The 461,373-nt window shown below is 51.8% G+C and carries 333 protein-coding genes, 12 tRNA genes, 3 rRNA genes, 2 other RNA genes, 86 pseudogenes, 1 riboswitch and 1 other annotated feature (1 of these 438 cut by a window edge); of the genes and pseudogenes, 163 read left to right on the top strand and 273 right to left on the bottom strand.

The features are described from left to right. Positions 1-42: 42 nt before the first annotated feature. Together O3W44_RS17320 and arsC are read left to right on the top strand one after the other, a co-directional pair. Positions 43-1,505 (top strand): annotated as a pseudogene (locus O3W44_RS17320) (beta-barrel assembly-enhancing protease). A gap of 5 nt (positions 1,506-1,510) precedes the next feature. After that, entirely contained in the window at positions 1,511-1,858 is a 348-nt protein-coding gene (gene arsC / locus O3W44_RS17315) for an arsenate reductase (glutaredoxin) (protein WP_269294011.1), read from the top strand. On the opposite strand, the pseudogene hda reads toward arsC, so the two are convergent. The 3 genes and pseudogenes from hda to upp form a co-directional block, all read right to left on the bottom strand. Continuing rightward, positions 1,855-2,555 (bottom strand): annotated as a pseudogene (gene hda, locus O3W44_RS17310) (DnaA inactivator Hda). The gene arsC and the pseudogene hda overlap by 4 nt on opposite strands. Before the next feature lie 95 nt (positions 2,556-2,650). Beyond that, entirely contained in the window at positions 2,651-3,934 is a 1,284-nt protein-coding gene (uraA, locus tag O3W44_RS17305; RefSeq protein ID WP_269294476.1) for a uracil permease, read from the bottom strand. Positions 3,935-4,208: 274 nt separating this feature from the next. Beyond that, complete coding sequence (gene upp, locus O3W44_RS17300) at positions 4,209-4,835, bottom strand: uracil phosphoribosyltransferase (RefSeq protein ID WP_269294010.1); 627 nt, start codon at positions 4,833-4,835, stop codon at positions 4,209-4,211. 229 nt (positions 4,836-5,064) lie between these two features. On the opposite strand from upp, the gene purM reads away from it, so the two are divergent. Both purM and purN read left to right on the top strand, forming a co-directional pair. After that, the gene (gene purM, locus O3W44_RS17295; RefSeq protein WP_269294475.1) at positions 5,065-6,105 is read left to right on the top strand and encodes a phosphoribosylformylglycinamidine cyclo-ligase; all 1,041 of its coding nucleotides are present in this window, start codon (positions 5,065-5,067) and stop codon (positions 6,103-6,105) included. After that, positions 6,102-6,740, top strand: coding sequence for a phosphoribosylglycinamide formyltransferase (gene purN / locus O3W44_RS17290; protein ID WP_269294009.1), 639 nt, complete (start codon positions 6,102-6,104; stop codon positions 6,738-6,740). Before purM ends, purN begins: the two co-directional genes overlap by 4 nt. 39 nt (positions 6,741-6,779) lie before the next feature. On the opposite strand, the pseudogene pstB reads toward purN, so the two are convergent. The 3 pseudogenes from pstB to O3W44_RS17275 all read right to left on the bottom strand — a co-directional run bounded on the left by pstB (position 6,780) and on the right by O3W44_RS17275 (position 11,288). Then, positions 6,780-7,548: pseudogene (gene pstB, locus O3W44_RS17285) on the bottom strand (phosphate ABC transporter ATP-binding protein PstB). Between the two features lie 13 nt (positions 7,549-7,561). Then, a pseudogene (pstA, locus tag O3W44_RS17280) lies at positions 7,562-9,195 on the bottom strand (phosphate ABC transporter permease PstA). Further along, a pseudogene (locus O3W44_RS17275) lies at positions 9,192-11,288 on the bottom strand (ABC transporter permease subunit). The pseudogenes pstA and O3W44_RS17275 overlap by 4 nt, the downstream one beginning before the upstream one ends. Positions 11,289-11,437: 149 nt before the next feature. On the opposite strand from O3W44_RS17275, the gene ppk1 reads away from it, so the two are divergent. The 5 genes and pseudogenes from ppk1 (at position 11,438) to mgtE (ending at position 17,505) form a co-directional block, all read left to right on the top strand. Next, positions 11,438-13,498: a polyphosphate kinase 1 gene (gene ppk1 / locus O3W44_RS17270; RefSeq protein ID WP_269294008.1), complete on the top strand. Its 2,061-nt coding sequence runs from the start codon at positions 11,438-11,440 to the stop codon at positions 13,496-13,498. Positions 13,499-13,503: 5 nt separating this feature from the next. Further along, a complete protein-coding gene (ppx, locus tag O3W44_RS17265) occupies positions 13,504-15,027 on the top strand; it encodes an exopolyphosphatase (RefSeq protein WP_269294007.1) in 1,524 nt (507 codons plus the stop codon). A 32-nt stretch (positions 15,028-15,059) separates the two neighbouring features. Then, on the top strand, positions 15,060-15,668 hold the full coding sequence (gene tehB, locus O3W44_RS17260; RefSeq protein WP_442954648.1) for a tellurite resistance methyltransferase TehB: 609 nt from the start codon (positions 15,060-15,062) through the stop codon (positions 15,666-15,668). Positions 15,669-15,758: 90 nt separating this feature from the next. Continuing rightward, positions 15,759-15,945, top strand: a pseudogene (locus O3W44_RS17255) (YfgG family protein). A gap of 120 nt (positions 15,946-16,065) precedes the next feature. Then, positions 16,066-17,505 (top strand): magnesium transporter, encoded by a 1,440-nt coding sequence (gene mgtE, locus O3W44_RS17250; RefSeq protein WP_269294005.1) that lies wholly within the window; start codon positions 16,066-16,068, stop codon positions 17,503-17,505. Here the strand turns inward: mgtE and O3W44_RS17245 are convergent. Both O3W44_RS17245 and O3W44_RS17240 read right to left on the bottom strand, forming a co-directional pair. Next, complete coding sequence (locus O3W44_RS17245; RefSeq protein WP_269294004.1) at positions 17,502-18,002, bottom strand: helix-turn-helix transcriptional regulator; 501 nt, start codon at positions 18,000-18,002, stop codon at positions 17,502-17,504. The genes mgtE and O3W44_RS17245 overlap by 4 nt on opposite strands. A 17-nt stretch (positions 18,003-18,019) precedes the next feature. After that, the gene (locus O3W44_RS17240) at positions 18,020-18,274 is read right to left on the bottom strand and encodes a hypothetical protein (RefSeq protein WP_269294003.1); all 255 of its coding nucleotides are present in this window, start codon (positions 18,272-18,274) and stop codon (positions 18,020-18,022) included. A 189-nt stretch (positions 18,275-18,463) separates the two neighbouring features. Between O3W44_RS17240 and O3W44_RS17235 the strand changes: the two genes are divergently transcribed. Further along, on the top strand, positions 18,464-18,643 hold the full coding sequence (locus O3W44_RS17235; RefSeq protein WP_269294002.1) for a DUF2158 domain-containing protein: 180 nt from the start codon (positions 18,464-18,466) through the stop codon (positions 18,641-18,643). A gap of 34 nt (positions 18,644-18,677) precedes the next feature. Here O3W44_RS17235 and O3W44_RS17230 read toward each other — a convergent pair. From O3W44_RS17230 to guaB, 3 genes and pseudogenes are all read right to left on the bottom strand, one after another. Next, positions 18,678-19,450, bottom strand: a pseudogene (locus tag O3W44_RS17230) (DUF3750 domain-containing protein). A gap of 102 nt (positions 19,451-19,552) precedes the next feature. Then, positions 19,553-21,132: pseudogene (gene guaA / locus O3W44_RS17225) on the bottom strand (glutamine-hydrolyzing GMP synthase). Between the two features lie 71 nt (positions 21,133-21,203). After that, positions 21,204-22,670 carry an IMP dehydrogenase gene (gene guaB, locus O3W44_RS17220; protein ID WP_269294001.1) on the bottom strand — a complete coding sequence of 489 codons (1,467 nt, stop codon included), beginning with the start codon at positions 22,668-22,670 and terminating at the stop codon, positions 21,204-21,206. 169 nt (positions 22,671-22,839) lie between these two features. Here guaB and xseA point away from each other — a divergent pair, with 169 nt between their 5' ends. The 3 genes from xseA to O3W44_RS17205 all read left to right on the top strand — a co-directional run bounded on the left by xseA (position 22,840) and on the right by O3W44_RS17205 (position 25,698). Next, positions 22,840-24,213, top strand: coding sequence for an exodeoxyribonuclease VII large subunit (gene xseA / locus O3W44_RS17215; protein WP_269294474.1), 1,374 nt, complete (start codon positions 22,840-22,842; stop codon positions 24,211-24,213). Positions 24,214-24,355: 142 nt separating this feature from the next. After that, positions 24,356-25,369 (top strand): M4 family metallopeptidase, encoded by a 1,014-nt coding sequence (locus O3W44_RS17210; protein ID WP_269294000.1) that lies wholly within the window; start codon positions 24,356-24,358, stop codon positions 25,367-25,369. Beyond that, the gene (locus O3W44_RS17205) at positions 25,366-25,698 is read left to right on the top strand and encodes a protealysin inhibitor emfourin (RefSeq protein ID WP_269293999.1); all 333 of its coding nucleotides are present in this window, start codon (positions 25,366-25,368) and stop codon (positions 25,696-25,698) included. The genes O3W44_RS17210 and O3W44_RS17205 overlap by 4 nt, the downstream gene beginning before the upstream one ends. Positions 25,699-25,883: 185 nt before the next feature. Here the strand turns inward: O3W44_RS17205 and O3W44_RS17200 are convergent. From O3W44_RS17200 to ndk, 11 genes and pseudogenes are all read right to left on the bottom strand, one after another. After that, positions 25,884-28,183, bottom strand: a pseudogene (locus tag O3W44_RS17200) (membrane-bound PQQ-dependent dehydrogenase, glucose/quinate/shikimate family); the annotation flags it as partial. A 342-nt stretch (positions 28,184-28,525) separates the two neighbouring features. Then, entirely contained in the window at positions 28,526-28,747 is a 222-nt protein-coding gene (locus tag O3W44_RS17195; RefSeq protein WP_269293998.1) for a zinc ribbon domain-containing protein, read from the bottom strand. A gap of 71 nt (positions 28,748-28,818) precedes the next feature. Then, positions 28,819-30,305 (bottom strand): annotated as a pseudogene (der, locus tag O3W44_RS17190) (ribosome biogenesis GTPase Der). Between the two features lie 172 nt (positions 30,306-30,477). Continuing rightward, positions 30,478-31,659, bottom strand: a complete 1,182-nt coding sequence (gene bamB / locus O3W44_RS17185) for an outer membrane protein assembly factor BamB (protein WP_269293997.1) — start codon at positions 31,657-31,659, stop codon at positions 30,478-30,480. A gap of 19 nt (positions 31,660-31,678) precedes the next feature. Beyond that, the gene (locus O3W44_RS17180; protein WP_269293996.1) at positions 31,679-32,296 is read right to left on the bottom strand and encodes a YfgM family protein; all 618 of its coding nucleotides are present in this window, start codon (positions 32,294-32,296) and stop codon (positions 31,679-31,681) included. Between the two features lie 39 nt (positions 32,297-32,335). After that, on the bottom strand, positions 32,336-33,610 hold the full coding sequence (hisS, locus tag O3W44_RS17175; RefSeq protein ID WP_269293995.1) for a histidine--tRNA ligase: 1,275 nt from the start codon (positions 33,608-33,610) through the stop codon (positions 32,336-32,338). A 102-nt stretch (positions 33,611-33,712) separates the two neighbouring features. Beyond that, positions 33,713-34,834, bottom strand: coding sequence for a flavodoxin-dependent (E)-4-hydroxy-3-methylbut-2-enyl-diphosphate synthase (gene ispG, locus O3W44_RS17170; protein WP_269293994.1), 1,122 nt, complete (start codon positions 34,832-34,834; stop codon positions 33,713-33,715). Positions 34,835-34,870: 36 nt separating this feature from the next. Continuing rightward, a complete protein-coding gene (gene rodZ / locus O3W44_RS17165) occupies positions 34,871-35,896 on the bottom strand; it encodes a cytoskeleton protein RodZ (RefSeq protein ID WP_269293993.1) in 1,026 nt (341 codons plus the stop codon). Beyond that, positions 35,886-36,620, bottom strand: a complete 735-nt coding sequence (gene pilW, locus O3W44_RS17160) for a type IV pilus biogenesis/stability protein PilW (RefSeq protein WP_269293992.1) — start codon at positions 36,618-36,620, stop codon at positions 35,886-35,888. Before pilW ends, rodZ begins: the two co-directional genes overlap by 11 nt. 80 nt (positions 36,621-36,700) lie before the next feature. Continuing rightward, positions 36,701-37,869: pseudogene (locus O3W44_RS17155) on the bottom strand (bifunctional tRNA (adenosine(37)-C2)-methyltransferase TrmG/ribosomal RNA large subunit methyltransferase RlmN). Positions 37,870-38,054: 185 nt separating this feature from the next. Further along, positions 38,055-38,486, bottom strand: coding sequence for a nucleoside-diphosphate kinase (ndk, locus tag O3W44_RS17150; RefSeq protein WP_003848684.1), 432 nt, complete (start codon positions 38,484-38,486; stop codon positions 38,055-38,057). A 389-nt stretch (positions 38,487-38,875) separates the two neighbouring features. Between ndk and sseA the strand changes: the two are divergent. Then, a pseudogene (sseA, locus tag O3W44_RS17145) lies at positions 38,876-39,714 on the top strand (3-mercaptopyruvate sulfurtransferase). 29 nt (positions 39,715-39,743) lie between these two features. Here the strand turns inward: sseA and sseB are convergent. From sseB to trmJ, 5 genes are all read right to left on the bottom strand, one after another. Beyond that, on the bottom strand, positions 39,744-40,508 hold the full coding sequence (gene sseB / locus O3W44_RS17140; protein ID WP_269293991.1) for an enhanced serine sensitivity protein SseB: 765 nt from the start codon (positions 40,506-40,508) through the stop codon (positions 39,744-39,746). Between the two features lie 50 nt (positions 40,509-40,558). After that, positions 40,559-41,845, bottom strand: a complete 1,287-nt coding sequence (gene pepB, locus O3W44_RS17135; protein WP_269293990.1) for an aminopeptidase PepB — start codon at positions 41,843-41,845, stop codon at positions 40,559-40,561. Between the two features lie 163 nt (positions 41,846-42,008). Next, positions 42,009-43,175 (bottom strand): IscS subfamily cysteine desulfurase, encoded by a 1,167-nt coding sequence (locus tag O3W44_RS17130; protein WP_269293989.1) that lies wholly within the window; start codon positions 43,173-43,175, stop codon positions 42,009-42,011. A gap of 88 nt (positions 43,176-43,263) precedes the next feature. Then, positions 43,264-43,761 (bottom strand): Fe-S cluster assembly transcriptional regulator IscR, encoded by a 498-nt coding sequence (gene iscR, locus O3W44_RS17125; protein WP_269293988.1) that lies wholly within the window; start codon positions 43,759-43,761, stop codon positions 43,264-43,266. A 129-nt stretch (positions 43,762-43,890) separates the two neighbouring features. Beyond that, complete coding sequence (trmJ, locus tag O3W44_RS17120; protein WP_269293987.1) at positions 43,891-44,643, bottom strand: tRNA (cytosine(32)/uridine(32)-2'-O)-methyltransferase TrmJ; 753 nt, start codon at positions 44,641-44,643, stop codon at positions 43,891-43,893. Between the two features lie 138 nt (positions 44,644-44,781). Between trmJ and suhB the strand changes: the two genes are divergently transcribed. Further along, complete coding sequence (gene suhB, locus O3W44_RS17115; protein WP_269293986.1) at positions 44,782-45,585, top strand: inositol-1-monophosphatase; 804 nt, start codon at positions 44,782-44,784, stop codon at positions 45,583-45,585. Between the two features lie 47 nt (positions 45,586-45,632). Here the strand turns inward: suhB and O3W44_RS17110 are convergent, their stop codons facing one another. The 3 genes from O3W44_RS17110 to O3W44_RS17100 all read right to left on the bottom strand — a co-directional run bounded on the left by O3W44_RS17110 (position 45,633) and on the right by O3W44_RS17100 (position 48,448). Beyond that, positions 45,633-46,646, bottom strand: coding sequence for a TIGR04086 family membrane protein (locus tag O3W44_RS17110; protein ID WP_269293985.1), 1,014 nt, complete (start codon positions 46,644-46,646; stop codon positions 45,633-45,635). 204 nt (positions 46,647-46,850) lie between these two features. Next, on the bottom strand, positions 46,851-47,831 hold the full coding sequence (locus O3W44_RS17105) for a nickel/cobalt transporter (protein ID WP_269293984.1): 981 nt from the start codon (positions 47,829-47,831) through the stop codon (positions 46,851-46,853). Further along, complete coding sequence (locus O3W44_RS17100) at positions 47,822-48,448, bottom strand: DUF1007 family protein (protein WP_269293983.1); 627 nt, start codon at positions 48,446-48,448, stop codon at positions 47,822-47,824. The genes O3W44_RS17105 and O3W44_RS17100 overlap by 10 nt, the downstream gene beginning before the upstream one ends. Positions 48,449-48,603: 155 nt before the next feature. Here O3W44_RS17100 and csiE point away from each other — a divergent pair, with 155 nt between their 5' ends. Then, positions 48,604-49,872, top strand: coding sequence for a stationary phase inducible protein CsiE (csiE, locus tag O3W44_RS17095; RefSeq protein ID WP_269293982.1), 1,269 nt, complete (start codon positions 48,604-48,606; stop codon positions 49,870-49,872). Here csiE and O3W44_RS17090 read toward each other — a convergent pair. Together O3W44_RS17090 and glyA are read right to left on the bottom strand one after the other, a co-directional pair. Next, positions 49,854-51,003 (bottom strand): annotated as a pseudogene (locus tag O3W44_RS17090) (3-phenylpropionate MFS transporter). The gene csiE and the pseudogene O3W44_RS17090 overlap by 19 nt on opposite strands. 127 nt (positions 51,004-51,130) lie before the next feature. Next, positions 51,131-52,384, bottom strand: coding sequence for a serine hydroxymethyltransferase (gene glyA, locus O3W44_RS17085; protein ID WP_269293981.1), 1,254 nt, complete (start codon positions 52,382-52,384; stop codon positions 51,131-51,133). Positions 52,385-52,712: 328 nt separating this feature from the next. Here glyA and hmpA point away from each other — a divergent pair, with 328 nt between their 5' ends. Further along, a complete protein-coding gene (hmpA, locus tag O3W44_RS17080) occupies positions 52,713-53,897 on the top strand; it encodes an NO-inducible flavohemoprotein (RefSeq protein ID WP_269293980.1) in 1,185 nt (394 codons plus the stop codon). Positions 53,898-53,950: 53 nt separating this feature from the next. Here the strand turns inward: hmpA and glnB are convergent, their stop codons facing one another. From glnB to purL, 5 genes and pseudogenes are all read right to left on the bottom strand, one after another. Next, the gene (gene glnB / locus O3W44_RS17075) at positions 53,951-54,289 is read right to left on the bottom strand and encodes a nitrogen regulatory protein P-II (protein ID WP_007886217.1); all 339 of its coding nucleotides are present in this window, start codon (positions 54,287-54,289) and stop codon (positions 53,951-53,953) included. 97 nt (positions 54,290-54,386) lie between these two features. Next, positions 54,387-55,720: pseudogene (gene glrR / locus O3W44_RS17070) on the bottom strand (two-component system response regulator GlrR). Continuing rightward, positions 55,720-56,388, bottom strand: coding sequence for a two-component system QseEF-associated lipoprotein QseG (gene qseG / locus O3W44_RS17065; protein ID WP_269293979.1), 669 nt, complete (start codon positions 56,386-56,388; stop codon positions 55,720-55,722). Before qseG ends, glrR begins: the two are co-directional and overlap by 1 nt. After that, positions 56,385-57,818 (bottom strand): sensor histidine kinase, encoded by a 1,434-nt coding sequence (locus O3W44_RS17060; protein WP_269293978.1) that lies wholly within the window; start codon positions 57,816-57,818, stop codon positions 56,385-56,387. Before O3W44_RS17060 ends, qseG begins: the two co-directional genes overlap by 4 nt. A 560-nt stretch (positions 57,819-58,378) precedes the next feature. Beyond that, positions 58,379-62,269 carry a phosphoribosylformylglycinamidine synthase gene (gene purL / locus O3W44_RS17055; protein WP_269293976.1) on the bottom strand — a complete coding sequence of 1,297 codons (3,891 nt, stop codon included), beginning with the start codon at positions 62,267-62,269 and terminating at the stop codon, positions 58,379-58,381. Between the two features lie 268 nt (positions 62,270-62,537). Here purL and mltF point away from each other — a divergent pair, with 268 nt between their 5' ends. Beyond that, positions 62,538-63,995 carry a membrane-bound lytic murein transglycosylase MltF gene (gene mltF, locus O3W44_RS17050; protein WP_269293975.1) on the top strand — a complete coding sequence of 486 codons (1,458 nt, stop codon included), beginning with the start codon at positions 62,538-62,540 and terminating at the stop codon, positions 63,993-63,995. Here the strand turns inward: mltF and tadA are convergent. Both tadA and yfhb read right to left on the bottom strand, forming a co-directional pair. Further along, positions 63,992-64,486 (bottom strand): tRNA adenosine(34) deaminase TadA, encoded by a 495-nt coding sequence (gene tadA, locus O3W44_RS17045; RefSeq protein WP_269293974.1) that lies wholly within the window; start codon positions 64,484-64,486, stop codon positions 63,992-63,994. The genes mltF and tadA overlap by 4 nt on opposite strands. Positions 64,487-64,560: 74 nt before the next feature. Further along, entirely contained in the window at positions 64,561-65,199 is a 639-nt protein-coding gene (yfhb, locus tag O3W44_RS17040) for a phosphatidylglycerophosphatase C (RefSeq protein WP_269293973.1), read from the bottom strand. A 156-nt stretch (positions 65,200-65,355) separates the two neighbouring features. Between yfhb and O3W44_RS17035 the strand changes: the two are divergent. From O3W44_RS17035 to O3W44_RS17025, 3 genes and pseudogenes are all read left to right on the top strand, one after another. Then, positions 65,356-66,193: pseudogene (locus O3W44_RS17035) on the top strand (MurR/RpiR family transcriptional regulator). 65 nt (positions 66,194-66,258) lie between these two features. Beyond that, complete coding sequence (locus O3W44_RS17030) at positions 66,259-66,630, top strand: hypothetical protein (protein WP_269293972.1); 372 nt, start codon at positions 66,259-66,261, stop codon at positions 66,628-66,630. A 22-nt stretch (positions 66,631-66,652) separates the two neighbouring features. Continuing rightward, positions 66,653-66,901, top strand: coding sequence for a YfhL family 4Fe-4S dicluster ferredoxin (locus O3W44_RS17025; RefSeq protein ID WP_269293971.1), 249 nt, complete (start codon positions 66,653-66,655; stop codon positions 66,899-66,901). Here the strand turns inward: O3W44_RS17025 and acpS are convergent. The 11 genes and pseudogenes from acpS to rpoE all read right to left on the bottom strand — a co-directional run bounded on the left by acpS (position 66,898) and on the right by rpoE (position 76,204). After that, entirely contained in the window at positions 66,898-67,278 is a 381-nt protein-coding gene (acpS, locus tag O3W44_RS17020) for a holo-ACP synthase (RefSeq protein ID WP_269293970.1), read from the bottom strand. The genes O3W44_RS17025 and acpS overlap by 4 nt on opposite strands. Further along, on the bottom strand, positions 67,278-68,009 hold the full coding sequence (gene pdxJ / locus O3W44_RS17015) for a pyridoxine 5'-phosphate synthase (RefSeq protein ID WP_269293969.1): 732 nt from the start codon (positions 68,007-68,009) through the stop codon (positions 67,278-67,280). Before pdxJ ends, acpS begins: the two co-directional genes overlap by 1 nt. 66 nt (positions 68,010-68,075) lie before the next feature. Beyond that, positions 68,076-68,804: a DNA repair protein RecO gene (gene recO, locus O3W44_RS17010; RefSeq protein WP_269293968.1), complete on the bottom strand. Its 729-nt coding sequence runs from the start codon at positions 68,802-68,804 to the stop codon at positions 68,076-68,078. A gap of 4 nt (positions 68,805-68,808) precedes the next feature. Beyond that, positions 68,809-69,714 (bottom strand): GTPase Era, encoded by a 906-nt coding sequence (gene era, locus O3W44_RS17005; RefSeq protein ID WP_269293967.1) that lies wholly within the window; start codon positions 69,712-69,714, stop codon positions 68,809-68,811. Then, positions 69,711-70,390 (bottom strand): annotated as a pseudogene (gene rnc, locus O3W44_RS17000) (ribonuclease III). The gene era and the pseudogene rnc overlap by 4 nt, the downstream one beginning before the upstream one ends. Positions 70,391-70,521: 131 nt before the next feature. Beyond that, on the bottom strand, positions 70,522-71,496 hold the full coding sequence (gene lepB, locus O3W44_RS16995; RefSeq protein ID WP_269293966.1) for a signal peptidase I: 975 nt from the start codon (positions 71,494-71,496) through the stop codon (positions 70,522-70,524). 9 nt (positions 71,497-71,505) lie between these two features. Then, positions 71,506-73,307: pseudogene (gene lepA / locus O3W44_RS16990) on the bottom strand (translation elongation factor 4). 219 nt (positions 73,308-73,526) lie between these two features. Then, positions 73,527-73,991, bottom strand: coding sequence for a SoxR-reducing system protein RseC (gene rseC / locus O3W44_RS16985; RefSeq protein ID WP_269293965.1), 465 nt, complete (start codon positions 73,989-73,991; stop codon positions 73,527-73,529). After that, entirely contained in the window at positions 73,988-74,944 is a 957-nt protein-coding gene (gene rseB / locus O3W44_RS16980) for a sigma-E factor regulatory protein RseB (RefSeq protein WP_269293964.1), read from the bottom strand. The genes rseC and rseB overlap by 4 nt, the downstream gene beginning before the upstream one ends. Beyond that, on the bottom strand, positions 74,944-75,597 hold the full coding sequence (rseA, locus tag O3W44_RS16975; RefSeq protein WP_269294473.1) for an anti-sigma-E factor RseA: 654 nt from the start codon (positions 75,595-75,597) through the stop codon (positions 74,944-74,946). Before rseA ends, rseB begins: the two co-directional genes overlap by 1 nt. 28 nt (positions 75,598-75,625) lie before the next feature. Then, positions 75,626-76,204, bottom strand: a complete 579-nt coding sequence (gene rpoE, locus O3W44_RS16970; protein ID WP_269293963.1) for an RNA polymerase sigma factor RpoE — start codon at positions 76,202-76,204, stop codon at positions 75,626-75,628. Between the two features lie 412 nt (positions 76,205-76,616). Here rpoE and nadB point away from each other — a divergent pair, with 412 nt between their 5' ends. Next, positions 76,617-78,242 (top strand): L-aspartate oxidase, encoded by a 1,626-nt coding sequence (gene nadB, locus O3W44_RS16965; protein WP_269294472.1) that lies wholly within the window; start codon positions 76,617-76,619, stop codon positions 78,240-78,242. Here the strand turns inward: nadB and trmN are convergent. Further along, a complete protein-coding gene (gene trmN / locus O3W44_RS16960) occupies positions 78,227-78,976 on the bottom strand; it encodes a tRNA(1)(Val) (adenine(37)-N(6))-methyltransferase TrmN (protein WP_269293962.1) in 750 nt (249 codons plus the stop codon). The two genes, nadB and trmN, sit on opposite strands and share 16 nt — an antisense overlap. A 164-nt stretch (positions 78,977-79,140) precedes the next feature. On the opposite strand from trmN, the gene srmB reads away from it, so the two are divergent. After that, positions 79,141-80,484, top strand: a complete 1,344-nt coding sequence (gene srmB / locus O3W44_RS16955; protein WP_269293961.1) for an ATP-dependent RNA helicase SrmB — start codon at positions 79,141-79,143, stop codon at positions 80,482-80,484. 209 nt (positions 80,485-80,693) lie between these two features. Here srmB and grcA read toward each other — a convergent pair whose 3' ends face one another. Continuing rightward, positions 80,694-81,074, bottom strand: a complete 381-nt coding sequence (gene grcA, locus O3W44_RS16950) for an autonomous glycyl radical cofactor GrcA (protein ID WP_269294471.1) — start codon at positions 81,072-81,074, stop codon at positions 80,694-80,696. Positions 81,075-81,335: 261 nt separating this feature from the next. Here grcA and ung point away from each other — a divergent pair. Then, a pseudogene (ung, locus tag O3W44_RS16945) lies at positions 81,336-82,015 on the top strand (uracil-DNA glycosylase). A gap of 58 nt (positions 82,016-82,073) precedes the next feature. Here ung and grpE read toward each other — a convergent pair. Then, entirely contained in the window at positions 82,074-82,655 is a 582-nt protein-coding gene (grpE, locus tag O3W44_RS16940; RefSeq protein WP_269293960.1) for a nucleotide exchange factor GrpE, read from the bottom strand. 122 nt (positions 82,656-82,777) lie between these two features. Here grpE and nadK point away from each other — a divergent pair, with 122 nt between their 5' ends. The 3 genes from nadK to bamE all read left to right on the top strand — a co-directional run bounded on the left by nadK (position 82,778) and on the right by bamE (position 85,937). Continuing rightward, positions 82,778-83,656, top strand: a complete 879-nt coding sequence (nadK, locus tag O3W44_RS16935) for an NAD(+) kinase (protein ID WP_269293959.1) — start codon at positions 82,778-82,780, stop codon at positions 83,654-83,656. A gap of 84 nt (positions 83,657-83,740) precedes the next feature. Beyond that, positions 83,741-85,402 (top strand): DNA repair protein RecN, encoded by a 1,662-nt coding sequence (gene recN, locus O3W44_RS16930; protein WP_269293958.1) that lies wholly within the window; start codon positions 83,741-83,743, stop codon positions 85,400-85,402. 187 nt (positions 85,403-85,589) lie between these two features. Further along, positions 85,590-85,937 carry an outer membrane protein assembly factor BamE gene (gene bamE, locus O3W44_RS16925; RefSeq protein ID WP_269293957.1) on the top strand — a complete coding sequence of 116 codons (348 nt, stop codon included), beginning with the start codon at positions 85,590-85,592 and terminating at the stop codon, positions 85,935-85,937. A 91-nt stretch (positions 85,938-86,028) separates the two neighbouring features. Here the strand turns inward: bamE and O3W44_RS16920 are convergent, their stop codons facing one another. After that, positions 86,029-86,322: an RnfH family protein gene (locus tag O3W44_RS16920; protein WP_269293956.1), complete on the bottom strand. Its 294-nt coding sequence runs from the start codon at positions 86,320-86,322 to the stop codon at positions 86,029-86,031. Beyond that, positions 86,315-86,749, bottom strand: coding sequence for a type II toxin-antitoxin system RatA family toxin (locus O3W44_RS16915; RefSeq protein ID WP_269293955.1), 435 nt, complete (start codon positions 86,747-86,749; stop codon positions 86,315-86,317). The genes O3W44_RS16920 and O3W44_RS16915 overlap by 8 nt, the downstream gene beginning before the upstream one ends. 158 nt (positions 86,750-86,907) lie before the next feature. On the opposite strand from O3W44_RS16915, the gene smpB reads away from it, so the two are divergent. From smpB to speG, 9 genes and pseudogenes are all read left to right on the top strand, one after another. Next, positions 86,908-87,390, top strand: a complete 483-nt coding sequence (gene smpB, locus O3W44_RS16910) for an SsrA-binding protein SmpB (protein ID WP_269293954.1) — start codon at positions 86,908-86,910, stop codon at positions 87,388-87,390. A 44-nt stretch (positions 87,391-87,434) separates the two neighbouring features. Further along, positions 87,435-87,798, top strand: a transfer-messenger RNA (tmRNA) gene (gene ssrA / locus O3W44_RS16905). Positions 87,799-88,029: 231 nt separating this feature from the next. Next, positions 88,030-88,128, top strand: a pseudogene (locus O3W44_RS16900) (integrase arm-type DNA-binding domain-containing protein); the annotation flags it as partial. 344 nt (positions 88,129-88,472) lie between these two features. Next, positions 88,473-90,041: an ABC transporter substrate-binding protein gene (locus tag O3W44_RS16895; RefSeq protein WP_269293952.1), complete on the top strand. Its 1,569-nt coding sequence runs from the start codon at positions 88,473-88,475 to the stop codon at positions 90,039-90,041. After that, positions 90,041-91,093, top strand: a complete 1,053-nt coding sequence (locus tag O3W44_RS16890; protein WP_269293951.1) for an ABC transporter permease — start codon at positions 90,041-90,043, stop codon at positions 91,091-91,093. Before O3W44_RS16895 ends, O3W44_RS16890 begins: the two co-directional genes overlap by 1 nt. After that, positions 91,090-91,947 (top strand): ABC transporter permease, encoded by an 858-nt coding sequence (locus tag O3W44_RS16885; protein WP_269293950.1) that lies wholly within the window; start codon positions 91,090-91,092, stop codon positions 91,945-91,947. The genes O3W44_RS16890 and O3W44_RS16885 overlap by 4 nt, the downstream gene beginning before the upstream one ends. Then, entirely contained in the window at positions 91,937-92,770 is an 834-nt protein-coding gene (locus O3W44_RS16880) for an ABC transporter ATP-binding protein (RefSeq protein WP_269293949.1), read from the top strand. The genes O3W44_RS16885 and O3W44_RS16880 overlap by 11 nt, the downstream gene beginning before the upstream one ends. Further along, complete coding sequence (locus O3W44_RS16875; RefSeq protein WP_269293948.1) at positions 92,763-93,452, top strand: ABC transporter ATP-binding protein; 690 nt, start codon at positions 92,763-92,765, stop codon at positions 93,450-93,452. Before O3W44_RS16880 ends, O3W44_RS16875 begins: the two co-directional genes overlap by 8 nt. Continuing rightward, positions 93,442-93,987 carry a spermidine N1-acetyltransferase gene (gene speG, locus O3W44_RS16870; RefSeq protein ID WP_269293947.1) on the top strand — a complete coding sequence of 182 codons (546 nt, stop codon included), beginning with the start codon at positions 93,442-93,444 and terminating at the stop codon, positions 93,985-93,987. Before O3W44_RS16875 ends, speG begins: the two co-directional genes overlap by 11 nt. Here speG and O3W44_RS16865 read toward each other — a convergent pair whose 3' ends face one another. The 4 genes from O3W44_RS16865 to O3W44_RS16850 form a co-directional block, all read right to left on the bottom strand. Beyond that, the gene (locus O3W44_RS16865) at positions 93,988-94,407 is read right to left on the bottom strand and encodes a hypothetical protein (protein ID WP_269293946.1); all 420 of its coding nucleotides are present in this window, start codon (positions 94,405-94,407) and stop codon (positions 93,988-93,990) included. A 97-nt stretch (positions 94,408-94,504) separates the two neighbouring features. Continuing rightward, entirely contained in the window at positions 94,505-95,440 is a 936-nt protein-coding gene (gene mmuM / locus O3W44_RS16860; protein ID WP_269293945.1) for a homocysteine S-methyltransferase, read from the bottom strand. Beyond that, positions 95,430-96,845 carry an S-methylmethionine permease gene (mmuP, locus tag O3W44_RS16855; protein WP_269293944.1) on the bottom strand — a complete coding sequence of 472 codons (1,416 nt, stop codon included), beginning with the start codon at positions 96,843-96,845 and terminating at the stop codon, positions 95,430-95,432. Before mmuP ends, mmuM begins: the two co-directional genes overlap by 11 nt. A 135-nt stretch (positions 96,846-96,980) precedes the next feature. After that, on the bottom strand, positions 96,981-97,316 hold the full coding sequence (locus tag O3W44_RS16850; protein ID WP_269293943.1) for a DUF2002 family protein: 336 nt from the start codon (positions 97,314-97,316) through the stop codon (positions 96,981-96,983). A 153-nt stretch (positions 97,317-97,469) separates the two neighbouring features. Between O3W44_RS16850 and O3W44_RS16845 the strand changes: the two genes are divergently transcribed. From O3W44_RS16845 to nrdF, 5 genes are all read left to right on the top strand, one after another. Further along, complete coding sequence (locus O3W44_RS16845) at positions 97,470-97,787, top strand: DUF883 family protein (RefSeq protein ID WP_269293942.1); 318 nt, start codon at positions 97,470-97,472, stop codon at positions 97,785-97,787. 297 nt (positions 97,788-98,084) lie between these two features. Then, positions 98,085-98,327, top strand: a complete 243-nt coding sequence (locus tag O3W44_RS16840; RefSeq protein WP_269293941.1) for a redoxin NrdH — start codon at positions 98,085-98,087, stop codon at positions 98,325-98,327. Positions 98,328-98,331: 4 nt separating this feature from the next. Beyond that, entirely contained in the window at positions 98,332-98,763 is a 432-nt protein-coding gene (gene nrdI / locus O3W44_RS16835) for a class Ib ribonucleoside-diphosphate reductase assembly flavoprotein NrdI (RefSeq protein WP_269293940.1), read from the top strand. Continuing rightward, positions 98,715-100,850 carry a class 1b ribonucleoside-diphosphate reductase subunit alpha gene (gene nrdE, locus O3W44_RS16830; protein ID WP_442954647.1) on the top strand — a complete coding sequence of 712 codons (2,136 nt, stop codon included), beginning with the start codon at positions 98,715-98,717 and terminating at the stop codon, positions 100,848-100,850. The genes nrdI and nrdE overlap by 49 nt, the downstream gene beginning before the upstream one ends. A gap of 8 nt (positions 100,851-100,858) precedes the next feature. Then, positions 100,859-101,818 carry a class 1b ribonucleoside-diphosphate reductase subunit beta gene (gene nrdF, locus O3W44_RS16825; protein WP_269293939.1) on the top strand — a complete coding sequence of 320 codons (960 nt, stop codon included), beginning with the start codon at positions 100,859-100,861 and terminating at the stop codon, positions 101,816-101,818. 29 nt (positions 101,819-101,847) lie between these two features. Here nrdF and dmsD read toward each other — a convergent pair whose 3' ends face one another. From dmsD to O3W44_RS16800, 6 genes and pseudogenes are all read right to left on the bottom strand, one after another. Beyond that, positions 101,848-102,423, bottom strand: a complete 576-nt coding sequence (gene dmsD / locus O3W44_RS16820; protein WP_269293938.1) for a Tat proofreading chaperone DmsD — start codon at positions 102,421-102,423, stop codon at positions 101,848-101,850. Positions 102,424-102,440: 17 nt separating this feature from the next. Continuing rightward, positions 102,441-102,902, bottom strand: coding sequence for a 4Fe-4S dicluster domain-containing protein (locus O3W44_RS25010; protein WP_442954646.1), 462 nt, complete (start codon positions 102,900-102,902; stop codon positions 102,441-102,443). Continuing rightward, positions 102,821-103,315, bottom strand: a complete 495-nt coding sequence (locus O3W44_RS16815) for a 4Fe-4S binding protein (protein ID WP_442954645.1) — start codon at positions 103,313-103,315, stop codon at positions 102,821-102,823. The genes O3W44_RS25010 and O3W44_RS16815 overlap by 82 nt, the downstream gene beginning before the upstream one ends. Next, a complete protein-coding gene (locus tag O3W44_RS16810; protein WP_269293936.1) occupies positions 103,315-104,181 on the bottom strand; it encodes a dimethyl sulfoxide reductase anchor subunit family protein in 867 nt (288 codons plus the stop codon). Before O3W44_RS16810 ends, O3W44_RS16815 begins: the two co-directional genes overlap by 1 nt. 2 nt (positions 104,182-104,183) lie before the next feature. Beyond that, positions 104,184-104,802 (bottom strand): annotated as a pseudogene (locus O3W44_RS16805) (DMSO/selenate family reductase complex B subunit). Next, a complete protein-coding gene (locus O3W44_RS16800) occupies positions 104,799-107,198 on the bottom strand; it encodes a DMSO/selenate family reductase complex A subunit (RefSeq protein WP_269293935.1) in 2,400 nt (799 codons plus the stop codon). The pseudogene O3W44_RS16805 and the gene O3W44_RS16800 overlap by 4 nt, the downstream one beginning before the upstream one ends. 561 nt (positions 107,199-107,759) lie before the next feature. Between O3W44_RS16800 and proV the strand changes: the two genes are divergently transcribed. The 7 genes and pseudogenes from proV to emrB all read left to right on the top strand — a co-directional run bounded on the left by proV (position 107,760) and on the right by emrB (position 115,369). Then, entirely contained in the window at positions 107,760-108,956 is a 1,197-nt protein-coding gene (gene proV / locus O3W44_RS16795) for a glycine betaine/L-proline ABC transporter ATP-binding protein ProV (RefSeq protein ID WP_269293934.1), read from the top strand. After that, positions 108,953-110,118 (top strand): annotated as a pseudogene (gene proW / locus O3W44_RS16790) (glycine betaine/L-proline ABC transporter permease ProW). The gene proV and the pseudogene proW overlap by 4 nt, the downstream one beginning before the upstream one ends. 61 nt (positions 110,119-110,179) lie before the next feature. After that, positions 110,180-111,177, top strand: a pseudogene (gene proX, locus O3W44_RS16785) (glycine betaine/L-proline ABC transporter substrate-binding protein ProX). Between the two features lie 148 nt (positions 111,178-111,325). Continuing rightward, a pseudogene (locus O3W44_RS16780) lies at positions 111,326-111,597 on the top strand (MFS transporter); the annotation flags it as partial. Between the two features lie 367 nt (positions 111,598-111,964). Beyond that, positions 111,965-112,495 carry a transcriptional repressor MprA gene (gene mprA / locus O3W44_RS16775; protein WP_269293933.1) on the top strand — a complete coding sequence of 177 codons (531 nt, stop codon included), beginning with the start codon at positions 111,965-111,967 and terminating at the stop codon, positions 112,493-112,495. Between the two features lie 149 nt (positions 112,496-112,644). Then, positions 112,645-113,817, top strand: a complete 1,173-nt coding sequence (gene emrA, locus O3W44_RS16770) for a multidrug efflux MFS transporter periplasmic adaptor subunit EmrA (RefSeq protein WP_269293932.1) — start codon at positions 112,645-112,647, stop codon at positions 113,815-113,817. Between the two features lie 16 nt (positions 113,818-113,833). After that, complete coding sequence (gene emrB / locus O3W44_RS16765; protein WP_269293931.1) at positions 113,834-115,369, top strand: multidrug efflux MFS transporter permease subunit EmrB; 1,536 nt, start codon at positions 113,834-113,836, stop codon at positions 115,367-115,369. A gap of 35 nt (positions 115,370-115,404) precedes the next feature. On the opposite strand, the gene O3W44_RS16760 is transcribed toward emrB, so the two are convergent. Continuing rightward, a complete protein-coding gene (locus tag O3W44_RS16760; protein ID WP_269293930.1) occupies positions 115,405-116,511 on the bottom strand; it encodes a tRNA/rRNA methyltransferase in 1,107 nt (368 codons plus the stop codon). 159 nt (positions 116,512-116,670) lie between these two features. On the opposite strand from O3W44_RS16760, the gene trxC reads away from it, so the two are divergent. The 5 genes from trxC (at position 116,671) to pssA (ending at position 122,915) form a co-directional block, all read left to right on the top strand. Continuing rightward, the gene (gene trxC / locus O3W44_RS16755) at positions 116,671-117,090 is read left to right on the top strand and encodes a thioredoxin TrxC (RefSeq protein WP_269293929.1); all 420 of its coding nucleotides are present in this window, start codon (positions 116,671-116,673) and stop codon (positions 117,088-117,090) included. Positions 117,091-117,166: 76 nt separating this feature from the next. Beyond that, entirely contained in the window at positions 117,167-117,865 is a 699-nt protein-coding gene (locus O3W44_RS16750; RefSeq protein WP_269293928.1) for a tRNA-uridine aminocarboxypropyltransferase, read from the top strand. Between the two features lie 83 nt (positions 117,866-117,948). Further along, on the top strand, positions 117,949-118,743 hold the full coding sequence (locus tag O3W44_RS16745) for a YaeF family permuted papain-like enzyme (RefSeq protein WP_269293927.1): 795 nt from the start codon (positions 117,949-117,951) through the stop codon (positions 118,741-118,743). A 43-nt stretch (positions 118,744-118,786) separates the two neighbouring features. Continuing rightward, positions 118,787-121,444 carry a bifunctional acetate--CoA ligase family protein/GNAT family N-acetyltransferase gene (locus tag O3W44_RS16740; RefSeq protein ID WP_269293926.1) on the top strand — a complete coding sequence of 886 codons (2,658 nt, stop codon included), beginning with the start codon at positions 118,787-118,789 and terminating at the stop codon, positions 121,442-121,444. A 118-nt stretch (positions 121,445-121,562) separates the two neighbouring features. Then, positions 121,563-122,915 carry a CDP-diacylglycerol--serine O-phosphatidyltransferase gene (pssA, locus tag O3W44_RS16735; RefSeq protein WP_269294469.1) on the top strand — a complete coding sequence of 451 codons (1,353 nt, stop codon included), beginning with the start codon at positions 121,563-121,565 and terminating at the stop codon, positions 122,913-122,915. A 117-nt stretch (positions 122,916-123,032) separates the two neighbouring features. Here pssA and O3W44_RS16730 read toward each other — a convergent pair. The 9 genes and pseudogenes from O3W44_RS16730 to rluD form a co-directional block, all read right to left on the bottom strand. After that, a pseudogene (locus tag O3W44_RS16730) lies at positions 123,033-124,338 on the bottom strand (MFS family transporter). 309 nt (positions 124,339-124,647) lie between these two features. Next, positions 124,648-124,763 (bottom strand): 5S ribosomal RNA (gene rrf, locus O3W44_RS16725). A gap of 85 nt (positions 124,764-124,848) precedes the next feature. Next, a 23S ribosomal RNA gene (locus O3W44_RS16720) occupies positions 124,849-127,752 on the bottom strand. Between the two features lie 204 nt (positions 127,753-127,956). Further along, positions 127,957-128,032, bottom strand: a tRNA-Ala gene (locus O3W44_RS16715). Between the two features lie 105 nt (positions 128,033-128,137). Beyond that, positions 128,138-128,214 (bottom strand) — tRNA-Ile (locus tag O3W44_RS16710). 72 nt (positions 128,215-128,286) lie between these two features. Then, positions 128,287-129,828 (bottom strand): 16S ribosomal RNA (locus O3W44_RS16705). Together the 16S, 23S and 5S rRNA genes with 2 tRNA genes alongside form the textbook arrangement of a ribosomal RNA operon. Before the next feature lie 475 nt (positions 129,829-130,303). Further along, a pseudogene (clpB, locus tag O3W44_RS16700) lies at positions 130,304-132,876 on the bottom strand (ATP-dependent chaperone ClpB). Positions 132,877-133,001: 125 nt separating this feature from the next. After that, the gene (gene yfiH, locus O3W44_RS16695) at positions 133,002-133,730 is read right to left on the bottom strand and encodes a purine nucleoside phosphorylase YfiH (protein WP_269293925.1); all 729 of its coding nucleotides are present in this window, start codon (positions 133,728-133,730) and stop codon (positions 133,002-133,004) included. Then, positions 133,727-134,707: a 23S rRNA pseudouridine(1911/1915/1917) synthase RluD gene (gene rluD / locus O3W44_RS16690; protein ID WP_269293924.1), complete on the bottom strand. Its 981-nt coding sequence runs from the start codon at positions 134,705-134,707 to the stop codon at positions 133,727-133,729. Before rluD ends, yfiH begins: the two co-directional genes overlap by 4 nt. 129 nt (positions 134,708-134,836) lie before the next feature. Between rluD and bamD the strand changes: the two genes are divergently transcribed. From bamD to pheA, 4 genes and pseudogenes are all read left to right on the top strand, one after another. Beyond that, the gene (bamD, locus tag O3W44_RS16685) at positions 134,837-135,571 is read left to right on the top strand and encodes an outer membrane protein assembly factor BamD (protein WP_269293923.1); all 735 of its coding nucleotides are present in this window, start codon (positions 134,837-134,839) and stop codon (positions 135,569-135,571) included. Between the two features lie 277 nt (positions 135,572-135,848). Then, on the top strand, positions 135,849-136,175 hold the full coding sequence (gene raiA / locus O3W44_RS16680) for a ribosome-associated translation inhibitor RaiA (protein ID WP_269293922.1): 327 nt from the start codon (positions 135,849-135,851) through the stop codon (positions 136,173-136,175). Positions 136,176-136,272: 97 nt separating this feature from the next. Then, positions 136,273-136,396 (top strand) — a sequence feature (Phe leader region). Then, the gene (locus O3W44_RS16675) at positions 136,274-136,432 is read left to right on the top strand and encodes a hypothetical protein (RefSeq protein WP_269293921.1); all 159 of its coding nucleotides are present in this window, start codon (positions 136,274-136,276) and stop codon (positions 136,430-136,432) included. Its footprint overlaps the feature before it by 123 nt. Continuing rightward, positions 136,419-137,581: pseudogene (gene pheA, locus O3W44_RS16670) on the top strand (bifunctional chorismate mutase/prephenate dehydratase). The gene O3W44_RS16675 and the pseudogene pheA overlap by 14 nt, the downstream one beginning before the upstream one ends. A 36-nt stretch (positions 137,582-137,617) precedes the next feature. On the opposite strand, the gene tyrA reads toward pheA, so the two are convergent. Then, positions 137,618-138,739 carry a bifunctional chorismate mutase/prephenate dehydrogenase gene (gene tyrA, locus O3W44_RS16665; protein ID WP_269293920.1) on the bottom strand — a complete coding sequence of 374 codons (1,122 nt, stop codon included), beginning with the start codon at positions 138,737-138,739 and terminating at the stop codon, positions 137,618-137,620. A gap of 6 nt (positions 138,740-138,745) precedes the next feature. Then, a complete protein-coding gene (locus O3W44_RS16660) occupies positions 138,746-139,825 on the bottom strand; it encodes a 3-deoxy-7-phosphoheptulonate synthase (RefSeq protein WP_269293919.1) in 1,080 nt (359 codons plus the stop codon). A 291-nt stretch (positions 139,826-140,116) separates the two neighbouring features. On the opposite strand from O3W44_RS16660, the gene O3W44_RS16655 reads away from it, so the two are divergent. Beyond that, positions 140,117-140,644 carry a GNAT family N-acetyltransferase gene (locus O3W44_RS16655; protein ID WP_269293918.1) on the top strand — a complete coding sequence of 176 codons (528 nt, stop codon included), beginning with the start codon at positions 140,117-140,119 and terminating at the stop codon, positions 140,642-140,644. Between the two features lie 103 nt (positions 140,645-140,747). On the opposite strand, the gene rplS is transcribed toward O3W44_RS16655, so the two are convergent. From rplS to ffh, 5 genes are all read right to left on the bottom strand, one after another. After that, entirely contained in the window at positions 140,748-141,095 is a 348-nt protein-coding gene (gene rplS / locus O3W44_RS16650; protein WP_031374778.1) for a 50S ribosomal protein L19, read from the bottom strand. 42 nt (positions 141,096-141,137) lie between these two features. Then, a complete protein-coding gene (gene trmD / locus O3W44_RS16645) occupies positions 141,138-141,902 on the bottom strand; it encodes a tRNA (guanosine(37)-N1)-methyltransferase TrmD (protein ID WP_269294468.1) in 765 nt (254 codons plus the stop codon). 35 nt (positions 141,903-141,937) lie between these two features. After that, complete coding sequence (gene rimM, locus O3W44_RS16640; RefSeq protein WP_269293917.1) at positions 141,938-142,486, bottom strand: ribosome maturation factor RimM; 549 nt, start codon at positions 142,484-142,486, stop codon at positions 141,938-141,940. 2 nt (positions 142,487-142,488) lie between these two features. Further along, the gene (gene rpsP, locus O3W44_RS16635) at positions 142,489-142,752 is read right to left on the bottom strand and encodes a 30S ribosomal protein S16 (RefSeq protein WP_269293915.1); all 264 of its coding nucleotides are present in this window, start codon (positions 142,750-142,752) and stop codon (positions 142,489-142,491) included. A 141-nt stretch (positions 142,753-142,893) separates the two neighbouring features. Next, positions 142,894-144,255, bottom strand: coding sequence for a signal recognition particle protein (gene ffh / locus O3W44_RS16630; RefSeq protein WP_269293914.1), 1,362 nt, complete (start codon positions 144,253-144,255; stop codon positions 142,894-142,896). A gap of 167 nt (positions 144,256-144,422) precedes the next feature. Between ffh and O3W44_RS16625 the strand changes: the two genes are divergently transcribed. After that, positions 144,423-145,223: a cytochrome C assembly family protein gene (locus O3W44_RS16625; RefSeq protein ID WP_269293913.1), complete on the top strand. Its 801-nt coding sequence runs from the start codon at positions 144,423-144,425 to the stop codon at positions 145,221-145,223. A gap of 16 nt (positions 145,224-145,239) precedes the next feature. After that, on the top strand, positions 145,240-146,526 hold the full coding sequence (locus tag O3W44_RS16620; RefSeq protein ID WP_269293912.1) for an HlyC/CorC family transporter: 1,287 nt from the start codon (positions 145,240-145,242) through the stop codon (positions 146,524-146,526). A gap of 52 nt (positions 146,527-146,578) precedes the next feature. On the opposite strand, the gene luxS is transcribed toward O3W44_RS16620, so the two are convergent. From luxS to tam, 15 genes are all read right to left on the bottom strand, one after another. Then, entirely contained in the window at positions 146,579-147,094 is a 516-nt protein-coding gene (gene luxS, locus O3W44_RS16615; RefSeq protein ID WP_269293910.1) for an S-ribosylhomocysteine lyase, read from the bottom strand. 149 nt (positions 147,095-147,243) lie between these two features. Further along, complete coding sequence (gene gshA, locus O3W44_RS16610) at positions 147,244-148,848, bottom strand: glutamate--cysteine ligase (protein WP_269293909.1); 1,605 nt, start codon at positions 148,846-148,848, stop codon at positions 147,244-147,246. A 31-nt stretch (positions 148,849-148,879) separates the two neighbouring features. Beyond that, the gene (locus O3W44_RS16605) at positions 148,880-149,308 is read right to left on the bottom strand and encodes a YqaA family protein (protein ID WP_269293908.1); all 429 of its coding nucleotides are present in this window, start codon (positions 149,306-149,308) and stop codon (positions 148,880-148,882) included. After that, a complete protein-coding gene (yqaB, locus tag O3W44_RS16600; RefSeq protein WP_269293907.1) occupies positions 149,305-149,871 on the bottom strand; it encodes a fructose-1-phosphate/6-phosphogluconate phosphatase in 567 nt (188 codons plus the stop codon). The genes O3W44_RS16605 and yqaB overlap by 4 nt, the downstream gene beginning before the upstream one ends. A 544-nt stretch (positions 149,872-150,415) precedes the next feature. Beyond that, a tRNA-Arg gene (locus O3W44_RS16595) sits at positions 150,416-150,492 on the bottom strand. A 169-nt stretch (positions 150,493-150,661) separates the two neighbouring features. After that, positions 150,662-150,738: transfer RNA gene (locus O3W44_RS16590), tRNA-Arg, on the bottom strand. A gap of 193 nt (positions 150,739-150,931) precedes the next feature. Continuing rightward, a tRNA-Arg gene (locus O3W44_RS16585) sits at positions 150,932-151,008 on the bottom strand. A gap of 186 nt (positions 151,009-151,194) precedes the next feature. After that, a tRNA-Arg gene (locus O3W44_RS16580) sits at positions 151,195-151,271 on the bottom strand. 9 nt (positions 151,272-151,280) lie between these two features. After that, positions 151,281-151,373 (bottom strand) — tRNA-Ser (locus O3W44_RS16575). A gap of 284 nt (positions 151,374-151,657) precedes the next feature. After that, positions 151,658-151,843, bottom strand: a complete 186-nt coding sequence (gene csrA / locus O3W44_RS16570; RefSeq protein ID WP_008927091.1) for a carbon storage regulator CsrA — start codon at positions 151,841-151,843, stop codon at positions 151,658-151,660. Positions 151,844-152,091: 248 nt separating this feature from the next. Beyond that, positions 152,092-154,719, bottom strand: coding sequence for an alanine--tRNA ligase (gene alaS / locus O3W44_RS16565; protein WP_269293906.1), 2,628 nt, complete (start codon positions 154,717-154,719; stop codon positions 152,092-152,094). Between the two features lie 122 nt (positions 154,720-154,841). Continuing rightward, on the bottom strand, positions 154,842-155,366 hold the full coding sequence (locus O3W44_RS16560; protein ID WP_269293905.1) for a regulatory protein RecX: 525 nt from the start codon (positions 155,364-155,366) through the stop codon (positions 154,842-154,844). 113 nt (positions 155,367-155,479) lie between these two features. After that, positions 155,480-156,550: a recombinase RecA gene (gene recA, locus O3W44_RS16555; RefSeq protein ID WP_269293904.1), complete on the bottom strand. Its 1,071-nt coding sequence runs from the start codon at positions 156,548-156,550 to the stop codon at positions 155,480-155,482. A 97-nt stretch (positions 156,551-156,647) separates the two neighbouring features. Beyond that, positions 156,648-157,142, bottom strand: coding sequence for a nicotinamide-nucleotide amidase (gene pncC, locus O3W44_RS16550; protein WP_269293902.1), 495 nt, complete (start codon positions 157,140-157,142; stop codon positions 156,648-156,650). 105 nt (positions 157,143-157,247) lie between these two features. Continuing rightward, entirely contained in the window at positions 157,248-158,024 is a 777-nt protein-coding gene (tam, locus tag O3W44_RS16545; protein WP_269293901.1) for a trans-aconitate 2-methyltransferase, read from the bottom strand. A 161-nt stretch (positions 158,025-158,185) separates the two neighbouring features. On the opposite strand from tam, the gene O3W44_RS16540 reads away from it, so the two are divergent. Continuing rightward, positions 158,186-159,073: a dihydrodipicolinate synthase family protein gene (locus O3W44_RS16540; protein WP_269293900.1), complete on the top strand. Its 888-nt coding sequence runs from the start codon at positions 158,186-158,188 to the stop codon at positions 159,071-159,073. A 39-nt stretch (positions 159,074-159,112) separates the two neighbouring features. On the opposite strand, the gene O3W44_RS16535 is transcribed toward O3W44_RS16540, so the two are convergent. The 3 genes from O3W44_RS16535 to O3W44_RS16525 all read right to left on the bottom strand — a co-directional run bounded on the left by O3W44_RS16535 (position 159,113) and on the right by O3W44_RS16525 (position 160,865). Next, entirely contained in the window at positions 159,113-159,448 is a 336-nt protein-coding gene (locus O3W44_RS16535; RefSeq protein ID WP_269293899.1) for a zinc ribbon domain-containing protein YjdM, read from the bottom strand. Between the two features lie 83 nt (positions 159,449-159,531). Continuing rightward, complete coding sequence (mltB, locus tag O3W44_RS16530) at positions 159,532-160,614, bottom strand: lytic murein transglycosylase B (RefSeq protein ID WP_269293898.1); 1,083 nt, start codon at positions 160,612-160,614, stop codon at positions 159,532-159,534. Then, on the bottom strand, positions 160,584-160,865 hold the full coding sequence (locus O3W44_RS16525; RefSeq protein ID WP_269293897.1) for a hypothetical protein: 282 nt from the start codon (positions 160,863-160,865) through the stop codon (positions 160,584-160,586). Before O3W44_RS16525 ends, mltB begins: the two co-directional genes overlap by 31 nt. Before the next feature lie 117 nt (positions 160,866-160,982). Between O3W44_RS16525 and mutS the strand changes: the two genes are divergently transcribed. Next, positions 160,983-163,526 carry a DNA mismatch repair protein MutS gene (gene mutS / locus O3W44_RS16520; RefSeq protein ID WP_269294467.1) on the top strand — a complete coding sequence of 848 codons (2,544 nt, stop codon included), beginning with the start codon at positions 160,983-160,985 and terminating at the stop codon, positions 163,524-163,526. A 183-nt stretch (positions 163,527-163,709) separates the two neighbouring features. Here the strand turns inward: mutS and rpoS are convergent, their stop codons facing one another. From rpoS to O3W44_RS16445, 15 genes and pseudogenes are all read right to left on the bottom strand, one after another. Continuing rightward, positions 163,710-164,702: an RNA polymerase sigma factor RpoS gene (gene rpoS, locus O3W44_RS16515; RefSeq protein ID WP_269293895.1), complete on the bottom strand. Its 993-nt coding sequence runs from the start codon at positions 164,700-164,702 to the stop codon at positions 163,710-163,712. A 51-nt stretch (positions 164,703-164,753) separates the two neighbouring features. Beyond that, a complete protein-coding gene (nlpD, locus tag O3W44_RS16510; protein WP_269293894.1) occupies positions 164,754-165,854 on the bottom strand; it encodes a murein hydrolase activator NlpD in 1,101 nt (366 codons plus the stop codon). A 167-nt stretch (positions 165,855-166,021) separates the two neighbouring features. Then, positions 166,022-166,647 (bottom strand): annotated as a pseudogene (locus tag O3W44_RS16505) (protein-L-isoaspartate(D-aspartate) O-methyltransferase). Then, positions 166,641-167,402 (bottom strand): 5'/3'-nucleotidase SurE, encoded by a 762-nt coding sequence (surE, locus tag O3W44_RS16500; RefSeq protein WP_269293893.1) that lies wholly within the window; start codon positions 167,400-167,402, stop codon positions 166,641-166,643. The pseudogene O3W44_RS16505 and the gene surE overlap by 7 nt, the downstream one beginning before the upstream one ends. Beyond that, complete coding sequence (gene truD, locus O3W44_RS16495; protein ID WP_269293892.1) at positions 167,383-168,423, bottom strand: tRNA pseudouridine(13) synthase TruD; 1,041 nt, start codon at positions 168,421-168,423, stop codon at positions 167,383-167,385. Before truD ends, surE begins: the two co-directional genes overlap by 20 nt. Continuing rightward, positions 168,420-168,901, bottom strand: a pseudogene (ispF, locus tag O3W44_RS16490) (2-C-methyl-D-erythritol 2,4-cyclodiphosphate synthase). The gene truD and the pseudogene ispF overlap by 4 nt, the downstream one beginning before the upstream one ends. After that, positions 168,901-169,613, bottom strand: a pseudogene (ispD, locus tag O3W44_RS16485) (2-C-methyl-D-erythritol 4-phosphate cytidylyltransferase). The pseudogenes ispF and ispD overlap by 1 nt, the downstream one beginning before the upstream one ends. A gap of 3 nt (positions 169,614-169,616) precedes the next feature. Next, a complete protein-coding gene (ftsB, locus tag O3W44_RS16480) occupies positions 169,617-169,931 on the bottom strand; it encodes a cell division protein FtsB (protein ID WP_269294466.1) in 315 nt (104 codons plus the stop codon). 167 nt (positions 169,932-170,098) lie between these two features. After that, positions 170,099-170,419 carry a DUF3561 family protein gene (locus tag O3W44_RS16475; protein WP_269293891.1) on the bottom strand — a complete coding sequence of 107 codons (321 nt, stop codon included), beginning with the start codon at positions 170,417-170,419 and terminating at the stop codon, positions 170,099-170,101. A 53-nt stretch (positions 170,420-170,472) separates the two neighbouring features. Next, positions 170,473-171,077: pseudogene (cysC, locus tag O3W44_RS16470) on the bottom strand (adenylyl-sulfate kinase). Next, the gene (gene cysN / locus O3W44_RS16465) at positions 171,077-172,504 is read right to left on the bottom strand and encodes a sulfate adenylyltransferase subunit CysN (RefSeq protein WP_269293890.1); all 1,428 of its coding nucleotides are present in this window, start codon (positions 172,502-172,504) and stop codon (positions 171,077-171,079) included. The pseudogene cysC and the gene cysN overlap by 1 nt, the downstream one beginning before the upstream one ends. 11 nt (positions 172,505-172,515) lie before the next feature. After that, positions 172,516-173,424, bottom strand: a complete 909-nt coding sequence (gene cysD, locus O3W44_RS16460; RefSeq protein WP_269293889.1) for a sulfate adenylyltransferase subunit CysD — start codon at positions 173,422-173,424, stop codon at positions 172,516-172,518. Between the two features lie 10 nt (positions 173,425-173,434). Next, entirely contained in the window at positions 173,435-174,850 is a 1,416-nt protein-coding gene (gene cysG / locus O3W44_RS16455; protein ID WP_269293888.1) for a siroheme synthase CysG, read from the bottom strand. 203 nt (positions 174,851-175,053) lie between these two features. Beyond that, positions 175,054-175,749 (bottom strand): N-acetylmannosamine-6-phosphate 2-epimerase, encoded by a 696-nt coding sequence (locus O3W44_RS16450; RefSeq protein WP_269293886.1) that lies wholly within the window; start codon positions 175,747-175,749, stop codon positions 175,054-175,056. After that, the gene (locus O3W44_RS16445; RefSeq protein WP_269293885.1) at positions 175,746-177,314 is read right to left on the bottom strand and encodes a PTS transporter subunit EIIC; all 1,569 of its coding nucleotides are present in this window, start codon (positions 177,312-177,314) and stop codon (positions 175,746-175,748) included. The genes O3W44_RS16450 and O3W44_RS16445 overlap by 4 nt, the downstream gene beginning before the upstream one ends. Positions 177,315-177,339: 25 nt before the next feature. Here O3W44_RS16445 and O3W44_RS16440 point away from each other — a divergent pair, with 25 nt between their 5' ends. The 3 genes from O3W44_RS16440 (at position 177,340) to O3W44_RS16430 (ending at position 179,756) form a co-directional block, all read left to right on the top strand. Continuing rightward, entirely contained in the window at positions 177,340-178,320 is a 981-nt protein-coding gene (locus O3W44_RS16440) for a MurR/RpiR family transcriptional regulator (protein ID WP_269293884.1), read from the top strand. 128 nt (positions 178,321-178,448) lie between these two features. Then, complete coding sequence (locus O3W44_RS16435; RefSeq protein WP_269293883.1) at positions 178,449-179,462, top strand: aminopeptidase; 1,014 nt, start codon at positions 178,449-178,451, stop codon at positions 179,460-179,462. Between the two features lie 9 nt (positions 179,463-179,471). Next, the gene (locus tag O3W44_RS16430) at positions 179,472-179,756 is read left to right on the top strand and encodes a YciI family protein (RefSeq protein ID WP_269293882.1); all 285 of its coding nucleotides are present in this window, start codon (positions 179,472-179,474) and stop codon (positions 179,754-179,756) included. 90 nt (positions 179,757-179,846) lie between these two features. On the opposite strand, the gene O3W44_RS16425 is transcribed toward O3W44_RS16430, so the two are convergent. From O3W44_RS16425 to cysJ, 3 genes and pseudogenes are all read right to left on the bottom strand, one after another. Continuing rightward, positions 179,847-180,581 carry a phosphoadenylyl-sulfate reductase gene (locus O3W44_RS16425; protein ID WP_269293881.1) on the bottom strand — a complete coding sequence of 245 codons (735 nt, stop codon included), beginning with the start codon at positions 180,579-180,581 and terminating at the stop codon, positions 179,847-179,849. After that, positions 180,578-182,301: pseudogene (gene cysI, locus O3W44_RS16420) on the bottom strand (assimilatory sulfite reductase (NADPH) hemoprotein subunit). Before cysI ends, O3W44_RS16425 begins: the two are co-directional and overlap by 4 nt. Then, on the bottom strand, positions 182,301-184,103 hold the full coding sequence (gene cysJ / locus O3W44_RS16415; RefSeq protein WP_269293880.1) for an NADPH-dependent assimilatory sulfite reductase flavoprotein subunit: 1,803 nt from the start codon (positions 184,101-184,103) through the stop codon (positions 182,301-182,303). Before cysJ ends, cysI begins: the two are co-directional and overlap by 1 nt. A gap of 296 nt (positions 184,104-184,399) precedes the next feature. Here cysJ and queD point away from each other — a divergent pair. Further along, positions 184,400-184,758 (top strand): annotated as a pseudogene (gene queD / locus O3W44_RS16410) (6-carboxytetrahydropterin synthase QueD). Positions 184,759-184,814: 56 nt separating this feature from the next. Here the strand turns inward: queD and queE are convergent. From queE to rlmD, 6 genes and pseudogenes are all read right to left on the bottom strand, one after another. Beyond that, positions 184,815-185,485, bottom strand: a pseudogene (queE, locus tag O3W44_RS16405) (7-carboxy-7-deazaguanine synthase QueE). A 151-nt stretch (positions 185,486-185,636) separates the two neighbouring features. After that, positions 185,637-186,935 (bottom strand): phosphopyruvate hydratase, encoded by a 1,299-nt coding sequence (eno, locus tag O3W44_RS16400; protein ID WP_269293879.1) that lies wholly within the window; start codon positions 186,933-186,935, stop codon positions 185,637-185,639. A gap of 76 nt (positions 186,936-187,011) precedes the next feature. After that, complete coding sequence (pyrG, locus tag O3W44_RS16395; RefSeq protein ID WP_269293878.1) at positions 187,012-188,649, bottom strand: glutamine hydrolyzing CTP synthase; 1,638 nt, start codon at positions 188,647-188,649, stop codon at positions 187,012-187,014. Between the two features lie 229 nt (positions 188,650-188,878). After that, positions 188,879-189,667, bottom strand: a complete 789-nt coding sequence (gene mazG, locus O3W44_RS16390) for a nucleoside triphosphate pyrophosphohydrolase (RefSeq protein ID WP_269293877.1) — start codon at positions 189,665-189,667, stop codon at positions 188,879-188,881. Positions 189,668-189,775: 108 nt separating this feature from the next. Beyond that, positions 189,776-192,006 (bottom strand): annotated as a pseudogene (relA, locus tag O3W44_RS16385) (GTP diphosphokinase). Positions 192,007-192,039: 33 nt separating this feature from the next. Next, positions 192,040-193,356 carry a 23S rRNA (uracil(1939)-C(5))-methyltransferase RlmD gene (gene rlmD, locus O3W44_RS16380; protein WP_269293876.1) on the bottom strand — a complete coding sequence of 439 codons (1,317 nt, stop codon included), beginning with the start codon at positions 193,354-193,356 and terminating at the stop codon, positions 192,040-192,042. 88 nt (positions 193,357-193,444) lie between these two features. On the opposite strand from rlmD, the gene barA reads away from it, so the two are divergent. Further along, on the top strand, positions 193,445-196,174 hold the full coding sequence (barA, locus tag O3W44_RS16375) for a two-component sensor histidine kinase BarA (RefSeq protein WP_269293875.1): 2,730 nt from the start codon (positions 193,445-193,447) through the stop codon (positions 196,172-196,174). A 78-nt stretch (positions 196,175-196,252) separates the two neighbouring features. Here the strand turns inward: barA and O3W44_RS16370 are convergent. From O3W44_RS16370 to O3W44_RS16340, 7 genes and pseudogenes are all read right to left on the bottom strand, one after another. Next, positions 196,253-197,390 (bottom strand): annotated as a pseudogene (locus O3W44_RS16370) (glycerate kinase). Between the two features lie 67 nt (positions 197,391-197,457). After that, a pseudogene (garR, locus tag O3W44_RS16365) lies at positions 197,458-198,345 on the bottom strand (2-hydroxy-3-oxopropionate reductase); the annotation flags it as partial. A gap of 16 nt (positions 198,346-198,361) precedes the next feature. Continuing rightward, the gene (gene garL, locus O3W44_RS16360; RefSeq protein WP_269293874.1) at positions 198,362-199,132 is read right to left on the bottom strand and encodes a 2-dehydro-3-deoxyglucarate aldolase; all 771 of its coding nucleotides are present in this window, start codon (positions 199,130-199,132) and stop codon (positions 198,362-198,364) included. Between the two features lie 45 nt (positions 199,133-199,177). Then, a pseudogene (locus O3W44_RS16355) lies at positions 199,178-199,834 on the bottom strand (enolase C-terminal domain-like protein); the annotation flags it as partial. 132 nt (positions 199,835-199,966) lie between these two features. Next, on the bottom strand, positions 199,967-200,506 hold the full coding sequence (locus tag O3W44_RS16350) for a hypothetical protein (RefSeq protein WP_269293873.1): 540 nt from the start codon (positions 200,504-200,506) through the stop codon (positions 199,967-199,969). Positions 200,507-200,516: 10 nt separating this feature from the next. Beyond that, complete coding sequence (locus tag O3W44_RS16345; protein WP_269293872.1) at positions 200,517-201,863, bottom strand: enolase C-terminal domain-like protein; 1,347 nt, start codon at positions 201,861-201,863, stop codon at positions 200,517-200,519. 9 nt (positions 201,864-201,872) lie between these two features. Next, positions 201,873-203,216 (bottom strand): MFS transporter, encoded by a 1,344-nt coding sequence (locus tag O3W44_RS16340; protein ID WP_269293871.1) that lies wholly within the window; start codon positions 203,214-203,216, stop codon positions 201,873-201,875. 508 nt (positions 203,217-203,724) lie between these two features. Here O3W44_RS16340 and garD point away from each other — a divergent pair. Continuing rightward, positions 203,725-205,283, top strand: a pseudogene (garD, locus tag O3W44_RS16335) (galactarate dehydratase). Between the two features lie 48 nt (positions 205,284-205,331). Here garD and O3W44_RS16330 read toward each other — a convergent pair. The 4 genes from O3W44_RS16330 to syd form a co-directional block, all read right to left on the bottom strand. Beyond that, a complete protein-coding gene (locus O3W44_RS16330; RefSeq protein ID WP_269293870.1) occupies positions 205,332-205,778 on the bottom strand; it encodes a flavodoxin in 447 nt (148 codons plus the stop codon). Between the two features lie 11 nt (positions 205,779-205,789). Beyond that, entirely contained in the window at positions 205,790-206,569 is a 780-nt protein-coding gene (truC, locus tag O3W44_RS16325; protein ID WP_269293869.1) for a tRNA pseudouridine(65) synthase TruC, read from the bottom strand. Next, on the bottom strand, positions 206,569-206,898 hold the full coding sequence (locus tag O3W44_RS16320) for a YqcC family protein (protein WP_269293868.1): 330 nt from the start codon (positions 206,896-206,898) through the stop codon (positions 206,569-206,571). Before O3W44_RS16320 ends, truC begins: the two co-directional genes overlap by 1 nt. Before the next feature lie 568 nt (positions 206,899-207,466). Continuing rightward, positions 207,467-208,036, bottom strand: a complete 570-nt coding sequence (gene syd / locus O3W44_RS16315) for a SecY-interacting protein (protein ID WP_269293867.1) — start codon at positions 208,034-208,036, stop codon at positions 207,467-207,469. Between the two features lie 61 nt (positions 208,037-208,097). On the opposite strand from syd, the gene queF reads away from it, so the two are divergent. The 3 genes and pseudogenes from queF to xni all read left to right on the top strand — a co-directional run bounded on the left by queF (position 208,098) and on the right by xni (position 211,375). Further along, positions 208,098-208,943: an NADPH-dependent 7-cyano-7-deazaguanine reductase QueF gene (gene queF, locus O3W44_RS16310; protein ID WP_269293866.1), complete on the top strand. Its 846-nt coding sequence runs from the start codon at positions 208,098-208,100 to the stop codon at positions 208,941-208,943. A gap of 275 nt (positions 208,944-209,218) precedes the next feature. Beyond that, a pseudogene (ppnN, locus tag O3W44_RS16305) lies at positions 209,219-210,585 on the top strand (nucleotide 5'-monophosphate nucleosidase PpnN). Between the two features lie 34 nt (positions 210,586-210,619). Then, positions 210,620-211,375, top strand: a complete 756-nt coding sequence (gene xni / locus O3W44_RS16300) for a flap endonuclease Xni (RefSeq protein ID WP_269294465.1) — start codon at positions 210,620-210,622, stop codon at positions 211,373-211,375. Between the two features lie 27 nt (positions 211,376-211,402). On the opposite strand, the gene rlmM is transcribed toward xni, so the two are convergent. The 4 genes from rlmM to O3W44_RS16280 form a co-directional block, all read right to left on the bottom strand. Continuing rightward, a complete protein-coding gene (gene rlmM / locus O3W44_RS16295) occupies positions 211,403-212,503 on the bottom strand; it encodes a 23S rRNA (cytidine(2498)-2'-O)-methyltransferase RlmM (RefSeq protein WP_269293865.1) in 1,101 nt (366 codons plus the stop codon). Next, the gene (locus O3W44_RS16290) at positions 212,496-212,891 is read right to left on the bottom strand and encodes a DUF423 domain-containing protein (RefSeq protein WP_269293864.1); all 396 of its coding nucleotides are present in this window, start codon (positions 212,889-212,891) and stop codon (positions 212,496-212,498) included. Before O3W44_RS16290 ends, rlmM begins: the two co-directional genes overlap by 8 nt. 50 nt (positions 212,892-212,941) lie before the next feature. After that, positions 212,942-213,862 (bottom strand): transcriptional regulator GcvA, encoded by a 921-nt coding sequence (locus O3W44_RS16285; protein ID WP_269293863.1) that lies wholly within the window; start codon positions 213,860-213,862, stop codon positions 212,942-212,944. Between the two features lie 330 nt (positions 213,863-214,192). Then, complete coding sequence (locus tag O3W44_RS16280) at positions 214,193-214,417, bottom strand: YgdI/YgdR family lipoprotein (RefSeq protein ID WP_269293862.1); 225 nt, start codon at positions 214,415-214,417, stop codon at positions 214,193-214,195. A 215-nt stretch (positions 214,418-214,632) separates the two neighbouring features. Between O3W44_RS16280 and csdA the strand changes: the two genes are divergently transcribed. Together csdA and csdE are read left to right on the top strand one after the other, a co-directional pair. Further along, the gene (csdA, locus tag O3W44_RS16275) at positions 214,633-215,841 is read left to right on the top strand and encodes a cysteine desulfurase CsdA (RefSeq protein WP_269293861.1); all 1,209 of its coding nucleotides are present in this window, start codon (positions 214,633-214,635) and stop codon (positions 215,839-215,841) included. 2 nt (positions 215,842-215,843) lie between these two features. Next, positions 215,844-216,293 (top strand): cysteine desulfurase sulfur acceptor subunit CsdE, encoded by a 450-nt coding sequence (gene csdE / locus O3W44_RS16270; RefSeq protein ID WP_269293860.1) that lies wholly within the window; start codon positions 215,844-215,846, stop codon positions 216,291-216,293. Here the strand turns inward: csdE and tcdA are convergent. Beyond that, a complete protein-coding gene (tcdA, locus tag O3W44_RS16265) occupies positions 216,290-217,090 on the bottom strand; it encodes a tRNA cyclic N6-threonylcarbamoyladenosine(37) synthase TcdA (protein ID WP_269293859.1) in 801 nt (266 codons plus the stop codon). The genes csdE and tcdA overlap by 4 nt on opposite strands. 48 nt (positions 217,091-217,138) lie before the next feature. Next, positions 217,139-218,287: a murein transglycosylase A gene (gene mltA / locus O3W44_RS16260; RefSeq protein WP_269294464.1), complete on the bottom strand. Its 1,149-nt coding sequence runs from the start codon at positions 218,285-218,287 to the stop codon at positions 217,139-217,141. Positions 218,288-218,491: 204 nt separating this feature from the next. Between mltA and O3W44_RS16255 the strand changes: the two genes are divergently transcribed. From O3W44_RS16255 to O3W44_RS16245, 3 genes are all read left to right on the top strand, one after another. Then, positions 218,492-218,568, top strand: a tRNA-Met gene (locus O3W44_RS16255). Positions 218,569-218,617: 49 nt separating this feature from the next. Continuing rightward, positions 218,618-218,694, top strand: a tRNA-Met gene (locus tag O3W44_RS16250). Positions 218,695-218,743: 49 nt separating this feature from the next. After that, positions 218,744-218,820: transfer RNA gene (locus tag O3W44_RS16245), tRNA-Met, on the top strand. Between the two features lie 96 nt (positions 218,821-218,916). Here O3W44_RS16245 and amiC read toward each other — a convergent pair. Further along, positions 218,917-220,160 (bottom strand): annotated as a pseudogene (amiC, locus tag O3W44_RS16240) (N-acetylmuramoyl-L-alanine amidase AmiC). A 232-nt stretch (positions 220,161-220,392) separates the two neighbouring features. Here amiC and argA point away from each other — a divergent pair. Then, positions 220,393-221,720, top strand: a pseudogene (argA, locus tag O3W44_RS16235) (amino-acid N-acetyltransferase). Between the two features lie 48 nt (positions 221,721-221,768). On the opposite strand, the gene recD reads toward argA, so the two are convergent. The 12 genes and pseudogenes from recD to rppH all read right to left on the bottom strand — a co-directional run bounded on the left by recD (position 221,769) and on the right by rppH (position 240,235). Continuing rightward, positions 221,769-223,610 carry an exodeoxyribonuclease V subunit alpha gene (recD, locus tag O3W44_RS16230; protein ID WP_269293858.1) on the bottom strand — a complete coding sequence of 614 codons (1,842 nt, stop codon included), beginning with the start codon at positions 223,608-223,610 and terminating at the stop codon, positions 221,769-221,771. After that, positions 223,610-227,143: pseudogene (gene recB / locus O3W44_RS16225) on the bottom strand (exodeoxyribonuclease V subunit beta). The gene recD and the pseudogene recB overlap by 1 nt, the downstream one beginning before the upstream one ends. Continuing rightward, positions 227,140-230,031, bottom strand: coding sequence for a pitrilysin (gene ptrA, locus O3W44_RS16220; RefSeq protein WP_269293857.1), 2,892 nt, complete (start codon positions 230,029-230,031; stop codon positions 227,140-227,142). Before ptrA ends, recB begins: the two are co-directional and overlap by 4 nt. A gap of 236 nt (positions 230,032-230,267) precedes the next feature. Next, positions 230,268-233,642: pseudogene (gene recC, locus O3W44_RS16215) on the bottom strand (exodeoxyribonuclease V subunit gamma). A gap of 135 nt (positions 233,643-233,777) precedes the next feature. Continuing rightward, on the bottom strand, positions 233,778-234,062 hold the full coding sequence (locus tag O3W44_RS16210; protein WP_442954644.1) for a prepilin-type N-terminal cleavage/methylation domain-containing protein: 285 nt from the start codon (positions 234,060-234,062) through the stop codon (positions 233,778-233,780). A 1-nt stretch (position 234,063) separates the two neighbouring features. Then, positions 234,064-234,468, bottom strand: coding sequence for a DUF2509 family protein (locus O3W44_RS16205; RefSeq protein ID WP_269293856.1), 405 nt, complete (start codon positions 234,466-234,468; stop codon positions 234,064-234,066). Next, complete coding sequence (locus O3W44_RS16200; RefSeq protein ID WP_269294462.1) at positions 234,465-234,992, bottom strand: prepilin peptidase-dependent protein; 528 nt, start codon at positions 234,990-234,992, stop codon at positions 234,465-234,467. Before O3W44_RS16200 ends, O3W44_RS16205 begins: the two co-directional genes overlap by 4 nt. Continuing rightward, entirely contained in the window at positions 234,989-235,459 is a 471-nt protein-coding gene (locus O3W44_RS16195; protein WP_269294461.1) for a prepilin-type N-terminal cleavage/methylation domain-containing protein, read from the bottom strand. The genes O3W44_RS16200 and O3W44_RS16195 overlap by 4 nt, the downstream gene beginning before the upstream one ends. 199 nt (positions 235,460-235,658) lie before the next feature. Further along, positions 235,659-236,452: pseudogene (gene thyA, locus O3W44_RS16190) on the bottom strand (thymidylate synthase). After that, positions 236,449-237,330 (bottom strand): prolipoprotein diacylglyceryl transferase, encoded by an 882-nt coding sequence (gene lgt / locus O3W44_RS16185; RefSeq protein WP_269294460.1) that lies wholly within the window; start codon positions 237,328-237,330, stop codon positions 236,449-236,451. The pseudogene thyA and the gene lgt overlap by 4 nt, the downstream one beginning before the upstream one ends. Positions 237,331-237,449: 119 nt before the next feature. After that, positions 237,450-239,695 (bottom strand): annotated as a pseudogene (ptsP, locus tag O3W44_RS16180) (phosphoenolpyruvate--protein phosphotransferase). A gap of 12 nt (positions 239,696-239,707) precedes the next feature. Then, positions 239,708-240,235, bottom strand: coding sequence for an RNA pyrophosphohydrolase (gene rppH / locus O3W44_RS16175; RefSeq protein WP_269293855.1), 528 nt, complete (start codon positions 240,233-240,235; stop codon positions 239,708-239,710). A 683-nt stretch (positions 240,236-240,918) separates the two neighbouring features. Here rppH and mutH point away from each other — a divergent pair. The 4 genes and pseudogenes from mutH to O3W44_RS16155 all read left to right on the top strand — a co-directional run bounded on the left by mutH (position 240,919) and on the right by O3W44_RS16155 (position 243,918). Next, positions 240,919-241,596 carry a DNA mismatch repair endonuclease MutH gene (gene mutH, locus O3W44_RS16170; protein WP_269293854.1) on the top strand — a complete coding sequence of 226 codons (678 nt, stop codon included), beginning with the start codon at positions 240,919-240,921 and terminating at the stop codon, positions 241,594-241,596. 97 nt (positions 241,597-241,693) lie between these two features. Then, on the top strand, positions 241,694-242,407 hold the full coding sequence (locus O3W44_RS16165) for a TerC family protein (protein ID WP_269293853.1): 714 nt from the start codon (positions 241,694-241,696) through the stop codon (positions 242,405-242,407). A 114-nt stretch (positions 242,408-242,521) separates the two neighbouring features. Beyond that, on the top strand, positions 242,522-242,740 hold the full coding sequence (locus tag O3W44_RS16160) for a YgdI/YgdR family lipoprotein (RefSeq protein WP_269293852.1): 219 nt from the start codon (positions 242,522-242,524) through the stop codon (positions 242,738-242,740). Positions 242,741-242,878: 138 nt separating this feature from the next. Further along, positions 242,879-243,918 (top strand): annotated as a pseudogene (locus tag O3W44_RS16155) (NADP(H)-dependent aldo-keto reductase). A 43-nt stretch (positions 243,919-243,961) separates the two neighbouring features. On the opposite strand, the gene O3W44_RS16150 reads toward O3W44_RS16155, so the two are convergent. The 5 genes from O3W44_RS16150 to O3W44_RS16130 form a co-directional block, all read right to left on the bottom strand. Further along, a complete protein-coding gene (locus tag O3W44_RS16150) occupies positions 243,962-244,411 on the bottom strand; it encodes a GNAT family N-acetyltransferase (protein ID WP_269294459.1) in 450 nt (149 codons plus the stop codon). Beyond that, on the bottom strand, positions 244,411-245,184 hold the full coding sequence (locus tag O3W44_RS16145; protein WP_269293851.1) for an FCD domain-containing protein: 774 nt from the start codon (positions 245,182-245,184) through the stop codon (positions 244,411-244,413). The genes O3W44_RS16150 and O3W44_RS16145 overlap by 1 nt, the downstream gene beginning before the upstream one ends. 95 nt (positions 245,185-245,279) lie before the next feature. Beyond that, entirely contained in the window at positions 245,280-245,597 is a 318-nt protein-coding gene (locus O3W44_RS16140) for a PTS sugar transporter subunit IIB (protein WP_269293850.1), read from the bottom strand. Between the two features lie 15 nt (positions 245,598-245,612). Next, entirely contained in the window at positions 245,613-247,040 is a 1,428-nt protein-coding gene (locus O3W44_RS16135; RefSeq protein ID WP_269293849.1) for a glycoside hydrolase family 1 protein, read from the bottom strand. An 11-nt stretch (positions 247,041-247,051) separates the two neighbouring features. Next, complete coding sequence (locus O3W44_RS16130; RefSeq protein ID WP_269293848.1) at positions 247,052-248,386, bottom strand: PTS sugar transporter subunit IIC; 1,335 nt, start codon at positions 248,384-248,386, stop codon at positions 247,052-247,054. Between the two features lie 175 nt (positions 248,387-248,561). Between O3W44_RS16130 and O3W44_RS16125 the strand changes: the two genes are divergently transcribed. Continuing rightward, positions 248,562-248,870, top strand: a complete 309-nt coding sequence (locus tag O3W44_RS16125; RefSeq protein ID WP_269293847.1) for a PTS lactose/cellobiose transporter subunit IIA — start codon at positions 248,562-248,564, stop codon at positions 248,868-248,870. 28 nt (positions 248,871-248,898) lie between these two features. Here the strand turns inward: O3W44_RS16125 and lysA are convergent, their stop codons facing one another. Continuing rightward, on the bottom strand, positions 248,899-250,155 hold the full coding sequence (gene lysA, locus O3W44_RS16120; protein ID WP_269293846.1) for a diaminopimelate decarboxylase: 1,257 nt from the start codon (positions 250,153-250,155) through the stop codon (positions 248,899-248,901). 101 nt (positions 250,156-250,256) lie between these two features. On the opposite strand from lysA, the gene O3W44_RS16115 reads away from it, so the two are divergent. Further along, positions 250,257-251,177 carry a LysR family transcriptional regulator gene (locus O3W44_RS16115; protein ID WP_269293845.1) on the top strand — a complete coding sequence of 307 codons (921 nt, stop codon included), beginning with the start codon at positions 250,257-250,259 and terminating at the stop codon, positions 251,175-251,177. Here O3W44_RS16115 and O3W44_RS16110 read toward each other — a convergent pair. Then, positions 251,174-252,336, bottom strand: a pseudogene (locus O3W44_RS16110) (MFS transporter). The gene O3W44_RS16115 and the pseudogene O3W44_RS16110 overlap by 4 nt on opposite strands. Before the next feature lie 370 nt (positions 252,337-252,706). On the opposite strand from O3W44_RS16110, the gene O3W44_RS16105 reads away from it, so the two are divergent. Continuing rightward, complete coding sequence (locus tag O3W44_RS16105; RefSeq protein WP_269293844.1) at positions 252,707-253,333, top strand: serine protease; 627 nt, start codon at positions 252,707-252,709, stop codon at positions 253,331-253,333. A gap of 82 nt (positions 253,334-253,415) precedes the next feature. Here the strand turns inward: O3W44_RS16105 and lysS are convergent. From lysS to xerD, 5 genes and pseudogenes are all read right to left on the bottom strand, one after another. After that, a pseudogene (gene lysS, locus O3W44_RS16100) lies at positions 253,416-254,935 on the bottom strand (lysine--tRNA ligase). A gap of 9 nt (positions 254,936-254,944) precedes the next feature. After that, positions 254,945-256,043, bottom strand: a protein-coding gene (prfB, locus tag O3W44_RS16095) for a peptide chain release factor 2 (RefSeq protein WP_269293843.1) whose coding sequence is annotated in 2 segments (ribosomal slippage) — positions 254,945-255,967 and positions 255,969-256,043 — 1,098 coding nt in all. Because the reading frame shifts where the segments join, the coding sequence is not laid out codon by codon here. Positions 256,044-256,233: 190 nt separating this feature from the next. After that, positions 256,234-257,969 (bottom strand): annotated as a pseudogene (gene recJ, locus O3W44_RS16090) (single-stranded-DNA-specific exonuclease RecJ). A gap of 3 nt (positions 257,970-257,972) precedes the next feature. After that, positions 257,973-258,686: a bifunctional protein-disulfide isomerase/oxidoreductase DsbC gene (gene dsbC, locus O3W44_RS16085; protein ID WP_269293842.1), complete on the bottom strand. Its 714-nt coding sequence runs from the start codon at positions 258,684-258,686 to the stop codon at positions 257,973-257,975. 21 nt (positions 258,687-258,707) lie between these two features. Further along, positions 258,708-259,601 carry a site-specific tyrosine recombinase XerD gene (gene xerD / locus O3W44_RS16080; RefSeq protein ID WP_269294458.1) on the bottom strand — a complete coding sequence of 298 codons (894 nt, stop codon included), beginning with the start codon at positions 259,599-259,601 and terminating at the stop codon, positions 258,708-258,710. Between the two features lie 102 nt (positions 259,602-259,703). Between xerD and fldB the strand changes: the two genes are divergently transcribed. Further along, a complete protein-coding gene (gene fldB / locus O3W44_RS16075; RefSeq protein ID WP_269293841.1) occupies positions 259,704-260,222 on the top strand; it encodes a flavodoxin FldB in 519 nt (172 codons plus the stop codon). Here fldB and O3W44_RS16070 read toward each other — a convergent pair. Together O3W44_RS16070 and sdhE are read right to left on the bottom strand one after the other, a co-directional pair. Beyond that, complete coding sequence (locus tag O3W44_RS16070; protein WP_269293840.1) at positions 260,214-260,630, bottom strand: protein YgfX; 417 nt, start codon at positions 260,628-260,630, stop codon at positions 260,214-260,216. The genes fldB and O3W44_RS16070 overlap by 9 nt on opposite strands. Further along, positions 260,605-260,871 (bottom strand): FAD assembly factor SdhE, encoded by a 267-nt coding sequence (gene sdhE / locus O3W44_RS16065; RefSeq protein WP_269293839.1) that lies wholly within the window; start codon positions 260,869-260,871, stop codon positions 260,605-260,607. Before sdhE ends, O3W44_RS16070 begins: the two co-directional genes overlap by 26 nt. A gap of 225 nt (positions 260,872-261,096) precedes the next feature. Here sdhE and ygfZ point away from each other — a divergent pair, with 225 nt between their 5' ends. Further along, on the top strand, positions 261,097-262,083 hold the full coding sequence (gene ygfZ, locus O3W44_RS16060; RefSeq protein ID WP_269293838.1) for a tRNA-modifying protein YgfZ: 987 nt from the start codon (positions 261,097-261,099) through the stop codon (positions 262,081-262,083). Between the two features lie 89 nt (positions 262,084-262,172). Here ygfZ and trhA read toward each other — a convergent pair whose 3' ends face one another. Beyond that, complete coding sequence (trhA, locus tag O3W44_RS16055; protein WP_269293837.1) at positions 262,173-262,826, bottom strand: PAQR family membrane homeostasis protein TrhA; 654 nt, start codon at positions 262,824-262,826, stop codon at positions 262,173-262,175. Between the two features lie 174 nt (positions 262,827-263,000). Between trhA and O3W44_RS16050 the strand changes: the two genes are divergently transcribed. Further along, positions 263,001-263,720: a MurR/RpiR family transcriptional regulator gene (locus tag O3W44_RS16050; RefSeq protein ID WP_269293836.1), complete on the top strand. Its 720-nt coding sequence runs from the start codon at positions 263,001-263,003 to the stop codon at positions 263,718-263,720. Positions 263,721-263,840: 120 nt separating this feature from the next. Then, the gene (locus O3W44_RS16045) at positions 263,841-265,280 is read left to right on the top strand and encodes a 6-phospho-beta-glucosidase (RefSeq protein ID WP_269293835.1); all 1,440 of its coding nucleotides are present in this window, start codon (positions 263,841-263,843) and stop codon (positions 265,278-265,280) included. A 38-nt stretch (positions 265,281-265,318) separates the two neighbouring features. Here the strand turns inward: O3W44_RS16045 and O3W44_RS16040 are convergent, their stop codons facing one another. The 8 genes and pseudogenes from O3W44_RS16040 to O3W44_RS16005 all read right to left on the bottom strand — a co-directional run bounded on the left by O3W44_RS16040 (position 265,319) and on the right by O3W44_RS16005 (position 275,422). Next, a complete protein-coding gene (locus O3W44_RS16040) occupies positions 265,319-266,062 on the bottom strand; it encodes an SDR family oxidoreductase (protein ID WP_269293834.1) in 744 nt (247 codons plus the stop codon). A 119-nt stretch (positions 266,063-266,181) separates the two neighbouring features. Then, a complete protein-coding gene (gene gcvP, locus O3W44_RS16035) occupies positions 266,182-269,055 on the bottom strand; it encodes an aminomethyl-transferring glycine dehydrogenase (protein WP_269293833.1) in 2,874 nt (957 codons plus the stop codon). A 79-nt stretch (positions 269,056-269,134) separates the two neighbouring features. Further along, a complete protein-coding gene (gene gcvH, locus O3W44_RS16030) occupies positions 269,135-269,521 on the bottom strand; it encodes a glycine cleavage system protein GcvH (RefSeq protein WP_269293832.1) in 387 nt (128 codons plus the stop codon). A gap of 22 nt (positions 269,522-269,543) precedes the next feature. Beyond that, positions 269,544-270,641, bottom strand: a complete 1,098-nt coding sequence (gene gcvT / locus O3W44_RS16025; protein WP_269293831.1) for a glycine cleavage system aminomethyltransferase GcvT — start codon at positions 270,639-270,641, stop codon at positions 269,544-269,546. A gap of 438 nt (positions 270,642-271,079) precedes the next feature. Continuing rightward, positions 271,080-272,281, bottom strand: a pseudogene (gene ubiI, locus O3W44_RS16020) (FAD-dependent 2-octaprenylphenol hydroxylase). 13 nt (positions 272,282-272,294) lie between these two features. Continuing rightward, positions 272,295-273,473 carry a 2-octaprenyl-6-methoxyphenyl hydroxylase gene (gene ubiH / locus O3W44_RS16015; RefSeq protein ID WP_269293830.1) on the bottom strand — a complete coding sequence of 393 codons (1,179 nt, stop codon included), beginning with the start codon at positions 273,471-273,473 and terminating at the stop codon, positions 272,295-272,297. After that, positions 273,470-274,792 carry a Xaa-Pro aminopeptidase gene (gene pepP, locus O3W44_RS16010; protein WP_269293829.1) on the bottom strand — a complete coding sequence of 441 codons (1,323 nt, stop codon included), beginning with the start codon at positions 274,790-274,792 and terminating at the stop codon, positions 273,470-273,472. The genes ubiH and pepP overlap by 4 nt, the downstream gene beginning before the upstream one ends. Positions 274,793-274,843: 51 nt before the next feature. After that, positions 274,844-275,422 (bottom strand): YecA/YgfB family protein, encoded by a 579-nt coding sequence (locus O3W44_RS16005; RefSeq protein ID WP_269293828.1) that lies wholly within the window; start codon positions 275,420-275,422, stop codon positions 274,844-274,846. A 170-nt stretch (positions 275,423-275,592) separates the two neighbouring features. On the opposite strand from O3W44_RS16005, the gene zapA reads away from it, so the two are divergent. From zapA to O3W44_RS15990, 3 genes are all read left to right on the top strand, one after another. Further along, the gene (gene zapA, locus O3W44_RS16000; protein ID WP_269293827.1) at positions 275,593-275,922 is read left to right on the top strand and encodes a cell division protein ZapA; all 330 of its coding nucleotides are present in this window, start codon (positions 275,593-275,595) and stop codon (positions 275,920-275,922) included. Between the two features lie 39 nt (positions 275,923-275,961). Beyond that, positions 275,962-276,145, top strand: a non-coding RNA gene (gene ssrS / locus O3W44_RS15995) — 6S RNA. A gap of 74 nt (positions 276,146-276,219) precedes the next feature. After that, positions 276,220-276,813 (top strand): 5-formyltetrahydrofolate cyclo-ligase, encoded by a 594-nt coding sequence (locus O3W44_RS15990; RefSeq protein ID WP_269293826.1) that lies wholly within the window; start codon positions 276,220-276,222, stop codon positions 276,811-276,813. Between the two features lie 50 nt (positions 276,814-276,863). Here the strand turns inward: O3W44_RS15990 and serA are convergent, their stop codons facing one another. Together serA and rpiA are read right to left on the bottom strand one after the other, a co-directional pair. Next, positions 276,864-278,102, bottom strand: coding sequence for a phosphoglycerate dehydrogenase (gene serA / locus O3W44_RS15985; RefSeq protein WP_269293825.1), 1,239 nt, complete (start codon positions 278,100-278,102; stop codon positions 276,864-276,866). 279 nt (positions 278,103-278,381) lie between these two features. Continuing rightward, positions 278,382-279,041, bottom strand: coding sequence for a ribose-5-phosphate isomerase RpiA (gene rpiA, locus O3W44_RS15980; RefSeq protein ID WP_269293824.1), 660 nt, complete (start codon positions 279,039-279,041; stop codon positions 278,382-278,384). 182 nt (positions 279,042-279,223) lie between these two features. On the opposite strand from rpiA, the pseudogene O3W44_RS15975 reads away from it, so the two are divergent. After that, positions 279,224-280,128 (top strand): annotated as a pseudogene (locus O3W44_RS15975) (LysR family transcriptional regulator ArgP). Between the two features lie 37 nt (positions 280,129-280,165). Here O3W44_RS15975 and O3W44_RS15970 read toward each other — a convergent pair. Beyond that, positions 280,166-280,894, bottom strand: coding sequence for an oxidative stress defense protein (locus O3W44_RS15970; protein WP_269293823.1), 729 nt, complete (start codon positions 280,892-280,894; stop codon positions 280,166-280,168). Positions 280,895-281,243: 349 nt separating this feature from the next. Between O3W44_RS15970 and O3W44_RS15965 the strand changes: the two genes are divergently transcribed. After that, positions 281,244-281,492: a hypothetical protein gene (locus O3W44_RS15965; RefSeq protein ID WP_269293822.1), complete on the top strand. Its 249-nt coding sequence runs from the start codon at positions 281,244-281,246 to the stop codon at positions 281,490-281,492. On the opposite strand, the gene O3W44_RS15960 is transcribed toward O3W44_RS15965, so the two are convergent. Continuing rightward, positions 281,476-282,177, bottom strand: a complete 702-nt coding sequence (locus tag O3W44_RS15960) for an IclR family transcriptional regulator domain-containing protein (RefSeq protein ID WP_269293821.1) — start codon at positions 282,175-282,177, stop codon at positions 281,476-281,478. The two genes, O3W44_RS15965 and O3W44_RS15960, sit on opposite strands and share 17 nt — an antisense overlap. A 59-nt stretch (positions 282,178-282,236) precedes the next feature. Here O3W44_RS15960 and O3W44_RS15955 point away from each other — a divergent pair, with 59 nt between their 5' ends. Beyond that, entirely contained in the window at positions 282,237-284,513 is a 2,277-nt protein-coding gene (locus O3W44_RS15955) for an FAD-dependent oxidoreductase (protein ID WP_442954671.1), read from the top strand. On the opposite strand, the gene argO is transcribed toward O3W44_RS15955, so the two are convergent. From argO to tkt, 6 genes and pseudogenes are all read right to left on the bottom strand, one after another. Then, positions 284,492-285,115, bottom strand: a complete 624-nt coding sequence (gene argO, locus O3W44_RS15950) for an arginine exporter ArgO (protein ID WP_269293819.1) — start codon at positions 285,113-285,115, stop codon at positions 284,492-284,494. The two genes, O3W44_RS15955 and argO, sit on opposite strands and share 22 nt — an antisense overlap. A gap of 124 nt (positions 285,116-285,239) precedes the next feature. Next, positions 285,240-286,127 (bottom strand): small-conductance mechanosensitive channel MscS, encoded by an 888-nt coding sequence (mscS, locus tag O3W44_RS15945; RefSeq protein ID WP_269293818.1) that lies wholly within the window; start codon positions 286,125-286,127, stop codon positions 285,240-285,242. A 190-nt stretch (positions 286,128-286,317) separates the two neighbouring features. After that, a pseudogene (gene fbaA, locus O3W44_RS15940) lies at positions 286,318-287,396 on the bottom strand (class II fructose-bisphosphate aldolase). Positions 287,397-287,502: 106 nt separating this feature from the next. Beyond that, positions 287,503-288,666, bottom strand: coding sequence for a phosphoglycerate kinase (pgk, locus tag O3W44_RS15935; RefSeq protein WP_269293817.1), 1,164 nt, complete (start codon positions 288,664-288,666; stop codon positions 287,503-287,505). Between the two features lie 51 nt (positions 288,667-288,717). Then, positions 288,718-289,736 (bottom strand): annotated as a pseudogene (gene epd, locus O3W44_RS15930) (erythrose-4-phosphate dehydrogenase). A gap of 328 nt (positions 289,737-290,064) precedes the next feature. Continuing rightward, entirely contained in the window at positions 290,065-292,059 is a 1,995-nt protein-coding gene (tkt, locus tag O3W44_RS15925; RefSeq protein WP_269293816.1) for a transketolase, read from the bottom strand. Between the two features lie 272 nt (positions 292,060-292,331). Between tkt and O3W44_RS15920 the strand changes: the two genes are divergently transcribed. Further along, a complete protein-coding gene (locus O3W44_RS15920) occupies positions 292,332-293,087 on the top strand; it encodes a M48 family metallopeptidase (protein WP_269293815.1) in 756 nt (251 codons plus the stop codon). Between the two features lie 65 nt (positions 293,088-293,152). Here the strand turns inward: O3W44_RS15920 and O3W44_RS15915 are convergent, their stop codons facing one another. Beyond that, positions 293,153-293,566 carry a YidB family protein gene (locus O3W44_RS15915; RefSeq protein ID WP_269293814.1) on the bottom strand — a complete coding sequence of 138 codons (414 nt, stop codon included), beginning with the start codon at positions 293,564-293,566 and terminating at the stop codon, positions 293,153-293,155. A 63-nt stretch (positions 293,567-293,629) separates the two neighbouring features. Beyond that, complete coding sequence (gene speB / locus O3W44_RS15910; RefSeq protein WP_269293813.1) at positions 293,630-294,550, bottom strand: agmatinase; 921 nt, start codon at positions 294,548-294,550, stop codon at positions 293,630-293,632. Between the two features lie 710 nt (positions 294,551-295,260). Here speB and O3W44_RS15905 point away from each other — a divergent pair. The 7 genes and pseudogenes from O3W44_RS15905 to O3W44_RS15880 all read left to right on the top strand — a co-directional run bounded on the left by O3W44_RS15905 (position 295,261) and on the right by O3W44_RS15880 (position 300,114). Further along, on the top strand, positions 295,261-296,037 hold the full coding sequence (locus tag O3W44_RS15905) for an ABC transporter permease (RefSeq protein WP_269293812.1): 777 nt from the start codon (positions 295,261-295,263) through the stop codon (positions 296,035-296,037). Further along, positions 296,034-296,699, top strand: a pseudogene (locus tag O3W44_RS15900) (ABC transporter ATP-binding protein). The gene O3W44_RS15905 and the pseudogene O3W44_RS15900 overlap by 4 nt, the downstream one beginning before the upstream one ends. A gap of 14 nt (positions 296,700-296,713) precedes the next feature. Further along, positions 296,714-297,703 carry a galactosyltransferase-related protein gene (locus O3W44_RS15895; protein ID WP_269293811.1) on the top strand — a complete coding sequence of 330 codons (990 nt, stop codon included), beginning with the start codon at positions 296,714-296,716 and terminating at the stop codon, positions 297,701-297,703. After that, positions 297,700-298,905 carry a stealth family protein gene (locus tag O3W44_RS15890; RefSeq protein ID WP_269293810.1) on the top strand — a complete coding sequence of 402 codons (1,206 nt, stop codon included), beginning with the start codon at positions 297,700-297,702 and terminating at the stop codon, positions 298,903-298,905. Before O3W44_RS15895 ends, O3W44_RS15890 begins: the two co-directional genes overlap by 4 nt. Then, complete coding sequence (locus tag O3W44_RS25005; protein ID WP_442954643.1) at positions 298,895-299,071, top strand: hypothetical protein; 177 nt, start codon at positions 298,895-298,897, stop codon at positions 299,069-299,071. The genes O3W44_RS15890 and O3W44_RS25005 overlap by 11 nt, the downstream gene beginning before the upstream one ends. A gap of 164 nt (positions 299,072-299,235) precedes the next feature. Continuing rightward, positions 299,236-299,484, top strand: a complete 249-nt coding sequence (locus O3W44_RS15885) for a hypothetical protein (protein ID WP_269293809.1) — start codon at positions 299,236-299,238, stop codon at positions 299,482-299,484. 45 nt (positions 299,485-299,529) lie between these two features. Then, the gene (locus tag O3W44_RS15880) at positions 299,530-300,114 is read left to right on the top strand and encodes a CatB-related O-acetyltransferase (RefSeq protein ID WP_269293808.1); all 585 of its coding nucleotides are present in this window, start codon (positions 299,530-299,532) and stop codon (positions 300,112-300,114) included. A gap of 31 nt (positions 300,115-300,145) precedes the next feature. Here the strand turns inward: O3W44_RS15880 and O3W44_RS15875 are convergent, their stop codons facing one another. From O3W44_RS15875 to speA, 6 genes are all read right to left on the bottom strand, one after another. Next, positions 300,146-301,249 carry a glycosyltransferase family 61 protein gene (locus O3W44_RS15875; protein ID WP_269293807.1) on the bottom strand — a complete coding sequence of 368 codons (1,104 nt, stop codon included), beginning with the start codon at positions 301,247-301,249 and terminating at the stop codon, positions 300,146-300,148. Positions 301,250-301,257: 8 nt separating this feature from the next. Beyond that, a complete protein-coding gene (locus tag O3W44_RS15870) occupies positions 301,258-302,523 on the bottom strand; it encodes a capsule biosynthesis protein (RefSeq protein ID WP_269293806.1) in 1,266 nt (421 codons plus the stop codon). A 41-nt stretch (positions 302,524-302,564) separates the two neighbouring features. Beyond that, complete coding sequence (locus O3W44_RS15865) at positions 302,565-304,592, bottom strand: capsular polysaccharide biosynthesis protein (protein WP_269293805.1); 2,028 nt, start codon at positions 304,590-304,592, stop codon at positions 302,565-302,567. Positions 304,593-304,604: 12 nt separating this feature from the next. Further along, on the bottom strand, positions 304,605-306,278 hold the full coding sequence (locus O3W44_RS15860; RefSeq protein ID WP_269293804.1) for a polysaccharide biosynthesis/export family protein: 1,674 nt from the start codon (positions 306,276-306,278) through the stop codon (positions 304,605-304,607). A gap of 32 nt (positions 306,279-306,310) precedes the next feature. Then, positions 306,311-307,462, bottom strand: a complete 1,152-nt coding sequence (locus tag O3W44_RS15855; protein WP_269293803.1) for a capsule biosynthesis protein — start codon at positions 307,460-307,462, stop codon at positions 306,311-306,313. Between the two features lie 1,584 nt (positions 307,463-309,046). Further along, positions 309,047-311,023: a biosynthetic arginine decarboxylase gene (gene speA / locus O3W44_RS15850; protein WP_269293801.1), complete on the bottom strand. Its 1,977-nt coding sequence runs from the start codon at positions 311,021-311,023 to the stop codon at positions 309,047-309,049. A gap of 842 nt (positions 311,024-311,865) precedes the next feature. Between speA and metK the strand changes: the two genes are divergently transcribed. The 8 genes and pseudogenes from metK to ruvX all read left to right on the top strand — a co-directional run bounded on the left by metK (position 311,866) and on the right by ruvX (position 319,262). After that, positions 311,866-313,017 (top strand): methionine adenosyltransferase, encoded by a 1,152-nt coding sequence (gene metK / locus O3W44_RS15845; protein ID WP_269293800.1) that lies wholly within the window; start codon positions 311,866-311,868, stop codon positions 313,015-313,017. A 547-nt stretch (positions 313,018-313,564) separates the two neighbouring features. After that, positions 313,565-314,960 (top strand): annotated as a pseudogene (locus O3W44_RS15840) (sugar porter family MFS transporter). Between the two features lie 82 nt (positions 314,961-315,042). Beyond that, positions 315,043-315,555, top strand: coding sequence for a SprT family zinc-dependent metalloprotease (locus O3W44_RS15835; RefSeq protein WP_269293799.1), 513 nt, complete (start codon positions 315,043-315,045; stop codon positions 315,553-315,555). Positions 315,556-315,631: 76 nt separating this feature from the next. Beyond that, entirely contained in the window at positions 315,632-316,339 is a 708-nt protein-coding gene (gene endA / locus O3W44_RS15830) for a deoxyribonuclease I (protein ID WP_269293798.1), read from the top strand. Positions 316,340-316,414: 75 nt separating this feature from the next. Then, positions 316,415-317,145, top strand: a pseudogene (gene rsmE / locus O3W44_RS15825) (16S rRNA (uracil(1498)-N(3))-methyltransferase). A gap of 108 nt (positions 317,146-317,253) precedes the next feature. Next, a pseudogene (gene gshB, locus O3W44_RS15820) lies at positions 317,254-318,197 on the top strand (glutathione synthase). An 85-nt stretch (positions 318,198-318,282) separates the two neighbouring features. Continuing rightward, the gene (locus tag O3W44_RS15815) at positions 318,283-318,846 is read left to right on the top strand and encodes a YqgE/AlgH family protein (protein WP_269293797.1); all 564 of its coding nucleotides are present in this window, start codon (positions 318,283-318,285) and stop codon (positions 318,844-318,846) included. After that, complete coding sequence (gene ruvX / locus O3W44_RS15810) at positions 318,843-319,262, top strand: Holliday junction resolvase RuvX (RefSeq protein ID WP_269294457.1); 420 nt, start codon at positions 318,843-318,845, stop codon at positions 319,260-319,262. The genes O3W44_RS15815 and ruvX overlap by 4 nt, the downstream gene beginning before the upstream one ends. Here ruvX and O3W44_RS15805 read toward each other — a convergent pair. Continuing rightward, a pseudogene (locus O3W44_RS15805) lies at positions 319,259-320,250 on the bottom strand (type IV pilus twitching motility protein PilT). The gene ruvX and the pseudogene O3W44_RS15805 overlap by 4 nt on opposite strands. Positions 320,251-320,264: 14 nt before the next feature. On the opposite strand from O3W44_RS15805, the gene O3W44_RS15800 reads away from it, so the two are divergent. The 4 genes from O3W44_RS15800 to hemW are packed head-to-tail and all read left to right on the top strand — an operon-like array spanning position 320,265 to position 323,284. Continuing rightward, positions 320,265-320,972: a YggS family pyridoxal phosphate-dependent enzyme gene (locus O3W44_RS15800; protein WP_269293796.1), complete on the top strand. Its 708-nt coding sequence runs from the start codon at positions 320,265-320,267 to the stop codon at positions 320,970-320,972. 11 nt (positions 320,973-320,983) lie between these two features. After that, the gene (locus O3W44_RS15795; RefSeq protein WP_269293795.1) at positions 320,984-321,538 is read left to right on the top strand and encodes a YggT family protein; all 555 of its coding nucleotides are present in this window, start codon (positions 320,984-320,986) and stop codon (positions 321,536-321,538) included. 20 nt (positions 321,539-321,558) lie between these two features. Then, positions 321,559-322,152: an XTP/dITP diphosphatase gene (locus tag O3W44_RS15790; RefSeq protein ID WP_269293794.1), complete on the top strand. Its 594-nt coding sequence runs from the start codon at positions 321,559-321,561 to the stop codon at positions 322,150-322,152. Continuing rightward, complete coding sequence (gene hemW, locus O3W44_RS15785; protein WP_269293793.1) at positions 322,145-323,284, top strand: radical SAM family heme chaperone HemW; 1,140 nt, start codon at positions 322,145-322,147, stop codon at positions 323,282-323,284. The genes O3W44_RS15790 and hemW overlap by 8 nt, the downstream gene beginning before the upstream one ends. 42 nt (positions 323,285-323,326) lie before the next feature. On the opposite strand, the gene O3W44_RS15780 is transcribed toward hemW, so the two are convergent. From O3W44_RS15780 to trmB, 3 genes and pseudogenes are all read right to left on the bottom strand, one after another. Continuing rightward, positions 323,327-324,043 carry a DUF2884 domain-containing protein gene (locus O3W44_RS15780; protein WP_269293792.1) on the bottom strand — a complete coding sequence of 239 codons (717 nt, stop codon included), beginning with the start codon at positions 324,041-324,043 and terminating at the stop codon, positions 323,327-323,329. A 153-nt stretch (positions 324,044-324,196) separates the two neighbouring features. After that, complete coding sequence (locus tag O3W44_RS15775; RefSeq protein WP_269293791.1) at positions 324,197-324,523, bottom strand: YggL family protein; 327 nt, start codon at positions 324,521-324,523, stop codon at positions 324,197-324,199. Next, positions 324,523-325,241 (bottom strand): annotated as a pseudogene (gene trmB / locus O3W44_RS15770) (tRNA (guanosine(46)-N7)-methyltransferase TrmB). The gene O3W44_RS15775 and the pseudogene trmB overlap by 1 nt, the downstream one beginning before the upstream one ends. A gap of 154 nt (positions 325,242-325,395) precedes the next feature. Between trmB and mutY the strand changes: the two are divergent. From mutY to mltC, 3 genes and pseudogenes are all read left to right on the top strand, one after another. Next, on the top strand, positions 325,396-326,481 hold the full coding sequence (mutY, locus tag O3W44_RS15765; protein ID WP_269293790.1) for an A/G-specific adenine glycosylase: 1,086 nt from the start codon (positions 325,396-325,398) through the stop codon (positions 326,479-326,481). Continuing rightward, positions 326,481-326,753: an oxidative damage protection protein gene (locus tag O3W44_RS15760; protein WP_269293789.1), complete on the top strand. Its 273-nt coding sequence runs from the start codon at positions 326,481-326,483 to the stop codon at positions 326,751-326,753. The genes mutY and O3W44_RS15760 overlap by 1 nt, the downstream gene beginning before the upstream one ends. A 53-nt stretch (positions 326,754-326,806) precedes the next feature. Then, positions 326,807-327,885 (top strand): annotated as a pseudogene (gene mltC, locus O3W44_RS15755) (membrane-bound lytic murein transglycosylase MltC). A 74-nt stretch (positions 327,886-327,959) separates the two neighbouring features. Here the strand turns inward: mltC and O3W44_RS15750 are convergent. Beyond that, positions 327,960-330,113 (bottom strand): annotated as a pseudogene (locus O3W44_RS15750) (ornithine decarboxylase). A 770-nt stretch (positions 330,114-330,883) separates the two neighbouring features. Here O3W44_RS15750 and acuI point away from each other — a divergent pair. After that, on the top strand, positions 330,884-331,867 hold the full coding sequence (gene acuI / locus O3W44_RS15745) for an acrylyl-CoA reductase (NADPH) (protein ID WP_269293788.1): 984 nt from the start codon (positions 330,884-330,886) through the stop codon (positions 331,865-331,867). Between the two features lie 37 nt (positions 331,868-331,904). Here acuI and O3W44_RS15740 read toward each other — a convergent pair whose 3' ends face one another. The 6 genes and pseudogenes from O3W44_RS15740 to O3W44_RS15715 all read right to left on the bottom strand — a co-directional run bounded on the left by O3W44_RS15740 (position 331,905) and on the right by O3W44_RS15715 (position 338,511). Next, positions 331,905-332,390, bottom strand: coding sequence for a CinA family protein (locus tag O3W44_RS15740; protein ID WP_269293787.1), 486 nt, complete (start codon positions 332,388-332,390; stop codon positions 331,905-331,907). A 94-nt stretch (positions 332,391-332,484) separates the two neighbouring features. After that, positions 332,485-333,260: pseudogene (locus O3W44_RS15735) on the bottom strand (heme ABC transporter ATP-binding protein). Then, complete coding sequence (locus tag O3W44_RS15730; RefSeq protein ID WP_269293786.1) at positions 333,260-334,249, bottom strand: FecCD family ABC transporter permease; 990 nt, start codon at positions 334,247-334,249, stop codon at positions 333,260-333,262. Before O3W44_RS15730 ends, O3W44_RS15735 begins: the two are co-directional and overlap by 1 nt. Continuing rightward, complete coding sequence (locus O3W44_RS15725; protein ID WP_269293785.1) at positions 334,242-335,060, bottom strand: heme/hemin ABC transporter substrate-binding protein; 819 nt, start codon at positions 335,058-335,060, stop codon at positions 334,242-334,244. Before O3W44_RS15725 ends, O3W44_RS15730 begins: the two co-directional genes overlap by 8 nt. Further along, complete coding sequence (locus O3W44_RS15720; RefSeq protein ID WP_269293784.1) at positions 335,057-336,088, bottom strand: hemin-degrading factor; 1,032 nt, start codon at positions 336,086-336,088, stop codon at positions 335,057-335,059. Before O3W44_RS15720 ends, O3W44_RS15725 begins: the two co-directional genes overlap by 4 nt. A gap of 51 nt (positions 336,089-336,139) precedes the next feature. Continuing rightward, positions 336,140-338,511: pseudogene (locus O3W44_RS15715) on the bottom strand (TonB-dependent receptor domain-containing protein). 245 nt (positions 338,512-338,756) lie between these two features. Here O3W44_RS15715 and O3W44_RS15710 point away from each other — a divergent pair. After that, positions 338,757-339,053: a SelT/SelW/SelH family protein gene (locus O3W44_RS15710; protein WP_269293783.1), complete on the top strand. Its 297-nt coding sequence runs from the start codon at positions 338,757-338,759 to the stop codon at positions 339,051-339,053. Between the two features lie 13 nt (positions 339,054-339,066). Here O3W44_RS15710 and O3W44_RS15705 read toward each other — a convergent pair whose 3' ends face one another. The 7 genes from O3W44_RS15705 to O3W44_RS15675 all read right to left on the bottom strand — a co-directional run bounded on the left by O3W44_RS15705 (position 339,067) and on the right by O3W44_RS15675 (position 344,864). Continuing rightward, on the bottom strand, positions 339,067-339,606 hold the full coding sequence (locus O3W44_RS15705) for a PadR family transcriptional regulator (RefSeq protein WP_269293782.1): 540 nt from the start codon (positions 339,604-339,606) through the stop codon (positions 339,067-339,069). An 81-nt stretch (positions 339,607-339,687) separates the two neighbouring features. Next, the gene (locus tag O3W44_RS15700; RefSeq protein WP_269293781.1) at positions 339,688-340,473 is read right to left on the bottom strand and encodes a siderophore-interacting protein; all 786 of its coding nucleotides are present in this window, start codon (positions 340,471-340,473) and stop codon (positions 339,688-339,690) included. Between the two features lie 251 nt (positions 340,474-340,724). Next, a complete protein-coding gene (locus tag O3W44_RS15695; protein WP_269293780.1) occupies positions 340,725-340,928 on the bottom strand; it encodes a hypothetical protein in 204 nt (67 codons plus the stop codon). Positions 340,929-341,110: 182 nt separating this feature from the next. Beyond that, on the bottom strand, positions 341,111-341,980 hold the full coding sequence (locus O3W44_RS15690) for a helix-turn-helix domain-containing protein (RefSeq protein WP_269293779.1): 870 nt from the start codon (positions 341,978-341,980) through the stop codon (positions 341,111-341,113). Positions 341,981-342,276: 296 nt separating this feature from the next. Then, on the bottom strand, positions 342,277-342,444 hold the full coding sequence (locus O3W44_RS15685; RefSeq protein WP_269293778.1) for a DUF2474 domain-containing protein: 168 nt from the start codon (positions 342,442-342,444) through the stop codon (positions 342,277-342,279). 1 nt (position 342,445) lies between these two features. Beyond that, on the bottom strand, positions 342,446-343,450 hold the full coding sequence (cydB, locus tag O3W44_RS15680; protein ID WP_269293777.1) for a cytochrome d ubiquinol oxidase subunit II: 1,005 nt from the start codon (positions 343,448-343,450) through the stop codon (positions 342,446-342,448). A 1-nt stretch (position 343,451) separates the two neighbouring features. Continuing rightward, positions 343,452-344,864 carry a cytochrome ubiquinol oxidase subunit I gene (locus O3W44_RS15675; protein ID WP_269293776.1) on the bottom strand — a complete coding sequence of 471 codons (1,413 nt, stop codon included), beginning with the start codon at positions 344,862-344,864 and terminating at the stop codon, positions 343,452-343,454. A 784-nt stretch (positions 344,865-345,648) separates the two neighbouring features. Here O3W44_RS15675 and yghX point away from each other — a divergent pair. The 4 genes and pseudogenes from yghX (at position 345,649) to O3W44_RS15655 (ending at position 350,961) form a co-directional block, all read left to right on the top strand. Continuing rightward, a pseudogene (yghX, locus tag O3W44_RS15670) lies at positions 345,649-346,538 on the top strand (YghX family hydrolase). Between the two features lie 271 nt (positions 346,539-346,809). Further along, entirely contained in the window at positions 346,810-347,913 is a 1,104-nt protein-coding gene (locus tag O3W44_RS15665; protein ID WP_269293775.1) for an NADH:flavin oxidoreductase/NADH oxidase, read from the top strand. 332 nt (positions 347,914-348,245) lie between these two features. Then, the gene (locus tag O3W44_RS15660; RefSeq protein ID WP_269294456.1) at positions 348,246-349,904 is read left to right on the top strand and encodes an alpha,alpha-trehalase; all 1,659 of its coding nucleotides are present in this window, start codon (positions 348,246-348,248) and stop codon (positions 349,902-349,904) included. Positions 349,905-350,007: 103 nt separating this feature from the next. Beyond that, a complete protein-coding gene (locus O3W44_RS15655) occupies positions 350,008-350,961 on the top strand; it encodes an aliphatic sulfonate ABC transporter substrate-binding protein (protein WP_269293774.1) in 954 nt (317 codons plus the stop codon). A gap of 43 nt (positions 350,962-351,004) precedes the next feature. Here O3W44_RS15655 and O3W44_RS15650 read toward each other — a convergent pair whose 3' ends face one another. The 4 genes and pseudogenes from O3W44_RS15650 to O3W44_RS15635 form a co-directional block, all read right to left on the bottom strand. After that, the gene (locus tag O3W44_RS15650; protein ID WP_269293773.1) at positions 351,005-351,511 is read right to left on the bottom strand and encodes a ferritin-like domain-containing protein; all 507 of its coding nucleotides are present in this window, start codon (positions 351,509-351,511) and stop codon (positions 351,005-351,007) included. A 14-nt stretch (positions 351,512-351,525) separates the two neighbouring features. Further along, complete coding sequence (locus tag O3W44_RS15645; protein ID WP_269293772.1) at positions 351,526-352,011, bottom strand: YciE/YciF ferroxidase family protein; 486 nt, start codon at positions 352,009-352,011, stop codon at positions 351,526-351,528. Positions 352,012-352,525: 514 nt separating this feature from the next. Then, positions 352,526-352,690 carry a general stress protein gene (locus O3W44_RS15640; RefSeq protein WP_215845624.1) on the bottom strand — a complete coding sequence of 55 codons (165 nt, stop codon included), beginning with the start codon at positions 352,688-352,690 and terminating at the stop codon, positions 352,526-352,528. An 864-nt stretch (positions 352,691-353,554) separates the two neighbouring features. Then, positions 353,555-354,492, bottom strand: a pseudogene (locus O3W44_RS15635) (diguanylate cyclase domain-containing protein); the annotation flags it as partial. A 734-nt stretch (positions 354,493-355,226) separates the two neighbouring features. Between O3W44_RS15635 and O3W44_RS25000 the strand changes: the two are divergent. Next, positions 355,227-355,304: a helix-turn-helix transcriptional regulator gene (locus tag O3W44_RS25000; RefSeq protein ID WP_442954670.1), complete on the top strand. Its 78-nt coding sequence runs from the start codon at positions 355,227-355,229 to the stop codon at positions 355,302-355,304. Positions 355,305-355,601: 297 nt separating this feature from the next. Here O3W44_RS25000 and O3W44_RS15625 read toward each other — a convergent pair whose 3' ends face one another. Then, positions 355,602-355,754, bottom strand: a complete 153-nt coding sequence (locus O3W44_RS15625) for a hypothetical protein (RefSeq protein ID WP_269293771.1) — start codon at positions 355,752-355,754, stop codon at positions 355,602-355,604. A 291-nt stretch (positions 355,755-356,045) separates the two neighbouring features. Between O3W44_RS15625 and O3W44_RS15620 the strand changes: the two genes are divergently transcribed. The 3 genes and pseudogenes from O3W44_RS15620 (at position 356,046) to O3W44_RS24995 (ending at position 357,781) form a co-directional block, all read left to right on the top strand. Beyond that, positions 356,046-356,564, top strand: a complete 519-nt coding sequence (locus O3W44_RS15620; protein ID WP_269293770.1) for a DUF2778 domain-containing protein — start codon at positions 356,046-356,048, stop codon at positions 356,562-356,564. A gap of 244 nt (positions 356,565-356,808) precedes the next feature. Then, positions 356,809-357,301, top strand: a pseudogene (locus O3W44_RS15615) (Hcp family type VI secretion system effector). Between the two features lie 348 nt (positions 357,302-357,649). Beyond that, the gene (locus tag O3W44_RS24995; protein WP_442954642.1) at positions 357,650-357,781 is read left to right on the top strand and encodes a lipoprotein; all 132 of its coding nucleotides are present in this window, start codon (positions 357,650-357,652) and stop codon (positions 357,779-357,781) included. A gap of 448 nt (positions 357,782-358,229) precedes the next feature. On the opposite strand, the gene O3W44_RS15610 is transcribed toward O3W44_RS24995, so the two are convergent. Then, a tRNA-Phe gene (locus O3W44_RS15610) sits at positions 358,230-358,305 on the bottom strand. 193 nt (positions 358,306-358,498) lie between these two features. Here O3W44_RS15610 and O3W44_RS15605 point away from each other — a divergent pair. From O3W44_RS15605 to O3W44_RS15575, 7 genes and pseudogenes are all read left to right on the top strand, one after another. Next, positions 358,499-359,818 (top strand): annotated as a pseudogene (locus tag O3W44_RS15605) (methyl-accepting chemotaxis protein). Positions 359,819-359,970: 152 nt separating this feature from the next. Further along, the gene (locus tag O3W44_RS15600) at positions 359,971-361,197 is read left to right on the top strand and encodes a SpoIIE family protein phosphatase (protein WP_269293769.1); all 1,227 of its coding nucleotides are present in this window, start codon (positions 359,971-359,973) and stop codon (positions 361,195-361,197) included. A gap of 134 nt (positions 361,198-361,331) precedes the next feature. Further along, a complete protein-coding gene (locus tag O3W44_RS15595; RefSeq protein ID WP_269293768.1) occupies positions 361,332-361,781 on the top strand; it encodes a SiaB family protein kinase in 450 nt (149 codons plus the stop codon). Beyond that, positions 361,774-362,178: a DUF1987 domain-containing protein gene (locus tag O3W44_RS15590; protein WP_269293767.1), complete on the top strand. Its 405-nt coding sequence runs from the start codon at positions 361,774-361,776 to the stop codon at positions 362,176-362,178. The genes O3W44_RS15595 and O3W44_RS15590 overlap by 8 nt, the downstream gene beginning before the upstream one ends. After that, complete coding sequence (locus O3W44_RS15585) at positions 362,175-362,885, top strand: GGDEF domain-containing protein (RefSeq protein ID WP_269293766.1); 711 nt, start codon at positions 362,175-362,177, stop codon at positions 362,883-362,885. Before O3W44_RS15590 ends, O3W44_RS15585 begins: the two co-directional genes overlap by 4 nt. 379 nt (positions 362,886-363,264) lie before the next feature. Continuing rightward, positions 363,265-363,780, top strand: a complete 516-nt coding sequence (locus O3W44_RS15580; protein ID WP_269293765.1) for a hypothetical protein — start codon at positions 363,265-363,267, stop codon at positions 363,778-363,780. 9 nt (positions 363,781-363,789) lie between these two features. Continuing rightward, positions 363,790-364,341: a DUF5384 family protein gene (locus O3W44_RS15575; protein WP_269293764.1), complete on the top strand. Its 552-nt coding sequence runs from the start codon at positions 363,790-363,792 to the stop codon at positions 364,339-364,341. A gap of 26 nt (positions 364,342-364,367) precedes the next feature. On the opposite strand, the pseudogene mrdA reads toward O3W44_RS15575, so the two are convergent. The 13 genes and pseudogenes from mrdA to O3W44_RS15510 form a co-directional block, all read right to left on the bottom strand. Beyond that, a pseudogene (gene mrdA, locus O3W44_RS15570) lies at positions 364,368-366,244 on the bottom strand (penicillin-binding protein 2). 187 nt (positions 366,245-366,431) lie between these two features. Beyond that, positions 366,432-367,145 (bottom strand): purine-nucleoside phosphorylase, encoded by a 714-nt coding sequence (gene deoD / locus O3W44_RS15565; RefSeq protein WP_269293763.1) that lies wholly within the window; start codon positions 367,143-367,145, stop codon positions 366,432-366,434. Between the two features lie 30 nt (positions 367,146-367,175). Further along, positions 367,176-368,397, bottom strand: a pseudogene (deoB, locus tag O3W44_RS15560) (phosphopentomutase). 94 nt (positions 368,398-368,491) lie between these two features. After that, on the bottom strand, positions 368,492-369,820 hold the full coding sequence (deoA, locus tag O3W44_RS15555; protein ID WP_269293762.1) for a thymidine phosphorylase: 1,329 nt from the start codon (positions 369,818-369,820) through the stop codon (positions 368,492-368,494). A gap of 65 nt (positions 369,821-369,885) precedes the next feature. Further along, positions 369,886-370,665, bottom strand: a complete 780-nt coding sequence (gene deoC / locus O3W44_RS15550; RefSeq protein ID WP_269293761.1) for a deoxyribose-phosphate aldolase — start codon at positions 370,663-370,665, stop codon at positions 369,886-369,888. A gap of 277 nt (positions 370,666-370,942) precedes the next feature. Next, positions 370,943-371,719, bottom strand: a complete 777-nt coding sequence (locus O3W44_RS15545) for a TatD family hydrolase (RefSeq protein WP_269293760.1) — start codon at positions 371,717-371,719, stop codon at positions 370,943-370,945. After that, positions 371,716-372,768, bottom strand: coding sequence for a patatin-like phospholipase family protein (locus O3W44_RS15540; protein ID WP_269293759.1), 1,053 nt, complete (start codon positions 372,766-372,768; stop codon positions 371,716-371,718). The genes O3W44_RS15545 and O3W44_RS15540 overlap by 4 nt, the downstream gene beginning before the upstream one ends. A 223-nt stretch (positions 372,769-372,991) precedes the next feature. Beyond that, on the bottom strand, positions 372,992-373,153 hold the full coding sequence (locus O3W44_RS15535) for a DUF1328 domain-containing protein (RefSeq protein WP_065426276.1): 162 nt from the start codon (positions 373,151-373,153) through the stop codon (positions 372,992-372,994). A gap of 97 nt (positions 373,154-373,250) precedes the next feature. Next, positions 373,251-373,871: a molecular chaperone OsmY gene (osmY, locus tag O3W44_RS15530; RefSeq protein ID WP_269293758.1), complete on the bottom strand. Its 621-nt coding sequence runs from the start codon at positions 373,869-373,871 to the stop codon at positions 373,251-373,253. A 269-nt stretch (positions 373,872-374,140) separates the two neighbouring features. Next, positions 374,141-375,726 (bottom strand): annotated as a pseudogene (prfC, locus tag O3W44_RS15525) (peptide chain release factor 3). A 303-nt stretch (positions 375,727-376,029) separates the two neighbouring features. Next, positions 376,030-377,132, bottom strand: a pseudogene (locus tag O3W44_RS15520) (M20 peptidase aminoacylase family protein). Positions 377,133-377,142: 10 nt separating this feature from the next. Further along, entirely contained in the window at positions 377,143-377,616 is a 474-nt protein-coding gene (locus O3W44_RS15515; protein WP_269293757.1) for a YjiG family protein, read from the bottom strand. Next, positions 377,606-378,274 (bottom strand): nucleoside recognition domain-containing protein, encoded by a 669-nt coding sequence (locus O3W44_RS15510; protein ID WP_269293756.1) that lies wholly within the window; start codon positions 378,272-378,274, stop codon positions 377,606-377,608. The genes O3W44_RS15515 and O3W44_RS15510 overlap by 11 nt, the downstream gene beginning before the upstream one ends. Before the next feature lie 473 nt (positions 378,275-378,747). Between O3W44_RS15510 and ftnA the strand changes: the two genes are divergently transcribed. Next, positions 378,748-379,257, top strand: coding sequence for a non-heme ferritin (ftnA, locus tag O3W44_RS15505; RefSeq protein ID WP_269293755.1), 510 nt, complete (start codon positions 378,748-378,750; stop codon positions 379,255-379,257). 44 nt (positions 379,258-379,301) lie between these two features. Here ftnA and O3W44_RS15500 read toward each other — a convergent pair whose 3' ends face one another. After that, positions 379,302-381,665 (bottom strand): glycoside hydrolase family 31 protein, encoded by a 2,364-nt coding sequence (locus O3W44_RS15500; protein ID WP_269293754.1) that lies wholly within the window; start codon positions 381,663-381,665, stop codon positions 379,302-379,304. Between the two features lie 10 nt (positions 381,666-381,675). After that, the gene (locus O3W44_RS15495) at positions 381,676-382,986 is read right to left on the bottom strand and encodes an MFS transporter (RefSeq protein WP_269293753.1); all 1,311 of its coding nucleotides are present in this window, start codon (positions 382,984-382,986) and stop codon (positions 381,676-381,678) included. Between the two features lie 232 nt (positions 382,987-383,218). On the opposite strand from O3W44_RS15495, the gene O3W44_RS15490 reads away from it, so the two are divergent. Further along, entirely contained in the window at positions 383,219-384,283 is a 1,065-nt protein-coding gene (locus O3W44_RS15490; RefSeq protein WP_269293752.1) for a LacI family DNA-binding transcriptional regulator, read from the top strand. On the opposite strand, the pseudogene O3W44_RS15485 reads toward O3W44_RS15490, so the two are convergent. The 12 genes and pseudogenes from O3W44_RS15485 to O3W44_RS15430 all read right to left on the bottom strand — a co-directional run bounded on the left by O3W44_RS15485 (position 384,280) and on the right by O3W44_RS15430 (position 402,421). Next, a pseudogene (locus O3W44_RS15485) lies at positions 384,280-387,127 on the bottom strand (EAL domain-containing protein). The gene O3W44_RS15490 and the pseudogene O3W44_RS15485 overlap by 4 nt on opposite strands. A 261-nt stretch (positions 387,128-387,388) precedes the next feature. Continuing rightward, on the bottom strand, positions 387,389-389,125 hold the full coding sequence (locus tag O3W44_RS15480; protein ID WP_269293751.1) for an ABC transporter permease: 1,737 nt from the start codon (positions 389,123-389,125) through the stop codon (positions 387,389-387,391). 2 nt (positions 389,126-389,127) lie between these two features. Then, positions 389,128-390,127 (bottom strand): annotated as a pseudogene (locus O3W44_RS15475) (ABC transporter substrate-binding protein). A gap of 14 nt (positions 390,128-390,141) precedes the next feature. Then, positions 390,142-391,206, bottom strand: coding sequence for an ABC transporter ATP-binding protein (locus O3W44_RS15470; protein ID WP_269293750.1), 1,065 nt, complete (start codon positions 391,204-391,206; stop codon positions 390,142-390,144). A gap of 77 nt (positions 391,207-391,283) precedes the next feature. Continuing rightward, positions 391,284-392,990, bottom strand: a complete 1,707-nt coding sequence (locus tag O3W44_RS15465) for a lysophospholipid acyltransferase family protein (RefSeq protein ID WP_269293749.1) — start codon at positions 392,988-392,990, stop codon at positions 391,284-391,286. A 171-nt stretch (positions 392,991-393,161) separates the two neighbouring features. Beyond that, on the bottom strand, positions 393,162-393,866 hold the full coding sequence (locus O3W44_RS15460) for a proteasome-type protease (protein ID WP_269293748.1): 705 nt from the start codon (positions 393,864-393,866) through the stop codon (positions 393,162-393,164). Between the two features lie 18 nt (positions 393,867-393,884). Then, positions 393,885-394,685, bottom strand: a complete 801-nt coding sequence (locus O3W44_RS15455; RefSeq protein WP_269293747.1) for a transglutaminase family protein — start codon at positions 394,683-394,685, stop codon at positions 393,885-393,887. After that, complete coding sequence (locus O3W44_RS15450) at positions 394,682-395,611, bottom strand: alpha-E domain-containing protein (protein ID WP_269293746.1); 930 nt, start codon at positions 395,609-395,611, stop codon at positions 394,682-394,684. The genes O3W44_RS15455 and O3W44_RS15450 overlap by 4 nt, the downstream gene beginning before the upstream one ends. Then, positions 395,605-397,043 (bottom strand): annotated as a pseudogene (locus O3W44_RS15445) (circularly permuted type 2 ATP-grasp protein). Before O3W44_RS15445 ends, O3W44_RS15450 begins: the two are co-directional and overlap by 7 nt. A gap of 157 nt (positions 397,044-397,200) precedes the next feature. Beyond that, the gene (locus tag O3W44_RS15440) at positions 397,201-397,800 is read right to left on the bottom strand and encodes a cupin domain-containing protein (RefSeq protein ID WP_269293745.1); all 600 of its coding nucleotides are present in this window, start codon (positions 397,798-397,800) and stop codon (positions 397,201-397,203) included. A 270-nt stretch (positions 397,801-398,070) separates the two neighbouring features. Further along, positions 398,071-400,163: pseudogene (locus O3W44_RS15435) on the bottom strand (putative bifunctional diguanylate cyclase/phosphodiesterase). Positions 400,164-400,318: 155 nt separating this feature from the next. Then, positions 400,319-402,421, bottom strand: coding sequence for a putative bifunctional diguanylate cyclase/phosphodiesterase (locus tag O3W44_RS15430; RefSeq protein WP_269293744.1), 2,103 nt, complete (start codon positions 402,419-402,421; stop codon positions 400,319-400,321). Positions 402,422-402,956: 535 nt separating this feature from the next. Here O3W44_RS15430 and O3W44_RS15425 point away from each other — a divergent pair. The 5 genes from O3W44_RS15425 to O3W44_RS15405 are packed head-to-tail and all read left to right on the top strand — an operon-like array spanning position 402,957 to position 408,218. Beyond that, positions 402,957-403,526: a spore coat protein U domain-containing protein gene (locus O3W44_RS15425; RefSeq protein WP_269293743.1), complete on the top strand. Its 570-nt coding sequence runs from the start codon at positions 402,957-402,959 to the stop codon at positions 403,524-403,526. A 40-nt stretch (positions 403,527-403,566) separates the two neighbouring features. After that, positions 403,567-404,070, top strand: coding sequence for a Csu type fimbrial protein (locus O3W44_RS15420; RefSeq protein WP_442954669.1), 504 nt, complete (start codon positions 403,567-403,569; stop codon positions 404,068-404,070). Positions 404,071-404,093: 23 nt separating this feature from the next. Then, positions 404,094-404,792 carry a fimbrial biogenesis chaperone gene (locus O3W44_RS15415; protein WP_269293742.1) on the top strand — a complete coding sequence of 233 codons (699 nt, stop codon included), beginning with the start codon at positions 404,094-404,096 and terminating at the stop codon, positions 404,790-404,792. Positions 404,793-404,802: 10 nt separating this feature from the next. Further along, positions 404,803-407,244: a fimbria/pilus outer membrane usher protein gene (locus tag O3W44_RS15410; protein ID WP_269293741.1), complete on the top strand. Its 2,442-nt coding sequence runs from the start codon at positions 404,803-404,805 to the stop codon at positions 407,242-407,244. Next, positions 407,241-408,218 (top strand): Csu type fimbrial protein, encoded by a 978-nt coding sequence (locus O3W44_RS15405; protein ID WP_269293740.1) that lies wholly within the window; start codon positions 407,241-407,243, stop codon positions 408,216-408,218. Before O3W44_RS15410 ends, O3W44_RS15405 begins: the two co-directional genes overlap by 4 nt. Here the strand turns inward: O3W44_RS15405 and O3W44_RS15400 are convergent. The 3 genes from O3W44_RS15400 to exbB form a co-directional block, all read right to left on the bottom strand. After that, on the bottom strand, positions 408,215-409,555 hold the full coding sequence (locus O3W44_RS15400) for an MFS transporter (protein WP_269294454.1): 1,341 nt from the start codon (positions 409,553-409,555) through the stop codon (positions 408,215-408,217). The two genes, O3W44_RS15405 and O3W44_RS15400, sit on opposite strands and share 4 nt — an antisense overlap. Before the next feature lie 478 nt (positions 409,556-410,033). Continuing rightward, positions 410,034-410,456, bottom strand: coding sequence for a TonB system transport protein ExbD (gene exbD, locus O3W44_RS15395; protein WP_269293739.1), 423 nt, complete (start codon positions 410,454-410,456; stop codon positions 410,034-410,036). A 7-nt stretch (positions 410,457-410,463) separates the two neighbouring features. Continuing rightward, positions 410,464-411,192: a tol-pal system-associated acyl-CoA thioesterase gene (gene exbB / locus O3W44_RS15390; RefSeq protein ID WP_269294453.1), complete on the bottom strand. Its 729-nt coding sequence runs from the start codon at positions 411,190-411,192 to the stop codon at positions 410,464-410,466. 359 nt (positions 411,193-411,551) lie between these two features. Here exbB and O3W44_RS15385 point away from each other — a divergent pair, with 359 nt between their 5' ends. The 5 genes and pseudogenes from O3W44_RS15385 to O3W44_RS15365 all read left to right on the top strand — a co-directional run bounded on the left by O3W44_RS15385 (position 411,552) and on the right by O3W44_RS15365 (position 416,475). Further along, the gene (locus O3W44_RS15385; RefSeq protein WP_269293738.1) at positions 411,552-412,529 is read left to right on the top strand and encodes a TRAP transporter substrate-binding protein; all 978 of its coding nucleotides are present in this window, start codon (positions 411,552-411,554) and stop codon (positions 412,527-412,529) included. A gap of 49 nt (positions 412,530-412,578) precedes the next feature. After that, positions 412,579-413,085 (top strand): TRAP transporter small permease, encoded by a 507-nt coding sequence (locus O3W44_RS15380; RefSeq protein WP_269293737.1) that lies wholly within the window; start codon positions 412,579-412,581, stop codon positions 413,083-413,085. Between the two features lie 13 nt (positions 413,086-413,098). Next, positions 413,099-414,384, top strand: a pseudogene (locus O3W44_RS15375) (TRAP transporter large permease). A 134-nt stretch (positions 414,385-414,518) separates the two neighbouring features. Then, a complete protein-coding gene (metC, locus tag O3W44_RS15370; RefSeq protein ID WP_269293736.1) occupies positions 414,519-415,709 on the top strand; it encodes a cystathionine beta-lyase in 1,191 nt (396 codons plus the stop codon). 103 nt (positions 415,710-415,812) lie between these two features. Continuing rightward, complete coding sequence (locus tag O3W44_RS15365; RefSeq protein ID WP_269293735.1) at positions 415,813-416,475, top strand: DedA family protein; 663 nt, start codon at positions 415,813-415,815, stop codon at positions 416,473-416,475. Between the two features lie 15 nt (positions 416,476-416,490). On the opposite strand, the gene O3W44_RS15360 is transcribed toward O3W44_RS15365, so the two are convergent. Continuing rightward, positions 416,491-417,399, bottom strand: coding sequence for an AraC family transcriptional regulator (locus O3W44_RS15360; RefSeq protein ID WP_269293734.1), 909 nt, complete (start codon positions 417,397-417,399; stop codon positions 416,491-416,493). 201 nt (positions 417,400-417,600) lie between these two features. On the opposite strand from O3W44_RS15360, the gene dkgA reads away from it, so the two are divergent. Beyond that, entirely contained in the window at positions 417,601-418,428 is an 828-nt protein-coding gene (gene dkgA, locus O3W44_RS15355; RefSeq protein WP_269293733.1) for a 2,5-didehydrogluconate reductase DkgA, read from the top strand. A gap of 45 nt (positions 418,429-418,473) precedes the next feature. Here dkgA and ftsP read toward each other — a convergent pair. The 3 genes and pseudogenes from ftsP to parC form a co-directional block, all read right to left on the bottom strand. After that, a pseudogene (gene ftsP / locus O3W44_RS15350) lies at positions 418,474-419,903 on the bottom strand (cell division protein FtsP). Positions 419,904-420,045: 142 nt separating this feature from the next. Then, positions 420,046-420,783 (bottom strand): 1-acylglycerol-3-phosphate O-acyltransferase, encoded by a 738-nt coding sequence (locus tag O3W44_RS15345; RefSeq protein ID WP_269293732.1) that lies wholly within the window; start codon positions 420,781-420,783, stop codon positions 420,046-420,048. Between the two features lie 46 nt (positions 420,784-420,829). After that, positions 420,830-423,104, bottom strand: a pseudogene (gene parC / locus O3W44_RS15340) (DNA topoisomerase IV subunit A). A 323-nt stretch (positions 423,105-423,427) separates the two neighbouring features. Between parC and O3W44_RS15335 the strand changes: the two are divergent. Further along, positions 423,428-424,009: an NAD(P)H-dependent oxidoreductase gene (locus O3W44_RS15335; RefSeq protein WP_269293731.1), complete on the top strand. Its 582-nt coding sequence runs from the start codon at positions 423,428-423,430 to the stop codon at positions 424,007-424,009. 31 nt (positions 424,010-424,040) lie between these two features. Beyond that, positions 424,041-424,349: a putative quinol monooxygenase gene (locus O3W44_RS15330; protein WP_269293730.1), complete on the top strand. Its 309-nt coding sequence runs from the start codon at positions 424,041-424,043 to the stop codon at positions 424,347-424,349. 65 nt (positions 424,350-424,414) lie between these two features. Here O3W44_RS15330 and O3W44_RS15325 read toward each other — a convergent pair whose 3' ends face one another. The 6 genes and pseudogenes from O3W44_RS15325 to nudF all read right to left on the bottom strand — a co-directional run bounded on the left by O3W44_RS15325 (position 424,415) and on the right by nudF (position 429,867). Continuing rightward, positions 424,415-425,314: a LysR substrate-binding domain-containing protein gene (locus O3W44_RS15325; protein WP_269293729.1), complete on the bottom strand. Its 900-nt coding sequence runs from the start codon at positions 425,312-425,314 to the stop codon at positions 424,415-424,417. A 100-nt stretch (positions 425,315-425,414) separates the two neighbouring features. After that, positions 425,415-427,307, bottom strand: a pseudogene (parE, locus tag O3W44_RS15320) (DNA topoisomerase IV subunit B). A gap of 47 nt (positions 427,308-427,354) precedes the next feature. Then, a complete protein-coding gene (yqiA, locus tag O3W44_RS15315) occupies positions 427,355-427,936 on the bottom strand; it encodes an esterase YqiA (protein WP_269293728.1) in 582 nt (193 codons plus the stop codon). A 3-nt stretch (positions 427,937-427,939) separates the two neighbouring features. Continuing rightward, positions 427,940-428,767: a 3',5'-cyclic-AMP phosphodiesterase gene (gene cpdA / locus O3W44_RS15310; protein ID WP_269293727.1), complete on the bottom strand. Its 828-nt coding sequence runs from the start codon at positions 428,765-428,767 to the stop codon at positions 427,940-427,942. 43 nt (positions 428,768-428,810) lie between these two features. Beyond that, positions 428,811-429,236, bottom strand: coding sequence for a DUF1249 family protein (locus tag O3W44_RS15305; RefSeq protein WP_269293726.1), 426 nt, complete (start codon positions 429,234-429,236; stop codon positions 428,811-428,813). After that, positions 429,233-429,867: pseudogene (gene nudF, locus O3W44_RS15300) on the bottom strand (ADP-ribose diphosphatase). The gene O3W44_RS15305 and the pseudogene nudF overlap by 4 nt, the downstream one beginning before the upstream one ends. A gap of 213 nt (positions 429,868-430,080) precedes the next feature. Between nudF and tolC the strand changes: the two are divergent. From tolC to O3W44_RS15285, 3 genes are all read left to right on the top strand, one after another. Continuing rightward, positions 430,081-431,547 (top strand): outer membrane channel protein TolC, encoded by a 1,467-nt coding sequence (gene tolC, locus O3W44_RS15295; protein WP_269293725.1) that lies wholly within the window; start codon positions 430,081-430,083, stop codon positions 431,545-431,547. A 142-nt stretch (positions 431,548-431,689) separates the two neighbouring features. Further along, positions 431,690-432,358, top strand: a complete 669-nt coding sequence (locus O3W44_RS15290) for a DUF1190 family protein (protein WP_269293724.1) — start codon at positions 431,690-431,692, stop codon at positions 432,356-432,358. 9 nt (positions 432,359-432,367) lie between these two features. Next, positions 432,368-433,528: a glutathionylspermidine synthase family protein gene (locus tag O3W44_RS15285; protein WP_269293723.1), complete on the top strand. Its 1,161-nt coding sequence runs from the start codon at positions 432,368-432,370 to the stop codon at positions 433,526-433,528. A gap of 38 nt (positions 433,529-433,566) precedes the next feature. Here O3W44_RS15285 and ygiD read toward each other — a convergent pair whose 3' ends face one another. After that, positions 433,567-434,352 (bottom strand): 4,5-DOPA dioxygenase extradiol, encoded by a 786-nt coding sequence (gene ygiD, locus O3W44_RS15280; RefSeq protein ID WP_269293722.1) that lies wholly within the window; start codon positions 434,350-434,352, stop codon positions 433,567-433,569. Positions 434,353-434,550: 198 nt separating this feature from the next. On the opposite strand from ygiD, the gene zupT reads away from it, so the two are divergent. Next, positions 434,551-435,318 (top strand): zinc transporter ZupT, encoded by a 768-nt coding sequence (gene zupT, locus O3W44_RS15275; RefSeq protein WP_269293721.1) that lies wholly within the window; start codon positions 434,551-434,553, stop codon positions 435,316-435,318. An 80-nt stretch (positions 435,319-435,398) separates the two neighbouring features. On the opposite strand, the gene ribB is transcribed toward zupT, so the two are convergent. Beyond that, complete coding sequence (gene ribB / locus O3W44_RS15270) at positions 435,399-436,055, bottom strand: 3,4-dihydroxy-2-butanone-4-phosphate synthase (protein ID WP_269293720.1); 657 nt, start codon at positions 436,053-436,055, stop codon at positions 435,399-435,401. 109 nt (positions 436,056-436,164) lie between these two features. Further along, positions 436,165-436,314: riboswitch (FMN riboswitch) on the bottom strand. A gap of 172 nt (positions 436,315-436,486) precedes the next feature. Here ribB and ubiK point away from each other — a divergent pair. Next, positions 436,487-436,915: a ubiquinone biosynthesis accessory factor UbiK gene (ubiK, locus tag O3W44_RS15265; protein ID WP_269293719.1), complete on the top strand. Its 429-nt coding sequence runs from the start codon at positions 436,487-436,489 to the stop codon at positions 436,913-436,915. 40 nt (positions 436,916-436,955) lie between these two features. On the opposite strand, the gene hldE is transcribed toward ubiK, so the two are convergent. The 4 genes and pseudogenes from hldE to O3W44_RS15245 all read right to left on the bottom strand — a co-directional run bounded on the left by hldE (position 436,956) and on the right by O3W44_RS15245 (position 442,640). Next, positions 436,956-438,380 (bottom strand): bifunctional D-glycero-beta-D-manno-heptose-7-phosphate kinase/D-glycero-beta-D-manno-heptose 1-phosphate adenylyltransferase HldE, encoded by a 1,425-nt coding sequence (gene hldE / locus O3W44_RS15260; protein ID WP_269293718.1) that lies wholly within the window; start codon positions 438,378-438,380, stop codon positions 436,956-436,958. A gap of 76 nt (positions 438,381-438,456) precedes the next feature. Beyond that, positions 438,457-438,816: a hypothetical protein gene (locus O3W44_RS15255; RefSeq protein WP_269294452.1), complete on the bottom strand. Its 360-nt coding sequence runs from the start codon at positions 438,814-438,816 to the stop codon at positions 438,457-438,459. 135 nt (positions 438,817-438,951) lie between these two features. Beyond that, a pseudogene (glnE, locus tag O3W44_RS15250) lies at positions 438,952-441,302 on the bottom strand (bifunctional [glutamate--ammonia ligase]-adenylyl-L-tyrosine phosphorylase/[glutamate--ammonia-ligase] adenylyltransferase); the annotation flags it as partial. Positions 441,303-441,329: 27 nt separating this feature from the next. Next, positions 441,330-442,640: a CYTH domain-containing protein gene (locus tag O3W44_RS15245; RefSeq protein ID WP_269293717.1), complete on the bottom strand. Its 1,311-nt coding sequence runs from the start codon at positions 442,638-442,640 to the stop codon at positions 441,330-441,332. A 273-nt stretch (positions 442,641-442,913) separates the two neighbouring features. On the opposite strand from O3W44_RS15245, the pseudogene O3W44_RS15240 reads away from it, so the two are divergent. Then, a pseudogene (locus O3W44_RS15240) lies at positions 442,914-443,535 on the top strand (TIGR04211 family SH3 domain-containing protein). Between the two features lie 157 nt (positions 443,536-443,692). After that, a complete protein-coding gene (locus O3W44_RS15235) occupies positions 443,693-444,925 on the top strand; it encodes a multifunctional CCA addition/repair protein (RefSeq protein ID WP_269293716.1) in 1,233 nt (410 codons plus the stop codon). Positions 444,926-444,941: 16 nt separating this feature from the next. Here O3W44_RS15235 and bacA read toward each other — a convergent pair whose 3' ends face one another. Both bacA and folB read right to left on the bottom strand, forming a co-directional pair. Beyond that, the gene (gene bacA / locus O3W44_RS15230; protein ID WP_269293715.1) at positions 444,942-445,760 is read right to left on the bottom strand and encodes an undecaprenyl-diphosphate phosphatase; all 819 of its coding nucleotides are present in this window, start codon (positions 445,758-445,760) and stop codon (positions 444,942-444,944) included. 193 nt (positions 445,761-445,953) lie between these two features. Further along, positions 445,954-446,313 (bottom strand): bifunctional dihydroneopterin aldolase/7,8-dihydroneopterin epimerase, encoded by a 360-nt coding sequence (folB, locus tag O3W44_RS15225; RefSeq protein WP_269293714.1) that lies wholly within the window; start codon positions 446,311-446,313, stop codon positions 445,954-445,956. A gap of 108 nt (positions 446,314-446,421) precedes the next feature. On the opposite strand from folB, the pseudogene plsY reads away from it, so the two are divergent. Then, positions 446,422-447,026 (top strand): annotated as a pseudogene (plsY, locus tag O3W44_RS15220) (glycerol-3-phosphate 1-O-acyltransferase PlsY). A gap of 28 nt (positions 447,027-447,054) precedes the next feature. On the opposite strand, the gene tsaD reads toward plsY, so the two are convergent. After that, a complete protein-coding gene (tsaD, locus tag O3W44_RS15215) occupies positions 447,055-448,068 on the bottom strand; it encodes a tRNA (adenosine(37)-N6)-threonylcarbamoyltransferase complex transferase subunit TsaD (RefSeq protein WP_269293713.1) in 1,014 nt (337 codons plus the stop codon). Between the two features lie 280 nt (positions 448,069-448,348). Between tsaD and rpsU the strand changes: the two genes are divergently transcribed. The 3 genes and pseudogenes from rpsU to rpoD all read left to right on the top strand — a co-directional run bounded on the left by rpsU (position 448,349) and on the right by rpoD (position 452,648). Then, positions 448,349-448,564 carry a 30S ribosomal protein S21 gene (rpsU, locus tag O3W44_RS15210; RefSeq protein ID WP_001144069.1) on the top strand — a complete coding sequence of 72 codons (216 nt, stop codon included), beginning with the start codon at positions 448,349-448,351 and terminating at the stop codon, positions 448,562-448,564. Between the two features lie 118 nt (positions 448,565-448,682). Further along, positions 448,683-450,427 (top strand): annotated as a pseudogene (gene dnaG / locus O3W44_RS15205) (DNA primase). A 376-nt stretch (positions 450,428-450,803) separates the two neighbouring features. Further along, complete coding sequence (gene rpoD, locus O3W44_RS15200) at positions 450,804-452,648, top strand: RNA polymerase sigma factor RpoD (RefSeq protein ID WP_269293712.1); 1,845 nt, start codon at positions 450,804-450,806, stop codon at positions 452,646-452,648. Between the two features lie 54 nt (positions 452,649-452,702). Here the strand turns inward: rpoD and mug are convergent, their stop codons facing one another. Further along, positions 452,703-453,221 carry a G/U mismatch-specific DNA glycosylase gene (gene mug / locus O3W44_RS15195; protein ID WP_269293711.1) on the bottom strand — a complete coding sequence of 173 codons (519 nt, stop codon included), beginning with the start codon at positions 453,219-453,221 and terminating at the stop codon, positions 452,703-452,705. After that, complete coding sequence (locus tag O3W44_RS15190; protein ID WP_269294451.1) at positions 453,218-453,805, bottom strand: TetR/AcrR family transcriptional regulator; 588 nt, start codon at positions 453,803-453,805, stop codon at positions 453,218-453,220. The genes mug and O3W44_RS15190 overlap by 4 nt, the downstream gene beginning before the upstream one ends. Positions 453,806-453,944: 139 nt before the next feature. Between O3W44_RS15190 and O3W44_RS15185 the strand changes: the two are divergent. Both O3W44_RS15185 and O3W44_RS15180 read left to right on the top strand, forming a co-directional pair. Beyond that, positions 453,945-454,740, top strand: a pseudogene (locus O3W44_RS15185) (SDR family NAD(P)-dependent oxidoreductase). A gap of 240 nt (positions 454,741-454,980) precedes the next feature. Next, a tRNA-Ile gene (locus tag O3W44_RS15180) sits at positions 454,981-455,056 on the top strand. Positions 455,057-455,332: 276 nt separating this feature from the next. On the opposite strand, the gene O3W44_RS15175 is transcribed toward O3W44_RS15180, so the two are convergent. The 3 genes from O3W44_RS15175 to malT all read right to left on the bottom strand — a co-directional run bounded on the left by O3W44_RS15175 (position 455,333) and on the right by malT (position 459,176). Further along, positions 455,333-456,124: a hypothetical protein gene (locus O3W44_RS15175; RefSeq protein WP_269293710.1), complete on the bottom strand. Its 792-nt coding sequence runs from the start codon at positions 456,122-456,124 to the stop codon at positions 455,333-455,335. Between the two features lie 9 nt (positions 456,125-456,133). Next, positions 456,134-456,340 carry a hypothetical protein gene (locus tag O3W44_RS15170; protein WP_269293709.1) on the bottom strand — a complete coding sequence of 69 codons (207 nt, stop codon included), beginning with the start codon at positions 456,338-456,340 and terminating at the stop codon, positions 456,134-456,136. Between the two features lie 133 nt (positions 456,341-456,473). After that, a complete protein-coding gene (malT, locus tag O3W44_RS15165) occupies positions 456,474-459,176 on the bottom strand; it encodes an HTH-type transcriptional regulator MalT (protein ID WP_269293708.1) in 2,703 nt (900 codons plus the stop codon). Between the two features lie 353 nt (positions 459,177-459,529). Here malT and malP point away from each other — a divergent pair. Further along, positions 459,530-461,373, top strand: a pseudogene (gene malP / locus O3W44_RS15160) (maltodextrin phosphorylase); it runs 550 nt beyond the window's last position.

The raw sequence follows: 461,373 nt of genomic DNA, 5'->3' as shown, positions 1-461,373 counted from the left end.
GCGCAACTGTCTAAGGTCAGGCCTTCTCTACAGGATTAGATTATGTTGAACCGGTTTAAAAAAACGCTGCTTACCGCGCTCATTCCCGCGCTGACACTGACCAGTGTGCTCCCTGCCAGAGCAGATGTGAGCGATTCCTTACCGGACATCGGCACCACTGCCGGTTCAACGCTATCCATTAACCAGGAACTGCAGATGGGGGATTTTTATGTGCGCCAGCTACGCGCCAGTGCCCCCTTAATTAATGATCCGCTTTTGAATCAATATATTAATCAGCTTGGTCAGCGCCTGGTTGCGCATGCGGATGCGGTAAAAACCCCTTTCACTTTTTCCTGATTCAAAATGATGAACTGAACGCCTTCGCTTTCTTTGGCGGGAATGTTGTGCTGCATGCCGCATTGTTTCGCTTCACAGAAAATGAAAGCCAGCTGGCCTCGGTAATCGCGCACGAAATATCCCACGTTACCCAGCGCCATCTGGCTCGCGCCATGGAAGATCAAAAACGCAATGCGCCCCTGACCTGGGTAGGCGCGCTGGGATCGATCCTGTTAGCCATGGCGAATCCGCAGGCCGGTATGGCGGCACTCACCGGTACGCTGGCGGGCACCCAGCAAGGCCTGATTAGCTTTACTCAAGGCAACGAGCAGGAAGCGGATCGCATTGGCATTCAGGTGTTACAGCGGGCGGGATTTGATCCACAAGCCATGCCAAACTTTTTACAAAAGCTGGCCGATCAAACACGTTTCTCTTCTAAGCCACCTGAAATTTTGCTCACTCACCCGTTACCGGACAGCCGCCTTGCCGATGCCCGTAACCGTGCGAATCAAATGCGTCCCGTGGTGGTGCAATCTTCAGAAGATTTCTATTTCGCAAAAGTGCGTTTGCTGGGCATGTATGCCACCGGTCGTAACCAGCTTACGGATGAATTGTTAACGCAGTACGCTAATGGCAATGCGCGCGAACAGCTGGCGTCACAATATGGTAAAGCGGTGCAGTTTTTGCAGGCTAAAAACTTCGCTAATGCGAAAAAGATCATTGCTCCCTTACTGGCAAAACAGCCCGGTAACGTCTGGTTTCTCGATATCATGTCAGACATTGAGATCGGCCTGAATCAACCGCAGCAGGCTATTACATTGCTGAATAACGCCAGCGGCGTTAAAAACAGTCCGGTGGTGCAACTGAACCTGGCAAATGCCTACGTCGAAGCGAAGCAGCCCGCCAATGCCAGTCGCATTCTTAATCGTTATACCTGGGCGAATAAAGACGATCCCAACGGTTGGGATTTACTGGCGCAGGCCTCGGCTCAGCAAGGCTTAAATGATGAAGAGTTGTCGGCGCGGGCAGAGAGCCTGGCGTTGAACGGACAGCTTGATCAGGCAATTTCCGCCCTGAGCAGCGCCAGTGCGCAGGTGCCGCTCGGCAGCCTGAAACAGGCGCGCTATGATGCCCGTATCGATCAGTTACGCCAGTTGCAACAACGCTTCAAACAGTATCAAAAAGGATAACTATTATGGTGACCATTTATCACAATCCGCGCTGTAGCAAGAGCCGGGAAACGCTGGCGCTGTTGCAGCAGCACGGTGTTGAACCTGACGTTGTGCTCTATCTGGAAACGCCGCCGGATCGTGAAACAGTACAAATTTTGCTGAAAAAATTGGGCATGACGAGCGCCCGCCAACTGATGCGCACCAGAGAGGATCTGTATAAAACTCTGGCATTGGGCGACAGCGAAAAAAGTGAAAGCGAACTGATTGAGGCGCTGGTCGCCCATCCAAAACTGATTGAGCGTCCTGTCGTGATTAAAGGTGAGCAGGCGCGACTGGGACGCCCGCCAGAAGCGGTACTTGATATTCTTTAGAGGCCGAGCGTCTCTTTAACAAACGGAATGGTTAATTTGCGCTGGGCGCTGATTGAAGCCCGATCGAGCCGATCCAGCGTTTCAAACAGCGTGCGCATTTCGCGATCGAGTCGTTTCAACATAAAGCGGCCCACATCTTCGGGTAGCTCAAACCCACGCAGCCCGGCACGTAATTGCAGCGCCTGTAATTTATCTTCATCAGACAACGGCTGTAATCGGTAAATTTGCCCCCAGTCCAGGCGTGACGCCAAATCGGGAAGCTGTAAATTGAGCTGGCGTGGCGGGCGATCGCCCGTGATCAGCAAGCGGGTATTACCGGTTTCCAGAATGCGGTTATAGAGATCAAAAATCGCCATTTCCCATTCTGCTTCACCCGCAATACATTCAATATTATCGATGCACACCAGCGGCAGCTGTTCCATGCCATCCAACACTTCCGGCACGAACCAGGTGCGTTTGTCTAGCGGGACATATCCCACCGCTTCACCGCGTGCCGACATTTCCGCACAGGCAGCGTGCAGCAAATGACTCCGGCCTCCGCCTTCGCGTGACCAGAAATAGAGATAGCTACCATGGTGTTGGCTGAGTGCGCCTTTGAGCGCGGCAATCAGCGACGGGTTTTCCCCGGCCAGAAGCTGGCAAAGGTTTCGTCGTCAGGTAAATAGAGTGGCAATGACAATTGTGCCGGCGTGTTCAGAAGCACCTCAGCAAGCGAACAAGCTAAAAAACCGGAGAAGTCTACCACAGTTTTAGAAAAGAGATGAATGGGGCTTCCCTGCCCCGCGATGGTGTTTAGTGACCGCTTTTTTCTTCAGCGTCCAGCACCACTTCTTCCGGGCGTAGTAATGAAATGACCCGGAAAATCAGCGCCAGGCCAACACCAACAAGGGTCGCCAGCGCCATGCCTTTCAATTCAGCGGCACCAATGTGTACTTTCGCGCCGCTCACGCCAATGATCAAAATCACCGAAGTCAGGATCAGGTTTTGTGCTTTGTTGTAATCCACTTTTGATTCGATCAGCACACGGATACCGGAAGCGCCGATTACGCCATACAGCAGCAATGAGACGCCGCCCATTACCGGCACCGGGATCGCCTGAATAGCCGCAGCCAGTTTGCCGACACAGGAGAGCAAAATAGCCAGAATCGCTGCTCCGCCAATCACCCAGGTGCTGTAAACGCGGGTGATGGCCATCACGCCGATATTTTCGCCATAGGTGGTGTTCGGAGTAGAACCGAAGAAGCCGGAAATCATGGTGGAAAACCCGTTGGCAAACATTGAACGATGCAAACCGGGATCGCGAATTAAATCTTTTTTCACGATATTGGCGGTAACCACCAGATGTCCGACGTGTTCGGCAATCACAACCAGCGCCGCGGGCAGAATAGTCAGCATCGCTACCCACTCAAAACGTGGCGTATAAAAAGTCGGAAGCGCAAACCACGGCGCGTTATACACGCCGCTCCAGTCGACGATGCCCATAAAGAAAGAGAGTGCGTACCCCACCAGCACCCCAACCAGAATAGGAATGATGGCGAGGAAACCGCGAAACAGCACCGAACCGAATACCGTAACGGCCAGCGTAACCAGCGAAATGATCACTGTTTTACTGTCTGGCGCACTGCCTTCTGTTGGTAGCAGGCCCGCCATGTTTGCTGCTACACCTGCCAGCTCCAGACCGATCACGGCAACAATCGCGCCCATAGCCGCAGGCGGAAACATCACGTCGAGCCAACCGGTGCCCGCTTTTTTTACCACCAGCGCCACGATACAAAACAGCAGGCCACACAAGATAAACCCGCCCAGTGCGACTTCGTAACCGAGCGGCAACAGCAACAGCACCGGTGAAATAAAGGCAAAGCTGGAGCCTAAATAGGCCGGGATTTTACCTTTACAGATAAACAGATAGAGAAGCGTGCCGATGCCATTAAACAGCAACACCGTAGCCGGGTTGATGTGAAAAAGAATCGGCACCAGCACCGTCGCACCAAACATGGCGAACAGATGTTGCAGGCTGAGTGGAATGGTTTTCAGTAACGGCGGTCTTTCGTTAACGCCGATGGCACGACGAGTCATCATTTATCCCCTTTCCCCGCTGTTCTTCAGGCTGGCGGACGTTGGCCGCTTTCGTTCACCCGAATGACTCAGAGAGATTGATTGTTGTGTTTTTGGCTAAAAAAAGCCGACTCTGTGGTCGGCGTTATTAAAATTTTTTCTGCATGAACAGGCCGGGCGCAATAGATGAAGATAATGTGCTGCCAGCGCAAAGAAACGTCGCGTACGGAGGTACGAGAAGATTTCGAGCCCTGCCCGAAAACAAAGTGACAAGCAACGTCGCCCGGAACGATCATTATTTTGTGCCGAAAATCTTATCCCCGGCATCGCCAAGGCCCGGAATAATGTAACCTTTCTCGTTCAGTCCCTGATCGACCGAGGCGGTGTACAGCTCAACATCCGGGTGCGCTTTTTCCAGTGCCGCGATCCCTTCCGGCGCAGCCACCAGCACCAGCACCTTAATGCTGCTGCAACCGGCTTTCTTCAGCAGGTCGATGGTGGCGATCATTGAGCCACCGGTAGCCAGCATCGGATCAACAACCAGTGCCAGACGCTCTTCAATATTAGAAACCAGTTTCTGGAAATAAGGCACTGGCTCCAGCGTCTCTTCGTCACGGTAGATGCCAACTACGCTGATGCGTGCGCTTGGTACATGCTCCAGCACACCTTCCATCATGCCAAGGCCCGCACGCAGGATCGGTACAACCGTGATTTTTTTACCTTTGATTTGATCGACTTGCACCGGGCCGTTCCAGCCCTCAATCGTTACGCTTTCGGTTTCCAGGTCAGCGGTGGCTTCGTAGGTCAGCAGACTGCCGACCTCAGATGCCAGCTCGCGGAAACGCTTCGTGCTGATATCATGCTCACGCATCAGGCCCAGTTTATGTTTGACCAGCGGGTGTTTAACTTCCACGATCTTCATTGTTGTTCTCCCGGAATGAGTTGAGCTAAAAAAAAATCGCGGGATTATACCGCCTTTTTGCCTGCGCGCCATATGTCGTTGTGCAAAGTGAAAACTTTTGCCGTCATAAAATAAGGATTGATGAAAATTGCACAGTGCGCAATCTGAGACTCGCAAACGTTTGCCTGCGCTGTTAGAATTGCCGCGCTTTATTTTAACCACCAACCGCAACTCGCGTGGGGACCTCGCAGTGACCGACAAGACCTCTCTCAGCTACAAAGACGCCGGCGTTGATATTGATGCTGGTAACGCTCTGGTTGACCGTATTAAAGGCGTAGTGAAAAAGACTCGTCGCCCGGAAGTCATGGGTGGACTGGGCGGTTTCGGTGCGCTTTGTGCGCTGCCGCAAAAATACCGTGAACCGGTGCTGGTCTCCGGGACCGATGGCGTAGGCACCAAGCTGCGTCTGGCGATGGACCTGAAGCGCCATGATGCTATCGGCGTTGATCTGGTTGCGATGTGTGTAAACGATCTGGTGGTGCAAGGCGCTGAGCCGTTGTTCTTCCTGGATTACTACGCCACCGGCAAGCTGGACGTAGAAACCGCATCAGCCGTGATCACCGGCATTGCCGAAGGCTGTCTGCAATCGGGTTGTGCGCTGGTCGGCGGCGAAACCGCTGAAATGCCAGGCATGTACCACGGCGAAGATTACGATGTCGCGGGTTTCTGTGTTGGTGTGGTTGAGAAGTCAGACATTATTGACGGCAGCAAAGTACAGGATGGTGATGTGCTGATCGCGCTGGGTTCAAGCGGCCCGCACTCTAACGGTTATTCGCTGGTGCGCAAGATCCTGGAAGTGAGCAACACCGATCCGCTGGTTGAGCAGCTGGATGGTAAACCGCTGGCCGATCACCTGCTGGAACCGACGCGCATCTACGTGAAAAACATTCTGAGCCTGATTGAGCAGATTGATGTGCATGCTATCGCCCACCTGACCGGTGGTGGCTTCTGGGAAAACATTCCACGCGTCCTGCCTGATAATACGCAAGCGGTGATTGACGAGAAAAGCTGGCAGTGGCCGTCAGTATTTACCTGGTTGCAGCAAGCGGGTAACGTCAGCCGTCACGAAATGTATCGCACCTTTAACTGCGGTGTGGGCATGGTGATCGCGCTGAGTCCGGCTGATGCTGACAAAGCGGTTGAACTGATGAGCGCCGCAGGTGAGCAGGCGTGGAAAATCGGTGTGATCAACGCCTCTGAGGCTGAAGAGCGTGTGGTTATCAACGCATGAAAAAACTGGTTGTACTGATTTCCGGTAACGGAACTAACCTTCAGTCCATCCTCGACGCCTGCGCAAGCGGGCGTATTCACGGCAGCGTCGCTGCCGTGTTCAGCAACAAAGCTTCTGCTTATGGCCTGGTGCGTGCTCAGGAAGCTGGCATCCCTGGTCATTCGCTAGCGGCCAGCGCCTTTGCCGATCGTGAAGCCTTTGATCAGCAACTTATTGCCGGCATCGACGCTTACGCGCCTGATGTCGTGGTGCTGGCGGGTTATATGCGCATTTTGAGCAGTGCCTTTGTTGCGCACTATCACGATCGCCTGCTGAATATTCACCCTTCCCTGCTGCCGAAATACCCCGGCCTGCATACCCATCGTCAGGCGCTGGAAAACGGCGATGTCGAGCACGGCACTTCCGTACACTTTGTGACCGACGAGCTGGATGGCGGCCCTGTTATTTTACAGGCCAAAGTGCCCGTGTTTGCTGAGGACAGCGAGGAGATCATCACGGAACGTGTTCAGCACCAGGAACACGCCATTTATCCGCTGGTGATTAACTGGTTTGTCGAAGGAAGACTGACGATGCGCGAAGGTAAAGCCTGGCTGGACGGTAAACCGTTACCGCCACAAGGTTACGCACACGATTGATCGATAAAGGAGAAGCCCTGGCTTCTCCTTTTTACAGCATCAGCCGTAGCGTCCGGTGATGTAATCTTCAGTGCGGCGTAGTTTCGGCGTAGTAAAAATCCGGTCGGTTTTCATCAAACTCAACCAACATGCCATTGTGCAAAAATGCGGTGTAATCCGACACCCGTGACGCCTGCTGCATGTTGTGTGTCACTAAGACCAGGGTGAAGTGCTGCTTCAGCGTGGTCATGAGTTCTTCAATGACCAGCGTCGAGATCGGATCCAGCGCCGAGGTCGGCTCATCCAGCAGCAGCACTTCCGGCTCGATAGCAATGGCACGGGCGATCACCAGTCGCTGCTGCTGACCGGTAGAAAGCGTTAATGCATTCTGACCAAGCTGATCTTTCACTTCACTCCATAACGCGGCTGCACGCAGCGCCCGCTCGCAGGCTTCATTAAGGATGCGTTTGTCACGCACGCCCTGTAAGCGCAGGCCATACACCACATTCTCATAAATAGATTTTGGGAACGGATTAGGACGTTGAAAAACCATGCCAACGCGACGGCGCAGCGCAGACAAATCCTGAGCAGGTCGCATCACGGAGAGCTTATCGAGCAGCACTTCACCTTCGATACGGCAGTTATCAATGACATCATTCATGCGATTAAAACAGCGCAGCAGGGTTGATTTACCGCAGCCTGACGGCCCAATCAACGCGGTGATGCGGTTTTTTGGCACCTGCAGTGAAATATCCTGCAGCGCCTGACGCTTGCCGTACCACAATGAGAGATGGTTAACGGTGAGCGCAAAGTCAGTTTCGGGCGTCATAAGTCATAGCCTGTTAGTGAGTCATAAGGCGATAGCGTTCACGCAGGCGGTGACGCAGGCCCATTGCCAGCAAATTAAGCGACAGAATAATCAGTACCAGCAGCAACGCGGTCGCGAAGACCAGTGGCCGATCGGCTTCAATATTTGGACTCTGGAACGCCAAATCATAAATCTGGAAGCCAAGATGCATAAACTTGCGATCGAGATGCAGGTAAGGAAACACGGCATCAACCGGCAGTTCTGGCACCATTTTTACTACGCCAACCAGCATCAGCGGCGCCGTTTCTCCCGCTGCCCGGGCAACCGCCAGAATTAACCCCGTCAGCATCGCCGGCACGGCCATCGGCAATACTACATACCATAAGGTTTCCGCCTGCGTAGCACCCAACGCCAGTGAACCCTGACGCTGGCTGTTTGGAATGCGCGACAGGCCCTCTTCGGTGGCAACAATCACTACCGGCAGCGTCAGCAACGCCAGCGTTAATGCCGCCCATAACAATCCCGGCGTACCAAACGTTGGATTGGGCAGCGCATGGCTAAAGAACAGCTGATCCAGCGTTCCGCCTATGCCCCAGACAAAAAGCCCAGGCCGAAAACGCCATATACAATAGAAGGCACCCCTGCCAGATTGACCACCGCAATGCGCACCAGCCGGGTTAAGGTATTGCGACCAGCATATTCATGCAGCCAGACGGCGGCGATAACCCCTAACGGCATGACCACCACTGACATCAACAACACCATTAAAACTGTGCCAAAAATCGCTGGAAACGCGCCAGTTTCACTTTGCCCGTTTGCCGGTGAATCGCTGACAAACTGCCAGATCTGATGCAGGAAATGCTGGATTTTTTGCGGCACAGACAGCGCATTAGGTTTCCACGCACTCACAATCTCGGTTAACGGAATGGTGTGAGTATTGCCCTGCACATCGCGCAACAGCAGTACATCACGCTGGCTCTCATGCTGTAAACCCGCCAGTTTAGTGCTGAGCTGATCGAAACGGCGCTGTAACGCGGCCCGGTTCGCCTGATATTCAGACTGGCGCTGTAAATCAAACTGTTTCGCCTGCTGCTGCTGCTCTGCCTGCTCATCCAACATCTCCAGCTGGTTATTCAGGCGCGCCATATCTACCCGTCGAATGTCATTTGAATGACGGATCAACGCATGCACCTGTTCCAGCCGTTGTTGCAACAACGCATCGGGATTATTGGCTGTTAACACTTCATTATCTTCACGCAGGCCAACTACCCAGCCGTAAGCGTTGCCGTGGTTGCGGCGCTGCAATACAACAATATCTTCAGGCTGGCTAACATTTGCCGCTTGCTGGCTGAAGATGACGCGAAAATCGGGTGCATTCCAGTCGCGGTTGCCGGTTTTTACCAGATAGCGATGGACATGGCTGACATGCTGAAGTTGTTGATCGGCTGGCGCAGGAAAGCGTGGCTGATGCTCAATGGTTTCACCCAATAGCTGGGTTTCGCTGCCATCGGGCTGACTGAACAGATAGAGATCCACAGGCTGCGGCCAGAAAGCGCGCGCACCTTGCCACGCCAGCAGCACAATCAGCAAGGCAAAAGCCAACAGGCAGACCGTGACGGCCCCGGCGGTAAGCCATCGCCAGCGATCGTTTTGTCGCATCGCCTTCATGCGTGTTCCTCATGCTGGCTGTAACGTTGGCGCAGGCGCTGACGAATCAGTTCTGCCACAGTGTTGATCACTAACGTAAATATCAGCAGCATCAACGCGCTCAAAAACAGAATGCGATAATGGGCACTTCCCACCGCAGCTTCGGGCATTTCTATCGCAATGTTGGCTGACAAAGCGCGCAGGCCGCTGAATAGCCCCCTTCGCTCTGGGGCGTGTTGCCCGTTGCCATCAGAAGAATCATCGTTTCGCCCACGGCACGACCAAAACCAATCATCAGCGCAGCAAAAATACCCGCTGACGCACCCGGCAATATCACGCGCGTTAAGGTTTGCCACGGCGTCGCGCCTAATGCCAGCGATCCCTGCCCTAACAGGCCAGGTACGCTAAACAGGGCATCTTCGGCCAGAGTGAAAATCAGCGGCACCAGCGCAAACCCCATAGCTAACGCCGCAACCAGTAAGTTGCGCTGCTCATAATGCGGCATCCAGTCGCCCGCATCGCGCATCATCACGCCGGGTAACCACAGCGTCAGTAGCGTAACCCCCAACAGGATGGGCAGCAGCAGCAACACTTCCCGTCCCGGCTGTCGCCAGCGTGGCGGCAGGCGTGCGCTCATTACACCACACAGCAGCAGGCTGCCCGCTAACGTCAGCGGCAACAGCAATACGCCAATCAGCGCCTGGCTGATATGCGGTGCCAGCCACAAGCCGGCAATCAGACCCACCACGACGCTCGGCAACGCCCCCATCATTTCAATGGCCGGTTTAACCCAGCGACGCAGGCCCGGCGCCATGAACCAGGCGGTATACATTGCGGCTGCCAGCGCCAGCGGTGTGGCAAACAGCAACGCCAGACTGGCGGCTTTGAGCGTACCTATAACCATGGGCATCAGGCTGAATTTGGCCTGATAACTGTCACCTGCGGTGGTTGATTGCCAAACCCAGTCTGCTTTTGGATAGTTCTCGTACCAGATCTTTTGCCAAAAGCTACGCCAGCTGACATCCGGCCATGGGTTGTTCAGTATGAGCGTTTGCCAGCTGCCCTGACGCTCTATCAGCAAACTGTCGCCACGCGGTGAAAACTGCGCATCAAGAATGCCCGGCGCGAGCTGGCGCTGTAAAATCGGCCCATCCTGTTTACTGGCAAATAGCTTCAACATGCCCTTTTCATTAAAAGTGGCAAACACGCGGCGCTGCGGTTCGGTGATCACTTTTGTGTGCGCCTGTGCTGTGCTCAAACGTACGGATTCGTTGCAGGCGCGGCCCCTGGTTGCCCGCAATGGAGAACCATTGTGTAATGCCTGCCTCATCCTGAATCAGTAGCGTTCGGCCGCCGCTTAGCATATTCAAACTTTGCGGCGGATGCGGTAAGGTTTGTGTTTCGCGTAGCAGCGCACGGCCGTTATCAATTTGCCAGACACGCAGTACATTGCCCTGACTGGTATATAAAAGATCGCCCTGCGGCGAGAAAAGTAAATGATCACTCTGTTGCTGCGGCAAGCTAATGGTCGCTGCCTGGCGATTGGTGCCGAGGGTTAAAATACTTAACCCTTTTTCAGTAAGCGCAGCAATTCGCCACTGTCCGGCATTCAGCGTGGCAAGAGCCATCTTTGCTACCTTACCTTGCGGTAAGCGGAATGGCTGATCGCCCAGCGGGAAACGCCATTGCGCTTCGCCTTGCTGCTGCGTCGGTTGCAACAGCATTAACGCTCCTTGCATGTTGAGCAGTAGCGTTTGCTGATCGGCACTGCGTACCACCTGCTGCGGCGCAGGCGTTAACGTCAAAGCCTGCTCTGCGGGCTGACCGTTAAGCGGAATAAAACGTGCAACGCCTCTGCTGCTGATGCGCCAGCCATTTACACCATCATTACCCACGGCTAATGCGGCAGAGCGATCCCATAGCTGTTGTGAATACCCTGACTGCACGCCTGGCGCGATAAACAGCGGCAAAACCACCCAAATTAACCAGAAAAATAGCAGCAGCATCAGCAACAGAATTGCAATGCCACATGCAGTAACCAACCGCCGCGTTAAACGGTCAGTGGCACGACGTCGCCTGTCATTAAACTGGACGGGAATGTGGTTTACGCTCATGCGGTCCTGAATGCTGTGAAAATTAGCCGCTATGTTGCCCGTAGCTGATTGATAAGACAACTATTGAAGTTGGACAAGCAAGACATACTCTCGCCATAATGATGGCGGACACTGGAGCTTCAGTCCTGCAACCGCTATACGGAGTAAGAATGGGTCAGGTAAAGTTGTACATCGAAAAAGAGTTAAGTTGGTTATCGTTTAACGAACGTGTTTTGCAAGAAGCGGCGGACAAGAGTAATCCGCTGATTGAGCGCATGCGCTTCCTGGGCATTTACTCAAATAACCTCGACGAATTCTATAAAGTGCGTTTCGCTGACTTAAAGCGCCGCATTCTTATCGGTGAAGAGCAAGGTTCCGCCAGCACGCCGCGCCATCTGCTTAAAAAAATTCAACAGCGTGTGTTGAAGTCAGATCAGGAGTTTGATGCGCTGTATAACGATCTGCTGCTGGAAATGGCGCGTAACCAGATATTCCTGATCAACGAGCGCCAGCTGTCGCCAAATCAACAAGTCTGGCTGCGCCATTATTTCAAACATGAACTGCGCCAGCATATTTCCCCCATTCTGATTACTCATGAAACTGATCTGACCGAATTCCTTAAAGACGATTACACCTATCTGGCGGTTGAGATCATTCGTGGTGAAGATATTCGTTACGCCTTGCTGGAGATTCCTTCCGACAAGGTTCCACGCTTCATTAACCTGCCCGCTGAGTCGCCACGTCGTCGCAAGCCAATGATCCTGCTGGACAATATTCTGCGCTATTGTCTGGATGATATTTTTAAAGGTTTCTATGACTACGACGCATTGAATGCCTATTCAATGAAGATGACGCGTGATGCTGAATATGATCTGGTCACGGAAATGGAATCCAGCCTGCTGGAACTGATGTCTTCCAGCCTGAAACAGCGTTTGACAGCGGAGCCGGTGCGATTTGTCTATCAGCGCGATATGCCCGATTCAATGGTAGAACTGCTGTGTCACAAGCTGTCGATTACTAACTTCGATTCGGTGTTACCGGGCGGACGCTACCATAACTTCAAAGACTTCATCGGCTTCCCAAATGTGGGTAAAAACAATCTGGTAAACCGCCCGCTGCCGCAAATTCGTCATATCGGTTTTGATGGTTTCCGTAACGGCTTTGATGCTATTCGTAACCGGGATGTGCTGCTCTATTATCCCTATCACACCTTTGAGCATGTGCTGGAATTACTGCGTCAGGCATCGTTTGACCCCAGTGTCCTGGCGATCAAAATCAATATTTATCGCGTAGCAAAACATTCGCGCATCATGGATGCGATGATCCATGCGGCCTATAACGGCAAGAAAGTGACGGTTGTGGTTGAACTGCAGGCGCGCTTTGATGAAGAAGCGAATATTTACTGGGCCAAGCGCCTGACTGAAGCAGGCGTGCACGTTATTTTCTCTGCGCCAGGCCTGAAAATTCACGCCAAGCTGTTTTTAATTTCACGTCGTGAAGGCGATGAGATTGTGCGTTATGCCCATATCGGTACCGGCAACTTTAACGAAAAAACTGCGCGTATTTACACCGACTACTCGTTGCTTACTGCCGATGCGCGGATCACCAATGAAGTTCGCCGCGTATTTAACTTTATCGAAAACCCCTATCGACCAGTGACGTTCGAGCATTTGATGGTATCGCCACAAAACTCACGTCGTATGCTTTATCAATTGATCGACGATGAGATTGCTAACGCACAGCAGCAACTGCCGTCTGGCATTACACTGAAAATCAATAACCTGGTAGACAAAGGTCTGGTGGATCGGCTGTATACTGCCTCCAGCGTTGGGGTTAAAGTCAACTTACTGGTGCGAGGCATGTGCTCGCTGATCCCTGATTTACCCGGCATCAGTGAAAATATTCGTGTCATCAGTATCGTTGACCGTTATCTGGAACACGATCGCGTCTATATTTTTGAGAATGGCGGCGACAAAAAAGTGTTCCTTTCTTCTGCCGACTGGATGACGCGTAACATTGATTACCGCATTGAGGTGGCAGTGGCTATCCTCGATCCGCAAATCAGACAGCGTATCCTGGATATCATTGCTATTCAGTTAAGTGATACGGTAAAAGCCCGCATCGTCGACAAAGAGTTGAATAACCACTACGTTCCACGCGGAAATCGTCGTAAAGTGCGCTCGCAACTGGCGATTTATGATTACATCAAGAAACTCGAACAACCTGAATAATACCTATGCCAATTTCCCATAAGAGTACGCCTAAACCTCAAGAGTTTGCGGCGATTGACCTCGGTTCGAACAGTTTCCACATGGTGATTGCCCGCGTGGTAGATGGCGCTATGCAGGTCATTGGTCGCCTGAAGCAGCGTGTGCATCTGGCTGACGGATTAGATGCCAATAACCGTCTGAGCGAAGAAGCGATGGAGCGCGGGTTAAGCTGCCTGGCGCTGTTCGCGGAACGTCTACAGGGTTTCAGAGCCAGTAACGTCACTATTGTTGGCACGCATACGCTGCGCCAGGCAGTAAACGCTGAGACTTTCTTACAACGCGCGGCTGAAGTCATTCCTTATCCAATCGAAGTGATTTCCGGTCATGAAGAAGCCCGCCTGATTTTTATGGGTGTGGAGCATACGCAGCCAGAAAAAGGCCGCAAGCTGGTGATCGATATCGGTGGCGGTTCAACTGAGTTAGTGATCGGTGAAGATTTTGAACCACAACTGGTTGAGAGCCGTCGTATGGGCTGCGTCAGTTTTGCTCAGCTCTATTTTCCGAAAGGCGAAATCAGCCGGGAGAACTTTCGGCGCGCGCGTTTAGCGGCGGCGCAGAAGCTGGAAACCCTGGCGTGGCAATATCGCCTGCACGGCTGGCAATATGCTTTAGGCGCGTCGGGCACGATTAAAGCGGCTTGCGAAGTGCTGCTGGCGATGGGCGAGAAAGAAAAACTCATCACTCCTGAGCGTCTCGACAAGCTTTGTGATGAAGTCCTGAAGCATAAGTCGTTTGCGGCGCTGAGCCTGCCGGGTTTGTCAGAAGAGCGTAAAAACGTTTTTGTACCGGGGCTGGCGATCATTTGTGGCGTTTTCGATGCGCTGGCGATTCGCGAGTTGCGCCTTTCTGACGGTGCACTGCGTGAAGGTGTGCTGTATGAAATGGAAGGCCGTTTCCGTCATCAGGATATTCGTAGCCGCACTGCACAGAGCCTGGCAAACCATTATGCCATTGACAGCGATCAGGCAAGACGCGTGCTGGAAACCACCGAACAGCTCTATTTTCAGTGGCGTGACCAGAATCCTAAACTGGCCAATCCACAACTCGCCGCACTGTTGAAATGGGCGGCGATGCTGCATGAAGTCGGTCTGACAATTAATCACAGCGGCATGCAGCGCCACTCATCCTACATCCTGCAACACAGCAATATGCCGGGCTTTAATCAGGATCAACAGATGTTGCTGGCGGCACTGGTAAGATTCCACCGCAAAGCCGTTAAGGTCGATGAATTGCCACGTGTGACATTGTTCAGGAAAAAACAGTTTCTTCCACTGCTTTTTCTGCTGCGTCTTGGCACTTTGCTGAATAATCAGCGTCAGGCCACAACACGTCCTGATTCGCTGAAGCTAAGCTGCGATGACGGCCACTGGACCTTAACGTTCCCGGCAGGTTATTTCAGCCAGAACAATTTGGTCCAGCTCGATCTGGAGCGTGAGCAATGCTACTGGAACGATGTCACCGGCTGGAAGCTGATTCTGGAAGAGGCCTGATAACCTGGGTGCCTGGCACCCACTTCTTATAAATGAACGCTATGACGACACCATCAACGCACTATTTCACTGAAAAATATGGCCTGACGCCTACGCATTCTGAAGTGCTGGACGCTTTTCCAAAACTTAAGGTGGGTAAAGCTCTGGATCTGGGCTGCGGCAACGGTCGCAATACGCTGTTTCTCAACCAGCAGGGTTTCGAGGTAACGGCATGGGATCATAACCCGCAGAGTCTGGCGCGGTTGAACAGCATCATTGCCGAAGAGGGTTTGCAGGGTATTCATACCGCGCAGCGCGATCTTAACCAGACGCGGTTTAACGGGGGCTATGACTTTGTGCTTTCGACCGTGGTCATGATGTTTTTGCAGCCCGAAACCATACCGCAACTGATTGCCGACATGCAGGCCAGCACCGTTAAATATGGCTATAACCTGATTGTGGCAGCGATGAATACTGACGATGCCCCCTGCCCGGCTGATTTTTCCTTCGCGTTTAAATCAGGTGAGCTTAGCCACTATTACCGCAACTGGCATATTGTGAAGTACAACGAAAATATCGGGCAGCTGCATCGCACCGATGAACACGGCAATCGCATCAACTGTCGCTTCGCTACGTTACTGGCGCAGAAAGCGAGCTATTAATGCTCTTTTTTAATCATCCATTGATTTCATCTGGCGGCTATGACTAAATGTTGTCGTCGCCCAGTTGGGTCATTACAGGAACCACCACGCGTGAACAGCGCCATTTCTCCCCGAAGACGTCAAAAAACCGGCACCATGACCCGGATTGTGCTCTTGATCAGTTTTATCATCCTTTTTAGTCGTCTGATTTTTTATCCTGCCTGCTGCTTTCGAACATCATCAGCAAAAAAAATCCCTGCCCGCACCGGTAAGCCTTAACGTTAACGATTCACGCTAGCGAGCCCTTTAGACCTGCCCGTTACTAAACCACTGCCTCAATGACAGTGATTTTTTGCATCCCTTTTGCAAACGAAACGCTACACTTCGTGCTGGTGCTTTCAGACAAAAGGGATTCAATATGTCTGCCTCTCACTCTCAACGTTTAAGTGAAATACGTCATCGTATTCTGACGCTGCTGCTCAATGAGCACGATCTGGTTGATGCTCTGCTGGGAAAACCGATCGACCTTGATTCTGAACAGCAACGTGAAAATGCGATCCAGCGCGACATGCTGGAACAGGATATAACCCAACTGCATGCTGCGGATTTAGCTGACATTCTTGAGGCGCTGCCGGAAGAAGAGCGACTGGCGCTGTGGTGTCTGGTTCCTAATGAACGCCGCGGCCATGTTTTGGTCGAAGCGTCGGAAACCGTCTGGGCCAGCCTGACGGAAGAGATGAGCGACCGCGACATCTTGCGTGCCATTGAGCCACTGGATATTGACGATCAGGTGTGGCTGGCACGCTATCTGCCGCGCGACCTGACCGGACGTTTACTCACAAGCCTTGAGCCTGGCCAGCGCGCCCGTGTGCTGAGCGTGGTAGATTTTGACCGCGACCGCGTTGGGCGGGTAATGGATTTTAATATCCTGACGGTGCGTGCCGATGTCACCTTAGCGATAGTGCAACGCTTTCTTCGAAAGCGAAAAAGCATGCCAGATGGCACAGACAAAATATTTATTACCGATCAGGATAATCAGCTACTGGGCGAACTCTCTCTCACCGATATTCTGCTCAATAAACCTAAAAAACGTGTTGATGAGGTAATGAACACCCATCCCACAACTTTTCAGCTTAATGACAAAGCGGAAGATGCAGCCAGCGCGTTTGAGCGTTATAACCTGATTTCTGCCGCCGTTATTGATGCCAAAGGCAAGCTCATTGGCCGCGTCACTATCGAAGATGTGATCGATTTGGTCAATGAAGAAAACGAAAGCAATATTCGTAAAATGGGCGGTATCAGCCAGGAAGAGGATGTATTTGCCCCTGTGCGTAAATCAGTCCGTAATCGCTGGGCATGGCTGGCACTTAACTTATGCACTGCTTTTATCGCCTCACGCGTGATTGGCCTGTTTGAAGATACGATTTCACAACTGGTGGCGCTTGCTACCCTGATGCCTATCGTCGCTGGCATTGGCGGTAACACCGGTAATCAAACCATCACGATGATTGTACGCGCTCTGGCTTTACATCAGGTCGAGCCGGGTAATTTCTCGTTTCTGATCGTTCGTGAACTGGGCGTTGCGTTGATCAATGGGATCTTCTGGGGCGGTATAATGGGCCTTATCACTTGGCTGATGTATGACAATCTCGCGCTTGGCGGTGTGATGATGCTGGCAATGGTGCTTAATCTGCTTCTCGCCGCGCTGATGGGCGTTTTAGTGCCACTGGTAATGACCAAAATGAAGCGCGATCCGGCAGTGGGTTCCAGCGTTTTAATTACCGCGATTACCGATACCGGCGGCTTCTTTATCTTTCTGGGTCTGGCGACGCTTTTCTTGCTGCACCACCAGGCTTAATCGTCAGCGTAGCCGTAACGTTGCAACGACTCTTGTAAATTCAGTCTGCGCGTCACCTGTGCCAGGTCATGGGTGGCCGCAGGCACGGCATAGGTGCCGCGTTGGCTTAACCACTCCAGAACGTCAGCCAGATGCCAGATCGCGGTTTTACCATCATGAACCGGCAGCGGAAATTGTGGGCTGTGGCTGAGCATGAGCTTGCGCATGTTCTGGCGTGACACCCCGATAATTTCAGCCACATCCGTTAACCCCACAAAGTCAGGCGCAGCTTCCATAAGTTGTGCGCCGGGGATGGCGGACAAAACATTGTCCAGGGCTGTTTGAATCGCCAGGCTAGCGGCATCAGCATCACGCGTGAACTCCAGCGCCAGTTTACCTGCCATGCCGGCACCGATTAATGCATCATCGCAGCCCGCTTCCGCGAGGCGTTCCAGTAAAACATCAATATTTTCGGCGTGATCTGGCAGCTTGAAGCGCAACGTAAAATGATATTCCATGGGTTAACTCCTCTTCCCTAATGCGACTTTTTGTTAACGATACAGTTATCTACGACCCGGCGTAATGCTCGCGCATGGTTTGTCGGGCTCTTTGGCGTGCTCCAGATACAGGTTAAGCAAAACTCGCCACAACGACAGTCCAGCAGGTTTGCCGGGCAATACATCTTACCCCAGGCATGGTGCCCACCTTGTATAATCACCCAGCCATGAAGCTCTGCATAACGTAGCGCGGCTTCAATTTCTTTGTTCGGATGTCTCTTCCTTGTGAGCATGACGGTTACCTTAAATCTATTAATCACGGTTGTCAACTGACAACTTTATGAGGTGAGCACTGTGCTGCTAAGCATGCCCTAAATCTTTTATGCTGAATAAACCGGCAGCTGAAACTGGAAACCGTTACGCAACTTTTGCTAACAGGTATGCACACTGAGCACTAAACTGGTTAAAAAACGGAGGGCGTTATGTTTAAAACTGATGATTTTGTGCAGGCGAAAACGGGTGGACCAAAAATGCTGGTGTTGCGCGTAGAGGGCGATACCTTATGGTGTGCACGGGTTGATGACGCGACGAAAAAAGAGATAGAAGTCAAAGCGGACAGCGTCAACCTTTATCATGAAGAGGGCGATTTTGGCGTTTGTTAAGATGAATAGCCCCGCCTGGTCGGGGCAAAATAACTCAGGGATTATTCTGTTGCAGATTATCGTGACCAATGCCACCAATGAACGGCAGCCGTAATCGCAGTGGCGTAAAATCCAGTCCCATATTCAAGCCCAGCACGTTCAGTTCAAAACCTTCCTCAGCCCCCAGCGTGACGCCCGCTACCCCTAACAAAGAGACCTGCAGACCACGACCTGACGGCGGCAAACCAATGGGTCGCCAAAGCGGACGATAATCTTTACCAAGCGCGTTAGCAGGCAGGTCGAGTTTTAAAGACGGAACTTCACGACCAATGTGAGCCAGAAAAGTGTTGCTGTTAGGTCCCGGCCAGGCATGATAAGTCTGCGGCCAGGGTAAGATGCTATTGCCGCTTCTATCTTTGGGATCATTGTTTCAGCTTCACGCCCACGATGTTCTACCAGCAAACGCGGCTTCGCACCGTACCAGTAACCATCAGCGATGTTAGTATTACGACGCACTTTGTCACCGCTTCCCCAACTGATCACTTCATAACGGTTGTATTGCGTTTCCCCGGCTCGCTTGAAAATAATCCACGGATGCACGGCAACCGCGCCTTTCCAGCCATACGTTGGCGCAGCGTAAACCTGAACAATCGCCAGATTCGCCAGGGTGCGCGGATCGGGTGCGATTCCTGCAGAATCACGCCGCGCTGACCACCAACCGCCCTGGCTGGCGGTATCGTTATGACGTGTCGCCTGCGCAATACTCGCACCGAGTGATAACAGCAACACAGCAAGAAAACAGAGAGTGAACACTTTGAGTGAGAGCATGAATCCTTCCCGGTGAAAAAAGCAGAGAAAGAAAATCGCCAGTCAATCTGGCGATTGAGCTGGCGATTTAATAATCAACACGGGAGAGTGTAAGTCAGAAACTTATTCCCATTCAATAGTTGCAGGCGGTTTGCCGCTAATATCGTAAACGACGCGGGAAATGCCGTTTACTTCGTTGATGATGCGATTTGAAACGCGGCCCAGGAAATCATATGGCAGGTGTGCCCAGTGCGCAGTCATAAAGTCGATGGTTTCGACAGCACGCAGCGAGACAACCCAGTCATATTTACGACCATCGCCCATGACGCCAACAGAACGCACCGGCAGAAACACCGTGAATGCCTGGCTGACTTTGGTGTAGAGATCGGCTTTATGCAGTTCTTCAATGAAGATGGCATCAGCACGGCGCAGCAGATCGCAATACTCTTTTTTCACTTCGCCCAGCACGCGCACGCCCAAACCAGGACCCGGGAACGGATGACGGTAAAGCATGTCATACGGCAGGCCAAGCTCCAGACCAATTTTGCGTACTTCATCTTTGAACAGCTCTTTCAGCGGCTCAACCAGACCCAGCTTCATCTCTTTTGGCAGGCCGCCAACGTTATGGTGTGATTTGATCACATGCGCTTTGCCAGTAGCAGAAGCCGCAGATTCGATAACGTCAGGATAGATGGTGCCTTGCGCGAGCCATTTCACGTCATTGAGCTTGCTCGCTTCTTCGTCGAAGACTTCAACGAACACGCGGCCAATGGTTTTACGCTTGGCTTCAGGATCGTCAATGCCTGCCAGTGCGTTCAGGAAGCGCATTTCAGCCGGAACGTGAACAATATTAAGGCCAAAGTGGTCGCCAAACATGTCCATGACCTGCTGGGCTTCATTAAGGCGCAGCAAGCCGTTGTCAACGAACACACAGGTCAGACGATCGCCGATGGCACGGTGCAGCAACATAGCAGTTACTGAAGAGTCCACGCCGCCCGACAGGCCCAGAATGACTTTGTCGTTGCCAACCTGCTCACGCAGACGCTCAACGGCATCTTCAATGATTTTTGCTGGGGTCCACAACGCTTCACACTCACAGATGTCAATAATGAAGCGTTCAAGCATGCGCAGGCCCTGGCGCGTATGTGTCACTTCCGGATGGAACTGCACGCCATAGAAACGCTTCTCTTCGTTCGCCATAATGGCAAACGGACAGGTTTCGGTGCTGGCAACGGTCACGAAGTCGGCAGGAATCGCAGTGACTTTGTCGCCGTGGCTCATCCACACGTCCAGCAGCGGCTTGCCTGCAGCACTGATGGCGTCTTCAATGTCACGCACCAGCGCGCTTTGGGTAGTCACTTCAACCTGTGCATAGCCAAATTCACGCTCATTAGAACCTTCTACTTTGCCGCCCAGCTGCATCGCCATAGTCTGCATGCCGTAGCAGACCCCAGAACCGGCACACCAGCAGTAAACACATATTCAGGCGCACGTGGGCTGTTCAGCTCTGTGGTGCTTTCCGGGCCGCCGGAAAGAATGATGCCGCTCGGATTGAACTGGCGGATCTGCTCTTCAGTAACATCCCATGCCCAGAGCTCACAGTACACGCCCAGCTCACGTACGCGGCGCGCAACCAGTTGCGTGTATTGAGAACCAAAATCGAGAATCAGAATGCGATGCTTATGGATATTTTCCGTCGTCATTGAGGCGTTTCCAGAACGGTGACTTGATAATAAAAGCGCCCGGCTTGAGCCGGGCGGGAAATCTTACGGGATTATGAACCCATGCGGTAGTTTGGTGACTCTTTAGTGATGGTCACATCGTGTACGTGGCTCTCATTGATACCTGCGCCGCTGATGCGAACAAATTCCGCTTTGGTACGCAGATCGTCAATGGTCGGGCAACCGGTCAAACCCATGCAAGAGCGCAGACCACCCATTTGCTGATGAACGATCTCTTTCAGGCGGCCTTTATAGGCAACGCGCCCTTCGATACCTTCCGGAACCAGTTTGTCTGCTGCGTTATCGGTCTGGAAGTAACGGTCAGATGAGCCTTTGGACATCGCGCCCAGTGAACCCATGCCGCGATAAGATTTAAATGAACGGCCCTGGTAAAGTTCAATTTCACCCGGCGATTCTTCTGTACCTGCCAGCATTGAACCTACCATCACACAGGATGCGCCTGCCGCGATCGCTTTTGCGATGTCGCCTGAGAAGCGAATGCCGCCATCAGCAATGACTGGAATCCCGGTGCCTTCCAGCGCCGCAACGGCGTCAGAAACAGCGGTGATTTGCGGTACGCCCACGCCAGTCACGATACGTGTCGTACAAATTGAGCCTGGGCCAATACCCACTTTTACTGCGCTCACACCAGCTTCAACCAGCGCCAGTGCGCCTGCGCCCGTCGCGACGTTACCGCCAACAATTTCCAGGTCAGGGTATTTAGCACGTGTTTCACGAATACGCTGCAACACGCCTTCTGAATGGCCGTGTGAAGAGTCGATAAGCAAAACGTCCACGCCCGCAGCAACCAGCGCATCAACACGCTCTTCGTTGCCTGCACCCGCGCCAACAGCCGCACCAACACGCAGACGACCCTGCGCATCTTTACAGGCGTTAGGCTTACGTTCAGCTTTCTGGAAATCTTTAACGGTGATCATGCCCAGCAAATGGAAGCTGTCATCCACAACCAGTGCTTTTTCAACGCGCTTTTCATGCATTTTTTGCAGCACGACATCACGCGCTTCACCCTCTTTCACCGTAACCAGGCGCTCTTTTGGCGTCATCACGGCTGATACAGGCTGCGTCAAATCGGTTACGAAGCGCACATCACGACCGGTAATAATACCCACCAGTTCATTGTCGGTGTTAACCACAGGATAACCTGCGAAACCGTTACGTTCAGTCAGTGCTTTCACATCGGCCAGCGGCGTAGTTGGCAGAACGGTTTGTGGCTCAGTCACTACACCGCTTTCATGTTTTTTCACCTTGCGAACTTCATCTGCCTGGCGTTCGATCGACATGTTTTTATGAATGAATCCCAGGCCGCCTTCTTGTGCCAGTGCAATAGCGAGACCCGCTTCGGTTACGGTATCCATAGCAGCGGAAAGCATAGGGATGTTCAAACGGATATTTTTGGTCAGCTGAGTGCTGAGGTCGGCCGTGTTGGGCAAAACGGTGGAGTGTGCAGGAACGAGTAAAACGTCGTCAAATGTGAGTGCTTCTTTAGCGATTCTTAGCATGGCAATATCTCCACCTCGGGTGAATGAGAACAGATAAAATATTGCCGCGGCATTATACAGGCCGTAATCGATTGCCTCCAGCATTATTTAAGAAAAAGTCTTGATCCGCCATATCAGCCCTGTAGTATCGACTAATTAACCCCCTGATTTGGAATTTGATCTCCGTCACATGTCGCTACCGCCAAACGCCAATATTTTTACCGTCAGCCGCCTGAATACTACGGTGCGTCAGCTACTGGAAAATGAGATGGGCCTGGTTTGGCTGAGTGCCGAGATCTCTAACTTCACGCAACCCGCTTCCGGACACTGGTACTTCACCCTGAAAGATGATGGCGCGCAGGTGCGCTGTGCCATGTTCCGTAACAGTAATCGGCGCGTAACCTTTCGTCCGCAGCATGGCCAACAGGTTTTAGTTCGCGCGAATATCACGCTTTATGAACCACGCGGTGATTATCAGCTGATTATTGAAAGCATGCATCCGGCAGGTGAAGGTCTGTTGCAGCAGCAATTTGAGCAGCTAAAAACCAAACTGGCGAGCGAAGGCCTGTTTGAGCCGCAGCATAAAAAGCCATTACCTGAGCCAGCCAGGCAGGTCGGCGTGATTACTTCTGCTACCGGTGCGGCGCTACATGATGTACTGCGGGTACTGCATCGCCGTGACCCGTCGCTACCGGTTGTGATCTATCCTGCTGTCGTGCAGGGTGTTGATGCGCCTGCCGCGATTGTACGTGCCATTGAAATCGCTAACCTGCGTAACGAATGTGATGTGTTGATTGTTGGGCGTGGCGGTGGCTCGCTGGAAGATCTCTGGAGTTTCAACGATGAGCGCGTCGCACGCGCCATCTTTGCCAGCCGCCTACCGGTTGTCAGTGCGGTAGGTCATGAAACTGACGTGACCATTGCTGATTTTGTCGCAGACTTACGTGCCCCAACACCTTCCGCCGCCGCAGAAATTGTCAGCCGTAATCAGATCGAACTGCTGCGCCAGCTTCAGTCGCAACAGCAGCGGTTAGAGATGGCGATGGATTATTTTCTGGCGCGCCAGCAGCGGCACTTTAGCCGACTCGATCACCGGTTACAGCAGCAGCATCCTCAGTTGCGTCTGGCCCGTCAACAAACGGCCCTGTTTCGCTTGCAGCAGCGATTAGGCGAGGCGATAGAAACGCGCCTGCGCAACGCCACACGTCAGCAGGATCGCTTAGCGCAGCGTCTGAATACACATCAGCCCCAGCAACGTCTGTTCCAGGCTCAGCAATCTGTGCAGCACTGGCACTATCGCCTGCAACAAAGCATAGAAAAAATGCTCAACCGCGATAAACACCGTTTCAGCACCTTAGCGGCTCAGCTGGAAGGCGTAAGTCCTTTGGCGACGCTGGCGCGTGGTTTTAGCGTAACGACCGATACTGCCGGCCAGGTGGTGAAAAAAACGCAACAGCTTGCGCAGGGTGATTTGCTGCGCACCCGCCTCGATGATGGCTGGGTTGAAAGCCAGGTCACACAGCTTCTGCCCGAAAAGCCACGTCGTCGCAAAACATCGTCTTAACGGCCCTTTCTTCTCCCTCAAAGCAGCAACGCTATCCCGTCCCGCAACTGTGATCGGGCCGGGTAAGGTTGCCAACAAAGAGGCAGCGTGAAGGATGACAGGTCTATACTTTTGGCACATTCATCGTGCCAAGGAGTTGAAGATGGCTTACTGCATTATTCCCCCCTACATGTTACGCAAAATTATTGCGCACGGTTCTGGTCATCAGCAGGAAGAAGCGCGGCGCACTCTGACACATGTTCAGCATTTAATGGCTGAACCCTGGCAAAAACCCACCGTTGCTCAAACAGCCGTAGCCGGTCAGGTGGAACGTGAAATTTACGATGCGCAAAACGAGCAGACGCTGCCTGGTAAGCTGATTCGGCAGGAAGGCCAGTCCTCTAATGGCGACATTGCCGCAGATGAAGCGTGGGATTACCTCGGCCTTACCTATGACTTCTTCTGGCAGATTTATCAGCGCAACTCGCTGGATAACCAGGGGCTGAAACTGCCTGGCACCGTGCATTACGGCAAAAATTATCAGAACGCATTCTGGAACGGTCAGCAAATGGTGTTTGGTGATGGCGACGGTGAAATCTTTAACCGCTTTACCATTGCGATTGATGTCGTGGCGCACGAACTGTCGCACGGCGTGACCGAAAATGAAGCCGGACTAATCTACTTCGAGCAGGCGGGCGCACTGAATGAATCGCTGTCAGATGTCTTCGGCTCGCTGGTAAAACAGTTCAGTAAAAAGCAGAGTGCCGATCAGGCTGACTGGATTATTGGCGAAGGTCTCCTGGCTGAAGGGATCAATGGTGTCGGGCTGCGCTCCATGTCAGCACCAGGCACTGCTTATGATGACCCAATGTTAGGTAAAGATCCGCAGCCTGCACATATGGATGACTATGTCCAAACCCGCGAAGATAATGGCGGCGTTCATATTAACTCCGGCATTCCCAACCACGCTTTTTATCTGGCGGCTAAGGCATTAGGCGGTTACGCCTGGGAGCTGGCTGGCCAGGCATGGTACGACACGCTGTGTGATAAAGAGCTGCCGCAGGATGCTGATTTCCAGACGTTTGCCCGGTTCACTATCAGGCATGGTGAGAAACGATTTAATCGCTCAGTCGCCAGCGCCATTGAGCAGGCCTGGAAAGAGGCAGGTGTATTATGAGTGACCTGCCTCAGCTAACCGACGACGCCATCATTGAACTGGCGCGTGAAGGCGGCATTGCCTTTTTTCCGGGCCTACGCGGTGGACGGCGCTTTATGCTGGGCCAGCTTCCGCCGCCGCAAAAACAGCGCGTCTGCCACGTACTGGAACAAGTGATGCCGTTGGGCGAGCCGGAAGAGAATGCCGCGCAGGTGGGCCGGGGCGATCAGCGTTATTTCCGCATTCAGATTCAGTACGCAACGCATCAGGAAGTCGGCACGATTGTGCTGCTGATACCGGAACAGGTGGCACCGCCCGAGCTGGAATCGTTATGGCGCGACGGTGAATAGCCATAAAAAGGCCGACATGACGTCGGCCTTATTATTTTTTGCGGTTACTTGCTGTCAGGCAAGGCGTAAGCAATCACGTAATCACCACGATCTGGCGACTGACGTGCCCCGCCCGCAGAGATCAGGATGTACTGCTTACCGGTTTTCGGTGAAACATAGCTCATCGGACCGCCCTGGCTGCCCACTGGCAAGCGTGCTTTCCACACTTCTTTACCGGTTGCGCTATCAAAGGCGCGCAGATAGTAATCCTGCGTGCCCGCAATAAACACCAGGCCCCCTGCGTTGCTAAAGTCCCGCCCAGCGTTGGCATACCGATCGGCATTTTTACGCCCATCTTGATACCAAACGGACCGGTATCCTGCACGGTGCCAACAGGAACCTGCCAGATAATTTTCTGGGTTTTCATGTCAATTGCCGACAGCGTACCGAACGGTGGTGCCTGACAAGGAATGCCCAGCGGTGACATAAAGCGGTTTTTGTTGACCGCATAAGGCGTGCCTTTTAACGGAACGGCGCCCATACCGGTATTGATCGCTTCACCGCCGTTGTTACCGCGTGCAATAGCATCGGTATTTGCCGGGATCATCTGCACCCACAGGCCAAGACGCATGTCGTTAACGAACAGCAGGTTATTGTTCGGATCGGTAGACATGCTGCCCCAGTTCATGCCGCCCAGTGAACCGGGGAAGCTAAGAGACTTGTCCGTATCCGGCACGGTGAACAGGCCGTTATAACGCATCGATTTAAAGGCAACGCGGCAAACCAACTGATCGAACGGTGTGGCACCCCACATATCAGATTCTTTCAGCGTCTGGTTGCCAATCTGTGGCATACCGACTGAATGCGGCTGCGTTTTGGTGTATTGCTCGTTCGGGATATGACCCTGCGGCATTGGCAGTTCTTCGACTTTCGTCAGCGGCTTGCCGGTCATGCGGTCCAACACGAAAATCATGCCCGTTTTACCACCGATGACTACAGCAGGTTTGGTTGTGCCATCTTTCAATGGGAAGTCAATCAAACTTGGCTGCATCGGCAAGTCAAAGTCCCACAGATCGTTATGTACGGTCTGATAAACCCATTTCTCTTTACCGGTAGTCGCATCTAGCGCCAGCACGGACGCGCCATATTTGTGATCGAGCGCGGTACGGTTAGCACCCCACAGGTCCACAGAGGAGCTGCCCATTGGAATGAACACGGTGTTCATCGCCGGATCGTAAGACATCGGTGCCCAGGAGTTAGGCGTACTGCGTGCGTAGTCTTTACCTGGCATCAAAATCGCATTGGGATCCACATTGCCTGGATCGAATGCCCAACGCATCTGGCCGGTGATAACGTCAAAGCCACGTAAAACACCGCCAGGCATATCCGTCTGAACGTTATCCGCTACGCGACCACCCACCACAACGGTAGTACCGGCAAGCGTTGGCGCAGAGGTCAACTGATACTGAGGATCTGGCGCCTGGCCCAGGCCAGCTTTCAGATCAACAACACCGTTATTACCGAAATCTGCACAGAATTCACCATTGTCAGCGTTGATAGCAATCAGACGTGCATCGATGGTGTTCATCAGAATGCGACGCTGACAGGTATCGCCCGCAGGCAGATTCACCGTCGTTACCGGCGTTGAGCCAGGCTGTGACGGCTGTGTTAATGGTTTAGTCGCATCAAAGTAGGCCAGACCACGGCAGCGGTTCCACACTTCAGCCTGCGCATTGATTTCACGTTTCCAAATCTGCTTACCGCTATCGGCTTCTACCGCAATCACATTGTTATGCGGTGTGCAAAGATAGAGAGTGTTGCCGACTTGCAGTGGCGTTTGCTGATCTTCCGCACCGTTACCGGTTGGGCTGTCAGGTATATCGCCGGTACGGAAAGTCCAGGCAACCTGCAGATCTTTAACGTTGTCACGGGTAATTTGATCCAGCGCGACGAAACGGCTACCTTCCGGCGTGTTGCCGTAGTTATCCCAGTCTTTTTGCTGTTTCGCTTTATCTACCGGCACCAGCGGCAGTTCCTGTCCGGTTGCAGCAACGGTGGGATGCGGCTGGAACATCTGTACAAAAGTCACCACCATACCAATAGCCAGTACGGCAGAAAGCACATAAGAAACTTTTGCCAGGGAGGCTTTACCTTCGCGCTTGCGTAGTGCAGGCCAGGTAATAAAAGCGAGGATCATCAGTCCGGCTGGCACCATCAGACGTGAAACCAATGGCCAAAACTCCCAACCGGCGTCAAACAGCGACCAAATCAACGTGCCGATAAAGACCAGCAGAAACAGCGTAACTGCGGAAGATTTACGGCGGAAAAATTGAAACGCCGACACAATGGTGACGATACCTGCAATTAAAAAGTACCAGCTGCCGCCAAGGGTGGCGAGTTTTCCGCCGCCAATAACAAAGAACAGACCGGTGGCAAGTAGCACCAGCCCGAGCAGCACAGACCATATTCCCAACCCCTTGCCAGGACGGGACGATGTTTCAGCCATAACACTTACTCTCCTGAAAAAAATAAAGCGTCCACGCCCCTGCAACCGATAACCGGCCACGTTAAACAGAGGTTCATATAACGGGTTTAGCTTTATTTTAAAGCGAATTTAAACAGACCTACGTTCATAACACAGATAATGTGAGCAAGCAGACATTCAGAATTGTCTGGCTCAGCATCACGACGCGGCAGGATTGTACCACCTGGTACATTAAAGAGTGAACCTCTATAACGCAGTGGTTACGGCGCAATAGCATTTTTGCTACAAATTGTGCGTTAAGTATTTAAATTTGCACGTTTCGCGTATTTGAAAGTAAAGAAAGCAGAGAAGTAAGAAAATGTATCAGTCGTTTAACGGTACAAAAAGCACTCGCTTACGTGAGATTAAGCCATGTCCGTGGCGACAAAAATAATCAACAGCGCCACAGGCCCGGAGCACCTCTAACGGCTGCTGACAATCTGGACACATCGCCTGAGCAGGATAATGTGCACCGCACGATGAACAAATAAATGCGCCTTCGCTTAGCATGAGCGGCTGCTGACATTTTTCACAAACTGCGGACATGGTGTTCTCCTTTTAAGCCGTCGGTATGACAGAATAAGGCGAAAAAAGAGGGCCAGAAGGCCCTCTATCGCTTAACGCTTATTCTTTTTCATATGCGCCATCAGACGCTTACGTTTACGCTGCTGTGTTGGTGTCAGCAGGTTGCGCTTGCCTTCATAAGGGTTTTCCCCTCTTTAAACTGAATACGAATCGGCGTTCCCATCACGTTAAGTGAACGGCGGAAATAGTTCATCAGATAACGTTTATAAGAATCGGGCAGGTCTTTTACCTGATTGCCGTGGATCACTACGATTGGCGGGTTATATCCCCCGGCGTGCGCATATTTCAGCTTCACACGACGACCACGAACTAACGGCGGCTGATGATCTTCAGCCGCCATGTTCATGATACGTGTCAGCAACGAAGTATTAACACGCTTAGTTGAACAGTCGTAGGCTTCTGTTACCGATTCGAACAGGTTGCCCACGCCGCTACCGTGCAGGGCAGAAATAAAGTGCACGCGAGCAAAATCGATAAAGCCCAGACGGAAATCGAGCGTCTCTTTCACTTCGTCACGAATTTCTTGCGACAAACCATCCCACTTGTTCACCACAATCACCAGTGAGCGTCCGCTGTTCAGAATGAAGCCGAGCAGTGAGAGATCCTGATCGGAAATGCCTGCGCGCGCATCGATCACCAGCATCACAACGTTGGCATCTTCAATTGCCTGTAACGTTTTGATTACTGAAAATTTCTCCACTGTGTCGGTGATCTTACCGCGTTTGCGTACCCCGGCAGTGTCGATCAGGACGTATTCACGCCCGTCACGCTCCATCGGGATATAGATGCTGTCACGCGTGGTGCCCGGCATGTCATAAACAACTACGCGATCTTCACCCAGAATACGGTTAGTAAGCGTAGATTTACCGACATTAGGACGACCCACAATTGCCAGCTTGATCGGCAAACCGGTCGGATCAAATTCTTCCTCTTCTTCCTCTTCGATTTCGCCGTTTTCTTCAGCCGCCAGCGCAGCCCAGTAGGCTTCGTTTTCGTCTTCTTCGGAGATTTCAATCGGATCGACTTTTTCCATCCATGGCAGCAGCGCAGTCTCAAGCAGGCTGGTCACGCCACGTCCGTGAGAAGCCGCAATTGGATGAATTTCGCCCAATCCCAGGGAGTAGAAATCGAGAACTGCCGCATCCGGATCGAGTCCGTCGGTTTTGTTGGCAACCAGAAAAGTGGCTTTTTGACGTGAACGCAGATGGTTGGCAATTTGCTCATCCGCAGGCATAACGCCTGCACGTGCATCAACCATAAACAACACGACATCAGCTTCTTCAATCGCCAGCAGCGACTGTTCAGCCATGCGCGTTTCAACGCCATCCTCAGTACCATCAATACCGCCGGTATCGATAACAATAAATTCGCGCCCTTCCACTTCGGCGCGACCATATTTGCGATCGCGAGTCAGTCCAGGAAAATCCGCTACCAGCGCATCACGTGTGCGGGTTAAACGGTTAAATAGCGTAGATTTTCCCACATTGGGACGCCCAACCAGCGCGACCACAGGTATCATAACAGTGCCTCAATAAAAAATTAATCGCCCGAATGGCGTGATTATAACGGCTCTGGCCGTTAAGTTCAGGCTGAAGGCGCAAAGAATACCATGCCTGACTAAAAACGAAACGGCCCCTGATATCTCAGGAGCCGTTTTGACGGAAGGATCTCACCTACCCTGGATTGACCCGTTAACGGGTAATCGCATAAACCTCACCGTCTTTCGACTGAATCAACAGCTTGTCGCTGGCGACGACAGGTTCTGTCTGGAAGCCCGAGCTGTCCAGTTCCTGCTGCGCAACGAAGCGACCATCTGTTGTGTTCATCCAGTGCAGATAGCCTTCGCTGTCGCCCACTACGATATAACCGTTGTAGAGAACCGGTGAAGTCAGGTTGCGGTGCAGCAGATCGCTTTGACGCCAGATTGCCACGCCGCCATCAGCATTCAGGGCAATCACACGGTCATCCTGATCAACCAGATAGATACGGCCTGCATCCACCAGCAGATCTTTCACGCCGCCAATTTCACGTTTCCACAAAATTTGGCCTGAACGCAGATCCAGTGCGGTTAAATCACCGTTGTAAGCCAGCGCATAAACTACGCCGTTGACGATAACCGGTGTGGTATCAACATCATTCAAACGATCAATTTCAGTTGCACCGCTTGGCTGTGAAATGCGTTGCTGCCAAATCAGCTGTCCCTGGTTCAGGATAACGGCGCTGACGCGGCCATTGTCACCACCGACAATCGCGCCGCCAAAAGCGACGGCTGGCGCAGATTCACCGCGCAGTGACAGCGCAGGCATATCCAGATTGACGCTCCATTTAATGGCGCCGCTGGTTTCATCCAGCCCTTGCAATATGCCGTTACTGGTGTGAACCAGCACCAGACCATCGCTCACCACCGGACGTGATAACGCTTCGCCTGCAACCTGAGTTTGCCAGCTGATCTTACCGTCGCTGCTGCTTAAAGCATAAATCTGACCGCGCTCGCTACCGACATAGAGGTGATCGCCACTCGCAGTCAAACCGCCCGACAGTAAGGCAGAACGATTTTTCGAGAAAAAGCCGGTTTTCTCCGAGAGATCGACTTTCCATTTTTCACTGCCATCCGCTGCATTCAGCGCCTTCACGATACCGAAACGATCGGCAGCGTAGACAGTGCCATCCTGCCAGGCTGGATGCAGGTTAGAGTAAAAGTCGCCAACGCCATCACCCACTGATGTGCTCCACGCTTCCTGCGGCGTGAACTGATTTTCGACCTTTGGCAACGGGGCCATTTTTACTACATCTTCTTCGCCGCTAAACAGCGAACAACCGCTGAGCAAAGTGACTGAAATCAGCCCCGGCAGCAGGTATTTACGTAATTCCATGCGCTCTCTCTTGACTGGCTTAGCTTAAATTATTCATCTTCATCTGCATCATTTGCTTCAATGCTGGCGAGGCGTCAGATTCTACCCCTTTACCCCATGCATCGCGTGCGCCCTGCTTGTCGCCTTTGCTCAGCAGTGCTTCACCGCGGATATCGGCCACAATGGCTGTCCAGCCATCACCTTTGACAGCGTCAAGGGTTTTAAGCGCCGAATCAGCTTGATTTTGTTGCAGTTGAATGCGAGCCAGACGCAGGTTAATGACCGCCTGCAGATTGGCGTCTTTGGTATTTTTCAGGCCGTTTTGCAGCAACGTGGCGGCTTTATCGAGCTGATTGTTGTCAACATACTGTTTCGCAACATCCATCGATGCCAGCGCACCGTAAGTATTGCTGTTTTCCGTCGCAAATTTGCTGACAGCTTCCAGCGTCTCTGGCTTATCAGCCTGCATGGCAGTGGTCAGTTGCTGATACTGTGCAGAAACTGCTTTGGTTGAGCTTTCTTGATGACTCGCCCAGTAACGCCAGCCACCCAGCGCGGCAATGCCGATGACTACGCCGACGGCTAATGCTTTGCCGTTATTGGCAAAAAAGCGACGCAGCGCATCAACCTGTTCATTTTCATTGCTATAAACTTCCACGCAATCCCTCTCCTTTCAATGGTTGGTGCTGTGACACGCTTACTGTAGCAGCGTGCGCAAGGCAGCAGCAGCCTCAGACTGCGCCAGCGTTTGCTGTTCGCCGCTGCGCAGATCCTTAATGACGACCTGACCAGTTTTCACTTCATCTTCGCCTAATACCAGCGCGATGCGAGCGCCCCACTTATCAGCGCGTGCGAACTGTTTCTTAAAGTTACCGCCACCAAAGTTGGACATCAGCTTCAGTTCGGGAAGCTCATCACGCAGCTTTTCAGCCAGTTGCATAGCCGCTGACTGTACGCCCTGCCCCGAAGCGATAACATAGACATCAACATTACGTGTCGGTTCAAATTCTGGATTAACCGCCTGAACCAGCAGAACCAGACGTTCCATGCCCATTGCAAATCCAACTGCCGGTGTTGGACGACCACCCAGCTGTTCAACCAGACCATCATAGCGACCACCGCCGCATACAGTGCCCTGGGAACCGAGGCTGTCTGTGACCCATTCAATTACCGTGCGGTTGTAGTAATCCAGGCCACGGACCAGGCGTTGGTTCACGGTATAGGCGATACCGGCATCATCCAGCAGCGCACACAGGCCGTCAAAATGCGCACGCGATTCATCATCGAGATAATCACCGAGTGTTGGCGCATCGTTTAGTAATTGCTGAATGTCAGGATTTTTGCTGTCGAGGACGCGCATGGGATTGGTGTACATGCGGCGTTTGCAGTCTTCGTCCAGCCTCTCTTTATGCTGCTCAAGGAAAGCCACTAATGCGTCGCGATAATGAGCGCGCGCTTCCAGAGATCCAATGGAATTGAGTTCGAGGCGAACATGATCAGCGATGCCCAACGCTTTCCACCAGCGTGCGTTAAGCATGATTAATTCAGCGTCAATATCTGGCCCTTGCAGACCAAAGACTTCAACACCCATCTGATGGAACTGACGGTAGCGGCCTTTTTGTGGGCGCTCGTAACGGAACATCGGTCCCATGTACCACAAACGCTGCTCCTGGTTGTAGAGCAAGCCGTGTTCAATACCCGCACGCACACAGCCCGCCGTACCTTCAGGGCGCAGCGTCAGGCTTTCACCGTTGCGGTCATCAAAGGTGTACATCTCTTTTTCAACCACATCGGTGACTTCACCAATGGCGCGCTTGAATAGCGGGGTCTGTTCCACAAGCGGCATACGAATTTCGCTATAGCCGTAGCTGGCCAGAACCTGCTTCAGAGTATTTTCAATCCGTTGCCAGATGGCTGTATCCGCAGGCAGATAATCGTTCATCCCGCGAATAGCTTGAATATTCTTCGCCACGTTAGAATCTCTTAATGCAAAAAAACCTGTCCGGCATCATACCTTATGAGGATGAAACCGCACAGGTTCAGCTAAAGTCACGTGCGCAGACTGCGCACGCCATTATTTTTCCAGATGCTGCACATCGATGCGGCGGTTTGCGTCGAGCATCGACGCCTTGGCACGAATACGCGCTTCCAGCTGATCAATCATGTCATTATTGTCGAGACGATCGCGCTGACGCACGCCATCTTCGTAAAAACCGCTCTTTTTATTACCGCCGGTCACGCCAAGCGTAGAAATGGTGGCTTCACCCGGACCATTTACCACGCAGCCAATAATGGAGACATCCATTGGGGTGATAATATCTTCCAGACGCTGTTCCAGCGCATTGACCGTACCGATGACGTCAAATTCCTGACGCGAACAGGTAGGACAGGCAATGAAGTTGATGCCACGGGAACGGATACGCAGTGATTTCAGTATATCGAAACCCACTTTCACCTCTTCAACCGGATCGGCTGCCAGTGAAATACGCAGCGTGTCGCCAATACCTTCAGACAGCAACAGCCCCAGGCCAATCGCCGACTTTACCGCTCCGGCGCGTGCGCCACCCGCTTCGGTAATGCCAAGATGCAGCGGCTGCTCAATCTGTTTTGCCAGCAAGCGATAGGATTCCACCGCCAGAAAAACATCCGACGCTTTTACACTGACTTTAAACTGATCGAAGTTGAGGCGATCGAGGTGGTCAACGTGACGCATCGCTGACTCCAGCAACGCCTGCGGCGTTGGTTCGCCATATTTTTCCTGCAGATCTTTTTCCAGCGAACCGGCATTTACACCGATGCGGATCGGAATATTGTTGTCGCGTGCACAGTCAACAACCATGCGGATGCGCTCGTTGTTGCCGATATTGCCGGGATTGATTCGCAGGCAATCGACGCCATATTCAGCGACTTTCAACGCAATGCGATAGTCGAAATGAATATCGGCCACCAGTGGCACGTTGACCTGCTGTTTGATCAGTTTGAATGCCTCAGCGGCATCCATGGTTGGCACAGAGACGCGAACAATGTCGACGCCTACGCGCTCAAGGGCTTTGATTTGATTGACTGTCGCCGCCACATCGGTGGTGCGGGTGTTGGTCATCGACTGGACGGCAATAGGCGCACCGTCGCCGACTGGCACCTTGCCGACGTAAATACGTTTAGATTTACGACGGATAATGGGTGCTTCGTTATGCATAGTTCTTCTCCACAATTGCCCGTACGCGATACGCTGTTATTGCGCACCTAATGTCAGGCGAGCAACCTGGTTATTACGGATAAATCGACTTAAATCAACTGGCTGGTTCTGATATTGCACCTGAACTGCGGATGGCGCGCCAATTTTCAGACGATAAGGCGCGGTGCCAGCCAGGCTGAGTTTACCACCACTACGTTGCAATCCGCTGAACAGTTTTTTACCGGTTGCATCGGTAACTTCTAACCAGCAATCGGCACTGAAGGTCATGACAACCGCGTTGGGATCGGTTGCTGGCTCACTCACCGCCGCCGCGCCAACCGGCATTTGCGGGCTGGTCGCAGCAGGGGCTGCGGCGTTGTTTAGCGGTACCTGGCTGGGCGAAACCACTGCATTATCACTGCCAGGCTGCGCGGATGTGGCGGCAGTATCGGTGTTGGCCGGGGCCGGGGCTGTTGCCGTTGGCTCGCTGGCAGCATTGTTATCAATTGCAACGGGCGTACTGGTGTTGGTGTTGCTTTCATCAGGTGCAGCAGGCGTAACCGGCTCGTCAGACGTCCCCTCGCCTGCCGTTTCACCCAGTGGGATAGACTGGCTGTTGTCACCGTTGCTGCCGTTCTGATCGGCCATACTCACCAGTTCGTCCTGCGACGCTTTATGGTTTTGCCACCACCATGCGCCTGTCAGACCGACCACAACAAACAGCACCAGCCAGGTGAAAATCATTAACCAGCCGTCTCGCTTTTTGCGGCGCTTACCCAGCGAGAAACTTTGCATCGGTTCGATTTTTGCTGCACGCACCGGCGTTTGTTTTGCCATCATGGGCAACAATTCCTCTTCAGGAATGTGCACCAGACGTGCGTAAGAGCGAATGTAGCCGCGCAAGAACGTCGAGGCCAGATCAGCAGGTTGCTTATCTTCCTCAATATCTCGCACGGTAGTAAGTTTCAGACACAGGCGCTCAGCGACATGCTGTTGCGTCAACCCTAACTGCTCACGGGCCAGACGCAGGCGTTCACCTGTTGAATGTACTGCAGAGTTTTCTTGAGTGGCTTCAGTATTCATTAGCTAAATAACGCTGGTACTGTATCGATTGTGGAAAACGTCGCGCTAACTGGTCGCCATAACGATGAATATCTGCGGCATTTCCCTGTTGCGCGGCGAAACGTATGTGTAACGCCAGACTGCGTGCCGTTTCAGGCAGTCGTTGCTGGTAAATCTCTAACAATAATGGCGCGTTAACCTGTTGCTGTGCTTCCATCAGCCTTTCAGCTTCAGCTAACAGAGCCTCTCCTTTGCCGCGGTCCGCATCCAGCGCGTGCAGCAAGGCTGAACGTGCCGCTTCTTTGTCACCTGCCTGCAGATAACAGTAACCCGACAGTTCAAGTGCCTCTGTGCGGGCGTCGCCTTCCGGTGCATCCATTGCCCGTTTAAACTGTTGATGCGCTTCGTCATACTGCCCTAAAGCGCAAAGAAACGCACCGTAATTGTTAGCGACATAACCATTCTTTGGGGCCAGCCGCTGCGCCTGTGACAAATGTTCGACGGAAGCGGCCAAATTTTCCTGCTGCTGCGCCAGCCGCGCCAGTGCAAGAGGTATACGGTAATCACGCGGTGCGACAGCTTGTGCACGCAGGAGATTACGCTGCGCGGCAGCGTAATCCCCTGCCGCTAAATAGTGCATACCTAACTGTAGACGCACTTCGGCTGAACGAAAGTGCGGCGCGTCACTGACACAACCGCTTACAACAAACAAGGCCAGCAAAGCCGCCAGTAATCCTTTACTCATGTTCATTCCCGTCCGTATGGCGCTCAATCACAGCAGCCTGCCACGCGCCGTCCGAACGGGAAACGCTCTCTGTCAGGCTTTCAGAGCGCCTTCACAGATATTGGCTCACCTGCCATTTTTTTCTTCATGGTGCGCTTGGTACGGTCAATCACATCTCCGGCAAGCTGACCACAGGCGGCATCAATATCGTCGCCACGGGTTTTACGCACAATGGTGGTAAAGCCGTAATCCATCAACACCTTGGAGAAACGATCGACCCGGCTGTTAGAGCTGCGGCCATAGGGCGCACCCGGGAAGGGGTTCCACGGAATCAGGTTGATTTTGCATGGCGTATTTTTCAGCAACTCTGCCAGCTGATGCGCATCGTCCGTGCTGTCATTAACATGATCTAACAACACATACTCAATGGTGACACGTCCCTGATTGGCGTTGGATTTCTCCATGTAGCGTTTAACTGCCGCCAGGAACATCTCAATGTTGTACTTTTTATTGATCGGTACGATCTCATCGCGCAGCTTGTCATTGGGCGCGTGCAATGAAATGGCCAGCGCCACGTCAATCATATCGCCCAGCTTATCCAGTGCCGGGACCACGCCTGAGGTCGACAGCGTCACGCGACGCTTCGACAGACCAAAACCGAAGTCGTCCAGCATGATTTCCATCGCTGGCACCACGTTATTCAGATTAAGCAGCGGTTCACCCATGCCCATCATCACCACGTTGGTGATAGGACGCTGGCCGGTGACTTTTGCTGCACCGATAATTTTTGCCGCACGCCAGACCTGACCGATGATCTCGGAAACACGCAGGTTGCGGTTAAAGCCCTGCTGGGCAGTCGAACAGAATTTACATTCCAGCGCACATCCCACCTGGGAAGAGACACACAGCGTAGCGCGATCGTTTTCAGGGATATAAACGGTTTCGACCAACTGGTCACCCACGCGAATCGCCCATTTAATGGTGCCATCAGCGGAGCGCATCTCTTCTGCTACTTCCGGCGCACGGATTTCAGTGAGTTGCATCAGCTTAATGCGCAGCTTTTTGTTGATGTCGGTCATCTGCTCGAAATCATCGCAGCAGTAATGATACATCCACTTCATCACCTGATCGGCACGGAAAGGCTTTTCGCCAAGCGAAACAAAGAATTCGCGCATCTGCTGACGATTAAGATCCAGCAGGTTAATTTTTTGGCTTTTTGGGAAACGGCAATGGGGGATGCGGACGATAGCGTCACAATCTGTTCGGACATAATGTTCTCTGGCCTCGTTGTTACACGTTATGGCACTAATCAGGAAAAGATAAAAATTTGCGCCCTCACTAAGCATGCTCAATGAGGGCGCAATATTGTACAACATCTGCAGCCTGATGCCAGGCGGGATCGGACTCCCTTAAGCAGATTTTTGTAAAGCCAGCTCTCTGTTTATCGCAAAGCGATTAACGAGTGCGTGGGCAAATCTCGTTTTCGCCGAAAAAGTAAGCGATTTCGCGTGCCGCAGATTCTGCAGAATCAGAACCGTGGGTAGCGTTTTCAGTGAAGCTGTCTGCATAATCAGCACGCAGCGTACCCGCCAGTGCGTTTGCTGGGTTAGTTGCACCCATCAGATCGCGGTGACGCTGAACAGCGTTTTCGCCTTCCAGTACAGAAACAACAACCGGACCAGAAGTCATGAATTCAACCAGGCCGTCAAAGAACGGTTTGCCCTGGTGCTCAGCGTAAAAACCTTCAGCCTGCTCTTTGCTCAGCTGCAGCATTTTCGCGCCAACGATTTTAAAGCCTGCGCTTTCAAAACGGTTGTAGATTGCACCGATTACATTTTTAGCGACGGCGTTTGGCTTGATGATAGAAAAAGTACGTTCGATTGCCATGATGACCTCTGTCTTAATTCCTGAAGAAACCGGGGACGCGCGCCCCGGCTAAGAAACGGCGCCGATTATAGGGGGTGAGCCAACGCTTGCCTATCAGAGATCCAATAATTTATTGAAAAATATTGATCTCTGTCGAAGCAATGGGTCACTAACTGTGCAACAGCTTTGCATAATGACAGTGAAGCGCCTCCACCATTGAGCCAGCCCCAGGGGAGCCCCTGCCGCCATTGCGTCCCTACTCTGCCAGCCCACCGTCGAAAATCCAAAAAAGTATGTGATTAACGCAGCGCGATTTCACATCAACGCTGCTATTTAATCAACGCTTTCCCTTGAGCTGGCCTGCTTATTGCCGGAAACTGAACCTCCTTAAAACCTGAGAAGAGGTTGCTATGACAGCCATTTTTGTCTCCGCTGACTGGTTGAATGAACACTACACCGAGGAAACCTTGCAGGTGCTGGATGCACGGATGTTGCCGCCCGGCCAGGAAGCGGTACGGGATATCAATGCCGAATATCTGGCAGGCCACTTACCGAATGCCGCTTTTTCAATATCGAAGCACTCTCCGATCACACCAGTCCTTATCCACACATGATGCCGCGTGCCGAAGGTTTTTCCGTCGCGATGCGTGAACTGGGCGTGAGCAGTGATAAACATCTGGTGGTGTACGATGAAGGCAACCTGTTCTCGGCACCGCGCGCATGGTGGATGCTGCGCGCCTTTGGCGTAGAACGCGTCTCTATCCTGGCTGGTGGGCTACAAGGCTGGAAAAGCGCCGGTTTTTCACTGGAGACCGGCCCGGTTACGCTGCCCGAAGGAGAATTTGACGCCGTTTATGATGAGAGTCAGGTTAAGCGTCTTAACGATGTGCTGTTAATTAGCCATGAAGGCGGCGCTCAAATCGTCGATGCGCGTGCCGCTAATCGTTTCAATGCCGAAGTGGATGAGCCACGCCCGGGTCTGCATCGCGGCCATATTCCTCGTAGTGTTAACCTGCCCTGGAATGATCTGGTGATTAATGGTGAGTTAAAACCTGAGGCTGAGTTACGCGCGCTGTTTGCTAAAGCTGGCGTAGATATTGAAAAACCGGTGGTGGCCAGCTGTGGTTCTGGCGTAACGGCCGTAGTGCTGATTTTGGCGCTCACCGTGCTGGGTGCGCGCAACGTCACGCTTTATGACGGTTCATGGGGCGAATGGGGCAGCCGCGACGATTTACCGATTGAGAAATAAAAAGGGTGCGGCATCAAAGCCGCACTTTTTCAGAGAATGCGCTGACTGCCTTTGAAGTCGCGCAGGAAGCTGCCCCAGCGACGTTCATAAAACGGCGTGATATGCGCGGTGAAGAAATGGCTGATGCCGCGATCTTCAGGGGTAACTTCGCAAATATCGATTAGTGCATCATCGGGCAAGGTATCTGTTGCGACACTGCCCGCCGCCTGAATAATTTCATCAAGGTTGCTGTCAGCTTCAATACCAATCAGCAGGTTCGGCTCTTCATCTGCATTTTCGCGAATGCTGGCAACAAACGCGCGCCGCACCTGCTTGTACTTACTGAACAGTTGCGTCAGTGAATCAATCATCTGCGCAGGCGGCTCGGCGACTTCCGACAGCAGCAGTGCATGCCCGCCTTCCAGCACCGTTTGCTGACTCAGTGCACTGCCCTGTTCACCCAGCAGATGGCTGATTTCAGCCGCTGAAAACTCTTTACCGGTTGGCAGTTTTGGGTTGAGAAACAGCGTTTCGCCCCGGGTTATTTCAAACAGCGTGCGCACCGGCAAACGCAAATAAGCCTGCTCATCGCTAATCGCTTCACTCATCGCCTGTTCTGACGTGAAAAACGGAATAACACTGCTGCCATCACTTTTTTCCCAGTGCTGCAAATCAACAGGCGTGGTGGCGTCCAGTTGCTGCGCGTTGCTTTCACCTGGCACCCAGGCATCAGAGGCTAACAGCAACTGAAAAAACTCTGGCCGATGCGCAGGCTCAGTTGCCGCCAGCACGAGTACCTCTTCAAGACGGTTCATAATTTACTCTCAGGAAAAGCGGCGGCCTGTAAACCGCCACCGGGATCGATTTATTTCAGTAACAGATTCGCCAGGGTACGAACACCCAAACCGGTTGCACCGGCTGACCACTGATCTACCCCACTTTTGCGGTAAGTTGCTGAGCAGTCAATGTGTAACCAGCCTTGCTGATAGTTGCTGACAAAGTAAGACAGGAAGGCCGCTGCGCTACTGGCTCCTGCTGAATGCGCCGGGCTGGCAATGTTATTGAGATCGGCAAAGTTAGACGGCAAATGAGCACGATGGAATTCTGCCAGAGGCAAACGCCAGAACGGTTCGTTTTCACTGACCGCGCTGCCCATCAGCGACTGTGCCATCACATCGTCGAACGTGAACAGCGCATGGTAATCATTGCCAAGCGCCGTTTTCGCCGCACCGGTTAAGGTGGCCGCATCAATAAGCAGAGTGGGTTTCTGCTCGCTGGCATCGATCAGGCCATCCGCCAGCACTAAACGCCCCTCTGCGTCGGTGTTCATCACTTCGACTGATTTACCGTTACGATAGCGGATGATGTCGCCCAGTTTGAAGGCGTTGCTGCTTACCATGTTATCAGCACAGCACAGATAGAGTTTTACGCGCTTCGTTAAGCCACGTGAAATCGCCATCGCCAGCGCGCCCGTTACCGTCGCCGCACCGCCCATATCTGATTTCATGGAATCCATGAAGCTACTCTGCTTCATGCTGTAACCGCCGGTATCAAAGGTAATGCCTTTGCCTACCAGGCAGGCGTAAACCGGTGCATTTGCATCACCGGTTGGGTTGAAATCCAACGCCAGGAGAGCCGGCGGACGGTTCGAACCACGCCCAACGGTGTGTAACCCCATGTAGCCCTGTTCACGCAGATCTTCACCCTTGGTGATACGGTAGGTCACGGCATCGCCACCCACTTCACTGATCAGATCCACCGCGCTGTGCGCCAGATCTTCTGGTCCCAGTTCTTCCGCTGGCAGGTTGATGGTGTCACGCACCCAGTCAATAATCTTCAGACGGCGAGAAAACTCCGCCTGTTCATGTTCACCCAGTGTTGGCCAGTCAACCTGACGTTTCCCTTTCGGGCTGCGATAGCCTTGCCAGAAAGCCCAGCATTGTTCAAGATGCCAGCCTTCGCCTACTAACGCGACGTGACGGATGCCCTGTCCATCAATTTTGCGCGCGGCACGTTGTATGGTCACGAGCGCATCTGCGTCCGTTAAGTGCAGCGTCATCCCGCTGTCATTACTGGTCAGGATCGCTTTTTCGCCCCAGCGCGCATCAGCGGGCTGGCTGCTTAAGGTAATATTCATCGGTTGTGTGCTCATCGCGAAGCTCCGTATACGTTATAAGTTCATCCAGGCAAAGTGTAGGTACAGCCTGTGAGGATATGCCATGGAATGCGCAGACAGTCCTGATAACAGATAATACCGGCTGATGCCAGCGCATCTCAGAGAATGACACCGTTTCCAGAATGATGCGGCGTAAACATTAGCGCCCGGCTTTGTTCACTGCGCGCAAACGCGTCACGGATTTTTGTACCAGCGCAATGGCGTAATCGATCTCCTCTTCGGTGGTAAACCGACCGAGTGAGAAGCGCAGCGAGCTGTGCGCCAGTTCTTCACTGAGGCCTAAAGCGCGTAATACGTAAGAGGGTTCAAGGCTGGCAGAAGTACAGGCTGAACCTGAAGAGAGCGCCAAATCTTTCAACGCCATGATTAACGATTCGCCATCAACGTTGGCGAAACTAACGTTAAGGATATTGGCGGCGCTGTGCTGTAAATCGCCATTGATATGAAGATCATCCAGCACACTGAGTCCTTGCCACAAGCGGTCACGCAGCATCTGCAAGCGCGCCATCTCCTCTTCGCGCACTTCGCGTGCAATGCGATACGCTTCACCCATGCCAACAATTTGATGTACCGGTAACGTCCCTGAGCGCATTCCTCGTTCGTGGCCGCCACCGTGAATCTGCGCGTCGATTTGAATGCGCGGTTTGCGACGCACATAGAGAGCGCCAATGCCTTTCGGCCCGTAAATTTTATGGGCCGAAAATGACATCAAGTCGACTTTCAGTTCACTCAGATCAAGGGGCAGTTTGCCGACACTTTGCGTTGCATCGACATGGAACAGAATATCGCGTTCGCGACACAGCTCGCCCATAGCGGCAATATCCTGAATCACGCCGATTTCGTTGTTAACGTGCATGATGGAGACCAGCACCGTGTCGTCACGCAGCGCAGCGCGCAGCGCATCAACAGTAATAATGCCGTTAGCAGCAGGGGTTAAATAAGTGACATCAAAACCTTCGCGCTCAAGCTGCTGGCAACTGTCGAGCACCGCTTTGTGTTCAGTTTTGCTGGTAATGATATGTTTGCCGCGCGCCTGATGAAAATGGGCAGCGCCTTTGATCGCCAGGTTGTCTGATTCGGTTGCGCCAGAGGTAAAGACAATTTCACGCGGATCGGCATTAACCAGCTCCGCCACCTGATTGCGCGCCACATCGACCGCTTCTTCAGATTGCCAGCCAAAACGGTGAGAGCGGGAGGCCGGATTACCAAACGTGCCATCCAGCGTTAAGAATTGCATCATTTTGCTGGCCACACGCGGATCGGCCGGCGTGGTAGCGGCGTAATCCAGGTAAATCGGTAATTTCATTGCGCTACAGCTCCGTATAAAAAATCATACGTCTTTATAGCAGATTCGGCCCTGACCGCGTTAGCAGTAAGGGCCGCAGAGACAGGGATCAGGAGGCGCGCAGGTTAACGTTGATTTCCTGTGCGCGCGGATTCTGGAAGCGACGATTGTCATTCGCATTCTGGCGGTCAGCAACATCAAGGATTTCCTGATTATTAACCAGCTCAGCCAGGGTAATATTGTTCAGGAATTCACTGATACGCACGCTCAGATCGCGCCACAATACGTGAGTCAGGCAACGTTCACCGCCCTGGCACCCTTCTTTGCCCTGGCATTTAGTGGCATCGACTGACTCATCAACAGCGGTAATAACTTCACCTACCGCAATCGCACTAGCTTCTTTGCCCAGCAGATAACCACCGCCCGGACCGCGCACGCTGGCCACTAAGCCATTTTTACGTAAACGCGAGAATAACTGCTCCAGATAAGAGAGCGAAATGCCCTGACGTTCAGAAATATCTGCCAGCGGAACAGGACCTTCATTGGAGTGAAGGGCAACGTCCAGCATAGCAGTAACGGCATAACGTCCTTTGGATGTCAGTCTCATAGCGTACGACCTCAATAGCGTCCGGTTATCGGAGGATTAGCGAAAGATGTCGGAAGTCTGACATTCCCGAGTAAATTGGTCAACTATTTAACCAACTAAATTGGTCAACTATTTAACCCGGTAATTGACTCAACTATTATCGCTGCCATTTTTGTCGTTTTTACGCTTCTCGAAAGAGGAGAGCATGCCACGCAAAATATTGAGTTCATCGCGTTCAGGACGGGCGCGTGTATAAAGACGACGCAGTTTGCTCATCACCTGTCCCGGATTGGCTTCGCGGATAAAGCCGCTGCGCAGCATCATCTGTTCCATGTGCTGGTAAAACCGTTCCAGGTCATCCACCAGCGGATAAGGTGATTCTTCATACTGCGGCTTTGGATTCGCCTTTTCCTGCGCCTGCAACCACGCCATACGGACTTCATAAGCGATAATCTGCACCGCCATCGCCAGGTTAAGCGAGCTGTATTCCGGGTTCGCCTGAATGGCTACGTGGTAATGACATTTTTGCAGTTCATCGTTAGTCAGACCAACACGTTCACGCCCAAACACTAACGCGACCGGCGCTTGCTGGCCCTCTTCCACACTCTTAATCCCGCATTCGCGCGAATCAAGCATTGGCCAGGGCAGCGAACGCGAACGTGCGCTGGTACCGACCACCAGACTGCAACCCGCAATCGCTTCATCCAGTGAGTCGACGATTTTTGCTTCGCCAATTACGTCGCTGGCACCTGCGGCCAGAGAAATAGCCTGTGAATCTGGTTTAACCAGGGGATTGACCAGATAAAGGTTGGTTAAGCCCATGGTTTTCATGGCGCGTGCCACGGAGCCCATATTGCCGGTATGAGAAGTTTCCACCAGCACAATTCGAATATTTTGCAGCATTATTGGGATTACTCAGGATTGGGATCATTCAGAAAAAAACACCAGAACAAACTCTAACATAAAGCAGGACATTTACCGAACACACTGCTATACTCCGCGCCGTTTTCCCCGTTCTTTAACATCCAGCGAGAGATACCGATGCATCCGATGCTCAACATCGCCGTGCGCGCAGCGCGCAAGGCCGGAAATTTAATTGCCAAGAATTATGAAACCCCGGACGCTGTCGAAGCCAGCCAGAAAGGCAGCAACGACTTCGTTACCAATGTTGACCGCGACGCAGAACGCCTGATTATCGAAGTCATTCGTAAATCATACCCGCAGCACACCATCATCACCGAAGAAAGCGGTGAACTGGCGGGCGACGATCAGGACATTCAATGGGTAATCGATCCGCTGGATGGCACCACCAACTTCATCAAACGTTTGCCACACTTCTCTGTTTCTATTGCTGTGCGCATTAAAGGCCGCACTGAAGTCGCGGTGGTTTACGATCCAATGCGCAACGAATTATTCAGCGCCGTGCGTGGTCAGGGCGCGCAGCTCAACGGTTATCGCCTGCGCGGCAGCGTTGCACGCGATCTGGATGGCACTATTCTGGCGACCGGTTTCCCGTTCAAAATGAAGCAGCATGCGCCTGCGTACATGAATATCGTCACTAAACTGTTTACCCAGTGTGCCGACTTCCGTCGCACCGGTTCCGCTGCGTTGGATCTGGCTTATGTTGCTGCGGGCCGCGTTGATGGCTATTTTGAAATTGGCCTGAAGCCGTGGGATTTTGCTGCGGGTGAACTGCTGGTACGTGAAGCGGGTGGCCTGGTCACTGACTTTACTGGCAACCACGGTTATCTGCTGTCAGGCAATATCGTTGCCGGTAATCCGCGAGTGGTGAAAGCACTGCTTTCAAACATGCGTGAAGAGCTTAGCGAAGCGTTAAAACGCTAAAGAAAAGGCGGCATATTGATGCCGCCTTTTTTATTGGCACGTTTTAATTAACGACGTTCGTGGCTGAGAACCTGATGTGGCTGGGTACGACGTCCAATCATGCCCATGACACCGGCCAGGATAGCTTCAATGATCAACATAAAGAAGGCATACCAGCTGGCTTTCGCGGTCGCAGCTGCTGCCTGCTCAGCCGCTTCACGTGCTTTTTGTTCTGCCTGCTGCTTCATCTGCTGATATTTCTGCATGGCCTGTTGGTAGCTCTGTTCTGTTTGACTCACAATCTGCTCAACTTCCTGATCGCTTTTTCCGGTACGCGCCTTAATGATATTTTTCAACGCGTCACGATCGGCGGCTTGTAATGTATCAGCATGACGATTCATTACGCCGCTCAGCCAGTTAGTTAAATCAGTATCGGCATTTTGTTGATTCGTTGCAGTTTGAGAAGCCTGATTCTCTGCGTTTTGCGCTTCGTTATTTGCATCCTGTTGTAAATTCTCTGGTTGTAATTCCGGCTTGCCGGTCTGGCGCAGCGTGGTTTCCAACTCATTCTGCAAATCATCTAAATTAATATTGTTTTCCTCAAGTTTATCTTTCGCCATTTGGGTAACGGTTGGCGCCGCAGCGGAAATACCACTTCCCAACGCCTGAAAACCTGAGCCGACAATATTTAAGGCCCCGCCTAAAACGCTGCTGGCGAGAGAAACGGCAAGCCAGATGGTGAAAATAGTGCTCAGGCCAAACATCAATAACCCATGCAGGGCACCTTCGCGCTGTGCCAGACGCCCGGCAACGTAGCTACCAGCCGCCATCGCAATTAACATATTAATCGCCGTCCAGACCAGAGCACCCGTACCGAGATGCTGTAAAGGATTTCCTTCCTCCATCGGGTCAACGGTAGTCGCGCCAATCGCCGTGCCGAGCAGGGCAAGTAAAATGTGCACAATTAAGGCACAAATAACCCCAGCAAAGACGGCGCTCCAGGAAATGCGTTTGAGTGGCAAGCCAGCTTGCGTTGCCGCCACCGTTTGAGTAGTGCCACTGTTAATCCGGGTTTCAGCCATAATAAATTCTCCTTGCAGCACAGATAAGTGCAGTTTTAATTATTCAGGCAGATGAATACTTATCCGCCTGGTTGTTATCAGCGTAGACAGAGAAAACTCATTTCACCAGGAAGCGAGGAGAGATAAAAATATTACTGAGACGTGAAAAAATATCTTAAATGTATTACGCAGAGGGGAATATATTTCCCGCTGCGCTTTAATTTTTTAAAAAGCACGAAGCCCACCTGATATTACAGGTTGCGCTGACTGCCATAATATAATTCCGGTGATAATTAATAGCAGGCTTCCTGTTAGGGCCAGTAACGGCATAATCAAATGCACGCTTTTTGTCACCCTGCCTGCATTTGCCAGTCGCTGCGCCAGCGCACGTGAATGCTGTACCACTAAACCCATTGCGGAAATAGTGAGTGCCGTGCCAACAGCCATCGCTGCTGCCGAAACCACGCCCCACGCATACACACCGATCACTTTGGCAAACAGCAGCATCATGATCGCGCCAGAACAGGGACGAAGCCCCATTGATAAGACCACCAGAAGTTGGGTTTTCCAGTTAACCGCGTCGGCAACCTGCTGGGCATCAGGCAAATGCGCATGGCCGCAGGCGCAATTTTCATGATGCCGATGCGTCGGCCGCACGGCATAAATACTCATTGCCGGACGTGGCCTGACATTTTGCCATAACGCGCTGAGCGCCCGACAGCCGATCCAGACGCCCAGCCCTGTGACGAAAAGATAACTGCCTCTCTCCAGCCAAAAACTGCTGAGGTGCAACTGACGTGAAGAGGTTTGCAATATCACCAGCATCAATGTTACCAGCACAATAGCCACCGAACCTTGCAGCAACGAAGCCAGCAGCGTGAGCTTCAGACTGGTTTTCAGTTTTGTTGGATGCGTGGCTAAAAAGGTGGTGATCACCACTTTTCCATGACCAGGCCCCAGCGCATGCAGCACACCATATAACAGGCTGAACAACAGCAGTGTCAGGCCTGCCTGATGCGGTTGTGCCGCAACCTGCTGTAAGTGCTGCGTCATGTGCTGGTGGAGATCCTTTTGCCATAAGACGCTTTGCAGCAAAAGCTGCGGCCAGTGCAGCCATACTGCGGCCCCAGCGATAACCAGTGCCATAGCCAGCAACCACAGCGGCCACAAGCGCACTGTGCGCGGTGCACTATTAATTAATGACATGTCAGCATTACCGTTTGAGCAAACTGTCGGCCTAAATCGACCTCTTCAGGCGGTGCGTCAGCTTTATCGAGTGAAAGTGCATACTGTTTCAGTGAATCACTGGGTTGAGGCGTGTTCAGTTCGACGTGACAGCGTGACTGCAAGGCGGGCGGCAGACTCAGCGCCTCTGCCTTGTCATAAAACATATCGACAAAATAGGTGGGATCGAACGTCAGAATCTCAAAACGTTGTCCTTCAAGTCGCGGCGGTTCTGCCAGCGGTAAGATAAATTCCAGCACCGCTTTATTCCCTTTCCGTGACAAATGGTATTCTTTTGGCAAATTCAAAAATTTTACCCGCTGTTTGTTGTGCCACACTTCAGAAAAATAGTGCTGTCCCAGCACGTTAGCCATCACGCCTGCTGCCAGCTTTTTCCACACTTCTGTGCCAGGTTTAGCATCACCCGCATCATAAAGCAGATCGGCTGAGGTAATTTCATCCATCGTCCAGGTCATTTTCAGGCCGGTAAAACGTTCGCCATCAGCGACCACTTCCGTTTTCATGTCGATAAAACTATGCGGGTGTGCAGTCGCAGCCGAACTCATCAACAGCAGTAGACAAAAAAATGCGCGTTTCATAATGTTATAAAGTAACGTTCCTGCTGAAAAGGATCCATAGGTAACAAAATTTTGTGACCCGCTTTAAACCTCTGAATAAAAAACCTGACAATCCCTGCGGTAAAAGGTGCAGTTGGCTATTCTTAGCTCAAAATTACCCGCTGGAAGTTTAATTGATGAGTTCTGCTACACCTTCAGCACCACTCTTCACCCGTTCTCAGCGTCGTTGCCATCTACTGTTACTGTTGTTTTTACCCACTCCCGTGCTAACGCTTGAAAAGCTCTGCCAGTTAAACGGCGTCGATCTTGCGGTTACCCGACAGGATATCGCGGATGTTGGCGATGAGATACAACGTTACCACCAGTTGGAATTGCATCAAATGGTGGATGGTAGCTTACGTATTCATGGTACGGAGTTGAACCGACGTATCTGTCTGCTGCATAACCTGCGGCGTAGCCTGCGCTTGTCGGAAGCATTTGTTCGTGAACATTTTGCCGCACCGTTGCGCCAGCGTTTAAGGATCATGAAAATTGAAAAGGCGCTTTACGATGAGATCAATCTTCAGGCATTGATTCAACACTGTAGCCTGCAGCTGTCGCGTGATTTTAGCCCGCGCGATCGCCTGTTTTTACAGATTTTCATGAAATATGGTTTGTGCCAGCGCCAGCCCGCCCTGTTTAACGAGCGTCAGATTGCCTGGTTGCAACACAAAGCTGAGCGTCAGGCGGCGATGGATGTCATTCATCACTGGCAAAAGCGTTGTCACCTTGCACCGCACATCAGTGAAACTGAATTCTGGACGCTGCTGTTCAGCTTGATCCATGCGCCCACAATGGCGTCGGCGCAACATCCCAGTGAACAACGACTTTTGGCCGCGACGCATCGGCTGATTGATGATTTTGAACAGTGCGCTCAGGTCACGTTTGCTGAACGCAACGAACTACAGCATCAGCTTTTTACCCATCTGGCGCAGGCGCTGGATCGTATTCATTTTTCCATCGGCATCGATAACAGCGTGGCGCTGGATGTCACGCGGCTTTATCCGCGCCTGCTGCGCACCACGCATCAGGCGCTGAAGGCATTCGAAAACGAATATCAGGTGGAATTTAACCCGGAAGAGGCCAGCCTGATCACGGTTATTTTCGGCGCCTGGCTGATGCAGGAAAATGTGTTACAGGAGAAACAGGTGCTGCTGCTCACCGGTGAAAATAATGCGCTTGAGCAGGAAGTAGAACAGCAAATCCGCGAAATCACCCTGCGGCCAATTAATATCAAGTATCAGGCTATGAAGGATTTTCAGCGTCATGGTGCGCCGCGTGAAGTCGACCTGGTTATTTCACCTTATGCAACGTCGCTGCCGCTGTTCTCACCCCCGCTGATCCACGCCGAATTGCCGCTGACGGAGCACCATCAGCAGCGGATCCGTCATTTACTGGAGTCGTAACGCGGGCGCAAAAAGAGTGCCGGAAGCGCCACCAGCGCCATTACCCAAAACAGATGCCCTTGCAGATGAGTGAACAGTACGCCGCAAATCATCGTCATTACGGCGATGCCACCGCCCATGGCCAGGGCTGAATAGAGTGATTGCAGGCGAATGACTTCTGCTCCTGTGCGCGCTGCAATAAAGCGCATCGCCGCCAGATGGCAAACGGTAAAGCTGCCACAGTGGAGGATCTGCGCCACAATCAGTAGCGGCAATGCGGTACTGCTACCGAGCAAACTCCAGCGCACCACCGCGCAAATGCCGGATAGCAGCAGCAAATCACGCGCCGACCAGCGGCGGAATAAGCGGTTACTCAGGGCAAAGACTACAATTTCTGCCACGACACCAAGCGACCATAAATAGCCAACCACAGAAGCGGAATAGCCACTCTCCTGCCACCAAATGGCGCTGAAGCCGTAATAGGCCGCATGGGCGCCCTGCAACAGCGTTACGCACAGCATAAAACGCCAAACGGCATTTTCTTTCAAAAGCAGACGCCAGGCCTGCCAGCCGCCCTTTTCTGCCCCTTGCCGTTCACTGCCCTGCGGTCGCGTGGTGGGTGAAAGCATCATTCCTGCCAGCATACTTAGCGCGCCCACGGACAGGAGAACCAAAATGGCTTGTGAGGAGTAGGCGCTGACCAACATGCCGGTTAACGCTGAGCTGATCACAAAGGCCAGCGAGCCCCACAGCCGCACCGGTCCATAAGCCAGTCCGATTTGCCGGGTCCAGGTCGCGGCAAGCGCATCGCTGAGCGGCACCAGCGGCGAAAAAAACAGGTTGAAGCCAGTCATTACCATCAGCAGCCACAACCACTGCTGCCCCAGCCAGTAGCCAACGGCAAACAGGCAGGTCATAAACGCTAATAAGCGCAGCGCAGTAATTAACTGCGACGGATTTTTGACTTGCGAAGCGATCAACAGGCTGCCAACAAAACGCGCCACCATGCCGCAGCCCAGCAGTAAACCGATTTTTTTCAGCGTCGAGGCCGGTGCCCTTCAGCCATACGCTCCAAAAAGGCAGGTAAATGCCGTAACAGAAGAAGTAAGTGAAGTAGCCCAAACCGAGCCATTTCGCCGAGCCGATTGCCATATTCCCTCCAGCAAAATGCTGCGTAGCAGCAAGAGTGGCCGCTACTTTGTCAAAACCCTGTTTGCGCGACAATAAAAAGGATGGCTTTCGCCATCCTTTTACACCCGACGTTATGCAGGCTAAACGCTTATGCGTAAACCGGCAGACGTGCGCAGATTTCCAGTACTTTTTGCTTGATGCGCTCGATGGTGGCCTCATCGTTAATGTTGTCCAGCACGTCAGCAATCCAGCCAGCCAGTTCGCGTACTTCTGCTTCTTTGAAGCCGCGACGGGTTACTGCCGGCGTACCGATACGGATGCCGGACGTGACAAACGGACTTTTCGGATCGTTTGGCACGCTGTTTTTGTTAACAGTAATATTGGCCCGACCCAGCGCGGCATCCGCTTCTTTACCGGTCAGGTTTTTGCTCACCAGATCGATCAGGAACAGATGGTTATGGGTGCCGCCAGAAACGATGTTGTAGCCGCGCTCAATCAGCACTTCAACCATCGCTTTGGCATTTTTAGCCACTTGCTGCTGGTAGGTTTTGAACTCAGGTTCCATCGCTTCTTTGAAAGCAACCGCTTTACCGGCGATAACGTGCATCAGAGGGCCACCCTGGCCGCCTGGGAACACCGCAGAATTCAGCTTCTTATACAGATCTTCATCGCCGCCTTTCGCGATGATCAGACCGCCACGTGGACCTGCCAGCGTTTTATGCGTGGTTGAGGTTACAATGTGTGCGTGTGGAACCGGCGTTGGGTACACGCCAGCTGCGACCAGACCCGCAACGTGTGCCATATCCACAAACAGGTAAGCGCCTACGCTGTCGGCGATTTCACGCATTTTAGCCCAGTCGCAAATGCCGGAATAGGCAGAGAAACCGCCTACGATCATTTTAGGCTGATGCGTTTTCGCCAGCTCAGCCAGCTCGTTGTAATCAATTTTACCGGTTTCATCGATGCCGTAAGGCACAACGTTATACAGCTTACCAGACAGGTTAACCGGTGAACCGTGCGTCAGGTGGCCACCGTGTGCCAGGTTCATCCCCAGAATGGTGTCGCCTGGCTGCAATAATGCCGTATAGACTGCAAAGTTTGCTTGTGAACCGGAATGGGGCTGAACGTTAGCGTAATCCGCACCAAACAGTTCTTTTGCACGATCAATCGCCAGTTGTTCAACGATATCAACGTACTCACAGCCGCCATAGTAACGTTTGCCCGGATAGCCTTCCGCGTATTTGTTGGTAAGCTGTGAACCTTGCGCCTGCATAACACGCGGGCTGGTGTAGTTTTCAGAAGCAATCAGTTCAATGTGCTCTTCCTGACGCACTTTCTCTTGCTCCATCGCCTGCCACAACTCGGCATCATAATCGGCAATGTTCATATCACGCTTTAACATCCGCATCTCCTGACTCAGCTATCTTTTAACGGCAGTTTAAGCCCCACCAGGGGCGAAGGCCCACAGTGTAAACCGTTTTAACAAGTGACGGTAGCGCGAATCCCCTCTTTTTACGCAAACGATTGGCTTGCTACTGGCAAAGGTTTTTTACGCCTTTTTGCTGCGCCACAGCAGCATAATTTTTGCGCATGTTATGACGAAAAATTTTTCAGGATGCACAAAAAAGTTGCCAGATCGGTATCCCGAAAAATAGTTGGGTTATTTACACTTAGCGCGCGCCGCTATAAGATGCATTTAAAATGCAACTTATGCTTGTGAGGTTTTCTCAATGCTTGACGCTCAAACCATCGCTATTGTTAAGTCTACTCTGCCTGCCGTTGCGGCTTGTGGTCCCAAACTTACCGCCCATTTTTATGACCGCATGCTGTCGCATCATCCCGAACTGAAAAACGTTTTTAATATGAATAACCAGCGCAACGGCAATCAGCGCGAAGCGTTATTCAATGCGATTTGTGCTTATGGCGCGAACCTGGAAAATCTTGCGGTATTGCTGCCTGCGGTAGAAAAGATTGCGCAGAAGCATACCAGCCTGAATATTCAGCCTGAGCAGTACGCCATTGTGGGTGAGCACCTGCTGGCGACCATTAAAGAGTTACTGAATCCGGGTGACGATGTATTAGCTGCCTGGGGACGTGCTTACGGTGTACTGGCGCAGGTGTTTATCCAGCGCGAAGAGGCAATCTATCAGGATACGGAACAGCAAAACGGCGGCTGGCGTGGCACCCGTGCTTTTCGCATTAGCGCGCTCGAACAGCAAAGTGACGTTATCAAAAGCATTACGTTTACGCCCGTTGATGGCGGCGCGGTCGCAGCGTTTAAACCGGGACAATACCTTACCGTCTATCTGCATCCTGCCGAATTTGAGCATCAGCAAATTCGGCAATATTCTCTGACCCACAGCAGCAACGGCGAGTATTACCGTATTGCAGTAAAACGCGATGCGCAGGGCACCGTTTCTGGCTGGTTGCATCAACACGCAAAAGTGGGTGATGAGATCCAACTGGCAGCACCGCATGGCGATTTCTTTATGCAGCTGACGTCTGAGACACCTGTGGCGTTGATTTCCGCTGGCGTCGGTCAAACGCCGATGTTAGCGATGCTTCACACGCTCGCCGCACAGCAGCATGCCGCGCCAGTAAGCTGGTTACATGCCACCGAAAATGGCGAACAGCACGCTTTTGCCGCTGAAGTTAACGCGACCGGTGCGCGCCTGCGTAACTTTACGCAAAAGGTTTGGTATCGCCAGCCCTCACAGCAGGATACTGGCCGTTTTGACGCGCAGGGGCTGATGGATTTGGCACTCTACTCAGCGCACCTGGAAGACACAAACACCCAGTTTTATCTTTGTGGGCCGCTGGGCTTTATGCAGTTTGCTGCCGCACAACTCCGCGATGCGGGCGTTGACGTCGGGCGAATTCACTACGAAGTGTTTGGCCCACATAAAGTGTTGTAAATAAAAAAAGCCCCGCAGCGGCAACCGGTGCGGGCTTTTTATTGAAATCAAAATTAAATCGCTTCTTCGTCTTCTTCGCCGGTACGAATGCGAACCACGCGCGCAACGTCAAAAACAAAGATTTTACCGTCACCAATCTTACCGGTTTGCGCGGTTTTCATGATGGTTTCTACGCAGGTATCGACAATATCGTCGCCAACCACCATTTCAATTTTTACTTTTGGCAGAAAGTCGACCATATATTCGGCACCACGATACAGCTCGGTGTGGCCTTTCTGACGGCCAAATCCTTTAACTTCGCTCACCGTCATCCCGGTGATGCCAACTTCCGCTAAGGCTTCACGGACATCATCGAGTTTGAATGGTTTGATAATTGCATCAATCTTTTTCATGTCAGACCCTTTTCTTTCTCCCTCCGTGGTCGGAAGGGTTTCTTTAGTATAAATGTTCCTGCCGATGCTGCGGGCTTAACCTCATCGCGGCAGAAAACTACTCTTTAAAATCGCTGGCGTCCAGTTCATGCCGGGACAGCAGCTTATAAAACTCGGTGCGGTTACGTCCAGCCAGCCGCGCTGCGTTGGTGACGTTGCCTTTGGTCATTTGCAGCAGCTTACGTAAATAGTTCAGCTCGAACTGGTTACGCGCTTCGACGAAGGTGGGCAGCGCGCTGCTTTCGCCCGTTAACGCCTGCTCAACCAGCGCATCGCTAATCACGGGCGATGAACTGAGGGCCACGCACTGCTCAATCACATTCACTAATTGTCGCACATTACCGGGCCAGCTGGCGGCCATCAGGCGCTTCATGGCATCAACAGAAAAACTGCGGACCTGCGGCTTGTGCCGTTCAGCCGCCTGGCGTAACAAATGGTTTGCCAGTAATGGGATATCTTCCGTGCGCTCATGTAACGCCGGAATTTTTAAATTCACTACATTAAGCCGATAGAAGAGATCTTCACGGAACTCTTTTTCTCCATCGCTTTTGGTAAGTCGCGATGCGTTGCGGAGATGATACGCACATTGATGGCTACGTCACTGTTGCTGCCCAGCGGGCGCACTTTTCGTTCCTGCAAGACACGCAGCAGTTTCACCTGTAGCGCCTGCGGCATATCACCAATTTCATCCAGAAACAGGGTGCCACCTTCAGCCGCCTGAAACAGCCCTTCACGCGCGCTGACCGCGCCGGTAAAAGCGCCTTTAGCGTGACCAAACAGCTCAGATTCCAGCAACTGCTCCGGCAACGCGCCGCAGTTGATAGCGATGAAGGGCTGAGCGGCACGCGGACTGGCAGCGTGAATCGCCTGCGCCAGCACCTCTTTGCCAGTGCCACTTTGCCCATTGATCAGGACGCTGACATCGGACTGCGCCACCATATGCGCCTGTTCTAACAGACGAAGCATAGACGGACTGCGCGTAACAATCGCTTCGCGCCAGCGGTCATCGCTGATGGGTGCTCGCTGCGCCAGCGCCTCATCAATCGCTTTATACAATGCGTCACGATCCACCGGCTTGGTGAGAAAACTGAATACACCTTGCTGCGTCGCTGACACCGCATCCGGGATCGATCCGTGCGCAGTCAGGATGATCACCGGTAATCCGGTGTGGCGTTTTTGGATCTCGCCAAACAGCGCGAGGCCATCCATTTCATCCATACATAAATCGCTGATTACCAGCTCGATCTTCTCTTTTTGCAGCAGTCGCAACGCCTCTGGCCCGCTATCCGCAGTGGTTACCTGATAACCTTCGCTACTCAGGCGCATACCTAACAGTTTTAACAGGCTGGGATCGTCATCCACTAACAGCAAGCGCGCAGGTTGTTTCACCATCACTGATCCTCAGATTGAGATGCGGCAGGCACATGCGTGCTGTCGGAGACGTCTGGCGCTTTACGTGTCGAGAGCTGACGCTCAATATCGGTTAATCGCTCCAGCTTGTGCTGCGTATCGCTTAGCTGCTGGCGTAGCGTGATTTGCTGCTGACGTAGCTGATCCAACTGTACATCACTGCTCTGTTGCAGATGCGTGTAACGCGAGCGAGTTTCACTCAGGTCAAGCTGCGCTGCCTGATTGCTGCGCCACAGCTGGATAAGCGGGCGGACTGACGCAGGAAAGTCGCTGCTGTAGTCATCCAGTCTGGTCACAAAATTGCGTCGCTCCATCGGGGTAATGTTTCCGTTCGCCATCAACACGCCCTGCTTAAATGCGCCTGACCAGTTTTTAACCGGCCAGCGGTGTGCTTCAGCGCGAGCCTGCGCCGGTGACAGGCGCTCAGCACAATCAATGGCACGCAGCCAGTACAGCGGATTACGCATCGCCGCGTCGGCTTCTGTCTGCCAGACGTCGCTGCAATCGATCGCGAGATAATCCGCCAGCTTAACCTCTGGCTCCGCAACGGCCTGGCTTGAAAGACGCGAAGGCGAAGAGGGTGAAGGTTGACAACCGCTGAGCAGCAGACTGGTTAACAGGCTCAGCAGTAAAGGTGTGAAGGCTTTCATCGATCAGGCATATTCCCGGCAATTTTTAGTTCAATGCGAAAACAAACGTCAGCATCTGGACGGGTAACAAGTTTCAGGTCGCCCTGCATGCGGCGCAGACAATCTTTAGCGATACTTAACCCCAGCCCGCTGCCTTTAACGGGGCCCTGACGCTGCTGGCTCCCCTGATAAAAGGGTTCGAATATCATTTTTTGCTCTTCGACAGGAACAGGCGTGCCAGTATTGGCGACCTCAATCCAGACGCTGTCACCCTGCTGCTTGCTGCGCAGCCAGATGTTACCGGATTCGCTCCCGTAGTTCACGGCGTTCGAATAGAGGTTGTCAATGACACGCATCAGCAAAGTCGGCTCAGCCAGACAGCGTGTTACTTGCAAATCGATGTCAGTATGCATCAGTTTAGTTCGCGCCGGTAAAGCGTGTGCGCTCACAACCATATCCACGATCTCATCCAGGGCCACTGTTTCGAGTGATGTCGGGCTGTCGGCCAGTTTGCGGTTATAGTCGAGCAGTTGTTCAATCAGCCGCTGTAAATGGCGACTGCTGCTATCCAGAATAGCGACAATCTCTTTTTGATCGGGATTGAGCGAACCAGCCACTTCATCAGCCAGCAGTTCGGTGCCTTCACGCAGGCTGGCGAGCGGCGTTTTAAGTTCATGAGAGAGATGGCGTAAAAATTCGTGGCGCTGCGTTTCGAGCCATGCCAGTCGTTCGCTGAGCCAGACGATACGCTGGCCCAACGAGCGCAATTCCCTTGGGCCGCGAAAGACCACGCTTCTGCCTAATTCACGTCCTTCGCCCAGTCGGTTGATCATTCGCTCAACGCTCTTTACCGGCCCAATAATCATGCCGGTAAACAGCAACACCAGCGCAAGGCTGATGATAAATAAGATCAACGCCTGCCAGCCAAAGAACTGTCCCCGCTCGGCAATCTCACGTTGTAACTGCAAACCGCGGGAAAACACCACCTGGCGCGTGTCCTGCACCAGTTGCGCATTGGTAGCTGAAAAGCTTTCCAGCGCCTGGGCGGCGGCATTCAGCGGATTACCTTTTTCACACTGCAACTGAGCGAGTTGCGGCAGTAAAGCCTGTAGCGTTTGAAAAGCCGGGAGTTCAGGCAGGCTGCCTGCATGTGACGTTAGCATCTGGCTGTAGCGCGTGCGCTGAGTTTGATAGAGCCGTGCCAGCGTGGCATCCCCCAATACGCAATACTGACGATAGCTGCGCTCAAGCTCGATAGCCGTTCGCGCCATCGCCTCGCTGCGGCGCACATCGGTGAACGTATTACGGTTGGTATCTGCAGCCTGATCGCTCAGGGCTGAGAGGCTTTCCCACGCTTGCCAGGCCAGCACCAGCAAGGGCAGCAGCACCAGCAGAAACGCCATCAATACTAACTGGCGGAGAGAACGGGGAAATAAACGCCATCTTTTCACGCGGCCGCTTCCTTAAATTTACGCTTACCGGATGCTAGCGGACTCTGCCTGCGGAGGAAAGAACAACAAAGAAAACGGCAGGCGCAATGGCCTGCCGTTAACGCGACGCCTGAGCCTCGCGGAGGAATGAGTGGAGCCTAACTCAACGTTGCGTCCGATGCTTGATAACGTTGCAGCGCAAGCGATTATCGGTGAGGTGGACGGCAGGCTCCGTTTGGTGCGTCATTCGATTTTTATGAGCCTCAGGCTGCTGAGCGCAGGACAATCATAAACAGGTGAATGAGCAACATTAAGATATTAGCAATTTCCATGCCAACTTCTTAAATACCTTAATTATCAGAAGATTGCCAGGCGATAGCAGCGGAAAACCCGCTATTTTTACCGAGCGGGCCGATAAACTGTCGTCAAAAAGCAACAATTAAACGCAGCGCGGAACAATTCATTATAAATCAAATAAATAAATGTCTCCTTTAAGCGACACTCCAGTCACGCTGCTGTCGCCTTTTACCAACACTCATAAAAAAGGAGGCATTTCTGCCTCCTTTATCAACGGGCTGATTTTAACCCAGTTGCTTACGTGCGTTGCGGAAGATACGCATCCATGGGCTGTCTTCGCCCCACTCTGCCGGATGCCATGAGTTGCTCACCGTACGGAACACGCGCTCCGGGTGCGGCATCATGATGGTGACACGTCCGCTTTCGCTGGTCACCGCAGTAATGCCGTTTGGCGAGCCGTTCGGGTTAGCAGGATAGGTTTCTGTCACTTTGCCAAAGTTATCAACGTAGCGCAGCGCCACCAGGCCTTTTGACTCCAGCGCAGCGAGGTGCGCATTGTCACGCACTTCTACAAAGCCTTCGCCGTGCGATACCGCGATTGGCATCTGTGAACCCACCATGCCTTCTAACAGCAGCGATGGGCTGGCAGCGACCTCAACCAGACTAAAGCGCGCCTCGAAACGCTCTGACTGGTTACGCACAAAGCGCGGCCACAATTCGCTTCCCGGGATCAGCTCGCGCAGATTAGACATCATCTGGCAGCCGTTACAGACGCCCAACGCCAGCGTTTGCGGACGGTGGAAGAAGTTTTCGAACTCATCACGCACGCGGGCATTGAACAGAATCGATTTTGCCCAACCTTCGCCCGCGCCCAGCACGTCACCGTAGGAGAAGCCACCGCAGGCAACCAACGCCTGGAACTCATCCAGACCACGACGACCCGCCAGCAGATCGCTCATGTGAACGTCTACGGCCGTAAAGCCGGCGCGATGGAAAGCGGCCGCCATTTCAACGTGCGAGTTAACGCCCTGCTCACGTAATACGGCTACACGTGGACGCGCGCCGGTGGCGATCATTGGTGCGGCAATATCCTCTTCTGGCTTGAAGGTCAGTTTGACGTTCAGCCCCGGATCGCTATCGTTTTTCTTGGCTTCATGTTCCTGATCGGCACAGGCAGGGTTGTCACGCAGACGCTGCATCTGCCAGGTGGTTTCCGCCCACCAGGTACGCAATGTCGTGCGGCTTTCGCTGTAGAGCGCGCTGTCGCCAGAGCGGATCACAAAGCGATCGCCCTGCTGCGCACTGCCCAGTACATGGCTGCATGTCGCCAGGCCATGATCGGCCAGGATTTTTTCAACCGCAGCACGATCCGCTGCATTAATTTGGATCACCGCGCCCAGCTCTTCAGTAAACAAGGCGGCCAGCGCATCGTTACCCAGTGCAGCGATATCAACCTCAACGCCACAGTGACCGGCAAAGGCCATCTCGGCCAGCGTCACTAACAGGCCGCCATCGGAGCGGTCATGGTAAGCCAGCAGTTTCTGCTCAGCCACCAGCGCCTGGATAGCATTGAAGAAACCAGCTAGCTGCTGTGCATTGCGCACGTCGGCAGGCTTGTCACCTAACTGACGATAGACCTGTGACAGCGCCGTAGCACCCAGCGTATTCGCACCATTGCCCAGATCGATCAGCAACAGCAAATTGTCCTGTTCGGCTTGCAGTTGCGGCGTGACGGTACGACGGACATCTTCAACGCGGGCAAACGCCGTGATCACCAGCGACAGTGGCGAGGTCATTTCGCGCTGCTCGCTGCCTTCCTGCCAGCGGGTTTTCATCGACATGGAGTCTTTGCCCACGGGAATGGTGATGCCCAGTGCCGGACACAGCTCTTCACCGACCGCTTTCACCGCCTCATACAAGCCCGCATCTTCACCGGGGTGTCCCGCTGCGGACATCCAGTTTGCTGACAGTTTTACGCGTTTCAGCGAACCGATTTGAGTAGCAGCCAGGTTAGTTAACGCCTCACCCACCGCCAGGCGGCCTGATGCGGCGAAGTCCAGCAGCGCAACCGGCGCACGTTCGCCCAGCGCAAAGGCTTCACCGTGATAGCTGTCGAGGCTGGCTGTGGTTACCGCACAGTTCGCCACCGGAATCTGCCAGGGTCCGACCATCTGATCGCGCGCCACCATGCCGGTTACGGTGCGATCGCCAATGGTGACAAGGAAGGTTTTCTCTGCCACGGTTGGCAAGTGCAGTACGCGGTTCACCGCATCAGTCAGCGTAATGCCATCACGCTGTAAAGCTGTGCCCTGCGCCTGTTGCTTAACCACGTCACGCGTCATTTTCGGTGTTTTACCCAGCAACACGTCCAGTGGCATGTCGATAGGATTGTTGCCGAAATGGCTGTCAGACAGACTCAGATGTTGCTCTTCTGTCGCCTCACCAATCACCGCATAAGGTGCGCGCTCACGCTGGCAGATCGCATCAAATTCAGCCAGTTTTTCGGGTGCGACAGCCATCACGTAACGCTCCTGCGATTCGTTACACCACACTTCCAGCGGACTCATGCCTGGCTCGTCACTGAGAATATCGCGCAGATTGAAACGACCACCGCGACCGCCATCGCTGACCAGTTCCGGCATCGCGTTCGACAAACCACCTGCGCCCACATCGTGGATAAACAGAATGGGGTTGTCATCGCCCAGCTGCCAGCAGCGATCGATCACTTCCTGGCAACGACGTTCCATTTCAGGGTTATCACGCTGCACAGAAGCGAAGTCGAGGTCGGCATCAGACTGACCAGACGCCATTGAAGACGCCGCGCCGCCGCCGAGACCGATGTTCATTGCCGGGCCGCCCAGCACAATCAGCTTAGCGCCCACGGTAATTTCGCCTTTCTGCACGTGATCGGCACGAATGTTACCGATGCCGCCCGCCAGCATAATCGGTTTATGATAGCCGCGCAGTTCAGTGCCGTTGTGGCTATTCACCTGCTCTTCATAAGTACGGAAGTAGCCGTTCAGCGCCGGACGCCCAAATTCATTGTTAAACGCCGCGCCACCCAGTGGGCCTTCGGTCATGATGTCGAGCGCGCTGACGATGCGTGCTGGCTTGCCGAAATCTTCTTCCCACGGCTGTTCAAAGCCCGGGATGCGCAAGTTAGATACGGAGAAACCAACCAGACCGGCTTTAGGCTTCGAACCCCGACCGGTTGCGCCTTCATCACGAATTTCGCCACCTGAACCGGTTGCGGCGCCTGGCCACGGAGAGATAGCGGTTGGATGGTTATGGGTTTCGACTTTCATCAGGATGTGTGCGGCTTCCTGATGATAGGTATATTCACCTTTATCCGCATCGGCAAAGAAACGGCCTACTTCAGAACCTTCCATGACAGCGGCGTTATCTTTATACGCGGACAGCACGTAATCTGGCGTCTGTTCGAAGGTGTTTTTGATCATCTTAAACAGCGATTTAGGCTGTTTCTCACCGTCGATAATCCAGTCTGCGTTGAAGATCTTATGGCGGCAATGTTCTGAGTTCGCCTGCGCGAACATATAGAGTTCGATGTCGTTTGGGTTGCGCCCCAGTTTGGTAAAGGCGTCGAGCAGATAGTCGATTTCATCCTCTGCTAACGCCAGGCCCAGACTGATATTTGCCTGAACCAGTGCCTGGCGCCCTTCTCCCAGCACGTCAACGCTTTTGACTGGCTGTGGCTCATGATGGGCAAAAAGCTGTTCGGCTTGCGCCAAATCACTGTAAACCGTTTCCATCATGCGATCATGCAGCAGCACTGACAGGCTTTGCCACTGAGCTTCGGTCAGTTGCGGTGCCTGGACATAGAACGCCATACCGCGTTCGAGGCGGCGTACCTGAGGCAGGTCGCAGTTATGCGCAATATCCGTCGCTTTTGATGACCAGGGTGAGATAGTGCCAGGGCGTGGTGTGACTAACAGCAAACGCCCTTGAGGCGCGTGTTCAGCGAGAGAAGGACCGTATTTAAGCAGGCGCTGCAGGCGGGCTTTTTCATCGGCACTGAGCGGCGCGCTGACATCGGCAAAATGGACGTACTCAGCGTAAATATCACTCACCGGCAGATGAGCGTCCTGAAAGCGGGTCAGCAGTTTGTTTACACGAAAAGCCGACAGGGCGGGCGAACCACGCAGAATTTCCATCATTAAGATCTCTCGTCTTCGAAGCGCCGGGCGACGCTTCTTTGGGCGCAACAGGGAAAACGGGCCGTATTATAGAGAAACAGCCGTTCTGACGAAACCGTTTGCGCATAATTTATTGCCCAAGGGATTTGCCTGAAAATTGCGCAAGTCCCGCTTTATAAGTTGCTCTGTTTCGCTTTGTTGCGCAAAATGCCGAACGCTCTGGGAGTTCAATAAAGATAAATACTGCCTTTAAAAGACAGAGGCCTGAGAGCCATCGAGAGATAACTATTTGAAACGCCTAAAATTTAATTACCTGTTTATCGGCCTTGTTGCCGTGCTGTTAGCATTGGCATTATGGCCTGCCATACCCTGGTATGGCGGCGGACAAGACACGATTTCACAGATTAAATCACGGGGAGTGCTGCGTATCAGTACCATTAATTCCCCGTTGACTTACTACACCATCAATAAATCACCGGCGGGTATGGATTACGAGCTGGCAAAACGCTTCGCCCGGTATTTAGGTGTGAAACTGGAAGTCACTGTACGTCCTAATCTCAGTGACCTGTTTGATGACCTTGATGAAGGTAAAGCGGATTTGCTGGCGGCGGGCCTGATCTACAACAGCGAACGTCTGGCGCGTTATCAGACCGGGCCTGGCTACTACAATGTGTCGCAACAGCTGGTGTACCGCATCGACAAGCCGCGCCCTAAAAATCTCGGCGATTTAAAGGGGCGGCTCACGGTTGCTTCCGGCTCGGCTTATTTATCCACCATGAAAAATGCCAAATCGAGCCAGTATCCCGATCTTGACTGGGCCATTTCAACCGATCTCGGTCCAAAGGCGCTGCTGGAAGCGGTAGCTGATGGCAAACTGGATTACACCGTAGGCGATTCGGTCACGATTGCCTTATTGCAGCGTATTCACCCTCAGCTTGCCGTGGCTTTTGATGTTACTGATGAAGAACCGGTGACCTGGTATCTCCCGCGCAGTGAAGATGACAGTCTCAACGCCGCCATGCTCGACTTCTTTAATGGTATGGGTGAAGAAGGTGCCATGGCGCGCCTGGAAGAGAAGTACCTTGGCCACGTAGGTACGTTTGACTATGTCGACACCCGTACCTTTTTACGTGCGATCGACAATACTCTGCCCGATATCAAGCCGCTGTTTGAAAAGTATGCCACCAGTATCGACTGGCGTTTACTGGCGGCTATCTCTTATCAGGAATCGCACTGGAATCCACAAGCGACCTCGCCTACTGGCGTGCGTGGCATGATGATGTTAACGCGCAATACGGCAGGCAGCCTGAATGTAGATGATCGTACCGATCCTGAACAGAGTATTCGCGGTGGCAGTGAATATTTAAAGCGTATGATGGATAAAGTGCCGCATGCCATTCCGGAAGATGAGCGCATCTGGTTTGCTTTAGCGGCGTATAACATGGGATATGCGCACATGCTCGACGTCCGTAAATTGACGGCAAAGCAAGGCGGTAATCCTGACAGCTGGGCAGATGTAAAGCTGCGTCTGCCCATGCTGAGTCAAAAACGTTATTACACCCAAACCACTTACGGTTATGCACGCGGCCATGAAGCCTATACCTACGTCGAGAACATCCGCAAATATCAGATCAGTCTGGAAGGATATTTGCAGGAGCAAGAAAGACGTATTGCCCAGCAAGCGGCGCTCGAAGCGGAGCTGGGCAAAGGGTATCCGGCGGTTGAGCCAAAAATTGCAATGAATTAACCTTCACGCTGCTCGCGACGCAGGGCTTTTTTCTGTTCACGTCGCATGCGAAAAAAATCACTGAGCATGCCCGCGCACTCTTCCGCTAACACACCGCTGATCATCTCAATGTGATGATTCATACCCGGATGCCCGATGACGTCAAGCAATGAGCCTGCCGCGCCGGTTTTCTCATCATGCGCGCCATAAATAAGACGTGTAATACGACTATGTACCATCGCGCCGGCGCACATCACACAGGGCTCAAGCGTGACGTATAAGGTGGTATCCAGCAGACGATAGTTCTCCAGCACTTTTCCGCCCTGACGCAGCGCCATGATTTCAGCATGCGCAGTGGGATCGTGCTGACCAATCGGACGATTCCAGCCTTCGCCAATCACCCGATCGCCCTGCACCAAAACCGCACCAACCGGCACTTCTCCCTGCTCCCAGGCTAAACGTGCCAGTTTCAGGGCATGACGCATCCAGTATTCATCTTGTTGTGAGTTCACCCAGGCTGACTCCTGACAGCAGAAAAGCGGCGCATTATAGCGATGTCGCTGCAAGAATCGAAGGGCGCAAACCGTTATTCTAACTGCTGTAACTCACCGCTGGGTGTCACACGCCAGCGATGCTGACAAAAAAACAGCAGCGGGTTGTCCTGCTTACTGTCGCTGTAGCCGCTGTATAACTGTAGCGGTGTACCGATTTTTTCTTCCAGCTGCGCCACTTTTTCATGACCAAGACAGCGCATGGCAAGCACCCGCCCGCCTAAGCCACGCTGCATTTGACTGGCGATCAACTTTACCCGCGGCAAAAAAGCGGAATCAAAATAGACCTGCTCCACCAGCGATTGAGGTGATCCGGTGATCAGCCAGACATCGGCATCATCGCTGCTGAGATAATCGGTTAAACGCTGTTGTACTACCGGAAAGGCGGTGACCCGCAGGCGGAACCACTCTGCAAACTCCGCTTCCAGACGCAGCAGCGTCCGCTCAGAGTGTCCGAACGTGATCGACCACAGCAGCAGGCTCATCGGCCAACGCGCAGCCCGACCTTTGAACAGCAGCCCTATACCGACTACCGGCAGCAGCGGTGCCACTAACAGCACATTAAGCGGCCTGCGTCGCAGCAAATAACGCATAAAGGTGCCGAACATATCCTGTTGATGCAGCGTGCCATCCAGGTCAAAAAACACCACACGACGTTGTGTACCTTTCGTCAAACATCACTCCTTTTCACCTGTTTTTGCGTTACTGCTCTCTATTGTAGCTATCATCGTGTAACGCGGCGATGGCTGTCATTTTTAATTCCGATGGCTACAATCGCCCATGAATAGTTTATTCTTTTTACGACAGTTCCTAAATGATGAGGATCGGACATGAGCTCTTTGTTGCGTATTCGCCAGCTTTATCCACGCCTGGCGTTAAATGAACGCCGACTGGCGGATTTTTGCTTTCGCAACCGGATCGCGCGCGTCATCTTAGCTCACAAAAACTGGCGGAAGAATCGGGCGTCAGTCAATCCAGCGTCGTAAAATTTGCCCAAAAATTAGGCTACAAAGGCTTTCCTGCGCTAAAGCTTGCATTAAGTGAATCGCTGGCAGACAAAGACGCGATTACGGTACACAACCACATTTTAAGTGATGATTCGCTGAAAACCGTGGGGAAAAATTACTGACCGAAAAACTTTCGGCTATTCGCGCCACGCTGGATATCAACAGCGAAGAGAAACTTAATGAGGTATTGCTGCTGTTGAAAAATGCACGACGCACCTTGCTGGTAGGCATTGGCGCATCCGGGTTAGTGGCTAAAGACTTTTCCTGGAAGCTCATGAAAATTGGCATTAATGCCGTGGCTGAGCAGGATATGCATGCGCTACTGGCGAGTGTACAGGCCATGGGGCCAGGCGATGTGTTACTGGCTATCTCCTATACCGGAGAGCGGCGCGAAATTAACCTGGCGGCGCAGGAAGCAGCAAGCGTTGGCGCATATGTTTTAGCCTTTACCGGATTTACGCCGAATACCTTGCAGCAGTGCGCAACGCATTGTCTTTACACCGTAGCGGAAGAACTCAGCACGCGCAGCGCGGCTATTTCCTCAACCACTGCACAGCTTGCCCTGACAGATCTGCTGTTTATGGCACTGGTGCAAAACGATCCGGAACGCGCATCCAGCCATATTCGCCACAGCGAGGCGCTGGTTAAAAAGCTGGTCTGACGATATAATCCTCGCACAAAATTTTGCCTTACCAGATGTAATTAATTAAAATTAGCGAGAAACAGGTGAATAAATTTGTCGTGCTGCTTTCTCTTCTGGCGCTGAGCGGTTGCGCTGAGACGGTCCGGGAAACGTCCAATACCACAACAGCCCAGGCCCCATGGCAGATCGCGGTACAAAGTTTTGGGCCTGGATTTCAACGTGAAATGAGTGGGCTTAATATCAATCAGCAGCTTTTCGGCGAGTCGGAAGCCGCTGATTATGCGCAGGTTTCCGTAGAGCAATTTAATCTGATGGATGATTCAGTTATTGCGCAGAAAACTGACTTCAGGCTGCGTAAACGCAATAACCAGTGGATCATAATCAGTCAGATTAACAGTGTTAAATGTCGGGAAGGCCGTGGGCATCAGGATTTTTCCGCCTCGCCTTGCAGATAGCCTTAACGGAAAGCGGGAATTTATGGCGCTATTAATTACGAAACGCTGTATCAACTGTGATATGTGTGAACCCGAATGCCCTAACCAGGCGATTTCGCTCGGCGCTGCCATCTATGAAATTGATGTGAGCCGCTGTACGGAATGCGTGGGGCATTATGACGTGCCAACCTGCCAGAGCGTTTGCCCTATCGATAACACAATTATTATCGACCCACAGCACATCGAATCACGCGATGCGCTGTGGGAAAAGTTTGTTGAACTGCACGGCTAACTTTCGATGATGACCGTTGCGCAGGCGTAATGGCGTTCATCTGCCAGCGTAACGTGTACCATTTTGACGCCCAGCCGCTGTGCAACCTCAGCCGCATGCTGGAAAAAGCGCAGCCCCGGCTTGCCGAGTTCATCGTTATAGACTTCAAACTGATTGAAAGCCAGACCGCCGCGAATGCCGGTGCCAAAGGCTTTTGCAGCCGCCTCTTTAACAGCAAAGCGTTTAGCCAAAAAGCGGACCGGCTGCTGGTGAGCCTGATATTGTTGCCACTCGGCATCGCTTAATACGCGACGTGCCAGACGATTGCCCGAACGTTCAATCACGCCAGCAATACGCTCAATTTCGACAATGTCGGTGCCCAGCCCAAGAATAGCCATTAGCGGCGCGCTTCTCGCATCAGTTGCTTCATCTCTTTTACCGCGTCGGATAAACCGCTCATCACGGCACGACCAATAATTGCGTGACCAATATTTAATTCATGCATTTCCGGCAGCGCAGCAATAGGCAACACGTTGTGGTAAGTCAGACCGTGGCCCGCATTGACTTTCAGCCCCAGGCTGGCGGCAAAAGTCGCGGCTTGACGTATCCGCTCCAGTTCTGCCTCGCGCGCTAATCCTTCGGGCGCTTCAGCATATGCGCCGGTGTGAATTTCAATGTACGGTGCGCCGCTGGTAACAGCGGCTTCGATTTGGCGATGATCGGCATCAATGAACAGTGAAACCAGAATGCCCGCTTCACTCAACTGCCTGACCGCTGCGTTGAGCTTCTCCTGCTGTCCCGCCACATCAAGTCCACCTTCGGTGGTCACTTCCTGACGTTTTTCCGGCACCAGGCAGCAAAATTGAGGTTTGATCTCACAGGCAATCGCGATCATCTCGTCGGTGACTGCCATTTCTAAATTCATTCGGGTCTGGATAGTGTCGCGCAGGATACGCACATCGCGATCGGTGATATGGCGTCGATCTTCGCGCAGGTGCACGGTAATGCCATCAGCCCCCGCCTGCTCGGCAATAAATGCAGCCTGCACCGGATCGGGATAGTGGGTGCCACGCGCGTTACGTACCGTGGCGATGTGATCAATATTGACCCCTAACAGCAACTCTGCCATGACAATCCTCTGTTTTCTCGAAAAATAGATGTCGCGCGCAGCAAGAAACACGCGGTGCTGCCAACGCTATTCGCTCGCCGCGTCGGGCTTTTTTTTAGGTACAAACTGGCGAAAAAGCTCCTGGCTTTTTAACGGTTTGCCGCCCAGATAAGGTTTCAGCGCCATGCGGGTGAACCGTTTAGCGGCACGCAAACTGTCAGCATCGGGAAAACTGCGCTCGCATAAAGCACGCAGCTGGCGGCCCGTAAAGCTGCGCTGGTTCACCACTAAGCTGGCGATGAACCCCTTCTCTTCGCGATAACTGTAGGTCATCGTGTCGTCAACCGATTCGCCACTACCCGCACAGTGAAGAAAATCCACGCCATAACCGAGATGCCCCAACAGCGCCAGCTCAAAGCGGCGCAGTGCCGGTTCTGGCGAACCGCTGCCTGCGGCTAATTCCTGAAGACAGTTAAGATAATCGAAGAAGAGTTCAGAGAAAGGAATTTCTTGTTCCAGCACGCGTGACAGCAGTTCGTTGACGTACAGGCCACAATAAAGGGTGATACCACTTAGGGGTAAAGCCAGCGAAACGGCTTCAGCAGTGCGGAGAGTTTTGACCTCACCACGTCCGCTCCAGCGCACCAGCAGCGGCGTAAACGGCTGGAGTGCACCTTTAAGCTGTGATCGCCGTGAACGTGCACCTTTAGCCAGTACACGCACACGGCCCTGGCTCTCGCTAAACAGATCGAGCAGCAGGCTGGTCTCGCTGAAAGGACGACTATGCAGCACAAAGGCGCGTTGCCAACCTTCCATAGAATCAGAGATCGTCTACATAACCCAGGCTGCGCAGCGCACGTTCGTCGTCAGCCCAACCGGATTTAACCTTCACCCACAGTTCGAGATGTACTTTTGCTTCAAACATCTCTTCCATGTCTTTACGCGCTTCAATACCGATAGTTTTGATTTTGGCACCTTTGTTGCCAATCACCATCTTCTTCTGTCCATCGCGCTCAACCAGGATCAGGCCATTAATGTCATAGCCACCGCGCTCGTTTGAAACAAAGCGTTCGATTTCAACCGTAACCGAATAAGGCAGTTCCGCACCGAGAAAACGCATCAGTTTTTCGCGAATGATCTCTGAAGCCATAAAACGTTGCGAGCGATCGGTGATGTAATCTTCCGGGAAATGATGTTCCGCTTGTTTCAGATGCTTACGGGTAATGGCGGCAATGGTATCGACGTTTTTGCCGCTTTCCGCTGAAATCGGCACGATATCAAGGAAGTTCATCTGCTGGCTCAGAAACTGCAGATGCGGCAACAGAATGCTTTTATCCTGAATATTGTCCACTTTGTTGATTGCCAGCACCACCGGCACTTTGCCGTCGCGCAGTTTGTTCAACACCATTTCGTCATCAGGGGTCCAGCGCGTGCCTTCCACGACAAAAATCACCAACTCAACGTCGCCGATAGAGCTGCTGGCGGCACGGTTCATCAGGCGATTAATGGCGCGCTTCTCTTCCATATGCAGGCCCGGCGTATCGACATAGATTGCCTGATAATCGCCTTCCGTATGGATGCCCATGATGCGATGGCGCGTGGTTTGCGGCTTACGCGAGGTGATCGACACTTTCTGTCCCAGCAACTGGTTCAGTAAAGTAGATTTACCGACGTTTGGTCGGCCGACAATCGCGACAAAGCCGCAATAGGTAACGTGTTCGCTCATTCGAGTCCTAACTTAATCAGCGCCTGTTCGGCGGCTGCTTGTTCTGCCTTACGGCGGCTGGAGCCCACGCCCACCACCGGTTCAGCCATGCCACTCACCTGACAGTGAATGGTGAATTCTTGATCGTGGGCTTCGCCACGTACCTGCACCACTAAATAACTCGGCAGTGGCAGATGACGTCCTTGCAGATACTCTTGCAGGCGCGTTTTGGGATCTTTTGCTTGTCGCCCGGACTGATTTCGTCCAGGCGCGTCTGATACCAGTCAAGGATCAGCTTTTCCACCATTTGGATATTACTGTCGAGGAAGATGCCCCCAATCAGTGCTTCTACCGTATCCGCAAGGATGGATTCACGACGAAAACCGCCGCTTTTTAATTCACCCGGCCCTAAGCGCAAACACTCTCCCAGGTCAAACTCACGCGCCATCTCAGCCAGCGTGTTTCCGCGCACTAACGTTGCGCGCATGCGGCTCATGTCGCCTTCATCCACGCGCGGGAAGCGGTGATAAAGTGCATTTGCAATCACATAGCTAAGAATAGAATCGCCGAGAAATTCAAGACGCTCGTTATGTTTACTGCTGGCGCTACGATGGGTAAGTGCCTGCTGTAATAATTCCGGATGAGTAAAAGTGTAGCCCAGTTTGCGCTGAAGCTTGTTAATCAAGATGGGGTTCATGCGATTCCAGTTCTTTTTTGCGTCTGTAACTCTGCACACCAAACAGGGCTGAGGTTCCAGCACATTCTGTTTGGTGTGCAGTGGCCTCCCGCAGGAGGCCACCCGTTTGCCTTAGATTCAGGCAACTACTTTCAGTGAATACCGCCAATTCGATTCAGACGAACGCCGGTCGGCCACTGTCCTTCCTGTTTTTCAAAACTCATCCAGATAGCGACCGCTTTACCCACCAGGTTACGCTCCGGGACAAATCCCCAGTAACGGCTGTCGGCGCTGTTGTCACGGTTATCGCCCATCATGAAATATTGTCCCTGCGGCACGACCCAACTTGCCTGGGGCTGTCCCGGCTGTTGGTAATACATGCCTGCCTGGCTTTGCGCTTCATTCACCAGCAGGATGTTATGGGTCACATCACCGAGGGTTTCTTTACGCGTTCCCAGGCGTAATCCACCACGCATAGTTTCGCCTTGCGGCACGTCAAAGAATCCATTACCGGTTTCGTTGCCATTAAAACCGCTAAAGGTTTGAATAAATTTGCTTGGCTCTACGTCGGTATAGGTAATCGGCAGCGCGGTATTACAGGTTTTACCCTGGCTGCAACCTGGATTCACTGTCAGCGTTTTGCTGTAAGGATCGTAGGTTACTTTATCGCCCGGCAAGCCGATGACACGTTTAATATAATCAAGGCTTGGATCTTTCGGGTATTTAAATACCGCGATATCACCACGTTTTGGCTGTCCGGTAGGGATTAATGTTGTTTGTGTGATGGGATCTTTGATGCCATACGCAAACTTTTCAACCAGAATAAAATCCCCAATCAGCAGCGTCGGCATCATTGATCCAGACGGAATCTGAAAAGGTTCGTAAATAAACGAACGCACAATAAACACCACGGCCAGCACGGGAAAAACAGAGGCTGTGGTCTCAATCCAGCCCGGCTGGGACGATACTTTTGCCAGGGTTTTAGCGTCGAGCGTGTTTCCCGCTTGTGCCTGAGCAGCAGCTTGTTGGGCACGACGAGCAGGCGCCCATTTAAAACGATCGATACACCAAATAACGCCTGTTACCAGCGTCGCGATGAACAAAATCAAAGCGAACATATTAGCCATTATAAATCCTTATTTGCTGTCCTTTCCGACATGCAGAATGGCAAGGAACGCTTCCTGCGGCAGCTCAACGTTACCAACCTGCTTCATTCGCTTCTTACCTTCTTTCTGCTTCTGCAACAGTTTTTTCTTACGACTAACGTCGCCGCCGTAGCACTTGGCGAGTACGTTTTTACGTAGCTGTTTCACTGTTGAGCGCGCAATAATGTGGTTGCCGATAGCCGCCTGAATCGCAATATCGAACTGCTGACGAGGGATAAGATCTTTCATCTTCTCGACCAGCTCACGACCACGATAAGGTGCATTTTCACGGTGGGTAATCAGCGCCAGCGCATCAACACGTTCAGAGTTAATCAAAACGTCGACGCGCACCATGTCAGAGGCTTGAAAACGTTTAAAGTTATAATCTAAAGAAGCGTAACCGCGCGACGTTGATTTCAGGCGGTCAAAGAAATCCAGTACCACTTCGGCCATTGGAATTTCATAGGTCAGTGCGACCTGATTGCCGTGATAAACCATGTTGGTTTGCACGCCACGTTTTTCAATACACAGCGTGATCACGTTGCCCAAATATTCCTGTGGCAACAGCATGTGGCACTCAGCGATCGGCTCGCGTAACTCTTCGATATTGTTCAGCGGCGGAAGTTTCGATGGGCTGTCAACGTAGATGACTTCTCCGCCCGTGGTTTCTACTTCGTATACTACCGTCGGTGCCGTGGTGATCAGATCCAGATCATATTCACGCTCAAGACGTTCCTGAATGATCTCCATATGCAGCAGACCAAGGAAGCCACAGCGGAAGCCGAAGCCTAGCGCGGTAGAGCTCTCTGGCTCATAGAACAGAGAAGCATCGTTCAGGCTGAGTTTGCCGAGCGCATCACGGAAGGCTTCATAATCATCAGAGCTGATTGGGAACAAACCGGCGTAAACCTGCGGCTTCACTTTTTTAAAGCCTGGTAAGGCTTTGTCTGCCGGGTTACGGGCGCCGGTTAAGGTATCGCCCACTGGCGCACCGAGGATATCTTTAATTGCACAAACCAGCCAGCCAACTTCACCGCAGTTCAGTTCGGTACGGTCTATCTGTTTCGGTGTAAAAATACCCAGGCGATCGGCGTTGTAAATCTGACCGGTACTCATCACTTTGATCTTGTCGCCTTTGCGCATCGTGCCGTTTTTGACACGCACCAGCGACACTACGCCAAGGTAGTTATCGAACCATGAATCGATAATCAACGCCTGAAGCGGGCCATCTGGATCGCCTTCCGGCGCGGGAATATCACGCACCAGACGCTCAAGAACATCAGGCACGCCCACGCCTGTTTTCGCTGAACAACGCACGGCATCAGCAGCATCAATACCGACGATGTCTTCGATCTCTTGCGCTGCGCGATCGGGATCGGCTGCAGGCAGGTCAATTTTGTGTTCAGGACCGGCACTACTTCCAGATCCATCTCAATTGCTGTGTAGCAGTTGGCCAGGGTTTGCGCTTCTACGCCCTGCCCTGCGTCTACCACCAGCAATGCCCCTTCACAGGCCGCCAATGAGCGGGAAACTTCATAAGAGAAGTCAACGTGTCCTGGAGTATCGATGAAATTGAGCTGGTAAGTTTCGCCGTCTAACGCTTTGTAATCGAGCGTTACGCTTTGCGCTTTAATGGTAATGCCGCGCTCACGCTCCAGATCCATAGAATCGAGTACTTGCGCAGCCATCTCACGATCCGTCAGGCCACCACAAATTTGAATCAAGCGGTCAGAGAGCGTAGATTTGCCGTGGTCAATATGCGCGATGATAGAGAAATTTCGTATGTGCTTCATTTATATGAATATCTTCACGTAGAAAATCAGTTGAAAACCTGAGCACAGACACATTCAGGAAGATCGCTCTTTACCCACAATCCTGTCAGCCTCATTAATGACGACGCATATTACACTGTTAAGCCCGCGCATTAAAGAATGGAACGTGGTGGAATCACAACAGTTTATGGCGGGAAACAGATATTACAAAGGCCACAAGGTGTGCGGCCTGGACGAGGTTTACGCTTCGCTTTCAACGCGCAGCGCATCGGGTGGCAAAGCGACATTTAAAATCACGGGTTGAAAGGCTTCACGATCGCCAAATTTCATCGAAATACCCTTAGCGACAATGAATCCGCCTACACCGCCCAGCAAGGCGCCGCAAGCAGCCGCTAAATCGCTTTGAAACAGGGCCTGAAACAGACCGGCAACGCAAAACAGGCCAAACAGCGGCGTCATATACACCAGCAAAGCCGAGCCCAGCAGGCTGCTTTCTTTGATGCCTAATTCGATACGTTGTCCTGGCTGCAGCGGTTTACTGCTGGCAATCTGCATCACATGCGCATTTTTCGGCCCTAGCTTATTGAGCATGTGGCTGCCGCACCCTTTACGTGCTGAGCAACTGTTGCAAGAGGTTTTCGCTTCGGTATGCAAGGTCGCAATACCGTTTTGCCACTCCACCACGGTGGCCCACTCTCTCATCATTTTTGTGATCCTAAATCGATGCTGTCCGCAATACGTTTTGCTGTTGAAGGCGGCAACTCGCCAACAACCGTAATTTCGTTATTATTACGCAAAACGGTTTGTACGGTACGACGTCCAGTGCGCAACGTCTGCGTGGTGCTGCTTTTATCGGCAGGTGTAACGTTAATCGCAAAACTAAACAGGCCATCGCTATAAAGGCGCGACTCCATGCTTTTGTTCATTGCGGGCATATCACGTCGATTTTGCGACACCAGTGACATGCCTGCAGGCAACCAACCCGGCTGCCAGGCAAGCGTCACGTTGTCCCCTTTCGGCACCGACAGCGAAGGCGGTAAATTGGCCTTCTCCAGCCCCTGCATCAGGTTACGAACGCCTTCATCCACGGCAAAGCTGATAACCCTGAACTGTTCGAGTGTCTCACCATCACGATCCAGCAAATCGATGCGTAACGGCAGTTTGGTATCGACATCAAGCCATACAACATAGCTATAGCGCGTGCCATCACGTGAGACGATGCGCAACACGTCGCACATTTGATCGGCAATACGTGAGCGCCCTACCGTAATAAAATCGTAGAAGCCAGCAAGTTTAGAAAAGTCGGCAAAAATAACCGATGGCAAAGCATCAATGATGTGATTGCCTGGCAGTGAAAAGGGATCAAGTCCGGGTTCGAAGTAGCTGATATCATTGCCGCGCTGAATCACTTCACGGCGCGGTCCGTCCATTTGCAAGAGCTGCGCATAAACGCGGTTATCAATCACTGCGTGACGATAACGCAGCGACTCGATGCCAATGCGGGAAACGTTGATATAGGCAAATTCGTAGTTGAGGTTCTGGCTTGCCTGCTCCATCTGTTGCAACAACGCCCCAGACGCAGAGGTTTGCGCTGGGGCGGTAGATGACCAAAGCAGGCTGCCTGCCAGCAGGCTAACGGCACACCAAAGCTGCTTCATTACTGCTGCTGAATTCCTAAGGACTGATTTCCGGGAACAATGGCTTGTGCTTGTTTAGGCGCATCAGTTTCAAACTGAAGCTGATCGGCATGCAAGCGGCGTTGCAGTTCATAATCCTGCAGCATGGCATTCACACGACGACGTTGTTCCTGAACTTGCTGGTTAGCACTATTCGTATCGAAGGCATCAGACGGTACGCCCAGGCTCACCGGGGAGGCTTTGCCCATCATAGGCAGCGTGTTGAATACCGGCGACTCAGAAGATTCAGTGTTCGTGCCTGCAGGTTGGTTATAGTGTTGAACGCCAACAATCACTGCCAAAGAGACACAGGCAGCGACGCCGATTTGGGTTAACTGCGCAGCCCAGGGACGCGCTTTACGCCAGAACGGCATTTTTTCCCAACGAGAAGGTTCTGGCTGCGCTTCAGGGATCAACGACGTGACTTTACGCAGCGGTTCTTTTTCGATGGCAGCGGCTACACGCGCAGATATATCGAAATGCAGGACATCACCAACATCGCCGCGCATTGTGTCGCGGATCAGATGATAGCTTTCCCAGCTTTTCTGTAGATCTGCATCTTTTGACAACGTCGAAACAAGCTCGTTATCAAGCGTCTCACCGTCCATTAAAGCGGAAAGTTTTTCTTTCTGCATGCCTAAAATACCCTTCCAGTAGCCGTTATCACTGACGTTGGATAAGCGGTTGAACTTTATTATCAATAGCCTCTCGTGCGCGGAAGATACGTGATCGAACCGTACCCACCGGGCAATCCATGATGGCGGCAATTTCTTCGTAACTCAGCCCGTCCAGTTCCCTGAGGGTGATTGCCATACGCAAATCCTCAGGAAGCGTCTCAATGGTACGAAAGACGATTTGTTTCAATTCTTCAGACAACATTAAGTTCTCAGGGTTCGAAATTTCTTTTAATGCACCGGCACTTTCGAAATTTTCTGCGTCGATTGCATCCACATCACTCGACGGTGGACGACGCCCCTGCGCAACCAGGTAATTCTTGGCGGTATTGACCGCGATACGATACAACCAGGTATAAAATGCGCTATCGCCACGGAACGAATCCAGTGCCCGATAAGCTTTAATAAAAGACTCCTGAACTACGTCAGGCACATCGCCCGACGGAACATAGCGCGAAACCAGGCTCGCCACTTTATGCTGGTAACGAATGACCAGTAAATTGAAAGCCTTTTGATCTCCTTTCTGAACCCGTTCAACGAGAACCTGATCCGTTAACTGCTCGCTCATCCGAGGTAATGTCTCCCCAAATTCTTTTCTTATGCGTAAAGGAACTGCCAGCACATCTCATTGTTCTGAGCAAGCATGCGCTTAGAGTTATGATGTGGCGTAAAGTTCACTTATCGCCCTGATTTTTCCGCTCCGCTGAATCACATACAGCTTGTTCATTTTTGTTTAATGTCAGGAGCGTTGATCGCAGGCAGAGTAACCCATGCTAACGCCTTTTTCATCTTTAAATCCTTTCCGTTAATTATGTTTGGTATAAAAAACACAATTTAAACCATTCAATAAACAACTTATTGATAGTAGACAATATTTAATCCCCACTGAAATTTTTAGCTGAATTAATGTTCAAAATACTTCACAGGTTCGCGCTTAAGGCTTATGCTCGGGCCTATTCTTGTTTAGTAAATTAAACACCATGACCACACTTTCACGTCCGGATTACCAGTGCGATGTATTGATTATCGGTAGTGGCGCAGCGGGCCTGTCGCTGGCGTTACGTCTGGCCCAGCATTACAACGTTACGGTGCTGAGCAAAGCGCAAATTAATGAGGGTTCTACGCTCTATGCGCAAGGTGGCATTGCCGCCGTATTTGATGAAACCGACAGTATTGATTCACATATTGAAGACACCTTAATCGCGGGAGCGGGTTTATGCGATCGCGACGCGGTATCCTTTATTGCCAGCAATGCGCGTCACTGTGTGCAGTGGTTAATTGACCATGGTGTCGCCTTTGACAGGGATCCGCAGGCCGCCGGAGAGATGCGCTATCACCTGACACGAGAAGGTGGCCATAGCCATCGCCGCATTTTGCACAGTGCTGACGCCACTGGGCGTGAAGTTGAAACCACCCTGGTAAGCCAGGCGCTCAACCATCCCAACATTCGTATCCTGGAACGCACCAATGCAGTTGATTTGATTCTTTCAGATAAAATCGGCCTTTCCGGCCCGCGCCGCGTTGTGGGTGCGTGGATATGGAATCGCCATCGCGAGCGTGTTGAAACATGCAGTGCGCGCGCCGTAGTGCTGGCAACTGGCGGAGCGGCGAAGGTTTATCAATATACCACCAATCCTGATATTGCATCAGGTGATGGCATTGCCATGGCCTGGCGTGCAGGTTGCCGGGTGGCTAATCTGGAATTCAATCAGTTTCACCCTACCTGCCTGTTCCATCCTCAGGCACAGAACTTTTTGCTGACGGAAGCGTTGCGTGGCGAGGGCGCCCGGCTGGTTCGCCCGGATGGCACTCGCTTTATGCCTGATTTTGACGAGCGGGGCGAATTAGCACCACGCGATATCGTCGCGCGTGCAATTGATCATGAAATGAAGCGCCTCGGCGTTGATTGCATGTATCTCACTATCAGTCATCAGCCTGAAGCCTTTGTTCGCGCTCATTTTCCAATGATTTATGAAAAACTGCTTACCTTCGGATTTGATCTTACCCAGGATGCCATTCCGATTGTACCCGCTGCGCATTACACCTGTGGCGGCGTCATGGTTAATCAGCAAGGCCGAACCGATGTACAGGGACTGTATGCCATTGGCGAAGTCAGCTATACCGGTTTACACGGTGCAAATCGCATGGCATCAAATTCATTATTAGAGTGTTTGGTTTATGGCTGGTCAGCTGCTGAGGATGTGCTTCATACGCTTCCTGAAGTCGACGCGGTAAGCGAATTGCCTGCATGGGATGAGAGTCGTGTAGATGATGCTGACGAACACGTTGTTATTCAGCATAACTGGCATGAGCTGCGTCTGCTTATGTGGGATTATGTTGGCATCGTGCGTACCACCAAACGTCTGGAGCGCGCTCTGCGTCGCATTAATCTGCTTCAGCAAGAGATTGATGAATACTACGCTAATTTCCGTCTCTCTAATAACCTGCTGGAGCTGCGTAATTTAGTCCAGGTCGCCGAATTAATGGTGCGCTGTGCACTGGAACGTAAAGAGAGCCGCGGCCTGCATTACACCCGCGACTATCCCAATCTTTTGCCAGAGGCGTTACCTACCGTGCTGGTGCCACAGCGTCACATAAACAGATAGAAATCGCGTGTCAAACTGCGCCAGTCTTCGGAATAATGGGTATCTTCAGCACGAATAGCGAGGCGCTCCACTAGCGTTTCGCCTGTGCTGGGCGAAAATCCCAGTAAGACGCGATGTGGTGGACGATTAGCATACTCCGCCACGTCAAAGCGAAAACGTAAGTGCCAGCCATCCGCTAAGGCCAGGTCAATAAAATTCTGCCCTACCGTTTCTGGCAGCACGACGCAGAAAAATCCCTCTTCTTCAATCAACAGTGCCGCGCTGCGCAGTAGTGTCTGATGATCCAGCGTAGCGGTAGAACGTGCACTATCACGTGCCGGGCTGGAGCATGCCACGCCTGGCGTAAACCAGGGAGGATTACTCACAATCAAAGAATAATGCCTGTTGCTGTTTTCAGCCCAGGAGGCAATATCGTGTTGATGAACATGAATACGCGACGGCCACGGCGATTGCCGTACATTTTCTTTCGCCTGCTGTGCCGCTTGTGCATCCAGCTCAACGGCATCAATTGTGACAGATTCTGCCGTGCGCTGGGCCAGCATTAACGCCACCAGCCCGCTCCCGCTACCGATGTCTAAAATACGCTTTGCTCCCGCGACAGGCGCCCAGGCACCTAATAAGATGCCGTCGGTACCCACTTTCATCGCGCAACGATCGTGTGCAACAAAAAATTGTTTAAAGGTAAAACCGTTCTTTTTTAACTGTGGCCGCTCATGCGGTTTGTCCTGCATCATTCTCTGCTACCATTGATTTTTCCTGCCGTACGGCAGCGCATAAGTGTAACGTGGCAAGTCAGTGAATTCACCTGACAGACAATGCCCGGCACAGCGGAAGCGGATTAACAGATGAAGATTATGTCCGATCTGTCTATAATCAGCGCCCCAAACTGAGGTAGACCATGACCGTAACCACATTTTCCGAACTCGAACTCGACGAAAGCCTGCTTGAAGCATTGCAGGAAAAAGGCTTCACGCGCCCAACAGCGATTCAGGCTGCTGCTATTCCGCCCGCGCTGGAGGGCCGCGACGTTTTGGGTTCGGCACCTACCGGGACCGGGAAAACCGCCGCGTATCTGCTACCGGCGTTGCAGCATCTGCTCGACTTCCCACGTAAAAAATCAGGCCCGCCGCGTATTTTGATCGTAACGCCAACGCGTGAACTGGCGATGCAGGTTGCCGATCAGGCACGCGAGCTGGCAAAGCATACTCATCTCGATATCGCGACCATTACCGGTGGCGTGGCCTATATGAACCACGCAGAAGTGTTCAGTGAGAACCAGGATGTGGTTGTTGCCACAACGGGCCGCCTGCTGCAGTACATCAAAGAAGAGAACTTTGATTGCCACGCCGTAGAAACGCTGATCCTTGATGAAGCCGATCGCATGCTCGACATGGGTTTTGCACAAGATATCGAAACGATTGCAGCCGAAACGCGCTGGCGTAAGCAAACGTTGTTGTTCTCTGCCACCCTTGAAGGCGAGAATATCAAAGACTTCGCCGAGCGTTTGTTGAACGACCCGGTTGAACTTGAAGCCGATCCGAGCCGTCGCGAGCGTAAAAAAATTCAGCAATGGTACTATCGCGCTGATGATCTCGCTCATAAAACCAAATTACTGATCCATTTACTGGAACAGCCTGATGTGACGCGCTCAATTGTGTTTGTGCGTAAGCGTGAGCGCCTGCATGAACTGGTGAGCTGGCTGCATGATGCCGGCATCCGCAGCAGCTATCTTGAAGGCGAAATGGTGCAGATGAAGCGCAACGAAGCACTCAAGCGTCTGATGGATGGTCGCGTAAAAGTGTTGGTTGCCACTGACGTTGCGGCTCGCGGTATTGATATCGATGATGTCAGCCACGTTTTCAACTTTGATATGCCGCGCACGGCAGATATCTATTTGCACCGTATCGGTCGTACTGGCCGTGCCGGACGAAAGGGTATTGCTATTTCGTTAGTTGAAGCACACGACCATTTGCTGCTGGGCAAAATCAGCCGTTATGTCAACGAGCCGCTGAAGGCGCGTGTCGTTGATGAACTGCGGCCAACAACGCGCGCGCCAAGCGCGAAATCCACCGGTAAACCGTCGAAAAAAGTTCTTGCGAAGCGTGCAGAGAAAAAATCGGACGAAGTTGAAAAACCTCGCGTGAAAAAACGTCATCGTGATACCAAAAACATTGGTAAGCGCCGCAAGCCGAGCGGTACAACGCAAAAAGTGAAAGTGCGGAATAATTCAGCACACAGATAAAAAAATCGCCTCCTGTGAGGCGATTTTTTTGCGTTGATCATCATAAATAACGGGTTAAGCGTAATTTGGTGAAAATGGGGCTGTAAGTATGAAAAAATGATATAGCAGCGTGATGCCCGAACAGCTATCTCGCTAATTTTATAAATAATTTTATGGAAACCGCTTTGTGTTTTATTTCAGCAACGATGAACAACGCTTTGTATCTTCTTCTACAAACTTTCTGTAAAAGTTCGTGTGATCACATCACGCTGCTGCTCTGGCGTTAAGGCATTAAAACGGACGGCGTAACCAGAAACGCGAATTGTCAACTGGGGGTATTTTTCCGGATGTTTTACCGCATCTTCCAGCGTTTCGCGGCTCAGCACGTTAACATTCAGATGCTGTCCACCTTCAACGCGCACCTGTGGTTTTACTTCAACCGGCACTTCGCGGTAAGCAAATTCTCCTAATGCGCTAAGCGTAACAACCTGGTCCTCTTCATAGCCTTGTTTAGCACACAGACAGCGCGCCTCAGCTTTTTCATCGTCCAGCAGCCAGAAAGAGTTAAGCAGGTTTGGGTTATTACTTTGCGTAATTTGGATACCCGTAATCGTGGTAAGCCTCCAGGACTTTGCATCGGTATTTTCCAATGCGGTGAATAATCGATCGGAAGCGTTGGTATAACATTTGAACAGGGGCTGAGTTTTGACTTGCATCAATTCCACTCACCCCTTTCAGGGAGCTATTTTCTATCGCTTTGTTAAAGCAGAATTTTTATTATCAAATTTTGTTTTATATTTAAAATATTTTTCACGCTTCAGCTCGCCGCTTATAACAGCTAAGCTTACCGTATTACTTTTAAGGAGTTGAGTATGGCTGAGAAGCTGACCTGGCATGACGTGCTGGCCGAAGAGAAAAAGAAACCGTATTTCGTTGAGACTTTGAAGCTGGTTGCTGATGAACGAGCAGCAGGTGTAACAGTTTATCCACCACAGAAAGATGTTTTTAATGCCTTTCGTCTGACGGAACTGAGCGATATCAAGGTTGTCATTTTAGGACAGGATCCTTATCACGGCCCACATCAGGCGCATGGCCTGGCTTTTTCAGTGTTACCCGGCGTGCAGATCCCCCTTCTTTGCAAAATATGTATAAAGAGTTGCAGCAGGATATTCCTGGCTTTCAGAAACCGAATCACGGCTTTCTTGAAAGCTGGGCTAAGCAAGGTGTGATGTTACTGAATACCGTTCTGACGGTCGAAGCGGGCAAGGCGCATTCACATGCACGTTTCGGCTGGGAAACCTTTACCGACAATGTGATTGCGGCTATCAACGAACATCGTGAAGGTGTGATCTTTTTGCTTTGGGGTTCACACGCGCAAAAAAAGGGCAACATTATTGATCGTCAACGACACCATGTGTTACAGGCACCGCACCCTTCTCCACTTTCAGCACACCGCGGCTTTTTCGGCTGCCAGCACTTCTCTAAAACCAATGCAATACTGAGCGAAGCGGGTAAAACCCCTGTTGACTGGACTCCCGTATTACCTGAATAGCACAGCAAAAGCACACGACCGCGGCGAGCGCGGTCGTGAATATTCTTCAGGCGTTCACTCAGCCTTTCGCTTTGGCGACCGCAACCATTGCCGGACGCAGCAGGCGACCATTCAGGGTATAGCCACGCTGCATCACCAACATAACGTGATTTGGCTCGAAATCTTCAGACTCCATCATAGACATCGCCTGATGAATTTCTGGATTGAACGGCACGCCGGTTTCGCCTACCACTTCAACACCAAACTTACGCACAGCGCCTAACAGCGATTTCAGCGTCAACTCGATGCCTTCAATCATGGATGCCAGCTGCTCATCTTCTTTATTTGCAACTTCCAGAGCGCGTTCAAGGCTATCAATGACCGGCAGCAGTTCGTTGGCAAACTTCTCCAGCGCAAATTTATGCGCCTTTTCCACATCCATTTCTGCACGACGACGAATATTTTCAATCTCGGCCTGCGCACGCAGCTGCGCATCGCGCACGCCATTCTGAGATTGCGCTAATTCAGCTTCAAGTTGGGCGATACGCTCATCACGCGGATCCACCTCCACTGCTGTCTCCGCGTCCTGGGGTTGTTGTTGATCCTGCTGAATTTCGTCTGAGACTTGCTCGTTTGGGGTGTTCTGTTCTTTACTACTCATGAATTTCTCCGCGTTTTGCACATTCACTTCGCTGGTTGGCTTATTATGGGGATCGGTTTGACGGTTTCAAGGGAACCCATCACATTGCCTTGCCGTTTTGGCTTATGAGGAACACCCACGCTATGAACAAACACTTTAACTGCATTGGTATTGTGGGTCATCCACGTCATCCCACTGCGCTGACAACGCATGAGATGCTTTGGCGCTGGCTGACAGCCAAAGGTTATCAAGTGATCGTTGAGAAGCAAATTGCGCAGGAGTTGGCATTACACGAGGTGCAAACCGGGACGCTGGCGGAAATTGGTCAGCAGGCCGACCTTGCCGTGGTCGTCGGAGGTGATGGCAATATGCTGGGCGCTGCCCGCGTGCTGGCACGCTATGACATTAAAGTCATTGGTATCAACCGCGGTAATTTGGGTTTTTTAACTGACCTTGACCCGGATAATGCCCAGCAGCAGCTCGATGAAGTATTGCAGGGCAACTACTTTGTTGAAAGCCGCTTTTTGCTGGAGGCGCAGGTTTGCCGGGAAACCTGCTCACCGCGTATCGGCAGTGCGATCAACGAGGTGGTTCTTCACCCGGGAAAAGTGGCACACATGATTGAATTCGAAGTGTATATCGATGAGGTCTTTGCATTTTCTCAGCGATCGGATGGCTTGATTATTTCAACGCCAACCGGCTCAACCGCTTATTCACTCTCTGCCGGAGGCCCAATTTTAACGCCCTCACTGGATGCTATTGCGCTGGTTCCGATGTTTCCTCACACATTGTCGGCGCGCCCGCTCGTCATTAACAGCAGCAGTACCATTCGTTTACGTTTTTCATCGCGACGCAGCGATCTTGAAATCAGCTGTGACAGCCAGATTGCTTTGCCTATTCAGGAAGGCGAAGATGTGCTTATCCGGCGTAGCGAGAATCATCTCAATCTTATTCATCCTAAAAACTACAGTTATTTCAATACACTAAGCTCTAAATTAGGCTGGTCGAAAAAATTATTCTGAAAATCAGCGTACCCTCTTTACTGGTTATAAAACCAGTTTATACTGTATGGAAAACCATATCTGTTTTTCCATACAGGTGATTCTATGCTGGCACAACTGACCATCAGTAACTTTGCTATCGTTCGTGAGCTCGACATTGATTTTCAACGCGGTATGACAGCAATCACTGGTGAAACCGGTGCAGGTAAATCAATTGCAATTGACGCGCTCAGCTTGTGTCTGGGCGGTCGTGCTGATGCCGACATGGTGCGTCAGGGTGCTAACCGCGCCGATCTTTGTGCCCGCTTTCAGCTAAAATCTTCACCTTCAGCCCAACGCTGGCTGGAAGAGAACCAGCTTGATGATGGCAACGAATGTTTGCTGCGTCGTGTGATCAGTGCGGATGGTCGTTCAAGAGGCTTTATCAATGGCACCGCAGTGCCGCTTTCGCAGCTGCGCGATTTAGGCCAGTTATTGATTCAAATTCATGGTCAACACGCTCATCAGTTGTTGCTTAAAGCCGATCACCAAAAACATCTTTTAGACGCTTATGCAGATCATGACGATTTGCTGCAGCGCATGCGTGAACATTATCAGACCTGGCATCAGAGCTGCCGCACCTTAGCGCAACATCAGCAGCAGGCGCAGGAGCGTGAGGCGCGGCGTGAACTCTTGCAATACCAACTCAAAGAGTTAAATGAGTTTGCGCCTCAGCCTGGCGAATATGAGCAAATCGATGAAGAGTACAAGCGTCTGGCGAATAGCGGTCAACTGCTTTCAACCAGCCAGCAGGCACTTCAGCTTTTAGCGGACAGCGATGACGCTAATCTTAATAGTTTGCTCTACACCGCGCGCCAGATGTTGTCAGAACTGGTCTCGCTTGATGATAAAGTCAGCGGTGTGTTCAACTTGCTTGAAGAAGCGGCGATTCAGTTGAGCGAAGCCAGCGATGAGTTGCGCCACTATTGCGACAGCCTGGACCTTGATCCTAATCGCCTGTATGAGCTTGAGATGCGTATCTCGCGTCAGATTGCGCTGGCGCGTAAACATCATGTCACGCCTGAAGGTTTGCCTGAATTGCATCAGCAATTACTGGCTGAAGCTGAGCTGCTGTCACAGCACGAAAGTGACCAGGAAAGTTTGCAAACGCTTGTGACAGAACATTATCACGCTGCACTTCATAGTGCGGAGCAGTTGCATCAGCAACGTAGCGCCTATGCCGGGGAATTGCAGCAGCTGATTACGCAAAGCATGCACATGCTGTCGATGCCACATGGCCGTTTTACAATTGCGTTGACGTTTAATCCTGATCATCTGACTGCTGAAGGTGCCAGCCGTATTGATTTTCAGGTGACCACTAACCCAGGTCAGCCTTTGCAGCCATTGGGTAAAGTGGCTTCAGGGGGTGAGCTGTCACGTATCGCTCTGGCTATTCAGGTTATTACCGCGAAAAAAATGGAAACGCCAGCCATGATCTTTGATGAAGTGGATGTGGGAATCAGTGGTCCAACAGCTGCGGTAGTCGGTAAACTGTTGCGTCAGTTAGGCGAATCGACTCAGGTCATGTGCGTAACACATTTACCCCAAGTGGCAGGTTGCGGACATCAGCATTTCTTTGTCAGCAAAGAGACCGATGGTGAGATGACCGAAACCCATATGAAGCCACTCGATAAGCGTGCTCGTTTGCAGGAACTGGCTCGCCTGCTAGGTGGTAGCGAAGTGACGCGTAATACCCTTGCTAACGCGAAAGAACTTTTAGCCGCCTGATAACGCACTTTTTTAACCCAGCGTGGTCATATGCATGCTCTGTAAAGGTTCCCAATAGCGAAAAGGTCTATTATCATCGGCACTTTATGTCGCCAAAGTGATAAAGCCTGCCGCAAGCAGAGTTCAGATTTTGATGGCAAAAAAACAGCCTGTAAAAGGCGTTTGGCCCCAGAAAAGGAATGTATAGATGCGCTGTAAAACGCTGACTGCCGCGGCAGTGGTAATGTTAATGATGACCGCCGGATGTTCCACTTTAGAGCGCGTGGTTTACCGTCCGGATATTAACCAGGGCAATTATCTGGTTGCCAATGACGTCGCTAAGATTCATAACGGTATGACCCAACAGCAGGTGGCTTATACGCTCGGCACACCGATGATGAAAGACCCGTTCGGTAGCAACGTTTGGTATTACATATTCCGCCAAGAACCGGGACACGAAAGCGTGAAACAGCAGACGCTGACGCTGACTTTTGATGGCAACGGTGTGCTGACCAACATCGAAAACAAGCCAAATTTGACGCAAAAACGCGGCTAATCGCAAATTCAGAACAGTAAAAAGGCGCCTGAGAGCGCCTTTTTATTTCTGCTGTCTTGCTTTTAATAACAGCCAGAAGTCGTGGTTTAATTTACTTTTTGCTGCCTGCGGAACGCTCGGCGCGTTGGCGCCGCAACTCTTTGGGATCGGCAATCAGTGGTCGGTAAATCTCAATCCGATCGCCCTCTTCCACAACATCGTTCAGCTTTACAGCCCGGCTATAGATGCCCACCTTATTAAGGCTGAGATCGATTTCGCGGCGCAGCTCCAGTATTCCTGACGCTTCGATGGCCTGCTCTACCGTGCTGCCCTGCTCAATTGTGATATAACGCTGATACTGTTTCTCAGGCAGCGCATAAACTACCTCAACAGAGATATCAGGCACTATAAACCTCTTTCGCTCGCTGTGTGAAAGCCTGAACCATACTGTTTGCCAGCTCTTTAAAGATGCGACCAAAAGCCATCTCGACCAGCATGTTAGTAAACTCAAACTCCAGGCTTAACTCGACCTTACAAGCATCATCACCAAGCGAAATAAAGCGCCAGCCACCGGTCAGTTTTCTGAAAGGCCCATCGACCAGTTGCATATGAATGCTCTGATTATCAGATAAAGTATTGCGCGTGGTAAATGTTTTGCTGATGCCCGCCTTTGACACGTCGACAGAGGCTGTCATCTGATTTTCCGATGCATCCAAAACGCGGCTACCGGTACAGCCGGGCAAGAATTCAGGATAAGCATCGACATCATTCACAAGTTGATACATCTGCCCGGCACTGAAGGGGACCAGCGCCGAACGACTAATCTGAGCCATAATGGTTCCTGTTCGTCACAAAACCGCTAAATAATAGCATTTTCAGCGGGTAAACAAAAATCCCTTGATTATTAGGTGTGCTAGAATAGCCTGTTTCCTGACGCCCCGTTGGACTGGGGATGCGATAACCGACCAAGTGATGTAAAATACGCTGCACTATGACAAAGAAAAAATCACATAAACCCGGTTCTGCCACTGTTGCTCTCAACAAGCGCGCCCGCCACGAATACTTCATTGAAGAAGAGTTCGAAGCTGGATTGGCGCTGCAAGGATGGGAAGTAAAATCACTCCGCGCGGGTAAAGCTAACATTAGCGACAGCTACATTTTGCTGCGCGATGGGGAAGCGTACCTGTTCGGTTCAACCTTTCAACCGCTGGCTGTTGCTTCAAGCCATGTCGTATGTGATCCGACGCGAAACCGTAAACTGTTGCTCAATCAACGCGAGCTCGATTCGCTGTATGGCCGTGTAAATCGTGAAGGCTACACCATTGTTGCGCTCTCTCTGTACTGGAAAAATGCCTGGTGCAAACTTAAGATCGGCGTAGCACGTGGTAAGAAAGAGCACGACAAGCGCGCTGATATTAAAGATCGCGAATGGCAAATGGATAAAGCACGCATTATGAAGAATTCCAACCGTTAAACGCTGGATTCAGATGCTGTTTTTTGCTAGTATTAAAAGTTCTTGGGGCTGATTCTGGATTCGACGGGATTCGCGAAACCCAAGGTGCATGCCGAGGTGCGGTAGGCCTCGTTAACAAACCGCAAAAAAATAGTCGCAAACGACGAAAACTACGCACTAGCAGCTTAATAACCTGCTTAGAGCCCTCTCTCCCTAGCCTCCGCTCTTAGGACGGGGATCAAGAGAGGTCAAACCCAAAAGAGATCGCGTGGATGCCCTGCCTGGGTTGAAGCGTTAAATCCAATCAGGCTAGTTTGTTAGTGGCGTGTCCGTTCGCAGCTAACAAGCGAATGTAAAGACTGGACTAAGCATGTAGTGCCGAGGATGTAGGAATTTCGGACGCGGGTTCAACTCCCGCCAGCTCCACCAAAATTCTCCATCGGTGATTACCAGAGTCATCCGATGAAGTCCTGAAAGCCCGCACGGCGCAAGCCCTGCGGGCTTTTTTGTGCCTTGAATTTGTCCCGCAAAGTCTGATGCCAACTAATTAAATCCGAACCTTTTAGGCACCTTGTTAGGCACCTCGTAAAGCTTTATTGTTTTTGAGGTGCCTAAAATCAGGGAAACCCGGCAACAACAAGACAGACCAAGCCGCTTTCCGTGAAGGAAATCGAATCCGCTCAATCCAGGAAAACGGTCTACGTCCTCTATGATTGCGATGGCCTTGAGCTACTCATCAAATCCAGCGGCAGTAAAATCTGACATAAACGGGTCCGCTTTTGCGGTGCGCAAAACTCAGGTTCAGTCAGCTCCACTGATAATTTTTCCTGCAGGCAGTACATTTCGCTGATTGTGAATAAAATAAAGTAAACCGATAGCAGACGGACCAAATGGCTATCTGGCTAGGGGCAGCGATAACAGGCTGAAAGTGTAGAGAAGGGGCATAACGTGCGCGCTCAGCGATAAATCTTGTCACTGCCTCTCCCTTTATACGCATTTCATATGGCTTATATCTTTTTTGCATATGCATAGCCCGGATTCGACTATTATTCGCATCAGCCCTTTCGTACACTCGCGTCACTTTTTTCAGGCAAGGTAATTTTATGAAAACGATAATTCCCTCACTGCTGGCAGTCGCGCTGACCGCAACCTTTAATGCTCACGCAGCCACGCCAAAAGACACGCTGGTCATCGCCCAGTCAACGGATGATGCTGACAGCTTTGACCCGGCAAAAGGGTTTGAACTGACTTCGGTTCAGGCTTTTACCAATATATATCAGCGCCTGGTGCAGTCCGATCCGCAAAATCCTACCGATCTGCAGCCAACCTTAGCAACCTCCTGGCAAGCGGGCAGTGACAATCGCAGCCTGACATTTGAATTGCGTAAAGATGCGAAGTTTGCCAGCGGCAACCCACTGCGCCCGGAAGATGTGATCTTCTCGCTGGGTCGCGTGGTTAAACTTAACCTCGATCCCTCTTTCATCCTGACGCAACTCGGCTGGGACGCGAAAAACGTCGATACGTTCCTGAAAAAGGTTGATGACAATCATGTGCAAATTAGCTGGACCGCTGATGTCAGTCCAACCTATGTATTGAGCCTGCTTTCTGCGCCCGTTTCATCCATCGTGGATGAAAAAACCGTTATGGCAAATGCCAAAAATAATGACTTTGGTAATCAGTGGCTGGCGACACACTCTGCGGGCAGTGGCCCTTACCAAATTCGCAAAGTGGTGATGCATGAAGTCGTGCTGCTGAGTGCTAACCCGACTTCACCCGCGGGTGCGCCTAAGCTGAAAAATATTCTGATCAAGAACGTGCCGGAGCCGGCTGCCCGTCGTCTGTTGCTGGAGCAAGGCGATGCGGATATCGCCCGTAACCTGGGCGCCGATCAGATCGCCTCGCTGCAAGGCAAAGCGGGAGTGAAAACTGAAGCGATCCCAATGGCCTCGCTCTATTATATTCAGTTCAACACGGGCGCAAACGACACGTTAAAAAACCCGGCACTCTGGGAAGCCGCGCGTTACTTATTTGACTATCAAGGCATCGCCAATGAGTTGCTGAAAGGTCAGTTCGATGTGCATCAAACCTTCCTGCCAAAAGGTTTTCTCGGGGCGCTGAATGACACGCCTTACCGCTTCGACCCCGAAAAAGCCAAAGCGATTTTACAGAAAGCAGGCTTAACCAATGTCAGCTTTAAGCTCTCCACCAGCAATCAACCGCCCTATCTGGACATTGCACAGGCCCTACAGGGCAGCTTCGCCAAAGGCGGTGTGAAAGTAGAAGTGGTTCCGGGATTAAGCTCTGAAGTCTCAACTAACGTCAAAGCTCACAAATATCAGGCGACGTTAAATGCCTGGGGCGCAGACTATTTTGATCCGAATACTAACGCCGCTTCTTTTGCCTATAACCCGGAAGATGGCAGCAAAACCATCGCTTATCGCTCAGACTGGCACACGCCAGCGTTAAATAAGCAGGTTCTGGCGGCCACGGCGGAGAGCGATCCGGCCAAGCGTGTGGCGCTTTATCAGCAGATGCAGCGTGACGTGCTGAAAAACTCGCCTTACGTTATTGGCATGCAGGCTAAAAACCTCATCGCCTTGCGTGACAATCTGCAAGGTTACGTGCAGGGCATTAACCCGGATATGGTTTACTACGCGCAGGTTACGAAGTAATGGCAAACTCTGCCCACTCTGCCGGGTCCGCCCGGCACGTTTGGCTGCGCGCCGGGCGCGTCACCAGCAGTGTACTGTCACTGCTGGTGACGTTGCTTGGCTTGCTGGCTTTCACTTTTATGCTTTCTCATCTGTCGCCTGTCGATCCGGTTCAGCAGATCGCGGGCGATCACGCCAGTGAAGCGACTTACGCTCAGGTGCGTCACGAACTCGGCCTTGATCAACCGGTGTTAATGCAGTTCTGGCACTACGTTGAACATCTGGCGCAGGGCGATCTTGGTGTTTCACGCTTAACGAATCAGCCCGTCAGTCACGATCTGATGCAGACTTTCCCCGCCACCATTGAGCTTGCCACCTGTGCGATGATATTCGCGGTGGTGTCTGGCGTGAGTCTTGCTCTGCTGGCCGCATGGAAGCCTGGCAGCATCATTGATAACATTGCTCGCTTCATCTCACTGCTGGGCTATTCCGTGCCCGTGTTCTGGCTGGGCCTGCTGGGTTTGTTGCTGTTTTATGCGGTGCTGCACTGGTCTGCCGGACCGGGGCGGCTGGATGATATCTATATTTATACGCTGGAGCCGAAAACCGGTTTTGTGCTGATCGACAGTTGGCTCTCTGGCGACCCGGAGATGTTCCGTAACGCGATTGCGCACCTGTGGCTGCCGGTGGTGATTTTGGGTTTACTGGCGATGGCAGGGATTACCCGCTTGCTGCGTGCGGCGCTGCTTGAAGAGAGCAGTAAAGAGTATGTGGTGCTGGCGCGCGCCAAAGGAGCCGGGCGCACACGCATTTTACTGCGTCATATTTTTCCCAATGTACTTGGCACGCTGGTCACCGTGATTGCGCTTTCCTACGCGACGTTGCTGGAAGGATCTGTCTTAACTGAAACGGTTTTTGCCTGGCCAGGCGTCGGGCGCTACATGACCAACGCGCTGTTCTCGGCTGATGTGCCCGCAATTTTAGGTGCCACCTTACTGATTGGCGGCTGCTTTATTCTGATTAATGCCCTGGCTGATGCCCTCACCTGGTTAACCGATCCGAGAACACGATGACGCAACAACTTTCTGAACTTGAAGCGGTACGGCCTCGCCGTCGCCGTCGCCGCGTCACCTCGCTAACGGTCGGGCTGACGTTAGTGGCAATTCTGATCCTGATGGCGCTGCTGGCTCCGCTGCTCGCCCCTTATGATCCCAACCTGCAAACCATGTCGAGTCGTCTGCTGCCGCCATCGGCGCTGCACTGGTTCGGCACGGACGGTTTTGGTCGTGACCTGCTATCCCGGGTGATTTACGGCGCGCGCCCTACGCTACTTCTGGTGTCGCTGATTCTTATCCTGACCATTCCGGTTGGCCTGCTGGTGGGCATTACGGCGGGTTATGTCGGGGGCTGGACTGAGCGCATTCTGATGCGTATCACTGACATCTTTCTGTCGCTGCCGAATCTGGTCATTGCGCTGGCGCTGGTAGCTATTCTCGGGCCTGGCCTGATGAACGGTGCGCTGGCGCTGGCTTTGACCAGCTGGCCTCCCTTTGCACGCCAGGCGCGGGCCGAAACGCTGGCACTGCGCCGCAGCGATTACCTCGCAGCCGCACGCATGCAGGGTATTACCGGTTTTCGTCTGATGTTTGGTCACATATTACCGCTCTGTTTGCCCACCGCAGTGGTGCGTGCCGCACTCAGCCTGGGCGGCATTATTCTCTCTGCCGCTGGTCTTGGCTTTCTTGGTATGGGCGTACAGCCGCCCACAGCGGAATGGGGTTCAATGGTTGCTGAAGGAAGTAAGGTGATTTTCGATCAGTGGTGGGTAGCTGCCGCACCTGGCGCGGCGATCCTCTTCGCCAGCCTGGCCTTTAATCTGACAGGCGATGGCCTGCGTGACCGACTGGATACCCGACATGCAAAATAATCACTTACTTCATGCCGAGTCGCTTAATATCCGCAGCGATGACGCGCTGCTGGTGGATAACATCAACTTTACGATAGGTCGCGAACGTGTGGCGCTGGTTGGCGAATCCGGCTCGGGCAAATCACTGACGGCGCGCTCACTGATGGGCTTGCTGTCGCCTGCCCTGCATTTACAGGCGAAGCAGCTACAGGTCGCCGGTGAAGATGTGCTGACGCTGCGTGAACGTGACTGGAACAGACTACGCGGCAACCGTGTCGCCATGGTGATGCAGGATCCTAAATATGCGCTGAACCCCACCCGCACCATCGGCTGGCAGGTTGAAGAACCTTTGCTTCTTCATCGTCGTCTGAGCCGGGCTGAGCGCAAGGAGAAAGTGTGTGAGATGCTCGATGCCGTTGGCCTGCCCGATCCACGTCGCCTGATGCAACACTATCCGCATCAACTTTCAGGCGGCATGGGCCAGCGTGTGATGCTGGCGATTGCTCTGATCACCGATCCCGATTTCCTGATCGCTGATGAACCCACTTCGGCCCTCGATCATGCCATGCGCGATCAGGTGCTGGCACTGATTCGTGGTCTGGTGGAAGCGCGTAATATGGGGCTATTGCTGATCAGTCACGATCTGCAACAGGTCTCAGAACATTGTGAACGGGTAATGGTGATGTACAAAGGTCAGTTACTGGATACGCTGCCCGCTGCGGAACTGCCAAACGCAACGCATCCTTACACCCGCACGCTGTGGTCGTGCCGCCCGAGCAAGGCTACACACGGTCAGATGCTGCCGGTGCTGGATCGCAACGCGCTGGAGGTGTCGCGTGATTAATTTGCAAAACCTCAGCGTGGCGCATAAACATGGCTATGAATTGCGCACGGTTGTGCATGATATAAACCTGCAGGTGAAGCCCGGTGAATGTTTCGGGCTGGTGGGTCCTTCCGGCTGTGGTAAGTCGTCACTGTTGTGGGTAATGGCCGGGCTGAATCCCCACTGGCAAGGCGAAATGCAGCTGGCAAATTACCGCATTGAAACGGGCAAAGCGTTCACTGGCGAGCTGCGTCGTGAGGTGCAGATGGTGTTTCAGGATCCCTATGCTTCTCTGCATCCGCGTCATCGCCTGCGTCGGACGTTAGCCGAACCGTTAAAGTTGCTGAAACGCGACAATATTGACGATCGTATCGATCAGGGGTTCCGACATGTTGGGCTGGATCCGGCGCTGGCTAATCGCTATCCGCACCAGCTTTCGGGCGGTCAGCGTCAGCGCGTGGCTATCGTGCGTGCGCTGCTGTTACAGCCGAAAATCTTGCTGCTGGATGAGCCAACCTCTGCGCTCGATATGTCAGTGCAGGCTGAAATCCTGAACCTTTTAAACGATCTTAAACAGCAAGATGGCTTAACCATGGTACTGGTCAGTCACGATCCCGATGTTATCGATCACATGTGCGATCGTGCGGCGCATATGGCACAGGGCCGCATCATTGAACAGACAGGAAGCCAAAATGACGGTTAATTTACGCCCGCTGGAAAGGGAAGATTTGCACTTTGTTCATCAGCTGGATAACAACGCCAGCGTGATGCGCTACTGGTTCGAAGAGCCTTATGAAGCGTTTGTCGAGCTTTCAGATCTCTACAACAAGCATATTCATGATCAAACTGAACGCCGCTTTGTGGTCGAGCACGACGGCGAAAAAGCCGGGCTGGTGGAGCTGGTTGAAATCAACCATGTCCATCGCCGTGCGGAATTTCAGATCATTATCGCGCCCGCGCATCAGGGTAAAGGCCTCGCCAGCCAGGCAGCTAAGCTGGCAATGGATTACGGTTTCTCGGTGTTGAATCTTTACAAGCTCTACCTGATTGTCGATCAGGAAAATGAGAAAGCGATCCACATCTATAGCAAGCTGGGCTTTGAGATCGAAGGTGTGTTAAAGCACGAATTCTTTATCAACGGTGAGTACCGCAATACCATTCGCATGTGTATTTTTCAGCATCAATACCTGGCGCGACACAAAACGCCAGGCAATATGGTGAAACCCACGGCGCAGTAATTAACCGCGTGCGCCAACCGGGTTCATAAAGGGGCGCGGGTGTTCCGGCTTCAGGTTGTACATGCCACCGTTAAAGGGATCGACCAGCAACCAGCCGGGAAACCCGCCGAGCGGAATATTGCCTAACAGATACCAAAGATTGGCGCGTGCTTCGATCGGTACGGTAACCGGCACATAGCCAGGGCTTTCCAGCATCAGCAAGTAGTGTTTCTTGCCAAAATAGCGGCCAGTGGATTTGGCTAAATCGACGGTTTGTGGGGTAAAACCCTGGGCAACTGCGCGTCCCGCCTCATCCTGCACGACAAAGCGTGCGCCCTGCGGCAGAGAGTCGATGCGTACCGATTGTGTTTCAGTGCCAACAATGCTGGCACAGCCGCTGAGCAGCAACGCGGCGGCCAAAGCCAGAATTCGCTGTTTCATGAAGGGATCCGCAAAAAGGTCAGGAGACACAGTCTAAACTGCCCTTCCCGCCTTTTCACGTGTCTCAATCGGGCTATCATCGCCCGATCCAGGCGCTTTATTGGTGTTGACAACGCTGCGCAATCGCGGCGATGTCTTCAGGCGAGGTGCGGCAGCAACCGCCAATCAGGCGTGCTCCAGCCTGTTGCCATTCCGCCAGCTTATCGTGCAGCGTGCAGCCAGATGGCGCTGAGTGCCAGCTTTTGCTGGTTGCATCATACTGTTCGCCGGAATTGGGATAGACCACTAACGGTTTGTGAGTCAGTGTCTGCAACAGCTGCAGCGCGGGCGTCACGCTTTCCAGCGCCACACAGTTGATACCCAGCGCGATGACCTGCGGCTGCGCATTGAGGAATGCGGCAACATCACGCAATGGCGTGCCGTCACTGATATGCTCCGCATCGCGCAACGTGAAGGAGAACCACGCCGCACTGGCTGGGAATTCCGCTAACAGCTTCACTAACGCCTGCGCCTCAGCAAACGAAGGCAGGGTTTCACATGCCAGTAAATCTGCCCCCGCTTCCAGCAGTGCCTGCACGCGCGGACGGTGGAATGCCATCATTTCCGCCTCTGGCAACGTATAGTCACCGCGATACTCCGAACCATCAGCTAAATACGCGCCATAAGGCCCAACTGACCCCGCCACCAGCAACGTTGGCTGCGTCTCCTGCTGCGCCAGATAATCCTGACGCGCACGCTTCGCCAGTTCGACGCTTTGAGTGATAAGCGCCAGCGACTGTGCTTTATTCAAACCACGGGCAGCAAAACCTTGTGGCGTTGCCTGATAGCTGGCGGTAATGGCACAGCGTGCACCGGCGGCAAAATAGTCATAGTGCACCTGATAAATCAGCTCAGGATTTTCCATCAGCACCCTGGCTGACCAGAGCGCATCCGCCAGATTACAGCCTCGTGCTTCCAGTTCCGTCGCCAGGGCACCATCAAGGATCAGCCATTCAGATTCAGAAAGTGCCTGTGTGACAACATTAAGCGACATGGTTAGCTTCCTCAGGTTCAGGGGATTTTTTATTTTTGTGCGTCACATGGTAAGCACCATAGCAAAACAGCACAAACGGAATGCCGCACCACAGCGCAATACGCTGAGCAGGATCGAACGCCAGGCCGACACAAGCCAGCAGACAGAGCAGGAAACCGAGAAGAGGCGTCAGTGGATAAAAGGGTGCCCGGTACGCCAGTTCCCGTAACGATTTGCCCTGTTGCAGGTGACGACGACGAAATACATAGTGTGAGGCGCAAATGCTTAACCACACCGCGACAACAGCGAAACCGGATATGGCCGACAGCGCGACAAATACGGTGTCCGGCGCAATCACGCTTGAAAACAGTGCCAGTAAACCGCCGATCATGCTGACCGTGATGGCAAACAGCGGTACGCCTCGTTTGTTGACGTGCGCGAACGCGCGCGGCAACGTATTTTCATTGGCCAGCGACCACAACATGCGGCCCGAAGCATAGAGCCCTGAATTTGCTGCCGACAGAATCGCCGTCAGAATGACGAAGTTAATGATGTCTGCCGCCCACGGAATACCGATTTTCTCAAACACCACGACAAACGGGCTTTTGACAATACCGGCCTGATCCATTGGTATTAACGCGGCCAGCACCAGCACGGTGCCCACGAAAAAGAGGATCAAACGCGCGACCGTGGTACGAATCGCCAGCGGCAGCACTTTTTGAGGGTTTTGCGTTTCACCGGCCGCGATACCGATCAGCTCAGTCCCTGAGAAAGCAAAGTTCACCGCCACCATCGTCATCAAAATCGGCAAAACGCCGTTTGGCAACCAGCCGTGAGCGGTAAGATTGCTCAGGCCCGGTGCGGGCGTGCCATCTTTCATGGGAATAAAGCCAAACATCGCGCCCGCGCCAAGCAGAATAAACGCGATAATGGTGATCACTTTAACCAGTGAAAACCAAAACTCCCCTTCTGCGAAAAAGCGGGTTGAGATGATATTCAGCAAATAGATCGCAATACAAAAGACCAGACACCAGATCCACACCGGTACATGGGGAAACCAGTATTGCATGCAGAAGCCAGCAGCCGTCAGGCTCGATCCAAGCGCCACCGTCCAGGTCAGCCAGTAAAGCCAGGCGACGGTATAACCGGTGGCCGGGCTAAGATAACGTGCCGCATAGACATGAAACGCTCCGGTTTCCGGCATCGCGACGGATAATTCGCCGAGGCAAACCATCACCAGCCACACCACCAGCGCCCCGATCAGGTAAGACAACAAGGTGCCCGCCGCGCCGGTGGTTGAAATGATATAGCCGGTATTGAAAAACAGCCCGGTGCCAATCACACCGCCCAGCGATAACATCACCAGATGGCGCATTTTCATGCTTCTTTTGAATTGCTGCTGCGAAGGGTTACTCTGCTCGCTCATAATTTCATCCATATGGACGTCTAAACATCTATATGGCACAGGGTTATACCCGTCACAGCCGTGAATTGCAACATTCTGAAAGGTGGGGGTTTACAGAAGGGAGCCTCAGTGCCCCGTCAAACGGGGCCTGATGCATTAGCCAAATACGCTTTGCAGATAACGCTCCAGCGCCAGACGTGAACTAAATCCGTGCGGTATACCATAATGTTCCTGTGAATCACCTGCCAGGTAGAGAGGGAATTGGGTGTAGTGATCGCAGGTTTTCATTTCTGAAGCAGGTTCGGCGAACGGTAAACTTTTCTCTTTCAGTGTCGGGTGAATGACCAGCGCCGTGCGCCCCATGCGCGCTTCGCGGTTAACATAAACGTAGTTTTCACCACGACGATATCCATACGCGCGTGGCGTAATTTCATCCATTTCGAAACCCGCTTTTTCCAGTACGCGCGCTACCTCATCTGGTCGTAAATACATGCTTGATCCTCTCCTCTTCAAAAGCCTCGCAACCTTACAACAGCATGACAGCACCTGGCGTTCGGAATTTTCCCTAAAGGCCGGCCTCGCGTCTCGTTTACTGAAAGGTCATCTACACTCAGTATTACGTTTTAAATCAGAGGGAGCCAAAAAATGTTTAATCGAACCACTAAAAACGATGACATTGATATCAATCAGGATGTGAATGAACTGGCGGATTCGCTTGAAGCGTTACTGAAATCGTATGGCAGTGAAGCTAAAGATGAAGTCACCACCGCCCGTAGCCAGGCAGAAGCCCTGCTGAAGCAGACACGCGCTAAATTAAACGGTAGCAGCAACCGCGTGACGCAGGTTGCACGTAATGCCGGTTACCAGGTTGACGCTTATGTGCATGACAAACCGTGGCACGGTGTCGGCATCGGCGCAGCAGTAGGTATTGTGCTGGGCGCTCTGCTGGTTTCACGTCGCTAACCGCGATGCAACTGATTAAGCCTCGCATAATGCGGGGCTTTTTTATGCCTGAATATCGGGCAACGCTCTTTACAAAATTTTTTCCAGGCGCAGAAGGCGCATCACGTCTGGCATGAGCCGTTTTCCCACAGCGTAAATCTAAAAACCCTGGATATAGTACGCTTGATCTGCACAAACACTACATCTAGTATTTAACTCATCAACAAGGCACAAGATGCCCGCAAGGACGAAGCTGACGGCAAAGGGTTTTGCTTCGTATCTCGCGACCTGAACGGCACACAGAGAGGAATACGAATTATGCGCATTATTATTTACACCAAAAATAATTGTGTCCAGTGTAATGCCACTAAAAATGCCATGGACCGCAGCGGCATTGATTACCAGCTCATCAATCTTGATACCCAACCCGACGCCATCGACAGCCTGAAATCGCTCGGTTATCGCCAGGTCCCTGTCGTCATGGCTGATAACGACCACTGGAGCGGATTCCGCCCGGACAAGATCGCCAGCCTGCGCCAGCTCGCCGCTGTCGGAGGATAATACGATGTTTCCACTGGTCTATTTTTCCAGCCAGTCGGAAAACACTCATCGATTCATCACCCGGCTGGGCCTGCCCGCCCACCGCATTCCGCTCGACGCGAAACAGCCTCTGCATATCGACCACCCCTATATTTTGGTGGTGCCGAGCTATGGCGGTGGCAGCAGTCGAGGCGCAGTGCCCAGACAGGTGATTCAGTTTCTCAATGATGAAGCTAACCGACGCGGTATTCGCGGGGTGATTGCTGCCGGTAACCGTAACTTTGGTGAAGGTTACTGTCTGGCGGGCAGCATCATTGCGCAGAAATGCCAGGTTCCCTGTCTCTACCGCTTCGAGCTGATGGGAACCCCGGACGATATCGCTAACGTTAAAGCGGGAGTAACCCAATTTTGGCAACAACAGACACCCTCAATACCCAGCTCGATTACCACGCGCTAAACGCGATGCTGAACCTGTACGATGCCGATGGCCGTATCCAGTTCGACAAAGATCAGCAGGCAGTGCGTGAGTTTTTCCGGCAACACGTCCAGCCTAACAGCGTGGCATTTGACTCCGCGGCGGCGCGTTTGCGCTATTTAGTGGCAGAAGGCTATTACGAAGCGGAGATGCTCAACCAGTACGATTTCAGCTTCCTGTGTGCTTTGCACGATGAAGCTGATGCCTGGGGCTTTGAATTCAAAACTTTTCTCGGCGCGTGGAAGTATTACACCAGCTATACGCTGAAAAGCTTTGACGGCAAACGCTATCTGGAAACCTTCGAACAGCGTGCCTGTATGGTGGCGCTGACTCTGGCCCAGGGCAATGAAAAGCTGGCGCGTGCGCTGCTGCAAGAGATCCTCAGCGGACGTTTTCAGCCCGCCACGCCAACGTTCCTGAATTGCGGTAAACAGCAGCGTGGCGAACTGGTTTCCTGCTTCCTGCTGCGTATTGAAGACAACATGGAATCGATCGGGCGTGCGGTGAACTCTGCGTTGCAGCTGTCAAAACGCGGCGGTGGCGTGGCGTTTTTGCTGTCGAATCTGCGCGAAGCTGGCGCCCCGATTAAGCGTATTGAAAACCAGTCATCGGGCGTGATCCCGGTGATGAAAATGCTGGAAGATGCGTTTTCTTACGCCAACCAGCTTGGCGCACGTCAGGGCGCGGGAGCGGTATGGCTGAATGCACACCATCCCGATATTTTCCGTTTTCTCGACACCAAGCGTGAAAATGCTGATGAAAAGATCCGTATCAAAACGCTGTCGCTCGGCGTAGTGATCCCCGACATTACCTTTCAGCTGGCGAAAGAGAACCAGCCGATGGCGCTGTTTTCGCCCTACGATGTCGAACGTATTTACGGCCAGGCATTTGGTGATATCAGCATCAGTGAAAAGTATCATGAAATGCTGGCGGACGATCGCATCCGTAAGACCTACATCAAGCCACGCGACTTTTTCCAGACACTGGCGGAAATTCAGTTTGAATCGGGTTATCCCTACATCATGTATGAGGACAACGTTAACCGCAGCAACCCGATTGCCGGGCGTATCAACATGAGCAACCTTTGCTCAGAAATTTTACAGGTTAACAGCGCCAGTGAATTTAATGACGATCTCAGCTATCGCCACGTCGGCAAAGATATCTCCTGTAATCTCGGTTCGCTGAATATTGCTCATGCCATGGATTCAGGAAACTTAGCGCGTACGGTTGATGTCGCGGTTCGCGCACTGACAGCGGTTTCGGTGATGAGCCAGATTAATTCGGTGCCGTCTGTCGCTGAAGGCAACCGTCGTTCGCACGCCATTGGTTTAGGTCAGATGAATCTGCACGGTTATCTGGCGCGCGAAGGCATCGCCTACGGTTCACCGGAAGCACTCGACTTTACCAATCTCTACTTCTGTTGCATCACCTATCACGCCCTGCAAACCTCAAATCAGCTGGCGCAAGAGCATCAGCAAACGTTTGAGGGTTTCGCTGAGTCGCAGTATGCCAGCGGTGCCTGGTTCGACAAATATGTGCAGCGTGAATGGATGCCACGTACCCCACGCATAGCGGCACTGTTTGCCGACGCCGGTATCATTTTACCGACACAGGCTGACTGGCTGGCGCTGCGCGATGCGGTGATGAAGCACGGTTTATACAACCAGAATTTACAGGCGATCCCGCCAACCGGTTCAATCTCTTATATCAATCATGCGACCTCCAGCATTCATCCGATCGTGTCGCGAATTGAGATTCGTAAAGAGGGTAAAACCGGGCGCGTTTACTATCCGGCACCGTTTATGACCAATGACAATCTTGATCTTTATCAGGATGCCTATCAAATCGGCCCGGAAGCCATTATCGATACTTACGCTGAGGCGACGCAGCATGTCGATCAAGGCTTATCGTTGACGCTATTCTTCCGTGATGACGTCACCACGCGTGATATCAACAAAGCGCAAATTTACGCCTGGAAGAAAGGCATTAAAACGCTCTATTACATTCGGCTGCGCCAGATGGCGCTTCAAGGCACAGAGGTTCAGGGCTGCGTTTCCTGCGCACTGTGATGAAAACTATGCAACTAAAACATATTCACGCCATTAACTGGAACCGCATTGAAGATGAGAAAGATCTTGAGGTGTGGAACCGCCTGACCAGTAACTTCTGGCTACCGGAAAAAGTGCCGCTTTCTAACGATTTGCCAGCCTGGCAAACGCTGGATAAGCAGCAGCAACAGCTTACCATTCGCGTATTTACTGGCCTGACGCTACTGGACACTATTCAAAATGTGATCGGCGCGCCGGGTTTGATGGATGATGCGCAAACGCCACATGAAGAAGCGGTGCTGTCGAACATCAGCTTTATGGAGGCGGTTCACGCGCGCTCTTACAGCTCAATCTTTTCTACGCTGTGCAACACTAATGATGTTGATGCCGCTTATGCGTGGAGCGAAGAGAATCAGCCGCTGCAAAATAAGGCGCGTATTATTCTCGAACACTATCACGCCGACGATCCGCTGAAGAAGAAGATCGCCAGCGTGTTTCTTGAATCCTTCCTGTTCTATTCCGGCTTCTGGTTGCCGATGTATTGGTCAAGCCGCGGTAAGCTGACCAATACCGCCGATCTTATTCGTCTGATTATTCGTGACGAAGCGGTACATGGTTACTACATCGGCTATAAGTACCAGAAAGCCCTGGAAAAAGAAGATGAAGGCCGTCGGGAAACGCTGCAACAGTTTGCTTACGATCTGCTGCTGGCGCTGTATGAAAACGAAGTCGCTTATACGGATGCCCTGTATGCCGATGTTGGCTGGGCCGATGAGGTGAAAACCTTCCTGCATTATAACGCCAACAAGGCGCTAATGAATCTGGGTTATGAAGCCCTGTTCCCGGCGGAACTGACTGCGGTAAACCCGGCCATTTTGTCTGCGCTGTCACCGAATGCAGATGAAAATCACGACTTTTTCTCTGGCTCCGGCTCCTCTTACGTAATGGGAAAAGCCGTGGAAACCGAAGACGAAGACTGGAATTTCTGATCGGACGTAACGGGCCAGATGGCCCGTTTTTATTGCTGACAGTAGGCACTGACCGTTAACAGCGTTAGCTCACTCAGTGCGGTGTAAAAGCTCACCGGCTCTGCTCGTTTCAATGTCTCAACAAAAGCCGGTAACCAGCTCATCAGATGCTCACTTAACAGCGTCTGTAACGCCTCAAATCGCTCTTCCTGTGCCAGCCATGCGGCCTGTAATAACATTAAACCGATATGATCGACTGGCTCATTTTCTGCACCATGCAGTGTCATTTCCTCACGCGCTAAAAATGTTTTCAGGCGCAGCGTTGAATCACCATTTAATACCTGTTCAGGATCGAGCCAGACCGATCCCCACGGCGGTGCAGGCAATGCTGCGGGACCCATAAACAGGCGCTGCCATTCGACATAAAGCGTGGCGGGCACCGCTGCTGACAGCACGCTCGTCAGCGGCTGCAGCGACTCTTTTTCTTCCACGGGCCAGATTGCCGGCCAGTCTGCTGCCGCAAAAAAATCGAGCACTGGCTTAAACTCAGCTTTATCTGGCTGAACAAGGTAGCCACTGGCTAACAGATTTAATATCTGCGGCCAAAACGGGATATTATCTTGCATAATTGTCGACCATTTAATTACGCCTCTCGCATGCCAAAAGCATGGCGCTGACAGACCGGACAGTGCATCTGTTGCGATGACCAGGCATTAAAAGTTTGCTGGCAGGCAGTACATTGCTTACGCAGCAGGCTGAATCGCTGTGGTGCTAAAGGCTGCTGCCACCGCTCGCTACGGATGGCCCCGGCAAAGCACGCTGCCGTGCAGTTACCGCAATGCGTGCAACGCTGATGATCGAGCGTCAACCGATCAGGATGCAGGCGTATTGCCTGTTCCGGACAAACCCGCGCGCAGGCACCGCATAAAAAGCACCGTTCGGCGTCAAACTGTAACCTGAACCAGCTTATGGTGGGATAACTCGCTCGTCGCCTGCGTGGACTGCCGCTTACAGCCGTCTGATTTATGGATGGGCTGCGCAGGCCCAGCCAGCGGCGTTTGCTGTTGCCTGCACCTGAATGGGTGGGGGATCGATCCGCCAGCAAGGTTGGTTAAGTTTTTTTAAGATCAGGTTGAGTTCGGCAATCACACGCAGCCAGCTGGCGTTATCTGTATCGGCGAGTTCAATGGCGCGAATGTGATATTCCGCGTGCCAGATAAGTAACTCTTCTACGCTGGCAGGCAGCGAACTCAACGGTGAAACCAGTTTATCCTGCTGCCAGCGGCGGCTGACAGCCGGGATATTCTCCAGGGCTTCACCAGGACAAACAAACAGACACTGACCGCACCCTACGCATTCCGCTTCATCAATCACTACGCCTTGCGCCGTATAACGTATTGCCGCTGTTGGGCAAGCATTCATACAGGCACGGCAAGGATTGTTCCGCGTTTGATTATGAACACACCCCTTCCCTGCGCCAGGTGACGCAGGAATGCATGCGAGAAGCGCGCGCGCCATCAGTGGATACTGTAAAACACAAAGCGTGCCATGATCTCTGCCAGCACCAACAGCGAAGCTCCGCTCAGCAACCAGCCATTTGTCAGCGTGCCGTGCCTGCCCACCGGCTGGCGCAGCAACATCATCAACAGCCCCGCTCCTGCAATCATGACGCTCCAGCTTACCAGGCGCATCCCTGCCAGTGCATCGAAAGCGGCTAACGGTTGAAGCGGAAAAGTTATGACGTCACTGACACGCTGGGCTGCCAGAAAATCAAGATAGCGCGGCTGCATCAACAGACGTGCAATCACGGCAAAAATCACTGCGCCGACTGCCACATAAACCAGGCGATGTGCCGCTTGTGACTGTGCTGGATTTCTTAGACGCGGAATAATTAAAAACAGCGCCGCCAGCGCCCCGAGAATGCAGACGGAGCCATAAAACAGCACAAAGTTATTAGCATGTCTCCACGTCACTACCGAGGTGCTGAGATAAATTTTCCCCATACAAAACACCAGCACGACGCCAGACATTCCCACCACCATCAAAGCCAGTGGCTGAATGCGCTTGATCAGCAGCGCCTGTAGCGTAGCGAGACCTAAAACCGCCAGAAACAGGCTGGCAAATACGATCTCGCGGGTCAGCCATGAACGGGCAATATTACGCAGCGCGTTCATAGCATTGAGCGGATACCCCAGATGAGCAAACGACGCAATTAACCCAATGCCGCCTAAAACGCAGGCGCACAGCAACGCCGGGCAGAGCACGAAAAAGCGTTGTTCCGCGGTCTCCTTGCGCAGCCAAAACGCAACCAGCGCAGCGCATAATGTCAGCCCTACAGACGCCTGTGTCAGCAGGGTAAAAATTAACAGTGGCCATTCATGCATGATTACAGGTTTCCTTTCTCTGCGCCTTTATGTGGCTTTATCACCAGGTTTGGCTGGGTAATAGATGAATCTGGCAATCCCTGAACATCGCAAAGCGAACCATATTTTTTACGCAGTTCATCAATGGGACCAAATTTAATCGCACCCAGTGGACAGGTTGCGACACAAACCGGATCTTCACCGCGATGCTGCAAATCAACACAGAAATCGCACTTTGACATCTGCCCGGCTTCAGGATTGAACTGCGGCGCACCGTAAGGACAAGACCAGGCGCAATAACCACAGCCGATGCATTTGTTGGTATCGACGCGCACGATGCCATCGCCAGGGCGCTTATGCATGGCAGTGGTCGGACAGTTACGGGTGCAAATAGGATCGGTGCAGTGGTTACATGAAATCGATAAGGTGTAGGCGAAAACATTATTCTGCCAGCCCCCTGTCCGGTGGGCGCAAAAGCGCCGCCGTTAACTTCATACACCCGGCGGAAACGACGTCCCGGCTCAAGATTGTTTTTATCTTTGCAGGCCACCTGACAGGCTTTACAACCTGAACAGCGTGAAGAGTCGATAAAGAAGCCAAGCTGTTTGTCACTGACGGGGGAAACGCTTTGAATTGGCTCATGCTTTTGCTACCTCAACCAGCATTGTTTGATGTGAATTTCCTTTAGCCAGAGCCGTAATGCGTGCCGAGCTCAGGACATTGGCGCAGCCGCCTTGATCGATCCCCTTCTCATCGGGCTGCCACCACGCCCCTGCTTGCATCGCGACAACGCCAGGAATAATGCGTGGCGTAATCTCTGCAATCACTTCAGAAATACCGCGATCGTTATGGATACGCACTTTATCTCCGCGCTGAATGTTGCGTTCTCTGGCATCCAGCGGATTGATCCATAATTTCTGTATCTGCACTTCCTGTAGCCAGGGATTCGCGTACTGAGTTGAGTTGGCGCGGTTTTTTCCCTTCCAGGTAATGAGTTGCAAAGGATATTTCTGACTGAGCGGATCTTCCGGCCCTTCATGGGCAGGCACATAATGTGAAAGCGCCGGGATCTCAGGATGGTGCATGTCGTAAAGCCGTTTGGAAAAGATTTCAATTTTTCCTGACGGTGTCGGGAAGGGATGATTCTGTGGATCGCGAATATTCTGTTCAAAAGCCACATAAGGCTCGCTTTTAAACAGATGGCGTCGTTTTACCAGTAACTGCCCGAACGTCGGCATGTTTTCTTCTGGCATCGCTAAGCGGGTGGTTTCAACTATATGTTCAATCCACTCTTTTTCACTACGGCCTTCGCTGAATGCCTGCTCAACGCCCAGCTTAGCGGCAACTTCTCGTAGCCATTCATAATCAGAACGGCGCTCGAACTGCGGCTCGATGACTTTTTCTGACAGCAGGATGTAATTACCCGTGCCCCAGGTTTGACCAATATTCCAGCGTTCCATAAAGCTGGTTTCAGGCAGCAAAACATCCGCATACTTTGCGCTTGGCGTCAGGTAGAGATCGCTGGCGACGATGAATTCAATTTTGGATTCGTCCTCTACGATTTTCACCGCCTGGCGCAGATCCGGGTTCTGATTCGCCAGATAATTCCCCGCCAGTGAAAAGAGAAAGCGAATATTATTATCGAGCTTATCGGCGCCTTTCAGCCCCTGTTCCGGGGTTATCTGGCTGGCATCGTCAGCAGCCTGAACCCAGTTCATAACGGAGATTTTTGCCGTGACGCTATTACTGCCCAAATCCGGTCCAGACATGAATTTACGGTTGCCAATGCCGCCGTAACCCGCCGCCCAGCCACCTTTTATGCCCACATTACCGGTGATCGTCGCGAGCAGCGTTGAACCACGGGCGCTGCGTTCACCACAATTATGTCGTTGTGGACCCCAGCCCTGAATCAGTGCCGCGGGTTTAGTATTGGCATAGTCACGCGCCAGCTGGCGAATAATCTGCGCAGGCACTTTGGTGATCGGCTCTGCCCACTCAGGTGACTTTTCAATGCCGTCTTTTGCACCACGCAAATACGCCACCAGCGATTCATTTGCGGGTACGCCTTCGGGCATGCTGTTTTCATCAAAGCCCAGCGTGTAACGATCGATAAAGGCTTTATCGTGCAGATTTTCCGTGACGATGACATACATCATCGCATCCATCAGCGCATTGTCCGTGGAGGGAAGCAGTGGGATCCACTGGTCGGCCAGGGATGAGGCCGTATCGGAATAGCGCGGATCAACCACAATGAAGCGCGTGCCATTTTGCTTCATCTGTTGGAAATAGTGGTTGCTGTGACCAAAAATAGTTTCCGTTGTGTTGTGACCCCACAGAATAACCAGTGGCGTTTGCGCCAGGGTATCAAGCGAGCTGCCGCTGGCGGCAGTACCGTAAGTATAAGGTGTTGCGGCGGCGGTATTGCCCATACTGACTGAGTGGTAGCTTTCCAGATACCCTCCGGTCAGATTGAGCAGACGTCGCGCCATCAGGTCGCCAGAAAACGCACCGCCGGTTACGGCTGTGGCAACATGCATATAGCGTGAAGAAGGGCCATATTTGGCAGTAATGCGCTTCAGATTATCGGCAATCAGCGTGGTCGCTTCGTCCCAGCTGATGCGTTCAAACTTGCCTTCGCCGCGTTTGCCGACACGCTTCATAGGGTATTTAAGGCGGTCAGGATGATAAACAAATTTGCGATAGCTTCGCCCGCGAACGCAGCCGCGCATGATGGGCATGTCGTTATCCAGTTCTGCATCAGGACGGGTAGAAATACGGGTCACTACCCCATCCTTAACATGCGTCCGGATATCACATTTGCCGCCGCAGTCAAACGTGCTGCAGGTCGCGATAATCCGCGTCGTATCGGCCTCTGTGGCTTCCTTAACCTGAGCAGTTGTTGCAGAGGCGGCAACCCGGTCTGAAACAATTAATGGTATGGCAGCCAGCGCGGCACTGGCTTTAATAAATTGTCGGCGATCGAGTTCCGCCGCTTTGCTAACGCGCTTTTTTGCACTATCTGATGTGATTTTAATCATCCTGGCGCCCTGATTTTTAAAACCGCTAAAGTAGGCTAAAAAAGCATGAAGAAGTTTGATTTGTGGCAAACGAATAACAGACGCTGCAATTATTTCGCCTGAAAGCAATAACCCTCATGAGTTATTGAGAATGAAAATCGATGCGCTGTTTGACGCGTTAGCGTGCAAATAAGAAATCGCTCAGTCTATATTCAACGGTAATTTAATAAATCCTGTTACTTTCCCATGAAAATAACGCCCAGTTTCTTTCCTTAAACCACATAATGACGGAATTATTTCAGTTCGGCCTGGCATTTTTTCTGTAAATTTACGCCACCTTTTTTGGCTATTTTTATCTCAGACCGGAAAAACAACGTCCAAATAGCTGGTCATTGAGCAATAAAATGATCCGCGCTCATCCCTTGTGAGCACTGGATATTTCGGCCATCAGACTCTGTAATGCGCTGTGAGATATTAGTTTCAAGGGTTGTCAGATAATCTGAGTATGCTACGGTATGGCCTGCTTAAATTTCATCAGGACAGAAAATTAATTAAATATTTTAACCAGGATTTTATTACTGCATGGCAATTAAACTCGAAGTAAAGAATCTTTATAAGATATTTGGCGACAACCCAGACCGCGCATTTAAATATATAGAAAAAGGGGATGGCAAAGATGTGATTCTTGAGAAGACAGGTTTGTCTCTCGGGGTCAAAAATGCCAGTCTGGCCATTGAAGAAGGCGAGATTTTCGTCATCATGGGATTATCCGGCTCAGGAAAATCAACTATGGTTCGCCTTCTCAATCGTCTGATAGAGCCGACGCGCGGCCAGGTTATTATTGATGGCGTCGATATTGCTAAAATATCTGACAGTGAATTGCGAGAGGTTCGCCGAAATAAGATAAGCATGGTCTTCCAGTCATTTGCACTCATGCCGCATATGAACGTGCTAAATAATACCGCCTTCGGTATGGAATTAGCAGGCGTCGATCTGGCCGAGCGTCAGGAAAAAGCGATGGAGGCACTGCGTCAGGTGGGGTTAGAAAATTATGCGCATGCTTATCCAGACGAACTTTCTGGTGGAATGCGTCAACGCGTTGGATTAGCCCGTGCATTAGCCATTAACCCTGATATTTTATTAATGGATGAAGCTTTTTCAGCACTTGATCCGCTTATTCGCACTGAAATGCAGGATGAGTTGGTAAAATTACAGTCGAAGCATCAGCGAACCATTGTGTTTATTTCCCACGATCTTGATGAAGCTATGCGTATTGGCGATCGTATCGCGATTATGCAAGGCGGCGAAGTCGTGCAAGTCGGTACGCCAGATGAAATTCTGAATAATCCTGCCAATGATTATGTGCGCACCTTCTTCCGTGGCGTAGATATTAGCCATGTATTCAGCGCCAAAGATATTGCCCGTCGTAGTGCTGGTGCGCTGATTCGTAAAGCGGCCGGTTTCGGTCCTCGCTCCGCCATCAAACTGCTCCAGGATGAAGACCGCGAATATGGCTATGTCCTGGAAAAACAGCGGTTTGTTGGTGTTGTGTCCGCTGACTCGCTAAAAGCTGCACTGGCGGCAGGTGAAGGACTCGACAGCGCACTGCTCGATATGCCCGCCGCGGTTCCTGCGGATACCTCATTGAACGATCTGCTCTCTCATGTTGCTCAGGCGCCTTGTGCTGTGCCTGTGGTCGGAGAAGAGAATCAGTATGTCGGTATCATTTCAAAAAGCATGTTATTACGCGCTTTAGATCGTGAAGGAACCCAGCAATGAGTAAAGACGCTACCAATCCGTGGGACGCGGCAAGCGCGCCTGCACAGAACACCGCACCGGCTACTGACCAAAGCAGTAGCGATCCCTGGTCAGGCACCGGAAGCACTTCTGCTGACAACAGCAGCGCCTCCCCGACGCCAGTGGTGCCGATGCGTGGGGATCGCCCGCCAGCAGCGGTGGTCATGATGCCGCAGCCAGCAGCAATGACTGGCTGAACAGCGCGCCCACGCCCCAGGCTGAACATTTTAATATTTTGGATCCCTTCCATAAAACCCGGATCCCACTCGATCACTGGGTCACTAACGGCATTGACTGGGTCGTCAGTCACTTCCGTCCGGTTTTTCAGGGTATTCGTGTACCGGTAGATTATATCCTTAGCGCCTTCCAGCAACTGTTGCTCGGCATGCCTGCGCCAGTGGCCATTGTGCTGTTCGCGTTGATTGCCTGGCAGATTGCCAGTCCGGCAATGGGTATCGCTACGCTGATCTCCCTGATCCTGATTGGCGCGATTGGTGCCTGGTCTCAGGCTATGATTACGCTGGCGCTGGTATTAACCGCCCTGCTGTTCTGCATCATTATCGGGCTACCGTTAGGCATCTGGTTAGCCCGTAGTGAACGTGCTGCGCGTGTTGTGCGTCCGCTGCTGGATGCGATGCAGACCACGCCTGCCTTTGTTTATCTGGTGCCGATTGTGATGTTATTTGGTATTGGCAACGTGCCAGGCGTTGTGGTTACCATTATTTTTGCCCTGCCGCCAATTGTGCGTCTGACTATTCTTGGCATAAAACAGGTTCCGGCCGATCTGATTGAAGCCAGCGAATCCTTCGGTGCCAGTCCGCGTCAAATGCTGTTCAAAGTTCAGCTCCCGCTGGCGATGCCAACCATTATGGCGGGGGTGAATCAGACCCTGATGCTGGCGCTGTCAATGGTAGTGATTGCCTCAATGATTGCTGTCGGTGGCCTCGGTCAGATGGTTCTGCGTGGTATCGGTCGTCTGGATATGGGCCTTGCCACCGTAGGCGGCGTCGGCATCGTTATCCTTGCGATTATTCTTGATCGCCTGACGCAATCGGTAGGACGCGATAGCCGCAGCCGGGGTAATCGCCACTGGTATCACACCGGGCCGCTTGGTTTTGTTTTATCCCCTTTCCGAAAGAAATAATTTTTCAGGCGGTGCTTTGGTGCCGCCTGCCTCGAAGCGACACCTAAAATAAGGAATGACTATGCGCAAGACAGCTCCTCTGCTCGCCGCCGTGTTAACGACTTTTGCCGTTTCACACGTCTCCGCTGCCGATCTGCCAGGCAAAGGCATTACGGTGAAACCGATTCAAAGCACCATTTCTGAAGAGACTTTTCAGACGCTGCTGGTTAGCCGTGCGCTGGAGAAACTGGGTTACACCGTCGAGAAACCGAGTGAAGTGGATTACAACGTTGGCTACACCTCCATCGCCTCTGGCGATGCAACTTTTACCGCCGTGAACTGGCAGCCGCTGCATGATGATATGTATAAAGCGGCAGGCGGTGACGAGAAGTTGTATCGCGAGGGGACTTACGTGACGGGCGCGGCACAGGGTTATCTGATTGATAAAAAACCGCCGAAAAGTACCACATCACTAACATCGCGCAGTTGAAAGATCCCACTATCGCCAAACTGTTTGACGCCAATGGTGATGGCAAAGCGGATATGACCGGCTGTACGCCAGGCTGGGGCTGCGAAGCCGTCATCAACCACCAGAATAAAGCGTTTGATTTGAGTCACACCGTGACGGCGAATATGGGTAACTATTCAGCCATGGTTGCGGATACGCTGGCGCGTTATAAGCAAGGCAAACCGATTCTTTATTATACCTGGACGCCATACTGGCTGAGCGATGTACTGAAGCCTGGCCGCGATGTGGTCTGGTTGCAGGTGCCGTTCTCGTCTTTACCCGGCGAACAGAAAGATATGGATACTAAGCTGCCTAATGGCGCGAATTACGGTTTCCCGGTTAATAGCATGCACATCGTGGCCAACAAAGCCTGGGCTGAAAAGAACCCGGCGGCCGCAAAACTGTTTGCTGAGATGACGCTGCCAATTGGTGATATTAATGCGGAAAACGCGGCAATGCATGCCGGTCAGAATTCAGAAGACGATGTGAATCGTCATGTCGACGGCTGGATCAAAGGACATCAGGCGGCGTTTGATAAGTGGGTGGCCGACGCCAAAGCGGCTGCAAAATAACCCGGTAATAACAAAGGATAAGGGCAGACTTTTCTGCCCTTTTTTGTTTTTTTATTTTTACTGGTATGGCCTGTTAATTTACCCAACCTTGAAATAGTTTTTTAGGTTACTATTAACCTATTATGATTATTACCTGCCGTTTTTCTCTATGAATGCTTCTTGTCAGACATTGACACCTGCGCTTGTTTTGCTGATGTCGGTTGCCACCGGTTTGTCTGTTGTCAGCAATGCCTGTTTACAGCCTCTGCTTCATACTTTTGCCCGGCAAGTTAATCTTTCTGTAGTTCAGCGGGTTTTATCGTGATGACCGCGCAATCCGGCTATGCCTGTGACCTGCGGCGGCTGATGCCCTCTGGCGATGTGTCGGAAAGACGCGGTCCGATTGCTGGCAGCCGTTTACTGGCCGCAGGCAGCATGATGACATTAACTAACCTGCTGATTATGTGGCGTGGATACCGCCCTGCAAGTGTTAAGAAAGCGTAAAGACCAAACCAAAATGTTGATTGAGTCTGGTCACTTTTGGTTGGGTTTGTTATCGTTTACCGCAGATTTGTTCACTATAGTTATTTTTTCTTGAGAAATTATTTAATTTCGCACCGTTTTGATATCGCGTCCTGCAAGCCGTTTGCGGCAGCGAGCGAGGGTTTTGCGCCCAGGGTTACGGATTGACCTGGAATCGCCTGATGTTGACAGTGTGATCGTACAAACAATCACTTGGTTGAAATGTGACTACGCTCAATCTGTCACTTTGGTTATTATACTAGTTGCAATTAGTGAGGTTTTTTAAATGGAAAGTTCGTTTACTCCCATTGAACAGATGCTTAACATCCGTGCCAACCGCCATAAAGATTTTCCATTGCAGGAAATTATCCTGACCCGACTCTGCATGCATATGCAGGGTAAGCTGCTGGACAACCGCAACAAGATGCTCAAGGCTCAGGGAATTAACGAAACTTTGTTTATGGCGCTGATTACGCTGGATGCGCAAGAGAATCAAAGTATTCAGCCCTCTGAGCTGAGTTCGGCGCTGGGCTCATCACGCACTAATGCTACCCGCATCGCGGATGAACTGGAAAAACGTGGCTGGATTGAACGTCGTGAAAGTGAACACGATCGCCGTTGTCTGCATCTGCATCTGACGGAGAAAGGCAATGATTTCCTGCGCCAGGTCCTGCCGCCTCAGCATCAGAGCCTGCAATATCTGTGGTCTTCGCTGTCAGGTGACGAGAAATCACAGCTGGAAGGAATTACCCGTAAGTTGCTTAACCGCTTAGATAAAATGGACGAAGATCAGCTTATCGCCTCCCTGTCGCGCTAATAGCAAGAAGTGCGACACAATCACCCTTCGAAACCGTTATTTTAATCCCCTTTTTACCTGGCCAGCGCACTGTCGCTGGCTTTTTTCGACTCGGGCACAGGCGAAAAGGACCTTCGCATCCCGACTAATTGGAAAACGTGGAGAACGACATGAGTGCAACGGCAGAAGCACAAAGCCCGCAACAGCCAACCCATAAAAAGAAGAAACGCAAAGGTATATTGATTGGGCTGACGGTACTCTTTTTGCTGATCGGCATTGCCTGGCTGGTTTATTGGTTTCTGGTGCTGCGTCATTACCAGGAAACTGATGACGCCTATGTTGCCGGTAATCAGGTGCAGGTTATGGCCCAGGTTTCAGGCAGTGTGAATAAAGTGTGGTTCGACGATACTGACTTCGTCAAAAAAGGGGATGTGCTGGTTTCGCTGGATAAAACCGATGCTGAACAGGCGTTTGAAAAAGCCCAGACGGCGCTGGCTACCAGCGTGCGACAAACGCATCAGTTAATGATCAATGGCAAGCAATATCAGGCCAGTATTACGCTGCAACAGACCGCACTGGCACAGGCTGAAGCAGACCTGAAACGCCGCGAGCCGCTGGGTGCGTCGAACCTGATTGGACGTGAAGAGCTGCAACACTCACGTGATGCTGTCGCCACCGCGAAAGCGCAGCTTGATGTCGCAGAACAGCAATATAACGCGAATCAGGCGATGATCCTCAACACATCACTGGAAAATCAGCCCGCAGTAAAACAGAGCGCCGCAGAACTGCGTGATGCCTGGCTGGCCTTACAGCGTACCGATATTCGCAGCCCTATGGACGGCTATGTTTCACGTCGCAGCGTCCAGGTGGGTTCACAAATTGATACCAGCACACCTTTAATGGCGGTGGTGCCGGCCACCAATCTTTGGGTTGATGCCAATTTCAAAGAGACCCAGTTGGCTGGCGTGCGTATTGGCCAACCGGCAACGGTCGTGGCGGATATTTACGGTGATGATGTCATTTATCACGGCAAAGTGGTTGGGCTGGATATGGGAACGGGCAGTGCCTTTTCTCTGCTCCCGGCTCAAAATGCAACGGGTAACTGGATCAAAGTGGTTCAACGTTTGCCGGTACGTATTGAGCTTAACCAGGAAGATATCGCGAAACATCCGCTGCGTATTGGTCTTTCAACTCTGGTGAAAGTGGATACCAGCGTTACAGGCGGTAGCGCACTGGCCACCAGCGTGCGTCAGCAGGCAGCTTACAGCAGTAATGCGCTGGTGATTGACCTTGCGCCGGTTAATCAGCTTATCACTGATATTGTCCGCGCCAACGCCGGATAATGACGCGGAGGCTGTAATGGCACAAAAACCGCTTGAAGGGATGCCGCTGGTCTTAATGACCATTGCGCTTTCGTTGGCGACGTTCATGCAGGTGCTGGACTCGACCATCGCCAACGTCGCCATTCCCACTATTGCCGGTAACCTTGGCGCATCAAACTCGCAAGGCACATGGGTAATTACGTCGTTTGGGGTGGCCAATGCGATTTCGATTCCTATTACCGGCTGGCTGGCAAAACGCATTGGAGAAGTGAAGTTATTTACCTGGGCCACCATTCTGTTTGCTATCGCCTCCTGGGCGTGTGGCATGTCAGAAAGCCTGGAAATGCTGATTTTCTTCCGCGTCATTCAGGGCATCGTTGCGGGTCCGCTGATCCCGCTGTCGCAGAGTCTGTTGCTGAGTAACTATCCGCCCGCTAAACGCAGCATTGCGCTGTCGCTGTGGGCGATGACGGTGATCGTGGCACCTATTTGTGGCCCCATTCTTGGTGGCTGGATCAGCGACAATTATCACTGGGGCTGGATTTTCTTTATTAACGTACCGATTGGCGCTGTAGTCGTGATGCTGACGCTACAGACCTTGCGCGGACGAGAAACCAAAACCGAAATTCGTCCTATCGATATTGTTGGCCTGGTGCTGCTGGTGGTTGGCATTGGCTGTTTGCAGGTGATGCTGGATCGTGGCAAGGAGCTAGACTGGTTTAGCTCGACAGAGATTATCGTGCTGGCCGTTGTTGCGGTGATTGCGCTGGCGGTACTGCTGGTGTGGGAGCTGACAGACGATCACCCCATCGTTGATCTGTCGTTGTTTAAATCGCGCAATTTCACCATCGGTTGCTTGTCGATCAGTCTGGCTTACATGCTTTACTTTGGCTCGATCGTTCTGCTACCGCAGCTGTTGCAGGAAGTTTACGGCTACACCGCAACCTGGGCGGGGCTGGCTTCTGCGCCCGTCGGGATTTTACCCGTCATCCTCTCGCCAATTATCGGCCGGTTTGCTCATAAACTGGATATGCGCCGTCTGGTGACGTTCAGCTTCATTATGTATGCCGTCTGTTTCTACTGGCGCGCCTATACGTTTGAGCCGGGCATGGATTTTGGCGCATCCGCGTGGCCGCAGTTTATTCAGGGCTTTGCCGTAGCGTGCTTCTTTATGCCGCTGACCACCATTACGTTATCCGGTCTGCCGCCGGAGCGGCTGGCTGCCGCATCCAGCTTGTCGAACTTTGTGCGCACGCTGGCGGGTTCTATTGGTACGTCAATCACCACCACCATGTGGACCAATCGCGAATCGATGCACCACAGCTATTTATCGGAGTCTGTCACACCGTACAACGTGAATTCTCAGCAGATGTATGATCAGCTGGAAAGTCTCGGTATGACGCATCAACAGGCATCGGCGTATATCGCCCAGCAGATCACTAATCAGGGATTGATCATCTCAGCGAATGAGATCTTTTGGGCATCGGCTGGCGTTTTCCTGATATTGCTGGTGCTGATTTGGTTCGCACGTCCGCCTTTTGGCGCGGGCGGTGGCGGCGGTGGTGCGCATTAGCATACAAAGCAAAACGGGCCTTTCGGCCCGTTTTTTTATGCGTTTTGACGCCACCATTCCGCGAGCAACACCCCGGTTGCCACCGAGACGTTGAGGCTTTCAACGTTGCCGGTTCCGCCAATTGACACGCTGAGATCGCCCTGCTGGAAGGTGCTGTCGGACAATCCCTCACGCTCCTGTCCTAATACCAGTACCATTTTGGCTGGCAGTTGCGCTTTCGCCAGCGGCGTCCCCTGGTGACTTGACGTCGTCACGATGGTGTAACCTGCTTTGCGAAACGCTTCTAATCCTTCGTTGAAGGTAGAACCACTGATTGCCTGAACGTGCTCTGCGCCACCCTCAGCGGTACGGACTGCCGCACCCGACTCCAGCAGCGATGCATCGTTAACCAGCAAGCCTTTTACGCCAAAATGCGCACAGCTACGCATAATGCCGCCAAGGTTGTGTGGGTTGCTGACATCTTCCAGCGCCAACACACAATCTTTCGCTCCCGCCTGGCCCAGCCATTCAGACACAGCCATTCCCATGCGCTTTTTGATCAGGAAGCACACGCCGCCATGATGTTCAGTGCCCGATGCTTTGGTAATTTCAGCCTCTTCCACCACATGGTAGGCTTTGCGGTTAGCCGCCAGCCAGCGCAGTGCTTCACGGAAACGTGGCGTGACGCCCTGTACAAACCAGGCACGTACTATCGCTTCAGGGCGACTCTGGAACAGAGCCTGGCAGGCATTTTCACCATAAACACGTGTCTCTTCTAAACGCTGACGGCGAATCTGCTCTGGATCAACAAAGCTTTTACCGCTGATGCCACCGTGATCGGGTTTATCATCGTCAACCGGCGCACGAGAAACGGTGCGCCACGGTGAATCTTCACTGCCGCGCGCTTTGCGGCTGTCATCAAAACGGTCATTACGACGACCTGGGTTACGACCGCCTTCATCGTTACGGCGGCCCGCGTGACGACCGCCCTCTTCGTTGCGTTCAGTGCGGGGACCCGAAGAACGACGAGTATCTTCCTGGCGGGCAGCGGGACGGCCACCTTTGCCTGTACGAGGATTTGGCGCGCGTGCGCTTTTATCGTCCTCGCCACGCACATACATCACTTTGACCTTACCGCTTTTGCCTTTAAATTCGTCGTTCATTTCTTCCTCCTGCTTTGAGAGCGCGAAGATTACCTGATGTATCGGCGCTTAGCTATCAACTATTGTACCTATTGAGAAATCCAAATTGAGCGCGGATGCTACCCCTTTCATAATGGACAATATTTATCAGACTGACACGTTCCAACATCAGAGGTCTCTATGAATACGGTATGTGCTTCCTGCCAGGCAACTAATCGCGTTCCGCAAGAACGCCTTGCCGACGGAGCAAATTGCGGCCGCTGCGGTAATGCGCTTTTTACAGGCGAAGTGGTTAGCGCCACTGCAGCAACGCTGGACAAATATCTTGAAGACGACCTGCCGGTTGTGGTCGATTTCTGGGCACCGTGGTGTGGCCCGTGCGTAAACTTCGCGCCAGTTTTTAAGGATGTCGCGAACGAACGCAGCGGTCAGGTGCGCTTTATTAAAGTGAACACCGAAGCTGAACCGGCACTCAGTGCGCGCTTCCGCATTCGCAGCATTCCTACCATTATGCTGTTCAAAAAAGGTGAAATGGTCGACATGCTGAACGGCGCGATGCCAAAAGCGCCCTTTAATGAGTGGCTCGACGAATCACTCTAATCTTTTAAGGCCAGCCCCGCTGGCCTTTTTCTTTTGTGATGCTTCGATTACACTGTGGTTTTTCCTGCGAATAATCATGTCTGACAACGCCGTTCTGCGTTTACGCACTCAACGTCTTGCGCGCGCGACGCGCCCTTTCCTCGCTCGTGGCAATCGCGTATTGCGCTGCCAGGGCTGTTTACTGCCCGAAAAACGGTGCCTGTGCGCCGCTGTTCAACCGCAGTCGGCCCGCAGCCGTTTCTGCCTGGTGATGTTCGATACCGAACCGATGAAACCCAGCAATACCGGACGACTGATTGCCGATATTCTGCCGGAAACCCTGGCTTTTGGCTGGTCTCGCACTGAGCCGGACCCGTTGTTGTTACAGGCCGTGGCGAATCCAGATGTTCAGCCGCTGGTGGTGTTTCCTGCCACTTATGCTGATGAAGGTCGCGAAGTACTGACAACGCCACCGCTTACCGGCAAACCTCCGCTATTTATTATGCTGGATGGCACCTGGAGCGAAGCGCGCAAAATGTTTCGTAAAAGTCCGTGGCTTGATGCGCTGCCGGTCATGTCGCTTAACGTCTCGGCACCCTCACGTTACACCTTGCGCGAAGCCCACGGCGAAGGTCAGCACTGCACCGCTGAAGTCGCTGCGGCGCTGCTGGAGCAGGCAGGCGATACGTTGGCATCGCAGGCGCTAACCCAGCATTTTGAACAGTTTCGTGCTGCTTACCTGGCCGGTAAGCCTCATCATCCTGGCCGTGAAAACGTGATCGAAAACAGTCTTTAAGCAGAGCAGGGTTTAAGGCTGCTTCTTTACATTTTATAGTCTGTTTTTGCCAGTGACTGGCGATGAATTTTCAAGGATGAAAAATGTATAAGTCCCTGTTAGCAGGATTTATCCTGCTGCTGTGCGCCTGTAGTACGACTTCGCAACCACGCTCAGACAGCAACGCAAAACTGCAATTTCAGTCATCATCCACCCGCCTGGCTCGTCAGGCTGCTGTGACAGTCACCTCCGAATCACTTCAGCCCGGCGATCTGTTACTTTCCTCTTCAACCTCAGTGCAATCCTGGGGAATTCGCCTGTTTACGCTGACAGGCGTGAGTCATGTTGCGATTTATATTGGTAATCAACAGGTGGCTGAAGCCGTTGGCGGAGGCGTGAAAATCATCACGCTACAGCAGGCAATCGATGAGACCAATAATCTGGTAGTCATGCGTTTGCCAGGCCTCACGCCAGTGCAAACTGCACGTCTTCAGCAGTTCTCACGGCAGCAACAAGGAAAACGTTATAACTTTAAAGGGATTGTCATGTTCATGCCGAACATGCTCACCCGGCGCATCTGTGAAATGCCGCTGGCAAGCGAACGGTTACGCGCAAACTGTCTCACGGCGCTGGCAACGGTGCAGTTAGGTCGTAAAGATAGCTCGCAGGACGCACGGTATTTCTGTTCTGAATTTGTTATTGACGGTTTTCGTTACGCTGGAATCGATTTACTGCAAAGCCAGCCACACTGGGTCAGCCCCGCGGATGTACTACATTTGCGTGAAGGTGATATATCTGCCTGGCAAAGCAACTATCGATTACGTTATGTCGGCCACCTTAAAACATGGGATTTGAGACAAATACTCAGCTTGCGAGCTGCCAACCGACACACCCGTTAAAAAGCGTTTACAATCATGCAAATCCTGATCTCTGGAGAGCGAGATGAGCCAACGCGGACTGGAAGCACTGTTACGACCTAAATCCATTGCGGTAATTGGTGCCTCGGTAACGCCCGGGCGTGCTGGGTATTTTATGATGCGCAACCTGCTGGCGGGCGGTTTTAGCGGGCCGGTGCTGCCGGTTACACCGAAGTACAAAGCCGTTAGCGGTGTGCTGGCGTGGCCAACGATTGACAGCCTGCCGTTCGCGCCTGATTTAGCTATCATCTGTACCCATGCCCGACGCAACCTCGAATTACTTCAGCAACTGGGCGAAAAAGGATGTAAAGCCTGCATTATTCTCTCGGCTCCTGCCAGCCAGCAAGCCGAGCTGAAAGCCTGTGCCAGCCGCTGGCAGATTCGCTTGCTTGGCCCTAACAGTCTGGGATTGTTAGCACCGTGGCAAGGACTGAACGCCAGCTTTTCTCCGGTGCCCATTGAAAAAGGGCGTATCGCTTTTATTTCTCAGTCTGCTGCCGTCTCTAATACGATTCTGGATTGGGCGCAGCAGCGCAATCTCGGCTTTTCATGGTTCATCGCACTGGGCGACAGTCTGGATACGGATGTTGATGATTTACTCGACTTTCTCGCCCGGGACGGTAAAACCAGCGCCATTCTGCTCTATCTGGAGCATCTTAGCGATGCGCGCCGCTTTGTTTCTGCCTCACGTAGCGCGTCGCGCAATAAACCTATCCTGGTCATCAAAAGCGGTCGTAGCCATCAGGCTCAGGCCTTACTCGGCACGCACAGCGGACTTGATGCAGCCTGGGATGCCGCCATTCAGCGTGCAGGATTATTACGCGTGCAGGATACGCACGAGCTGTTTTCGGCGGTGGAATCGCTTAGCCATATGCGCCCATTGCGCGGCGAGCGGCTGATGATTGTCAGTAACGGTGCCGCGCCTGCTGCCCTGGCACTCGATGCGCTTTATGCGCGCAACGGCAAGCTGGCCACATTAAGCGAAGAGACGCTTAATCAACTGGAAGAGCGGTTACCAGAAGGCGCAGGCCGTGGTAACCCGCTGGATCTCAAAGATGATGCTACGCCGCAACGCTACGTTGATTGCATCAATATTTTGCTGAGCAGCCATGAGCTTGATGCATTAATGATTATTCATGCGCCTAGCGCAGTCGCACCCGCAACAGAAACAGCCGGACAATTGATTAACGCTATTGTGGCGCATCCTCGTGGTAAACAGGTCACGCTATTAACCAACTGGAGTGGTGAATATTCATCGCAAGCTGCGCGCCGCGCCTTTACCCTGGCGGGTATTCCAACCTGGCGCACGCCTGAAGGCACGGTGACGGCATTTATGCATCAGGTGGAGTATCGTCGTAACCAAAAGCAATTACGTGAAACCCCCGCTCTGCCAGCTAATCTGACGCAGGATAGTGCACAGGCGCATCAGCTGTTATCGCAGGCATTAGATAAAGGCATCACCTCGTTAGATACGCATGAAGTTCAGCCCGTACTGGAAGCCTATGGTCTAACGACACTGCCAACCTGGATTGCCAGCGATAGTCTCTCAGCCGCGCGTATCGCCGAGCAGATTGGTTATCCGGTGGCGCTTAAGTTACGTTCACCCGATATTGCCCATAAATCTGAAGTGCAGGGCGTCATGCTCTATCTGCGCAACGCTGCCGAAGTCCAGAGCGCAGCGGATGCCATTTTTGATCGTGTCAAACAGACGCTGCCGCAGGCTCGCATTGAAGGCCTGCTGGTGCAGAGTATGGCTAACCGCGCCGGTGCACAGGAATTACGGGTAGTAGTAGAACAGGACGCGCTGTTTGGACCGATTATCATGCTGGGCGAAGGCGGCATTGAGTGGCAGGCAGATAAACAGGCTGCTGTCGCCCTGCCGCCGCTAAATATGACGCTGGCACGCTATTTGGTTATTCAGGCCATTAAAAGCGGTAAAATTCGCAGCCGCAGTGCGCTGAACCCGCTTGATATCGCCGGGTTAAGTCAGCTGATGGTACAGGTCTCTAACCTGGTGGTGGATTGCCCTGAGATTCAGCGGCTCGACATTCATCCGCTGTTAGCCGCGGGTAACGATTTTACGCTGCTTGATGTCACACTTCATCTCGCCCCCTTTGACGGTAACAACGAAGCGCGCCTGGCGATTCGTCCCTACCCACAACATCTGGAAGAACAGGTTCAGCTAAAGGATGGGCAATATTGTCTGTTTCGCCCGATTCTGCCTGAAGATGAACCACTGCTACGAGACTTTATCGGGCAAGTCACGAAAGAGGATCTTTACTACCGCTATTTTAGTGAAATCAATGAGTTTACTCATGACGATCTCGCGAATATGACGCAAATTGATTATGACCGCGAAATGGCTATTATTGCGCTGCGTCAGTATCAAGGTCAGCCCAAGATTATTGGCGTGACGCGGGCGATTTCCGATGCGGATAACGTTGATGCCGAGTTCTCCGTACTGGTTCGCTCAGACTTAAAAGGGCTTGGCATGGGCCGACGGCTGCTGGAAAAGATGATCCGCTATACGCGCGATCATGGTCTGCAACAATTGAACGGTATCACTATGCCGCACAACCGCGGCATGATTACGCTGGCTCGTAAGCTTGATTTTCATGTGGATATTCAACTGGATGAGGGGATTGTCAGCCTGAAATTACCGTTACAAGCTGACATCAGCTAACCTTGTAGAGAAAGGTAAAAATAGCGCCCTCCAGTGCGGTTGATGTTATTATTTATCGTTATGACCCTGATTTGATGGCAAAAGGCCATGCAATGAACCAGAGAAGAAGTGCACTGTGATGTTGTCTAAATTTAAACGTAATAAACACCAACAACACCTCGCACAGCTGCCGAAACTGTCACAATCCGTTGCGGATATGTCGACACTTTATTCGCCTGCCGAATTTCGTGTGACGCTGCTGGAAAAGATTGCGGCGGCACAATCGCGTATTTGTATCGTTGCGCTCTATCTTGAAAATGATGATGGCGGTCGAGCCATTATGGATGCGCTTTATGCGGCGAAACAGGCACGCCCGCATTTAGACATTTCTGTTCTGGTTGACTGGCACCGCGCTCAGCGTGGACGCATTGGCGCGGCGCGTGGTGTGACAAATGCCGACTGGTATTGTGAAATGGCAACGCAGCATGCAGTGGCTATTCCCGTTTACGGTATTCCAGTGAATACCCGTGAAGCACTGGGTGTGCTGCATCTTAAAGGCTTTATTATTGATGATACGCTGTTTTATAGCGGTGCCAGCCTGAACGATGTCTACCTCCATCAGCACGAGAAATATCGTTATGATCGCTATCAGGTGATTCGTAACGCCGCGCTGGCTGATACCATGTATGAATGGATCAACATCAATCTAAAACAGGCAGAAGCTGTTAATCGTCTGGATCATGCAGAACGTCCATCCAGTCCGGAAATTAAAAATGAGACGCGCCAGTTCCGTCAGGATTTGCGTGGTTTCAACTATCAGTTTGAAGGCAATGGTCACAACGAAGAGCTGACTGTCACACCGCTGGTAGGGTTGGGTAAACGCAGCTTGCTCAACAAAACCATTTTTCACCTGATGCCGTGTGCCGAGCATAAGCTGATCATCTGTACGCCTTACTTCAACCTGCCTGCCATTCTGGTGCGCAGCATTATCCATCTGCTGCGTCAGGGCAAACAGGTTGAAATCATCGTTGGCGATAAAACCGCGAATGATTTTTACATTCCTGAAGATCAGCCATTTAAAATTATTGGCGCTCTGCCCTACCTGTATGAAATCAATCTGCGTCGCTTTCTGAGTCGTTTGCAGTATTACGTCAACAACGATCAGCTGGTGGTTCGCTTATGGAAAGAGGGTGACAACAGTTACCATTTGAAGGGGATATGGGTCGATGATGAATGGCAGCTTATTACCGGTAATAACCTGAATCCGCGCGCCTGGCGACTCGATCTCGAAAATGCCATCCTGATTCACGATCCATTGCAACAACTCAGCGAGCCGCGAGAAAAAGAGCTGTCGCTGATTCGTCAACATACCACCGTCGTGAAACATTTTCGCGAACTTGAGAGCATTGCTGATTATCCCGCTAAGGTGCGAAAACTCATTCGCCGCTTACGCCGTATTCGCATTGACCGCCTGATTAGCCGTATTCTTTAAAAAGCCCTTACGGGCTTTTTTCTGGCATGACGATAAGAGTGTGTTTAACAGGCGCTGAGGATACCGTGGAAATAGCCAGCGGCCATCACATCACTTTAAGGAATCTGGGCCAGTTATTTAAAGGCGAATACCTTTCCCACGTTTGTGCAGCATAAAAGAAACGAAAAATGCCAGCGCGCCCATTGCCGAAACATACCAGAAGAATGTTGTTTCAATGCCATGCTTTTTCAACAATAGCGCGACGTATTCTGCCGAACCGCCAAAAATAGCGTTCGCGACGGCATAGGACAAACCCACACCTAACGCGCGCACCTGTGCCGGAAACATTTCAGCTTTGAGAATGCCGCTGATGGCCGTGTAAAAACTGGTGATCAGTAATGCCAGCATGATAAGCACAAAGGCGATTGCTGGGCTTTGCACATTTTGCAGTAAAGTAAGAACAGGAACGGTGCAAAGTGCTGCGCCAGCACCAAAGATCATCATTGAACCACGACGCCCAATTTTATCTGATAACGCACCGATGATCGGTTGCATTAGCATGAAGACTAACAGCGCCCCCGTCATTAAACCACTCACCGTTTTGGCATCCATACCCGCCGTATTCACTAAATATTTTTGCATATAAGTCGTGAAAGTATAAAAACAGAGAGAGCCGCCAGCGGTAAAACCTAACACCATCAAAAAGGACGTGTGTGATTGCGCAGTAATCCCAACACACTGCCTGCATCCTGATGCGCGCGACTTTGCTTGTCTGAAGTCTCTTCTAATGAACGACGCAACCACAGCGCAACTATGGCTAATGCGGCACCCAGAAAAAAGGGTATACGCCATCCCCAGTTGCGTAAATCTTCATCGCTCAGAACGAACTGCAACACCACAACGGTGAGCACTGCCATTAACTGACCACCAATCAGCGTGACGTACTGGAATGAAGCGTAGAAACCTTTGCGCCCTTCCAGCGCGACCTCACTCATATAGGTTGCACTGGTGCCATATTCACCGCCAACGGATAATCCCTGAAACATACGTGCCAGCAACAGAATGGTTGGCGCGGCGAGTCCAATACTTTCGTAGCCTGGCAAACAGGCAATAACCAGGGATCCCAGGCACATCATACAGACCGAAATCAGCATGGATTTTTTTCGCCCGTGCCGATCGCCAATATAGCCAAACAGCCAGCCCCTATTGGACGCATCAAAAACCCTGCCGCAAATACGCCAGCCGTTTGTAGCAATTGCGTTGTGGTATCACCTTGAGGGAAGAAAATATGCGCGAAATAGAGCGAAAAAAAGGAGTAAACGTAAAAGTCGAACCATTCGACTAAGTTTCCTGATGACGCACCAACGATGGCCCATATACGTTTTTTTGTTGACGTATCATATGGCGCGCTTTCATCGCTTTGATTCTTGATTGTGTCTGTCATGCTTTGCCTCATTTCCTTGCTGATAAGCAGCGTTAAAGAATTGAGTAAACCACTTGTTTACGCCTGACGGAAAGAGGTTGAAATCTGATATTGAAAAATGTGACTGAGGCGATCTTTTTAGCAAGATTTAAGGTGTTTTTTCAATTAATTAGCCAGTGCGGCTTTAATTAATTGCTTATTTAACTGCCTGGAAAAGAGCATTGATAAAATAAGGACATGCCAGAATTTAAATCAAAAACTTATATTTTTACCACTTTTCTGCAGACGTAAAAAAGCCCCCTGCAGACGCAGGGGCCTTTTCTGTTGGATGCCTGGCAGTTCCCTACTCTCGCATGGGGAGACCCCACACTACCATCGGCGCTACGGCGTTTCACTTCTGAGTTCGGCATGGGGTCAGGTGGGACCACCGCGCTAGTGCCGCCAGGCAAATTCTGTCTCCGCGCCGCCGCAGGGCCGCGCAGAATTATCCGTCACAAGCTGAAAGTCTCTCAAAAACGCCTCTGGCGTTGTAAGGTTAAGCCTCACGGGTCATTAGTACCGGTTAGCTCAACGCATCGCTGCGCTTACACACCCGGCCTATCAACGTCGTCGTCTTCAACGTCCCTTCAGGACCCTCGAGGGGTCAGGGAAAACTCATCTCGGGGCAAGTTTCGTGCTTAGATGCTTTCAGCACTTATCTCTTCCGCACTTAGCTACCGGGCAGTGCCATTGGCATGACAACCCGAACACCAGCGGTGCGTTCACTCCGGTCCTCTCGTACTAGGAGCAACCCCCCTCAGTTTTCCAGCGCCCACGGCAGATAGGGACCGAACTGTCTCACGACGTTCTAAACCCAGCTCGCGTACCACTTTAAACGGCGAACAGCCGTACCCTTGGGACCTACTTCAGCCCCAGGATGTGATGAGCCGACATCGAGGTGCCAAACACCGCCGTCGATATGAACTCTTGGGCGGTATCAGCCTGTTATCCCCGGAGTACCTTTTATCCGTTGAGCGATGGCCCTTCCATTCAGAACCACCGGATCACTATGACCTGCTTTCGCACCTGCTCGCGCCGTCACGCTCGCAGTCAAGCCAGCTTATGCCATTGCACTAACCTCACGATGTCCGACCGTGATTAGCTGACCTTCGTGCTCCTCCGTTACGCTTTGGGAGGAGACCGCCCCAGTCAAACTACCCACCAGACACTGTCCGCAGCCCGGATCACGGGCCCACGTTAGAACATCAAACGTTAAAGGGTGGTATTTCAAGGTTGGCTCCACGCGGACTGGCGTCCGCGCTTCAAAGCCTCCCACCTATCCTACACATCAAGGCTCAATGTTCAGTGTCAAGCTGTAGTAAAGGTTCACGGGGTCTTTCCGTCTTGCCGCGGGTACACTGCATCTTCACAGCGAGTTCAATTTCACTGAGTCTCGGGTGGAGACAGCCTGGCCATCATTACGCCATTCGTGCAGGTCGGAACTTACCCGACAAGGAATTTCGCTACCTTAGGACCGTTATAGTTACGGCCGCCGTTTACCGGGGCTTCGATCAAGAGCTTCTCCTTGCGGATAACCCCATCAATTAACCTTCCGGCACCGGGCAGGCGTCACACCGTATACGTCCACTTTCGTGTTTGCACAGTGCTGTGTTTTTAATAAACAGTTGCAGCCAGCTGGTATCTTCGACTGGCCTCGGCTCCGGGAGCAAGTCCCCTCACCTACGCGCCAGCGTGCCTTCTCCCGAAGTTACGGCACCATTTTGCCTAGTTCCTTCACCCGAGTTCTCTCAAGCGCCTTGGTATTCTCTACCTGACCACCTGTGTCGGTTTGGGGTACGATTTCGTGTTACCTGATGCTTAGAGGCTTTTCCTGGAAGCAGGGTATCAGTCACTTCAGCTCCGTGGAGCCTCGTCGTCACGCCTCAGCCTTGATTATCCGGATTTGCCTGGATAACCAGCCTACACGCTTAAACCGGGACGACCGTCGCCCGGCTGACCTAACCTTCTCCGTCCCCCCTTCGCAGTAACACCAAGTACAGGAATATTAACCTGTTTCCCATCGACTACGCCTTTCGGCCTCGCCTTAGGGGTCGACTCACCCTGCCCCGATTAACGTTGGACAGGAACCCTTGGTCTTCCGGCGAGCGGGCTTTTCACCCGCTTTATCGTTACTTATGTCAGCATTCGCACTTCTGATACCTCCAGCAGCCCTCACGGACCACCTTCTGCGGCTTACAGAACGCTCCCCTACCCAGCAACGCATGCGCGTCGCTGCCGCAGCTTCGGTGCATGGTTTAGCCCCGTTACATCTTCCGCGCAGGCCGACTCGACCAGTGAGCTATTACGCTTTCTTTAAATGATGGCTGCTTCTAAGCCAACATCCTGGCTGTCTGTGCCTTCCCACATCGTTTCCCACTTAACCATGACTTCGGGACCTTAGCTGGCGGTCTGGGTTGTTTCCCTCTTCACGACGGACGTTAGCACCCGCCGTGTGTCTCCCGTGATAACATTCTCCGGTATTCGCAGTTTGCATCGGGTTGGTAAGCCGGGATGGCCCCCTAGCCGAAACAGTGCTCTACCCCCGGAGATGAGTTCACGAGGCGCTACCTAAATAGCTTTCGGGGAGAACCAGCTATCTCCCGGTTTGATTGGCCTTTCACCCCCAGCCACAGGTCATCCGCTAATTTTTCAACATTAGTCGGTTCGGTCCTCCAGTTAGTGTTACCCAACCTTCAACCTGCCCATGGCTAGATCACCGGGTTTCGGGTCTATACCCTGCAACTTAACGCCCAGTTAAGACTCGGTTTCCCTGCGGCTCCCCTATACGGTTAACCTTGCTACAGAATATAAGTCGCTGACCCATTATACAAAAGGTACGCAGTCACACCCACGAAGGTGCTCCCACTGCTTGTACGTACACGGTTTCAGGTTCTGTTTCACTCCCCTCGCCGGGGTTCTTTTCGCCTTTCCCTCACGGTACTGGTTCACTATCGGTCAGTCAGGAGTATTTAGCCTTGGAGGATGGTCCCCCGTGTTCAGACAGGATACCACGTGTCCCGCCTTACTCATCGAGCTCACAGCTCGTGCACTTTTGTGTACGGGAGTGTCACCCTGTACCCTGCGCCTTTCCAGACGCTTCCACTAGTGCACAAGCTGATTCAGGCTCTGGGCTGCTCCCCGTTCGCTCGCCGCTACTGGGGGAATCTCGGTTGATTTCTTTTCCTCGGGGTACTTAGATGTTTCAGTTCCCCCGGTTCGCCTTGCAGCACTATGTATTCATGCTGCAATGATGCACTGAGTGCACCGGGTTTCCCCATTCGGACATCGCCGGCTGTAGCGGTTCATATCACCTTACCGGCGCTTTACGCAGATTAGCACGTCCTTCATCGCCTCTGACTGCCAGGGCATCCACCGTGTACGCTTAGTCGCTTAACCTCACAACCCACAGGCGTTTTGCAACGCTGCAGACTGCAAGCATTTGAGAGACTCGTCCGCATCGCTGTGCCATTCCCTGTTACGGAGAAATGGCGCGACGCGTCGTTTCAATTTTCAGCTTGTTCCGGATTGTTAAAGAGCAGTAAAACTTCGCAATGCACTCGAAAATGCATTCTGAAGTTTTGGGTATCAACCGCAGGTTGATGGTGGAGCTAAGCGGGATCGAACCGCTGACCTCCTGCGTGCAAGGCAGGCGCTCTCCCAGCTGAGCTATAGCCCCAAATAGGTAAAACCCGTGACCATGATTCTTCTGTAATCAGGACGTGGCAACGCCAGGCACGCTGAACTGTGCGTTCCGGGGTCACAACGAAGAGTACGCAAGAACTGGTAGGCCTGAGTGGACTTGAACCACCGACCTCACCCTTATCAGGGGTGCGCTCTAACCACCTGAGCTACAAGCCTGCCGGGGTTTTACTGCTCTTTACTTTCTATCAGACAATCTGTGTGAGCACTTCGCGGGAAGGTATCTTCAGGTAAGGAGGTGATCCAACCGCAGGTTCCCCTACGGTTACCTTGTTACGACTTCACCCCAGTCATGAATCACAAAGTGGTAAGCGCCCTCCCGGAGGTTAAGCTACCTACTTCTTTTGCAACCCACTCCCATGGTGTGACGGGCGGTGTGTACAAGGCCCGGGAACGTATTCACCGTGGCGTTCTGATCCACGATTACTAGCGATTCCGACTTCACGGAGTCGAGTTGCAGACTCCGATCCGGACTACGACGCACTTTATGAGGTCCGCTTGCTCTCGCGAGGTCGCTTCTCTTTGTATGCGCCATTGTAGCACGTGTGTAGCCCTACTCGTAAGGGCCATGATGACTTGACGTCATCCCCACCTTCCTCCGGTTTATCACCGGCAGTCTCCTTTGAGTTCCCGACCGAATCGCTGGCAACAAAGGATAAGGGTTGCGCTCGTTGCGGGACTTAACCCAACATTTCACAACACGAGCTGACGACAGCCATGCAGCACCTGTCTCACGGTTCCCGAAGGCACTCAGGCATCTCTGCCCGATCCCGTGGATGTCAAGAGTAGGTAAGGTTCTTCGCGTTGCATCGAATTAAACCACATGCTCCACCGCTTGTGCGGGCCCCCGTCAATTCATTTGAGTTTTAACCTTGCGGCCGTACTCCCCAGGCGGTCGACTTAACGCGTTAGCTCCGGAAGCCACGCCTCAAGGGCACAACCTCCAAGTCGACATCGTTTACGGCGTGGACTACCAGGGTATCTAATCCTGTTTGCTCCCCACGCTTTCGCACCTGAGCGTCAGTCTTCGTCCAGGGGGCCGCCTTCGCCACCGGTATTCCTCCAGATCTCTACGCATTTCACCGCTACACCTGGAATTCTACCCCCCTCTACGAGACTCAAGCCTGCCAGTTTCAAATGCAGTTCCCAGGTTAAGCCCGGGGATTTCACATCTGACTTAACAGACCGCCTGCGTGCGCTTTACGCCCAGTAATTCCGATTAACGCTTGCACCCTCCGTATTACCGCGGCTGCTGGCACGGAGTTAGCCGGTGCTTCTTCTGCGGGTAACGTCAATGATGAGGCGTATTAAACCTCATCCCTTCCTCCCCGCTGAAAGTACTTTACAACCCGAAGGCCTTCTTCATACACGCGGCATGGCTGCATCAGGCTTGCGCCCATTGTGCAATATTCCCCACTGCTGCCTCCCGTAGGAGTCTGGACCGTGTCTCAGTTCCAGTGTGGCTGGTCATCCTCTCAGACCAGCTAGGGATCGTCGCCTAGGTGGGCCGTTACCCCGCCTACTAGCTAATCCCATCTGGGTTCATCCGATGGTGTGAGGCCCGAAGGTCCCCCACTTTGGTCTTGCGACGTTATGCGGTATTAGCCACCGTTTCCAGTGGTTATCCCCCTCCATCGGGCAGATCCCCAGACATTACTCACCCGTCCGCCACTCGTCACCCAAAGAGCAAGCTCTCCTGTGCTACCGTCCGACTTGCATGTGTTAGGCCTGCCGCCAGCGTTCAATCTGAGCCATGATCAAACTCTTCAATTTAAAGTTTGATTTGCTTCAACCCGTGAAGCGATGCTCTGTGAATTAAACTTCGTAATGAATTACGTGTTCACCCAGCAGAGACTTGATATTTTTTTACGTCCGGAGACGCTGATATCAATCCTGCGAGTGCCCACACAGATTGTCTGATAAATTGTTAAAGAGCAGTGCGACCAGCGGGTTAACCGTCTGTCGCGAGGTGGCGTATATTACGCTAACCTCCTTCAGAGTCAACTTCTTTTTTCGAAGTTTTTTCTCCGGCGGCTCAGTCTCCTGAACCTCTCAACACGTCATTCCGTAAGCCGGTGTGCCGTGTCAGTGGAGGCGCATTATAGGGAGTTCCTGCGGGCTGACAAGTGCTAATTTGAAGTTTTTATTCAACCGCTCAATTTTTAACCCAACTGATTTAATACTAGCCAAAATAACCTGTCTGGGCGATAAAAAAACGGGCTCTGAGGCCCGTTTTAGGTAAAACGCATCACTGACGGGCAGTAATAACGTTGTCTTTAACTTCCATTTCAATGGTTTTTCCAGGAACCAGCACACCCGAAAGAATTTGCTGCGCCAGCGGATTTTCAATCTGCTGCTGAATTGCACGCTTGAGCGGCCGCGCACCATACACCGGGTCATAACCGTTCTCGCCCAGCAGTTTAAGCGCCTCGCTGGAGATATTCAGTTTATAACCACGCTCTTCCAGACGTTTATACAAACGCTGCAACTGTATCTGGGCAATAGAAGCAATGTGCTTCTCCGCCAGCGGATGGAAAACCACGACTTCATCAATACGGTTAATGAACTCAGGACGGAAATGATGCCCGACTACGCCCATTACAATATCTTTCATTTCGCTGTAATTCAGATCGCCAAAACGCTCCTGGATTAAATCAGATCCCAGGTTTGAGGTCATAATGACCACCGTATTACGGAAATCTACGGTTCGGCCCTGACCATCCGTTAAGCGTCCATCATCTAATACCTGCAGCAGAATGTTGAATACATCCGGATGCGCTTTTTCTACCTCATCAAGCAAGATGACGGAATAAGGACGACGACGCACAGCCTCTGTCAGATAACCGCCTTCTTCGTAGCCCACATATCCTGGCGGTGCCCCCACCAGCCGCGACACAGAATGCTTCTCCATGAACTCAGACATATCAATGCGCACCATAGCGTCGTCACTATCAAATAAAAAGTTTGCTAATGACTTACAGAGTTCAGTTTTACCTACGCCCGTCGGCCCAAGAAACAGAAATGAACCGATAGGACGATTCGGATCTGATAACCCTGCCCGACTACGGCGAATCGCATTCGATACTGCTTCAACCGCCTCATCCTGACCGATAACGCGCGCGTGTAAATCCTGCTCCATACGCAGCAGTTTGTCGCGTTCCCCTTCCATCATGCGAGCAACCGGAATACCGGTCCAGCGTGCTAATACGTCGGCGATTTCCACATCCGTAACGCGGTTGCGCAGCAGCTTCATGGTTTTACCTTCAGCCTGCGTTGCTGAGGCTAACTGTTTCTCCAGTGCCGGAATCTTGCCGTACTGCAGTTCCGACATCTGTGCCAGATCACCTAAGCGACGCGCCTGCTCCAGCGTTAAACGTGCTTGCTCAAGCTCTGCTTTAATATTTTGAGTACCGGAGAGTGACGCTTTTTCTGCCTTCCACTCTTCTTCAAGCTCAGCATATTCCCGCTCTTTCTGATCCAGCTCGCTTTCTAACATGGCAAGCCGCTTTATGCTCGCATCATCAGATTCTTTCTTCAGCGCCTGCTGTTCCAGTTTCAACTGGATAATTCGGCGTTCCAGCCGATCCAGCGATTCTGGCTTGGAGTCGATCTGCAAGCGAATACTGGAAGCTGCCTCGTCAATCAGGTCAATAGCTTTATCGGGCAACTGGCGATCGGCAATATAGCGATGCGACAAAGTTGCCGCTGCAACAATTGCGGGATCGGTAATTTGCACATGGTGATGTAGCTCATAACGCTCTTTCAGCCCACGTAAAATCGCAATGGTGTCTTCAACACTCGGCTCTGCCACATAAACTTTCTGGAAACGGCGCTCCAGCGCGGCATCTTTTTCAATATATTGACGATATTCATCAAGCGTCGTAGCACCGACACAGTGCAATTCACCGCGTGCCAGCGCGGGTTTCAGCATATTACCTGCGTCCATGGCACCGTCGGCTTTACCTGCGCCCACCATCGTGTGCAACTCATCAATAAACAGGATGACATTGCCTTCTTGTTTAGAAAGGTCGTTTAACACACCTTTCAAACGCTCTTCGAATTCACCCCGATATTTTGCACCGGCCACCAGCGCACCCATATCAAGCGCCAACACGCGACGGCCTTTCAATCCTTCTGGGACTTCGCCATTGATAATACGCTGCGCCAGGCCTTCAACAATTGCCGTTTTACCTACACCCGGCTCCCCAATGAGCACCGGATTATTTTTTGTGCGCCGCTGCAGCACTCGGATAGTACGACGAATCTCTTCGTCCCGACCAATCACCGGATCGAGTTTGCCCTGTTCGGCCCGCTCGGTCAGATCAATGGTGTATTTCTTTAATGCCTGGCGCTGATCTTCAGCCCCTTGATCATTCACGTTCTCTCCTCCACGCATTTGTTCAATGGCCTTAGTGAGTTTTTCAGTGGTTGCGCCAGCCGATTTTAAAAATCTGCCAGCGAGCCGCGTGAATCGAGGGCCGCCAGAACAAACAATTCAGATGAAATAAAGTTATCGCTGCGCTTTTGCGCCAGCTTGTCGCACAGGTTAAGTACGCGAATCAAATCAGATGAGGGTTGAACATCCCCCTCCGTTCCCTCTACCTGCGGCAGACGGTCGATGGCTTGTTCAATTTGAGTGCGTAATGCTGCTACGTCGACACCTGCAGACGCCAGCAACGGGCGAACAGATCCCCCTTCCTGATTAAGCAATGCGCTCATCAGATGCAGAGGTTCAATAAATTGATTATCGTGTCCCAGAGCGAGGGACTGCGCGTCGGCGAGAGCCAGTTGGAATTTGTTAGTAAGACGATCCAGACGCATGATTCCTCCCATTACAGGTCAAAATGCTACTGGAGATTAAATGAGGTCATCCCTCAAATTTTCAAGGTTGATGACCTGAGATGAGAGCAAAAAACAGGCTGACTGGATCGTCTTATGGCGTAAGGTTATAACAGCCAGATCAAAGTTGCCATACGTCCTGTTGTGCCATCGCGGCGGAAAGAGAAAAAATCGTCGCGTTGCTGGAAAGTACAGCGCATATCGGCACTCACAGATTTTACGCCCGCTGCCTGCAAACGCTGCTGCGCCAGCAGCCAGATATTGGCATAAAATTTATTGCCTGCTGGACGAAAAGCCGCTGCCGCTGCTGAATGTTGAGCCATAAAAGCACTGCGCACTTCTGCGCCAACTTCAAATGCGTTAAAACCGATCGCCGGCCCAAGCCAGGCGTGAATCTGCTCCGCTGGAGAGCGAAACTGTGCCAGGGTATTTTCTAACACGCCAGCACAAAGTCCGCGCCAGCCAGCATGGGCTGCGGCAACTTCTGAACCGTCGGCGCTGCAAAACAGCACCGGCAAACAGTCTGCCGTCATCACTGCGCAAACCACGCCCGGCTCCGATGTTATGCAGGCATCTGCTCGTGGCATCTTCTGTTGCTCAAGGTTCAAACGTACCACATCAGTGGCATGAACCTGTTCCAGCCACTGCGGCATTGAGGGCAAATCCGCCAACTCCATCAATCGCTGACGATTGCGCTCAACGCATGCTGGTTCATCTCCGACATGTGCCCCCAGGTTTAGAGAGTCCCAGGGCGCAGCACTTATGCCGCCCTGTCGCATAGTAGAACATGCTCGCACGTTAGCAGGCGCTGGCCAGTCGGGAATAATGATACTCATAGCCAGTCCAGCTGATCCTTGAACTCTTCAGTATCAGCTTTGAGCGCATTAATAAGATCAATCATGTCCTGGGGAATTGCCGCATGGAATTCCATCTCAATTCCTGAAATGGGGTGATAAAGACGCAACATTGTGGCGTGTAGCGCCTGGCGGTCAAATCCACGCAGTGTAGAAATGAACGCATCCGATGCGCCTTTTGGCGGACGAGGGCGACCACCATAAAGCGGATCGCCAACCAGCGGATGGTTGATATGCGCCATATGGACACGAATTTGATGGGTACGGCCCGTCTCAAGGCGTAAACGCAGACGGGTATGCGCCCGGAAATGCTCCATGATGCGATAGTGCGTCACTGCCGGTTTACCCATAGGATGAACAGACATATGCGTGCGTTTAGTTGAGTGGCGGCTGATTGGCTCATCCACCGTACCGCCTGCCGTCATAGTGCCAATCGCAACCGCTTCATATTCACGGGTGATCTCACGTCTTTGTAGTGAATCAACCAGGTGCGTTTGTGCCGGAACCGTTTTTGCCACCACCATTAATCCGGTGGTGTCTTTATCCAGACGATGAACGATGCCCGCACGCGGAACATCCATGATCGCTGGATAGTGATGAAGCAATGCGTTCAACACCGTGCCGTCTGGATTACCTGCGCCAGGATGAACCACAAAGTCACGCGGTTTATTGATGACGATAATATCTTCATCTTCATAAACGATGTCGAGCGGCAGATTTTGCGGCTCCCAGCGTTGCTCTTCTTCGATTTCCGCTTCGATGGCAACGCGCTCGCCACCCAATACTTTCTCTTTCGGTTTATCAATAATCGTGCCATTAACACTGACGCGATGATTAAGGATCCACTCTTTTATGCGAGAACGTGAATAATCAGGGAACAATTCTGCCAAAGTCTGATCTAAGCGTTGTCCGAGTTGTGATTCGGATACCGTTGCGGTGAGTTGAACTTGTTGTGCCATATACAGCTTCTTCGTTAACGTTGGGTTTTCACGGCGATGCCGTTTAATATAATGTGCTATCGTACCTGGTCATCACCGGGAGCTATACGGACAGCTTCCGCCATAACATTTGAGGATAATCACTTCGTCATGACGCGTATGAAATATCTGGTGGCTGCTGCCACACTGAGCCTGGCACTTGTAGGTTGTTCCGGCTCAAATGACGCGGTACCGGACAGCCCGCCTTCTGAAATTTACGCTACAGCGCAGCAAAAGCTGCAGGACGGTAACTTTAAAGCGGCAATTAAGCAACTGGAAGCGTTGGATAATCGTTATCCGTTCGGTCCCTATTCACAGCAGGTTCAGCTGGATTTGATCTACGCGTATTATAAAAATGCCGATCTGCCATTAGCGCAGGCTGCCATTGCTCGCTTCATGCGCCTGAATCCTACTCATCCAAACATTGATTACGTCATTTATATGAAAGGGCTGACGGATATGGCGCTGGATGACTCTGCGCTGCAAGGCTTCTTTGGTGTTGATCGCTCCGATCGTGATCCCACCCATGCGCGCGATGCCTTCCATGATTTCTCGCAGCTGCTGCGCAGTTATCCTAACAGCCAATACGCGGCGGATGCACAGAAACGTCTGGTCTATCTGAAAGATCGCCTGGCGAAATATGAGCTTTCTGTGGCGCAATTCTATACTAAGCGCGGGGCATATGTCGCGGTTGTTAACCGCGTTGAAGGCATGATGCGTGACTATCCCGATACGCAGGCAACGCATGATGCTTTACCGTTGATGGAAAATGCGTATCGCCAACTGCAACTTAATGCTGAAGCCGATAAAGTCGCGAAGATTATTGCCGCCAATAATACGCACTGATCTTTTCAACTTTACGCAAAGAAAAAGCAGCCACATGATGGCTGCTTTTTTATGCTCAGAAAAACGTCGAAAAATGAAGTTTCTCATTGAGCTAACTTACCAACAATGCACCTTAAAACGTCCTGCTTCAAGGCTTTTTGCCCGTTTTTTGCAGCTTTCTCACAAATAACTGGCCTTGACAAAAAGTGACATTTTTTCGTGATCTGAATCACACATTTTGCGTTTTTTCGCGCTATGCTGGTCCTACCAAGACGGAAATGACAGAGAGGTAAGAAATATGATTCTGAACATTACCAGTAAACAAATGGAAATCACTGCCGCTATCCGCAACCATGTCGAAGACCGTCTCGCCAAGCTAGAAAAATGGCAAACTGACCTCATCAATCCGCATATTGTCCTGTCTAAAGAGCCGAAAGAGTTTGTTGCTGATGCGACAATTAATACTCCAAACGGTACTTTAGTCGCCAGTGCTAAACATGACGATATGTATACCGCCATCAATGATTTGATTGCTAAATTAGAACGCCAACTCAATAAAGTTCAGCACAAATCAGAAGCACGCCGCGCTACTACCAGCGTTAAAGATTTCATGCCGGCCAGCTAGATCAACCAATACGTTTAACGCGCCTGCGGGCGCGTTTTTTATTGACAGCTTTTAAGCAGTGCGGTTACTCTCAGGTCACTTTAGTTACGGAAATTTTCATGAAACAACAGCTGTTTTTCTTCGCTTTCTTTTTACCTTCCCCTGACTGGGAGGCAATTCGTCGTGTGAAAACGAAAGCGAAGACGAACAACAAAGCCTCCCAACCGGGAGGCTTTTTTATTGGACAGCATACAGGTGAGCTTTATGAATCCCGATAATCCCTTACTGGCGTTGCGCGATCAGATAAGCGCAGTGGATGAAAAATTACTGACGCTACTGGCTGAACGCCGCGCGCTGGCTGTTGAGGTCGCACAAGCCAAACTGGAAACACATCGCCCTATTCGTGATGTAGAACGTGAGCGTGCCTTACTGGAGCGCCTGATTGTTCTGGGTAAAAAGCATCATTTAGATGCGCACTACATTACCCGCTTGTTTCAGCTTGTGATCGAAGATTCAGTCCTGACTCAGCAGGCGCTGTTGCAAAAAAACCTGAATCATCCTCATGCTCAGGCTGCACGCATCGCTTTTCTCGGTCCTAAAGGTTCCTATTCTCATCTTGCCGCACGTAAATATGCGGCACGTCATTTCGATAGCATGGTTGAAAGCGGTTGCCTGAAGTTTCACGATATTATTAAACAGGTTGAAAACGGCCTGGCTGACTACGCTATTTTGCCAATTGAAAATACCAGTTCAGGCTCGATCAATGATGTTTATGATTTGCTGCAACAAACAAGCTTATCGATCGTCGGCGAACTGACACTGCCAATTGAACATTGCGTTTTGGTCAATGGCATCACTGATTTACAGCAGATTGAAACGGTTTACAGTCATCCTCAGCCTTTCCAGCAATGCAGCCAGTTCATTAACCGCTTCCCACACTGGAAAATCGAATATACCGAGAGCACCGCTGCGGCCATGGAGAAAGTCGCTGCATTAAACTCACCGAAAGCCGCAGCCTTAGGGAGCGAAGCGGGTGGTGAGTTATATCATTTACAGGTCCTTGAGCGGAACCTGGCAAATCAGCAGCAGAACCACACGCGCTTCATTGTGCTGGCACGCAAGCCTATTGAAGTTTCCGATCAGGTACCGGCAAAAACTACGCTCATTATGGCAACAGGTCAGCAAGCAGGTGCCTTGGTTGATGCGCTGCTGGTTTTACGCCAGCATAACCTGATTATGAGCAAGCTGGAGTCGCGCCCTATCAACGGAAACCCGTGGGAAGAGATGTTTTATATCGATGTTCAGGGAAATCTTCAGTCAGAACGAATGCAGCAGGCATTGCACGAACTGAAAGCAATGACGCGTTCACTGAAGGTTTTAGGCTGTTATCCGGGGAAAATGTCATACCCGTTGAACCAGGCAAGTAAATAATAAAAAGGCATCCGGTTGGATGCCTTTTTACTTTACTGACGACTGTCGTTCGCCGAGCGTAACAGACTGCGACTTTCAACCAGGAAGCGTTTGGCGTGATCGCCGAACCAGTGCTCCACACGATTAAAACTGTCAATAAATGCCTGCTTGTCACCCTGCTCCAGCAATGTGATCGCTTCACCAAAACGCTGATAGTAACGTTTAATCAACGCCAGATTATTTTCTGAAGACATAATGATGTCTGCATACAACTGAGGGTCTTGTGCAAACAGTCGTCCTACCATCGCCAGTTCTAAGCGATAGATAGGCGACGACAGCGCCAGTAACTGATCGAGATTAACATTCTCTTCAGCCAGATGCAGGCCGTAAGCAAACGTCGCGAAATGACGCAGCGCCTGGATGAAAGCCATATTCTGGTCATGTTCAACCGCACTGATCCGATGCAGACGCGCGCCCCAAACCTGAATCTGTTCAAGGAACCATTGATAGGCTTCAGGTTGTCTGCCATCGCACCAGACAACTACCTGCTTCGCCAGGCTACCGCTGTCTGGGCCAAACATCGGATGAAGTCCAAGTACCGGACCGTTGTGTGCCGCGAGCATCGCCTGTAGAGGACGATTTTTGACTGAAGCCAGATCGACCAGAATGCAATCTTCTGGCAGTGGCGGTAACTGCGCGATGACCTGCTCAGTCAAATGGATCGGCACGCTAATAATGACCATACCGGCATCGCGGAGTAGCGCATCAGCCTGATCCCAGTCATCTTTATCCAGGCTTTTAACGGCATAGCCAGACAACGTCAGCATCTTTTCAAACAGACGCCCCATTTGGCCATTACCGCCAACAATCACCACCGGGCGCAATGACGGACAAAGGGTTTTAAAGCCTTTGTCGTTTTCGCTGGTGTAGGATTCACGCATGACGCGGCGTAATACATCCTCGATTAAATCGGGCGGCACGCCGAGCATTTCGGCTTCTTTGCGGCGCGAGGCCAGCATAGAAGCTTCGCGCTCAGGCACATAAATAGGCAAGCCGTAACGGCTTTTTACTTCGCCAACTTCAGCGACCAGTTCAAGCCGCTTAGCCAGCAGATCGAGTAGCGCCTTGTCTACATTGTCAATTTGATCGCGTAACGCGGTCAGTTCAGCCACCATTACTCATTACACCTCGTGTGACAGACGCGCCGACAGTACTCCCTGCAGATCCTGATGCATGTCGCGTAGCAATGTCTCAGTGATTTCCCAGTTGATGCAAGCATCGGTTACGGAAACACCGTATTTCATTTCGCTGCGTGGTTGCTCTGAAGACTGGTTACCTTCATGGATATGGCTTTCCAGCATTAAACCAATTATCGAACGGTTTCCATCTTTGATCTGGGCAATAGCAGATTCAGCTACGCCAGGCTGACGGCGGAAGTCTTTATTAGAATTGCCATGGCTGCAATCTATCATTAAGGCCGGGCGCAGTCCCGCTTTCAGCATCTCTTTTTCACACTGAACAACATCTTCCGGGCCGTAATTTGGTGCTTTGCCGCCGCGCAGGATAACGTGACCATCGGGGTTGCCTTGCGTTTGTAATAAACAAACCTGCCCTGCCTGGTTAATGCCGACAAAGCGATGCGGCATGGCGGCAGCACGCATGGCGTTAATCGCGGTGCCCAAACTTCCATCCGTACCGTTTTTAAAACCGACCGGCATTGACAGGCCCGACGCCATTTCACGATGGGTCTGAGATTCTGTGGTACGCGCACCAATTGCCGACCAGCTAAACAGATCGCCTAAATATTGTGGGCTATTCGGGTCAAGTGCTTCCGTTGCTAAAGGCAGCCCCATTTCCACAAGATTGACGAGCAGCTCACGGGCAATGTGCAAACCGGCTTCCATATCAAACGAGTTATCCATGTAAGGATCGTTGATTAACCCTTTCCAGCCGACGGTAGTACGGGGTTTTTCAAAATAGACGCGCATAACGAGATACAGCTGATCCTTCAACTGTTCAGAAAGAGTTTGCAAACGACGTGCATATTCAAGTGCCGCTTCAGTATCGTGGATCGAGCACGGGCCGCATACTACTAACAAGCGCGGGTCGCGACCGGCAATAATGTCAGAGATGGTCTGGCGGGAAGCGGTAATTTGCGCTTCCTGCTGAGCGGTTAACGGGAACTTTGCTTTAAGTTCTTCCGGCGTGATCAAAACTTGTTCGTCAGCGATGTGCACATTATTCAGCGCGTCTTTTTGCATGATGCGATCCTTTTACTCGTTTATGCGGTCACAGGATCCTCGTTGAGGATGGCCCACACTGTATCACAAGCCGTACATGATGCAATTAATAATGTACAGTTTTCTTTCCCTCTGGGGATTTGAGTTCAAAGTTGTTATATAAAGTATTGTTATTTAATTATTTTTATCAAAAAGAAGAGTCGTGCACATCCACAAATAGTGTATAATTTAATTTACACCAAGCCACCTTCTTTTCATTGCCTGATTTGTTAAGCTGGGCGATAGCATCCAAATTTTAAGGAGAACCCTCCCTTGAATCGCTTTCCTGACATCAATTTGCGCCCTTTTCACGTTAATGACACGCCTGCTTTTGCCGCCGCGGTAAACGGTTCGCTCGATACTTTATTGCCGTGGATGGTTTGGGCACATGTCGATTATCAGGAACATGAAGCGGCCAGCTGGATTGCCTTTACCCAGTGGCAAAGAGAAAAAGGTGAAGCAGAAGAGTTTGCCATTGTGGATAAACATGATCGGCTGCTGGGCGGTGCAGGTATCCGCTTTCCACGTCACCCCGGCGATTTCAGTGCGATAGGCTATTGGGTTCGTAGCGATGCTCAGGGCAACGGTATTGCCAGCCGTGCCGTTATGCATCTGCTTGATATTGGCTTTAAACGGCCAGACGCAAAAGTGATTGAAATTCTTGCTGCGGAAGAGAATAAAGCAAGCAGAGCGGTGGCAGAAAAATGTGGCGGACAGTTTATAGATTATCGTTACGGATTGATCGTTTTAGACAGCAGCCCGGTCAATACGGCAATTTATCACTTTCACCGTCCATCCTGAAAAACAGGATATCAGGCAACATTACGCACGGTATAAAAAAGGGGCTGGCATCACGCCAACCCCTTGTTTGCTATTAACTTTTAGATGTCGCGTTAGCGATACCTTAGTTAAGACGCTCTTTGATACGAGCAGACTTACCAGTACGCTCACGCAGGTAGTACAGTTTGGCTTTACGCACAGCGCCACGACGTTTAACAGTGATACTGTCAATGACTGGTGAGTGAGTCTGGAAAACACGCTCAACGCCTTCGCCGTTAGAAATCTTGCGAACAGTGAATGCAGAATGCAGACCGCGGTTACGAATAGCGATAACCACGCCCTCGAATGCCTGCAGACGTTTTTTAGAACCTTCAACGACCCATACTTTCACTTCCACGGAATCACCCGGACGGAAGGAAGGTACGTCCTGTTTCATCTGCTCTTGTTCAATTTGCTTGATAATGTTGCTCATAATTAAATCTCTTATCCTGGGTAAACTGATAGTCGGGGAAGATTACTCTTCCACATCATCGTTTTGTTGCTGCTGAAATTCACGTTTGAATTCCTTTAGCAACCTTGCTTGCTCTTCAGTCAGAGCCAGGTTTTCCAGAAGTTCAGGTCTTCTTAGCCAGGTACGGCCTAGCGACTGTTTCAGGCGCCAACGGCGAATATCAGCATGGTTTCCAGACAGTAATACTGCCGGGACTTCCATGCCTTCTAACACTTCAGGTCGGGTGTAGTGTGGACAATCCAGCAAACCTTCCGAGAACGAATCCTCATCGGCTGACGCTTGCTTACCCAGCACACCTGGGATAAACCGGGCGACTGAGTCAATCAATGTCATTGCTGGCAGTTCCCCACCGCTGAGTACGTAATCGCCGATTGACCATTCTTCATCAATTTCGGTTTGGATTACGCGCTCATCAATCCCTTCGTAGCGCCCACAGACCAGAATTAATTTGTTCTGTGTCGCCAGCTCGCAAACGCCCTGTTGGTCGAGTTTGCGCCCCTGAGGTGAAAGATAAATCACCCTGGCTCCGTCTCCCGCCGCTGCTTTCGCTGCGGAGATGGCATCCCGTAAGGGTTGTACCATCATCAACATTCCCGGTCCGCCGCCGTAAGGACGATCATCCACGGTACGGTGCCGGTCGTGCGCGAAGTCGCGTGGACTCCAGCTTTGAATGTTGAGCAGGCCATTTTTTACTGCCCGGCCAGTTACCCCGTAATCGGTAATAGCGCGAAACATTTCTGGAAACAGGCTAATAACACCAATCCACATTGTATTCGCCGTTACGTTACCGTTTGATTCGGAGATCAAAAACCAGGATCCCAATCTACTTCAATGAGACCAGTAGAGAGATCGACTTTCTTGATAACCTGTTCATCAAGAAACGGAATCAACCGCTCCTGTACACCGAATGCATCTTTCAGGTTTGCCTTAACGACAAGCACGTCGTTCGAGCCGGTTTCCATCATGTCAATGACTTTACCCATTTCGTAGCCGTCGAGGTTAACTACCCGGCAACCCATAAGGTCTTTCCAGTAATAGTCGCCTTCGTCCAGCGCAGGCAACTGCGTCGAGTCAACCATAATTTCGCAATTGGTTAACTGGGCCGCAGCATCACGATCGTCAATGCCTTTGACTTTGATGATCAGATCCTGATTATGGTGCTTCCAACTTTCCAGTTCGATCGGCTGCCATTTACCGGCACGCTGAATAAACCAGGGTTGGTAGTCGAAGATGCTTTCAGCGTCTTCAGTGGAGGAAAACACTTTGAGCCAACCGCGGATGCCGTAAGCTGCCCCCATCTTACCCAAAACAATGGGTTTAACTGGAGGCTGTGCGGCAAGTTGTTTGCTCATGCTCACCACCGTGACAGATTAAGCTGCTTTTTTGCTTCTTTGATCAGCGCGTTAACGCGATCAGAAAGCGTTGCGCCCTGGCCAACCCAGTGCTCGATGCGGTCGAGGTCCAGACGCAGACCTTCAGCCTGACCAGAAGCGATCGGGTTGAAGAAACCTACGCGCTCGATGAAGCGACCGTTGCGTGCATTGCGGCTGTCAGTAACGACGACCTGATAGAACGGACGCTTTTTTGCGCCGTGACGTGCCAAACGAATTGTTACCATAACATCCTCTTCAGTTAATAAAACACCCGGCCCCCATCGAGGAACGGGGTCCGGGTGCTGTATAAAAAGCCCGAAAATTTTACTCATTTTGGCGCAAAAAGCAACCTGTGAGCACTTCTTTCCGACTTTTTTGTGGAACGATTAACGTCCCGGGAAACCTGGCGGCATCATACCTTTCATACCACGCATCATTTTTGCCATGCCGCCCTTCTTCATTTTCTTCATCATACGCTGCATATCGTCGAACTGCTTAAGTAAGCGATTGACATCCTGCACCTGCATACCTGAACCGGTCGCGATACGACGTTTACGCGAACCTTTAATGATTTCTGGCTTTTCACGCTCTTTGCGCGTCATGGAATTGATGATGGCCTCCATGCGCACCAGCACTTTGTCGTCCATTTGTGATTTAACGTTATCCGGCAGTTGGCCCATGCCCGGCAGTTTGCCCATCAGGCTTGCCATGCCGCCCATATTGCGCATCTGCTTCAGCTGTTCCAGGAAGTCGTTAAGATCAAATCCATCGCCCGTCTTCAGCTTTTTGGCTAACTTTTCTGCCTGTTCGCGATCGACTTTGCTTTCGATATCCTCAATCAGCGACAGCACATCACCCATACCGAGGATACGTGATGCAATGCGCTCGGGATAAAACGGCTCCAGCGCCTCGGTCTTTTCACCCACACCCATGAATTTGATGGGCTTGCCGGTAATATGACGAATTGACAATGCCGCACCACCGCGCGCATCACCATCGACTTTCGTCAGGATCACACCGGTCAACGGCAGTGCTTCGTTAAATGCTTTAGCTGTATTAGCGGCATCCTGGCCGGTCATGGCGTCAACCACAAACAGCGTTTCAACCGGATTGATGGCGGCATGAACCTGTTTGATTTCGTCCATCATCGCTTCATCAACGTGCAGACGGCCGGCGGTATCCACCAGCAGCACGTCGTAAAACTTCAGTCTGGCTTCTTTCAGCGCGTTATTAACGATGTCGACCGGTTTCTGCGAGAGATCGGAAGGACAGAAATCGACGCCAACCTGCTGTGCCAGCGTTTCAAGCTGTTTGATGGCTGCCGGACGGTAAACGTCAGCGGAAACAACCAGCACTTTCTTTTTGTGCTTTTCACGCAGGAATTTGCCCAGTTTCCCGACGCTGGTGGTTTTACCCGCACCCTGCAAACCCGCCATCAGCACCACCGCAGGCGGCTGTGCAGCTAAATCCAGCGCGTTGTTTTCAGCGCCCATCGCCGCGACTAATTCATTGCGAACGATTTTGATGAATTCCTGGCCAGGCGTCAGGCTTTTGTTAACGTCATGGCCTACCGCGCTCTCTTTTACGCGGTTAATAAACTCACGTACGACCGGCAGGGCAACGTCAGCTTCGAGTAACGCCATGCGGACTTCACGCAGCGTGTCTTTAATGTTTTCTTCAGTGAGCCTTCCGCGGCCACTGATATTGCGCAGGGTTTGCGACAAACGATCGGTCAAATTATCAAACATTGTCTCTCACTTAAAAAAATCGCGAGGCGCCTGATCGGCAGAATGCGGCGGATTATAACACGAAGCATCAGCGATCTCTGCAATTGCCCCTCAGATCGTTTGGAGCCAGCTGCTGCTGGCGCTATACTGCTTTTTTCCTTATATCTGACTGATACCTGAAAGGATCTATGTCCGTTTTCGCACTAGTGGCGCTGTTCGCCTACTCTCTGAGCCTTGCATTGATCATCCCCAGCTTGTTGAAACGTAACAGTGGCTGGCGGCGAATGGCGGTGCTTTCTGCCTGCGTGGCGCTAATTACTCACGCGGTCGCATTGCAACAGCGCATTTTTGCCGTCGACGATGGACAGAACCTGAGCCTGCTGAATATTGGCTCGCTGGTGAGTTTACTCATCTGCTCAATCATGACTATCGTGGCTTCGCGCAATCGTGGCTGGCTGCTGCTGCCTATTGTTTACAGCTTTGCCTTAATCAATTTGGCCTTTGCTACTTTTGTACCCAACGCCTTTATTACCCACCTGGAAACCACGCCGGGTATGATGATTCATATCGGCCTGTCGCTGTTCGCCTATGCTACGCTAATCATTGCGGCGCTTTATGCACTGCAACTGGCCTGGATCGATTATCAGTTAAAAAATAAAAAACTGGCGTTCACGCAAGATATGCCGCCGCTACTCACTATCGAGCGCAAGATGTTTCACATTACTCAGGTCGGCGTGGTGTTATTAACGCTGGTGTTGTGCACAGGCCTGTTTTATATGCACAACCTGTTTAGTGCTGAGAATCTCGATAAAGCGGTGCTTTCTATTATCGCCTGGTTCGTCTATATCGTTTTGCTTTGGGGTCATTATCATGAGGGTTGGCGCGGTCGTCGTGTTGTCTGGTTCAACTGTGGTGGCGCGCTGCTGTTAACTATGGCTTACTTCGGCAGTCGCATTGTACAGCACCTTCTCATTCACACGCCTCGCTAATTAAGGAAGTTCTGCGTTGGAACATGTTTCAACCACCACGCTGATTGTTACGTTAATCATTATGGTTCTGGTTTCGGCTTATTTTTCAGGGTCAGAAACCGGCATGATGACACTCAATCGCTATAAACTGCGCCATCAGGCGAAAAATGGCCATCGTGCCGCCCGCCGCGTCGAAAGATTGTTACGACGCCCCGATCGGCTGATCAGTCTGGTACTGATTGGCAACAACCTGGTCAATATTCTTGCTTCATCCCTTGCTACCATTGTCGGGATGCGCCTGTATGGCGATGCTGGTGTTGCTATCGCTACCGGCGTGTTGACGTTTGTGGTGCTGATTTTTGCCGAGGTGCTGCCAAAAACTGTCGCGGCGCTCTACCCGGATAAAGTGGCCTACCCCAGCAGCGTACTGCTCGGTCCCTTGCAATACGTCATGTTGCCGCTGGTTTGGTTGCTGAACTCTATTACCCGTATTTTAATGCGCGTAGTGGGCATCAAAACTGACGGTTCGATCAGCTCGGCATTAAGCAAAGAAGAACTGCGTACCATTGTTTACGAGTCGCGCAATGTTATGTCGCGCCGTAATCAGGATATGCTGCTGTCAGTACTCGATCTGGAAAAAGTCAGCGTGGATGACATTATGGTGCCGCGCAATGACATTGTTGGCATTAACATCAACGATGACTGGAAATCAGTTGTGCGTCAGCTTAGCCACTCACCGCACGGTCGCATCGTTCTGTTTCGTGATTCGCTGGATGATTGCGTGGGCATGCTGCGCGTACGTGAAGCCTGGCGCATGATGACGGAGAAGAAAGAGTTCACCAAAGAGACGCTGCTGCGTGCTGCCGATGAAATTTACTATGTGCCTGAAGGCACGCCTTTAAATATTCAGTTGGTTAAATTTCAGCGCAACAAGAAGAAGGCTGGCCTGGTGGTGGATGAATATGGTGACATTAAAGGTTTAGTCACTATTGAGGATATTCTGGAAGAGATTGTTGGTGACTTCACCACCTCTATGTCGCCTTCACTGGCGGAAGAAGTGATGCCGCAAAATGATGGTTCGGTATTGATTGAAGGCAGCGCCAGCGTGCGTGAAATCAATAAAGCATTCAACTGGCATCTGCCAGAGCAGGAAGCGCGCACCATCAATGGCATGTTACTGGAAGCGTTAGAAGAGATCCCTGAAATTAATACACGTATACAGATTGAGCACTACGATATTGATATCCTGGATGTACAGGACAACATGGTGAAACAGGTGCGTATTACACCACAAACGCCGTTAAAATCTTCTGTCGGTTCATAAAGCAAAAACGCCGCATCTTAGCGGCGTTTTTGTTTGCAGCTTACGGCAAAAACTAAATATGCAATTCCTGCAGCTTCGCTTCTGGCAGTTTCAGGTCGTCATTGTAGTTCACACCAATATCATGGGCTAATACGTTGCGAGCGATCTGTTGTGCCTCATCCAGCGAGTGCAGCTTATAGCTGCCACACTGATATTCGTTAAGCTCTGGGATTTGATTCTGATCTTTTACCTTCAGAACATCTTCCATTGCGCCTTTCCACGCTTTAGCAACGCGCTGCTCATCTGGCGTACCGATCAAACTCATGTAGAAACCGGTGCGGCAGCCCATTGGCGAAATATCGACGATTTCCACGCCTTCACCATTCAGGTGGTTGCGCATAAATCCTGCGAAGAGATGCTCAAGCGTGTGAATGCCACGCTCAGTGAGAATTTCTTTATTGGGTCGACAGAAACGCAGGTCAAAAACGGTAATCGTATCGCCATGCGGCGTCTTCATGGTCTTCGCTACACGCACTGCGGGCGCGGCCATGATGGTATGATCAACAGTAAAACTATCCAGTAGTGGCATTACGTCACCTCCTGTTCTGAGAATTTTTTTAAAACGATGAAACTTTTCTGTTCGCCCAACGTCTGAATATATGAAAGACGCGCATTTGTTATCATCATCCCTGACAACAGAGATGTTAATTTGGCCACATTGATGTGGCCTTTTTCTTTTTAACCTTCCCGGCTGGCCAGATAGGCTTCAAAATCCAACGTATCGCTCGCTTCAAGCTGCTGCTGTGCCAGGAGAGATGCTTTCGCCTGACGCGAGAAATCATCTTCACTCAGCACTTCTAACGGCTCTTCACACAGTAAATGACGATACTGCTCTGCTAAAGCCACACCGGTTCCGGTTACGCCATCCTCTTTCATGGCATTAAGAATGCGCGCCGAATAGGTTAGCTCAGGATCATCAAACGATGCCACCAGTTGGTCGCACACTTGTTGATATTGCGTGCTGCCCTGATTGCTGTCCAATACCTCCGCCACACGACGCAAGTCTGCAAACAGCGTTTTACCTACTTCCTGCAATGAATGCTCCGCTTCACCGCAGCCCACTTCAATTTTTTGTCCGGGTTTGCGGCCTTCCAGTACGACACGGTTCCAGTTTTTACGATTGCATTGCAACTCTTCAGCACTCATTTCGGGCGCATCTGCCAGCGTACACCAAATCAGGAACAGATCGAGGAAGCGTACCTGATTTTCATCCACGCCGATTGCGGAGAACGGATTGATATCAAGCGAACGCACTTCGATATATTCAATGCCACCACGCAGCAGCGCATCTGATGGTGCCTCACCTGAACGTGTGACACGTTTTGGACGAATAGGGGCATAAAGCTCGTTCTCAATCTGCAATACGTTTGTATTGAGCTGAAGCCAGTTACCGTCTGCATCCCTGGTGCCCATCTCGGCAAATTCGTCTGACGGCGTTTTGATCGCCTTCTTCAGTGCTGAGACGTAACCTTCCAGCGAATTAAACGTAATGCCGAGCGAGCTTTGTGATTTGTTGGTATAACCGAGATCGCTCAGACGCAGAGAGGTGGCGTAAGGCAGCCATAACATCTCTTTGTCATTGGTTTCGAACGGCAACGCACTTTCGCGCCCCTGCAAGAAACTAGAGCTAATGGCAGGTGAGGCACCAAACAGATAAGGAATAACCCAGCCGAAGCGATAGTAGTTGCGGATCAGGCGCAAATAGCCTGCGGAGATGGTTTCTTTACCGCTCTCAACATCTTTTACATCGGCCCACTCTTGCCAGAAAGACAGCGGCAGCGAAAAGTTATAATGAATGCCAGAAATGGTTTGCATCAGCGCGCCATAACGGTTTTTTAACCCTTCACGATACAGCGTTTTCATTCGGCCAATATTGGATTTGCCATATTGGGCTAATTCAATTTTGTCCGCGTCTTCAATCACGCATGGCATGCTAAATGGCCACATGCGTTCTTCACCCAACTCACGGGCAACGTGACGATGAATATCGCGTAAAACAGTCAGCATATGATCGATGCTGTGATCGACCGGCGTGATAAATTCAAGCAGCGTTTCAGCAAAATCAGTGGTGATCCAGTCATGCTTGAGCGCAGATCCTAAAGATTCAGGATGTCCGCTTTCAGCAAGATGGCCATTCGGCTGTACTCGCAATGTTTCACGTTCGATGCCACGCCCAATACCTTTCAAGGCATTAGGATGCGCTTCTAACCAGGAGAGCGCCTTTGATACGTCCGGGATCACATTAACCTCCCGCTGTGAGAATAATTTATTTTTGTTCAGCATAATGTTAACCGTAGCCTCGAATCTGTGCGAATCAATGCCACCATTGCATGCCCTGTAATGTGGCGGTCGCGATAACGATATAACGCAGTGTTTTACCAACAGCAAGAAACAGCATTGTCGGGAGCCAGGCGAAGCGTAACCAGCCAGCGAGAACGCATAGCAAATCACCCACCACTGGCAACCAGCTAAATAACAGTGCTGCAGGTCCTAATCGGTTCAACCACGTCATTGCTGTGTCATGCCATCGCCCCTGGCGCTTTAGCGGCAGTAAGCGACCAATAAGAAGGTTAGTTAAGCCGCCGAAGGTGTTTCCCAACGATGCAGCCACAATCAACCCATACACTGATGCCTTTTGAGCCATCAGTAATGCAATCAGCAGTGCTTCAGAGCTTCCTGGAAGAAGCGTCGCGCTTAAGAAACTGCTGCCAAACAAGGAAGCGTAAGCAAGGATTTCACTCACAATAAGCGAACATCAACGACATCCATACCAGCTGCTTTTGCCGCCTGCACACCAAAATCGGCGTCTTCGAAAACAACACAACGTTCCGGCGCTACACCCATCAGTTCAGCGCAGCGTAAAAAAGTGTCGGGTTCAGGTTTATGGCGTTGTACGTCATCAGCCCCCACCACGGCGGTAAAGAGACTGCGTACGTTCAGGTGATTCAGCAATGCATCAGCCATGCTGTGTTCGCTGCCGGTGCCCACCGCCATCGGACGACGACCATGATAAGCCTTCACCACATCCATTAAAGGAAGTGGACGTACATTTTCCAGTAACATGGCTTTTACTGCGGCACTCTTCTCAGCTGCAAGGAGATAAGGATCGTGAGTCGATTGATTTGTTTCAACAATAAACTGGGCCAGTCGCCAACTCGGTGCGCCATTGAAATCAACCATGCGAGCTTCATCCAGCGTAAGTCCATAACGCGCCAGTACCTGATGCCACGCTTTTCGATGTGTCGGCTCGGTGTCAAGAATGGTGCCGTCCATATCGAAAATCAGGGCGTCATATTGATCGTACATTGTCACTCCGGACTTTGAACAAATAAGACATTACTTTAGCTTAATGCGCCCAGGTTGTCGCCAGGTGACATGAACAGCAAATGCTTTGAAAGCATTAGCAATTTTCGTTTTCAGATAAAGGTGATGATGCGAAACTGAACATAACCTTTCGGAAAGGCTGCGATTTTTAACAATCTGAAGATTTACAGGGAAAGCGATGTGAATGTTTTCGGCAGAGAAAAGCGGGAGAAGATGTTTTAATTTTTTAATGAAGAAGTTTGTCGGCACAAGCTTTTGAAGAGAGAAGGTGCATTCGGGAGGATGACTAGCCCTGCGGGCCGTGGCTGAAGCGACGTTATCAACCCTGATGCTGTCTGGCGGTACAGCAGATCATATCAGACTGGAAACACTCTTTTATCTCTAAAGAGATGGTGTATCCGGTAGGATTACCCGGCTTACGCCTCGCCCTTCGGGCCGTTGCTAAAGCAACGTTATCCACCCTGATGCTGGCTGGCGCTACAACTTGTCATGTCAGACCGGGAATGCTTTTTCATATCCGAAGATATGGTGCATCCGGGAGGATTCGAACCTCCGACCGCTCGGTTCGTAGCCGAGTACTCTATCCAGCTGAGCTACGGATGCATCGGTAAAACGGGGGAATAACTGAAGCAATGGAGATGTGTTGATGCAGCAAATCTGCATAACCCGGCTTGCGCCTTGCCGTTGCTAAAGCAACGTTATCCACCCTGGTGCTGGCTGGCGGTACAACTTGCCATGTCAGACCGGGAACACTTTTCCATATCCGAAAATATGGTGCATCCGGGAGGATTCGAACCTCCGACCGCTCGGTTCGTAGCCGAGTACTCTATCCAGCTGAGCTACGGATGCATCGGGAAATCGTTTTTAATGGACTTTCAGAAATCAACCTGGGAATGATACGAAGAATGGTGCATCCGGGAGGATTACTCGGCTTACGCCTCGCCCTTTGGGCCGTTGCTAAAGCAACGTTATCCACCCTGGTGCTGGCTGGCGGTACAACTTGCCATGTCAGACCGGGAACACTTTTCCATATCCGAAGATATGGTGCATCCGGGAGGATTCGAACCTCCGACCGCTCGGTTCGTAGCCGAGTACTCTATCCAGCTGAGCTACGGATGCATTTAAAAATTCTTGTACAACGCAGGGTGCTAACTACTCACCATGACAGGAACGACCTATTCACAACAACTTTATTTCCGGCCATGTATTCAGGAAAATCATCTGGCTTACGCCCAGACCACTCCGGCGCTGCTGACGATATAACGTGTCATACAGACCGTGAATACATTTCCATATTCAAAAATATGGTGCATCCGGGAGGATTCGAACCTCCGACCGCTCGGTTCGTAGCCGAGTACTCTATCCAGCTGAGCTACGGATGCATCGGAAAATGGCGGTGAGGGAGGGATTCGAACCCTCGATACAGCTTTTGACCGTATACTCCCTTAGCAGGGGAGCGCCTTCAGCCTCTCGGCCACCTCACCTTACGCGTTCTTCCGAACTGTGCTTCTGAACTTTGTAACCGCTCATCGGCACTGCGTGGCGCACATATTACTTTCCCGCACTTATAAGTCAAACAAATTTTTCCCGCCTTTTGTCTGTTTGAACAAATGACAGCCAATTAGCATAAAATCAAGACAAAAAGAGTGAATAATCAACAAAGAAAGGTTGTTCAGGTTAACAAAAAAGAGAATTTGGACAGTTAAGAAAAGCGGAGAATTGGTGTGAAAGCGGTAGCGCCTCGCAGAAATGCGAGACGCTGAATCCGTTAAACGCTCGTTTGCTGTGTTTTTTCGGCCTGGATGCGTTGATAAATCTCTTCGCGATGTACAGACACTTCCTTCGGCGCATTAACACCGATGCGAACCTGGTTACCTTTAACACCCAGCACCGTTACAGTCACCTCATCACCAATCATGAGGGTTTCACCAACTCGACGAGTTAGAATAAGCATTCTTTGCTCCTTGAAAGATTAAAAGAGTCGGGCTTGTTCGGACTCCCGGCATTATCCATCATTAAACGCTGAACATTGACTATGAGGAATACACCAATGTACATCGATGCGCCAATACATTCTGCTGATAGTTAGTTTAGCCGAAATACACTACATCAACCTGACTTTGTCATTACATGGGTGACATCGTATGAAAAAGCGCCGGAACAACAGTTCTGACGCTTATCACGATGTATTGTTTTATTTCATTACAAGTGGCTGGAAACCCATGCCTCAACACTGGCCAGCGCGCCTTTGAGAGCAGTAACATCGGTACCGCCTGCTTGCGCCATATCTGGACGTCCGCCGCCTTTACCGCCAACCTGTTGTGCCAGCCCCGCGATCAACTCCCCTGCTTTGACGCGATCGGTCAGATCTTTAGTGACGCCAGCAATCAGCGAAACTTTGCCGTCAGACACTGTAGCCAGAACAATCACAGCCGAGCCTAGCTGATTTTTCAGATCATCTACCATGGTGCGCAGCATTTTCGGCTCCACGTTACTCAGCTCGCTCACAAGCAGCTTAGCCCCTTTTACATCTACGGCCTGACTACTTAATGAAGCACTTTCCTGTGCTGCCTGTTGATCGCGTAGCTGCTGCAACTCTTTTTCTAGTGCACGCACATGATCAACCAGACCGCGGACTTTCTCGTTCAGGTTAGCACTGTTCGCTTTAACAAGCTGAGCAATGTCATTCAGTTGACTGGTTTGTGCATTGACCTGCGCCAGAGCACTTTCCCCCGTCACCGCTTCGATGCGGCGCACGCCTGCTGCTGTACCCGATTCAGCCTGAATACGGAAAAGCCCGATATCTCCCGTACGAGCCGCGTGAGTTCCGCCGCACAGCTCTACAGAAAAATCACCCATCGTCAGTACACGCACTTGCTGGTCATATTTCTCACCAAACAAGGCCATTGCACCTTTAGATTTCGCTGCTTCAAGCTCCATCACTTCAGTTTCGACCGGCAAATTGCGACGAACCTGAGCATTGACGATATCTTCGACCTGACGAATTTCATGCGGTTTCATCGCTTCAAAGTGCGAGAAATCGAAACGAAGATATTTATCGTTTACCAGTGAGCCCTTCTGCGCCACATGATCACCTAAAACCTGACGCAGTGCAGCATGCAGTAAGTGGGTGGCTGAGTGATTCAAGCGAATACGCGCACGTCGCACTGCATCAACTTCTGCTTCCAGTCGATCGCCAATGCGCAATTGACCTGTTACCAGCTTACCGATATGACCAATCGCCTGACCATATTTTTGTGTGTCCTGCACAGTAAATTCAGCATTCTTCCCTTTAAGTATGCCGGTATCACCAACCTGGCCGCCAGACTCACCATAAAAAGGTGTTTCATCCAAAACAACCACGGCATCCTGACCAGCCTCGATAACGTCAACGGCTTCGCCTGCTACATACAGTGCTTTGACTGTCGCAGCCAGATCCAGTTGTTCGTAACCTTTGAAAGCAGAGGCTGCGTCAATGTGAATAACGTTACTATAGTCAGCGCCAAATCCACTGGCCTCACGCGCGCGTTGACGCTGCTGTTCCATCGCTTTTTCGAAGCCCGCTTCATCGATCTTCAAATTACGCTCACGGCAGACGTCTGCCGTTAAGTCAGCAGGGAAACCGAAGGTGTCATAAAGACGGAAAACCGTTTCGCCGTCTAACGTGTCACCCTGAAGACGAGCCAGCTCTTCGTCCAACAATGCCAGGCCGCGCTCAAGCGTTTTAGCAAACTGCTCTTCTTCGCTTTTCAGTACATTCTCTACTTGCGTTTTCTGGCGTGCCAGCTCTTCACCCGCAGCACCCATAACATCAATCAATGGTGCGACCAGCTTATAGAAGAATGCCTCTTTAGCGCCCAGCATGTTGCCATGACGTACAGCGCGACGAATGATGCGACGCAATACATAGCCACGATTTTCATTGGAAGGAATAACACCATCTGCCACCAGGAAGGCACAAGAGCGAATATGATCGGCAATAACACGCAATGATTTATTGTCGAGATCGGTAGCGCCAGTCACGTTAGCGACAGCCTGAATCAGTTTATGGAACAGGTCGATTTCATAGTTAGAATTAACGTGTTGCAGAACGGCAGAAATCCGCTCAAGCCCCATACCAGTATCAACAGAAGGCTTGGGTAACGGCAGCATTGTGCCATCGGCCTGGCGATTAAACTGCATAAAGACGATATTCCAGATCTCAATGTAGCGATCGCCATCTTCTTCCGGGCTTCCTGGCGGGCCACCCCAAATATGATCGCCATGATCGTAGAATATTTCACTGCACGGACCGCACGGACCGGTATCGCCCATTTGCCAGAAGTTATCTGAAGCGTAAGCACTGCCTTTGTTATCACCGATACGGATTATACGTTCGTGTGGAACGCCGATGTCATTAGCCCAAATGTCGTAGGCTTCATCATCCGTTTCATAAATTGTTACCCACAAACGTTCTTTCGGCAGCTTAAACCACTGCTCGCTCGTTAACAGTTCCCAGGCAAACGCAATCGCTTCTTTCTTGAAGTAGTCACCAAAACTGAAGTTACCCAACATCTCAAAAAAAGTATGATGGCGTGCAGTGTAACCTACGTTTTCCAGATCGTTGTGCTTACCACCGGCGCGCACACAGCGTTGCGAGGTCGTCGCTCGTGAATATTCACGCTTATCTTGTCCAAGGAAAACATCTTTAAACTGGTTCATACCGGCGTTGGTAAACAGCAACGTCGGATCGTTATTCGGTACGAGGGAGCTGCTGGTTACAACCTGATGTCCCTTGCTATGAAAAAAGTCGAGAAACGCTTGACGGATCTCAGCAGTGCTCTTGCTCATAAATATCCTGAATCACGCTAACGAACGTTCCGTCTCCTCAGGTAAGCCGCATCCGCACGGCTTACATGTTCAGCGGAACAAAAAGTGGGAATAAGATAAATTTTCTTCAGTGGGAAGTAAAATTACATCGGCTCCTGACCATCAAAATTTCTAAAAACGGCCTGAATATCTTCCATTAAAAAGCCTTTCGACTGCAAAAATCGCTGCACTTTAGCTTTTTCTTTCCATTCTTTGGGTAAAGGGAGGCCGAATTTACGCTCTGCAAGTTGGAAGGCACATTGCGCCCAGTCAATGCTGGTCTCTTGCATCGCTATATCAATAGCCTCACGTTCAATTCCCTTTTGCGTGAGTTCCAGTCGTATACGTTGTGAACCATAACCTTTGCGACTGCGGCTTTGAATAAAACGCTCAGTGAAACGCTCATCGTTTAACCAGCCGTTTTCCTGGCACCAGTCCAGCACCTTATCCATTTGTTCATCGGTAATAACGTCAGGCGTTTTTTGCTGCATCCAGGCTGCGCGTTGTGCTGACTGCTGCAGTTTGCGCTTCAGTTCTTCACGGCTGTGATCCCGCTGCGTCAATATGCGCATTGCACGATCAAGCAAACGAGAAAAAGTGATGACTTGTGGTTGAGGTTGTTCAGACATACTGCTCACCTTTTGCAAACGGGGGGAATTATGGCGGCAGAAAAGAGTAGATGAAAGACACAGAGAGGCGGGAAAAACAAACGGGAGTGGATTTCTCCACTCCCGCAATCATATTAGAAGTCTTCGTTAGCTTCGCTAGCAGCGTTTTCAACATCGTCCGCAGAAAAATCCGCTGGGCCAGTTTCACCGCTGCTGTTAAGCAGCATATCACGCAGCTTCTGATCGATTTCGTTGGCCACGGCAGCATTTTCCTTCAGGAAATTGCTGGCGTTCGCTTTACCCTGACCGATCTTATCGCCATTGTAGCTATACCACGCACCCGCTTTCTCAATTAGCTTGTGCTTCACGCCCAAATCAACCAGTTCACCAAAGGTGTTGATGCCTTCGCCGTACATGATCTGGAACTCAGCCTGCTTGAATGGCGCAGCGATTTTGTTTTTCACCACTTTAACACGTGTTTCACTGCCCACCACGTTATCGCCTTCTTTGATCGCGCCGATGCGACGGATATCAAGGCGAACAGAAGCATAGAATTTCAGCGCGTTACCACCAGTAGTGGTTTCCGGGTTACCAAACATCACACCAATTTTCATACGGATCTGGTTGATGAAAATCAGCAGGGTATTTGACTGCTTCAGGTTACCCGCCAGCTTACGCATCGCCTGGCTCATCATACGTGCCGCAAGGCCCATATGTGAGTCACCAATTTCACCTTCAATTTCCGCTTTTGGCGTCAGCGCAGCAACGGAGTCAACGATAATAACGTCAACTGCACCAGAACGCGCCAGCGCATCACAAATCTCTAACGCCTGCTCACCGGTATCAGGTTGTGAACACAGCAGATTATCGATATCCACGCCCAGCTTTTTCGCATAGACAGGATCAAGCGCATGCTCTGCATCGATAAAGGCACAGGTTTTGCCTTTGCGCTGTGCCGCGGCGATAACCTGTAAGGTCAGCGTCGTTTTACCAGAGGATTCAGGACCGTAAATCTCGACGATACGCCCCATTGGCAGGCCACCAGCGCCCAACGCGATATCCAGAGAGAGTGAGCCAGTGGAAATGGTCTCTACATCCATTGAGCGGTCTTCACCCAAACGCATGATGGAGCCTTTACCAAACTGTTTCTCAATCTGGCCCAGCGCGGCAGCTAAAGCCTTCTGTTTGTTTTCGTCAATTGCCATTTCTACTCCTAATCATGCCGGGGAAAAACACGCACACACGGTGCCTGCTCTCTTTCTGTTGCTGACAATTATACTGTATAGTCATACAGTATCAAGCTTAATTTGTCAGAAATTCATCATGTAATTTCTGTAATGCCCAGGCCACTGACTGGCGACGCACGGCTTCACGGTCACCGGTAAAATGCTGGCAAAAAGTGCTTACATTTCCTTGAGGTGCAGCAAATCCGAACCAGACTGTTCCTGTTGGTTTTTCCGCACTGCCACCATCGGGCCCGGCAATACCGCTGACTGAAACAGCATAGTCTGCTCGCGCAGCATGTTGCGCGCCTAAAGCCATTTCGCGCACAACGGTTTCGCTCACCGCACCGTGCTGCGCTAATGATTCAGCCTGAACATTGACCAGTTCCTGTTTAGCTTCATTACTGTAGGTTACGAATCCACGTTCAAACCAGGCCGAACTGCCGCTGACGTCCGTAAATACTTTAGCGATCCAGCCGCCAGTACACGACTCAGCGCACGTTACTGTCGCCTTTTGCTGTTTCAATCGATTACCAATTTCAGCACTAAGCCGCATCAATTGCTGGTCATTCATCGTTTATCTCCTGTCACCCGCCAGCTGAACGTGGGGTAAAAAATGCCGTTTTTCAAGGTATTTTCCCTCAATTAACAGCAATTTGTGCACGGGGTTGCAATGTCTTTAACCTTTTTTCATCGCGACGATGAAAAGACGCGGGAAAGCCAGCAAAACCCGACCATCTGCTTGTGGCGGATAAGCTGCCAGCAATTGTTCATGGTAAGCCTGCAAATAATCTGTTTGTTCTGCACGATTAAGCGGAGCCAGAAAAGGCCGTAATCCTGTGGATTGCAGCCAGGTGACAATAGCCTGTACATCCGGCATCACGTGATAGTAAGTTGCACGCCAGATATCAACTTCACATCCCGCCTGAGTCAGCAAATCATAATATTTTTCGGCTGTAAGTAACGGATTTCGTTCATCCCGTTGCGTACTTAATCCTCTGTCCCGGCGACTGTTTTCAGCAACCTCTCGCATCAGTCGATGAGAAGGCTCATCAAGATTATCTGGCATTTGAACAGCAAGCGTTCCCGCTGAATCGAGCTGGCTGACTAAATGCGGAAAAAGCGTGGCGTGCTCCTCTACCCAGTGTAGTGAAGCATTAGCATAAATGACTTGCTGTGGCACATCAGGTTGCCAGGTTCGGATATCAGCATGAATAAAAGTGCATTGTGGCAGACGTTCACGCGCCTGTTTAAGCATGGCTTCTGAACTGTCCAGGCCGGTAATTTTTGCCTGGGGCCAGGCATCAACTAACAATTCAGTGCTGTTTCCCGGACCACATCCTAAGTCCGTTACATAGCGAACGTCAGGCTGTGAAACACGCGCTAATAGTTCTTTAGCCGGCCGTGTTCTTTCGGCTTCAAACTGACGATACAGCTGGGGGTCCCACTCTTGCATAATTGACCGTCACCTCTTTTCTCATCTGCTATAAAAGAGCGTTAAAACGCGAAAAAATGCGATGCCAGCTCCATTTTTGTATGAAACGGTGGCAAGGCTGCTAACAGCTCATTAACTTAAAACAGCGTTTCATTTTACCAAAGACTATTCAGGAGTTGTTCATGACAGCACAATCAGCTTTCTCCGGCGTTTGGTGCCCTTCCGTTACGCCGTTTGATAACCAAGGCAAAGTAGACATCGAAGCTCTGGGACGCCATTTTACGCGTCTGACGACATCAGGTATTGATACGCTGTTATTAATGGGAAGTATTGGCGAATTTGCCTCACTGACCCAGCAAGAAAAATTATTCCTGATACGTGAAGCGCGTTCGCTGTCAACGCTAAAGATGGTAGTCAATATTTCCAGCACTTGTGTGCCGGATATGCTTGAGTTAGCAGAAGCAGCCTGGAAAAATGACTTCGATGCAGTAATGGTTCTGCCGCCCTATTACTACGGCCAGACGCAAAATCAACTTTTACACTATTTTGAGACACTGGATAAGCAACTGGGCGGTAAATGGTTTGCCTATAATTTTCCTGCTCGTACAGGATGCGATCTTACCCCAGCACTGATGAGTGATTTAGCTGCTCGCCTGCCCAATTTTATCGGCATTAAAGATACGGTGGATTGCCTGTCGCACAATCGCGCTTTGATTGAAGAGACGAAAAAGGTGCGCAGTGATTTTGCCGTACTCTCTGGCTATGACGAGTATCTGCTACCGAATCTGCTGGCGGGTGGAGCCGGCGTCATATCTGGGTTGAATAATATTGTTCCAGAGCTTTTTGCGGAGGCAATGCAAGCCTGGCGCGGCGGTAATCTGGTCGAATTAGCGCGTATTCAACAGCAGATTGGCAAATTGATGGCGATCTATACATTGGGAGATGATTTTGTCACAACCATCAAGACTGCCGTATCGCACCGTTTCGATTCTATGACCAGCGTATCACGCAATTATGGCGGTACGCTCAGCAAGCAGCAGTGCGAAGCGATTGATCAACTTTTCGGATAACGTCTGCTTGGGCGCGTTAATGCGCCCCTTAAATCAAACTCAGCTTTTTTTAACAAATTCAGATTTAAGCTTCATCGGACCAAAACCCTCAATTTTACAATCGATGTTATGGTCACCCTCAACTAAACGGATGCCTTTTACTTTAGTGCCAATCTTCAGCGGAGTAGAACTTCCCTTCACTTTCAGATCCTTGATTACCGTTACGCTGTCGCCGTCAGCCAGTAAATTGCCATTAGCATCATGCACGACTAACTTATCAAGGCTGCTTTCAGCCTCTTTTTCGCTCCAGATGTGCCCACAAGAAGGACAGTTAAGATTATCACCCTCTTGCCAGGTGTAATCAGCGTGACAAAGTGGACAAGCAGGTAAAGACATAAGCACTCCAGAATGTGTTACAGCAAACATGATGACGCCGAAAGGGCGCCATCATATAGCCTTACACTTCATAAGGACAACGATTAAAGCATCGATCCTTGACGTGCTTTACTTACCGCCTCACCCAACTGCCATACCGCCATCGCATAATGCGTACTGTGGTTGTAGCGCGTAATCACATAAAAATTAGGCAAGCCGTACCAGTATTGATAGCTGGTACCTAAATCGAGTCGTAATAAGCTGACCTGATTATTACCATCCAGCGACCCTTGCGGAGACAAACCTGAAGCGGCAAGCATACTCACGCTGTAATTTGTCTTGAAGCCATTCTCCAGAAGCGGTGCCTGACCACTTGCCGGAACCGCTACGTTCTGTCCGCTTTTCCAGCCATGCTGTTGAAAGTAGTGTGCCACGCTGCCAATAGCGTCAACCGGATCCCACAGGTTAGCATGACCGTCACCGTTGAAATCGACAGCGTATTCCTTATAAGAGGACGGCATAAACTGACCGTACCCCATCGCACCCGCAAACGATCCGCGCAGATCCAAGGGATCGTCTTGTTCGTTACGCGCCATTAGCAGGAACGTTTCGAGCTCGCTACTAAAGTAAGCCGCACGCCGTGGATAATTAAAAGAGAGCGTCGCCAGCGCATCCAAAATGCGGGTTTTGCCCATCACACGGCCCCAGCGCGTTTCCACGCCAATGATCCCAACGATAATTTCCGGCGGTACGCCATAAACTTGCTGGGCACGTTGCAACGCATCCTGGTATTGATTCCAGAAAGCGACGCCATTTTGCACGTTATCGGGGGTGATGAATTTATTACGGTAGCGAATCCAGGCGCCGTTAGGCCCGCTCGGCGGCGTGTAAGCGGGTGCCTGACGATCCATTAAGCGCAAAACATAATCCAGACGTTTAGCCTGGCCAATCACCGCGTGCAGTTGTTGGCGGTCAAAACCGTGTTTTTCCACCATTTGGTCGATAAATTGTTCTGCGGCAGGATTACCTGCAAAGTCGCCAAACATCGGCTGAACCGCATGGGAAGGTTCTAACAGAAATCCCCCTTTCGGCGCGGTTTCAACAGCCATTTGCTGCGGGGTTTGTGGCTTACTGCTACAGGCAGCAAGCAAAGCAATCAGAGGAAGAAAAGAAACCTTAAAACGCATTCGATATCCATAAGCCAGCCCATACCAGTAATCGTCATGGTAATCGTTAGGCGCAGCGACTTACAGACCGACACTTTAAAAAAACGAACTTTCTGCGCTTTTAAGCCCTTAACGTGCAATTTTGTGAGCTGTCTCGGTAGGTTAACGATCCAGAATGAAAAGAGATTTTTTTGGCGCAATGGCTTTGCTATGTTCGTCGCCAGAGAAAGGATGCCGGATGAAGCTTTAGCGGGAAAAGTGGTAACATTCATTTTTTGCGCCCCGCGAATACATTGCGATGCGCCATTCTGTCAGGACGGTTTCATTATCGTTACGGGAAAGAGGAAGAATCAATCTTGAGTGAGAATGAGATCAAAGGAGCAGAGCAAATGGACTTCAGTACCCATACGCCAATGATGCAGCAATATCTTCGCCTTAAGGCTGAGCATCCCGATATTCTGCTGTTCTACCGCATGGGCGATTTCTATGAGCTGTTTTACGATGATGCGAAACGGGCTTCGCAGCTGCTGGAAATCTCATTAACGAAACGTGGCGCCTCAGCAGGCGAGCCTATTCCCATGGCAGGTGTCCCCTACCATGCCGTTGAAAGCTATCTGGCTAAACTTGTGCAACTGGGTGAATCGGTAGCGATTTGCGAGCAGATTGGCGATCCGGCTTTGAGCAAAGGGCCGGTTGAGCGCAAAGTGGTTCGTATTGTTACGCCAGGCACCATTAGTGATGAAGCCTTGTTACAAGAGCGGCATGACAATTTACTGGCGGCGATTGTTCAAACTGCACGCGGCTACGGTTACGCCACGCTCGATATCAGTTCCGGCCGCTTCCGCCTGAGCGAGCCATCGGATCTGGAGACCATGGCAGCTGAGTTGCAACGCACTAATCCCGCCGAGTTGCTGTATCCAGAAGATTTTCAGGCAATGTCATTGATTGAGCATCGTCGAGGGTTACGCCGTCGCCCGCTGTGGGAATTTGAAATTGATACTGCCCGCCAGCAGCTTAATCTGCAATTTGGCACCCGCGATCTTAGCGGTTTCGGTGTAGAGCAGGCCACCCTGGGGCTTCGGGCAGCCGGTTGTCTGCTGCAATATGTAAAAGATACCCAACGTACAACCCTGCCTCATATTCGTTCTCTCAGCATGGAGCGCCAGCAAGACAGCGTTATCATGGATGCTGCAACACGTCGTAATCTGGAGATTACTCAGAACCTGGCGGGTGGCACAGATAACACGCTGGCAGCAGTGCTGGACAAAACGGTAACGCCAATGGGCAGCCGCATGCTGAAACGCTGGCTGCATATGCCGCTACGTGATGTTCACATCATTAATCAGCGGCAAGAATCAATTGCAGAACTGCAAAATTTGTCTGAGTCACTGCAACCGGTACTGCGCCAGGTCGGCGATTTAGAACGCATTCTGGCACGTTTAGCCCTGCGCACTGCGCGTCCGCGCGATCTGGCGCGTATGCGCCATGCTTTCCAGCAATTTCCTGAATTAAATAGTTTGCTGGAAGATGTGGCCGCTCCACAGCTAAAAAAATTGCGTGAGCAAATGGGTGAGTTTGCAGAGTTGCGGGAACTGCTGGAACAAGCCGTTATTGAGTCCCCGCCCGTATTGATTCGTGACGGTGGTGTTATCGCTCCCGGCTATAATGCCGAGCTGGACGAATGGCGTGCGCTGGCGGATGGCGCGACAGATTATCTCGATAAGTTAGAAATTCGTGAACGAGAAAAACTGGGGCTGGATACGCTGAAAGTTGGCTTCAATGCTGTGCATGGCTATTACATTCAGGTGAGCCGCGGACAAAGTCATCAAGTACCCATGCACTATGTCCGCCGCCAGACCCTGAAAAATGCCGAGCGTTATATCATTCCGGAACTGAAAGAGTACGAAGATAAAGTGCTTACGTCAAAAGGCAAAGCACTGGCGCTGGAAAAAAGCTTGTATGAATCGTTATTTGATCAGTTACTGCCGCATCTGGAAGCCCTTCAGCTCAGTGCCTCTGCACTGGCTGAACTGGATGTATTAAGTAACCTGGCCGAGCGAGCCTGGACGCTGAATTATTGTCGGCCGGGCTTACAAAATAAGCCCGGCATCAAAATTACCGGAGGTCGCCACCCCGTTGTTGAGCAAGTGCTGAAAGAGCCGTTTATTGCTAACCCGCTGTCATTAGCGCCGCAACGTCGCATGTTAATCATTACCGGACCAAACATGGGCGGTAAAAGTACTTATATGCGCCAGGCCGCTCTGATTGCTCTTATGGCATGGATTGGCAGCTTTGTCCCGGCAGATGAGGCGCTGATTGGCCCACTTGACCGCATTTTTACGCGCGTCGGTGCAGCAGACGATTTGGCGTCTGGTCGCTCAACCTTCATGGTTGAAATGACCGAAACGGCCAATATTCTGCATAATGCGACCGAGAATAGCCTGGTGCTGATGGATGAAATTGGACGCGGTACCTCGACCTACGACGGCTTATCGCTTGCCTGGGCTTGCGCAGAAAATCTGGCAAACAGAATCAAAGCGATGACGTTATTTGCTACGCACTATTTTGAACTGACAACGCTGCCAGAAAAAATGGAAGGCGTCGTTAATGTGCATCTCGACGCGGTTGAGCATGGCGATACCATTGCGTTTATGCACAGCGTGCAAGAAGGTGCCGCCAGCAAAAGTTATGGACTTGCCGTGGCCGCGCTGGCGGGTGTACCGAAAGAGGTGATTAAGCGTGCGCGTAATAAGTTGAAAGAGCTGGAAACGGTGTCAAACCATTCAGCATCTTCAACAGTTGATGGTTCGCAATTGCCACTGCTTGTGGAGGAAACATCCCCGGCAGTTGAAGCACTTGAAGCCTTAGATCCAGACACCCTGACGCCACGTCAGGCACTGGAATGGATTTACCGCCTGAAGTCTCTGGTATAAGCCGCTTTTCCGCATTTTACCTTTCAGTAAGTCAGTAAGTCAGTAAGTCAGTAAGTCAGTAAGTCAGTAAGTCAGTAAGTCAGTAAGTCAGTAAGTCAGTAAGTCAGTAAGTCAGTAAGTCAGTAAGCAGAAATAAAAAAGCGGTGGTTTTCACCACCGCTTTTCGCATTAACACAGAGCTAATTATTCACGAAACAGTGCTTCAATGTTGAGGCCCTGCGCCTGCAAGATTTCGCGCAGACGGCGTAAGCCTTCAACCTGAATCTGGCGCACACGCTCGCGGGTTAAACCGATTTCACGGCCTACATCCTCAAGCGTTGCCGCTTCATAGCCTAACAGGCCGAAACGACGTGCTAACACTTCACGCTGCTTGGCGTTCAGTTCGAACAACCATTTAACGATGCTTTGCTTCATATCATCGTCTTGTGTGGTATCTTCCGGACCGTTGTCTTTTTCATCGGCCAGAATATCCAACAGCGCCTTTTCAGAATCTCCACCCAGTGGCGTATCAACTGATGTAATGCGTTCGTTGAGACGTAACATACGGCTTACGTCATCAACAGGTTTATCTAACTGCTCAGCGATCTCTTCCGCACTGGGCTCATGATCAAGCTTGTGAGAAAGTTCACGCGCTGTGCGCAGATAAACATTTAACTCTTTAACAATGTGAATCGGCAAACGAATTGTACGGGTTTGGTTCATGATAGCCCGTTCAATGGTCTGACGAATCCACCAGGTGGCGTACGTTGAGAAACGGAACCCACGTTCTGGGTCAAATTTCTCTACGGCGCGAATCAAGCCCAGATTACCCTCTTCAATCAGATCCAGCAGGGCCAGACCACGATTGCTGTAACGACGGGCAATCTTCACCACCAGGCGCAAGTTACTTTCAATCATGCGGCGACGAGAAGGAATGTCACCTCGTAATGCACGGCGTGCGAAGAAAACTTCTTCCTCAGCCGTTAACAAAGGAGAATAGCCAATCTCCCCGAGATAGAGCTGCGTCGCATCCAAAACGCGTTGCGTCGCCCCTTGTGACAACAACTCTTCTTCCGCTACGTCGTTATCACCAGGTTCGTTTTCAACGAGAGCCTTCTCATCAAAAACCTCAGCTCCGTTCTCCTCGAATTCCGCATTCTCATGTAACTCGTTTACTTTCAGCGTATTCTGGCTCATAAGCGGCTCCTACCCGTGATTCCAAGGCAGAACACCAGAGGTTCTGCCGGATTATCGCTGCGGTAAATAACGCAACGGGTTTACGGATTTCCCCTTGTAACGAATTTCAAAATGTAATCTAACTGAACTGGTACCGGTGCTACCCATGGTAGCGATCTTTTGCCCCGCCTTAACTTCCTGTTGTTCCCGGACCAGCATTGTATCGTTGTGGGCGTAGGCACTCAGGTAATCATCATTGTGTTTAATGATAATCAAGTTACCGTAACCCCGGAGTGCGTTACCTGCGTAAACCACCCTTCCTGATGAGGTAGCCACAACAGATTGTCCGCGCGATCCGGCGATATCGATCCCTTTATTGCCACCTTCCGCGGCAGAGAAGTTATCGATAATCTTCCCATCGGTCGGCCAACGCCAGCTTCCCACCGGCGTTGAACTATTGGTCGTGCTGCTGACCGTGGGCGGTGCGGTAACCACGGGAGCTGTTGTCGTTGCAACATTTGCTCCTTTCGACGGCAGAAGTTTACTGCCACTCGAATTACCCGAATCATCAGAATACGTAATAACAGGTTGCTGTGCAACAGCAGCAGTTTTAATTTGTGGAGAAGTTGGAACGCCACCCTGGGTTGCATCAGCAGCAGTAATGGCATTGCCTCCAGTGATCGGCTGGCCTGATCCATTACCCACCTGCAAAGTCTGACCCACGTTCAAGCCGTAGGGCGCCGGGACGTTGTTGCGTTGCGCTAAATCCCGAAAATCATTGCCGGTAATCCAGGCGATATAGAAAAGTGTATCGCCACGCTTTACGGTATAGGTCTCACCCGAGTAACTACCTTTCGGAATGTTCTGATAACTGCGGTTGTAAACGATGCGTCCATTTTGTGTCTGAACAGCGTTATCACCGCTAATCATTCCCCCACTATTTGGCGTGGAAGGTACATTTCCGCTTAACATTCCATTTTGTGAAGGCATAGATGGAACACTATTAGAAACGGCATTCGTCCCGCCGGACGCTGTGTTCATGCCGCCGCCATCACCAATACGGCTAATAGGTGCCTGTGTATTATCACTTGAGCTACAGCCCGCCAGCCAAAAACCTACCAGTGAAAGCGCCGCCAGACGGCGTAATTGAAAAATTGTGCTTCCCGTGCTCATTGATCCCCCGTGATGGCAACCCTGAATGTATCTGTCTCGCTGCACTCGCCAGCACAATACTCTGTGCGGCGCGTTAAAATCTGCTTTTTCATTGATGAAAAGGGATAGTAACAATATCAAGTGCGAGGTGCCATGAAACAGTTGTGAAGAAATACGAAGCCGATATGTCAGGCGAGATCGCCCTGGACTAAAGGAACAAAACGGACCGGTTCAATTATCTCTTCGACAAAATCTTTTCCTTTGCGACGCAGACGCTTCAGCACTTGCTGATCTTCGCCGACCGGGAGCACCATAATGCCGTCTTCTGCGAGTTGTGCCATCAGCGCAATCGGAATTTCTGGGGAGCGGCCGTGACGATAATGGCATCAAATGGCCCACGTGAGGCCCAGCCTTGCCAGCCATCGCCATGCCGGGTTGACACATTATGTAAATCGAGCTGCTTTAAACGGCGTTTCGCCTGCCACTGTAAACCTTTGATGCGCTCAACTGAATAAACATGATCGACCAGGTGCGCAAGGATAGCAGTTTGATAACCGGAGCCGGTGCCGATCTCCAGCACGCGTGAATGTGGCTGCAGTTCTAACAGTGCGGTCATGCGCGCAACCATATAGGGTTGTGAAATGGTCTGGCCCGAGCCAATCGGCAACGCGACGTTATCCCAGGCTTTGTGCTCAAACGCTTCATCAATAAAGCGTTCCCGCGGCACATCAGCAATCGCCTTTAACAGGATTTCATCATCAATGCCCTGCTGACGCAGTTGTGCCAACAACGTTTCGATGCGCCGGTTTACCATGCCAGATTCACCTCAGCTTTATTCAGCCAGTTGCTAAGCACATCCTGTGCGCTGTGCGCAGTCAAATCAACATGTAACGCTGTGATTGAGACATAGCCTAGATCGACCGCAGCAAAATCGGTGTCAGGACCGGCATCAAGTTTTTCACCGGGTGGCCCGATCCAGTAAAGCGTATTGCCCCGGGGGTCCTGCTGTTCAATCACTTTATCAGCAGGATGACGGCTACCACAGCGGGTAACACGAATGCCTTTCAGCTCGGCTAACGGTAAATCGGGAACGTTAATATTCAGAATGCGCCCGGTGCGCAAAGGCTCACGCGACAACGCTTTCAGCAGTGCGCAGATCACCGCCGCTGCCGTCTCATAATGCTGATGACCATTCAGCGATACGGCAATGGCGGGCAGGCCGAGATGACGACCTTCCATGGCGGCGGCAACAGTACCGGAGTAAATCACATCATCGCCAAGATTAGGGCCGGCATTAATGCCTGAAACCACAATATCGGGGCGCGGTTGCATCAATGCATTGACGCCCAGATAAACGCAGTCTGTCGGGGTGCCCATCTGCACAGCAACGTCCCCATTCTCATGGGTAAACGTGCGCAGCGGGGTTTCCAGTGTTAATGAATTTGAGGCTCCGCTGCGATTGCGATCGGGTGCCACAACCTGCACCTCAGCAATCTTTCGCAAGGCTTTCGCCAGAGTTTGAATGCCTGGCGCATGAATGCCGTCATCATTACTCAGCAATATCCGCATCGTCACCTTCTTGTTGCAGAAGTTCACGTACTACACTGGTGGCAAAACTGCCTGCGGGCAGCCAGAATTGCATCTCCAGCGTGACATCATCCCACCAGCTCCAACGTAGATCGCGTGGCACGACCAGCATTGCGCGGCGTCCAGCATCGACACGTTCACGCTCAAGCAGTGTAATTAATTCTGATGCGTCTGCCAGACTTTGCTGCTCAAATTTGAGTGCTTCGGCTTGCGGGCCAGCCTCTCCTCGCCCCGGCATTGGTGCGGTAATACGCAGCTCATGCTGATCAACACGCGCCTGTAAAGATTCAAGCTCCTCAGCCTGTGCCACAAACCAGCTTCCACGCCCCGTCAGTTGTAATACATCACCGGCTAACAGTTGCGTTAAGCCACCCTGCTGCTGCAAGCGCAGGCTGGTCACCTGATTAAACAACGCACTGCGGGCAGCAGAAAGTATCAGGCTGCGTTTATTCCGGTCACGCAGGCGAATTTCATCACGCGCCCACTGCTGCGCCATGGTCAGATTATTGCCATTGCGGCCAAAACGCTGCTCACCAAAATAGTTCGGTACGCCTGCATCACGGATCAACACCAGCCGCTGCTCAACCTCCTGGCGTTTACTAACCTGACGGATCACCAGACGAAACGCGTTACCCGCCAGCGCACCGATACGCAGCTTGCGTTTGTGGCGCACAACATCAAGGATTTCGACGCCTTCTAACGCAAAGCCGCTTAAATCAGGCATTGCATTGCCCGGCAGACGGAAGCAGAGGGTCTGTTCAGTAACGGCATGGCGATCTTTCATGCCAGCGTAGCTCAGATCGCGCATGTGAATACTTAAATATTTCGCCAGTGCTTCAGCAACGAAGCGCGTATTGGCACCCACTTTGCGAATGCGTACCAGCAGATGTTCACCTTCGCCATCCGCGCTGTAGCCGAGATCTTCGACCACAACAAAATCTTCCGGATAAGCTTTAATCACCCCCGCCGCTGCTGGCGTACCGTGCAAATAATGCAGCGTCATGCTGGCTCCACTTTCATCAGCAAGGCGACCGCTTCACAGGCAATCCCCTCTCCGCGTCCGGTAAAACCCAGTTTTTCAGTGGTCGTGGCTTTCACGTTCACCGCATCCATATGACACCCCAGATCTTCAGCAATATTCACGCGCATTTGCGGCACGTGCGGCAGCATTTTTGGTGCCTGGGCAATGATCGTCACGTCAACATTACCGATGCAGTAACCTTTAGCTGCAATACGACGCCAGGCTTCGCGTAAAAGACCCCGGCTGTCTGCGCCTTTAAACGCCGGATCGGTATCCGGAAAGAGCTTGCCGATATCGCCCATTGCTGCTGCGCCCAGCAGCGCATCAGTCAGTGCATGCAGCGCCACGTCACCATCGGAGTGCGCAACAAAACCTTGCTCAAACGGGATTCGCACTCCGCCAATCACCAAAGGACCTTCTCCCCAAAGGCGTGAACGTCAAAACCGTGACCAATACGCATCATGCGCTCTCCTTTAATTGAATCTGACTAAGATAGAAAGCCGCCAGCGCCAGATCTTCTGGCCGGGTAACTTTGATGTTATCACTGCGTCCACTGACCAACATGGGATGATAGCCACAATATTCCAGTGCCGAGGCTTCATCAGTAATGGTGGCACCTTCATTTAACGCCCGCGTCAGGCAGGCGGTCAGCAGCGTACAGGGGAAAAATTGTGGCGTTAAGGCATGCCATAAATCTTCACGATCAACGGTATGAGCAATCAGGGCTTTGCCAGGCTCGCCGCGTTTCATGGTATCGCGCACTGGCGCGGCCAGAATACCGCCGGTCTGGCTCTGCTCGCGAATGTGCAGTAATCGCGATAAATCATCGGGATGCAAACAGGGACGCGCAGCATCGTGCACCAATACCCAGCCTGCGCCCTGCGCGGCCTGTAATCCTGCCAGCACCGATTCAGCACGCGTTTCGCCACCGGTCACGCGCAGCACACGCGGATCGTTCGCCAGGGCAGCGTGGCAAAATAGTGATCGTCAGGGCTTAACGCGATAATCACCTGCTTAATCGCAGGGTGAGAAAACAGGCGCGCAATGCTGTGTTCCAGAAGGGTGTGCTGACCAATCGTCAAATACTGCTTTGGACAGGTCGCCTGCATGCGACTACCGATACCGGCAGCCGGCACCACGGCAATCACATCCGCCAGGGAGAGGTTGTTCATGTTTTATCGTTGTTGGTTTTGCGCAGCTTGCGCGTTACGTTTGTTCTGATCAGGCACCAGACGATAGAAGGTTTCACCGGGCTTAATCATACCCAGTTCACTACGCGCACGTTCTTCGATCGCTTCAGAGCCGCCATTGAGATCGTCAATTTCGGCGAACAGCTGATCGTTACGCGCTTTGAGCCTGGCGTTATTCGCCTGTTGTACCGCGACGTCATCGTTAACGCGCGTATAATCATGGATGCCATTTTTTCCCAGCCACAACGAATATTGCAGCCAGCCCAGCAGCACCAATAGCAGTAACGTCAGTTTTCCCATCCCGCCCCCTAAAATCGGCCCAATCATCCCATAACTTTGCACAGGACTCCACACCAGCAGCAAAAATGCGCCGCTTTGCTGTTTGTCTGTACAAATCTGGATTCAACGCAGGGAACGCAGTCAGGTAAAGTTTTGTAACCTGCCGATGCGTTTGTACATCAGTGGCGTTACCAGCCCGAGAGAAAGGAGAACAATAACCAGAACAGGAAAATCACGACGATGAACGTGGCGAGTGTCGTCCAGAACAATTGCCCACGCAGCAGCATGCTTATCGCAATACCGATAATCACTGATACAGGCAACAATGCCAGGAAGAATGGCCAGGTATAAAGGAAGAAAAACAGCGTGTTGGAGCCGTAAAGGATAAAGGGGATCGCCAGCGCGCACCAGTAAGCGAGAAAACCGATTACACCGCCCGGCAGTGACGAGCGAGGCTCATCCTGGGGGCGTTCATCTTTGCGAGCCAGCATAGGGGTAATGTTCTGCATAAAAATCCTGGTGACTATTTGCGGCAAATCAAACTCGATTTGCCGCTGTCTTTTCAGGATCTGATGATATCGCGGTGACGCAGCAGGTCTAATACTTGAGCGGTCAGTTTTGTAACCAATTGTTCACCATCCAGCTGGATTTCTGGCTGGTCTGGCGCTTCATACACGCTGTCAATGCCGGTGAAATTGCGTAATTCACCGGCGCGCGCCTTTTGTACAGCCCTTTTGGATCGCGTGCTTCGCATACGTCAAGTGGCGTATCAACAAACACTTCCACAAACTGGCCTTCACCCAACAAATCGCGAACCATCTGTCGTTCAGCGCGGTGAGGCGAAATAAAGGCAGTGAGCACCACTAAACCGGCATCCACCATTAATTTCGCCACTTCGCCAACCCGACGAATGTTCTCTTTACGATCGTCATCGCTAAAACCAAGATCGCGGCACAATCCATGGCGCACGTTATCGCCATCCAGTAAGTAAGTGCTGACACCGATGCGATGTAGCGCCTGCTCCAGCGCACCCGCCACAGTGGATTTTCCCGAGCCAGACAATCCGGTAAACCACAGCACCACGCCCTGATGGCCGTGCTGCTGCTCACGCGCTTCACGCGTTACCGGATGATCGTGCCACACCACGTTATCATCGTGTTGCGCCATTATTGGCCACCCAGCAGGTCACGTGCGTTCCAGTGCGGGAAGTGACGGCGTACCAGCGCATTCAGCTCCAGCTCAAACGCGCTGTACTGACCGACAGCCTGCGGTGCGTCCTGCTGCGGTTCATGAATCATGCCCGCACCCACGGTGACGTTGCTTAAGCGGTCGATAAAGATCATGCCGCCGGTAACCGGATTCTGCTGATACTTATCGAGCACCATTGGTTCATCAAACGTGATCTCAACCAGGCCGATGCCATTCAGCGGCAGGCTATCCACGCTGCGTTTTTCCAGCGTATTGATCTCCACCTGATGAATGACTTTTTCTACCCGACCACGTGTTTTTTTACCGGCAATTTTTACATCGTAGCTTTGACCGGCCTGCAAAGGTTGCTCCGCCATCCATACCACGTCAACGGTTGCGGACTGCACAGCACTTAACTCTGCGCTGGCATCAACCAGCAGATCGCCACGGCTGATATCAATTTCATCTTTCAACACCAGCGTGATCGCTTCGCCTGCACCCGCTTCCTGCAAATCGCCATCAAAGGTGACGATGCGTGCAATGCTGGATTCCACGCCTGATGGCAGCACTTTAATGCGTTGGCCCACTTTCACCACGCCGGAAGCCAGCGTGCCCGCATAACCACGGAAATCGAGGTTTGGACGGTTAACATACTGTACGGGAAAACGCATCGGCTGGTGATCAACGACGCGGTTCAGTTCAACCGTTTCCAGCACGTCCAGCAGGGTAGGACCGCTGTACCACGGCATAGTCTGGCTGGGTGAGGCAACGTTGTCTCCCTCCAGCGCCGACATAGGGACAAAACGAATATCCAGATCTTCGGGCAACTGACCAGCGAAATCGAGATAAGCTTGTTTGATCTGCTCGAAAACGTCCTGCTTGTATTCCACCAAATCCATCTTGTTAATCGCCACCACCAGGTGCTTGATGCCCAGCAGTGTAGAGATAAAGCTGTGGCGACGTGTTTGATCCAGTACACCTTTACGTGCATCGATCAGCAGGATCGCTAAATCACAGGTTGATGCCCCGGTCGCCATGTTGCGCGTGTACTGCTCATGCCCTGGCGTATCGGCAATAATGAATTTGCGCTTTTCCGTTGAGAAGTAGCGATAGGCCACATCGATAGTGATGCCCTGCTCACGCTCCGCCTGCAAACCATCCACCAGCAGCGCCAAATCAAGCTTTTCACCCTGAGTGCCGTGACGTTTGCTGTCGTTGTGCAGTGAAGAGAGCTGATCTTCGTAAATCTGGCGCGTGTCGTGCAGCAGACGACCAATCAGCGTACTTTTTCCATCATCCACGCTGCCGCAGGTAAGAAAACGCAGCAGGCTTTTATGTTGTTGTGCGGTCAGCCAGGCTTCAACGCCGCCCTGATCGGCAATCTGTTGTGCAATAACGGTATTCATCTGGCGTCTCCTTAGAAATAACCCTGACGTTTTTTCAGTTCCATCGAACCGGACTGGTCGCGGTCAATGACGCGGCCCTGACGCTCACTGGTGGTAGAGACCAGCATCTCTTCAATGATCTCTGGCAGCGTCTGTGCTTCAGATTCAACTGCGCCGGTTAACGGCCAGCAGCCAAGCGTACGGAAACGCACCATGCGCTGCTTAATCACTTCGCCTGGTTGCAGATCAATACGATCGTCATCCACCATCATCAGCATACCGTCACGCTCCAGTACCGGACGCGGTGCGGCAAGGTACAGTGGAACGATTTCAATGTTTTCCAGGAAGATGTACTGCCAGATATCCAGCTCGGTCCAGTTAGACAGTGGGAATACGCGGATGCTTTCCCCTTTGTTAATCTGGCCGTTGTAGTTGTGCCACAGCTCAGGACGCTGATTTTTCGGGTCCCAGCGGTGAAAACGGTCACGGAACGAATAAATACGCTCTTTGGCACGCGATTTTTCTTCGTCACGACGAGCACCACCAAACGCCGCATCAAAACCATACTTATTCAGCGCCTGCTTCAGGCCTTCGGTTTTCATAATGTCGGTGTGTTTAGCACTGCCGTGTACAAACGGGTTGATGCCCATCGCCACGCCTTCCGGGTTACGGTGAACCAGTAACTCTGCGCCCATCGCTTTCACAGTGCGATCGCGAAATTCATACATTTCACGGAATTTCCAGCCGGTATCCACATGCAGCAACGGGAACGGCAGCGTGCCCGGAAAAAACGCTTTACGTGCCAGATGCAGCATGACTGATGAGTCTTTACCGATGGAATACATCATCACCGGGTTGCTGAACTCCGCTGCAACTTCACGAATGATATGAATACTCTCCGCCTCCAGCTGACGCAGATGAGTGAGTCGTTTTTGATCCATAGTTTTTCCCTCAAGCCAGATTGACAACGGCGGACTCGCGAGCCCCCTGCTGTGCCGAATGTTGAAACCAGGCGAGCTGCCCGTGCAAATTGACGACCTCTCCGATAACTAACAGTGCCGGAGTTGGCGCAGATGCAGCTAACGCCTCAAGTTGTTCTAACGTACCTGTCAGCACCTGTTGATCCTGGCGCGTCCCGCGGCTGATTACTGCCACCGGTGTAGACGCGGCGCGCCCGTGCTGAATTAATCCTTCGCTGATTTCAGCCGCTTTCACCGTACCCATGTAAATGGCCAGCGTCTGACGCGCACGCGCCAGTGAAGGCCAGTCAATGCCATCACCTTCAGGGCGGCAGTGGCCGGTGATAAACAGCACGCTTTGTGCATGGTCGCGGTGGGTTAACGGAATACCGGCATAGGCGGTTGCGCCTGCCGCTGCGGTGACGCCAGGCACGACCTGAAAAGGGATGCCTGCCTGCTGTGCGGCCTGTAACTCTTCACCGCCGCGCCCAAAAATAAACGGATCGCCGCCCTTCAGGCGCACCACACGTTTACCTTGTTGCGCCAGCTTAACCAGCATCTGATTGGTTTCTTCCTGCGGCACTGAATGTGCACCCGCACGTTTACCCACACAGATACGGTCAGCATCGCGGCGCACCAGCTCTAAGACCTCGTCGCTCACCAGGTGATCGTAAAGCACCACATCGGCTAACTGCATAACCTGCAGGCCGCGTAACGTCAGTAAGCCACTGTCGCCAGGACCGGCACCCACCAGAATAATTTCACCCTGCTGACTGGGCGTGTCGCCCAGTTCGCGATCGAGCGTCAGCTTCGCCTCGTTGACGTTGCCTGCTGCCATTTGGCTGGCAAACAAGCCGTTAAACGCGCGTTCCCAAAAGCGACGGCGATCGGACATGCGGGTAAACCGTTGTTTAACTTTTTCACGCCAGTGACCCGCGACTTCAGCCATTTGACCGAGGTTAGCTGGCAGCAGCGCCTCAAGTTTCTCACGCAGCATGCGGGCCAGGACCGGCGCGGTCCCGCTGGATGAAATCGCCACGACCAGCGGTGAACGATCAACAATAGAAGGAAAGATGAAGCTGCACTTCGGCTGGTCATCAACCACATTCACCAGCTTCTGACGTGCGTTAGCGGCCTCGAACACCGCAGCATTGAGGGCGTTATCATCCGTCGCCGCGATCACCAGAAACACGCCATCAAGCTGGGCGGGATCAAACTCAGTCGCCAGCCACTCCAGCTGCTGCGTCTCCAGCAACGCCTGTAATTCAGGGCAGAGCGCGCGCGCAGCAATCTGTACGCGCGCGCTGGCACGACGTAACAGTTCAATTTTTCGCGCCGCGATATCTCCACCGCCTACAACCAGAACCGGGCGGCCAGTAAGATCGGCAAAAAGAGGCAGATAATCCACGTTAACCTTAGTGTTGTAACTTTGCGTTAACGCGACTATACGTCCCCGGTTTATCCAGATGAAATTACGAATTGGAATGAGTAGTTACCGAATGGAATAACGACGCGGAAAAGCTCAGAACAAATTGTGCTTAGCAAATGAAAATGCAGGGCTTTTAACCCTGCATTTTAAATCACAGCCCCTTTAAAAATCAGACCAGATTTTTATGAATCAGACGGCAGCTGAGCAGCAAAGCGTTGCGTGATTTGCCGGGGCCGGGTAATCGCTCCGCCCACCACCACCGCATAGGCACCCAGTGCCAGACAGCGTGCCATCATTTCTGGCGTCTCGACATTACCTTCAGCGATGACCGGTATGTTAACGGCCTGCACGATCTCACGTAAAAAAGCGAAGTCATTATCAAACAGTTTTTTGCCTTGCGTTGCCTGTGTGTAGCCATGCAGCGTGGTGCCAACACAGTCAAAACCGAGCGATTCCGCCTGAACAGCTTCTTCTGCCGTCGCAATATCGGCCATGAGTTTAACCTGCGGCCAGTTTTGCCGCGTCCAGGCGACCAGCTCTTTCAGTGTCAGCCCGCCGGGACGGGGATTAGTCGTGGCATCTAATGCAAGCATGGCGGGATTTGCCTGCATCAGCTCCTCCACTTCGCGCTTCGTTGCGGTAATGTAGACGTCGCTGTCTGGATAGTCCCGCTTTAGCAAGGCAATAACCGGTAACGTCACCGTTTCCATAATGGCTTCTGTATCCTGCACGCTGTTAGCGCGGATCGCCGCCGCTCCGCCCTGCTGTGCGGCCAGCGCCATACGACTCATAATAAACGGGCTATGTAGCGGCTCATCGGGCAATGCCTGACATGACACAACCAGCTTCCCTTTTATCTTTTCCAGTATCGAAGTCATGACATTAATCTCTCTTCAATTTCATTTTTGATAATCGTCACGTGCGGCCCATAAATCACCTGCACGCCTTTACCGCGCCTGATAACCCCTTTTGCGCCGCTGGCTTTTAACTGGGCTTCATCTACCTGCTTTTCGTCATTAACGGTGATGCGCAGGCGCGTGGCACAGCAATCCAGCTCCGCAATATTCGACGCGCCGCCCAACGCATCAATAATGGCATCGGTGTGTTCCACCCCGGCTTTGGCAGTGTGCGCAATAGTCGTCTCAGCAATTTCATCTTCTCGCCCCGGCGTTTTGAAGCGAAAGCGCACAATCAAAAAGCGGAAAGAGAAGTAATAAAGAAAGAACCAGGGCACGCCGACCAGCGGAACAAAAAGCCAGTGCGTTTTACTCTCGCCCTGCAAAACGCCAAAGAGCATAAAGTCGATAAACCCACCGGAGAAAGTCTGTCCAATGGTGATTTGCAGCATGTGCGCCAGCATAAAAGCCAGACCGTCAAACAGGGCGTGAACCACATACAGCAGCGGTGCAACAAACAGAAATGAGAACTCAATCGGCTCGGTGATGCCCGTCAGGAAAGAGGTCAGCGCGGCCGATAACAACAGGCCGCCAACACGCTTACGATTTTCAGGGCGAGCGGTGTGCCAGAGCGCGAGGCAAGCTCCCGTCAGGCCAAACATCATGGTAATAAAACGCCCGCTCATAAAACGCGCTGTGCCCAGATAAAACTGCTGCGTATTGGCATCAGCCAGTTGGGCAAAGAAGATGCGCTGCGTGCCTTCTACCAGCGTGCCGTTTACCATTTCACTGCCGCCAAGCGCGGTGGTCCAAAAAGGCAGGTAGAAGATATGATGCAGCCCAAAGGGGCCAAGCATGCGCAGGATGAAACCGTAAAGAAAGGTGCCGAGATAACCGGTAGCGTCAACCAGGCTTCCCAGGCTGAAAATGCCTTTTTGGAAAGAAGGCCAGATTAGCATCATCACCCCGCCCAGTACGATAGCCGCCAGCGAGCAAACAATGGGTACGAAGCGTGAGCCGCCAAAGAAACCTAAAAACTGGGGTAGCTCGATTTTGTTATAGCGTTGATGAAGCATTGCCGTGGTGAGTCCGACCACTACGCCGCCAAACACACCCGTTTCCAGTGTCTGAATCCCCAGCATCATGCCCTGCCCGACTTCACCCGGATGAGTCAGCGCCAGTTTTCCAGTCAGGGTTAACAGCACGTTGATGGTGGCGTTCATGATCAAATAGGCCAAAAGGGCTGCCAGGCCGGCAGTGCCTTTATCGCTTCGGGCCAGGCCAACAGCGACACCGACCGCAAACAGAACTGAAAGGTTAGCAAATACAATCGTTCCGGCGCTGCTCATAACGGCAAACAGAGCCTGGAGCCAGCCGATGTCCAGAAAAGGGTAAGCGGTAATCGTATTAGGATTAGAAAGCGCCCCACCAATGCCTAACAGCAACCCTGCTGCGGGTAAAACCGCAATCGGTAGCATGAAGGATTTTCCAAACCGCTGTGCTTTTTCAAACCAGGCGCTATTACCCCCTGCGTTTAACCATGACATGAAATTTTCTCCCGGCGATAAATTTATGAAAATAATTTTTATCACCTTTACCCTTTCCTGTAAAAAAAATCATCAGTACTTTTTGACGCGGCTCAACGGAAGCGAAAAATTGCTGGAGAATGTGGATCAACAGCGCCAAACTGAGGCCCGGTTGCAAAAGGAGTACAACGTGAGTTTGCCAACAGGAAAAGAGAACGTGCTGCTTACCCTGCGTCAGGATATGCATGCCTATAGCCCCGCGTTGCAAAAGCTCGGGGAATATATCGTTGATCATGCACATGAGATGCTCTATCTGACTATCACTGAACTCGCGCGTGAGAGCGCCACCAGCGAAGCCACGGTTACGCGCCTCTGTCGTCAGCTTGGCTGTAAAGGCTATACGGAATTTCGTATGGCGCTGGCGTTAGAGGCACAACCCGCCGTACCGGCGGTTGCAGGAAAAAGCGATGAAGCCAGCGAACTGATTGAAGAGTGTATCAATGCGCTACGCGATACAGGCCGCCTGGTTGATGATGATGCGCTTGAACAGGCAGCAGTACGAATGCATCGCGCCAGACGTATAGCTCTGTTTGGCGTGGCGGCCAGCGCCACCGTAGGCGAGTATTTCCATTACAAACTTCTGCGGTTAGGCAAGCCGGCTCAAATGTTTAGCGATGCCCATCGCGCAGCGATGAATTGCGTGAGCCTCGGGCCTGAGGATTTAGTGATAGCTATCTCCAGTTCAGGCTCAACCCGGGATGTTATCTATATCGCCGAACAGGCACAGCAACGGGGCTGCCCACTGCTGGTGCTCAGCAACACCTCGCGTAGCCCACTGGCGCAGTTAGCCGACAGCCTGTTGGTTGCGGCAAAACCAGAAGGTCCGTTTACTGCCGGTGCGCTTAATTCTAAAGTAGGCGTTATGTTGTTGATTGAGCTGGTTATCATGAAATTAATGAAGTGCGATCCGCGCTATCAGCAGGCAAGTCATGAGACAGCCAGTATCACCCTTCCAATGCTGCTTTGAAAAATAACTTATTACTCAACAAAAAGGCTTTTCACATCACATCCCTTTGCCGCAAAACGCTATACTGGCAGCGCCCTGAAGGCAACCGACCTGTTTTGTATAGAAAAGAATGAAGAAAAGGATGACCTATGTTTTTTTCCCTCCGCTTGAGGGTAGCGGCCACCTTAATTAGTGGTTTGATGCTGTCGAATGTGGCCTGCGCACGTAATGAAGGCCATTTCGCTGAACAGCAAGTGCGTCATATCGCCACCTATTTTCCAGGCCGTATGAGCGGCAGTCCGGCTGAGTTAATGACTGCTGATTATTTGCATCAGCAGTTCGCCTCGCTGGGTTATAAAACCAATACCCGGCAGTTTAATACCGGCTTTGACTGGCATAATAATGACGGCCAGTCTCGCTGGCACAAACTGACCGCAACCTCGGTCATTGCTGCGCGCGCAGGCAGCGAGCCGCAGGAAATTTTGATCGTTGCGCATCTTGATACCTGGAGACCGCAAAACAGCGCGGAGGCCAACCAAAACCTGGGCGGATTACGCCTGCAAGGCGTCGACGATAACGCCTCGGGCTTAGGCGTCATGCTGGAGTTAGCGCAACAGCTCAGTGCCAGACCGCTGCACTATGGCGTGCGCTTTGTCGCACTGAGCGCGGGTGAACAGGGTATGCACGGCATGGACGACTATGTGGCGCGAATGAGCAAAAAAGAGCAGAAAAATACGCTGCTGGTTATCGATCTCAACAGCCTGATTACCGGTGATCATCTTTACTTTAACAGTGGCATTAATACGCCGCGTGCAGTACGCAAGCAGACCAGTGAGCGCGCCCTGCAACTGGCGCGCAAGTCAGGTATCCCAGCCGCGAGCCATCAGTCAGAGGAAAAAGATTCTGCCATTAATGCTTTTGATAAAGCAGGCTTCCCGTTGCTGAGTGTTACGGCCAGCAACTGGGCACTGGGTAATAAAGACGGAAAACAGCAACGCAGCCGAACGCGCCATTTTCCTGAAGGCACCACGCGCCATCAAACTGACCGTGATAATCTCGCGTATCTCGACCACTGGCTGCCGGGCCGTATTGCCCGGCGCACCCGTGACAGCGTGAATGTGTTGCTGCCGTTACTCCGTGAACTCACTAATCCCAAAGTATAAGGATCTGACATGTACGTAGTGTATCTGACCTATTTTCGCCCGGTAGACGAAGTTGAAGCCTTACTGGAGCCGCATATTCAATGGCTGGATCGTTACTTTGATACGGGTGTGTTTATTGCAGCGGGCCGTAAAGATCCGCGTACCGGCGGTATGGTGCTGGTAAAGGATATCGATCGCGCCAGACTGGATACTATCCTGGCTGAAGATCCTTTTGTTGCCGTCGCGAACTATGAAGTTACCAAAGTGAATATGACGCGCGCGGCTGACGGGTTTGGTGATTTAATCGGAATTTAATTTTTATGGGCGCGCTGTGTCTTTATCTCCCCCTTCTGGCGCAAAGCAACAGAAGCAGGGAATAAAGAGATCAGCGCGCAGAAAGCCTGATCAACCTTCGTGCAGTCCGCACTCCCGTTTCAGGCCAAAGAAGCGCGTCTCTTCTTCAGCCATACCCGGTTCCCACTTACGTGTTGTATGCGTATCGCCCACAGAAAGATAGCCCTCATCCCACAGCGGGTGGTATTTCAGGTTATGTTTCTGCAAATACTGATGAATCTGGCGGTTATCCCAGTCAATGATCGGTAGCACTTTAAACACGCCACGCTGCCAGCCCAGCACCGGCAAATTTGCGCGGCTACCTGACTGATCGCGGCGTAATCCTGCGAACCAGGTTTGCGCGCCCAGGGTTTCCAGGCCTCGATTCATTGGCTCAACTTTGTTGATCTCGTTGTATTTCTCAATGCCTTCAACGCCCTGCTCCCACAGCTTGCCGTAACGCGCCTCCTGCCACGCGGGCGAGGTTGCAGCACGGAATACTTGCAGATTCAGGTTGAGCTGGTCAGCCAGTTCATCAATAAAGCGATAGGTTTCCGGGAACAGATAGCCCGTATCCGTCAGGATCACCGGAATATCTGGCTGCTGACGGGTCACTAAGTGCAGCGACACCGCCGCCTGAATACCGAAGCTGGACGAAAGCACAAAGGCTCCCGGCAAATTCTCCAGTGCCCAGCTGACGCGCTCTTCAGCAGAACGCTTTTCCAGCTGTGCATTGGTTGAGGCCAGCGCCATTGTGCGCTGTACCTTAGACATCTCATTCAGTGCTGCGAGGTCTAGCTGACTCATTTTGCCTCCTGATCCCAAAAATCACGCGCTGGATCGACGACCGGTTTTACAATCCCGGCACGAATAACGAAGTCACCAAAGCCTTCTTCGCCCTGACGCTCTTTCGCCCAGCGTCCAACCAGCTCATCAATGTTGGCAAGAATTTCGCTTTCAGTAATGTTTTCACGATACATACGCGGAATACGTGTACCGATACGATTACCGCCGATGTGCAGGTTATAACGCCCTGGTGCTTTACCAACCAGACCGAGTTCAGCCAGCATGGCACGGCCGCAGCCGTTAGGACAACCGGTAACGCGTAACACTATGTGCTCTTCGCCAACGCCGTGTCCGTGCATGATCTCTTCGACTTTGGTGACGAAGGATGGCAGGAAACGTTCAGCTTCCGCCATGGCCAGGGGACAGGTTGGAAACGCAACGCAGGCCATAGAGTTTTCACGCTGTGCCGAGACGTTTTCCATCAAGCCATGGGCACGGGCAATAGCTTCGATAGCCTCTTTTTCGCTTTCCGGTACACCCGCAACAATCAGGTTCTGGTTAGCGGTCAGGCGGAAATCACCCTGATGAATTTTGGCAATTTCAGCAATGCCACGCTTCAGCGGACGGCCTGGATAATCCAGCAAACGGCCATTCTCAATGAACAGCGTCAGGTGCCATTTATTATCGATACCTTTGATCCAGCCGATACGATCGCCACGCGTCGTGAACTCATAAGGGCGAGTCGGTTCGAAGGTTAAGCCAGCACGCTTTTCCACTTCTGCTTTAAATGTCTCAACGCCAACGCGCTCCAGCGTGTATTTGGTTTTGGCGTTTTTACGATCGGTGCGATTCCCCCAGTCACGCTGAGTCGTCACTACCGCTTCTGCGACATCAAGGATTTTCTCAACCGGCAAATAGCCAAATTCGCTGGCGGTGCGCGCATAGGTCGCTTTATTGCCGTGCTCAATCGATAATCCCCCGCCGACCAGCAGGTTAAAGCCAACCAGCCTGCCTTTCTCCGCTACGGCCACGAAATTCAGATCGTTCGCGTGCAGATCGACATCGTTATGCGGTGGGATCACAACCGTGGTTTTAAACTTACGCGGCAGGTAAGTCTCACCGAGGATAGGTTCTTCATCGGTGGTGGCGACTTTTCCTGATCCCACCAAATTTCCGCATATGCGCGGGTGCGTGGCAGCAGATGTTCAGAAAGCTTCTTCGCCCACTCGTAGGCTTCCTGATGTAGTTCTGATTCAACCGGGTTTGAGGTGCAGAGCACGTTACGGTTTACGTCGTTAGCGGTAGCCAGCGCATCAAGGCCCACTTCGTGCAGCATTTGGTGCGTTGGCTTAACATTTTTCTTCAGGATGCCGTGAAACTGGAACGTCTGACGGTTTGTTAAACGAATGCTGCCGTAAATTGTTTTATCGGTCGCAAACTTATCGATCGCCAGCCACTGCTCAGGCGTGATGATGCCGCCAGGCAGACGGCAGCGCAGCATCATGGCATGACGCGGCTCCAGCTTCTGTTCGGCACGTTCGGCGCGGATATCACGATCGTCCTGCTGATACATACCGTGAAAACGGATTAACAGAAAATTGTCGCCAGTAAAACCGCCGGTCAGGCCATCATCGAGATCGTCGAGAATGGTGCCACGCAGGTAGTTACTTTGCTTTTTCAGGCGCTCGGCGTCTGTTAATTTACCTTCTACAACCAGCGGTCCAGGGTGTTTGTCGCTCATTAGTAAACGTCTCGCTGATAACGGCGCTCAATGCGCAGCTCACTTAAAAATTCGTCGGCCGTTTCACGATCCATTCCGCCGTGCTCGACCACCACATCCAGTAATGCCTGCTCAACGTCTTTCGCCATGCGATTCGCGTCGCCACAGACGTAAAGGTGCGCGCCTTCTTCGATCCAGCGCCACACTTCCGCGCCTTTCGCGCGGATTTTATCTTGTACGTAGACCTTCGCAGCCTGATCGCGCGACCATGCCAGATCAATGTTAGTCAGCAAGCCATCTTTCACATATTTTTGCCACTCGACCTGATACAGGAAGTCGTCTGTGAAGTGCGGATTACCGAAGAACAGCCAGTTTTTACCGGTTGCACCGTCATTATCACGTTGCTGCATAAAGGCGCGGAACGGTGCGATACCGGTGCCCGGCCCAATCATAATCACCGGTGCGTCCGGGCTGGCGGGCAGGCGGAAGTTATCGTTATGTTCGATGAAGATGCGAACCTCTCCCTCCTCTTCCACGCGATCGGCCAGCCAGGTTGAGGCGCCGCCGCCGCGCTGACGACCTTCAATGTCGTAGCGCACCGCACCCACTGTAATGTGAACTTCGCTGTCAGTTTCAGCCTGAGAAGATGCGATCGAGTAGAGACGCGGCGTCAGAGGACGTAGCAAGCCCGTAAGCTGCTCAGTGCTCAGTTCGGCGGGTGCCAGGCGGATCATGTCAACAATCGGGTAACGCTGTGCATACGTTTGCAGCTTCGCTTTGTCATCTACCAGCGACAGCAGTTCATCGTTGCGTGACAAAGCAGCGTATTGCGCGACGATCTGCGCGGTATTCACCGTCAGTTCAAAATGTTTTTGTAACGCCTCAGCCAGCGGTAAGGTTTGCCCCTGAACGTCAACCGGTTCGTCACCTTTCAGCCAGACCAGTTCTAACAGCTCTTTGACCAGTTCGGCGTCGTTTTCATACCAGACACCCAGCGCATCGCCCGGCTGATAGCGCAGGCCTGAATCACCCAAATCGATTTCAATATGACGGACATCTTTGTCAGAATCGCGACCGGTAATTTTTTGGTTAAGCGCGAAGGTAGCGACTAAAGGCTCTTCTTTGGTGTACGGCGTGCTGAAAACTTCATTCACGCTGCCTGTTGCCGTTACGGCCGCCTGTGATGCTGATTCCGCTGGCAGTCGCTTCTTTAAGATTTCAGTGATGGCACTGCGCCAGGCTGCTGCCTGCTCAGCATATTCAACGTCAGCATCTACACGATCCAGTAAACGCTCTGCGCCCAGCTCAGCCAGGCGACTATCGAAATCTTTACCCGCTTTGCTAAAAAATTCGTAAGAGGTATCGCCAAGGCCAAACACCGCAAACGCAGCCCCGTCCATTTTCGGTGCTTTTTTCGACAGCAGGAATTTATGCAGCGCGACCGCTTCTTCCGGCGGATCGCCCTCTCCCTGTGTGGAGGTCACGACGATCAGCAGCTTTTCCTGACCAATCTGCTTGAATTTATAGTCGCCTGCATTCACCAGGTTGACGTTGAGTTTAGCGGCCAGCAAATCATCGCGTAGCTGTTCCGCTAAACGGCGTGCATTGCCAGTTTGCGATGCAGACAGCAGGGTAATGGCTGGAATGTCAGCTGGCGCAGGCGCGCTTGCCGCCACGCTGCCGGGGGTTTGATTGACCATGCCCCAGAAATAACCTGAAAGCCATGCCATCTGGGTTGTGGAAAAATCCGTCGTCGCTGCTTGTAAGCGAGCGAGTTGCTCCGGCGAGAGCGGGAGCATTGAACCTGGTGCCTGTGTCGTCATCGCGTTAAAAATTCCAGTATCAGAAGTCCGGACCGTAAAATGGCGGAAGAGTGGGTAGGTTACCGGGCTGTATATTAACGATTAAATAAGCCTTCGACATAATTAATAACCAAAATGACTAAAAGGTTTTTCAGGTAAAGTTAACCGGCAAAAGTGGTAAAGAAAGGATCGATTAATCAATTAATTAAGCGATGAAGAGAGGATGCGATACAAAAAAAAGCGGCCTGTGGCATAGCGGGTGCGAAAAATCTGGCTTTCAGGTAGAATTCAGCGGTTTTTAAAGTCTGAGAACCATTATGTCTACCACACTATTTAAAGAATTCCAGTTCGAAGCCGCACATCACTTACCGAATGTGCCGGAAGGACATAAATGCGGTCGTCTGCACGGCCACTCCTTCCTGGTTCGTCTGGAAATTACCGGCGAAGTGGACGCGCATACCGGCTGGGTAATGGATTTTGCCGAACTTAAAGCGGCATTTAAACCCATTTATGATCGCCTCGATCACTACTATCTCAATGAGATCCCGGCCTGGAGAACCCCACCAGCGAAGTGCTGGCAAAATGGATTTGGCAGCAAATGAAGCCACGTTTACCGTTGTTGAGTGCGGTAATGATTAAAGAGACCTGTACGGCGGGTTGCGTCTATCGCGGGTAATTTGCTGGCGGGCAGACGTGATCAAACAAGGGCGGCGCATTGCCGCCCTTTTCACATCAGGCGATGTTGAGATATTTATGGGTTTGCATCGACAGGCGCCAGTTGCGCGCAATGCAGGTGTCAATGCAGAGTTTGGTTGCCGCCTCTTTGCGGCTAATGGGCTGTAACGCAATGATGCGTGATTTACTGTCCTGAATGCTGGTGAGAAGCTCATCTAAGGCGTCAACATCACGCTCACGTGCCACCGGATGTTTGATCTCATCAGCCCGGCTCAGCGCCTGGGCTAAAACATCGTAGCCTCCGCGCATATTAACTTTTGGCGATACCGTGACCCAGGTTTTGTCAGAGCAGTCAATCTTATGGGTGCCGCTGGTTTCAATCTGGCAGTTAAAGCCCGCTGTTTCTAACGCTTCAGTCAGTGGACGCAAATCAAAAATGGCAGGTTCACCCCCGTGATCACCACATGGCGCGCAGTCCATCCCTGCTGCCTGATGGCTGCGATCAACGTGGCGGCATCCGCATCGCCCCAGGCATCGCTTTCCACCGTTTTCACTAAAATATCACCCAGCGAAGTTTCCCGATCGGCGCGCTTTTCCCAGGTGTGTTTGGTATCACACCAGCTGCACCCCACCGGACATCCCTGTAAACGGATGAAAATGGCTGGCACACCAGTGTAAAAGCCTTCGCCCTGTAGCGTCTGGAACATTTCGTTAATCGGGTAGAACATTTTTTACTCGCCTGGAAAAATCTGGGCGCTGATTATGACAGCGCACGCCCCACACAACAACTACCACTTGATGCGAAAAATGCAAAAGCCCCGCTCGCTGGCGGGGCTTTGTTATCAGGTGATGCCGCGCTTAAGCGGCATCAACAGGCGATTATGCCTGACCTTTAACTTCTTTCAGACCGTTGAATGGCGCTTTTGAACCCAACGCTTCTTCGATACGGATCAGCTGGTTGTACTTAGCAACACGGTCAGAACGGCTCATAGAACCGGTTTTGATCTGGCCCGCAGCTGTACCCACCGCCAGGTCAGCGATGGTTGCATCTTCGGTTTCACCTGAACGGTGTGAAATCACCGCGGTGTAGCCAGCATCTTTCGCCATTTTGATCGCAGCCAGGGTTTCGGTCAGTGAACCGATCTGGTTGAATTTGATCAGGATGGAGTTAGCGATGCCTTTTTCGATACCTTCTTTCAGGATCTTGGTGTTGGTAACGAACAGGTCGTCACCAACCAGCTGGATTTTGTCGCCCAGTACTTTGGTCTGGTAAGCAAAACCGTTCCAGTCAGATTCGTCCAGACCATCTTCAATAGAGACGATTGGATACTGTTTGGTCAGATCTTCCAGGAAGTGGGTGAACTCTTCAGAGGTAAAGGCTTTACCGCCTTCGCCGGCCAGTACGTATTTGCCATCTTTGTAGAATTCAGACGCTGCACAGTCCATCGCCAGGGTGATATCTTTGCCCAGTTCGTAGCCTGCTGCTTTTACTGCTTCAGCAATAACAGCCAGTGCTTCTGCGTTTGAACCCAGGTTTGGCGCGTAGCCGCCTTCATCACCCACCGCGGTGTTCATGCCTTTGCTTTTCAGCACTTTCGCCAGGTGATGGAAAACTTCAGAACCCATACGGATCGCTTCTTTCACGTTTGAAGCGCCAACCGGCTGAATCATGAATTCCTGAATGTCGACGTTGTTGTCAGCGTGCTCACCGCCGTTGATGATGTTCATCATTGGCAGCGGCATAGAGAATTTGCCTGGGGTGCCGTTCAGTTCAGCGATGTGCTCGTACAGCGGCTGACCTTTAGAAGCAGCGGCCGCTTTCGCAGCTGCCAGTGAAACCGCCAGAATGGCGTTTGCACCGAAGTTGGATTTGTTATCAGTACCGTCCAGGTCGATCATGATTTTATCGATGTTCGCCTGATCTTTCGCGTCTTTGCCTTTTACCGCGTCAGCAATCGGGCCGTTTACCGCAGCAACTGCTTTGGTTACGCCTTTGCCCAGGAAACGAGATTTGTCACCGTCACGCAGTTCCAGTGCTTCGCGTGAACCGGTAGATGCACCTGACGGCGCTGCTGCCAAACCTACGAAACCGCCTTCCAGATGCACTTCTGCTTCAACAGTCGGGTTACCGCGTGAGTCGATAATTTCGCGACCGATGACTTTTACGATTTTGGACATTACGATTTTCCTCAGTACAAGTTAGTCAATCCTAAGACAAACAACGCGCGAAAAGTTCGCGCGTTGCTCGTGAAACTTACTTCGCTAAACGCTTCTGGTGCTCATGTGCGGCTTTCACAAAACCAGCAAACAGCGGGTGACCATCGCGTGGGGTCGACGTGAATTCCGGGTGGAACTGACAGGCAACAAACCATGGATGATTCGGGATCTCAATGATCTCTACCAGTTGATCATCGCCTGAACGTCCTGCAATACGCAATCCTGCCGCTTCAATCGGTTTCAACAACATGTTGTTGACTTCGTAGCGATGACGATGACGCTCAACAATGGTGTCAGAACCGTAGAGTTGACGAACTTTGCTGTCCGCCGTCAGTTGGCACTGCTGGCTGCCGAGGCGCATGGTGCCACCAAGGTCGCTCTGCTCACTGCGCACTTCAACGTTACCGTTTTCATCACGCCATTCGGTGATTAACGCAACCACCGGATATTTACAGTCTGGCACAAATTCAGTGGAGTTGGCGCCTTCAAGGCCAGCCACATTACGGGCAAACTCCATCAACGCGACCTGCATACCAAGACAGATGCCGAGATACGGCACGTTGTTTTCACGCGCGTATTGGGCGGTCATCAGCTTGCCTTCGACACCACGGTAACCGAAGCCACCTGGGATCAAAATCGCATCTAAATCTTTCAGAATTTCGACACCGCGGGTTTCGACATCCTGTGAATCGATCAGCTTGATGTTTACGGTGACGCGATTTTTCAGGCCGCCATGCTTCAACGCTTCGATAACAGACTTGTAGGCATCGGGCAGTTCAACATATTTGCCCACCATACCGATGTTAACTTCGCCGCCTGGATTGGCTTCTTCGTAAATAACCTGTTCCCATTCAGCCAGATTGGCTTCAGGCGCATTCAGATTAAAACGTTTACAGATATAGTCATCCAGGCCCTGAGATTTCAGCAGGCCAGGGATTTTATAAATGGAGTCAACATCTTTCAGTGAGATGACCGCTTTCTCTGGCACGTTACAGAACAGCGCAATTTTGCCGCGCTCGTTAGCAGGCACTGCGCGGTCTGAACGGCAAATCAACACGTCTGGCTGAATACCGATAGAAAGCAGTTCTTTTACCGAATGCTGAGTTGGCTTGGTTTTCACCTCGCCAGCAGCGGCCATATAAGGCACCAGCGTCAGGTGCATATACATGGTGTGCTCACGGCCCACATCAACCGCCATCTGACGAATGGCTTCGAGGAAAGGCAGCGATTCGATATCACCGACAGTACCGCCAATCTCAACCAGAACCACATCGTGGCCTTCGCCACCTTCAATGATGCGCTCTTTGATGGCATTGGTGATGTGTGGGATAACCTGGATCGTTGCGCCCAGATAGTCACCGCGACGCTCTTTGCGCAGGACTTCTGAGTAAATCCGACCCGTGGTGAAGTTGTTACGACGCGACATGCGCGTGCGGATGAAACGCTCGTAGTGACCCAAATCCAGATCGGTTTCGGCCCCATCATCGGTGACGAAGACTTCACCATGCTGCGTTGGGCTCATGGTGCCTGGATCCACGTTGATATACGGGTCCAGCTTCATGATGGTCACGTTAAGACCACGGGCTTCGAGAATGGCTGCGAGGGAGGCTGCGGCAATGCCTTTACCCAGAGAGGAAACGACCCCGCCGGTCACAAAAATATAATTCGTTGTCATGCTGAACCTGAGAGTTTAGGTTTAAAGACGGTGGAATAACCAGGACGGGAAAACAGTATACTGGAAACCGCTATCAGCCACAATTGATGAATCACAGCCATCCTCCAACGCATTGCTGCGGCTAACATAGCGGATAGCGATAAATGAAAGGTTGATGTACGTCACAAAGTTACCGCTGCGCTGAATCGTGTTAGCTTAAATGTTCAATTTATACGCAGCGGTGGAATAATCAGCATTTTTCCTGCGTTTTTACCTGCTGCCACGCCGCTTCCATCTGTTCCAGCGTTGCGCCTGGCATCTCAAGGCCCTGCGCGGCGATAATCGCTTCAACCTGACGGAATCGACGCTCAAACTTGTCGTTGGCTTTTTGCAGCGCGGTTTCCGCTTTACTGCCCAGGTGGCGGGACAGATTAACGGTCGCAAACAGCAAATCACCAATTTCCTCCTCCAGCTTTTGCGCATCAACCACTGACTGCTGCGCTTCATGCATCACTTCATCTATCTCTTCATGCACTTTATCCACCACCGGCCCCAGCGACGTCCAGTCAAAACCCACATTATGACAACGCTTCTGTATTTTATGTGCACGCATCAACGCAGGCAGGGCTTTAGGAATGTCATCAAGCGCGGAGTGCTGGGCTTTTTCTGCCCGCTCTGTTTGTTTGATGGCTTCCCAGTTTTTAAGCACTTCCGCGCTGTTTTCCACTGTGGCTTCAGCAAAAATGTGAGGATGACGGCGCTCAAGTTTGTCGCTGATGGCGTGACAGATATCGTCAAAATTGAAGCGGTGCTGTTCGTTTGCCATCTGTGCATAGAACACAACCTGAAACAGCAGATCGCCAAGCTCGCCGCGAAGATCGTCAAAATCTTCCCGCTGAATGGCATCCAGCACTTCGTAGGTTTCTTCAAGGGTATAGGGAGCGATAGTGGCAAACGTCTGTTCACGATCCCACGGACAGCCGTGTTGCGGATCGCGCAGGGCTTTCATGATGCCCAGCAGGCGATCGATTGCGTTCATGAGTAATCCTTTGATTTTTTAAACGGTACACGCTGTGTTCTGCGGCCTGATCGTCTCACCCCGGCGTTCTGTCACAGAAAGCCGGGGTGGCGCAGAAAAACAGCAGCATTAATGCAAACGGCGAGCATCAATGATATCGGAGACCTGATTAAGGCGAGCCAGTACGCGACCCAGCACCTGCTGGTTGTAGATCTCAATATCCATATCGATGGTCGCCAACTGTTTTTTGGTATCGCTGCGGCTCGAAACGCCAAGCACATTGACTTTCTCGTTGGCAAGAATGGTGGTGATATCACGTAACAGCCCGCTGCGATCGTTAGCCGTGACGCGCACCACCAGCGAATAACCGCTGGAATAGCTTTCCCCCAGACGGCATCAACAATTCGCTCTGGCGCATGCGACATCAGCTCGGCAAGCTGATCGCAATCGGCGCGGTGGATTGAAATACCGCGCCCCTGGGTAATAAAGCCGACGATATCATCGCCCGGGATCGGCTGGCAGCAGCGTGCAATGTGGTGCATGAGATTGCCGACGCCTTCGACCACTACCCGCCCGCTCTCTTTGCGCGACGGGTGCGAATAGGATTTTTGCGTTAGCTGGCGCAGGGCCTCGCGATCTTCCTCTTCAGCACTCGGTTTGTTGAGTTTGGCCTGGAGGAAATTCACCATTTGATTAAGACGAATATCACCGCCGCCAATCGCCGCTAACAATTCATCCAGCGACGTGACGTTATAGCGCGGCAGCAGCAGCTTTTCGGCTTCTTTCAGGCTGATGTCCAGCTGGCTCAGTTCGCTGTCCAGAATCTGTCTTCCGGCAAGAATATTCTTGTCGCGATCTTGCTTACGGAACCAGTTATGGATCTTAGAGCGACCACGGTTGGTGGTAATGTAACCCAGGTTCGGGTTTAGCCAATCGCGGCTTGGGTTTGGCTGCTTCTGGGTAATCACTTCAACCTGATCGCCCATTTGCAACTGATAGGTAAAGGGGACAATGCGGCCACCAATTTTAGCCCCAATGCAGCGATGGCCAATATCACTGTGAATATGATAAGCAAAATCGAGCGGTGTCGAGCCTGCTGGCAGGTCAACCACATCGCCTTTCGGCGTAAACACATAAACGCGATCGTCAAAGACCTGGCTGCGCACCTCTTCCAGCATTTCACCGGAATCTGCCATCTCTTCCTGCCAGGTGATCAGCTTACGCAGCCATGCAATCCGCTCTTCATGACCAGCAGCTCCACGGGCATTGCTTGATGTCGGGCCTTCTTTGTACTTCCAGTGTGCAGCAACCCCCAGCTCGGCATCCTCATGCATCTGACGAGTACGGATCTGGATCTCAACGGTTTTGCCTTTGGGGCCAAGCACCACGGTGTGGATTGACTGATAGCCGTTGGGTTTAGGGTTAGCGACGTAATCATCAAACTCGTTCGGCAGATGACGATAGAGCGTATGTACCGTGCCTAACGCGCCGTAACAATCCTGCAAACGCTCCGCCACAATGCGTACTGCCCGCACATCAAACAGTTCATCGAACGCCAGCGATTTTTTCTGCATCTTGCGCCAGATGCTGTAAATATGTTTTGGGCGGCCATAGACTTCGGCGCGTACCCCCTCTTTGATCATCTCTTTGCGCAGGTTATCGACAAAGTTTTCGATATATTGCTCGCGGTCGATACGGCGCTCATGCAGCAGTTTTGCAATGCGTTTGTATTCATCAGGATGCAAATAGCGGAAGCAATAATCTTCCAGCTCCCACTTCAACTGGCCGATACCCAGACGGTTAGCCAGCGGCGCGTAAATATTGGTGCTCTCTTTAGCGGCAAGTACCCGTTCATCTTCCGGCGCGTCTTTCATTTCGCGCAGATTCATGATGCGTTCTGCCAGCTTCAGTACCACGCAGCGGAAATCTTCCACCATGGCCAGCAGCATGCGACGCACGTTATCCACCTGTGCCGACGCCATGGAATCATTATGAATCGCTTTCAGTTGACGAATGGCATCCATATCGCGCACGCCATGCACCAGCGACACAATATTTTTGCCCACGGTTTGTTCCAGCTCTTCTTCGCTGACGACTTCGTCATTGGCCAGCGGAAAGATCAGCGCGGCGCAGAGACTGTCAATGTCCATGCTGAGCATCGAGAGGATCTCAACCATCTCGATGCCACGCCATAACAGCAGAGATTGATCCGGATGGTTGTGCGTTTGGGCTTCACAATAGCGCCAGGTTTCAGCGAGACGTTGACATGATTGCGGGTTAGTCATGCCAAGGCTGGCGATCCACTGGTCGAGGGCAAACTCCCCCGCCGTATTTAAATGCGCACTTCTAACCGCAACCATATCCTCTCCTGACACAACGATCTGGACGATCGCTTATGTTTTTCTGAACAGCACCATGGATTCGAGATGACGGGTATGTGGGAACATATCCAGCATCGCAACCCTTTCCAAATGGTAACCCGCCGACAGCAATGTCTGGCTATCGCGGGCGAGCGTTGTGGGATTACACGAAACATAGACCACACGCTGTGGTGCAAGTTTAACCACATGCGTCATTACGCCTGCAGCACCGGCACGTGCCGGATCGAGTAACACCTTATTAAATCCTTGCGCAGCCCACGGCTGGCGCGAAACGTCTTCTTCCAGATTGTGCTGGAAAAAGCGGACATTTTTAAGATTATTCAGTTGCGCATTATACGCTGCCTGGCTGACTAATGCTGCAACGCCCTCCACACCAACCGCAATTTGTACGTATTTTCCTACAGGAAGTGTGAAGTTTCCCATGCCACAAAAGAGATCTAACACGCGATCTTCCGCTTGCAGATCCAGCCACGCGATCGCTTTCGCCACCATCTGCTGATTGACCGCATCGTTTACCTGAATAAAATCTTGCGGGCTGAAGGTGAGCTTAAGATCGTGTGTCTGATAGTAAGGTTGCTTATCACTTAGCGCGGTGAGCTTTTCGCTGCCGTCATCCAAAAACACCTTCGTTTGATGCTTATGCGAAAAGCGTTCCAGTTTTTCCAGATCGTCAGCCTGCAACGCATCAAGATGACGCAAAACCATCAGCGGGCCATTATCTGCCTGCACCAACTCAACGTGTCCTAAACGTCTTACGGCTTTGAGATCGCGTAAACAGTCACGCAGCGGCGTGATTAACGCCTCAAGTTCGGGCATCAAAATGGGGCATTGCTGAATATTCACCAGATCGTTACTGGCTTCCTTACGAAACCCCATCTGAAGCTGCTGGCTTTTATTCTGCCACTGCAAACCCAGCCGTGCGCGACGGCGGTAACCCCAGGTTTTTCCGGCGATGATCTCGTCCACCGCCACGGTATGATTCGCCTCTTTGCTCAGCATGCGGCTCAGCGCCTGCGCTTTGCTTTGCTGTTGCAACGCTTCATCAACATGCTGCTGCTGACAGCCGCCACACAGGGTAAAGTGCGGGCAGCGCGGCTCGACCCGCGCCGGACTGCTGTTCAGTAATCGCGTCACGCTGGCCCTGGCAAACTGGCGTTTATCGTCGGTTAAGGTAATTTCTGCCTGCTCGCCGGGCAGCGCGCCACTGACAAAAATGGTTTTACCATGATGACGTGCAACGCCTTGCCCAAAGGGATCAAGATCATCAATGGTGACGGTAATACGTTGTTTGGTCGTCACGCGCTGTTTTGCGGAGTAAAATTGCGCCATAGTGTGGTTAATTCTCTTTCTAAAAATCGATGTGCATTGCGGATACCGGTATGCACAGGGACGTTCCTGCCGGGAGCAGGCCGATATTATGACGAAATACAGCCTGCGGGCGCGAATGATGATTTTGATCCTGGCGCCGACATTAATGGTAGGCCTGCTGCTCAGCTCTTTTTTTGTTATACACCGCTATAACGAACTTCAGCGTCAGGTTATGGAAGCCGGCGCTAACATCATCGAACCCCTGGCCATTTCCAGCGAATACAGCATGACCTGGCACAATCGCGACACCATGCGCGAGCTGGTCAGTTTGCTGCATCGTCGTCATTCTAATATTGTCCGTGCGATTTCTGTTTTCGACAACAATAACCAGCTATACGTATCGTCAAATAACAAGCAAAACCTAAGCCTGTTAGAGAAAGAAGATATTGGTGCTCTGGCAGACGATGTCTCTGTGGAGCGGCACGGCAACATCCTTATCCTGCGTACCCCGATAACCTCAGAACATTACGCCGTAGATGAACAGCCTGACGAAAATGTAAAACCCTCTGGCAATCCGCTGGGATACGTTGCTATTGAACTCGATCTGCAATCAGTGCGGCTACAGCAGTACAAAGAGGTGTTTGTTGCCACCCTGATGCTGCTGTTCTGTTTATGCATCGCCATGCTCTTCGCCTATCGCCTGATGCGTGACGTAACAGGCCCTATTCGCAATATGGTCAGTACCGTTGACCGTATTCGCCGTGGTCAGCTCGACAGCCGGGTCGAAGGCTATATGCTCGGTGAACTGAGCATTCTTAAAAATGGTATTAACGCCATGGCGATGTCGCTCACCGCTTATCATGAAGAGATGCAGCACAACATCGATCAGGCAACCTACGATTTGCGCGAAACGCTGGAGCAGCTGGAGATTCAAAACGTTGAACTGGATCTGGCTAAAAAGCGCGCGCAGGAAGCCGCACGCATCAAATCTGAATTTCTTGCCAATATGTCGCACGAGTTGCGCACGCCACTGAACGGTGTTTTGGGTTTTACCCGCCAAATGCTGAAAACGCCGCTGCGCGCGACACAGCGCGACTACATGCAAACCATTGAGCGTTCAGCCAATAATCTGCTGAGCATTATCAACGACGTGCTCGATTTTTCTAAACTTGAAGCGGGCAAGCTGGTGCTGGAATCCATTCCCTTTCCGTTACGCGCCACCATCGATGAAATACTGGTGTTGTTAGCGCCCTCAGCGCATGACAAAGCACTGGAACTCACCGTAGTTTGCGACAGCAACGTGCCAGATAACGTGATTGGTGATGCGCTTCGTTTACAGCAGATCCTGATCAATCTGATCGGCAACGCCATCAAGTTCACCGAAAAAGGCACCATCGATCTCAAAGTGAAGCAGCGTGCCATCACCACCACGCGCGTGGAGCTGGAAATTCAGGTGCAGGATACCGGTATTGGTATCTCCGAACAGCAGCAAACGCAGCTTTTTCAGGCCTTTCGCCAGGCTGATGCCAGCATTTCACGGCGTCATGGTGGCACAGGATTAGGCTTAGTGATAACGCAGAAACTGGTCAGTGAGATGGGCGGCGACATCACCTTTTACAGCCGACCAGATCAAGGATCGACCTTTTGGGTGCGCGTTCAGCTCGACCTTAATCCTAACGCGCCGGGCATGCCGCGCGTGCTGGATGCCCTGTCGCAATCGCGTATTGCTTACGTTGAGGCAAACACCCATGTGGCGAAAGCGGTGCTGGACGTATTGAGCGTCACGCCGCTTCAGATCGACTATAGCGAGACGCTGGAAGGATTGAGCAAAGAACATTATCCGCTGTTGCTGATGGCGATGCCGGTAGATGTCAGTCAGCATCAGTTACTGGCTGATGATGTAATCAACGCGCTGTTGGATCGCGCTGACAATGTGCTGCTGGCGCTGCCTAGCCCGATGATGCTTCTCGCCGACGAGCTAAAAGTACGTGGTATCGATGGCTGTATCGCTAAACCTGTTTCGCAAACGCGCTTACTGCCGATGTTGCTGGATCTGCATACCCGCCAGCTAAATGAACTGCCTGTATCACCGCGTTTGCCGCTCACGGTCATGGCTGTGGATGACAATCCCGCCAACCTCAAACTGATCGGGGCGCTTCTGGAGGAGCAGGTGCAACAGATTGTGCTGTGTAACAGCGCCGGGCAGGCTATCCATCAGGCAAAGCATTGTGCCCTGGATGTGATTTTAATGGATATTCAAATGCCCGATATCGATGGCATCCGCGCCAGTGAAATTATTCGTAGCCTGCCCCAACATGCGCATACGCCGATTGTCGCCGTCACCGCTCATGCCATTGATGGCGAGCGGGAACAGCTTATTAAAGCTGGCATGAATGATTACCTGGCTAAGCCGATTGATGAGAGCAAACTCAGGCAGTTGCTGGCGCGTTATCAACCAACGCCTGCCCTCTCCGTGCCGGAATTACCCCAAATTTTACCGACGCTGAACTGGTCACTGGCGCTACACCAGGCAGCAAATAAGCCTGAACTTGCGCGCGATCTGCTGTCTATGCTGCTTGATTTTCTGCCTGAAGTGCATGAAAAGATGGCGCAATATATGGCGGTCAATGATGTCAGTGGGCTGCGAGAAATTATTCATAAGCTGCACGGCAGTGCCAGTTACAGCGGCGTGCCGCGTATGAAGCAGTTATGTCATCAACTGGAAAAAGGGTTACATCAGGCCAGCGATATTGCCGCGCTGGAGCCTGAGTTACTTGAACTGCAGGATGAGATGGAGAACGTGGCAAAAGAAGCGCGGCGGATATTAAGTATGGCGTAAAAGGCCTCTGCGGTTGATGCCTTCACCGCAGCCCTCCACAGACATCTGCGAGGGCTGAATCAGGAAGCGTAAACGCCTCTACTTAAACCCACCCATTTTTAGCGTTGCCGCCACGTTACGTGCCGTCAGGTGAACGTTTTTGCCCGCATTTGCCAGCGCATCATCCAGCGTACAGATGCTGTAGAGCACGCTGAATACCGCATCCAGACCATGTTCATGCACCACGCCCACATCTGCCGTTAAGCTGCCGGCAATGCCGATCACGGGCTTATTAAAGCGTTTCGCTACGCTCGCCACGCCAATCGGTACTTTGCCATTAATACTCTGACTGTCGATGCGCCCTTCGCCGGTGATCACCAGATCGGCATCTTTCACCTGCTCTGCCAGCTTCAGCGCCTCCGTCACGATCTCAATACCACGTCGCAAATCGGCCTGACAAAAAGCGTGAAGTGCCGCTCCCATGCCGCCCGCCGCACCGCCGCCTGGAATATGCAACACATCAATATCCAAATCGCGGTGAATAATCTCTGCGTAATGGGCCAGCGCCTGATCGAGCTGCTCTACCAGCAGCGGCGTCGCGCCTTTTGCGGACCAAAAATTGCCGATGCGCCCTTTTCACCGGTCAGAGGATTGGTCACGTCACAGGCAACCTCAAAGCGGCACTCACTGATCCTTTCATCCAGTGCATTGATATCAATGCTGGCCAGTTGTGGCAGGGCACCGCCGCCAAACGCAATCTCGTTGCCTTGCTGATCAAGCAGCCGTGCGCCCAGGGCCTGCATCATGCCTGAGCCGCCATCATTAGTGGCGCTACCGCCGATACCAATGATGATGTGTTTAACACCCTTATCCAGTGCGTTTTTGATTAACTCACCGGTGCCGAATGAGGTGGTTACCAGCGGATCACGCTGCGCTGAAGGCACTAACTCAAGACCGCTGGCTGCTGCCATCTCGATATAGGCGGTACGCTCGTCACCCGACAGACCATAAAGGCGTCAACAGGGCTGCCCAGCGGCCCTGTCACCGTCAGGCGGATAATCTTTCCGCTCGTCGCGGCCACCATGGCTTCAACCGTACCTTCACCACCGTCGGCGACCGGTATTTTGATGTAGTCTGCGTCGGGGAAAACTTCACGGAATCCCGCTTCGATCGCCGATGCCACATCCAGGGCAGATAAACTCTCTTTATAGGAATCCGGTGCGATAACGATTTTCATAGGCAATCCAGGCGCTGTTGATTAACAGAGAAGCCAGTCCGGTATCCGTAGATACCGGAGCCGCTTTTTAGCGGGAAATCTCAACCTTCGCTAACTTCTCATAATAGCAGGCGAGCGCGCTGTGGTCGGATGTGCCCTGACCATCGTTACGCAGAGCCTGCATCATCTCCATTACCGCCGCCGTCAGCGGCAGGTGTGCACCGATGCCATGCGAGGTATCCAGCGCGTTAGCTAAATCTTTAATATGCAGATCGATGCGAAAACCTGGCTTGAAGTTACGATCCATCACCATCGGCGCTTTTGCGTCCAGCACGGTGCTGCCCGCCAGCCCGCCACGGATCGCCTGATAAACCAGATCCGGGTTTACACCCGCTTTGGTCGCCAGCGACAGGGCTTCTGACATCGCGGCAATATTCAGAGCGACGATCACCTGATTAGCCAGTTTCGTGACATTACCCGCACCAATATCGCCGGTATGCACCACTGAACCCGCCATTGCTTTCATGATGTCATAGCAGCGATCAAACACCGCCTTGTCGCCGCCGGCCATTACTGACAACGTGCCTTCGATAGCTTTTGGCTCGCCGCCGCTCACGGGCGCGTCAAGCATTTTGATCTCTTTTTCCGCCAGTGCATCGTGGATTTCCCGGCTTGCCAGCGGCGCAATTGAACTCATATCGATCACAATCAGCCCGGGTTTCGCGCCATCAATGATGCCATTTTCACCCAGGCAAACTTCCTTCACCTGGGGTGAGTTTGGCACCATGGTAATCACCACATCACATTGTGCAGCGACCTCTTTCGGCGTTTTGGCTACCGTTGCGCCCAGCTCAACCAGTTCCGCTTCGTTCTCAACGTTGTGATCGCGTACCACCAGCGTATAACCCGCTTTCACCAGGTTTTTACTCATCGGTTTGCCCATAATGCCCAGGCCGATAAATCCAATTTTCATTCGGTTGCCCCTTCGTTGATTACTTTTTAAATTTGTCGCACAGCGCCTGCGTGGCGTTGCGGAACACCCCTAAATCGCTGCCAACCGCAACGAAGCTGGCACCCCATTCCAGATAGCGACGTGCATCAGCCTCTACCGGCGCCAGAATGCCGCTCGGCTTGCCCGCTGCTTTGGCGCGCTCGAAAAGATATTTGATCACTTTCAGCACTTCAGGATGTGCTGGCTGTCCGAGGTAGCTGAGCGCCGCGGAGAGATCGCCCGGGCCGACAAAAATGCCATCAACACCCTCTACCGCCGCGATAGCATCAATATTGTCTACCGCCTGTTGAGTTTCGATCTGCACCAGCACCGTGATGTTGTCATTAATGGTCGCGTTGTAATCGGCCAGCGTGCCGTACATGTTGCTGCGGTGCGATACCGAGACGCCACGAATACCTGCGGGAGGATAACGCGTCGAGGCAACCGCCTGTCTCGCTTCCTCTTCGGTCTCAACAAATGGCACGAGGAAGTTATAAAAACCAATATCTAACAGACGTTTAATAATGATTGGCTCGTTGCACGGTGGACGCACCACCGGCGCGCTGTGACTGCCTTTCAGCGCCATCAGCTGAGGAATAAAGGTGGTGATGTCATTTGGCGCGTGTTCACCATCCAGCACCAGCCAGTCAAAACCGGCCAGCCCTAACACTTCAGTCGTTAGCGGATTTGCCAGCGCACACCAGCTACCAATCAGTGTTTCACCCGCCAGCAAACGACGACGAAATCCATTTGGCCAGGCTGCATTACTCATGGTTTGACTCCTGTTATATCGGCTCCCGTACGAGAGCCAAAAAAGTTAGCGCACAAGGCACGGTCGTTTATTGTCAAAGGTCCAGCCCGGCACCAGGAATTGCATTGCCTGCGCATCGTCACGCGCACCCAAACCCTGTTTCTGATACAGCGCATTTGCCCGCATCACCTGATCCATATCCAGCTCAACGCCTAATCCTGGCTTCTGCGGCACCTGCACCATTCCACCCTTGATCTGGAAAGGCTCTTTAGTCAGGCGTTGATTGCCTTCCTGCCAAATCCAGTGGGTATCAATGGCGGTAATCGCCCCCGGCGCGGCAGCGGCAACGTGAGTAAACATCGCCAGAGAAATATCGAAATGGTTATTGGAGTGCGAACCCCAGGTCAGGCCAAAGTCGTGACACATCTGCGCCACGCGCACTGAACCTTGCATCGTCCAGAAATGAGGATCGGCCAGTGGAATATCGACCGACTGAAGCGATAAGGTGTGGCCCATTTGACGCCAGTCGGTGGCGATCATGTTGGTTGCGGTAGGTAACCCCGTGGCACGACGGAATTCCGCCATCACTTCTCTGCCTGAGTAACCTTGCTCGGCACCGCAAGGATCTTCAGCGTAGGCCAGCACGCCTTTCAATTGTTTACCCAGCATAATCGCTTCATTCAGCGACCAGGCGCCATTGGGATCAAGCGTAATCCGCGCTTCGGGAAACGCTTCGCCAGCGCGGTAACGGCTTCAGCCTCTTCACCGCCACGCAGTACGCCCCCTTCAGTTTGAAGTCATTGAAGCCATATTTTTCGTAAGCTGCTTCAGCCAGGCGCACCACGGTATCCGGCGTTAACGCCTCTTCATGACGCAGTCGATACCAGTCACACTTCTCATCTTCCTGGCTTTGATAGGGTAACGACGTTTTTTGCGATCGCCGATATAGAACAGGTAACCCAGCATCTCAACGCGATCGCGCTGTTGCCCGTCGCCGAGTAGCGACGCGACATTAACGCCCAAATGCTGACCGAGTAAATCCAGCAGTGACGCCTCAATACCAGTCACCACATGAATAGTGGTGCGCAAATCAAACGTCTGGTTTCCGCGTCCGGCAGAATCACGATCGGCAAAAGTGCTGCGTACCAGGCTCAGGATGTTTTTGTACTCGCCAATGGTTTTACCCATCACCAGCGAGGCCGCATCCTCCAGCGTCTGACGAATTTTCTCGCCTCCCGGAATTTCGCCTACGCCCGTGTTTCCGGCGTTATCTTTGATGATGACAATGTTGCGGGTAAAAAAGGGTGAATGCGCACCACTCAGGTTCAGCAACATACTGTCGTAACCAGCAACCGGAATGACCTGCATAGCCGTAATTTTAGGGGTAGAACTCATCTGCTGCTCCTTAAGCTGTCGCGCGGCCAAATGCCGGGCGTTTGCGGTCGAATGTCCAACCAGGAATCAGATATTGCATCGCCGTGGCATCATTACGCGCCCCGGCGGGCAGTGATTTATACAGTTCATTGGCCTGACGCAGTTGATCCCAGTCCAGCTCGATGCCGAGACCTGGCGCGTCGGGTACAGCAATTTTGCCGTTGCGGATCTGCAACGGGTTTTTGGTCAGGCGCTGATCGCCTTCCTGCCAAATCCAGTGGGTATCAATAGCGGTGGGTTTGCCTGGCACGGCGGCACCAACGTGGGTAAACATCGCCAGTGAAATATCAAAATGGTTATTTGAATGGCAGCCCCACGTCAGTCCCCAGTCGTCACACAATTGCGCGACGCGCACCGCGCCGCTGAGCGTCCAAAAGTGCGGATCGGCAAGGGGAATATCAACGGCGTTCAGCATTACCGCGTGATTCATCTCACGCCAGTTAGTGGCGATCATATTAGTGGCGACCGGCAAGCCGGTGGCGCGACGGAATTCCGCCATGACTTCACGACCGGAGTAGCCCTGCTCAGCTCCACAAGGATCTTCAGCGTAGGTCAGCACATCCTGCATGCCCTTACATAAACCAATCGCCTCATCCAGCAGCCAGGCTCCGTTGGGATCCACGGTGATACGCGCGTCCGGGAAGCGTTTTTTCAGCGCAACCGCAGTTTCGATCTCCTGCTCACCCGGCAGCACCCCGCCCTTGAGTTTGAAATCTTTAAAGCCATATTTGTCCTGCGCCGCTTCGGCTAAGCGCACCACGGCTTCACTGCTGAGCGCCGCCTGATGGCGCAGGTGATACCAGTCGTGGCTGGCGTTTTCACCGGTCAGGTAGGCTAAATCGGTTTTGCGACGATCGCCGAGGTAGAACAGGTAGCCAAGCACCGTCACTTCATCGCGCTGTTTACCCGGTCCGAGCAGTTCTGCCACCGGCACGCCAAGACACTGACCGAGCAGATCCAGTAGCGCAGCTTCCAGCGCCGCAACCGCATTTACCCGCAGTTCAAAAGTCCAGGCGCCGTTGCCGAAGGTATCGAAATCGGCCGACTGATTGCCCTTATGCACTTGCTGCACCAGGCGGTTCATACGCGCCACCTGCTGACCTTTCACCTGGGGTATGGCATCAACCAGCGTTTGATAGATGGTTTCGCCGCCCGGCGCTTCACCCACACCGGTATGGCCGGCACTGTCAGTCAGCACCACAATATTGCGGGTGAAACAGGCATTGTGTGCGCCGCCAATGTTCAGCAGCATGCTGTCGTACCCGGCAACCGGAATCACCTGCATATCTGTGATAACGGGCGTACTTTGCGTATTCATGTTCCGTCCTTATCGCTGTTTCAGTTCGATACGTTTGATGTCGCCCACCAGCACCAGATAACTCAGTACCGCAACAAAAGCATGGATACCGACATAAATCAGTGCGCCGTTATACGAGCCGCTGGCCGCGATAATGTAGCCAATGGCAATTGGCGTGATGATGCCGGAAGCGTTACCAAACATATTGAACAGACCGCCGCTCAAGCCACTGATCTCTTTTGGCGCGGTATCCGCCATGACGGCCCAACCCAGCGCCCCGATGCCTTTGCCAAAGAACGCCAGCGCCATGAAAAACACCACAACCCATTCAGTATCAACGTAGTTACACACCACCATTGAGATGGAAAGCAACATGCCGAGCACGATAGGCGTTTTACGGGCGATATTCAGTGAACCGGTTTTACGCATCAGCCAGTCGGAAATCACCCCGCCTAACACGCCACCGATAAAGCCGCATACCGCAGGAATAGAGGCAATGAATCCTGCTTTCAGAATCGACATGCCGCGTGCCTGCACCAGATAGATCGGGAACCAGGTAATAAAGAAGTAGGTTAAGGCGTTGATGCAGTACTGACCGAGATAGACGCCAAGCATCATGCGTGAGCTAATCAACTGGCGGATCTGGAACCATTTCTCATCCCAACTGACTTTGCGCTCTTCCTTCTTCTGATCCATGTTGATCAGTGCGCCGCCCTGCTCCATATATTCCAGTTCAGCTTTGTTAACGCGCGGGTGGTCGTTCGGATCGTGGATAACTTTCAACCAGATAAAGCTGAGCAAAATGCCGAGGCCGCCCATAAACCAGAATACGTGCGCCCAACCGACCTGCGATGTCAGCCAACCCATAATGGGCGCAAAAATCACCGTGGCGAAATATTGTGCTGAGTTAAAGATGGCAACCGCGGTTCCGCGCTCCTGCGCCGGGAACCAGGCGGCGACGATACGACTGTTGCCTGGAAATGACGGGGCTTCAGCCAGTCCCACCATAAAGCGCAGCATGAACAGCGCCATCACGATGGTATAACCACTAAAGATGTCAACGAAGCCCTGCAACAGGGTAAACATTGACCAGAGGAAAATACTCCAGAAGTAAACACGTTTTGATCCAAAGCGGTCCAGCAACCAGCCGCCAGGGATCTGGCCGATCACATAAGCCCAGGAAAACGCGGAGAAGATGTAACCCATTCCGATGGGATCAAGACCGATATCTTTTGCCATTGCCGATCCGGCAATAGACAGTGTGGCACGGTCCCCGTAGTTGAAAGAGGTGACGATAAATAACATCACCACAATCCAGTAGCGCGCATTAGTACGTTTTTGTACTGATTCCGCTGTCTGGCTATAAGTATTCATGATGCACTCCTGAAATATAGCGTTCGCTACATTCGCTCTGACTGCATACACATCGCGTTGGGTATCAGAGAGAAGTTGGGTTAAACACGGCGATTTAGTTATTGGCAAACCGATAGTGCGTCGTGACACATAACCTAACGTGGGTATCGAAAAGCAGTATATGAACAGGTACTTGCGGAGGCATTGGAATAGCGCCTGATAATAAGCGCGAAATAGCATCTTTTATTTGGCATTTGCACATAAGGCTGCGGCGCGGCTCACGGAAAACGGAAATTTAAGCCGGTTTGATTAGAATTTAGCCAGAAAAAAATGGCTTTGTGAGACCCTTCACTTGCTTTTGTTCGTTTTCACCAAAACAACCTTGCTAAACCAGCAAATGACAGTCAATTGCACAATGCTTAGCGCCTGCCCTCTCCTTATACTGAAGCTGGCAAATACCGAGCGTGTGACAAGTAACACCATTACACCGCGCCGCAAAAGTACGGCGCGAATGACTGGAAGGTGAGCAATGAACCCGACCCCGACCGAACAGCCGCTCTACATTAAAGTGCATGAAGCGGATAACGTTGCCATTGTGGTGAATAGCCTGGGATTACCAGCAGGTACAATGTTTGCCAGTGGCCTGACATTGACCGAGCATGTACCACAAGGCCACAAAGTGGCGCTGAGTGCCATCGCCAAAGGCGGCGAAATCCTGCGCTACGGTGAAGTGATTGGCTATGCTCTGCGTGATATTGCGCAAGGCAGTTGGATTGATGAATCGCTGGTGGCGTTGCCCGAAGCGCCGCCTCTCGCCAGTTTGCCGCTCGCCAGTAATGTGCCACCAGATCTTCCGCCACTTGAAGGCTATACCTTCGAAGGTTATCGCAATGCGGATGGCAGCGTTGGGACGCGCAATCTTTTAGGCATTACGACCAGCGTACATTGCGTTGCGGGCGTGGTTGATTTTGTGGTGCAGTTGATTGAACGCGACCTGCTGCCAAAATATCCCAACGTAGATGGCGTAGTGGCGCTGAACCATCTTTACGGCTGCGGTGTGGCGATCAATGCGCCTGCTGCGGTTGTACCGATACGCACCATTCATAACCTGGCGCTGAACGCTAATTTTGGTGGTGAGGTGATGATTGTGAGTTTGGGTTGTGAAAAATTACAGCCTGAACGTCTGCTGACTGGCACGCCGGATGTGCAGGCCATCTCGCTGGATGACCAGGATATCGTGCGCTTGCAAGATGAGAAGCTGGTGGGCTTTGGCGCGATGGTGGATGAGATATTGCAGGTAGCAGAGCGTCATCTGAAACGCCTCAATCAGCGCCAACGTGAAACCTGCCCGGCATCGGAGCTGGTGGTGGGCATGCAGTGCGGTGGTAGTGATGCCTTTTCTGGGGTAACTGCCAACCCAGCGGTGGGCTTTGCCTCCGATCTGCTGGTGCGCTGCGGTGCGACCGTGATGTTTTCCGAAGTCACTGAAGTACGCGATGCGATTCATCTGCTGACGCCGCGCGTAATTAATGAAGCGGTCGGTAAGCGCCTGTTAGAAGAGATGGCGTGGTATGACGATTATCTTGATCAAGGGCAAACGGACCGCAGCGCCAATCCATCGCCAGGCAATAAAAAAGGTGGGCTGGCGAATGTTGTAGAGAAAGCTTTGGGGTCGATTGCGAAATCGGGCCGCAGTCCGATTGTTGAGGTATTGTCGCCGGGTCAGCGTCCAACGCGCCGGGGACTGATCTATGCGGCGACGCCAGCCAGCGATTTTGTCTGCGGTACGCAGCAGATGGCCTCGGGCATTACGCTGCAAGTTTTTACTACCGGACGCGGCACGCCGTATGGTCTGGCGGCCATTCCGGTCATTAAGATGGCCACACGTAATGCGCTTGCGGATCGCTGGCATGACTTAATGGATATTAATGCCGGAACGATCGCGACCGGCGAAGAGACAATTGAACAAGTGGGCTGGCGACTGTTTGAATTGATTTTAGATATTGCCAGCGGCAGAAAACAAACCTGGTCAGATCGCTGGGGATTCGTAATCAGTTAGCGGTCTTTAATCCTGCCCCCGTGACCTGACGGTTGCGCTGCCTTTTTTCTTCATCCTCCCCGCGGGGAGGCATCTTTCTAAAGTAACTGGCCCCAGTTCTCTACCCAGGGTGATGTCACCGATTCAGGCTCGGGATTTTCTGTTGCATCCACCAGCAAAACATCGCCAACACGTTGAGCGCCCTGCTCTTGCAACAGCGCATCGAAAGTCTTACCGGCCCCACAGAAATTCTCGTAGCTGCTATCGCCTAACGCGATTACGCCGTAACGCAAGTCTGGCTGATGACCTGATTTATCTTTCACATCATGAAACAGCGCAGAAATAGTGTCTGGAAAATCACCTTGTCCAGTGGTTGACGTAATAATCAATGCCACGTCGCGACTGTAGTTTTGCCACTGCGCCAGCGTCGCATCTTCAAATACTTTCACCTCGTGCCCCTGCGCCTGTAAAACCGGCTCCGCTTCTTCAGCGACCAGCAGTGCATTGCCATAAACCGTGCCCACAAAAATGCCTATCTTTGCCATGACCGTTCTCCTTATTCTGAAACGCTATCCTGGCTTGGCTCTGCGCTAAACTCAACCCTCGGAACCTCAGGGATTAATGCTTGCCAGCCAAACTGGTTCATCATGTTTTGCCAGACGGGATCCAGTCCGGCGCGGATCACTAACGGCTCACCTGTCACCGGATGCGTTAGTGATAAGCAACTGGCATGCAGCATCAGGCGATTCATACCGAAATGTTCGGCAGCGCCGCGATTCTGCTTTAAATCACCGTGAGTAGTATCACCAATCATCGGGTGTCGCAGATGAGACATATGGCGGCGCAGTTGATGTTTGCGGCCGGTTTTAGGTGATAACTCAACCAGACTGTAGCGTGCAGTGGGATAACGACCAACCGGTTGCGGCAGTTCTGCGGTTGCCAGTGCCTGATAATCCGTTACCGCAGGCTGCGCCGCACGGGTTTCAGTGGCAAATTTATCTGCAATTTTATCCAGCTCTTCCACCAGCGGATAATCCAGGGTGCCACTGCTTTCAAGCCAACCACGCAACACCGCATGATACGTTTTCTGTATTTGATGATGCTCAAACTGCTGCGATAACAGACGCCCCACATCACTGGATAAGCCCATTAGCAGCACGCCTGATGTCGGGCGGTCGAGGCGGTGAGCTGTAAAAACATGCTGGCCAATTTGATCGCGCACCGTTTGCATGACGAAGACTTTCTCTTTGCGATCGAGCCAACTGCGATGCACCAGCCAGCCTGCGGGCTTGTTCACCGCCACCAACCATTCATCCTGATAAATAATTTCTAACATCAGACAGCATCGTCCATAAACAGTGCGTCGAACTGACGCAGGGTAAGCAGTAACAGTGCGCGGCCAGACTGCGTCGGCGTTAACGCCATTTCAAAATATGGGGCGATGGCCAGATTCTGCGGCAGCGGTTGCTGTGCAGCGACCAAAGCATGCATGCGGGGAATTAAGACCCATTGCAGCCATTCCAGCGGCTCAAGCGTGTCGAGGCAAAAAGGTTCCCGGCTCTCGAAAGCACTGGCAGCGGGAGTAGTTTCTTGCCAGAGATCATGTTCGCGCATCACCGCTTCGAGCTGTTCCAGCCGTTGCGTAATCAATTGTTCAGGCGTCATGCGCCACCTCCAGCGAGCAGTAAAAATGGGGCGGCAAGCATACCACTTGTTGGCACAGGCACAAAAAAGGGAGCACTGTATAAAACAGTGCTCCCGGTTCGTTTGCAGCCTTCCTGCTACGTTTTTGCTCCCTGCTCATCCATGACAACTTTTCCAGTGCGAATTCCTGTCGCTTATCATCCTGATGAATCCATAGCATCCTGGCCCGCAACCTCTTCTGAGGCGCTCTCATTCTCCGTCCTGGAGGTGTCCCTGACTCAATCCTGAGCTATCCTGTTTCGTCCTGAAACCTTCCGTGTGCCGTAAACTCCGTTACGTTCCAGCCTCATGGCTTATCGCCATCCTGACGATATCTCTATCCTTAGCATCCTGCCAGTGCGAAACATTTTGCCAGAATGTATTACGTATACAAGGCACTAAAAAGCGTAACGCAGACATCTTTTTGACACAGTTTCGGACTAACGCCATTAAGTTGATGATTCACAATATTTTTACATCACAGACATCTGGAAGTCTCTGCGTTCATCTGCCGATCTCTCACATCGCTTGTAAGACATCTCTCACAACTCTATAGGGCATTATCTGCAGACCCGCCCATAAACGGTTGTAAATGCTTAAGAAATATCTCAATGTTTTGTGCTAAAAATTCAACATTTTTGCGGCCAGGCTGTTCTAAAATAACTTCGCCGCTCAGATTGCTTAGCGATATAATTTCTTCTTCAGAATCTGTCGTGGCAATAAACAGGGTTGGCGGCAGTTTCAGTCTGCGCTTCATCACCAGATGACCGATCAAATTTTCCTGCAATCGCAGAAAATCTTCCTCGCTCCAGACCTGTAATAAGGTCAGTTTCCGCTGGGCGTAACGCGCCTGCATATCGCCAGCAAACTGACTGGTATAAAAAGCCGTTATGCTGGGTTGCAGCTGAATATCAAGTGCCCGCTCAACGGCTTCCAGTGAGGGCGGCAGGCTGAATGGCTGTGGCTGCCACAGCACGCAATCGCCACGCTCTTCTATGGCGCAAGGTGATGGCACGCCAGGCAGGTCGGCGCTGGCGGGCGCGTGACCATAATGTTGTTGCCAGTGCTGGCAATAACGAGCGGTAAAATCGCGTAAAGCGTCGGCAGTTTGCTGCATCATTCATATTCTCACTTCTGATGGGTTACAATTACCCACTTTGATAAATTTAGTGGAAACCGTTATGTCTTCTCACGAACAGGATCAGGCGCTGAGCAACCTGACGCTGGGCAAACCTACAGCCTATCACGATCGCTATGACAGCAGTTTACTGCAGGCGGTCCCGCGTAGCCTGAACCGTGAACCCTTAGGTCTGTTCCCGGATAGCCTGCCCTTTACCGGTGCAGATATTTGGACACTGTATGAACTCTCCTGGCTCAACAGCAAAGGCCTGCCGCAGGTTGCCGTCGGCGAGGTTGTGCTGAATGCCCACAGTCGTCATCTTATCGAGTCCAAAAGTTTCAAGCTTTATCTTAACAGCTTTAATCAAACCAAATTTGCTGACTGGGGCGAAGTGCGGCAAACGCTGGAGCGCGATTTAAGCGCCTGTGCCGAAGGCGATGTGCAGGTGGCGCTGTTTCGCCTGAATGAAGTTGAAGGGCAGCCGATCGGTCATTTTGCTGGCTATTGCATTGATGAGCAGGATATTGAGATTGAAGATTACCGCTTCAATGCTGACTACCTGGCTGATGCGGCGGGCAGTGAGATCGTTGAGGAAACCCTGGTCAGCCATTTACTGAAATCTAACTGCCTGATCACTAACCAGCCCGATTGGGGCTCAGTGATGATTCGTTATAAAGGCCCGCGTATCGATCGCGAAGCCCTGCTGCGTTATCTCATCTCATTTCGCCAGCACAACGAGTTCCACGAGCAGTGCGTTGAACGCATCTTTAATGATGTCCTGCGCTTTTGTCACCCTGACGCATTAACCGTCTATGCGCGCTATACCCGCCGTGGCGGACTGGATATCAATCCATGGCGCAGCAATGTGCCTTTTTCTCCTGGGTATTCACGTCTGGTACGTCAATAGTTTGCGAGATCTCTCGCACGCTGCACCTGCTATAAGCGGTTCCACTTGAGCTATTTGTGCCGACAAGGCTACTCTGAACATGGCGGCGACCCGTTGGCTCGCCGACCAGGGACGTTAACCAAAATAATTTGAGTTGCAGGAGGCGGCAAGCTTACTCACGTAAGTGATCGGGTGCGCAAAGGCAGCCAACGCACCTACAGCTTGAAATATGAAAGGTATTTCGTCACTGCAATTGCAGTGTCAACAATCACCCTGGCGGGTGTAAAGGAGTTCACGTGATTACACATATCAGCCCTCTTGGCTCGATGGATCTGCTTTCTCAGCTGGAAGTCGACATGCTGAAACGCACGGCCAGCAGCGATCTTTATCAGCTGTTTCGTAACTGCTCACTCGCCGTGCTCAATTCCGGTAGCCAAACCGACAGTAGTCATGAACTGCTTTCCCGCTTTGAAAATTTCGATATTAATGTGCTGCGCCGTGAGCGCGGTGTAAAACTGGAACTGATCAATCCACCAGAAGAAGCGTTTGTTGATGGACGCATCATTCGTTCTTTGCAGGCTAACCTGTTTGCCGTTCTGCGTGACATCCTGTTTGTTAACGGACAGCTTGCCAGTGCCGCTGAACGATTTCAGAACATTGACGCAGATGATTCCGCTAACATTACCAATACCGTGTTTTCGATACTGCGCAATGCGCGTGCACTGCATGTCGGCGAATACCCCAATACCGTGGTGTGCTGGGGAGGTCACTCAATCAACGCGGTTGAATATCAATATTGCCGTAACGTGGGTACGCAACTTGGCCTGCGTGAACTGAATATCTGTACCGGATGCGGCCCTGGCGTCATGGAAGCGCCAATGAAAGGCGCGGCCGTAGGCCATGCGCAGCAACGCTATCGCGACAGCCGGTTTATTGGCCTGACCGAGCCATCCATCATTGCGGCAGAACCCCTAATCCGCTGGTGAATGAACTGATCATCATGCCGGACATTGAAAAACGTCTCGAAGCCTTTGTGCGTATTGCGCACGGCATTATTATTTTCCCCGGTGGCGTAGGTACGGCAGAAGAGCTGCTTTATCTGCTTGGCATCATGATGAATCCACAAAACAGCGATCAGGTGCTGCCTTTAATTTTGACCGGGCCGAAAGAGAGTGCGGATTACTTCCGCGTTCTGGATGATTTCATTGTCAGCACGCTGGGTGAACCGGCTCGTAAGCATTATCAAATCATCATTGATGATGCCGCTGAAGTGGCGCGCCTGATGAAAAATGCCATGCCAGAAGTCAAAGAGTATCGTCGTGAGACAGGCGATGCTTACAGCTTCAACTGGTCGATTCGCATTGCCCAGGATCTGCAGCTGCCCTTCATGCCAACGCACGAAAACATGGCAAATCTTAACTTGTACACCAACCAGCCGCCGGAAAAACTGGCTGCGGACCTACGCCGCGCATTCTCAGGTATCGTTGCCGGGAACGTGAAGGAGATGGGTATTCGCGAAATTCGTGAAAAAGGGCCTTATCAGCTGCACGGTGATGCCGACATCATGCATCGCATGGACGAACTGTTGCAGGGCTTCGTGGCTCAACACCGCATGAAGCTGCCGGGAACGGCTTATATTCCCTGCTACGAAATCATTAAATAATCCAGGAGGCAGCCACCAGGCTGCCTGAATGCTCATGCCTCTTCATCTTCTCATTATTGATGCGCTTAACCTCATTCGCCGCCTGCATGCGGTACAAGGCTCGCCCTGCGCCGAAGGTTGTATGGCTGCACTGCGTCAGTTACTTGCTCACACGCAACCTACGCATGTTGTCGCGGTGTTTGACAGTGAAACACGTCATCAGGGCTGGCGGCACGATCTTCTGCCAGATTACAAAAGCGGTCGCCCGCCGATGCCGACAGATTTACAGGCAGAAATGCCTGCCTTACAGCAGGCATTTCGCGCGGCAGGCGTTAGCTGCTGGATTGCCGGACAGGATGAAGCTGACGATCTGGCCGCCACGCTGGCGGTAAAAATGGCACAGGCAGGTCATCAGGCGACGATCGTTTCCACCGACAAAGGCTACTGCCAGTTGCTTGCACCACAGATTCGAATACGTGACTATTTTCAAAAACGCTGGCTGGATCTGCCCTTCATCGAAGCCGAGTTTGGCGTTGCTCCTCAGCTTCTGCCTGATTACTGGGGCCTTTCTGGTATCAGCAGCAGCAAAATTCCGGGTATCGCCGGAATAGGCCCGAAAAGTGCCAAAGCGTTATTGCAACAGTTTGGTTCGCTGGAAGGCATTTATCGGCAGCTGGAGCAGGTGCCGATAAAGTGGCGTGAAAAGTTGCAGTCAGAACAGAAGATGGCGCACGTCAGCCGTCAGGTGGCAACGCTCAGACAGGATTTAGCCTTACAGGGGAATTTGAAAACGTTGCGTTATCAGGGCTGAATGCTCTGACACTCAGCCCTGCTACTGTTAACGTTCGTCGCGACGTCCGCCAACTGCGGCCCAGATACGACGAATATGTACCGTGACCTCTTCACGATCGTGATAAAGCTGACGCGCATGAATTTGCGCGTTCACACCCTTCTCTTTCAGCTTTTCTTCGATCATAGCCAGATTTTGGGTGACTTCTTCATAACGCTTTTTCATGGGCAGCTTAAGGTTGAAGATGGCTTCACGGCACCAGCCATTCACCAGCCACTCAGCCATGAGGTTAGCCACGCGCACCGGTTTTTCTACCATGTCGCAGACCAGCCAGCTGATGTTGCTGCGCGGCGGGCGAAATTTGAAACCATCTTCGCGCTCATGCATTACCTGTCCGGTATCCATCAGGCTGGGTGCCATTGGGCCATTATCAACGGCATACACCATCATGCTGCGCTTCACTAACTGATAGGTCCAGCCGCCGGGACAGGCACCCAGATCGACGGCGTACATACCGCCAGCCAGACGCTCATCCCACTCATCCGCCGGGATAAAAACGTGAAACGCTTCTTCCAGCTTCAGGGTTGAACGGCTCGGCGCATCAGCCGGGAATTTAAGGCGCGGAATGCCCATATAGAACGGCGAATTATTTTCCGGGTAGGAATACCCGACATAACAGGTGCCCGGCGCAATAAAGAACACATGCACAACCGGACGTTTGGGCGTCTCGTAATTCAATAAAATATTGCTGGCGCGCAGGCTGGCACGCAAAGGCACGGTAAATTTACGACAGAACTTCGTTAGTTCTTTGGCTTCGTTGGTGTCTGGCACTTCCACACGTAGCTCGCCGCCTTTCTCAACCACGCCGGTTAGCATCCCCACAACCGGCGAAATGCGATCTTCTTGCGGTAAGTCGCGCAGCAGTTCACCTACGACCAGCATTTGACGGGCAAAAATCAGCTGTTCAAACGGTAACTGACGCACCAGACGATCGGCATCTTCATGCTGGTAACATTCAAACAGAACGTAACCTGAATCATCTTTAACACGCGGAAAACCGTAGATTTCACGCTCTGCGGCTTTAGCACTAATCTCAGCGGCACACTCTTTTTCAAAGCCGGGACGGCAATACAGTAATATTTTATTCATGGCGATCTGCCTTTCGTTTCAGACGCAGTGCGCCAATCAACATCAAAAACCAACCGACGAGGAAACAAAGCCCACCGATTGGGGTGACAAAAACCCAAAACTTCAAATGTGACAGCGCCAGACAATAAAGGCTGCCGCTAAACAGCACGGTGCCAAGCGCCATAAACGCGCTGCTCCAGTAAAACCAGATATTGGCGCGACGCAGCATGGCCGCGCCAAGGCCAATCACCGCCAGGGTATGATAAGCCTGATACTCTAACCCGGTATGAATCCAGGCCATTTCGGCTGGTCCGAGCGATTTAGTTAAAACATGGGCACCAAAAGCACCAAAAGCCACCAGAAAAAAGCCGCTAATGGCGGCAAAGATAAGCATGGCACGACTGGACATCAAACTATCCTCAAGGTGCATCTGTGCGTCACTGCACAGAAATCAATAAGTTACTGGTCATAACGAAAGCGAAATTTTTCTTGTTCGGTTGCTGCTTTGGCCAGGATCCATTGTCGAAAGGCGGCTATTTTACCCAGTTCTGCCTGACTGTCATGACAAACCAGATAAAAAGCATTTTTACTGACCAGAACATCATTAAAAGGACAGATCAGACGTCCGGCTTCAATTTCACTTTGTGCCATCACATTATTAGCTAACGCGACGCCCTGACCATGAATAGCAGCCTGTAAAACCATCGCGCTGTGGCTAAAGATTGGACCTTGCTGAACGTTAATGTGCTGCAAGCCTAGCTGACGGATATAAGATTGCCAGTCACGACGTGATGCATCATGCAGCAGCGTAAAACGAGCCAGATCCAGCGGCGTTTTAAGTGGATTATCGCCAGTTGTCATCAGCGAGGGCGAGCAGACGGGAAGCAGGTATTCAGCATAGAGTTTTTCGACGCGCAAGCCAGGCCAGTTACCCCGCCCGTAGAAAATCGCCACATCGACATCATCGGCTAATTTCTCTTCATCGCGATCAACCGCCTGGATCCGTACATCAATTCCCGGATAAGCCATATTAAAGCTGGAGAGGCGAGGAACCAGCCACTGAATAGCAAAGCTTGGCAGTAAACTTACCGTCAATGCGCCTTTAGCACTGCGCGCCTGCAGTTTGCGCGTCGCTTCGTTAATAGCAGAGAAAATCTCTTTGATATCCAGATAGTAGCTTTGACCTTCTTCTGTCAGTAAAAGCGAACGATTCCTCCGCCGAAACAGCTTTAACCCAAGGAAATCTTCCAGAGATTTTATCTGATGGCTTACAGCAGCCTGGGTGACAAATAGCTCTTCTGCGGCTTTGGTGAAACTTAAATGACGCGCAGCCGCATCAAAAACACGCAGTGCGTTAAGAGGAGGAAGACGTTTTGACATGATTTTCCGTATCGGGATCGGCAATAAACACCAGGGCTTATAGTGCGCCCCTGGGTATTAGAATTTTTAATCCGAGTCATTATAATTTGTCCGTTGAGGAAGCTCCAGCAAATACCTATAGTTGCCGCACTTCCTGAGCCGGAACGAAAAGTTTTAGGATTTGTGAGTGAGTTCGCAGACTTTCCGAAAGCTTTTGGCTTGTGGTCGTGATGTTGTGTTTGCAATTTTGATCTGACTTTTACAGATCAGCTTTTAATTCCTGTGATTTACCCTGTCTGTCCATAGTAATTTTTAAACAGCACCGCAAATTGCGGTGCTTTTTTTACCTGATTACTGCCCTATTTCCACCATTTCTTTTACATCTGAACGGTTAATCTGCTGTTCGTTGCCATTGGCATCTTTATAACTGATCATACCGGTTTCATCGTCTACCTGTGGCTTGCCATCAGCTACAATAGTGCGACCATCATTGGTGTGCATGACATAGTTGCTTGAGCAAGCAGCCAGGGTAAAGGCCATTGTACATACGGCCAGCACTGCGGCGAGTTTTTTCATCTTCTTTCTCCTTGCAGATTGATTGCATTAAACCGCCCGCGTTACGCTGACCAGAAACAGCAGATAAGTGAGATCGACTAAATTAGGTCGCATCGTTATGCGGGTTCGGTTCAAACCTTGCAATAATCAGCATAACGCGCTTTTTCAGCTTTGCCAGGCTGAAGCTACTCTTTCAGTGTGGTCCTATTTATTAAATTTATCGTCAAGAGCCGAGCATGACCGCATTCAATCAAAGTCTCTTTCGCCAGCAGTTTCCTGCGCTCGCCGATGCCGGCGTCTATCTCGATAGCGCCGCCACCACGCTAAAGCCGCAAGTGGTTATCGATACCCTGCAGCAATTCTACAGCCTGAGCGCAGGAACGGTGCATCGTAGTCAGTTCGCCGCTGCACGCCAGTTAACTGAACGTTACGAACGGGCACGCGGTCAGGTTGCTCAATGGTTAAATGCCGCTGATGACCATCAAATTGTCTGGACGCGCGGTACAACTGAAGCGATTAATCTGGTCGCAAACAGTTGGTTGCTGCCACGCTTGCAGGCGGGCGATGAAATCCTGGTGAGTGAAGCGGAGCATCATGCTAACCTGGTTCCCTGGCTGATGGCTGCCCAGGCGCGCGGCGCTAAGGTAGTAAAATGGCCGATCGGTGCCGATCGCTTGCCTGATATGACATTGCTGCCTTCCCTGCTTAACCGCCGCACACGATTACTGGCCATTGGGCAGATGTCGAACGTAACCGGCGGTTGTCCCGATTTGGCCGAAGCCATCAAGCTGGCCCATGGCGCAGGCGCAAAGGTATTGGTTGACGGCGCTCAGGGCGTTGTACACTGTCCGCCTGATGTGCAGGCACTGGATATCGATTTTTACGCTTTTTCCGGCCACAAAATTTACGGCCCGATGGGTATCGGTGTGCTTTACGGCAAGGCAGAATTGCTCGAAGAGATGACGCCCTGGCAAGGCGGCGGCAAAATGTTAACCCATGTGGATTTCAACGGCTTTACGCCGCAGCCTGTGCCCTGGCGCTTCGAAGCGGGAACGCCAAATGTCGCGGGTGTTGTCGGATTAAGCGCCGCGTTAACCTGGCTCAAACAGAGCGATCAAAACAAAGCTGAGATGTGGAGTCAGCAGCTGGCCTGTCTCGCAGAAGAGCAGCTTGCTGAACTGCCAGGCTTTCGTAGTTTTCGCTGCGGCAGCGCCAGCCTGCTGGCTTTTGAGTTTGCCGGGATCCACCATAGCGACATCGTCACCTTACTGGCTGAGCACGGTATCGCCTTACGCGCCGGACAACACTGCGCTCAGCCGCTCATGGCGGCGCTAGGCGTTAGCGGCACGCTTCGGGTCTCTTTCGCACCCTATAATAATTTACAAGACGTTGATGCCTTACTGCGCGCGATGCGCAGTGCCATTGCGCTGTTATCGGAGCCCTGATTATGAATTCATCACTACTGGCGCCGCACCCGTTTGGCGACCTGATTACGGTGGAAAGCCTGCAAGAAAAATTTAGCCACTTTCATCAGTGGGAAGATCGCTATCGTCAGCTGATTCAACTCAGCCGCCAGCTTCCGGCGCTGCCGGAGGCGTTAAAAACAGCGGAAACAGAGCTGAGCGGCTGTGAGAATCGCGTCTGGCTGAGCAGTCAGTTGCGTCACGATGGCACACTGCACTTTTACGGCGACAGTGAAGGCCGCATTGTACGCGGCTTGCTTGCGGTACTGCTTACCGCTGTTGAGGGAAAAACGCCACAGGCGCTGCTAAGTGAAGATCCGCTGCAGTTGTTTGATGAGCTGGGCTTACGCGCTCAGCTCAGCGCCTCACGTAGCAGCGGGTTGAAAGCCTTAGCCGATGCGGTTCAGCATCAGGCGCGTCAGGCGGTACGCTAAGCCTGACGCGCCGCACGGGCTAAAAATTTCTTCAGCGCATGCGACACGGCAACGAAACCAAAGCTGGCAGTCACCATGGTGGCTGCACCAAATCCCGATGCGCAATCCATGCGTTTCGGGCCTTCAGCCGTGCTGCGAGAGGCGCAGACGCTACCATCGGCTTGCGGATAGACTAAAGCTTCTGTCGAAAATACACAGTCGATCCCCAGTTTGCCTTTGCTGTTTTTTACGATACCCAGCTGTTTCAGACGCTCACGCAATTTTGCTGCCAGCGGATCCTGAATCGTTTTCGCCAGATCGGTGACCTGAATCTGGGTCGGATCGATCTGTCCGCCTGCGCCACCGGTTGTCACCAGTGGAATTTTATTGCGGCGGCACCATGCAATCAGCGCGGCTTTCGGTCGCACACTGTCGATGGCATCAATAACGTAGTCATATCCGGCGGCCATCAGTTCCGCGGTATTATCCGGCGTGATGAAGTCATCAACGCAAATCACTTCGCAATCTGGATTAATCGCCCGTAAACGCTCAGCCATCACTTCGGTTTTGGCTCTGCCTACGTTACCGTTGAGCGCATGAAGCTGGCGGTTAGTATTGGTGATACACACATCGTCCATATCAATCAGGGTGATTTTGCCAATACCTGTGCGCACCAGTGCTTCGGCCGCCCATGAACCGACACCGCCAATACCAATCACGCAGAAATGTGCATCGGCAAATTGTTGCAGCGCATCCTGACCATAAAGACGCGCCGTACCGCCAAAGCGTTGGCGCCAGGCGTCATTAACCACACTCATAGTTGAACCTGTAATGTCGTGCGGGCCAGCTGGCCCGCAGAAAAGAGATTAATTAGAACCTAACAGCAGTGAGCCATTATTACCATTTTGCGGGTTATTAAACAGCGGTTGTCCGGTGCCAGGCGCGGCTTTTAATACCCAGACGCGACCATAATGGTTATAGAATCCAGCAAGATGCGCTGCATCCGGTCCAATGCCCTGATAAATGTCGAAGTGCTGGCCCTTAATGGCGCCACCGACATCCAGCGCAACCATTAATCGCATTTCATATTTACCGTTGAATTTGCCCTTCTCATTCAACTGTGGCACTTCTGCCAGCAACACGGTACCTGCCGGAATGATTGAACGATCGGATGCCACTGAAGCCTTTGCTACCAGCGGTACTGCACTCGCGCCGCGCACTGGGGCAAACTCTTCCGCTTTGAAGAAAACAAAGGAGGGGTTCGTTTCCAGTAGCGCACGCACTTCCTGTGGAGAATGCTCTGCCGCCCACTGGCGAATCGCCTGCATCGACATGTCTTCGCGCTTCACTTCACCCCGATCAATCAGCTCTTTACCGATGCTGTGATAACCCCAACCGTTTTTACCTGCATAACCAAAGAAGCGCATCGGGCGACCATCGCCGAAATCAACGTATCCACTGCCCTGCACATCCATCATAAAATTATCGATGAGCGAGTTGCTGTAAGCAATGATGTAGCGATCGTCTAAAGCCCCGCTATAAACAGAAGCGCGGCTGGGCAGTTTTGCTCCGCGCTTACGCGGTGGCATACGATAGATCGGATACTGGAATTCCCCCTGGCGGGTATAGCGCGCTTCCACCACAGGTGTGTAATAACCCGTAAACTGCACGTTGCCGTAATTGTCGGTGCCTTCCATCTGGAAAGCATTCAGGCCAAACTGGCTCAGTTGTCGCGTGTCGGCCCCTGCCATCAGCCAACTTTCAATGGCGCTGTAGGTGCCATTCTGGCGACTAAACAGACCAGAAGAGGCAACCTGGATTTGTCTCACCTGCTCACCGAAATCCTGACCGTTAACCGGGCGCCCTTTGGCATTGGGCTGATTCACCAACGCCAGGGGTTGTTCGAGTTTGCCATCTTTATATTGCTGACCACGATCGGTCGGCTTACTGCTACAGCCAGCCAGCAGCGCAATAAATGCGCCAGTGAGTGCATACTTCGCCCAACGTCCTTTCATCATCATCTCTTTATATGAACTGTTCGCATGGCGACGATAGCAAAGCGCCCGTCAGATTGAAATCCATCTGCTTTGACGCAGTTCACACCAGTTTAATTTTTAACCTGATAGCTGAATCCTTCACCAGGTAACTGTAAATTTGGCTTTTTAGGGTAAAAAGGGGTTGCAACAATCATCACGCGGAGTATAGTGCGCTTCCACGGACGCGGGGTGGAGCAGCCTGGTAGCTCGTCGGGCTCATAACCCGAAGGTCGTCGGTTCAAATCCGGCCCCCGCAACCAACTCTTCTGTTGAAGAGACAATGTGAAAAGTCGCAAAGCGCAATACGGACGCGGGGTGGAGCAGCCTGGTAGCTCGTCGGGCTCATAACCCGAAGGTCGTCGGTTCAAATCCGGCCCCCGCAACCAACTCTTCTGTTGAAGAGACAATATGAAAAGTCGCAAAGCGCAATACGGACGCGGGGTGGAGCAGCCTGGTAGCTCGTCGGGCTCATAACCCGAAGGTCGTCGGTTCAAATCCGGCCCCCGCAACCAATCATTTAAGCACCTGAAAGGGTGTTTTTTTGTTTCTGCACTTCTTCTCATTGCATCTGATATTAAACGGATAGCCCAGGCTATCCGTTTTTTGTTTTAACGATGCGCCAGCGCCGCGCCGTTTTCGAAATAGGCTTTGATGCCGTGCAGAATGGCCTCAGCAACCTGATGCTGATAGCGCGTTGTGCGCAATTTCCGCTCCTCTTCCACGTTACTGATAAACGCCGTTTCGACAAGGATCGAGGGAATATCAGGGGCTTTCAGAACGGCAAATCCAGCCTGATCAACTGTGCGTTTATGCAGGTGATTGATGCGTCCCATGCGGTGCAGCACCTCTTTGCCGAACTTCAGGCTGTCATGAATGGTTTGTCGCTGCACCATGTCGAACATAGTGTGATCAAGATAGCGATCGCCGCTCATGCTAACGCCGCCAATCAAATCCGATTCGTTTTGCGTCTGCGCCAAAAAACGTGCCGCTGCGGATGTTGCTCCACTGGTCGAGAGCGCAAACACTGAAGAGCCGCGCGCGGCACGGCTGGTAAAGGCGTCAGCATGAATCGACACAAACAGGTCAGCTCGCTGCTTGCGCGCCTTGGCTACCCTCACCCGCAGCGGAATAAATACATCCTCGTTGCGCGTCATATAGGCTTTCATATTGTGCTCTTTATCGATCAACGCCTTCAGGCGGCGACCAATCTTCAGCACAATATCTTTTTCCCGCGTTTTATATTTACCGTGCGCGCCGGGATCTTCGCCGCCGTGCCCTGGATCGATCATGATAATAATAGGTCGATCGCGACCCGCTTTACCCGGCAGTGGCGCTTGCGCTGGCTCGTTTTTTTCCAGGTCTCCCTGGTTGTAATCTTTAACAGTGCCAGCAGCGGATCGTCTTCTACATGATTCTGGCTGGGATAAAGATCGACCACTAAGCGATGTTTGATGCCCGCCACGGGGTTAAGGCTGAAGATTTTTGGCGACACGTTACGCTTTAACTCCAGCACAATGCGTACCGTGTTGCTATCAAACTGCCCTACCCTGGCGTTTTTGATAAAAGGATCGTCAACACGGACCTGCTTATCGACGCCTTTCAAAACCGGATTAAGATGCAGGCCGTCAATATCAATGACCAGCCGCTCAGGATGGCTCAACGCAAACTGTTTGTACTTAAGCGGGACATTTGATTCCAGCGTCATACGGGAATAGGTGGATGAAGGCCAGATGCGCACCGCAACAATATGACTTTTTGCAGCCATGCCGACACGACTGACACTCAACAGCAACAGTGCGCCCGAACCTTGTAAAAATCGTCTGCGTGAAAAAAAGGAATTAACTTCCGACATGCCGCTCCAACTGCTGTGTAATGTCTAAAAAAACGCCAATCAAAAAAAGTGTGGCGAAAACTTTAATCAATCCCGGATACGATGTCATCCCGGAAACCCCAAATAATGCAGGCTGTTAGCCGCTTTGGCATGCAAAAAATCGTAAATGTACGTCAGGATTAGCACTTGCAAAACTTCGGATAAAAGCATAAAAATACAAAAAATTCGAATAACCATTCACTGAGGGTTAGCCGTGAAGGAACGTAGTACTGAACTGGTTCAGGGTTTTCGCCATACCGTTCCCTATATCAATGCTCATCGGAATAAAACCTTTGTCATCATGCTTGGTGGCGAAGCGATTGAGCATGAAAATTTCTCCAGCATCATTAACGATATCGGTCTGCTGCACAGTCTCGGTATTCGTCTGGTCGTGGTGTATGGCGCACGCCCGCAGATTGATGCCAGTCTGGCAGAACATCAGCTGGAGCCGGTTTACCACAAGTTTACCCGGGTAACCGATGCGCAATCGCTCGAATTAGTGAAACAAGCTGCGGGTCGTCTGCAGCTTGATATCACTGCCCGTCTCTCTATGAGTCTGAATAATACCCCGCTGCAAGGCGCACATATCAACGTGGTGAGCGGCAATTTTATTATTGCGCAACCGTTAGGCGTGGATGATGGCGTGGATTACTGCCATAGCGGGCGTATTCGTCGTATCGATGAAGAGGCGATTCATCGCCAGCTCGATAATGATGCGATTGTTTTGCTCGGACCCGTCGCCGTCTCTGTCACCGGCGAAAGCTTTAACCTGACGTCAGAAGAAGTCGCCACACAGCTGGCTATTAAACTGAAAGCGGAAAAAATGATCGGTTTCTGCTCTGAGCAGGGCGTTATTAACAGCGATGGTGATATCGTTTCCGAGCTGTTTCCCAATGATGCGCAGGCACGAATTGAAGCGTTTGAGCGCGAGGGTGATTATCTTTCGGGCACGGTGCGCTTTTTACGAGGTGCAGTAAAGCCTGCCGCAGTGGCGTGCGCCGTAGCCATTTAATCAGCTATCAGGAAGATGGCGCGCTGTTACAAGAGCTGTTCTCGCGCGACGGTATTGGTACGCAAATTGTTATGGAGTCTGCTGAACAGATCCGTCGTGCAACCATCAATGATATCGGTGGTATTCTTGAGCTGATTCGTCCACTGGAGCAGCAAGGCATCCTGGTACGCCGTTCTCGTGAACAGTTAGAAATGGAAATTGATAAGTTCACCATCATCCAGCGCGACAATCTGACTATTGCCTGCGCGGCACTTTATCCGTTTATGGATGAAAAAATCGGCGAGATGGCCTGCGTTGCGGTGCATCCCGATTATCGCAGCTCGTCACGTGGCGAAATGTTGCTGCAACGTGTTGCACTCCAGGCACGGCAGATGGGACTGAAAAAACTGTTCGTACTGACTACACGTAGCATCCACTGGTTCCAGGAGCGGGGTTTCACGCCAGTGGACATCGAATCGCTGCCAGAGAGTAAAAAAGAGATGTATAACTATCAGCGCCGCTCCAAAGTGCTGATGGCCGATCTGTCCTGATGTGATGCTCTCTTTTTTGGGCGGCCAGTGTGCCGCCCTTTTTGTTGGTCAGTTTAACTGAGCCAGACGCTCAACCAGCCCGCTACGCCGCTGGGTTTGCAACTGCACCGCACGCTGAAATATTCCGAGATCGCTGTAAAGCGTCAGTTGTTTGCGGGCGCGGGTAATCGCGGTATAAACCAGCTCACGGGTCAGCACCGGTAAAAACTGTGCGGGCATTACAAGTGCCGTGTGGTCAAACTCTGAGCCTTGTGACTTATGTACCGTCATTACCCAGGCGGTTTCATGCGACGGTAAACGGCTCGGCTGAACCGCTTTGATTGATCCATCCGGTAAAGGAAAAAAGACTTTAAGCTGTCCTTCGTGATCGCGCAGGGTAATGCCAATGTCACCATTAAACAGCCCAAGCGCGCTGTCATTACGGGTGATCATCACCGGCCGACCCGCATACCAGCGGCTGCCCATGGCGGGACGGCGAATACGCTGTAGCTGCATCAGTCGTTGCTCCACGCGCTGATTCAACCCCTGCACGCCGAACGGTCCCTCCCGTAAGGCACACAGCAACTGATAGCGGCCAAACTCAGCGATAATCTCGGCTGGCGCAGCATGCTGTTTAATCATCTGCAGAAAAGGTTGATAACCCTGCGCCACTTCATCCAGCATGCGCTGATAGGCTTCGCCGTTGTTCAGCGACTGGTGCTGGATATCCTCGAAAGGCGCAGCGAAGACGCTTTCGACCTGACGCGTATCGCCCAGATTTACTGCGCTCGCCAGTTGGCCAATGCCCGATTTTGCATCAAAGCGATAACTCTTACGCAGCAGACAGATGCTGTCACGCACCGCAGGTGCCTGATGATGTTCCAGTCCTTCCAGCGAGCAGCCTGTCAGTAACGCCAGTTGCTCAGCGCGTGCCTGGCTGTAACCAGTTTCGCTACAGCGGCAAATATCACCTAACACCGCCCCCGCCTCTACTGACGCGAGCTGATCGCGATCGCCAAGAAAGATAACGCGCGCATGCGCTGGCAGTGCGGCGATCAGTTTCGCCATCATCGACAAATCCACCATCGACGCTTCATCAACTACCAGTACGTCTAAATGCAGACGATTACTGGCGTGATAGCGAAGCCGCTGAGTATCAGGCTGTGCGCCTAACAAGCGGTGCAGCGTGGTGGCCTCTGCCGGAAAACGTGTACGCTCCTCATCGCTTACTGCCAGCCCTTGCAGTGCTTTACCCAGCGATTCCGTCAGACGCGCGGCAGCTTTGCCGGTTGGCGCAGCAAGCTGAATGCGCAGCGCCCTCTGGTTGAGGCGAATCATAGCAGCCAGCAATTTTGCTACCGTTGTGGTCTTGCCGGTTCCGGGCCCGCCAGAAATCACGGCCGTTTTCCGCGTGAGCGCCACCGCCGCAGCGATTTTCTGCCAGTCATCAGGCTGATGGCCAAACAGGGTGTTCAGGACTTCACTTGCCGCATCTGTGTCAAACGCCGCACTGTTATCCTGTAGAGAAAAGAATGTCGCGATCTGCCCTTCGCTGTGCCATAAACGGTGCAGGTAGAGTCGCTGATTACTGAGAACTAACGGTGTCACCCGGCTCCCGTCACTCACTGCTGACCAGCCAGCGAGGCGTTCAGACCAGTTCACAGGCTTCCCCGCCGCTTGCCACAACGCCTGAGCCAACGCAGGCTGACGACCTGCAAACAGCCCTGCCTCGCTCAGATTTTCCAGCGGTAAGCAGACGTGACCCTCTCCGGCTTCGGCGCTGACACAGGCTGCCGCCAGTAGCAGAGCTGGCTGTGCGTCATCAGCCAGCAGCCGGGCAAACTGAATATCCAGCGGCCGTAACAGACGTTTTTCTACTGCCTGCATCAAAAGTGACATCATCTCGGTCATCACATCTCCTCAATGTTGCCGAATAGTGCATTTATTTCATTCACAAACGCTTCGCTGGGCCGGGTTGCAAAAATACCATTATGGGGTGAAGTGCCATCCATACCACGCAGGAACAGATAGAACACGCCCCCAAAATCTCGCTGGTAATCATAATCGCGCAGACGATGCTGAAGATAGCGGTGCAGCGCCAGCGTATAGAGCTGATACTGCAAATCGTAGCGATGATCAATCATCGCCTGCTGCATTGCCTGCGGCGTGTAATCAGCATGGCTGTCACCCAGCCAGTTAGATTTGTAATCCAGCAGATAATATTTTCCCTGCCAGCGAAAAACGAGATCGATAAACCCTTTTAACATCCCCTGCACCTGACGGAAATCGAGCGCAGGCGCACGTTGCGATAAGGCATCATGACGGCGCAGTACATTGTCCAGTTTTGCGGCGGTGAGCAGATTGCTGACAGGAAGATAGAATTCCATCTCAATCAGCCGTTCATTCATTTTTATTTCACTCAGCGTCAGCCCTTGCGCATTCAGCGGCGTTTGCAGCACGCGGGAAATCCACTGCCTGAGCACAGGCAACCAGCTGAGCGCATAGCCGTTTTGTTGTAACTGATCTTCCAGCCAGATATCGTCGGGCGATTCAGCAAAATCTATCGATTCAAATAAACCGTGTAAAAACGTGCCGGGTGCGGCACCGCGTGGAAAATGGTGTGGTGTTAACGCAGCGTCTTCGGCGCTGCCCTCTTCCCCTGCTGCATCAATATCAAAGCTGGGCATCGCGTCGAGAAGCGTAGAGTGACTGTGCTGCTGCAACCCTGAATAACTGGTGACACGCCAGGTATCAGCCAGGCCGCGCGTCACGTCACGACTGCTCAACGCAAGGTCGTCGGCAAGCCCATCACGCCAGGTTTCGCCAGGCAATAACGCCTCCGCGATAATTTCAATGCCTTCACCTGCCAGCGCCTGCAAATGCTGGCTTAACTGTGTTGCGTCTGCTGGCGCACCGCGCTGCACCAAATAACCCAGCGCGCTTTTATGCAGGTCGCTTTCGCCTTCTTTTTTCGTGTCCCTTTGATTAACGGTGCGATGCCGACACTGCAGTGATAAACCGAACGGGTTAACGCCACGTAAAGCAGACGCAAATCCTCTGCCAGCCGCTCCTCTTCCGCCAGTTCCATGCTCGCTTCATCGCCCTGTACATCCAGCAAGGCGGCGAAACTATCACGATCGTGATAGAGCGCACTGGCGGCTTCGCGGAAACCAGCGGCAAAAGGCAGCCAGACCAACGGATATTGTAAGCCTTTGGATTTATGTATGGTGACAATCTGCACCAGATGACGATCGCTCTCCAGGCGTAACTGTTGATTCGCGGCCTGGCTGTTGGGCCGTGCAATTTGCTGTGCAAGGAAACGCACCAGCGCGTGTGGGCTATCCAGTTGGATCGCGGCTTCCTGTAGCAGTTCACCTAAATGCATCAGGTCAGTAAGTCTTCGCTCACCATTATCTGAAGCCAGCATATTTTCAGCCAGTTGACGCTTAATCATCACATCACGCAGCATGGGTAAGACGCCTCGCTGATGCCAGAGCTGTTGCCAGACGGCAAACTGTTCCACCAGAGCATCCCATTCACGTTCGTTCTGACCGAGTGCATCCAGAGTGGCGGCATCAATCGCAAAGATGGATGTTGCCAGCGCGCTGCGCAGCAAACGCTCTTGCTCAGGTGCCTGTATCGCCCGCAACAGCCACAGCAGTTCACGCGCTTCAGGCGTGGTGTAAACGCTGTCGCGGCTGGAGAGATATACCGACGGAATCGCCAGCGCATTAAGCGCATCTCGCATTAAATTTGCTTCGTTACGACTGCGCACCAATACCGTGATATCTGAAGCCTGCACGTTACGCAGCGCATCGCCTTTACCAAGTTGCGCACGCCCCTGCTGTCCCGCCACTAACCAGCGACTAATATCCGCTGCGCACTGTTGTGCCATAAATTGCTGATAATCGCTTACGCCAACACCATCGCCTGGCTGCAACCAGAAACGCAATGCAGGCTGAGGCCGATCGTGAAAGACCAACTTCAGTGCCTGATTAGGCGGCGCGGGATGAACCGATAAAAAGGGATCGCAGAAAACAGAAACGGCGACTCCATTTGTAAAAACAGCCGGTTAACGCTTTCGACCATCTCAGGAGAAGAGCGCCAGTTAGTATCCAGCGTATAGTGAGCACTGACTTCATTGCGTGCCCGTAGATAGGTAAAGATATCCGCACCACGGAAGGCGTAAATCGCTTGCTTAGGATCGCCAATCAGCAGTAATGCCTGCTCTGGCTGCTGAACATAGAGCTCACGGAAGATGCGGTATTGCTGCGGATCGGTATCCTGGAACTCATCAATCAAGGCCACCGGGAAGCGCGCGCGAATGGTTTCAGCCAGCAAGGCACCACCAGGTTGCTGCAAGGCTTCGTCCAGCTTGCTCAGCAGATCGTCAAAGCCTAACAGCGCACGCAGGCGTTTTTCACGCTGTACGGCATCCCGCACTTCAATCAATGCCCGGGAAATGATCACATCCCGCAGTGAGAGCGGTTCGGCAAGAAACGCATCCACGGCTTCAAACAAAGGGTGGCGTGGCGCTTCACCTTTTTTGTTTTCTCATCCAGTATGCGTTGCCCAAAACGTTCCAGCTCTTTTGGCGCCTGATAATCAAGCGTTTCACTGCTGGCCCATTGCGTTACTTTACTGACCCAGTTCGGCAGGTTTTTACTGCTATAGCTGCGTTTATCGACGCCTGACTGGCTGATAATGCCCTCAACTTCACGACTAACAGCCAGCCATTGCTGCTTAATTTCAGCAATACGCGCCATATTGGTCGCGTGGCGGGACGCCAGGGTTTCATCATCCGCAGGAGGACGTTTCAGTGTGGGCGATTCACCCTGTAGCCAGGGGCGCAGCGTAACCAGTAAATTATCCGGGCCGCTCCACTCTGCTGCAATAACGCGAGCGACATCCAACGTTAAGGGGTAACAGTGACGACGCCAGAAATCAGCAATGGACTGTTTCAGTAGCGCCTGCTCATCTTCAATTAACTCCTGCTCAAACAGCATTCCCGATTCGAAAGCATTCAGATTAAGCATGCGCTGGCAGAAGCCGTGGATAGTAAAGATGGCCGCTTCATCCATTTGGCGCTCAGCCGCCAGTAGTTGGGAAGCAGCCTGTGTCAGATCGGGGATCTGCGCCAGTAATGTTTGCAGCACAGGATTGCTGCTTTTACCGCGAATACAGGCCAGGCGCAGTTGATGAATATTGTCGCGAATACGGCCACGCAACTCGGCAGTGGCGGCCTCGGTAAAGGTCACCACTAAAATTTCTTCTACCGACAGCGCCCGGCGGTAAGCATGCTCACCGCCGAGCCCTAACAGCAAGCGTAAATAGAGCAAGCCGATAGTAAAGGTTTTGCCAGTCCCCGCTGATGCTTCAATCAACCGCTCACCACGTAGCGGCAGCGTCAAAGGATTCAACGATTCGGGGCGTAACTGCGTCATTGGGTCTCACTTTTAACGGGCAGCGACTGCTGCAATTTCGCGACTTCATTCCAGGTTTTCCAGCCGGGAAGCTGCGCGAATTCTATTTTACCGACACCATTGCCTGCAATCTGCGATGTCATTGCCATCCCCTCTTTTTGCATCACCGCCTGATGGAAAAAGTCAGCCAGGCCGGAGGCCGTTAACTGCTGGATTTGCTCAATGACTTTTTGACGTGTATCGAAAGCGTAGTTTTGACGATCAAAATCACGGCTGTAGCGACTGGCTTCTTCATTAAGCGTTTGGGGACGCTGCTTTAACTCATTGAGCATCGCCTGCTGATACTGCGTAAAATCGCTTTGGCTCATGTCTCGTAAGCGTTTCTCTGCCTGCGGATAAAATGCCTGATAACGCTGCAACAGGTAGGCGGGTTGCTTGCTGTTGCTTTGCAGCAGAAAACCAATTCCCCACTGGCGTCCCACCGGCATCTGGAAAGAAAACACCGCATATCCGAGTTGTTCTTCAGTGCGCAGTTGGTTATAGAACCAGGGCTGAATAATCTGGCTCAGCATTGTACTGTTGGCCATGCTTTGATATTCGCTATAACCGAGCGGGATATAGAGCGCCGCTAGCGCGGAGTCGGTGCTGCTGCCTTTCTGCTCCATGTTCGCTTTTAACGGCTTATCAAAGGCCACATATTTGCTGTGCCAGTACTGCGTGCCATCACTTTGCAACTGCTGTTTAAGATCGCGGCCCAGCTGCGTCACACTTTCACTGCGCATGTTACCCACCACCATCATTTCTGGCGTGGCGCTACGGACGAGGTTATCGCGGTAAGCCACAACCTCTTTTAGCGTGATGCCTTTGACCAGTTTACGGCGCGTTTCACGCTGGGTATAAGGCAACTGCGACAACATTTGCATCGGCTGAATCGCCTGTTCAAAAGCTTTGCCTTTTTCGGCAGCCTCCAGTTTTTCCAGATACCAGGATTTCGCCTGTTCAAGCTGCTGCGCTGATGGCTGGAAGCTGGCATAACCCTCAACCAGCTTTTTCAGCAAGTTGGGTAATCGCTGAGTAAAGCCGCTGGCGCTGAACACCAGCCCATCATTTTCGCCAATGGAAAAACTGATGCCGCCGACGGAAGCCTGTGAGTTCAGCTCATCCAGCGCCAGGCTGGAAAGATAGTCATTCAGCCCAAACAGCACCTGCTGTTGTGCATTGCTAATGGCCTGCCTGTTGCGCAGCGCCAGCATGATAGTGGCTTTCGGTTCGCTGGCGTAAAACTGGCTCGGCATCCAGTAAATCCGCATACCGTAATCATTTTCCAGCTTAACCGGATGACTGTATGTTTTTCCATCAGAGGGAATGAGGGTAAATTCATCCGGAATGTAGGGATTAAGAACGGGCATTGAAAGCTGAATATTACCGGCTCGTTGTTGCCAGTCAGCAAATGTCTGCGCACTAATATGCTCAACCTGGTAAGGCGCATTCACAAAATAGGCGAGCTTATTATGCGGCTCCTGCGGGCTGATGTACCAAATACGCGCTTTCTGTGGTGTCATTTCTTCAAGGCGAGCGTTGATCGCGGCGGCATCGTAATCGTCAGCCAGGTAAGGTGCATCCAGCGTATGCTCTACGGGCACTCGTAGCATGGTGTCTGCCAGCCACTCAATGTAATCCATGTCACGGGTGATAGAGGGGTAGCGAAAATCCAGTGCCAGTACATGTGATACCTCATCAAAGTAGCGTTTATCGATACCCTTCTCACGTAGCATGGCGATGTAGCTGAAAATAGCTGCAACCACTTCATCACGCTGTGCCAGACCTTTATCCGTCAGCGACGCGGTAATGGCAAATACCCCGCTGTTGCGATCGGTCATGGGATCTGCGCCCGCGTTAACGCCATCAGCCAGCCCCTGCTTTTGTAACCAGTCATTCAGGGTATTTTTGCTGCGGTTGCTCAGTAAATAGCTGACCAGCGTATCGGTTTTACTGCGGAAGCGATCGCTGTTATTTGGAATACGGAACTCAATTTTTAACTGCTTGCGTGGCTGCGCTGGCACGTAATGGATGATGATTCCCTGCTGTGCATCTGTAACCACTGGCGCATTAATGGCCGGCACGCTGGCGTCATGATTTTTCACCCGACCAAATGTTTTTGCTGCAATAGCCGCCATTTCTGCCAGCGGTTTGTTGCTGTAGATAACCGCTTTCATCAGGTTGGCAGAGTAGTGAGTTTGATAGAAATTTGTCAGCGCCTGGTGCAGTTTGCTGTCCGGCTTGTCTTTCAGTGTCTCGAGATTACCGCCTGAAAAGCGTGACGCCGGATGCGCGGGATTCAGCGTTTCCGCCCCAACCTGCGCCATACGCAATCCATCACGCGACCGTGCCATGGTCAGTTCAGCATTCACAGCATGACGTTCACGATCGGCGTTATCGGCGTCAAGTAACGGTTCAGCGACGGCATCGGCCAGTCGGTCAACTGCCGGTTCCAGAGCGTCGTTTTCGACTTCGAGGTAAAACGCCGTCCGGTATGATGCGGTGCTGGCATTGTGGCTACCGCCATGTTTCTTAAGGAATTCTGCAAGGTTATCCGGCTGCGGATAACGTTTTGAACCCATTAACACCATATGTTCAAGATAGTGAGCCAGGCCAGGCTGCTGATCAGGATCATCCAGTGATCCAATCGGTAGCGTTAATGCTGCCAGTGATTTAGGCGCAGCAGCATCTGAAACCAGCAAAACAGTCATCTCGTTATCGAGAGTAATAGCCTGATAGTGTCGTGGATCGTGTTCACTTTTACGAATGATGTCATTGATGGGCTGCCAGCCCGATTCTGTCTGGGCCAGGGCATGCAAAGCCACAAAATTAAACAGAAGCGCCGTTATCCAGCGTGCGTAGTTACGCATGTAAACTCCTCACTTTACCCAAGAAGCTGCGGTGACTTCCACGCACAGCTGAAAGTACAGCAAACTGTCTCTACTCTTGTTTTATCTGCTCTGTTCAAGCGCAGGTACGTTGGCTTGTTTCGTCGCCCTTCCTGGGCCTCGCCCGCAAGGTTTACCTGCGGGCCAGTGATTGCCATCTTCCTGCCACTTGAATCAGAGAGGATGTATGCCATTAAGCGCACGCACTTTTTGGCTTGCTATTCATCATCCTGATGCGCCTGCAACACTGGCAAATACCATTGTGTTGCGGCCTCAGTTATTTGCTGCAGCTGTGTCTCGTCCAGGACACGGCACAGGCGTTGCAAATAGGGATCGCCGCCTTCTCCGTCTACCTGATAACCTCCTGTCCAGGCCTGCAAAAGACGATTACGCGCCTTAAGCTGAGTGCTGTCATCGCTAAGTAATTGCTGGCTTTTTTTGTCGTAACTCGCTTCCAGCCAGGCGCCGCCACTTTTATTAAGCAGCATCAACGGTTTGCTCATGCCAAGGCGAAAACCGTCGATATATTGCGCTAACGCAGCTTCTGCGGTGTCGGACGCTACGGGGGAAACGCCAGCAGCTTTGCTGTCGTCCATACATTCGGCTGGTGCCCGTGCCGCCTGAGGCGCAATAGATTAAATGCTCCAGCCATAGCAACAAGCCATCGCTCATATTGAGCACACCGGGACGCCAACGCAATAAGCCATCGTTTTGTACCTGTGCCAGCCAGCCGGTTAATGTCACTTCACCTGATTGCAGATTAATTTCCCAGCTTTCACCCTCACTACGCTGCGAAACCACTTCTGCGGCGACTTCCTGCATCTCTTCACGCTGCGCCTGCCAGAACAGTTCACCAAACGCACCGTAAGGCAGATTCCCTGCGGCGCGATGATGTGCATAAAGTCGCTGAGTATCTTCTCCCTCAACCAGCGCGTTCAACAGCTCCGCATTGATTTGATAGCGTTCCAGGCTGTCGAGCGCGAACGGCTCCGTATCGGGCAGTTCGCTCTCCTCCAGCCAAAAATTCACGCCTAATCGCTGGTGGAACCAGGCCCGCACCGGATGACGCCAGAAGCGTAAAAATTGCTCCAGTGTCAGGGTTTCAAAAACCGGCACCGCTAACGGCTGAACAAAATCGGGCTGTGGCTGACCAGCCCCCAGGGCGGCTGGCAACCATTCGCGCGCGAAGCTGTGGTAGCGTGAATCTGGCTGGAAGTTTTCTGCCGCAAAAGGCATACGGCTGTGCAGATGTTCAAGGTGGGCGCGAACATGTTCGGCGCTCTCATCCAGCTCGCACTCTTCATCTCCTGCGAGATAAAAACTTTGACCGATATATTCCAGCAGTTCTGTGACCAGCACGGAGGGATAGCGTTCCGTATTATCCTGAATCGCGCGACCAATATAACTGACGTAGAGCTGCTGTTGCGCAGAAATTAACGCCTCCAGAAACAGATAACGATCGTCATCGCGGCGGCTACGATCGCCTTTGCGTGACTGCTGCTGCATCAGGTCGAACCCCAGCGGCGCTAACGTTCGTGGGTAAACGCCATCATTCATGCCTAACAAACAGACAATCTTGAATGGAATAGAGCGCATCGGCATCAGAGTACAGAAATTAACCGGCCCGGCCAGGAAGCGTTGGCTGATACGCTGTTGATCAAGGCGACCACGTAAATCGTCCCGCAGCAGCGTAACCGGGATCGCCTCATCGAAGCGCGCATCCATGCCATATTCAATGAGTTCCTTCCACTGCTCTTCCACTAACAGTAGCGCCGCTTCTGCTTCTGCATCAGCACTGAAAAAGGCGTTAATTAATTCCCGGCACAGCGGTAACCACGCCTCAAGCACGCGCGGCTGCGCCAGTATTTCGCGCCAGTGATTCAGTCTTGCCAACAGTTCAGCCAGATGTCCCGCCAGCTCGCCTACCAGCCCACTGGATTCGTCATAGGGCAAAATTCCTTCCCAGTCACCGTTGTGGCTTTCCATGGCGTAACCCAGCAGCATGCGCTGCAGACCAAAACGCCAGGTATGCTGACCGGTAATCGGCAGCGACAACGCTTCGACGCTGGCATCGTCCAGTCCCCAGCGTACACCCGATTCACTCACCCAACGGCGCAGTAAGCGCAAGCCACTTTCATCAATTGAAAAGTGATTTGCCAGCGCCGGAACGTCCAGTAGTGCCAGCACGTCTTCAGAGACAAAGCGGCTGTCTGGCAGCGCCAGCAAATGAAGAAAAGCAACAATGGCCGGATGTGCCTGACTGGCGCGGCGGTCAGAAATCGCGAACGGTAAATAACGTTCCGTTGGCGCATTGGCAAACACCGCCTGAATAAACGGTGCATAGCTGTCGATATCCGCCACCATGACAATGATATCGCGCGGTTTAAGCTCAGGGTCCGCCTCCATTAGCGCCAGGAGGTGATCTTGCAGCACTTCGACTTCACGCTGTGCGCTATGGCAAACCTGAATTGATATGGAGTGATCTTGCGGATCGAGACAACGCTTGTTGCCGCTATAAGCCAACTCTTCGGCACTGAGTCCAATGATTGCTTTGTCTTGCAGATTAAGAAGATCCTGCTGCATGCAGTGCAGAAGATTGTCATCGTCAACCTCAACGAACGCATCAATGTCGTCGTTGGATTCCATCTGGCTGAGCAGGAAAAGGTTATCACGCCCCAGCTTGCCCCAGGAAGCCAGCAGAGGATTAGTGAGCTGCTGCTCGCCCGATTCATTAAACAGGGCTGGCGCCTGCGCGCTGTCACGGAATAATCCTCGCGCCTCGTCGGCATCATGACGACGACGCTGACGGCTTTGCAATTTAGCCAGAAACGCATAATCCTGAATGTCGCCCCAGTAATCGCGGCAAGGATTAGTGAATAGCAGGTGAATATCAATATGCTGGCTCAGCGCCTGAAGCGCCTGCAAATAAACGGGCGGCAAGGCAGCAATGCCGCAAATAAACACGCGCTTCGGCAAGTTTGCTGGGGAGTTTGCGCATTATCCAGCGTCTGAATAAAACGAGCATAAAGGTTAGCACGGTGCCATTTTGGCTGACCAAGGGCTTCAGTGTAATCGACCAGGTCACGCCATAATGCGGCTTGCCACTGATGCGCTTCGCCCAGTCCATCAACACTTTCGCCCCGCTCCCATTTATTCAACCAGTCGGCGCGATAGACAAGATATTGATCAAACAGATCGGCAATACGTGAACTTAACTGGAACAGCTTACGCTTGTCGGCATCATCGCTGAGATAGTGGCGAAGAGAGATAAATTCGTCATGCTCCAGCAGTATTGGCAAACGACGCATCAGTTTCCAGCTCATACTGGCTTTACTGAATGCGCTTTCAACCGGAATATCTGGCAGCACCAGTACGAACATTTCCCAGATAAAGCTGGCAGGTAGCGGAAACTCAATATTGGCGGCAATGCCGAAGGTGTTTGCCAGTTCCATTTGCAACCATTGCGCCATGCCTGGGCTTTGTACCAGTATCATTTCTGACGCAAACGGATCCTCAAGAGGGTCATGTTTTATCACCGCAGCTGCCAAAATCTTAAGCACATCAAGCTGATTCGAGTGATAAACGTGAAACATGAAAACTCCTGTGATGAAACGAAACAGCACTGCGGTCGTGACTGCTGCTGAAGCTGAACAATTCTGGCCCGGTAACTTTACCGCGTATCGCTAATGAAGCCCATAAAAAGGGACAATTCGCCTGTTTTGATCACGTTAACAGCGTAATCGCGATAAGGTAGCGGTACGTTGATATGGCCCTACAACCTCGGCACTTTCTAACGTACAGTTGCCGGGACCGGTGCGTCGCTGTAATCCGCTTTGCCAGCCTGCAACGTCGTGCCCGATTAAACGCTGCTCCGCCATTCGCCAGGCTTCGCGCTGTTGCCACTGCTGGTTAAAGCCGTGAGTGAGCATGCGATGATACTGCATCAGGGCGCTGCTGCTTAATGCCATTAACAGCATGGCGAACAACGCTTCTGGCAGGCTAAACCCGCGCACATTACAAACACTGTTCTGGTTTCGCCAGTGGGCAGTAATCAATCCAGCCGTGCGGTAACGCTTTAATACGTTGGCCCTGTGCTGATACCCAATGCCACACCGCCATCTCGCTACCGCTGGCCTCACCTTTAAGCAGAAGTTGTCCATCTTCACCTCGTTGTAAACAACTGCGCCAGCCTGCATGGCTATCCTGCTGACAAAAGGGGCGCTCGGCTCCAGGCCAGTGTAGTGTCATGCCCCATTGCAGCGCAGACTGCGCACGCCAGAAATGCTGAATAAAGTGCTGCTCATCAGCGACCAGCAACATTCCCTGGCTTAACATCTTTCGACTGGCATGCAGTGTGAGACTTCCCATCAGCAATATCATCAGCACCATACCTAATGCACTATTGCCACGTTCCTTCACAGGTTTTCGCCCTCAACCCAGCTTTCCAGAGTTTCAAGCCAGGGACCGGCTTGTCCTTGTATCAGTAATTTAATCAGCGCCCCTTCCCTCACGACATTGAACGCCGCTATTTTAAGGAACGCAGGGTCGGAGAGCCGTTCCCAGCCCTTGCCGTCACAAGCCTCTACGCCGCGCTGCATTTCCAGCTGATTTTGACGCAGGCGGTAGCCGTAGTAATCACTTTCGCTATGCGTGACCGCTTCCCACTTTCCATTGCTGTTTTCATCCCAACGTACCAGCAGACAATTTTCAGAAAGCCTGAGGCTTTCGCTACCACATGTGCCGTTGCAGTAACCTGCGCGGCGCACTGCTTTTTCCAGCGTCAACATGATCTGCAATAACTCTTGTCGAAGCTGTACCTGTTGGTGCAGCTTAAGATTTTCACTTAACAGCAGCGGGAGAAACCGCCCGGCACTGATCATCATGACGGCACTAATGACCATCGCGATTAACATTTCCAGCAGGCTGAATCCCGCCGCTTTCATCTGCATCCCTCTTTTTCTGGCTGGCATATGCGAATACGTGCACGGGCGGAGATAATGATGCTGAGCCGTCCCGCTTCGTTACCCAGCTCAATGCTGCCCGCTTTCGCGACATTACGACGACCATAAAAGCCTGGCTCGCCACGCAAACCGAATAGCCTGACGCTCTCATGAGGCGCAACAAATTGCAGCTGTTGACCCAAACCGCAATCCCGATCGGGCTGAATACCGCTTCCGATGCACCAGGGCTGACGGACGCGCGCCCACAGCGCCCGATCCTGATTTTGCCGGTTCGCCTGCGCCCGTAAGCGCAACAAAAAGCTTTGAAGCTGCTGTGCAGTGTCATGCAATTGCTGACGCTGCTGCCAGCGTTGCCAACCCTGCAACGTTCCAGCACAGAGGATGCCGACAATGACCATCACGAACAGCAGTTCTGGCAAGGTATAACCAGAGGTAGGGTGCGTTTTCATGGCGGCAGCATGCCCGACATTCTCTGTCCAGCCAATCATGTTAGCTGCACTCTGGAAAATGCCTCGCACTACTTTTTCGCATGGTGTTTCTGACGACATGGGATTGCGGGATAGCCCGCAAAATGAAAAGGGTAAACGACGAACAAAAAGCCCCGGCGTGCTCAACACGGCCGGGGCTCAAGGCTTTTCACATCAAAAGTTAAACGGCAACCGGTGCTTTGATTGCCGGGTGTGGATCGTAACCTTCAATTTCAAAGTCATCAAACTGATAGTCAAACAGCGAGGCTGGTTTACGCTTGATTACCAGCTTCGGCAGCGGACGCGGCTCACGCGTCAGTTGCAGGCGTGCCTGTTCCAGATGATTGCTGTAGAGGTGCGTATCGCCGCCGGTCCAGACAAAATCGCCCACATCCAGATCGCATTGCTGCGCCACCATATGTACCAGCAGCGCATAGCTGGCAATGTTAAACGGCAGGCCAAGGAAAATATCGCAAGAGCGTTGATAAAGCTGACAAGAGAGTTTGCCATCCGCGACATAGAACTGGAAAAAGCGTGGCACGGCGCCAGCGCCATTTGATCCAGCTCACCCACGTTCCATGCCGAAACAATAATACGGCGTGAATCAGGGTCACTTTTCAGTTGCTCAATCACCCTGGCAATCTGATCAATTTCTTCCCCGCTGGCACTGCCCCAGCTACGCCACTGTTTACCGTAAACGGGTCCTAAATCACCGTTTTCATCTGCCCATTCGTCCCAAATCGATACCTTATTTTCTTTCAGGTAACCGATATTGGTCTCTCCTTGCAGGAACCACAGCAATTCATGAATGATGGAGCGCAAATGACATTTTTTAGTGGTCACCAGCGGAAAGCCTTCCTGCAAATTGAAGCGCATCTGGTGACCAAAAATTGAAAGCGTCCCGGTTCCGGTGCGGTCAGATTTTGGCGTGCCTTCGTTCAGCACGTGTTGCATCAGGTCCAGATACTGTTTCATTTTTCCTCACGAAATTGTTGCTGCGGACGACGACGATACGCCCAAATCATCATAATGATACCGGCCACGATCATCGGAACAGAGAGAATTTGTCCCATACTGATGCCACCTTCAAATAAGCCAAGCTGCGCATCCGGCTGGCGGAAAAATTCCACGATGATACGAAATGCGCCATAGCCAATCAGGAACAAACCTGAGACGCTGCCCATTGGGCGGGGCTTACGAATAAAAATATTCAGGATAATAAACAGTACCACGCCTTCAAGCAGCAGTTCATACAGCTGCGACGGGTGACGTGGCAGCACACCGTAGGTGTTCAGCAGCGCCTGATATTGCGGGTTAGTCGCTGCCAGCGCCACATCTTCACTACGTGAGCCGGGGAACAACATTGCGAACGGAAAGCCCGGATCAACACGCCCCCACAGCTCGCCATTAATGAAGTTGCCCAGACGCCCTGCGCCCAGACCAAATGGAATTAATGGGGCGATAAAATCAGAGACCTGGAAGAAGGTCCGTTTGGTACGACGCGCAAACCACAGCATCACAACAATCACACCAATCAGGCCACCGTGGAACGACATGCCGCCATCCCAGACTTTGAACAGATAAAGCGGATTTTCAAGAAACAGCGGCAGGTTATAAAACAGCACATAGCCGATACGACCACCGAGGAAAACGCCCAGGAAACCGGCATACAGCAGGTTTTCCACTTCCTCTTTTTTCCAGCCGCTGCCTGGCTTGTTAGCGCGACGTACCGCCAGCCACATAGCGAAAATAAAGCCCACCAGATACATCAAACCGTACCAGTGAAGCGAAACCGGTCCGATCGAGAAGATCACCGGATCGAATTGAGGAAATGCGATATAGCCGTTATTCATCATTCACCGTTCATTTTTCAGCCCTGAAAAAGCGGGCGACAGGCACATAAAGTAAAGGCTGCGCACTATAGCACAGCCGGTTTTGCGATTTGGCGCGGAAATGTAAATGAGGTTATCGGTCAGCGACCACCACGGATCAAGCCCCCTAATCCCCGCCGCTCCATAAACGCCGAAACCAGATGGCGCACTTCTGAGGCGGTATGCGCTTTCTGCCCTTGCTCACTCAGTTTCTGTACTTCTTCACGATCCGGTGGCGCAGCAGATACTTCACACGGGGCACGTTTTTACCGTTCATGCTGAGATGGTGATAGCCCATACCGACCAGCAACGCGACGCACATTGGATCGCCTGCCATTTCACCACACAGGCACAGTTCCAGATTCGCCAAACGGGCTTCCTGCGCAATCGCGTGCAGCGCGCGCAGCATCGCGGGATGCAACGGATCGTACAAATTGGCGACGCGGGTGTTGTTGCGATCAACTGCCAACAAATATTGCGTGAGATCGTTGGTGCCAACTGAGACAAAATCCACGCGCGACGCCAACAGCGAGATCATAAACAGCATGGAGGGGACTTCAATCATGATGCCAATACGCGGGCGCGGAATGCTGTAACCCAGCATCTCTTCTACTTCATGCCCGGCGCGCTCAATAAGGCGCTTAGCCTCATCGATCTCATCAATATGGCTGATCATCGGTAGCAGAATGCTCAGGTTGCCCGAAGCGGCATTTGCACGCAGCATCGCACGCACCTGTACCAGGAAGATCTCGGGCTGATCGAGCGTCAGCCGAATGCCACGCCAACCGAGGCAGGGATTTTCTTCACTGATCGGCATATAGGGCAATTGTTTATCTGCACCGACATCCAACGTGCGCAGCGTAACCGGCTTGTTGTTAAAGAGTTGCAGCATGCCCTGATATTGCGCAACCTGCTCTTCTTCAGACGGGAAACCGTTTTGCAGCATAAAGGGAATTTCAGTGCGATAGAGTCCAACCCCGTCCACCCAGTTGCCGAGGGCTTGTTCATGTTCCGGGCTTAATCCCGCGTTGAGCATCACCTGCACCCGCTCGCCGCTTTTGAGCTCACCGGGTTGATCGACCACGCCTTCAGCCATTTTACTCAGCGCGTTTTCTTCGCTGATCAGCCGTTGATATTCCTGGACCAGCACCGGTTCAGGATCAATCAACAACTCGCCGCGATAGCCATCAACAATCAATAACCGCTTATTGAGTAGATTCGGCTGAATATCCGCACCCATTACGGTGGGAATACCCATTGCGCGCGTCAAAATGGCGGCATGCGAGTTAGCCGCACCGTCACGTACCACTACGCCAGCAAGGCGTTCCTGCGGTAACTCTGCCAGAGTGGTCGCCGTCAGTTCATCGGCCACCAGCACAAAACGTTCCGGCCAGGCATTGGTGCCGACCAGCGTATCATCGAGGTGAAACAGCAGGCGCTGACCCAATACGCGAAGATCGCCTGCACGTTCGCGCAAATAGCTGTCAGTCAAACTGGCGAACTGCTCAGCAAACTTCTCTATAACCGTTTTGACCGCCCACTCAGCAACGGATCCACGCTCGATCTCAGCAAACAGATCTTTTTTCAGTCGCGCATCGGTCAACAGATGCGAGTAGAGATCAAAAATTGCAGCACTCTCTTTTTGCACGCTGGCGGCAAAACGTTTGCTGAAGCGACGGAATTCATTGGCGGCTTCGCTCATCGCCAGTGACAGGCGTTCACGCTCACGCTGCGTATCCAGCGTTGAGGCTGCCGAGACCTGATCAAGCAGCGGCTGAGTTTCATCCACCCAACCGGGTGCCACCGCGACGCCGGGCGCGGCAGCGATTGCCCGCACGCGTGTCTGACGATACTGACCAAATAGCTGGCTCAGCTGTGACTGCGAAGTGAGCGCCGCCATTTGCGTGGCAAGCGTCACCAGGAAAGACTCTTCGCTCTCGTCAAACTGGCGATGTTCACGCTGCTGTACCACCAGGACGCCAAGTAGCTGGCGACGACTGATAATCGGCACACCGAGGAAAGAGCGGTAACGCTCTTCTTTTACTGAAGGGATGTATTTAAAACTGGGATGGCTTTGTGCATCAGCAAGGTTGATGGGTTCAGCTAAGCGTCCAACCAACCCCACGATACCTTCGTCAAAAGCCAGTTTAACCGTGAGGCCACGCGGTTTTTTAAGTCCGCGCGTAGCCATCAGGTAATAGCAGCGACGATCGTGATCGGCGAGGTAAACGGAACACACTTCCGTTTCCATCGCCAAACAGATCTCATTGACCAAAATGTCGAGTGCTTCATTCAGACGCGGCGCACTCGCCACTTTTTCTACTATTTCACGCAACTGAGTGAGCATAAAGGGCGTGGCCTATCCTCTCTTACGTCGATGGGCAGGATTATTTCGCTGCCCTGCACTCTCCTGCACAGACATCACCACGCCAGCGAATTCCTTCATTACGCGGCGATAAACATCGCGCTTAAAGGAGACAACCTGACGCACCGGATACCAGAAGCTAACCCAGCGCCAGCCATCGAACTCTGGCGTACTGCTGTGCTGCACATTGATATCCGCGTCATTACAGAGTAACTGCAGAAGAAACCACTTTTGTTTCTGGCCGATACATACCGGCTTTGTGTCCCAACGCACCAAACGTTTTGGCAACTTGTAGCGCAACCAGTTACGGGTAGACGCAAGTATTCGAACATCTTTACGGTGTAACCCAACTTCTTCGAACAGTTCGCGATACATCGCCTGCTCTGCGGTTTCACCGGGATTGATGCCTCCCTGAGGAAATTGCCAGGAGTGCTGTCCAAAGCGCCTGGCCCATAACACTTGTCCTTGCCTGTTACAGATTACGATACCAACATTCGGGCGGTAGCCATCATCATCGATCACCGGACTACCTCAAAGCTAAATTTGAATAGGCTGATTGTTTCACACTCCTTACAGGCGGTAAACCACTGGATTAGCAGGGAGTAAACTGTACATACCGGGATAACTCACAGCGATAACCTAAGTTATAAACAATAATGCGTGAAAAAAACGATCTTATTCACTTTTTCTGTGGATAGCTTTGTGTAGAACGCGGGAGTTACGTGAATAACCCGCTAAGATGATTCTTATTAACTGCGCCATCTTAAAAACATTAATGATTGATATTTAAAGTAATATTTTATAGACCACCCTTTTCTATCGCTGCATTTACCCTAAAATTAAAGCCCTTATCTGTGGATTGGTCAAAGATCAATCGACCCGCTTTTTATCCACAATGAATAGGTTAAGCTTAGGGCAAAGTGGTCAAATTCTATTAACAAAAGCCACTGTCAAGGCTGTAAATCGAACCAGTAAGCTGTTTTGGCCGGGGTTATTCCCTTTTTCTGTGGATAACTGCCTTTAAGATCCTGTTTATTAATGGCAGTCAGGTGGGATAACCTTGTCGTTGTTTTAACCGCCTGAAATTTTCTTCGGAAAAAACTGACGATCTATCATGCTATTATGTTCAGCCAAATCGGCTTTTTCAGTGCCGTTAATCCTCTCGCTGTTAACTGCCTCTTTTTTAATCAATGTGAGTTGTCATAATGAATCACCTTCCCGGGCCACCTGAAGATGAAGCCACCCTGCTGGCACGGGCGCAAGCTCTGGCCGGTTTAACGCTGGAGACGCTGGCTGCAAAAGCAGGATTGCCCATGCCTGCTAACCTGAAGCGTGATAAGGGTTGGGTCGGAATGTTACTGGAATGGCATTTAGGGGCCAGCGCAGGAAGCAAAGCGGAGCAGGATTTTGTGCATCTTGGCATCGAGCTTAAGACCATTCCCGTTGATGCCTGTGGCAAACCATTAGAAACGACTTTCGTCTGTGTGGCTCCGCTCACCGGCAACAGTGGCGTGACCTGGCAGACCAGCCACGTTCGCCATAAGCTGGCCCGCGTGCTCTGGATCCCGGTCGAAGGCGAGCGCGACATTCCATTATGCGCGCGGCGTGTCGGCGCCCCGTTACTCTGGAGTCCCAGCCCGGAAGAGGATGAAATGCTACGCCAGGACTGGGAAGAGTTAATGGATATGATTGTATTGGGACAGGTTGAACGCATCACTGCCCGCCACGGCGCCTGGCTACAGATCCGTCCTAAAGCGGCAAACAGCAAGGCGCTGACGGAAGGCATTGGCGATCAGGGGCAGCCCATCATGACCTTGCCACGCGGTTTCTACCTAAAGAAAAGCTTTACCGGGCCGCTGCTGGCACGACATTTTTTGCTGTGATTTTTGTCGTCGAACAGTTTTTTGCATTTTTCTTCGTGTGGCTCAAAATGGTTGCGTATAATCGCCGTTTAATTTTCGTTTAGGATTGAATGTAAGCATGTTTGACTGGATTGCCGATCCCAATGCCTGGCTTGCACTGGGTACCCTGACCATTCTCGAAGTGGTTTTGGGCATTGATAACATTATTTTCCTGTCGTTGGTTGTGGCTAAGCTGCCTAAAAATCAGCAAGCCAGTGCCCGTCGCATCGGTTTAATGGGCGCCATGTTGATGCGCCTGGGCTTGCTGGCGTCGATCGCCTGGGTCGCAAAACTGACCAACCCGCTGTTCACCTTAATGGGTCACGCTTTCTCAGCACGCGACCTGATTTTACTTTTTGGTGGCCTGTTCCTGCTGTGGAAATCCAGTATGGAAATCCATGAAACCATCGAAGGGGAAGAAGGGGAGCATAAAACCAATGTGCACTCTTTCCTCGGCGCGATTGTGCAGATTATGATGCTCGACATTATTTTCAGCCTCGACTCGGTTATTACCGCTGTCGGCCTCTCCGATCATTTGTTCATTATGATGGCAGCGGTTGTGATTGCCGTGCTGATGATGATGTTTGCCGCACGCGCGATTGGCAATTTTGTTGAACGCCATCCATCGGTAAAAATGCTGGCGTTATCCTTCCTGATTCTGGTGGGTTTTACCCTGATTCTGGAGAGTTTTGCCGTTCATGTGCCAAAAGGTTACATTTATTTCGCCATGTTCTTCTCAATGGCAGTTGAATGCCTGAACCTGATGCGCGGCAAGAAAAAAATTACTCAGTAAAGTCAAGGGCGAGCCTGCTCGCCCGATGATTTTCGGATTGATGCGATTAACCCAGCCAGTAAAACGTTTTATTACTACACTTTTTGCAATTGAAGCGTGAGAGGAATGAGAGTGATGAAAGGGTTGGCTGGCGCAGTATTAGTCATGGTTGCTGCTGTAACGTTGAGCGGATGCAGTTCAGATTATGTTATGGCAACAAAAGATGGTCGAATGATCATGACCGAAGGTAAGCCTGCTATTGATAAAGAAACGGGCCTGGTGCAATACACCGATCAAGCCGGACATGAGATGCAGATCAACGGTGATGAAGTCTCAACTATCATTGAGCGTTAAGTGCGAAATTGTGTAGCCTGCCGCTGATTCCCTACTGGCAGGCGATTTCCCCGAGTTTTCCCCTTCCTTCCCCGCTGTTGCTCGCGCTATAGTCCTACAGGACATAACATTCCATTCCATAAGAAAAGGAAGCCGGCAATGCACTATCACCGTATCCCCCATAGCACGCTGGAAGTCAGTCAGTTGGGGCTGGGAACCATGACGTTTGGTGAGCAAAACAGCGAAGCCGACGCCCATGCCCAACTGGATTTGGCTGTCAGTTCCGGCATTAATTTAATTGATACTGCTGAAATGTACCCGGTGCCGCCGCGCCCGGAAACCCAGGGTTTAACTGAACGCTATATTGGCAGCTGGCTGCAAAAGCGCGGCAGCCGTGACAAGATTATTCTGGCCAGTAAGGTTGCCGGACCGTCGCGGGGTAACGATGCGTCGATTCGCCCAAACATGGCACTGGATCGTAAAAACATCCGCGAAGCTCTGGATGCCAGCCTTAAGCGCCTCAATACGGATTATCTCGATCTTTATCAGCTGCACTGGCCGCAGCGTCAGACCAACTTCTTCGGCAAACTCGGTTACCAGTACACCGAAAACGGCGTGCCAGTGACGCTGCTGGAAACGCTGGAAGCTCTGGCTGAACAGGTACGTGCCGGTAAGATCCGCTATATTGGCGTATCAAACGAAACCGCCTGGGGGTGATGCGCTATCTGCAACTGGCAGAAAAGCATGAGCTGCCGCGTATCGTCACTATTCAGAATCCTTACAGCCTGCTGAACCGCAGCTTTGAGGTGGGATTAGCCGAAATCAGCCAGCATGAAGGGGTGGAACTGTTAGCCTATTCCAGCCTGGCGTTTGGCACGCTGAGCGGCAAATATCTCAATGGCGCGAAACCGGCAGGCGCACGCAATACGCTGTTCAGCCGCTTCACCCGTTATAGCGGTGAGCAGTCAGAAAAAGCCGTCGCTGAATATGTTGAGTTAGCGAAAAAGCATCAGTTAGATCCGTCGCAAATGGCACTGGCTTATGTTCGTCAGCAGCCCTTTGTTGCCAGCACGCTGCTAGGCGCGACGACGTTAGAGCAGTTAAAAACCAATATCGACAGCTTTAACCTGACGCTGAATGCCGAGGTGTTAGAAGAGTTAGAGGCGATTCACCGCCGTTATACCTATCCTGCCCCATAAAGGGAGTGCCAGCCGCCGTTTTGCGGCTGGCAATTTACCCATTTCATAACAGGCGAGAATACAGGCGAACCGGTATGTCTGGATATTCCAGCGCCTCGCCCTGCGGCGTCCAGCCGAAGCGTTCATAATAACCAGTAAACGTTGACCATAACCACAGCTGTGGATAGCCACGCTGCTGCGCATAGTCGATGACGTGCCGCTGTAACGCTTCACTCACACCTTTGCCGCGCGCGTTTTCATCGACATAGAGGGCAGCCAGCCACGGGAAAAGATCCTGGCGACTGATCAGATCGCAACGCCAGAATCCCACTGTGCCCAGCAGCTTGCCCTGCTCTGTTGCGACAAAAGTCACCGGAAATTCAGCCTCTTTCAGGCTGCTGGCGATAATGCTGGCAAAAAAATCCCGGCTCTCTGCTGCGCCAAACGCACGCCATAACCACTCAGTCAGTTGTTCTGCATGCTGCGGCACAGCACTCAGCGGCAGGATCTCCATCACATCAGCTTCCCTTGAAAAATAGGCACGGATTCAAACAGAAAGCCGTCAAAATCTGGCGCATCGGCATCGGAGAGTTCCAGTAAGGTGTTTTTTACGTTTTCCAGATGCTGCCACATCGCCTGCCACGATCCCATGACGTCGCGACGGCGGAGTGCCGCCAGGATAGTTTGATGATCGCCCAGCCACTTCAGCCGATAGGCGCGCGTTTCAAATTGCGGACGCAACTGCTGCCACAGCGGGCTGCTGTCGTGGTGACGCCAGACGCTGGTAACCGTATCCAGTAACATTTGATTTTGACTGGCTCCCGCCAGCAGCAGATGGAACAGCTTGTCGTTATCCTGGCTGCTGTCATTGGCGGCAATAGCGCGCTGCTCCTGTTCCAGCGTGCGACGTAAGTTTTCGATATCGGCTTTGGTAGCCATTTTGGCTGCAAACGCCGCGATATTGCTCTCCAGCAACTGGCGCGCCTGCAGCATTTCAAACGGGCCAACATCGCTACGGAAAAAAGCCTCTTCCTCGTCATCGCTCGCCGTTGGAATACGCATCACATAAACACCCGAACTTTGGCGAATATCAACCGTGCCTTCCAGCTCCAGCATCAACAAGGCTTCACGCACAATCGTGCGGCTGACGCCCCAGGTTTCTGCCAACTGGCGTTCAGGCGGCAGGCGCGATCCTACCGGATAGGCACCCTCGATAATTTGCTGACGCAGATGCTGACCAATTTCCTGATACTGCTTTCTTTCTTGCGGCGCTACGGCTTTGTCCACGCTGTCACCCTTTGCAATCAATGCGCTGACGATACCGCCGCTTCCCTTGCGCAGCGGTATCCGCGAACCCTACGGCAAGGCTCGCAAACTAAGGCTCAGTGTATCAAAGCCAGCGCCTGATCGAGTACCTTTGCGCCATTCAGGGTGCCATAAGCAACAGAATCAATCACCGCAATCGGCAACTGGTAGCTGTCGGTGAGTTTTTTATTCTCCTCAAGCCTGAAGCGTACCTGCGGTCCCAGCAGCACCGCCACCACGTCATGCCCGTAGTTTTGCAGCTCTTCCCGCAGATTCTGTTCGGGGATAGCATAGATTTGAAACGCCATACCGCGCGCAGCCGCTTCTTTCTCCATGCGCGTTACCACCATTGAGGTTGACATGCCTGCCGCACAGGCTAATACGATACGTTTCATCGCTTATTCCTCTCTTTATTTAGGCTCATCATCAAGCGTCAGGGTAAGTTGCTGGCTGTCGCGTAACTGGCGAAACCAGTGCGCTGATTTTTTCATTCGCCGTTGGCGATTGTTTTCCAAATCAATTTCAATCAGGCCGTAGCGATTTTTGAACGCATTCATCGGCGAGACGTTATCCGTAAAGGCCCACAGCATATAACCCTGGCAGTTGATCCCGGCCTGGTTAGCAAGAATTGCCTGATGAAGATGTTCAGCGATAAACGCGATACGGTAATCATCCTGCACTTCGCCGTCGGCATTTTTAAACTGCGCTTCGTTCTCAATGCCCATGCCGCTTTCAGCCACGAACCAGGGCAGATTGCCGTACTCCTGCTGCATGCGCTGCGCCATATCCCAGATGATGCGCGGCTCAATTTCCCAACCGCGTGACCGGTTCATTCGACGGCCTGGCCGTTCAAAATGTTCGTAATAATACGCGGGATGAAAAGGCGTGTCGGGATGCCAGGCGTGCGAGGGCGCTTTCACCCGGTGTGGATAGTAAAGATTGAGCCCAACCTCATCGACAGTATTTGCAGCAATGATCGCCAGCTCGTCCTGTGTGACGTCCCACTTCACCTGATGCTTGTCCAGCAGCTGGATCAGCTCTGCCGGGTATTCACCTTTGATGGCCGGATCGAGAAAAACGCGGTTATAGAACAGGTCGTAGATCTTCGCCGCTTTGACATCATGCGTAGCCGGGGAGCGTGGATAAGTGACTTCGGGGTTAAGAATAGTGCCGATACTGCCGCTGTAACCCTGCTCCCGGAACAGCTTCACCACTTTTGCCGTCGCGAGGTTTTTATGGTGGTTCCACTGCATCCATTTATCGGTGTTCTGCTCACCGGGCCAGCGCAGCGCATCCAGATAAACGCGGGTTTGCACCACAATCGGTTCGTTAAACACAAACCAGCGTTTTACCTTAGCACCATAACGCCTGAATACCTGTTCAGCGTAACGGGTGAAGAGTTCAACCACATGCTTTGACTGCCAGCCGCCATACTGCTCCAGCAAGGTAGCTGGCAGTTCGTAATGCTCCAGACAAAGCATCAGTTCAATGCCCTGGCGCTGCATTTCGTCGATAAAGCGATCGTAGTAAGCCGCATACTCCTCATCGACCGTGGCGCGTTCATAATCGGTCAGGAAGCGCGCCCAGTTGATCGAGGTGCGGAAATGCGTCAGTCCGGCAGCCTTCATTAGCGCCACGTCTTCACGATAACGATTAATAAAATCAGTGGCAATTGCCGGACCATAGCCGTTGTGCCAGACAGCGCGATCCTGTTGATACCAGGCATCCAGATAAGAATCCTGGCCCGGCTTTTTGCCGCTCCAGCCCTCGGTTTGCCAGGCTGATGCCGCCGCGCCCAAAATAAACTCTTTTGGCAGATCAATAGACAGCGTGCTCATGTACTCTCCTGCTAGTTTTGCGCCAGTTCAGGCTGTAGATTTTTAGCTTCTGCCGCTTCCGCACGACGCGCCGCCACTTTCACGAACGGCAGATAGATCAGAATCGACACCAGAATGCAGATAATTTGCGTTACCACCGCCCCCATTGAACCGGCTGTTGACAGCCAGGCGTTGATAATCGGCGGCGTGGTCCAGGGCACCATCACCACGGCTTTTCCGGCGAACCCCATTACCGTGGCGAAGTAGCCAATCGATCCGGTAACCAGCGGCGTGATAATGAAAGGAATGGCAAGGATAGGGTTGAGCATGATCGGCATTCCAAAGATCACCGGCTCATTGATGTTAAAAATGCCAGGGCCAAACGACAGCTTGGCAATTTCACGCATCTCTTTTCGTTTAGTTGCCAGCATCACGGCAGTCAGCAGCCCAATAGTCAGGCCCGATCCGCCAATACTCATATAGACATCCCAAAACGGCATGGTGATGATATTCGGTACGTCTTTGCCCTGCTCAAAAGCGTTCATGTTGACCAGAATCGCGCCCAGTAGCAGCGGCTCCCGGATCGGTTTCACCATCTGGTTACCGTGAATGCCAATTACCCAAAACAGCTGCGCAACAAACATTAAAAGCAAAATGCCCCACAGGCTCTGTACCACCGATTCCAGCGGCTGTTGCACCACCTGGTATACCGCATCGTAGAGATACATGCCGGTTACGCGATGAAAGATGAAGCCAAAGGTAGCCACCAGCGTCACGGTAATAATTGACGGGATCAGCGCAGAAAAAGAGGCTGAGACATTCGGCGGTACGGTGTCAGGCATTTTGATTTTTAGCCGCTCAACCGTTTCCAGCCGGCAGTAGATTTCTACCGACAAAATGGCGATGAACATGCCAAGAAACAGGCTTTTGGTATCAGAGAACTGTTTCGCCAGCACGTCGGTGACCAGATGCATCTGCCCGTCAACCATCATTTGCAGCGTGGTAGGCGTGACGGAAATAAAGCAGATGATCGCCAGCAAGCCAGGAAACAGGGTTTTAATGCCGTTGATACGCCCGAGCTCAATACCAATCAAAAAAACCGCGCCGATATTTAAAAAGCTCAGCGTGGCGTAATTAATACTGGTCGTGATCGGTTTGAGATCAGCGAGAAACGACAGCGCGGCAAAGCTGGCAAGGCCATTTTTACTGTCGAGTACCATGTTAGAGATCAATACCGAGAAGGCCCCGACAATGATCACTGGCATTAACGTGATGAAAGAAGCTTTGATCGCCATGATGTAGCGATAGCTGTTAAAGCGCGTGGCAAAACTTCCCAGAGAATCGATAAGGCGGTCCTGTAGAGACATGCGGCAACCCTCAAAGGTTAAAGATAGCTGAGTATTTATCGCTGGCCTCCGTGCCATTGGCATACCAAAATGACGAATTAGCGTTCTTCTTTCTGTGATCAAACTCGCGGAAAGGAGTTTTGGTATTCCACTAAGATGATTAAACCAAATTTGGTATACCAATAGCGAGGCGGTTATGGATTTTGAACAAACCATGATGGAACTACTCATCAGTGCCGGTGAGGCGCGCTCTCAGGCAATGATGGCCATTCAGTTTGCACGTAAGCGAGAGTGGGCAGCAGCGGAACAGGCTTTGACCGCCTCCGGTGAAGCCGCCAAAGGCGCGCACCATATTCAGACGCAGCTGATCGGTGCCGATCAGGGGTGTGGGAAAGTGCCGGTGACACTGATCCTGGTGCATGCGCAGGATCATTTAATGAATGCGATGCTGTGTCGGGATCTGGCGGAAGAGCTGGTGATGTTGCGTAAAGAGCTTTTTGCCTGACGGGCGGCGTTGCGCCGCCCGCGTTAACTTAGCCTGTTTCCAGCGCCAGCAGTTCCTGAATGGTTTGCGCACGGCGTATTTCCCGTGGCTGACCATTCTCGAACAGCACTTCAGGGATCAGTGGACGGCTGTTGTAGTTAGAAGACATGGATGCGCCGTAAGCGCCTGCATCGTGGAATACCAGATAATCGCCGACCTGGGCAGCAGGCAGCGCACGGGTTTCTACCTTGCCGCCTTCCAGCTGGGTAAACACATCACCCGATTCGCACAGCGGTCCGGCAACCACGCTTTCAACGCTGTTCCGCTCATCAAACTGACGATTGTCACCTGCCATCAGCGAAATGTGATGATAGCTGCCATACATGGATGGACGCATTAAGTCGCTGAAACCGGCATCCACCAGCACAAAATGGCGACTACCCATCTGCTTAACCGCACGTACCTGTGAAACCAGCACGCCGGACTCAGCAACCAGGAAACGGCCAGGCTCAATCTCCAGCTTCACCGCATGGCCCAGATGGGCCGCAATGCGCTGACGCGCCGCATCCCATAAGCCGAAGTAGTGTGCGGTATCGATCGCTTCTTCGCCGTAACGGTAAGGAATCGACAGCCCGCCACCTGCTGAAATCGCTTCCAGATCCTGCCCAAACTCAACGACCTGATTAACCATCGCATCGCATACCTGTTGCAGGTGCCCATAATCCACACCTGAGCCGATATGCATGTGCAGGCCAACCAGACGCAGGCCATAACGCTGAATCGCCTCCAGCGCGAGCGGTAAATCGGCATGCCAGATGCCATGTTTACTGTTTTCACCGCCGGTATTGGTTTTTTGACTATGCCCGTGACCAAAGCCTGGATTGACACGCAGCCATACCGCATGGCCTGGCGAAACGTCGCCGAGTTGATGCAGCATATCCACCGATCCCGCATTGACCGGCACTTTGAGTTCAGTGATACGTGCCAGCGTTGCCGTATCGAAAACGTCAGCAGTGAAGACAATTTCATCGCTTCCTGCCTGATAACCCGCCACTAAAGCACGTTCGATTTCGCCCAGTGACACAGAGTCGACCTTTACGCCTGCGGAACGCATCAAACGCAGAATATGAATATTTGAGCAGGCTTTTTGAGCAAAACGCACCACGTCAAACGCATGCAGCTGGCCAATACGGGACAAAATAACCTGAGCATCATAAGCCCAAAACGGCCCGTTATACTGACGCGCCAGCGTCAGCAAATTCGCACGGGTTAAGGCAGTTTCGGTGTTATATAACGGACGTGGCATAGCAATTCTCCTGTGACTATTTGCCCATTAAGCCAGAATCGTGCCATGCAGAAAAATATCTGATTTAATAGCATCTATTCATATCTGATATGGCATAACTTGTGGCAAAAATTAACTGGCGGCAGATAGAAATTTTTCATGCAGTAATGACCAGCGGTAATCTGACGCAGGCCGCTACGCTGCTGAATACCTCGCAGCCAACGGTCAGTCGTGAGCTGGCCCGGCTGGAGCAGCAGCTTGGTTTGCAACTGTTTGCACGGGTACGCGGGCGTTTGCAAGCGACAGTGCAAGGCTTGCGCCTGTTCGAAGAGGTGCAACGATCATGGTACGGACTGGACCGCATTATGGACGCTGCAGAAGGGCTGCGGCAGTTTCGTCAGGGAGAACTTTCTGTGGCCTGCTTGCCGGTTTTTTCTCAATCGCTGTTACCGCCGCTGTGCCAGCCGTTCCTGCAACGCTATCCCGATGTCAGCTTGAATATTATTCCGCAAGAGTCGCCTCTGCTGGAAGAGTGGCTGTCGGCGCAGCGTTACGATTTGGGACTGACGGAAACGCAACATGCACCCGCGGGTACCGATCGGCTGGCACTGCTGACCTGTGATGAAGTATGCGTTCTGCCGCAATACCATCCGCTGTGTCAGCGTGAGATGCTCACACCGCAGGATTTTTCAGGTGAAAATTATGTCAGCCTGTCGCGTACCGACAGCTACCGGCAACTGCTTGATACCTTATTTCATGAACAGGGCGTAGAGCGGAGAATGGTGATGGAAACGCACAGCGCAGCCTCAGTGTGCGCAATGGTCAAAGCGGGCGTAGGCATTTCGGTGGTTAATCCGCTGACGGCACTCGATTATGCCGACAGCGGTGTGGTGATGCGTAAGTTCAGTGTCACGGTGCCATTTACCGTCAGCCTGGTAAAGCCGCGCCACCGCCCAGGATCGGCGCTGCTGGATGCCTTTGTTGACCACCTGCAACAGCAGGTGGCCGACTTTCCGGCACGCATTGCTGCGCGCTTAGCTTAAGCCTGAACCGGGGCTGCCGCGCCACCCGATTTACGGAAGGTAATGAGACAAATAATCAGGCCAACTGCCGCCAGCGCCGCTGCCGCAACCGGAACCGACGTTAACCCATAACCCTGATTGATCACTGCACCGCCAACCCAGGCACCGAGCGCATTACCGACGTTAAACGCTGAGATGTTCAGCGTTGACACCAGATTTGGCGCTTCTTTACCGTGGCGTACTACATTGATCTGCAAGCCTGGTACGGTGGCAAAGGTTGCCATCGCCCATAAAAACAGCGTAATTTCCGCCAGCCACAGCGCATGGCTGGTCCAGCTAAACAGCAGCGAAAACACGGCAATCAGTATGAAGCTGAGGATCAGACTAAACGACACTTTCCAGTCAGCCAGCTTGCCACCCAAAATGTTGCCAACGGTTAAGCCCGCGCCAATCAGGAATAGCGTCCAGCTGACGCCGCGATTGGTCATGCCTGTCACCTGTAACAACAGCGGCGCGATATAGCTAAACAGAGCAAACATCGCTGCCGCAAAAAATACCGTCATCAGCAACGACAACCACAATTTACCGTTCGCCAGCGCACTGACCTCACTGGCGAGGTGCACCGGTTTTTCATCTTTATTGGTCGGCAGGCTTACAATCAGCGCGATAAACGCCAGGATCCCGATAATGGCGACTCCCAAAAGGTGGCGCGCCAGCCAAAGAGTTGACCAAACCAGGTGCCCAACGGCACGCCCAGCACGTTAGCCAGCGTTAAACCGGTAAACATCAGCGCGACGGCTGAAGCCTGGCGACCGGGAGCGACCAGGCTGGCAGCCACTACCGAACCGATACCAAAAAATGCGCCATGGCACAGTGCTGTGACCACACGCGCTGTCATCAGCAGGTTATAGCTGTAAGCCAGTGCACAGAGTGCATTGCCGATGATAAAAATAACCATCAACAAGATTAAGGTGCGTTTACGCGGTAATTTCGCCGTCAGCAGAGCCATGATTGGCGCGCCGATTGCCACGCCCAGGGCATAGCCGCTGATTAGCCAGCCAGCCGACGGAATCGACACCTGTAAATCCCCTGCGACTTCCGGCAGTAATCCCATGATCACAAACTCAGTGGTTCCGATAGCGAACGCACTTAGCGCCAACGCCAGTAATGCAACAGGCATAACACACTCTCCCAATAAAATAGAAATGCAGGCGATCCGCGTAAGCATTTACGCGGTGCAATGGATGCTTATTAAAATTTGATCTGCGTCACAGCGCATATTTAATCATAGCCGTCTGTCGCCATACACCCCGCTGGCAGCAAGGGTAATTTGTTTGCAGAGCAATAATCCGTTCTCGCACGGCTTTACCCATTTTTAACATTTTACGATTAAGACAAATGCGTTCTGACGCGCTACGCTTGGTACAGGTTGTCGTCCCGCAGGCCAACGCTAATCTTTTTGTTGTTTATCAATCAATAAACTTCAGGCGTTGCCGATACCCCTTATGGATTGCCAGGTAATGTGAAGAGATCTGACATGGGGAAAGTGAATGCAACGGCTCATTGTGTTGATGGTATGGGTTTTAACCGGTTGTTCAGTCGGACACTATGAATACAGTAAAGAGGCGCAAAAACGTGTCGATATGACGGTTACGGGTATTCCTACCGTGCTGGGCTTAGGCACTCTCGGCACGACGATTCCTTTGACAGCGGACTACAGTCTGACCGCCGCCCATGTCGCAAAATTCTCACTGTATCGCGTTAAAGCCTGGCATCCCGAATGTGACCTGGCGGTGGTTTACCACAAGAACAGCGAAGTTAATTTGCCGCCAACGTTTCGCAACAGTCATATTGGCGATCGCGTTAATCTTTATGGGTACAGTTTTATTTCAGCTATGCCGGTCAGTTCCAGCGGTGAGAACCTGATTAATACCACGCTGGCCAACAGCTGGAATAAGGCCGCTTGTGTGGTGGTCGCGGCGAATGCTGGTGTGGTGAAAGGCATGTCGGGCGGCGCGGTTTATAACGCATCTGACGATACGCTGGCGGGGGTGATTGTAGGCTACAGCGACCGGATCAATGATAATAAAAGCGGTAAAACGCTTTATAAAAATGTGGCGCTGTATGTGCCCTATGCACGCTTTGAGTCGTGGCTGGCGCAGGCGGTGAAATCGTAGATAGTGCTCTGCATCCATAAGCTCAGCACGCTGAAAGTAAAAGAGCCGGGGAGATCCCCGGCTTTTAACCTGTAGCAGAAACTTATTTGCTGCTTGGGCGCAGTGCCGGGAACAGGATCACGTCGCGAATGGTGTGGCTGTTGGTAAACAGCATGACCATACGGTCGATACCAATGCCTAAACCTGCGGTTGGCGGCAAGCCGTGCTCCAGAGCAGTAACGTAGTCTTCATCGTAGAACATCGCTTCATCGTCACCGGCATCTTTCGCGTTAACCTGTTGCAGGAAACGTTCTGCCTGATCTTCTGCATCGTTCAGTTCTGAGAAGCCGTTACCGATTTCACGACCACCGATAAAGAACTCGAAGCGGTCAGTAATTTCCGGATTTTCATCATTACGGCGCGCCAGCGGAGACACCTCTGCCGGGTATTCAGTAATAAAGGTTGGCTGGATCAGGTGCGCTTCTGCAGTCTCTTCAAAAATCTCAGTGACTACGCGGCCCAGACCCCAGCTTTTCTCAACTTTAATACCTATTGCCTGCGCAATAGCGACTGCTTTATCGAAATCTTCCAGATCGGCTAAATCGGTTTCCGGACGATATTTCTTGATCGCTTCACGCATGGTGAGTTTTTCGAACGGCTTACCGAAATCGAACGTCTGCTCACCGTAAGGCACTTTTGTGGTGCCTAACACATCCTGCGCCAGGGTGCGGAACAGGCTTTCGGTCAACTCGATCAGATCGTTGTAATCCGCATAGGCCATATAGAGTTCCATCATGGTGAACTCAGGGTTATGGCGCGGTGAGATACCTTCATTACGGAAGTTACGGTTGATCTCAAATACACGATCAAAACCGCCAACCACCAAACGCTTCAGATAAAGCTCTGGCGCAATACGCAGATACATATCAATATCCAGCGCATTGTGATGGGTGACAAACGGACGTGCTGATGCGCCGCCTGGGATCACCTGCATCATTGGCGTTTCGACTTCCATGAAATCGCGATTTACCATGAACTGGCGAATACCCGCCATGATTTGCGAACGGATTCGGAACGTGTTGCGTGATTCATCATTGGCAATCAGGTCGAGATAACGCTGGCGGTAACGGGTTTCCTGATCGGCCAGGCCATGAAATTTATCCGGCAGCGGACGCAACGCTTTCGTCAACAGCCGCAGTTCAGAACAGTGAATCGACAGCTCGCCAGTCTTGGTTTTGAACAGCTTGCCGCGTGCACCCAGGATGTCACCAAGATCCCACTTTTTAAACTGCTCGTTGTAGATGCCTTCCGCCAGATCGTCGCGTGCAACATAAAGTTGGATACGACCCCTACGTCTTGCAGGGTCACGAATGAGGCTTTGCCCATGATGCGGCGGGTCATCATACGGCCCGCTACGCTCACTTCAACGCCGAGATCTTCCAGCTCTTCGTTGCTTTTCTCATCAAAGCTGGCATGCAGCCGATCAGACGTGGTATCGCGACGGAAATCGTTAGGAAACGCCACGCCGTTTTCACGCAGCGCGCTGAGCTTCTCGCGACGCGCCTGCAGTTCGTTGTTTAACTCAAGTGCGACGTCAGTGCTCTGCGGTTGTTGTTCAGACATGTCGGTTCCTTATAACCCTGCTTTTAAACTTGCTTCAATGAATCGATCTAAATCGCCGTCCAGCACCGCTTGTGTATTGCGGGTTTCAACGCCGGTGCGCAGATCTTTAATACGCGAATCGTCGAGTACGTAAGAGCGGATCTGGCTGCCCCATCCGATATCGGACTTGTTATCTTCCAGCGCCTGTTTCTCGGCATTTTTCTTTTGCATCTCAAGCTCGTACAGCTTCGCCTTCATCTGCTTCATCGCTTGATCTTTGTTTTTATGCTGAGAACGGTCGTTCTGACACTGCGTCACCGTACCGGTTGGAATGTGGGTAATACGTACCGCTGATTCTGTCCGGTTAACGTGCTGACCACCCGCACCGGATGCGCGGTAAACGTCGATGCGCAAATCAGCGGGATTAATATCGATATCGATATCGTCATCAACTTCCGGATAGATAAACGCCGAACTGAATGAGGTGTGACGACGGCCACCGGAATCGAACGGGCTTTTACGCACCAGGCGATGTACGCCGGTTTCGGTACGCAGCCAGCCAAAAGCGTAATCGCCTGAGACGCGAATAGTGGCGGATTTCAGACCGGCCACGTCACCTTCTGACTCTTCGATAATTTCGGTTTTAAAGCCTTTGGCTTCAGCCCAACGCAGATACATACGCATCAACATGCTGGCCCAGTCCTGCGCTTCAGTGCCGCCGGAACCGGCTTGCAGGTCGATATAGCAATCAGCACTGTCATACTCGCCTGAGAACATGCGGCGGAACTCTAATTCGCCCAGCTTGTGCTCCAGCGCATCGAGTTCGGCAACGGCTTCGTTGAACGTCTCTTCGTCGTCAGCTTCGACAGCTAAATCCAGCAGGCCCTGCACATCTTCCAGGCCCTGCGCCATTTGATCGAAAGTTTGCACGATAGCTTCGAGCGATGAACGCTCTTTACCCAGCGCCTGAGCGCGCTCTGGCTCGTTCCAGACGTCGGGTTGTTCAAGTTCAGCGTTTACTTCTTCGAGGCGTTCTTTCTTGGCATCGTAGTCAAAGATACCCCCGAAGAACGTCGCTGCGTTCAGTGAGGTCCTGAATACGGTTTTTGACCGGGTTGATTTCAAACATGGCTTTAGCGTCTTTTTAGCATTCGATGGGATGAGAAAAGTAACGCATAAGTTTACCCGAAACTGCGATCAGTTTGTAGCGTTGAAACAGATGAAGCGTGGGTTTAGCGGCGGAAGAATGTAGCAAGCCGGAAGGTAAACCGATTGTGCTAACGCCGCAGGCGCGGGAAAGCACAAATCGGGTTGTTACCTCACGCCAGCGGCCACAGATGATCAATGATGAGCTGCACGGAGCGATTACCGCGAAACTCATTGATATCCAGTTTGAATGCCAGCTCAACGTGACGCACGCTGCTGTCTGGCCACAATGTGGTATCAATGTTAAAGGCGATACCGTCGATTAGCGGCCCTCCGCCTAAAGGTTCTACCATCACTTTTAAATGGCGTTCGCCCACTAAACGCTGCTGGAGCAGCTTGAATTTGCCGTCAAACGCAGGTTCAGGAAACGCCTGTCCCCACGGCCCCGCCTCACGCAATAACTCAGCCGTTTGCAATGAAAACTCTGATGGATGCAACGCGCCATCTGACCAGATAACGCCCTGTAACGCCTCGCCTTTCAACCACTCGCCCACTAATTCCGCGAAACGCTGTTGAAATTCGTTATAGCGCGTCGCTTCAAGCGACAAACCGGCAGCCATGGCGTGACCACCAAATTTCAACATCATGCCGGGATAGAGCGTATCCAGCCGCTCCAGCGCATCGCGCAAATGCAGACCCGCAATTGAGCGTCCCGATCCTTTTAGCGTGCCGTCACCCGCCGGTGCAAAGGCGATCACCGGACGGTGAAAACGCTCTTTAGCCGGGAAGCCAGAATGCCCACCACGCCCTGATGCCATTCAGGATGATAAAAGGCCAGCCCTAATGGCAGATCGGTTTGCTCGCGTTCCAGCTTCTGGCACAGCGCCAGCGCCTCGCTCTGCATACCCTGCTCAATCTCTTTGCGCGTTTGATTCAGCGCATCAAGTTCGCTGGCTAACATCCGTGCCTGGCTGAGATCGTCGGTCAGCAGTAGTGCGACGCCCACTGACATATCATCCAGCCGCCCGGCGGCATTAAGACGCGGCCCCAGCGCAAAACCAAGATCGCTGGCCACCAGCTGACGCGCATCACGATTGGCAATTTCCAGCAGTGCGCGAATGCCCGGCCGGCATTTTCCCGCCCGAATGCGGCTTAATCCCTGCCAGACCAGGATGCGATTGTTAACATCCAGCGGCACCACATCGGCTACGGTGCCGAGCGCCACTAAATCGAGTAATCCTGCAAGATTAGGCTCTGTACGCGCTTCACCGAACCAGTGCTGTGTACGCAAATGCGCACGCAGCGCCAGCATCAGGTAAAACGCTACGCCGACGCCCGCCAGCGAACGTGACGGAAACTGGCACTCACTGAGATTGGGATTAACGATCGCTGCGGCGTCCGGCAGCGTTTCACCCGGCAAATGATGGTCAGTAACCAACACCGGAATACCATACTGGCGCGCACATTCCACCCCCGCATGGGATGAAATGCCGTTGTCTACGGTCAGGATAATTTCTGCACCCCGCGCCCGCGCCTGCTCAACCACTTCCGGGCTCAGGCCATAACCATCATCAAAACGGTTAGGGACTAAATATTGCACGTTGCCGCCGCCCATGCTGCGTAGCGCCAGTACCGTTAGCGCCGTACTGGTTGCGCCGTCAGCGTCAAAATCGCCCACCACCATAATGCGGCGACCATCCTGTAAAGCCTGATGCAGCAAAGCGACGGCCTGATCAATGCCGGTCAGCGAGGTAAACGGCAGCAAATTTTTCGCGCCGCGTTCCAGCTCTGCAGCGTCGCATACGCCACGCTGCAGATAAAGACGCTTCAGTAACGGCGGTAAATCTGCCGGTAAATTGTCGTCAACGCAGATATCGCGGCGACGCAATTCAACTTCTTTATTTAACACCTGTTAACCACCACGCTTCTGATTATCCAGCACCTGCTTCAACGCCTTCGGATCTTGATAACCAGGGATCATCATGCCGCTGTCGGTGAGAATGGCGGGTGTACCCTGAATGCCAAACAGAATGCCGAGTTTGTAGTGCTGATCGAGATCGATTTTGCAGGAATCTGGCGCGGCCATTTTTGGCGCATCGCCTTTCATTGCTTCATCAAAGGCTTTGTTACGATCTGCGCTACACCAGATCGCTTTCATGGCCGTTTCTACCTGACCATGTAGCCCTTCACGCGGGAACGCCAGATAGCGAACGGTAATACCCAGCGCGTTGTAATCAGCCATCTCTTCATGCAGTTTGCGGCAATAGCCGCAGGTGATGTCAGTGAAGATAGTCACAACGTGCTGCTCTTTGGGTGCTTTGTAGACAATCATCTGCGGCACCAGCGCATCCACTTTTTTATCCAGCAGCTTGTTGGTGACATTAACAGGCTGCGCACCACTTACGTCATACAGTGGCCCCTGGATCATATGCTTGCCATCTTCTGTTACGTACAAAACGCCGCTTTCAGTTAATACCGTTTTAAACCCTGGCAAGGGGGCGGGTTCAATCTCACCCTGTTGCAAGCCCAGTTTCTGTAAGGCTTGCTGAATTGCGCTGTCATCGGCCTGAGCCAGGCCAGAAAAGGAGCCAGCCAACAGGGCCAGCATAGCAAAATGCTTGTTCATCTTTTTCCTTGTTTCCGTCGGTTACGCTCGCGGATGATGCTGTTGATGTAACTGGCGCAGACGCTCTGTCGCGACGTGCGTATAAATTTGCGTGGTAGAGAGATCGCTATGACCCAGCAACATCTGTACGACACGTAAATCGGCACCGTGGTTCAGCAGATGCGTGGCAAAAGCATGACGTAGCACATGCGGCGACAGCTTTTCGCTGTCGATGCCCGCCAGCGTGGCATAGTGCTTAATGCGATGCCAGAAAGTTTGCCGCGTCATCTGCTGCGCCCGGTTGCTGGGGAACAACACATCCAGCGTTTGTCCATTCAACAACCATGGGCGACCCTGCTCCAGATAATGCTCGATCCAGTACACGGCTTCTTCACCTAAAGGCACCAGCCGCTCTTTATTGCCTTTACCGATGACGCGCACCACGCCCTGACGCAGGCTAATATCGCTCATGGTAAGCCCAACCAGTTCCGAAACGCGCAAGCCGGTGGCATAGAGTAGCTCCAGCATCGCTTTGTCACGCAGTTCAAGCGGAATGTCGGTGCTGGGTGCCTGCAATAAACTTTCAATTTGAGCTTCGCTGAGATCCTTCGGCAAACGCTGCGGCAGTTTTGGCGCGGCAAGCATTGCGCTGGGATCATCAGTGCGTAGTTTTTCGCGATAAAGATACTGAAATATGCGCCGCATGCAGCTCAGCAAGCGCGCTGAGCTACTGGCCTTATAGCCGCCTTCCAGCCGTTCGGCGAGAAACTGTTGCAGATCAAGCGCACTCAGGCTGAGCAGCGAGAGTTGATGATGCGCCAGCCAGCCGGTCAGCGTTTGTAGATCCTGACGATAGGAAGACAAGGTATTTTGCGCCAGATTACGTTCAATCCAGAGCGCATCAAGAAACTGTTCTGTCAGTTCACTGTCCTGCACGTTATCTCCACCGTTTGCTGTGAAATCGTGCTCATTATGCCTGATCCCAACCCATTTCTGATACAATTGCGCCAAAGTCAGCATTTACAGAGCATTATCTGCATGAAGATCGGTATTTTTTACGGTTCCAGCACCTGTTACACCGAAATCGTAGCGGAGAAAATTCGCGATTTTATTGGCGAAGAGTTAGTCACGCTACACAACGTGAAGGATGATGATCCCCGCCTGATGGAGCAATATGATCTGCTGATTCTGGGTATTCCAACCTGGGATTTCGGTGAATTGCAGGAAGACTGGGAAGCGATCTGGCCTCAACTCCCTTCACTGAATTTGCGCGACAAAATTGTGGCGCTGTACGGTATGGGCGATCAAATTGGCTATGGTGAATGGTTTCTCGATGCGTTAGGCATGCTGCATGATTTATTACAGCCGATGGGTGTGCGCTTTGTTGGTTACTGGCCGCTGGAGGGCTATGAATTTACCAGCCCTAAACCGCTAACCGCGGATGGCAAACAGTTTGTTGGCCTGGCGCTGGATGACGTCAATCAGTTCGATATCACGGATGAACGCGTTGAACAGTGGTGCGAACAGGTGTTAACTGAAACCGCTGAATTACTTTAAATCAGCCTGTTCATTCAAACAGCAAGCACGCAGTGCTCGCCACTCGGCTTGCTGCATAGTGTCCTGCCATATCCACATGCGTCGCGTTTTTCCCTGCTCAGTTTTTCCGACCAGCAGTACCGCATTGGGTAGCCAGCGCAGTGGCTGCCGAAGTCGCCAGAGATCGCCCTGCCAGCGCCAGCACTGCTCGCTTTCACGCTGAAGCCAGCCGCACCGCTGCTTTAAACAGCGGTCATTGCGGCAGCTTTCCCACATCATCAATATCAACAGCGCGCCTTTAATCATCAGCGCGTATTCGGGCGCTGTGATTAATGCAACAGCAACCATCGCACCGCCTGCCGTAACGCCATGAATCAGACGTGCGCAGCGCGAAGGACGTAACTTACATTGCCACTGGGCCACGTTCACGGTTGCGCTGCTGAATGAGGTTTACCATGCGCTTAAGTTCCGGATCGGCCGGTTCGCCATGATTCATCATCCAGTTAAACAGATCGGGATCGTCACTTTTCAGTAATTCGATAAACACTTTTTTGTCAGTGTCATTCAGGGTGTCATATTCGTACTTGAAGAACGGCATAATAGCGACATCCAGTTCCAGCATACCGCGACGGCAGGCCCAGTGAATGCGCGATTTTTCATTAATATCCATGCGTCAGTTTCCACAGTTCAAACAGTGGCAGCTAGTTTAACCTGGATTACGTAACGCTGCAGGTACTCAGCATGATGGTGCGCAGAGGGCCGCAGTTCACTACGATAAATTTCAGGGTTATCACGCGATTTGTGCGCCGTTTTCCGTAAACAGGTTGCAATGCCTCCCGGCTCTTTTAACATTGAAGACATTGTTTCGGATGAACCTTCAAATCAGGATAACTCCATGCCTACGTTTACCTTACCGCCGCGCCAACCTGTGGCATCGTCTCGTCTGCCTCTTACCTTGATTTCGCTTGAGGCCTGGGCGCTGGTTTCTGTTTATGGTGCAGACAGCACCAGCTATTTGCAGGGTCAGTTAACGCTGGATGTAGCTGGAGTGGATGCCGCCCACCACTCACTTGCTGCGCACTGCGATGCAAAAGGCAAAATGTGGAGTAATTTACGCCTGTTCCATCGTGGCGAAGGTTATGCCTATTTAGTACGCCGTAACTTACGCGATACGCAATTACCGGAATTGAAAAAGTACGCTGTATTTTCAAAAGTCACGCTGGCTGCGGATGATAATGCCGTGCTGCTGGGGGTTGCCGGTTTCCAGGCACGCGCAGCACTGGCTAACCTGTTTGGGACGTTACCCAACAGTGAAACGCCAGTGGTTCAACAGGGCGAAACCACTCTGCTGTGGCTGGAGAAACCAGCAGAGCGTTTCTTACTGGTAACCACACTGGAGCAGGCGCAGGCGCTGCAACAGAAGCTGGCAGACGATGCGCAACTGAATGACAGCACGCAATGGCTGGCGCTGGATATCGAGGCGGGAGTGCCCGTGATTGACGCTGCGACCAGTGCGCAACTCATTCCGCAGGCGACAAATATGCAGGCGTTAGATGCCATCAGCTTTAAGAAAGGGTGTTATACCGGCCAGGAAATGGTTGCCCGCGCGAAATACCGTGGTGCAAACAAGCGCGCACTTTACTGGCTGGCGGGACAGGCGAGTCATGTGCCTGCTGCAAATGATTCACTGGAGCTACAAATGGGTGAACGCTGGCGTCGTACCGGTACCGTTCTGGCAGCCGTTCAGCTTGATGACGGCGTATGCTGGGTGCAGGTTGTGCTGAATAACGATCTTGAGCCGGATAGTGTGCTGCGCATTGAAGGTGACGAAGGTGGACACCTGACGATCCAGCCGCTGCCCTACTCGCTGGAAGAAAATTAATGTAGTTCTCTGCGCTCAACCCTCTCCCGGCTTACGGGAGAGGGTTAAGAGCGGCGTAAACAAAACGCATAATTAGCAGTCGTTGGCTTTTACTTCACGTAGAAATAAATTGCACAGAAGTGACACACGCTGCCGCCAAGCACAAAACCGTGCCAGATCGCGTGATTAAACGGAATGCGGCGCGCCACGTAAAAAATGACGCCCAACGAATACACAATGCCACCCGCAGCCAGCAACCACACGCCGCCAGGCGACAATTTAACCGCTAACTGGTAAATCACAATCAGCGAAAGCCAGCCCATGATAAGGTAAGTCACCAGCGACAACACCTTGAAGCGGTGCGCGATGGTGAGCTTAAAAATGATGCCTGCCAGCGCCAGGCTCCAGATCACAACCATCAATCCGGTTGCCAGCGGTGATTTCAAGCCCACCAGCAAAAATGGCGTGTAGGTTCCCGCAATCAAAAGATAAATAGCGCAATGGTCGATTTTTTTCAGCCAGGGCTTTGCCCGCTGATGCGGAATCGCATGGTAAAGCGTTGAGGCCAGGAACAGCAAAATCATGCTGCCCCCGTACAGGCTATAGCTGGTGATTGCGGTAGCGCCAGCCCCCATTTCAATCGCCTGAGTTAGCAGTAATACCAGCCCAACGATGCCAAACAGGCACCCCAGGCCGTGGCTAATACTATTGGCAATTTCTTCTGCCAGTGAATAGCCTGGCATCCGTAAACGATTAGCAATCATAAAGCGGGTTTCCTGTGGGTAACGGCTGCATATTTTCTGTGCATCAGAGTAACCGCTAACGTTTTCAGTGTACACATGTACGCTGAAAATATTCTGTGAATCGTTGTTACAATCCACAGCGTCCCGGAATCTGATAAACTGCCAGCCGGTTCACTGTAGAATGAGCACTTTCTGATGTTCTCGCACCGCGATCTCGCCAGCCTCAATGACCTGGAAATGCAGGTCTATCAATTCATCGTCAAACACCGCGAAAGTGTCAGCTATATGACCATCCGCGAACTGGCAGAACAGGCCGATGTCTCTACCACGACGGTTTTACGCTTTTGCCGCAAAATGCGCTGTGATGGTTGGTCAGAATTTCGTATTCGCCTGCGTCTGGAACAGGAAAAAACCCAGCCGCAAATGAATCAGTCTGGCGTGAATGAGATGCTGAGTTTTTTTAAAAGTATTAATAACAGTGAGTTTGAACAGCTTATTGCCCAGGCGGCTCAACTTATTAATCAGGCCGAACGGGTGTTTTTTATTGGTGTAGGCACTTCAGGCAGCTTAGGAAAATATGGTGCACGCTTTTTCTCAAACGTTGGGAAATTCAGTCATGCGATTGACGATCCTTATTATCCGGTCAGCCCCAGCTTATATGAAAACGCGGTAGCCATTATTTTATCGGTATCGGGTGAAACTGAAGAAATTTTGCGCCTGGCAAGTCAGTTCAGTTTGCATCACTGCAAAATCATCTCTGTCACCAATAACGAAAGCTGCTCGCTGGCAAAAATGAGCGATTTTACTGTTTGCTATCATGTGCCCATTATTCGCATGGCAGATAATTCAGATATTACCACCCAGGTTCCTGTTACCTATATTCTCGAAGCGATAGGTCGCCAGCTAAATAAATAAAACAACCTGTTTTTTTGATGTAACAGATCACATGTATAACGCCTTGTTATATCGTGACTTTAAATAATGCTTTGCTACACTCAGGCGCAAAATGAATAACGCATTTTCCGAGGGCTAAACATGAGTGAAGCATTGCAGTTACCAAAAGGATTTCTGTGGGGCGGCGCGGTTGCAGCGCATCAGGTTGAGGGCGGCTGGGATCAGGGCGGCAAAGGTGTCAGCATTGCTGACGTACTGACCGGCGGTTCACACGGCGTTAATCGCGCGATCACTGATGGCGTTCAGCCCGGCAATTTCTATCCAAACCATCAGGCCGTAGAGTTCTATTCTCACTACAAACAGGATGTGGCGCTGTTTGCCGAGATGGGCTTTAAATGCTTCCGCACCTCTATTGCGTGGACGCGCATTTTTCCAAACGGTGATGAGCAGCACCCCAACGAAGCGGGCCTGCAATTTTACGATGACCTGTTCGACGAGCTGCTGAAATATGGCATCGAGCCGGTCATTACCCTCTCCCATTTTGAAATGCCTTATCATCTGGTTAAAGAGTACGGCGGCTGGCATAACCGAAAAGTGGTCGATTTTTTTGTACGCTTCAGCGAAGTGGTGCTGAATCGCTATAAAAATAAAGTGAAGTACTGGATGACCTTTAACGAGATTAATAACCAGCGCAACTGGCAATATCCGCTGTTTGGCTACTGCTGTTCAGGCGTCATTTTTACCGGGCACGACAAGCCGGAACAGGCGATGTATCAGGTTATGCACCATCAGTTCGTTGCCAGCGCCAAAGTGGTCAGACTGGGTCACGACATCAACCCTGATTTCCAGATTGGCTGCATGATCGCCATGGTGCCGGTTTATCCTTTCTCCTGTCATCCGGATGATGTGGCGCTGGCCCAGGAATCGATGCATCAGCGTTACGTCTTTAGCGACGTCCAGATGCGCGGTTACTATCCGGCCTATACGCTGAAAGAGTGGGCGCGTAAAGGCTATGATATTCAGATGGAAGCCGATGATGCCGAAACGTTACGTAACGGCTGCGCCGATTATGTTGGCTTCAGTTATTACATGAGTAATGCGGTGAAACATGACGCCAGCGGAATAGACGATCCGATCACCGGTTTTGAAGGCGTAGTGAAAAACCCGCACGTAAAAGCATCAGACTGGGGCTGGCAAATCGATCCGGTTGGCTTACGCTACACGCTAAACGAACTTTATGAGCGTTACCAAAAACCGTTATTTATCGTAGAAAACGGGTTTGGTGCCATCGATAAGCCCAATGAGCAAGGCGTGATCGAAGATGATTATCGCATCGACTATTTACGTGCCCACATTGAAGAGATGAAAAAAGCGGTCAGCTATGATGGGGTTGATTTGATGGGCTATACGCCGTGGGGCTGTCTGGACTGTGTCTCGTTCACCACCGGTCAGTACGATAAGCGTTACGGCTTTATTCACGTCAATAAAAACGATGATGGCAGCGGCGATTTTTCTCGCTCGAAGAAGAAAAGTTTTGCCTGGTATCAGCAGGTGATCGCCAGCAACGGCGAATCGCTGTAAAACCAAACGCCGCAGTGAATCGCTGCGGCGTTACTGTTTTAGCGTCCGCCTGCAGCATCAATAAAGCTGCCGGTGACATAGGACGCCGCATCGCTGGCTAACCAGACAATCGCTTCGGCAATCTCTTCTGCCTGCCCACCGCGCCCTAGTGGGATCGCACTGGCGACACGATCAACCCTGCCCGGCTCGCCGCCATCGGCATGCATCCCGGTATAGATAAATCCAGGCCTTACGCTGTTGACGCGAATGCCCTGCTGCGCCACTTCCAGCGACAATCCTTTGGTTAACGTGTCCATTGCCCCCTTTGAGGCGGCGTAATCCACATATTCGCCTGGCGCGCCGATACGTGATGCAGCGGATGAGACATTCACGATCGATCCGCCTTTGCCGCCATGATGCGTTCCCATACGCTTAACCGCTTCACGACAGCACAGAAAGGTGCCGGTCACGTTGGTTGCGAATACCTGCCGGATACGCGCAGCATCGAGTTGCTCGACACGACACTGCTGAAACAGGATCCCGGCATTATTAACCAGCACGGCTAAGGTGGCGTCTTCTTCATCTAACCGGTGAAACATCGCCATCAGTTGCGCTTCATCCGCAATATCAGCCTGTATGGCAAAGGCTTCGCCACCCTGCCGCTGGATTTCTTCCACTACCTGCTGCGCTTCCGCTTCACGTTGCCGGTAATTTACCGCCACACGATAACCGTTGGCTGCCAGTAGCAACGCGGTAGCACGTCCGATACCACGGCTGGCACCAGTCACTAATGCGAGCTTCATGATTGTCTCCAAAGAAAAGGGCCGCAAGCCGGCCCTTGAATTTCTTAACTATGCATACATTTACCCGAATACTTCGTGTCGCAGCCAACGCATCTGCGGCGCGAAGTATGATGGGTAAATTACTGATACTCGCTCATCGGCACACAGGAACAGAACAGATTACGGTCGCCAAACACATCGTCCAGGCGTTTCACTGTCGGCCAGTATTTATTGTGGCTGCCTGCCGGGAACACCGCCAGTTCACGGCTGTACGGATGCGCCCATTCACTCACAATTTCCATCTGCGTATGCGGCGCATTCACCAGTGGGTTATCGTCGGCTGGCCATTCACCATCGGCAACGCGGTCGATTTCCATACGGATTGCCAGCATCGCATCAATGAAGCGGTCCAGTTCGATTTTACTTTCCGATTCAGTCGGCTCTACCATCAGCGTGCCTGCCACCGGAAAAGACATGGTTGGCGCATGGAAACCGTAATCAATCAGGCGTTTGGCAATGTCCAGCTCGCTAATACCGGTTTGCTCTTTCAGCGGACGAATATCGAGAATACATTCGTGCGCCACGCGATCATCACGACCGGTATAGAGAATCGGATAAGCGGATTGCAAGCGGCTGGCAATATAGTTGGCATTCAGAATCGCTACCGAACTCGCCTGTTTCAGGCCTTCCGCACCCATCATGCGAATGTACATCCAGCTGATTGGCAGAATCGAGGCGCTACCAAAGGGTGCTGCCGATACTGCGCCCTGCTGGGTCAATACGCCATCAATCTGCACCACACTGTGACCCGGAACAAACGGCGCTAAGTGCGCTTTTACCCCGATAGGTCCCATGCCTGGACCGCCACCGCCGTGCGGAATACAGAAGGTTTTATGCAGGTTAAGGTGCGATACATCTGCCCCGATGTAGCCTGGTGTAGTGATACCGACCTGCGCATTCATGTTTGCGCCATCAAGATAAACCTGACCGCCGTACTGATGCACGATCTGGCAAACTTCGCGAATCGTTTCTTCGTACACACCGTGAGTCGATGGATAGGTCACCATAATGCACGACAGCTTATCGCCAGCCTTCGCAGCTTTCTCACGCAGATCGCCAAGATCGATATTGCCCTGCTTATCACACGCCACCACCACAACATCCATGCCCGCCATTTGCGCTGAGGCCGGGTTAGTACCGTGAGCAGAGTTTGGGATCAGACACAGATGACGATCGCCTTCGTTACGGCTTTCATGGTAGCGACGAATCGCCAGCAGGCCTGCATATTCGCCCTGTGCGCCCGAGTTCGGCTGCATGCACAGCGCGTCATAGCCGGTCAGCTGCACCAGCCACTGTGATAACTGCCCAATCATTTGCAGATAGCCTGTTGCCTGTTCTGCCGGACAGAATGGATGCAGCTCAGCAAATTCTGGCCAGGTAATGGGGATCATTTCTGCCGCAGCGTTGAGCTTCATGGTGCAGGAACCAAGAGGGATCATCGCCTGATTCAGTGCCAGATCCTTTTTCTCCAGGCTGTGCATGTAACGCATCATCTCTGTTTCGCTGTGATGACGGTTAAATACCGGATGCGCCAGAATCTCGCTGTGACGCTGCAGACCGGCTGGAATCGCCTGACTGTCAGCCGCGACTTCACCGTCAAGTTTATCGATGTCCTGACCATGCGCATCACCTAACAGGATGGCAAACAGCGCGCTGATATCTTCACGACTGGTGGTTTCGTCCAGCGTAATACCGACCGCGTTGTGAATATCACTGCGCAAATTGACACCAAAACTCAATGCACGGTTCAGCACCGCCGCTTTGTCAGCAACGTCAACGGTCAGCGTGTCGAACCAGTGATTGTGACGCAGCTTCAGGCCACCATTTTGCAGGCCTGCGGCCAGAATATTGGTGAAGCGATGGATACGTGAAGCGATACGCTTCAGGCCCGCCGGGCCGTGGAATACAGCATAAAGACCGGCGATGTTAGCCAGCAGCACCTGCGACGTGCAGATGTTGGAGTTGGCTTTTTCACGGCGAATATGCTGTTCGCGGGTTTGCATCGCCATACGTAGCGCGGTATTGCCTGCGGTATCGCGCGAAACGCCAATGATACGGCCTGGCATAGAGCGTTTGTGCTCATCGCGGCTGGCAAAGAAGGCGGCATGTGGACCACCGTAGCCCATTGGCACGCCGAACCGTTGTGCTGAACCAAAGACGATATCTGCACCCTGTTTGCCTGGCGCTTCCAGCAGCACCAGCGACATGAAATCAGCCGCGACACTCACAACAACGTTGCGCGCCTTTAATCCAGCAATCAGTTTGCTGTAGTCGTGCGCCTCTCCGGTTGTGCCAACCTGTTGCAGCAATACGCCAAATAAATCGTCATGGTCGAGCGATCTCTCTGCCGCGTCGATGATCAGCTCAAAACCAAACGTTTCGGCGCGCGTGCGCACGACATCTAAGGTTTGTGGATGAATATCATCGGCAATAAAAAATTTATTCGCTTTTTTCAGCTTGCTGACGCGCTTAGCCATTGCCATGGCTTCTGCTGCTGCCGTGGCTTCATCCAGTAAGGAAGCCGAAGCGATGTCCATGCCGGTCAAATCAATCGTGACCTGCTGAAAATTGAGCAAAGCTTCGAGGCGGCCTTGCGAAACTTCGGGCTGATAAGGCGTATATGCGGTATACCAACCGGGATTTTCCAGCATGTTACGCAGGATAACCGGTGGGGTGATGACCGCGCTGTATCCCATGCCGATCCAGGATTTATAACGCAGATTCTGACTGGCAATCGCTTTTAGCTCCGCCAGCGCCTGCTGTTCAGTCGCTGCTTCACCTACGGCTGGCGGACCAGGCAGTTGAATATCAGCGGGGACGATAGAACCGATCAACGCCTCCAGCGAACTGGCACCAATAGCCTCAAGCATGACAGCTTGTTGCTCAGGTGAAGGACCGATATGGCGCTCAATGAATGCACCGTTATGTTCAAGCTGGCTGAGAGTCTGGGTCATTAGCAGTAAATCCTGAATCGGGCTGGGGAACTAAAAGAGCGAAAAACAATGGCGGCCTCAATGCAAGACCGCCAGATTATTACTCGTCGATAGAGGCTTTATAGCCATCGGCATCCAGCAGTGAGTCGAGTTCTGACTCATCGCTGGCTTTGATTTGAAACAGCCAGCCATCCTGATACGGATCGCTGTTGACGGTTTCAGGCGCATCGGCCAGGTCTTCGTTAACGGCAATAATCTCACCGCTGATCGGTGCATAGATATCAGACGCCGCTTTCACGGATTCCGCGACGGCACACTCTTCACCGGCAGTAAACGTCGCACCAACGTCAGGCAGATCAACAAAGACCATGTCGCCCAAGAGTTCTTGTGCATGTTCGGTAATGCCTACAGTGTAAGAACCATCTTCGTTTTTACGTACCCACTCGTGGCTCTCACGGTATTTCAACTCACTTGGCACATTGCTCATCGCCATTTCTCCTGAATTAAATTTATTTAGCGACCGGCTTACCGGCACGAACAAAAACAGGTTTGGTGACCTGCACGGGCATTTCGCGATGACGGATTTCTACCACCGCGCTGTCGCCAATACTGGCAGGAACACGTGCCAGGGCGATGCTGCAACCCAGCGTGGGCGAGAATGAGCCACTGGTGATAATGCCTTGCTGCGGCTGACCTTGTTCGTCAGTGAAGCGCACCGGTAACCCGTTACGCAGCACGCCTTTTTCAGTCATGACCAGGCCGACCAGTTTTTCTGTGCCCTGCTCGCGTTGTGCTTCCAGCGCATCACGCCCAATGAACTTACGATCGGCAGGTTCCCAACTGATGGTCCAGCCCATATTGGCAGCAAGCGGTGATACGCCTTCATCCATTTCCTGACCATAAAGATTCATGCCCGCCTCCAGACGCAAGGTATCGCGTGCGCCCAGACCTGCAGGTTTAACGCCCGCCGCCAGCAAGCGTTGCCAGAAATCTGCCGCCTCGCCCGCTGGCAGCGCAATTTCATAGCCCGCCTCTCCGGTATAACCGGTGGTGGCGATAAATAACTCGCCCGCCTGCACACCGAAAAACGGTTTCATGCCTTCCACTGCCTGGCGCTGTTCGGCGCTGAATAGCGTTTGCGCTTTTTGCTGCGCCTGCGGCCCCTGGACAGCAATTAGCGCCAGATCGTCACGTTCGGTCAGTGAAATGCCATAACCTTTTGCATGTTCACCTATCCACGCAAGATCGTTCTCACGGGTGGCCGAATTCACCACCAGGCGGAAGAACGTCTCGGTCATAAAGTAAACAATCAAATCGTCAATGACGCCACCCGACGCATTGAGCATTCCGCTGTAAAGTGCTTTACCCGGCTGGGTCAATTTGGCTACGTCATTCGCCAGCAGAAAACGCAGGAATTCACGGGTGCGCGGGCCTTTGAGATCCACGATGGTCATATGAGAAACATCAAACATGCCGGCGTCATTACGCACCGCGTGGTGTTCATCCATTTGAGAGCCGTAATGCAGTGGCATCATCCAGCCATGAAAATCAACCATGCGGGCACCGCAAACCTGATGCTGTTCAAACAGAGGTGTTTGCTGAGTCATAACCATCCTGTGCAGAAGCGAGTTGAGTTTTAACGCACGTCGAAATGAATGTCGACGCAAACGTTCTCTTTGCATTGACGTTACCATTGAACGCACGGTTTAACCATAAGCAAAACGGGGTCGAAACACGCCACACAGCTTAACGGGCACTCATAAACAACAGGATAAAAAACTCTGTTTTTGTGATTTGACGCTCAATAAATACAGCCTGAGCGTTTATAGCCAGTAAATTTATGTGCATCGACTCGCAGGATGTTAAAAAAATGCCAGACCAGATAAAAAGTAAGATAAATAAAAGTAATGCGAACGACCCCGCAAAATTAGAATAAATCAAACGAGGCGCGATAACGGTGCGCGGTTGCCTTTTAATGGTGCAAGCGAAAAAAGAGATAAAAAAAGCCAGCAAGGCGCTGGCTTTCAGGCAGGAAAAAACAGGGATTAACGTAGCCAGATCGGCATATCATTCAGGCCCATCGCCTGTTTTAGCATGAGCGGTTTTACGCCAGGTAAGGTATCTGCCAGCTTAAGGCCAACATCACGCAACAATTTTTTCGCCGGGTTATTACCCGCAAACATTTCCCGGAAACCTTGCATACCCGCAAGCATCAATGCTGCGCTGTGTTTACGGCTGCGTTCATAACGGCGCAGATACAGATGCTGACCAATATCTTTGCCTTCCTGATGCAGGCGGCGGATCTCGCCAATCAACTCTGCGGCATCCATAAAACCGAGGTTAACGCCCTGCCCGGCCAGGGATGAATGGTATGAGCCGCATCCCCCACCAATGCCAGGCGATGCGCGGCAAAGTTGCGTGCGTAACGCGCCATCAACGGAAAAGATTTACGATCGCTTTCCAGATGACACAGCCCCAGACGCATATCAAACGCGACGGCAAGCTGCTGGTTAAATAGGGCTTCCGGCATTGTTTCCAGACGGTTTGCTTCTTGTGGCGACAGCGACCAGACAATGGAAGAGAGATGGGGATCCTGCATCGGCAGGAACGCCAGAATGCCATCGCCATGGAAGACCTGACGTGCGATGGCATCATGCGGCAAATCAGTACGGATATTTGCCACCAGCGCGTGATGATCGTAATCCCAAAACGTCACCGGGATGTCAGCTTTATTGCGCAGCCATGAGTTCGCACCATCGGCAGCAATCAATAAGCGCGCAGTCAACATGTTGCCATCTTGCAAGGTAATAAAGGCCTCGTTATCACCAAAAGCGACCTGCTGCAGCTGTGAAGGCGCCATCAGCGTGACGTCACTGCAGGCGCTGGCACGTTGCCATAACGCACTATGAATAACCGGGTTTTCAACGATATGCCCCAAATGCGAAAGGCCCTGTTTTTCATCGTCAAAAGCGATCGAGCCGAAACTGTCCTGATCCCACACTTCCATACCGTGATAGGCGCTGGCGCGCAGCGACAGAATCGTTGACCAGACATCCAGCTTTTGCAGCAACCGCTCGCTGGCGGCGTTAATCGCCGACACCCGAATTGAGGGCGATGCGCTGGCATCAAAGTGCGGCTCAGCCGATTTTTCCAGAACAGCAATACGCAGTCCGCTACCCTGTAAGCCACAGGCAACAGCCAGACCGACCATACCACCGCCGGCAATCACCACATCAAAAGTTTGCATCGGTGCCCCTTAATTAACGCTTAACCCAACCAAGCGTGCGCTCAGCCAGTTGATTCCGTAGCCATGGCAGATGATCCATTGCCATTAAGCCAACATTCCTGCCGACAATCAGTGGTACGTGACGATTAGCGAACAGCCGTACTAACCCGTCGGTAATGCCGATGGTCGCGGTCCGATCCTCCTGCCGACGCTGCTGATAATGATGCAGCACCGCATAACTCCCCGGATCCTGCTGATGACGATGTGCCGCTGCCAGCGTTTCCGCCAGCGACATGACATCGCGCAGACCAAGGTTGAAACCTTGTCCGGCAATGGGATGCAGCGTTTGCGCAGCATTACCCACCACGGCGACACGGTGGGTAATTTGCTGCGTCGCCTGCTGCAGCGCCAGCGGATAACATTCACGCTGTCCCGTCTGAATAAACTTACCCAGCCGCCAGCCAAACGCGCGCTGTAACGCCGTCAGGAATTCACTGTCGCACCAGCTTTCAACCTCGCTACGCGCAGACAGCGGATGACACCACACCAGCGACAAGCGGTTATCCGACATCGGTAATAACGCCAGCGGGCCCTGTTCGGTGAAGCGTTCAAACGCGCGCCCCTGATGCGGCAACTGCGTTGTCACATTAGCAATCAAAGCCAGCTGTTGATAATCCTCAGTTTGCCACTGAATACCACAGGATGCGGCTAATGCCGAACGCGACCCATCAGCGGCAACTAACAGCGCGCCTTCCAGTTGCTCGTTGTTATCCAGCGTGACCTGCACACGCGCTTGCGTGCGCGTTGCCTGCACAACCCGCGCCGGACAGCGCAACGTCACACCGGGTGCTTTTTTTAATGCCGCAAACAGCCGCTGGCCGACATCATATAACTCAACTACCTGGCCCAGCGCCGGAATCGCATACTCTTCTGCCGACATTGAAACAAAGCCCGCATGCCCGCGATCGGAGACGTGAATATGGGTAATCGGCGTTGCGCTGCTTTCCAGCTGATGCCAAAGATTGATATCTGCCAGCTGCTGGCAGGTGCCTGCCGCAAGCGCAATCGCGCGGCCATCGTAACCTGGATGCGCGCGGCTGGCGGGTTCACTGCTTTCAATTAGCGTGACCGGCAGCTGGCCCTGCGTCAGATGTGAGATTGCCAGCGCCAGGGTAGCACCGGTCATGCCGCCACCGGCAATGATAATACTCATAGCTCTTTTGCCGCCGCCATGAGTGCTTCAATCGCGTCAGCGTCTTTAACCACGCTGTCGGTAAGATTGTCGTTGCCGGTTTCTGTGATCACAATATTGTCTTCAATGCGGATACCGATGCCGCGATATTCCGCAGGTACGTCGGCGTCGGGTGCAATATAAAGTCCCGGCTCGATGGTTAACACCATGCCGGGTTCAAGAATGCGATCGCGGCTCGGAGTGCCGTAATGACCTACATCATGAACATCCAGTCCCAGCCAGTGGCTCAGGCCATGCATGAAAAACTGACGATGTGCATTCTCAGTGATTAATGCATCGACTTCGCCCTGCATCACGCCGAGTTCAACCAGGCCGCTTACCATGATGCGTACCACGTCTTCATTCACGTCGTGAATACTTACGCCCGGCCTGAAAAGGGAAAGTGCTTTGTACAACGAGGCCAGCACGATGTCGTATACAGCACGCTGTGGCTCGCTGAATTTACCATTCACTGGAAAGGTGCGCGTGATATCGCCCGCGTAACCATGAAATTCGCAGCCAGCATCAATCAGCACCAGATCGCCGTCGCGCATCTCACACTCGTTTTCGGTGTAATGTAAAATGCAGGCGTTATCACCTGAACCAACGATGGTGTTGTAAGCAGGAAAGCGCGCGCCGTGTCGATTAAATTCGTGATGAATTTCGCCTTCCAGGTGATATTCAAACAGGCCCGGACGGCACTTTTCCATGGCGCGGATATGCGCCAGCGCGCTGATTTTGCCTGCGCGGCGCAGAATCTCAATCTCTTCCGGCTCTTTGAACAGGCGCATCTCATGCACCCACGGCCGCCAGTCGGTAAGGGTTGCCGGTGCGCTGAGATTTTGACGAAAGCCGCGCCGCAATTTTTCAAGCGCGTTAAAAACCAGTGCATCGCTCTCGGCATACATGCCTTGCGCGTGATATACCACATCCAGTCCGTTCAGCAGTGAATGCAGTTGGTCGCCAAGATCATCCCAGGGTAGCGCGCGATCCACCCCCAGTTTCGCCGGGGCTGCCTCTTGCCCCAGACGACGGCCAAACCAGATTTCAGCGGTCAGATCACGTACGCGATTAAACAACACGCTGTGATTATGGGTTTCATCACTCTTGATCAGCACCAACAGCGCCTGTGGCTCATTAAAGCCGGTGAAATACCAAAAGTCGCTGTTCTGACGAAAGGGGTATTCGCTGTCATTGCTGCGTGTGACTTCCGGTGCGGCAAAGATTAATGCTGCGCTGCCCGAAACCATCTTTGCTAACAGCGCCTGGCGACGCTGCTGAAAAGTTTCCAGTGAAATCATGTCTGCACTCCCTGTTAAGATGAGCACGTCGGTGCCCCTGCAATATCTGGATTAGTGTAGCGTGGGTTTTTGCACTTCAGGCGCGGTGGGCTGTGGGCGATTAAAGGTGTCGTGGCACAGCAGCGCCGCCACGCGAACGTATTCAATCACCTCTTCCAGCGACTGTTCCAGTTCATCCTGATCTTCATCTTCATCGTAGCCGAGCTGTCCGATGGTGCGTAAATCATCGATTGCTTCGCCGGTTTCGCCAGTGACTTTATCGAGTTTAGGCTGTGTGACGCCCAGGCCGAGCAGGAAATGATTGACCCAGCCCGCCAGCGCATCGGCGCGATCGAAAACGGTAATGTCATCATCGGTTGGTAACATTAGCTGGAAAAGAAAACCCTCATCTTCCAGCGTGTTAGCAATGTTTTCATGCAGTGACTGCAGCGGCAGCGACAGGCTTTGCGAGAAAGCCATGCCTTCGTTAGTCAGGTCGTGAACCAGGGTCTTCCAGCTTGGGTCCTGATTCCCGCCACAGAGAATGCCGCTGATCAATCCGTGCATTTCTGCTGGCGTCATGCCTACGCCCTGCTGAGAGAGCGCCGCCGCCAGCGCGTTGTAATCGGGGGTTGCGTTCTGTAAGGACATAAGTTTTCATCGTCGTTGGCAGAATAAGTTCGTGTTATGCTACCACTAGCTGCCTCAAGGTTTCCAGAAAAGGGGTTGTAACTTATTTCGCGGGTCTATATAGTTGCCCGCCTCCCAAGCCATTGACCGCTAAGGGAGTTGCGGGCGAAGTAATCAGTCAGGAAGGTGGCATGTCTGCACAACCGGTAGATTTACAAATTTTTGGTCGTTCGTTGAGAGTGAATTGTCCGCCTGAACAGCAAGATGCGTTGAACGCGGCGGCTGAAGATCTCAATCAACGGTTGCAAGATTTAAAAGTTCGCACTAGAGTCACAAATACAGAACAACTGGTGTTTATCGCCGCGTTAAATGTCTGCCATGAGTTGGCACAAGAGAAGGTGAAAACGCGCGATTATGCTGCTAATATGGAACAACGCATCAGAATGTTGCAGCAGACAATTGAACAGGCATTAGTTGAGCAAGGTCGCATAACCGATCGCCAGGATGCGAAGTTCGAATAAAACTTCATGGTTGCTATACTAGAGCAACGGTGAGGTAAATTTTCTCTGAGATGTTTGCATGTGGGCCAGTCCCCTGAGCCGATATTTCAAAAAAACAGAATGTGACGCTCCGTAACCTGTGAGCACGCTCGGTTCGTCCGAGAAGCCTGATGGTTGCGACGGCATGTTCACCTTGAACCAAGGGTTCAAGGGTTACAGCCTACGGCGGCATCTCGGAGATCTCCTCTTTAGCAGTCCCTCTTTTTTCCCCATTGCGTGATATAGTTCACTTTTAGTGACTTATCCTGCGGGGAACCCATGTCAGAACCCTCTTTCTTGCAACGGCAGGATATCCGGCAGCATGTGCGTCATCTTCGCCGCGCATTAACGGCTGAACAGCAAGAACAAGCTGCCGATCTGCTGGCAGAACATGCCATCAATTTCGCCCCCATCACTGAAGCAAAAAATGTTGCCCTGTTTTTATCTGTCGATGGTGAAATCAACACTCGTCCGCTGATCGCCAGGCTCTGGCAGCAAAAAAAACAGGTCTGCCTGCCCGTTTTGCACCCTTTTTCACCCGGCCATTTATTGTTTCTGCGCTATACGCCTGAAACCACGCTCACACCCAATAAGCTCAATATTCCTGAACCGCCACTGGATATTCGCCAGTTGATCACGCTCGACCAGATTGATGTGATGATGGTGCCGATGGTGGCCTTTGATCGCCACGGGCAACGCTTAGGCATGGGCGGCGGCTTTTACGATCGCACACTGCAAAACTGGAAACAGCACGGCTTTTTGCCGGTTGGCTTAGCGCATGATTGCCAACGGGTTGATGACCTGCCGGTGGCGAAGTGGGATGTGCCTTTGCCTGCGGTGCTGACACCGTCAAAGCTCTGGCAGTGGGATTAAAAGAGGCGCCAGATGGCGCCTCATTGGGCTGTGACTTTGCCTTTTACGGATCAGTACAGCAGACGGGCACGAATGGTGCCCGGAATAGCTTTCATCAACTGCAATGCTTTGTCTGCCAGTTCTTTCTCGGCATCAATATCAATAACCACATAGCCCATAAACGGTGAAGTTTGCAGGTACTGAGCGGCGATGTTAATGCCCTGCTCGGTAAAAATCTGGTTAATAGCGGTAAGCACACCAGGGCGGTTTTCATGGATGTGCAGCAAACGACTGGCGCTGGCACCGTGCATTGGCAGCGACACTTCCGGGAAATTAACCGCAGACAGCGTAGAGCCATTATCTGAATACTTCGCCAGCTTACCGGCCACTTCGATACCGATGTTCTCTTGTGCTTCTTCCGTGGAACCCCCGATGTGCGGCGTAAGGATCACGTTGTCAAATTCGCTCAGCGGAGAGATAAACGGATCGCTGTTAGTTGCAGGTTCAACCGGGAATACGTCAATCGCTGCGCCACCCACGTGCTTACTTGCCAGTGCGTCACACAGGGCTGGAATATCAACCACGGTACCGCGCGAGGCGTTAATCAGAAGTGCACCTGGTTTCATTTGAGCAAACTGTTCAGCGCCCATCATATCCTGCGTTGAGGCGGTTTCCGGTACGTGCAAACTCACCACGTCGCTCATGTTCAGCAGTTCATTGAGGCTGCGTACCTGATTTGCGTTACCCAACGGCAGCTTGTTTTCGATGTCGTAAAAGAAAACGTGCATACCCAGGCTTTCAGCCAGCACACCTAACTGCATACCAATGTGGCCATAGCCAATAATACCGAGTTTTTTACCACGCGCTTCAAAAGAGCCTTTGGCATTCTTATTCCAGATGCCGCGATGCGCTTTGGCATTGGCTTCCGGGATGCCGCGCAGCATCAGCAGCATTTCACCGATCACCAGTTCAGCGACAGAGCGGGTGTTAGAGAAAGGCGCGTTAAATACAGGAATGCCCCGTTTTGCCGCAGCGTCCAGATCAACCTGGTTAGTCCCGATGCAGAAACAGCCTACAGCCACCAGTTTTTCAGCTGCTGCAAAGATGTCTTCGGTCAGTTGGGAGCGGGAACGGATACCGATGAAGTGCGCATCACGGATAGAGGCTTTTAATGCCTCAGAATCCAGCGCACCTTTGTGGAATTCGATGTTGGTGTAACCTGCCGCACGCAGGTTATCCAGCGCGCTCTGATGGACACCTTCCACCAGCAGGAACTTAATTTTGTCTTTATCCAGTGATACCTTTGCCATTTCCCGATCCTATTCAGAATTCAACGAGGGCTGCCATAAGCCAACCTTCTGTCAAAATATCAAAATTTACGCATCCGGCAATACAAACGATTGCCTCTCTGCCAGCACGGCAGCGTTCAGCAGTAGCACATTGCCGTACAAAATCGGGATCCCGGCGACGAAGGGAGAACGAACCCGCTGTCGATGACGCTTATGTGACATAAGTCACTAAATTTCGCCTTCGCAAGAAAAGATGTTTCGTGGCCTGAAATTTCTGGCGCAATTACTGCGCCAGACAGATCATTTTTTGATGGTTTTAACGCCGTCTGGTCCACCAATCAGCGCAATATCCGCGCCGCGTGCGGCAAACAAGCCGACCGTTACGACGCCTGGTAGCGCATTGATGGTTTTTTCCAGCGCGATGGGGTCAAGAATTTTCAGATTATGGACATCAAGGATAATATTGCCGTTATCGGTGACAACGTTCTGGCGATATTCAGGCAGCCCACCGATTTTCACCAGTTCACGCGCCACAAAACTACGCGCCATGGGAATCACTTCAACAGGCAGCGGAAAGTTGCCCAGCACATCGACTTCTTTTGACCCGTCGGCAATACAGATAAATTTGTCAGCGACCGCAGCGACAATCTTTTCACGTGTGAGCGCCGCGCCTCCGCCTTTGATCATCTGCATTTGCGGGTTGATCTCATCGGCACCATCAACGTAGATCGACAGCCTGTCGATTTCGTTGAGATCAAACACCTCAATCCCCAGGCTTTTAAGCTTTTGGGTTGAGGCTTCTGAGCTTGATACCGCACCTTCAATCTGATGCTTTACGGTAGCAAGCGCATCGATAAAATGCGCAGCAGTTGATCCGGTACCTACACCAACAACCGTGCCTGGCTGCACGTAGTCAAGCGCAGCCCAACCTACTGCTTTTTTCAGTTCATCCTGGGTCATGATATGTTTAAAACCTGTGCGACAACGAAGTGGGCGTAGTATAAAACAAGGCTTGCTGAAAATGCTCGGGTGAGTGAGTTGGATTAATCGCTTTGGAAGCCAGCCCACAAAAAAATCAGACAGCGGTCACATGTGACACTTTTGTGGCATAGTAATGTCCACCTGAAGGAGAGAGAACAATAATGAAACGCCCGGATTATCGAACGCTTCAGGCGCTGGATGCTGTGATTCGTGAACGCGGCTTTGAGCGCGCCGCGCAAAAGTTATGTATTACTCAGTCTGCGGTTTCGCAGCGCATCAAGCAGTTAGAGAACCTGTTCGGTCAGCCGCTGCTGGTGCGTACTGTGCCGCCGCGCCCGACAGAGCAAGGCCAAAAACTGCTGGCGCTGCTGCATCAGGTTGAGCTACTGGAAGAAGAGTGGCTCGGCGATGAAAACAGCGGCACAACGCCATTGCTGCTGTCGCTGGCGGTCAACGCCGACAGTCTGGCAACCTGGCTGTTACCGGCGCTGAAAGAGGTACTGGCAGATTCTCCCGTGCGGCTCAACCTGCAGGTTGAAGATGAAACCCGCACTCAGGAACGCCTGCGTCGCGGCGAAGTAGTCGGTGCGGTCAGTATCCAGCCGCAGCCGTTGCCAAGTTGTCTGGTTGATCAACTCGGCGCACTCGATTATCTGTTTGTGGCCTCGCGTGATTTTGCTGACCGCTTTTTTCCGAATGGCGTGACGCGCTCGGCTCTGCTGAAAGCACCTGCCGTTGCATTCGATCATCTGGATGATATGCACCAGGCCTTTTGCAGCAGAACTTTGATTTGTCGCCAGGCAGCGTGCCCTGTCACATCGTGAACTCATCAGAAGCTTTTGTGCAGATGGCACGTCAGGGTTCGACCTGCTGTATGATTCCGCATCTGCAAATTGAGCGCGAGCTGGCGAGCGGTGAGTTAATCGACTTAACGCCCGGCCTGTATCAGCGTCGCATGTTGTACTGGCACCGCTTTGCACCTGAAAGCCGCTTAATGCGTCGGGTAACCGATGCGCTGATTGCGCATGGACATCGCGTGTTACGTCAGGACGGCGCTGCCGCGTAAAGAAATGAATCGGGGCGTTAATCGCCCCGATGTTTGCTTATGGCGTGTTTGGTTTGATTTCAAATACCACATCAACCTGGTCATCAAAGTTGATGCTTTGCTGATCGTACGTCTCCTGCGCGGAGGTATCAGCTGGTGCAGCTGCTGCTTTATACATACGCGCCATTGGCATCGGTTGGTAATTAGCGACCTGATAACGAATGCTGTAAATGGAACCCAGCTTCGCATTAAATCCTTCCGCTAACTCTGCGGCTTGCTGAGTCGCATTTTTGATTGCCGCTTTACGTGCCTGCTCTTTGTAGCTGTCTGGATTGGTTACGCCCAGCTCAACATTGCGGATCTCATTCAGGCCAGATTTTAGCGCGCCGTCCAGTAGATCATTCAGCTTATCGAGTTGACGCAGCGTTACCTGAACTTCGCGTACAGCGCGATAGCCCTTCAGGATCGATTTACCCTCTTTAGTGTAATCGTACTGCGGTTGGGTGCTGAGGTTAGCAGCATCAATATCTTTCTTTTCAATGCCATTTTTCTGCAAGAAATCAAAATATTGCGCCACACGATCGTCAGCCTGCTTCTTTGCATCAGCCGCGTCTTTTGACGAAACGTTTACCACAATTGATAAGGTCGCAATATCCGGGCGGGCATCAACCGATGCTTTACCCGAAGTGACGACATGCGGTCCGTTAGGTAACTCATCAGCTTGTACGCTCACGGGCAACGCCCCGGCGCTCATCATTGCGGCCAGAGCCAATGCTTTCAGTTTCAAGAAAGTCCTCCTTGAAGTTATCAGTTCAATCGCTTCCAACGTGACGAAGCCCAACACGCATAGCGATGCGCCATGCTTTGAGTGGTCATTATGGCAAAAGTTCGCCGTCATGCAGGTTTTAACGCCAAAGCGATCACATTTTAAGGCATCAGGATTCGCCATATTCCTGCGTTAATGTTTCTATTAAAGAAACAAACCTTGCTGTAGAGTATCCTATGGCAGAACACCCTCGCGTGCAAGCTGCAGTTTATGCACGCGCGGAACCAGCCTGGTTTACTGTGCCAGGGCTGCATTTCTTTAACATCATTATTAATGACAGGGATCGACCCCCTCTGTCGGGGCGACGACGATGACAGCAAAAGCTGAGTTAACTTATCTGCGGGCAGGCGATGCACTGCCGGAAAGCCGTAAGCTGGCGAGTGACATCATCAGTTTCACGGGCGCGCGCTCACGCATCGTGATGCCGATTGCGCCTGGCGCCCTGATTGATAGCAAGAGTTTTGCACCAGCACGGGCGTTTACTGCTGTGCTGGCTGCGAGGGGCTGTAACTATCTGTTTATTGTGGGCTGTATCAGCAATGCTAATCCGAAAAGGTAGCTATGCGCTGGGCCAGCGCCTGCAACGCACGCTTGCGCTGCGCCAGCTGAGTTTCATCTGGCTGCATAACCCTGGCAAATGCCAGCGCGGCACGGTTGTTGTCGAGAGTTTGTGCCATCGCCACCTCACCATCATCATGCCGCCAGATCAAAAAGTTTTGCGCACGCTGCTCAGTCAGCAGCGGTGCCATCTGCTGCCACTGTTCCGGGCTAAAACGTATTTTCAGCGCCTCATCACTTTCCGCCGCCAACAGCGCCACACCAATCACCGACTGCCACGCAGGCAGCATACGATACCCCGACAAGGCCTGGCTGGTCGTGGCGCGCTCACCCGGTTCGGAGTGCCAGATATAGATCACCTGATCCTCCCACAATACGCCCAGCGCGACCACAATGTCGCTGGGCGCGTGCGCTTCCAGCTGTGGCAACGCCTGAGCAAACAGCGACGAGCCGCGAATCGCCTGGGCCGCCAATGCATGAATGCCGGGGCCCGGCAGATAGCGCCGCTGCTCATCCTGCATTGTGAGTCCCACAGCCGCCATCGTCATCAGCAGGCGATTGACGCGCGTACTGTTCATTCCCATCTGGCGCGCCAGTTCACGGCAGCCAATCGCTTTACCGCTGGAAACCAGGTACTGCAAACAGCGAATACCATCAATAAGGCTTTGGTTGGGTTGAGAAGACATAGCGAGCTCACTGGCGAAAGAATCCAACATCTTATCTGTAGTTTTAAAGGAATCAAATGATGCAAACTTTTCAGGCTGAACCGGCCCGTAGCTTTCCTGTTCACGCTTTAAAGGCTGATTTACTCGTTGCAGGCGGCGGTTTAGCCGGTGTCTGTGCCGCACTGGCTGCGGCGCGCGATGGCCTGCAGGTCATTCTTATTCAGGATCGTCCGGTGCTGGGAGGCAGTGCCTCCAGCGAGGTTCGGCTGTGGGCGAACGGTGCAACATCCCACCAGGCAAACAACAATCGCTGGGCGCGTGAAGGCGGCATCATGGGCGAAATCATGGAGGAGAACCTGTACCGTAATAAAGAGGGTAATCCCGTGCTGTTCGACGTGGTGTTACTTGATATGGTGCAGGCGCAGCCCGGCTTAACGCTACTGCTTAACACCGCCATTCTTGAGCTGGAAAAGGCAGGCAAGGATATCCGCGCCGTCAGTGCGTTTAACGCTAACAACCAGAGCTGGTATCACGTCTCTGCCGCGCAATTCATTGATGCCAGCGGTGATGGCGTACTCGGCTATCTGGCAGGTGCGGCGCATCGCTCAGGGGCAGAAGGCATTGAAGAGTTTGGCGAAAAAATGGCACCCGCTGAAAATGCAGACCATAAGCCTTGTCATTCAATCTATTTCTACACCAGACGCACGGCAAACCCTGTGCGATTTACACCGCCCGGCTTTGCGCTGAAAGATATCCGGGAAATTCCCCGCTTCAGCCGCCTCACTTCTGATCTGAACGGTTGCGATCTGTGGTGGCTCGAATGGGATGGCCGACTGGATACGGTGCATCAAAGTGAAACCATCAAGTGGGAGTTGTGGAAAATCGTCTGGGGCGTCTGGGATTACATCAAAAATTCGGGTGAATTTCCTGATGCTGAAAACCTGACGATTGAGTGGGTAGGTTTGATTCCCGGCAAGCGTGAAAGTCGCCGCTTTATCGGGGAAACCATGCTGTGCCAGCAGGATATTATTGAGCAGCGCGATCACTACGACGCCGTAGCGTATGGCGGCTGGTCGATTGACCTGCATCCCGCCGCTGGCGTTTACAGTAAACATAATGGCTGCCGTCAGTTTCACAGCAAAGGCACTTACACCATTCCTTTCCGGGCGCTGTATAGCCAGTCACTGAATAATTTATTACTAACCGGAAGATTAATTTCTGCCACGCACGTTGCCTCTGGCAGCGCACGCGCAATGTGCACTTGTGGCGTGCTGGGTGAAGCCGTGGGCCGTGCGGCCGCGCTGTGTCAGCAACAGCGGTTAACGCCGGCGCAACTGGCACAACCGGAACAGATTAGTCAGTTACAACAGCATTTGTTGCGTCAGGGTTGCTTTATTCCCCGGCAACAGTTGAGCACGCCCGCAGGTAATGCATGCGTCTCGGTAAGCAGCACTCAGCAATTGCAAACGCTAGCGCCAGATGGCGGCTGGCACGCTCTCACCTCTCGCTGCGCCGTGCTGTTGCCATTAAAAGCGGGCGAAATGCTGCCTGGTATCCGCTTCCGTCTGCGCGCTAACGGCCAACAAACTGCCCGGATTTCGTTGCTGACCAGCCAGAATCCTGCCAACACCTGCGGCGATCGCTTGCTGGAGACCTTAACTTTCACTTTTGAGGACGAAGCTGAACAGTCGCTTAATTTTAACTACCGCGCCGACTGTGACCGTTATTTGTTTATCGCTTTCGATCAGAATCCGGAGATTGAGCTGGCGCTGACTCGTCAGCGTTTGCCGGGCGTGATGATGGTGTTCAACAGCCTCAATCCGCGCGTCTCAAAACGCACGCGTCAGATCAACGAGGGTGATTATGGCGTGGATGAGTTTGATTTCTGGCTGCCGCGCCGCGCACCTGATCAGATTTTAGCGGCCTTCACGCTCGACAGACCGCTGTCGCTGTGGCATGCAGATAATCTGCTGAATGGCAAACTCCGCCCCGAACAGCTTACGAATGGCTGGGTACCAGCGCAGGACGATCGTCAGCCCTGGGTACTCTGGCAGTGGGAAGAGACGCAACAGGCGAGCCAGTTGACGCTGCTATTTGATAATGATTTCGACCATGCAATGGAGAGCATACAGATGGGGCATCCTGATGCCGTCACGCCGCACTGCACCACCCATTATCGCCTGTGGCTGGATGACGCACTGCTGGCTGAAGTGACGGAAAACCATCATTCGCTGTGTCACCATGATTTGCCTGAAGGCGCGCACTTCCGGCAAATCAGGCTGGAGATTGTTGCCAGCGCAGGTGAAGTTCCTGCGCTGTATGGCCTGCATTTACATCAAAAACCGGCCATGCCCTGACGCGCCAGCTGAAAAGCGATAAACCACATAATCGCGCCCACCAGCAGATTGATAATGCGTTGGGCGCGTGTGGTGCGCAGCAGTGGGGAGAGCCAGGCGGCCAAAAGCGCCAGTCCAAAAAACCACAGAACGGAGGCGCTGATGGTGCCAAACGCGAACCAGTGACGCGCGGTCTCCGAGGGTAGCTGGCTGCCTAAGCTGCCCAGCACCACAAAGGTATCAAGATAAACATGCGGGTTGAGCCAGGTGACAGCCAGCATAGTGGCGATAATTCGCCCCCTGCCCTGTTTCATCGCCGCTTCTGAAGCCAGCATTATGTTCCCGCTAAACGCGGTGCGCAGCGCGCCCCAGCCGTACCACAGCAAAAATGCTACGCCAGCCCAGGTAATCAGCATTAACAGCAGCGGTGACTGATGCAGCAAGGCACTGCCGCCGAAAATCCCGGCACAAATCAGCGCAATATCGCTCAGAGTACAGAGCGAGGCTGTCATCAGATGATACTGGCGCTTAATGCCCTGATTCATGACAAATGCATTTTGCGGCCCCAGCGGCAAAATGAGCGCGGCTCCAAGCGCAAACCCTTGAAAATAGACAGATAACACAGTGAAACGTCCTTACATCGATGAGATGCAAAGAAGTATAGTGACGGGATATGATTAGCGGAAATTGAAAATTTTAATGTTCAATAAGTTACATTAATGGGCGACCAAAGGCCGCCCGTCAGGCTTACTGCGCTTTAACGTCCTGTGAAGTTTCAGCGGTTTCAGGCTGTTTTACCTGATGAAAATGTACGTCCATCTGCGGATACGGAATTCCAATGCCTTTCGCATCCAGTGCGCGTTTGAAGTTTTTCAGCAGATCCCAGTATACGTTCTGCAAGTCGCCGCTGTTGCTCCAGCAGCGCACGACAAAGTTCAGGGAGGATGCGGCCAACTCATTCAGGCCAATCTGAATTCCCATATCTTTCAGCACGCGGTCATCTGCTTCAACCACTTCCTGCAACAGTGCAATGACTTCATCTACGTCTGCGTCGTAGGCAACGCCGATAATAAATTCGTTACGACGTACTGGCTCGCGTGAAAAGTTAATAATGTTGCCGCTGATGATTTTGCCGTTAGGCACTACCACCATTTTGCCGTCAGCACTTTTCAGCGTAGTAGAGAAGATTTGTACGTTCATTACCGTTCCCATCACTCCGCCTAAATCGACGAACTCACCAGTACGGAATGGACGGAAGGTGACCAGTAATACGCCCGCCGCCAGGTTGGAAAGCGAACCCTGTAACGCTAAACCTACGGCTAAACCGGCCGCACCCAGAACCGCGATGACTGAAGCCGTCTGAACCCCTACGCGTCCCAATGCAGCAATGACGGTAAAGGCAATAACACCGTAGCGCACCAGCGCCGAGAGAAAATCAGCGACGGTCGCATCGATATGACGCGCCAACAGCAGACGATTAATCCCGTTTGATATTATGCGGGCGATGATCATCCCGATGATGATAATAGCAATTGCCGCAACGATATTGACTGCATAGCTCAGCAGCAGCGCCTGGTTGCGCACCAGCCAGCCACCCGCGTTATTGATGCCATCGACGACGTTTAAGTCTTCCATTTGTTAACCCTGTTTTGAATTCCCGCCGGGAACGAACAAAAACTGCCAGATGTAATCCGACACCCCGGGATCAAGGGTAAACAATTATCCAGCGAAGCGCCAAACGCAGAGGAGATTAACAGTTCATTCTGATAGTGAATGTATAAAAAAGGCCCTTTCGGGCCTTTTTTAACCTGTAAGTAATATTTACTTACAGAACGTCGATCGCGTTGAGCTCTTTGAATGCCTGCTCAAGACGCACCACCATTGATGCCTGAGCAGAGCGCAGCCATACACGTGGGTCGTAATATTTCTTGTTTGGCTTGTCTGCGCCTTCTGGGTTGCCCAGCTGGCCCTGCAGATAACCTTCGTTCTTTTGTAGTACTGCAGGATGCCGTCCCAGGTCGCCCATTGGGTATCGGTATCGATGTTCATCTTAATCACGCCGTAGCTGATAGACTCTTCGATTTCTGCAGCAGATGAACCGGAACCACCGTGGAACACGAAATCCAGCGCGTTATGCGGCAGACCATGTTTTTCACATACGAATTTCTGAGAATCACGCAGGATGGTTGGGGTCAGTTTTACGTTACCTGGCTTGTACACGCCGTGCACGTTACCGAATGATGCCGCAATGGTGAAACGCGGGCTGATAGCATTCAGTTTTTCGTATGCGTAGTTAACATCTTCAGGTTGGGTGTAAAGTGCAGACGCATCCATATGGCTGTTGTCTACGCCATCTTCTTCACCCCCGGTGCAGCCCAGTTCGATCTCCAGCGTCATGTCCAGTTTGGCCATACGCTCAAGATACTTGCTGCAAATCTCAATGTTTTCTTCCAGTGACTCTTCAGACAGATCGATCATGTGGGAAGAGAACAGCGGCTTACCGGTTTTTTTGAAGTGCTCTTCGCCAGCATCCAGCAGACCGTCGATCCACGGCAGCAGTTTCTTGGCGCAGTGGTCGGTGTGCAGAATAACAGGAACACCATACTGCTCAGCCATCAAGTGAACATGATGTGCACCGGCGATAGCACCGAAAATAGCGGCACCTTGTGGTTTGTCAGTTTTGAAGCCTTTACCGGCGATAAATGCTGCGCCACCGTTAGAGAACTGAACGATAACAGGTGCTTTTACTTTTGCTGCGGCTTCCAGAACGGCGTTGATGGAATCAGTACCGACGCAGTTCACCGCTGGCAGGGCGAATTTATTCTCTTTCGCCACTTTGAAGATCTTCTGTACGTCGTCACCAGTGACAACGCCGGGTTTTACGAAATCAAAAATTTTAGACATGATTGTGTCCTGTTTCGTGATCGCTTATCCCTCACACGGGGATAGGATTTAAACGCCCAGTCGGGCAAGTCTTCAGGCGATGCCCTGTGGCATCGCCCCCAAAGGATTACTGCTTCGCACGCTCTTCCAGCATGGCAACAGCAGGCAATTTTTTACCTTCAACGAATTCCAGGAACGCGCCGCCACCGGTAGAGATGTAGGAAATTTTGTCTTCGATGCCGAACAGGTCGATAGCCGCTAAGGTATCGCCGCCGCCTGCAACAGAGAAAGCGTCGCTGTCTGCGATAGCGTTAGCCACGATCTCGGTGCCTTTACGGAAGTTCGGGAATTCAAAAACGCCAACCGGGCCGTTCCACAGGATGGTTTTCGCATTCTTCAGGATATCCGCCATCGCCTGTGCGGTTTCGTCGCCGAAGTCCATAATCTCTTCGTTATCCGCGACTTCGGAAACCTTTTTCACCGTGGCTGGAGCAGTTTCAGAGAATTCTGTGCCCACGCGTGAATCGGTAGGGACCGGAATGCCGTACTGATCGCGCAGGCCTTTTGCCGCATCAACAAAGTCCGGTTCATACAGTGACTTACCTACTTTGTTGTCAATCGCAACGAAGGTATTAGCGATGCCGCCACCCACAATCACCGTGTCCGCAATTTTCACCAGCGACTGCAATACGTCAAACTTGGTTGATACTTTTGAACCGCCAACAACCGCCACCAGCGGACGCTCAGGGTTGCTCATCACTTTACCCAGAGCTTCCAGTTCGGCAGACAACAGCGGGCCTGCACAGGCAACAGGGGCGAATTTGCCGACACCGTGAGTAGACGCCTGCGCACGGTGTGCCGTACCGAATGCGTCCATCACAAACACGTCGCACAGCGCGGCATATTTCTTAGCAAGCGTTTCGTCGTCTTTCTTTTCGCCTTTGTTAAAGCGAACGTTTTCCAGCACTACCAGCTCACCCTCAGCAACGTCCACGCCGTCGAGGTAATCTTTTGCCAGGGTAACATTGGTGCCGTTCAGCTTGTCTTTCAGGTAGTTAACGACCGGCAGCAGAGAGAACTCTTCGTTGTATTCACCTTCGGTCGGACGACCCAGGTGAGAGGTAACCATCACTTTTGCGCCCTGTTTCAACGCCGCTTCGATGGTAGGCAGTGAAGCACGGATACGTGCATCTGACGTCACTTTCCCTTCTTTCACTGGTACGTTGAGATCGGCACGGATCAGAACGCGTTTGCCAGCAAGATCCAGATCGGTCATCTTAATTACAGACATGGTGAATCCTCTCGTTGATTCTCGTAAGTTTTGCCAGACGCAGACTGCGTCTTACCTGAAACCGCTTGCGGCCATCGCTAACGTCGTGTCGAGCATTCGGTTAGCAAAGCCCCATTCGTTATCACACCAAACCAGGGTCTTGATCAGGTGCTGACCGCTAACCCGCGTTTGCGTACCATCCACAATGGCACTGTGCGGATCATGGTTAAAATCGACAGAGACTAACGGTAATTCCGTATAGTCAACTATACCACGAAATGCTCCCTCTGCCGCGCTTTGCAACAAGGCGTTAACTTCGCATGCTTTTACGCTTTGGCGTACGGAAACACTGAGATCAATGGCTGTCACGTTGATGGTTGGCACCCGCACCGCAATCGCTTCGAAGCGGTCATTGAATTTCGGAAAAATACGGGTAATGCCTGCAGCCAAACGTGTATCAACCGGAATGATTGACTGACTGGCCGCGCGCGTACGGCGCAGGTCGCTGTGATAAGCGTCAATCACTTGCTGATCGTGCATCGCCGAGTGAATAGTCGTTACCGTGCCAGATTCGATGCCAAAAGCGTCATCCAGCAGCTTGATCACCGGAATAATGCAGTTGGTGGTACAGGATGCATTGGACACAATGCGGTCAGTTTGTTTAAGAGCCTGTTCGTTGACGCCATACACCACGGTCGCATCAAGATCGTTGCCGCCCGGATGGGAAAACAACACTTTTTTGCCCCCGCGTTTAAATGGGCCTCGCCATCTTCACGCGTTCCGTAAACGCCCGTGCAATCCAGCACGACGTCAACATTGAGCTCTCGCCACGGTAAACCGTCCAGCTCCGCGTGATGCAGGATACGAAGAGTATCTTCACCTACCCACAGTAAATCGCGTTCCTGACGCACATCAAAGGCGAAGCGGCCATGGCTGGTGTCGTACTTAAGCAGGTGCGCCATGCCGGTCGCTTCTGCCAGTTCGTTGATTGCCACCACGGTAATTTCGGCACGCCGCCCTGTTTCATACAGTGCGCGCAGCACGTTGCGTCCAATACGGCCGAAGCCATTAATTGCTACCCGGACGGTCATCTTTCTCCTGCCAAATCCAGCTGAAAAAACGTGCCGTTAGCCTGAGCGTTCCGCTGCGTTTTGTACAGGAGATTCTTATTCGACATCATCTGAAACTCACTGTCAGAGCGCACGAACTGAAACGGTTCAGCGAGAATAAAGGAATGGAGGAATAACAGGAATGATTGTGATCAACTGCGCTGCTTATATTTGGATCTGCGTCACAAATTTGCCTAAAAGCAGGCGATTACTGAAGGAATAATTTTATCCAGGCCGCGCAAAAAAGAGCGCGGTTACGCTTCCCGCTGATGCTGATTTCAGGCAGCCAGCAGGCTGCCTGAAAAAGCACTTACGCCAGTAACGCTTTGGCTTTTGCCACAACGTTATCAACGGTAAAACCAAAGACTTCGAACAGTTTCTCAGCCGGTGCTGACTCGCCGAAGCTGGTCATGCCGATGATTGCGCCATTCAGACCGGTATATTTGAACCAGTAATCAGCGATGCCCGCTTCGATTGCTACGCGCGCGCTAACGGCTTTCGGCAGCACAGATTCGCGATATTCGTCGCTCTGCTTGTCGAATGCATCGGTAGATGGCATAGAAACCACGCGCACTTTACGGCCTTCGCTGGAGAGCTTGTCGTACGCCGCAACGGCCAGTTCAACTTCTGAACCGGTCGCGATCAGGATCACTTCAGGCGTCCCTTCGCACGCTTTCAGTACGTAACCGCCACGCGCCACGTTTGCCAGCTGCTCTGCGGTACGGTCCTGCTGTGCCAGGTTCTGACGCGAGAAGATCAGCGCGCTTGGGCCATCTTTACGCTCGATGGCATATTTCCATGCCACCGCCGATTCAACCTGGTCACATGGACGCCACAGGCTCATGTTTGGCGTGGTACGCAGGCTCGCCATCTGCTCAACAGGCTGGTGAGTCGGACCATCTTCACCCAGGCCGATCGAGTCGTGAGTGTAAACCATGATCTGGCGGATCTTCATCAGTGCCGCCATACGCGCCGCGTTACGGGCATATTCAACGAACATCAGGAAGGTTGCAGTGTACGGCAGGAAACCGCCGTGCAGCGCAATGCCGTTGGCGATAGCGGTCATACCGAATTCGCGCACGCCGTAATGGATGTAGTTACCGGCAGTGTCTTCGTTGATTGGCTTAGAGCCAGACCAGATGGTCAGGTTGCTCGGGGCCAGGTCAGCGGAACCGCCCAGGTATTCTGGCAGGATTTTACCAAAGGCTTCGATAGCGTTCTGAGAAGCTTTACGGCTGGCGATTTTCGCCGGATTCGCCTGCAGCTGTTCAATAAATTTCTGTGACGCTTCCTGCCAGTTAGCAGGCAGTTCGTTGCTCACGCGACGCTTAAATTCCGCGGCCAGTTCTGGGTGCTCTTTTGCATAAGCGGCAAACTTCTCGTTCCATGCCGCTTCTTTCGCCTGGCCCGCTTCTTTAGCATCCCACTCAGCATAGATTTCTGACGGGATAACAAATGGCGCGTGTTCCCAGCCCAGCTGTTTGCGCGTCAGTGCAACTTCATCATCACCCAGCGGTGCGCCGTGTGAATCATGCGTACCCGCTTTGTTCGGTGAACCGAAACCGATAACGGTTTTGCACATCAGCAGTGAAGGTTTGTCGCTTACCGCTTTTGCTTCTTCGATGGCTTTCGCAATCGCCCCGGCATCATGACCATCAACGCCGCGTACAACGTGCCAGCCATAAGATTCGAAGCGTTTTGCGGTGTCGTCGGTGAACCAGCCATCAATGTGACCGTCAATTGAGATACCGTTGTCATCATAGAACGCCACCAGTTTGCCCAGCTTCAGCGTACCGGCCAGCGAGCAGACTTCGTGTGAAATGCCTTCCATCATGCAGCCGTCGCCCATGAAGACATAGGTGTTGTGGTCTACGATTTCATGGCCCGGACGGTTGAACTGTGCAGCGAGCGTGCGCTCAGCAATGGCGAAGCCAACGGCATTCGCGATGCCCTGACCCAGCGGGCCAGTTGTGGTTTCAACACCAGCGGTATAGCCATATTCCGGGTGACCTGGAGTTTTAGAATGCAGCTGGCGGAAGTTCTGCAGCTCGCTCATTGGCAGATCGTAGCCAGTGAGATGCAGCAGGCTGTAAATCAGCATAGAGCCGTGGCCGTTAGACAGAATGAAGCGGTCGCGATCGGCCCACTGCGGATTGGTTGGATTATGATTCAGGTAGCCGCGCCACAGCACTTCAGCGATGTCCGCCATGCCCATTGGGGCACCCGGATGTCCCGATTTGGCTTTTTGTACTGCGTCCATACTTAACGCACGAATGGCGTTGGCAAGCTCTTTACGAGAGGGCATTTTCTACTCCAGGTCGGATTAATGCTTCGCCTGTTAACTCATTGTAATTAATGGTTTATCCGGCAAAGCAAGGAAAAAGTTGCACATCAATGTACATGAAACCCAGGGCAAAAGTACATGTTGAAAATGGCTAAATCTCTCCGCTTCGTCTGGCTTTTTCGGCAATGTCTGCTAGCCAGGTTGAATGCAGCACGTTATAACTGCAACGATTAGACATCTGGCAATTTTACAGGTGTTTGTTTTTCTTACCTTGTTACGAATGGAATGATGGAATGAAACTCCAAAAAACTGTATTAGCGTTGGGACTGACAGCACTGTTAAGCGGCTGTGCAGGATTGGACAACAATGCACTGCTGCAATCTGGCGCTCAGGCGTATCAGGCTTATACCTTAAGTGACGATCAGGTTAAGCAGCTCAGCGACCAGTCGTGTGAGCAGATGGATAAAGAGAACAAGATTGCGCCAGCCAGCAGTGAATATCAGCAGCGGCTGAATAAGATTGCGGCCGCGCTGGGCGACAATATTAATGGCGTGCCGGCTAACTATAAGGTTTATGAAACCAAGGATGTTAATGCCTGGGCAATGGCGAATGGCTGTATCCGCGTGTACAGCGGCCTGATGGACATGATGGATGATAATGAAGTTGAAGGTGTGCTGGGCCATGAAATGGGCCACGTCGCACTGGGCCATACGCGCAAAGCGATGCAGGTGGCGTTTGCCACTACCGCCGCGCGCACCGCAGCAGCCTCTGTTGGTGGCGTGCTCGGTTCGCTATCGCAGTCGCAGTTGGGTGAAATGGGTGAGAAATTAGTGAATGCGCAATTCTCGCAAACTCAGGAATCGCAGGCAGATGATTACTCCTACGATCTGCTGAAAAAACGCGGTATTAACCCAACAGGCCTGGCAACCAGCTTTGAGAAACTGGCGAAGCTAGAAGAAGGCCGCCAAAGCTCGATGTTTGATTCGCACCCGGATTCAGAAGCGCGTGCGCAACATATTCGCGATCGCATTGCGAAAGACGGGAAATAAATCAGCTCATTCTGGCCTTCCCCGGCTTGCGGGAGAAGGCCAGAGTGAGGCCAGCAAACTTCAAACTATTTCTTAAACAGCTGATCCACCATCGAACCCAGATCTAACTGATTCGCATGCAGGGACTTCTCATCCATTTGGCCGTGCGGTGACATCTTATCAATCAACAGCGGCAACAGCGCCGCCAGCGTACCGGACGCACCGTTCACATCCGTGCCCAGCTTATCCGCCAGCGACTGCAACTCGCCTTGGCCAAATGCAGACTGAATTTCATTGCTGCCAACGGGCTGATTATTGCCCGTACCAATCCATGAACCCAGTACCTCGCCCAGCCCGCCTTGCTGGAACTTATGCAGCAGCACTTCGATACCGCCCTGCTCCTGCACCCAGTGCCAGATAGCCTGCAACTGACCAGGCTGATTGCCCTGCCCCTGGCCGTTGCCCAGCGATCCTACCAGTTCATCAAGAAAGCCCATCATTACCTCCGAAAAAACACTCTCGTCAGTAAAGCTTAGTGCTTGCTGAGTGGCTCTGGAACACGATTAGTCCTTATTTGCCGCCTGAACGTGCAGCATATCCAGTGCCAGCGTCGCCGCTGCCAGCGCCGTCAGATCGGCGTGATCGTAACCTGGCGCCACTTCAACCAGATCCATGCCAACGATATTCATACCTTGCAAACCGCGAATCAGCTTGGTGGCTTTATCGGTGGTCAAACCGCCAATAACCGGCGTTCCGGTGCCTGGCGCATGCGCGGGATCCAGACAGTCGATGTCAAAGGTCAGATAAACCGGTAGATCACCAACGGTGCGTTTCACTTCCGCCAGGATATCATCCACGCTACGGTCGTTGACCTGCGCAGCATCCAGCACGTTAAAACCGAGACTCTTATCAAATTCGGTACGAATACCAATCTGTACTGAGTGCTGTGGATCGATTAATCCCTCTTTCGGTGCGGTAAAGAACATGGTGCCGTGATCGAAGGTTGGGCCGTTTGAATAGGTGTCGGTGTGTGCATCGAAATGCACCAGCGCCATTTTGCCAAAATGCTTCGCATGGGCGCGCAGCAGTGGCAGCGTGACGTAATGGTCGCCGCCAAAGGTCATCATGCGCTTGCCGTTCGCCAGCAGCTTCTCAGCATGCGCCTGTAACTTATCAGAGAGATCCTGCGAATCGCCAAAGGCATAAACCAGATCGCCGCAATCAACGACTTTCAGACGCTGACGCAAATCGAAATTCCATGGCCAGCGGCACCCTTCCCACGCCAGGTTTGTAGAGATTTGACGAATGGCGCCCGGTCCAAGACGGCTCCCCGGACGACCCGATGTGGCGGCATCAAAAGGCACACCGGTAATGACCCATTCTGCATCACTGTCGTATGGCTGGAAATTGATCGGGAAGCGCATGAAACCAAAGGCGTTCGAAACCAGAGAGTTGTCGTACTGATTGCCCAGGGTGTTATACATATTTCGTCCTCTATATATCCGTGAGTCGGGCCTGGCCCGCATGTCAGTAAAAGGTATAGATGAAAAAAATCCCCTCCGCGTCGTTAAGCCCGACGAGGAAGGGATTTTAGGGTATGACTAAACTGGCGCGATTATCGCGGAGATCGCGGTGTGCTGCAACGGCATTACGTACCTGCCGGTGTAAAAATGCTTTTTGGTTCTGCCTGGCCCTGTTAACAGAAGTGTAAGGAAGATTAATAGTGCCAGCCAAAATTAAAGGTCAGCTATTTCTGACAGTTACATACGGGTACAACGCAATATCAAGGTGTTAGCCGCTAAGTGTGTAGAGTAAACGTATGATAGGCGTTACAGATTAGTAACGATATATTAATAGATGAAAACGGTTAGGAATTGTCTTAAGCGAACTGTAACGTACCCACAAAATAATAAGATATTTCTTACAGACTGACTTGGGTAATCGGCTTCGGCCAAATTAATTAATTGCGCTCCGTAATAGATTTATTCTTCGTAAATAAACGCTTTTTACCTGCGTAATAGTCAGATTGTTAATCTGACTCTGCATTATTGTTGCTGAATAATTCGGCATCTTTCCCCTGTCTGAAGATTTATATCCTCACTCATCCTACATCTGTTTTGTCTGGCGCATTGGTTGCTGTAAAGCCAAGGGCGGTAGCATACAAAAAATCCAACTTCTTTTAGAGTGCAAATGAATGGCCAGAAGTGGTTTAGAAGTTCAACAGGCTGCTATTAAAGCCTTGTTTTTACGAGAAATAAGAACGCGATTTGGTAAGTTTCGCCTTGGCTATTTTTGGGCGATCCCGGAACCTTCTGCGCACTTATTGGTATTATTAGCCATATTCGGTTTTATTATGCATCGCACCATGCCGGATATTTCATTCCCCGTATTTCTGCTTAACGGCATCATTCCATACTTTATTTTTAGTAATATCAGTAATCGTTCAGTAGGCGCAATTGAAGCCAACCAGGGATTGTTTAATTACCGACCTGTAAAACCGATTGATACGATTATCGCGCGTGCTTTACTGGAGACGCTAATTTACGTCGCGGTATACATTGTGCTGATGGTTGTGGTGTGGATGGCTGGCGAAGAGTTTGAGGTTGTTAATCTGTTGCAACTGGTTTGTACCTGGACACTCCTGGTACTGTTCTCTTGTGGCATTGGGTTGATCTTTATGGTGGTAGGAAAAACCTTCGCAGAGACACAGAAGTTTTTACCGATCCTACTGAAACCCCTCTATTTCATCTCGTGCATTATGTTCTCGCTACATTCGATTCCTAAAGATTACTGGCCTTACCTTCTGTGGAACCCGATTGTTCATGCTGTTGAACTAAGCCGCGAAGCTGTCGTACCCGGTTATGTCAGTGAAGGCGTAAGCCTGCAATATCTGGCGTTTTGTACCTTAGCCACTTTATTTGTTGGTCTCGCACTCTATCGCACCCGTGAAGAGGCAATGCTGACCTCATGATTAGAATTGAAAACCTGACGAAGTCATACCGCACGCCAGCAGGCCGCCATTACGTTTTTAAAGATCTGAATATTGAACTGCCGACCGGTAAAAGCGTGGCGCTGGTTGGTCGCAATGGAGCGGGTAAATCGACTTTATTACGTATGATTGGCGGCATTGACCGTCCTGACAGCGGCAACATTATTACGGATAAAACCATTTCCTGGCCAGTCGGCCTTTCCGGTGGATTCCAGGGCAGCCTGACCGGGCGCGAGAACGTCAAGTTTGTTGCGCGCCTGTATGCCAAAAAGGAAGAGTTAAAAGAAAAAGTCGCGTTCGTCGAAGAGTTTGCTGAGTTAGGTAAATATTTCGATATGCCGATTAAAACCTATTCGTCTGGTATGAAATCACGCCTTGGCTTCGGCCTGAGTATGGCGTTTAAGTTTGATTATTACCTGGTCGATGAAGTCACGGCTGTTGGGGACGCGCGATTTAAACAGAAATGTGCTGATTTGTTTAAGGCGAGGCATGCGGAATCAAGTTTTTAATGGTTTCACACAGTTTGAATTCGTTAAAAGAGTTTTGCGACGTGGCGTTATTTGTTGGAAGAAGCAATAATGCTATTTTTTTTTAATAACATTGATGAAGCTATTTTGCAATATAAACTAGAAGAAAAAGTCTAAAAATGGTGAAATAAATGATTACAGCCATTATTCCTATCGATTTAGCAAGAAGACCATTTGACATTATTAATAAAGCAAACCTGATTTCCCAGAGTGCAGAAAAACAGAACATAAAAATAATTTATGGCCATAATGACAGGAACACTATTTTCGATAGGTTATTTAAACAAAAAATATCGAAGAGTAAAGCATCTACTATCAGAACAGTAAAACTGAAAAATACAGCCATAAACACTGCAAAGATGAGAAATATAGCTTTTGATGATATCGACACAGAGTACATGTTATTACTTGATGTAGATATATATCCTGAATTTAGCCTGTATTTTAAGTATTTAAATAAAATGAAAAATGGAGACAAACCATTTTACATTTTCCCTTGCCTATATTTAACACAATATGGCACAAAAAAGCTCGCAAGAAATAAAACAAATGTAGATGAACTTAGCGATCTATTTTTTTCTTTTTCACGGAAGGAATTCTTACATTTAGCAAGCCCGTCTTCAATTACCCTTTTAAAAACAAAAGATTATAAAAAAATAAATGGTTTCAATGAAAATTATGAAGGGCATGGTTTTGAAGATTTCGATTTCCTTTTACGATTGGCAAAGCTTCACAAAATTAATTTTGAACACTCAGATCTAATAGTAAACAGAACCGCACGCTCACCACTTTTTGCATTAGGCTTTAGAAAATATATTGGAGAGTTATGTTTAGACCTCTTACTTGAAAAAGATTTAACGTTTCACATGTTTCACACAAAAGATAATAATCTTAATTACTATTCTAATCGAAACAGTAATTTTGAAAAATTTAGGTTAATTCATGGAAAACACCTTGATCAAGATGCTTATTCTAACCCCGATTTGATTACTTCATTTCTGATTCAATGTTCCAATCGTGGTATTGAAGTGCAAGATTATTCCATTTTATTTGAAAACAAACCTGGTCATATAGATCGTTATGACAGTTTAAGAAAAAAAATAAGGTTCCTATTTAAATGACACTATCTATTTATTCAAAAAAAATAAACAAATTATTGCGAAACCCAAATTTATTTTTCTATGACTACTTTAAGAAAAAAACTTTCGTCAACACATCAAACCAAACGAAAAAAATAATCGATGACGTAGTAACCACTTCCAATATATCAATAGATATAGTTGAAATAAAAAAATCTGGCTTAAATAATTATATTCAGAAAAATTTGAATTGTGGTATTGCTCCAGAAGATGGTTTTGATAAAAACAGCCTACTCGTATGGAGTGGCTATCTAAACGGTCTCATCCACTTTATAAACAATCTAAAGATTTCAATGTCAATGGATTTGACAATTTATACATTAGGCGGTGGATATAATATACAAGTGTCAAGCCAACAAAGTCTAGATGTGAAAACCGTCAGCAACAAACTCTCTACACGTCCAGACTTTGTAATTGAATTAAGTAATCAAGCAAGTGAATTGTATATCCTTCACATTTACTTATACGACATAAGTAATGATGGAATAGCTATTGTTAGATCAAACAGAGCAATAGTTAGAAAATGCCTTGTGGAAGAAGTCGAAAATATTTTTTCACTTCATGATAGTTCCTATAATGAAAATATTGATGCTGTGTATACTTGGGTTAATCAATCTGACCCAAGCTGGCAAAAACTTTGGCTTGAAACTTTCCCGGATCAGATATTTGATCCTGATCGTTTTACAAGTAATGATGAATTGAAGTACTCACTGCGATCCTTAAATAAATATGCCCCTTGGCTTAATAAAATTTATATAGTATCAAATTGCTCAAAACCAGCATGGCTCAATGATTCTAAAAAAATTATTTGGGTCAGCCATGAGGATATCTTCCCCGATAAAGATATGCTGCCCACATTTAATTCTCATGCTATTGAATGCAACCTTCATAATATAAAGGGCCTTTCTGAAAAATTTATATATTTAAATGATGATTTTATACTATCTCAACCTTGTCTTCCTTCTGATTTTTATGACGAAACTGGCCGATCAATTTCTTATTTTGAGCCCTATGGGATGGTTAGCCCTGAAACAAAACAGGCTGTTTTACCCGATTATTTAATCGCAGCTAAAAACTCCAATTTACTATTAAAAGAATCTTTTCCAAAATATAATGCAAGAAATCTTCACCGTCACGTTCCGTATGCTTTGAAAAAAATCAGTTTTAGAGCAAATGGAACATGAATACTCGACAGCATTTAAAACTACCAGATATGCTAAGTTACGTTCTGAAACAGACATCAATGTGACTTCATTTTTTTATCACCATTATTCTTTTGTAAATGGAACATCTGTAAAGTCTGATTTAACTGGAATGATAGTTAGACCTGAAAATATTTCCCATTATTAAATAAAGATTCTTTTAAATACAAAATACTTTGTTTTAATGATGGGAATGGAAGTTCAAACAATGAAGAGTATAAAAATTCCACGCAAAAATTTTTCGAAAAAAGATTAAGTGAAAAATCGCCATGGGAGATTACTAACTTCAACCAAATTAGTCAGGAGTAGTTAATGGCAGTTGATATTTATCTTGATCTTGAAAAATATTTTACTTTTTCACGAGATGATGGCTCTTATTCTCAATCACCAATTAAATTATTAGAAGGTGGTAAAATCTATGGTTATAAAAGTAAAAATGAAGCCTCATGGACTATTATTGATAACTGTATAGCGTTCCTTGATTTTAATGGTACCCCTACGACTATCTTTAAACAGATGTCTATTATTGATGGAAAAAAACATATGCAGGAAGCTATTTAAAACATCCAAAAGCAAATATTACACATTTACTTACTGAAACAGAATATGATTGGGAAAACAGAAAACTACACCATGCCAGAACTAGCGAACATCTCAAATCATATATTAAAAAAATACAACTGGAGCATCGGAAAACATACCTATGGTTCTCCTTTGGTACTTGAACCCAAAATTAATTCATTAAAAATTGGAAAATTTTGTTCAATAGCAGACAATGTTGTTATTATATTAGGTAATCATAGAACAGATCTTATAACTACATTCCCTTTTGCTACATTAAATAAATTTTGGCCTTCACTTAGAGGAGATGAAAATATTCATGACCATGAATCAAAAGGTCCTGTAGTAATTGGTAATGATGTTTGGATTGGGCATGGTGTCAAAATAATGCCTGGGGTAACAATAGGTAACGGAGCTGTAATAGCAGCTGGTAGTATTGTAACGAAAGATGTTGAGCCTTATGCAATCGTAGCAGGTGCTCCGGCTAAACTATTAAAATATCGTTTTGACTATAAAAAGATTAGCGCCTTAGAAAAACTGAAATGGTGGGATTGGAACGACGAAACTATTGATAAATGGTTGACTATAATGCTGACTGATGTGGATAAATTTATTAGCTTAAATAAATAAATATGAGGCACTTGTTGTGCCTCTATAAATTTTATATGCTGAAGTGTTGCGAAATAGCACTTTTAACTTCATCTAAATCGACTTTCCATGTGCTTTGGGTTCTATGCCCTCCCTGAGGGAATTGAGTCGGCTCTCCAAATATATAACCCAGTTGATCTTTCTGTTGACAAATTAATGAGTCAGCAACTACTAACCAGCCTGTTGAACAGATAATTAGCACTTTAGCGTCAGGTGCTGAATAAACTGTATTATGCATTGCAGATCCACCGACCCCAGCGATCAATTTTGCATTTGAGAAAATTTTCACCTGCTCATAAATGCTCAACTCTTGAGGATGGATGATGGTAAAGCCTTTCTGCTTGAATATGTCTTCTAATTCTAGTTCGTTGAGAAGTTCTCGACCTGGTACTTTTGATCTCGATATATAAATCCTTTCTGGACAAGTTAAGTCTGTCATACATGACAATTGATTTTTTAAACGCTCATAGATATTGAACGTAATAGGATCAATAAACTTTCTTCTTTGAACTATTTTTGTCGGGAAAAGTAGTTGCTTTACCTTACATGGCTCAGATAAGGTTATTACTTTATTTAACTTTATATTCAAGGCATTAAAAATAGCTGCATATGACTTATTCATTTTGATCGAAGTTGCTATCTTTAAATCTTTCTCGGATAAAAGATCTTTAGCCCATAATGAAGGAATAACTTCAAGTAAGACATGACCGTACACGTCTGGATGATCAGTATCTGCATGGTAGACTGGAGATTCTATTAGTTTGGCTTCGTGAGTTTCTTCATACTTCTTTGTTATAATATAAGTACCATCGTTTTGATATTTAACTCCTCCATGATGGTGCTTTCTATTCCTCATAAATGTTGAAGGCATAATATTCATTTGCTCATTCAACACCACATGATTTGGATAAATAATTTGGTTGGCGAAAAGCTCTACCCTTTTTTCGGGATAAATGATTTCTACTGGGTATGCTGAGTCAGCCAATGGCATTCTAACTTTCCCATACACTTTTGGTTCAATAAACCTTTCATTCTTTGAAGGCGCAACTTTTATTATTACTTCCTTTTCGGGTTGACCCTCAAAAAAATTAATTTTCTTACTTGATGGAAGCATCATTCAATCCATTACTCCAATTGTTTATTTTCATGCTGGGTCATAGACCCTATCAATTTACTTTCATCTGTAACTTTTATATATTTTATCTTTGGAATAGTTAATTCCCTATAATAAACCGCATTCACCTGCGTATTTTCCAGCAAATACCCGCGAAACTTCTTAAACAGCTTCATATCCGGCTTAAAGTCGGCCTGCCAGAACTGGTGTAAATGCCCTTGATACGTCAGCCCTTTGATGTCGTAAAGGGCATTGCCCATCACCTTTAGCGGCTTGTTGTGAATCAGCGCCGAAATCCCTGCCGTACTGTTGATTGTCACCACTGCCTTCGCATGCGTTAATAATTCCGGCATCGGTAAATCATGCACATAAATTACCCGACGACTCACACCAAAATTTTTGCCCAGTTTCTTAATCAACGGCCCATATAAACGATGACCGCGATCCATCGGATGATGCTTAATCACTAAGAAAGCATCTTTCGGTGCTTTGCGCGAAAAGGAAAAGATCACATCATTAATGTAATCACGTACGTCTTCATACGGGCTGTGATTACGGATCTGGCTGTCGTTATACACCTGCAAGATCGCCAGGTAATAGCGTTGATCGAGACTGGTCTGCAAATGCGTTAATACATTGCGCTGCTTAAACCCATACCACTGCTTGCGCCAGTAAGCACGCACCCAGCACTGCGCCTCATACCACGGCGAAAATGATTTATGATGGCGATAGTTAGCAAACTCATGGCGGTAACGCCAGCCCACCAGATAATACCAGGTTGCGTGCCCGATGCGCTTCATTGCAGAAGGCTTAAGGCTTTCAACTTGCATTGGTTCGGTTTCTGGTAGGCGACGATAGAACTCAGGATCGCGTGGAAGTGATGAGAAGGCATTTACGCCGCCCTCTTCCACGGTAATAAAATGAGGCCGCAAATATCCCTCTTCAAACGCCAGGAAACGCACGCCTTTTGCCTGTGCCCAGCGTTTTGCTGCCTGATGTATTGGTCGACAATCACCAAAACAGAGAATAGTGTCGAAGTCATATTCTTTATGGGTTTCACGTAACCAGGCAGGAAATTCTTTTGGGGTTTTGAGATAAGGCAAATATTTACGCTGGCGACAGTAAAAACGATCGCCACCGTTAAATATTACGTTAACGGCTTCGCGCTCTAATGATTCCAGCCATTGCGCCACATCGTTAAAAAAAGGTCCCATCGGCCCTTGTAATAACAGATATTTCTTTCCAGACAACAGCATTTTTAAGGCGTTACTGTGCATAACCAACCTTCAGGATTATTGTTTTAATTTATCCGGTTCTGTTAACCGAATTTGACTTTAAAAAACATCATTAACTTGCGGTAATAACGCACCATGCGCGCCGCTTTTTTCTTATTAATTAACATCTGTCCACGCGGCGCATGAATAAGCAGCTCTGCTGCCTCTTCTGCCGCAATGGCATCGAGTCGCAATGGATGGATGTAAGTTGGATAAGCAATCAGCGCCTGATAAATCAAATCGGTCAGCATCAAATGGCGGGTGCGGCGTGCACACTCATGCTCATCCTGCGTTAATCCCCAACCGGCATAAAATGGCAGCCCATAACAAAACACTTTTTTGCCATGCAGTAATGCTTCAAAACCAGACAGTGACGTCATGGTGTGAAGCTCGTCAGCAACCTGAATACACTGAATCACATCCGCATCCAGCGCCTGGTAATCAGCCAGCGCCGCAACATCCTGAGCAGATATTTGCCCAGTACGATTTCCTACTAATACATCCGGGTGCGGCTTATAAATGATAAAAGCGTCTGGGTTGCGTTCACGCACGGTACGGAGCAGCGCAAGGTTGGTTTTGATGGAGCGCGTGCCGGTTTCAATCGATGCATCATCCTCAACCTGGCCGGGCACCAGTAATACGCGCTTGCCTTGTGATAGCGCCGGTAAGGTGAAATCTGCGCCCAGGTTGTACTTACTGATTTTGCTTTCAACTAAACGCTTATGCAGTTTTCCGGCCCGGAGTTGCTGCGCCAGCGTTAACTGGCTGTAATTCAGCATCACTTCTAAATCACTGGGACGCGTGGCGTCGTAATAGATGCCGCGCTTATCCAGTACCAGCGAGAGCGGTGGGAGCAGATCGGAACCTAATCCTGACGATCGCAGAAAGCCATCTTCCATACGCCACACCGGCAACTGACGCGACTGGGCGATCTCTTTCCATCGCTTTTCACCGCGCACGCCCCAAACCACGCAGGCAGTCGCTTCACGGCAGCGCCGTGAAAAACTCAGTCGGTTGGCATTAGTACGCAAAAATGGCTTCAGGATGGTTGATTTCCACAGCGTTAATCCCGGTGCCCAAAGGTATCCGTTACGCTGTTGATGATGGCGACGTTGCAGTTGAAGCCAGGCTAATACTTCAAAAATGGTGGCTGGCCTGCCAGACAAAGGATCGATATAGCGGCTGTAACGTAAATAACTTGCTGTAAAAAGCGTATTAAGCGAGGCGTTACCGCGACGCTTAGCAAGCTGTTCAGCTTTCGGATGGCGATCGTCAGTCAATCCCCATCCCGCATACCAGGGCTGACCAAAACAGATTACCGGCTTGCCCGCCATTAAGGCTTCGAAACCATATTGCGATGTCATTACATAGACACGCGAAACGTGGCGCAATAAAGATTGCGGGCTGACGTTATCCGCCATCAAGTGGACACGATGCGTGGATTCCAGCTCTGCGTAATAACCCGCCTTTTTGCCTTGCAGCACATCAGGGTGCACCTTTACCCAAATCATGGCGTTCGGGTTTTCACTGATCGCTGCTTCAAGCATGGCCGCAAAATCATCTGGCCCGGCATTACCATAGGTGACAGACATATCACCGAAGGTTTGATCGACAACTAACACTAAGTTTGAGGGCAAACTCATCCCGGCTTTAAAAGCAGGTGCCTGATTATATTTTGACAGATCCTCAGTAACGATGGTCTGCATCGCCTCTTCTGCCTGAACAGCAAAAGGCAAATTGCCCGCAGTATCTTTAATTAGTCTTTCCAGCGTGCTGGGCTGGTTGGCATCGTAATAGATGCCCTCTTCATCCAGCACCATGGACAGTGGCGGCGCGCCGTTTACCCCTAAATCAAGCGAGCGGATAAATCCATCTTCCAGTCGAAGAATTGGTTTTCCTGCCGCGTTCGCTATTTCTACCGGCTTGCGGGCGCTGGGACGATGTCCCCATACCGCCACTTTATCAATCTCTTCTGGCAAGGGACGTAAGGCCGGGATCTTGCGGCACGGCTGTGCCAGAAAGTTTTCCAGATGCGGAATGCGCCAAATACCTGAAGAGAAGATCCCAATCATGTCTCAATATCCTTAAATAGACAGAATGACTTTCGCGCCAACAGCCAGTTGATACAGAATCGTCGAGATACCACGCGTTACTTCGATGTTCTTCGATTCATACTTCGGCAGCACCATCAACTCGTCGCCTGGGTTCAGGCTGTCCACATCGTCGGCGTTCTCAGCCGCACCGTTCTGACGGATCACAACAATTTTGGCGTTACCCGATTTCTGCGTCAGGCCACCACACTTTTCGATGTAATCTTCCGGGCTGAGGCCTTTCTCCCAGCTCACCGCGTTCGGGAACAGCACTTCGCCGTGCACCATCACCAGCGAGCTCTTCTCTGGAATATTAATCACGTCACCATCTTCCAGCAGTACCGAATCCAGGTTCTGCTCATTCAGGATCACTTCGCCTTTCGGTACTACAGTGCGGGCTTTTGCCACAAAGCGGCTGATCAACTGCGCTTCCTGCATACGCAGGCTCGCTTCTTCTTTAGTTGATGATTGCGCTGAGAGTGAGGCTTCTTCCAGTTTTTGCAGCGACAGATTCAGCATCTCTTTCTGGCGCACCGCCACGCTCTGGCGATAAAGCTGAATCGCTTTTAACTGCGACATGCTGTTAGAACGAATCTGTGCCAGTACCGAACGCATGGTTGAGCCATACGGCAGCACCAGCGCGTGTTCGCCGGAGTGTGCACCTTCAATACGTACCTGAATTGTGCCCGCGTAACGGTCAGAGCTGACAACCAGCGTATCGCCATCCTGCAACATGCGTCCCGCAGCGGTATTCAGCGGGTAGTATTCGCTGCGCTTCATGCTGCCCTGCTGACGGATAATAGTCATGTGCGTGGCACCCGGCTTTGGACGTGCCCAGCTCAACGCTTCCGTAACCGGAATGCTGCTGTTACGAAACTCGAAGTCATAGCTGTTGAACACATCGCCCTGCACGCTAAAGGTATGCTGGCGTGGGCCAACCACGATGGTGTCGCCATCGGCAAACTGTGACAGGCCGAGTTTGCCGTTCAGCAGAAAGTCATACAGGTTGACGCTGGAACGCACGCGGTTGCCGCGTTTCACCACGATATCGACATAGCTGCCGCGATCGGGATCGACACCGCCTGCTTTAATCAGATAGTTAAGCAGCGAGTCAGAGGTCACGCCGCCATACAGCCCTGGATTGCGCACAAAACCGGTCACATAGACTTTTACCGGCTGCGCCTGTAACAGTGAGGCGTAGACATTGACGTTAGCCTGGTAAACCTGCTTCACGCGCGTCGTCACCATGTTGTTCAACTGGCTGTTGCTGATGCCGGCTACTTTCAACGGCCCAACGTTCGGCAGGAAGATGTTGCCTTTAGGATCAACAGTCAGCGCGCCGTCAAAGGTAAACGCGCCCCACAGACGCACCTGAACAGTGTCGCCAAGGCTGATAACGTAGTTTGGGTTAAAGCCAACCGAAGCACCGTTATCAGCACTGTTACCGTTAAATAACTGCGCGCCGAACATGCGGCTCATCACCATGGGTGCGCTGGGCGGTGGCGTATTGTCGAAACCGTCACTGCTTGTCTGGCTGTTCTGCTGCCCGGTAATAAAAGAAGGCAAGGGTGCCGCGCCCGTCAGGTTGGGATCGGCATTTAAATCAATTGCGCTGGCCTGCGTGGCCTGACACACGGCAATGAATAACAAAGACTTCAATAATTTCATAGCAAACTCGTTTTAAGCGTCAGGTCGACGTATCAATCTTTATGATCTTCGATTACGGCCAGCAGCAGTTTTAGCGTGCCAAACAGCAGGCAGCACACCAGTAACCAACAGGCGATCAAATAAGGAACATTCGGGAATGAGGATTCTTGCGGCTGCTGCGGTGAACTGATCACAGACAGCACTTTGAGCTTGCGAGCCGCTTCAACCCGAGTCTTCTCAATAGAAGTGAGTGCTAACTTATAAATATCAGTATCAAACGCGACTTTCGCTTTGATCTCTTCAAAATCTACTGCCATGCGGTTGAGCTTGTGCCCTTCTGGCGCTGTGATTTTGCTTTTTTCATCATCAATTTGGGATTGCAGCGAGGCCACGGCATTTTTTGCACTGATCACCTGCGGCGCATCATCACGCAAGTAGGTCAGCAAGTTACGCAAATCTGCTTCCATCTGGATTTTTTGCCCGACCAGCGTATTCACCAGCGTGCTGGCGGCCAGCGCCTGCGCTTCAGGATCCAGAACATTGTTATGGTTCTGGTAAGCCAGTAATTCCCCTTTGCTTTCATCCAGTCTGGTGCGCGCTTTCTGCATTTCGTTTTCAGCAAAGGTAAGCTGATCGCGGGCAATGCGATGAGAAAGCTCATTAATGAAGCGTTCTGACTCTTTCAACACCGCCTGGTTGAACTGTCTGGCAAATTCAGGCGTAAAGCCCTGAGTCTGAATATCCAGCAAACCGGTTTTATCGTCATAGGCCACGCTAATGCGGCTGCGGTAGTAGTCGAGAAAACGCTCCGCCGTCTCATCCTTAGAGAGATGATTAAAGAAATCGAGACCGCTGTGGCTGAAAGCGTCATGAAAGTTAAGCTGCTTATCCAGCACTGCCAGCATATCGGGCGAGTTGATGTACTCTTTTAAATAGAGGGCATCTTCTGCTGAGCTGGGATTGGAGGCACCGAGCAGCAAACCAACGTTAAGACTGCTGCCGTTGATATCATCGGATCGTTTGATCGCAACTTTGGACTCACTCATGTAGCGCGGTTGGCTGAAAATCACCAGATAGATGAGCAGCAGCGCCATGGGCAACAGAATAATGATCTTACCGAGGTGGTTTTGCAGATCCGCCAGCGACATGTCTGCCAGACTTTTACGCATATTTGCAGCTTTAAACTTCACTTTCTCAATTAACATGCAACTATCATCATTTATTAGGTGCTCATGCCTACAATCATTACGGCTTAAAGCGCGTGACTTTTGACTGCGGATTAACGTTTTATTCAATTAGCTGGAAACGTTATCTTGTTTATTTATTAACAATTGTTTAATAACGGCCTGCCAAATCCCCTATATTGCGCTTTAGCATCAGAAAAATTATCGAATCAACTAAAATAAAACCTTTAACTCCCTGAGTTAATTGAAGATCCCTACCTGCCACCTTACTCTCTGTATAAAAAAACGCCTTCAGGCTTCATAGCTTTTCGATCGGGACACAATCAAATGCCCTCTGTTTGCTCTTTCCTGCATGTGATGTCGCCCCCCTGCGCGGGCTCAATTTTTCTTCTGATCAATAAGCGGAACTGAACGTTAACTTCCTCACCTGTTCTTTTTTTGCGCAAGAACACACTTGTTTTATCGGAAAAAAGACAAAAGAAGAGCGTCCCGTTTACCACAGGATAATTTTTAACAGTATTTCTTGGCGCAGATCGTCAGCTGTTTAATCAACAGCTAACGGGAGGAAGTTTTAGCGAAACCTATGTAACATAGCGTAAGAATTGGCACAAGATGTTTAAGAACATTCTTAGTACATAGTGATATGTTTTTTTACATCAAGCTTCATAACGAAAAATAACATCTCATTAAAATAGATATTTTTCAAATGCTTATATCAAAGTTTATTATCTGACATCACTTTTGTTTCTGTTTTTTTGTACTGAGCAAAAAACACACAAATAAGATGTCATTTAATTTTCTCTGCGGTATCAATAGCAGGCATTTAATTAATCAAAGAAACTAAAAAAAGCGTGCAACATGCCTTAGAAATAATAGGCAAAAAGGCTTACTGACTTTAGCAGAATTCATGATTTCAAAATAAACGTTATTCCAAAATAGAATAATTTATTCTTATGTATGCATGTCACGTTGAAATTTTGTACATCTTTCTTGTGCACAAGAACTCAGATAATGGATTTTGTTTTTTATATCAAAAAGTTAAATAAAGATATTAATTGATGTCATGACTCACTGTATAAATCTGAGTCATTTTAAGCAGGATTGAGGGCAGGAGAATAAATAAAGTACAGCTGAGATGGCGCTGGCCTTCGTGCTAATAATCATTATCAATGTCTTTGGCAGCCGATTTCACCACAGCCACACCAATGACTAAGGCAAGTATAAACGTAATGCCTACACCATAAAGTACGTATTCCACATAACCACCTTTGCTGTCTCGCTCTTTACGCATAGGACATGTTCTCAGTATGGCAGTTCAATACTTAACGTATAACCTGGCTATGTTTCAGTATGTTTACGATGCAAATCACATTTACATGACAAATACTGGCAAACCTTTCTGTATTTAATTGAAAGCAAAGAAATTATGTCAAAGCGAGCAACAGCAAAGTTAACCTGTTGCGATTATTCGGAAAAGTAAAAAGAGGCGGTGTGATGGTGAGAAAGTGGATTTACCTCATTACAGCCATTGTGGATTGTTATCACAAACCAACTGTAAAGCACAAAAACGCAGGCTGAGCACACCCGGTGCTCAGCCTGTCGTACTTACTCGTCTTCTAAATAGGTGTAACCATACAGGCCGCTCTCGAACTCTTCCGGGAACTGCGCACGCAGCTCTTCATCGAGTTCGGTTTCAGTGACCTGATTACGGAACAGCGTCATCAGCTCATCAGGATCAAGCTGAACGTAGCGCAGCATATCTGCGACGGTGTCGCCTTCGTCAGACAGGCGTACATCCACTTTGCCGTTCGGACGGGCATACACATCCACCGCTTCGGTATCACCGAACAGGTTGTGCATGTTGCCAAGGATTTCCTGATAGGCACCTACCATGAAGAAGCCCAGCATTGGCGGGTTTTCCGCGTCGTATTCTGGCATCGGCATAGTGGTCGCGATACCGTCGCCATCAACATAGTGATCGATGGTGCCATCAGAGTCACAGGTAATGTCGAGCAGCACGGCGCGGCGCGATGGCTTCTTGTGTAGCCCTTCCAGCGGTAGCACCGGGAACAGCTGATCGATGCCCCAGGCATCCGGCATTGACTGGAACAGCGAGAAGTTGACGTAAATTTTATCCGCCATACGCTCTTGCAGCTCATCAATGATAGGGCGATGCGCGCGGTTGCTCGGATCAAGATGCTGCTGAATATACTGGCAAATGCCGAGATAAAGCTGTTCAGCCCAGGCGCGTTGCTTCAGATCGTAAGTCCCTGAAGAGTAGCCGGTGTGGATATCAAACAGATCCATCTGACTGTCGTGCAGCCATTCACGCAGCGAACGACGCGTATTCGGCTCGTGCATCTCCTGCCAGGTTTCCCACATGCTGAGAATCGGGCGCGGTGCGTCGATATCTGGCGCTTCCGGCTTGCTGAACTCGTTACGCTCAACACCGATAATGTTAGAAACCAGCACGGTGTGGTGCGCGGTGACGGCACGGCCCGACTCAGTGATCACCGTTGGGTGCTCAAGGCCGTGTTCATCACAGGCATCACCAATTGCCCAGATCACATTGTTGGCGTATTCGTTCAGACCGTAGTTTACCGAGCAGTCAGATTGCGAACGTGTTCCTTCGTAATCCACGCCTAAACCGCCGCCCACGTCGAAACACTTAATGTTGACGCCGAGTTTCGCCAGCTCGACATAGAAACGAGCTGATTCGCGCACGCCCGTGGCGATATCACGGATGTTCGCCATCTGCGAACCGAGGTGGAAGTGCAGCAGTTGCAGGCTGTCGATACGACCGGCATTACGCATGATCTCCACCAGTTTCAGCACCTGGGTTGCCGACAGACCGAACTTCGATTTCTCACCGCCGCTCGACTGCCATTTACCAGAGCCCTGCGACGCCAGACGTGCGCGAATACCCAGACGCGGCACCACGTTCAGGCGCTCCGCTTCTTCCAGCACCAGGCGCACTTCAGTCATCTTCTCAAGCACCAGATAAACCTTGTGGCCCATCTTCTCGCCAATCAGCGCCAGGCGAATGTATTCACGATCTTTATAGCCGTTACAGACGATCACTGAACGGGTTTGCCCCGCATGTGCCAGTACCGCCATCAGCTCAGCTTTTGAACCCGCTTCCAGCCCCAGCGGTTCGCCCGAGTGGATCAGCGACTCAATGACGCGCTTGTGCTGGTTAACTTTGATGGGATAAACCAGGAAGTAATCACCGGTATAACCGTAAGATTCGCGCGCGCGCTTAAACGCGGCGTTAATGGAACGCAGACGATGTTGCAGAATCTGAGGGAAACAAAACAGAGCAGGCAGACGCTGCCCCTGCGCTTCACGCTCTTTAACCAGCTTCGCTAAGTCAACACGCACATCAGGCTGGTCCGGATCGGGACAAACGCTGATATGACCCAGTTCGTTGACGTCGTAATAGTTGTTGCCCCACCAGGCGATGTTATAAGTACGCAGCATTTTGCTGGCATCCTGATCGTTCATTGCTACCTCCTGCATTGAGCGGAGTGCACCCTGTTCGCCAGCTGACGAACCCTTGATATTCTTCATGTCGTCAGACATCACGAACCTCAATTTTCCGTTGAAAGATGAAACTGTTAACCGGCTTTACTGCCGCTAAGCTGGAAATTTGTTGCCACATGTAACGCAATGTCCTGTTCACCTGACGTTGCCGTCAGCGCGATTCACGCATGAGAGTTAAGTGTAAAACACCCTGGCCATTTCGTTTGAAAGTCAGCCTTTAAAAGGACCATGGATAACGTGCGTCGTTCACCTGCATCAGCAAAGTGAAGAAACCATAACGTAAGAATAGTGGTACAGATTAACCGGCGATCGTGTCGGGATAATTACCGCATCGAACGTGTCGGCAGGACAGAGAAACAGATGGGAAGCGGGAGACAGCCAGCGCGGCGCAACAGCGCAGAGAACCGAAAGTGAAGAAAACGTGGTTCATTACTCGAATCACCTCCACACATGCCAAAGGCACATGGAAAACAACCTGGGTGAACGTCAGAGCAAAGCCTGACGGGCGCGACGCATGGTGACGTCATCCGTTTTGCTGCTGTGAAAGCAGCGGCGTTTTATACAGTTTGCGGCGAAAAAATGCAAAAAGATTATTTGGTTAATGTGTGTACTGTCAGGAAAATTTTCCAGTTCTGCTGTGAAGTAAAATGCTGAAACAGAAAAAGGGCTGGTAATTCGCTTATCCTGTAACCTAAAATAGACGTCCAGATGGTTTTCCATCTAAACAGGTTAATATCCAGGCGCTTTCTGCCGATAACGTTAGCCTGATGCGCTGACACCTCCTAACTGCTCGCGGCTTTGCCTGAAGGGGCGTCAAGTCAGGTCCAGCCTCACTTACGCTATGCAGTCGAATTCAAACCATTTGTAAGGTAAAGAACAGAATGGCTAAACACCTTTTTACGTCCGAGTCTGTATCAGAAGGACATCCTGATAAAATCGCTGACCAAATCTCTGATGCGGTGCTTGATGCAATCCTCGAGCAGGATCCAAAAGCACGCGTGGCCTGCGAAACTTACGTTAAAACCGGTATGGTTCTGGTTGGCGGTGAGATCACCACCAGCGCCTGGGTTGATATCGAAGAGATCACCCGTAATACCGTACGTGAAATCGGCTATGTTCATTCCGATATGGGCTTTGATGCCAACTCTTGCGCCGTTCTGAGCGCCATTGGCAAGCAGTCTCCAGACATCAATCAGGGCGTTGACCGTACCGATCCGCTGGAGCAAGGCGCGGGTGACCAGGGCCTGATGTTTGGCTATGCGACCAATGAAACTGACGTGTTGATGCCTGCGCCGGTGACTTATGCTCACCGTCTGGTTCAGCGTCAGGCTGAAGTACGTAAAAACGGTGCGCTGCCCTGGTTGCGTCCGGATGCGAAAAGCCAGGTGACCTTCCAGTATGACGACGGCAAAATCGTGGGTATCGATGCAGTCGTTCTGTCAACGCAGCACTCTGAAGAGATTAGCCAGAAAGATCTGCAGGAAGCGGTGATGGAAGAGATCATCAAGCCAGTGCTGCCTTCTGAGTGGTTGAATGTGACGACTAAGTATCACATCAACCCAACCGGTCGCTTCGTTATCGGTGGCCCAATGGGCGACTGCGGCCTGACCGGTCGTAAAATTATTGTTGATACCTACGGCGGTATGGCACGTCACGGCGGCGGTGCGTTCTCTGGTAAGGATCCGTCCAAAGTTGACCGTTCAGCGGCTTACGCAGCGCGCTATGTCGCGAAAAACATCGTTGCTGCCGGCCTGGCAGATCGTTGTGAAATTCAGGTTTCCTACGCGATTGGCGTTGCAGAACCAACTTCCATCATGGTTGAAACCTTCGGCACTGAGAAAATCTCTACCGAACAGCTGACACTGCTGGTACGCGAGTTCTTTGACCTGCGTCCATACGGTTTGATTCAGATGCTGGATCTGCTGCACCCGATCTACAAAGAGACCGCGGCTTACGGTCACTTTGGTCGTGAGCATTTCCCATGGGAAAAAACCGACAAAGCTGCACAACTGCGCGACGCTGCCGGTCTGTAAGATTTGCTCTGATGTAAAAAACCCTGCTGCGGCAGGGTTTTTTATGGGCAGCAGGCGCACTGTCTCTTATACCTGCCCTTTCCCGCCAGCAGGAAAGTTATCCTGGGCCTGAACCCTTTCGCCGATCCGCTCCCGCTAATGAAAGAAAGCGTGGGTAAGAAAAACAGGCCACTTCTTCTCCAGTTTTTCTCAACCAGCACTTTTTCTTATCTCAGCTACACTTCTTTCGCCTGTCCCGGCAACAAAATGTTAACGATTACATTTTGAAACGCTTTATTTATCTGTAATTTAGGAATTAAACGGCGTGGTTATTGTTGTAAAAATGCGTTATTTTCAGCGTCATCTGATTGCTGATAATTAGAGCGTTGTCAGAAACTTAAAGCGTGCTATACCTCACTGGTTACTTGACCTTTCCGAACTGAAAATGCTGAATTTCAGGGTTTCAGCGTGTGTAAGCGATTACATTGGTGTGATCGCCCTCACTTTTTCCCCGGATGAGGTTTTTTAACATTGATAAAAACAATGATAGATAAACTTGGAGGCAACAATGCCTGGCAATACACACAAAAGCAGGACGTCAAATAAGGCAATGACCTTTTTTGTCTGCTTTCTGGCGGCCCTTGCTGGCCTGCTGTTTGGTCTGGATATCGGCGTGATTGCCGGTGCACTGCCCTTCATCGCAAAAGAGTTCAACGTAACGGCACATCAGCAAGAGTGGATCGTCAGCTCAATGATGTTTGGTGCGGCAGTCGGTGCTATCGGCAGTGGCTGGATGTCATCACGCCTGGGACGTAAAGAGCCTGATGGCAGGTGCCATCCTGTTCGTGATCGGTTCTCTGTGGTCGGCGATGGCGCCTAACCCGGAAATGCTGATCAGCGCGCGCGTTCTGCTGGGTCTGGCGGTAGGTATCGCGTCTTATACCGCACCGCTTTACCTCTCTGAAATCGCACCTGAGAAAATTCGCGGCAGTATGATTTCCCTTTACCAGCTGATGATTACCATTGGTATTCTGGGTGCTTATCTCTCGGATACCGCGTTCAGCTTTACCGGCAACTGGCGCTGGATGTTAGGAGTTATCACTATTCCTGCGGCGCTGCTGCTGATTGGTGTGTTCTTCCTGCCAAACAGTCCACGCTGGCTTGCGGCCAAAGGCAATTTCCGTGATGCACAGCGCGTGCTGGATCGCCTGCGTGACACCAGCGAACAGGCAAAACGTGAACTGGATGAAATCCGCGAAAGCCTGAAAATCAAACAGTCCGGTTGGGGCCTGTTCAAAGGCAACAGCAATTTCCGCCGCGCGGTGTTTCTCGGCATTCTGCTGCAGGTTATGCAGCAGTTTACCGGCATGAACGTCATCATGTATTACGCGCCGAAGATTTTTGAAATTGCCGGTTTCTCAAATACCACAGAACAGATGTGGGGTACGGTAATTGTTGGTCTGGTCAACGTGCTGGCGACCTTTATTGCCATTGGTCTGGTGGATCGCTGGGGACGTAAACCTACCCTGATCCTCGGCTTCATGGTGATGGCCGCTGGCATGGGTATTCTGGGTACGATGCTGCACCTGGGTATCAACTCGCCTGGTGCGCAGTACTTTGCGATTGGCATGCTGTTGATGTTTATCGTTGGTTTCGCCATGTCAGCTGGCCCGCTGATTTGGGTACTGTGTTCTGAGATTCAGCCGCTGAAAGGCCGCGATTTCGGTATCACCGTTTCCACCACCACCAACTGGATCGCGAACATGATTGTGGGCGCGACCTTCCTGACGATGCTGAACACGCTGGGCAACGCACCAACCTTCTGGGTTTACGCACTGCTGAACGTCTTCTTCATCGTACTGACGCTGATGCTGATCCCGGAGACCAAAAACGTCTCACTGGAGCACATTGAGCGTAACCTGATGAAAGGTAAAAAACTGCGCGATATTGGTTCTCACGACTGATAAGCACTCTCTGACGGCGGGTCTTCCCGCCGTTTTCTTTCTGTTATTGAGTTCCCATTCGTCCCCGCTTATCCTGAGCGTCATGAAAACACCTCGCCTTCCCATCGCCTTGCAGCAAGCCGTGATGCGCTCGCTACGTCACTCGCTTGAACTGGCTAAACAAAAATTAGAGCGCGATTTTCCCGAGCCGAAGCTGGTTTACCAACAGCGCGGCACCGCAGCGGGCACTGCCTGGCTGGAACCCTGGGAAATCCGGCTTAATCCCGTTTTACTGCTGGAGAATCAGGCTGCCTTTATCGATGAAGTCGTTCCGCACGAACTGGCGCATCTGCTGGTATGGAAAATGTTTGGTCGCGTTGCGCCACACGGTAAAGAGTGGAAATGGATGATGGAAAGCGTGCTTGGCGTTCCGGCTCGGCGCACCCATCAGTTTGAGGTTGATTCGGTACGCAGCCGCACCTTTGCCTACCGCTGCCAGTGCCAGCAACACCAGCTTACCGTACGTCGCCATAACCGCGTTATCCGTGGCGAAAGCGAATACCGCTGCGTTCACTGCGGCAGCCTGCTAACAGCGGGGGAATTTATCGCATCCTGAGCAGGATTCTCATTCCGCGCATTTTCTCATTCTGTTACCCTGCCGCCCTTTTAAACACTGATTAGAATGTTGGAATATGTCTCGCAAATTTATTATTGCTGTCTCGCTGTTATTCGCCCCGTTTGTTGCCAGTGCCCTGAGCCTGAATAATTACCATCAAAACAACTTCCAGCAGGCCAAAACCTACGCCGCGCAGATCAATGCTGATGCGCCAGGCTCATTTTATTGCGGCTGTAAAATTAACTGGCAAGGCAAGAAAGGCGTACCTGACCTGAGCAGTTGCGGCTATCAGGTGCGTAAAAATGCGAATCGTGCTGAACGCATTGAGTGGGAACATGTGATGCCTGCCTGGGAGTTTGGTCATCAGCGTCAGTGCTGGCAAAACGGCGGACGTAAAAATTGCAGCAAGGATGCTGAATATCGCCGCATTGAAACCGACCTGCACAATCTGCAACCCGCCGTAGGTGAAGTCAATGGCGATCGCGGCAACTTCGCTTACAGCCAGTGGAACGGCAGCGAAAAGCAGTATGGTCAGTGCGCCATGAAAGTCGATTTCAAACTGAAGCAGGCCGAGCCGCCGGCACGGGCACGCGGCGCGATTGCACGAACGTATTTCTACATGCGCGACCAATACCATTTGCGCCTGTCACGTCAGCAAACCCAGCTTTTTGCCGCATGGGATAAGCTCTATCCGGTGACGTCGTGGGAATGCGAACGTGACAAGCGCATCGCGCGCGTCCAGGGCAATCATAATCCTTATGTGCTGCAAGCTTGCCAGCACTAAAATCCCTGCCCTAAACTAGCTGTTTTCTCGATTCCGCCGCGTAATTCAGCGCGGCGTTCAGTTCTCAGGAACCTTATGCGCATACCTCGCATTTACCATGCCGAACCGCTCAGCGTAGGCAAAGAATTCACACTCGATGAAGACGCCTCTAATCATGTTGGTCGTGTGCTGCGCATGACCAGCGGCCAGCGTCTGGAACTCTTTGATGGCAGTAATCTGACTTTTGCGGCAGAGATCACGCATGTGGATAAAAAGCGTGTAAAAGTAACTGTCTCAGAAAGCCAGTCGGACGATCGTGAGTCGCCTCTGTTCCTGCATTTAGGCCAGGTGATGTCGCGCGGTGAAAAAATGGAATTCACTATCCAGAAATCCATTGAACTGGGCGTCAATGTGATTACCCCTTGTTTTCCGAACGCTGTGGAGTAAAGCTGGACGCAGAAAGGCTGACAAAGAAAATTCAGCAGTGGCAGAAGATTGCTATTGCCGCTTGCGAACAGTGTGGCCGCAACCGCGTGCCAGAAATTCGCGAAGCGATGACGCTGGAAGCCTGGTGTGCAGAGGCAGAGAGCGGCTTAAAACTGAATCTGCATCCACGTGCCAGCCACAGCATTAATACGTTACCGCAGCCGGTTGAGCGGGTGCGGTTGCTGATTGGCCCGGAAGGCGGACTTTCCGCTGATGAGATTGCCATGACAGCGCAACATGACTTTACTGACATACTGCTTGGCCCGCGGGTTTTACGCACCGAAACCACTGCACTGACGGCCATCACGGCACTTCAGGTGAGGTTTGGTGACCTGGGTTAAGCGATACTTATTTAAGACGCACGCAGCACACACGGCGTCCTGACTGATCAGCCCAACGCTGACCGTACGGAACGAGACGGTAAATGCTGTCTCATCGAGGAGATAATAATGATTAAGCTTGGCATCGTGATGGACCCTATCTCGTCCATTAATATTAAAAAGACTCCAGCTTCGCCATGTTGCTGGAAGCACAGCGTCGTGGTTACGAAATTCACTATATGGAAATGGGCGACCTCTCACTGCGCGGTGGCGTTTCCTATGCACGTACGCGTTTGCTGAGCGTGGAGCAAAATTACGAAAACTGGTATCAGTTTGGTAGCGAACAAGAGATCAAACTCGCTGATCTCAACGTTGTGCTGATGCGTAAAGATCCGCCGTTTGATACTGAGTTTATTTATGCGACTTACATTCTTGAGCGTGCTGAAGAGTCAGGGACGCTGATCATTAACAAACCGCAAAGCCTGCGTGACTGTAACGAAAAACTTTATACCGCCTGGTTTGCTGAATTTACCCCCGATACGCTGGTAACGCGCAACAAAGAGAAGCTGCGTGCCTTCTGGCAAGAGCACGGCGATATCATTATGAAACCGCTGGATGGCATGGGCGGCGCGTCTATCTTCCGCGTGAAACAGGATGATCCTAACTTCTCTGTTATTACAGAAGCGTTGACGAATCATGGCAAATTCTACTGTATGGCCCAGAATTATATTCCAGCCATCAAAGAGGGTGACAAACGCGTTCTGGTGGTAGATGGTGAACCGGTGCCTTATTGCCTGGCTCGTATTCCGCAAGGCGGCGAAACACGCGGTAACCTGGCGGCTGGTGGGCGCGGTGAAGCACGCCCGCTGAGCGAGAGCGACTGGGAAATTGCGCGCCGTGTCGGCCCAACGCTGAAAGCAAAAGGGCTGATTTTTGTCGGACTGGACATCATCGGTGATAAACTGACTGAAGTTAACGTGACCAGCCCAACATGTGTGCGTGAAATCGAGGCAGCATTTCCTGTCTCAATCACCGGTATGTTGATGGATGCCATTGAGAAGCGTCTGGGCTGAGCATGACGCCGGGGCCTTGCTCCGAGATCAACCCAACACCGACGCGGTAACTGCGCGTCGGTTATTTTTGGTACATTAAGTGAGAATGAATTTACAGCATCATTTTTTGATTGCCATGCCTTCGCTGCAGGATCCTTTCTTCAAACGTTCGGTGGTTTACGTTTGTGAACATAATGAAGAAGGTGCGATGGGGCTGATCATCAACAAGCCCATGGAAAACCTGACGGTAGAAGGCATTCTGAAGAAGCTCAAGATCTCGTCTGAAGATCGCGATCCTGACATCAAGCTGGACAAACCGGTCTTCGCGGGCGGTCCACTGGCTGAAGATCGGGGCTTTATCCTGCATTCTGCACAACGCACTTTTACATCCAGTATCCGTATTTCTGATACCACGGTGATCACAACATCACGTGATGTGTTAGAAGCGATAGGTACGCCATCGCAGCCGGATAACGTTCTGGTCGCGCTGGGTTACTGTGCCTGGGAAAAGGATCAGCTGGAGAGCGAGCTGATGGAAAATGCCTGGCTGACGACCCCGGCGAACAGCAACATTCTGTTCAAGACGCCTATTTCTGAACGCTGGCGAGAAGCAGCGCGCAGCATCGGCGTGGATATTCATAATATGGCCAGCGACGCCGGACACGCCTGATGACCCAAACACTATTAGGCTTCGACTTTGGCACCAAAAGCATTGGTGTCGCGGTTGGGCAGCAACTCACCGGCAACGCCCGCCCGCTGGCTGCGCTTAAAGCGCAAGAGGGTACGCCAGACTGGCTGCAAATCGAAAAGCTGCTTAAAGAGTGGCAACCCGATTTTGTCGTCGTAGGTTTACCGCTCAACATGGACGGGACTGAGCAACCGCTGACGGCGCGCGCGCGTAAATTCGCTAATCGCCTGCATGGCCGCTTTGGGATCCGCGTTGAGCTACAAGATGAACGACTCAGCACCGTTGAAGCACGCGCCGGTTTGTTTGAGCGCGGCGGTTATCGCGCACTGAACAAAGGCTCGGTTGATTCACAGTCTGCCGCTATCATCCTGCAAGACTGGTTCGAAACGCACGCCTAAATCAGCCCCTCTTTCTGACGAGCAATAATGCTCTGTTCGAATGTCTGCATCCCGGCCTGCGCGCCGGTTTGCAGCACGCCTGCGAGTTGATGAATCTTTCCTTCACGGATTAAATTCGATACTGCGGGCGTCGCCACCAGCACTTCGAACAGCCCCACTCTTTCTCCCGTGCGTGACGGCACCAGCCGCTGGGCAATCACAGCTTTCAGGCTGCCTGCCAGTTGCAGGCGCACCTGGTTTTTCTCTTCTGCCGGGAAAACATCCACCAGCCTGTCAACCGCCTGTGCCGCACCGCGCGTATGCAACGTCGCCAAAACCAGATGCCCGGTCTCCGCTGCCGTCAGCGCCTGGCGAATCGTCTCTTTGTCGCGCAGCTCGCCCAGCAGGATAACGTCAGGATCTTCGCGTAGCGCCGCTTTTAACCCTGGCAGAAGGAGGTGCAATGTACGCCCGTTTCCCGCTGCTGAATCAATGAGTGCTGGCTGTGATGGATAAATTCAATGGGATCTTCCAGCGTGATGATATGCCGCGCCTGCTGGCGATTAATGGCATCGACTATTGCGGCCAGCGTGGTCGATTTTCCACTGCCGGTAGCGCCGGTAATCAAAATCAGACCATCCTGTTTTTCCAGCAGCAGCGGTACAATAGCAGGCACGCGCAAGCTCTCCAGAGTTGGAATGTCACTGGCGATAGTGCGCAGCGCCAGCGATAAGCCCTGTCGCTGCCTGAACAGGTTAGCGCGCAAACGCTGCCCGCCTGGCAAACTCAGTGCAAAATCGAGTTGTCCGTCGTGCGCTAACTGCTGCTGTTGCGCATTATCCAGCCACTGGTGAATAAACTGCTCCATCCATTCAGGCGTGATGTGTGGGTAATCCGCTATCGCTTCCAGCCTGCCCTGCCGTCGCCAGTAGGGCAAATGTCCGCTGCAAAGATGCAGATCGGCCGCGTTATGCTTTACACTAAGGGCCACAATTTCATTCAGATTCATTATTTCTCCTGACTATGACCTCAATTCAGCACAACCTACAGCAAGTACGGCAGCGAATCTCTGCCGCCGCCGCGCGTTGCGACAGAGCGCCAGAAGAAATTACCCTGCTTGCGGTGAGCAAAACTAAACCTGCGAGCGCGGTCGAAGAGGCCGCTGCCGCCGGGCAAATCACCTTTGGTGAAAATTACGTGCAGGAGGGGGTTGAAAAGATTCAGGCACTGACCGCACATCCACAACTGGAATGGCATTTTATTGGGCCACTTCAGTCTAATAAAAGCCGTCTGGTGGCTGAGAATTTTGCCTGGTGTCACACGGTTGATCGCTTACGCATTGCGCAACGCCTGAACGATCAGCGTCCGGCCACGCTGCCACCGCTTAATGTGTTAATTCAGGTAAATATCAGTGACGAAAACAGCAAATCTGGCATCATGCTGGAGGCCATTCCTGCGCTGGCACAGCACATTGCACAATTACCGCAGTTGCGCCTGCGCGGATTGATGGCGATTCCGGCTCCAGAAGATGATTACGATCGGCAACTGGCGATGTGTCAGCAGATGGCCGGCGCATTTCAGCAGTTGAAACAGCATTACGCAGAAGTGGATACGCTCTCGCTGGGAATGAGCGATGACATGGAAGCGGCCATTGCCGCAGGCAGCACAATGGTGCGTATCGGCACCGCAATATTTGGCTCACGCGATTACACGAGCAAAACACAACAATAATTGAGGAACTCATGTTAACAATGACGTTTTTAGTAAAAACGCTGATTGATCTCTACGTCATGGTGCTGCTGCTACGCATCTGGATGCAGTGGTCACGCTGTGATTTTTACAACCCACTGTCGCAATTTGTAGTGAAAATTACTCAGCCGGTTATTAAGCCGCTGCGTCGTATTCTTCCGGCAATAGGACCGATTGATACCGCCTCGCTGCTGTTAGCCTTTGTGCTTACGACGCTTAAATATCCGATTTTATTATTGATTCAGGTTGGTGTGTTCTCGGTCGATCCCACTAATTTACTGGTTGGCTTGCTGTCACTGCTGAAGTCTGCCGGTTATCTGGTGTTCTGGGTGATTATCATTCGCTCGCTGATGAGCTGGATTAGTCAGGGCCGTGGCCCGGTTGACTACGTGCTGATTCAACTGACTGAACCGCTGATGGCACCGATTCGTCGCATTTTACCGGCGATGGGCGGCATCGATTTTTCAGCAATGATCGTGATTCTGGTGTTATATGCCCTGAATTTTCTCGGCATGGACCTGTTCCCGGGTCTCTGGTATCTGCTGTAACCGAATAAACTGGAACTGTTATGCAAAAAGTTGTGCTCGCAACCGGTAATCCCGGCAAAGTACGTGAACTGGCGGACCTGCTCTCCGCCTTTGGCCTGGATATCGTGGCGCAAACCGATCTTGGCGTAGCGTCGGCTGAAGAGACCGGCCTGACCTTTATCGAAAACGCCATTCTTAAAGCGCGCCATGCGGCGCATATCACCGGTTTACCGGCAATTGCTGATGATTCGGGTTTAGCCGTGGATGCACTGGGTGGCGCACCGGGCATCTATTCAGCGCGCTACGCTGGCGAAGAGGCCAGCGATCGGCAAAATCTGGAGAAGCTGCTCGTGGCCCTGAAAAATGTGCCTGATGGTCAGCGACAGGCGCAATTCCATTGTGTGCTGGTCTATCTGCGTCACGCTGAAGATCCTGTGCCGTTAGTGTTTCACGGCAGCTGGCAGGGTGAGATTACCCGTGCGCCAGCGGGTGAAGGTGGCTTCGGTTACGATCCCATTTTTTATGTGCCTGAGTCAGGCAAAACCGCCGCCGAGCTGAGCAAAACGGAAAAAGGCGCGGTTTCTCATCGTGGTAAAGCATTGACGCTGTTGCTGGAAGCGATGCGTAATGCCTAATCTGCCGCCGTTAAGCCTGTACATTCATATTCCGTGGTGCGTTCAGAAATGTCCCTACTGCGATTTTAATTCCCACGCATTGAAAGACGAGGTGCCGCACATTGAATATGTGCAGCACCTGCTGCGCGATTTAGAAAACGATCTGCCACTGATACAGAATCGTGAAGTGCGCACCATTTTTATTGGTGGCGGTACGCCGAGCCTGTTGAGCAGCAACGCCATGCAGATGTTAATGGATGGCGTGCGTGAGCGCCTGACGCTGGCGGAAGGGGCTGAAATTACCATGGAAGCGAATCCGGGAACGGTGGAAGCCGATCGCTTCAGCGCCTATCAGCGCGCCGGAATTAATCGCATCTCCATTGGCGTGCAGAGTTTCAGTCCGCAAAAGCTGGAGCGTCTGGGCCGCATTCACGGCCCGGAAGAGGCGAAGCGTGCAGCACAACTGGCAGAAGGCCTGCATTTACGCAGCTTCAACCTCGACCTGATGCACGGCTTGCCCGATCAGTCACTGGAGGAGGCGCTGGACGATCTGCGTCAGGCGATTGCGCTCAATCCCCCTCACCTTTCCTGGTATCAACTCACCATTGAGCCCAATACGCTGTTTGGTTCACGTCCGCCGGTATTACCTGATGACGACGCGCTGTGGGATATTTTCGAACAGGGGCATCAGTTACTCACGGCGGCCGGTTATCAACAGTATGAAACCTCGGCCTACGCTAAGCCGGGATATCGCTGTGAACATAACCTGAACTACTGGCGCTTTGGTGATTACCTCGGCATTGGCTGTGGTGCGCACGGCAAACTGACCCAGCCTGACGGTCGCATCGTACGCACGGTGAAAACCCGTCATCCACGCGGTTTTATGAAGGGAAATTATCTCGACAAACAGTACGACGTGGCAGACAGCGACAAGCCATTCGAATACTTCATGAACCGCTTCCGTCTGCTGGAGGCAGCGCCGCGCCAGGAATTTTCCCGTTATACCGGTTTAGCCGAAACCGCTATTCGGGAACAGATGGATGCCGCAATTGCAGCGGGCTATGTGAATGAAACCGATGAGCAGTGGCAAATCACTGAGAAAGGGAAACTGTTTTTAAATTCGCTGCTGGAGCTGTTTTTAGCCGAAGCATAATACAGATGCAGCAGACAGCTTCGCGCTGGCTGCTGCATTGCCTTATTTTTTCAGACCCGCCACCAGGCTTTTACGCTGATCTTCCAGCGAGATGACGCGATTACAGACTTCATGACCAAAGTTTTGGAAATCCTGTTCCTGGCTGCTCCATTCCGCCTGAATAGCCTGCTGAAGCCCGCCAAGATTGCCCATAATTGCCTGTAATGGGTTGCTGCCATTACTGGCCTGCTTGCTGCCCATCTCGTTCAGGCTGTCCTGCATTACGCCGCCCAGCGTCGTCTGCACCAGCTGCTCTCCGTCGGCGCGGACCTGGTCGATTGCCTGATGATGAAAGGTTAAGCCGTCCGGGCGATGCTCGATGATACGGTTCATCTGCTGCTTTAACTGCGTGTTCAGCGTGCTGAGGCGATTGCGTACATTGCTGTTAGCGCCCAGCTTTTCAACAATGACGCGATCCAGCGCCGCACGGCCTTTCTCAAGACGTGAAGTGGCACCGCTATCGATCCACGGCAGATCGCGACGCAGTGAACTCTGGTAATCAATCGCTTTCTGACGGTTCGCATTGTCCATCGTTACGCGCTGACCATTAAACTGCACATCGCCTTGCGGCGTGATTTCGAGATTGCCATTCGTGCCAACCACCTGCACGCTCTGCGGCTTAATCACCACATCATCCTGCGGTTTTACACTGCATTCGTATGCAGCCTGCACCTGCGTCGCCGCCAGCAACAGCCCCGCTAAAAGCACTTTACGCATCATAAATTCCTTCTGTCTTACCTTACTGAAACCGATCTAAAAGGTCTGACGTCAATGTCGCCGCGAATGGAGTACCGGTCAGCGCACAGCATCCGAAACGTACTGAAGTACGTGAGGAATGCGAGCACTGCCCGGTGCACAGGCCGCAACAGACGCTTAGTCCCACCAGACGTCAAACAGTTCAGTAACCTGAATATCCTGCAGGTTGCGATTTTCCAGCCAGGCGCGCACCCGTTCACGGTGCTCATCGGTGCATTTACCTAATTTTTGCAGGCACACCAGACCTTCCCAGACTAAATAACCGCTGCCGTCATAAGCCAGGCCGTTAGAATCGATCACTTCATTGATAAACTGATTCAGCGTGTCGTCGATTTCAGTTTCAGAGGTGCCTTCCGGGAAGCGCCAGGCCACGGAGAAACCCAACTCCTGGAACTCATCAATGTGTAACTTTTTACGTAAACGGCGGCTGCGTTGTGTGGCCATTATTTCATCCTCTCAAACATTAAATCCCATACGCCGTGGCCTAAACGCTGCCCGCGCTGCTCAAACTTAGTCAGTGGACGCGTCTCGGGACGCGGCACATAATCCTGTGTTTCGGACTGGTTCTTGTAGCCGTCGATGCTGTTCATGACTTCAAGCATGTGTACGGCGTAAGCTTCCCAGTCGGTTGCCATGTGGAACACGCCGCCCAGCTTCAGCTTGCGCATGACCAGTTCAGCAAACGGGACCTGTACGATACGACGCTTGTTGTGGCGCGCTTTGTGCCACGGATCGGGGAAAAGAGTTGCACCATGCGCAGTGAGTTGTCTGGGATCATTTTTTCCAGCACTTCTACTGCGTCATGACACATCACGCGCAGGTTCTCGACGTCCGCTTCTTTCGCGGCGCCCAGGCAGGCCCCTACGCCTGGCGCGTGGACTTCAATCCCCAGAAAATTTTGCTGTGGGTTATTTTGCGCCATAGTGACCAGTGATGCGCCCATGCCAAAACCGATTTCCAGCGTTACCGGCGCGTCGCGCCCAAACAGTTGCGGCAGATCAATCGGCTCTGGTTGGTACTCTACGCCCATCTCCGGCCAGTAATTATCGAGTGCCAGCTGCTGGCCTTTAGTTAACCGGCCCTGGCGGCGCACAAAACTGCGAATACGGCGCAATGGGCGCCCGTTTTCATCAAATTCCGGGGTGATGACGTCATTAATCATGTCGAAGCCTGCTGGTTAGCCTGTTCTGGGAAACGGGCATTATGCAAAGTTCATAAGCAGAAGCAAGCCTTTGCAATCTTCCGGTTTACACCCAGTGATGCATGTGCTGGAATTCCTGCCTGAGTGTAGAGTAAACACGGAAAATTTCCTTCTTATGATGCAAGCGCCGCAGTTCGCGCAACAGGTGCTGGACTGGTATCAGCACTTTGGCCGCAAAACCCTGCCGTGGCAGTTAGAGAAAACGCCTTATAAGGTGTGGCTGTCCGAAGTGATGTTACAGCAAACCCAGGTTGCTACCGTTATTCCTTATTTCGAACGCTTTATGGCGCGTTTCCCCACGGTCAGCGATCTGGCTGCTGCGCCGTTAGATGAAGTGCTGCATCTGTGGACCGGTCTCGGCTATTACGCCCGGGCGCGCAACCTGCACAAAGCGGCAAAACAGATCGTTGAGGTGCATCAGGGCGAGTTCCCACGCAACTTTGATGATGTTGCCGCACTGCCTGGCGTGGGGCGTTCCACCGCAGGCGCGATTCTGTCACTGTCGCTGGGACAACATTTTCCTATCCTTGATGGCAACGTGAAGCGCGTACTGGCGCGTTGTTATGCCGTGCCGGGCTGGCCGGGCAAAAAGGATGTGGAAAAACGTTTATGGGAAATCAGCGAAACCGTTACCCCGGCGCAAGGCGTCAGTGAGTTTAACCAGGCGATGATGGATCTCGGTGCGATTGTCTGCACCCGCTCAAAACCCAAATGTGAAATTTGCCCGCTAAACAGCGGCTGCGTGGCTTACGCCAGTCAGAGCTGGGCGAGCTATCCGGGCAAAAAGCCAAAGCAGGTACTTCCTGAACGCAGCGGCTTTTTCCTGATGATGCAGCATGGCGACGAGGTGTGGCTGGAGCAACGCCCACCGGTGGGATTGTGGGGCGGTCTGTTCTGTTTCCCACAATTTAGCACCGAAGACGCATTAACCGACTGGTTGATGGCGCGTGGCATTCAGGCAAAACCGCAGCAGCTGACCGCTTTTCGTCATACCTTTAGTCATTTTCATCTGGATATCGTGCCAATGTGGCTGGCATGGCCTTCTGTTGGGGCATTAATGGATGAAGCTGGCGGTCTCTGGTATAACTTAGCGCAGCCACCGTCAGTGGGATTAGCCGCGCCCGTCGAGCGACTGTTGCACGAATTGCGTCATCCCCAGCAACTGGCTTTGCACAGTTGTGAGATCAATGAGGAAGAATAATGAGCCGCACTATTTTTTGTACATTTTTACAACGCGACGCTGAAGGTCAGGACTTTCAGCTCTACCCTGGCGAGCTGGGCAAGCGTATCTATAACGAGATTTCAAAAGAAGCCTGGCAGAAGTGGATGGCCAAGCAGACCATGCTGATCAACGAGAAGAAGCTCAACATGATGAACCCGGAAGATCGTAAAGTGCTGGAAAAGGAGATGGTGAATTTCCTGTTTGAAGGCAAAGACGTGCATATCGAAGGCTACACACCGCCCGAAGCGTAATTTATTTTGGCCTCTGGATTGAGGCCTTTTTCCAGGTCAGGCACAGATTTCCAATGAATAAAAAGTTGATAGCCTTGCTGGTGATTGCACCACTTTTGGTTTCTTGCTCCGGACAAAAAAAGCAGCAGTATCACGAAGACTGGATTAAAGACACCAACGGCTTTGATATTTTAATGGGTCAGTTCGCCCATAACATCGAGAATATTTGGGGTATTAAAGAGGTTCTGATTGCAGGACCAAAAGATTACGTCAAATACAGCGACAACTATTACACCCGCAGCCACATTAACTTTGAGAGCGGTAGTATTACCATCGAGACCATTGCCGGAACCGATCCGATGGCCAGCCTGCGCCAGGCAATAGTGACCACACTGTTGATTGGTGACGATCCTGGCAATGTCGATCTCTACTCCGACGCCAACGATATTGTGATCAGCAAAGAGCCACTGCTGTATGGGCAGGTGCTGGATAACACCGGTCAGCCGATCCGCTGGCAGGGGCGCGCTGAGAACTTTGCTGATTATCTGATCCAGAATAAGCTGAAGCGCCGCACTTCCGGTCTGCACGTCATTTACTCAATCACGATCCCAATGGTGCCAAACCACCTGGACAAGCGTGCGCATAAATATCTGCCGATGGTGCGCAAGGCGGCTGAAGAGTATGGCGTTGATGCCTCGCTGATTCTGGCGATTATGCAGACTGAGTCGAGCTTTAACCCCTATGCGGTGAGCCACGCGGATGCGCTTGGTTTAATGCAGGTTGTTCAGCACACGGCCGGTGTGGATGTGTTCCGCATGAAGGGTAAATGGGGCAAGCCGAGCCGCAGCTATCTGCTTGATCCTGAAAATAACATTGATGCAGGAACGGCCTATTTGTCGATCCTGCAAAAAAGTTATCTAGGGGAATTCAGGATCCGCTGTCGCGGCGTTACGCTGTGATTACCGCTTATAACGGTGGCGCGGGTAGCGTGCTGCGCGTTTTCTCCAGCGATAAGGATCGTGCCTTCAGCGTCATTAATGAGATGTCTCCTGGCCAGGTGTACCAGACCCTGACCAGCAAGCATCCGTCAGCGGAATCGCGCCGCTATCTCTACAAAGTCAGTACCGCACAGCGTAGCTATCACCGCTATTAATAGCGTGCGCGCTGCCCCCTGCCTTACTCTTTCGCCACGCACGGGAAAAATCAGGAGGGGACAGCGCGCAGAACTTACTGACTTTCCACCATCATATTCGCCACTAAATATTTGCGTCCATCTTCACTGGTCTCGGTATAAACGCCCTGCAATTCTGGCGAGAAGCCCGGCAGTAAATTAATACCCTCTTCCAGCGCCAGGAAGTAACGCTGCACCGCCCCGCCCCAGACTTCGCCCGGCACTACGCACAGCACACCCGGTGGGTACGGCAAAGCACCTTCAGCCGCGATCCGGCCTTCCGCATCAGCAATGGCGACCAGTTCAACATCCCCGCGAATATAAGCCTGATGTGCATCCTGCGGATCCACTTTCACGGGCGGTAAACCTTTTTCACGGAACATCGTTTTCTGCAATCCTTTCACATCGTAACTGACGTAAAGATCGTGCATCTCCTGGCACAAGCGGCGCAGCGTGTAACCCGCATAACGCTTCGCATTTTTGCGGTAGATCGTTGGCAACACTTCCGCCAGCGGCGCATCCTCTTTACATGCTGTTCGAACTGCGCCAGCATCGAGACCAGATGCGCCATCTTTTCTGCGCTTTCGGCTGGCGTCAGCAGGAACAGAATCGAGTTAAGATCGCACTTCTCTGGCACGATGCCGTTTTCACGCAGATAGTTCGCCAGAATGGTGGCCGGAATGCCAAAGTCAGCATATTCACCGCTTGCCGCATTAATGCCTGGCGTTGTCAGCAGCAGCTTGCAGGGATCGACCCGATATTGATCGCGATCGTAGCCCGCAAACCCGTGCCATTTAGCCCCGGGTTCAAAGCTGAAATAGCGCAAATCGCTGGCGATCTCAGCCGTTGGCGCATCCTGCCACGCTTTGCCGTTCACCGTTTCTGGCACAAAAGGCAGGATCATCTCACAGCGTTCAAAGATCGCTTTACGCGCGTCAATGCCCAGCGTGACGCACTCTTGCCACATGCGGCGACCCGCTTCGCCCTGATGCATTTTGGCATTGATATCCAGCGCAGCGAACAGCGGATAAAACGGGCTGGTCGATGCGTGCAGCATGAAGGCGTTATTAAGGCGTTTGTGCGGGCAGAAGCGTTTCTGTCCGCGAATGTGATTATCTTTTTGTGAATTTGCGACGTCTGAGAGAAGCCCGCCAGCTGCTTGTGCACCGACTGGGTAACAAAAATGCCGGGATCGTTCTCGTTCAGCTCCAGCGTTAAGGGTGAGCAGCCTTCCATCAACGGAATAAATTGCTCGTAACCCAGCCACGCTGAGTCAAACAGGATGTAATCGCACAGATGACCAATGCGATCCACGACCTGGCGTGCGTTATATACCGTGCCGTCATAGGTGCCGAGCTGGATGATTGCCAGACGAAAAGGCCGCTGCTCATTTGCCCGCTGCGGAGCCACTTTTTTGATTTGCTCGCGCAGATAAGCGTCATCAAAACAGTGCGCATCAATGCCACCGATAAAGCCAAACGGATTGCGCGCCGCTTCCAGATAAACAGGTGTTGCGCCCGCCTGAATCAAGGCACCATGATGGTTAGACTTATGATTGTTACGATCAAACAGCACTAAGTCGCCGCGTGTTAATAGCGCATTTGTCACCACTTTATTGGCACTGGAGGTTCCGTTCAGCACAAAGTAGGTTTTATCGGCGTTGAAAACTTTGGCGGCAAACTTCTGTGCGTGTTTCGCAGAACCTTCATGGATCAACAAATCGCCCAGTTTGACATCGGCGTTGCACATGTCTGAACGAAAAACATTTTCGCCATAAAAATCAAAGAACTGGCGACCTGCCGGATGCTTCCTGAAAAACGCGCCGCCCTGATGTCCCGGACAGGCAAACGTACTGTTCTGCATGTCGACATATTTGGTCAGGGTGTCGAAAAAGGGGGCAGCAAGGTTGATTCATACGCCTGAGCAGCCGCTTCCAGCGCAGCCCAGTCTTGCGGTTCGCCATTCAGCTCACCGGTTACGCCAGGCAGATGCAGCACTTCTTCTTCGAAGGCGTTGGCGACAAATACCGGCAGATTAAAGCCGGTATGACGCAACAGCGCCAGTACGCCGCTGCGCGTATCAGCCAGAGAGACGACCACAGCCGCCACGTCGGTAAAATCAGTGTTGTCCAGCGTTACCACGTCGCGCGCGGTGTTGAGGGTCAGGTTTGGCGCCACAGCGGCGCTGGCAGCAATTTTCAGTGGTGTCATAACACAAATCCCTAACAGTCAGGGAGTGGGTGCCTGCGGCACAGCAATAGGGAAGGATCCCCGGCGAATGATGCATTGCGATGTGTTGTAACCCCATGCGTTGCAAAAAAGCAGGGCGCGTAATGTTCCCGGAACTGACTCAGTAAGGGGACGCACAGGCACCTGCAAGGTAAAGCATGGCAGTTACAGACCGATAGACATCAGTAAAGTCAGAGCGTATCTGGCTTTACGCATGTCCAACAGTGAGCGTCAGGCTGGCTTCACCGCATGGTGAGCGAGTGTGTAACGACAATGGCGAACGCGCGCTCAGGCAGGAGCGAACAGGAACAAGTGCTGATGCGCATTGTGCTGAACATGGCGGCGTCCTCGGTGACAGGAATAACGAGCGTCGAAAAGTGGCGGTTATGATGTCATCTTTTGCCGTATCGACAACCCGTTACTGGTAATTAAATAGTCAAAAGACCCAAAACACATCCCCTTGATATTTAATGAAAATATCCAAAACCCACCCAAATAAATGCTTAAATTCCTGTAAGTTATGAACAATTATGCAGACAGATAGTTCAGCTCTCCTTTCTCAATCCGTTGCAGCCTGATGCGCTCATCTTCCCCCTGTCTCGCTGGCAGAGAAAGATACTGCCCTGCGCTGGTGCCAGCGTTGTAGGGTGAAAGGCATGAAAGCGGAAAAGCACCAGCACAATCCTGCTCTACCGCAACGCCCTACAGAAGCGTAGACTTATTCACCTCTTTTCCCCTTTACCGGAGGCTGCATGTTTAAAGCACTGGTCATAGAAAATGATGAACAAGGTTATCGCACCCTGCTGAAAGATCTCTCCGAATCACAACTTCCCAATCACGACGTTACGCTGGATATCAGCTACTCCACCCTTAACTATAAAGACGCGCTGGCAATCTGTAATAAAGGCCCTATTGTGCGCCAGTTCCCGATGGTGCCGGGCATCGATTTTGTCGGACGTGTCACCGCAAGCCGCCATTCAGAGTGGCAGCAAGATGATGTTGCTCTGCTTACAGGCTGGGGAGTGGGAGAAAAACAGTGGGGCGGCCTGGCGCAAAAAGCCAGCGTCTCTGGCGACTGGTTAGTTGATGTGCCTGCCACACTCAGCCCCCTACAAACCATGGCAATCGGCACAGCGGGACTGACGGCCATGCTGTGCGTCATGGCGCTGGAAAAACAGGGCGTAACACCCGATCGCGGCCCGGTATTAGTGACAGGAGCCAGCGGAGGTGTCGGCAGTTTTAGCGTCAGTCTGCTGTCTCGCCTGGGTTTTGCGGTCATCGCTTCCAGCGGGCGCGCCAGCGATGAAGATTATTTGATTAACACGCTTGGTGCATCATCAGTTATTGACCGTCGTGAACTGGCCGAACCGGGCAAGCCGCTCGCTAAAGAGCGTTGGGCTGCGGCGATTGATAGCGTTGGCAGCCATACCCTAAGCAATGTTTTGGCGGCGACACAGCGCGACGGCGTGGTTGCTGCCTGCGGTATGGCGCAAGGTTTAGATCTGCCTGCCAGCGTGGCACCTTTTATCCTGCGTGGCGTGACCTTAACCGGTGTCGACAGCGTGATGTGTCCAAAACCGCTGCGCCAGCAAGCGTGGCAGCGCCTTGGCGAACATCTTGATACCGCGCTGTTCAGCAAACTTACCCAGGTCATTCCCCTGAGCGAAGCAAAGCAAGCCGCCCAGGATCTTTTAGAGGGTAAAGTGCGCGGACGCCTGATCGTCGACTGCCGCTAAATAAAAATGCCGCCTCATTGTCGGGGCGGCAATAACGTTATTTCAGGCGTGAGATTAGTCCGGTCAGCGCGTAAAGTGCGCCCTGCTCCATCACCTCTTTTGGTTCCCCTTCAAAATGGCGACATTCGGCCTCTACTATGCCATTGGGCAGTTGCCAGCCGAACCAAATCGTTCCTGCAGGTGTACCATCTTCGCCACCATCTGGCCCGGCATAACCGGTTATCGCAATGCTTACCGGTTCTGCAGAACGATCGCATGCCCCTTTTGCCATTTCACGCGCGGTCTTTTCGCTCACGGCAGTATGGTGCTCAATCGTCCCGGCATCGACGCCCAGCAGGCGGATTTTGGCATTATCGCTATAGGTGACAAAGCCGCTGGTATAAAAGTTACCGCTGTTTTCGACTGCTGCCAGCGTCATGCTGATGAGGCCGGCGGTACAGGATTCGGCGGTCGCCAGTTTAAGCCCGGAAGATAACAGAAGTTTGCCCAGATTTTCAGCCGCTTGATTAAGTTTTTCTGCCATATTTTTTATTCCTGTTTTGTAACCAAAAACAAAGTATGGCTGAAAATAAACAGACTGATGTGCCGTCAAGCCGATGTTTTCAAAGCGAAACGGATTACTTGCGTAGTTGAATATAGGGACACTTGCTCTCACTGTCCGCCGTTACGTGAAGTTCAGCCTGATACCAGCGCGTAAGTGTCGCTTCGGTCATCACCTGCTGCGGCGTGCCCTGCGCCACCAGCTTACCCTGGTGTAACAGCAAAATACGATCTGCCCACAGCGATGCCAGATTGAGATCGTGCAACACGGTGCACACGCTGAAATCGCCCGATCGCGTCAGTTTATGCAGCAGGCGCAGCGTCTGTTGCTGCCAGAAAAGATCCAACGCCGAAGTCGGTTCATCTAAAAACAGCCAGCCGCGCGGCGCGTCATCCTGCCACAGTTGTGCTAACACGCGCGCCAGTTGCACACGCTGCTGCTCTCCCCGGAAAGTTGCCGGTAATCGCGCGTTGCCAGCGTGTTGCAGCCGGTTAACCGCATGACCTGTTGCACAATTTCCGCCGACTGTTTACCCGGCCAGGGAGCGCGGCCCATCGCTACCACTGATTCAGCAGACTGCGAAAACGTCATACTGTTTTGCTGGCGCATCACGGCGCGTCGTCGTGCCAGCTCATTGCGCGGCCAGTCAGCTAACTGTCGATTGCCGAGCCAGCATTCGCCGCGATCGGGCTTGAGGAAACCGGTTAACATGCGCAGCAAGGTCGATTTGCCCGCACCGTTGGGACCAATCAATGCCACCATTTCACCTGCCGCTAGCGTCAGATCAAGATGCTCAATTAACGTCCGCGCGTTATGGGTGAAGCGTAATCCTTTCGCCTGTAATGTTTCCATTAGTCCATTCCTCGCTGCTGACGCAGGATCAGCCAGAGAAACCACGGCCCGCCAATCAGGCTGGTGAGTAAGCCAACGGGCATTTCTGCCGGGATCACAACGGTGCGCGCCAGCGTATCAGCCAGCAGCAGTAAAATAGCGCCAGCCAGGGCTGAGCCTGGTAGCAGCCAGCGATGATCGCTGCCCAGACAGAAACGCATCACATGCGGCACAACCAGGCCAACAAAACCAATTATGCCGCTCACCGATACGGCAGTGCCCACCAGTAGTGCACTGAGCACCAGCAACTGACGCTGGCTGCGTTTAACGTCGAGGCCCATATAATGCGCATCTTCATCACCCAGTTGCAGCAGATTGAGCTGCCGCGCGCGCGTCTGTAACAGCAGCAGCCCAGGCAAAATTAACAGCGCGCAAACCAGCAAGGATGGCCATTGCGCCTGGCTCAAACTGCCCATGCCCCACAGCGACAGCTGCCGCAGTTGCTGATCGTTACTCAGCCAGGACAGCACGCCAACCGCCGCACCGCATAAGGCATTAATCGCAATGCCAATCAGCAGCAGCCGCGACAGGTTGCCACGTGCAAGCTGGCTAAAACTAAATATCAGCAAGGTCACCAGCAGGCTGCCCGTAAAGGCGGCGATGGTAGGTAACCATAATGCTATAACCGCGGGCAGCGCCAGCGGCATAACAATGGCCACCGCTACTGCTAATCCCGCGCCGCTGCTGATACCCAACAGGCCCGGGTCGGCCAGAGGATTGCGAAACAGCCCCTGCATTACCGCACCAGAGACCGCTAATGCCATACCGAGCAGCACGGCCAGTAACACACGCGGCAAGCGAATATTCAGCCAGATCTGCCAACTGATATCGCTGAACGGCGCTTGCCATAAGCCACGCAGTGACAGCGGCATCGCGCCGAAATTAGCCGCCGCTACCATCACCAGCAGCATGCTCACCAGCATCAACAACAGCCAGCGCAGATTAATCATCCCGGAGTGATTCCGCGGCACGGCGCAGTTTGACAATCGCCTGCGGCGTGTCCAGCCCAAAACCGAGCAGCGCCATGGTATCGATCACCAGCAGATTGTGATGCTGTCCGGCTGGCGTCAGAGCCAGTCCCGGCAGTTGCCACAGCTTCTCTTCACTGCCGAGCGCCTTCAGTCCGTCATCACCAATCACCACTAAATCGGGTGCTGCAGCGACTACGCCTTCCTGCGACAGGGCCTGATAATGTGGCACTGCCGCCATCGCATTCACCAGTCCGGCACTGCGTATAGCACCGTCAGCCGCGGTTTGATTCCCCGCAGCCAGCGACTTCATGCCGCTGTTCGCCATGATAAACAGCACTTTGACCGGCAAGGTCTGCTTTGGCAGCTGTGCCAGTTGCTTTTCAACCTGGGCCTCCAGCGTTTTAGCCTGCGCCTCGCGGTTCAGGGCCTTACCGATGGTAGCGATCTTTTTCGGGATCGCTTGCAGGCTGTTTTCACCGCTGACCTCCACGACTTTTACCCCCGCCTGTTCCACCTGCTTCAGAACCAGTGAGGGTTTTGCCAGTTCGCTGCTCAACACCAGGGTGGGTTTCAGTGCCAAAATACCTTCAGCATTTAACTGGCGCATATAGCCTACGTCCGGCAGTTTTGTGGCCTGGGCCGGATGCTGGCTGGTGCTGTCTCGCGCCACCAGATTTTGCTGCGCATCCAGGGCATAAACGATTTGCGTCACATCGCCGCCAATCGATACCACGCGCTCTGCTGCCAGCCCAGGCAACGACACCAGCAGCAGTAAAAGAAAGCGTTTCATGCCGCTTCCCCCGCTGCGCTCAGTGACATCACCTGCTCGCGCCAGCGCGTCTGTTCTGGCGTGCCTTCGCTACGCTGACCGTAAAGCTGGGCGATCTGCGAGCCATCAGCGGCAAACAGTTCCAGACTGGTGACAAACCCATCACCGCTCGGTTTACGTGTTACCCAGCTTTCACTGACCTGATTCTCCATCAGGTGCAGCGTGAATCGCGGATTAAAAATGTTGATCCAGTTTTCCATCGGCACCAGCTTTTCCACTACGCCAGTGAAGATTTGGGTGCAGCCGCGATTGCCGACAAAAATCATGATCTCATTGCCATCCTGCAACGCTAAATCCAGTACCGTTGCCAGCGCGTTATTACTTACCTGCCAGGCAAGATCGTTACCTGCTGCGCGAAACGCTTGCTGACGTGAAACATTATGGCGCTTCAGCAGCGCAAAAAACTGATGCACATCGGTCATGGCTCGCCATTCAGCATCAAGGGCGGCGGCATCAACCTGTTGCGCCCAGTTGGGGGCGGGCACTGGCTGGATAGCGAGCGGTGCGGCGGCGGGCTGGCTAAATTGTTCAATCAGCGTCTGCCAGGCGGCCTTATTGGTGTTTTCAGTGAGATAGATTTTCAGGACCGCATCACCGTGACGATCAAAAATCTGTACGCTCTGGCGCTCGCCATGCGCGGTGTGCTCACTAAGCGCAAATGCACTGTGCCACTGCGACGGAAACAGTCGCAGATCAAGCGCGCGCGGGTTAAGCACGATGCCAGCATGACCGCCCAGATGCAGGTTTTTATACTCACCAAAGTGCTCATGAACGGCGTATTCATTGCGGGTAATGCTTTTGGTTTCGCCTAATGTCTCAAGCGCCGCCAGCAGTGCCGGGAAATCAGTTTTTAACGTCCGTGCGTCCTGGCCGAGGCGCGCTTCACACAACTGCGCTTCGCTGATGCCCATCAGTGCAGCAAGATCGCGGGCATACTTTTTCGGTTGTTCACGCTTCAGGGTCAGATAGTGTTGGTAAGTCTGGTTCATAGCGCATTGCTCCCATGAGGATGCCCTGCACTGCCGCAGGGCTTGTTCTTATCAGAAGTCGACATTTACACCCAGTTGGAAGGTGCGGCCCGGCATAACAGCCAGCGCCTGATCGTTGCGGTCCTGCTGGGTATCGCTGGTCAGCTCACGGCTGCTGAGGTAATCCCAGTATTTGCGATCGGTGATGTTATAAATGCCGCCGCTCAGTTTGACGTTTTTCGTTACCTTCCAGTACGCGGTCATGTCTACCATGCCATATCCAGGGACACGCATGTAGTCGGTGTTTGAATCGGTCAATGGACTCCCGGTATTGCTGTAACTTTCGCGGTTAGTCGCGGTGGCTTGTTTTCCTTTCACAAAGGTCGCGGTCACCGCCGCGCCGTAGCCGCGTGCTACGTCATCCCAGGCTAAACCGATTATCGCTTTCATTGGCGCAACGCTCTCTAAATCAACGTAGCGATCGCCAAGGTAGCTCGATTTAGACTGGCCCTGCGTGTAGCCAAAGGCCAGGTTCGCGCTCAGGCCGTCAACCTGTTCGAACCAGGTGCCAAAATTAATTTTTGTGCTGACTTCTGCGCCATAAATGTAAGCTTTATCGCGGTTTTCAGCCTGATAGGTGGTGTAAATATTGCTGGGGACATTCACAAACTTATCGGGACTGGCGCTGCGCGAGTAGCGAGTGAAGGCAATAAAGTTTTTATAGGCGTTATAGAACACCGCGCTGTTAAACGTCACGCCTTTGGTAAGCTCGCCTTTCAAACCCCATTCAAAATTGTTGCTGGTTTCAGTTTTCAGATCCGTATTACCAATCAACGCATACTGCGCCGTTCCGGCATAGCTGGAACCGAGGTTCCATGAGCCATAAAGCTGGCTGTCATTCGGGAACTGCGCGCCGCGTGTATATTGCAGGTAAGTCATCAATGCTGGCGTCAAATCATACTGAAAAGCGATAGACGGCAGCACCTGCGTATCGCTGTTTGCCGAACCATACAGAGCAGAAACTTCTGCTGGATCCAGTACCGTGCTGTTGGTGGTCAGCGTCGAGACATCGCGCGGCTTCGTGTTCTGATACATCACGCGCACGCCCGGAATAACCGCAAAGTTGTGGCTGTCGAGATCGAAGCTGATCTTGTCCTGCACGTAACCGCCCACCGTGTAGCTGCGACTGTTGGCCTGCGGCTGCATGATGACGCTAAACGCACCTGGCGCAGGCGACTGGCGGAACGGACGTTCAGTATCCACGAGGCGAGCATTCAGCCCGGCACTCAGCGCGTGTCGGCCAATATTTTTCGCCAGCCGTGTATCAAAGCCGTACGTATCGCTGTTGTAATCGGAGTAGACGGTTTGATAAGCCGTTGCGCTCGACGGCATATAGGTGTTGTCGTGCGCCTGAGTCTGCTGCCAGTAAAGGCGCGTTGTCAGGCTGTCGATGAAATCATTATAAGGCGTGTATTCATCGCTCAGGCTGACGCCCCAACGGCGCGTATCACTCTGCTGCTGAGCGGTGCCCCAAAAGGTATTACCGTTGGTGGTACTCCAGCTGTCGTAATGGGTGTGGTTGGTTTTGTGATAGTAATCCAGCGTTGCGCTCAGTTTATGCGCATCGTTCGGCTGCCAGATCCCTGACGTCATAAAGGCATCGGAGTGCCAGTTGGCCGGATAAGCATCAAGCTCGCCGCTGTTGTTTTCTGTTTCCTGACCGTCGCGGCGGCTGTAGACAAAAATGCCGCGCAGTTCATCATCGCCCGCCGCTGCCGTGATACCGTTGTGCCAGCTACGGTTCGCAGAATCGTAGTCGCTTTGGTAGCCAAAATAGGTTTCTTTACCGGGGCGCAAATAATCGTCTGGCGTTTTGTTACGGAACGAGACGTTGCCGCCAATCGACGTGTTGGCTTGATCGACTGCGGTCGCGCCCTTTTCAATATCAATGCGACCAAACATATAGGGGTCAATGTAATCACGACCAATGCCGAAGCTGTCGAGGCCAGCGCGACCGACATAGCTGCGGCCTGTGGCTTGCGGCAACGGAATGCCATCAACATCCAGGCCAACGCGGTTGCTTTCCAGGCCACGAATGTTGTAGCCCGTATAACCGGCACGGTCGAATCCACTTTTACCCGCAGACGATCCGCCGCTGGCACCGGTTGCGCTGATCAGCGGTTCATAACGCATAATTGATCCGAAATCGTTGGCGCCGCGCTGTTGCAATTCGGCTGCGGTAAGCGTGGTACTGCTGCCTGCTTTTTTTCTGTTTCCGGCGCGGTGACGGTCATCAGCGGCTCGCGGGAAGTGCTTTTCGCCGTGGAGAGCGCCAGTAAAGCGTCATCGCTGGCGGCATAACCACAGGCAGCATGAATAGCAGAGGCGATAAGCGCCGTTTTAAACAGGCGCTGTGAAGTGAATCCCTGAAAATTTAATGACATGAGCGCGAAGTACCCGATTAATTGTTAGTATTCGCTCACTTACTTGCTAAAGGTGTTAAATAATGCGCTTTGCGCAATAAAACCATGAAAAACAGCGTTATTTTTAGCTATAAATTATGGCTCAGGAATTTAATGTAATTGCTAATCATTATCAATAACATTTACATTTAGAAGCGTGCGCGAAAGCACATTTTGTTAATCCGCACTAAACGCTATGTAATCAATAACTTAACAAGGAGCCTGCTATGATGCCTAAACCGGCAATAGAGATTCATTACTGCACGCAGTGTAACTGGATGCTGCGCTCGGCCTGGATGGCGCAAGAGCTGTTGCAAACTTTCGCCGAAGATCTGGCTGCTGTGACGCTTAAACCAGGCACAGGCGGCATTTTTGAAATCAAAGTGGATGATCTGGTGATTTGGGAACGGAAGCGCGACGGCGGTTTTCCTGACGCCTCAACGCTTAAACAGCGGGTGCGCGACACCTGTTTTCCAGAGCGATCGCTGGGTCATGTCGATAAGAAGAAGCCTGACGCCATTTAACAGCCAGACAGCGTCAGCTTTCAGCGATCTTCTTCGCTGCGTCATGCAGCGTAGCGATGATCAGCTGCAAGCTTTTCGCGGAAATGTTCTGTTGCGACAAGCGGCCATTTAAGGCGGTTTTCATCGTGTGGATCGCCTGTTCCACCTCGGGAAGAGTACGATTATTAACCAGTATGGCCAGCGAGGATAACCGTTCTATCAGGCTGGCAACATGCGCTTCGTTATTCGCCAGCATTTCACGTCCCACCTCGTTAAGCGCATAGGCTTTACGCGCAGCCTGAGCATCCAGCACATGGATTGCATCCATCTCTTCCAGTAACGTCAGGTTGGGATAGATGATGCCAGGGCTTGGCGAATATTCCCCTTTCGACAGCTCTTCAACAGATTTAATCAGCTCATAGCCGTGCGCGGCGTTCTGTGCCAGAAAGTGCAACATCAGCAGGCGAATATCACTGGCATCCAGCATTTTTTCCCGCCGCTTACGACGACCACCACAATCGCCAGAACGAGGGGCAGTATCATTATGTCGGGAAGAGAGTGGATCCTGTTTCATTGCCAGCCTGAAGGGAGAGAAAAAGAGGCTTGATAGTAGTCTGCCGCCTGGCAAAATTCAACACAGGCGGCCAGTGTATCCTTACTTACTGTGCCAGTACGCAACTGCCCGCACGTAGGCCGGGTCGAGACCACGACGCACCGTAAAATAGTCGCTCAGGGTTTTGACAAATTCGCCTTCCCCCGTCAGCCAGATAAAGTAATCGTCTTGTGGAATCGAGAGTTTATCCAGCGCAGCAATCAGCGTACCGAGATTATCGCTTTGCATGTTTCCGTTACCTGCCCAGTTCACGGAAACATCTGCCAGATCAGCTAAATAGCCGCGCCCCGTCTCTTCATCGGTATAAGCAAACAGATGCAGCGTTTCAGCCTGAATATCCGCTTTGCGACGTTTGAAGGCTGGCAGCCCGGTTTCATCACAGACATAGAGCTGAAAGGCATAATCGGTTGGCACCACCAGCGAACCGCGTGGGCCGCCCATGATCAGCGTATCGCCGGGCTGCGCCTGCGTTGCCCAGTCACTGGCAACACCGCTTTCATGAATATAAAAGTCGAGCGTTAGTGAAGACTCACCATCAAATTCAAGCGGCGTATAATCACGCGCCGGTGGTCGCACGCCATCTTGCCACACGATGCCTTCATCGCTCATCTGGGGTAACGCTAATGTGCCGCTGCCCGCTTCCGGGAAGAAGACCTTGATGTGATCATCAAATCCCGGCGAATGAAAGCCCGCTAAGTCGCTGCCATTGAAGACGATGCGCCAGAATTTGTCAGCAACTTTGGTTTTGCTCGTTACCGTAATATGGCGAAAACGCAGTTCGTTACGCACGCGCTGCGGCGCACGGCTTGGTGCTTTGTTATTTTGCAAAGGGTTTCTCCAGTCATGCCGTGGACTTCGTCTTCATCCACACGCCATCACGATTTACCCTGCCCTGCTGTTCGGGTCAGTGCAATCATGAAATCGAAATCATTCTCATCTAACCGAAGCTAAGATAGCTATGATATATCTTAATCTCAATGACGAAAAATGCGATCGGCGCACAAATAACAGGCAAAAGGCATAACTGAAGGCGTCAGAAAGGAATAACGCTAACCGCTGTTTTCAGCAACTGCGCCGGGTTACAGCATCTTGTCGAAGCCTGCCGTGCCGGAATGATCTCTGTTCTGCTGCGGCAGTACGTTATCACCCAGAATTTCATGCTGGGTTGACTGGGCATGGGGATGCAGCCCCGCTGGCGGATTAAAAGGTTCAGCCATTTGCGCCATAGCCAGTGCTGGCACGGCAGAAAGCGCAGTAACAAGAAAAAGCGTTGAGAGTCGCATATTTGTCTTCATTATCATTTTTAGCCGGGAGCGGCCGGAAGTGCAGATGAATATCCAGCCCTGACACCGATTAACGCGATGAATGCGCAACGTCAGGGTTTCAGGAGAGAATTTTACGCCAGAACAGGCGAGTTTTTTATAAAATCGTGCGGTTTGTCACAGTATGCCGCACGAATTATTCATTAGCCCTGAGAAACAGGAATAGCAAACACGCCGACCAGCCAGTCGGGCGTTGAAGCCTGAAGATCGAGACGCAGCAGATCTTTGCCCTGGCGACGGGCGACGCCCAGCGCAGGTAAGTGCAGATAGTAAATGTCAGCGATAAAACGTGTTATCTGTTCCGGCGTGCCACTCCAGTGAATCATCGCATAGAGACCGCGCGTTGCCGTCCAGCTCATGCCGGGTGAATTCAGCTTTTCCGCATGTTTGCTTTCAATCGCCTGAAACAGGCTAATATGCTGCTGCTCGGCAGAGGAAATGCCGGGACTATACTGAAAACCCAGCCAGCCACGTTCGACATGCTGACCCGCAAAGCGAACAAAATGTCGCGCCTGTTCAGCAACGCGGTGTTCACTGTCGTGAACGTAATCGCCAAACTTACACTCCCACTCCACCATGTCGCCACACATCGGCAAATCGTTATCGCGCTCGACCAGCTCTGCACGTTCAACAGGTGAGCGAACCGGAATACGGCCATGAAAATGTTTTACAGGCAGATCGGGAATGCGACGAAACGCGCCTGGCGTTACCGAAAAATGGTTTTTAAATACCCGGGTAAAGTTTTGCTGATTATCAAAACCGAAGCGCACGGCAATGTCGATAAGCGGCATTCGCGTCAGGCGCAGCGCCATTGCCGACATCGTCAGGCGACGCTTACGTGTATAAGCGGCCAGCGTTTGCCCGGTGATCTCTTTAAACATGCGTTGCATGTGCCATTTGGAGTAACCAGATTTCAGGGTGATCAGATCGATATTGAGATCGTCGGTGAGATTCGCCTCTATCCAGTCCACCAAATCGTTGATGTACTGTTTCTTAAGGGTCAGGCTGAGCATGATGGTTAACTTCAGAGAGGATGAATTGCCAGATTCGTCACAAAAGTATAACGAAAATGTATTAACAACGTAAGGAAAGGTAAAGAAGGCGTGCCGCAGTCAGGGAAAAACCGCATTAATTGCTTAGGTTACTAATTAAAAGGCTGACTGAAGTCAGCCTTTTCTCTGCAAATTTTACGTATGAATCGCCTGAATCATTCAGGCTGCATCGCGGCGGCAAGCGCATCAGCCCGATAAACATAGATTCGGGTGAGTTTGCGCAGCCCGGCAACAGGCAGCGTGAAGGATGGCAGGGATCAGTGCGAACGCATACCCGCAGCCGTCATCATCATACGAAACAGTGATGCCACCACACCAAGTGCCAGCACGCTTGCGCCGTAGATGATCACCAGCCACATTATGCGTTTCCACCATGGAGCTTTCGTCTCATTGTGGCTTTTCATGCTGCTGACCTCGGTTTGCATATCAATGGTATCCTTCGTCTGCTTTGATTTTTCCGCGGAACACGTAGTAGCTCCAGAAGGTGTAGCCGAGGATCATTGGAATGATCAGCAAGCTACCCACCAGCATAAATGCCTGGCTTTGCGGCGGTGAAGCCGCCGCCCAAATGGAGACAGATGGCGGAATAATGTTTGGCCAGATGCTGATACCCAGGCCAGAGAAGCCAAGGAAAATCAGCGCCAGCGTTAGCAGGAAGGGTGAATAGTGCGCTTCGCGCTTGATGGCACGCACAATGCCCCATGAGCAGAGCAGTACCAGCACCGGAACCGGCAGGAACCAGAACAGGTTCGGACGGCTGAACCAACGCTCTGCGATATCAGCATGAGAGAATGGCGTCCACAAGCTGATAATGCCAACAATCGCTAACAGTGCAATAACCAGCGGTGTTGCCAGTGCTGACATTTTACGGTGCAGCTCGTTCTCGGTTTTCATGATTAACCAGGTACAACCGAGCAGAGCATACGCCACCACCAGACCCACGCCGCAGAACAGCGGGAACGGCGCCAGCCAGTCCATTGCGGAACCGGCAAAATGGCGTCCCTCAACCGGAATGCCATCCAGCATCGCACCGACGGCAACACCCTGGCTAAACGTCGCCAACACGGAACCGGCAATAAATGACTTATCCCAGAACGCCCGGTGCCCTTCCACTGCTTTGAAACGAAACTCAAAGGCCACGCCACGGAAGATCAACCCAATCAGCATAGCGGTCAGTGGAATAGCCAGCGCATCGGCAATCACCGAATAGGCCAGCGGGAACGCGCCATACAGCCCCGCTCCGCCCAGCACCAGCCAGGTTTCATTGCCGTCCCATACTGGCGCGACGGTGTTTACCATCATGTCGCGCTCGGTGACATCTTTATTAAACGGGAACAGCAGACCGATACCCAGATCAAAGCCATCCATCACAATGTACATCAGGGTAGCGAAGACGATAATCGCGAACCAGATAATAGAAAAATCGATCATCTTAGTGGTCTCCATCCTTAAACGTTGCTGCCGAGAGCGGACGCGCAGGGGTTTTCTTCTGACCTGGACCACCGTGCTCAGTAACATGACCTTCACCGGTAACGGGACCCTGTTTGATCAGACGCATCATGTAGTGATAACCGACGCCAAACACCGAGCAGTAAACCAGAATGAAGGCCAGCAGGCTGATACTCATATGCAAATCGCCATGTGCGGAGACAGCATCAATGGTGCGCTGCACGCCATACACTACCCACGGCTGACGGCCAATTTCAGTGGTAAACCATCCGGCCAGAATAGCGATCAAACCAGACGGCCCCATCAACAGCGCAAACCACAGGAACGGACGTGACTCATATAAGCGGCCCCGATAGCGCAGCCACAAACTGACCACACCCAGCGTAATCATCAGCAGGCCCATCGCCACCATCACGCGGAACGACCAGAAGATCACCGTTGAGTTAGGACGATCCTCTTTCGGGAACGATTTCAGCGCCGGAACCTGTTTATCCAGGCTGTGAGTCAGGATCAGGCTACCCAGATAAGGCACTTCCAGCGCATATTTGGTGCGCTCTTCATCCATATCCGGAATACCAAACAGGATCAGCGGTGTGGCTTCACCCGGCGGGTTTTCCCAGTGACCTTCAATGGCAGCGATTTTAGCCGGTTGGTGTTCCAGCGTGTTCAGACCGTGCGCATCACCAATCATGGCCTGAATCGGCGCCACAATCAGTGCCATCCACAGCGCCATAGAGAACATCTTACGAATCGCCGGATTGTTGTTACCTTTCAGCAAATGCCATGCCGCCGAGGAGCCCACAAAGAAGGCGCTGGCGAGGAACGCCGCGACCGACATATGGAACAGGCGATAGGGGAACGAAGGGTTAAAGACAATCTTGAACCAGTCTTCCGGCACCACAATCCCGTTCTGGATAATGTAGCCCTGCGGTGTATGCATCCAGCTGTTAGACGCCAGAATCCAGAAAGTGGAAATCAGGGTGCCCAGCGCAACCATGCAGGTGGCAAAGAAGTGCAGGCCAGGACCGACGCGGTTCCAGCCAAACAGCATCACACCCAGGAAGCCCGCTTCCAGGAAGAAGGCAGTCAGCACTTCATAGGTCAACAGCGGACCGGTGATACTGCCCGCAAACTGCGAGAAGCCACTCCAGTTAGTCCCGAACTGATACGCCATGACCAGCCCTGAAACCACGCCCATGCCAAAGTTAACGGCGAAGATTTTGGACCAGAAATGGTAGAGATCGCGGTAGGTTTGATTACGGGATTTCAGCCACATACCTTCAAGCACAGCCAGAAAACTGGCCAGGCCGATGGTGATGGCGGGAAAGATAATATGGAAGGAGACAGTAAATGCGAACTGTATCCTGGCCAGATGAAAGGCATCTAATCCAAACATTGCTTACCTCTTTGCCACATAGAACACCATATGTTTACTTATAATTAACAAGTTAAGCGCGGCATTAATATTTACGTTGCGCTTAATGAAATTTCCGCCACGAATTTAAAATCATTCGCGGCAGAGAAACAGAAACAAGCGGGGAGCAAAAACTATAACAGGATTTTTTGATTTCGATCATTGTTTTTGTCGGGAAATATTTAATTAAAAACAAGGCTCAAAAGTTAATTAGAGCGCCATTTTGTGACGCGAATGTTATAGTTTGTAGCAGCAAAAATGACTGCATCAATCAGCGTAGACTAAGGATAAAAAAGAGTCCAACCTGCTGTTTTTGCATGTCATTATGATAAAATCCCTGCTCAGACCAGGGCTTAAACAAGCAACTGACCCAGGCAATAACCTTATTTTTTAAGATGTTAGCGTTTATTTTATTTTTACTTGCCGCTTAGGTTAATTTTTGCAAAACAGAGAGAATTTATCCCTTTTATTGAAGCAAACAACACGCGGTAGTTCAGGCGCTTCCGGTTGGCAAATATTGTTAATAAATTTGGTTCATTTTTGGGAATCAATTAACACTCTGATTTCGTTGCGCCGTTATTTCGCAGAGAAACCTTTAAGCCGTGCGGAAATAGCCCAGCCAAAAACGTTTATAACCGATCAGGTTATTTTCACCTGCCGTTACGTTATTGGGCTTTAACGCTCTGCGTCACGCCTGTTGCCTCATCCTGAAAGCTGTGTTTTGTTATAGCGGCACCGCATCAATCATCTGGGTTAAGGAGTCGCTATGGCACGTCTGACAGCTCAAGATTTTCCGCAGGAACTGCTCGAACTTTACGATTACTACGCACACGGCAGGATCAGTAAGCGCGAATTTATTTCTATGGCCGGTAAGCTGGCGATTGGCGGCATGACCGGCGCGACGCTGCTGGGCCTGATGAGTCCGAATTACGCGCTCGCCACACAGGTTGAATTCACCGATCCCGATATCAAACCGGAATATATTCATTATCCCTCCCCGCAAGGTCATGGAGAGGTACGTGGCTATCTGGTGAAACCCGCTAATGCGCAAGGCAAGGTGCCTGCAGTGGTTGTCGTGCATGAGAACCGTGGGTTAAATCCCTATATTGAAGATGTGGCGCGCCGCGTGGCGAAAGCGGGTTACATCGCGCTGGCACCGGACGGCCTGAGTTCTCTGGGGGGCTATCCGGGCAATGATGAGGAAGGCAAAGAGATGCAGGCCAAAGTCGATCCGACCAAACTCATGAACGACTTTTTCGCCGCAGTGGATTTCCTGATGAAACATGAAGAGGGAACCGGGAAAGTTGGCATGACTGGATTTTGCTATGGCGGCGGCGTCTCGAATGCTGCGGCAGTCGCCTTCCCGGATCTGGCCTGCGCGGTACCCTTTTATGGTCGCCAGCCCAAAGCAGAAGATGTCCCCGCATTAAGGCACCGCTACTGCTGCATTACGCAGAGTTTGATAAGAATATCAACGCAGGCTGGCCCGCTTATGAAGCCGCGCTAAAGCAGAATGATAAAGTGTATGAAGCCTATATCTATCCCGGCGTTAATCATGGTTTCCACAATGATTCAACCCCGCGCTACGATAAAGCTGCCGCTGAACTGGCATGGAGCCGGACATTAGCCTGGTTTGAAAAGTATCTGCGCAATTAGCGTCTTTACGGGCTGATGCCCTCCCCTCGTCCTCTCCTGCCGGGAGAGGACAACGCTGTGCGCCAGGATAACTGAGCCAGCAGAAAATAGTCCCTTTCTCACTTCACCGCAAGTGCTGCTAATACTTTATGTCCTCACACAAGGCAAACTGCCGGGCGAAACGTTGCTTACGTTTCCTTTGGAAAAATTGTCTGAGCAACTATTTGTGCTGCAACACCATAACGTCAGCCATAAACATCCTGTTAGCGTTTCACACTATTAAGAGGCTTACATGTCAGATTTGTTTTCGTCTTTTACCCTGAAAGACGTCACTTTGCGTAACCGCATCGCTGTGCCGCCGATGTGCCAGTACAGCGCCGAAGAGGGTATGAGTAATCACTGGCATCGCGTACACTACAACAGCCTGGCACGAGGCGGCGCAGGTTTAGTGATTGTCGAAGCCACGGCCGTTTCACCTGAAGGCCGCATTACTCCCGGTTGTTTAGGTATCTGGGATGATGAGCAAGCCGCTGAGCTGGCGAAAATTGCCCGTGATATTAAAGCCGCAGGCGCAGTACCTGGCATTCAGATTGGTCATGCCGGTCGTAAAGCCAGCGCCAACAAGCCGTGGGAAGGTGACGATCATATCGCCGCAGGTGATGCCCGTGGCTGGGAAACCCTTTCTCCTTCAGCTATCGCATTTGGCAATAATTTGCCGCAGGTGCCCCAGGCGATGACGCTGGATGATATTGCCCGCGTGCGCAACGATTTCGTTCTGGCGGCTAAACGCGCCCGTGATGCTGGCTTTGAATGGCTGGAGCTTCACTTTGCCCACGGTTATCTGGCGCAGAGCTTCTTCTCTGTTCATGCCAATACGCGTACCGATCAGTATGGCGGCGATGCGGCAGGCCGTAGCCGTTTCCTGTCAGAAACCTTTGATGCCGTGCGTGATGTGTGGCCAGAAAACCTGCCGCTGACGGCGCGTTTTGGCGTGCTGGAATTTGACGGGCGGGATGAAGAGACGTTACAGGAATCAATCGCCCTTATTAAACAGTGGCGCGCGAAGGGTCTGGATTTACTCAGCGTGAGCATCGGTTTCTCCACGCCAGAGGCCAACATTCCATGGGGCCCCGCTTTCCTCGCACCCATTGCTGAAAGAGTACGTCGCGAAGCGGGTATCCCGGTTGCCTCAGCCTGGGGCATTGATTCGCCCGTTATCGCGAATCAGACCATTGAAAAAGGCGAGCTGGATTTGGTCATGGTGGGACGCGCCCACTTGAAAAATCCTAACTGGACTTATCAGGCTGCACTGGCACTGGATAAAACAGCGCCATCCTGGGTGCTGCCTGCGCCGTACGCACACTGGCTGGAACGTTATCGCGTGAGCGAAGCCTGACAGCAGAAACGCCTCTGCGGAGGCGTTTATTCAAAATCCCCGTTTCGTATGCCACGTTATGCACCAATTTCTGCGCCACAAAACTTGTCAGAATGTTAATAAACGCCTGATTTTGTCATTCAAAGTTGATTAATTTGTTTTAGTAAGAGATTCATCTGAAATGCGTTTTTTGTGAACAATCGCATATTTGGTTGATATGTCTGTAATTTATGCAAATTAGCCAATTAATAGGCAATTTTTATTACGTTCATAGGTAATCTGCATTGTTGTCTGGCTATGTGAGAAGGCTATAATTTGGTCTTTATGCAACCCGGACTGCTCAGGAGGCCGCTATTAATACTTATCGCCAGCAACTCAATGCCATTCAGGAAGTACGTGCAGGGGCGGAAGTTGAGTATCTATACGATCCCCATGAACTGAAACTGGATGGCATGCAAGATTCAGAACCGGAGCCCGAGCTGATTGAAGGCTTACCGGCTCCGGATGCGCTGACGCCTGCGGATCGCTATCTTGAACTGTTTGAACATGTTCAAATGTCGCACATTTTCGAGGATAGTAAAACATTCCCTGACTGTTCGCCTAAGTTCGATCCGCTTGATGTATTGATGCGTTATCGTCGTCAAAAACGCAGCCGTGATTTTGATCTGGCACGCTTTGTGGCCGATCATTTTTATCTGCCAACTGTCAACGAGAGCTTTTACGTTTCGAACCCTGATAAGTCCCTGAAAGAGCATATCGACGATCTGTGGCCGGTATTAACCAAAATGCCGCAACAGCATATGCCGCACTCTTCGCTGCTGCCGCTGCCAAAACCCTATGTGGTACCAGGCGGGCGCTTTGGCGAAACTTATTACTGGGATTCCTATTTTACTATGCTCGGCCTGGCAGAATCAGGACGAGACGATTTGCTGCGCCATATGGCAGATAACTTTGCCTGGCTGATCGACAATTACGGCCATATCCCTAACGGTAACCGTACCTATTATCTCAGCCGTTCGCAGCCGCCAGTGTTCGCATTGATGGTTGAGCTGTTTGAAGAAGATGGTGTGCGCGGAGCAAAACGCTATCTGGATCAGCTGATGAAAGAGTATCAGTTCTGGATGGATGGCGCGGGCGAACTGATGCCAAATCAGGCGTACCGCCACGTGGTACGTATGCCAAACGGTTCATTGTTGAATCGTTACTGGGACGATCGTGATACCCCGCGTGATGAGTCGTGGATTGAAGATGTCGAAACGGCACGCCAGTCTAAACGTCCGGCGAGCGAAGTTTATCGTGACCTGCGTGCAGGCGCGGCTTCTGGCTGGGATTACTCATCGCGCTGGTTGCGTAATCCAAAACGTCTGGCAAGCATTCGAACCACACAATTTATTCCGATCGATCTCAATGCGTTTCTTTATAAGCTTGAGTTAATGATCGCCACCCTTTCTCATGCTAAAGGCGAAGAGCTGACGGCACTGGCGTGGCAGAAAAAAGCGGAGGCGCGCAAACGTGCCATTACGCGTTACCTGTGGGACAGCACCGCTGGCGTTTTCCGCGATTATGACTGGCGTCGGGAACGCTTCGGTGCATTCACTGCGGCGGCGGTCGTTCCGTTATTTGTGGGTCTCGCGACACCGCATCAGGCACATCTGCAGGCGATTGCGCTGCGCCAGTTATTACTGACCAATGGCGGTTTGTTATCGTCCATGGTCGATAGTGGCGAACAGTGGGATGCACCAAACGGCTGGGCACCGATGCAATGGATGGCGGTTATTGGCTTGAATAACTACGGCGAAGATACGCTGGCCAGTGAAATTGCAGGCAACTGGCTGAACACCGTCAATAACTTTTACAAGGTGCATAACAAGCTGGTTGAGAAGTATGACATCAGCGGTGACCGTGCGCGTCCCGGCGGCGGGGGTGAATATCCGCTGCAGGATGGCTTTGGCTGGACCAACGGTGTTACGCGCCGACTGATGGCGATGTACGGTCATTTAATGGCGGATTAACCGTTAACTGCTTTACGGCAAAGCTTATGAGAAAACGGCGCTTAGCCGGTGACAAGCCCTCACTTATCATCATCGAAGGCTTGTCTACCTCATAAGGATGTCCATGTTATCTCTTAAAACCGTTCGCGGTGCCCTGTGGGTTGCCGCGCTGTTTTCCTTTCCCCTACACGCTGCAGAACAAAGCTTACGTATCGGCTATCAAAAATCATCGACGCTGCTGACGCTTATCAAGCAACGTGGCGAACTGGAAAAAACCCTTGCCAGCCAGGGCATCAAAGTAAGCTGGCATGAGTTTTCAAGCGGCTTGCCGCTGCTTGAGGCGCTGAATCTGAACAATGTCGATTTATCCGCTGACGTTGCGGATACTGTGCCGGTTTTCGCGCAGGCGGCAGACGCAAACCTCACCTACTTTGCACGAGAAACCCCGTCCCCCTATGCTCAGGCTATTTTGGTGCCCGCTGAATCTTCCGTTAAAAGCTTACAGGATTTGAAAGGCAAAAAAATTGCCGTTACAAAAGCGGCAGGGAGCCACTATTTATTGATTGCAGCCCTGAATAAGGCAGGATTGAAATTCAGCGATGTGTCGCCCGCCTGGTTAACGCCAGCAGATGGTCACGCTGCGCTGGAGAACGGTAGCGTAGCGGCGTGGGTCACGTGGGAACCTTATGTAACCAGCGCGAAAGTTGAACAGCATGCACGTGTGTTGACCAGCGGTAACGGCCTGGCGAGTTATCAACGCTACTATCTGGCGTCAACAGATTACGCTAAAGCGCATCCGGCAGTGTTAAACACGGTTTATCACGCGCTTGAGTCGCAGGCGGGCTGGCTGAAATCTCATCCTGTCGAGGCAGCAAAAATGCTTTCGCCACTCTGGGGAAAATTGCCCCTTTCAACCATTGAACGGGCTAATGCCCAGCGCAGTTATCAAATTGAACCCGTCACGATGGGTGACCTGAAGGAACAGCAAAAAATTGCCGATGCGTTTTATCAGGCGAAGCTGCTGCCAAAACCGATAGATGCCCAGGCGGTAAACACCTGGCAGCCCACTTCGCCTTGAGGAATTTGGCCGGGAATGAAGGGTTCATCCCGGCCTGTTGGGCCTATTTCTTCGCTTCAACGCCCGGTTCCGCTGAGCGCAACAGGAACTGCTGCGTTACATTCGGCAAGTGCTGATAAAGCCATTCAGCCATCGCAATCTCTTGCTCACGAATCTGCGTAAGGATTCGAACACCTTCAGCATCGCCTACCTGTTCGGCTGCGCCAATCAGGCTGGTATAGCTGGCAATTTCGAAGTTTTCAAACACATATCCGCTGATAGCGCCTTTCACCACCTCATCTGATGTGAACATGCCGCCTACTGCCTGACCAAACGCAGAGGCTTTACCCATCACATCCTTAAAGGATGAATTATCGATGCCATGGCGATCCAGCAACTCATTCAGCCAAACCTGTTGCTGTTTGGTTTCATCAATATGCTGCTTGATACGCGTTTCCAGCTCAGGATAGTGCTCAAGACGTCCAGCCATTTTAGACAACATGCTTTCAGCCTGCTGTTCCATGGCGTGAGCATCACGCAACCAGTCGTGATAGTTCTCTTCTGGGGTCATGTTATTACTCCTTTTTAAGAAGCCACAGTGATAGATTCAGCGACATCAGTCAGCTTCACATCCGTCTGTTTCTCTTCATTCAGGGTTTCTTCAAGCAACTCGGCAGCTTTGGTATAGCCAAGTTTCTTTGCCATCGCGCACAGGGTGCCGTAGGTGGCAATTTCGTAGTGCTCCACTTTCTGTGCTGCACCAATTAAACCCTGGTCGCGAACTTCGCCTTTTTCAACCGAATCGATAATTTCTTGCGCTTCTTCTACCAGTCCTTCAAGCGCATGGCATTTCATTCGTTTGAGTTTTAGTTCTGGCGTGGCCTCAATGAGTTCATCCAGTCGCTCAATTTGCCCGCGTGTTTCTTCGAGGTGTTGATTAAATGCAGCAATCAGGTTTTCATCGCTGGCGGCTCGCGCCATCTTCGGCAGTGCCCGCGTAATTTGCTTCTCGGCACTGTAAATATCAGACAGGTCATGAATAAAAAGATCTTTCAGCGTTTTAACCGTCATCGCTCTGGCCTCATTCATTGTTTATGCGTTAAGCATTAACGCAGCGTGTAGGACATAAGGTAAACCCTTTAAAACTTTAGCGGATTACTGGAGGGTTGCGAGGCGTTGCAGAGCGATTTATGAGCGAATACAGCGTGGCGGTTTAATTTTCCCTTTATTGACAAGCATTTAGCCATTCGAAAAGATTGTTCTCATTTTTTACTTATCAATAACCCCCTCGCTTAACCTGTACACTATTTAAGCCAGTGTATAACAATGCGAAATTAATAGAGGAATTAAGATCCACTCTTTGCCCCTTAAATATGTACAAAATCTATGTTACTTGTACAATTTCATTGACCAAAAATAAAAAAACCGGAAAGATAAATCTATTCCGGCTTTAATTAGGATGGCTACGCTTACGATTAAACGTAGCTATGATTGATCATTGGCTTTTATCAAAGAGGAAGTAAAAGATTGTGACAAAACTGCCCATGTCTAACGTAACTATCTGTTAAATCAGTATTAATTACAATCAGCTACGGCGACTGATTTTACCTCCCTTACGTCCAGCTTCAATAGCGCGCTCGGGATCGTTCTTAAAATTGCCGCCACTTTTTTGGCCGCCTTTACGTCCCGCCTCTGCCGCTCGTTCTTTATCTGCAGCAAAATTTCCAGCACCGCCACGATATTGAGTCATCCTGTTTCCCTCATGAGAATTAATAACAAAATCATCACAGACAATATGCCATAAGCCTGATGACACTAGATAAATGTAGCCGTAAAAATGATGTAATCAAGGTGGCCGGTAAACAATGATCCGAATAATTTTGGTTAAATTACTTTCATGGCCTAACGATCAATAGTTTAGGCGTGAAATCATCCTGTCATGTGATTTTGCACAAAAACCCTGTCGGGCTTTTTGTGTTCACCTACAGATTTCGCCACATATTAATCGATCTTTTTAATGAAAAGTCCACTATTAATAAATATAAGCGAAGCGCAAAACCAGGCTTATTTATTGCAGATTTTATATAATTTGATTAACAAATGATCGATTTAACCAAGCGAAACGACAGGTGAATTTCATCATTTATTACGGGGTTTTGAGAATAAGCGAAGCGGCAAACAGAGAGATATATAAATAAAAAATAACCTATCTGATCAATATTTCACCAATTATTCTTAATCAGGTATTAATTAACTTAACGCTACTACAAAACTTTTGTTGAAATAAACGAAGCGGCAAGCAGAAATAAAAATAACCTTTTCTGGATTTTTTTAAGACTAATGCCCAGGCGATAATTTTTTATCTAAGCTGAACTCGTTTGTTCAGAACGTTGCAAAAACGGATAAAGTAAAAAATGCGCAAAATGCGGGCGTTGAAAAGGTGAAGTGTGGCGGAGAAAACCACCGTGGGTGACTGAAGCAAGGAAAGAGAAAGTTCTGTGCTCAGGCGTTGAAGTTAATCGGCTGTTCCCGTGTTTGGTAACAACACATTTGATGTCACCGTCGGCTGTTCGTGTTTAACTGGCGTTGTAAACAGTGGCGTTACGTGCTCGCCAAGCGCCACACCACGTTTGCCGTTCTTCTTAATGCGGTACATTGCTTCGTCAGCCCGTGCTAACGCAATGTCAAAACTGTCTTCGTCTTCAACCTGCGCGACGCCAATCGATGCCCCAATATTCGCGTTTCCGTTATCAACATCAAACGGCCTGAGTGCAGCATCCAGACACGCCTGGGCTATTGTGCTGACGAGTGGATTGTTAAGAAAATAGGGCATGAGTAAGACAAATTCATCACCGCCTAAGCGCCCAATCATCACTTCTGGTGAACATGCCTCGATCAACCGCTGGCTGAGTTGAATTAACACCGCATCGCCACTGCGATGGCCTAAGGTGTCGTTAACGTGTTTGAAATTATCTAAATCGATAAACGCGATACATAATGCGTCTTGCGCTTTAAGTTCGCGAAACTGCTTTTGCAGGGCATGGCGATTGTTCAAGAGGGTGAGCGGATCGTGCATTGCCAGCGTTGAGAGCTGTTCTTCGTACTGCTTCTCTTTGGTCATGTCGATATGAGTGCCCGTCACTTTAACCGGACGCCCTGCTTCATCCCATTCACTGACGCGACCGCGGTCAAGCACCCAGGTGATTTTATTGTTTTTACCGATCATGCGATGTAACGCCTCATAATAAGGCGCTCTTCCTTCGATATGATCGTAAAACGCTTTCAGCACTTCTGCGGCATCATCGGGATGAAGGCTTCCTTTCCATGACTCAAAATTGGCATCCGTTTCTTTAGGCTGAAAACCAAGCATTGCCCCCAACGCCGGTTGAAAATCACTAACTTGCCGCTGGGAATATGCAACTGCCACAGACACAGACCTGTTCCATCCAACGCCGCACTCAGCTTATTACGGGCGTCGTGCGCTATACGCTTCAATCGCGCATTGTGCTTTTTCAGATTTTGGATCTGCTGACGTAGCGATTCTTCAGACATAGCAACACGATTGAGTTGAAAAGTGTATTTTGCCTGCCCGATTAAGGCTGTAAAGAGCACGCTATAAAACGCGATTAGTCACGGGCAATTGGAGAGCTGACAGGATATTAAGCGGTAACCACCGAGTGTTTCAGCACAGAGAAAGGTAAAGCGGTTTGGCTTTACTTTTTTTGGCTCGGTTTGCGCAGATAAACTGGCTGTAACGGCAGACCGCTTTGAAAAATAAAAGAAGATGAGTAGCAAAAACCCGCCATAAGGCGGGTTCTTTAATTTGGTGCCCGAACCCGGACAAAAATGCCGGGAGCATTTTTGCCTAGCGCGCCTGCCGCGCTAACCCAAAGGGCGAGCCACAGGGAGGTGGCGAGTGTACCGAACATCACTTTATTCCTGTCTTTTAAATCAAAAATTTATGCCCGTTAACATTACTGATAAGCAAATCGCATGAGGCATAAAGCTTACGGGCCAGCATCGACATATCCGATACTTTAAGGACAATAGCAGTTTTGCTAAACATTATAACTTTTTGTTTTTAATTTACTTATAGTTAATATCATACGCTATAACTTCAAATGTCATGAAAAATACAGGCATTTTTTGTGAGTGTGGTTGATCGTCATAAGTGATATTCAAATAATATATTCCATAAAACGATGATGAATAAATATATCACGCAGAAGAAAAAACTAATCCTCAATTCTGAAGCAATCGATCGGACTGGTTATGGTCGGACGTAGATTTATAAACTGATTAAAAATAATAGTTTCCCAATACCTGTTAAATTCGGCGAAAGAACTATCGCATTTGTAGAATGAGAAGTTGACGCCTGGATTGATAAAAATATTTTTTCTTCACGTAATGAGGCAGCTAAATCCTATTACAACCTTTTATATAATCTGACGAGATTATACCCTCTTAAGTATGACACTTATCAAAATCGCACACAGAGCGTTTTAAGGCTACATATGGAAAACTTACATAATAAACAATAACAAAAATCACCAATGTGGTTTTTGTTATTATTGCAATGCTAAATACCCCCTGTAATATGCGACTGAACTGATTTGCGTTGCGGCCATTTTTTCTGCAACTTATTTCCGCTTCAAACCCAATCATCTTAAATTAAAAGTAAGTTTTCTTTTCCCTGCTGTCTCTCTTTCATATTCTTCACGACTAGTTCCATAACATTTAATTACTGTTGAACGTGATAAGCCTGCCTGTTTTGCTAAGTCTTTAGCTTTTATCTTCTTTCCATTAATAATCATAGTAGTGTCTCCAGTGCTTTTCTGATTTAGTTTTTGTGTTGCTTTTTTTTCGCTCCTGCTGATTAAGTCTCGGAAAATAGTGTTCTATTTGGCCTCTAAAGCTCGAAGTGAAACTCCATTATATATTTTCAGTAGTTTGCTCCGATAACGAAAATAGTATTTGGAATGAAAATATAAAAAGTCAAACTGAACCAGTAATGCAACAAACTAAATGTTAGCTATTTCCCTTGATCGCTCAATAAATAACCTATAGCATATACTCACATAAAGAGTAAGGATATAAGGCAGTTTATGGCATTACAGGGAAAGATGATTTTGAACGGTGCTGATTATGCGCCTTTCAATCTGTATGGCGTTGGTGTGTTTATGGCTTTTTCTGGTAATGGTATTTACCGAAACAAGGGGGCCTGCGGTGCTATTAAAGGTGATGGACCATTACCACCGGGCAAATATTGGATTGTTGAGCGGGGTTCTGGAGGATTCTTCTCAAAAAGAAAAGCGGAAATTCAGGACACCTGGAACAAAATTCGTCACGGAGCAGCGTTTGGTCGTGATGAATGGTTCGCCTTATACAAGGATGATTGGGGTATTGATGATGGCACGTGGATAGAGGGTGTTTATCGTGGATTATTTAGACTACATCCGGGAACTGTATCCGAAGGATGTATAACTATTGCGCACAACTCAGATTATGCACTAATTAGGAATGCACTGCTTAATACGGCTCCGATGCAAGTGCCTTGCATGCGTTCCCTTATGGCTCAGGGGTGGGTTGAGGTGGTAGCCAATGGCTCAAACACTTGCACGTAGGGCTGCAAAAACGATATTTTTTTTTATATTATTATGCTTGCTGTAGCTCGGATTCTTGGCAATCCTGAAATTTATATTAATCACACCTTTGCAAGTAAATTAGCTCTGTTTATTAGTGGCGATGTGAATGCAGAGTCGATTTATGACGCTTATTTTTACATTGATGTTATCTCTGTGTTAATAATTACCACAGGGATATATACAATAGCAGTGAAAATTTTTAATAAAATAAGGAAAATATAGTATGCCAATCCCTCCGTATATGTGGCTAAAAGATGACGGTGGTGCAGATATTAAAGGATCTGTAGATATTCAAGACCGTGAAGGTAGTGTAGAGATTATAGGGTTGAGTCACGGCATTAATTTACCAGTAGATAATGCTAATGGTAAGATTACAGGAACTCGTCAGCATTCTTCTATGATGATTGAAAAGGAAGTTGATAGTTCGACCCCTTATCTTTATAAGGCCGCTGCTACAGGTCAGACACTGAAAAGCGCGGAAATAAAATTCTATCACATTAGCGATGCAGGACAAGAGGTTTGTTATTATACCGTGTTAATGGAAAACGTAAAAATTACGGGTGTTAACTGTGGCGTGCCTAATGTTAAATTAGCTGGCAATGATAAAATGAATCACATTGAAAGCGTCAGCTTACAGTATGAAAAAAATAACCTGGCGAATTGTGGATGGCAACATCCAATATACTGATGCATGGAACGAACGAGCAACAGCTTAAGACGCTATAGTGAACAGAAGCAGAAGGAGCCTTTCTTTCCTGCTGCTGGTTTTACATTTCCACGCCGTTTTCCATACAGATAAACAGCTATTAATAACGTGTAAATTCTTTCCTCTCACTTTTAATTGATAAAATGATCGATTGTAGACATTTGATAGCTTGCGGCTGTTAATAAGCGACGATCGATCGTTTTTAATTGTTTGTATCGACCGATCTGTTGTTTGCGATAGCCTTACCTGGCATCTGTTTTTTTCGAGCGGTACAACGATATGACGCTGCAAAAAAATCAATTCTGGCAGGTGATTACAGGCCAAAAGGAAGTCTGTGGATGACCAGTAAGGAAAAGGTATGCGTAAACTTATATTAGCGGCAGGTCTTGCCGTCCTGCTATCTGGGTGTGGTGATGATGGAGTCCATAAGGCGGGTTCTTTAATTTGGTGCCCGAACCCGGACAAAAATGCCGGGAGCATTTTTGCATAGCGCGCCTGCCGCGCTAACCCAAAGGGCGAGCCACAGGGAGGTGGCGAGTGCATCGAACCTTCGAGGACGGGTTCGGCTCGCTAAAAGCAAAAACCCGCCATAAGGCGGGTTCTTTAATTTGGTGCCCGAACCCGGACAAAAATGCCGGGAGCATTTTTGCATAGCGCGCCTGCCGCGCTAACCCAAAGGGCGAGCCACAGGGAGGTGGCGAGTGCACCGAACCTTCGAGGACGGGTTCGGCTCGCTAAAGCAAAAACCCAGCCATAAGGCTGGGTTCTTTAATCTGGTGCCCGAACCCGGACAAAAATGCCGGGAGCATTTTTGCATAGCGCGCCTGCCGCGCTAACCCAAAGGGCGAGCCACAGGGAGGTGGCGAGTGCACCGAACCTTCGAGGACGGGTTCGGCTCGCTAAAAGCAAAAACCCGCCATAAGGCGGGTTCTTTAATTTGGTGCCCGAACCCGGAATCGAACCAGGGACACGGGGATTTTCAATCCCCTGCTCTACCGACTGAGCTATTCGGGCAACGGGGCGCATTAAACCTTAACTGCCTCATATCGTCAAACGCTTTTCACAAAAATGAAATCGACTGACGTCTTTTCCATCAACTACCAGAACAGGTAGTAATAATTTGTTTAAAACAGTCGACAGTCGCTGGATTTTTGAACGCCCCCGCCGATAACGCTCAGGAAGACTAACACTAATAAAAAGGTTCGCCATGTTTTCCACTATTACATCAGGAATCGTTTCTCGCCTTACCTGGCAGAAACGTAATCATTCATCTGCAACACTCCACTCCCTTAAAGATTCGATCGCCATGATCGAGTTCTCTCCTGAGGGCACCATCCTTAACGCCAACGCACTGTTCCTTGAACGCATGGGCTATACGCTGGATGAAATCGAAGGTCAGCATCACAGCCTGTTTTGCACGCCCGATCTTATTCAGTCGCCTCACTATCGCGATTTCTGGCAGCGTTTAAACAGAGGCGAAAGCTTTAGCGCAAAATTTTTACGTGTGGCAAAACACAGTCGTCCGGTGTGGCTCGAAGCCAACTATGTGCCGGTACAAGACCGCAGCGGCCGGGTATTTAAGATCGTTAAGCTGGCTAATGACATCACAGAGCACATTGTTGATGCGCAGGAGCAGCGCGCAATGACCACGGCGATTGAGCGTTCAATGGCAGTGGTTGCCTTTAACCTGAAAGGTGAAGTGCTCAAAGCCAATGCAAATTTTCTGAAAACCATGGGCTACCGCAGCGATGAAATTAGCGGCTTACACCACAGCACCTTCTGTTCAGAAGAAGTGCGAAACAGCCAGGAATACAGAACGTTTTGGCAGAAACTCAATCGCGGCGAATTTATTTCCGGCCAGTTCCGCGCGCGTCAATAAACAGGGTCAAACCATCTGGTTGCGCGCCACTTATAACCCGGTGTTTGATGACCACGGCAAACTCTATAAAGTGGTGAAATTCGCTACTGATGTCACCGCCCAGGTGGAAAAAAATCACCAGGAGCGTCAGGCTGCCCAGCAGGCGTATCAAACCGCGCTGCAAACCAGTGAAAGCACAAAACTCGGTGCCGATGTGATCGCGAACAGCGTAAAGACCATGAATGAACTGGCGGTAGAGCTACACGCGATTTCTGACGACATTGCTGGCCTGAGCGAATCATCTGATCGCATCGGCTTTATTGTCGAGAGCATCCGCCGTATCGCCGATCAAACCAATTTACTGGCGCTGAATGCGGCGATTGAAGCGGCACGCGCCGGGACTCATGGTCGCAGCTTTGCGGTTGTGGCGAATGAGGTTCGCACACTGGCGGCTAACATCAATCGTGCCACCTCAGAGATTGAAGATCGCGTAGAACAAAATCATCAGCTGGCGAATAAGGCGTTAAAAGGCATTGAATCAAACCTGAAGCGTGCCGATCAGGGGTTGTTCTGGCGCAGGAAGCGGGCGGAATGATTGCCGATATTCGTAGCAGTTCTACCGAAGTGGTACAGGCGATCAGCCATGTTACCGAAACTCTAAAAGCGTAGTGATTTTTGCCGGCTGGATAGCCGGCTTTTACCTTTTCATTTTACTTAAGTCACGATAATTACACTCTTTTTCGCCCTGCCCGTTATTGACATAAAACTGTCATCACAAACTTTTAATCTAGGATTATTCTTAGCCAACCATGAGCAGCATCATGCAGCTGCCCGAAAGTTATAGCGGGATCTCCGCCTCCAGTCGCTACAGTGCACGGGTTTTGTGTATTGATGTGCCTTTTGCAACACCCAATACCGACAATCAAACGGTAATGGCGTTGTTCACTGAGCATAAAGATCTTATTGGTCTGCCGGTTGTCGAAGAAGGTAAGCCCTTTGGCATGATCAACCGCCACATATTTCTGTCGCAGATGGCGCGTCCCTTTTTTCGCGAATTGTATGACCGTAAAAGCTGTATCGCGTTTATGGATAAATTTCCGCTGGTTATTGAAGTGGAGACTTCCCTGGAAAACGTGGCGCAGCAGGTGGTCGAAAATGGCGACAAGTCCGTGGCAGACGGGTTTATCCTGACTGAACAAGGGCGCTATGTCGGCATTGGTTTAGGTGTCGATCTGATCCGCCGCGTCTCTGATTTGCAGGCACAGCAGCATCAACAGATTTTACAAAGCATTGAGTATGCAAGGGTTATTCAGGATGCCATGCTTGATCGCTCTAACCAGTTAATGGCGCGTGAATTGCGCGACTGGTGTTTACACTGGCAACCGCGTGATGGTGTTGGTGGCGATTATTATGCTTTCCATCGTCACCCGCACGGCTGGCTGGCTGTCATCGCCGATTGTACCGGGCATGGCATTCCAGGCGCATTTATGACGGTAATATTGCAGTCGGCGCTCGAATACGCGCTGCGCGAAGCTGACATCCAGGCACCGGCAACGATTCTTAATGCGCTCAATCGCCACATTAAACAGACGCTGGGCCAGCTTAATGCCTCTCAACAAACCTCCCTGTCAAATGATGGCTGTGACGCTATCGTGCTGTCAGTAAACACTGAACTGCACCAGTTACGCTGGGCCAGCGCCCGCACGCTGGCTTTCATGCTGGGCAACGTGAGCGATGAAATCATTTCGCTGAGCCAGGATCGGGTGGGCGTCGGTTATACCGACACGCCGGAAGGTTACAGCTGGCCGGAACAGGTTATCCCGCTCAGCCGCGGCGATATGCTTTTTATTCTTACCGACGGCGTGACCGATCAACTCGGCGGTGAACGCAACATTATGTTTGGTAAAAAACGCATTCAGGCATGTTTAACGCGTTACCAAAACCTGTCGATGCCTGCCCTTTCACTGGCATTTCAACAGGATTATTTAAGCTGGCAAGGTCACCAGGCTCGACGCGATGATGTCACCTGGTTTGGCTTCCGCTATTAATTGCACCGGGACAATAATGAACAACGTGTCGCTACTTGATGCGCCCTTCAGCGCCGAACCTCATCAGGGTTTGGTCGCACTGCAATACACAGGTTTTTTTCTCGCCGCAGAACATTACGGCCATGGGCGAAGTGGTGAAATTATTTCTGGAAAAACATGAACAGTCGCTCAAAGTACGGCGTCGCCTGTTCTCCAGCTTTGTCGAAATCGCCCAAAATATTCTGCGCTATTCGCAAGACAGTCGCGCACTGAGCCATGATGAGCAGCTTTATCGCTTTGGTTCCGTCTGTTTACGCTATGACGACGGGCGCTACTATCTGGAAAGTACCAATCTGGTCGGAACAGATGCCAGCGATCAGCTGCGCATTAACCTCGAATCTCTGCGCGTGATGAGCATTGATGAAATTAAACAAGCCTATCGCCACGGCCTGCGCGCAGAAAGTCCGGCATGGAGCAAAGGCGCGAATATCGGCCTGCTGACGCTGGCGCGTGACGTTAGCGAGCCGCTGGAATATCACCTCCGTCCGCTGGAAGCCAGCGATCTCACTGCCTTCTGGCTGAAGGCCACCATTTGTCATGACTGAAAAATCGATTATGCAAACCATTCAACTGACTGCCACCGACTGCACGCCTGCTGTAGAGTTTGATTTCGCTGCTCAACGTTTTTCGCTGCGAGGGGAATCCTGGCCGGAAAATGCGGCGGCTTTCTATCGTCCCCTTCAGAGCGCGCTTGAGGCGTGGCAGCCACAACCCGATTTTCCCGCTGAAGTGAATATCGCCCTCAGCTACTTCAACAGCTCCAGCACCAAAATGCTGTTTGGCCTGTTCGACCAGTTTAATCAGCGCGCGCAGGGCGGCTGTAATATTGTACTGAACTGGTATTTTGATGCTGAAGATGATGTTTCAGAAGAGTTTGGCGAAGAGCTGTCACTGGATTTTACCGCGCTGGATGTGCAACTGCATGCGGAAAACGGTCAATGATCGATTTGAAAGAGTTGTTCAGTGAAGAGACACAGGTGCTGAATAAGGCCAGTGATGTCGCCGCACAGCAGAGTTTGCGTGCCGAAGAGTACCGTGAGGCTTTGCTGCAGCTCAATCATCACTATCAGCGTTTAATGCGTGAAACCTGGCGCCTGATTTCACGCAGCGATCGGGCTGAGCGTGAGCTAAACCGGGCGAATGAACAACTGAGTCAGCTGGCACGTGAGCTGGAATATAAAGCCACTCACGATCCGCTGACCGATGTGTGGAATCGCAGCGCGATTATTCAGCGCATCAGCCAGACACTCGCTCATTCCCCCGCCGCGCTGATCATCCCGGATATCGATTTTTTCAAACGTATCAATGATGAGCATGGTCATCCGGTGGGCGACAAAGTGATCTGCGAAATGGTCGAACGCATTCAGCGGAATACACCAGCAATTGCCAGTATTGGCCGCATTGGCGGTGAAGAATTCACCATTATGCTGCCAGACACTTACTTAGCTGACGCGGTGATTGTTGCGGGCGCAATACTGGCCTCGCTCAACGCCGCGCCGCTGGCCGCCCTGCCGGAGCGTTTAGTCACTGCCAGCCTTGGCGTAAGTTGGGGTGCAACCGGCAGCGGTTTCGAAACGCTTTATAATAATGCCGACGCGGCGCTGTATGACGCCAAAAAACACGGACGCAATCGCGTTTTCTTTCGCTAAAAACTCAGCTTATGCTGGCTTCATTATTTAGATAATTTTCATCTCTTCTCTTCAAAAGCTTTGTAATCCTCCTTTCTGATCATCTCTTTTTATAAAAAGTTAGTTTAGTAAAATTTACTAAACTAACTTTTGCAAAAATTTGACTTAAACAAAAAATATAATTTACTTAAGTTATTAATACAAAAGGGGAAAATCTCAACAAAATAAATAAAATCAAATTTTCAAAGATTATTTATTGCAAATAACCCGCTTTAAAAGTCCAACTTATATCAAATTCAGGCAATAAAGTTGGGATTAAAACTAATTATTGGTGAGGTATATTCACTATTAAAAAAATTATGATATTTATTTAGGACTTTTCTTAAATGGAGTTATTGCAATGAAAACAGCAAAAAAATTAATTTTATTATCTTTTTTATCGCCTCTGCTGTTAACGGGCTGTCAAAATAATGCAGACAGTTATGCAGCCAATGTTTATGACACAACTCAGCTCAATAATAAGCAAGAGACTAAAACGGTCAGTATTATCTCTATCCTGCCTGCAAAAGTTGCGGTAGATAACACGCAAAATAAACAAGCCGCGCAGACTTTCGGTGCGATTTTAGGAGTAGTTGCAGGTGGCGTAGTTGGACATAATGTAGGTTCACGTTCTGCGCTTGGCACCACTGCTGGTGCAGTCGGCGGCGGTGCTGCCGGCGCAGCAGCCGGTTCTCTGGTAAAAGATAAAGTTCTCGTCGAGGGTGTATCGCTGACATACAAAGAAGGCACGAAGGTTTACACCTCTACTCAGGTGGGTAAAACATGTGAATTCACTTCTGGCTTAGCGGTTGTTATTTCGACAAAAGATAATGAAACCCGCATACAACCAAACACATCTTGCCCGGTAAAAGCTTAAGAGGCAAAGATGAAAAAAGGTTTTTCAATTCTGCCGCTCGTGGTGCTTAGCCTTATTTCAGGGACGAAGGCACAAGCGGCTACTTTACAGGATCAACTCGCTGCGGTTGCCGCTGCAGAAAATGCCGGTAAAGCTGAAGAACAATCCCGTGAGGATGCACGTCAGGCCCGACTGGAAGCGCAGGCTCGTCAGGAACGGGCGCGTCAGGCCAAAATTGCGGCGGCACATGCTGAAAAACAGCGTCAGCGAGAGGCTGTTATTGCTGCTGATAAAGCACGTGCGGTGGCCGAATATCAAGCCGATAAAAAACGTGATCAAAGCTACGAAGATGAGCTGCGTCAGTTAGAAATTGAACAACGCAAATTAGCTATTAAACGTGAAGCAGCACGGGTGGCTCGCGAAAATGAATTTATCGATCAAGATCTGAAATCGCGTGCGGCCCATACTGACGTTGTACAGTCAGAAGCAGACGCAACGCGTAGCCTTTCTCAAGGCGGACATGATCTGCTTAAAAGCGAAGGCGAAGCTCGCGTCAAAAAAGCCAGCAGCTGGTTTAATTAATAAAGAGGGGGAATAATTCCCCTTATTTATTGCTGCTGCGCCATTTGCACCGGCGGCGTGCTCACTGCTGGAATAAAGATGTGATCCAGTATCTGCCGCATCACGGGTGCAGCCGTCACCCCTTCCCCGCCCCCGTTTTCCAGAATCAACGCTATCGCCACTTTTGGGCTGTTAAAGGGTGCAAACGCGGTATAAAAGATATGATCGCGCAAGCGAACCGGGATCATCTTCGCGTTGTAAGTCTGATTCTGTTTCAGGCTAAATACCTGGGACGTCCCGCTTTTGGCGGCAATGCCGTAGGGCGCGGTGTGGAAATATTTGTAGCCTGTGCCGTTTGGCGCATTCGCCATACCAAACATGGCATGACGCACCAGCGACCAGTAAGGTGAATTTGCATCGCCAATTTGCGCCTGGGGTAACGTCGGATGGTACATGTCGATATGCTTACCGCGCTGAGCTTTCTCAAGTAAATGCGGCGCGATCACCCGCCCATTATTAATCAACGCCACCATGGCTTTTACCATCTGAATCGGTGTGGCGATCCAGTAGCCCTGTCCGATGCCGACAGAAACCGTATCACCCTGATACCACGGTTTTTTATGAACCTTCTGTTTCCAGTTACGGCTGGGCAATAAACCGTTGTACTCCTCGTTGAGATCGATACCGGTCGATTTGCCGTAGCCAAACTGACCCAGCATGGTATGAATGCGATCGATGCCCATCATAAACGCCACCTGATAAAAAAGGTGTCAGCAGACTCTTCAATCGCTTTGGTGACATCCAGCATACCGTGTCCGCTCTTTTTCCAGTCACGATAATGGCGATCGGTGCCAGGTAGCGTCCAGGTGGGTGCGCCGAAGAAGTGGGTTTGCGGTGTGATAACGTTGGTCAACAGCGCCGACATCGCCATATAAGGTTTAACCGTTGAGGCGGGTGGATAAAGCCCCTGGGTCACACGGTTGATCAACGGCAGATTTTTATCCTGCAATAACGATTTATAAGCCTGATAGCTGATGCCTTTAACAAAAGGATTGGGATCGTAGCTGGGGCTGGAGACCATCGCTAACACCGATCCATCGTGTGGATCTTCAATCAGCAGAGCTGCACGCTGACCCGCCAGCAGGCTTTCAACATACTGTTGCAGATGAAGATCGAGTGTCAGCGTAATATTTTTGCCGGCAATCGGCGCGACTTCTTTCAGCACCCGTACAATGCGGCCATGATTATCAACTTCGACTTCCTGATAGCCGGGCTTGCCATGCAGTACGGATTCGTAATAAGCCTCAATGCCTTGCTTACCGATGTTGTGATCGGCAGCGTAGTTTTCCGCGATGCCTTGCTGATTCAACCGCTTATAGTCACTGTCGTTGATTTTCGAGACATACCCCACCACGTGCGCTAAATCCGCCCCGTAGGGATACTGGCGATCCTGATAGGTATCAATACTGACGCCGGTAAAATTGAACTGATTGACCGCAAAGCGCGCCACTTGCTCATCTGTCAGTGCTTCTTTCAGTATCACCGGCTTGTAACGGCTGCTCTGCTTTAAGCTGTGCATGAAGGTATCGATCTCATCGGCATTCAGATCGATAAGCGGCGTCAACGCAGTGAGTGTAGCCTGCATGTCTTTGATTTTGTATGGCGTCAGCGTGATGTCATACCAGGTCACGTTGTGCACCAGCGGAATACCGTTGCGATCGTAGATTAGCCCGCGCGTTGGCGCGATGGGGATCATTTTAATGTCGTTCTGATTTGATCGCGTCTGATAGTAGCTGTGCTCCCGGACCTGCAAGCGGTAAAGATTAACAGCCAGAACAGTAAAACAGACAACAACCAGGGCAAATGCAGTTATCGCGCGACGGATAAACAGCTTTTCTTCAGCTTCGAAATTACGAAAATTCATCAGGAGGCATTTTTGGGGAGTGGTTATTTTGTGTTGTCAGCCTAATGATAGGGGGCGCGGCGTTCAGTGCCAGCGCGAAAATGCACAAGCCTGAATAAAATTGTGTCATTTAATGAAGATGTTACCGGGGAGAGCACGCATTGCCCCTGCTCCACTTTCCCCCGCCGCCCGGCGGGGGTAGGATGTTTTAATCACCCAGCAGCACAGATTCCAGCGCGATTTTGATCATGTCGTTGAACGTGGTCTGACGCTCAGCCGAGGTGGTTTGCTCGTGGGTACGAATATGGTCAGAGACGGTACAAATCGTTAACGCTTTTGCACCAAACTCTGCTGCCACACCGTAGATGCCTGCCGCTTCCATTTCCACGCCCAGGATGCCGTACTTCTCCATGACATCGAACATATGTGGATCTGGCGTATAGAAAAGATCCGCAGAGAAGATGTTGCCAACACGCGCTTCAACGCCCAGCGTTTTAGCCGCATCAACCGCGTTACGCACCATGTCGAAATCCGCAATGGCTGCGAAATCGTGGTCTTTGAAGCGCATACGGTTCACTTTAGAATCCGTACAGGCACCCATACCGATGACGATATCACGCAGCTTAACATCCGCACGCACCGCGCCGCAGGAGCCAACACGAATGATCTTCTTCACGCCGAAATCAGTGATCAGTTCCTTGGTATAGATTGAGCAGGACGGAATACCCATGCCGTGTCCCATCACGGATATTTTGCGTCCTTTATAGGTGCCGGTATAACCCAACATACCGCGCACATTGTTGACTTCTACCGGGTTCTCCAGGAAGGTTTCCGCAATGTGTTTAGCACGCAGTGGATCGCCGGGCATCAAAACTACATCTGCGAAATCACCCATTTCTGCATTAATATGAGGCGTTGCCATTGTTTTACTTATCCTTTTTAAATAGCTGATTTACAGCATGTTCTTGCCATAGTCCATATCGGACAGGCCAAAATAGTGTGCGATTGTCTGACCAATATCCGCAAAAGTTTCACGGTAGCCGAGCGAGCCGGGTTCTACTTTAGGCCCGTAGATCAAAACTGGGATGTGCTCGCGCGTATGCTCAGTACCTTTCCAGGTTGGATCGCAGCCGTGATCGGCGGTGAGGATCAGGATGTCATCCTCTTCTACCAACGCCATCAATTCCGGCAAACGGCGATCAAACAGCTCAAGCCCACCTGCATAACCGGCGACATCACGACGGTGGCCCCAGGTTGAGTCGAAATCAACGAAGTTAGTGAAGACGATAGCGTGATCCGGCGCCTGCTTCATTTCCTGAATCGTGGCATCAAACAGTGCATCCAGCCCGGTGGCTTTCACTTTTTCGTGATGCCCTGTTCAGCATAGATATCAGCAATTTTGCCCACTGAAATGACCTGCCCGCCCTTCTCGTCCACCAGCTTTTTCAGCATGGTTGGCGAAGGTGGCTCGACAGCCAGATCGTGACGATTACCGGTACGCTCGAAGTTACCCGCCTTATCGCCAACAAAAGGACGCGCAATAACACGACCAATGTTGTAGCCGCCTTCGGTTAACTCTTCACGCGCAATCTCACACAGCTTGTACAAGCGATCCAGGCCAAACGTCTCTTCGTGACAGGCGATCTGGAACACGGAATCCGCCGAGGTATAGAAGATCGGTTTGCCCGATTTCATGTGCTCTTCGCCCAACTGGTCGAGGATAACCGTACCCGATGAGTGGCAGTTACCGAGATAACCCGGCAGGTCGGCGCGTTCAACCAGCTTGTCTAACAGTTCCTGGGGAAGCTGTTCTCTTTGTCGCTGAAATAGCCCCAGTCGAACAATACCGGCACACCCGCGATTTCCCAGTGGCCTGACGGCGTATCTTTACCGGAAGAGATTTCACTGGCATAAGCGTACGCACCGATAATTTTTGCTTCAGGATCAAGGCCGCTCGGGAAGCGTCCGGTAGAAAGTTCTGCTGCTTTGCCTAAGCCCAGTGCGGTCAGATTGGGCAAATGCAGGGGGCCTTTGCGCCCTTCGTCCGCCTCGCCTTTAAAACAGGCTTCGGCAATGTGACCTAACGTGTCCGAACCTGCGTCGCCGAATTTATCGGCATCTTTGCTGGAGCCGATCCCGAAGGAATCGAGAACCATAATAAAAGCACGTTTCATGCAAGTCTCCTGCGCCTGTGCGCGTGACAAGTCAAAAAAAAGCGATCAGATCAGTATACCCGAATGCCTCCCGGCTGGCACTGATAGTTGCGGATCAGCCCGCATTTGTCACCCGACGATAGACAACGGGCGTCTCTTCGGGGGCGCTGTCGCTGAGTTTGATAGCCGCTTTGATTGCCGCGGCGGCCTGCTGCCAGCTCGCTTCACTGCTGGCATGGATCACCGCAAGTGGGCGTTGCGTATCGGCACGTTCACCCAGCGTGATCATGTCGCTTAATCCTACGCTGTAATCGATACTGTCGCTGGCACGTTGACGTCCGCCCCCCATGGCTACAACTGCCATGCCCAGCGCGCGCGTATCCATGCTGCTGGCAATGCCTGGTCTGTCGGCATACACCGCCTTGCTTAGCATGGGCGCAGGAAGGTAAGCGTCATAACGCTCAACGAAATCGCCCGGCCCTTTCTGCGCAGCCACCATGCGGCCAAAAATCTCAGCGGCTTTGCCGTTATCCAGCACCTGCATCAATTTTTCCCGCGCTTCTGCGTCACTGGCTGCCAGCTTGCCCGACATTAACATTTCACTGCACAGCGCCAGCGTGACTTCGAGTAAGCGCGGATTACGTGCCTGACCGGTAAGGAATTGCACCGCTTCACGTACTTCCAGCGCATTCCCGGCGGTAGAGGCTAATACCTGATTCATGTCGGTAAGCAGCGCGGTGGTTTGACAGCCTGCGCCGTTTGCCACGCCGACAATCGCCTGCGCCAGGTTTTCTGAAGCTTCATAGGTGGGCATAAACGCACCGGAACCGACTTTTACATCCATCACCAGCGCATCCAGCCCTTCGGCCAGTTTTTTCGCCAGGATTGAAGCGGTGATCAGCGGAATAGAATCAACGGTGGCAGTTATGTCTCGCGTGGCGTAAAAGCGTTTGTCTGCCGGCGCCAGCGAGTTCGTCTGACCAATAATCGCGACGCCGACCTCTTTGATGATCTGACGAAAGCGATCGTCACTGGGGAAAATGTCAAAACCGGGGATCGCTTCCAGCTTATCCAGCGTGCCACCCGTGTGGCCGAGGCCGCGCCCGGAGATCATGGGAATATAACCGCCGCATGCCGCCACCATCGGGCCTAACATCAGGGAAGTCACATCACCGACGCCGCCGGTTGAGTGTTTATCCACCACCGGGCCATTCAGGTTAAGCGATTTCCAGTTCAGCACCGTGCCTGAATCGCGCATTGCCATGGTGAGTGCCACGCGCTCAGGCAGGGTCATATCATGGAAATATATTGTCATTGCCAGCGCGGCAATTTGACCTTCGGAAACGCTGTTATCACGGACGCCCTTAATGAAGAAGCGGATCTCTTCTTCGCTCAGTGCATGGCCGTCACGTTTTTTGCGGATGATTTCTTGTGGTAAGAACAAGGTAACCCCCCTTCAGACAGGGAAATATTGGTGTTGAAAAGGCGGCCACGGGCCGCCTGAAAAGATCAGTAGCCTGACTGGCTGCTTTCGTTGTTATGGCCCAGCGTATTCAGCAGATTCGCCAGCAGGCTGGATGCGCCAAAACGGAAATGGCGTGCATCGGCCCAGTCAGCTCCCAGCGTCTCTTCAGCCAGTTGCAGATAAATTGCGGCATCTTCAGCGGTACGGACGCCACCGGCTGGTTTAAAACCCACCTGCTGCTGCACGCCTTTGTCACGGATCACGCTCATCATGATCTGGGCCACTTCTGGCGTCGCATTCACCGGCACTTTACCGGTTGAGGTTTTGATGAAGTCAGCGCCGGCATCAATGGCAATGTCAGATGCCTGGCGAATCAACGCCTCTTCTTTCAGTTCACCGGTTTCGATAATCACTTTCAGCAGCACATTCGCTGCGGCACATGCCTCTTTACAGGCTTTTACCAGATCAAAACCGACCTGGGTATTTCCGGCGATCAACGCGCGGTAAGGGAAAACCACATCCACTTCATCCGCGCCGTAAGCGATCGCTGCGCGGGTTTCAGCCAGCGCAATGTCGATGTCATCATTGCCGTGCGGAAAGTTGGTCACTGTCGCAATGCGGATGTCTGGCGTGCCCTGCTCGCGCAAGGTTTTACGCGCGACCGGAATGAAGCGTGGATAGATGCAGATAGCCGCTGTATTGCCCACGGGTGACTTCGCCTGATGACACAACGCAATGACTTTCTCGTCAGTGTCATCTTCATTCAGCGTGGTTAAATCCATCAGTTTTAATGCGCGAAGGGCCTGCGCTTGTATATCGGTCATGATGCTCTCCAAAACGATCGGGATGCGGCCAGTAAGCTGGCCGACAGAATGTGATAATAATAACAAAAGCAGCGCGAGCAATATGTGGCAATAATCACATCACTATCACTGCCTGCTGTTACAAACCAGGAATGGCGTGGCTTAAATTAAAAAAATGCCTGTGAGCACTATTATACGGCAGCCAGCGCAATGTTACTATTGTCACATTTAACAGTTCGGTGCGCTGATTATTGTTTAAAGCGTAGTCAATCGCGCAGCGCATCAGAGGAAAAGCGGATTAGTTGGAGAACTGAAATACTCTCTGACTGTTATTCCAGAGCGCATCGGCAATCTCTTCAGGGGACTCGGGACGTAAATCACATAACGCTTCCCAGACAAGGCGCGCACGTTCAGGACGGTTCGGCTCACCCTGAAAACCATGCAGCGGCATATCTGGCGCATCGGTTTCCAGTAACAGCGCGTCAAGCGGAAGTTCGGCGATGGTGTGGCGGGTTTTGCTGGCGCGATCATAGGTAATGGTTCCGCCAACGCCAATGGCATAGCCGAGTTTGATAAACGCCTGCGCCTGTTGCAGGCTGCCTGCAAAAGCATGCACCACGCCGCAACGCGGTAAATCGTGGCGACGCAGATGCAGCGCCAGTTTGTCATGGGTGCGCCGTGAATGCAGAATCACCGGCAGATCATATTTTTTCGCCAGCCTGAGCTGGGCATCCAGCCACTGTTCCTGCTTCTCAAATTGCGGGTTGTCGCGATAGAGATCCAGTCCGATCTCGCCGATCGCCACCAGCTTTTTGGGTTTCTGCCTGAGCCACCCTTCCAGCCGATCCAGATGCTCTTCCTGATGATCTTCTATCGCGATGGGATGCAGACCGAGCGCCGCATACAGCGCAGGGTGATCGGCCGCTAGCTGGCAAATCAGCTCAAACCGACCGATATCGACGGCTGGGACAATAATTTTTTCAATGCCTGCTTCAGCCGCTTTTGCGAGCGTGCTTTCGGTTTCATCAATCAACGGTGAAAAATCAAAATGACAGTGGGTATCAATAAATCTCATGCCAGCGAACCTTTATCGTAATCGGCGTCATTATCCGCCACAGAAGGTGTGATGATGGGCCGCGCATCCGGTGCATTTGCCACAGGTGCAGGCGGCGTAACAACTGAGTGGCGCATAAACGGCTCGGCATCACTGAGCCACTGGCCCAGCGTGGCGAGAAAATAGCGACCACAGCGACGTCCTAAATGATAATCCTGATTCAGCGATGCGACCCGGCTTCCCAACGCTTTACTGGCCAGCACACGCGGCGGAAAGATCTCAATGATACGCAAATTGTCAGGTGGCTGATCGATAAACTGCAGGATCTCACGATAGCTCTGCTCATGATGATGCAACACTTTGATCATGGGCTGTAATGCACTGCGGCCTAAAAAGCGTTCCATGCGCTTGATCCACTTCGCCGTATAGGCCAGTTGTGATGGCACAGTACGAATCACCACAATGGTATCTGCGCCACGTCGTGCGGCTTCGCGCACCGGGATCGCATCACTGATACCACCGTCCAGATAGCTAATGCCTTCAAGATCAACGCCCAGTCGGTAAAAGCCGGGAATGGCACTGGTCGCTTTAATCAGGTTCAACCAGTTTTCATGGGTTGGCGCAAAATAATTTGGAGAATAGTCGTCGCTGCGACAGGCACACATATAGAATTCGCGTCCGCCTGAGAACAGCGTTTGCGCGCTCTGCATCGCCAGTGGAAATTCACTGCGGGTAATATCGATAAGCCAGTCAAGATCGATCAAGTGACCACCACGCACGAAGCGCACGGGATCAAAAAAGAGTTTGCTGGTGGTGTAGCGAGTAATCACGCGACGGGCATAGCCGGGCTGCGCACAAACAAAAGCAGAAAGATTTTGCGCCCCCGCCGAGGTGCCCAGCATCAGGTGAAAAGGGTTGAATTGTGCTCGCTGAAATTCATCCAGCACGCCAGCAGTGAAGATGCCACGCTGTCCACCGCCTTCGCACACTAAGGCGATTTTTTTAGCTTTGAAAGGGGTAAGTGCCAGGGGTTCAATAGCGCCGAGTGTAACCGGAATACGTATGCCCAATGTCTGAACCTCAGGTTAGGTTCTCATGCGGGCTTGCTGGGAGGTTTTTCCGTTTTGATTCTGCAGCATCCCGGAGAACCAGTCATGTTATCCCTTGGCCGGGCAGAATGCTTTGCGCCTTCTGCCCTTTCATAGCATCGTGTACGTTGTCCGTATCGTCACGCTCTGCGCCATGAATGACTGGTCTCCGCTTTATGCTAATGCATTACGTAAGACTCATCGGTCAGGGTCGTTTGCGGCCGGTAAACAGGCTGACGAGGAACAGAATAATACCTACAACGAAGACAACTTTAGCTGCCCATGCTGCGGTACCGGCTAAACCACCAAAACCCAATGCGGCGGCAATCAGTGCGATTACCAGAAAAATAATGCCCCAACGAAACATAAGCCTCTCCTTTACCATAGTGAAAATCGAACTGCTTATTTCATCCCAGGATGGGTGTTTTTATTCGTGCGGCACCTGAAGCGCCGCACGTTTACTATTAAGATTTAACCGTCAGGTCATTCTTAACACTTTTCACGCCTTCAATTGCTTTTGCGATACTTTCAGCACGATCCGACTGTGCCTTGTTCGCAACGGTTCCTGAAAGCTGAACAACGCCGTCGGTGGTTTCTACTTTCACATTACGCGACGGGACAATGTCATCCGCTAATAGCTTAGCTTTAATTTCGCTGGTTGTTGCAGCATCACCTGCATAGCCTTTCAGTGACTGAGAGTTAGTGCTGCTGTCTCTTACGTGTAGTTTGTCACTCACGGATTTAACGCCTTCCACTTTCTCTACTACCGCGACCGCTTTTTCAGCCTGATCCTGAGAAGTGACAAAGCCGCTTAACGTAACCACACCTTGTTTTGTTTCTACTGAGATATCGGTGCTTTTAATGGCTTCATCATCTACCAGCGCCGCTTTCGCTTTGGCTGTGACGTTGCTGTCATCCATGTATGCGCCGACTTTGTCCATAGAACTATCGATTTTTTGCCCCGTGCTGTCAGCAGCCTGTTTCGCTTTCTGCGTCATTGTCTCTTCAGCCAGTGCGCCACCACTCAACAGTGCAGAACCAACCATGGCAGCAATCAGGGTTTTCGCAATATTTGACTTGTTCATCGATATATTCCTTCTATCAGTTAACTCACCCACCACTGTGGGCGTGACAGCAGCAAACGGCACTGCTGTAAGGTTGGACGTAAGGAGAAGAAAATTCTCTTTCGCTGCCCGATAGAGTAATCATAGTCAGGATTTTGCGTTTTGCTGGAGTAACTGGTTGATAGCGCGCTGAAATAGACGAAACGGGGCGTTTTTAGGAGGAGTCTGTAGCGGGAGAATCAGGGCCACTCTCAACTGGAATGACCCTGATTTAAGGCGGTTCGGGCAGATTAGTGCTCGCGTGTCTTACGGAACTTCACCTCAGGATAACGCTCCTGAGTAATGTTCAGATTTACCATGGTAGGTGCGATATATGTCAGGTTATCGCCGCCGTCCAGCGCAAGGTTTACCTCGTTTTTACGTTGAAATTCGTCGAATTTCTTCGCATCGCTGCATTCAACCCAGCGCGCAGTAGAAACGTTGATCGACTCGTAAATCGCTTCAACGTTGTACTCGCTTTTCAGGCGAGCAACGACCACATCAAACTGCAAAACACCGACAGCACCCACAATCAGATCGTTATTGTGAACCGGACGGAACACTTGCACCGCGCCCTCTTCAGAGAGCTGAACCAGTCCTTTCAGTAACTGCTTCTGCTTAAGTGGATCGCGCAGTCGGATGCGACGGAATAGCTCAGGCGCGAAGTTAGGAATACCGGTGAACTTCATGTTTTCACCTTGTGTAAAGGTGTCACCGATCTGAATCGTGCCGTGGTTGTGCAAGCCAATGATGTCGCCAGGATAAGCCTCTTCAACGTGCGAGCGATCGCCCGCCATGAAGGTCAACGCATCGGCAATCACCACATCTTTGCCGATACGGACCTGGCGCAGTTTCATGCCTTTTTCATATTTACCGGACACCACACGCATAAATGCCACACGGTCACGGTGTTTTGGATCCATATTGGCCTGGATCTTAAAGACGAAACCGGTAAATTTCTCTTCTTTGGCTTCCACGGTGCGGGTGTCGGTTTGACGCGGCATTGGCGTAGGTGCCCAGGAAACCAGGCCATCCAGCATATGGTCAACGCCAAAGTTACCCAACGCCGTACCAAAGAATACTGGCGACAGTTCACCTTTCAGGAAGGCGTCCTGCTCAAATTCGTGCGATGCACCTTTTACCAGTTCCAGTTCATCACGTAACTGCGCAGCCAGTTCTTCACCCACTGCGCTGTCGAGTTCTGGATTATCCAGACCTTTAACAATGCGGACTTCCTGAATGGTGTGGCCCTTACCGCTCTGATAAAGATAAGTTTCATCGTTGTAGAGGTGGTAAACGCCTTTAAACAGCTTACCGCAGCCAATTGGCCAGGTGATCGGTGCACAGGCGATCTTCAGTTCATTCTCGACTTCATCCAGCAGCTCCATCGGATCGCGGATGTCACGGTCGAGTTTGTTCATAAAGGTCAGGATTGGCGTATCGCGCAGGCGGGTAACTTCCATCAGCTTGCGGGTACGATCCTCAACGCCTTTTGCCGCGTCAATAACCATCAGACAGCAGTCAACTGCCGTCAGAGTGCGGTAGGTATCTTCCGAGAAATCTTCGTGGCCTGGGGTATCCAGCAGGTTAACCAGACTGTCACGGTAAGGAAACTGCATCACGGAGGTGGTGATAGAGATACCGCGCTGCTTCTCCATTTCCATCCAGTCAGATTTGGCGTGCTGGTTGGAGCCACGGCCTTTACTGTACCGGCGGTCTGGATCGCCTGTCCAAACAGCAAGACTTTTTCGGTAATAGTGGTTTTACCGGCATCCGGGTGCGAGATGATCGCGAAGGTGCGGCGGCGTGCCACCTCTTCTAAAAAGGGATTAGACATGGAATTCTTCTCAACGAGGCAACGCTGCGGCAACTTGCCAGGCGCTGCTAATAAATCACGGTGGCCGGTATAACCTTACCGGCAGGTAATCGGTGCCGAATGCGAAAATTTATCGTCGGCTGATAAGCGCGACGTGACATTGGCGGCGATTCCGGTTACCCCATCAGTATTAAGGCGGCATAGCATACAATATTTTGTGCGCGCTGTCCCATTCGTGGCGGGAAGAAAGCGGCTGCTTTATGTCCGCTCAGTTGTCGCATAAAGCAGCGTCGCCCTCTCCTTGCAGAAAGGGCGGGAAGAACATTAACCCAATACCTTCACAACGCAAGATTTAAACACCCTGACGCCGATGTCTAGCGAGCTCAGATCAAAATGCATATCCGGGTGATGCAGGCCCGGCACCAGGTTCGTGCCCAATCCCCAGAAGCCTGCTTTCACACCCGGACGTTTCACCGGATAGTAGAAAAAGTCTTCGCTGCCAGGGTGGTTTTACTGCCGAGCAGCCCTTCCTCTCCCAGCACCTCAACAATGGCTGCGCGGATAACCGCTGTCGCTTCATCATGAATTTCCGCGGCGGGCATCTCTTTTAACACAACCACTTCAGCACTGGCTCCCAGCGCCGCAACGCTGTGGGTAATCGCTTGTGTCACTTTCTCTTTCAGCAACGCCATCGGTGCGTTCTCTTGCGAGCGCAAATCCCACACGACACGCGCTTCATCAGGTACTGAATTGGTCACACCGGCATCGCATAAAAACCGCGTCGCTTTTACACTCCAGTTCAGCCCCGGTGAGAGATGAATACTCTTTACCGCCTGTACCGCCTGCACGGCTGCATCTAAAGCGTTGACGCCAAGATGGGGACGCGCCGCGTGTGCTGGCTGGCCCTTGATGGTCGCTTCCAGCGTACTGCACGCCGAGTACACCACCGCAGGCACCGCCTGACCAACAACGCACTCTTCCAGCGGACGAAGGTGAAAGCCTAAAATCATATCAACGTCGTCAATGGCACCGCCCTCTACCATCGCCAGCGCGCCTGCACCCAGCTCTTCCGCGGGCTGAAACAGAATCTTCAACCGTCCACGCTTCACCGCGCCTTCTTTCAACAGCTCCTGCGCTGCCGTTAACACCACAGAAGCGTGCCCGTCATGGCCGCAGGTATGACGCGCGCAGTGCTCACCATCAATAATGTGGCCGAGCGCATCCATATCAGCGCGCAGCGCCAGTACCGGCCCCGCGACGCCGCTGTCAATTTCAGCCACAATGCCGGTGGTATTATTAATGCCACGTGTGACTTTCAGCCCGGCTTTTTCTAACTGTTCGGCGATATAAGCAGACGTTTTAAACTCTTCGAATCCTAATTCTGGAATCTCATGCAGATAGTGGTAATGCTCTAAAACGTTGGACACGGCTTCTCTCCTAGACAAACAAACGCATGACAAACATGGCAATCAGCGCATTAACGATGCTTACCAGCATCAGTAGCGGCCAGTATTTTTTTGGTACATCAGCAACGCCTAACAGACGCCCCATATACTGCAACTGCGATCCCATCAGGAAAATAGCGGGCGCTAAAATAGTAATATCCGCACCGGTCAGTAGCCCTTTAGTCAGCAAACTCACCGCCACGCCCGTGCCCGCCGAGGATGAAAGCCATGCGGTAAGCAGTACGGTAATCGCCTCGCCAGGCAAACCAAACAGCCCCATCACGGGCTCAAAAACGTGACCGAGAAACTGCATGATGCCCAGAAGATTAAGCACTTCTGCCAGAACATAAGCCATTACCACATTGGGCATCAGGTTGTGAATTGCAATATGAAAGCCTTTGCGCGCACCCGTAACAAATACATCAAAAGGATTTTGGCTGACTTTAACCGTGTTATTATTTTCCATCGACGAAATCCTTTTTATATACGCTGCTTAATACGAAGCGCGTAATTGCCGCGCCAACGAACTTCAGAACAAACATCAGCGCCAGCGGAATAATCACAGGCAATGTCATTGAGGCAAAAAGGGCTGAACCAATAGCAAAATAGTTATTAATTAAACCCGCACCTGAATATTGCCAGGCACTCATCACCACAACGTCTTTTTTCGTAACCTGATTTTGGTCATACATCTCTTTGGTCAAGGCCGCCCCGGCATCGGTACTTTGCAGATCGGTAATCAACGCCAGCCCGCAACGTCCCGGCAGCCCCATCAGCGGCTTAAGCAGAGGCGTTAATAATTTATGTGCCGCTCGGATCGCGCCGTAATGCGTAAAGATCTCAAGCACGCCAAGCGCCAGCATCACGGTTGGCGTGAGGGATAAGGCAAACAAAAAGCCTGCTTTCGCACTTAGCCCGCCCGCGCCAAGAAAGGTGTTGCTGGCAGGATCTTTCATGGTGCCGAAGCTTCCACCCAGCGTGGTGAAATCAAATGCTCCGAGCCATTTCAGGCCATCGACTTTATAGAACAAACCTGAAAAAAACAGAATCGCAATAATTAACGCCAGATAACTGCCTTTACTTGTGGTGACTTTTTCAGAGGGGGTTAATGTTTCATCCGACATAACATCTCCTGCTTAATTTGCCTTGCCGTTTATTTGCCCAGAGGCAAGTTCCAATATAGGGAACTCACTACTAAGCAGGATCTATGCCAGAGCCAGCTCTTTATTATTTGCACAAGAAATAAATGTTTAGTCGCGATGTGTTTGATGGAATATCCACCATCTTTAGCAAAATATTATTTATTCATTAACATACCTGTAAAAATAATATTTTCGTCACGCCATTACTTTTAAGCTCTTTTTCATCTTTGCACCAGCATTGCGCAGGCCCGCTGCACTAAAAAGGTGCCACTTCCCCTCAAAAGTAAAAGCGGACAAAAATGAGAATCTCTCGCATTCAAAATCCTGAATAATTCTTTTTAAATCAACGATATAAAAACGGTTTTTTTAGGGAAATCGCTTTCCCTGCCGCAAAGGTTTGATGCATAATTCACCTTCTCTCACCTGCTTAACTTATCTTATACAAGGATGCGGCCATGCTGACTGCTGAAATGACTGGACGTTTAAACAACCAGCTAAACCTGGAATTTTTCTCTGCCAATCTTTATCTACAAATGAGTGCCTGGTGCAGTGATAAAGGCTTCGAAGGCGCAGCCGCGTTTCTGAAAGAGCACTCCCGGGAAGAGATGGAGCATATGCAGCGCCTGTTCGATTACCTTAGTGATACCGGTGCCATGCCGGTGTTAGGCACCATCGCTGCGCCACCCGTTGCGTATAACTCCCTGACCGAACTGTTTCAGCAGACGCTGGAGCATGAACAGCTGATTACCGACAAAATTAATGAACTGGCCCACGCTGCCATGAGCACGCAGGATTACTCCACGTTTAACTTCCTGCAATGGTACGTTGCTGAGCAGCATGAAGAAGAGAAGCTGTTTAAAACCGTGCTGGATAAGCTGGCGTTAGTGGGTAATAGCGGTGATGGCCTGTTCCTGATCGATAAAGATCTGGCACGTATGAACGCCGAAAGTCACGGCGGCGCGTAATCGCCTGACAAAAAAAGCCCACCTGCGACGGTGGGCTTTTTTGCTTAACCGAGGCGGTAATATGCACTTTTCACGCCATTAACCCACAGTTCACGGGTTTCTCCCGCTGGTAGCCGCAGCGCAAGTTCACGCCATGCCGGTTGATAATCGCCGCGTTTTTCCAGCGTGAGATCGAGCCGCGCTGCGCTGCCTTTCAGCGTCCAGTTGAGCCAGAGCGCGTTGCCTTCGCGCCAGCCGTGACTTTCTCCATCATCATCAAACAGTTCTCCCTGGCTGATGGCATCGCCGGGCGCTGGCCACAATTGCAGTTCCCGCACGTTATCCAGCTGCGCGTTAGTGGTACTTTCGCAGCGCCCCAGTGGAATTGCTGCACCGGCACGCACCAGCAGAGGTAAGCGATCCAGCGGTGCATCCAGCGTTACGCGCTCACCGCCAGGATACCAGTCGCCGCTGTGCCAGTCATACCAGCCATGCGTATTGCGCGGCAGATAAACTTCGCGTTGACGTGCGCCCTGCTCTACCACACTGGCCACCAGCAGATCGCGGCCTAACATGAAGTCGTCACACTCCTGATAAGTAATCTCATCCTCTTCATGATCGAGAAAGGTTGGCCGCAGCACAGGCTCATCATACGCGCTGGCCTGCCATGCCAGCGTATAAAGATAGGGCATCAGACGGTAGCGCAGGCGTATCGCTTCACGGATCATTGGGGTCGCTTCGGGATACATCCACGGCTCATTGACAGTATGGTCATCATTCCATGAATGAATGGTAAAACGCGGATGCATCACGCCATTCTGTACCCAGCGCACAAACAGCTCGGCGTCGGGCTTATCACCGGAAAAACCGCCCACATCATGGCCGACATTAAACAGTCCCGACAAACTCATGCCTAACCCCATGCGGATGTTATAGCGCAGCGTCTGCCAGTTAGTGCGGTTATCACCGCTCCAGGTTTGTACATAGCGTTGCATACCAGCACAGCCGGAGCGTGAAATCAGGTAAGGTCGTTTTTCTGGGGCAAAACGCTGCTGCGCTTCCATCGATGCACGCATCATCAGCAGCGGCATTACCGGACGAATATGCTTAATGGCGATCTCCTGGCCAAAGCCGTGACAGCGTGCTTCGCCGTCCCATACTTCATATTCGTTGTTATCGTTCCAGGTTGAATCAATGCCCTTTTCCAGCAACTGTTCAGTGACGTTATCCTGCCACCAGCGCACCGCTTGCGGATGAGTAAAGTCGAGATGCGAACCTTCATCATCCCAAAACACCGAACGTTCCGGGCGATCCTGCTCTGAGTCGCGAATAAACAACCCTTGCGCTGCCACTTCCTGATAGCGAGGATGATCCTGTAACAGACAGGGCTTGATATTGGCTGCCAGCTTCATTCCTGCCGCATGAAACGCCTCGCTCATGGCACTGGGATTAGGCACTTTGTCGTAGTTCCAGTTAAACACGTAACGCTTGTTGTTAATTGAGGTATAGCCTGAGGAAAGCTGGAACGAGTCGCAGGGTATCTCATGCTCGCGGCACAGGCGGATGAACGACTGTAGCTGCTGCTGCGCGTCTGGCGCATCGGTGTAATGCATGGTTGAGCCGCTGTAGCCAAGACTCCATTTAGGCTGAAACAGCGTGCGACCCGTCAGTCTGACAAAGGCTTTGGTGACGTCCAGCAGCCTCGGCCCCAGCAGCATGTAGTAGTCGAGATCGCCCGCTTCGGCGCGATAACGACGATACGGCAGATGATAGTTATCCAGCTCATTGCCCAGATCGAGCCAGCTACTGCTGAGATTGTCGTAGAACAGGCCGAAACTCACGCCGTCACGCTGCGTCAGGGTAAAAGGAATGTGCTTATAAAGCGGATCGGTGCTGTACGCGTTGTACCCCATCGCATCGAGATTACGCATCTCAAAGCGGCGATTAACCCGGTTGAGATCACCGGCTTTTTCACCGAGTCCATAAACGCGATCCTGCGGCTGGCGACGCTGATAGTGTTCAACACCGTCGCCGTGGGCATTCAAAAGATAAGCGCCGGTATGACGATCGGCAGCCAGCGGCAGCCAGTTTTCGCCATCAAAATGTTCCCAGCTCAGACACAGTGGTTGATGCACTGTCACGCGTAATCTATCGGTTGCGAGAACAAGCTGCTGTGCGTCATGCGTCACCTGGAACGCTGGCAGGGTAAACCCCTCAAGTGACTCACGATCGCGCCCCTGCCACGGCACATCCTCCTCTGGTGCAATGCTCCAGGTGCGATTCAGTGCCAGTTCGCCGTCACGCTTCAACAGCACACGCATCAAACCGCTCTCCAGTACACAGACGCGAAGAATATGGCGATTTTCGACTTTAAGCTCAACAAAGTGATCGGCCTGCTGATGCAGCGTCCAGTTCTTCAGGGTTTTCATCTTACTGTCCTTATTGATTCGCGTTGCGTTGACGGCGTTCGGCGATAAACATCACCAGGAAAACTGCGCCAATCAGGTCAAAGAAGCCCATGGCGATAAACAGGGGATTAAAGCCGAGGGTGTCGGCGGTTACGCCGATAATCAGAGAGAAAATAAAGCTGGCGATCCAGGCGCAGGAGCCGCGCATGCCGTTGACGGTCGCCATCTGACGGCGGTCGAATTTTTCCACCACCAGCGCGCTTAACATGCAGGAAATCACCTGATGGCCAAAGCCGCCCACAGAAATCAAGGCGATAGCAAGATAAGGGTCGTCAACCAGCGTCACCAGGCCCAATGAGACCATCAACACCGCACCGGTCACCGAACTGGCGACAATAGAATTGACACGCGTCAGGCCAAAACAGCGCACATAGAGTTTGGTCAGATACCCGCTGGCGACGCTGCCAAGATCGGCGGCCAGGAAAGGCAGCCAGGCGAACATCACAATCTGCTTAAGATCCATGCCGCGTTCATTGGCGAGATAGAGTGGCACCCAGAAACTCAGCACGGCCCACGCCGGTTCCGCCAGAAAAGCGGGAATGGCGATACCGTAGAATTTTTTCTCTTTGCCGATCACTTTCAGTGCGCTGAAAAAAGGCAACTTCTCGCCCACCGCTTCGTTGTCCTGATTGATGAAGGCACGTTCTTCATCTGACAGGCGCGGATGGCGTTCTGGTGACTGATAGCCCCACCACCATAAACCGGCCCACAACAAACCCAGCCCGCCGGTCAGCAGAAATGCACCCTGCCAGCCGAATGAGATATGCGCTACGTAGATAATTGGCGGTGCCAGCATCGCACCAACCGAGAAACCGACCCCTGCCCAACCGGCAGCAACCGGACGCTCCTTTTTCGGGAACCAGTCACCAATGGCTTTGGCATTCGCGGGTGTGGCGGCGGCTTCGGATGCACCCATCACAAAACGCAGCAGCGCCAGATGCAGCCAGCTTCCGGCTCCGGCATGCAGCAAACAGGTCAGTGACCAGATCAGCGCACAGATCAGAAAGCCCATCTTCAGGCCAATAACATCAATCAGCCAGCCGCAAACGGGCTGGAACAGGGTGTAAGCGAGCTGAAAAGCCGCAACGACCCAGGAATATTGCTCGGTGCTCATGCTCAGGCTGCTTTTCAGTTCAGGCGCCAAAATACCGAGCGAGTTACGGGTGATGTAGTTAACGGTGACACCCAGCAGAAACATCCCCAGCATCCACCAGCGCAGATGTTTAATCGCCCGCACCGTGCGCGAGGCGCCGATGGGCTTGGTTGTTGATTCGATGCTCATGTGCAACTCCTGTGAAAACTGAGATGGCTGTGAATACTTCACCTCGCCTTGCGGCGTACCACGTTTACCTGCACCGAACATAGAAAAGCCGAAAACGTGGGTACAGCCACTTTTTTGCAAACATTTTCATGGCAAGCTGAATCTCAGCGAAAAACAGTGGCAATTACCCCATCTGACGCGATTCAGCCGTTGTGAAAAATTTTTCATTTGGAGATTTGATGGCGATCACAGAATGAAACAAAGGCTAAAAGTGAGTGAAATTGCCGCCCTGACGGGTGTCTCGATCAGCACGGTTTCGCGCGTGCTGGCAGGGAAATCTAATACCCGCCCCAGCACGCGCGATAAGGTGCTGGCAGCAGCACAACAGCAAGGCGTACTGGACAACCTGCATAGCGGACGCTTGCTGCTGAATAATCTGATGGTATTTGCACCGCCACGCGCTTTTGATGTGCGCAGCGATATCTTCTACTACAAAGTGATTCAGGGCATCAGTCAGGCGGTTGAGCCGCATGAAGTCCGGCTGCGCTATTGTTCGCTGGAGGAGATCGAAAGCGACGCCGCACTGTTTATCGAAAAGATGCAGCAGACCGAAGCAGCATTACTGATTGGGATTGATGACGAACACATTCACCAGCTTGCGGCAGAGATGAACAAGCCGTGCGTGTTAATCAATGCGCTGGATCGCCGTATGCGCCTGCCCTCGGTCGCGCCACATCATCAGCTGATTGGCGAATATTCGGCGCGTTATCTGTTTGAACAGGGACATCGACAAATATTGTCATTGCATTGCCTGCGGCGTTACACCATGGAGCAGCGCCTTCAGGGGGTACGTGATGCATGGCACGCCATGAATCTGCGCTTCGACAGCCGCCAGCATCTGCTGACGCTGACCAGTTTTAGCAGCAATGAGGCAGCAGAGCGTCTCAGTGAATATTTACGTCATTGTCCGCAGGCGCAACGCCCTACCGCCATTCTGGCCAGTGGCGATTACATTGCGGCCGGCGCCGTCACGGCGTTACAACAGGCCGGGTTGCGTGTCCCGCAGGATGTTTCGGTGATGAGTATGGATGGCTTTAACCTTGCCGCGATTCACGATATCCCGCTCACCTCAGTGCAGGTGCCACGTGATGAACTGGGCGAAGCGGCAGTAAGGATGCTACAGCAGCTACGGCTGCATCCCGGCGCGCCGCCCGGCACCCTGCTGCTCAACGGCAAGCTGGTGGTGCGCGAGTCGGTACGCCGTATTCGCGATAATCTCAGCCATGCTCCCGTTGAGCAGCACGGCCTGTACGATTAATCCAGCACTTTTAAACGCAGCTCTGACGGTTGTGGTCGCCCAAACAGATACCCCTGGAACAGCGTACAGCCCTCTTCGCGCAATTTAGCGAACTGATCGCAGTTCTCAACCCCTTCGGCGGTGATCTGGATATCCAGACTGCGGCTCATGCCGGTGATAGCGCGGATAATAGCCAGCGCCTCGCGGCTGTCACCCATATCGTTAATAAACGATTTGTCGATTTTAATTTTATCGAACGGGAAGGATCGCAGATAGCTCAGGGATGAATAACCGGTTCCAAAATCGTCCAGCGCAATCTGTACGCCAAGGGCTTTCAGATTTTCCAGGGTTCGAATGTTACCAAGCGAATCATCCAGCAATACCGATTCGGTGATTTCTACTTCGAGCCGGCTTGGTTGCAGCCCCGACTCACGTAGCGCACCTTCCACCACCGACACCAGCGAGCTGTTTTTAAATTGCAGCGGCGACAGGTTGACCGATACCGACTGTTCACTGTCCCAACTGGCGGCTTCACGGCAGGCCTCATAGAGCGCAAATGCGCCGAGCATATGAATTAGCCCGCTCTCTTCAGCAATCGGAATAAAGTCGTTTGGCATAATCAGCCCTTTAAGCGGGTGATGCCAGCGCATCAGCGCCTCATAGCCGATAATGGTTTTGTTATCGCCGTTGGTGATGGGCTGATAGTAGAGTTTGAGCTGACGTCCGCTGATCGCTTCCCGCAGATCGTTTTCGATAATCCGGCGGCTGCGCGCCACATCATCCATCGCCAGCGTGAAATGCTCATAGCGGTTGCGCCCGTTGCGCTTGGCTTCATACAGCGCCATATCAGCACAGCGCAGGAGCTGCTCCGGTGTATTGGTAACAGAGGAGCTTAAGGCGATGCCCACGCTCAGCCCGACCGACAAGTTGTGTCCTTCGACGTTAACGGGGGGCGAATCGCTTCGATCAGGCGCTGTGCCACCACGCTCGCTTCCTCACCGCTGGTAACCGAAGGCAGCACAATCGCAAATTCATCGCCGCCAATACGCGCCAGGGTATCGTGATCGCGCAGGGTATTGCGCAGACGTTTTGCCACGGCGCGCAGCAGATCGTCACCAATCTGATGTCCCAGCGCATCGTTAACATTTTTAAAGTTGTCGAGATCGAGACAGAGCGCCGCGGTTTGTTTCACGCTGTGACCATCGTTACGCAACGCTTCGCTGAGGCGCTGACGAAACAGAATGCGGTTAGGCAAGCTGGTGAGATTGTCGTGATGCGCCATGTGATGAATGCGTGCATCTGCTGCCCGCTGGTCAGTCACATCTTCTACGATCAGCATCAGATAATTTTGCCGGGCATCCTGTCCATTGATTGCCGTGGCTCGCGTATGCAGAATGCGCTCGCCACTGGCGGTCATCAGTAACTGCTCACGCTCGTGGATCCCTTCGCTGCGCAGCGCCATATCCGCGAGGCTGTTGAAATAATCACTTAACTCCGCTGACATGCACTCATGTGGACGCTTGTTAACAATCAGCGATTTGGCTAAGCCAAACAGTTGCTGTGATTTGTCATTAACCAGCAAAATTTCCCGGGTAATGGCATCTTCCACAATCACGCATGAGGGAATATGCGTGATGATGTTATCAAGGAATTTCGACAGTGCGGTTTTTTGCGCGCTTTGCGCTTCTGCCAGATCTTTAGCGCGCAGCAACTGCTGTTGTTGTTCGCGGCGCTCGGTGTTATCGCGGGTGATTTTCGCAAAGCCAAGCAGCCTGCCCTCTTCATCATGAATGGCATCAATAATGACATGTGCCCAGAACGCGCTACCATCTTTGCGATAGCGCCAGCCTTCATCTTCAAAGCGGCCGGCGGTTAACGCAATGTTCAGATTGCTCTCTGGTATACGCATCTGGCGGTCATGCCCACTGTAAAAAATGGAAAAGTGCTGACCCACAATCTCTTCAGACACATAACCCTTCGCGCGTTGAGCACCCGCATTCCAGTTTACGACGTGGCCGTTGATGTCGAGCATATAGATAGCGTAATCAGTGATGCCTTCAACTAACAAGCGGAACCGCTCCCCTTGCTCATGCTGTTCGCGACGAATACGCTGCTGCTCGGTGCAGTCACGGGTAATTTTGGCGTAGCCAATCAGCTTGCCGGCATCGTCACGAATGGCATCAATCACCACATGCGCCCAGAAGGCGCTGCCATCTTTGCGATAGCGCCAGCCTTCATCTTCAAAGCGGCCGGTTCTGTACGCAGTCTCTAAGTTTTTAGTCGGGATATGGGCGAGTCGATCCTGGGCGCTGTAAAAGCGAGAGAAGTGCTGGCCGACAATTTCTTCTGCCACATAACCTTTGGTGCGCTGCGCACCGGCGTTCCAGTTCACGACATTGCCGTCATGATCCAGCATATAGATGGCGTAATCTGTTACCCCTTCGACCAGCAAGCGGAAGCGTTCTTCGTGCTCACGTTGTTTGCGTTGCTGCTCCTGTTGGTGCGTGCAGTCGCGAGTGATTTTAGCGAAGCCCAGCAGGACGCCGTCATCGTCACGAATGGCGTCGATCACGACATGCGCCCAAAATGCGCTGCCATCTTTGCGATAGCGCCAGCCTTCCGTTTCAAAGCGACCGCTTAACGCGGCGGTATTTAACCCGCGCTGCGGTAATCCTTTTGACGATCGTCTTCGCTATAAAACAGCGCAAAATTTTTACCGACGATCTCCTCCGGCGAGTAACCTTTTGCGCGTTCTGCACCTCTGTTCCAGTTCGCGACAGTTCCATCCGGTTTCAGCATATAAATAGCGTAATCAATCACGCTTTGTACCAGCACTCGATACATAACATCAGAATTATTATCCATTTTTATTTGCCTGCTGCTGTTAAGCCCTGGTGCGGCTTAAGAAAAGTCCTAATCGTTGTCAGACTAAAGCCCAAAGGAGTGTGATCACAAGTGCATTTAGTGAAATGACAAAAGTTAGTAGGTTAGTTATCGGCAATGGAGAGAAAACGCTCAGTTGTTAATCTTGTTCGTACTGTAGTCTTGACTGAATATTCAGCTGGCCCTTTTCTGGCGTGAGGACAGTGAAAAATAGAATTGCCGAGTAAGCGACTTTTACGCCGTTCAGGCTTGCCACGGTAATACGCCTTGCGGCAGGCGAACCGTCAGTCGCGAAGCTAACAGCATAAGTGCCAGAACCACGGCGATCATCAAACACCCTACTGCAGCCGCCAGTGGTGCCGATCCGCCTTCATCAAGAAAGATAATGGTGGGGCCGATCGTCTGGGTTTCTGATGTCACCAGCAATACTGAAACCTGAATTTCATTCAAGGCAGTAAGAAACACCAGCAGCGTACCCGCCAGCGCCGACGGGGCCGCTAACGGCAGCAGGATGTCACGCATTCGCTGCCAGAATCCCGCTCCACATAAGCGAGCAGCTTCGTCCAGCGAGGGTTCAATCTGCGCAAATCCCGCTAATGTTGGCCGCAATACTAATGCGAGGAAATTAGAGAGATAAGCCGCGAGGATAATCCACACCGTGCCGTACAACGAAAACTCCAGTAGCGGCAGCGGGCGCAGGAAAAACAGCATCGCCGCCACGCCTGTGACAATGCCCGGCAACGCATAGGTGAGTTCGCTGGCGAACCATAAACCGCGCACCAGGCGTGTGCGTTGCCAGCTCAGGAAAAAGGCTAAAAATAGTGCCATCACAGTGAGGACAACTGCCGCCAGGCTGGTCAGCCACAGACTGGTGAAGAAAGCGTGGCGCACCGCAGGATAACCCCATAATGCCTGCTGGAAGTTTTCCAGCGTCAGGGTTTGCCAGTTCAGCGCCTGACCAAAACCACGCGTCAATGCGGTCGTCAGTAAGGCACTCAGCGGCAGAACCAGGGTGAGCAGCATCCACGCCCAGGCGGCAATTTCAGTGGGTAAGCGTGCGCTTCCTAAAGTCTGATGCCAGGGGCGTGGCGAACCGCTGACGCGTACATCGCGTTTGTTTCCCAGCCAGGCGCTGAGCGCCATACCCGCCAGGGTAATCATGGCAATCAGCAGCGAATAGACAGCGGTATTCGGCAGTGCGCCCGGACCAATACTATTTAACTGTTGATAAACCAAAGTAATCAGGGTTGGCACCCGCGCCGGAATACCCAGCATCGCCTGAATGCCGAAGTTTCCTACTGCCGCGACAAATGCCAGCGTCGCACCGGCAAAGATTGCGGGACGCGCCAAAGGCAGAATCACCGTGCGCGCAATCTGCCCATGTGATGCGCCACTAATGCGAGCAGCTTCCACCAGCTCGGCAGGCAGGCGACGCAGCCCGGCTCGCACCGTTAAAAATACCAGCGGCGCATTATGCAGACCCAGCAGCAACACGATACCGGCCCAGGAATAAAGCGGCTGCTCGCCCGGTGAAAACCACGGCAGGCCAACGGCGTTAAACAGCGCAGCCAGCGTACTTCCCGGTGCCAGCGCCTGGAGCCAGGCCAGTGCAATCACCTGAGGCGGTATCATCAGCGGCAAAATAAAGGCAAAAACCCATGCGGCTTTGGCTCGCAAGTTCGTCAGCGCCACCAGCCACGCCGCCAGCGTACCGAGCAGTAACGATAACAGTGTGGATGCCATACCAATGCTAAGCGTATTGAGCGTTGCGTTTATCACACGCCTGTTGGCAAGCAGCCGCGTCAAATGAGCAACATCGGGCATGCCTTGCGGTGCCAGTGCCGTCCAGATCAGGCGGCCAAACGGTGCCACCGACAGCAGCCCGATAATCACCACCAGCAGCGCCAGCACCAACGGCTCTGCGCGCAGCCGCCTGCGCGTGGCTGCACTCCGACGCCATTCGTTGCTCAACACGCTCACAATCAGCCACCAAACAGTGCGGTAAATTCGTCGCGGACCTTAGCATCATCCGCAACGGCTTTCGCCACGTCCGGCGTCAGCAGTTTTATCTGATCGACTGGCGTGAAGCCCTCCGGTGCGGCCACTCGGCTATCAACCGGACGATTACCCTGCTGTGCAACCAGTTGCTGCCCTTTTTCCGACAGCAGAAAATCAACGAAGGCTTTCGCGGCAGGCAGGTTATGCACTGACTTCATGATGGCAACCGGCTCTGTTACGTAGGAAACCCCTTCCTGGGGATAGACCAGATCGATTGGCGAGCCCTGCTTTTTGGCGCGGATGATGTCGGCATCGGTGATCACGCCATATTTATCCAGCCCGCTGGCAACTGCTTTCAAAGCCGGACCATTGCCGCCCTGGGGCGCAATTCCCAGTGCCGCGAGCTGTTTGTAGAAGTCCCAACCGATAGCCGGCGTGTTGATATCCGTGTGCAGCTTATAGAGCGCCGCGCCAGAATAGAGCGGGCTTGGCACAGCAATCTGTCCTTTATTATCGGCTTGCAGGAGGGCTTTCCAGCTGTCGACCGGTTTGGCACGCTGGGTGTTATAGGCGATCACCGTGGCGATGATTTTGGTGCCAAAAAGGTTTTGTCTTTGTCATAAAACGAGACGTTAAGGTTACTTACTGGCGCATCGTTATAGTGATAAAGACGATCCTCTTTTTTAACGCGCCGAGGTTAATCGCATCCGCCACCAGCAGCACGTCTGGCTTCACCTGCCCGCTTATCATCTCGGTACGCAGCACATTCATCAGTTGCGTAGTGCCGTTGCGCGTCCATTCCACTTCGATGTTGGGATAGGCTGCTTTGAACGCATCCACCGTTTGTTGCGCTATTTCCGGTGCCTGCGAGGTGTAAATAACCAGTTTGCCATCTGGCGCGTCTGCTGCCTGAATCAGCGTTGATGTCGCCAGTCCAGCGATTAACAGCAGCGTTTTTACCGTGGTGCGTAGAGCCATTTTCATTATGTCTGCATCCTTTATCCAGGAAGAATCCAGCCGTCATCAACGGCAATGCCTAGGGTGTCATCCACCGCAAGAGAATGTGAATCGAGTAAAAGCGAAAGGGTGATGTCGGGATGCGCCAGCGGACGCAGATTAATCTGCTCATGCGCGCCGCGATAGATGATGCGATCCACACGCGCCGCAAACTGACGTTCCTCCGGACGCGCCAGATGGAAACTGGCACTGTGAAAACTGGCTTTACCGTGCGGTTCGACATGCTGCTGCGGTGAACAGCGCAATACCACTCGCATCCCACACAACGTGGCTGAAGCGAAACCGCCATCTAATGGCTCAATGTCGCTCACCGGCAGAACACGTCCTTCATCAATAAAGGTCGCCACCATTTCGTTGGCGGGTTCGCGCCACAGTGTTTGCGGCGTAGCGAACTGCATCACTTTGCCGCCGTTAAGCACGACAATGCGATCGGCCAGCGCCATCGCTTCACGTTGATCGTGAGTGATATAGAGTAAGGTTGCACCACTGTGTTGATGGAAGCGTCGAAATTCCTCTTCCATGGTAGCGCGCAGATGCACATCAAGATTGGCAAGCGGTTCATCTAATAAAACCAGCGTCGGTTTCGCCACTAAACAGCGAGCCAGCGCCACACGCTGCCGCTGACCGCCAGAAAGCTCAGCCGGACGCCGTTCGGCAAAATTTTCAAGCCCTACCAGCGCCAGCGCCTGCCGGGTGCGTTCGTCACGCTCGCGCCGCCCGACGCCGTTTACTTTCAGGCTGTAACAGACATTCTCTGCCACCGTCATATGCGGCCACAGCGCATAATTCTGGAACACCACGCCAAGGTCACGTAATTCCGGCGGCAGGTGAAACTGGTCGGCAGCAAACTGACGATCGCCAACCTGAATCTCACCGCTGTCGAGGGTTTCAAAACCGGCCAACAGCCGCAGCAAGGTAGTTTTGCCGCAGCCTGAAGGTCCCAACACTGCGACAAACTCGCCCTGTTTGATGTGTAACGAGACATCCTGAAGCACCGGCTGCGCATCAAACGCTTTGTGCAAACCGGTTAAGGTTATCGCGGCCATTTAGTTCCGCCTTTGCGGGATATTTTCAGCGCAAGACGCTACGACAGTTTAATGACAATACCGTGACAGCCGTCATTTTAGTGCGCCAGATGCACGGCGATATAACGCTCATAACGCGCGGCTTTGACCCGCGTTAAATCCACCAGCACTAAACCGTCAATGCAGTGATTAAAGTCAGGATCGCTGCCAAAATCGATAAACTGTACGCCGCCGGGTTCGCACAGCTCAGAATATTGTTTATAGAGTGTGGGAATGGCGACACCCAGATTCGCCAGTAGCTGTTTCAGGCGACGCAGATCTTCTTGATAGTCGTTGCCGCAAAACTGCGCCAGCACGTCCGGGAGCGATGCAGGATAAGGGCGGCGTGACGTCGCTAACGGCAGCTCCGTTGGAAAATAGAGGCGATAAAAAGCCACCAGCAGATCGCGGGCTGCTAATGGCATTCCACCGGAAATTGAGACCGGCCCAAACAGATAGCGGGTTTGCGGATATTTCGCTAAATAAGCGCCGATACCGAGCCAGAGATAATCCAGCCCACGTTTGCCCCAGTAGGCTGGCTGAATGAAGCTGCGCCCCAGCTCAATGCTTTGCTGCAAGATCGGTAACATTCTTTCGTCATAATGGAACAGGCTGTGGCTGTAAAACCCTTCCATACCGCGACGCGCTAACTGCTCTTCGCCTGGAATAAAGCGATAGGCACCTACGATTTCCAGCTGTTCATCATCCCATAAAATCAGGTGATAATAATCATCATCAAAGTTATCCAGATCGCGGCGGCGACCACTGCCTTCACCCACGGCGCGGAAGGCAATTTCACGCAGCCTCCCCAGTTCACGCAGCAGCGGCACCCAGGTTGCGCCGTTGCGTCGCCACAGGTAGATCTGCTTACCGTCGCCGGTTGTGCCGAGATGCTCGCTTTCAAGCAACGCTTTTTTTAACTCGGCGCGATCTTCCGCACGGGCAATAGCGGATTCGGTCTGAAACAGCCCTTTACGTCCTTGTCCCAGACGATAAAGATGCTTACGCAGCCGCTTCGCCAGCTCTTTGCCCGGCGTGTGTCCGTCGTGCCAGTGGGCAAACGGGATTTGCGCACCGATGCGTAATTTAATGCGCGATCCCCGCTGTTTGAACATTTCACGCACCAGCATCAACATGGCCAGCGGCGGCGCAACTTTCGCTGTTGCGTAGAAGAGCGTGCTGTTGCGTCCTTCAACATGCACCGGCACCAGCGGCGCACGCGCTCGTGCCGCCAGCCGTAAAAAGCTGTGATGCCAGCGGCGATCGCGTACCCCGCTGCTGCTCAGGCGCGAGACTTCGCCCGCCGGAAAGATAATCAGCACGCCCTGATTATTGAGGTGTTGCTGCATGCGTTGCAGCTGCTGGCGGTTGGTACGGTTACCCATATTGTCTACCGGCAGCATCAGGCTGTTTAGGGGCTCAAGCGACATCAGCAGACGATTAGCAACAATTTTCACGTCGCGGCGCACCTGAGAAACGGCTGACAATAGCGCCAGGCCATCTAATGCACCCAGCGGATGATTCGCAACAATCACCACCGGGCCGCGTGGCGGGATCTGCTCCAGATCGCGTTCGCTCAATTCACAGCGCACATCCAGGTGTTCGAGCACCTGTTCCACCATATCCAGCCCTTTTAAATGGGGATAACGTGCCGCGAATTGTTGAAAATCAGCTTCGCGCAGCGCCCATTTAAGCAAGCGCCGTTGCCAACTGGCGGGACGGTGGTTGGGCCAGTAATTTTCAACAACCTGATCGATGGAAAACATGATTACCCTTTTATGCGTACCTGAGTGACGCATCGAAAGTAAATCGGGATGTTTTCAGTTTTATGAAGGGTAAGTTGTACACGGCAGGATAAAAATGACTAAAAAACTCTGGTGAAGCGTGGCTGCAAAAACGGAAACAGTGCCGCCGATAGATGTCCGGCGGCACCGCGATCAAAGCTGTAAAGGCGGGAGCTGAGAAAAGACGCTCAGTAACCCCTTGCTCCATAGCTGGCGGATCTGTGAGAAATAGGGATGCTGCTCGGTAATATGATACTGCTCGCTGTCACTAAAACTGTCGCTGCGGTACATCATGACATCCAGCGGTAAGCCGACAGAAATGTTACTCGCCAGGGTTGAATCCATGGAAATCAATGCGCACTGCATCGCCTGGCTCAGCGGTGTTTCAAAGCGCAATACCCGATCAATAATTGGCTTACCGTATTTGCTTTCACCAATCTGAAAGTAAGGCGTGTCGACGCTGGCTTCAATAAAATTACCCTGCGGATAGATCTGGAACAACCGCGGCGCTTCACCACGAATTTGTCCACCCAGCAGCAGCGATCCGCCGAACTCATCACCGTCGCGCTTTATCACTTCACGCAGGGTGTCGCCGACCAGCAGCGCCACGTCATATAACGATTTACCGTTAAGTAAGTTCGGCTGATGCTCATCTTCACAGCCGCGTCGCAGCAGGCTCATGACGCTTTGCGTCGTGGCCAGATTGCCTGCACTTTGCAGCACCAGCGTGCGCTCCTCGTCTACCTGGAAAATATGCAGTTTGCGAAATGAAGAAATATGGTCGACACCCGCATTGGTTCGCGAGTCGGATACAAAGATCATCCCTGACGATAAACGCATTGCTACACAATAAGTCATCGTTACGCCCGTAAAGAGTTATTGCTGCGGTGCCACTTTCTGTACCGCCGCGATCGCCAGCATATCTTCACCGCCGCCGCCCAGGCGCATACCGCGCACCGGACAGGCGTCGAGATAATCCACACCTACCGCCAGCCGTAAATGCTGTCGTGTACTGCGGGTATTATTGGTGATGTCAAAGCTGTGCCAATGGCCATCCAGCCAGGCTTCAACCCAGGCGTGAGTGGCGACGTGTTCAACATTGTCAGTATAGAGATAGCCGCTTACATAGCGAGCCGGGATGCCTAAACTGCGGCAGCAGGCAAGAAACACATGGCTGTGATCCTGACAAACGCCTGAACCGGCAGCAAAGACTTTTGACGCCGCATCCGTCACCTGAGTGCTGCCGGGCCGGTAAGGCATTTTCAGCAACAGTTCATCCATCAGTTTTTCCAGGCTGGCAAGCGGTACTTCAGGCCGCCAGTAACGCAGCGCAAAATCGGTGATGGCGCTGTCTGGCTGGGTCAGCGGCGTGGCGCGTAAAAAGATCAGCGGCGATAAAGCACTATCGGGATCGGCGGCCATTTCGCCATCGTCCAGAATGTCGACTTCGCCACGCGCCGCAATTTCCAGCGTCTGATGCGGCGTGTCGAGCGTTAACACATGCATCACGTTGCCGTAAGCATCCAGCGTGCGCGTGGCTTCACACGGCAGCAGAAGATCCCAGGACAAAATGTGCTGGTGCACCGAATTTTGCGGCGTCAGGCGCAGATACTGCGTGCTGAGTTTGACCTGCTGCTCATAGGCGTACCAGGTTTTGTGCTCGATGTTGAGTCTCATTTCGCCTCCAGATACGTTTGATGAATGCTTTCGGCCAGTTCGTTGCAGCTGCCGAGAAAAGTATTCAGCCAGCTTTGCAGCCCGTTGCGCGTCAGGCTCTCCCAGGTACTAAAACGTAGCTGCGCCAGTAACACGGTGATCAAATAGCGTGGCCGGTCCTCGCCGCTGCTGCCAATCATTTCAAGCTGATTAGCGATCTCTTCAATGCAGGAGTGCAGCGAGCGTGGACTTTCATTGCGCAGGATGAGCATTTCATTGACGTTATCCGGCAATAACTGCTCTTTAAAGATAGCGTTGTAAGCTTCACGCGCAGAGACCGCCCGCAGCAAATTATCCAGGCTGTAATATTCACGGACGGAATCGGGATTCTGCTCCAGAAGTTGTTGATTAACGCTGAGCAGGCGCGCAGTGCCTTCGCTACGCTCCAGTAAGGTGCCGATGCGAATAAAACACATGGCATCGCCGCGTAATAATGTACCGAACATCGCGCCACGAAACAGATGCGAACGCTCTTTTACCCAGTCAAAAAAGCTGTCAGCACCGGCACTGGTTAAGCCGCGCTGACGGATTTTGCGCATTTCAATCCAGGTTGAGTTGATGCTCTCCCACACTTCAGAAGAGAGACTGCCACGCACCGCGTGGGCGTTATTCCATGCCGACTGCCAGCAACTGAAAATGCTGCTGGGGTTGCGATCGTCCAGGGCAAAGAAGTTGAACAGCTGCGCCATAGTAAAACGTCCGTTTAGCGTTTCAAACAGCTGTCGGGTACCGGTAAAATTTAGCGGCAATATCAACTCATCATCATGGCTGCCGCGTACCGGCATCAGCGACAAACGATTGGTAACATCTAAAACCCGGGCAAGCTGTTCAGCGCGTTCCAGATAACGCGCCATCCAGTAGAGACCGCTGGCTGTGCGACTTAGCATGATGCATCATCCTCCAAAACCCAGGTATCTTTAGTGCCGCCGCCCTGTGATGAGTTCACCACCAGCGAGCCTTCTGTAAGCGCAACCCGCGTCAAACCGCCTGGCACCAGGCGGATCTCCGCGCCGCATAAGGCAAACGGGCGCAGATCGATATGGCGCGGCGCCAGGCCGTTTTCGATAAAAGTTGGACATGTCGAAAGTGCGAGGGTGTTTTGCGCGATGTAGTTGTCGGGTCGCGCCTGCAGCCGGGTCCGAAAGTCGCTCAGTTCCTGTTGGCTGGCGACGGGACCGATTAACATGCCGTACCCCCTGCACCGTGCACCTCTTTCACGACCATGTGCTGAAGATTAGCCAGAACGTAAGAAAGATCTTTGGGTTTGCGGCACTGCCAGGTGGGCACGTTATTGAGGATCGGCTCTTCGTCAAGATAAAAGCGGATCATGTCCGGCACATAGGGATAGATCGATTTATCGTCGGCAACGCCGGTGCCAATGGCGTTTGCCAGCACCACATTACCGGCGCGATACACCGATAACAGTCCCGGTACGCCCAACATTGATTCCGGGCGAAACGCCAGCGGATCGAGAAACGCATCATCAACACGACGGTAGATCACATCAACTTTGCACGGCCCGGCAGTGGTACGCATCATCACCGCCCCATCTTTAACAAACAGATCGGCGCTTTCGACTAATTCCACGCCCATCTGCTGAGCCAGAAAGCTGTGTTCGAAATAGGCACTGTTGAAGCGACCCGGTGTTAACACCACCACCACCGGATCGTTAACGGGTGAGCTTTCGCGCAGCGTTTGCAACAGATGCGATGGATAACGCTCCACCGGCGCAATGTGCTGCTCGGCAAACAGTTCCGGATAGAGGCGCATCATCATCTTGCGGTTTTCCAGCATGTAGGAGACGCCAGAAGGGGTGCGCAGATTATCTTCCAGTACGTAATAGTCGCCGTCGCTGTTGCGTACCATATCGACACCCACAATATGTGCGTAGATGTCGCGATGCAGATCGATGCCCTGCATACAAGGCTGATACTGGTCGTTCACCATCACCTGTTCCGCCGGAATGATGCCCGCTTTCAGGATGTGCTGCTGATGATAGATGTCGTGTAGAAAAGCGTTAAGCGCCTGAACGCGCTGACGGATGCCACGATCAAGCATCATCCACTCTCTTGCAGGAATGATGCGGGGGACGCTATCGAAGGGAATTAAACGTTCCGCACCGCCGTCGTCGCCGTAAACGTTAAAGGTAATGCCCACCCGGTGAAACAGCAGCTCCGCTTCCTGACGCTTACGCGCAATCGCCTCTTTGTCCGCGTTTTGTAACCATTTCCAGTAATTCTGATAGTGCGCACGGTACTGACCGTCGCGCATCAACATCTCATCATAGAAGTGTGGCGCTATCTGGTAACTTTTATTCATGGTTTACCCGGCACGTGTCAGAGGACATGCATAAAGATTGCACAAAGTGTGCCAGGTAAGTGTGCTCTGTTTCCCACCCCGGTAATTGCATTATGGCTGCGCCACCCTCTCCTGCAGGAAAGGGCTGCCCTGTCAGGGCATCAACCTCTTCTGCACCTTATTGGTGCATATTAGCAATTGGTGTCCAGATCTCTGTCATCGCTCCCTCATGTCCTGTGAAAGGATCGCGGGTGGGCATCGGCACCTGTTTGATTTTTTCCAGCGATTGTTGCAATTTTTCGGGTTCATCACGCAGCGTTTCAGGAGACATGCCCTGCGGGTAGGCTCCTACCGCAATAAAATCGTCGCTGGCATGAATCTGTTTATGCCCAACACCGGCTGGAATAAGCACGGCATCGCCAGCGCGTAGCGTCACCATACGCCCACTGTCGCCGCCAAACAGCACTTCTGCCCAGCCTTCTGCCACGCCCAGCAGTTCATGCGTATTAGGATGATAATGGGTATAAGGGAAAATGGGATAGCGCCAGGCGGGCGGCCAGCCGTTTTGTGCAAACGTTTTCTCAAACCACGCGGCAATATCTTCTTCCTCTTCATCGGGGGCCACTCGCGGCCAGATAATCAGAGGCAAAGGGTTATTCGGGACACCGCCCGCTGGGCTTGATAACATCAAATGCTGGGGATTGTCAGAGGCGCCAGCAGAGAAAGTGCCAGCAGCGAAGGACATCAGCAACATCAGACTGGAAGTGTTGGCAGTCATACAGGTTCTCCGGTTTTTGCTTAAGTGTGGCAAACTCCTGCCGCAATGCAATGTGCGCCAGTCGACATATTTCACACAATCCACTGATTTTTCTAACTAAAGTCAAATAACCGATTAACAAAACTACCCCTGTTCAGTAATCGCCTTTAGGGCAACCGTCCTTGCTGCCTGAAATTGTTTAAAAATGTCACCCTCTTCTGCTGGCGCTGAGCATCACGGCAAACAAAAAGGGCCGCCTCTTCTGGCGACCCTTTTTCTTGTCAGCGACGTTTATTTCACTGCTGCCAGTTCGTTTGCTTCTTCGCCCACGAAATTGCTCAGATCGTTAATACGCTCCGGGGGAGCGGTTTGCCCAGCAAATAGCCCTGCAAGGTGTTACAGCCTAAACCGGTTAAAAATGCCTGCTGCTCAGGCGTTTCTACACCTTCTGCCACGACTTTTAATTGCAGCGACTGTGCCAGCGCAACGATGGCGGACACGATAGTGGCATCTTCTGTCTGGTGTTGCAGTTCATTCACGAAGGCACGATCGATTTTCAGTTCGCTGGCCGGTAAACGTTTCAGATACAGCAGGCTGGAATAGCCCGTACCGAAGTCATCAATGGAGGCTTTTACTCCCAGCTTCGTCAGTTCAGTAAGAATACGCACGCTCTCATCAGGATCGCGCATCGCCGTAGTTTCTGTCACTTCAAGCGTCAACAGCTCAGGCGGAATGTCATGTTTCGCCAGCGCCTCGGTGACCGTTTCAACCAGGCTATTCTGTTCAAATTGCAGTGCCGACAGATTGACCGCCACCGACCAGTGCGGATGACCTTGCAGATGCCACTGACGCAGTTGCCGACACGCTTCGAGAATAACCCAGTTGCCGATGCTTACAATCATCCCGGTCTTCTCTGCCATCGGCAGGAAGTGATCCGGCGTCAGCAACCCTCGCGTCGGGTGTTGCCAGCGCAGCAAGGCTTCAAAACCGAGAATCGGGCCACGCGGCGCGCAATATTTCGGTTGATAAAACAGGCGCAGCTCATGGTTATCCAGCGCATGCCACAAATCGTTATTGAGTTGTAGCTGGCTCTGGGCCAGCGTATTCATTGAGGGCTGAAAGAAGGTATAGCCGTTGCGGCCATTGTTTTTGGTGTGGTACATCGCCGCATCTGCGTTAAACATTAACTCTCGCTCATCTGCGCCATCTCCCGGATAAACCGCGATGCCAATGCTCAGTGAGACGATCAGTTCATAACGCGAAATATCAAAAGGACGATCAACCGCTTTCACCAGATTGTCGGCCACGGCCGCTGCATCGTTAGGATCGTCAATCTCAATGAGCAGCACAAATTCATCGCCGCCCAGGCGCGCCAGGGTGTAATAACCCTGCATTTGCTGGCTCATTCGTTCCGTCACGCCAATCAACAGATTATCCCCGATATGATGACCGAACGCATCGTTGACCGCTTTGAAACCGTCCAGATCCATAAACATCAGCGCAAACTGGGTGCGTTCACGATTGGCTTTATTGATGGCTTGCTCCAGCCGATCTTCCAGCAAAATACGGTTGGGTAAACGTGTGAGATTGTCATGCAGCGCAAGCTGTGCCAGCTCCCGGTTCGCTTCTGCCAGTGAGCTGGCGAGGATCGAGGTGCGCGCCTGCAAACGTGCATCCAGCATCGAAACCAGTAGCGTAATGCCGAGAATGGCAATAGTGACCACCGTCACCAGAATAGCCAGCCAGTTGCTGTTGACACCGTCCTGCGTGGGATGGCTGTGCATGGGAAATTCAGCGGCCATCATGCCGGTGTAATGCATACCCGCAATAGCAAAGCCCATCAGCACTGACGCACCGAGGCGCAGCACAGTGACACGGCTGGTGGTGCCTTCCCGTAAATTAAACGCCAGCCATAACGCCGCACCAGAAGCCACCAGCGCAATGATGACTGACATTACCACCCAGCCCCAGTTCCAGACGATACCGGGTGAAAACATCAACGCCGCCATGCCGGTATAGTGCATTGCCGCGACGCCTGAGCCCATGATAATGGCTCCACCCAACAATCGTCGCACTGGCAGTTCACCCTGGCAAACCAGCCACAGGGCAAAAATGGAGGCACACACAGCAATGGCGGCTGAAACGGCGGTGAGCCACGGGTTGTAGCTCATCACCATTTCCATGCTCATGGAGAGCATTCCGATGAAATGCATGGCCCAGATGCCGATGCCCATCGCGAAACCGCCGCCAATCAGCCAGACAATGGCAACCTTGCCGGTTGAGGTGGCCACGCGCCCCGCCATATCTAAGGCGGTAAACGAAGCCAGCATCGCAACAATAATCGAAACGATGACGGTAAAAGCATCATATGAGGTCACTAACATAGTGATATCCCGAAAAGAGCCGTGCAGGCCCGTAGTGTTAGTCATTAAAAAAGATACAAGGATTGTATTGTTGTACAAGTTATCGGCAATGCTAAACACTTACTTAAGCATCTATGATGAAACCTTCCGATGCCTGTGAAAGCTAAAATCAATCGTCACGCGTCGGTGAGCGGCGTCAGGCGTTTGGTCACCCGATCAGGCAGGGCCGCTGAGGCGGTAAATTCATTCACGCGCTCAGCCGGTGTCGGTTTACCTAACAGGTAACCCTGCAATGCATCGAAGCCTAAACCGGTCAGTAAACGCTGCTGCTCCTCTGTTTCTACCCCTTCTGCCACCATGCGTAAATTCAGGCTTTGGGCCAGCGTTAACATGGCACTCACGACGGTGGCATCTTCGCTGTCTGCCCGCAGGCAGTTAATAAAACTGCGATCGATTTTCAGTTCGCTGGCATCAAGGTGTTTCAGATGCAACAGGTTGGCGTAGCCGATGCCGAAGTTATCAATGGCAATGTTGACGCCCAACTGCTGCAACTCACGAATGCGCTGCTGGCTGAACTCTGGATCGCGCATAGCAATGGTTTCGGTGATTTCCAGCATCAACGCCCCGCTCGGCAGTTGATGCTGCGCTAATATCTGGCTAACAGTGTCGGGCAAATCGCGCTGGTGAAACTGCAACGCGGAGAGGTTAACGGACACGGTCCAGCGGCTGTGACCCTTGTTGTGCCACTGCTTTAACTGACGACAGGCTTCATTGATGACCCAGTTACCGAGCGCAACAATTTGCCCGGTTTTTTCGGCACGCGGCAGGAATAAATCGGGCATCAGTAAACCTCGTGACGGGTGTTCCCAGCGCAATAACGCTTCAAATCCCATCAGTTCGCTGCCGTTTGAACGAAATTTTGGCTGATAAAACAGGCGCATTTCCTGCCGCTCTATCGCTTTCCACAAATCGTTAGCCAGCTCAAGCTCATGCTGCGCCGTGGTGCTCATTGAAGGCTCAAACAAACACCAGCCGTTACGCCCGCTGTGTTTGGTGTGATACATCGCGGAGTCGGCATTAAACATTAACTCTTGCTTGTTGCGACCATGCTGAGGAAAGAGGGCAATACCGACGCTCAGCGACACGCGCAGCGAATAGCGATCCAGTTCAAACGGCGCATCGGTGATCTTCACCAGCTTCTGCGCCAGGGCACAGGCGCTGTTGGCGTCGCCGTTTTCATACAGCAGCACAAATTCATCGCCGCCTAATCGCGCCAGTAATGTCTGCTGATCTAAGGCGTGACGCAGACGTTCCGCTACGGCAATGAGCAAGCGGTCACCAACATGATGTCCCCACGTATCGTTAACGGCTTTGAAGCCGTCGAGATCCATATACATTACAGCAAACCCGCCGTTATGCAGCGTCGCCTGTTTAATGGCAATGTCCAGCTTGTGCTCGAGCATCACGCGATTCGGCAGCGTCGTGAGCGTGTCATGCATGGCGAGCTGGCGAAGCTCAAGATTGGCGCGGTTGAGTTTCGCTGTCAGCCGCGCGGCACGCAGTTGCGCATCCAGCATCGAACTCAATAAGGCCAGGCCGAGAATAGAAAGTGAGATGATAGTGACCCAAACGGCGAGGCCTTGTTCACTGGCGCCGCGCGGATACATGCGGCTGGTATGATCAAACGTCGCGGCTGCCATGCCGACATAGTGCATTCCGGCAATGGCCACTCCCATCAGCAGTGAGGCCAGTCCGCGCATAATCAGCAGATTTTTGTCACCCTGACGCAAATGAAAAGCCAGCCATAACGCCGATCCTGAAGCAAAAAAAGCAATCAGGACTGAGATTGCCACCAGCGTGAGATCCCAGTGCGGCGCGGGCGATATCATCAGTGAATTCATGCCGAGATAATGCATCACTACCACGCCCGCCCCCATTATCAGGCTACCGCTCAGCAGGCGGCGGCGCGTTAACTGCTGATTACCAACCGTTTGGCTAAAAGCTAAAATCGAAGCGGCTATCGCTACGCCCAGCGAAATCGCCGTGAGTCTGACGTCGTAGCGCATAGTCATTGGCATCATCATGGCCAGCATGCCTATAAAGTGCATCGCCCAGATGCCAATGCCCATCGCGGTGCCGCTAACCACCAACCATAAGCGCGCGGTTAGCCCGTGCGAAACGGCCACCCGTCCTGCGGTATCCAGCGCGGTAAAAGAGGCAATAAAAGCGACGATCAGCGAAACGCAAATCAGAACGCCATCCCAGGTGACTAGCAACATGTGCAACTCCTCACCACCTGCGGCCTCGCAGGTGCTGTGTGTCTTCAACAGTCAATCTAAAAAACACCGCAAGGGTGAAAGTAACTCGACTTATATTTTTAAGAAATTAAGGCCAAACAAAGCCGTCCTTCGTGATTCAGGACTTTTTATTTACATAACAGTGGACCAGATTGAAAAAACGTAAAGATGGCTGTTTGTTGCATGAACATATCACCGAAGCAGACAGGGTGGTAGTAGGCGAAATAACTCTCGCTTTACTTTTATTCCATGTTGCCAATCCCTTGTCATTATTGGGTTATCGGCGAAAGCCACTGACAGATTAGTGAAAAAACAGTGTGAATTTTTACCGTTAAGATTTTGCTGTTCTATAGTAAATAAAATTGATATAAATCACCGGGCTCGCATCTATGGCTTTTCTTAGTGCGGCACGACAAAACAGAATAATTATCTTCATTTACCTGTTAATTTTTGGTTGGATTGTTAAGTAACACCGGGCGAAAAAGCACTGACACTGGATAATCAGTAAGGAATGATTATGAAACTCAAGCTTTTTCTCTTCGCGGCTGCGGCGCTTGCCCCGGCATTTCCGTCAATGACATTTGCTGCCACCACCACCGGAACTATCAATGCCACGCTCACCCTGACAACCGGCTGTCTGGTGAATGGAGAGTCAGCCACGACCGGCGTTAACTTCGGTACTCTGGACTTTGGTAGCAGCGCGGCGACGTTCGATACGCTCAATGCCACGCTGGTTGGCGCGGCAGGGAACGGCATTTTTGTTCGCTGTACAACTGACCAAACCTTCAACGTTCAGGTTACCAGCAGCAATCCTGCCCCAGCCACTGTTTATGGCAGCGTCACCGGCGCGCCGCGTTATTTAGTGCTGGGCACCGATAATACACAGGGTATCGCTTACACCCTGTACAGCGACGCCGCCTTTACTACCGCTATCGCTGATAACACCAATATCGCGCCAAGCGGCACAACCAACCCTACGCTCGGGACGAACTACGCCATTTATGGTCAGGTCGTCGGGGGCGGCTTTAACCCCGTTATTCCAGCAGGAACCTATACCGATACGATTAACGTGGCCGTTAATTACTGAGTCGCAATTTGAGTATTTTTTGGTGGCTGTAAAGCGGTCAATATTCACGTTGGCACGTGGTTTATCGCTGTTGCTGTGGAGTGCTGGTGCGTGGAGTATCACCACCAGCTCAACCACGTTTCAGGTTTCCGCTTCGATTGTGGCGGGCTGCGTGATCTCCGGTACCAATATCGGTGTGCTTGGCACGCTTGATTTCGGTACGCAATCGGGCGTGGCAACGAACAGTGTCAGTACCAGCTTTGTGAAAAGTTCCACCATTAATCTCGCCTGTACGCCGGGCACTACGCTCAGCATGACGATAAATGGCGGCAATAATTACACCTCCACCCGCAATCTTAAACTCGCCAGCAGCAGTAATACGCTGCCCTATTACCTTTATACCAATGCTGCGCATACCAACGCCATTCCGGTAGGACAACCCGTGGCGCTGACCTACAGCAACGCTAACAACATAACCTTACCGATTTACGGCCTGCTGCAATTGCCCGGCTCAACCCGCGCCGGGGTTTACACCGACACCCTCACCGTCACGTTGAGCTGGTGATGATGTTTTTAAGGAGCTTTATAATGAGATCGCTGCGCAACCTGTTTCTGCTGCTTGCTTTGTTTTTAACTTCTCAGACTCACGCGGCCAACTCGGTAATGATTTGGCCTATCGATCCCGCAATCAATCCAGATGAAAAAGCCAGCGAGCTGTGGCTTGAGAATCGGGGTAGTGCCACCACGCTGATGCAGGTGCGCATCTTTGCCTGGCAGCAGGTCAACAACCAGGAGCAGTATCAAACGCAACAACAGGTTGTCGCCAGCCCGCCGCTGGTGCGTATTGAGCCGGGGCAAAAACAGCTGATTCGTCTGATTAAACAGATCCCTCCCGCAGCCGGCAAAGAGATGGCGTATCGTGTGGTGTTGGATGAAATCCCGACGCCGCGCTCTGCGGGTGCGGATCAGGCCGGACTGAATTTTCAGATGCGCTATTCCGTCCCGCTTTTCGTCTATGGCGAAGGACTGACCAAAGAGAGCGCCCGCCCAGAGCTCAGTTGGCAAACGGTCAACACAGGCGGTCAACGTTATCTGCAACTCACCAATCGCGGCAGCGGACATGCGCGTCTGAGTAACCTGACCATTGGCGGCCGCAAATTAGGTAACGGTTTATTTGGTTACGTGCTGGCTGACAGCAGTAATCGCTGGCCATTGAAAACGGCCGTGAGCGGCGTGCTGACCGCAGAGATGAACAAAGGTCAGTGGCGCAGCGCCGCCAGCCGTTAAGCGCGTAACGATGCGTTTTACGCCTCATCCGCTTGCGCTGGCTGTAGCCAGTTTGTGTTGTCTGACGCCCGATATCTCCCGGGCGGAGACCTACTCGTCTTTACCGCCACCGCCCACGCTGAACAACAGTGCCAGCAGCCAACAGTACATGCTTGAGCTGGTTGTTAATCAGCAGGCGCGTGGCGACATCGTGCCGGTTGAACAGCGCAACGGCCATTTCATGGTTCGTGCCGGCGATCTGCAACGAGCGGGTATTCCTTCAAAGATGTTACAGGGACAGCAACAGGTTGATGTGAATCAGCTCGCAGAGATGAAAGTGGACTATGACGATCGCCGCCAGCGCCTGTTGCTCACCGTGCCGCCCGCCTGGTTGCCTGACCAGACGATTGGCGAGCAGAGAAACGGCCCGCGCTATCCCGGCCGCACCAGTACGGGCGCTCTGATTAACTACGATTTTTATGCTACCCGCACCGACAATGCCGGCACCCGGCTTTCAGCCTGGAATGAGTTGCGCTTCTTCGGCGACGCTGGTCAGTTCTCCAGCAACGGCGTCTGGCAGCAGCAGCTTGAGGGTGAAAACAGCGGCCAGGGAAATGGCTACATTCGTTATGACACCTGGTGGAGCAACGAAGATGAAAACGCCATTCTGAGCTGGCGCGTCGGTGATTTAGTCAGCGATGCCTTGTCGTGGAGCAGCAGTGTGCGCTTAGGCGGCGTACAGATTGGCCGTGACTTTAGTGTGCGTCCCGACCTTATTACCTATCCGCTGCCCGCTTTTTCGGGCCAGGCGGCGGTACCTTCCACCGTTGATCTGTTTGTAAACGGTTATCGATCCAGCCAGGCCAGCGTTCAGCCTGGTCCCTGGTCACTGACTAACGTGCCGTTCGTTAACGGCGCAGGCGATGCGGTTATTACCACAACCGACGCCGTTGGCCGTCAGGTTGTGACTACCCTGCCGTTTTACGTTTCGAGCAGTCTGTTAAAAGCCGGACTGTCAGATTACGCATTTTCAGCGGGTGCTATTCGCGAAAACTATGGCATCAAAAACTTCGATTACGGTGCAGCGGCAGGCAGTGGCTCCTGGCGTTACGGTTTGACCGACTGGCTCACGCTGGAGAGCCACGCCGAAGGCAGTGATAACCTGGCTATGGGTGGCGCAGGCGCGCAATTTAAAGTGGCGAGTTGGGGCGTGCTGAATGGCGCGGTGGCGCAAAGTCGGTATGAGGGGAAGCCCGGCATCCAATACAGTTGGGGATATCAGTACAACAATAGCTGGTTTAGCCTGGGCACTCAGCACACGATACGCACGGCAGACTTTGGTAACCTGGCGCTGCTGAGCAACCAGAGCGGCACCCGTTCACCTTCCAGTTACAGTCTCGCCCGCCGCACTTCGCAATACAGCGCCAGCCTCGCGCTCAATCACTACGGCAGTATTGGCGCGGCTTACATCGATATCGCCAGTGGTGATAACGAACGCACACGCTTATGGAACCTGTCGTGGAGCAAGAGCCTGTGGGGCAACTCCAGTCTGTATGTTTCCGCCAGCCGCGATCAACAGCAGGGAGAATGGAGCGGCGCCATCTCGCTGGTGATCCCTTTCGGCGAGCATGGCAGCGCCTCGCTCAGCATGGAGCGCGATCAGCAAGGGGAGAATAATCAGCGCGTTTACCTGTCACGCGCGATGCCAAGCGACGGAGGACTTTCATGGAATGCTTCCTGGGCGAATCAAAGTGGTAACAGCGGCGATTACCGTCAGGGCAGCCTGCGTTACCGCAATAATAAAATTGATACCTCCGCTGGTTTTTACGGCGATGATGACAACAATACCCAGTGGGCAGATTTAACGGGTTCGGTGGTGTTCATGGACAACCAGATGTTCGCTGCCAATCAGATTAACGATGCTTTCGTCGTCGTGAAAACTCACTATCCCAACGTCAACGTGCGCTATGAGAATCAGTCGATGGGCCGCACAGACAGGAATGGCTACCTGCTTGTGCCCTCTATTAGCAGCTATTATCCCGCCAAATATGATATCGACACGCTCGATTTGCCTGCCGATATGACGTCACCCAAAGTTGAACAGCGTTTCGCGGTGAAGCGACAGAGCGGCTTTTTGCTGAATTTCCCGATTGAGCGTCTGCGGGCGGCCAGTGTGATCCTGCATGACAGCAATAACCAGCCGATACCGGTTTCCAGCCAGGTCTTGCGTGCAGGGCAAGCAACCGGCTATGTCGGCTGGGATGGCATCGCCTGGATGGATAACCTCACCGCGAACAATTCGATTCATATCGTCACGCCTGATGGACGCGCCTGTGATACTGAGCTGATCATCCCCGACGGGCAACCACAAGCCCTGAAAACCTACGGTCCGTTGACCTGTCCGCTACCGCCTGCAAGCGCCAGCACGCCGGTGGCAAATCCTGATAACTCTACTGCGGGTATTACGCCATGAAAAAAATTTTACTCCTGCTGGGTTTGCTGTTGCTGTTTCCTTCGCTGGCGCAGGCAGCCTGCGCGTTACCCGCGGCCAGTGCCAGCTTCGGTTCAGTCACCACCTTTGTAGCAAATAACACCGTCAGCTCGACATCAACCAATGCCAACGTCAACTGTGGCGCTGGTGCAGCGTTGTCGCTGTTATCGGGTAACCAGATTAGCTTTCAGCTCACCGGCGCAACCAACGTCAACGGCACACGCGGCACGCTAAAGCGCAGCGGCGATACGGGGACAGATAATATTCCGGTGCGTTTATGTACCGACAGCGCCTGCGCCAGTGAACTGACCATTGGCGGAGCGGCGTATGTTTATAACTCAGCCACGCTGATCAACATGGCGGGATTGCTTGGCAGCCTGAATTTTGCCATTCCGGTCTATTTGCGTACGGTAACCGGTCAAACCGTCGCTGCCGGAACCTATACCGTCACGCTGAACATGAGGGTGACCTATAACGTCTGTACCAGTATTAGTTTGCTGGGCCTGTGCCTGACGCCGCAGACGGGCAGCGGCATTATTCCCATTACTGTCACTGTGGTGCTCAGTAACGATTGTACCGCCATCACCGCACCAAACATCAGCTTTGGCAGCGCGCCGCTGGTCGGCAGTTTCTCTGCCGTATCGCAAACCATTAATGTGCTATGCAGCAAAGGCAGTACTTATACGGTGGGATTGAGCAACGGCAACTATGCGTCGGGCAGCGTGAGGAATATGGCAAGCGGAACCAACCGGCTGAGCTATGAGATTTATAAAGGCACCACCAGTAACCGCTGGGGCCCCAGCGGCACGGAACGCTGGAGCAGCACCGCGTCAAGCAGCGTCAGCACTAATGGCCTGACGCGTGGCTATAATTATACAGCGCGCGTGTTAACCACGCAGAACACGCCGCCAGCCGGAAACTACAGCGACAGCGTGGTGGTGGATCTCGCCTTTTAAGCATTAACTGGCGCGCCGCTATCGCTATGGCGCGCCTGATACTGTTTCACCATTCGTCCAATCAGCAGCGTGCCCGTCAAACCACAGATCGCTGCAAACGTCAGCCAGACGCCAGGCATCGCTTTGTCGCCAGTGGCGTGAATCAGGTAACTGGAGATGGCTGGCGTGAAGCCGCCAAACAGCGCCGTTGCCAGGCTATAAGCCAGCGAGAAACCTGCCGCACGCACCTCAGCCGGCATAATTTCTGCCAGGTAAACCACCATCGCCCCGTTGTAGCTGGCATAAAGGAAAGAGAGCCACAGCTCTGCCTCCAGTAAGTGAGCAAAGCTGGCTGATCCCACCAGCCAGTGCAGCACTGGCCAGGTGGTCACGATCATCAGCAAGGTGAAAACAATCAGTAGCGGACGACGCCCTACGCGGTCCGACAGCGATCCCATTAGCGGCAACCAAATCAGGTTAGAAAGCCCGACGCACAGCGTGACAAGGAAACTCTGCTTATCGCTCATCATCAACACGGTTTTACCGAAAGTGGGCGTGAAAGCGGTGATCATATAGAACATCACGGTGGTCGTTACCACCATCAACATGCCTGCCAGCACCAGCGCCCAGTTACTGGCAACCGAACGCATGATTTCGCCCATGCTGGGATGGTGTTTGCGCTGGCTGAAAGCCTCTGTTTCTTCCAGCATGCGGCGGATCCAGAACAGGAACGGCACAATCATGCAGCCAATGACAAACGGAATACGCCAGCCCCATTCTGTCACGGCCTCTTTCGCCAGCAGATGATTCAGCAATAAACCCAGCAGTGCAGCGAAAATCACGGCAACCTGTTGGCTACCGGATTGCCAGCTGACAAAGAACCCTTTACGCCCTTTTGGTGCCACTTCAGCCAGATAAACCGACACGCCCCCTAACTCAACGCCTGCCGAGAAACCTTGTAATAGCCGTCCCAGCAGAATAAGGATTGGCGCTGCTACGCCCAATGTCGCGTAGCCTGGCACCAGTGCAATGGTTAATGTGCCGAACGCCATCAATCCGAGCGTCAGCAGCAATCCTTTGCGCCGACCATGATGATCGATGTAAGCACCCAGAATAATTGCGCCAAGCGGGCGCATAAGAAAGCCAGCACCAAAGGTCATCAGGGTCAACATCAGCGACGCGAACGGGTTATCGCCGGGAAAAAACGTTTTCGCAATGGCGCTGGCGTAATAGCCGAACACCATGAAGTCATACATTTCGAGAAAGTTACCGCTGGTAACGGTGAAGACAGTACGGGCTGTGCCCGTAGACTTTGTAAAGACTGAGTGTGGCTCATAACGGCTTCCTGGGTTTTTTATCCCCTTTTAGCCTGCCGGAGCGGGAAATAATGTGATGCAATTCACCATTCCACTTTACAAAAGTGTGTAGTTGGGTAACAAGAAATTAACAAATTAGCCTGGGCAGCACGATCGTTTGATGTTGCTGCTTTTAAGACGGAAACGGCCTGTACGGCAGCGATCGGTTGCAGGACTGGCTTACCGTATTAACGCCATAACGTTTAATCCGGTTTTTGTTGATTCCCCTTATTTTTAGCCTGCAAATGGCCCGTCAAAATTCAATACGCTATCTCTGTGAGAAAAAAGCGGATTGAATCAGAGTATAAGCGGCGTGATCCCTCATCAGTCCGGCATCTGCTCACTCGGGAAAGAAACGCAAAGGGGTATAAGTCAGCTGTTAAGAGGCAATACAAAAAATAAAGGCCCGTTCATACGGGCCTTTATTCAGCGGGAAAAGATAAAACGCGAGGGCGCTGTTTTATTTCCTGAATCAGAAACGTTACTTCTGAGCCGTTTCCATGCCCATCAAACCAATCTTCAGATAGCCTGCGGTTCTGAGCTGATCCATCACGCTCATCAGCGTTTCATAATCCACGCTCTTGTCTGCCTGGAAGAAAATAGTGGTCTCTTTGTTGCCTTCCGTCTGGTTGCTCAACACGTTAACCAGCGACTCAGCCGTGACCTGCTCGTTGCCGATATATAACTGCTTGTCAGCTTTGATAGAGAGGTAAACAGGTTTTTCCGGGCGCGGCTGCGGTGCACTGGTGGAAGCGGGCAGATTAACGCGTACATCCACGGTCGCCAGCGGCGCAGCCACCATAAAGATGATCAGCAGAACCAACATAACGTCGATAAACGGCGTAACGTTGATTTCATGCATTTCACCATCGGTTTCCAGGTCGTCGTTTAATCGCATTGCCATAAAAAACTTATCCTAAGCGCAGTTTCTGAGTAGCCACTGGACGTGCAGCTTCAGGCTGAACCACGACGTTTCCCAGATCGATATCACGGCTCTGTAACAGCAGAATTTGTGCAGCAACATCACCCAGCGACGCTTTATAGCTGGCAATCATGCGGGCAAAGACGTTGTAAATCACGACGGCTGGGATCGCAGCAACCAGACCAATCGCCGTTGCCAGCAACGCTTCTGCGATACCCGGTGCAACGACAGCAAGGTTTGTGGTTTGCGTTTTTGCGATGCCGATAAAACTGTTCATGATGCCCCATACGGTGCCGAACAGACCGATAAACGGCGCAACAGAACCAATAGTCGCCAGGAAACCGTTGCCACGACCGGCATGACGGCTGAAGGCAGCAACGCGGCGCTCAAGGCGGAAGCTGGTGCGATCTTTAATCCCGTTGGTATCTTCGGCACCGGCAGAAAGTTCCAGCTCGTTCTGCGCGTCATTCAACAGCACGGCGCTGTGGCTGTTGCTGTGGAATTGCTGGGCAGCACGTGCGGCATCATTGAGACTGCGGGCTTCGCCCAGAGCCAGTTGCTCGCGCTTAAGGCGGCGTTTGGCTGCGCTGAGTTCGGCATATTTACCGAAGAAAAGCGCCCACGTCACAACTGAGGCCAGTAACAGGCCAATCATCACCATTTTTACCACGATATCGGCATGTTGATACATGCCCCAAACGGAAAGGTCCGTTTGCATCAAATCACTGGCTACCACGCTGCTTCTCCAACTGATGTGCACGGATACAGAATAAGCGCGAATGATAGCAAAAAAATCAGCGAATTGATAGTGGTTCTCATTACTATTTACAAACGAAAGGGCCATTTTTTATGCTGCGATCTTTATAGGTTGATCACACTTTATCGGGATGTTTTGAAAATGTGACGACACACATAAATTTATTAAAACATCGTTTCAAAATGTGATGGCATTCATTCAATCGTCATTGTCATATTTTCTCGCGTCGCGTTTTCACTATGCTGGCTGCACGCGGCCACCTTGCTTGCGGAAATCCTATGCGCCGCCTTTACCGCCCTTTCTATGCTGGAGAAAACAGAATGACACTGAAAAAATTACTACTCGCAGTTTCGTTATCTTCCGCTGTGGCACTTTGCCCTGCCGTGGTGTTTGCCAAAGTAATTAAAGTGGCTGAGGTTCAGCCTGCTGGTTATCCAACCGTGGTCGCGCTGGAACATATGGGCGAGAAGCTCAAACAGGCGACGAATGGACGGTTAGAAATGAAAGTCTATGCTGGCGGCGTATTAGGTGATGAAGAGCAGACCTTACAGCAGGTCCAGTTAGGGGCGATCGATATGATCCGCGTCTCGCTGGCCCCCGTTACGTCTATTGCGCCAGAGACCAGTGTATTAACGCTGCCGTATGTGTTCCGCGACGAGGATCATATGCACAAAGTGCTCGACGGAGAAGTCGGCAAACAGATTGTAGAGAAATTTGATAAGGATCCAAATGCCCGCATGGTGTTCCTCGGCTGGACCGATGCAGGCGTGCGCAACATGATCACCAAGAAACCCATCACGAAGCCGGAAGATCTGAAAGGCATGAAAATCCGCGTGCAGAACAGCGCCATTTCTCTCGCTACCCTGAAAGCGATGGGCGCGAACCCGGTCGCCATGGGCGTGAGTGAAGTGTTCAGCGCCATGCAAACCGGCGTCGTGGACGGCACTGAGAACAATCCACCAACCTTTGTTGCGCACAACTACCTGCCTGTCGCGAAGTATTACACCCTGACCGGTCATTTCATTCAGCCAGAAATGATTCTTTACTCTAAACCGCTGTGGGATCGTCTCTCTGCTGACGATCAGGCGCTGCTCAAAAAACTGGGTAAAGAAGCGCAGGATGAAGAGCGCCAACTGTGGGCAACTTATACCCAGCAATCAATGGAAAAAATGAAAGCCGGTAACGTGACTTTTCAGGAAATTGATCGTGACTATTTCATGAAAGCCACGCAGCCGGTACGCGATCAGTTTGGCGGTAAATATCAGGATCTGATGAAGCAAATCGCCGACGTGAAATAACCTTCTCTACGCCATGCTTCTGCATGGCGAACTTATTCAGGTATCGATTATGACTGCATATTCACGTCTGATGGATGGGCTTTATCTGCTGTGCATGACGATCGCCGCCGTCGCGCTGTTGATAATGGTGACGGTGATCCCGATCGGGATTTTCGCCCGCTACGTGTTGAACAGTGCGCTTGCCTGGCCGGAACCGGTCGCGATCATTTGCATGGTAATTTTTACTTTTATCGGTGCACCGGTAGGCTATCGCGCCGGTACACATATTTGTGTTTCGATGATGACCGATCGCCTGTCGCTCCCGGTACAACGTTTGCTGCTGCGCGTCTGCGATCTGTTAATGATCGCCACCTGTCTGATCATCTTTCAAGCCAGTTACAACCTGTGTGAAGCGATGTGGATTCAGTCACTCGCCTCGCTGCCTATGGTGACTTACGGCGAAATGTATCTGCCTATTCCCGTTGGCTCAATCTTCACCCTGCTGTTTGTTATTGAGCGATTGCTAAGCGGCGATCAAAGCCAGCGGCCGATCGTTACCCTTGGCGGCACTCACTAAGCGGAGCACAAAAATGGACGCACTGATTTTGATTGGCAGCCTGGTAGTGTTACTGCTGCTGGGCTTTCCGGTGGCCTTTGCTGTCGGCCTGAGCGCGTTTATCGGCGCGTGGTGGATCGACCTGCCGCTGGAAGCGGTGGTTATCCAGATAACGAACGGCATTAATAAATTTTCTCTGCTGACCATTCCTTTCTTTATTCTCGCGGGCGCGATTATGGCGGAAGGTGGTATCGCCCGACGGCTGGTCAACTTTGCCTATATTTTTGTTGGTTTTATTCGTGGCGGGTTATCGCTGGTGAATATTGTGGCATCGACCTTTTTTGGCGCGATTTCCGGTTCATCAGTGGCAGATACGGCATCCATCGGCTCGGTAATGATCCCGCAAATGGAAGAGAAAGGTTATCCACGCGATTTTGCCGCCGCCGTGACAGCCAGTGGTTCAGTCCAGGCGGTATTAACGCCGCCCAGCCATAACTCGGTGATCTATTCACTGGCGACCGGCGGCGTGGTAACGATTTCATCGCTGTTTGTGGCCGGGATTGTGCCGGGGTTATTGCTGGGTCTGAGTTTGATGGTGATGTGTCTGGGTTTTGCCCGCAAGCGTGGCTATCCCAAAGGTGAGCGTATTCCTTTTCGTCAGGCTCTGAAGATTTTCGTCGATGCGTTCTGGGGCCTGTTTACCATTGTTATCATTCTCGGCGGCATTTTATCCGGCATCTTTACCGCCTCGGAATCGGCAGCCATCGCTTGCATGTGGGCCTTTTTGTCACCATGTTTATTTACCGTGACTTCAAATGGAACCAGCTTCATATCCTGGTCTTTCGCACCATCAAAACGGTTACCATTGTTATGGTGTTAATCGCCTTTGCTGCGGGTTTTGGCGCCGTGATGACCTTTATGCAGTTACCTACCCTGATTACCGAAGCCTTTACCAGCATCTCAGACAATAAGTATGTGATTCTGATGTGCATCAACATACTGCTTTTGGTGGTTGGCACGCTCATGGATATGGCACCGCTGATCCTGATTTTGACGCCGGTGTTACTGCCGGTGGCAATATCACTGGGTGTCGATCCGGTACATTTCGGCATGATTATGCTCACTAACCTCGGTATTGGGCTAATTACGCCGCCAGTGGGTACGGTACTGTTTGTGGCCAGTGCGGTCGGAAAACAGAAGATTGAGCAAGTGGTTACAGCAATGCTGCCGTTTTACTGCATGCTTTTCCTGATCCTGCTCCTGGTGACATATATTCCTTCGCTGTCGCTCTGGCTGCCTCACATTATGGGTGTGATGTAATAAAGGAGAAGACGGGCCAGGCTGGCCCGTTTTTTTGCCTCCTCCCCACTCTGATAATCGCCATTCGGGGTCAACCTTGCAGGCCGATTCATGTTAACGTGAAGGCTTTGTTGGAAGCGGCAAGGCAGAGATTAATGGCGACCAAAAAGATTGATACCACGCTCGTCAGCGCAGGACGCAGCAAACGTTATACGCAAGGTTCGGTAAACACCGTGATTCAGCGCGCTTCTTCACTGGTTTTCGATACGGTGGCAGATAAAAAACGCGCCACCGCAGGTCGGGCCAAAGGAGAGCTGTTTTATGGACGTCGCGGCACACTGACGCATTTCGCCTTGCAAGAGGCGATGACCGAACTGGAAGGCGGTGCCGGATGTGTGCTCTATCCGTGTGGTGCAGCAGCGGTTTCAAATGCCATTCTCGCCTTTGTGGAAGCGGGCGATCATATCTTGATGAGCGGCGCTGTTTACGAACCGACTCAGGATTTCTGCACTAAAATCCTCAGCAAACTGCAGGTCTCTACCACCTGGTTTGATCATGGCATCGGCAGTGAAATTGGTGCGTTAGTGCAGCCAAACACCCGCGTAGTGTTTCTGGAATCGCCCGCATCCATTACCATGGAAGTGCAGGACGTTCCGGCGATTGTCGCGGCCGTTCGCGCGAAAGCCCCAGACGCCATTATCATGATCGATAACACCTGGGCGGCGGGCATTCTGTTTAATGCACTGGCTCATGGTGTCGATATTTCTATCCAGGCAGGCACTAAATATCTGATTGGTCACAGTGATGCCATGATTGGCACCGCCGTCGCAAATGCGCGTTGCTGGGATCAGTTACGTGAAAATTCATATTTAATGGGCCAGATGGTCGATGCCGATACGGCTTATATGGCCAGTCGCGGCTTGCGCACGCTGGGTACGCGTCTGCGTCAGCATGAGGAAAGCGCCATTCAGGTTGCCGAATGGCTGGCCGCCCGTCCTGAAGTGGCACGCGTTAACCATCCCGCGCTGGCGCAGTGTAAAGGGCATGAATTCTGGCAGCGTGATTTCACCGGCAGCAGCGGCCTGTTTTCATTTGTGCTGAAGGAAAAGCTGAGCCGTGAGCAGATAGCGCACTACCTCGATAATTTTCACCATTTCAGCATGGCCTATTCCTGGGGCGGCTATGAATCATTGATTCTGGCCAGTCAGCCCGAAGAGTTAGCCGCGATTCGTCCGGCAGGCGGCATTGATTTTGACGGCACCCTGGTGCGACTGCACATCGGTCTGGAACATGTTGATGATTTGCTGGCCGACCTTGTGGCGGGTTTTGAACGTCTGGCGAGTTAAAATCTCAACGAAACCTAAACCACAGGATGGTCACTGGCTGGGATCAATAAATCCTGCTGGTTAACCGCTAAAATAGAATCCTTGCGACTTAACAGGATAAGAGATGGGTGTTTTACACGAGATTGTCCACGCGCTCTGGCATCAGGATTTTGCTGCGCTGGCTAATCCAGATGTGGTCTGGGTAGTTTACGGCGTCATGTTTTTGACGCTGTTTCTGGAGAATGGGCTGTTACCCGCCTCTTTTTTACCTGGTGACAGCTTGCTGTTGTTAGCGGGTGCGATGGTGGCTAAAGGCGTAATGGATTTTGTCCCCACCATGATTATTTTAACCACCGCCGCCAGCCTTGGCTGCTGGCTGAGCTATTTGCAAGGGCGCTGGCTGGGCAATACCAAAATTGTCAAAAGCTGGCTGATGCACTTACCGGCGCAATATCATCAACGGGCATGGAATATGTTTAACCGCCACGGTTTGATGGCGCTGCTAGTGGGCCGCTTTCTGGCTTTCGTCCGCACTATTTTACCTACCATGGCGGGCATTTCTGGCTTGCAGAATGGACGCTTCCAACTGTTTAACTGGCTGAGCGGCATGCTATGGGTCGGCATTGTGGTGGCGTTTGGTTATGGCATCAGTCAGGTGCCTTTCATCAAACGCCATGAAGATCAGGTGATGGCAATTTTGATGGTATTGCCGATGGTGCTGTTGTTTCTCGGTCTGGCTGGCAGCATTGTGGTTATCTGGAAAAAACGTCGTCAAAAACTGAGCTGACACGTTAAGGCGGCGTCAGGCTGGCGGTTCTGCCACAGTCTGTCGCACGCGATTTATCTCTTCTCCCGGCGTCACGCCAAAGTAACGTTTGAACTCCCGTGAAAACTGCGACGGGCTTTCATAGCCCACTCGCACCGCCGCCACACTGGCCTTCATTCCATCGTGCAGCATCAATAAGCGCGCCTGATGAAGCCGGTAACGTTTCAGATATTGCAGCGGTGAGGTTTGCGTCACGGCTTTAAAGTTATGGTGAAACGCCGAGACGCTCATGTTCACTTCTGCTGCCAGCGCATCCACGCTGAGGTTATCCGCATAATGATTTTCGATGCGGCGTAACGCACGCGCGATCTGACTAAACTGCGTCTGGCGACTGACCAGTGACAGCAACGCACCGCCGCAGGGCCCCGTCAGCACATAATAGATAATTTCTCTTACGATCTGCGGCCCCAGAACGCGCGCGTCTCGCGGTTGCGTCATGATATCAAGCAGGCGTTCAGCCGCGCACAGCATTGGCTCAGTCAGCCAGGAGGAATGAATACCTGACGTTTGCGGCTGCGGTTGAAAGCTTTCATCATCGCCAATCTCAATCAGCAAATCCTGCAGGCTGGCGGTATCCACATTCAGGCACATACCCGCAATAGGTTTTTCAGGCGACGCCCAGGTTTCGCACTCTACCGGTAGCGGCACGGTAAGCATTAAATACTTGGTGGCGTCATACTGAAAAACGGTGCTGCCAAGATAGCCCGTTTTACTGCCCTGAAACAGGATAACGATGCCGGGTTGATACATCATCGGCGTGCGTGGACGATACTGACTGGCGTAAATTAGCGAGACGTTAGCAAGCTCGCACAACCGATCGCGATTATGCGTCATTAACGCCACCACCTGATTCGCCAGGCGATGACACAAGGCGTCGTGTGCCATAAACATCCCTCAAAAAATAAAAATAATTCTGCCGCGACATTATCTGATTCGCCAGTGGAAAAGAGAATCAGGCAAGAAGCAAACAGGATCAGGCAGTGCAAAAACGGCGTTTGCCTACCATCATGAAAAGCAGCGCAGGAATTGTTGTCTAGACTTACACACTGTAAACATCACAGGTTCACAGCAAAATAAGGAGCATTTATGGCAGACCAGGCCATTATCAAACTGCACGATGGTAACATGATGCCGCAGCTGGGACTCGGCGTGTGGCAGGCCAGCATGGAGGATGCACGCAAAGCGGTGCTGAAGGCGCTGGAAGTCGGTTATCGCTCTATTGATACGGCAGCAGCCTACAAAAATGAAGAAGCAATTGGTCAGGCACTCCAGGAGACTGACGTTGCGCGTGAAGAGATTTTTGTCACCACCAAGCTGTGGAATGATGATCAGCAAAACGTGCAACAGGCGATGGAAACCAGCCTGGAAAAGCTCAAACTGGATCAGGTCGATCTCTATTTAATGCACTGGCCGTGCCCGGAAAAAGACCACTATGTTGAGGCATGGAAAGGGATGATTGCGCTTCAACAGCAAGGGCTGGCGAAGAGCATCGGCGTATGTAACTTCCATGAAGCACATTTGAAACGTTTGCTGGATGAAACGGGTGTGACACCTGTGGTTAACCAGATTGAGCTACACCCCATGCTGCAACAGCGCACGCTGCACGCCTGGAATGCGATGCATCAAATTCAGACCGAATCCTGGAGTCCGCTGGCACAAGGCGGTAAAGGGGTGTTTGATCAGGAAGTCATCAAAACGCTGGCGAAAAAATATGGTAAAACTGCCGCGCAAATTGTGATTCGCTGGCATCTCGACAGCGGCCTGGTGGTGATCCCTAAATCAGTTACGCCTGCCCGTATTGAAGAGAACTTTAAGGTGTTTGATTTCCGTCTGGATAAACACGAAGTGAGCGAAATCGCTAAACTGGACAGCGGGAATCGTTTGGGACCGAACCCCGAAACCTTTAATGGTTGAGTGAATGCAGGTTATCCTCCCCTCTAAAATAGGGGAGGATAAAGGTTAAACCGACGGCTGTACCAGCAACTGCCCTGCTGTACCGCGATCGGCCAGTTCCAGCGTCTGGCTGTAGTAGGTAAACGGAAAGTGATCTGACGAACTCTGCGGGAAACTCACCAGCAACTCCACATCGCCATCTACCCACACGGTATCTTTCCAGCCACGATCTTCGCCCATCGGCTGGGCGCCATTCACACTTTTAATCAAAAACATGACGCCCTGAATATGCAATGCCTGAGGGCGATCAGCGTGCAGGATCCAGCGTTCAAACGTCCCCTGCTGCGCCGTGGTGTCGATGCGGTTCATATCCCACATGGCACCATTGATGCCCGGCATACTGTCGCCGATACGGAATTCCCGCGTGCGCACGGCCGCGCCATCAAGGATTTGATCGGCCAGCAAGCGCATCGGTAAATTATCCGTCACCAGCGGCAACAATCCCGTGGGGCGCAACGTCAGGACCAGCGTGGAGGTCAGAATCGAAGAGGGTTCGAAGAAGCCGCGCAGGCGATCCATAATGCCCGCCGCCGTTCCCGCCGTAATCGATACTTCATCCCCTTGCGACATATCAATCAACACTTCGCGGCGTTCCCCCGGTGCCAGCGTGAGTCGCTGTACCGCAACGGGTGCTGGCAAAAAGCCCTGGTCGCTGGCGATAACGGTAAAAGGACGGTTGTCGCTCAGGCTCATATCATAGCGACGCGCATTAGAGGCGTTCAGCAAGCGCAAGCGCACCCAGCCGCGTGAGACTTCCACATAGGGATTTTGCACGCCGTTAACCAGCAGCACATCGCCTAAAAAGCCGCCATCCTGCGGTGGGTCATAAACCGGCGTGGCAAAGGTATCCAGACGCTTGTCCTGAATGATTAATGGGAAGTCGTCAACGCCATAGTGCTTCGGCAAAGGTAATTGCTTGCTCACCTCGTCTTCAATCAGCCACATTCCTGCCAGGCCGTTATAAATATGAGGTGCCATGCGATTTGGCGTATTAGCGTGATACCAACAGGTTGATGCGCCCTGGCGAATCGGCAAAACCGGTGCCCAGTCAGCGCCTGCTGACATCATGCGCGGTGCACCGCCCATCAACGCGCCCGGTAGTTGCAGACCACTCACGGTCATGGAAACCGGTTCGTTAAGACGATTGCTGTAAATCATTTTGACGTCATCGCCACTGTAAACACGCACCGTCGGGCCAAGATACATGCCATTAACGCCCCACACCGGCACTTTATTGTTATCGCCGCTAAAGACCAATGGCTGCGCTGCAACGTCAGAAACAGCGGCTGGCCGCGACGTGACTCAAGCAGCGGAGGTACCGGAAGCGGCCTGTCACCGCTGGCATTTGAGGCGGCACGGGCCGCATGAGGCATAACACCGGCGCTAAGCGCCACTCCAGCAGAAAGCTGGATGAACTGACGTCTGCTGAAAGACATAAAACTTCTGACCTTTTACGCGTGGCGCTAAAACGCCAACCCTGTTTTTATTGCTGTATTTGCTGTGCTGCGTTCACGGCAACGGAAAAGTCCCCGTTGCCGTGCGGCATCCCTGCAGGATAGTCGGCGATGAGTTCGCCGGTCAGATTTTACCGTTTTTTTCGCGATCTTCGACTTCGGCGTTGAGCTCTTCCAGCTTCGCCGACATCAACTCGCGGCAGTGCGTCGCCAGTTTACGCACTGAAGAGGCCTCAAACGCTTTGACATCCACTGGCGGCAACATCTCGACAATAACCAACCCGTTCTTCAGGCGGTTAAGATCGATCTTGCCATGCGTGTTAGAGACCACAATGGGAATGATCGGGACACCCGCCGCCATTGCAGCATGAAAAGCCCCGGTTTTAAAAGGCAGCAGGCCGCGTCCACGGCTGCGCGTACCTTCCGGGAACATCCAGAACGAGATGCGTTTTTTATTGAACTGCTCCACTAACTCACCGATGGTGCCATGCGCTTTAGCCCGATTATCACGGTCAATCAGCAGGTTACCGGTCAGCCAGTAAAGCTGGCCAAAAAACGGGATCCACAACAGGCTTTTCTTCCCGACCGTGACTGTGGTTGGCTGCACAATTTTGGCCGCGGTGATCATGTCGTAATTGTTCTGGTGGTTGGCGATATAAATCGCATTACCGTAATTCTCTGCGCCCTGCGGTTTCCGCAGTTCAACTTTAACGCCAAATACGGTAGAGAGTTTGCCAAACAAATGACCAAACGTCGCCACATGACGCGGATTACGCGGAGAAAACAAACACCAGACACAACCAAAAACACACAACAGTATCGAATAAATAACCACGAAAATAGTACGTAGTATTAGTAACATAGCTTCCTCATTGTCCCGTGGCTGACAAGGTTGTCAGCCCGGTTGCTTACGCTTCGCTATCCGTTTTACCCGGACGCGCTGGGGCATCGAGTTCCACACGATCGATTTTTTGCAGGCCACGCGGTAACAGCGTGCCACGACGACCACGATCGGCGCGGAATTTTTGAAGCTCTTCGCTGCGCAACAGGAGTTTGCGCTTACCCACATACAGCGTAATGGCGCTGCCCGGCGGCAGGATCAGCAGCCAGGCCAGCTTGTCCTGGCCCGCTGCCGCTTCTGCTGACGGAATAGAGATAATCTTGTTACCCTTGCCTTTCGACATTTGCGGCAGTTCGCCTACCGGGAACATCAGCATACGTCCGGCCTGAGTAATCGCCAGCAGCATGTCATCTTCGTGATGAACCGCCAGAGGCGTCATGACGCGCGCATTGTCCGGCAGCGTTAACAGAGCTTTGCCCGCACGGTTACGCGAGATCAGATCGTTGAAGGTACAAATAAAGCCGTAGCCCGCATCCGATGCCATCAGCAGTCTTTGCTCGTCCGGCTCCATCAGCACTTGTTCAACTACCGCGCCCGGCGGCGGCGTTATCTTGCCGGTCAGTGGCTCGCCCTGACCGCGGGCTGAAGGCAGCGATGTTGGATCGAGGGTGTAACTGCGGCCGGTAGAGTCGATAAACGCCACGGGTTGGTTGCTCTTGCCGCGTGCCGCAGCCAGATAGCTGTCACCCGCTTTGTAGCTCAGTCCACTTGGGTCAATATCATGACCTTTAGCACTGCGCACCCAACCCATTTGTGACAGCACAATCGTGACCGGCTCTGAAGGCACCAGATCGGTTTCACTCAACGCTTTGGCTTCTTCACGCTCACGCAGCGGCGAACGGCGATCGTCGCCATAAGCGGTGCTGTCGGCCTGCAGCTCTTTCTTCAGCAGGGTATTCATTTTGCGCTCAGAAGCCAGAATCGCCTGGATTTGATCGCGCTCTTTTTCCAGTTCGTTCTGCTCGCCACGAATCTTCACCTCTTCCAGCTTCGCCAAATGGCGGAGTTTCAGTTCGAGGATCGCTTCAGCCTGCGTTTCGCTAATCTCAAAGCGCGACATCAGTACCGGCTTTGGCTCATCTTCTGTACGAATGATGTGAATAACATCATCAATATTAAGGAACGCCACCAGCAAACCTTCAAGGATATGCAGGCGACGCAGCACGCGCTCTAAGCGGTAATTGAGACGACGACGCACGGTATCGCGACGGAAAACCAGCCACTCGGACAGGATCTCCAGCAGGTTTTTCACCGCCGGACGATTATCAAGGCCGATCATGTTCAGGTTAACGCGATAGCTTTTTTCCAGATCGGTGGTGGCAAACAGGTGATTCATTACCTGATCGAGATCGACGCGGTTAGAGCGCGGCACAATCACCAGACGGGTAGGATTCTCGTGATCGGATTCGTCACGCAGATCTTCCACCATCGGCAATTTCTTGTTGCGCATCTGGTTGGCAATTTGCTCCAGCACGCGCGCACCCGAAACCTGATGCGGCAGCGCCGTGATGACCACTTCGCCGTCCTCTTTTTTCCATACGGCACGCTGACGAATCGAGCCGCGACCGTTTTGATAGATTTTGCGGATTTCGTCGCGTGGCGTAATGATCTCCGCTTCAGTCGGAAAATCGGGGCCTTGTACGATATCCAGCAGGGCATCAAGCGTGGTTTTAGGATGGTCGATCAGGGCAATCGCCGCCTGCGCCACTTCACGCAGGTTATGCGGTGGAATATCTGTCGCCATGCCAACAGCTATGCCGGTAGTGCCGTTTAACAGGATGTTTGGCAGACGCGCAGGCAACATCTTCGGCTCTTGCAGTGTGCCGTCGAAGTTAGGCGTGTAATCTACCGTGCCCTGTCCCAGTTCACCCAGCAGCACTTCGGCATACTTTGACAGGCGTGATTCGGTATAACGCATGGCGGCGAACGATTTAGGATCGTCCGGCGCACCCCAGTTTCCCTGGCCATCCACTAGGCGGATAGCGGTAAGAGAACGGCTGCGCCATTAATACCATCGCTTCGTAACAGGCGCTGTCGCCGTGCGGATGGTATTTACCCAGCACGTCACCCACTGTACGTGCTGATTTTTTAAATTTTGCGCTGGCGTTCAACCCCAGTTCAGACATGGCATAAACAATGCGGCGCTGCACGGGCTTCAGACCGTCGCCAATATAAGGCAAGGCGCGGTCCATAATGACGTACATCGAATAATTCAGGTACGCATTCTCAGTAAAGGTGTGCAAGGCAAGACGCTCTGCACCATCCTGCGTCAATTCACTCATTACGTTCTCATCCTCACATCGTGTCTCACAACGGCAAGACACCCGGCGGTTGTTTGGCGTGGATAGTACCTTATTCGCCAGATTTAGTCACAGGGGAAGCACGGCACAGTGAGCAGTACTGCGATGGTTAACCCAGTGATTAAACACGCTGAATAAGCCTGACCAGTTTGTGTGCGCTGCATGAGGTTAGTTTGCAAACGAAAGTGGGCATAAACCGAAGTATTATTGCTTTTTTAGCAAAAGTGTTGTGATCCTGCTTCCATTTTTTCCGCTGCCGCTTCGCGCGTAAACTCTGCCCCATCTTAAAAAAACGGGACAAACCAATGAGCAAAATTCTCATTATTGATGGTGGTAAAACCTTCGCTCACTCAAAAGGTGAACTGAACCATACCTTAACAGACGTGGCGGCCAGCCAGTTACGTGACCTCGGACACGAAGTGATCGTGACCGTTGCCGACAGCGATTATATTGTTGCCGAAGAAGTACAAAAGTATCTCGATAGTGATGTCGTGATTTACCAGATGCCGGGCTGGTGGATGGGCGAGCCGTGGACGGTCAAACGTTACATCGACGATGTGTTTACAGAAGGGCACGGTTCACTCTATGCCAGTGATGGTCGTACCCGCTCAGATGCGGCGAAAAAATATGGCTCTGGCGGCCTGATTCAGGGCAAAAAATATATGCTTTCTTTAACGTGGAATGCACCGCTGGAAGCCTTTACCGATCCTGAGCAGTTCTTTGAAGGCGTTGGTGTTGATGGTCTTTATCTCCATTTTCACAAAGCCAACCAGTTCCTGGGAATGGAAGCGTTACCGACCTTCATTTGTAACGATGTGATTAAACAACCCGATGTGCCACGCGATATCGAACGTTATCGGACTCATCTCAGCCAAATCTTTGCTTAAATAGAGTTTCGCTGCGAAAGAGGAAACGCGCATGTTAACCGTTGTTGCTGAAATTTGTGTCAAACCAGGCCGCCGTCAGGTGGTGTTGGAAGCTATCCAGCAATTGATCCCGACCGTGCTGGATGAAGAAGGTTGTCATCAATACGATGCGCTGCTGGATCACCAGGCGCAGATGCCATGGAAACACAATTCGCCTGACTCGATTTTTATGCTGGAGCAGTGGGGATCCCTGCGTCATCTGGAGCAGCATCAGCAGATGGCGCATATGGAAAAGCACCGTGAACGCATCAAAGACGATGTCGTTGACGTGAAAATTTTAGTGCTTGAACCCGCAGCCTGATAAGTGACTGACCGCAAAAAAGCCCTCATTTTAATGAGGGATTTTTTTATTTCCCGACAACGTGCTCAGAAAAGTTGTTGCTCTGCGATCTGGTCGCGCAGAAAATCCAGAAAACAGGTAATGCGGGTTGAGAGCGTCGTGTTTCGGTAATAAACAGCATGAATCGGCAGCCGATATACATGGGTTTCCGCTTCCAGTACCTGTATCAACCGGCCCGCAGCCCGATCCTCGCGTGTAACAAAATCGGAAAGACGGGCGATGCCCTGCCCGGCTAAAGCTAACTGACGGATAGTTTCGCCACTGGAAGCGGAGAGCGTGGGTTTGATCTGCAAAAACTCCCCTTCGCGTTGCCATACCGGCCAGAAATTATGCGTATCAGAGGCGCTGAACCCAATCAGCTGATGCTCCGCCAGCGCATCGACGGTGGTGGGCGTGCCGTTTCGCTCAAGGTAAGCGGGACTGGCCATTAAACGGGTCAGACTGCTGCCCAGCATTCTGGCGCGCAGGGTTGAGTCACGCAGCTCACCGATGCGGATGGCAATATCAGTTTGCTGTTCAAGCAGATCGATGACGATGTCATCGGTATTCAGTTCCAGCTGAATCAGCGGATAGCTGCGGCGAAACGCGTCAACTAACGGCACAATGACGTGCAGCATGAACGGCGCGGCGGCGTTAACGCGCAGGCGTCCCGCAGGAATTTCGCGTCGCTGGGCAATCTGCTCTTCTGCCTGCTCTACTGATGTCAGAATCTGACGGGCATGCTCAAGGAAAATCAGCCCCTCTTCGGTAAGCGCCAGCCTACGGGTAGTGCGGTGTAGCAGCGTGGTTTGTAATTTACTTTCCAGGCGGCTTAACGCCCGGCTGATGCCTGAGCTGGTCTGCTCCAGCTGTTCTGCGGCGGCGGTAATCGATCCGCTATCCACGACCGCAACCCAGGCGCGTAATTCTTCCAGTGTTATCTTCACAATCGTTCCAGAACAGCGGGTAAAGGTCTGCCAGCAGCATTGTTGAGAAAAGTATTAACGGACAGACAAAAAACAAAGGGACGCCGTAGCGTCCCGATTTTCAGACTTCGAGGTCTGCCGTGTCGCCTTTTTCCTGCAACCAGTTGCGGCGATCTTCAGAACGTTTTTTAGCCAGTAGCATATCCATCACACGTAACGTCTGTTCGACATCCTCGTCGCTGATGGTCAACTGCACCAGGCGGCGGGTGTTAGGATCGAGCGTGGTTTCTCGCAACTGCAGCGGGTTCATTTCACCCAACCCTTTGAAACGCTGAACGTTAGGCTTGCCTTTTTTACGTTTTAACTGTTCCAGCACACCCTCTTTTTCATCCTCATCGAGCGCGTAATAGACTTCTTTACCCAGGTCGATACGGTAGAGTGGCGGCATCGCAACATATACATGTCCGCCTTTGACCAGCGAACGGAAATGTTTGACGAACAGTGCACAAAGCAGCGTGGCAATGTGCAAGCCATCGGAGTCGGCGTCGGCGAGGATACAGATCTTACCATAACGCAACTGGCTGAGATCCTCACTGTCGGGATCGATGCCGATCGCCACTGAAATGTCATGCACTTCCTGCGACGCCAGCACTTCATCAGAGGAGACTTCCCGGTATTCAGGATCTTGCCTTTTAGCGGCATGATAGCCTGGTATTCACGGTCGCGCGCCTGCTTGGCCGAGCCGCCTGCGGAGTCTCCTTCCACCAGAAAGAGCTCTGTTTTATTCAGATCCTGCGCGGTGCAGTCTGCCAGTTTACCGGGTAAGGCTGGGCCACTGGTGAGTTTTTTACGCACCACTTTTTTCGCCGCACGCATACGACGCTGCGCGCTGGAGATGGCCAGTTCAGCCAGTTGTTCAGCGGCCTGAACGTTCTGGTTCAGCCACAGGCTGAAAGCATCTTTCACCACACCCGAAACAAACGCCGCACACTGGCGTGACGACAGGCGCTCTTTGGTCTGACCGGCAAATTGTGGATCCTGCATTTTCACCGATAACACGTACGCGCAGCGATCCCAGATATCTTCGGCAGACAGCTTAACGCCGCGTGGCAGAATATTGCGGTATTCGCAAAACTCACGCATCGCATCCAGCAACCCCTGACGCAAGCCGTTAACGTGCGTCCCCCTTGCATGGTTGGGATCAGGTTTACGTAGCTTTCGGTTAGCAGCTCTCCGCCTTCGGGTAGCCACAGCAGCGCCCAGTCAACCGCTTCAACATCGCCCGCGAAGGCTCCCACAAAGGGTTTTTCTGGCAGCGTTGGCAAGCCGTTAACGGCTTCGCAAAGATAATCTGTCAGGCCATCTTCGTAGAACCAACGTTGTTCGGTGTTATTCAGCTTGTCTTTGAAAACGATTTCGACGCCGGGACATAATACCGCTTTGGCTTTCAGCAAGTGCGTCAGGCGCGTCACTGAGAAGCGCGGGCTATCGAAGAAGCTTTCGTCCGGCCAGAACTGAACGCGTGTCCCGGTATTACGTTTCGCGACTGTGCCAGTGACAGTGAGATCCTGTACTTTGTCGCCATTCTCAAACGCCATGCTATAGACTTCACCGTTACGACGAACCGTGACTTCCACGCGCTTTGACAGGGCGTTAACCACCGAAATGCCTACGCCATGCAGGCCGCCAGAGAATTGATAGTTTTTATTCGAGAATTTACCGCCCGCATGCAGGCGACAAAAGATCAACTCAACTGCTGGCACCCCTCTTCAGGGTGAATATCAACGGGCATACCGCGACCGTCATCAATCACTTCCAGCGACTGATCGGCGTGTAAAATGACCTCTACCCGCTTTGCGTGACCTGCCAGCGCCTCATCAACGCTGTTATCAATCACCTCCTGACCCAAATGGTTGGGTCGCGTCGTATCGGTGTACATCCCCGGGCGACGGCGAACAGGCTCAAGGCCAGTCAGGACCTCAATGGCATCCGCGTTATAGTTTGATTGACTCATCGTAAATATCTGATTAGAAGGGTAAATGGTTGCGATTTCCGCATCATTTATGGGTGATTCAAGCCCAGAAAATCCAGAATCTGCGGGAAATGGCGTTCGAATCCGATAAAAGCATGATTGCCGCCCTCTTCTACCGTATGGCGGCACGCGCTGTAATAGTCGAGCGCCTGACGGTAATCGAGTACTTCATCGCCGGTTTGTTGCAGTAACCACAACAAATCGGGCGCTTCCAACGGGTCAATCTGCATAACTTTCAGATCGTAAATGTGGCGTGACTCTAACACATATTGCTGACCGGTGTAGGGATTCTGATTCTCGCCAAGAAAATCCACCAGCAGCTCAAAGGGACGCACCGCAGGATTGACCACCACCGCCGGTAACATAAAGCACTGCGAAAGCCACGTAGCGTAATAGCCCCCCAGCGAAGAACCCACTATGCCCACGGTTTCTCCGCTTCGGCCCATGACAATATCTTCCAGCATCGCTGCTGCCTCGGCTGGAAAAGTCGGCAGCTGAGGCACAATCATCTCAATGCCGGGATGGTGAGTTGTCAGCCATTGCTGAAATTGTGTCGCTTTAGCCGAACGCGGTGAACTGTTGAAACCGTGCAGATAGAGCAGCGCCGCCATTGATCAATATCCTTCTGAATCAAGATCGGGACGAAAAGCCTCAGTTTGCAGGCGATTAACTTCGGTTTCAGCCCGGCCATCTGCATGCAGCGTAAACCATCGCCAGCCGGGGGCAAGGGTATCAATCGTAAAACTGGTGCAGTGCGGTTTGAACTGCACACAGGTTGAAGGCGTGGCCAGAACGCGTCGCCCGTGCCATTCAACGTCCATCTCCTGGTGAATGTGCCCACACACCAGCGTTTTCGCTAACGGATAGTTTTGCAGTACCGCATCCAGCTGATGTGAATTGCGTAAACTGTGTTGATCGAGCCACGTACAACCGGAAGCCAGAGGATGATGATGCAGTATCACCAGAGTATGGCGTTGCGGATAAAGCGCCAGCGTTTTTTCCAGCCACTCCAGTTGATACTCACTCAACATGCCGTGCGGTACACCGAACACCTGACTGTCCAGCAGCACTAACTGCCAGTGATCGCCCAGTAGCACATGTTTATCAGCGTTAATTTTTGCTTCCGCCAGGGTGTCAAACATCGCGGGCTGAAAATCATGATTACCCGGCAGCCAAACGCACGGCTTCGGTAAACGAGCAATGCCCTCAGCAAAATGCTGATAGGCATCAACAGAGTGATCCTGAGCAAGATCGCCGGTTGCCATAACAAGGTCATACTCGCGTTGCTGGGCAATGATCGCGTCTAAAACGGCGTCAAAGCTCGACCAGGTATTCACCCCAAGCAGCGATTCATGTTTACCTGCGAAAAGATGGGTATCCGTAATTTGTAAAATCCTGATTTCGGATCCTTTTTCCGCAGGCAGAGTTAGCAGGCTATCCAAAGCGTTTCCTTCATCTCCACGCTATTTAATGCATTATACGCATTCAGCAAACCGGTACTGCCATTGCGCCATGCGCCAGGCAGTAGCGCAACCAGTCCGCGAGAAACTGATTAATTTGGTGTTTCTCATCGCGCTGATGCAATTTTTTATTAGGATAATCATAGCGCGCTTTAAAACGATAGATCTGCTGCGTGGAACACACTTCAGCGACCATGGCATCATGATACAACCGCACAGACATTGAAGGCAGACTCCAGTAACTGACGGCTGGCGCAACCTGGCGTATTTCCACCAGCGTGGTGTAACGCGTCGACTCTTCAATGGTTAACTGGTAACGGGCGCCACTCACCTGATAAACCACCGATGCGCCCGCCTCGTCACTGCGCGGCAGCAGGCGGCGTAACTGAGCGAAATTGGTTTCGCACAGACGCATCATTTCAGGAAAATCAGGGGTATAACGCTGTTTCATCTTTGTGTCCACTCTTCTCTTAATTTCTCATGGTGCAACGCCAGCCATTGCAGTGCGATGACAGACGCGGCGTTATCAATAATCCCCTGTTCCACCCAGCGATAAGCCTGTTCGCGGCTCACCACATGGACAAGAATGTCCTCATTCTCTTCCTCCAGACCATGGCATCCTTGTGCCTGGCTGGCATCCACTTCTCCGACCAAAACTGATAATCTTTCGCTCGTCCCACCGGGACTGGCGAAGTAGTTGAGCATGGGTTTAATGCGCCCAACCTGCAATCCTGCTTCCTCCACCGCTTCGCGGCGGACAACCTGCTCCACGCTTTCACCCGGATCGATAATACCCGCCACCATCTCCAGCAACCACGGCGTTGAACCGGCGTCATAAGCAGGAATGCGGATCTGTTCGATCAGCACCACTTCATCACGTAAGGGATCATAAGGTAGCAGGACGGCGGCATGTCCGCGTTCAAAAACTTCACGCTGCACTTCAGCACTCATTTCGCCATTAAAAAGACGGTGGCGAAAACGATAACGCACGACAGAAAAAAACCATCGTAGACTGTTTCGCGTGCAATAATTTCTACATCGTTTTTTGTGAAAGTCACAGGAGATTTTTTTTCTTCCGTCATCGTCTGGTTCCTTATGCAGATTGGGATGAAGCGAATAAAAGCCAACCCTTGTGCGCTAACCGAGTGGTTCTTTCTGAATTAATTGCGTAAATTAGGCGCAGAAGGCACGTTCAGCCAACTTATCATACAGTTGCACTCTGCTAGAATCGGCGATAATTTTTTGGCTTACCCGGCAGCGCACTACCACAATTTGCTGCAACACAAGGAATGCAAATGAAAAAACTGCTCCCATTTTTTATTGGGCTGAGCCTGGGCGGTTTCAGCTTCGCCAGCCAGGCAGAAGATCTGCTTCAGGTTTATCAACAAGCGCGTCAGAGTAACCCTGATTTGCGCAGTGCTGCGGCGAATCGTGACGCAGCCTTTGAGAAAATCAATGAAGCGCGTAGCCCTTTATTACCACAACTCGGTTTGGGTGCAGATTACGCCTACAACAACGGTTATCGCGACAGTAGCGGAATTCATTCCAACACGACCAGCGGGTCGCTGCAATTAACACAGACCATTTTTGATATGTTAAAATGGCGTGCCCTGACGCTGCAGGAAAAAACAGCGGGTATTCAGGATGTCAGCTATCAGGTTTCACAGCAGGATCTGATCCTGAATACCGCTACAGCCTACTTCAACGTGCTTGAAGCAATTGATACCCTTTCGTACACCGAGGCGCAGAAGCAGTCTATCTATCGCGAACTGGATCAAACAACCCAACGCTTTAATGTCGGCTTAGTGGCGATTACTGACGTTCAAAACGCCCGTGCGCAATATGACAGCGTGCTGGCAAATGAAGTCACCGCGCGCAATAACCTCGACAACGCGGTTGAATCGCTGCGCCAGATTACCGGTATGGATTATCTCTCTCTGGCGTCACTGAATATTGAGCGTTTCAAAACCAACAAGCCTGAGCCAGTGAACGCACTGCTGAAACAAGCTGAAAGCCGTAACCTGAACTTGTTAACTGCCCGTTTGAATCAGGATTTAGCCCGTGAGCAAATCCGTTCAGCCGAAACCGGCCACCTGCCGACGGTGAACTTAACCGCTTCAACCGGTATGTCTAATACCAAATATGGCGGAAGCCGCGCGAACCAGACCGCTGGTTCAACGGACTCCATTACCGGTTCCAATCAGGTTGGCCTGAGCTTCTCCCTACCGCTTTACAGCGGCGGTTCAGTCACCTCACAAGTAAAGCAGGCGCAATACAACTTTGTTAGCGCCAGCGAACAGTTAGAGGGTGCGCACCGCTCTGCCGTGCAAACCGTGCGTTCTTCTTATAATAACGTGAATGCGTCTATCAGCAGTATTGAGGCGTATAAACAAGCCGTAGTTTCTGCGCAGAGTTCACTGGACGCGTCAGAAGCGGGTTATCAGGTAGGAACGCGAACTATCGTTGATGTATTAGACGCAACGACCGTGCTGTATAACGCTAAACAGCAGTTGTCTGATGCCCGTTACAGCTATCTGATCAACCAGCTGAACATCAGCTATGCGTTGGGTACCTTAAACGAGCAGAGCCTGCAAGTGCTGAACAGCCAGTTAGGCAAAGAGATCCCCACCTCGCCAGAAACGGTTGCTCCGGAAAATGCACAGCAAACGGCACGTGTCGATAATGGCCCTGCCGCGGCAGCGACGCCAGCTACAGCCCGTCCTGCAGCACAACAAAACAGCAGCAATCCTTTCGGTAATTAAATGCGTTGCGGGTCGCTTTGCGGCCCGCTTCTCTATCCAACGTATAGCTACGTAAAGATCCCTTCTGCATCAAGCCTCCAGCTTCATTTTTCACCACTCATCCCCTATTCTATGCACTATCTTTGGGCACAGGATCACAATAATGAAACGGACAAAATCCATTCGCTATGCCGCTTTTCGCAAGAGCTGGCAGGCACGACACTTAACGCCGGTGGCTATCGCTGTATCAGCGGTATTCATGCTGGCGGGTTGCGAACAAAATGATGAAACCGTGTCGCTCTACCAAAACGCTGATGATTGTGCAAAAGCCAATCCAAACCAGAGCGCACAGTGCACCACTGCATATAATAACGCCTTGAAGGAAGCGGAACGCACCGCACCAAAATACGCAACCCGTGAAGATTGCGTAGCTGAATTCGGTGAAAATCAGTGCCAGCAGACGCCTGCACAAGCAGGTGTTGGCACAACGAATGCTGAAACACAGCAAAGCGGCAGCTTCTGGATGCCATTAATGGCGGGCTATATGATGGGTCGCATGATGGGCGGCGGCGCAGGCTTTGCTCAACAACCGCTGTTTTCTCCTAAAACCGCTAACAGCCCGGCAAACGGACAGTTTGTTGATGCTTCAGGGCGCAATTATGGCTCAGCGACATCAGGCCGTACTATGAACGTGCCAAAAACCGCGTTAGCGCCTAAACCGGCTACTACCTCAACCATCACGCGCGGTGGTTTCGGTGAAACTGTTGCGAAGCAAAACACAATGCAGCGCAGTAGTGCTACCGGCACATCAACCCGCTCGCTGGGAGGCTAACACAGCAATATGCAACGCATTGCTATTTCCGAGCGTCCCGGCTGGCGAGAAAAGGCCACCGAATTTGGCTTTCGTTTTCACACCATGCACGGTGAACCCTACTGGTGTGAAGATGCTTATTATCAGTTCACGCTGGCGCAGATCGAACAGCTTGAAGCCACCACCGCAGAACTGCATCAGATGTGCTTACAGGTGGTGGAAAAAGTTGTCAGCAGCGAAGCGTTACTCACTAAATTTCGCATTCCCAAACATACGTGGGACTTTGTGCGCGATTCGTGGCGGCAGCGTCAGCCGTCGCTCTATTCTCGTCTCGATCTGGCATGGGACGGCAAAGGCGATGCGAAGCTGTTAGAGAACAATGCTGACACGCCTACCTCACTGTATGAAGCAGCCTTTTTCCAGTGGCTATGGCTGGAAGATCAGCTAAATGCAGGTCAGTTGCCGCAAGGCAGCGATCAGTTCAACAGCCTGCAGGAGAAGTTAATCGATCGCTTCGCCAGTTTGCATCAAGAACACGGTTTTAACTGGCTGCATTTCGCCTGTTGTCGTGATACTGATGAAGATCGCGGCACTGTTCAGTATTTGCAGGATTGCGCCACAGAAGCGGGTTTGCCCAGCGAGTTTCTCTATATTGATGAAATTGGCCTGGGCGAAAAAGGCGAGTTTACTGATGCGCACGATCAGGTGATCAGTAATCTGTTTAAGCTCTATCCGTGGGAATTCATGCTGCGCGAAATGTTTTCCACTAAGCTGGCTGACGCGGGTGTTCGCTGGCTCGAGCCAGCCTGGAAAAGTATTCTGTCGAACAAAGCACTCCTGCCGATGTTATGGCAAATGTTCCCTGATCATCCTAATTTACTGCCTGCTTATTTTGCCGAGGATGAGGTTCCACCTATGGAAAAATATGTGGTGAAACCGCTGTTCTCACGTGAAGGTGCCAATATCCGTATTGTTGAAAATGGCACTGAAATTGCTCGCGTGGAAGGTCCCTATGGTGAAGAAGGAATGATTGTTCAACAATTTCATCCTTTGCCTAAATTTGGTGACAGCTACACGCTGATTGGCAGTTGGTTGATTGACGATCAGCCTGCCGGTATCGGTCTACGCGAAGATCGTGACCTGATCACGCAAGATCTCTCACGTTTTTATCCGCATGCGTTTATTGAATAAAACTGAACAGGCCAGCTTTACTGGCCTGTTTGCCCTCTTTAACCCACCTGAACCGACAGCATACTGATGGTGCCCAGCTCTATGCCATCAACCGGAATACTTATGGCTTCATCGGCCTGACGTGTGCCCAAAATATAGAGTAACGGTAAATAGTGTTCTGGCGTGGGATTCGACAGTGCGGCCCCTTCATGCTGCATAAAATTCACCAGCGGGTGCGTGTCCGCTTCTCCCTGAAAAGCGAGATTTTCCCGAACAAACTGGTTAAATTTTGTGGCCCACGGATAAATATCATTGTCACCGCCCCAACGTACTCTGCGCAGGTTATGCACCACATTGCCGCTGGCTATTATCATCACACCCTGCTCGCGTAATACTGCCAGCTTACGACCCAGCTCAAAGTGCCATGCCGCAGGCTGTGTGGCGTCAATACTCAGTTGCACCACAGGGATGTCCGCATCAGGATACATTTTGTTCAGCACTCCCCACGATCCGTGATCGAATCCCCAGTCCATGTCCAGCTGCACCGGAACCGGCATCAATATTTCGGCAATCTGCTGCGCTAAGGCAGGCGAACCCGGTGCACGATAATGCGTGTCAAATAACGCCTGTGGAAAGCCGCCAAAATCGTGAATGGTGCGTGGATTTTCCATGGCTGTTACAGCCGTCCCACGGGTATACCAGTGTGCAGATATTACGAGAATTGCGCGTGGACGCGGCAGGATTTGTCCCGCCTTACGCCAGGCTTCGGTGTAGCGATTTTCTTCCAATACGTTCATTGGGCTGCCGTGACCCAAAAAAAGCGCAGGCATACGTAACGGGCTCATACAAAATCCTTAAAAGGCGCAGGCTGACTGGCCGTTACGATACGCCGTTTGTTCAGCTTATCACGCGGATAAGCGTGATGATCATATTCAGATAATTTGAACAAACTTAAGTCGACATTTCTTTACGTAACAAAACTCGATCTTTTGTAAGGTTAAAGGTAATTTTATTGGGAATAATTATCATTTAAGGAGAGTGCAATGTCAGTACCTTTACTGCTAACCGTGCTGGCAGGCGCAGCAACGTTCATAGGCGCACTGTTCGGCGTTATGGGGCAAAAGCCGTCTAATCGTGTTCTGGCTTTCGCCCTCGGATTTGCAGCTGGCATTATGTTGCTGATCTCTTTGATGGAGATGTTGCCGACTGCGCTTCATGCAGAAGGGATGTCGCCTGTTTTAGGCTACGGCATGTTTATGCTCGGTCTGCTGGGCTATTTTGCCCTGGATCGCATGTTACCGCATCAGCATCCGCAGGACATGATGGTGACGAACCGCCGTCCAGCTAACTTACGCCGTACCGCTATTTTGCTCACGCTGGGCATTAGCTTACACAACTTTCCGGAAGGCGTGGCAACCTTCGTGACAGCCAGCAGTGACATGGAGCTAGGAATGGGCATTGCGCTGGCGGTAGCGATACATAATATTCCGGAAGGGCTGGCAGTAGCGGGGCCAATGTATGCGGCAACCGGGTCGAAAATGAAGGCTATTTTTTGGGCCTGCGTTTCCGGAATGGCAGAGATCTTAGGCGGTATTATCGCCTTTATGCTGCTGGGACCCTTGGTTTCACCGGTCGTTATCGCTGCGGTCATGGCAGCAGTTGCCGGGATTATGGTTGCTCTTTCAGTTGATGAACTGATGCCGCTGGCACGCGAAATCGATCCGCACAACAATCCGAGCTACGGCGTTTTATGCGGTATGACGGTAATGGGCCTGAGCCTGACGCTGTTGCAAACTACCGGTATAGGTTGAATATGCACGGACGGATGATTACGGATGTCAGCTCAAACAAAACAGGCCGGATTACCGGCCTGTTTAACAGGAGACGCTGACTAACTTGCCTGACGTGTTTCACGATCGCGGCGATAAGCCACTAAATCCTCAATGGTCACGACCGGCATAGCATGTTGTTTTGCAAATACGATCGCTTCTGGCGCATGGGCCATTGAGCCATCGTCATTGGTCAGTTCACACAGTACGCCAGCGGGTTTAAAGCCTGCCAGCGTAACCAGGTCGATAGTCGCTTCGGTGTGACCGCCACGGGTTAATACACCACCGTCACGCGCACGTAACGGAAAAACATGGCCAGGACGGTTTAAATCACCCGGTTTGGCATTATCAGCGATGGCTGCACGAATGGTGGTAATACGATCTTTGGCTGAAACGCCGGTGGTAACGCCTTCAGCAGCTTCAATAGTGACGGTAAAGCCGGTGCCGTAAGCACTGGTGTTATTTTCCACCATCATCGGCAAATCAAGCTGCTGGCGACGCTCCTCGGTCAGGCACAGGCAAACAATGCCGCTGCCGTGACGAATGGTCAGCGCCATCTGTTCAACAGTCATGGTTTCGGCAGCGAAGATCATATCGCCTTCGTTTTCACGATTTTCATCGTCCAGCACCATCACCCCGCGTCCGTCACGCAGTGCGGCGATAGCACGTTCTACACGCTGTTCAGGCGTGCCAAATTCAGAAAGTAGCGTCTGATTCATGGTAATAAAACCTTTTAAATGTAATGAGTTACCAGAATCAGGGCGAGCTTAGGAGTGACGTCAAAAAGACGTGGCAATAACGTGACTTGGGCAAAAGCCCAGCAAATGTCGTTACCCTCTCCCATCCGGACTTTAACCGTCGGCTCCGGAATTACACCGGATCTGCTGACCTTCACGATCGATTGTGAAGCGCTCGCGGGCTTTCAGCCAAAGCTGATTTACCGCCGGTGGGGAATTTCGCCCCGCCCTGAGAATAAGCGAAATTACTATAGCGCCGATCATCCAGAGCAGCAATCAACAAAAGTGCAAATACTTTTGCATTTCTTGCGTTGCTGATTTGAGGTTTAACCTTTTCGTTTCTGGCATTACACTTAAAGAATACTGAATCTGCAAAAATGCTGTTATCGGCAACCCGTAACCAGGAAATCATCATGATCGACACGAAAAAAATTGAACAAATTGCACGTCAGGTGCACGAAGCGATGCCGAAGGGAATTCGTGAATTTGGTGACGATGTCGAAAAGAAAATCCGTCAGGTTCTTCAGGCGCAGTTGACGCGCATGGATTTGGTCAACCGTGAAGAATTTGATGTGCAGACGCAGGTTCTGCTGCGTACACGTGAAAAACTGGCGGCGCTGGAACAGCGTCTGGCACAGCTAGAAAGCCAAAGTGCATCAGCACCGACTGCGACTTCAGCGCAAGCGCCGCTTTCCACCCAGGCGCCAGTTTCTACTCAGGCTCCGCTTTCCACCCAGGCGCCAGCTTCTACTCAGGCATCTGCGCCTGCGCAGACCCCCGCTTCATCAGCTCCGGCCACCCCTTCTGATACCCGTGTGAAATCGGACAACACACCGGAATAAGAGGCAAAGCGGGAGAAAATTCTCCCGCTTGTTACATCACTCAATTTCCACGAATGGTTTTAATGATGTTAGTGGTAGAAATGCCATCTTCGAAGTTCAGCACCCGTACATCGCCACCATTTGCCCAGACTTCTTTGCTGCCAGCAATATCTTCCGGTTTGTAATCACCGCCCTTAACCAGCAGATCAGGCAGGATCCCAGCGATCAATCGCTGTGGCGTATCTTCTTCAAACGCGACCACCCAATCCACCGCTTCGAGCGCACCTAAAACAATCATGCGATTTTCCAGCGGATTAACCGGACGGCTTTCACCTTTAAGTCGTTTGGTTGAGGCATCGCTGTTCACCGCGACAATCAGGCGATCACCCAGTTTGCGAGCATTCGCAAGATAAGACACGTGGCCCGCATGTAAAATGTCAAACACGCCGTTGGTCATCACCACTTTTTCGCCACGCTTGCGCGCCATCTCAACCGCAACTTTCAACGCCGCTTCATTCATGATGCCGAAACCCTGCTCCGGGCGCGCATGAATAGCATTTTCCAGTTCAATCGTGCTGACCGTTGATGTACCCAGCTTACCTACCACGACGCCAGCCGCCGCGTTGGCAAGGAAACAGGCTTCTTCCAGTGAATTACCGGCTGCCAATGTTGCCGCTAATACGCCAATTACCGTATCGCCTGCCCCGGTGACGTCATATACTTCCTGCGCCTGCGTAGGTAAATGCAGCGGGGCTTTACCAGGCTGCAGTAGCGTCATGCCATTTTCTGAACGTGTTACCAGCAGCGCCGACAATTCATAATCTTCGATTAACTGCATGCCGCGCGTGACGATATCCTCTTCGCTTTTGCATTTGCCCGCCACCGCTTCGAACTCAGACAGGTTAGGCGTCAGCAACGTAGCGCCGCGATAACGTGCGAAATCGGTGCCTTTTGGATCGATTAACACCGGCACCTTCACTTCACGCGCCAGGGTGATCATGGTCTGAACGCTACTCAGCGCGCCTTTACCATAATCAGACAGCACCAGCGCACCTGCATCCGCTAACGTCTGACGCATGCGCTGATGGATAGGCTCAGGATCAACCTGCTCAAAACCTTCTTCAAAGTCGAGGCGGATAAGCTGCTGATTGCGGGAAAGCACGCGCAGTTTGGTAATGGTTGGATGGCTTTTCACCGTCACAAAGTCACAGTTAACGTTGACGTCTTTTAGCGTGCTGCTTAACACGCGCGCCGCATCATCCTCGCCAGTTAAACCGATCAAACGTGATGCTGCACCAAGCGCAGCAATGTTCATCGCTACGTTCGCTGCGCCGCCGGGACGCTCTTCAACCGTATCGACTTTCACCACGGGTACGGGCGCTTCAGGCGAAATGCGGCTGGTTGGGCCATACCAGTAACGATCCAACATCACATCGCCAACGACCAGCACAGAGGCGCGGCCAAATGCGGGCAGAGTAACTTTCATTCCAGACACTCCAGACTGCTGTAAAAATAGTGCGCGGATGATAGCACAGTTGCGATTTGTGCTATCAGCCTTGCGATCAGAGAGAAATCGGCGAAATTAACCAGCGTTGCCAGCTCTCTTTCACCGTTTGCCGCTCGGCCGCGAACGCTTCGGGTTCAACATGACCAGGCGATTCCTGTAACGCCAGATGATGCAGCGCATCACGCAGCGTGACGTAAGCTTCAGTGAGCGCCTGCGCTTCGGCTTCCGGCATCATTTGATGTTTCGCCATCAGTTCAAATATGCGTACATTATCGGACCAGCGCGTTAAGGCAGGTTGCTGAGCGGCGTAGCGTAAGACAAGATATTGCGCGATGAATTCAATGTCAGTGATGCCACCTTCATCCGCTTTAATATCCCAACGCCCTTTGTGCTTGTTGCTGAGATGCGTGCGCATCTTTTCACGCATTTCTCGCACTTCGGTCTGGAGCGCAACGCCTTCACGCGGCAAACATAAAACGCCGCGTCGAATTTCACTGAAACGCTCACCCAACGACGCTTCACCAAATACCACGCGGGCGCGTATTAATGCCTGATGTTCCCATGTCCAGGCTTCATGATGTTGGTAATCTTTGTACGCTTCAAACGTGCTGACTAACATCCCTGCAGCACCTGATGGGCGCAGACGCGCATCGACGTCATACAAAATACCGGATGAGGTTCGGGTACTAAAGAGATGCATAATGCGCTGCGCCAGACGCAGATAAAACTGGCGGCCATCAATGGTGCGTTCACCCGTAGTCACGGCCTCCAGCGGACAATCATGCAGGAACACCAGATCGAGATCAGAGCTGTAGCCCAGTTCCCAGCCCCCAGTTTGCCGTACCCCAACACGGCAAAACCGCGCGCGTTTTCGTCAGTAAGATGGGAAGGACGCCCATAGCGTTGCACCATCATATTCCAGGCGTGCTGAACCACCGATTCGATAATGGCTTCCGCCAGCCAGGTTAAGTGATCGCTAACTTTCATTACCGGCAGCGTTTCGGCAATATCAGCAGCGGCAATGCGTAAATGCTGCGCCTGTTTAAACTGACGCAACGCTTCAAGCTGTTGCTCTTCGTCGTCGGCAGGAATACGCATTAAATATTGACGTAACTCGTCGCGATAGGCGTCGGTGGCTGTTGGTTGATAGAGCGTGGCGGGATCAAGCAGCTCATCCAGCAGCAGCGGATGACGTGCTAACTGGCTGGCAATCATTGGCGAAGCGGCACAAAGCCGGATCAAATGACGCAGCGCACCATGATATTCGGTTAATAACTCCAGATAAGTGCTGCGCGTCAGTATGCCCAGCAGCAGCGGCGTTAAACGATGGAAAGTTATTGCCGCATCCGCTCGCGGGCATACTTCACTCAGCAAACGCGGCATAAGCTGATCAAGGGCCTGACGGCCACGTGGTCCAATGGTGCGGCGGCTAATATCCTGACGAAACGCTGTCAGCGTTTGATGCAGCGAATAACGCTGTTCATCACTTAATTGCGGCATCAGCAGCGCCAGTTCACCCTCATCCAAATCGTCCTGCCACAGCACAGTAAACTCTGCCAGTTCGCGTTGATCGTCAATATCGGGCGTATCTTCGCCAATCAGCTCATCGAAAATGGCGCGCACGGCGGCCATGTGCATTTCAAGCTGCGTCATCAAGGCGGGCCAGCTATCCATTCCCATCGCCCATGCCAGACGCGCCTGATGAAGTGCTTCTTCTGGCAACGTTTGGGTTTGCTCATCCGCAATGCTTTGCAGCAGGTTTTCCAGGCGGCGTAGAAACAGATATGCTGCGCGCAGCGTCTCAATCTGCTCCATCGGTAACAGCGACAGCGCCCCAATCGCCGAGAGCGTAGGCATTAAAGCGCGCAATTGAAGCGAACGCTCACGCCCTCCGCGAATAAGCTGAAAAACCTGAACGATAAATTCAGTTTCGCGAATGCCACCTGCACCGAGTTTGATGTTGTTTTTCAAGCCTCGTCGCCGTACTTCTCGCGTGATCATGCTTTTCATATTACGCAGCGACTGGATCACGCTGAAATCGATATAGCGACGATAAACGAAGGGCCGCAGCATCTGCTGCAATTCCAGGCTCCAGCGATCCTGCTCATCCCCCATCAAGCGCGCTTTGACCATAGCATAGCGTTCCCAGTCGCGGCCTTGCTCCTGATAATAATCTTCCAGCGCCGCAAAGCTCAGCACCAGCGGGCCGCTGTCGCCAAACGGGCGCAGACGCATATCAACGCGATAGACAAAGCCATCAACGGTGGGTTGATCGAGAACTTTGATTAAACGTTGCCCCATCCGGGTAAAAAACTGGGCGTTATCAAGTTCACGGCGGCCACCTTGCGTCACGCCGTTTTCAGGCCAGGCAAAGATCAAATCAATGTCAGAAGAGAAGTTAAGTTCGCCACCGCCGAGTTTACCCATGCCTAAAATCAACATCGGCTGAGCCTCGCCTTCGGCATTACAAGGCGTGCCAAAGTCGCGGCAGCAATCCTGATAAACCCAGTCGCGCGCGCATCCAATCAGCACTTCTGCTAATACGCTTAGCTGTTGCAGGCTTTGCTCAGTGGTTGCATGGTTAAGGCACTGCATCCAGGCGATACGCACCAGCATGCGGCGGCGAAACAGCCGCAATACCCGCATCAGAGCCGCCTCATTTTCTACTGCGTGCATATCCTGAGCCAGCCACTCAGCATAATGCTGCCACTCATTCGCTTGAGGCGATCGCTGCTGAAGGTCTCGCCACCAGTCGGGGTGTTGTTGCAGATTTTCAACCACGAAATCACTGAATGCCAGGCCAGCGGCCTGTTCCGCGCTGAGCGTGTCGGGCGTCAGGTTCAGCCGCTCGGCTGCGCGTTCAGCTTGTGTGCGTAATAGTGCAGGTAATTCTGACAACATAATCCCTCCCTGATGGCGTATGCAGGTTTAGCGTGCCGGGCCGCTGCTTTTCCAAAAACCAGGCTGTTTGATTGCCTGTACGGCCAGCCAGGTTAATCCGTTTTCTTGATGTGACTGGATAGCCAACTGCAACTGTTGCCAGGCCGCCAGCCATAGCGTGACCGCCTCTGGCGTATAAGCACCAGCCAGTAAATGAACGGCTAACAACTGGCGCGACAGGCGCGTTGCTTTGTCGTGATATTCATTGGGCTGCTTGATTGAGTTAAAAGTCTCACGCAAATCGGCATTGATGCGGGCCAGCATGATGTCGCTGAATCGCTTAAACGATCCCTGCAGTTTGGCTTTGCTTTTCTCGTCAATCCATTGCTGCCACTGGGATTCAATCAACCAGTGAGTCAGTGCTAACTGGGTTTCTACTGAAAGCGGAGAAAAACAGAACGTTTCCGCATTAACCGTTTCGTCATTCAGCATTTCTTCCAGCGTTGTGAGCTTTTGTCGCAGCTCGCTGCTGGCTTTACGTGGCACTAGCGCACCAAACAGAGCAAACGCCTGGCGGAGAACCTCCAGCGCCTCACGTACAGCTTCCTGCGCGGAGGTATTACCGCGTAGCCAGACTTCTTCATGATATTGCCAGTGGTTAAGGCCAGCCGACAACGCCGCAATCATGCCCTCTTCAACCGTTGCCTTTGCATCAACTTTCAGTACGGGGAAAGCACGGATCGGACGCAACTGATTCCCCTGCGCCAGCTGATAACCGCGAGCGGCTTTACTCAGGCTTCCCATTCGCAAGCCACCCATTGCAATCAGTTTTTGAGCAAAGCCCAGCATGTCACTTCGCTCACCACGCTTTAATTCCAGCTCGACTTCAATCAGCGGTTCACTAAATGCATCTGTTAATACTTCACCGCGATCGAATGCCACTTCAATTTCACTGCTGCCAACCGTTACCAGCCAGGTCTCACGCTGAAAGTGAGTAGTGAACAAGGGTTGCAAACGTTGCTGCAACGCCGCGATGTCCGTTCCCTGCGGCCAGATATCCGCAGGTAGCCGTGCGATATCTAACGTCGCCTCGTCTAAATCAACATTATATTCCTGACGCTGATGCAGGCCGCCCAGCGTTTTGCCACCGCCCTTCAGCGTCATTTCATAACGTTGGTCAACCCCGCGAATACGCAACCCCATATCCCAACGCCGCAGTTGGTTGTCGTCGGTTTCAAAATAGATGTTGGTTAACTCGCGCGCAGCCTGATGTTGATGCGGCCACGCCGCAAGCGTTTCTGCCAATTTCTCAGCACTGTGCGTGGTAGCAATGAACTTTAATTCGATTTCAATGGTCATAATTTTTTATTCAATACGCCGCTGGCATTTAAGAGGATTTCACCCGCATATTTCGAGCCGTAACCAGCATGTTACTGTTGCTGTAGCTTGAAAGCTAAAGGGTATATCAGGCGAAGAGTAATGCACAGAAGCCGGGCTGTCTCTGCTTTCTTTGTGCTTTCGCGGCCCTTTTCGCAGGCAAATGAGACCAGGATAGTTCTCATTCAGATTTATGCGAAGCCTCTCCAGACTGTGCCGGTAAATTTTTTTGGTCATTACGCAAATCGAAATCTAATGAAAAAAATCACTCTCGCTGGAATTACTTTGCTGGTCCTCAGCACGCTTGCACCTGCCCACGCCGAAGAAAAACGCTATATCTCCGATGAGTTATCCACCTGGGTTCGTAGCGGACCAGGCGATCAATTTCGCCTGCTCGGCAAGCTGAACGCGGGTGAAGAAGTGCAGCTGTTGCAAACTAATAACGATACGAATTACGGACAAATTCGCGATTCGGAAGGTCGGACGACATGGATCCCACTTTCGCAGTTGAGCGCCAGTCCCAGCCTGCGTACCCGTGTACCGCAGCTTGAGCAGCAGGTCAAAGATCTGACGGCCAAACTGGATAACATCGACAACAGCTGGAACCAACGCACCTCAGAAATGCAGAACAAAGTGGCGAACAGCGACAGCGTGATTAACGGGCTAAAAGATGAGAATCAAAAGCTTAAAAACGAGCTGATCGTCGCGCAGAAAAAAAGTGAATGCGGCTAACGTCCAGCTCGACGACAAACAGCGCACCATCATTATGCAGTGGTTTATGTACGGCGGCGGTGTGCTGGGCGTAGGCTTACTTTTAGGCTTAGTATTGCCGCATATGGTGCCGCGTCGTAAGAAAAATGATCGCTGGATGAATTAAGTCTAAACCTGCTTTTTGAAAGGGGATCGTCAGATGCCCTTTTTGGCATGCCTGCAATTTAGCGAATATGTGCAACAATAGACCAACATGCACGCCTGATTAAAGGTACAGGAAGCCGCAGGCGCGCAAGTCACTTATTTATCTCTGGAGTTGTTAAGTGAAGACGTTTCTTGTAGGTGGCGCGGTGCGTGATGCGCTGTTAAAACTGCCGGTTAAAGATAAAGACTGGGTTGTCGTGGGTGCGACGCCAGAAGCCATGCTTGAGCAAGGTTATCAACAAGTTGGTCGCGATTTCCCGGTTTTTTTACACCCTGACAGCCGTGAAGAGTATGCGCTGGCCCGTACCGAACGCAAAAACGGTAAAGGTTACACCGGGTTTGTTACCTGGTCAGCGCCGGATGTCACGCTGGAGCAGGATCTACAGCGGCGCGATTTGACCATCAATGCCATTGCGCGCGACGAAAAAGGTGAGTTGTTCGATCCTTATCATGGTCAGCGTGATATCGCACAGCGCCAGCTCCGTCACGTCTCTGCTGCTTTTAAGGAAGATCCGCTGCGGGTGTTGCGCGTGGCACGCTTTGCTGCCCGTTTCGCCCATCTCAGCTTCCGTATTGCTGACGAAACTCAGGCCCTGATGCGTGAAATGGTTGAAAGCGGCGAGCTGGCGCATTTAACGGCTGAACGCGTTTGGAAAGAGACCGAAAAAGCCCTGACTTCACGTAATCCTCAGGTCTATTTTCAGGTACTGCGCGACTGCGGCGCGTTAAAGATACTGTTTCCTGAGCTGGATAATCTGTTTGGCATTCCGGCCCCTGCAAAATGGCACCCTGAAATTGATACTGGCGTACATACGCTAATGACGCTCGCTATCGCAACGGCGTTATCTGACTCGCTCGACGTGCGTTTTGCCACCCTGTTTCATGATGTCGGTAAAGCCCTTACGCCGCCCGATAAGTGGCCCAGCCACCATGGTCATGGCCCTGCCGGTGTTCCGCTGGTTGAGGCGTTGTGTCAGCGCCTGCGTGTACCCAACGCGGTGCGTGATTTAGCATTAATTGTTACCGAGTTCCATGATGTGGTGCATACGATTGAGCGTCAGTCGGCAGAATCGCTGGTTGCCTTGTTTGATCGCATTGATGCCTGGCGTAAACCGCAGCGCGTTGAACAGATGGCACTGACCAGCGAAGCGGATGCGCGCGGCCGCGCCGGATTAGAAAGCATGGCGTACCCGCAAGGCGATTATTTGCGCCGTGCTTTTGCCTCGGCTCTGGCGGTTTCAACCAAAGCGGTTGTGGAGGCGGGATTTAAAGGCATTGAGGTGCGGGAAGAGTTAACGCGACGACGCATTGCAGCCGTCGCGGAAGGGATTGCGGCTTCGCGGTCAAACTAGCTGACCGCGAAGGGGTTTACATGAACACCATGTAAACCGCTGCGGCGACGATAAAGCGGTAGATAGCAAACGAAACGAAAGAGATACGTTTGATCAGCTCAAGGAAAACTTTGATGGCAATCATCGCGACGACGAAAGCGGTAATGAAGCCGACGGCGAACATCGGTAAATCATCCATTGTCAGGAAGTCGATACTTTTGTACAGATCCAGCCCGGTTGCGCCCATCATCATCGGCACCGCGAGAATGAATGAAAATTCAGACGCAGCATAACGGCTCACACCCATCAGCATTCCACCGGAAATGGTCGCGCCTGAACGAGAAAAGCCCGGCCACAGTGCCAGACACTGGAAGCAACCAATCATAAACGCCTGACGATACGTGATGTCATCAAGCCCCATGGCTTTAGGTAACTTAGGCTTGAGATATTCTGCCGCCAGCAGCAGCACACCGCCCACCACTAACGCATACATAACGTTGATAGGGTTAAACAGCGTTTTGATCTGATCGTGCAGCACCAGTCCCACCACCACTGCCGGAATCATGCCCAGCAGGATATGGATTAACGTTAAATGGCCACGGCCTACACCTTCATGCTTCACTTCACCGAAGTGAATACCGATCAAACCAAATAAACGGCGCCAGAACATCACGACCACCGCCAAAATAGAACCTAACTGAATAACCACTTCAAAGGTTTCTGCCTTTTCGCCTTCAAATCCCAGCAGGTGCCCCACTATAATCATGTGCCCGGTAGAAGAGACTGGTAAGAACTCAGTCAACCCTTCTACAACGCCCAGGATTGCAGCTACCCAAAGCTGATGAATATCTGCCATCAAAATTTCCCTCTGTCCGTGTTAAAACCGTTAAAAAGGCGGTAGCGCAAGTGCTATCGCCTGAAAACATATCTGCATTCGCCTGAATAAAACCTGAAGGTTTTGAACCATTTTGCGTTAAAGAACGAAACGGCACCTGCTATGACAAACAGTAATTTGGTTTGGTTTCATTGTGATGGCAATCACGTCGCGGTTATTTAGGAATAGTCCCGCGCTCAATTCGCACGCCAACCTGCGCTGCCTGCGCCACAGCCCCCGGTTTTGCTACCTTTATACGTACACCAGGCGAATTGAAACGGTTCATCAACAGATCCGCGATTTCTTCAGCCACACGCTCAACCAGGGCAAAACGGCTGCCGGTTAAGTGCGTCAGGATAGCTTCCGACACATCGGCATAGCTCAGACAATCTTTTACATCGTCACTGCTGGCCGCCTGTCGGTTATCCCAGGCCATTTCGACATCGAGCACCAGCTTCTGCTGAATGCCCTGCTCCCAGTCGTAAACGCCAATGGTGGTGAACACCGTGAGTTGTTCTATAAATACGATATCCATGATGTCAGTCTCTGTTTTTGGCTAAGCCGGATACCACTTCCGGCGGATTATGCGTATTATCCACGGTTGAAGAGAACAAAACGACCCTAAAGGAAACGGTACCGTGTTATGAGTGCTATCGCGCTTGGTATGATTATTTTCGCGTATCTTTGCGGCTCAATTTCCAGTGCGATTCTGGTTTGCAAACTCGCCGGCCTGCCCGACCCTCGCACCCACGGCTCTGGAAACCCCGGCGCAACCAATGTGCTTCGCGTTGGCGGTAAAGCCGCAGCAATTTGCGTTTTAGTTTTTGACGTGTTGAAAGGCATGGTGCCAGTCTGGCTGGCCTATTTGCTGCACGTTTCCCCGCTCTACCTCGGCTTAACGGCGATTGCGGCCTGCCTCGGCCACATTTATCCCGTCTTCTTTCGTTTTCGTGGCGGTAAAGGCGTGGCGACGGCGTTTGGTGCCATTGCACCGATTGGCTGGGATTTGACCGGGCTGATGACCGGCACCTGGCTGCTGACCGTTCTGTTGAGCGGCTATTCATCACTGGGCGCGATTGTCAGTGCACTGATTGCACCTTTTACGTCTGGTGGTTTAAACCGCAGTTTACTTTCCCGGTTTCGATGCTCTCTTGTCTGATATTGTTGCGTCATCATGACAACATTCAACGTTTATGGCGTGGACAGGAAAGCAAAATCTGGAAGCGTAAGAAAAAGCGTGAAAAATAAAAAAGCCGGCCAGCCGGCTTTTTTCGTATCAGATAGCGGGCAACTCCGCCAGTGGCCAGCGTGGCCGAACACTGACGCCTAGTTCTCCGCGCGTTCCGCCTTTCAGGCGAACCATACCTGCATAGGCAATCATCGCGCCGTTATCAGTACAAAACTCAGGACGTGCGTAAAACACCTCACCGCCACGCGCCTGCATTATTTTAGCCATCTGCTCACGCAAGGTGCGGTTTGCACTGACGCCGCCAGCAATCACTAACCGTTTGAAACCCGTCTGATCTAGCGCACGTTTACACTTGATCGCCAGCGTATCGACCACGGCATCTTCAAAGGCACGTGCAATGTCAGCGCGTGTTTGATCGTCGTCACTGTTGCCACGAATCGTGTTAGCGGCGAAGGTTTTCAGGCCAGAAAAGCTGAAATCCAGTCCAGGGCGATCGGTCATGGGACGCGGAAATGTAAAACGTCCAGCCGTGCCCTGCTGCGCCATTTTCGACAGCATCGGGCCACCGGGATAATCCAGCCCCAACAGCTTAGCCGTTTTATCAAATGCCTCACCGGCGGCATCATCAATCGATTCGCCCAGCAGTTCATATTCGCCAATTCCGGTTACGCTAATCAGCTGCGTGTGACCACCGGAAACCAGCAGAGCAACGAAAGGAAATTCTGGCGGATTATCTTCCAGCATAGGTGCCAGTAAGTGGCCTTCCATATGATGAACCGGCACCGCCGGTACTTTCCAGGCAAAGGCCAGTGCACGACCAATAGTCGCTCCCACCAGCAATGCCCCCACTAAACCCGGCCCTGCGGTATACGCAACCGCATCAATTTGCTGTGGCTGTAAATTTGCTTGCTGCAGCGCCGCCTGAATCAGTGGCACGGTTTTACGCACATGATCGCGTGACGCCAGCTCGGGCACCACGCCGCCGTAATCGGCGTGCAGTTTTACCTGGCTATAAAGCTGATTAGCCAGCAGTCCGGCCTCGTCATCATAGATTGCGATGCCGGTTTCATCGCACGACGTTTCAATACCCAGAATTCGCATTGCATCACCTCTTTCTTGCGGCGCGCAGTTTAGCACAGCAAATGTGCAGTAAGGGCGATGGTTGCTTGCAAAAAGTGATTTTCTGTCGCCTAAAGAGTGCGCTATACTCCCGCCCCTGAAAAAAAACCGGCAGCCGCAAAGGCAAACGCTCCTGTTGGTTTCAAATTATCCATGGTGCTTTACAAACCAGCTCGTGTTGGAGTAAAATGCTGCACCATTTTGAAATGTGCTGGCGCCGCAGTCAGCAGCAAAAACCGAATTTTATTGAGGTGAGAGTTACATGCCGGTAATTAAAGTACGTGAAAACGAGCCGTTCGACGTAGCACTGCGTCGCTTTAAGCGTTCCTGCGAGAAAGCAGGCGTTCTGGCTGAAGTTCGTCGTCGTGAGTTCTATGAAAAACCGACTACCGAACGTAAGCGCGCTAAAGCGTCTGCTGTTAAGCGTCACGCCAAGAAACTGGCTCGCGAAAACGCACGCCGCACTCGTCTGTACTAAGTTCTTCTGGAGGTTCTCCTCCACCGCGTGATACACGCAGACAGAGTCAAGTAAAAGGCCGTGCTTTCCGAAAGGAAGCGCGGCTTGTTGCCGTTTATGAGCTGAAAAACCGGGGCATATGGCTGGACGAATTCCACGCGTATTTATTAATGATTTACTTGCCCGCACGGACATCGTGGATCTTATCGATGCCCGCGTTAAGCTGAAAAAGCAGGGTAAGAATTTCCATGCGTGTTGTCCTTTTCATAATGAGAAAACGCCCTCTTTTACCGTAAACGGTGAGAAACAGTTTTATCACTGTTTCGGCTGTGGTGCCCACGGCAACGCTATCGATTTTTTAATGAACTACGATCGTCTTGAGTTTGTTGAAAGTATTGAAGAGTTGGCCACCTCCCACGGCTTAGAAGTGCCCTATGAAGCCGGCAATGGCCCCACGCAGATGGAACGCCATCAGCGCCAGAGTCTGTATCAGCTCATGGATAATCTGAACGGCTTTTATCAGCAAAGCCTGCAGCAATCCACTGCACAACCCGCCCGCGACTATCTTGATCGTCGTGGCCTGAGCGCCGACATCATCAATCACTTTGCGATTGGTTATGCGCCAGCCGGTTGGGACAACGTTCTCAAACGCTTCGGTACGCAGCCAGACGATCGTGAATCGTTGATGGAAGCGGGCATGTTAGTCACCAATGACAAAGGGCGCAGCTATGACCGCTTTCGCGAGCGCGTTATGTTCCCGATTCGCGATAAGCGAGGCCGCGTTATTGGTTTTGGCGGACGTGTATTAGGCAACGAAACGCCTAAATACCTTAACTCGCCGGAAACACCGATTTTTCACAAAGGCCGTCAGCTTTATGGCCTGTACGAAGCACTGAAAAATCATCCTGAACCTGCCCGCTTACTGGTAGTTGAAGGTTATATGGATGTGGTTGCGCTGGCGCAGTTTGGTGTTGATTACGCCGTTGCATCGCTCGGGACGTCAACCACAGCGGAACACATTCAGTTGCTGTTTCGCAGCACCGACAACGTTATTTGCTGTTATGACGGCGATCGCGCTGGTCGCGAAGCGGCATGGCGCGCGCTTGAAACCGCTCTGCCTTACATGAATGATGGTCGTCAGCTACGCTTTATGTTCTTGCCTGACGGCGAGGATCCCGACACGCTGATACGCAAAGAGGGCAAAGAGGCGTTTGAAGCGCGGATGGAGCAGGCAATGCCGCTCTCCTCCTTTTGTTTGATACGTTGCTGCCGCAGGTTGACCTCAGTTCACGCGACGGTAAAGCGCGCCTGAGTACGCTGGCGCTGCCTTTGATTACGCAGATTCCAGGTGAAACCCTGCGCATTTATCTGCGCCAGTCGCTCGGCAATAAGCTGGGTATCCTGGATGACAATCAGCTTGAAAAGTTGATGCCCAGGCAGGCTGCAAGCGGAACGGCACCGGTTGCGCCGCCGCTAAAGCGCACCACCATGCGCGTATTAGTGGCGTTACTGATACAGAATCCGCAACTGGCTGCCCTGGTGCCATCACTGGATGGTCTTTCAGAGTCAAAGATGGCGGGTTTACCGCTGTTTATTGAACTGGTCAGCAGATGTAACGAGAATCCTGGCTTGACCACCGGCCAGCTACTAGAGTTATATCGCGGAACAAATTTTAGTCAGACTCTTGAAACCCTGGCGATCTGGAACCACATGATAGTAGATGAGGAAGCGGAAGCCGTATTTCAGGATTCGCTGGCCAGTATTTACGACTCCGCGCTTGAACAGCGTCTTGAAGCGTTAATCGCACGGGATCGTACTCAAGGGTTAAGCGCCGAGGAACGCCGCGAGTTCTGGACATTAAGCCAGGCGCTGGCGAAAAAATAACACTTTTACCTGGCCTGCTTTTCGGAACCATTAAAAAGCGGGCCGGCATGATTTACAGGCTTACTTACAATTTAGGGTTTTAGAACCCAACATGAATACCGTTCCAGGGTCATCAGCGTCGAAGCCAGTTTCGTCACCGCCAGCGCAAAGTACCGGAGCGTACTAAAGTACGTGAGGATTACGCGCACTGCCGGAGTTGAAAATGGCGAGTAAGCCAGACCCGGATAGTAAAAGTTTGCGGCTTAAGTGCCGATTAATGATGGGCAAAGCCCACGCCGCGACGAGGGCAGCGGCAAGAATACAACGCCTTCACTGCTATTGTTGGCTCGCTGCCGACCGACACCAATCTAATTAACAGAAGTGTGGATACCGTCTTATGGAGCAAAACCCGCAGTCACAGCTTAAGCTTCTTGTCACCCGTGGTAAGGAGCAAGGCTATCTGACCTATGCTGAGGTCAATGACCATCTGCCGGAAGATATCGTCGACTCCGATCAGATCGAAGACATCATCCAGATGATTAACGACATGGGCATCCAGGTGGTTGAAGAAGCCCCGGATGCCGACGATCTGATGCTGAACGAAAACAGCTCCGATACTGACGAAGATGCCGCGGAAGCCGCCGCTCAGGTATTGTCCAGCGTTGAATCTGAAATTGGCCGTACCACTGACCCGGTCCGCATGTACATGCGTGAAATGGGTACCGTTGAACTTCTGACACGTGAAGGCGAAATCGACATCGCGAAACGTATCGAAGACGGCATCAACCAGGTTCAATGCTCTGTTGCTGAATATCCAGAAGCGATTACTTATCTGCTGGATCAGTATGACAAAGTTGAAGCAGGCGAATCACGTCTGTCGGATCTGATCACCGGTTTCGTCGATCCCAACGCAGAAGAAGATTTAGCGCCGACCGCAACACACGTGGGTTCTGAGTTGTCTGAAGAAGATCGTAACGACGATGATGATGACGATGAAGAGAACGATGACGACAGTTCAGAAGACGATAACTCTATTGATCCTGAACTGGCGCGTGAAAAATTCTCTGACCTGCGCGCGCAGTATGAAGTCACGCGTACCGTGATCAAAAGCAAAGGCCGCAGCCACGCTGACGCCATTGCCGAAATCCAGAATCTTTCTGACGTCTTTAAACAGTTCCGCCTGGTACCGAAGCAGTTCGATTACCTGGTAAACAATATGCGTGAAATGATGGAACGTGTCCGTACTCAGGAACGTTTGATCATGAAGCTGTGTATTGAACTGTGCAAAATGCCGAAGAAAAACTTTATCACGCTGTTCACCGGCAACGAAACCAACGAGAGCTGGTTCAAAGCGGCGCTGGCAATGAACAAACCCTGGTCGGAAAAGCTGCTGGAAGTGCAGGATGACGTGATGCGCTCCCTGCAAAAACTGGCACAGATCGAAGAAGAAACCGGTCTGACCATTGAACAGGTGAAAGATATCAACCGTCGCATGTCGATTGGTGAAGCCAAAGCGCGTCGCGCGAAGAAAGAGATGGTGGAAGCCAACTTGCGTCTGGTGATCTCAATCGCCAAGAAATACACCAACCGTGGCTTGCAGTTCCTGGATCTGATTCAGGAAGGTAACATCGGCCTGATGAAAGCGGTTGATAAGTTTGAATATCGCCGTGGTTATAAGTTCTCAACTTATGCAACATGGTGGATTCGTCAGGCAATTACCCGTTCTATCGCTGACCAGGCGCGTACCATCCGTATTCCGGTGCATATGATTGAGACGATTAACAAGCTCAACCGTATTTCTCGCCAGATGCTGCAAGAGATGGGCCGCGAGCCGACGCCAGAAGAGCTGGCTGAACGCATGCTGATGCCAGAAGATAAAATTCGCAAAGTGTTAAAAATCGCTAAAGAGCCGATCTCAATGGAGACGCCGATTGGTGATGATGAAGATTCACATCTGGGCGATTTTATCGAAGACACCACGCTGGAGCTGCCGCTGGACTCAGCGACGTCAGAAAGCCTGCGTTCTGCCACGCATGACGTGCTGGCTGGTCTGACCGCGCGTGAAGCGAAAGTGCTGCGTATGCGCTTCGGTATCGATATGAACACTGACCACACGCTGGAAGAAGTGGGCAAACAGTTTGACGTAACGCGCGAGCGTATTCGTCAGATCGAGGCCAAAGCACTGCGTAAACTGCGCCATCCGAGCCGTTCGGAAGTGTTGCGTAGCTTCCTCGACGATTAAGTCAGATAAAAACCCCGGCAAGCCGGGGTTTTTTATTTCTGCCACGGTGATATTTCAGTCACTGCGTTTCATTACAGCTTCCTGCAATTGCTGATACGCCTCGACTATCTCTGCTAACGATGCCCGGTTCAGACCGCTGGGGTTTGGTAATACCCATACCTGCGTTTTCCCCATGAAAGTCGGCTGTGCGCCCCACTCCACTTTACTTTGCTGAAAAGCACGCTTAAAGGCATCCTTACCCAGTATGGCTAACGCTTTTGGCTGGTAGTGCAGCACTTTTTTCATCAGGCGTTGTCCGCCTTCACGTAATTCTGCCGCTGCCAGCTGATTTGCCTGCACTGTAGGACGCTCAACCAGCATCGTGATACCGCAACCGGTTTCCAGCAGCTTATGCTCATCCTCTGGTTTCAGCTGTTGATGCGTAAATCCTGCCAGATGAATGACGCGCCAGAAGCGATTGCCGGGGTGCGCAAAGTGATAACCGGAATGTGCCGTCGAGTAGCCAGGATTGATACCGCAGAACAACACGTTAAGATCGGTTGCGATAATATCGCTGATGTTGTGTTCGCTCATTTCGCCTCCAGACCTGCACGGACCTTCAACGCATGGCGACTCAGCGCCAGCATTTGACTGGCGCGTTGATCATCAGGACAGGCACGCGCTAACGCCAGCGCGCCAACCATTTCCGCCAACATGCTGGTTGCCAACGCTTCTGGCTGCGCATGACCTAAGTCGCTTAACGGACGCAACAGCCGTGTCTGCACTGAGTCTATTCCTTCGGCAAATATCTCACGCGCTGCCAGCGGCAGATGGGCTACTTCACTCACCAGTGCAGGCAACGGACACCCTTCCGCTGGCCTGTTACGGTGCGTCTCGGAGAGGTAGTAATCAATAAAAGTTGCCAGTCGCTGTGCCGGTTGCTCTTCCTGCGCACCCGGTGCAGGCCGTTGCGCTGAATCAGCAAACATCTGTTTCATGACTTCCTGTACCAGGTCATCACGCGAATGAAAGTGCGCATAAAAGCCACCGTGCGTTAACCCTACCCGCTTCATCAATGCTGCAACGCCAATGCTTTCTGTGCCGTTTTCGCGCATCACACGCGCCGCTTCATCAAGGATGCGCTGGCGCGTGCGCGCTTTGTGCGTCAGTTTTTCCATATCATTACCACTGCTTTTGCTTTGCACTCGTTCTGCCAGTCATAATAATTATTATGACCATCATATACCAGCTTGACGAAGAATATGATGACCGTCATATTTACTGTAATTATGACAATCATCATATGAGGAGTAAATTATGGCAATCGCATCAACATCAGACCTGGCTTTGATCACTGGCGCCTCTGGCGGTATCGGTGCAACTTACGCTAAACGACTGGCAGCCCGCGGTTACGATCTGATTTTAGTGGCGCGCGATCAGACACGTCTTGAGGCACTGGCGGCCTCGCTCATCCAACAATATGGCGTGCAGGTAAAAGTTTTAAGGGCGGATTTAACCCACGCTGACGACCTGCAGCGCGTAGAAGATGAGATAATCAACAATCAGCATATTACTCTGTTGCTGAATAATGCTGGCATGAGCGTGGCGGGTGAATTCCTGAGTGCCGATATCGAACGCATTAACACAATGCTGGCATTAAATATTCTGGCACCTACGCGCCTTGCACATATTGCCGGGCAAGCTTTTTAAGGCGCGTGGCAAAGGGACGATTATTAATATCGCCTCCGTGCTGTCGCTGATTCATGAGAACTTCAACGGTGCTTACAACGCGACAAAATCTTATGTACTGACACTGACCCGCGCTATGCAGCGTGAACTGGCTGAAAGCGGCGTGCAGGTACAGGCAGTGCTGCCCGGCGCAACGCGAACAGAGATTTTTGATCGTTCAGGCACACCAATTAACCAAATTCCCGCTGAGATGTTGATGGATGTTGATGAGATGGTTGATGCGGCACTTGTCGGTCTTGAGGCTGGCGAAGCCGTGACCCTTCCGGCGCTGGAAGATTTGGCGCTGTGGCAAGAATATGACCGTGCACGCGGTGCCATGCTGCCGTTCTTGTCACGTAATCAATCAGCTTCGCGTTATCGTTGAGCAGGCGATAAGCGGAGAAAAAGTTTACGGGGTGGCTGCATCAGGCGCGTTGGTCAGGGATGACAATCCCTGCTGCCTTGCAGTATCAGAAGATAATCCAAAGCAACCGGTAAGGCTAATCGGAAAGAATTCAGGATATTATGAGCTAAATCAAAGGCTCAGCGAATGCTGATTATTTCAGCAACCAGCAGCTGAATGCTGGATCGCCTTGCTTAGATACTTTATAATCCCCGCTCCGCTGGCCCCTTAGCTCAGTGGTTAGAGCAGGCGACTCATAATCGCTTGGTCGCTGGTTCAAAACCAGCAGGGGCCACCAAATTTGCAAGACTCAGACAGGAAACTGGCTGGGTCTTTTTGCTTTTTCCTTTCACAAGAATTTTTTCGCCCTCCAATGGAAAGCTTCTTACTTTTTAACAGATTAAACAGCAATAGATTATTGTTATTCTTAACAGATAAATTAGTCACAACCTAAATAATTTTAAAAGAGAAGCGTTAAGTGCATTTAATTCTGCCTCATTGCTCTTCTCATTCATTTAAACAACTAACTGGTTAACAACATAAACATCAACAAAAATCACTCGTCCGCGCTTTTTCAGTGTTCTTTATGATAAACAACATCCTCATCCCCATCAGAAAAGCGATCAAATGTTTTATATGTTGCCGTATCGAATAACGATATTGCTTCAACTTCTTCCATAGGGATAACGTGTCTGAAATGCTGTAAATTTAAAGGGATTGAGTCAGGTGTAATATTTGCGCTTAAATAGAGTTCATAATAACGGTGTTGCTCATGATACCTGAGCGTATCTTTATCTCGATAACCGCTAATATATGGAATGATTGCGAGATGTTGAGTATGGGAATTTTCAATGCGAGGCGCGGCAACATAGCCTATGTAGACTTTTCTGGACTTTAGCGTGACAAAAATAAGCTTATCTTCGTCAATAGCCTGAACAAGCAAGGATTCAATCCCATCCTGCGCAGCCATCTCCCGATACATCGCCTGTCTTTTATTTTCATCTTCTAACTCTTTTCTGGCTTTATTCCCTGCTTCATAAGCGATAAAGACTGCGAGTAATAAAGAGATCCAGACAAAGATAGGATAAGACATTATTTTTTCATTCAAAAGCCACAGATGTATATCTGAGTGCAATCTGGGCCAGATAAAACCTAATAAATTTATAATGCCGCTCAGGAAAAACAAGAAAATGAAAATAACGATGCCCAGCAGGAACCCCTGAACAGCAAACTTACATCCATGCATCGCAACATAAAAGTAGGCGTTCCAGCCATCTGTGCGTTCCTGACGTATGCGGGAGGGGTAATGATTTTCTGTATACCAGAATCCACAGACCAACACGACCATGATCACTAAAGGTCCCATGCCGTTTCCTTAGCCTTTTGACGCTAATTCTTCCATACGTGCGCGCATAGATTCACGAACTTGTTTGTTGCTCATGTTTAACGTGGCGGCGCCATTCGCATCGGTAGTAATTTTACTGCTATCAGACTGCTGAATGTTTTTTTGTACCATTTGCTGCATGAATTTACCTGGCACAGCTAAAACATGCTTCACACTACGTTGGAAAAGTCGTGTCATCTCTCCTCCTGACTCACCTTTACCGACTGACTGTCAGACTGTAAATAAGCTGTATATAAACACAGACAAACGCGATTGTCGCGCATTATCTAGTCAAGTATGGCTGACAAACGGCAACGTTGAGAGACAACACTCAAACATATCCCATCATCCTCAACAGTGATTGCGCCTGATTCATTGCTGCGGCACGATGTGTCACGCCCAGCTTTTGGTAAAGGTTGCGAATGTGCGTTTTGATGGTGGTTGCCGCTACCGCCAGCTCACCAGCGATCTGGTCGTTGCTGTAACCCGAGTAGATCAGCCCCAGCACCTGCCATTCGCGCTGGGTTAGTGGACTGGTGCGAATCAGTTCTGGCACATCAGGATGATTAATCAGGCGATTAACGAAACCTTCGTCGAAATGCGCAAACTTGTGACGGTGATGTTTGTTAATTTCACGCAGGATGCGCTGGGCCCGGTGGTTATCCAGCTCGCTCAGAATATTAATCTGGATAAGCTGACGCAGCTGCTGCGCCATCATCTCGCCTTCAATGACAAAATGTGAAATAAAACCGGTGCTGCGTCCCAGCTTCAACGCCTCAATAAGCGTGCGTTGCGCCTCTGCTTTGCGATCGGTTTGCCAGTAGATTTGATTTAACAAAAGCAGGTTGCGGTTTAGATCACTCATCAGTCGCAGCGCCCTGGCATTGTCATTCAATTCTTCCAGCACCACTTCCGCCTGGTTGAGATCGCCAAGCAAAATCTGCGCACGCGCAATATTGCGCCACTGCCCTTGCAGAAAATGGTTGTTAGCGAAGGCGGGTTTGGCTGTTTGCCGCATCCAGTTAGCAGCACTTTGTGCATCGCCAGTCATCTGCCAGTAGATAATGCGCACCTTGTCGGCATTTGCGATCCAGTCGCTGTGCCAACTGCCGTTGTTTAACAAATTTTCCAGTCGACTCAGGAAGCTGCGAGCATTATCCAGATTGCCGCGCGCCAAAGAACACTGCACCAGCAGCCCGAGACACTGAATCTGCTGCTGCGGCTGATAACCCGCTAACACGCGCATGCCTTCACGTGCCGCCTGCTCCGCTTCGTCGAGCCTGCCCCAGGCCCACAACAGCTGTGCGCGAATACGCAGCAAAAATTCATGCAGCGGAAACTGCGCTAAATGCTGCTCTTTAACCAGCAAAAACGCCCGATCCTGCGTCTCGTACGCCGCTTGTAAAAAACCCTGAGCGAAAAGAATTTCACTCTGCTGAATCAGGCTCCAGAGCGCGTAATGCCAGGCTTCGTTGCAGCGTGCCATCTGTTCGGTTTGACGCATCAGCTGCAGGGAATTGGCCAAATCGCCTTTGCAGTGCATCACTTCACCGTGTACCGAAGTCGCAACAATGCGGCTGTAGTAACAGTGAGTCGGCAGGGTATCAAGCGCCACTCTGGCCAGTCGCTCCGCCTCTTCGGTGTCACCATCGTTAATCGCCACCTGCGCACGCAGCGCATTAAACTCCCCGTGCAGCGCCTCATCAATATCGCAGCGACACGCCTGTTCAAATCGCATCAGCAAATTGTTTACTTCAGAATAGCGATGCTGGCTCTGCATCAGCCAGGCCTGTAGCAACACCAGTCGGGAATTCTCGACTAATGTCTCCCACGGCAGCGCCTTAAGTGAGGCCTCTAACAGCACCAGTTCGCTCTGATTGAACAACGTCCACGCATGTTTTAGCAGCACATCCCGTAACATCAGAGCATCGCCGGAGGCGAGCGCATGGTGAATCGCCTCACCGGGAAACCCTTGCGCCATCCAGCTTTCTGCTGCCGCACGGTGTATGGCGGGCAACTCTGCCGCCAACTCCCACTGGCAACGCAGACGCAAAAAATTGCCAAAAAGCGGGTGATAGCTGAACCAGCGACCTGAATCGTCCATGCGCTGTAAAAACAGCCCCTGGCGTTCGATCTCTTCCAGCCGCATTTGCCCGTTCTCTTCACGGGTAACACAGGTGATTAGCGCGTCGTTCATTGATCGCAACAGCGCACTTTTTAACAGGAAATGGCGCGTCGGCAAATCGACGTTATCCAGCACTTCTTCCACCAGATAATCAGAAAGATGGCTGGCGTTAATACCGGAAAGCCGGCGCGCTGAGTGCTGGGCTGAAGTGGCACCCTGGCGTGCAGAGAGCGCAATCAGCTGAAGCGCCGTTACCCAGCCCGCGACGTCGTCGCACAGGCGGCCGCTCTCTTCTGTTTCCAGTGGTGAAGCCAGACGATGATCGAAAAACAGTTTTGCTTCCTGATGCGTAAATGCCAGCTGCTGGCTGCCCAGCTCAATCAACTGTTCGCGCACGCGCAAGTTGGCAATGCCTAATTGCGGCAGATTACGCGACAGTAAAATGAGCGTGATGTTTTCCGGTTGATGGCGTAAAAAAAAGCGCATCGCTTCATGAATCGCGGGATTACTGATGAGATGGTAATCGTCAATAATCAGCCAGAGCGGTAGCTTCCACTCCGCCAGCTCAACGAACAGTTGGGAAAAAAGCGCGGACAAACTGACATATTGACGTTTCTGCGCCAGGGCTTCGCTACGTACACACCCGCCATTGCTGGCCTGCTGTATAGCGGCAATCAGGTAATCAGCAAAGCGTTCAGGCTGATTATCCCCTTCGTCGAGTGAATACCAACCCAAATTTGTCTTGCCCGCTGCCCATTGTGATACCAGCGTGGTTTTACCATAGCCCGCCGGACTGGTGACTAACACCAACCGGTAGTTACCGGATACAGTCAGCTTCTGTAACAAGCGTTCACGTACAACGGTACCATCAAGGCGCACGGGGCGGCTGAGTTTGGAGGGTATTAACATAGGCGTTCGTATCTCCAGAAAGGGTTATACCTCTGTGCTTTCATGCTGCAAATACGTTGGCTGCGCTTGCTTATCGCAACGCGAATTGTTTGGGCATCGCGCATCATTTTTTTACGCTTCGTAATTAATATTCACACAACTTCAGACATTCACGCGCCGAAAGCAAGCGAACCCATGAAGCAATCCTTACAAAGCTCGACGTAATCACATTCCTGCGCCGCTTTCAGAAAAACTTTAACGTTCTCCACCCTGCTCCTCCTCCTGGTGAAATTAGCGACGGGATGAAGAGAGCCAGCACCTGGACGGGCAAACTGGATCGCTATCCGATTACCGCTCTGACAGGAAATATTTCAATGACAGAATTCAATCTTCCACGCTTTAACGATGCCCTGACGCGTCAGTGGCAACGCTTTGGCTTGCGCGATGCGCGTGAAATGACGCAATCGCAGTGGTGGCAGGCAATCAGCGGCGCGTTGGCCGATATGCTGGCAGCGCAACCTGTCGCGCCAGCAACTGCGCCGCTGCGGCACGTCAATTACCTTTCAATGGAATTTTTGACTGGCCGCCTGACCGGCAATAATTTGCTCAATCTTGGCTGGTATAACGCGGTTAACGATGCGCTCGCCACCTGGGATGTGACACTGAGCGAGGTGCTGGAGCGTGAAACCGATCCCGCGCTCGGTAATGGCGGGCTTGGTCGTCTGGCAGCCTGCTTTCTCGATTCGATGGCAACCGTGGGTCAGCCCGCAACCGGCTACGGTCTCAATTATCAATATGGCCTGTTCCGGCAGCGTTTCGTTGAGGGTGCGCAGCACGAAACACCTGATAACTGGCAGCGCGAATCTTATCCGTGGTTTAACCACAATGCCGCGTTAAATGTGCAGGTGGGCCTCGGCGGCAAAGTGTTCAATGAAGAGGGCCGCTCACGCTGGCAGCCCGCTTTTATTTTACAGGGGAAGCCTGGGATCTGCCGGTGGTCGGCTATCAAAATGGCGTGACTCAGCCGCTGCGTCTCTGGCAGGCCAGACATGCGCAGCCGTTTAATCTCGATCGTTTTAATGACGGGGATTTCCTGCGTGCTGAACAGCAAGGCATTGATGCTGAAAAACTCACTAAAGTACTCTACCCCAACGACAACCACCAGGCGGGTAAAAAGCTGCGTCTGATGCAGCAATATTTTCAGTGTGCCTGCGCATTAGCCGATATTCTGCGCCGTCATCATCAGGCCGGACGCACCATTGAGACCCTGCCCGACCACGAAGTGATCCAGCTAAATGATACTCATCCGACGCTGGCCATTCCTGAGCTGCTGCGCCTGCTGATTGATGAGCACGACATGAGCTGGGAAAAGGCCTGGCAAATCACCCAACGCACCTTCGCTTACACCAACCATACGCTGATGCCAGAGGCGCTGGAGTGTTGGGATGTGCGCATGGTACGCAGCCTGTTGCCGCGCCACATGATGATTATTAATCTCCTGAATGCGCAGCTAAAACAGCAGGTGGTGGCAGAATGGCCGGGCGATGAGGCGAAATGGGCCAAACTGGCGCTGGTGCATAACCATCAGTTACGCATGGCGAACCTGTGCGTTACCGCGGGTTTTGCGGTTAACGGTGTGGCTGCGCTGCACTCCAGACTGGTGGTGCAGGATCTCTTCCCTGAATATCATCAGCTTTGGCCGCAGAAGTTTCATAACGTCACTAACGGTATTACGCCACGTCGCTGGATTAATCAGTGTAATCCAGCCCTGGCAGCGTTAATCGATAAAACCTTACAGAAACCCTGGCTGAACAACCTGGATGCGCTGCAGGAGCTGGAGCAGTACGCCGACGATGCCGCGTTCCGCGCTGAGTATCGGGCGATTAAGCAACACAATAAGCTTGAGCTGGCGCGCTGGGTTGCCACGCGCACCGGCATTCATATCGATCCCAGTGCGTTGTTTGATGTGCAGATTAAGCGCCTGCATGAGTACAAGCGTCAGCACCTGACGCTGCTGCATATTATCGCGCTGTGGCAAACTCTCGTCAGCGATCCGCAGGCTAACCGCGTGCCGCGCGTCGTGATCTTCGGCGCTAAAGCGGCGCCGGGCTACTCGCTGGCTAAAAACATTATTTATGCGATCAACAAGGTGGCAGAAACCATTAACCAGGATCCGCGCGTAGGCGATCGTTTAAAAGTCGTTTTTGTGCCTGACTAC

It is taken from the genome of Pantoea sp. LMR881, assembly GCF_027157825.1.
In the GTDB taxonomy this organism is placed as follows: domain Bacteria; phylum Pseudomonadota; class Gammaproteobacteria; order Enterobacterales; family Enterobacteriaceae; genus Pantoea; species Pantoea haifensis.
Note: the sequence above shows the minus strand (reverse complement) of the source record. Positions and strands in the feature narration are given on the sequence as shown.

Bases quoted from the DNA above. Each gene is read 5' to 3' on its own strand.
- O3W44_RS15360 (WP_269293734.1), bottom strand. From the start codon at position 417,399: ATGGCACACGACGCCTTGTGTCATCGCCTGGCGAATCAGGTGGTGGCG.
- dsbC (WP_269293842.1), bottom strand. From the start codon at position 258,686: ATGAACAAGCATTTTGCTATGCTGGCCCTGTTGGCTGGCTCCTTTTCT.
- O3W44_RS15740 (WP_269293787.1), bottom strand. From the start codon at position 332,390: ATGGCAGAAAAACTTAATCAAGCGGCTGAAAATCTGGGCAAACTTCTG.
- O3W44_RS16815 (WP_442954645.1), bottom strand. From the start codon at position 103,315: ATGGCGCGCGCGCTTCTCGCATGCATTCCTGCGTCACCTGGCGCAGGG.
- arsC (WP_269294011.1), top strand. From the start codon at position 1,511: ATGGTGACCATTTATCACAATCCGCGCTGTAGCAAGAGCCGGGAAACG.
- O3W44_RS15915 (WP_269293814.1), bottom strand. From the start codon at position 293,566: ATGATGGGCTTTCTTGATGAACTGGTAGGATCGCTGGGCAACGGCCAG.
- O3W44_RS15835 (WP_269293799.1), top strand. From the start codon at position 315,043: ATGAAAACACCTCGCCTTCCCATCGCCTTGCAGCAAGCCGTGATGCGC.
- trmJ (WP_269293987.1), bottom strand. From the start codon at position 44,643: ATGCTGCAAAATATTCGAATTGTGCTGGTGGAAACTTCTCATACCGGC.
- O3W44_RS15410 (WP_269293741.1), top strand. From the start codon at position 404,803: ATGCGTTTTACGCCTCATCCGCTTGCGCTGGCTGTAGCCAGTTTGTGT.
- bamD (WP_269293923.1), top strand. From the start codon at position 134,837: ATGACGCGTATGAAATATCTGGTGGCTGCTGCCACACTGAGCCTGGCA.
- speG (WP_269293947.1), top strand. From the start codon at position 93,442: ATGACGGTTAATTTACGCCCGCTGGAAAGGGAAGATTTGCACTTTGTT.
- O3W44_RS17195 (WP_269293998.1), bottom strand. From the start codon at position 28,747: ATGTCCGCAGTTTGTGAAAAATGTCAGCAGCCGCTCATGCTAAGCGAA.
- rpoS (WP_269293895.1), bottom strand. From the start codon at position 164,702: ATGAGCCAGAATACGCTGAAAGTAAACGAGTTACATGAGAATGCGGAA.
- dkgA (WP_269293733.1), top strand. From the start codon at position 417,601: ATGGCAGACCAGGCCATTATCAAACTGCACGATGGTAACATGATGCCG.
- glyA (WP_269293981.1), bottom strand. From the start codon at position 52,384: ATGTTAAAGCGTGATATGAACATTGCCGATTATGATGCCGAGTTGTGG.
- O3W44_RS15695 (WP_269293780.1), bottom strand. From the start codon at position 340,928: ATGCGACTCTCAACGCTTTTTCTTGTTACTGCGCTTTCTGCCGTGCCA.
- malT (WP_269293708.1), bottom strand. From the start codon at position 459,176: ATGTTAATACCCTCCAAACTCAGCCGCCCCGTGCGCCTTGATGGTACC.
- O3W44_RS15690 (WP_269293779.1), bottom strand. From the start codon at position 341,980: ATGCTCAGCCTGACCCTTAAGAAACAGTACATCAACGATTTGGTGGAC.
- rseA (WP_269294473.1), bottom strand. From the start codon at position 75,597: ATGCAGAAAGAAAAACTTTCCGCTTTAATGGACGGTGAGACGCTTGAT.
- O3W44_RS17110 (WP_269293985.1), bottom strand. From the start codon at position 46,646: ATGGCTGAAACCCGGATTAACAGTGGCACTACTCAAACGGTGGCGGCA.
- O3W44_RS15285 (WP_269293723.1), top strand. From the start codon at position 432,368: ATGCAACGCATTGCTATTTCCGAGCGTCCCGGCTGGCGAGAAAAGGCC.
- O3W44_RS16105 (WP_269293844.1), top strand. From the start codon at position 252,707: ATGCAACGGCTCATTGTGTTGATGGTATGGGTTTTAACCGGTTGTTCA.
- deoD (WP_269293763.1), bottom strand. From the start codon at position 367,145: ATGGCAACGCCTCATATTAATGCAGAAATGGGTGATTTCGCAGATGTA.
- pgk (WP_269293817.1), bottom strand. From the start codon at position 288,666: ATGTCTGTAATTAAGATGACCGATCTGGATCTTGCTGGCAAACGCGTT.
- O3W44_RS15990 (WP_269293826.1), top strand. From the start codon at position 276,220: ATGTCAGAACCCTCTTTCTTGCAACGGCAGGATATCCGGCAGCATGTG.
- pyrG (WP_269293878.1), bottom strand. From the start codon at position 188,649: ATGACAACGAATTATATTTTTGTGACCGGCGGGGTCGTTTCCTCTCTG.
- O3W44_RS16165 (WP_269293853.1), top strand. From the start codon at position 241,694: ATGTTTGACTGGATTGCCGATCCCAATGCCTGGCTTGCACTGGGTACC.
- ubiK (WP_269293719.1), top strand. From the start codon at position 436,487: ATGATCGACACGAAAAAAATTGAACAAATTGCACGTCAGGTGCACGAA.
- O3W44_RS16340 (WP_269293871.1), bottom strand. From the start codon at position 203,216: ATGAATACTTATAGCCAGACAGCGGAATCAGTACAAAAACGTACTAAT.
- O3W44_RS15675 (WP_269293776.1), bottom strand. From the start codon at position 344,864: ATGTTTGGATTAGATGCCTTTCATCTGGCCAGGATACAGTTCGCATTT.
- O3W44_RS17210 (WP_269294000.1), top strand. From the start codon at position 24,356: ATGGCTTACTGCATTATTCCCCCCTACATGTTACGCAAAATTATTGCG.
- mazG (WP_269293877.1), bottom strand. From the start codon at position 189,667: ATGAACGCAATCGATCGCCTGCTGGGCATCATGAAAGCCCTGCGCGAT.
- O3W44_RS15430 (WP_269293744.1), bottom strand. From the start codon at position 402,421: ATGTTGCTAGTCACCTGGGATGGCGTTCTGATTTGCGTTTCGCTGATC.
- O3W44_RS16425 (WP_269293881.1), bottom strand. From the start codon at position 180,581: ATGAGTCAGCTAGACCTCGCAGCACTGAATGAGATGTCTAAGGTACAG.
- O3W44_RS17105 (WP_269293984.1), bottom strand. From the start codon at position 47,831: ATGTCATTAATTAATAGTGCACCGCGCACAGTGCGCTTGTGGCCGCTG.
- O3W44_RS16125 (WP_269293847.1), top strand. From the start codon at position 248,562: ATGGATTTTGAACAAACCATGATGGAACTACTCATCAGTGCCGGTGAG.
- rseB (WP_269293964.1), bottom strand. From the start codon at position 74,944: ATGAAGCAGCTTTGGTGTGCCGTTAGCCTGCTGGCAGGCAGCCTGCTT.
- cysN (WP_269293890.1), bottom strand. From the start codon at position 172,504: ATGAATACCGTTATTGCACAACAGATTGCCGATCAGGGCGGCGTTGAA.
- mmuM (WP_269293945.1), bottom strand. From the start codon at position 95,440: ATGTCGCTTAATGTTGTCACACAGGCACTTTCTGAATCTGAATGGCTG.
- rpoE (WP_269293963.1), bottom strand. From the start codon at position 76,204: ATGAGCGAGCAGTTAACGGATCAGGTTCTCGTTGAACGGGTTCAGAAA.
- O3W44_RS15600 (WP_269293769.1), top strand. From the start codon at position 359,971: ATGCAGCTGCCCGAAAGTTATAGCGGGATCTCCGCCTCCAGTCGCTAC.
- surE (WP_269293893.1), bottom strand. From the start codon at position 167,402: ATGCGGATATTGCTGAGTAATGATGACGGCATTCATGCGCCAGGCATT.
- recD (WP_269293858.1), bottom strand. From the start codon at position 223,610: ATGACCGAGATGATGTCACTTTTGATGCAGGCAGTAGAAAAACGTCTG.
- mgtE (WP_269294005.1), top strand. From the start codon at position 16,066: ATGTCTGCCTCTCACTCTCAACGTTTAAGTGAAATACGTCATCGTATT.
- O3W44_RS16660 (WP_269293919.1), bottom strand. From the start codon at position 139,825: ATGCAAAAAGACGCGCTGAATAATGTGCACATCGCTGACGAACAAGTT.
- alaS (WP_269293906.1), bottom strand. From the start codon at position 154,719: ATGAGCAAGAGCACTGCTGAGATCCGTCAAGCGTTTCTCGACTTTTTT.
- O3W44_RS16330 (WP_269293870.1), bottom strand. From the start codon at position 205,778: ATGGCAAAGATAGGCATTTTTGTGGGCACGGTTTATGGCAATGCACTG.
- O3W44_RS16540 (WP_269293900.1), top strand. From the start codon at position 158,186: ATGACAGCACAATCAGCTTTCTCCGGCGTTTGGTGCCCTTCCGTTACG.
- O3W44_RS15855 (WP_269293803.1), bottom strand. From the start codon at position 307,462: ATGTTAATTGAGAAAGTGAAGTTTAAAGCTGCAAATATGCGTAAAAGT.
- rodZ (WP_269293993.1), bottom strand. From the start codon at position 35,896: ATGAATACTGAAGCCACTCAAGAAAACTCTGCAGTACATTCAACAGGT.
- hemW (WP_269293793.1), top strand. From the start codon at position 322,145: ATGCCTAATCTGCCGCCGTTAAGCCTGTACATTCATATTCCGTGGTGC.
- osmY (WP_269293758.1), bottom strand. From the start codon at position 373,871: ATGAACAAGTCAAATATTGCGAAAACCCTGATTGCTGCCATGGTTGGT.
- grpE (WP_269293960.1), bottom strand. From the start codon at position 82,655: ATGAGTAGTAAAGAACAGAACACCCCAAACGAGCAAGTCTCAGACGAA.
- O3W44_RS16890 (WP_269293951.1), top strand. From the start codon at position 90,041: ATGGCAAACTCTGCCCACTCTGCCGGGTCCGCCCGGCACGTTTGGCTG.
- O3W44_RS15800 (WP_269293796.1), top strand. From the start codon at position 320,265: ATGACCTCAATTCAGCACAACCTACAGCAAGTACGGCAGCGAATCTCT.
- O3W44_RS15710 (WP_269293783.1), top strand. From the start codon at position 338,757: ATGATGCCTAAACCGGCAATAGAGATTCATTACTGCACGCAGTGTAAC.
- ubiH (WP_269293830.1), bottom strand. From the start codon at position 273,473: ATGAGTATTATCATTGCCGGTGGCGGCATGACCGGTGCTACCCTGGCG.
- O3W44_RS15760 (WP_269293789.1), top strand. From the start codon at position 326,481: ATGAGCCGCACTATTTTTTGTACATTTTTACAACGCGACGCTGAAGGT.
- syd (WP_269293867.1), bottom strand. From the start codon at position 208,036: ATGATGCAGCAAACTGCCGACGCTTTACGCGATTTTACCGCTCGTTAT.
- O3W44_RS16675 (WP_269293921.1), top strand. From the start codon at position 136,274: ATGAAACAACAGCTGTTTTTCTTCGCTTTCTTTTTACCTTCCCCTGAC.
- O3W44_RS15255 (WP_269294452.1), bottom strand. From the start codon at position 438,816: ATGCGCACGCATCTCAGCAACAAGCACAAAGGGCGTTGGGATATTAAA.
- O3W44_RS15665 (WP_269293775.1), top strand. From the start codon at position 346,810: ATGTCAGATTTGTTTTCGTCTTTTACCCTGAAAGACGTCACTTTGCGT.
- O3W44_RS15870 (WP_269293806.1), bottom strand. From the start codon at position 302,523: ATGCACAGTAACGCCTTAAAAATGCTGTTGTCTGGAAAGAAATATCTG.
- O3W44_RS16350 (WP_269293873.1), bottom strand. From the start codon at position 200,506: ATGAGTTCTACCCCTAAAATTACGGCTATGCAGGTCATTCCGGTTGCT.
- smpB (WP_269293954.1), top strand. From the start codon at position 86,908: ATGACAAAGAAAAAATCACATAAACCCGGTTCTGCCACTGTTGCTCTC.
- luxS (WP_269293910.1), bottom strand. From the start codon at position 147,094: ATGCCACTACTGGATAGTTTTACTGTTGATCATACCATCATGGCCGCG.
- O3W44_RS15625 (WP_269293771.1), bottom strand. From the start codon at position 355,754: ATGATTATTAATGGAAAGAAGATAAAAGCTAAAGACTTAGCAAAACAG.
- pssA (WP_269294469.1), top strand. From the start codon at position 121,563: ATGTTGTCTAAATTTAAACGTAATAAACACCAACAACACCTCGCACAG.
- lepB (WP_269293966.1), bottom strand. From the start codon at position 71,496: ATGGCTAATATGTTCGCTTTGATTTTGTTCATCGCGACGCTGGTAACA.
- O3W44_RS15415 (WP_269293742.1), top strand. From the start codon at position 404,094: ATGAGATCGCTGCGCAACCTGTTTCTGCTGCTTGCTTTGTTTTTAACT.
- O3W44_RS16285 (WP_269293863.1), bottom strand. From the start codon at position 213,862: ATGTCAAAACGTCTTCCTCCTCTTAACGCACTGCGTGTTTTTGATGCG.
- csdA (WP_269293861.1), top strand. From the start codon at position 214,633: ATGACCGCATTCAATCAAAGTCTCTTTCGCCAGCAGTTTCCTGCGCTC.
- O3W44_RS16045 (WP_269293835.1), top strand. From the start codon at position 263,841: ATGAGTGAAGCATTGCAGTTACCAAAAGGATTTCTGTGGGGCGGCGCG.
- exbB (WP_269294453.1), bottom strand. From the start codon at position 411,192: ATGCAAACGGACCTTTCCGTTTGGGGCATGTATCAACATGCCGATATC.
- O3W44_RS15590 (WP_269293767.1), top strand. From the start codon at position 361,774: ATGACTGAAAAATCGATTATGCAAACCATTCAACTGACTGCCACCGAC.
- bamB (WP_269293997.1), bottom strand. From the start codon at position 31,659: ATGGAATTACGTAAATACCTGCTGCCGGGGCTGATTTCAGTCACTTTG.
- speA (WP_269293801.1), bottom strand. From the start codon at position 311,023: ATGTCTGACGACATGAAGAATATCAAGGGTTCGTCAGCTGGCGAACAG.
- O3W44_RS15175 (WP_269293710.1), bottom strand. From the start codon at position 456,124: ATGGGACCTTTAGTGATCATGGTCGTGTTGGTCTGTGGATTCTGGTAT.
- O3W44_RS16345 (WP_269293872.1), bottom strand. From the start codon at position 201,863: ATGAATACGCAAAGTACGCCCGTTATCACAGATATGCAGGTGATTCCG.
- O3W44_RS15245 (WP_269293717.1), bottom strand. From the start codon at position 442,640: ATGACCATTGAAATCGAATTAAAGTTCATTGCTACCACGCACAGTGCT.
- O3W44_RS16320 (WP_269293868.1), bottom strand. From the start codon at position 206,898: ATGACGCCTGAACAATTGATTACGCAACGGCTGGAACAGCTCGAAGCG.
- O3W44_RS15620 (WP_269293770.1), top strand. From the start codon at position 356,046: ATGGCATTACAGGGAAAGATGATTTTGAACGGTGCTGATTATGCGCCT.
- O3W44_RS15405 (WP_269293740.1), top strand. From the start codon at position 407,241: ATGAAAAAAATTTTACTCCTGCTGGGTTTGCTGTTGCTGTTTCCTTCG.
- O3W44_RS17025 (WP_269293971.1), top strand. From the start codon at position 66,653: ATGGCGCTATTAATTACGAAACGCTGTATCAACTGTGATATGTGTGAA.
- endA (WP_269293798.1), top strand. From the start codon at position 315,632: ATGTCTCGCAAATTTATTATTGCTGTCTCGCTGTTATTCGCCCCGTTT.
- O3W44_RS15790 (WP_269293794.1), top strand. From the start codon at position 321,559: ATGCAAAAAGTTGTGCTCGCAACCGGTAATCCCGGCAAAGTACGTGAA.
- sseB (WP_269293991.1), bottom strand. From the start codon at position 40,508: ATGAACCGTCTTGAAGAGGTACTCGTGCTGGCGGCAACTGAGCCTGCG.
- tcdA (WP_269293859.1), bottom strand. From the start codon at position 217,090: ATGAGTGTGGTTAATGACGCCTGGCGCCAACGCTTTGGCGGTACGGCG.
- O3W44_RS16885 (WP_269293950.1), top strand. From the start codon at position 91,090: ATGACGCAACAACTTTCTGAACTTGAAGCGGTACGGCCTCGCCGTCGC.
- O3W44_RS15450 (WP_269293746.1), bottom strand. From the start codon at position 395,611: ATGCTAAGTCGCACAGCCAGCGGTCTCTACTGGATGGCGCGTTATCTG.
- tyrA (WP_269293920.1), bottom strand. From the start codon at position 138,739: ATGGTGGCTGAACTGACCGCGTTACGCGATCAAATTGACAATGTAGAC.
- ffh (WP_269293914.1), bottom strand. From the start codon at position 144,255: ATGTTTGATAATTTGACCGATCGTTTGTCGCAAACCCTGCGCAATATC.
- emrA (WP_269293932.1), top strand. From the start codon at position 112,645: ATGAGTGCAACGGCAGAAGCACAAAGCCCGCAACAGCCAACCCATAAA.
- O3W44_RS15380 (WP_269293737.1), top strand. From the start codon at position 412,579: ATGACTGCATATTCACGTCTGATGGATGGGCTTTATCTGCTGTGCATG.
- pepB (WP_269293990.1), bottom strand. From the start codon at position 41,845: ATGAGCACACAACCGATGAATATTACCTTAAGCAGCCAGCCCGCTGAT.
- O3W44_RS15425 (WP_269293743.1), top strand. From the start codon at position 402,957: ATGAAACTCAAGCTTTTTCTCTTCGCGGCTGCGGCGCTTGCCCCGGCA.
- O3W44_RS16150 (WP_269294459.1), bottom strand. From the start codon at position 244,411: ATGGAGATCCTGCCGCTGAGTGCTGTGCCGCAGCATGCAGAACAACTG.
- O3W44_RS17240 (WP_269294003.1), bottom strand. From the start codon at position 18,274: ATGCTCACAAGGAAGAGACATCCGAACAAAGAAATTGAAGCCGCGCTA.
- xni (WP_269294465.1), top strand. From the start codon at position 210,620: ATGCCTCTTCATCTTCTCATTATTGATGCGCTTAACCTCATTCGCCGC.
- O3W44_RS15720 (WP_269293784.1), bottom strand. From the start codon at position 336,088: ATGAACCAGACTTACCAACACTATCTGACCCTGAAGCGTGAACAACCG.
- O3W44_RS15655 (WP_269293774.1), top strand. From the start codon at position 350,008: ATGTTATCTCTTAAAACCGTTCGCGGTGCCCTGTGGGTTGCCGCGCTG.
- trhA (WP_269293837.1), bottom strand. From the start codon at position 262,826: ATGATTGCTAATCGTTTACGGATGCCAGGCTATTCACTGGCAGAAGAA.
- purL (WP_269293976.1), bottom strand. From the start codon at position 62,269: ATGATGGAAATTCTGCGTGGTTCGCCCGCCCTGTCGGCTTTTCGTGTA.
- O3W44_RS16865 (WP_269293946.1), bottom strand. From the start codon at position 94,407: ATGAAACAGCGAATTCTGGCTTTGGCCGCCGCGTTGCTGCTCAGCGGC.
- O3W44_RS15515 (WP_269293757.1), bottom strand. From the start codon at position 377,616: ATGGAAAATAATAACACGGTTAAAGTCAGCCAAAATCCTTTTGATGTA.
- O3W44_RS15460 (WP_269293748.1), bottom strand. From the start codon at position 393,866: ATGACTTATTGTGTAGCAATGCGTTTATCGTCAGGGATGATCTTTGTA.
- O3W44_RS15345 (WP_269293732.1), bottom strand. From the start codon at position 420,783: ATGTTACTAATACTACGTACTATTTTCGTGGTTATTTATTCGATACTG.
- recN (WP_269293958.1), top strand. From the start codon at position 83,741: ATGCTGGCACAACTGACCATCAGTAACTTTGCTATCGTTCGTGAGCTC.
- O3W44_RS15890 (WP_269293810.1), top strand. From the start codon at position 297,700: ATGACACTATCTATTTATTCAAAAAAAATAAACAAATTATTGCGAAAC.
- O3W44_RS16560 (WP_269293905.1), bottom strand. From the start codon at position 155,366: ATGTCTGAACAACCTCAACCACAAGTCATCACTTTTTCTCGTTTGCTT.
- acuI (WP_269293788.1), top strand. From the start codon at position 330,884: ATGTTTAAAGCACTGGTCATAGAAAATGATGAACAAGGTTATCGCACC.
- truC (WP_269293869.1), bottom strand. From the start codon at position 206,569: ATGTTAGAAATTATTTATCAGGATGAATGGTTGGTGGCGGTGAACAAG.
- O3W44_RS15775 (WP_269293791.1), bottom strand. From the start codon at position 324,523: ATGGCCACACAACGCAGCCGCCGTTTACGTAAAAAGTTACACATTGAT.
- O3W44_RS15535 (WP_065426276.1), bottom strand. From the start codon at position 373,153: ATGTTTCGTTGGGGCATTATTTTTCTGGTAATCGCACTGATTGCCGCC.
- deoC (WP_269293761.1), bottom strand. From the start codon at position 370,665: ATGACCGATATACAAGCGCAGGCCCTTCGCGCATTAAAACTGATGGAT.
- purN (WP_269294009.1), top strand. From the start codon at position 6,102: ATGAAAAAACTGGTTGTACTGATTTCCGGTAACGGAACTAACCTTCAG.
- zupT (WP_269293721.1), top strand. From the start codon at position 434,551: ATGTCAGTACCTTTACTGCTAACCGTGCTGGCAGGCGCAGCAACGTTC.
- csiE (WP_269293982.1), top strand. From the start codon at position 48,604: ATGAGTTCTGCTACACCTTCAGCACCACTCTTCACCCGTTCTCAGCGT.
- emrB (WP_269293931.1), top strand. From the start codon at position 113,834: ATGGCACAAAAACCGCTTGAAGGGATGCCGCTGGTCTTAATGACCATT.
- lysA (WP_269293846.1), bottom strand. From the start codon at position 250,155: ATGCCACGTCCGTTATATAACACCGAAACTGCCTTAACCCGTGCGAAT.
- O3W44_RS15705 (WP_269293782.1), bottom strand. From the start codon at position 339,606: ATGAAACAGGATCCACTCTCTTCCCGACATAATGATACTGCCCCTCGT.
- rpsU (WP_001144069.1), top strand. From the start codon at position 448,349: ATGCCGGTAATTAAAGTACGTGAAAACGAGCCGTTCGACGTAGCACTG.
- uraA (WP_269294476.1), bottom strand. From the start codon at position 3,934: ATGACTCGTCGTGCCATCGGCGTTAACGAAAGACCGCCGTTACTGAAA.
- gshA (WP_269293909.1), bottom strand. From the start codon at position 148,848: ATGCTGAACAAAAATAAATTATTCTCACAGCGGGAGGTTAATGTGATC.
- hmpA (WP_269293980.1), top strand. From the start codon at position 52,713: ATGCTTGACGCTCAAACCATCGCTATTGTTAAGTCTACTCTGCCTGCC.
- O3W44_RS15575 (WP_269293764.1), top strand. From the start codon at position 363,790: ATGAAAAAAGGTTTTTCAATTCTGCCGCTCGTGGTGCTTAGCCTTATT.
- bamE (WP_269293957.1), top strand. From the start codon at position 85,590: ATGCGCTGTAAAACGCTGACTGCCGCGGCAGTGGTAATGTTAATGATG.
- O3W44_RS16445 (WP_269293885.1), bottom strand. From the start codon at position 177,314: ATGTCATGGTTAAACGCAGGGGGTAATAGCGCCTGGTTTGAAAAAGCA.
- O3W44_RS15865 (WP_269293805.1), bottom strand. From the start codon at position 304,592: ATGATTGGGATCTTCTCTTCAGGTATTTGGCGCATTCCGCATCTGGAA.
- iscR (WP_269293988.1), bottom strand. From the start codon at position 43,761: ATGAGACTGACATCCAAAGGACGTTATGCCGTTACTGCTATGCTGGAC.
- O3W44_RS16750 (WP_269293928.1), top strand. From the start codon at position 117,167: ATGTCTGACAACGCCGTTCTGCGTTTACGCACTCAACGTCTTGCGCGC.
- O3W44_RS15465 (WP_269293749.1), bottom strand. From the start codon at position 392,990: ATGTTTTCCATCGATCAGGTTGTTGAAAATTACTGGCCCAACCACCGT.
- gcvP (WP_269293833.1), bottom strand. From the start codon at position 269,055: ATGACCCAGACTCTCAGCCAGCTTGAACATAACGGTGCATTCATTGAG.
- O3W44_RS17205 (WP_269293999.1), top strand. From the start codon at position 25,366: ATGAGTGACCTGCCTCAGCTAACCGACGACGCCATCATTGAACTGGCG.
- O3W44_RS15335 (WP_269293731.1), top strand. From the start codon at position 423,428: ATGAGCAAAATTCTCATTATTGATGGTGGTAAAACCTTCGCTCACTCA.
- truD (WP_269293892.1), bottom strand. From the start codon at position 168,423: ATGACGCTGCATTATTTGCACGGTACGCCAGCAGCGGCGGGGGTGATT.
- O3W44_RS15880 (WP_269293808.1), top strand. From the start codon at position 299,530: ATGATTGGGAAAACAGAAAACTACACCATGCCAGAACTAGCGAACATC.
- proV (WP_269293934.1), top strand. From the start codon at position 107,760: ATGGCAATTAAACTCGAAGTAAAGAATCTTTATAAGATATTTGGCGAC.
- O3W44_RS17100 (WP_269293983.1), bottom strand. From the start codon at position 48,448: ATGAAACGCGCATTTTTTTGTCTACTGCTGTTGATGAGTTCGGCTGCG.
- yqiA (WP_269293728.1), bottom strand. From the start codon at position 427,936: ATGGCGGCGCTGCTCTATCTGCACGGTTTCAACAGTTCACCGCGTTCG.
- dmsD (WP_269293938.1), bottom strand. From the start codon at position 102,423: ATGCAAGATAATATCCCGTTTTGGCCGCAGATATTAAATCTGTTAGCC.
- O3W44_RS15860 (WP_269293804.1), bottom strand. From the start codon at position 306,278: ATGAAATTATTGAAGTCTTTGTTATTCATTGCCGTGTGTCAGGCCACG.
- trmN (WP_269293962.1), bottom strand. From the start codon at position 78,976: ATGATGCAGGACAAACCGCATGAGCGGCCACAGTTAAAAAAGAACGGT.
- O3W44_RS17235 (WP_269294002.1), top strand. From the start codon at position 18,464: ATGTTTAAAACTGATGATTTTGTGCAGGCGAAAACGGGTGGACCAAAA.
- O3W44_RS15290 (WP_269293724.1), top strand. From the start codon at position 431,690: ATGAAACGGACAAAATCCATTCGCTATGCCGCTTTTCGCAAGAGCTGG.
- queF (WP_269293866.1), top strand. From the start codon at position 208,098: ATGTCTTCTCACGAACAGGATCAGGCGCTGAGCAACCTGACGCTGGGC.
- nrdF (WP_269293939.1), top strand. From the start codon at position 100,859: ATGCAACTAAAACATATTCACGCCATTAACTGGAACCGCATTGAAGAT.
- mprA (WP_269293933.1), top strand. From the start codon at position 111,965: ATGGAAAGTTCGTTTACTCCCATTGAACAGATGCTTAACATCCGTGCC.
- O3W44_RS15545 (WP_269293760.1), bottom strand. From the start codon at position 371,719: ATGAGATTTATTGATACCCACTGTCATTTTGATTTTTCACCGTTGATT.
- nrdI (WP_269293940.1), top strand. From the start codon at position 98,332: ATGTTTCCACTGGTCTATTTTTCCAGCCAGTCGGAAAACACTCATCGA.
- O3W44_RS16430 (WP_269293882.1), top strand. From the start codon at position 179,472: ATGTACGTAGTGTATCTGACCTATTTTCGCCCGGTAGACGAAGTTGAA.
- O3W44_RS15490 (WP_269293752.1), top strand. From the start codon at position 383,219: ATGAAACAAAGGCTAAAAGTGAGTGAAATTGCCGCCCTGACGGGTGTC.
- O3W44_RS16475 (WP_269293891.1), bottom strand. From the start codon at position 170,419: ATGCAGAACATTACCCCTATGCTGGCTCGCAAAGATGAACGCCCCCAG.
- nlpD (WP_269293894.1), bottom strand. From the start codon at position 165,854: ATGAGCACGGGAAGCACAATTTTTCAATTACGCCGTCTGGCGGCGCTT.
- O3W44_RS15960 (WP_269293821.1), bottom strand. From the start codon at position 282,177: ATGTCTTCTCAACCCAACCAAAGCCTTATTGATGGTATTCGCTGTTTG.
- O3W44_RS15640 (WP_215845624.1), bottom strand. From the start codon at position 352,690: ATGACTCAATATCGTGGCGGTGCTGGAAATTTTGCTGCAGATAAAGAA.
- cysD (WP_269293889.1), bottom strand. From the start codon at position 173,424: ATGGATCAAAAACGACTCACTCATCTGCGTCAGCTGGAGGCGGAGAGT.
- O3W44_RS16135 (WP_269293849.1), bottom strand. From the start codon at position 247,040: ATGAGCACGCTGTCTATTGATCTGCCAAAAGAGTTTATTTTGGGCGCG.
- ygiD (WP_269293722.1), bottom strand. From the start codon at position 434,352: ATGAGCCCGTTACGTATGCCTGCGCTTTTTTTGGGTCACGGCAGCCCA.
- O3W44_RS15455 (WP_269293747.1), bottom strand. From the start codon at position 394,685: ATGAGACTCAACATCGAGCACAAAACCTGGTACGCCTATGAGCAGCAG.
- O3W44_RS15645 (WP_269293772.1), bottom strand. From the start codon at position 352,011: ATGACGGTTAAAACGCTGAAAGATCTTTTTATTCATGACCTGTCTGAT.
- O3W44_RS15385 (WP_269293738.1), top strand. From the start codon at position 411,552: ATGACACTGAAAAAATTACTACTCGCAGTTTCGTTATCTTCCGCTGTG.
- metC (WP_269293736.1), top strand. From the start codon at position 414,519: ATGGCGACCAAAAAGATTGATACCACGCTCGTCAGCGCAGGACGCAGC.
- O3W44_RS16880 (WP_269293949.1), top strand. From the start codon at position 91,937: ATGCAAAATAATCACTTACTTCATGCCGAGTCGCTTAATATCCGCAGC.
- rimM (WP_269293917.1), bottom strand. From the start codon at position 142,486: ATGAGCAAACAACTTGCCGCACAGCCTCCAGTTAAACCCATTGTTTTG.
- acpS (WP_269293970.1), bottom strand. From the start codon at position 67,278: ATGGCTATTCTTGGGCTGGGCACCGACATTGTCGAAATTGAGCGTATT.
- yqaB (WP_269293907.1), bottom strand. From the start codon at position 149,871: ATGTACGATCAATATGACGCCCTGATTTTCGATATGGACGGCACCATT.
- O3W44_RS16160 (WP_269293852.1), top strand. From the start codon at position 242,522: ATGAAAGGGTTGGCTGGCGCAGTATTAGTCATGGTTGCTGCTGTAACG.
- recO (WP_269293968.1), bottom strand. From the start codon at position 68,804: ATGGAAGGTTGGCAACGCGCCTTTGTGCTGCATAGTCGTCCTTTCAGC.
- csdE (WP_269293860.1), top strand. From the start codon at position 215,844: ATGAATTCATCACTACTGGCGCCGCACCCGTTTGGCGACCTGATTACG.
- O3W44_RS16745 (WP_269293927.1), top strand. From the start codon at position 117,949: ATGTATAAGTCCCTGTTAGCAGGATTTATCCTGCTGCTGTGCGCCTGT.
- mltB (WP_269293898.1), bottom strand. From the start codon at position 160,614: ATGCGTTTTAAGGTTTCTTTTCTTCCTCTGATTGCTTTGCTTGCTGCC.
- O3W44_RS15650 (WP_269293773.1), bottom strand. From the start codon at position 351,511: ATGACCCCAGAAGAGAACTATCACGACTGGTTGCGTGATGCTCACGCC.
- serA (WP_269293825.1), bottom strand. From the start codon at position 278,102: ATGGCAAAGGTATCACTGGATAAAGACAAAATTAAGTTCCTGCTGGTG.
- barA (WP_269293875.1), top strand. From the start codon at position 193,445: ATGACGAAATACAGCCTGCGGGCGCGAATGATGATTTTGATCCTGGCG.
- ispG (WP_269293994.1), bottom strand. From the start codon at position 34,834: ATGCATAACGAAGCACCCATTATCCGTCGTAAATCTAAACGTATTTAC.
- rseC (WP_269293965.1), bottom strand. From the start codon at position 73,991: ATGATGAGAGAGTGGGCCACCGTGGTGGAGTGGCAAAACGGTATTGCG.
- xseA (WP_269294474.1), top strand. From the start codon at position 22,840: ATGTCGCTACCGCCAAACGCCAATATTTTTACCGTCAGCCGCCTGAAT.
- ftsB (WP_269294466.1), bottom strand. From the start codon at position 169,931: ATGGGAAAACTGACGTTACTGCTATTGGTGCTGCTGGGCTGGCTGCAA.
- bacA (WP_269293715.1), bottom strand. From the start codon at position 445,760: ATGGCAGATATTCATCAGCTTTGGGTAGCTGCAATCCTGGGCGTTGTA.
- O3W44_RS16895 (WP_269293952.1), top strand. From the start codon at position 88,473: ATGAAAACGATAATTCCCTCACTGCTGGCAGTCGCGCTGACCGCAACC.
- ptrA (WP_269293857.1), bottom strand. From the start codon at position 230,031: ATGCGTAACTACGCACGCTGGATAACGGCGCTTCTGTTTAATTTTGTG.
- O3W44_RS16915 (WP_269293955.1), bottom strand. From the start codon at position 86,749: ATGGCTCAGATTAGTCGTTCGGCGCTGGTCCCCTTCAGTGCCGGGCAG.
- O3W44_RS15920 (WP_269293815.1), top strand. From the start codon at position 292,332: ATGAAACTCCAAAAAACTGTATTAGCGTTGGGACTGACAGCACTGTTA.
- O3W44_RS15365 (WP_269293735.1), top strand. From the start codon at position 415,813: ATGGGTGTTTTACACGAGATTGTCCACGCGCTCTGGCATCAGGATTTT.
- O3W44_RS15330 (WP_269293730.1), top strand. From the start codon at position 424,041: ATGTTAACCGTTGTTGCTGAAATTTGTGTCAAACCAGGCCGCCGTCAG.
- ygfZ (WP_269293838.1), top strand. From the start codon at position 261,097: ATGCCTACGTTTACCTTACCGCCGCGCCAACCTGTGGCATCGTCTCGT.
- O3W44_RS15815 (WP_269293797.1), top strand. From the start codon at position 318,283: ATGAATTTACAGCATCATTTTTTGATTGCCATGCCTTCGCTGCAGGAT.
- eno (WP_269293879.1), bottom strand. From the start codon at position 186,935: ATGTCCAAAATCGTAAAAGTCATCGGTCGCGAAATTATCGACTCACGC.
- fldB (WP_269293841.1), top strand. From the start codon at position 259,704: ATGAAGATCGGTATTTTTTACGGTTCCAGCACCTGTTACACCGAAATC.
- O3W44_RS15875 (WP_269293807.1), bottom strand. From the start codon at position 301,249: ATGATGCTTCCATCAAGTAAGAAAATTAATTTTTTTGAGGGTCAACCC.
- metK (WP_269293800.1), top strand. From the start codon at position 311,866: ATGGCTAAACACCTTTTTACGTCCGAGTCTGTATCAGAAGGACATCCT.
- gcvH (WP_269293832.1), bottom strand. From the start codon at position 269,521: ATGAGCAATGTGCCAAGTGAGTTGAAATACCGTGAGAGCCACGAGTGG.
- O3W44_RS16195 (WP_269294461.1), bottom strand. From the start codon at position 235,459: ATGAAAACGCACCCTACCTCTGGTTATACCTTGCCAGAACTGCTGTTC.
- nadB (WP_269294472.1), top strand. From the start codon at position 76,617: ATGACCACACTTTCACGTCCGGATTACCAGTGCGATGTATTGATTATC.
- gcvT (WP_269293831.1), bottom strand. From the start codon at position 270,641: ATGACTCAGCAAACACCTCTGTTTGAACAGCATCAGGTTTGCGGTGCC.
- recA (WP_269293904.1), bottom strand. From the start codon at position 156,550: ATGGCAATTGACGAAAACAAACAGAAGGCTTTAGCTGCCGCGCTGGGC.
- era (WP_269293967.1), bottom strand. From the start codon at position 69,714: ATGAGCGAACACGTTACCTATTGCGGCTTTGTCGCGATTGTCGGCCGA.
- pdxJ (WP_269293969.1), bottom strand. From the start codon at position 68,009: ATGGCAGAGTTGCTGTTAGGGGTCAATATTGATCACATCGCCACGGTA.
- exbD (WP_269293739.1), bottom strand. From the start codon at position 410,456: ATGGCAATGCGATTAAACGACGACCTGGAAACCGATGGTGAAATGCAT.
- O3W44_RS15955 (WP_442954671.1), top strand. From the start codon at position 282,237: ATGCAAACTTTTCAGGCTGAACCGGCCCGTAGCTTTCCTGTTCACGCT.
- O3W44_RS16450 (WP_269293886.1), bottom strand. From the start codon at position 175,749: ATGACTTCGATACTGGAAAAGATAAAAGGGAAGCTGGTTGTGTCATGT.
- O3W44_RS15885 (WP_269293809.1), top strand. From the start codon at position 299,236: ATGGCAGTTGATATTTATCTTGATCTTGAAAAATATTTTACTTTTTCA.
- O3W44_RS15190 (WP_269294451.1), bottom strand. From the start codon at position 453,805: ATGGAAAAACTGACGCACAAAGCGCGCACGCGCCAGCGCATCCTTGAT.
- zapA (WP_269293827.1), top strand. From the start codon at position 275,593: ATGTCTGCACAACCGGTAGATTTACAAATTTTTGGTCGTTCGTTGAGA.
- O3W44_RS15585 (WP_269293766.1), top strand. From the start codon at position 362,175: ATGATCGATTTGAAAGAGTTGTTCAGTGAAGAGACACAGGTGCTGAAT.
- tkt (WP_269293816.1), bottom strand. From the start codon at position 292,059: ATGCCCTCTCGTAAAGAGCTTGCCAACGCCATTCGTGCGTTAAGTATG.
- ftnA (WP_269293755.1), top strand. From the start codon at position 378,748: ATGCTGACTGCTGAAATGACTGGACGTTTAAACAACCAGCTAAACCTG.
- cysJ (WP_269293880.1), bottom strand. From the start codon at position 184,103: ATGACGACACAGGCACCAGGTTCAATGCTCCCGCTCTCGCCGGAGCAA.
- O3W44_RS15510 (WP_269293756.1), bottom strand. From the start codon at position 378,274: ATGTCGGATGAAACATTAACCCCCTCTGAAAAAGTCACCACAAGTAAA.
- sdhE (WP_269293839.1), bottom strand. From the start codon at position 260,871: ATGGATATTAATGAAAAATCGCGCATTCACTGGGCCTGCCGTCGCGGT.
- O3W44_RS16005 (WP_269293828.1), bottom strand. From the start codon at position 275,422: ATGTCCTTACAGAACGCAACCCCCGATTACAACGCGCTGGCGGCGGCG.
- mutY (WP_269293790.1), top strand. From the start codon at position 325,396: ATGATGCAAGCGCCGCAGTTCGCGCAACAGGTGCTGGACTGGTATCAG.
- upp (WP_269294010.1), bottom strand. From the start codon at position 4,835: ATGAAGATCGTGGAAGTTAAACACCCGCTGGTCAAACATAAACTGGGC.
- tolC (WP_269293725.1), top strand. From the start codon at position 430,081: ATGAAAAAACTGCTCCCATTTTTTATTGGGCTGAGCCTGGGCGGTTTC.
- nadK (WP_269293959.1), top strand. From the start codon at position 82,778: ATGAACAAACACTTTAACTGCATTGGTATTGTGGGTCATCCACGTCAT.
- cydB (WP_269293777.1), bottom strand. From the start codon at position 343,450: ATGATCGATTTTTCTATTATCTGGTTCGCGATTATCGTCTTCGCTACC.
- O3W44_RS15725 (WP_269293785.1), bottom strand. From the start codon at position 335,060: ATGAAACGCTTTCTTTTACTGCTGCTGGTGTCGTTGCCTGGGCTGGCA.
- O3W44_RS15965 (WP_269293822.1), top strand. From the start codon at position 281,244: ATGACAGCAAAAGCTGAGTTAACTTATCTGCGGGCAGGCGATGCACTG.
- O3W44_RS16130 (WP_269293848.1), bottom strand. From the start codon at position 248,386: ATGTCTCTACAGGACCGCCTTATCGATTCTCTGGGAAGTTTTGCCACG.
- O3W44_RS16290 (WP_269293864.1), bottom strand. From the start codon at position 212,891: ATGTCCAGTCGTGCCATGCTTATCTTTGCCGCCATTAGCGGCTTTTTT.
- O3W44_RS15780 (WP_269293792.1), bottom strand. From the start codon at position 324,043: ATGATGCGTAAAGTGCTTTTAGCGGGGCTGTTGCTGGCGGCGACGCAG.
- rlmD (WP_269293876.1), bottom strand. From the start codon at position 193,356: ATGGCGCAATTTTACTCCGCAAAACAGCGCGTGACGACCAAACAACGT.
- rlmM (WP_269293865.1), bottom strand. From the start codon at position 212,503: ATGAATAAAATATTACTGTATTGCCGTCCCGGCTTTGAAAAAGAGTGT.
- O3W44_RS15495 (WP_269293753.1), bottom strand. From the start codon at position 382,986: ATGAGCATCGAATCAACAACCAAGCCCATCGGCGCCTCGCGCACGGTG.
- garL (WP_269293874.1), bottom strand. From the start codon at position 199,132: ATGAGTAATGCAGCCTGGCCAAATGGATTTCGTCGTCGTTTGCTGGCG.
- mug (WP_269293711.1), bottom strand. From the start codon at position 453,221: ATGAGCGAACACAACATCAGCGATATTATCGCAACCGATCTTAACGTG.
- tsaD (WP_269293713.1), bottom strand. From the start codon at position 448,068: ATGCGAATTCTGGGTATTGAAACGTCGTGCGATGAAACCGGCATCGCA.
- mscS (WP_269293818.1), bottom strand. From the start codon at position 286,127: ATGGAAGACTTAAACGTCGTCGATGGCATCAATAACGCGGGTGGCTGG.
- O3W44_RS15170 (WP_269293709.1), bottom strand. From the start codon at position 456,340: ATGACACGACTTTTCCAACGTAGTGTGAAGCATGTTTTAGCTGTGCCA.
- O3W44_RS16625 (WP_269293913.1), top strand. From the start codon at position 144,423: ATGTCCGTTTTCGCACTAGTGGCGCTGTTCGCCTACTCTCTGAGCCTT.
- O3W44_RS15500 (WP_269293754.1), bottom strand. From the start codon at position 381,665: ATGAAAACCCTGAAGAACTGGACGCTGCATCAGCAGGCCGATCACTTT.
- guaB (WP_269294001.1), bottom strand. From the start codon at position 22,670: ATGCTAAGAATCGCTAAAGAAGCACTCACATTTGACGACGTTTTACTC.
- glnB (WP_007886217.1), bottom strand. From the start codon at position 54,289: ATGAAAAAGATTGATGCAATTATCAAACCATTCAAACTCGATGATGTC.
- rplS (WP_031374778.1), bottom strand. From the start codon at position 141,095: ATGAGCAACATTATCAAGCAAATTGAACAAGAGCAGATGAAACAGGAC.
- ppk1 (WP_269294008.1), top strand. From the start codon at position 11,438: ATGGGTCAGGTAAAGTTGTACATCGAAAAAGAGTTAAGTTGGTTATCG.
- O3W44_RS16525 (WP_269293897.1), bottom strand. From the start codon at position 160,865: ATGAATGTTACCACTTTTCCCGCTAAAGCTTCATCCGGCATCCTTTCT.
- suhB (WP_269293986.1), top strand. From the start codon at position 44,782: ATGCATCCGATGCTCAACATCGCCGTGCGCGCAGCGCGCAAGGCCGGA.
- O3W44_RS16435 (WP_269293883.1), top strand. From the start codon at position 178,449: ATGTTTTTTTCCCTCCGCTTGAGGGTAGCGGCCACCTTAATTAGTGGT.
- pepP (WP_269293829.1), bottom strand. From the start codon at position 274,792: ATGATTTCACTGGAAACTTTTCAGCAGCGTCGCCAGGCGCTGTTAGCA.
- lgt (WP_269294460.1), bottom strand. From the start codon at position 237,330: ATGAATAACGGCTATATCGCATTTCCTCAATTCGATCCGGTGATCTTC.
- yfiH (WP_269293925.1), bottom strand. From the start codon at position 133,730: ATGAGTATCATTATTCCCGACTGGCCAGCGCCTGCTAACGTGCGAGCA.
- mutH (WP_269293854.1), top strand. From the start codon at position 240,919: ATGAATCACCTTCCCGGGCCACCTGAAGATGAAGCCACCCTGCTGGCA.
- O3W44_RS16850 (WP_269293943.1), bottom strand. From the start codon at position 97,316: ATGTATTTACGACCAGATGAGGTAGCGCGCGTACTGGAAAAAGCGGGT.
- O3W44_RS16845 (WP_269293942.1), top strand. From the start codon at position 97,470: ATGTTTAATCGAACCACTAAAAACGATGACATTGATATCAATCAGGAT.
- O3W44_RS16280 (WP_269293862.1), bottom strand. From the start codon at position 214,417: ATGAAAAAACTCGCCGCAGTGCTGGCCGTATGTACAATGGCCTTTACC.
- rluD (WP_269293924.1), bottom strand. From the start codon at position 134,707: ATGGCACAACAAGTTCAACTCACCGCAACGGTATCCGAATCACAACTC.
- trmD (WP_269294468.1), bottom strand. From the start codon at position 141,902: ATGTGGATTGGTGTTATTAGCCTGTTTCCAGAAATGTTTCGCGCTATT.
- ppx (WP_269294007.1), top strand. From the start codon at position 13,504: ATGCCAATTTCCCATAAGAGTACGCCTAAACCTCAAGAGTTTGCGGCG.
- O3W44_RS15895 (WP_269293811.1), top strand. From the start codon at position 296,714: ATGATTACAGCCATTATTCCTATCGATTTAGCAAGAAGACCATTTGAC.
- O3W44_RS16140 (WP_269293850.1), bottom strand. From the start codon at position 245,597: ATGAAACGTATCGTATTAGCCTGTGCGGCAGGCATGTCAACCTCAATG.
- rpsP (WP_269293915.1), bottom strand. From the start codon at position 142,752: ATGGTAACAATTCGTTTGGCACGTCACGGCGCAAAAAAGCGTCCGTTC.
- O3W44_RS24995 (WP_442954642.1), top strand. From the start codon at position 357,650: ATGCGTAAACTTATATTAGCGGCAGGTCTTGCCGTCCTGCTATCTGGG.
- O3W44_RS25005 (WP_442954643.1), top strand. From the start codon at position 298,895: ATGGAACATGAATACTCGACAGCATTTAAAACTACCAGATATGCTAAG.
- O3W44_RS16040 (WP_269293834.1), bottom strand. From the start codon at position 266,062: ATGAAGCTCGCATTAGTGACTGGTGCCAGCCGTGGTATCGGACGTGCT.
- O3W44_RS16050 (WP_269293836.1), top strand. From the start codon at position 263,001: ATGTTCTCGCACCGCGATCTCGCCAGCCTCAATGACCTGGAAATGCAG.
- mutS (WP_269294467.1), top strand. From the start codon at position 160,983: ATGGACTTCAGTACCCATACGCCAATGATGCAGCAATATCTTCGCCTT.
- O3W44_RS16440 (WP_269293884.1), top strand. From the start codon at position 177,340: ATGAAAATAATTTTTATCACCTTTACCCTTTCCTGTAAAAAAAATCAT.
- O3W44_RS16840 (WP_269293941.1), top strand. From the start codon at position 98,085: ATGCGCATTATTATTTACACCAAAAATAATTGTGTCCAGTGTAATGCC.
- O3W44_RS15440 (WP_269293745.1), bottom strand. From the start codon at position 397,800: ATGACTGCCAACACTTCCAGTCTGATGTTGCTGATGTCCTTCGCTGCT.
- O3W44_RS15305 (WP_269293726.1), bottom strand. From the start codon at position 429,236: ATGAAACAGCGTTATACCCCTGATTTTCCTGAAATGATGCGTCTGTGC.
- pncC (WP_269293902.1), bottom strand. From the start codon at position 157,142: ATGAATGACCAGCAATTGATGCGGCTTAGTGCTGAAATTGGTAATCGA.
- O3W44_RS17245 (WP_269294004.1), bottom strand. From the start codon at position 18,002: ATGGAATATCATTTTACGTTGCGCTTCAAGCTGCCAGATCACGCCGAA.
- rpiA (WP_269293824.1), bottom strand. From the start codon at position 279,041: ATGACCCAGGATGAACTGAAAAAAGCAGTAGGTTGGGCTGCGCTTGAC.
- pilW (WP_269293992.1), bottom strand. From the start codon at position 36,620: ATGAGTAAAGGATTACTGGCGGCTTTGCTGGCCTTGTTTGTTGTAAGC.
- O3W44_RS15905 (WP_269293812.1), top strand. From the start codon at position 295,261: ATGGCCAGAAGTGGTTTAGAAGTTCAACAGGCTGCTATTAAAGCCTTG.
- mmuP (WP_269293944.1), bottom strand. From the start codon at position 96,845: ATGAGCGAGCAGAGTAACCCTTCGCAGCAGCAATTCAAAAGAAGCATG.
- rpoD (WP_269293712.1), top strand. From the start codon at position 450,804: ATGGAGCAAAACCCGCAGTCACAGCTTAAGCTTCTTGTCACCCGTGGT.
- O3W44_RS17130 (WP_269293989.1), bottom strand. From the start codon at position 43,175: ATGAAATTACCGATTTACCTGGATTACGCCGCTACCACGCCGGCCGAT.
- O3W44_RS16810 (WP_269293936.1), bottom strand. From the start codon at position 104,181: ATGCATGAATGGCCACTGTTAATTTTTACCCTGCTGACACAGGCGTCT.
- O3W44_RS16740 (WP_269293926.1), top strand. From the start codon at position 118,787: ATGAGCCAACGCGGACTGGAAGCACTGTTACGACCTAAATCCATTGCG.
- O3W44_RS15470 (WP_269293750.1), bottom strand. From the start codon at position 391,206: ATGGCCGCGATAACCTTAACCGGTTTGCACAAAGCGTTTGATGCGCAG.
- tam (WP_269293901.1), bottom strand. From the start codon at position 158,024: ATGCAAGAGTGGGACCCCCAGCTGTATCGTCAGTTTGAAGCCGAAAGA.
- folB (WP_269293714.1), bottom strand. From the start codon at position 446,313: ATGGATATCGTATTTATAGAACAACTCACGGTGTTCACCACCATTGGC.
- raiA (WP_269293922.1), top strand. From the start codon at position 135,849: ATGATTCTGAACATTACCAGTAAACAAATGGAAATCACTGCCGCTATC.
- O3W44_RS15730 (WP_269293786.1), bottom strand. From the start codon at position 334,249: ATGATTAATCTGCGCTGGCTGTTGTTGATGCTGGTGAGCATGCTGCTG.
- O3W44_RS15580 (WP_269293765.1), top strand. From the start codon at position 363,265: ATGAAAACAGCAAAAAAATTAATTTTATTATCTTTTTTATCGCCTCTG.
- hldE (WP_269293718.1), bottom strand. From the start codon at position 438,380: ATGAAAGTTACTCTGCCCGCATTTGGCCGCGCCTCTGTGCTGGTCGTT.
- O3W44_RS16535 (WP_269293899.1), bottom strand. From the start codon at position 159,448: ATGTCTTTACCTGCTTGTCCACTTTGTCACGCTGATTACACCTGGCAA.
- O3W44_RS16800 (WP_269293935.1), bottom strand. From the start codon at position 107,198: ATGATTAAAATCACATCAGATAGTGCAAAAAAGCGCGTTAGCAAAGCG.
- O3W44_RS15795 (WP_269293795.1), top strand. From the start codon at position 320,984: ATGTTAACAATGACGTTTTTAGTAAAAACGCTGATTGATCTCTACGTC.
- tehB (WP_442954648.1), top strand. From the start codon at position 15,060: ATGAACGCTATGACGACACCATCAACGCACTATTTCACTGAAAAATAT.
- speB (WP_269293813.1), bottom strand. From the start codon at position 294,550: ATGTATAACACCCTGGGCAATCAGTACGACAACTCTCTGGTTTCGAAC.
- trxC (WP_269293929.1), top strand. From the start codon at position 116,671: ATGAATACGGTATGTGCTTCCTGCCAGGCAACTAATCGCGTTCCGCAA.
- qseG (WP_269293979.1), bottom strand. From the start codon at position 56,388: ATGAAAGCCTTCACACCTTTACTGCTGAGCCTGTTAACCAGTCTGCTG.
- O3W44_RS15685 (WP_269293778.1), bottom strand. From the start codon at position 342,444: ATGCAAACCGAGGTCAGCAGCATGAAAAGCCACAATGAGACGAAAGCT.
- mltA (WP_269294464.1), bottom strand. From the start codon at position 218,287: ATGAAAGGACGTTGGGCGAAGTATGCACTCACTGGCGCATTTATTGCG.
- O3W44_RS16200 (WP_269294462.1), bottom strand. From the start codon at position 234,992: ATGAAAGCGGCGGGATTCAGCCTGCTGGAAATGTTAATCGCGATGGTC.
- csrA (WP_008927091.1), bottom strand. From the start codon at position 151,843: ATGCTTATTCTAACTCGTCGAGTTGGTGAAACCCTCATGATTGGTGAT.
- ribB (WP_269293720.1), bottom strand. From the start codon at position 436,055: ATGAATCAGACGCTACTTTCTGAATTTGGCACGCCTGAACAGCGTGTA.
- ndk (WP_003848684.1), bottom strand. From the start codon at position 38,486: ATGGCAATCGAACGTACTTTTTCTATCATCAAGCCAAACGCCGTCGCT.
- srmB (WP_269293961.1), top strand. From the start codon at position 79,141: ATGACCGTAACCACATTTTCCGAACTCGAACTCGACGAAAGCCTGCTT.
- O3W44_RS16760 (WP_269293930.1), bottom strand. From the start codon at position 116,511: ATGAACGACGAATTTAAAGGCAAAAGCGGTAAGGTCAAAGTGATGTAT.